General features: G+C 43.6%; 458 protein-coding genes, 3 tRNA genes, 2 pseudogenes and 1 riboswitch (2 of these 464 only partly in view). Of the genes and pseudogenes, 213 read left to right on the top strand and 250 right to left on the bottom strand.

All coding sequences use genetic code 11. The features are described 5' to 3' along the window. Positions 1-1,095, top strand: the 3' portion of a protein-coding gene (locus ABDD95_RS22435) for a glycosyl hydrolase 53 family protein (protein ID WP_345949599.1). Its footprint begins 258 nt before the window's first position; 1,095 of the gene's 1,353 nt are visible here — the last part of the coding sequence; its start codon lies beyond the left edge, outside the window; the stop codon is at positions 1,093-1,095. 14 nt (positions 1,096-1,109) lie between these two features. Continuing rightward, entirely contained in the window at positions 1,110-3,479 is a 2,370-nt protein-coding gene (locus tag ABDD95_RS22430) for a glycoside hydrolase family 2 TIM barrel-domain containing protein (RefSeq protein ID WP_345949598.1), read from the top strand. An 8-nt stretch (positions 3,480-3,487) separates the two neighbouring features. On the opposite strand, the gene ABDD95_RS22425 is transcribed toward ABDD95_RS22430, so the two are convergent. The 6 genes from ABDD95_RS22425 to rsgA all read right to left on the bottom strand — a co-directional run bounded on the left by ABDD95_RS22425 (position 3,488) and on the right by rsgA (position 8,630). Next, positions 3,488-5,137, bottom strand: a complete 1,650-nt coding sequence (locus ABDD95_RS22425; protein ID WP_345949597.1) for a response regulator — start codon at positions 5,135-5,137, stop codon at positions 3,488-3,490. After that, the gene (locus ABDD95_RS22420) at positions 5,118-5,768 is read right to left on the bottom strand and encodes a hypothetical protein (protein WP_345949596.1); all 651 of its coding nucleotides are present in this window, start codon (positions 5,766-5,768) and stop codon (positions 5,118-5,120) included. Before ABDD95_RS22420 ends, ABDD95_RS22425 begins: the two co-directional genes overlap by 20 nt. 24 nt (positions 5,769-5,792) lie before the next feature. After that, positions 5,793-6,218, bottom strand: coding sequence for a hypothetical protein (locus ABDD95_RS22415; RefSeq protein ID WP_345949595.1), 426 nt, complete (start codon positions 6,216-6,218; stop codon positions 5,793-5,795). 365 nt (positions 6,219-6,583) lie between these two features. After that, positions 6,584-7,156 (bottom strand): pentapeptide repeat-containing protein, encoded by a 573-nt coding sequence (locus ABDD95_RS22410; RefSeq protein WP_345949594.1) that lies wholly within the window; start codon positions 7,154-7,156, stop codon positions 6,584-6,586. Then, positions 7,156-7,608: a D-aminoacyl-tRNA deacylase gene (gene dtd, locus ABDD95_RS22405; RefSeq protein ID WP_345949593.1), complete on the bottom strand. Its 453-nt coding sequence runs from the start codon at positions 7,606-7,608 to the stop codon at positions 7,156-7,158. The genes ABDD95_RS22410 and dtd overlap by 1 nt, the downstream gene beginning before the upstream one ends. A gap of 98 nt (positions 7,609-7,706) precedes the next feature. Beyond that, positions 7,707-8,630 (bottom strand): ribosome small subunit-dependent GTPase A, encoded by a 924-nt coding sequence (gene rsgA / locus ABDD95_RS22400; RefSeq protein ID WP_345949592.1) that lies wholly within the window; start codon positions 8,628-8,630, stop codon positions 7,707-7,709. Between the two features lie 388 nt (positions 8,631-9,018). On the opposite strand from rsgA, the gene thrA reads away from it, so the two are divergent. The 4 genes from thrA (at position 9,019) to ABDD95_RS22380 (ending at position 14,719) form a co-directional block, all read left to right on the top strand. After that, positions 9,019-11,469: a bifunctional aspartate kinase/homoserine dehydrogenase I gene (gene thrA / locus ABDD95_RS22395; protein WP_345949591.1), complete on the top strand. Its 2,451-nt coding sequence runs from the start codon at positions 9,019-9,021 to the stop codon at positions 11,467-11,469. A gap of 60 nt (positions 11,470-11,529) precedes the next feature. Next, positions 11,530-12,549 (top strand): homoserine kinase, encoded by a 1,020-nt coding sequence (locus ABDD95_RS22390; RefSeq protein WP_345949590.1) that lies wholly within the window; start codon positions 11,530-11,532, stop codon positions 12,547-12,549. Positions 12,550-12,745: 196 nt separating this feature from the next. Next, positions 12,746-14,050, top strand: coding sequence for a threonine synthase (gene thrC, locus ABDD95_RS22385; protein ID WP_345949589.1), 1,305 nt, complete (start codon positions 12,746-12,748; stop codon positions 14,048-14,050). A gap of 57 nt (positions 14,051-14,107) precedes the next feature. After that, entirely contained in the window at positions 14,108-14,719 is a 612-nt protein-coding gene (locus ABDD95_RS22380; protein ID WP_345949588.1) for an HAD family phosphatase, read from the top strand. Between the two features lie 5 nt (positions 14,720-14,724). Here ABDD95_RS22380 and ABDD95_RS22375 read toward each other — a convergent pair whose 3' ends face one another. From ABDD95_RS22375 to murQ, 6 genes are all read right to left on the bottom strand, one after another. After that, on the bottom strand, positions 14,725-15,963 hold the full coding sequence (locus ABDD95_RS22375; RefSeq protein WP_345949587.1) for a hypothetical protein: 1,239 nt from the start codon (positions 15,961-15,963) through the stop codon (positions 14,725-14,727). Between the two features lie 58 nt (positions 15,964-16,021). Next, positions 16,022-16,978 carry a methylenetetrahydrofolate reductase [NAD(P)H] gene (metF, locus tag ABDD95_RS22370; protein ID WP_345949586.1) on the bottom strand — a complete coding sequence of 319 codons (957 nt, stop codon included), beginning with the start codon at positions 16,976-16,978 and terminating at the stop codon, positions 16,022-16,024. Positions 16,979-17,039: 61 nt separating this feature from the next. After that, a complete protein-coding gene (metH, locus tag ABDD95_RS22365; protein WP_345949585.1) occupies positions 17,040-20,714 on the bottom strand; it encodes a methionine synthase in 3,675 nt (1,224 codons plus the stop codon). A gap of 150 nt (positions 20,715-20,864) precedes the next feature. Next, a riboswitch (SAM riboswitch) is annotated at positions 20,865-20,979 on the bottom strand. Positions 20,980-21,092: 113 nt separating this feature from the next. Further along, positions 21,093-21,818: a Bax inhibitor-1/YccA family protein gene (locus ABDD95_RS22360; protein ID WP_345949584.1), complete on the bottom strand. Its 726-nt coding sequence runs from the start codon at positions 21,816-21,818 to the stop codon at positions 21,093-21,095. A gap of 72 nt (positions 21,819-21,890) precedes the next feature. Beyond that, positions 21,891-22,457: a hypothetical protein gene (locus tag ABDD95_RS22355; protein ID WP_345949583.1), complete on the bottom strand. Its 567-nt coding sequence runs from the start codon at positions 22,455-22,457 to the stop codon at positions 21,891-21,893. A 97-nt stretch (positions 22,458-22,554) separates the two neighbouring features. Then, positions 22,555-23,367 carry an N-acetylmuramic acid 6-phosphate etherase gene (murQ, locus tag ABDD95_RS22350; RefSeq protein WP_345949582.1) on the bottom strand — a complete coding sequence of 271 codons (813 nt, stop codon included), beginning with the start codon at positions 23,365-23,367 and terminating at the stop codon, positions 22,555-22,557. Positions 23,368-23,463: 96 nt separating this feature from the next. On the opposite strand from murQ, the gene ABDD95_RS22345 reads away from it, so the two are divergent. Then, on the top strand, positions 23,464-25,059 hold the full coding sequence (locus ABDD95_RS22345) for a S41 family peptidase (RefSeq protein ID WP_345949581.1): 1,596 nt from the start codon (positions 23,464-23,466) through the stop codon (positions 25,057-25,059). A gap of 141 nt (positions 25,060-25,200) precedes the next feature. Here the strand turns inward: ABDD95_RS22345 and ABDD95_RS22340 are convergent, their stop codons facing one another. The 6 genes from ABDD95_RS22340 to ABDD95_RS22315 form a co-directional block, all read right to left on the bottom strand. Continuing rightward, positions 25,201-26,658: a hypothetical protein gene (locus ABDD95_RS22340; protein WP_345949580.1), complete on the bottom strand. Its 1,458-nt coding sequence runs from the start codon at positions 26,656-26,658 to the stop codon at positions 25,201-25,203. 114 nt (positions 26,659-26,772) lie between these two features. After that, complete coding sequence (locus ABDD95_RS22335; protein WP_345949579.1) at positions 26,773-27,378, bottom strand: lipoprotein signal peptidase; 606 nt, start codon at positions 27,376-27,378, stop codon at positions 26,773-26,775. Between the two features lie 3 nt (positions 27,379-27,381). Next, entirely contained in the window at positions 27,382-27,768 is a 387-nt protein-coding gene (locus tag ABDD95_RS22330; protein ID WP_345949578.1) for a TraR/DksA C4-type zinc finger protein, read from the bottom strand. Next, the gene (gene ileS, locus ABDD95_RS22325) at positions 27,768-31,160 is read right to left on the bottom strand and encodes an isoleucine--tRNA ligase (RefSeq protein ID WP_345949577.1); all 3,393 of its coding nucleotides are present in this window, start codon (positions 31,158-31,160) and stop codon (positions 27,768-27,770) included. The genes ABDD95_RS22330 and ileS overlap by 1 nt, the downstream gene beginning before the upstream one ends. Positions 31,161-31,360: 200 nt before the next feature. Continuing rightward, entirely contained in the window at positions 31,361-31,504 is a 144-nt protein-coding gene (locus ABDD95_RS22320; protein WP_345949576.1) for a hypothetical protein, read from the bottom strand. Positions 31,505-31,520: 16 nt separating this feature from the next. Beyond that, the gene (locus tag ABDD95_RS22315; protein WP_345949575.1) at positions 31,521-33,923 is read right to left on the bottom strand and encodes an outer membrane beta-barrel protein; all 2,403 of its coding nucleotides are present in this window, start codon (positions 33,921-33,923) and stop codon (positions 31,521-31,523) included. Positions 33,924-34,124: 201 nt separating this feature from the next. Between ABDD95_RS22315 and ABDD95_RS22310 the strand changes: the two genes are divergently transcribed. The 3 genes from ABDD95_RS22310 (at position 34,125) to ABDD95_RS22300 (ending at position 36,593) form a co-directional block, all read left to right on the top strand. Continuing rightward, the gene (locus ABDD95_RS22310) at positions 34,125-35,153 is read left to right on the top strand and encodes a sensor histidine kinase (RefSeq protein ID WP_345949574.1); all 1,029 of its coding nucleotides are present in this window, start codon (positions 34,125-34,127) and stop codon (positions 35,151-35,153) included. A 14-nt stretch (positions 35,154-35,167) separates the two neighbouring features. Beyond that, the gene (locus tag ABDD95_RS22305; protein ID WP_345949573.1) at positions 35,168-35,932 is read left to right on the top strand and encodes a LytTR family DNA-binding domain-containing protein; all 765 of its coding nucleotides are present in this window, start codon (positions 35,168-35,170) and stop codon (positions 35,930-35,932) included. Between the two features lie 103 nt (positions 35,933-36,035). Then, on the top strand, positions 36,036-36,593 hold the full coding sequence (locus ABDD95_RS22300) for an ATP-binding protein (protein ID WP_345949572.1): 558 nt from the start codon (positions 36,036-36,038) through the stop codon (positions 36,591-36,593). A gap of 122 nt (positions 36,594-36,715) precedes the next feature. On the opposite strand, the gene ABDD95_RS22295 is transcribed toward ABDD95_RS22300, so the two are convergent. From ABDD95_RS22295 to ABDD95_RS22270, 6 genes are all read right to left on the bottom strand, one after another. Next, positions 36,716-37,612: an MBL fold metallo-hydrolase gene (locus ABDD95_RS22295; RefSeq protein WP_345949571.1), complete on the bottom strand. Its 897-nt coding sequence runs from the start codon at positions 37,610-37,612 to the stop codon at positions 36,716-36,718. A 152-nt stretch (positions 37,613-37,764) separates the two neighbouring features. After that, positions 37,765-38,220 carry a Rieske 2Fe-2S domain-containing protein gene (locus ABDD95_RS22290; RefSeq protein ID WP_345949570.1) on the bottom strand — a complete coding sequence of 152 codons (456 nt, stop codon included), beginning with the start codon at positions 38,218-38,220 and terminating at the stop codon, positions 37,765-37,767. Positions 38,221-38,244: 24 nt separating this feature from the next. Continuing rightward, entirely contained in the window at positions 38,245-39,171 is a 927-nt protein-coding gene (locus tag ABDD95_RS22285) for a DUF5777 family beta-barrel protein (RefSeq protein ID WP_345949569.1), read from the bottom strand. A 26-nt stretch (positions 39,172-39,197) separates the two neighbouring features. Beyond that, positions 39,198-39,740 (bottom strand): YceI family protein, encoded by a 543-nt coding sequence (locus ABDD95_RS22280; RefSeq protein WP_345949568.1) that lies wholly within the window; start codon positions 39,738-39,740, stop codon positions 39,198-39,200. Positions 39,741-39,743: 3 nt separating this feature from the next. Beyond that, complete coding sequence (locus ABDD95_RS22275) at positions 39,744-41,027, bottom strand: hypothetical protein (RefSeq protein ID WP_345949567.1); 1,284 nt, start codon at positions 41,025-41,027, stop codon at positions 39,744-39,746. Then, a complete protein-coding gene (locus tag ABDD95_RS22270; protein WP_345949565.1) occupies positions 41,024-41,656 on the bottom strand; it encodes a sigma-70 family RNA polymerase sigma factor in 633 nt (210 codons plus the stop codon). The genes ABDD95_RS22275 and ABDD95_RS22270 overlap by 4 nt, the downstream gene beginning before the upstream one ends. 242 nt (positions 41,657-41,898) lie before the next feature. Between ABDD95_RS22270 and ABDD95_RS22265 the strand changes: the two genes are divergently transcribed. From ABDD95_RS22265 to ABDD95_RS22255, 3 genes are all read left to right on the top strand, one after another. Then, positions 41,899-42,354, top strand: coding sequence for a cytochrome c (locus ABDD95_RS22265; RefSeq protein ID WP_345949564.1), 456 nt, complete (start codon positions 41,899-41,901; stop codon positions 42,352-42,354). A 358-nt stretch (positions 42,355-42,712) separates the two neighbouring features. Continuing rightward, entirely contained in the window at positions 42,713-43,933 is a 1,221-nt protein-coding gene (locus ABDD95_RS22260) for a HAMP domain-containing sensor histidine kinase (RefSeq protein WP_345949563.1), read from the top strand. Between the two features lie 26 nt (positions 43,934-43,959). Continuing rightward, complete coding sequence (locus ABDD95_RS22255; protein ID WP_345949562.1) at positions 43,960-45,525, top strand: ATP-binding protein; 1,566 nt, start codon at positions 43,960-43,962, stop codon at positions 45,523-45,525. A gap of 107 nt (positions 45,526-45,632) precedes the next feature. Here the strand turns inward: ABDD95_RS22255 and ABDD95_RS22250 are convergent, their stop codons facing one another. After that, a complete protein-coding gene (locus ABDD95_RS22250; RefSeq protein WP_345949561.1) occupies positions 45,633-45,869 on the bottom strand; it encodes a hypothetical protein in 237 nt (78 codons plus the stop codon). A gap of 191 nt (positions 45,870-46,060) precedes the next feature. On the opposite strand from ABDD95_RS22250, the gene ABDD95_RS22245 reads away from it, so the two are divergent. Next, entirely contained in the window at positions 46,061-47,062 is a 1,002-nt protein-coding gene (locus ABDD95_RS22245) for an SDR family oxidoreductase (RefSeq protein WP_345949560.1), read from the top strand. A gap of 61 nt (positions 47,063-47,123) precedes the next feature. On the opposite strand, the gene ABDD95_RS22240 is transcribed toward ABDD95_RS22245, so the two are convergent. The 9 genes from ABDD95_RS22240 to ABDD95_RS22200 form a co-directional block, all read right to left on the bottom strand. Continuing rightward, positions 47,124-47,588 carry a BLUF domain-containing protein gene (locus tag ABDD95_RS22240; RefSeq protein ID WP_345949559.1) on the bottom strand — a complete coding sequence of 155 codons (465 nt, stop codon included), beginning with the start codon at positions 47,586-47,588 and terminating at the stop codon, positions 47,124-47,126. Positions 47,589-48,029: 441 nt separating this feature from the next. Further along, positions 48,030-48,842, bottom strand: a complete 813-nt coding sequence (locus tag ABDD95_RS22235) for a DUF475 domain-containing protein (RefSeq protein ID WP_345949558.1) — start codon at positions 48,840-48,842, stop codon at positions 48,030-48,032. 86 nt (positions 48,843-48,928) lie between these two features. Then, positions 48,929-49,891, bottom strand: coding sequence for a hypothetical protein (locus ABDD95_RS22230; RefSeq protein WP_345949557.1), 963 nt, complete (start codon positions 49,889-49,891; stop codon positions 48,929-48,931). Positions 49,892-49,900: 9 nt separating this feature from the next. Continuing rightward, positions 49,901-51,010 carry a toxic anion resistance protein gene (locus tag ABDD95_RS22225; RefSeq protein ID WP_345949556.1) on the bottom strand — a complete coding sequence of 370 codons (1,110 nt, stop codon included), beginning with the start codon at positions 51,008-51,010 and terminating at the stop codon, positions 49,901-49,903. Positions 51,011-51,119: 109 nt separating this feature from the next. Continuing rightward, positions 51,120-51,734 (bottom strand): TerD family protein, encoded by a 615-nt coding sequence (locus ABDD95_RS22220; protein ID WP_345949555.1) that lies wholly within the window; start codon positions 51,732-51,734, stop codon positions 51,120-51,122. A 4-nt stretch (positions 51,735-51,738) separates the two neighbouring features. After that, positions 51,739-52,293: a TerD family protein gene (locus ABDD95_RS22215; RefSeq protein ID WP_345949554.1), complete on the bottom strand. Its 555-nt coding sequence runs from the start codon at positions 52,291-52,293 to the stop codon at positions 51,739-51,741. Next, positions 52,283-53,131, bottom strand: coding sequence for a phosphoribosyltransferase family protein (locus ABDD95_RS22210; RefSeq protein WP_345949553.1), 849 nt, complete (start codon positions 53,129-53,131; stop codon positions 52,283-52,285). Before ABDD95_RS22210 ends, ABDD95_RS22215 begins: the two co-directional genes overlap by 11 nt. Continuing rightward, entirely contained in the window at positions 53,103-53,816 is a 714-nt protein-coding gene (locus ABDD95_RS22205; RefSeq protein WP_345949552.1) for an HAD-IA family hydrolase, read from the bottom strand. The genes ABDD95_RS22210 and ABDD95_RS22205 overlap by 29 nt, the downstream gene beginning before the upstream one ends. Before the next feature lie 110 nt (positions 53,817-53,926). Next, the gene (locus ABDD95_RS22200; RefSeq protein ID WP_345949551.1) at positions 53,927-54,259 is read right to left on the bottom strand and encodes a cupin domain-containing protein; all 333 of its coding nucleotides are present in this window, start codon (positions 54,257-54,259) and stop codon (positions 53,927-53,929) included. Between the two features lie 196 nt (positions 54,260-54,455). Here ABDD95_RS22200 and ABDD95_RS22195 point away from each other — a divergent pair, with 196 nt between their 5' ends. Both ABDD95_RS22195 and ABDD95_RS22190 read left to right on the top strand, forming a co-directional pair. Then, entirely contained in the window at positions 54,456-54,809 is a 354-nt protein-coding gene (locus ABDD95_RS22195) for a hypothetical protein (protein ID WP_345949550.1), read from the top strand. Between the two features lie 76 nt (positions 54,810-54,885). Then, positions 54,886-56,682, top strand: coding sequence for a hypothetical protein (locus ABDD95_RS22190; protein WP_345949549.1), 1,797 nt, complete (start codon positions 54,886-54,888; stop codon positions 56,680-56,682). Between the two features lie 95 nt (positions 56,683-56,777). On the opposite strand, the gene hemN is transcribed toward ABDD95_RS22190, so the two are convergent. From hemN to ABDD95_RS22165, 5 genes are all read right to left on the bottom strand, one after another. Beyond that, on the bottom strand, positions 56,778-58,145 hold the full coding sequence (hemN, locus tag ABDD95_RS22185) for an oxygen-independent coproporphyrinogen III oxidase (RefSeq protein WP_345949548.1): 1,368 nt from the start codon (positions 58,143-58,145) through the stop codon (positions 56,778-56,780). Between the two features lie 11 nt (positions 58,146-58,156). Further along, positions 58,157-59,185 carry a 2-hydroxyacid dehydrogenase gene (locus ABDD95_RS22180; RefSeq protein WP_345949547.1) on the bottom strand — a complete coding sequence of 343 codons (1,029 nt, stop codon included), beginning with the start codon at positions 59,183-59,185 and terminating at the stop codon, positions 58,157-58,159. 87 nt (positions 59,186-59,272) lie between these two features. Further along, a complete protein-coding gene (locus ABDD95_RS22175; RefSeq protein ID WP_345949546.1) occupies positions 59,273-60,322 on the bottom strand; it encodes a response regulator in 1,050 nt (349 codons plus the stop codon). A gap of 1 nt (position 60,323) precedes the next feature. Next, positions 60,324-61,508 carry a PAS domain-containing sensor histidine kinase gene (locus ABDD95_RS22170; RefSeq protein WP_345949545.1) on the bottom strand — a complete coding sequence of 395 codons (1,185 nt, stop codon included), beginning with the start codon at positions 61,506-61,508 and terminating at the stop codon, positions 60,324-60,326. A 218-nt stretch (positions 61,509-61,726) separates the two neighbouring features. Next, positions 61,727-63,109 (bottom strand): kelch repeat-containing protein, encoded by a 1,383-nt coding sequence (locus ABDD95_RS22165; protein ID WP_345949544.1) that lies wholly within the window; start codon positions 63,107-63,109, stop codon positions 61,727-61,729. Between the two features lie 470 nt (positions 63,110-63,579). Here ABDD95_RS22165 and ABDD95_RS22160 point away from each other — a divergent pair, with 470 nt between their 5' ends. Beyond that, positions 63,580-64,377, top strand: coding sequence for a helix-turn-helix transcriptional regulator (locus tag ABDD95_RS22160; protein WP_345949543.1), 798 nt, complete (start codon positions 63,580-63,582; stop codon positions 64,375-64,377). On the opposite strand, the gene ABDD95_RS22155 is transcribed toward ABDD95_RS22160, so the two are convergent. The 6 genes from ABDD95_RS22155 to ABDD95_RS22130 form a co-directional block, all read right to left on the bottom strand. Then, on the bottom strand, positions 64,374-65,195 hold the full coding sequence (locus ABDD95_RS22155; RefSeq protein ID WP_345949542.1) for an alpha/beta hydrolase: 822 nt from the start codon (positions 65,193-65,195) through the stop codon (positions 64,374-64,376). The two genes, ABDD95_RS22160 and ABDD95_RS22155, sit on opposite strands and share 4 nt — an antisense overlap. Before the next feature lie 156 nt (positions 65,196-65,351). Then, complete coding sequence (locus tag ABDD95_RS22150; protein ID WP_345949541.1) at positions 65,352-66,242, bottom strand: CsgG/HfaB family protein; 891 nt, start codon at positions 66,240-66,242, stop codon at positions 65,352-65,354. Positions 66,243-66,489: 247 nt separating this feature from the next. Then, positions 66,490-66,915: a DUF3592 domain-containing protein gene (locus ABDD95_RS22145; protein ID WP_345949540.1), complete on the bottom strand. Its 426-nt coding sequence runs from the start codon at positions 66,913-66,915 to the stop codon at positions 66,490-66,492. 329 nt (positions 66,916-67,244) lie between these two features. Next, positions 67,245-67,775 (bottom strand): hypothetical protein, encoded by a 531-nt coding sequence (locus ABDD95_RS22140; RefSeq protein WP_345949539.1) that lies wholly within the window; start codon positions 67,773-67,775, stop codon positions 67,245-67,247. 8 nt (positions 67,776-67,783) lie between these two features. After that, on the bottom strand, positions 67,784-68,926 hold the full coding sequence (locus ABDD95_RS22135) for an SH3 domain-containing protein (RefSeq protein ID WP_345949538.1): 1,143 nt from the start codon (positions 68,924-68,926) through the stop codon (positions 67,784-67,786). A gap of 376 nt (positions 68,927-69,302) precedes the next feature. Beyond that, positions 69,303-70,448, bottom strand: coding sequence for an alkene reductase (locus ABDD95_RS22130; protein ID WP_345949537.1), 1,146 nt, complete (start codon positions 70,446-70,448; stop codon positions 69,303-69,305). Between the two features lie 130 nt (positions 70,449-70,578). On the opposite strand from ABDD95_RS22130, the gene ABDD95_RS22125 reads away from it, so the two are divergent. After that, entirely contained in the window at positions 70,579-71,010 is a 432-nt protein-coding gene (locus tag ABDD95_RS22125) for a helix-turn-helix domain-containing protein (protein ID WP_345949536.1), read from the top strand. 65 nt (positions 71,011-71,075) lie between these two features. On the opposite strand, the gene ABDD95_RS22120 is transcribed toward ABDD95_RS22125, so the two are convergent. Continuing rightward, positions 71,076-71,507 (bottom strand): helix-turn-helix domain-containing protein, encoded by a 432-nt coding sequence (locus ABDD95_RS22120; RefSeq protein WP_345949535.1) that lies wholly within the window; start codon positions 71,505-71,507, stop codon positions 71,076-71,078. 116 nt (positions 71,508-71,623) lie between these two features. Between ABDD95_RS22120 and ABDD95_RS22115 the strand changes: the two genes are divergently transcribed. Continuing rightward, a complete protein-coding gene (locus ABDD95_RS22115; protein ID WP_345949534.1) occupies positions 71,624-72,370 on the top strand; it encodes an SDR family NAD(P)-dependent oxidoreductase in 747 nt (248 codons plus the stop codon). Positions 72,371-72,679: 309 nt separating this feature from the next. Here the strand turns inward: ABDD95_RS22115 and ABDD95_RS22110 are convergent. After that, positions 72,680-72,754 (bottom strand) — tRNA-Val (locus tag ABDD95_RS22110). 166 nt (positions 72,755-72,920) lie between these two features. Between ABDD95_RS22110 and ABDD95_RS22105 the strand changes: the two genes are divergently transcribed. Further along, on the top strand, positions 72,921-73,190 hold the full coding sequence (locus ABDD95_RS22105; RefSeq protein WP_345949533.1) for a hypothetical protein: 270 nt from the start codon (positions 72,921-72,923) through the stop codon (positions 73,188-73,190). 129 nt (positions 73,191-73,319) lie between these two features. Next, positions 73,320-74,405: an AI-2E family transporter gene (locus ABDD95_RS22100; RefSeq protein ID WP_345949532.1), complete on the top strand. Its 1,086-nt coding sequence runs from the start codon at positions 73,320-73,322 to the stop codon at positions 74,403-74,405. Here ABDD95_RS22100 and recO read toward each other — a convergent pair. Then, entirely contained in the window at positions 74,402-75,127 is a 726-nt protein-coding gene (gene recO, locus ABDD95_RS22095) for a DNA repair protein RecO (RefSeq protein ID WP_345949531.1), read from the bottom strand. The two genes, ABDD95_RS22100 and recO, sit on opposite strands and share 4 nt — an antisense overlap. Beyond that, positions 75,117-75,485 carry a diacylglycerol kinase family protein gene (locus ABDD95_RS22090; RefSeq protein WP_345949530.1) on the bottom strand — a complete coding sequence of 123 codons (369 nt, stop codon included), beginning with the start codon at positions 75,483-75,485 and terminating at the stop codon, positions 75,117-75,119. The genes recO and ABDD95_RS22090 overlap by 11 nt, the downstream gene beginning before the upstream one ends. A gap of 217 nt (positions 75,486-75,702) precedes the next feature. On the opposite strand from ABDD95_RS22090, the gene ABDD95_RS22085 reads away from it, so the two are divergent. After that, positions 75,703-76,479 carry an SDR family oxidoreductase gene (locus ABDD95_RS22085; RefSeq protein WP_345949529.1) on the top strand — a complete coding sequence of 259 codons (777 nt, stop codon included), beginning with the start codon at positions 75,703-75,705 and terminating at the stop codon, positions 76,477-76,479. Between the two features lie 27 nt (positions 76,480-76,506). Here ABDD95_RS22085 and pnuC read toward each other — a convergent pair whose 3' ends face one another. Beyond that, a complete protein-coding gene (gene pnuC, locus ABDD95_RS22080) occupies positions 76,507-77,142 on the bottom strand; it encodes a nicotinamide riboside transporter PnuC (RefSeq protein ID WP_345949528.1) in 636 nt (211 codons plus the stop codon). A gap of 841 nt (positions 77,143-77,983) precedes the next feature. Between pnuC and ABDD95_RS22075 the strand changes: the two genes are divergently transcribed. Then, the gene (locus tag ABDD95_RS22075; protein ID WP_345949527.1) at positions 77,984-79,195 is read left to right on the top strand and encodes a TlpA disulfide reductase family protein; all 1,212 of its coding nucleotides are present in this window, start codon (positions 77,984-77,986) and stop codon (positions 79,193-79,195) included. A 177-nt stretch (positions 79,196-79,372) separates the two neighbouring features. On the opposite strand, the gene ABDD95_RS22070 is transcribed toward ABDD95_RS22075, so the two are convergent. Both ABDD95_RS22070 and mqnB read right to left on the bottom strand, forming a co-directional pair. Then, complete coding sequence (locus ABDD95_RS22070; RefSeq protein WP_345949526.1) at positions 79,373-80,230, bottom strand: 1,4-dihydroxy-6-naphthoate synthase; 858 nt, start codon at positions 80,228-80,230, stop codon at positions 79,373-79,375. Between the two features lie 85 nt (positions 80,231-80,315). Continuing rightward, a complete protein-coding gene (mqnB, locus tag ABDD95_RS22065; RefSeq protein ID WP_345949525.1) occupies positions 80,316-81,068 on the bottom strand; it encodes a futalosine hydrolase in 753 nt (250 codons plus the stop codon). Positions 81,069-81,132: 64 nt separating this feature from the next. On the opposite strand from mqnB, the gene ABDD95_RS22060 reads away from it, so the two are divergent. The 4 genes from ABDD95_RS22060 (at position 81,133) to ABDD95_RS22045 (ending at position 87,006) form a co-directional block, all read left to right on the top strand. Continuing rightward, positions 81,133-81,549 (top strand): 6-carboxytetrahydropterin synthase, encoded by a 417-nt coding sequence (locus ABDD95_RS22060; RefSeq protein ID WP_345952123.1) that lies wholly within the window; start codon positions 81,133-81,135, stop codon positions 81,547-81,549. Between the two features lie 9 nt (positions 81,550-81,558). Further along, entirely contained in the window at positions 81,559-82,200 is a 642-nt protein-coding gene (gene folE / locus ABDD95_RS22055) for a GTP cyclohydrolase I FolE (protein WP_345949524.1), read from the top strand. A 106-nt stretch (positions 82,201-82,306) separates the two neighbouring features. Continuing rightward, entirely contained in the window at positions 82,307-83,194 is an 888-nt protein-coding gene (fabD, locus tag ABDD95_RS22050; protein ID WP_345949523.1) for an ACP S-malonyltransferase, read from the top strand. A gap of 77 nt (positions 83,195-83,271) precedes the next feature. Further along, positions 83,272-87,006 (top strand): ATP-binding protein, encoded by a 3,735-nt coding sequence (locus ABDD95_RS22045; protein ID WP_345949522.1) that lies wholly within the window; start codon positions 83,272-83,274, stop codon positions 87,004-87,006. A gap of 135 nt (positions 87,007-87,141) precedes the next feature. Here the strand turns inward: ABDD95_RS22045 and ABDD95_RS22040 are convergent, their stop codons facing one another. From ABDD95_RS22040 to ABDD95_RS22025, 4 genes are all read right to left on the bottom strand, one after another. Then, positions 87,142-87,795, bottom strand: coding sequence for an HD domain-containing protein (locus ABDD95_RS22040; protein ID WP_345949521.1), 654 nt, complete (start codon positions 87,793-87,795; stop codon positions 87,142-87,144). A gap of 52 nt (positions 87,796-87,847) precedes the next feature. Further along, positions 87,848-88,123: a helix-turn-helix transcriptional regulator gene (locus tag ABDD95_RS22035; RefSeq protein WP_345949520.1), complete on the bottom strand. Its 276-nt coding sequence runs from the start codon at positions 88,121-88,123 to the stop codon at positions 87,848-87,850. Positions 88,124-88,233: 110 nt separating this feature from the next. Further along, the gene (locus ABDD95_RS22030; RefSeq protein WP_345949519.1) at positions 88,234-88,722 is read right to left on the bottom strand and encodes a hypothetical protein; all 489 of its coding nucleotides are present in this window, start codon (positions 88,720-88,722) and stop codon (positions 88,234-88,236) included. After that, positions 88,723-89,895, bottom strand: a complete 1,173-nt coding sequence (locus ABDD95_RS22025; protein ID WP_345949518.1) for a class I SAM-dependent RNA methyltransferase — start codon at positions 89,893-89,895, stop codon at positions 88,723-88,725. A 78-nt stretch (positions 89,896-89,973) separates the two neighbouring features. On the opposite strand from ABDD95_RS22025, the gene ABDD95_RS22020 reads away from it, so the two are divergent. The 6 genes from ABDD95_RS22020 (at position 89,974) to ABDD95_RS21995 (ending at position 96,929) form a co-directional block, all read left to right on the top strand. Further along, entirely contained in the window at positions 89,974-90,336 is a 363-nt protein-coding gene (locus ABDD95_RS22020) for a DUF3127 domain-containing protein (protein WP_345949517.1), read from the top strand. A gap of 187 nt (positions 90,337-90,523) precedes the next feature. Then, on the top strand, positions 90,524-92,332 hold the full coding sequence (locus tag ABDD95_RS22015; RefSeq protein ID WP_345949516.1) for a HAMP domain-containing sensor histidine kinase: 1,809 nt from the start codon (positions 90,524-90,526) through the stop codon (positions 92,330-92,332). Continuing rightward, positions 92,329-93,021: a response regulator transcription factor gene (locus tag ABDD95_RS22010; protein WP_345949515.1), complete on the top strand. Its 693-nt coding sequence runs from the start codon at positions 92,329-92,331 to the stop codon at positions 93,019-93,021. Before ABDD95_RS22015 ends, ABDD95_RS22010 begins: the two co-directional genes overlap by 4 nt. A 186-nt stretch (positions 93,022-93,207) precedes the next feature. Beyond that, entirely contained in the window at positions 93,208-94,767 is a 1,560-nt protein-coding gene (locus ABDD95_RS22005) for a M20/M25/M40 family metallo-hydrolase (protein ID WP_345949514.1), read from the top strand. 300 nt (positions 94,768-95,067) lie between these two features. Then, complete coding sequence (locus tag ABDD95_RS22000; RefSeq protein ID WP_345949513.1) at positions 95,068-96,117, top strand: endonuclease/exonuclease/phosphatase family protein; 1,050 nt, start codon at positions 95,068-95,070, stop codon at positions 96,115-96,117. Positions 96,118-96,239: 122 nt separating this feature from the next. Continuing rightward, the gene (locus ABDD95_RS21995; RefSeq protein ID WP_345949512.1) at positions 96,240-96,929 is read left to right on the top strand and encodes a Sir2 family NAD-dependent protein deacetylase; all 690 of its coding nucleotides are present in this window, start codon (positions 96,240-96,242) and stop codon (positions 96,927-96,929) included. A 230-nt stretch (positions 96,930-97,159) separates the two neighbouring features. Here ABDD95_RS21995 and ABDD95_RS21990 read toward each other — a convergent pair whose 3' ends face one another. Beyond that, a complete protein-coding gene (locus tag ABDD95_RS21990) occupies positions 97,160-98,563 on the bottom strand; it encodes an MBL fold metallo-hydrolase (protein WP_345949511.1) in 1,404 nt (467 codons plus the stop codon). 102 nt (positions 98,564-98,665) lie between these two features. Here ABDD95_RS21990 and ABDD95_RS21985 point away from each other — a divergent pair, with 102 nt between their 5' ends. From ABDD95_RS21985 to ABDD95_RS21965, 5 genes are all read left to right on the top strand, one after another. Next, on the top strand, positions 98,666-99,145 hold the full coding sequence (locus ABDD95_RS21985) for a hypothetical protein (RefSeq protein ID WP_345949510.1): 480 nt from the start codon (positions 98,666-98,668) through the stop codon (positions 99,143-99,145). Between the two features lie 9 nt (positions 99,146-99,154). After that, a complete protein-coding gene (locus tag ABDD95_RS21980; RefSeq protein WP_345949509.1) occupies positions 99,155-99,526 on the top strand; it encodes a BlaI/MecI/CopY family transcriptional regulator in 372 nt (123 codons plus the stop codon). A 16-nt stretch (positions 99,527-99,542) separates the two neighbouring features. After that, a complete protein-coding gene (locus ABDD95_RS21975) occupies positions 99,543-101,255 on the top strand; it encodes a TonB family protein (RefSeq protein WP_345949508.1) in 1,713 nt (570 codons plus the stop codon). 423 nt (positions 101,256-101,678) lie between these two features. Continuing rightward, positions 101,679-101,819, top strand: coding sequence for a hypothetical protein (locus ABDD95_RS21970; protein WP_345949507.1), 141 nt, complete (start codon positions 101,679-101,681; stop codon positions 101,817-101,819). A 54-nt stretch (positions 101,820-101,873) separates the two neighbouring features. Beyond that, on the top strand, positions 101,874-103,997 hold the full coding sequence (locus ABDD95_RS21965; RefSeq protein ID WP_345949506.1) for an LruC domain-containing protein: 2,124 nt from the start codon (positions 101,874-101,876) through the stop codon (positions 103,995-103,997). A gap of 696 nt (positions 103,998-104,693) precedes the next feature. On the opposite strand, the gene pyk is transcribed toward ABDD95_RS21965, so the two are convergent. Further along, a complete protein-coding gene (pyk, locus tag ABDD95_RS21960) occupies positions 104,694-106,130 on the bottom strand; it encodes a pyruvate kinase (RefSeq protein ID WP_345949505.1) in 1,437 nt (478 codons plus the stop codon). Between the two features lie 70 nt (positions 106,131-106,200). Continuing rightward, the gene (locus ABDD95_RS21955) at positions 106,201-106,623 is read right to left on the bottom strand and encodes an IPExxxVDY family protein (protein WP_345949504.1); all 423 of its coding nucleotides are present in this window, start codon (positions 106,621-106,623) and stop codon (positions 106,201-106,203) included. A gap of 156 nt (positions 106,624-106,779) precedes the next feature. Here ABDD95_RS21955 and ABDD95_RS21950 point away from each other — a divergent pair, with 156 nt between their 5' ends. The 3 genes from ABDD95_RS21950 to rnc are packed head-to-tail and all read left to right on the top strand — an operon-like array spanning position 106,780 to position 109,030. Further along, the gene (locus tag ABDD95_RS21950; protein WP_008508386.1) at positions 106,780-107,016 is read left to right on the top strand and encodes an acyl carrier protein; all 237 of its coding nucleotides are present in this window, start codon (positions 106,780-106,782) and stop codon (positions 107,014-107,016) included. A gap of 21 nt (positions 107,017-107,037) precedes the next feature. Further along, complete coding sequence (fabF, locus tag ABDD95_RS21945; RefSeq protein ID WP_345949503.1) at positions 107,038-108,291, top strand: beta-ketoacyl-ACP synthase II; 1,254 nt, start codon at positions 107,038-107,040, stop codon at positions 108,289-108,291. A gap of 13 nt (positions 108,292-108,304) precedes the next feature. Next, positions 108,305-109,030, top strand: coding sequence for a ribonuclease III (gene rnc / locus ABDD95_RS21940; RefSeq protein WP_345949502.1), 726 nt, complete (start codon positions 108,305-108,307; stop codon positions 109,028-109,030). Between the two features lie 60 nt (positions 109,031-109,090). Here rnc and ABDD95_RS21935 read toward each other — a convergent pair whose 3' ends face one another. Further along, positions 109,091-109,852 (bottom strand): hypothetical protein, encoded by a 762-nt coding sequence (locus ABDD95_RS21935; RefSeq protein WP_345949501.1) that lies wholly within the window; start codon positions 109,850-109,852, stop codon positions 109,091-109,093. 136 nt (positions 109,853-109,988) lie between these two features. Here ABDD95_RS21935 and ABDD95_RS21930 point away from each other — a divergent pair, with 136 nt between their 5' ends. From ABDD95_RS21930 to ABDD95_RS21915, 4 genes are all read left to right on the top strand, one after another. After that, the gene (locus tag ABDD95_RS21930; RefSeq protein WP_345949500.1) at positions 109,989-110,864 is read left to right on the top strand and encodes a YicC/YloC family endoribonuclease; all 876 of its coding nucleotides are present in this window, start codon (positions 109,989-109,991) and stop codon (positions 110,862-110,864) included. A gap of 86 nt (positions 110,865-110,950) precedes the next feature. Further along, entirely contained in the window at positions 110,951-111,514 is a 564-nt protein-coding gene (gmk, locus tag ABDD95_RS21925; protein ID WP_345949499.1) for a guanylate kinase, read from the top strand. A gap of 79 nt (positions 111,515-111,593) precedes the next feature. After that, positions 111,594-112,166: a nicotinate (nicotinamide) nucleotide adenylyltransferase gene (gene nadD, locus ABDD95_RS21920; protein WP_345949498.1), complete on the top strand. Its 573-nt coding sequence runs from the start codon at positions 111,594-111,596 to the stop codon at positions 112,164-112,166. Between the two features lie 131 nt (positions 112,167-112,297). Continuing rightward, a complete protein-coding gene (locus ABDD95_RS21915) occupies positions 112,298-112,897 on the top strand; it encodes a tRNA-(ms[2]io[6]A)-hydroxylase (protein WP_345949497.1) in 600 nt (199 codons plus the stop codon). Between the two features lie 165 nt (positions 112,898-113,062). On the opposite strand, the gene ABDD95_RS21910 is transcribed toward ABDD95_RS21915, so the two are convergent. The 3 genes from ABDD95_RS21910 to ABDD95_RS21900 form a co-directional block, all read right to left on the bottom strand. Further along, the gene (locus tag ABDD95_RS21910; RefSeq protein WP_345949496.1) at positions 113,063-114,673 is read right to left on the bottom strand and encodes an FAD-dependent monooxygenase; all 1,611 of its coding nucleotides are present in this window, start codon (positions 114,671-114,673) and stop codon (positions 113,063-113,065) included. Between the two features lie 29 nt (positions 114,674-114,702). Next, the gene (locus tag ABDD95_RS21905) at positions 114,703-115,539 is read right to left on the bottom strand and encodes a hypothetical protein (protein ID WP_345949495.1); all 837 of its coding nucleotides are present in this window, start codon (positions 115,537-115,539) and stop codon (positions 114,703-114,705) included. A gap of 105 nt (positions 115,540-115,644) precedes the next feature. After that, positions 115,645-116,355, bottom strand: a complete 711-nt coding sequence (locus ABDD95_RS21900; RefSeq protein WP_345949494.1) for an SAM-dependent methyltransferase — start codon at positions 116,353-116,355, stop codon at positions 115,645-115,647. A gap of 55 nt (positions 116,356-116,410) precedes the next feature. On the opposite strand from ABDD95_RS21900, the gene ABDD95_RS21895 reads away from it, so the two are divergent. Next, positions 116,411-117,127 (top strand): hypothetical protein, encoded by a 717-nt coding sequence (locus tag ABDD95_RS21895; RefSeq protein ID WP_345949493.1) that lies wholly within the window; start codon positions 116,411-116,413, stop codon positions 117,125-117,127. Between the two features lie 179 nt (positions 117,128-117,306). On the opposite strand, the gene ABDD95_RS21890 is transcribed toward ABDD95_RS21895, so the two are convergent. The 3 genes from ABDD95_RS21890 to ABDD95_RS21880 all read right to left on the bottom strand — a co-directional run bounded on the left by ABDD95_RS21890 (position 117,307) and on the right by ABDD95_RS21880 (position 120,690). Next, positions 117,307-118,560, bottom strand: a complete 1,254-nt coding sequence (locus ABDD95_RS21890) for an aminotransferase class I/II-fold pyridoxal phosphate-dependent enzyme (protein WP_345949492.1) — start codon at positions 118,558-118,560, stop codon at positions 117,307-117,309. Positions 118,561-118,738: 178 nt separating this feature from the next. Further along, complete coding sequence (locus tag ABDD95_RS21885; protein ID WP_345949491.1) at positions 118,739-119,476, bottom strand: acyl-CoA desaturase; 738 nt, start codon at positions 119,474-119,476, stop codon at positions 118,739-118,741. A gap of 182 nt (positions 119,477-119,658) precedes the next feature. Next, positions 119,659-120,690 (bottom strand): LLM class flavin-dependent oxidoreductase, encoded by a 1,032-nt coding sequence (locus ABDD95_RS21880; RefSeq protein WP_345949490.1) that lies wholly within the window; start codon positions 120,688-120,690, stop codon positions 119,659-119,661. Between the two features lie 250 nt (positions 120,691-120,940). On the opposite strand from ABDD95_RS21880, the gene ABDD95_RS21875 reads away from it, so the two are divergent. Continuing rightward, positions 120,941-122,029: an ATP-binding protein gene (locus ABDD95_RS21875; protein WP_345949489.1), complete on the top strand. Its 1,089-nt coding sequence runs from the start codon at positions 120,941-120,943 to the stop codon at positions 122,027-122,029. A gap of 7 nt (positions 122,030-122,036) precedes the next feature. Further along, positions 122,037-122,471, top strand: a complete 435-nt coding sequence (locus ABDD95_RS21870) for a response regulator (protein WP_345949488.1) — start codon at positions 122,037-122,039, stop codon at positions 122,469-122,471. 63 nt (positions 122,472-122,534) lie between these two features. Here the strand turns inward: ABDD95_RS21870 and ABDD95_RS21865 are convergent, their stop codons facing one another. Next, positions 122,535-123,227: a hypothetical protein gene (locus ABDD95_RS21865; protein WP_345949487.1), complete on the bottom strand. Its 693-nt coding sequence runs from the start codon at positions 123,225-123,227 to the stop codon at positions 122,535-122,537. A gap of 62 nt (positions 123,228-123,289) precedes the next feature. On the opposite strand from ABDD95_RS21865, the gene ABDD95_RS21860 reads away from it, so the two are divergent. The 9 genes from ABDD95_RS21860 to ABDD95_RS21820 all read left to right on the top strand — a co-directional run bounded on the left by ABDD95_RS21860 (position 123,290) and on the right by ABDD95_RS21820 (position 131,209). After that, the gene (locus ABDD95_RS21860) at positions 123,290-123,844 is read left to right on the top strand and encodes a hypothetical protein (RefSeq protein ID WP_345949486.1); all 555 of its coding nucleotides are present in this window, start codon (positions 123,290-123,292) and stop codon (positions 123,842-123,844) included. Positions 123,845-124,019: 175 nt separating this feature from the next. Continuing rightward, complete coding sequence (gene rplM / locus ABDD95_RS21855; protein ID WP_345949485.1) at positions 124,020-124,463, top strand: 50S ribosomal protein L13; 444 nt, start codon at positions 124,020-124,022, stop codon at positions 124,461-124,463. 20 nt (positions 124,464-124,483) lie between these two features. Next, positions 124,484-124,870 carry a 30S ribosomal protein S9 gene (gene rpsI, locus ABDD95_RS21850; protein ID WP_345949484.1) on the top strand — a complete coding sequence of 129 codons (387 nt, stop codon included), beginning with the start codon at positions 124,484-124,486 and terminating at the stop codon, positions 124,868-124,870. Between the two features lie 20 nt (positions 124,871-124,890). Next, the gene (gene rpsB, locus ABDD95_RS21845; protein ID WP_345949483.1) at positions 124,891-125,775 is read left to right on the top strand and encodes a 30S ribosomal protein S2; all 885 of its coding nucleotides are present in this window, start codon (positions 124,891-124,893) and stop codon (positions 125,773-125,775) included. A gap of 137 nt (positions 125,776-125,912) precedes the next feature. Then, positions 125,913-126,764, top strand: a complete 852-nt coding sequence (gene tsf, locus ABDD95_RS21840; RefSeq protein WP_345949482.1) for a translation elongation factor Ts — start codon at positions 125,913-125,915, stop codon at positions 126,762-126,764. Between the two features lie 62 nt (positions 126,765-126,826). Next, the gene (gene nagA / locus ABDD95_RS21835) at positions 126,827-127,963 is read left to right on the top strand and encodes an N-acetylglucosamine-6-phosphate deacetylase (RefSeq protein WP_345949481.1); all 1,137 of its coding nucleotides are present in this window, start codon (positions 126,827-126,829) and stop codon (positions 127,961-127,963) included. Positions 127,964-127,976: 13 nt separating this feature from the next. After that, positions 127,977-128,681, top strand: coding sequence for a UMP kinase (gene pyrH / locus ABDD95_RS21830; protein WP_345949480.1), 705 nt, complete (start codon positions 127,977-127,979; stop codon positions 128,679-128,681). A 134-nt stretch (positions 128,682-128,815) separates the two neighbouring features. Then, positions 128,816-129,379, top strand: coding sequence for a ribosome recycling factor (gene frr / locus ABDD95_RS21825; protein WP_345949479.1), 564 nt, complete (start codon positions 128,816-128,818; stop codon positions 129,377-129,379). A gap of 75 nt (positions 129,380-129,454) precedes the next feature. Further along, a complete protein-coding gene (locus tag ABDD95_RS21820; protein WP_345949478.1) occupies positions 129,455-131,209 on the top strand; it encodes an ABC transporter ATP-binding protein in 1,755 nt (584 codons plus the stop codon). Positions 131,210-131,472: 263 nt separating this feature from the next. On the opposite strand, the gene ABDD95_RS21815 is transcribed toward ABDD95_RS21820, so the two are convergent. From ABDD95_RS21815 to ABDD95_RS21805, 3 genes are read right to left on the bottom strand one after another with little or no spacing between them, the layout of a single operon-like run. After that, on the bottom strand, positions 131,473-132,375 hold the full coding sequence (locus ABDD95_RS21815) for a prohibitin family protein (RefSeq protein WP_345949477.1): 903 nt from the start codon (positions 132,373-132,375) through the stop codon (positions 131,473-131,475). A gap of 4 nt (positions 132,376-132,379) precedes the next feature. Continuing rightward, complete coding sequence (locus ABDD95_RS21810) at positions 132,380-132,574, bottom strand: DUF6358 family protein (RefSeq protein WP_345949476.1); 195 nt, start codon at positions 132,572-132,574, stop codon at positions 132,380-132,382. Between the two features lie 3 nt (positions 132,575-132,577). Further along, positions 132,578-132,892, bottom strand: coding sequence for a rhodanese-like domain-containing protein (locus ABDD95_RS21805; RefSeq protein ID WP_345949475.1), 315 nt, complete (start codon positions 132,890-132,892; stop codon positions 132,578-132,580). Positions 132,893-133,021: 129 nt separating this feature from the next. On the opposite strand from ABDD95_RS21805, the gene ABDD95_RS21800 reads away from it, so the two are divergent. Continuing rightward, positions 133,022-134,140, top strand: a complete 1,119-nt coding sequence (locus tag ABDD95_RS21800) for a DUF4407 domain-containing protein (protein WP_345949474.1) — start codon at positions 133,022-133,024, stop codon at positions 134,138-134,140. Positions 134,141-134,153: 13 nt separating this feature from the next. Here the strand turns inward: ABDD95_RS21800 and folP are convergent, their stop codons facing one another. After that, positions 134,154-135,008: a dihydropteroate synthase gene (gene folP / locus ABDD95_RS21795; protein WP_345949473.1), complete on the bottom strand. Its 855-nt coding sequence runs from the start codon at positions 135,006-135,008 to the stop codon at positions 134,154-134,156. A 65-nt stretch (positions 135,009-135,073) separates the two neighbouring features. On the opposite strand from folP, the gene ABDD95_RS21790 reads away from it, so the two are divergent. From ABDD95_RS21790 to ABDD95_RS21770, 5 genes are read left to right on the top strand one after another with little or no spacing between them, the layout of a single operon-like run. Further along, positions 135,074-135,613 carry a DUF1599 domain-containing protein gene (locus ABDD95_RS21790; RefSeq protein ID WP_345949472.1) on the top strand — a complete coding sequence of 180 codons (540 nt, stop codon included), beginning with the start codon at positions 135,074-135,076 and terminating at the stop codon, positions 135,611-135,613. After that, positions 135,610-136,761, top strand: coding sequence for a BT_3928 family protein (locus ABDD95_RS21785; protein WP_345949471.1), 1,152 nt, complete (start codon positions 135,610-135,612; stop codon positions 136,759-136,761). Before ABDD95_RS21790 ends, ABDD95_RS21785 begins: the two co-directional genes overlap by 4 nt. A gap of 6 nt (positions 136,762-136,767) precedes the next feature. After that, a complete protein-coding gene (locus tag ABDD95_RS21780; protein ID WP_345949470.1) occupies positions 136,768-137,826 on the top strand; it encodes an ABC transporter permease in 1,059 nt (352 codons plus the stop codon). A gap of 3 nt (positions 137,827-137,829) precedes the next feature. Then, complete coding sequence (locus ABDD95_RS21775) at positions 137,830-138,129, top strand: hypothetical protein (protein ID WP_345949469.1); 300 nt, start codon at positions 137,830-137,832, stop codon at positions 138,127-138,129. Continuing rightward, a complete protein-coding gene (locus ABDD95_RS21770) occupies positions 138,126-138,632 on the top strand; it encodes a shikimate kinase (protein WP_345949468.1) in 507 nt (168 codons plus the stop codon). The genes ABDD95_RS21775 and ABDD95_RS21770 overlap by 4 nt, the downstream gene beginning before the upstream one ends. A gap of 296 nt (positions 138,633-138,928) precedes the next feature. Here the strand turns inward: ABDD95_RS21770 and ABDD95_RS21765 are convergent, their stop codons facing one another. The 3 genes from ABDD95_RS21765 to rsfS form a co-directional block, all read right to left on the bottom strand. Further along, positions 138,929-139,573, bottom strand: coding sequence for a lactate utilization protein (locus ABDD95_RS21765; RefSeq protein ID WP_345949467.1), 645 nt, complete (start codon positions 139,571-139,573; stop codon positions 138,929-138,931). A 54-nt stretch (positions 139,574-139,627) separates the two neighbouring features. Continuing rightward, on the bottom strand, positions 139,628-141,721 hold the full coding sequence (gene ftsH / locus ABDD95_RS21760; protein WP_345949466.1) for an ATP-dependent zinc metalloprotease FtsH: 2,094 nt from the start codon (positions 141,719-141,721) through the stop codon (positions 139,628-139,630). 62 nt (positions 141,722-141,783) lie between these two features. Beyond that, on the bottom strand, positions 141,784-142,158 hold the full coding sequence (gene rsfS, locus ABDD95_RS21755) for a ribosome silencing factor (protein WP_345949465.1): 375 nt from the start codon (positions 142,156-142,158) through the stop codon (positions 141,784-141,786). 59 nt (positions 142,159-142,217) lie between these two features. Here rsfS and ABDD95_RS21750 point away from each other — a divergent pair, with 59 nt between their 5' ends. The 8 genes from ABDD95_RS21750 (at position 142,218) to rplS (ending at position 149,176) form a co-directional block, all read left to right on the top strand. Next, on the top strand, positions 142,218-142,991 hold the full coding sequence (locus ABDD95_RS21750) for a biotin--[acetyl-CoA-carboxylase] ligase (RefSeq protein ID WP_345949464.1): 774 nt from the start codon (positions 142,218-142,220) through the stop codon (positions 142,989-142,991). 3 nt (positions 142,992-142,994) lie between these two features. Continuing rightward, a complete protein-coding gene (locus ABDD95_RS21745; protein ID WP_345949463.1) occupies positions 142,995-143,444 on the top strand; it encodes a protein-disulfide reductase DsbD N-terminal domain-containing protein in 450 nt (149 codons plus the stop codon). Between the two features lie 81 nt (positions 143,445-143,525). Continuing rightward, on the top strand, positions 143,526-145,190 hold the full coding sequence (locus ABDD95_RS21740; protein ID WP_345952122.1) for a cytochrome c biogenesis protein CcdA: 1,665 nt from the start codon (positions 143,526-143,528) through the stop codon (positions 145,188-145,190). After that, a complete protein-coding gene (pfkA, locus tag ABDD95_RS21735; protein ID WP_345949462.1) occupies positions 145,177-146,154 on the top strand; it encodes a 6-phosphofructokinase in 978 nt (325 codons plus the stop codon). The genes ABDD95_RS21740 and pfkA overlap by 14 nt, the downstream gene beginning before the upstream one ends. A 441-nt stretch (positions 146,155-146,595) precedes the next feature. Continuing rightward, on the top strand, positions 146,596-147,126 hold the full coding sequence (locus tag ABDD95_RS21730; protein ID WP_345949461.1) for a 30S ribosomal protein S16: 531 nt from the start codon (positions 146,596-146,598) through the stop codon (positions 147,124-147,126). A gap of 76 nt (positions 147,127-147,202) precedes the next feature. Further along, positions 147,203-147,730 carry a ribosome maturation factor RimM gene (gene rimM, locus ABDD95_RS21725; protein ID WP_345949460.1) on the top strand — a complete coding sequence of 176 codons (528 nt, stop codon included), beginning with the start codon at positions 147,203-147,205 and terminating at the stop codon, positions 147,728-147,730. 141 nt (positions 147,731-147,871) lie between these two features. Further along, a complete protein-coding gene (gene trmD, locus ABDD95_RS21720) occupies positions 147,872-148,549 on the top strand; it encodes a tRNA (guanosine(37)-N1)-methyltransferase TrmD (protein WP_345949459.1) in 678 nt (225 codons plus the stop codon). A 279-nt stretch (positions 148,550-148,828) separates the two neighbouring features. Further along, entirely contained in the window at positions 148,829-149,176 is a 348-nt protein-coding gene (rplS, locus tag ABDD95_RS21715) for a 50S ribosomal protein L19 (protein ID WP_345949458.1), read from the top strand. Positions 149,177-149,290: 114 nt separating this feature from the next. On the opposite strand, the gene ABDD95_RS21710 is transcribed toward rplS, so the two are convergent. Then, positions 149,291-150,292 (bottom strand): chemotaxis protein CheB, encoded by a 1,002-nt coding sequence (locus ABDD95_RS21710; RefSeq protein WP_345949457.1) that lies wholly within the window; start codon positions 150,290-150,292, stop codon positions 149,291-149,293. Positions 150,293-150,493: 201 nt separating this feature from the next. Here ABDD95_RS21710 and ABDD95_RS21705 point away from each other — a divergent pair, with 201 nt between their 5' ends. Both ABDD95_RS21705 and ABDD95_RS21700 read left to right on the top strand, forming a co-directional pair. Continuing rightward, positions 150,494-151,636, top strand: coding sequence for a ligase-associated DNA damage response exonuclease (locus tag ABDD95_RS21705; RefSeq protein ID WP_345949456.1), 1,143 nt, complete (start codon positions 150,494-150,496; stop codon positions 151,634-151,636). After that, positions 151,633-153,249 carry an ATP-dependent DNA ligase gene (locus ABDD95_RS21700; protein WP_345949455.1) on the top strand — a complete coding sequence of 539 codons (1,617 nt, stop codon included), beginning with the start codon at positions 151,633-151,635 and terminating at the stop codon, positions 153,247-153,249. The genes ABDD95_RS21705 and ABDD95_RS21700 overlap by 4 nt, the downstream gene beginning before the upstream one ends. An 8-nt stretch (positions 153,250-153,257) precedes the next feature. On the opposite strand, the gene ABDD95_RS21695 is transcribed toward ABDD95_RS21700, so the two are convergent. The 4 genes from ABDD95_RS21695 to ABDD95_RS21680 form a co-directional block, all read right to left on the bottom strand. After that, complete coding sequence (locus tag ABDD95_RS21695) at positions 153,258-154,289, bottom strand: polysaccharide deacetylase family protein (RefSeq protein ID WP_345949454.1); 1,032 nt, start codon at positions 154,287-154,289, stop codon at positions 153,258-153,260. Between the two features lie 10 nt (positions 154,290-154,299). Continuing rightward, entirely contained in the window at positions 154,300-155,496 is a 1,197-nt protein-coding gene (locus ABDD95_RS21690; protein WP_345949453.1) for a glycosyltransferase, read from the bottom strand. Between the two features lie 104 nt (positions 155,497-155,600). Further along, on the bottom strand, positions 155,601-156,650 hold the full coding sequence (locus ABDD95_RS21685) for an acyltransferase (RefSeq protein WP_345949452.1): 1,050 nt from the start codon (positions 156,648-156,650) through the stop codon (positions 155,601-155,603). A gap of 285 nt (positions 156,651-156,935) precedes the next feature. Further along, the gene (locus ABDD95_RS21680) at positions 156,936-157,424 is read right to left on the bottom strand and encodes a YetF domain-containing protein (RefSeq protein WP_345949451.1); all 489 of its coding nucleotides are present in this window, start codon (positions 157,422-157,424) and stop codon (positions 156,936-156,938) included. A 519-nt stretch (positions 157,425-157,943) separates the two neighbouring features. On the opposite strand from ABDD95_RS21680, the gene ABDD95_RS21675 reads away from it, so the two are divergent. Further along, positions 157,944-158,690 (top strand): SDR family NAD(P)-dependent oxidoreductase, encoded by a 747-nt coding sequence (locus ABDD95_RS21675; protein WP_345949450.1) that lies wholly within the window; start codon positions 157,944-157,946, stop codon positions 158,688-158,690. Here ABDD95_RS21675 and ABDD95_RS21670 read toward each other — a convergent pair whose 3' ends face one another. Further along, positions 158,691-160,235 carry a family 10 glycosylhydrolase gene (locus tag ABDD95_RS21670; protein ID WP_345949449.1) on the bottom strand — a complete coding sequence of 515 codons (1,545 nt, stop codon included), beginning with the start codon at positions 160,233-160,235 and terminating at the stop codon, positions 158,691-158,693. A 370-nt stretch (positions 160,236-160,605) separates the two neighbouring features. Here ABDD95_RS21670 and ABDD95_RS21665 point away from each other — a divergent pair, with 370 nt between their 5' ends. The 9 genes from ABDD95_RS21665 (at position 160,606) to ABDD95_RS21625 (ending at position 168,755) form a co-directional block, all read left to right on the top strand. Next, positions 160,606-161,520 carry a hypothetical protein gene (locus ABDD95_RS21665; RefSeq protein WP_345949448.1) on the top strand — a complete coding sequence of 305 codons (915 nt, stop codon included), beginning with the start codon at positions 160,606-160,608 and terminating at the stop codon, positions 161,518-161,520. A 167-nt stretch (positions 161,521-161,687) separates the two neighbouring features. Further along, on the top strand, positions 161,688-162,218 hold the full coding sequence (locus ABDD95_RS21660) for a YceI family protein (RefSeq protein ID WP_345949447.1): 531 nt from the start codon (positions 161,688-161,690) through the stop codon (positions 162,216-162,218). 9 nt (positions 162,219-162,227) lie between these two features. After that, positions 162,228-163,331, top strand: coding sequence for a type III polyketide synthase (locus ABDD95_RS21655; protein WP_345949446.1), 1,104 nt, complete (start codon positions 162,228-162,230; stop codon positions 163,329-163,331). Positions 163,332-163,334: 3 nt separating this feature from the next. After that, entirely contained in the window at positions 163,335-164,465 is a 1,131-nt protein-coding gene (locus ABDD95_RS21650; protein WP_345949445.1) for an FAD-dependent monooxygenase, read from the top strand. Beyond that, on the top strand, positions 164,458-165,159 hold the full coding sequence (locus ABDD95_RS21645) for a methyltransferase domain-containing protein (protein WP_345949444.1): 702 nt from the start codon (positions 164,458-164,460) through the stop codon (positions 165,157-165,159). Before ABDD95_RS21650 ends, ABDD95_RS21645 begins: the two co-directional genes overlap by 8 nt. A gap of 9 nt (positions 165,160-165,168) precedes the next feature. After that, on the top strand, positions 165,169-166,230 hold the full coding sequence (locus ABDD95_RS21640) for an ATP-binding protein (RefSeq protein ID WP_345949443.1): 1,062 nt from the start codon (positions 165,169-165,171) through the stop codon (positions 166,228-166,230). A 50-nt stretch (positions 166,231-166,280) separates the two neighbouring features. Then, positions 166,281-166,931: a DUF47 family protein gene (locus tag ABDD95_RS21635; RefSeq protein ID WP_345949442.1), complete on the top strand. Its 651-nt coding sequence runs from the start codon at positions 166,281-166,283 to the stop codon at positions 166,929-166,931. Positions 166,932-166,950: 19 nt separating this feature from the next. Then, positions 166,951-167,958 (top strand): inorganic phosphate transporter, encoded by a 1,008-nt coding sequence (locus tag ABDD95_RS21630; protein ID WP_345949441.1) that lies wholly within the window; start codon positions 166,951-166,953, stop codon positions 167,956-167,958. 41 nt (positions 167,959-167,999) lie between these two features. Next, the gene (locus ABDD95_RS21625; RefSeq protein ID WP_345949440.1) at positions 168,000-168,755 is read left to right on the top strand and encodes a DUF4197 domain-containing protein; all 756 of its coding nucleotides are present in this window, start codon (positions 168,000-168,002) and stop codon (positions 168,753-168,755) included. A gap of 122 nt (positions 168,756-168,877) precedes the next feature. On the opposite strand, the gene ABDD95_RS21620 is transcribed toward ABDD95_RS21625, so the two are convergent. Continuing rightward, positions 168,878-169,435, bottom strand: a complete 558-nt coding sequence (locus ABDD95_RS21620; protein ID WP_345949439.1) for a DUF922 domain-containing protein — start codon at positions 169,433-169,435, stop codon at positions 168,878-168,880. A gap of 364 nt (positions 169,436-169,799) precedes the next feature. Then, positions 169,800-170,726 carry an SPFH domain-containing protein gene (locus tag ABDD95_RS21615; RefSeq protein WP_345949438.1) on the bottom strand — a complete coding sequence of 309 codons (927 nt, stop codon included), beginning with the start codon at positions 170,724-170,726 and terminating at the stop codon, positions 169,800-169,802. A gap of 72 nt (positions 170,727-170,798) precedes the next feature. Here ABDD95_RS21615 and ABDD95_RS21610 point away from each other — a divergent pair, with 72 nt between their 5' ends. Next, positions 170,799-170,984: a hypothetical protein gene (locus ABDD95_RS21610; RefSeq protein ID WP_345949437.1), complete on the top strand. Its 186-nt coding sequence runs from the start codon at positions 170,799-170,801 to the stop codon at positions 170,982-170,984. A gap of 48 nt (positions 170,985-171,032) precedes the next feature. On the opposite strand, the gene ABDD95_RS21605 is transcribed toward ABDD95_RS21610, so the two are convergent. After that, positions 171,033-171,581, bottom strand: a complete 549-nt coding sequence (locus tag ABDD95_RS21605; RefSeq protein ID WP_345949436.1) for an NlpC/P60 family protein — start codon at positions 171,579-171,581, stop codon at positions 171,033-171,035. A gap of 275 nt (positions 171,582-171,856) precedes the next feature. Between ABDD95_RS21605 and pdhA the strand changes: the two genes are divergently transcribed. The 3 genes from pdhA to ABDD95_RS21590 all read left to right on the top strand — a co-directional run bounded on the left by pdhA (position 171,857) and on the right by ABDD95_RS21590 (position 175,325). After that, complete coding sequence (pdhA, locus tag ABDD95_RS21600; protein WP_345949435.1) at positions 171,857-172,852, top strand: pyruvate dehydrogenase (acetyl-transferring) E1 component subunit alpha; 996 nt, start codon at positions 171,857-171,859, stop codon at positions 172,850-172,852. Between the two features lie 42 nt (positions 172,853-172,894). Continuing rightward, positions 172,895-174,565 (top strand): 2-oxo acid dehydrogenase subunit E2, encoded by a 1,671-nt coding sequence (locus tag ABDD95_RS21595; RefSeq protein ID WP_345949434.1) that lies wholly within the window; start codon positions 172,895-172,897, stop codon positions 174,563-174,565. 79 nt (positions 174,566-174,644) lie between these two features. Continuing rightward, positions 174,645-175,325 carry a hypothetical protein gene (locus tag ABDD95_RS21590; protein ID WP_345949433.1) on the top strand — a complete coding sequence of 227 codons (681 nt, stop codon included), beginning with the start codon at positions 174,645-174,647 and terminating at the stop codon, positions 175,323-175,325. A gap of 218 nt (positions 175,326-175,543) precedes the next feature. Here the strand turns inward: ABDD95_RS21590 and ABDD95_RS21585 are convergent, their stop codons facing one another. Next, positions 175,544-177,469 (bottom strand): von Willebrand factor type A domain-containing protein, encoded by a 1,926-nt coding sequence (locus ABDD95_RS21585; RefSeq protein ID WP_345949432.1) that lies wholly within the window; start codon positions 177,467-177,469, stop codon positions 175,544-175,546. A gap of 85 nt (positions 177,470-177,554) precedes the next feature. On the opposite strand from ABDD95_RS21585, the gene ABDD95_RS21580 reads away from it, so the two are divergent. Continuing rightward, positions 177,555-178,130 carry a sigma-70 family RNA polymerase sigma factor gene (locus ABDD95_RS21580; protein WP_345949431.1) on the top strand — a complete coding sequence of 192 codons (576 nt, stop codon included), beginning with the start codon at positions 177,555-177,557 and terminating at the stop codon, positions 178,128-178,130. Next, entirely contained in the window at positions 178,120-179,400 is a 1,281-nt protein-coding gene (locus ABDD95_RS21575) for a TonB family protein (protein ID WP_345949430.1), read from the top strand. The genes ABDD95_RS21580 and ABDD95_RS21575 overlap by 11 nt, the downstream gene beginning before the upstream one ends. A gap of 139 nt (positions 179,401-179,539) precedes the next feature. Here ABDD95_RS21575 and ABDD95_RS21570 read toward each other — a convergent pair whose 3' ends face one another. From ABDD95_RS21570 to recJ, 3 genes are all read right to left on the bottom strand, one after another. Continuing rightward, complete coding sequence (locus ABDD95_RS21570; RefSeq protein WP_345949429.1) at positions 179,540-181,051, bottom strand: GH3 auxin-responsive promoter family protein; 1,512 nt, start codon at positions 181,049-181,051, stop codon at positions 179,540-179,542. Between the two features lie 15 nt (positions 181,052-181,066). Further along, on the bottom strand, positions 181,067-181,804 hold the full coding sequence (gene lptB, locus ABDD95_RS21565) for an LPS export ABC transporter ATP-binding protein (protein ID WP_345949428.1): 738 nt from the start codon (positions 181,802-181,804) through the stop codon (positions 181,067-181,069). 109 nt (positions 181,805-181,913) lie between these two features. Continuing rightward, positions 181,914-183,611: a single-stranded-DNA-specific exonuclease RecJ gene (gene recJ / locus ABDD95_RS21560; RefSeq protein WP_345949427.1), complete on the bottom strand. Its 1,698-nt coding sequence runs from the start codon at positions 183,609-183,611 to the stop codon at positions 181,914-181,916. 87 nt (positions 183,612-183,698) lie between these two features. On the opposite strand from recJ, the gene ABDD95_RS21555 reads away from it, so the two are divergent. Beyond that, a complete protein-coding gene (locus tag ABDD95_RS21555) occupies positions 183,699-184,469 on the top strand; it encodes an MBL fold metallo-hydrolase (RefSeq protein ID WP_345949426.1) in 771 nt (256 codons plus the stop codon). Here ABDD95_RS21555 and ABDD95_RS21550 read toward each other — a convergent pair. Together ABDD95_RS21550 and ABDD95_RS21545 are read right to left on the bottom strand one after the other, a co-directional pair. Continuing rightward, on the bottom strand, positions 184,466-184,885 hold the full coding sequence (locus tag ABDD95_RS21550) for a response regulator (RefSeq protein ID WP_345949425.1): 420 nt from the start codon (positions 184,883-184,885) through the stop codon (positions 184,466-184,468). The two genes, ABDD95_RS21555 and ABDD95_RS21550, sit on opposite strands and share 4 nt — an antisense overlap. 119 nt (positions 184,886-185,004) lie before the next feature. After that, entirely contained in the window at positions 185,005-185,598 is a 594-nt protein-coding gene (locus ABDD95_RS21545) for a YceI family protein (protein ID WP_345949424.1), read from the bottom strand. A 118-nt stretch (positions 185,599-185,716) separates the two neighbouring features. Here ABDD95_RS21545 and treF point away from each other — a divergent pair, with 118 nt between their 5' ends. Continuing rightward, entirely contained in the window at positions 185,717-187,270 is a 1,554-nt protein-coding gene (treF, locus tag ABDD95_RS21540) for an alpha,alpha-trehalase TreF (protein ID WP_345949423.1), read from the top strand. Between the two features lie 24 nt (positions 187,271-187,294). Here treF and ABDD95_RS21535 read toward each other — a convergent pair whose 3' ends face one another. The 14 genes and pseudogenes from ABDD95_RS21535 to kbl all read right to left on the bottom strand — a co-directional run bounded on the left by ABDD95_RS21535 (position 187,295) and on the right by kbl (position 197,607). After that, positions 187,295-187,801, bottom strand: coding sequence for a phosphoribosyltransferase family protein (locus tag ABDD95_RS21535; RefSeq protein ID WP_345952121.1), 507 nt, complete (start codon positions 187,799-187,801; stop codon positions 187,295-187,297). Between the two features lie 108 nt (positions 187,802-187,909). After that, positions 187,910-188,299, bottom strand: a complete 390-nt coding sequence (locus tag ABDD95_RS21530) for a hypothetical protein (RefSeq protein WP_345949422.1) — start codon at positions 188,297-188,299, stop codon at positions 187,910-187,912. Positions 188,300-188,383: 84 nt separating this feature from the next. Beyond that, the gene (gene rlmD / locus ABDD95_RS21525) at positions 188,384-189,799 is read right to left on the bottom strand and encodes a 23S rRNA (uracil(1939)-C(5))-methyltransferase RlmD (RefSeq protein WP_345949421.1); all 1,416 of its coding nucleotides are present in this window, start codon (positions 189,797-189,799) and stop codon (positions 188,384-188,386) included. A gap of 48 nt (positions 189,800-189,847) precedes the next feature. Then, positions 189,848-190,045 (bottom strand): hypothetical protein, encoded by a 198-nt coding sequence (locus ABDD95_RS21520; RefSeq protein ID WP_345949420.1) that lies wholly within the window; start codon positions 190,043-190,045, stop codon positions 189,848-189,850. A gap of 112 nt (positions 190,046-190,157) precedes the next feature. Continuing rightward, positions 190,158-190,553 carry a hypothetical protein gene (locus ABDD95_RS21515; RefSeq protein WP_345949419.1) on the bottom strand — a complete coding sequence of 132 codons (396 nt, stop codon included), beginning with the start codon at positions 190,551-190,553 and terminating at the stop codon, positions 190,158-190,160. A gap of 56 nt (positions 190,554-190,609) precedes the next feature. After that, positions 190,610-191,854, bottom strand: a pseudogene (gene creD, locus ABDD95_RS21510) (cell envelope integrity protein CreD). 157 nt (positions 191,855-192,011) lie between these two features. Continuing rightward, on the bottom strand, positions 192,012-192,314 hold the full coding sequence (locus tag ABDD95_RS21505) for a transcriptional regulator (RefSeq protein WP_345949418.1): 303 nt from the start codon (positions 192,312-192,314) through the stop codon (positions 192,012-192,014). Continuing rightward, a complete protein-coding gene (locus ABDD95_RS21500; RefSeq protein WP_345949417.1) occupies positions 192,311-192,967 on the bottom strand; it encodes a hypothetical protein in 657 nt (218 codons plus the stop codon). Before ABDD95_RS21500 ends, ABDD95_RS21505 begins: the two co-directional genes overlap by 4 nt. Before the next feature lie 78 nt (positions 192,968-193,045). Then, positions 193,046-193,744 (bottom strand): hypothetical protein, encoded by a 699-nt coding sequence (locus ABDD95_RS21495; RefSeq protein ID WP_345949416.1) that lies wholly within the window; start codon positions 193,742-193,744, stop codon positions 193,046-193,048. Between the two features lie 103 nt (positions 193,745-193,847). Continuing rightward, on the bottom strand, positions 193,848-193,997 hold the full coding sequence (locus ABDD95_RS21490) for a hypothetical protein (protein ID WP_345949415.1): 150 nt from the start codon (positions 193,995-193,997) through the stop codon (positions 193,848-193,850). A 299-nt stretch (positions 193,998-194,296) separates the two neighbouring features. Further along, positions 194,297-194,881, bottom strand: a complete 585-nt coding sequence (locus ABDD95_RS21485; RefSeq protein WP_345949414.1) for a TetR/AcrR family transcriptional regulator — start codon at positions 194,879-194,881, stop codon at positions 194,297-194,299. A gap of 3 nt (positions 194,882-194,884) precedes the next feature. Further along, on the bottom strand, positions 194,885-195,298 hold the full coding sequence (locus ABDD95_RS21480; protein ID WP_345949413.1) for a hypothetical protein: 414 nt from the start codon (positions 195,296-195,298) through the stop codon (positions 194,885-194,887). Positions 195,299-195,300: 2 nt separating this feature from the next. Next, a complete protein-coding gene (gene pheS / locus ABDD95_RS21475; RefSeq protein WP_345949412.1) occupies positions 195,301-196,335 on the bottom strand; it encodes a phenylalanine--tRNA ligase subunit alpha in 1,035 nt (344 codons plus the stop codon). An 81-nt stretch (positions 196,336-196,416) separates the two neighbouring features. Then, complete coding sequence (gene kbl, locus ABDD95_RS21470; protein WP_345949411.1) at positions 196,417-197,607, bottom strand: glycine C-acetyltransferase; 1,191 nt, start codon at positions 197,605-197,607, stop codon at positions 196,417-196,419. Between the two features lie 133 nt (positions 197,608-197,740). Here kbl and ABDD95_RS21465 point away from each other — a divergent pair, with 133 nt between their 5' ends. Both ABDD95_RS21465 and ABDD95_RS21460 read left to right on the top strand, forming a co-directional pair. Beyond that, positions 197,741-200,254, top strand: a complete 2,514-nt coding sequence (locus tag ABDD95_RS21465; protein ID WP_345949410.1) for a DUF5686 family protein — start codon at positions 197,741-197,743, stop codon at positions 200,252-200,254. Positions 200,255-200,440: 186 nt separating this feature from the next. Further along, positions 200,441-201,400: a rhodanese-related sulfurtransferase gene (locus ABDD95_RS21460; protein ID WP_345949409.1), complete on the top strand. Its 960-nt coding sequence runs from the start codon at positions 200,441-200,443 to the stop codon at positions 201,398-201,400. Between the two features lie 71 nt (positions 201,401-201,471). Here ABDD95_RS21460 and ABDD95_RS21455 read toward each other — a convergent pair whose 3' ends face one another. From ABDD95_RS21455 to ABDD95_RS21445, 3 genes are all read right to left on the bottom strand, one after another. After that, positions 201,472-202,551, bottom strand: coding sequence for a hypothetical protein (locus ABDD95_RS21455; protein ID WP_345949408.1), 1,080 nt, complete (start codon positions 202,549-202,551; stop codon positions 201,472-201,474). A gap of 149 nt (positions 202,552-202,700) precedes the next feature. Then, a complete protein-coding gene (locus ABDD95_RS21450) occupies positions 202,701-203,426 on the bottom strand; it encodes a YebC/PmpR family DNA-binding transcriptional regulator (protein WP_345949407.1) in 726 nt (241 codons plus the stop codon). Between the two features lie 139 nt (positions 203,427-203,565). Then, on the bottom strand, positions 203,566-204,522 hold the full coding sequence (locus ABDD95_RS21445) for an NAD-dependent epimerase/dehydratase family protein (protein ID WP_345949406.1): 957 nt from the start codon (positions 204,520-204,522) through the stop codon (positions 203,566-203,568). Positions 204,523-204,812: 290 nt separating this feature from the next. Here ABDD95_RS21445 and ABDD95_RS21440 point away from each other — a divergent pair, with 290 nt between their 5' ends. Further along, entirely contained in the window at positions 204,813-205,820 is a 1,008-nt protein-coding gene (locus ABDD95_RS21440) for an aspartate-semialdehyde dehydrogenase (protein ID WP_345949405.1), read from the top strand. A 33-nt stretch (positions 205,821-205,853) separates the two neighbouring features. On the opposite strand, the gene ABDD95_RS21435 is transcribed toward ABDD95_RS21440, so the two are convergent. Beyond that, on the bottom strand, positions 205,854-206,438 hold the full coding sequence (locus ABDD95_RS21435) for a hypothetical protein (protein ID WP_345949404.1): 585 nt from the start codon (positions 206,436-206,438) through the stop codon (positions 205,854-205,856). Positions 206,439-206,588: 150 nt separating this feature from the next. Between ABDD95_RS21435 and ABDD95_RS21430 the strand changes: the two genes are divergently transcribed. Next, positions 206,589-207,239: a DNA-3-methyladenine glycosylase 2 family protein gene (locus ABDD95_RS21430; protein ID WP_345949403.1), complete on the top strand. Its 651-nt coding sequence runs from the start codon at positions 206,589-206,591 to the stop codon at positions 207,237-207,239. A gap of 53 nt (positions 207,240-207,292) precedes the next feature. Here ABDD95_RS21430 and cphA read toward each other — a convergent pair whose 3' ends face one another. Further along, positions 207,293-209,911, bottom strand: a complete 2,619-nt coding sequence (gene cphA / locus ABDD95_RS21425) for a cyanophycin synthetase (protein WP_345949402.1) — start codon at positions 209,909-209,911, stop codon at positions 207,293-207,295. Positions 209,912-210,077: 166 nt separating this feature from the next. Here cphA and ABDD95_RS21420 point away from each other — a divergent pair, with 166 nt between their 5' ends. From ABDD95_RS21420 to ABDD95_RS21405, 4 genes are all read left to right on the top strand, one after another. After that, positions 210,078-210,989: a cyanophycinase gene (locus ABDD95_RS21420; protein ID WP_345949401.1), complete on the top strand. Its 912-nt coding sequence runs from the start codon at positions 210,078-210,080 to the stop codon at positions 210,987-210,989. A gap of 191 nt (positions 210,990-211,180) precedes the next feature. Next, positions 211,181-212,023: an isoaspartyl peptidase/L-asparaginase gene (locus ABDD95_RS21415; protein ID WP_345949400.1), complete on the top strand. Its 843-nt coding sequence runs from the start codon at positions 211,181-211,183 to the stop codon at positions 212,021-212,023. An 83-nt stretch (positions 212,024-212,106) separates the two neighbouring features. After that, positions 212,107-212,700, top strand: a complete 594-nt coding sequence (locus ABDD95_RS21410) for a hypothetical protein (RefSeq protein WP_345949399.1) — start codon at positions 212,107-212,109, stop codon at positions 212,698-212,700. 311 nt (positions 212,701-213,011) lie between these two features. Continuing rightward, a complete protein-coding gene (locus ABDD95_RS21405) occupies positions 213,012-215,153 on the top strand; it encodes a carboxy terminal-processing peptidase (RefSeq protein ID WP_345949398.1) in 2,142 nt (713 codons plus the stop codon). Positions 215,154-215,348: 195 nt separating this feature from the next. On the opposite strand, the gene ABDD95_RS21400 is transcribed toward ABDD95_RS21405, so the two are convergent. Genes ABDD95_RS21400 through ABDD95_RS21390 form a run of 3 tightly spaced genes read right to left on the bottom strand, consistent with a single transcriptional unit; the run spans position 215,349 to position 218,091 of the window. Then, positions 215,349-216,227 (bottom strand): glycosyltransferase family 2 protein, encoded by an 879-nt coding sequence (locus tag ABDD95_RS21400; RefSeq protein ID WP_345949397.1) that lies wholly within the window; start codon positions 216,225-216,227, stop codon positions 215,349-215,351. 4 nt (positions 216,228-216,231) lie between these two features. Further along, complete coding sequence (locus ABDD95_RS21395; RefSeq protein WP_345949396.1) at positions 216,232-217,332, bottom strand: glycosyltransferase family 1 protein; 1,101 nt, start codon at positions 217,330-217,332, stop codon at positions 216,232-216,234. A 9-nt stretch (positions 217,333-217,341) separates the two neighbouring features. Continuing rightward, positions 217,342-218,091, bottom strand: coding sequence for a glycosyltransferase family 2 protein (locus ABDD95_RS21390; protein ID WP_345949395.1), 750 nt, complete (start codon positions 218,089-218,091; stop codon positions 217,342-217,344). 58 nt (positions 218,092-218,149) lie between these two features. Here ABDD95_RS21390 and ABDD95_RS21385 point away from each other — a divergent pair, with 58 nt between their 5' ends. Further along, positions 218,150-219,265 carry a glycosyltransferase gene (locus ABDD95_RS21385; RefSeq protein ID WP_345949394.1) on the top strand — a complete coding sequence of 372 codons (1,116 nt, stop codon included), beginning with the start codon at positions 218,150-218,152 and terminating at the stop codon, positions 219,263-219,265. Positions 219,266-219,275: 10 nt separating this feature from the next. Here the strand turns inward: ABDD95_RS21385 and ABDD95_RS21380 are convergent, their stop codons facing one another. Further along, positions 219,276-220,103, bottom strand: coding sequence for a glycosyltransferase family 2 protein (locus ABDD95_RS21380; protein ID WP_345949393.1), 828 nt, complete (start codon positions 220,101-220,103; stop codon positions 219,276-219,278). Between the two features lie 137 nt (positions 220,104-220,240). Beyond that, the gene (locus tag ABDD95_RS21375) at positions 220,241-221,530 is read right to left on the bottom strand and encodes an aminopeptidase P N-terminal domain-containing protein (protein WP_345949392.1); all 1,290 of its coding nucleotides are present in this window, start codon (positions 221,528-221,530) and stop codon (positions 220,241-220,243) included. 152 nt (positions 221,531-221,682) lie between these two features. On the opposite strand from ABDD95_RS21375, the gene ABDD95_RS21370 reads away from it, so the two are divergent. The 7 genes from ABDD95_RS21370 (at position 221,683) to ABDD95_RS21340 (ending at position 228,477) form a co-directional block, all read left to right on the top strand. After that, complete coding sequence (locus tag ABDD95_RS21370; protein ID WP_345949391.1) at positions 221,683-223,032, top strand: OmpA family protein; 1,350 nt, start codon at positions 221,683-221,685, stop codon at positions 223,030-223,032. Between the two features lie 70 nt (positions 223,033-223,102). Continuing rightward, positions 223,103-223,246: a DUF6728 family protein gene (locus ABDD95_RS21365; RefSeq protein WP_345949390.1), complete on the top strand. Its 144-nt coding sequence runs from the start codon at positions 223,103-223,105 to the stop codon at positions 223,244-223,246. Further along, positions 223,246-223,626, top strand: coding sequence for a RidA family protein (locus tag ABDD95_RS21360; RefSeq protein ID WP_345949389.1), 381 nt, complete (start codon positions 223,246-223,248; stop codon positions 223,624-223,626). The genes ABDD95_RS21365 and ABDD95_RS21360 overlap by 1 nt, the downstream gene beginning before the upstream one ends. 21 nt (positions 223,627-223,647) lie before the next feature. Further along, positions 223,648-225,756, top strand: a complete 2,109-nt coding sequence (recG, locus tag ABDD95_RS21355) for an ATP-dependent DNA helicase RecG (RefSeq protein ID WP_345949388.1) — start codon at positions 223,648-223,650, stop codon at positions 225,754-225,756. A gap of 33 nt (positions 225,757-225,789) precedes the next feature. Then, positions 225,790-227,184, top strand: coding sequence for a M20/M25/M40 family metallo-hydrolase (locus ABDD95_RS21350; RefSeq protein ID WP_345949387.1), 1,395 nt, complete (start codon positions 225,790-225,792; stop codon positions 227,182-227,184). A gap of 49 nt (positions 227,185-227,233) precedes the next feature. Further along, the gene (locus tag ABDD95_RS21345; protein WP_345949386.1) at positions 227,234-227,872 is read left to right on the top strand and encodes a hypothetical protein; all 639 of its coding nucleotides are present in this window, start codon (positions 227,234-227,236) and stop codon (positions 227,870-227,872) included. Positions 227,873-227,940: 68 nt separating this feature from the next. Continuing rightward, on the top strand, positions 227,941-228,477 hold the full coding sequence (locus ABDD95_RS21340) for a hypothetical protein (protein ID WP_345949385.1): 537 nt from the start codon (positions 227,941-227,943) through the stop codon (positions 228,475-228,477). 215 nt (positions 228,478-228,692) lie between these two features. Here the strand turns inward: ABDD95_RS21340 and ABDD95_RS21335 are convergent. Both ABDD95_RS21335 and ABDD95_RS21330 read right to left on the bottom strand, forming a co-directional pair. Continuing rightward, a tRNA-Glu gene (locus ABDD95_RS21335) sits at positions 228,693-228,764 on the bottom strand. A gap of 61 nt (positions 228,765-228,825) precedes the next feature. Next, positions 228,826-228,897, bottom strand: a tRNA-Glu gene (locus ABDD95_RS21330). A 273-nt stretch (positions 228,898-229,170) separates the two neighbouring features. Here ABDD95_RS21330 and ABDD95_RS21325 point away from each other — a divergent pair. The 7 genes from ABDD95_RS21325 (at position 229,171) to ABDD95_RS21295 (ending at position 236,577) form a co-directional block, all read left to right on the top strand. After that, positions 229,171-229,452, top strand: a complete 282-nt coding sequence (locus tag ABDD95_RS21325; protein ID WP_345949384.1) for a DUF427 domain-containing protein — start codon at positions 229,171-229,173, stop codon at positions 229,450-229,452. Continuing rightward, a complete protein-coding gene (locus ABDD95_RS21320; RefSeq protein WP_345949383.1) occupies positions 229,452-230,837 on the top strand; it encodes a mercuric reductase in 1,386 nt (461 codons plus the stop codon). Before ABDD95_RS21325 ends, ABDD95_RS21320 begins: the two co-directional genes overlap by 1 nt. A gap of 106 nt (positions 230,838-230,943) precedes the next feature. Further along, positions 230,944-231,906 (top strand): ABC transporter ATP-binding protein, encoded by a 963-nt coding sequence (locus tag ABDD95_RS21315; protein ID WP_345949382.1) that lies wholly within the window; start codon positions 230,944-230,946, stop codon positions 231,904-231,906. Continuing rightward, positions 231,903-233,477, top strand: coding sequence for an ABC transporter permease/substrate-binding protein (locus ABDD95_RS21310; RefSeq protein ID WP_345949381.1), 1,575 nt, complete (start codon positions 231,903-231,905; stop codon positions 233,475-233,477). Before ABDD95_RS21315 ends, ABDD95_RS21310 begins: the two co-directional genes overlap by 4 nt. A gap of 1 nt (position 233,478) precedes the next feature. Then, positions 233,479-234,624, top strand: coding sequence for an ergothioneine biosynthesis protein EgtB (egtB, locus tag ABDD95_RS21305; RefSeq protein WP_345949380.1), 1,146 nt, complete (start codon positions 233,479-233,481; stop codon positions 234,622-234,624). A 12-nt stretch (positions 234,625-234,636) separates the two neighbouring features. Continuing rightward, entirely contained in the window at positions 234,637-235,614 is a 978-nt protein-coding gene (gene egtD / locus ABDD95_RS21300) for an L-histidine N(alpha)-methyltransferase (RefSeq protein ID WP_345949379.1), read from the top strand. Between the two features lie 150 nt (positions 235,615-235,764). After that, positions 235,765-236,577: an SDR family oxidoreductase gene (locus ABDD95_RS21295; protein WP_345949378.1), complete on the top strand. Its 813-nt coding sequence runs from the start codon at positions 235,765-235,767 to the stop codon at positions 236,575-236,577. Positions 236,578-236,639: 62 nt separating this feature from the next. Here the strand turns inward: ABDD95_RS21295 and ABDD95_RS21290 are convergent, their stop codons facing one another. The 3 genes from ABDD95_RS21290 to ABDD95_RS21280 form a co-directional block, all read right to left on the bottom strand. Further along, on the bottom strand, positions 236,640-237,095 hold the full coding sequence (locus ABDD95_RS21290; protein WP_345949377.1) for a hypothetical protein: 456 nt from the start codon (positions 237,093-237,095) through the stop codon (positions 236,640-236,642). Between the two features lie 123 nt (positions 237,096-237,218). Then, positions 237,219-237,671: a hypothetical protein gene (locus tag ABDD95_RS21285; protein WP_345949376.1), complete on the bottom strand. Its 453-nt coding sequence runs from the start codon at positions 237,669-237,671 to the stop codon at positions 237,219-237,221. A gap of 84 nt (positions 237,672-237,755) precedes the next feature. Further along, positions 237,756-238,067 carry a hypothetical protein gene (locus ABDD95_RS21280; protein WP_345949375.1) on the bottom strand — a complete coding sequence of 104 codons (312 nt, stop codon included), beginning with the start codon at positions 238,065-238,067 and terminating at the stop codon, positions 237,756-237,758. Positions 238,068-238,205: 138 nt separating this feature from the next. Here ABDD95_RS21280 and ABDD95_RS21275 point away from each other — a divergent pair, with 138 nt between their 5' ends. Then, positions 238,206-238,382: a hypothetical protein gene (locus ABDD95_RS21275; protein WP_345949374.1), complete on the top strand. Its 177-nt coding sequence runs from the start codon at positions 238,206-238,208 to the stop codon at positions 238,380-238,382. A 227-nt stretch (positions 238,383-238,609) separates the two neighbouring features. Here ABDD95_RS21275 and ABDD95_RS21270 read toward each other — a convergent pair whose 3' ends face one another. Both ABDD95_RS21270 and ABDD95_RS21265 read right to left on the bottom strand, forming a co-directional pair. Then, positions 238,610-239,041 carry a thioredoxin domain-containing protein gene (locus ABDD95_RS21270; RefSeq protein ID WP_345949373.1) on the bottom strand — a complete coding sequence of 144 codons (432 nt, stop codon included), beginning with the start codon at positions 239,039-239,041 and terminating at the stop codon, positions 238,610-238,612. 74 nt (positions 239,042-239,115) lie between these two features. Then, the gene (locus ABDD95_RS21265; RefSeq protein ID WP_345949372.1) at positions 239,116-240,996 is read right to left on the bottom strand and encodes a DUF6600 domain-containing protein; all 1,881 of its coding nucleotides are present in this window, start codon (positions 240,994-240,996) and stop codon (positions 239,116-239,118) included. Positions 240,997-241,187: 191 nt separating this feature from the next. On the opposite strand from ABDD95_RS21265, the gene ABDD95_RS21260 reads away from it, so the two are divergent. The 4 genes from ABDD95_RS21260 to ABDD95_RS21245 all read left to right on the top strand — a co-directional run bounded on the left by ABDD95_RS21260 (position 241,188) and on the right by ABDD95_RS21245 (position 243,745). Then, the gene (locus ABDD95_RS21260; RefSeq protein WP_345949371.1) at positions 241,188-242,150 is read left to right on the top strand and encodes a 2-oxoglutarate and iron-dependent oxygenase domain-containing protein; all 963 of its coding nucleotides are present in this window, start codon (positions 241,188-241,190) and stop codon (positions 242,148-242,150) included. A gap of 441 nt (positions 242,151-242,591) precedes the next feature. Beyond that, the gene (locus ABDD95_RS21255) at positions 242,592-242,921 is read left to right on the top strand and encodes a hypothetical protein (RefSeq protein ID WP_345949370.1); all 330 of its coding nucleotides are present in this window, start codon (positions 242,592-242,594) and stop codon (positions 242,919-242,921) included. Positions 242,922-243,088: 167 nt separating this feature from the next. Beyond that, the gene (locus ABDD95_RS21250; protein WP_345949369.1) at positions 243,089-243,412 is read left to right on the top strand and encodes a hypothetical protein; all 324 of its coding nucleotides are present in this window, start codon (positions 243,089-243,091) and stop codon (positions 243,410-243,412) included. 9 nt (positions 243,413-243,421) lie between these two features. After that, positions 243,422-243,745, top strand: a complete 324-nt coding sequence (locus ABDD95_RS21245) for a hypothetical protein (protein WP_345949368.1) — start codon at positions 243,422-243,424, stop codon at positions 243,743-243,745. Positions 243,746-243,800: 55 nt separating this feature from the next. Here ABDD95_RS21245 and ABDD95_RS21240 read toward each other — a convergent pair whose 3' ends face one another. After that, entirely contained in the window at positions 243,801-244,298 is a 498-nt protein-coding gene (locus ABDD95_RS21240) for a hypothetical protein (protein ID WP_345949367.1), read from the bottom strand. Between the two features lie 4 nt (positions 244,299-244,302). After that, positions 244,303-245,631: a tRNA lysidine(34) synthetase TilS gene (gene tilS / locus ABDD95_RS21235; protein ID WP_345949366.1), complete on the bottom strand. Its 1,329-nt coding sequence runs from the start codon at positions 245,629-245,631 to the stop codon at positions 244,303-244,305. Between the two features lie 50 nt (positions 245,632-245,681). Here tilS and ABDD95_RS21230 point away from each other — a divergent pair, with 50 nt between their 5' ends. Next, on the top strand, positions 245,682-247,964 hold the full coding sequence (locus ABDD95_RS21230) for an OstA-like protein (protein ID WP_345949365.1): 2,283 nt from the start codon (positions 245,682-245,684) through the stop codon (positions 247,962-247,964). A gap of 120 nt (positions 247,965-248,084) precedes the next feature. Here ABDD95_RS21230 and ABDD95_RS21225 read toward each other — a convergent pair whose 3' ends face one another. Both ABDD95_RS21225 and ABDD95_RS21220 read right to left on the bottom strand, forming a co-directional pair. Then, positions 248,085-248,672 (bottom strand): non-canonical purine NTP diphosphatase, encoded by a 588-nt coding sequence (locus ABDD95_RS21225; RefSeq protein WP_345949364.1) that lies wholly within the window; start codon positions 248,670-248,672, stop codon positions 248,085-248,087. Between the two features lies 1 nt (position 248,673). Beyond that, on the bottom strand, positions 248,674-249,216 hold the full coding sequence (locus ABDD95_RS21220; protein ID WP_345949363.1) for a hypothetical protein: 543 nt from the start codon (positions 249,214-249,216) through the stop codon (positions 248,674-248,676). A gap of 182 nt (positions 249,217-249,398) precedes the next feature. Between ABDD95_RS21220 and ABDD95_RS21215 the strand changes: the two genes are divergently transcribed. Both ABDD95_RS21215 and ABDD95_RS21210 read left to right on the top strand, forming a co-directional pair. After that, a complete protein-coding gene (locus tag ABDD95_RS21215; RefSeq protein ID WP_345949362.1) occupies positions 249,399-250,775 on the top strand; it encodes a peptidylprolyl isomerase in 1,377 nt (458 codons plus the stop codon). A 12-nt stretch (positions 250,776-250,787) separates the two neighbouring features. Then, entirely contained in the window at positions 250,788-251,756 is a 969-nt protein-coding gene (locus ABDD95_RS21210; protein ID WP_345949361.1) for a MoxR family ATPase, read from the top strand. Positions 251,757-251,822: 66 nt separating this feature from the next. Here ABDD95_RS21210 and ABDD95_RS21205 read toward each other — a convergent pair whose 3' ends face one another. Genes ABDD95_RS21205 through ABDD95_RS21185 form a run of 5 tightly spaced genes read right to left on the bottom strand, consistent with a single transcriptional unit; the run spans position 251,823 to position 254,691 of the window. Then, positions 251,823-251,984: a hypothetical protein gene (locus ABDD95_RS21205; protein ID WP_345949360.1), complete on the bottom strand. Its 162-nt coding sequence runs from the start codon at positions 251,982-251,984 to the stop codon at positions 251,823-251,825. Between the two features lie 27 nt (positions 251,985-252,011). After that, positions 252,012-252,674, bottom strand: coding sequence for a phosphatidylserine decarboxylase family protein (locus ABDD95_RS21200; RefSeq protein ID WP_345949359.1), 663 nt, complete (start codon positions 252,672-252,674; stop codon positions 252,012-252,014). Between the two features lie 30 nt (positions 252,675-252,704). Beyond that, positions 252,705-253,541, bottom strand: a complete 837-nt coding sequence (locus ABDD95_RS21195) for a phosphatidate cytidylyltransferase (RefSeq protein WP_345949358.1) — start codon at positions 253,539-253,541, stop codon at positions 252,705-252,707. Next, positions 253,538-253,750, bottom strand: a complete 213-nt coding sequence (locus ABDD95_RS21190; RefSeq protein WP_345949357.1) for a DUF2007 domain-containing protein — start codon at positions 253,748-253,750, stop codon at positions 253,538-253,540. The genes ABDD95_RS21195 and ABDD95_RS21190 overlap by 4 nt, the downstream gene beginning before the upstream one ends. Then, a complete protein-coding gene (locus tag ABDD95_RS21185; RefSeq protein WP_345949356.1) occupies positions 253,750-254,691 on the bottom strand; it encodes a CPBP family intramembrane glutamic endopeptidase in 942 nt (313 codons plus the stop codon). The genes ABDD95_RS21190 and ABDD95_RS21185 overlap by 1 nt, the downstream gene beginning before the upstream one ends. A gap of 44 nt (positions 254,692-254,735) precedes the next feature. On the opposite strand from ABDD95_RS21185, the gene dusB reads away from it, so the two are divergent. The 8 genes from dusB (at position 254,736) to ABDD95_RS21145 (ending at position 261,353) form a co-directional block, all read left to right on the top strand. Beyond that, complete coding sequence (gene dusB / locus ABDD95_RS21180) at positions 254,736-255,728, top strand: tRNA dihydrouridine synthase DusB (protein WP_345949355.1); 993 nt, start codon at positions 254,736-254,738, stop codon at positions 255,726-255,728. Between the two features lie 30 nt (positions 255,729-255,758). After that, on the top strand, positions 255,759-256,148 hold the full coding sequence (gene apaG / locus ABDD95_RS21175) for a Co2+/Mg2+ efflux protein ApaG (RefSeq protein ID WP_345949354.1): 390 nt from the start codon (positions 255,759-255,761) through the stop codon (positions 256,146-256,148). Between the two features lie 154 nt (positions 256,149-256,302). Next, positions 256,303-257,406, top strand: a complete 1,104-nt coding sequence (locus ABDD95_RS21170) for a Gfo/Idh/MocA family oxidoreductase (RefSeq protein WP_345949353.1) — start codon at positions 256,303-256,305, stop codon at positions 257,404-257,406. Between the two features lie 73 nt (positions 257,407-257,479). After that, positions 257,480-257,944, top strand: coding sequence for a hypothetical protein (locus ABDD95_RS21165; RefSeq protein WP_345949352.1), 465 nt, complete (start codon positions 257,480-257,482; stop codon positions 257,942-257,944). A gap of 235 nt (positions 257,945-258,179) precedes the next feature. Next, complete coding sequence (locus ABDD95_RS21160) at positions 258,180-258,647, top strand: hypothetical protein (protein WP_345949351.1); 468 nt, start codon at positions 258,180-258,182, stop codon at positions 258,645-258,647. Positions 258,648-258,672: 25 nt separating this feature from the next. After that, on the top strand, positions 258,673-259,413 hold the full coding sequence (locus ABDD95_RS21155) for a L,D-transpeptidase family protein (RefSeq protein WP_345949350.1): 741 nt from the start codon (positions 258,673-258,675) through the stop codon (positions 259,411-259,413). 297 nt (positions 259,414-259,710) lie between these two features. After that, the gene (locus ABDD95_RS21150) at positions 259,711-260,805 is read left to right on the top strand and encodes an acyltransferase (protein ID WP_345949349.1); all 1,095 of its coding nucleotides are present in this window, start codon (positions 259,711-259,713) and stop codon (positions 260,803-260,805) included. A 179-nt stretch (positions 260,806-260,984) separates the two neighbouring features. Further along, positions 260,985-261,353 (top strand): nuclear transport factor 2 family protein, encoded by a 369-nt coding sequence (locus ABDD95_RS21145; RefSeq protein ID WP_345949348.1) that lies wholly within the window; start codon positions 260,985-260,987, stop codon positions 261,351-261,353. Between the two features lie 141 nt (positions 261,354-261,494). On the opposite strand, the gene ABDD95_RS21140 is transcribed toward ABDD95_RS21145, so the two are convergent. From ABDD95_RS21140 to ABDD95_RS21125, 4 genes are all read right to left on the bottom strand, one after another. Then, positions 261,495-262,316: an alpha/beta hydrolase gene (locus ABDD95_RS21140; RefSeq protein WP_345949347.1), complete on the bottom strand. Its 822-nt coding sequence runs from the start codon at positions 262,314-262,316 to the stop codon at positions 261,495-261,497. Positions 262,317-262,701: 385 nt separating this feature from the next. After that, entirely contained in the window at positions 262,702-263,589 is an 888-nt protein-coding gene (locus tag ABDD95_RS21135) for a dienelactone hydrolase family protein (protein WP_345949346.1), read from the bottom strand. A gap of 147 nt (positions 263,590-263,736) precedes the next feature. Then, positions 263,737-264,045: a hypothetical protein gene (locus ABDD95_RS21130; RefSeq protein ID WP_345949345.1), complete on the bottom strand. Its 309-nt coding sequence runs from the start codon at positions 264,043-264,045 to the stop codon at positions 263,737-263,739. Next, positions 264,020-264,535, bottom strand: coding sequence for a hypothetical protein (locus tag ABDD95_RS21125; RefSeq protein ID WP_345949344.1), 516 nt, complete (start codon positions 264,533-264,535; stop codon positions 264,020-264,022). Before ABDD95_RS21125 ends, ABDD95_RS21130 begins: the two co-directional genes overlap by 26 nt. A gap of 231 nt (positions 264,536-264,766) precedes the next feature. Here ABDD95_RS21125 and ABDD95_RS21120 point away from each other — a divergent pair, with 231 nt between their 5' ends. From ABDD95_RS21120 to ABDD95_RS21090, 7 genes are all read left to right on the top strand, one after another. Then, positions 264,767-265,600, top strand: a complete 834-nt coding sequence (locus ABDD95_RS21120; RefSeq protein ID WP_345949343.1) for an SDR family NAD(P)-dependent oxidoreductase — start codon at positions 264,767-264,769, stop codon at positions 265,598-265,600. 66 nt (positions 265,601-265,666) lie between these two features. Continuing rightward, the gene (locus tag ABDD95_RS21115) at positions 265,667-266,587 is read left to right on the top strand and encodes a helix-turn-helix domain-containing protein (RefSeq protein WP_345949342.1); all 921 of its coding nucleotides are present in this window, start codon (positions 265,667-265,669) and stop codon (positions 266,585-266,587) included. Between the two features lie 288 nt (positions 266,588-266,875). Continuing rightward, positions 266,876-267,202, top strand: a complete 327-nt coding sequence (locus ABDD95_RS21110; protein WP_345949341.1) for a metalloregulator ArsR/SmtB family transcription factor — start codon at positions 266,876-266,878, stop codon at positions 267,200-267,202. 2 nt (positions 267,203-267,204) lie between these two features. Continuing rightward, entirely contained in the window at positions 267,205-267,711 is a 507-nt protein-coding gene (locus ABDD95_RS21105; protein WP_345949340.1) for an SRPBCC domain-containing protein, read from the top strand. A gap of 1 nt (position 267,712) precedes the next feature. Beyond that, the gene (locus tag ABDD95_RS21100; RefSeq protein ID WP_345949339.1) at positions 267,713-268,165 is read left to right on the top strand and encodes an SRPBCC family protein; all 453 of its coding nucleotides are present in this window, start codon (positions 267,713-267,715) and stop codon (positions 268,163-268,165) included. 81 nt (positions 268,166-268,246) lie between these two features. Then, positions 268,247-268,648 carry a DoxX family protein gene (locus tag ABDD95_RS21095; RefSeq protein WP_345949338.1) on the top strand — a complete coding sequence of 134 codons (402 nt, stop codon included), beginning with the start codon at positions 268,247-268,249 and terminating at the stop codon, positions 268,646-268,648. A 135-nt stretch (positions 268,649-268,783) separates the two neighbouring features. After that, complete coding sequence (locus ABDD95_RS21090; RefSeq protein WP_345949337.1) at positions 268,784-269,581, top strand: hypothetical protein; 798 nt, start codon at positions 268,784-268,786, stop codon at positions 269,579-269,581. A 97-nt stretch (positions 269,582-269,678) separates the two neighbouring features. Here ABDD95_RS21090 and ABDD95_RS21085 read toward each other — a convergent pair whose 3' ends face one another. Then, positions 269,679-270,464 carry a hypothetical protein gene (locus ABDD95_RS21085; protein ID WP_345949336.1) on the bottom strand — a complete coding sequence of 262 codons (786 nt, stop codon included), beginning with the start codon at positions 270,462-270,464 and terminating at the stop codon, positions 269,679-269,681. Between the two features lie 208 nt (positions 270,465-270,672). Here ABDD95_RS21085 and ABDD95_RS21080 point away from each other — a divergent pair, with 208 nt between their 5' ends. Further along, complete coding sequence (locus tag ABDD95_RS21080) at positions 270,673-271,413, top strand: zinc metallopeptidase (protein ID WP_345949335.1); 741 nt, start codon at positions 270,673-270,675, stop codon at positions 271,411-271,413. Between the two features lie 80 nt (positions 271,414-271,493). On the opposite strand, the gene ABDD95_RS21075 is transcribed toward ABDD95_RS21080, so the two are convergent. Together ABDD95_RS21075 and ABDD95_RS21070 are read right to left on the bottom strand one after the other, a co-directional pair. Then, positions 271,494-272,255, bottom strand: coding sequence for an SDR family oxidoreductase (locus ABDD95_RS21075; protein ID WP_345949334.1), 762 nt, complete (start codon positions 272,253-272,255; stop codon positions 271,494-271,496). A 24-nt stretch (positions 272,256-272,279) separates the two neighbouring features. After that, positions 272,280-273,146 carry a universal stress protein gene (locus ABDD95_RS21070; protein ID WP_345949333.1) on the bottom strand — a complete coding sequence of 289 codons (867 nt, stop codon included), beginning with the start codon at positions 273,144-273,146 and terminating at the stop codon, positions 272,280-272,282. Positions 273,147-273,287: 141 nt separating this feature from the next. Here ABDD95_RS21070 and ABDD95_RS21065 point away from each other — a divergent pair, with 141 nt between their 5' ends. Then, positions 273,288-273,602 (top strand): hypothetical protein, encoded by a 315-nt coding sequence (locus tag ABDD95_RS21065; RefSeq protein WP_345949332.1) that lies wholly within the window; start codon positions 273,288-273,290, stop codon positions 273,600-273,602. Between the two features lie 329 nt (positions 273,603-273,931). Here the strand turns inward: ABDD95_RS21065 and ABDD95_RS21060 are convergent, their stop codons facing one another. From ABDD95_RS21060 to ABDD95_RS21020, 9 genes are all read right to left on the bottom strand, one after another. After that, positions 273,932-274,621, bottom strand: coding sequence for a sulfite exporter TauE/SafE family protein (locus ABDD95_RS21060; RefSeq protein ID WP_345949331.1), 690 nt, complete (start codon positions 274,619-274,621; stop codon positions 273,932-273,934). Beyond that, complete coding sequence (locus ABDD95_RS21055) at positions 274,618-275,049, bottom strand: FixH family protein (protein WP_345949330.1); 432 nt, start codon at positions 275,047-275,049, stop codon at positions 274,618-274,620. The genes ABDD95_RS21060 and ABDD95_RS21055 overlap by 4 nt, the downstream gene beginning before the upstream one ends. A gap of 5 nt (positions 275,050-275,054) precedes the next feature. Beyond that, the gene (gene ccoG, locus ABDD95_RS21050) at positions 275,055-276,431 is read right to left on the bottom strand and encodes a cytochrome c oxidase accessory protein CcoG (RefSeq protein WP_345949329.1); all 1,377 of its coding nucleotides are present in this window, start codon (positions 276,429-276,431) and stop codon (positions 275,055-275,057) included. A 41-nt stretch (positions 276,432-276,472) separates the two neighbouring features. Then, positions 276,473-277,381: a cbb3-type cytochrome c oxidase N-terminal domain-containing protein gene (locus tag ABDD95_RS21045; RefSeq protein WP_345949328.1), complete on the bottom strand. Its 909-nt coding sequence runs from the start codon at positions 277,379-277,381 to the stop codon at positions 276,473-276,475. Then, positions 277,378-277,569, bottom strand: coding sequence for a hypothetical protein (locus ABDD95_RS21040; RefSeq protein ID WP_345949327.1), 192 nt, complete (start codon positions 277,567-277,569; stop codon positions 277,378-277,380). Before ABDD95_RS21040 ends, ABDD95_RS21045 begins: the two co-directional genes overlap by 4 nt. A gap of 2 nt (positions 277,570-277,571) precedes the next feature. Then, positions 277,572-279,701: a cytochrome-c oxidase, cbb3-type subunit I gene (gene ccoN, locus ABDD95_RS21035; RefSeq protein ID WP_345949326.1), complete on the bottom strand. Its 2,130-nt coding sequence runs from the start codon at positions 279,699-279,701 to the stop codon at positions 277,572-277,574. 75 nt (positions 279,702-279,776) lie between these two features. Then, on the bottom strand, positions 279,777-279,959 hold the full coding sequence (ccoS, locus tag ABDD95_RS21030) for a cbb3-type cytochrome oxidase assembly protein CcoS (RefSeq protein WP_345949325.1): 183 nt from the start codon (positions 279,957-279,959) through the stop codon (positions 279,777-279,779). Further along, a complete protein-coding gene (locus ABDD95_RS21025; RefSeq protein WP_345949324.1) occupies positions 279,956-282,343 on the bottom strand; it encodes a heavy metal translocating P-type ATPase metal-binding domain-containing protein in 2,388 nt (795 codons plus the stop codon). Before ABDD95_RS21025 ends, ccoS begins: the two co-directional genes overlap by 4 nt. Positions 282,344-282,461: 118 nt before the next feature. Next, positions 282,462-283,007 (bottom strand): azurin, encoded by a 546-nt coding sequence (locus ABDD95_RS21020; RefSeq protein WP_345949323.1) that lies wholly within the window; start codon positions 283,005-283,007, stop codon positions 282,462-282,464. 540 nt (positions 283,008-283,547) lie between these two features. On the opposite strand from ABDD95_RS21020, the gene ABDD95_RS21015 reads away from it, so the two are divergent. Then, entirely contained in the window at positions 283,548-284,828 is a 1,281-nt protein-coding gene (locus ABDD95_RS21015; protein ID WP_345949322.1) for an erythromycin esterase family protein, read from the top strand. Between the two features lie 422 nt (positions 284,829-285,250). On the opposite strand, the gene ABDD95_RS21010 is transcribed toward ABDD95_RS21015, so the two are convergent. From ABDD95_RS21010 to ABDD95_RS21000, 3 genes are all read right to left on the bottom strand, one after another. Further along, complete coding sequence (locus ABDD95_RS21010; protein WP_345949321.1) at positions 285,251-285,646, bottom strand: VOC family protein; 396 nt, start codon at positions 285,644-285,646, stop codon at positions 285,251-285,253. Positions 285,647-285,707: 61 nt separating this feature from the next. Continuing rightward, entirely contained in the window at positions 285,708-286,424 is a 717-nt protein-coding gene (locus tag ABDD95_RS21005) for a YafY family protein (RefSeq protein WP_345949320.1), read from the bottom strand. Positions 286,425-286,706: 282 nt separating this feature from the next. Then, on the bottom strand, positions 286,707-287,795 hold the full coding sequence (locus ABDD95_RS21000) for a TlpA disulfide reductase family protein (protein ID WP_345949319.1): 1,089 nt from the start codon (positions 287,793-287,795) through the stop codon (positions 286,707-286,709). A gap of 188 nt (positions 287,796-287,983) precedes the next feature. Between ABDD95_RS21000 and ABDD95_RS20995 the strand changes: the two genes are divergently transcribed. The 4 genes from ABDD95_RS20995 (at position 287,984) to ABDD95_RS20980 (ending at position 291,135) form a co-directional block, all read left to right on the top strand. Next, on the top strand, positions 287,984-289,051 hold the full coding sequence (locus ABDD95_RS20995; RefSeq protein WP_345949318.1) for a histidine kinase: 1,068 nt from the start codon (positions 287,984-287,986) through the stop codon (positions 289,049-289,051). Beyond that, the gene (locus tag ABDD95_RS20990; RefSeq protein WP_345949317.1) at positions 289,048-289,728 is read left to right on the top strand and encodes a LytTR family DNA-binding domain-containing protein; all 681 of its coding nucleotides are present in this window, start codon (positions 289,048-289,050) and stop codon (positions 289,726-289,728) included. Before ABDD95_RS20995 ends, ABDD95_RS20990 begins: the two co-directional genes overlap by 4 nt. A gap of 308 nt (positions 289,729-290,036) precedes the next feature. Continuing rightward, positions 290,037-290,282: a hypothetical protein gene (locus tag ABDD95_RS20985; RefSeq protein WP_345949316.1), complete on the top strand. Its 246-nt coding sequence runs from the start codon at positions 290,037-290,039 to the stop codon at positions 290,280-290,282. Between the two features lie 55 nt (positions 290,283-290,337). Further along, positions 290,338-291,135 carry a prolyl oligopeptidase family serine peptidase gene (locus tag ABDD95_RS20980; protein WP_345949315.1) on the top strand — a complete coding sequence of 266 codons (798 nt, stop codon included), beginning with the start codon at positions 290,338-290,340 and terminating at the stop codon, positions 291,133-291,135. 190 nt (positions 291,136-291,325) lie between these two features. Here ABDD95_RS20980 and ABDD95_RS20975 read toward each other — a convergent pair whose 3' ends face one another. The 3 genes from ABDD95_RS20975 to ABDD95_RS20965 form a co-directional block, all read right to left on the bottom strand. Beyond that, a complete protein-coding gene (locus ABDD95_RS20975) occupies positions 291,326-292,237 on the bottom strand; it encodes a helix-turn-helix transcriptional regulator (protein WP_345949314.1) in 912 nt (303 codons plus the stop codon). Between the two features lie 89 nt (positions 292,238-292,326). Next, positions 292,327-293,145, bottom strand: coding sequence for an SDR family oxidoreductase (locus ABDD95_RS20970; RefSeq protein WP_345949313.1), 819 nt, complete (start codon positions 293,143-293,145; stop codon positions 292,327-292,329). Positions 293,146-293,364: 219 nt separating this feature from the next. Further along, positions 293,365-293,703 carry a helix-turn-helix transcriptional regulator gene (locus ABDD95_RS20965; protein WP_345949312.1) on the bottom strand — a complete coding sequence of 113 codons (339 nt, stop codon included), beginning with the start codon at positions 293,701-293,703 and terminating at the stop codon, positions 293,365-293,367. Positions 293,704-294,128: 425 nt separating this feature from the next. Between ABDD95_RS20965 and ABDD95_RS20960 the strand changes: the two genes are divergently transcribed. Further along, complete coding sequence (locus tag ABDD95_RS20960) at positions 294,129-296,903, top strand: PAS domain-containing protein (RefSeq protein WP_352432919.1); 2,775 nt, start codon at positions 294,129-294,131, stop codon at positions 296,901-296,903. Between the two features lie 662 nt (positions 296,904-297,565). Further along, a complete protein-coding gene (locus ABDD95_RS20955) occupies positions 297,566-298,042 on the top strand; it encodes a hypothetical protein (protein WP_345949310.1) in 477 nt (158 codons plus the stop codon). Positions 298,043-298,257: 215 nt separating this feature from the next. On the opposite strand, the gene ABDD95_RS20950 is transcribed toward ABDD95_RS20955, so the two are convergent. Next, the gene (locus ABDD95_RS20950; RefSeq protein ID WP_345949309.1) at positions 298,258-298,929 is read right to left on the bottom strand and encodes an STAS/SEC14 domain-containing protein; all 672 of its coding nucleotides are present in this window, start codon (positions 298,927-298,929) and stop codon (positions 298,258-298,260) included. A 205-nt stretch (positions 298,930-299,134) separates the two neighbouring features. On the opposite strand from ABDD95_RS20950, the gene ABDD95_RS20945 reads away from it, so the two are divergent. Together ABDD95_RS20945 and ABDD95_RS20940 are read left to right on the top strand one after the other, a co-directional pair. After that, a complete protein-coding gene (locus tag ABDD95_RS20945) occupies positions 299,135-300,265 on the top strand; it encodes an alpha/beta hydrolase (protein ID WP_345949308.1) in 1,131 nt (376 codons plus the stop codon). A 337-nt stretch (positions 300,266-300,602) separates the two neighbouring features. Further along, a complete protein-coding gene (locus ABDD95_RS20940; RefSeq protein ID WP_345949307.1) occupies positions 300,603-300,824 on the top strand; it encodes a hypothetical protein in 222 nt (73 codons plus the stop codon). A 143-nt stretch (positions 300,825-300,967) separates the two neighbouring features. Here the strand turns inward: ABDD95_RS20940 and ABDD95_RS20935 are convergent, their stop codons facing one another. Next, positions 300,968-301,261: a hypothetical protein gene (locus ABDD95_RS20935; protein WP_345949306.1), complete on the bottom strand. Its 294-nt coding sequence runs from the start codon at positions 301,259-301,261 to the stop codon at positions 300,968-300,970. Between the two features lie 76 nt (positions 301,262-301,337). On the opposite strand from ABDD95_RS20935, the gene ABDD95_RS20930 reads away from it, so the two are divergent. Beyond that, the gene (locus ABDD95_RS20930; protein ID WP_345949305.1) at positions 301,338-301,922 is read left to right on the top strand and encodes a hypothetical protein; all 585 of its coding nucleotides are present in this window, start codon (positions 301,338-301,340) and stop codon (positions 301,920-301,922) included. Between the two features lie 28 nt (positions 301,923-301,950). Here the strand turns inward: ABDD95_RS20930 and ABDD95_RS20925 are convergent, their stop codons facing one another. The 3 genes from ABDD95_RS20925 to ABDD95_RS20915 all read right to left on the bottom strand — a co-directional run bounded on the left by ABDD95_RS20925 (position 301,951) and on the right by ABDD95_RS20915 (position 306,777). Next, positions 301,951-304,842 carry an AsmA-like C-terminal region-containing protein gene (locus tag ABDD95_RS20925; protein ID WP_345949304.1) on the bottom strand — a complete coding sequence of 964 codons (2,892 nt, stop codon included), beginning with the start codon at positions 304,840-304,842 and terminating at the stop codon, positions 301,951-301,953. 600 nt (positions 304,843-305,442) lie between these two features. Continuing rightward, positions 305,443-305,781 (bottom strand): helix-turn-helix transcriptional regulator, encoded by a 339-nt coding sequence (locus tag ABDD95_RS20920; protein ID WP_345949303.1) that lies wholly within the window; start codon positions 305,779-305,781, stop codon positions 305,443-305,445. Between the two features lie 549 nt (positions 305,782-306,330). Then, on the bottom strand, positions 306,331-306,777 hold the full coding sequence (locus tag ABDD95_RS20915; RefSeq protein ID WP_345949302.1) for a BLUF domain-containing protein: 447 nt from the start codon (positions 306,775-306,777) through the stop codon (positions 306,331-306,333). A 396-nt stretch (positions 306,778-307,173) separates the two neighbouring features. Between ABDD95_RS20915 and ABDD95_RS20910 the strand changes: the two genes are divergently transcribed. From ABDD95_RS20910 to ABDD95_RS20895, 4 genes are all read left to right on the top strand, one after another. Then, positions 307,174-309,408: an ATP-binding protein gene (locus ABDD95_RS20910; RefSeq protein ID WP_345949301.1), complete on the top strand. Its 2,235-nt coding sequence runs from the start codon at positions 307,174-307,176 to the stop codon at positions 309,406-309,408. A gap of 1,459 nt (positions 309,409-310,867) precedes the next feature. Beyond that, the gene (locus ABDD95_RS20905; RefSeq protein WP_345949300.1) at positions 310,868-312,478 is read left to right on the top strand and encodes a response regulator; all 1,611 of its coding nucleotides are present in this window, start codon (positions 310,868-310,870) and stop codon (positions 312,476-312,478) included. A 239-nt stretch (positions 312,479-312,717) separates the two neighbouring features. Further along, positions 312,718-312,984: a transposase gene (locus ABDD95_RS20900; RefSeq protein ID WP_345949299.1), complete on the top strand. Its 267-nt coding sequence runs from the start codon at positions 312,718-312,720 to the stop codon at positions 312,982-312,984. A gap of 20 nt (positions 312,985-313,004) precedes the next feature. Further along, positions 313,005-313,850, top strand: coding sequence for an IS3 family transposase (locus tag ABDD95_RS20895; RefSeq protein WP_345949298.1), 846 nt, complete (start codon positions 313,005-313,007; stop codon positions 313,848-313,850). A 763-nt stretch (positions 313,851-314,613) separates the two neighbouring features. On the opposite strand, the gene ABDD95_RS20890 is transcribed toward ABDD95_RS20895, so the two are convergent. The 4 genes from ABDD95_RS20890 to ABDD95_RS20875 form a co-directional block, all read right to left on the bottom strand. Then, positions 314,614-315,138, bottom strand: coding sequence for an ATP-binding protein (locus tag ABDD95_RS20890; RefSeq protein ID WP_345949297.1), 525 nt, complete (start codon positions 315,136-315,138; stop codon positions 314,614-314,616). A 367-nt stretch (positions 315,139-315,505) separates the two neighbouring features. Next, positions 315,506-316,507, bottom strand: coding sequence for a 2-hydroxyacid dehydrogenase (locus tag ABDD95_RS20885; RefSeq protein WP_345949296.1), 1,002 nt, complete (start codon positions 316,505-316,507; stop codon positions 315,506-315,508). 4 nt (positions 316,508-316,511) lie between these two features. Further along, the gene (glgP, locus tag ABDD95_RS20880) at positions 316,512-318,164 is read right to left on the bottom strand and encodes an alpha-glucan family phosphorylase (protein ID WP_345949295.1); all 1,653 of its coding nucleotides are present in this window, start codon (positions 318,162-318,164) and stop codon (positions 316,512-316,514) included. Beyond that, positions 318,161-318,544, bottom strand: coding sequence for a hypothetical protein (locus ABDD95_RS20875; protein WP_345949294.1), 384 nt, complete (start codon positions 318,542-318,544; stop codon positions 318,161-318,163). Before ABDD95_RS20875 ends, glgP begins: the two co-directional genes overlap by 4 nt. Before the next feature lie 219 nt (positions 318,545-318,763). Here ABDD95_RS20875 and ABDD95_RS20870 point away from each other — a divergent pair, with 219 nt between their 5' ends. Next, the gene (locus tag ABDD95_RS20870) at positions 318,764-319,150 is read left to right on the top strand and encodes a hypothetical protein (RefSeq protein WP_345949293.1); all 387 of its coding nucleotides are present in this window, start codon (positions 318,764-318,766) and stop codon (positions 319,148-319,150) included. Positions 319,151-320,254: 1,104 nt separating this feature from the next. Here the strand turns inward: ABDD95_RS20870 and ABDD95_RS20865 are convergent. From ABDD95_RS20865 to ABDD95_RS20845, 5 genes are all read right to left on the bottom strand, one after another. Beyond that, complete coding sequence (locus tag ABDD95_RS20865; protein ID WP_345949292.1) at positions 320,255-320,719, bottom strand: hypothetical protein; 465 nt, start codon at positions 320,717-320,719, stop codon at positions 320,255-320,257. A 534-nt stretch (positions 320,720-321,253) separates the two neighbouring features. After that, entirely contained in the window at positions 321,254-322,222 is a 969-nt protein-coding gene (locus ABDD95_RS20860; RefSeq protein ID WP_345949291.1) for a YihY/virulence factor BrkB family protein, read from the bottom strand. Between the two features lie 4 nt (positions 322,223-322,226). Continuing rightward, complete coding sequence (locus ABDD95_RS20855) at positions 322,227-322,616, bottom strand: hypothetical protein (RefSeq protein ID WP_345949290.1); 390 nt, start codon at positions 322,614-322,616, stop codon at positions 322,227-322,229. Positions 322,617-322,752: 136 nt separating this feature from the next. After that, positions 322,753-323,061: a hypothetical protein gene (locus ABDD95_RS20850; protein ID WP_345949289.1), complete on the bottom strand. Its 309-nt coding sequence runs from the start codon at positions 323,059-323,061 to the stop codon at positions 322,753-322,755. 388 nt (positions 323,062-323,449) lie between these two features. Further along, positions 323,450-324,550 carry a GAF domain-containing protein gene (locus ABDD95_RS20845; protein WP_345949288.1) on the bottom strand — a complete coding sequence of 367 codons (1,101 nt, stop codon included), beginning with the start codon at positions 324,548-324,550 and terminating at the stop codon, positions 323,450-323,452. Positions 324,551-325,143: 593 nt separating this feature from the next. Here ABDD95_RS20845 and ABDD95_RS20840 point away from each other — a divergent pair. Both ABDD95_RS20840 and ABDD95_RS20835 read left to right on the top strand, forming a co-directional pair. Beyond that, complete coding sequence (locus ABDD95_RS20840; RefSeq protein ID WP_345949287.1) at positions 325,144-325,509, top strand: response regulator; 366 nt, start codon at positions 325,144-325,146, stop codon at positions 325,507-325,509. A 36-nt stretch (positions 325,510-325,545) separates the two neighbouring features. Then, positions 325,546-325,881 carry a hypothetical protein gene (locus tag ABDD95_RS20835; protein ID WP_345949286.1) on the top strand — a complete coding sequence of 112 codons (336 nt, stop codon included), beginning with the start codon at positions 325,546-325,548 and terminating at the stop codon, positions 325,879-325,881. Here the strand turns inward: ABDD95_RS20835 and ABDD95_RS20830 are convergent, their stop codons facing one another. The 3 genes and pseudogenes from ABDD95_RS20830 to ABDD95_RS20820 all read right to left on the bottom strand — a co-directional run bounded on the left by ABDD95_RS20830 (position 325,882) and on the right by ABDD95_RS20820 (position 328,014). Then, a complete protein-coding gene (locus ABDD95_RS20830; RefSeq protein ID WP_345949285.1) occupies positions 325,882-326,235 on the bottom strand; it encodes a response regulator in 354 nt (117 codons plus the stop codon). Between the two features lie 546 nt (positions 326,236-326,781). Continuing rightward, positions 326,782-327,198: pseudogene (locus tag ABDD95_RS20825) on the bottom strand (site-specific integrase); the annotation flags it as partial. A gap of 66 nt (positions 327,199-327,264) precedes the next feature. Next, complete coding sequence (locus ABDD95_RS20820) at positions 327,265-328,014, bottom strand: DeoR/GlpR family DNA-binding transcription regulator (RefSeq protein ID WP_345949284.1); 750 nt, start codon at positions 328,012-328,014, stop codon at positions 327,265-327,267. Positions 328,015-328,077: 63 nt separating this feature from the next. Between ABDD95_RS20820 and ABDD95_RS20815 the strand changes: the two genes are divergently transcribed. The 7 genes from ABDD95_RS20815 to ABDD95_RS20785 all read left to right on the top strand — a co-directional run bounded on the left by ABDD95_RS20815 (position 328,078) and on the right by ABDD95_RS20785 (position 334,024). Next, positions 328,078-328,749 (top strand): HAD family hydrolase, encoded by a 672-nt coding sequence (locus ABDD95_RS20815; protein ID WP_345949283.1) that lies wholly within the window; start codon positions 328,078-328,080, stop codon positions 328,747-328,749. Positions 328,750-328,976: 227 nt separating this feature from the next. Continuing rightward, positions 328,977-329,354, top strand: a complete 378-nt coding sequence (locus ABDD95_RS20810) for an MATE family efflux transporter (protein WP_345949282.1) — start codon at positions 328,977-328,979, stop codon at positions 329,352-329,354. Continuing rightward, on the top strand, positions 329,243-329,890 hold the full coding sequence (locus ABDD95_RS20805; protein WP_345952120.1) for an MFS transporter: 648 nt from the start codon (positions 329,243-329,245) through the stop codon (positions 329,888-329,890). The genes ABDD95_RS20810 and ABDD95_RS20805 overlap by 112 nt, the downstream gene beginning before the upstream one ends. A gap of 745 nt (positions 329,891-330,635) precedes the next feature. Then, positions 330,636-331,532: an NmrA family NAD(P)-binding protein gene (locus ABDD95_RS20800; protein WP_345949281.1), complete on the top strand. Its 897-nt coding sequence runs from the start codon at positions 330,636-330,638 to the stop codon at positions 331,530-331,532. Next, on the top strand, positions 331,498-332,298 hold the full coding sequence (locus ABDD95_RS20795) for an SDR family oxidoreductase (RefSeq protein WP_345949280.1): 801 nt from the start codon (positions 331,498-331,500) through the stop codon (positions 332,296-332,298). The genes ABDD95_RS20800 and ABDD95_RS20795 overlap by 35 nt, the downstream gene beginning before the upstream one ends. Before the next feature lie 37 nt (positions 332,299-332,335). Next, complete coding sequence (locus tag ABDD95_RS20790; protein ID WP_345949279.1) at positions 332,336-333,061, top strand: SDR family NAD(P)-dependent oxidoreductase; 726 nt, start codon at positions 332,336-332,338, stop codon at positions 333,059-333,061. A gap of 48 nt (positions 333,062-333,109) precedes the next feature. After that, positions 333,110-334,024 carry a helix-turn-helix domain-containing protein gene (locus ABDD95_RS20785; RefSeq protein WP_345949278.1) on the top strand — a complete coding sequence of 305 codons (915 nt, stop codon included), beginning with the start codon at positions 333,110-333,112 and terminating at the stop codon, positions 334,022-334,024. A gap of 323 nt (positions 334,025-334,347) precedes the next feature. Here the strand turns inward: ABDD95_RS20785 and ABDD95_RS20780 are convergent, their stop codons facing one another. Both ABDD95_RS20780 and ABDD95_RS20775 read right to left on the bottom strand, forming a co-directional pair. After that, entirely contained in the window at positions 334,348-335,226 is an 879-nt protein-coding gene (locus tag ABDD95_RS20780) for an SDR family oxidoreductase (RefSeq protein WP_345949277.1), read from the bottom strand. Positions 335,227-335,247: 21 nt separating this feature from the next. Then, positions 335,248-335,568: a DoxX family protein gene (locus tag ABDD95_RS20775; protein ID WP_345949276.1), complete on the bottom strand. Its 321-nt coding sequence runs from the start codon at positions 335,566-335,568 to the stop codon at positions 335,248-335,250. Between the two features lie 157 nt (positions 335,569-335,725). Between ABDD95_RS20775 and ABDD95_RS20770 the strand changes: the two genes are divergently transcribed. Next, positions 335,726-336,109, top strand: a complete 384-nt coding sequence (locus tag ABDD95_RS20770; RefSeq protein ID WP_345949275.1) for a helix-turn-helix domain-containing protein — start codon at positions 335,726-335,728, stop codon at positions 336,107-336,109. A 1,137-nt stretch (positions 336,110-337,246) separates the two neighbouring features. On the opposite strand, the gene ABDD95_RS20765 is transcribed toward ABDD95_RS20770, so the two are convergent. Both ABDD95_RS20765 and ABDD95_RS20760 read right to left on the bottom strand, forming a co-directional pair. Then, positions 337,247-337,564 carry a helix-turn-helix domain-containing protein gene (locus tag ABDD95_RS20765; RefSeq protein WP_345949274.1) on the bottom strand — a complete coding sequence of 106 codons (318 nt, stop codon included), beginning with the start codon at positions 337,562-337,564 and terminating at the stop codon, positions 337,247-337,249. Between the two features lie 8 nt (positions 337,565-337,572). Continuing rightward, positions 337,573-337,989, bottom strand: a complete 417-nt coding sequence (locus ABDD95_RS20760) for a hypothetical protein (RefSeq protein ID WP_345949273.1) — start codon at positions 337,987-337,989, stop codon at positions 337,573-337,575. Positions 337,990-338,188: 199 nt separating this feature from the next. On the opposite strand from ABDD95_RS20760, the gene ABDD95_RS20755 reads away from it, so the two are divergent. From ABDD95_RS20755 to ABDD95_RS20735, 5 genes are all read left to right on the top strand, one after another. Then, the gene (locus tag ABDD95_RS20755; protein ID WP_345949272.1) at positions 338,189-338,329 is read left to right on the top strand and encodes a hypothetical protein; all 141 of its coding nucleotides are present in this window, start codon (positions 338,189-338,191) and stop codon (positions 338,327-338,329) included. Positions 338,330-338,347: 18 nt separating this feature from the next. Further along, positions 338,348-338,698, top strand: coding sequence for a type VI secretion system tube protein TssD (tssD, locus tag ABDD95_RS20750; RefSeq protein WP_345949271.1), 351 nt, complete (start codon positions 338,348-338,350; stop codon positions 338,696-338,698). 95 nt (positions 338,699-338,793) lie between these two features. Then, entirely contained in the window at positions 338,794-339,618 is an 825-nt protein-coding gene (locus ABDD95_RS20745) for a hypothetical protein (RefSeq protein ID WP_345949270.1), read from the top strand. A 109-nt stretch (positions 339,619-339,727) separates the two neighbouring features. Beyond that, positions 339,728-340,372, top strand: a complete 645-nt coding sequence (locus ABDD95_RS20740) for a hypothetical protein (protein ID WP_352432918.1) — start codon at positions 339,728-339,730, stop codon at positions 340,370-340,372. A 378-nt stretch (positions 340,373-340,750) separates the two neighbouring features. After that, a complete protein-coding gene (locus ABDD95_RS20735; protein ID WP_345949268.1) occupies positions 340,751-341,194 on the top strand; it encodes a hypothetical protein in 444 nt (147 codons plus the stop codon). Positions 341,195-341,247: 53 nt separating this feature from the next. Here the strand turns inward: ABDD95_RS20735 and ABDD95_RS20730 are convergent, their stop codons facing one another. From ABDD95_RS20730 to ABDD95_RS20710, 5 genes are read right to left on the bottom strand one after another with little or no spacing between them, the layout of a single operon-like run. Then, on the bottom strand, positions 341,248-341,787 hold the full coding sequence (locus tag ABDD95_RS20730) for an HD domain-containing protein (RefSeq protein ID WP_345949267.1): 540 nt from the start codon (positions 341,785-341,787) through the stop codon (positions 341,248-341,250). A 32-nt stretch (positions 341,788-341,819) separates the two neighbouring features. Then, a complete protein-coding gene (locus ABDD95_RS20725) occupies positions 341,820-342,371 on the bottom strand; it encodes a hypothetical protein (RefSeq protein WP_345949266.1) in 552 nt (183 codons plus the stop codon). 8 nt (positions 342,372-342,379) lie between these two features. Next, a complete protein-coding gene (locus ABDD95_RS20720; protein ID WP_345949265.1) occupies positions 342,380-342,934 on the bottom strand; it encodes a hypothetical protein in 555 nt (184 codons plus the stop codon). Beyond that, positions 342,931-343,362: a hypothetical protein gene (locus ABDD95_RS20715; protein WP_345949264.1), complete on the bottom strand. Its 432-nt coding sequence runs from the start codon at positions 343,360-343,362 to the stop codon at positions 342,931-342,933. The genes ABDD95_RS20720 and ABDD95_RS20715 overlap by 4 nt, the downstream gene beginning before the upstream one ends. A 4-nt stretch (positions 343,363-343,366) precedes the next feature. Beyond that, positions 343,367-343,882, bottom strand: a complete 516-nt coding sequence (locus tag ABDD95_RS20710; RefSeq protein ID WP_345949263.1) for a hypothetical protein — start codon at positions 343,880-343,882, stop codon at positions 343,367-343,369. Between the two features lie 225 nt (positions 343,883-344,107). Here ABDD95_RS20710 and ABDD95_RS20705 point away from each other — a divergent pair, with 225 nt between their 5' ends. The 8 genes from ABDD95_RS20705 (at position 344,108) to ABDD95_RS20670 (ending at position 349,760) form a co-directional block, all read left to right on the top strand. After that, positions 344,108-344,851 carry a hypothetical protein gene (locus ABDD95_RS20705; protein WP_345949262.1) on the top strand — a complete coding sequence of 248 codons (744 nt, stop codon included), beginning with the start codon at positions 344,108-344,110 and terminating at the stop codon, positions 344,849-344,851. Between the two features lie 42 nt (positions 344,852-344,893). Then, on the top strand, positions 344,894-345,340 hold the full coding sequence (locus tag ABDD95_RS20700; protein ID WP_345949261.1) for a hypothetical protein: 447 nt from the start codon (positions 344,894-344,896) through the stop codon (positions 345,338-345,340). 115 nt (positions 345,341-345,455) lie between these two features. Further along, a complete protein-coding gene (locus ABDD95_RS20695) occupies positions 345,456-346,094 on the top strand; it encodes a hypothetical protein (protein WP_345949260.1) in 639 nt (212 codons plus the stop codon). 20 nt (positions 346,095-346,114) lie between these two features. Continuing rightward, the gene (locus ABDD95_RS20690) at positions 346,115-346,255 is read left to right on the top strand and encodes a hypothetical protein (protein ID WP_345949259.1); all 141 of its coding nucleotides are present in this window, start codon (positions 346,115-346,117) and stop codon (positions 346,253-346,255) included. An 89-nt stretch (positions 346,256-346,344) separates the two neighbouring features. After that, positions 346,345-346,647 (top strand): hypothetical protein, encoded by a 303-nt coding sequence (locus ABDD95_RS20685; RefSeq protein ID WP_345949258.1) that lies wholly within the window; start codon positions 346,345-346,347, stop codon positions 346,645-346,647. Positions 346,648-346,784: 137 nt separating this feature from the next. After that, a complete protein-coding gene (locus ABDD95_RS20680) occupies positions 346,785-347,438 on the top strand; it encodes a hypothetical protein (protein WP_345949257.1) in 654 nt (217 codons plus the stop codon). Between the two features lie 679 nt (positions 347,439-348,117). Beyond that, a complete protein-coding gene (locus ABDD95_RS20675; protein WP_345949256.1) occupies positions 348,118-348,285 on the top strand; it encodes a hypothetical protein in 168 nt (55 codons plus the stop codon). A 518-nt stretch (positions 348,286-348,803) separates the two neighbouring features. After that, positions 348,804-349,760: a GyrI-like domain-containing protein gene (locus tag ABDD95_RS20670; protein ID WP_345949255.1), complete on the top strand. Its 957-nt coding sequence runs from the start codon at positions 348,804-348,806 to the stop codon at positions 349,758-349,760. 419 nt (positions 349,761-350,179) lie between these two features. On the opposite strand, the gene ABDD95_RS20665 is transcribed toward ABDD95_RS20670, so the two are convergent. The 10 genes from ABDD95_RS20665 to ABDD95_RS20620 all read right to left on the bottom strand — a co-directional run bounded on the left by ABDD95_RS20665 (position 350,180) and on the right by ABDD95_RS20620 (position 357,467). Further along, a complete protein-coding gene (locus ABDD95_RS20665) occupies positions 350,180-351,097 on the bottom strand; it encodes a bestrophin family ion channel (RefSeq protein WP_345949254.1) in 918 nt (305 codons plus the stop codon). Positions 351,098-351,851: 754 nt separating this feature from the next. Then, positions 351,852-352,262 (bottom strand): hypothetical protein, encoded by a 411-nt coding sequence (locus ABDD95_RS20660; protein ID WP_345949253.1) that lies wholly within the window; start codon positions 352,260-352,262, stop codon positions 351,852-351,854. 25 nt (positions 352,263-352,287) lie between these two features. Next, positions 352,288-352,566 carry a YtxH domain-containing protein gene (locus tag ABDD95_RS20655; protein ID WP_345949252.1) on the bottom strand — a complete coding sequence of 93 codons (279 nt, stop codon included), beginning with the start codon at positions 352,564-352,566 and terminating at the stop codon, positions 352,288-352,290. A 62-nt stretch (positions 352,567-352,628) separates the two neighbouring features. Then, positions 352,629-353,045, bottom strand: a complete 417-nt coding sequence (locus ABDD95_RS20650; RefSeq protein ID WP_345949251.1) for an SH3 domain-containing protein — start codon at positions 353,043-353,045, stop codon at positions 352,629-352,631. Between the two features lie 4 nt (positions 353,046-353,049). Continuing rightward, positions 353,050-353,397 (bottom strand): hypothetical protein, encoded by a 348-nt coding sequence (locus tag ABDD95_RS20645; protein ID WP_345949250.1) that lies wholly within the window; start codon positions 353,395-353,397, stop codon positions 353,050-353,052. Positions 353,398-353,528: 131 nt separating this feature from the next. Beyond that, on the bottom strand, positions 353,529-354,512 hold the full coding sequence (locus ABDD95_RS20640) for a PRC and DUF2382 domain-containing protein (RefSeq protein WP_345949249.1): 984 nt from the start codon (positions 354,510-354,512) through the stop codon (positions 353,529-353,531). 32 nt (positions 354,513-354,544) lie between these two features. Beyond that, entirely contained in the window at positions 354,545-355,192 is a 648-nt protein-coding gene (locus ABDD95_RS20635; RefSeq protein WP_345949248.1) for an OmpA family protein, read from the bottom strand. 73 nt (positions 355,193-355,265) lie between these two features. After that, positions 355,266-356,039, bottom strand: coding sequence for a YsnF/AvaK domain-containing protein (locus tag ABDD95_RS20630; RefSeq protein ID WP_345949247.1), 774 nt, complete (start codon positions 356,037-356,039; stop codon positions 355,266-355,268). A 140-nt stretch (positions 356,040-356,179) separates the two neighbouring features. Beyond that, the gene (locus tag ABDD95_RS20625) at positions 356,180-356,623 is read right to left on the bottom strand and encodes a YsnF/AvaK domain-containing protein (protein ID WP_345949246.1); all 444 of its coding nucleotides are present in this window, start codon (positions 356,621-356,623) and stop codon (positions 356,180-356,182) included. A 637-nt stretch (positions 356,624-357,260) separates the two neighbouring features. Beyond that, entirely contained in the window at positions 357,261-357,467 is a 207-nt protein-coding gene (locus ABDD95_RS20620; protein ID WP_345949245.1) for a hypothetical protein, read from the bottom strand. A 187-nt stretch (positions 357,468-357,654) separates the two neighbouring features. Here ABDD95_RS20620 and ABDD95_RS20615 point away from each other — a divergent pair, with 187 nt between their 5' ends. From ABDD95_RS20615 to ABDD95_RS20605, 3 genes are all read left to right on the top strand, one after another. Continuing rightward, complete coding sequence (locus tag ABDD95_RS20615; RefSeq protein WP_345949244.1) at positions 357,655-358,857, top strand: GAF domain-containing sensor histidine kinase; 1,203 nt, start codon at positions 357,655-357,657, stop codon at positions 358,855-358,857. A 51-nt stretch (positions 358,858-358,908) separates the two neighbouring features. Next, positions 358,909-360,222, top strand: coding sequence for a PAS domain S-box protein (locus tag ABDD95_RS20610; protein ID WP_345949243.1), 1,314 nt, complete (start codon positions 358,909-358,911; stop codon positions 360,220-360,222). Between the two features lie 238 nt (positions 360,223-360,460). Beyond that, entirely contained in the window at positions 360,461-360,901 is a 441-nt protein-coding gene (locus ABDD95_RS20605; RefSeq protein WP_345949242.1) for a BLUF domain-containing protein, read from the top strand. A gap of 213 nt (positions 360,902-361,114) precedes the next feature. Here the strand turns inward: ABDD95_RS20605 and ABDD95_RS20600 are convergent, their stop codons facing one another. Next, positions 361,115-361,528: a response regulator gene (locus tag ABDD95_RS20600; RefSeq protein WP_345949241.1), complete on the bottom strand. Its 414-nt coding sequence runs from the start codon at positions 361,526-361,528 to the stop codon at positions 361,115-361,117. A gap of 266 nt (positions 361,529-361,794) precedes the next feature. Between ABDD95_RS20600 and ABDD95_RS20595 the strand changes: the two genes are divergently transcribed. Together ABDD95_RS20595 and ABDD95_RS20590 are read left to right on the top strand one after the other, a co-directional pair. Continuing rightward, positions 361,795-362,880, top strand: a complete 1,086-nt coding sequence (locus ABDD95_RS20595) for a GAF domain-containing protein (protein WP_345949240.1) — start codon at positions 361,795-361,797, stop codon at positions 362,878-362,880. 256 nt (positions 362,881-363,136) lie between these two features. After that, positions 363,137-364,312 carry a HAMP domain-containing sensor histidine kinase gene (locus ABDD95_RS20590; RefSeq protein ID WP_345949239.1) on the top strand — a complete coding sequence of 392 codons (1,176 nt, stop codon included), beginning with the start codon at positions 363,137-363,139 and terminating at the stop codon, positions 364,310-364,312. Positions 364,313-364,347: 35 nt separating this feature from the next. Here the strand turns inward: ABDD95_RS20590 and ABDD95_RS20585 are convergent, their stop codons facing one another. The 7 genes from ABDD95_RS20585 to ABDD95_RS20555 all read right to left on the bottom strand — a co-directional run bounded on the left by ABDD95_RS20585 (position 364,348) and on the right by ABDD95_RS20555 (position 368,127). Then, on the bottom strand, positions 364,348-364,641 hold the full coding sequence (locus ABDD95_RS20585) for an AI-2E family transporter (RefSeq protein WP_345949238.1): 294 nt from the start codon (positions 364,639-364,641) through the stop codon (positions 364,348-364,350). A gap of 466 nt (positions 364,642-365,107) precedes the next feature. Next, positions 365,108-365,314, bottom strand: a complete 207-nt coding sequence (locus ABDD95_RS20580) for a helix-turn-helix transcriptional regulator (RefSeq protein WP_345952119.1) — start codon at positions 365,312-365,314, stop codon at positions 365,108-365,110. Between the two features lie 131 nt (positions 365,315-365,445). Then, on the bottom strand, positions 365,446-365,640 hold the full coding sequence (locus tag ABDD95_RS20575; protein WP_345949237.1) for a hypothetical protein: 195 nt from the start codon (positions 365,638-365,640) through the stop codon (positions 365,446-365,448). 80 nt (positions 365,641-365,720) lie between these two features. Then, entirely contained in the window at positions 365,721-366,059 is a 339-nt protein-coding gene (locus ABDD95_RS20570; RefSeq protein WP_345949236.1) for an alpha/beta hydrolase, read from the bottom strand. Positions 366,060-366,061: 2 nt separating this feature from the next. Continuing rightward, entirely contained in the window at positions 366,062-366,433 is a 372-nt protein-coding gene (locus ABDD95_RS20565) for a hypothetical protein (RefSeq protein WP_345949235.1), read from the bottom strand. Positions 366,434-366,452: 19 nt separating this feature from the next. Next, entirely contained in the window at positions 366,453-367,538 is a 1,086-nt protein-coding gene (locus ABDD95_RS20560) for an NAD(P)-dependent alcohol dehydrogenase (protein ID WP_345949234.1), read from the bottom strand. 436 nt (positions 367,539-367,974) lie between these two features. After that, positions 367,975-368,127, bottom strand: a complete 153-nt coding sequence (locus ABDD95_RS20555) for a hypothetical protein (RefSeq protein WP_345949233.1) — start codon at positions 368,125-368,127, stop codon at positions 367,975-367,977. Positions 368,128-368,403: 276 nt separating this feature from the next. On the opposite strand from ABDD95_RS20555, the gene ABDD95_RS20550 reads away from it, so the two are divergent. Then, the gene (locus ABDD95_RS20550; protein ID WP_345949232.1) at positions 368,404-368,874 is read left to right on the top strand and encodes an ankyrin repeat domain-containing protein; all 471 of its coding nucleotides are present in this window, start codon (positions 368,404-368,406) and stop codon (positions 368,872-368,874) included. Positions 368,875-368,957: 83 nt separating this feature from the next. Here the strand turns inward: ABDD95_RS20550 and ABDD95_RS20545 are convergent, their stop codons facing one another. The 4 genes from ABDD95_RS20545 to ABDD95_RS20530 form a co-directional block, all read right to left on the bottom strand. Then, complete coding sequence (locus ABDD95_RS20545; protein ID WP_345949231.1) at positions 368,958-371,159, bottom strand: catalase; 2,202 nt, start codon at positions 371,157-371,159, stop codon at positions 368,958-368,960. Between the two features lie 18 nt (positions 371,160-371,177). Next, positions 371,178-371,729, bottom strand: a complete 552-nt coding sequence (locus ABDD95_RS20540; protein WP_345949230.1) for a ferritin-like domain-containing protein — start codon at positions 371,727-371,729, stop codon at positions 371,178-371,180. A gap of 601 nt (positions 371,730-372,330) precedes the next feature. Further along, a complete protein-coding gene (locus ABDD95_RS20535) occupies positions 372,331-372,459 on the bottom strand; it encodes a hypothetical protein (RefSeq protein ID WP_345949229.1) in 129 nt (42 codons plus the stop codon). A 144-nt stretch (positions 372,460-372,603) separates the two neighbouring features. Continuing rightward, a complete protein-coding gene (locus tag ABDD95_RS20530) occupies positions 372,604-374,148 on the bottom strand; it encodes an ATP-binding protein (protein ID WP_345949228.1) in 1,545 nt (514 codons plus the stop codon). A 342-nt stretch (positions 374,149-374,490) separates the two neighbouring features. Between ABDD95_RS20530 and ABDD95_RS20525 the strand changes: the two genes are divergently transcribed. Further along, positions 374,491-376,374 (top strand): ATP-binding protein, encoded by a 1,884-nt coding sequence (locus ABDD95_RS20525; RefSeq protein ID WP_345949227.1) that lies wholly within the window; start codon positions 374,491-374,493, stop codon positions 376,372-376,374. A 35-nt stretch (positions 376,375-376,409) separates the two neighbouring features. After that, the gene (locus ABDD95_RS20520; RefSeq protein WP_345949226.1) at positions 376,410-376,781 is read left to right on the top strand and encodes a response regulator; all 372 of its coding nucleotides are present in this window, start codon (positions 376,410-376,412) and stop codon (positions 376,779-376,781) included. A gap of 104 nt (positions 376,782-376,885) precedes the next feature. On the opposite strand, the gene ABDD95_RS20515 is transcribed toward ABDD95_RS20520, so the two are convergent. From ABDD95_RS20515 to ABDD95_RS20505, 3 genes are all read right to left on the bottom strand, one after another. Continuing rightward, positions 376,886-377,980 carry a GAF domain-containing protein gene (locus tag ABDD95_RS20515; protein WP_345949225.1) on the bottom strand — a complete coding sequence of 365 codons (1,095 nt, stop codon included), beginning with the start codon at positions 377,978-377,980 and terminating at the stop codon, positions 376,886-376,888. Between the two features lie 11 nt (positions 377,981-377,991). Beyond that, complete coding sequence (locus ABDD95_RS20510) at positions 377,992-379,059, bottom strand: GAF domain-containing protein (RefSeq protein ID WP_345949224.1); 1,068 nt, start codon at positions 379,057-379,059, stop codon at positions 377,992-377,994. Between the two features lie 354 nt (positions 379,060-379,413). Beyond that, positions 379,414-381,168 carry an ATP-binding protein gene (locus ABDD95_RS20505; RefSeq protein ID WP_345949223.1) on the bottom strand — a complete coding sequence of 585 codons (1,755 nt, stop codon included), beginning with the start codon at positions 381,166-381,168 and terminating at the stop codon, positions 379,414-379,416. A gap of 179 nt (positions 381,169-381,347) precedes the next feature. On the opposite strand from ABDD95_RS20505, the gene ABDD95_RS20500 reads away from it, so the two are divergent. From ABDD95_RS20500 to ABDD95_RS20490, 3 genes are all read left to right on the top strand, one after another. Further along, positions 381,348-381,884, top strand: coding sequence for a DUF1003 domain-containing protein (locus ABDD95_RS20500; RefSeq protein WP_345949222.1), 537 nt, complete (start codon positions 381,348-381,350; stop codon positions 381,882-381,884). A gap of 219 nt (positions 381,885-382,103) precedes the next feature. Continuing rightward, positions 382,104-382,385, top strand: coding sequence for a response regulator (locus ABDD95_RS20495; RefSeq protein ID WP_345949221.1), 282 nt, complete (start codon positions 382,104-382,106; stop codon positions 382,383-382,385). A 457-nt stretch (positions 382,386-382,842) separates the two neighbouring features. Beyond that, positions 382,843-384,453 (top strand): ATP-binding protein, encoded by a 1,611-nt coding sequence (locus ABDD95_RS20490; protein WP_345949220.1) that lies wholly within the window; start codon positions 382,843-382,845, stop codon positions 384,451-384,453. 116 nt (positions 384,454-384,569) lie between these two features. Here the strand turns inward: ABDD95_RS20490 and ABDD95_RS20485 are convergent, their stop codons facing one another. From ABDD95_RS20485 to ABDD95_RS20470, 4 genes are all read right to left on the bottom strand, one after another. After that, positions 384,570-385,697, bottom strand: coding sequence for an ATP-binding protein (locus ABDD95_RS20485; RefSeq protein WP_345949219.1), 1,128 nt, complete (start codon positions 385,695-385,697; stop codon positions 384,570-384,572). 290 nt (positions 385,698-385,987) lie between these two features. Then, a complete protein-coding gene (locus ABDD95_RS20480; RefSeq protein WP_345949218.1) occupies positions 385,988-386,209 on the bottom strand; it encodes a hypothetical protein in 222 nt (73 codons plus the stop codon). A gap of 167 nt (positions 386,210-386,376) precedes the next feature. Continuing rightward, positions 386,377-387,015 carry a hypothetical protein gene (locus tag ABDD95_RS20475; RefSeq protein ID WP_345949217.1) on the bottom strand — a complete coding sequence of 213 codons (639 nt, stop codon included), beginning with the start codon at positions 387,013-387,015 and terminating at the stop codon, positions 386,377-386,379. Then, positions 386,984-387,316 (bottom strand): hypothetical protein, encoded by a 333-nt coding sequence (locus ABDD95_RS20470; RefSeq protein ID WP_345949216.1) that lies wholly within the window; start codon positions 387,314-387,316, stop codon positions 386,984-386,986. The genes ABDD95_RS20475 and ABDD95_RS20470 overlap by 32 nt, the downstream gene beginning before the upstream one ends. 114 nt (positions 387,317-387,430) lie before the next feature. On the opposite strand from ABDD95_RS20470, the gene ABDD95_RS20465 reads away from it, so the two are divergent. Continuing rightward, on the top strand, positions 387,431-387,769 hold the full coding sequence (locus ABDD95_RS20465) for a zinc ribbon domain-containing protein YjdM (RefSeq protein WP_345949215.1): 339 nt from the start codon (positions 387,431-387,433) through the stop codon (positions 387,767-387,769). A 187-nt stretch (positions 387,770-387,956) separates the two neighbouring features. Here ABDD95_RS20465 and ABDD95_RS20460 read toward each other — a convergent pair whose 3' ends face one another. Continuing rightward, positions 387,957-388,136: a histone H1 gene (locus tag ABDD95_RS20460; RefSeq protein ID WP_345949214.1), complete on the bottom strand. Its 180-nt coding sequence runs from the start codon at positions 388,134-388,136 to the stop codon at positions 387,957-387,959. Between the two features lie 110 nt (positions 388,137-388,246). Here ABDD95_RS20460 and ABDD95_RS20455 point away from each other — a divergent pair, with 110 nt between their 5' ends. Together ABDD95_RS20455 and ABDD95_RS20450 are read left to right on the top strand one after the other, a co-directional pair. After that, complete coding sequence (locus tag ABDD95_RS20455) at positions 388,247-388,408, top strand: hypothetical protein (protein WP_345949213.1); 162 nt, start codon at positions 388,247-388,249, stop codon at positions 388,406-388,408. A 1,045-nt stretch (positions 388,409-389,453) separates the two neighbouring features. After that, positions 389,454-389,633, top strand: a complete 180-nt coding sequence (locus ABDD95_RS20450) for a hypothetical protein (RefSeq protein ID WP_345949212.1) — start codon at positions 389,454-389,456, stop codon at positions 389,631-389,633. 182 nt (positions 389,634-389,815) lie between these two features. Here the strand turns inward: ABDD95_RS20450 and ABDD95_RS20445 are convergent, their stop codons facing one another. Then, entirely contained in the window at positions 389,816-390,934 is a 1,119-nt protein-coding gene (locus ABDD95_RS20445; protein WP_345949211.1) for an AI-2E family transporter, read from the bottom strand. 98 nt (positions 390,935-391,032) lie between these two features. Here ABDD95_RS20445 and ABDD95_RS20440 point away from each other — a divergent pair, with 98 nt between their 5' ends. Next, complete coding sequence (locus ABDD95_RS20440) at positions 391,033-391,233, top strand: hypothetical protein (protein ID WP_345949210.1); 201 nt, start codon at positions 391,033-391,035, stop codon at positions 391,231-391,233. A 54-nt stretch (positions 391,234-391,287) separates the two neighbouring features. Here ABDD95_RS20440 and ABDD95_RS20435 read toward each other — a convergent pair whose 3' ends face one another. After that, complete coding sequence (locus tag ABDD95_RS20435; RefSeq protein ID WP_345949209.1) at positions 391,288-391,941, bottom strand: hypothetical protein; 654 nt, start codon at positions 391,939-391,941, stop codon at positions 391,288-391,290. 81 nt (positions 391,942-392,022) lie between these two features. Next, positions 392,023-392,586, bottom strand: coding sequence for a Crp/Fnr family transcriptional regulator (locus ABDD95_RS20430; protein WP_345949208.1), 564 nt, complete (start codon positions 392,584-392,586; stop codon positions 392,023-392,025). A gap of 162 nt (positions 392,587-392,748) precedes the next feature. On the opposite strand from ABDD95_RS20430, the gene ABDD95_RS20425 reads away from it, so the two are divergent. Together ABDD95_RS20425 and ABDD95_RS20420 are read left to right on the top strand one after the other, a co-directional pair. Then, positions 392,749-395,406, top strand: coding sequence for a paraquat-inducible protein A (locus tag ABDD95_RS20425; protein ID WP_352432917.1), 2,658 nt, complete (start codon positions 392,749-392,751; stop codon positions 395,404-395,406). A gap of 264 nt (positions 395,407-395,670) precedes the next feature. Next, positions 395,671-396,396, top strand: coding sequence for a hypothetical protein (locus ABDD95_RS20420; RefSeq protein WP_345949206.1), 726 nt, complete (start codon positions 395,671-395,673; stop codon positions 396,394-396,396). Positions 396,397-396,446: 50 nt separating this feature from the next. Here the strand turns inward: ABDD95_RS20420 and ABDD95_RS20415 are convergent, their stop codons facing one another. The 19 genes from ABDD95_RS20415 to ABDD95_RS20325 all read right to left on the bottom strand — a co-directional run bounded on the left by ABDD95_RS20415 (position 396,447) and on the right by ABDD95_RS20325 (position 415,836). Further along, entirely contained in the window at positions 396,447-397,367 is a 921-nt protein-coding gene (locus ABDD95_RS20415; RefSeq protein WP_345949205.1) for a zincin-like metallopeptidase domain-containing protein, read from the bottom strand. 416 nt (positions 397,368-397,783) lie between these two features. Further along, positions 397,784-398,047 carry a hypothetical protein gene (locus ABDD95_RS20410; RefSeq protein ID WP_345949204.1) on the bottom strand — a complete coding sequence of 88 codons (264 nt, stop codon included), beginning with the start codon at positions 398,045-398,047 and terminating at the stop codon, positions 397,784-397,786. Between the two features lie 233 nt (positions 398,048-398,280). After that, a complete protein-coding gene (locus ABDD95_RS20405; RefSeq protein ID WP_345949203.1) occupies positions 398,281-399,663 on the bottom strand; it encodes a hypothetical protein in 1,383 nt (460 codons plus the stop codon). A 13-nt stretch (positions 399,664-399,676) separates the two neighbouring features. Continuing rightward, on the bottom strand, positions 399,677-400,756 hold the full coding sequence (traM, locus tag ABDD95_RS20400; protein ID WP_345949202.1) for a conjugative transposon protein TraM: 1,080 nt from the start codon (positions 400,754-400,756) through the stop codon (positions 399,677-399,679). Between the two features lie 32 nt (positions 400,757-400,788). Then, complete coding sequence (locus ABDD95_RS20395) at positions 400,789-401,004, bottom strand: hypothetical protein (protein ID WP_345949201.1); 216 nt, start codon at positions 401,002-401,004, stop codon at positions 400,789-400,791. Position 401,005: 1 nt separating this feature from the next. Next, positions 401,006-401,623 (bottom strand): conjugative transposon protein TraK, encoded by a 618-nt coding sequence (gene traK / locus ABDD95_RS20390; RefSeq protein ID WP_345949200.1) that lies wholly within the window; start codon positions 401,621-401,623, stop codon positions 401,006-401,008. Positions 401,624-401,634: 11 nt separating this feature from the next. Further along, positions 401,635-402,861, bottom strand: a complete 1,227-nt coding sequence (gene traJ / locus ABDD95_RS20385; protein ID WP_345949199.1) for a conjugative transposon protein TraJ — start codon at positions 402,859-402,861, stop codon at positions 401,635-401,637. After that, positions 402,858-403,487, bottom strand: a complete 630-nt coding sequence (locus ABDD95_RS20380; protein ID WP_345949198.1) for a TerB family tellurite resistance protein — start codon at positions 403,485-403,487, stop codon at positions 402,858-402,860. The genes traJ and ABDD95_RS20380 overlap by 4 nt, the downstream gene beginning before the upstream one ends. After that, positions 403,474-404,142 carry a hypothetical protein gene (locus tag ABDD95_RS20375; protein WP_345949197.1) on the bottom strand — a complete coding sequence of 223 codons (669 nt, stop codon included), beginning with the start codon at positions 404,140-404,142 and terminating at the stop codon, positions 403,474-403,476. The genes ABDD95_RS20380 and ABDD95_RS20375 overlap by 14 nt, the downstream gene beginning before the upstream one ends. Next, positions 404,126-404,860 carry a conjugal transfer protein TraI gene (locus tag ABDD95_RS20370; protein ID WP_345949196.1) on the bottom strand — a complete coding sequence of 245 codons (735 nt, stop codon included), beginning with the start codon at positions 404,858-404,860 and terminating at the stop codon, positions 404,126-404,128. Before ABDD95_RS20370 ends, ABDD95_RS20375 begins: the two co-directional genes overlap by 17 nt. 68 nt (positions 404,861-404,928) lie before the next feature. After that, positions 404,929-407,403: a TraG family conjugative transposon ATPase gene (locus ABDD95_RS20365; protein WP_345949195.1), complete on the bottom strand. Its 2,475-nt coding sequence runs from the start codon at positions 407,401-407,403 to the stop codon at positions 404,929-404,931. Continuing rightward, complete coding sequence (locus ABDD95_RS20360; protein ID WP_345949194.1) at positions 407,390-407,725, bottom strand: DUF4133 domain-containing protein; 336 nt, start codon at positions 407,723-407,725, stop codon at positions 407,390-407,392. The genes ABDD95_RS20365 and ABDD95_RS20360 overlap by 14 nt, the downstream gene beginning before the upstream one ends. A gap of 10 nt (positions 407,726-407,735) precedes the next feature. Further along, the gene (locus ABDD95_RS20355) at positions 407,736-408,080 is read right to left on the bottom strand and encodes a DUF4134 domain-containing protein (RefSeq protein ID WP_345949193.1); all 345 of its coding nucleotides are present in this window, start codon (positions 408,078-408,080) and stop codon (positions 407,736-407,738) included. Positions 408,081-408,134: 54 nt separating this feature from the next. Then, a complete protein-coding gene (locus ABDD95_RS20350; protein WP_345949192.1) occupies positions 408,135-408,797 on the bottom strand; it encodes a hypothetical protein in 663 nt (220 codons plus the stop codon). Positions 408,798-409,451: 654 nt separating this feature from the next. Beyond that, the gene (locus tag ABDD95_RS20345) at positions 409,452-411,425 is read right to left on the bottom strand and encodes a tetratricopeptide repeat protein (RefSeq protein ID WP_345949191.1); all 1,974 of its coding nucleotides are present in this window, start codon (positions 411,423-411,425) and stop codon (positions 409,452-409,454) included. A gap of 118 nt (positions 411,426-411,543) precedes the next feature. Continuing rightward, positions 411,544-412,989, bottom strand: coding sequence for a HAMP domain-containing protein (locus ABDD95_RS20340; protein ID WP_345949190.1), 1,446 nt, complete (start codon positions 412,987-412,989; stop codon positions 411,544-411,546). Between the two features lie 265 nt (positions 412,990-413,254). Continuing rightward, the gene (locus ABDD95_RS20335; RefSeq protein ID WP_345949189.1) at positions 413,255-413,695 is read right to left on the bottom strand and encodes a MarR family transcriptional regulator; all 441 of its coding nucleotides are present in this window, start codon (positions 413,693-413,695) and stop codon (positions 413,255-413,257) included. Positions 413,696-413,766: 71 nt separating this feature from the next. After that, complete coding sequence (locus ABDD95_RS20330) at positions 413,767-414,186, bottom strand: organic hydroperoxide resistance protein (protein WP_345949188.1); 420 nt, start codon at positions 414,184-414,186, stop codon at positions 413,767-413,769. 474 nt (positions 414,187-414,660) lie between these two features. Continuing rightward, on the bottom strand, positions 414,661-415,836 hold the full coding sequence (locus tag ABDD95_RS20325; protein ID WP_345949187.1) for a PAS domain-containing sensor histidine kinase: 1,176 nt from the start codon (positions 415,834-415,836) through the stop codon (positions 414,661-414,663). An 858-nt stretch (positions 415,837-416,694) separates the two neighbouring features. Between ABDD95_RS20325 and ABDD95_RS20320 the strand changes: the two genes are divergently transcribed. Both ABDD95_RS20320 and ABDD95_RS20315 read left to right on the top strand, forming a co-directional pair. Next, positions 416,695-417,825: an SDR family oxidoreductase gene (locus ABDD95_RS20320; protein ID WP_345949186.1), complete on the top strand. Its 1,131-nt coding sequence runs from the start codon at positions 416,695-416,697 to the stop codon at positions 417,823-417,825. A gap of 22 nt (positions 417,826-417,847) precedes the next feature. Then, positions 417,848-418,198, top strand: a complete 351-nt coding sequence (locus ABDD95_RS20315; protein WP_345949185.1) for an EthD domain-containing protein — start codon at positions 417,848-417,850, stop codon at positions 418,196-418,198. A gap of 72 nt (positions 418,199-418,270) precedes the next feature. Here ABDD95_RS20315 and ABDD95_RS20310 read toward each other — a convergent pair whose 3' ends face one another. The 3 genes from ABDD95_RS20310 to ABDD95_RS20300 form a co-directional block, all read right to left on the bottom strand. Next, positions 418,271-418,621 carry an RNA-binding protein gene (locus ABDD95_RS20310; RefSeq protein WP_345949184.1) on the bottom strand — a complete coding sequence of 117 codons (351 nt, stop codon included), beginning with the start codon at positions 418,619-418,621 and terminating at the stop codon, positions 418,271-418,273. A 415-nt stretch (positions 418,622-419,036) separates the two neighbouring features. Further along, positions 419,037-419,672, bottom strand: coding sequence for a response regulator transcription factor (locus tag ABDD95_RS20305; protein ID WP_345949183.1), 636 nt, complete (start codon positions 419,670-419,672; stop codon positions 419,037-419,039). After that, positions 419,659-421,662 carry a sensor histidine kinase gene (locus ABDD95_RS20300; RefSeq protein WP_345949182.1) on the bottom strand — a complete coding sequence of 668 codons (2,004 nt, stop codon included), beginning with the start codon at positions 421,660-421,662 and terminating at the stop codon, positions 419,659-419,661. Before ABDD95_RS20300 ends, ABDD95_RS20305 begins: the two co-directional genes overlap by 14 nt. A 210-nt stretch (positions 421,663-421,872) precedes the next feature. Here ABDD95_RS20300 and ABDD95_RS20295 point away from each other — a divergent pair, with 210 nt between their 5' ends. The 5 genes from ABDD95_RS20295 to ABDD95_RS20275 all read left to right on the top strand — a co-directional run bounded on the left by ABDD95_RS20295 (position 421,873) and on the right by ABDD95_RS20275 (position 426,499). Beyond that, positions 421,873-422,355 carry a hypothetical protein gene (locus tag ABDD95_RS20295; protein WP_345949181.1) on the top strand — a complete coding sequence of 161 codons (483 nt, stop codon included), beginning with the start codon at positions 421,873-421,875 and terminating at the stop codon, positions 422,353-422,355. Between the two features lie 65 nt (positions 422,356-422,420). Continuing rightward, positions 422,421-422,870, top strand: coding sequence for a hypothetical protein (locus ABDD95_RS20290; RefSeq protein ID WP_345949180.1), 450 nt, complete (start codon positions 422,421-422,423; stop codon positions 422,868-422,870). Positions 422,871-422,976: 106 nt separating this feature from the next. Next, on the top strand, positions 422,977-423,519 hold the full coding sequence (locus ABDD95_RS20285; RefSeq protein WP_345949179.1) for a hypothetical protein: 543 nt from the start codon (positions 422,977-422,979) through the stop codon (positions 423,517-423,519). A gap of 294 nt (positions 423,520-423,813) precedes the next feature. Next, positions 423,814-424,356: a DUF6624 domain-containing protein gene (locus ABDD95_RS20280; RefSeq protein WP_345949178.1), complete on the top strand. Its 543-nt coding sequence runs from the start codon at positions 423,814-423,816 to the stop codon at positions 424,354-424,356. A 382-nt stretch (positions 424,357-424,738) separates the two neighbouring features. Then, positions 424,739-426,499: a DUF885 domain-containing protein gene (locus ABDD95_RS20275; protein WP_345949177.1), complete on the top strand. Its 1,761-nt coding sequence runs from the start codon at positions 424,739-424,741 to the stop codon at positions 426,497-426,499. 652 nt (positions 426,500-427,151) lie between these two features. On the opposite strand, the gene ABDD95_RS20270 is transcribed toward ABDD95_RS20275, so the two are convergent. Continuing rightward, the gene (locus ABDD95_RS20270) at positions 427,152-428,021 is read right to left on the bottom strand and encodes an RteC domain-containing protein (RefSeq protein WP_345949176.1); all 870 of its coding nucleotides are present in this window, start codon (positions 428,019-428,021) and stop codon (positions 427,152-427,154) included. 420 nt (positions 428,022-428,441) lie between these two features. Here ABDD95_RS20270 and ABDD95_RS20265 point away from each other — a divergent pair, with 420 nt between their 5' ends. Beyond that, positions 428,442-428,699: a hypothetical protein gene (locus tag ABDD95_RS20265; protein WP_345949175.1), complete on the top strand. Its 258-nt coding sequence runs from the start codon at positions 428,442-428,444 to the stop codon at positions 428,697-428,699. On the opposite strand, the gene ABDD95_RS20260 is transcribed toward ABDD95_RS20265, so the two are convergent. From ABDD95_RS20260 to ABDD95_RS20250, 3 genes are read right to left on the bottom strand one after another with little or no spacing between them, the layout of a single operon-like run. Continuing rightward, positions 428,674-429,855, bottom strand: coding sequence for a hypothetical protein (locus tag ABDD95_RS20260; protein ID WP_345949174.1), 1,182 nt, complete (start codon positions 429,853-429,855; stop codon positions 428,674-428,676). The two genes, ABDD95_RS20265 and ABDD95_RS20260, sit on opposite strands and share 26 nt — an antisense overlap. A 23-nt stretch (positions 429,856-429,878) precedes the next feature. Continuing rightward, the gene (locus tag ABDD95_RS20255) at positions 429,879-430,544 is read right to left on the bottom strand and encodes a TetR/AcrR family transcriptional regulator (protein WP_345949173.1); all 666 of its coding nucleotides are present in this window, start codon (positions 430,542-430,544) and stop codon (positions 429,879-429,881) included. A gap of 11 nt (positions 430,545-430,555) precedes the next feature. Continuing rightward, the gene (locus tag ABDD95_RS20250) at positions 430,556-431,842 is read right to left on the bottom strand and encodes an aminotransferase class I/II-fold pyridoxal phosphate-dependent enzyme (RefSeq protein ID WP_345949172.1); all 1,287 of its coding nucleotides are present in this window, start codon (positions 431,840-431,842) and stop codon (positions 430,556-430,558) included. 533 nt (positions 431,843-432,375) lie between these two features. Between ABDD95_RS20250 and ABDD95_RS20245 the strand changes: the two genes are divergently transcribed. The 3 genes from ABDD95_RS20245 to ABDD95_RS20235 all read left to right on the top strand — a co-directional run bounded on the left by ABDD95_RS20245 (position 432,376) and on the right by ABDD95_RS20235 (position 434,518). Beyond that, on the top strand, positions 432,376-433,407 hold the full coding sequence (locus ABDD95_RS20245; RefSeq protein ID WP_345949171.1) for a helix-turn-helix transcriptional regulator: 1,032 nt from the start codon (positions 432,376-432,378) through the stop codon (positions 433,405-433,407). A gap of 203 nt (positions 433,408-433,610) precedes the next feature. Further along, positions 433,611-434,090, top strand: a complete 480-nt coding sequence (locus ABDD95_RS20240) for a MauE/DoxX family redox-associated membrane protein (RefSeq protein WP_345949170.1) — start codon at positions 433,611-433,613, stop codon at positions 434,088-434,090. Positions 434,091-434,209: 119 nt separating this feature from the next. Then, positions 434,210-434,518, top strand: coding sequence for a hypothetical protein (locus ABDD95_RS20235; protein ID WP_345949169.1), 309 nt, complete (start codon positions 434,210-434,212; stop codon positions 434,516-434,518). A 36-nt stretch (positions 434,519-434,554) separates the two neighbouring features. Here the strand turns inward: ABDD95_RS20235 and ABDD95_RS20230 are convergent, their stop codons facing one another. The 3 genes from ABDD95_RS20230 to ABDD95_RS20220 are packed head-to-tail and all read right to left on the bottom strand — an operon-like array spanning position 434,555 to position 440,509. Next, complete coding sequence (locus tag ABDD95_RS20230) at positions 434,555-435,925, bottom strand: RagB/SusD family nutrient uptake outer membrane protein (protein ID WP_345949168.1); 1,371 nt, start codon at positions 435,923-435,925, stop codon at positions 434,555-434,557. Positions 435,926-435,940: 15 nt separating this feature from the next. Beyond that, entirely contained in the window at positions 435,941-439,132 is a 3,192-nt protein-coding gene (locus ABDD95_RS20225; RefSeq protein ID WP_345949167.1) for a SusC/RagA family TonB-linked outer membrane protein, read from the bottom strand. A 24-nt stretch (positions 439,133-439,156) separates the two neighbouring features. Further along, positions 439,157-440,509, bottom strand: coding sequence for a TlpA disulfide reductase family protein (locus ABDD95_RS20220; RefSeq protein WP_345949166.1), 1,353 nt, complete (start codon positions 440,507-440,509; stop codon positions 439,157-439,159). Positions 440,510-441,224: 715 nt separating this feature from the next. On the opposite strand from ABDD95_RS20220, the gene ABDD95_RS20215 reads away from it, so the two are divergent. The 3 genes from ABDD95_RS20215 to ABDD95_RS20205 all read left to right on the top strand — a co-directional run bounded on the left by ABDD95_RS20215 (position 441,225) and on the right by ABDD95_RS20205 (position 442,896). Continuing rightward, positions 441,225-441,761, top strand: a complete 537-nt coding sequence (locus ABDD95_RS20215) for a hypothetical protein (protein ID WP_345949165.1) — start codon at positions 441,225-441,227, stop codon at positions 441,759-441,761. A 122-nt stretch (positions 441,762-441,883) separates the two neighbouring features. Next, complete coding sequence (locus tag ABDD95_RS20210; RefSeq protein ID WP_345949164.1) at positions 441,884-442,468, top strand: hypothetical protein; 585 nt, start codon at positions 441,884-441,886, stop codon at positions 442,466-442,468. 230 nt (positions 442,469-442,698) lie between these two features. After that, the gene (locus ABDD95_RS20205; RefSeq protein WP_345949163.1) at positions 442,699-442,896 is read left to right on the top strand and encodes an outer membrane beta-barrel protein; all 198 of its coding nucleotides are present in this window, start codon (positions 442,699-442,701) and stop codon (positions 442,894-442,896) included. Between the two features lie 108 nt (positions 442,897-443,004). Here ABDD95_RS20205 and ABDD95_RS20200 read toward each other — a convergent pair whose 3' ends face one another. The 3 genes from ABDD95_RS20200 to ABDD95_RS20190 form a co-directional block, all read right to left on the bottom strand. Next, on the bottom strand, positions 443,005-444,432 hold the full coding sequence (locus tag ABDD95_RS20200) for a DUF4932 domain-containing protein (protein ID WP_345949162.1): 1,428 nt from the start codon (positions 444,430-444,432) through the stop codon (positions 443,005-443,007). A gap of 149 nt (positions 444,433-444,581) precedes the next feature. After that, a complete protein-coding gene (locus tag ABDD95_RS20195; RefSeq protein ID WP_345949161.1) occupies positions 444,582-445,256 on the bottom strand; it encodes a LytTR family DNA-binding domain-containing protein in 675 nt (224 codons plus the stop codon). Then, on the bottom strand, positions 445,253-446,332 hold the full coding sequence (locus ABDD95_RS20190) for a histidine kinase (protein WP_345949160.1): 1,080 nt from the start codon (positions 446,330-446,332) through the stop codon (positions 445,253-445,255). Before ABDD95_RS20190 ends, ABDD95_RS20195 begins: the two co-directional genes overlap by 4 nt. A gap of 184 nt (positions 446,333-446,516) precedes the next feature. Here ABDD95_RS20190 and ABDD95_RS20185 point away from each other — a divergent pair, with 184 nt between their 5' ends. Further along, on the top strand, positions 446,517-447,605 hold the full coding sequence (locus ABDD95_RS20185; protein WP_345949159.1) for a TlpA disulfide reductase family protein: 1,089 nt from the start codon (positions 446,517-446,519) through the stop codon (positions 447,603-447,605). 179 nt (positions 447,606-447,784) lie between these two features. On the opposite strand, the gene mobC (ABDD95_RS20180) is transcribed toward ABDD95_RS20185, so the two are convergent. Genes mobC (ABDD95_RS20180) through mobC (ABDD95_RS20170) form a run of 3 tightly spaced genes read right to left on the bottom strand, consistent with a single transcriptional unit; the run spans position 447,785 to position 451,538 of the window. Next, positions 447,785-449,851 (bottom strand): conjugal transfer protein MobC, encoded by a 2,067-nt coding sequence (mobC, locus tag ABDD95_RS20180; RefSeq protein WP_345949158.1) that lies wholly within the window; start codon positions 449,849-449,851, stop codon positions 447,785-447,787. 29 nt (positions 449,852-449,880) lie between these two features. Next, positions 449,881-451,146: a relaxase/mobilization nuclease domain-containing protein gene (locus ABDD95_RS20175; RefSeq protein ID WP_345949157.1), complete on the bottom strand. Its 1,266-nt coding sequence runs from the start codon at positions 451,144-451,146 to the stop codon at positions 449,881-449,883. Further along, positions 451,128-451,538, bottom strand: a complete 411-nt coding sequence (gene mobC, locus ABDD95_RS20170) for a plasmid mobilization relaxosome protein MobC (protein ID WP_345949156.1) — start codon at positions 451,536-451,538, stop codon at positions 451,128-451,130. The genes ABDD95_RS20175 and mobC (ABDD95_RS20170) overlap by 19 nt, the downstream gene beginning before the upstream one ends. Positions 451,539-452,604: 1,066 nt before the next feature. Between mobC (ABDD95_RS20170) and ABDD95_RS20165 the strand changes: the two genes are divergently transcribed. The 4 genes from ABDD95_RS20165 to ABDD95_RS20150 all read left to right on the top strand — a co-directional run bounded on the left by ABDD95_RS20165 (position 452,605) and on the right by ABDD95_RS20150 (position 455,705). Beyond that, positions 452,605-452,787: a hypothetical protein gene (locus ABDD95_RS20165; protein WP_345949155.1), complete on the top strand. Its 183-nt coding sequence runs from the start codon at positions 452,605-452,607 to the stop codon at positions 452,785-452,787. A 10-nt stretch (positions 452,788-452,797) separates the two neighbouring features. After that, positions 452,798-453,679, top strand: a complete 882-nt coding sequence (locus ABDD95_RS20160) for a hypothetical protein (protein ID WP_345949154.1) — start codon at positions 452,798-452,800, stop codon at positions 453,677-453,679. Between the two features lie 108 nt (positions 453,680-453,787). Beyond that, positions 453,788-454,933, top strand: coding sequence for a hypothetical protein (locus ABDD95_RS20155; protein ID WP_345949153.1), 1,146 nt, complete (start codon positions 453,788-453,790; stop codon positions 454,931-454,933). Then, the gene (locus ABDD95_RS20150) at positions 454,926-455,705 is read left to right on the top strand and encodes a hypothetical protein (protein WP_345949152.1); all 780 of its coding nucleotides are present in this window, start codon (positions 454,926-454,928) and stop codon (positions 455,703-455,705) included. Before ABDD95_RS20155 ends, ABDD95_RS20150 begins: the two co-directional genes overlap by 8 nt. Before the next feature lie 41 nt (positions 455,706-455,746). On the opposite strand, the gene ABDD95_RS20145 is transcribed toward ABDD95_RS20150, so the two are convergent. From ABDD95_RS20145 to ABDD95_RS20125, 5 genes are all read right to left on the bottom strand, one after another. Further along, positions 455,747-456,178 carry a hypothetical protein gene (locus ABDD95_RS20145; RefSeq protein ID WP_345949151.1) on the bottom strand — a complete coding sequence of 144 codons (432 nt, stop codon included), beginning with the start codon at positions 456,176-456,178 and terminating at the stop codon, positions 455,747-455,749. Between the two features lie 42 nt (positions 456,179-456,220). Further along, positions 456,221-457,450, bottom strand: a complete 1,230-nt coding sequence (locus tag ABDD95_RS20140; RefSeq protein WP_345949150.1) for an RNA-directed DNA polymerase — start codon at positions 457,448-457,450, stop codon at positions 456,221-456,223. A 176-nt stretch (positions 457,451-457,626) separates the two neighbouring features. Beyond that, positions 457,627-460,170, bottom strand: coding sequence for a S8 family peptidase (locus ABDD95_RS20135; protein WP_345949149.1), 2,544 nt, complete (start codon positions 460,168-460,170; stop codon positions 457,627-457,629). Continuing rightward, positions 460,170-461,147, bottom strand: coding sequence for an AAA family ATPase (locus tag ABDD95_RS20130; protein ID WP_345949148.1), 978 nt, complete (start codon positions 461,145-461,147; stop codon positions 460,170-460,172). The genes ABDD95_RS20135 and ABDD95_RS20130 overlap by 1 nt, the downstream gene beginning before the upstream one ends. Before the next feature lie 201 nt (positions 461,148-461,348). After that, on the bottom strand, positions 461,349-461,373 hold the end of the coding sequence (locus tag ABDD95_RS20125; RefSeq protein ID WP_345949147.1) for a Crp/Fnr family transcriptional regulator. The gene runs 563 nt beyond the window's last position; 25 of the gene's 588 nt are visible here — the last part of the coding sequence; its start codon lies beyond the right edge, outside the window; its stop codon occupies positions 461,349-461,351.

Below are 461,373 nucleotides of genomic sequence, written 5' to 3'. Positions count from 1 at the left end.
CTGCAAAATGGGGAACTTTGGTTTAGCTTAAGAGCTGGTAGGCAAAAGGGCATTATAAAGTTTGATGTTAGCGGTGAGGGGCTAATTACCGGGTCTACAGAAATACATATGGTACAGCCGGGGCAACCACATGCGGTAACAGCCACAACCCGGCCCATTGCCGGTAATGCGATAATTACAGATAGGATATTGGGTGCCGATATATCTTTTCTGCCCCAGTTAGAAGCACGTGGAATGAAATTTTATGATGCCAAGGGGCAGCAGGAAGACCCGGTAGTGATCCTTAAAAAGCAGGGCTTTAACTATGCACGCTTACGGATATTTAATAACCCGGCGGTTGCACAAGGCTATTCTCCGCAAAAAGGGTTTTGCGATTTGCCGCATACCCGGGCCATGGCCAAACGCATTAAAGCTGCAGGTATGAAACTGCTGCTCGATTTTCACTACAGTGATACCTGGGCCGATCCGCAAAAGCAGTTTAAACCTGCCGCATGGGTGGGTCTGGATTTTAAAACACTTACCGATTCTGTGCGGCTTTACACTGCATTTGTAATGCAATCACTCACAGATCAGGGCACGGTGCCAGACATGGTGCAGGTAGGTAACGAAATTAACCACGGGATGATATGGCCCGAGGGTGCCATTAATAATTTGGATAGTTTAGCACGGCTTATTTACGCCGGTATAGAAGGTGTTAAAGCTGTAAATGCTGCTACACCTATTATGCTGCACGTAGCCCTGGGCGGGCAGGTTGACGAGGCCCACTTTTTCATCAGCAACATGCTGAAGCGTAAGGTGCCGTTTGATGTGATCGGTCTTTCCTATTACCCTAAATGGCATGGCACGCCCGGTGATTTGCGGCACAGCGTGGCCAACTTAGCTCAAACCTATCAAAAATACATTATGGTTGCTGAGTACTCCGAGCGTAAGCAGGAGGTGAACGACATAGCCTTTACAGCAGCCGGCAAAAAGGGGATAGGCTCCTTTATTTGGGAGCCGCTTAATACCTGGGAGGCCGTTTTTGACCGTGATGGCAAAGCCAACGCACACCTGCAGGCTTATCCGGGTATTGCAAAAAAATACAACGTAAACTAAAAGTTTTGTACTGCATGAATAAATATATTATTGGCCTGTTGTTATGGGTAAGTGCCAGCGGGCACCTAAAGGCGCAGCAAAAGCCTGTTGACCAAAATTTCAGTAGCAATTGGGAATTTGTTAAAGATATTGACACCACTAACGCTGCTAAATTACTGAGCCAGCCAACCGGTTCAACCATAGCTTGGGCCAAAATATCCTTACCACACACCCCACGGTTAGAGGCTGTAAAAAAAGTGGAGGAGCAATGGCAGGGCACCTGCTTTTACCGCAAGTTTTTTTCTCTCTTACCCACCAATAAAAATAAGCGCATTGCTATACGGTTTGATGCTGCCATGCATGAGGCGGATGTATACCTCAACGGCAAAAAAATAATCAGCCATGTAGGCGGCTACCTTCCTTTTACAATTGATATAGCCGATAAGGTGTTTTTTGATAAGCCAAACTGTATTTTGGTTAAACTAAATAATCAGGATAACGCAGCTATCCCACCGGGTAAACCTATTAAAGACCTCGATTTTAATTATTACGGCGGCATATACCGCAACGCCTGGCTAATGGTTCAGGATAAATTATATATAAGTGATGCTGTGCAAGAGAACTTGGAAGCACGTGGCGGTATCATGGTGCATACTGATGAGGCCAATAACAGCAAAGCGGTAATTACTGTAAAAACAGATGTTCGGAACCAGTATGCGGATCAGCAGCGGGCAGGTGTAAAAATTAGTTTATTAAGCGCTGATGGAAAAATAGTTAGTACGGCGCAATCTAATGAACAAGCCGTAAAAGCAGGCGGGCTGCAAGGTTTTGCACAAACACTTACCGTAAGTAAACCGTACTTATGGTCTACCGAAAATCCGTACTTGTACCGGCTTAAGGTACAGGTGCTACGCGGCAATGTGGTGGTTGATGAGCAAATCATCCGTAGTGGTATACGGACTATAAGGTTTGACGCTGCAGGATTTTACCTTAACGAACGGAAGACATTTTTAAATGGTACCAATCGGCATCAGGAATATCCTTTACTAGGCTACGCCCTGTCTGATAATATGCAGTACCGTGATGCATGGAAAATAAAAGATGCCGGATTTAACTTTGTGCGATGCTCTCATTATCCACCTGCACCATCATTTTTAGATGCCTGCGACGAACTGGGTATCTTAGTAATGGATGCCATACCCGGCTGGCAGTTTTTTGGTAAAGAGGATTTTCAAAAAAATAGCCTGCAGGATATTCGAGATATGATTCGTCGTGATCGTAACCATTCTTCTATTGTGTTGTGGGAAGCTTCGTTAAACGAAACCAACATGGCAAAAGCTTACATGGACACAGCAAACAGTATTGCACACCGAGAGTTACCCTACAAAGACACCTATACCTCGGGGTGGATGGATTACGCCTACGATGTATTTAACCCTGCCCGGCAACACGCCAAAGCACCCAACTACTGGAAAAAGTACAACAAAACCAAGCCCTTGCTCATTGCCGAATACGGCGATTGGGAGTATTATGCTCAGAATGCAGGTTTCAACCAAAAAGCTTACGAGGGTTTAAAGAAAGAAGAGCGCAACTCCCGGCAGTTGCGTACAGATGGCCAGCAACGCTTGCTGCAACAGGCGCTTAATTACCAGGAATCGCATAACGATAACAAGTACGGAAATGCTATAGGCGATGCTAACTGGCTTATGTTTGATTATAAGCGTGGGTATGCCAGTGATATAGAATCATCAGGCGTGATGGACATTTACCGTTTGCCTAAGTTTAGCTTTTACTTTTACCAGAGCCAGTATGGACCTGTGGCCGATAGTAAAGGTTTTGGCAAGCCTATGATTTACATTGCTAATTACTGGAATGACGCAGGACAAAAAAGCGTAAAGGTTTTTAGTAACTGCGAACAGGTGGAACTATTTTTAAATGGCCGCTCTCTTGGCCGTCAAAAGCCCGATACCGGTGCACTTTCAAGCAACTTAAAACATCCGCCTTTTACTTTCAATGTAAAAACGTACCAGCCCGGTACCCTTAAGGCTGTTGGCTATATTGGCAACAAGCAATCAGCTGTTTCTACCCAGTCTACGCCGGGCAAACCATACCAAATTGTAATTAAGGCTGATGAAAGCGGCAAAAAATGGACGGCCGGCACTAATGATGCCTTATTGTTTTATGCTTATGTAACAGACCGAAATGGTACACTTATTCCTGGTGCTTCTCATTTAGTAAACTTTATCACATCTGGCAACGCAGAAGTTATAGGCACCAACAAAGTTGCCGCTGAAGCAGGTATTGCAGCCGTATTGATTAAGGCCGGCAGTAAAGGAGGAACAGTAGTTGTAAAAGCTACAGGCGCAGGCTTAAAATCTGCGGTTTTTAATACCATCACTAAATAGGGTAACCGTTACGATGATGCTACCTGCTGCAATTTTTCCAGCAAGGCATCAAGCTTTATTGGTTTAGAGAGAAAGTCATCCATTCCTGCTTCGAAGCATTCTTCGCGGTCTTCGGTCATGGCATTGGCAGTCATAGCTATAATGTGGGGTTGTTGGCCGGTATGGTGTTTTCTGATATGCCTGGTGGCGGTTAAGCCGTCCATTTCCGGCATTTGAATATCCATCAGTATCAGGCTAAAAGTTTGCTGGCTCAGCAGCTGAACGGCTTCTTTACCGTTTGTTGCCAGGGCCGGCTCATAACCCAGTCTGGAGAGTATCTTCAAGATCACCATCTGGTTAATCTTATTGTCTTCGGCCACCATAACCGTCAATGGATGCGCAGCCGCAAAATCTTTTTGAAGAAGCATCTCAGGTACTTGTGGGGTATGGTATTGCTGCTGCAAAACATTAGTTAATAGTCTTTGTAAGTGTTGTTGCTTAACGGGTTTGGTCAATATACCGGCAAATAGATAAGGGTCTTTCTTTCGGATATCATCGCCCATTGAGCTTAGTAAAATAATGGGTGTGTTTGGTTTCTTAGCCTTAACAAGCGTAGCCAACTGAACGCCATCCATTTCGGGCAGTCCAAAATCGGTTATGACCAAATCGTAATGGTTAGCCGAGTCTAATAATCGTAGTGCTTCCTGCCCGGTCGTTGCCTCGGCAGTTTTAAGCGCCCATTGTTCAAGCTGTGCTTTTAAAAATTGCAAACCGGTTTGATGATCATCCACAATCAGTACCTGCCTGCCATTTGTGCCTCCAAAGTCAAAATTGGTTACTTCAACAGGCTGCTTGCTAACCTGGCACTTAATTGTAAATTTGAAGGTAGTACCTAAGCCAGGCTCACTGGTAACGGTAATTTGCCCGCCCATTAAATTTACCAGGCGCTTGCTGATCAACAGGCCCAATCCCGAGCCGCCATACCTGCGGGCTGTGGCGGAGTCGGCCTGTGAGAAAGCTTCGAACAAATGTGAAAGCTTCTCCGCCGGGATTCCTATGCCGGTATCACTTATAGCAAATTCTATCTCAATGTGGTGTTCATTGCGGTTACTTAAGGATACCTTTAAAAATATCTCACCCTGATGCGTGAATTTGGTGGCATTGCCCACCAGGTTTATCAAAATCTGCCTGATGCGCATCTTGTCGCCTACCAGTTGCTGGGGTAATTGGTGATCTATGTAGTGCAGGAGTTCCACATTTGATTGAGCCAGTTTGCCCGAAAATACATCCAGCACTTCTTCTACACAGGTACGCAGGTTAAAGTCGTGTGGGTCAATATCCATCTTGCCCGACTCAATTTTAGAAAAGTCCAGTATATCATTAATCACACTGAGCAGGGCCTCGCCGCTTTGAATAATGGCTTGGGTATATTCCTGCTGTTCGGTGTTTAATTTAGTTTCTTTGAGCAGGGCCGCCATACCAATCACGCCGTTCATGGGCGTACGGATCTCGTGGCTCATGGTGGCCAAAAAAATACTTTTAGCCTGGTTAGCTTCTTTATGCCTGAAAACATCCAGCTGCTTGCGGTAAATAATAATGAGAAAACAGATAACAATAGTAAGCGAGCACATCATGGCCGTTATTACCAGTACCGGTATGTTATCGTTTATTTCTTTCATTAAGTATGGCCGCAAAAAAGAACAAATACATTACGAGCACAAAGGTGGCATGCAGGTTCCAGATAACATCCTTTATGGTTCTGGTAGCAATATGGCTTACAACGTTAGAGAAAATGAACTGGAATAATGAACTGCAGAAGTAAATTAAAAAGCCGCCCGCAACCATCCTACCCGAACGGGTAACCAACTGCTGGTTGCTCAGGTTTGGCTGTACAGCCAAATACAAACCGCTGAACAGAATGATGATCAGCGCACCTAAGGGCCTTGTGTAAGTATTAAACTCATGGAGGCTTTGTAAAAAGGTAAAGTTAAGAACACACAGCAGCGGGAAAGCTATCATGGCGGCATAAATCCAGCTGGTTATTTTGCCGTGGCCAAATGCATGTTTGTAGTAAAACATTACTGCCAGCAGTTCAAAAATGGTGTAAAAATGCAGTAACGGCAGGTTGTTAATATGATTGCCGGCCATTACGCTACCAATTACATTGATTATAAACGCTATAATTAAATAAATGAGCAACGTATGCAAAGGCTTATTAATGCGCTTATAATACATCAAGCCTGCAACTATTGGCAAAAGTGTACTGGCCGGCACTATATAGCCGAGATAATAGGATGTAAAAGACTTCATAAGTAAGCAGGTTTAGCTAATCTCTTATTGGTCTCCGTTAAAAAGCGGGCTGGTAGTATCGCAAAAGTCGGGGCATGGGCGAGTAAAATCGTATACGCTTGAGTCATCGTCAGATGAACCGCCTGGCAGGTAAATGACGTCTTTCCCGGCAGGCATTCCTTCTTCTTCCCTTACCAAAACCATTACAAATTTTATTTCATTCCTGAATTTCTCTTCCTCGGGCACAGTTAGAGAGAAGTAAGCGCGAACCCCGGCTATGCTTTTGTCGGCATGGCATGCGGCAGCCAAATCCAGTATGTCTTCCTTGGAAATGTATACTGCTTTTGGAATTTTCCAGGATTCTTGTTCTTCCAGATTCTTTTTAAGAAAGTTCCTCCAGTTCGTAGTTCTTTCAATTGCTTTTGATACCGGGATGATAACCCGGGTAGGTTCGGTGAGTTTACTTGACATAAGGGGTCGATTTTCTGATAAAATTAATGTTCTCGACCGAAAAAAAAGTTTTTTTATTAACTCTGTTGAAAATGATTGGGTGGTATAATTTGAAGTTAAAAGATGTAAATTGTAACTAAAAAACTTGTAATTAAGATGGTGGTGGTTGTTTGGGTGATGCTATATATAAGCCCGGTTGGTTTTTGAAGTGGGTGCCTTATTAATTATTGGTTCAACTCGAGTGGGTAATTCAACAGTCGGTTTGGTACCGAAACGATTGGTAAGCCAGGCAGCGTAAGGCCGGTATAAAAAAAATGTTTGCTTGGAGCTTAAAAGCTTATAGGGTAACAACTCGCCTTCGAGTAGTTTAATATCAAAAATAAATGCTACCGGTCAATCTGAATATCGTACTTATCCAACAAACCGGTAACACCATATAAAGAGAACTTTGCTTTTTTTATGCGGTTACTTTCCGGGTTGATGGAAAAGTTAAATGATGTACGAAAATCGGCTTTATCCAATACGGTTCTTTCGAATATGGCGCCTTTAAGATCACATTGGTCAAACAGGGCGTTTGTTAAATCAGTACCTGTAAAATCTACCTCCTGTAACTGGCAATTGGTAAAAGCAGTGCCTTTAATTTTAATTTGATGAAACGATGAATGGTTAAGTATACACCGGTCAAAATTTACTTCAAAGCCAAAAAGGCTGCAATCTTCAAAGCGCAGGCCCAGCATCTTACACTCCCGAAATTTAACATCCCTGAATGCAGTTTTAGTTAAGCGGGCCATACTCAAATTGCTGGTTATAAATACGCACTCTAAAAATACAACGTTATACAGATCGGCATTAGTGAAATCACAGCCTGTAAAGGTGCAGTTGTAGTATTCGGCCTTTAATAAGGGCTGCGTTGCAAAGGTTTCTTTTTCGAATTTTCGGTCTTCAATATAATTTTCCACTACTCTTTATTCTTGGTATCTATCATAATAGTAACCGGTCCGTCGTTCACCAGGCTTATTTTCATATCAGCGCCAAAAACACCTGTGGCGGTTGCGTTGCCGGTTAATTGATTAAGCGAGGCGATCATGTTTTCATAAAGGGGTATAGCTTTGCCGGGTTTGGCTGCGCGGATAAATGAGGGCCTGTTGCCTTTTCGGGTTTGTGCAAACAGGGTAAATTGTGAAATAAGCAAGATACGGCCACCTACATCAGCCAGTGCCTTATTCATTAAACCGTTCTCATCGCTAAAAACGCGCATGCCGGCTATTTTTTGAGCCAACCATTGTACGTCCTCCTCGGTGTCCGCATCCTCTATGCCTAACAAAACCACGAAGCCGGCTGCAATCTCGCCGGTTATGTGACCATCTACCTTACAGGAGGCGCCTGAAACCCGTTGTAATACTGCACGCATAGAAATAGAATCAAGATTATAGGGTTAACAATATAGATTTATAGGAAAAGGCACAAGTAAAAGCAAAAAAAACAACTCAACAGCTTTCTGTTCTGGCTTTAAGTGCGTGTGTCATTACCATTGTAAATGCTTAAATAGCTGTCATAGCGAGAGGGCTCTATTACGCCTTCTTCGAGCGCTTCTAACACGGCGCAGCCCGGTTCGTTAATGTGACGGCAGTTGTTAAAACGGCAATCGTGCATGCGGCTGCGCATCTCAGGAAAGAAGTGGCCGAGTTCCTGCTTTTCAATATCGATAATGCCCAGTTCACGTATGCCTGGCGTATCAATAATGTGGCCGCCGGCGGGTAGATCATACATTTCGGCAAAGGTAGTGGTGTGCATGCCCTTGTCGCTCCACTCAGATACCTCCATGGTGCGTATTTGCATATCGGGTAGTATGGCGTTCATTAAGCTGGATTTGCCTACACCTGAGTGGCCCGAAAATAAGGTGATCTTATCCTTAAGCTGCTCCTTTAACTGCGGAATGTTGGTGCCTTTTAACGCCGAGACTTCATAACAGGGATAACCCAGGTTTTCATAGATACTCTCATATTCGGCCAGTATTTCTAAGCCTTCGTCGCTAAACATATCCAGCTTATTGAATACCAGGCTGGCCGGTATGTCATAAGCCTCTGCCGTAACCAAAAAGCGGTCAATAAAGCCCAACGATGTTCGTGGCGAAGCCAGTGTAACCACCAGGAAAGCCTGATCTAAATTAGCGGCTATGATTTGTGCCTGCTTACTAAGGTTAATAGACTTGCGGATAATATAATTGCGACGGTCGTAAAGCTTGTTGATAACCCCCTGCTGTTCCTGGTCTGGCTCGGGCTCAAAGTCTACGCGGTCGCCAACGGCAACGGGATTGGTGGTGGTAAGGCCTTTGATACGGAACTTGCCTTTGATACGGCAATCATACCGTTTGCCATCGGGTGTTTGTACCTGATACCAGCTGCCTGTTGATTTGGTGACGAGTCCTTGCATAAGTAAGCTACAAAGTTATAAAGTTTTAACGCCTGCTAGTGTAAATGAGTTTGGCATTGTTAACGCTTTTGCCTGTTTAATGGCCGCTACGGTTACAGACGGCGGTGCGATTTAATAAATTTCTTATGGCTCCAACCAAATTTTCTATGTTTAAAAACGATTTTTTAAAATTTAATTTGCAATTGCGGGATTTTACTCTTTAATTTACAACGGTCAACACAGACGCAATAAATAAACATGATTACTAACGGCACCATTATTACCACAATTATTACCACAGGCACAACGCCCGGAGGAAGGTAACTGTATGGTGTAATCAAAACATAAAAAACCAACAAAACGCCTTCCTCCACAAATGGGGAAGGCGTTTTTGTTTTAGCACAATCTTATGAAAGTTTTAAAGTTCGGGGGCACATCAGTAGGTACAGCACAAAGCATTGGCGCTGTAATGGACATTGTAAAGCAGGAGTACCAGGCAGACTCTGGCTTGGTGGTAGTATTATCGGCCATGAGCGGTGTAACCAATTTGCTGGCCGAAATGGCCGACCGCGCCGCTGCAGGCAATGAGTTTACCAAGCACCTGGCTGCCTTAGAGATACGCCACTTTGAGGTGGTAAAGCAATTGTTGGATATTCAGCAGCAAAACCCGGTTTATACCCGGTTGAAGATTTACTTTAACCAGCTGGAAGATTTGCTGCAGGGTGTAATGGTACTGCGCGAGCTTACACCTAAAACACGCGACCTGATTTTAAGCTATGGCGAGCGCTGCTCTACACTGCTTATTAGCCGTATGGCGCTCCAATATTTACCTGATGCCGTTTACGTAGACGCCAGCGAAGTAATTAAAACAGATAGCAGCTTTGGCCAGGCACGGGTAAACACCGAGCTTACAGATTTGCTGATACGTGGTTTAGCTAATGAAAATACCGGCAAGGCCTTGTTTGTAACCGGCTTTGTGGCCAGTAACGAGGCCGGACAGGTAACTACACTTGGCCGCGGAGGCAGTGATTATACTGCTGCTATTTTTGCTTCGGCGCTTGATGCCAGCGAAATACAGATATGGACCGATGTGAACGGCATGATGACGGCCGACCCGCGCATGGTTAAAAAAGCCTTCTCGCTGCCCGAGCTTACCTATACCGAGGCTATGGAGCTATCGTACTTTGGTGCCAAAGTAATTTATCCGCCAACCATGACGCCGGCTTTCCTCAAGCGTATACCAATCGTTATTAAAAACACATTTGATACAGCTTTTGAAGGCACGGTCATCCGTCATGATTGCCATAACACTTCTTTGCCTATCAAGGGTATATCTTCTATTGATAATATCAGCATCATTAACCTCGAAGGTAGTGGCATGGTTGGCAAGGCCGGTTTTAGCGGCCGCCTGTTTTCACTGCTGGCCCGCGAGCGTATCAATGTTATGCTTATTACGCAATCATCGTCTGAGCATAGCATCACCTTTGCCGTGCAGCCGGGCGATGCTGAAAGAGCCTGCCGCCTTATGGAGCAGGAGTTTGAACTGGAGTTAGGCGCACAAAAGCTGGAAGTGCCGGTTATTGAAGCTAACCTGGCCGTGCTGGCCATTGTGGGCGAAAATATGCGTAAAACACCTGGTATGTCTGGCCGGTTGTTCCATGCGTTGGGACGTAATGGTGTCAATGTAAGGGCTATTGCACAGGGCTCTTCCGAGTACAATATTTCGGTAATTATATCGGCGCATGATCTGGCTAAGGCCGTAAATGCGGTACACGATGCCTTTTTTGTACAGTTTAACAAAACGCTCAACGTGTTTTGCCTGGGTACCGGTAACATTGGTAAAACGCTGTTTAACCAGCTGCAGCAACACCGCGAATTTTTACAGGAGAATAATAGCATACAAGTTAAGATTGCCGGCATTAGCAATACCCGCAAAATGCGCTTTAGTGTGGATGGCTTGCCACTACAAGACTGGGACCAGGACCTGGATACCTACGGCGAGCAGGCTAACCTTACCGAGTTTGTAGCGCGCATGAAAGAGATGAACCTGCCTAACTGTGTATTTGTTGATAACACGGCCAGTTCGCAGCCGGTGGCGTTTTATGAGGAGATTTTTAAATCGACCATATCTATTGTTACTTGTAACAAAATCGGTAATTCGGCCAGCTATAGCCAGTATCAAACTTTTAGGGATACTGCCCGCAAGCATGGGGTCGATTTCTTTTATGAAACCAATGTTGGTGCCGGGTTGCCTATTATCCGTACCTTAAAAGATTTAATGATAAGTGGTGACCGTGTGCAAAAGATCGAGGCCATTCTTTCAGGAACGATATCTTACATCTTTAATAACTTTAAAGGCGATGTGAGCTTTCATGACATAGTGAAGGACGCGCAGGAAAAAGGTTATACCGAGCCCGATCCACGCGATGATTTGAGCGGCAAAGATTTTATGCGCAAAATACTCATCCTGGCGCGCGATGCCGGTCATCGTATGGAGGCTGATGACGTACAGATAGAAAATATGTTACCGCAAGCCTGCCTGGATGCGCAAACCGTACCTGAGTTTTATGCGGCTTTAAAAGCCAATGATGCTTACTTTAACCAGATTAAGCAACAAGCCGAAAGCAGCGGCAAGGTACTTCGTTACATTGGCAAGCTGGATAATGGCCAGGCATCTATCACACTGCAAATGGTAGATGAAACCCATCCGTTTTACAGCATGTCGGGCAGTGATAACATCATTGCCTTTACTACTGACCGTTATAAAGAACGCCCCATGGTAGTAAAAGGCCCTGGCGCAGGTGCAGAGGTAACCGCCGCAGGCGTATTTGCTGATTTGATAAACGTAGGCGCTAATTAGGAGCCGAGTGTTAGAATTAAGAATAAAAAGTCAGAATCAAGACTTTTGAAATAACATAAAATGGAACAAGAAGTAAACGCCCCGGCAAAGCCAATTGAAGCCTTGGATTCAGCTAACAGCCAATATCAGTCAACCGGTAACCCGTCCCCGGGTACCGAGATCAAAGTGTTTGCGCCGGCTACGGTAGCCAACGTAGTTTGTGGTTTTGATGTGCTGGGCTTTGCCGTAAATGAACCGGGCGATGAGGTAGTAATGCGGGTTACTGATAAACCCGGAATCACTATTAGTAAAATAACCGGCGATAATGGCCGTTTGCCACTAAGTCCGGAAAAAAACACAGTCAGTGTTAGTGTACAGCATTATTTAGAAAGTATTGGCCGTACCGATTTGGGACTGGATATTGAACTGCACAAAAAGATGCCTATAGGTAGTGGCTTGGGTTCAAGTTCGGCCAGTACGGTGGCAGGTTTGTTTGCCGTTAAAACCCTGCTGGGCGATGATAGGGATGTAGCTAAACTACTGCCCTTTGCCATAAAAGGCGAAGAAATGGCCTGCGGTCATGGTCATGCCGATAACGTGGCCCCAGCGCTGTTGGGCGGCTTTGTACTCATCCGCAGCTATGAGCCGCTGGACGTGATACGCCTGCCGCACCCTGCAGGTTTGTATTGCGCCATTGTTTTCCCTGATGTGGATGTCCCCACCCGCGAAGCGCGTAAAATTATTCGCAACACGATACAAATGAAAGATGCTGTTACGCAGTGGGGCAACATAGCCGGACTGATAAGCGGTCTTTATACGCATGATATTGACCTGATTGGTCGCAGCATGCAAGACGTGTTGGTTGAGCCGGTACGCTCTATCCTGATCCCTGATTTTTATGTAATGCGTGATCTGGCCATGCAAGCCGGAGCTGTAGGCTTTGGCATATCTGGCTCAGGCCCGTCTGTATTTGCGTTTACACGCGATGAAGAGACTGCCCTGAAAATTACGCAGGCGCTTCAGCAACATCTTACCGGTATTAAAATCAATTCCCATACCTACGTATCAACCATTAATGATGCCGGGCCAAGGGTAATATAGGAGAGAGCAGGAGCTAAGAAACAAGATCTTCTATTAGCTGCCATCAGTAAACAAAATATAAAACTCATTTCGAACGATAGTGAGAAATCTTTCTTAAGCGATAAGCTTAACCAATTTGAAAAGATCTCTCACTATCGTCGGGATGACAATAAATAAATCCGAAATCGAACATCCGAATTCCGAATTCCGAAATCAAATGAAACTCTATAGCACCAATAACCCCTCAGCAGCAGTATCGTTTAAAGACGCTGTGTTTAACAGCATGCCGCAAGATAAAGGCCTGTACATGCCGGTTGATATTTCACGCCTGCCTAACAGCTTTTTTGAGCAACTACCACGCTATACCTTGCCGCAAATGGCTTTTGAAGTAGCCAGGCATATGCTTAATGGAGCGATTCCTGATGATGATCTGAAAGCCTTGATTGAGGATGCCGTGAATTTTGATGCACCGGTTGTGCAGCTGGAAGAGAACGTTTATGTGCTGGAGCTTTTTCATGGCCCGTCATTGGCGTTTAAAGATTTTGGTGCCCGTTTTATGAGCCGGGTAATGAGCTATTTTTTACAACAGGGCGAAAAACAGCTTGATGTGTTGGTAGCTACCTCGGGCGATACAGGCGGAGCAGTTGCCCTTGGCTTTTTAGGGGTGCCAAACACACGGGTAACTATTTTATACCCTAAAGGTAAGGTGAGCGATATACAAGAACTACAGTTAACTACCAACGGGCAAAATATACGCGCCCTGCAAATCGACGGAACTTTTGATGATTGCCAGGCGCTGGTTAAACAGGCTTTTGTTGATGATGAGCTGAATAGTGCGTATCGGTTAACTTCTGCCAACTCCATTAACATTGCACGGCTTATACCACAAACCTTTTATTATTTCAACGCTTATGCGCAACTGTTACGTGCCGGCAAAACAGAGGTGGCGTTCTGTGTGCCCAGCGGCAACTTTGGTAATATAGGCGCCGGCCTGCTGGCCTGGAAAATGGGCTTGCCCGTTAAACAGTTTATTGCCGCCACCAATGCCAACGATACGGTGCCTGCTTTCTTTAAAACTGGCGTTTATGCACCCAAACCATCGGTTGCCACCATCTCTAACGCTATGGATGTGGGTAACCCCAGTAATTGGGCTCGCATTGCCGATTTATTTAAGGAAGATGCCGAAGCACTGAAAACGCTGATGACCGGCTACAGTTATACCGACGAACAAACACGCGAGTCGATGCAGCAAGTATTTGACAAGTACGAGTACGTGGTTTGCCCGCACACAGCTATTGCCTGGCGCGCATTAACCGAGTGGCAACAAGAACATAAGAATGTGCCCGGCGTATTCCTTTCTACTGCGCACCCCTGTAAATTTCCGGACGTTTTCCCACAAGAGATTGCGGCCAGGGTTGAGGTGCCGGCACAGGTAAAGGAGCTGGAAAGCAAATTAAAGCAGGCAGTTAGTTTAGATAATAGTTTCGAATCTTTTAAAAGCTATCTGTTAAGCAATAAATAAGGTGGCTTGTGCGTCATGCTATAGTGTCTTGCCTATGCCAATACACTATCTTATTACATGATTAACACAATAATTTTCGACCTGGGTGCCGTACTTATCGACTGGAACCCTAACCACCTTTACAACAAGCTAATTGCCAACGAGGAAGAGCGGACACATTTTCTGACCCATATCTGCTCGCCCGACTGGAATGAGGAACAGGATGCCGGGCGTTCATTAGCCGAAGGCACAGCTGTATTAGTGCAGCAGTTTCCGGAGCATGAGGAGAATATACGTGCATTTTACGGCCGTTGGGAAGAAATGCTGGGTGGACCTATAGCAGGCACGGTAGAAATATTTAAACAGTTGAAAGGCAGCGGCAGGTACAAGCTGTATGCACTAACTAACTGGTCGGCCGAAACATTTGAGATCGCCTTGCAGCACTACGATTTTCTGAACTGGTTTGACGGAATAGTGGTATCGGGCATTGAAAAGATCCGCAAGCCTAACCCCGAATTTTACCGCACACTGCTAAACCGCTATAAGGTGAACACTGCAGAAGCTTTGTTTATAGACGATAACCTGCGCAATGTAAAAGCAGCTGAGGAGTTGGGCATTAATAGTTTTCATTTTACCTCTGCAGCTGACTTAAATATATTTTTAAAGCAGCAACAAATATTAATTGCTTAGCTGAGTTATCTCTCAAACTGGTATCTAAACCCTATACCTAAAACCCTGCTGCTTACCGAAAAAGCAGTGTAAGCTGTATATGCTGTACGGCCACTGTATAAAGCAAAAAAATTGAAACGCTTATGAATACTTGTACCAATTTCTAACGGAAAATTCATCCATATTTTGTGAAATATGTAATAATCATCAATTACATCCGGCCGGTATGGATTAGCGCTTATAGATTTATTGTTCATGTAAATTGAATAATTAAAAGCAACACCACCATTAAGGTAAATTTTCAATGCATCAGAGTTATATACATTAAATAACAGTTGCGGAATCAATGCGATATTTAATTGATCAAACTGATATTTAACATCGTAGTTTTCTGATGCGGTGTTATTTGCTTCAAAACGCGGTTTGATGTAAGACAATGCCAGTTCGCTCCTTAAAAAGAACCGTTGTACGTTTTTATTAGGCATGAAATCCATTCCTGCACTTAAGCGTGGCAGGTAACTTACCGATGACTGGCCACTAAATGCATTGTTTCCATCAAACCTGGTATCAATATTATTCAACAAAATCCCTGCAAAAAAACGACTGCCATAGGTACCTTCCTGAGATGACCGGTCATCTTTGCTGATTAATTTCAAAATCTGAATTAATTCTGATTCTGTAAAGCGTGCATGGCTTATTTTGATAACCAGCTTCTGATTGACACTATTGTACTGCTGTGCTAAGCCAAGAAGCACAGCATAAAAAGCATTTACAGTTCTGAAAGTGCTGCCTCCATTGTTATAATATTGATGAAAGCGTAGTTCTTGGGGCTTTCGGCTATTTTCCTGTACAAAAAACCTGAGTTTAGTATCATCTTGATGCGTTAACAGGCTTAAGAGGCTACCTTGATACCTTACCAACATAAATATGGTATCAAGGCGGGTAGTAGTATCGAGAGATGTTGGCAAATCGGGAAACACATTCCGGTCTGTACTTATCAAGCCGTTATAAGATATATACTTCTCAGCGCCGTTTACCTCAAATGCCTGCAATGTAGCTGCTGAGTAGCGGACTGTATTATGTGTATTTAAATCATTTCTGAACTCTATGGTCCTGGGAGTACTTGACCATTCACGGTAATTGATGTAGCCTCTTAAGGTATCTCCAGATGATTTAACAACATACCCCGGCTTGTAGTTAGACTGTGCCTGGCTAATACCAGTAAGTATAAAAAGGATTAGAATAGTTAAGCTAAAGCGCTTCATGAAAAGTTTCAGATTGAAGGCATAAATATAATTAAATACTTACACCTTCATGTAACCCTTAAAAAATCTCTCTGGCAATGCGCTTAGTGGGTTCAGGGTTGCCCATGGTGTAAAAATGCAATACCGGTACACCAAATTCAACCAGTTCCTTACATTGGTTAATCATCCACTCTATGCCTACTTCTTTTACATCTTTGTCATTCTTGCAGGCATGTACGGCATCGCTCAAATCTTCCGGAATATCGATATGGAATACTTTGGGCAGGTTAATTAACTGCTTGGCTGTAGTTATGGGTTTTAAACCGGGTATAATAGGCACATTGATGCCATTTTCACGACATAGCTTAACAAACTCCTTGTACTTGTTCACATCAAAAAACATTTGCGTCACTATGAAATCAGCGCCTCCCTCAATCTTCTTTTTTAAATACTTAAAGTCTGTTTTTAGGTTGGGCGATTCAAAGTGCTTTTCAGGGTATGCTGCTACTCCTATGCAAAAATCTGTTTTGTAAGAGGTGTCCTGGTACTCGTGCAAGTATATACCGTTGTTCATATTGGTTACCTGTTCCAATAAATCGGTAGCATAACAGTGGCCCCCAGGAGTAGGTATAAACCCTGGATCGGTTTTGCGGGCGTCGCCGCGTAGTACCAGTACATTATCGATGCCTAAAAATTGCAGGTCGATCAACGCATATTCAGTTTCTTCTTTGGTAAAACCACCGCAAATAAGGTGTGGAACAGTATCAACCCCATATTTGTGCTTAATGGCCGCACACACCGCTACAGTACCCGGGCGTTTGCGGTAGGTAGCTTTTTGTATATTACCATCGGGCGTTTCCTTATAAAACAAATCTTCGCGTGATGAGGTAACATCAATAAACGGAGGCTTAAACTCCATTAGCGGATCTATTGCTTTATATATACCATCCATACTTTGCCCTTTAATAGGCGGTAGAAGCTCGAAAGAAAAAAGTGTTTTGCCGTTGGCGTTTTGGATGTGCTCCGTTATTTTCATGTTATAAATGCACTGTTTGTGCTACCAGTTTTTGTAAATATTTTTCTGCAGATGGAATTTCTCAATAATTCAAATTCGGTCCCAGCCACCTTTCTATCGTTTCTACCGACATGCTCTTGCGCTTGGCATAGTCTTCAACCTGGTCTTTGCCTATCTTACCTAAACCAAAATATTTCGACTCTGGGTGAGAAAAGTAAAAGCCGCTTACCGAGGCGGTGGGTAACATTGCCATACTTTCGGTAAGGTGCATATGGGCATTATCTTCAGCTTTCAGCAAATCAAAGAGGGTTACTTTTTCAGTATGCTCCGGGCAAGCAGGGTAACCTGGTGCCGGACGTATACCCTGGTATTGTTCTTTTATAAGCTGCTCAGTATCCAGTTGCTCGTCTTTGGCATAGCCCCAGTACTCGCGGCGTACAAGTTCGTGCATTTTTTCAGCAAAGGCTTCAGCCAGGCGGTCGGCAATGGCTTTGGCCATAATGCTGTTATAATCATCATGGTCGGCCTCGTATTTAGCTACCAGTTCATCACAGCCAATACCTGTGGTTACGGCAAAGCCGCCAAAGTAGTCGGGCACGCCGCTTTCTTTAGGTGCTATAAAATCGGCCAGGGCATAGTATGGTTCGCCTTTAACCTTTTCGCCTTGCTGGCGCAGGGTGTGTATGCGGGTTAGCAATTGTGTACGGCTTTCATCACTGTACAGCTCAATGTCATCGCCTACGCTGTTGGCCGGCCAGAAACCGATTACACCGTTGGCTTGCAGCAAATTTTCATTAATGACTTTCTGCAGCATCTCCTGCGCATCGTCAAAAAGCTTTTTAGCTTCGATGCCCACGTTCTTATCGTTAAATATTTTCGGATAACTACCGCGCAGTTCCCAGGTATGGAAGAACGGCGTCCAATCGATATAAGGAACCAGCTCTTTTAGCGGATATGCTTGAAATACCTTGGTGCCTGTAAAAGACGGTGCTGGAGCTACTGAGCCATCCAGATCCAGCTGAAACTTATTGGCACGTGCTTCTTCTAAAGTGAGGAAGCGTTTGTCGTTCCGTTTGTTTAGGTGTGCTTCGCGAGCTTTGGCGTACTCGTCTTTAATGGTTTGAATGTACTCGTCGCGGTTCTCCTTACTCATCAAAGTGCTGCACACGGTTACACTGCGCGATGCATCCAACACATGTATGGCAGGGCCCGAATAATGCGGCGCTACTTTAACTGCGGCATGAATACGAGAGGTGGTTGCCCCCCCAATAATTAATGGGATAGTAAACCCTTCGCGTTCCATTTCTTTGGCAAAGTGTACCATTTCATCAAGCGATGGCGTAATCAGACCACTCAGCCCAATAATATCTACGTTATGTTTTTTAGCTTCCTCAATAATTTTATTGGCGGGCACCATTACGCCCAGGTCAATGATCTCGAAGTTATTACAAGCCAGTACTACGCCTACAATGTTTTTACCAATGTCGTGCACATCGCCTTTAACGGTGGCCATAAGTACCTTGCCAGCATTGCTGCGCTGGTTGCCATCGGCGTTTTTCAGCTTTTCGGCTTCAATAAAGGGCAGCAGGTAAGCTACGGCCTTTTTCATTACCCGGGCCGATTTTACCACCTGTGGCAAAAACATTTTACCGGCGCCAAACAGGTCGCCCACAATGTTCATCCCGTCCATCAGGGGGCCTTCAATAACTTCCAGCGTGCGTTCGTATTGATGGCGTGCTTCTTCCACATCCACATCAATATATTCCACAATACCTTTTACCAGTGCGTGCGAGAGTCGCTTTTGTACCGGTTCATTACGCCAGCTTTCATCACGTACAATTTCTTTGCCTTTGCTTTTTACCGTTTCGGCATACTCTACCAGGCGTTCAGTAGCATCCTCGCGGCGGTTAAGCAGTACATCTTCTACACGCTCTAAAAGAGGTTTAGGAATTTCCTCGTACACCTCGAGCATACCGGCATTTACAATGCCCATATCCATGCCAGCCTGTATAGCATGGTATAAAAAGGCCGAGTGCATAGCCTCGCGTACAACGTTATTACCGCGGAAAGAGAAAGATATATTACTCACACCACCGCTTACTTTGGCGTGTGGTAAGTTTTCTTTTATCCAACGGGTGGCGTTAATAAAATCAACAGCATAATTATTATGCTCTTCCAAACCGGTGGCAACGGTAAGGATGTTAGGGTCGAAAATGATATCCTCCGGTGGAAAGCCAATTTCGTTCACCAGTATATCGTAAGATCGTTTACAAATTTCTATACGGCGTTCATAATTATCGGCCTGCCCTTGCTCATCAAACGCCATTACAACCGTAGCAGCACCGTAGTTTAGTATCTTGCGCGCGTATTCTCTAAACTTGTCTTCACCTTCTTTTAGCGAAATTGAGTTTACAATACCCTTACCCTGCAAGCATTTTAAACCGGCTTCAATAACCGACCATTTAGAGGAGTCGACCATGATGGGCAGCTTGGCAATATCAGGTTCGGAGGCCACCAAATTCAGAAATTTAACCATTACGGCTTCCGAATCAATCATGCCCTCATCCATATTAATGTCAATCACCTGGGCGCCACCTTCTACTTGCTGGCGGGCAACTGTGAGCGCTTCCTCATAGTTTTCGGCCAGTATAAGCTTTGAAAACTTGGGCGAACCGGTAATGTTGGTGCGCTCGCCTACGTTCACAAAGTTGGTTAGAGGCGTTAGGGTAACGGCTTCTAAACCACTGAGGCGCATATAAGGCTCAAGCGTTGGTAGTTGCCGTGGCGTGTATTTAGCTGCCCTTTCGGCAATACATTTAATGTGATCGGGTGTGGTGCCGCAACAGCCGCCTACAATATTAACCAGGCTAGCTTGCATAAAGTCATCAACCTGGTGGGCGGTTTCATGCGGTTGTTCGTCATAAGCGCCAAACTCATTAGGCAAACCCGCATTTGGATAAGCTGAAATATATACATCGGCTTTGTTAGAGAGTTCTTCCAGATATGGGCGCATCTCTCTAGCCCCTAAAGCGCAGTTTAATCCCACCGATAGCAGGTTGGCATGGCGTATGGAGTTCCAGAAAGCCTCCACCGTTTGGCCCGATAGGGTACGGCCAGAGGCATCGGTTATGGTGCCCGAAATCATGATGGGCAGGTTCTTGCCCGATTCCTGTGCATAGCGCTGGGCGGCAAACAGGGCTGCCTTGGCATTCAGCGTGTCAAATATAGTTTCGATTAATAGCAGGTCTGAGCCGCCGTCAACCAAGCCTCTAATCTGATCATAGTAAGCTTCGGCCAAATCGTCGAAAGTAACGGCACGGTAGCCCGGGTCGTTCACGTCGGGTGAAAGGGAAGCGGTGCGGTTGGTAGGGCCGACAGCGCCGGCTACAAAGCGCGGCTTGCCGGGCGTTTGGGTAGTATAATCATCAGCCGCCTCGCGGGCTAAACGGGCACCTTCATAGCTTAGCTCGTAAGCCAGCTCTTCCATATGATAGTCGGCCAGTGATATACGCTGGGTACTAAATGTGTTGGTTTCAATAATATCGGCACCTGCATCCAGGTACTCGCCATGGATAGCTTTAATTACGTCAGGGCGTGTAAGGTTCAGCAGGTCGTTATTGCCCTTTAAATCGGATGGATGATTTTTAAAACGCTCCCCGCGAAAATCCTCCTCCGTTAACTGATAGCGCTGTATCATGGTTCCCATGGCGCCGTCAATTACCAATATGCGTTTCTTTAACTCGTTTTTTATGTCCATATTTTGGATATGAGATGTGAGGCAAGAGATGTGAGATAAAGCGTAGGATTTACTTGCAAACGCATGCAAAATCCTGTCAGTTTCATATCTGATAGCTCAAATCTTATTATATGCTTATATCGAAAAGTCGGTGTATTGGATTTTGACTTTCGCTTATCCGTCTTAAAACCTTTTAGTGAATGGTTTTAAGTAGAATGTAGCACCTTGTAAGTACAGGTTGCTAAGACTTCGCAGGGTCCAGTCCCTCCATCTTTCTCTATAAGCATTGCAAAGTTGCAAAATAGCGTTGTGAATTGCAAATGCCAGTTTTTAAGCAAAATAGCTTTCAAACAACAAGAGCCGCCTTTTGGGCAGCTCTTGTTATATAATTATTTAACGTTATCTGCGGCTGCCAAATATTCTTAATAAGGATAAGAACAGGTTGATGAAATCCATATACAGGGTTAAAGCGCCCATAATGGCCATCTTTTTAGCATCAGCCATACCCAACTCCAAGCCGGCACCTATGCGTTTTAGTTTTTGTACATCATAAGCGGTTAAGCCCACAAACACTGCTACACCAATATAGCTGATGGCTTTGCTTAAGCCCGGACTGGCCAGGAACATGTTTACAACAGAAGCGATGATCATACCTATTAAACCCATAATCATTAATGAGCCAAATTTGGTCAAATCCTGGTTAGTAGTATAACCGGCTACCGCCATAATGCCAAAAACAGCCGAGGCCGTAATGAATACACCTAATACCGACGAAGATGTATAAACCAACAGCACAAAGCTAAGGCTGGTACCCATAAGGGCAGCAAAAACCACAAACAGCAGGGTAAGCACCGGTGCTGATATTTTGTTTAACCCAAATGATATAATCATCACAAAGGCTATAGGAGCAAACATAACGATAGTACCTAAGCCGGTATTACGCATGGTAACAGGATCGCGTAGCAAGTTAGCAAGTTCGGGTTTAAAAGCAAATGCAGCAGCACATAGGGCCGAAATACCCAGCGCTACAAACATCCACATAAACACATTGGCAATAAACCGGCGCGATGAGGCTTGGTCATCCAGCTGAATGACATCCTCGTATTGATAATTCGTATTTTCCATTTTCTTAATTAATCAGGTTAAAGGTATGATAATTATTATTGTACTTGTTAGACAGCCCAAGGGGCTTAAAGTTTAGGTAAGCCTGCGCATTAATTGTTCTTCAACCCGTTTAAAAACCTGCAAAGGTTTTAACGCGCGCCAGCCCAGTTCATCCAGCCCGCCACCAAAGTTGATAAAATAGTCGATGTTGCTTTGCTTAAACTCCCGTATTACATGTTCTCTGAAGTTAATGCCGGCAATCCAGCCGTCTTCCACTTCCTGAAACCACTCCTCGTAATAACAGTCATCAGATGAATGAAAATTCAGGATATTCTCGCCAATAAGTATAAACTTATTGATGCCATTATCCATCATTAACTCCATGATTTCGCGTTTGAGCAACATAATGTCGTTATTGATGGCATCATTCCACTCGCCAATAAATTCTATAATAACGTAGCCGCGATCATAATCGGCATACAGTACTTTTAAATATAATGTATTAGAGCCAAATGAATCCCATTGCGGGTGCAGCAAATAGTTATATATCTGCTTATCAAATTCAAACTCGTTGTACACTGTAGCATAAAAAGGCGAATACTCATCCTCTGCGGCTACATAATCATCCCTCCATTTGTAGTATGGCTCTATTTCGTGCATTTTTTATTCCAATACGCAGATTTCAATATGCAAATTCAAACCTGCCGGTTTTTATAATCTTCCCTTTTGCTCAAATGCACATCTGCATATTTGCAAATCACTTTCCTGCAAGGTGTGCCTCCACCGCCTTACGTACACTACCGTGTTCATTTAAAAGTTCGGCGGCAGCATCTTCTTCTAAACCGGTTTCCTGCATTATCATTCGAATTCCGCGATCAACCAGTTTATGATTAGTTAACTGCATATCCACCATTTTATTACCCTTTACCCGGCCCAATTGTATCATTACGGTAGTGCTCAGCATATTTAAAACCAGCTTTTGGGCGGTTCCGGCTTTCATGCGGGTTGAGCCGGTTAAAAACTCAGGGCCAGTAACCACTTCAACCGGGTATTGAGCCTGGGCAGCTACAGGGCTTTGCGCATTGCAAACGATGCAGCCGGTTGCCAGGCCATGTTCATTAGCTTTACGCAAGCCGCCAATTACATACGGCGTACGGCCCGATGCTGCAATGCCCACAACCACGTCTTTATCGGTAATGTTGTATTCCAGCAAGTCAAGCCAGGCTTGGTCCTCATCATCCTCGGCAAATTCTACGGCCTTGCGTATAGCGCCATCACCACCGGCAATAATACCTACAACCCAATCAAAGGGTACGCCAAATGTGGGTGGGCACTCCGAGGCATCTACTACACCCAGCCTGCCACTGGTGCCTGCACCAATGTAAAACAAACGCCCCCCGGCTTTCATGCGCCCGGCAACCGCCTCTACCAGTTTTTCTATCTGTGGCAACGCTTTTTCAACCGCATCCGGAACAGTTTTGTCTTCCTGGTTCATGTGTTGTAAAAGCTCGGCAACAGGTAGTTGCTCCAGCCGGTTATAATGTGATTCCTGCTCGGTTGTGTTGATCATTTTATTCTTACAAATCTGTAACAAAATTCGGTAAAAATCCGTCAACTTCAAGAACACAAAACGCTTTCAAATACGTATTTTTGTTACCAGGGATTTATGAAGCAAACAGCAGGTATTATTTTCAGATCGGTGATCTTATTACTCGCCGGTATGGCCATTGGTTTGCTGTTGAACAATCGCCAGGATGAGCCTGATGACGCCGCCATTGTTACCTCAGACAAAAACAAGCTGGATAAGATCATGCAGCTTGTGCGAAAAAAGTACGTTGACTCTATTGATGTAGACAGTGTGGAGGGTGTTACAATCAATAATCTGCTTCAAAAGCTCGACCCACACTCGGTTTATTTACAAAAAAAACAAGCACAATCTCTGGCAGAAAGGCTGGAAGGCGGATTTGACGGTATTGGCATTGAATCGCAATTACTGCGCGATACGTTGTTTGTTACCCAGGTTTTCCCGAACGGGCCCGCGGCTAAGGCCGGACTGCCCAATGGTTCGCGGGTTGTGACGATTAACGGCAAGCCTTTTTCGGGCACGCATTTAACCAGCGATAAAGTGAACGACGCTTTTGCCGGTAAAAATGACACCGGTATTGAATTAGGTGTGCTGAGCGTGTCTGACAATACTGTAAAAAACTATCATGTTAGGCGAAGCCATGTAACCATGAGCAGTTTGGATGCTGCGTATTTAACCGCGCCTGCCACTGGCTATATAAAAATAAGCAAGTTTGGCTCTACCACCGACGCCGACTTTAAAATTGCATTAAAGAAATTAAAAAAGGCAGGCATGCAAAAACTGGTGCTGGATGTGCGCGGCAATGGTGGCGGCTACCTTAACCAGGCAACCGCGCTGGCCGATGAATTTTTGCCAGCTAAAAAGCTGATTGTTTATACGCAAGGCCAACATGAACCCCGTACCGATTATTTTGCCACCGACTCGGGCTTGTTTGAGGAAGGCAAGCTTGCTGTTTTAATTGATGAGCACTCTGCCTCGGCAAGCGAAATTTTAGCCGGCGCCTTGCAGGATTTGGACAGAGCCGTAATTGTTGGCCGGCGCTCGTTTGGTAAAGGCCTGGTACAGGAGCAATTTCCCTTTAACGATGGCTCTGCGCTTAACTTAACGGTGGCCAGATATTTTACGCCATCGGGCCGCAGCATACAAAAATCATATAAAAAAGGTACCGATAACTACCGTAATGAACTTGCGGAACGTTTGCAAAAGGGAGAGCTGTATGTGGCCCAAAATAACCTGGAAGATAGCTCTTTTAATAATTCGGTTGCCTACCATACAAGCGCAGGCAAAAAGGTTTACGCCGGTGGCGGTATTATGCCCGATGTTTTTGTGCCCGAGGATGCTGCCGTAAACGTGCCGCTTATACAAGATTTGGCGCGCAACCAGCTTTTCTCTGGCTATGTGGTTGACTGCATGCAGGGCGTGCTTAAAAACTACACAACACCTGCCGACTTTGCCAAGTACTACACAGTTAACGATATTGAATTAAATAATTTTATTACTTACGCAGATGCTGCGGTTAAGAATATAGACCCTCACCAAGTAGCCACGGCCCGCAATTATTTAAAACTCCTGCTCAAAGCCCAGGCCGCCCGGTTTAAATGGGGCAATGAGTGGTATTACCGCATCATGAACCAAACCGATGCCGGCGTAATGAAGGCTGTAGCAGCTTTGAACTAAGAGTTAGTGGCTTAACTGATTGCTTTACTTTATGAGTTATAATGTACCACCATGGTGGGCATATAGATGTATAAACTTAAACCAGTTGCATAAGTATTATCTATGAAATAACAAGAGCCGCTAATAGGGCGGCTCTTGTTATTATAAAGCATTTTGCTGAAGTGAGATGTTGTACTTATTATTCATTAGCCCCTTGGGAGAAATATAAGGTATGAGGCAGGTATTATTAAACCACAGGGCAGAATAGCCTTCTGCATAGTCCGAATTGTCAATTTTCTTTTTAGACAGGTACTCCATTCTTTCCCATTTGCCGCTTGTAAGGTTAAGTACGCCGAATAAAGCATTCAATTTAACAAACCCTGATTTATTGTTAGCGATTATGTACAGCTTATTCGACTCAATATGGTAGCCAATGGGTAATGACCTGCTTGGGATAGCATAGCTAGAAGGGAGCATTTGCTGGAAAATGATTTTTAGATCATCATTATAGCAATTAATCAGCGTGGAATTTTCATTAACCCACACGCCGTTTCCTATGCTCGATGGTGATGTATAGCGGCCCGACATGCCAATTACAAGCTTGCCACCGCTTTCGGCCATGTATCTTATCTCTAAATTTTTTGCGCTCCCTAAATTAGGGTCATCCATTTTCTTATCAAATGGCTCATATCCTTTTTCAAGTGCTTTAATATGATCATTGTTAAATAATTCATTTACTGTTTGCTTGGCGCCATTCAGAAAATTCATTTTAATTACGGATAACTGTACGTCTTTATTCGAATTTTCGTGCAGGGCACTAACAAAAACGGCATCACTGTTACTTGATGATACATTAAAGCTTAAATGCGCTTTAAGGTCGGCCATGTCTATGTTATTGCGCAAGTCTAAATCTGTTTCAATCGGTTTGGATCCGGTAGTTTGACCGAAATCGTATTTCTGTATACTGACGGTGCTTTTACCCTTGCCCCATGCTAAAAACAAGTCGCCTTTACTGTTTGACATCGCCCAAAGGAAAAGGCCTTCTTCAACCTTTGTGTTAAAGCGCTTTACCGGCTCCAGCCGATCGTTAATATCAATTACTGTAATTTGCGTGGTCAGGTTATTCTGCTTGCTGGATTGGACAAATGACCGGCGTTCCTGCTTGGTTTGTCTTGCAGTAATTCTGTACAAGGAGTGTGCTTTGTCGTACGAAAGATAGCATTGGTCAAAGTAGGTTTCCGAACCTTCATAAATTTCCTTTTCCAGAAGTATCTTGCCTGTGGCCGGGTCTATTAAATAGCCTTTGTAAATATTATAGGCATCATTTGCCTTGGGGTTTTTGAATGTAGCCAGGGCAAAAACCTTATCCTGAAACTTAACAGCGTCCTGTGGATAGCCGGGTAACTCGGTTTTCCATAAGGTGTTCATTTGTTTATCAATTGCAAGCAGTTCGAAGCTTTTATTGTCAACATTAATTTGCATAATGTTGGTTTCATCATTCACCTTAAATGAGGTGGATATCGCTTTGATACCTTTTTTAAAATCCTGCATTACAGCAGGCTGCGTTTGGGCTGCTGCAAAAAACGGAATAAGCAGCAAAAGTGACAATAGTTTTGACATGTGATAAGGGAGTAGTGAGCTACTAACCTATCAAAAGGTATGAAAAATACAAAATAATAAAGGCCGCTAAGTTAGCGGCCTTTATTATTTTGTATTACCTGTATATATGGAGTGTTACTCTTCTACCACCTCGCTATGCGGGCTGCTTACTTCTTCTTCCTCCTTTTTAAAGTAGCGGTTCTGGTAAATCAGAATCAGAATAACGCCTACTGATATGGCCGAATCGGCCAGGTTAAATATAGGTCTGAAGAATTTAAATTCTTCGCCGCCCCATACCGGCATCCAGGCCGGGAAAGTGCCCTGTATAATAGGGAAATAAAACATATCCACTACACGTCCCTGAAATATAGGGGCATAGTCGTATATCAGGCCATAAAAGGTCGAATCGATGATATTACCCAGTGCACCGGCAAATATAAGGGCAACGTTAAGGATAAGGCCACGGTGGTATTTATGCCTGATAAGGTAAACGAGGGCATAGCCAATACCGCCTACCGCAAAAATACGAAAGATGGTCAGAGCCAGCTTGCCGGCTACTCCGCCAAGCTCCCAGCCAAAGGCCATACCATTGTTCTCGGTGTACAGTAACATGCCTCTATCGCCCAGAAAATGTATTTCCTGGCCCATACTCATATTATTGCGTACCCATACTTTAATTAACTGGTCGGCCACTATTACCAACAGCGCTAAAAGGAAAGGTTTAGTGTACGATGCCTTCATGTATTACTGCTTCAGTTTTGCTTCCATGCTCAGCGTGGTATGAGGCACGGCACGCAGGCGCTCTTTTTGTATTAGTTTACCAGTTTCGCGGCAAATGCCGTAGCTTTTGGTTTCAATACGTACTAAAGCAGCCTCTAATTGCTCAATAAACTTTTTTTGGCGGGCAGCCAGCTGGTTAATCTGTTCTTTTTCTAAGGTGGCAGAGCCATCTTCCAGTGTTTTATAAGTACCTGCGGTATCATCAGTACCATTCAGGTTGGGGTTGCTTAGTGATGAAGCCAAAGCATTAAGCTCCTCGCGGGCAATGCGAATTTTATCCAGTATCAGCTCTTTAAACTCTTGTAGTTCGGCGTCTGAGTATCTTGTTTTTTCTGGTTGTGGTGTGCTCATTATACTTTATTAATTAAAATTCTTATTTCTATATCTTCTATAGTTACTGGTTCGCCTTCAGTTAGGCTGTCAACTAATTGAATATCAACGGCTAAAATTTCGGCGCAAATATAGGATAAATTGTTTTTAACCGCATTGCTGATTAGCAGATGGTTACTGAGGCGTACATTTATCTTATCGGTAACTTCAAAATTGTTAGACTTACGCAGGTTTTGTATACGGTTGATGAGCTCGCGCGAAATACCTTCCTGTTTTAGTTCGTCGGTTAGGGTAACATCTAAAGCTACGGTTAGTTTTCCCAAATTTGCAACCTGCCATCCCGGTACATCTTCTGCTATAATTTCAACATCAGCAGGTAGTATCAGGTAATGGGTATCAGGTATTTGTATCTGGCCATCTGCCTCTAATTTTGCAATATCTTCCTGACTAAAAGCAGTTATGGCTGCGGCTACGGCTTTCATATCCTTACCCACCTTTTGGCCTAACGCTTTAAAGTTGGGTTTTATTTTACGTTTAATAAAGCCTGCAGTATCGGTAATGTATTCAATGGCTTTGATGTTGGTTTCAGATAGTATTAGTTCCTTTACCTCGTCAACCTGGTGCTCAAAGTTCTTGTCTAGTATGGGTAGTAATATTTTGCTCAAAGGTTGGCGTACGTTGATGCCTACTTTTTTGCGTAGCGATAGTGTTAGTGACGAAATGTCCTGTGCCAGTTGCATGCGTTCTTCTAATTCTTTGTCCACCAAATTGGCATGGTAAACCGGGAAGTCGGCCAGGTGAACCGATTCAAATTGCTCTTTACCAGTAGCGGTATTTAAATCGTTATACAAACGCTCGGCAAAGAACGGCGCAATAGGCGACATCAGTTTAGATATTGTAACCAAACAAGTGTATAGCGTTTGGTAGGCCGATATTTTATCGGCAGAGTTGTCTGATTTCCAGAAACGGCGGCGGCTCAGGCGTACGTACCAGTTGCTCAGGTGCGCATCGACATAATCCTGAATAGCACGGGCTGCTTTGGTTGGTTCAAAATCGGCAAAGTAACCGTCAACTTCCTGCGTTAAGGTATTAAGTAACGAAAGTATCCAGCGGTCAATCTCTGGCCGTTGACTCAGTTCAATTTCGGGCTGACTATAGTCAAACTTGTCGATATTAGCGTAAAGTGCAAAGAAAGAATAAGTATTATAAAGCGTGCCGAAAAATTTACGGCGCACTTCATCCAAACCTTCAATATTAAATTTGAGGTTGTCCCACGGCGATGCATTGCTGATCATATACCAGCGGGCAGCATCGGCACCATACTGCTCAATCGTTTCGAACGGATCAACTGCGTTGCCTAAACGTTTAGACATTTTGTTGCCGTTCTTATCCAGCACCAATCCGTTAGATACCACGTTTTTGAAGGCAATGCCCTGGTTTTGTACCAGTCCGTTAACCGCTTTCACTTCATCACTGGCCTCGCTTAGCATAACCGCTATGGCGTGCAGGGTAAAGAACCAGCCGCGTGTTTGGTCAACACCTTCGGCAATAAAATCGGCCGGGTAGGCGTCGGCAAATGCTTCCTTGTTTTCGAACGGAAAGTGCCATTGTGCATACGGCATAGCGCCCGAGTCGAACCAAACGTCGATCAGATCCGGCTCGCGGAACATCTTTTTGCCGTTTGAGGAAGTCAGTATCACATCATCCACATAAGGGCGGTGCATATCATCCAGCTTAAAGCCTTCGGGCATAAAGCCAGCAGTTATTGATCGGGCAATTTCCTTGTTAAGTTCTTCAATGGAGCCAATACATTTCTCTTCGTTGCCATTTTCTTCGCGCCAAATAGGTAGCGGCGTTCCCCAGTAGCGTGAGCGAGAAAGATTCCAGTCTACTAAATTTTCGAGCCAGTTACCAAAGCGGCCCGTACCGGTAGCTTCTGGTTTCCAGTTGATGGTTTTGTTCAGTTCTATCAGTTTATCTTTAACGGCAGTGGTTTTAATAAACCAGCTATCCAGCGGATAGTATAAAATAGGCTCATCGGTACGCCACGAGTGCGGGTAGCTGTGCTCATATTTTTGTACGTTAAAGGCTTTATTGTCTTCTTTTAGTTTGATGGAGATGAGTACATCTGTTGGCCTAAAGCCTTGCTCATCGCGCTCTGCCTGCGTATAGTATTCTTCTTTAACATAGCGGCCGGCAAAATCGGTTACTTCATCCACAAAACGGCCTTGCTTGTTCACCAGCGGTACTTCTTTGCCGGTTTCATCAAGTACCATTACAGATGGTACGTCATTCTCTTTACAAGCCCTAAAGTCATCAGCACCAAAAACAGATGCGGTGTGTACGATACCCGTGCCATCGCCAGTGGTTACAAAATCAGCCGGAATAACGCGGAAAGCTTTTTGCTCCAGCTCAGCATTTGTGACGTAAGGCATGAGTTGGTGATAGCGCAGACCAACTAAATCGGCCCCTTTAAAGGCGGCTTTAACCGCCCACGGAATAACCTTATCGCCTTCTTTATATTCGTCAAAAGATGCGTTTTCGCCCTCGGCCTTAAAATATTTATTTACCAGTGCTTTGGCCAGTACTACGCTAACCGGTTTAAAGGTGTAGGGGTTAAGGGTACTGATTTTTACGTATTCAATATCCTCGCCTATGGCCAGCGCACAGTTAGATGGCAGTGTCCACGGCGTGGTGGTCCAGGCTAAAATGGCGGTTTCCTCACCCGGCTCACTAAACAAGGTTTGCATAAGCGGGTGCTGCTGGTCGTTCTTTAAAAAGAACTGAGCCGTAATGGTGGTATCTTTCACCATTTTGTAGGTGCCCGGCTGGTTCAGCTCGTGCGAGCTTAAGCCCGTGCCCGATTTGGGCGAATAAGGCTGTACGGTATATCCTTTATACAGCCAGCCCTTGTTATAAAGCTGCTTTAATATCCACCACAGGGTTTCAATATATTTGTTTTCGTAAGTTACGTAAGGGTTTTCCAGATCAACCCAGTAGCCCATTTTAAGGGTGAGGTCATTCCATATGTCGGTATAACGCATTACCTCCTTGCGGCAGGCTTCGTTATAATCTTCAATGGATATCTTTTTGCCAATATCGTCTTTGGTAATGCCGAGTGATTTTTCGACCGCCAGCTCAATAGGCAGGCCGTGGGTATCCCAGCCGCCTTTGCGTTTTACCTGGTAACCCTTTAAGGTTTTGTAACGACAAAAAATATCTTTAATTGACCGTGCCATAGCATGGTGAATACCGGGCATGCCGTTGGCCGATGGCGGGCCTTCATAAAAAGTATAGGGATTGCTGGCCGGACGGGTGCTGATGCTTTTTTCAAAAATGCTGTTCTGTTTCCAAAACTCCAGTACGTCCTTGCCTATCTGTGATAAATTTAATTGCTTATATTCCTTGTACATCAGTGTTTTCCACAATATTAAAGAGGGTGCAAAATTACGGATTTTAAAAGTAATAATTTAGCCGTTATGTGAAAAGTATGGTTAAAGTTAAGTTAAACAATCGCTCAACCTATCAAACGGGGGCGGTGTAATAAACATTATTGTTTTTTATTGCGTTCTGCCTTGTTCATCAGAAGAGCCTGAAGTGCGTTTGCGCACCTCTATCTGGAATTGCCGAAGTTGTAAGTAACATTTAAACGAATGTTGCGGCTATCGTACTGGCTTTTATTAGTGTAATTTACATTGCCGTATTGTACCGAGGGCGCTTGCGAAAGCAGTTGCTTGAATTTCTTGTTAGTGAGCATATAAACACTTGTGCTTTTACATCCGGTTTTCTTCGCTGGTAGCTCCGGTGTTACGGTTACGCGCAGTTTTAATTTTCAGGTTGCCAAACTGGTAGGTAAAGCCAAGGGAAAAGCGGCGGCTCTCCCACTCGTTTTGCCACGTGGTATTAATGTTATTGTATTGCAGCACGCTACGGTAACGGTTGCCAAAAAATATGTCGCGCACTTTAAAGCTAAGCGTAGCTTTTTTATCCAGAAATGTTTTGTTGATAGCGGCATCAATCTGCGAGCCCGATAAGGTACGGGCCAACCCCGATATAGACGGCGAGTAGTAATAGCCCGATAACTGGATACGGAAATTTTTAGGCAATGTGAAAGTTTGGTCGGTACCGGCCGACCACGAAAGGCGTTCAGAACGGTAAGGTGTGCCTTGCGTCATGGTATTCACTTTATCGTAAGAGGCGTCGAGGTTAGCGGTTACGTTCCACCATTTTTTGATGTTGAAGCTGCCTGCGCTGGTGGCGTTCAGGCTGCTGGTATTGCCCAGGTTTTGGTAGGTGGCAATGCTTTCCTTAGTTTGGTCGTTTTGGCTAATGATGGTGCTTACAGCATTATTCACCCGCACATAGCTCAGGCTTAACACCTGGAAGCTTTTATAGGTATAACTCATGAGCCATGATTTAGAGAAGGAGGGCTGCAGGTACGGGTTGCCTTTAATGGCCGTGTAAGGATCACTGAAAAAAGTGAAAGGGTTTAGGTTGCTATAACCCGGCCGACTGATGCGGCCGCTGTAAGAAGCATTAAGCTGATGATCGATATTGATTTTATAAGCTGCAAACAAGCTGGGAAACAGTTTCCAGTAATTGCGGCCTACTACTTCTTGCTGCGTAATAGAGTTACCGGTTGATACCGTTTGCTCGGCACGCACTCCGGCTTTAAATTCCCACTTTTTGCCAACTGTTTTATTAAAGGTAAGGTAACCGGCATTGATGTTTTCGTCATACAAAAAATGGTTGCTGCGACGCAGGTCAGTTATCCAATTGCCGGCAGTGAGGTTCTCAAAACGGGCATTGTTATTAGTGCTTACCCAGCTGCTTTTCCAGCCGGTTTCGGCTCGCCAGGTTTTGGCAAAAGGCCAAACATAATCAACTTTTAAAGAGCGGATATTGTATTTGGCCGGATTGTCATTTCTCTGCTTTACCGTATCGCCGAGGCGGGTGCCGGCAGCATCAAAATATATGTTGCTGAAAGTTTCGTTATTAATGTTACTGCTGCGAACATAATCTGCATCGAAAGATAGCTTTTGACCTAACGTGTCAATAGCATAGCTGTAATTCACATTAAAGCTATAGGTGCGGGTGTTGGTGTATTGCGGTTTTAACATATACACGCTACCAATTTGCTGCCCTAACTGGTTTGTGGTAACCGAGTTGCTGGTTACTTTGGCATTTTGTGGGGAGTTGTAACCCCTGAACATAAAACCAAAAGTTTGTTTGGCTGTAGCAAAATAATCGGCCCCGGCGGTATAGCTGACATTATCACCAATGGGGTGCCAGTAATTTTCCTGGCTATATAAATCGGTACCTATTTGCCTGCCTAAATTGAGTTTGTTATAGGAGGCAGCATGGCCGCCATTTGCACGGGTATAAAAACTTAGCTTTCCGGTGTTGTAATTTAAGTTGGCGCCGCCAAAAACTTTGCCATAGGTGCCGTATACCGTAGTAGCTGTGGCTGTACCATTAAAACCCTGCAGGCGGTTACGTTTCATAATAATGTTGATTACTCCTGCGGTACCTGCGGCATCGAAGTTGGCAGGCGGGTTGGCAATCAGTTCAATCTTACTTACCGCATTAGCTGGTAATGACTTTAAGTAGTTGCTTACCTCGCTGCTGCTCATGTAGGTCATGCGGCCGTCAATCATAATGTTTACGCCACCGTTGTTGCGGTATAATATGTTGTCGTCTTTATCCAGTTTAATACCCGGCGCCTTTTTTAGTACCTCCAGCGCATTATCACCTGTGGTAATCATTTTTTCTACGTTTACCACCAGGCGGTCGCTTTTTTGCTCCAGTTGTGGTACTTGTCCGTTTATGGTTACTGCTTTGAGTACTTTTGTGCTGTTTTTTAACACCAGAGCTGGCAGTGTAATGCTTTGGCCGGTAAAACTGAAGCTATTGCTGGTTGAATTCTGAAAGCCCATCATAACGGCTTTAACTACATAGCTTCCGTTTTTAGGGTTAGTAAAACGGAAGTTGCCATTAGCGTCGGCTATTTGCGCTGATACGGCTGCTGAATCGGGTAGGTGTAGCAGTTGTACAGTTGCCCCCGGCAGGGTTTCGCTGCTGGATTTGATCTGCCCGTTAACCGATGCGGTTTGGGCAACGGCCAGGCGGGTTAAATTACAAATTGTGATAAGGCTTAGGATGAATATCTTTTTCATGGATCAATTAATACGTTGTGCTTGATGATCCAAAAGTGCAGCAGGGCGTTGCGTGTATAAAGTATACTATCCCAACAGTCTTAAACTTTATCTAAACACTAATTCATCCGCGTTTTGGACTTGGGCAGGCGTTTGCATTACAAAAAAGGCGGTTGATATAAAAATTTTAGCGGCGGCAGTTAATTGCCGTACTTTTAGGTCATGAATAAACGCAGGGTTATCTTATACCATGTTTTGGCTTGGGCGGCCTATTTTATCTACTTATTTATTGGTGGCTTCTTTTTACAGCCAGGCGGCAAAACGCTTCATATAGAGGTGAGCTTTTTATTGCAAATCAGTTATACGCTGGCAACAATTGCAACCTTTTACTATGCCTATGCGCTGGTTCTGCCCGGGTTGGTACGCCGTAAATACCGTTTACTATATGTTATTGCCGCTATTGCATCGCCGTTCGTTTTCATCGTGGCGCGCTACCTGCTCGAGGAAATGCTATACCCGTTAATTTTCGGGTTTCACAATTATACCGACGATACCACACTCACGCATTATTTTTGGGATAACGTTTACCGCGGGTTGCCTTCTATAGCCTTTGGCTCGGCGGTTTGGGGAGTAGTAAATGCATACCAACAGCAAAATGAAAACAAGCAACTGCGCGAAGAAAAAGCCCGGGCTGAGTTGGCTTTTCTCAAATCACAGATCAATCCGCATTTTTTGTACAATACGCTCAATTACATTTACTCGCTGGCCTACCCGGTATCAGATCAGCTGGCCGATGCTATCATCAAATTGTCTAACCTAATGCGCTACATGCTAAATGAAAGTAAGGATGGACGCATTGATCTGGAAAAGGAGGTAGACTACCTGAACAATTACATTGACATTTACCGGCTGCGTTTCGAGGATAACTTTTATGTGGAGTTTAAAACCGAAGGCGACATTGCCGGTAAGCGGCTGGCTTCTCTGGTGTTAATTCCGTTTGTGGAAAATGCCTTTAAACACGGGGTGGTTGATGATGAACAGCGACCTGTTAAAATACAGTTAAAAGTGATTGGCAGCCGGTTGAACTTTATAGTAAGTAACAAAATTAATCGCAATCAAAAAGATGCTTCCAGCGGAGTAGGACTGGTTAATATACGCCGCCGGCTGGAATTGATTTACCCCGGCAATCATGAACTGCTCATTGCCGATAACGGGATTACCTATAAAACTACGCTCAACATCAATTTATAAATTATTTTAGCCTTATGATACGTTGCCTGGCGGTTGATGACGAAGCTTATGCGGTAAAATTAATTGCCGATTATATTAATAAAGTGCCTTTTTTACAATTGGCGGGTACCACTACCAGCGCCATCGATGCCTTGAGCCGTGTGCAGCAGGGAAATATTGACCTGGTTTTTCTGGATATACAAATGCCCGATTTAACCGGCATGCAGTTTTTAAAACTATGCGGCAGTAAATGCAAGGTCATCTTAACCACCGCCTATCCGGAATACGCGCTGGAAGGCTACGAGCATGATGTGATAGACTACCTGCTGAAACCTGTAGCCTTTGACCGGTTTTTGAAAGCGGCGCAAAAGGCGTTTAACCAATTGCAGCCGCCAGTAAGTACAGATGCGGGAGGTGCAAAATTCCCGGTACCCTCAACCTCGCTGCCCGAAAACCCGCTGTCTGCTCCAACAGCTCTGCTCCCAAACTATATGTTTATTAAAGGGGAGAGCAAGAATAAGTTTTTGAAGGTAGCTTATGATGAGATTTTATACATTGAGGGACTGAAAAACTATGTATCGGTGTTTACGCTGGGCCAGCGAATGGTTACTTACCACACCCTGCGCGATCTGGATGCACAGCTGCCCCAGCCGCCATTTTACAGGGTGCATAAATCCTACATTATCAATATTAATCAGATCCGTATGGTTGACGGGCATACCATTTACATACAAGACCAGGCTATTCCCATTGGCGAAACTTACCGTGAGGGGTTTTATAAAATAATAAAGGAAGAATAGCCCCTCTTAAGTGAGAGTTTAAAGCGCTAACCCGACCAAAAAACGTCATTTATCGTCATCATTAAGACTTTGCTATATTTGCTATATCACCTGTGAAGTAAAAATGGATAAGCAAGATATCATCAAAATAGCGATCGTAGGGCCTGAAAGTACAGGCAAATCGGCCATGTCGGCTTATTTGGCACAGCACTACCAAACGGTTTGGGTGCCCGAGTTTGCGCGTGGCTATTGTGAACAACTAACCGGCGATTGTACTTTTCAGGATGAGATTAATATGTATTACGGTCAGCTGGCCCTGGAGCAGGAACTGCTGCCTAAGGCAAATAAACTGCTCATTTGCGATACTACGTTTATTACTATTAAAATTTGGAGCGATGAGATGTTTGGCCGTGCCCCGCAAGAGGTGCTGGACCAACTGCCCAAGCACACCTATGATCTTTACCTCCTTTTAAACATTGACCTTCCCTGGCAGGATGACCCGCTCCGCAACTTCCCCACTAAGCGTGAGCATTTTATGGCCGTTTGGCACCAGGAGCTAAAGGCATTAAATGCTAATTATGTTGTAATATCAGGCATTGGCCAGCCGCGGTATGACGCGGCAGTTGCCGCTATTGAAGGTTTTTTAGATTCGAAAACCGAAGATTCAATTTCGGACTTGTAACTCCCGCTGCTACGTTTATTCGCACACGCTTTTTAAGAACTTGAGCGGATCGGCCTGGACTAATAGGCTGCACGCATATAAGCGTAAACCTGACCAGGCAATAGTTGATCTCTTGGCGAAGTTTAAGCGCTTAGTTCTTCATAAGCGGCGGTTAGGCTGCGTTTGATGCCATCGCCTTGCCAGTCGGTTACACCAGGTATGCTGGTTGCGGTCAGTACTTCCTCTTTAGTTTTGCCGGCTTTAATTTGCGCGTTTACAAAATCAACCAGGCGCTCCATATAGTTTTGCATGGCTTTCAAGTCGGCCATACTGCCGGTAACTTTCTCCGGGTCAAAGGCATGCCCAAATACAAACAGGGTATCCTTGCTGAATTGCTTTTGTGCCTTTTGCAATGTGGTTATCCAGGCCTTAACAGATGCGCCTGCTGTGCGGTCAACAAAAGGATAACGGCGGTTAAAAACCAAATCGCCGGTATGCACAATGTTGGCATGCTCAAAATGTATCATGCTATCGCCGTTAGTATGGCCCGCGCCAAAATAGTAAGCATGTATGTTTTCGTCACCTACTTTCGCCTTCCATTCAGTGGTAAAGGTGGTATCCGGAAATAATTGCTTTTCTTCGCTTTTTTGCGCCTTGGCTACGTTTTGCTGATTGGCAAGCGAGTTGGCATGGGCAGCTACCTTTTTGGCAATGCCCTTAAAGGCAATGTTTCCACTGGTATGGTCGCCGTGGTGGTGGGTGTTAATTAACCACTCAATAGGCTTTTCCGACTGCTTCTTTAATTCGGCAATCAAATGTTCGGCCTGTGGCGGAAACTCAGCATCCACTACAGCAATGCCATCTTTGTTGGTAAGCCAGGCAATAGTGCCGCCCTGCTCAGTAAATATACCTACGTTATTGCGCAAGGGCTTAAATTTATAAGCGGGCTGTAAAAGCCACGAGGCAAAACTACTTTGACTGCTTAAGGCCAAAGCCCCTGCTGATAATAAACTATTGGCAATAAAACGACGGCGTTGCATAGGATGAACATTGGTTTGTTGAGCCCAAGTTATTAAAAACTATTAAGAAAAGCAGTGCGGAAGGCATACAATAGAGAAATATAAAAGCACCTGCCGTTTTCACAAACAGGTGCTCAGCATATGGGTGTAGAAAACAGTTTTAGATTACAAGGCTAAGCGGTTACCGTTAAGGTGCTGCCGCTTATGCTTACGGTATAAGCTTTTAGTGCTTGTGCAGCTGGGCCAAGTAACACCGTGCCCGATGTGCTGAATTGGCTACCATGATTAGGGCATATAAACCGCCCTTGTGCTGTGTTGTAGTTAATAGAAGTACCTTGGTGGGTGCAGGCAACTTGTACGGCGGTAAACGACGCGGGGGCAGCGCCGGCCGCAAGCCTAACCAGAATAACGCCGCTGGCCACCTTAAAGTCGCCCACATTTTTTATTTCTGTATCCAGATTGGCAGTAAACAAGCCGGTACTGCCACCTGTTGGCGGGGGTGTGGTGCCTGGGTTGCCGCCCGGAGCTGGTTCATCTTTAGGGTCGCTGCCGCAGGAGTATAAGCTGCAGCCGGCGCAAACCGCTGCCATAGTGATGCCAAACTTGGCTAAAAATTCTTTTCTTTCCATTGCAAGAGATTTTAGTCGAATGATTTAATAAGTGCTTTTATGCTTTCCGTTAAAGCTGAATACACGCGATATGGTAAAGCCTATGCGGTATTGACCCTTACTCCAGTTAGATTCAGTATCGGCCAGGTAATTAATGGGCGATATGGCTTGCGCATTGCTTAGGTTAAGGGTAAATACGTGCCCCCCGGTTTCAATTTCTATACCTACGCCCAGCGGATCGTAAAACCCTGGGCTATTGTTGTTTTTGCGGAAGGATGAAAATGGATGCGCATAATCTACCACAATCCCCATGCGCTTGGTAACTTTTAAGCGCCCTGCCGCCGATAGCGAAAAAATGTTTTGCTCATTGCCTGCCAGGTAAGGGAAAGGTAGGTTGTTGCGTAAAAAGGATGGCGCTATTTGCAAAGAAAGCCTTGGCGAAAACTTGCGGGCTATAATTGCTTGTACAAAATAGTTGAGGCGGTTGGTGTAATCATCATACACATTAGTAGCCACGCTGTAAGGTTTTAGGGCGGTACGGCCAACTACAGTTAGGGCAAATGGCATGCTGTTATCTGTTTTTTGATGAAGCAGGTTATACTTTAGTCCAAGCTCCAGTAACTGTTCGTACTTGCTCCTGAAAAAGTCTATATCCAGGTTGTTAGTGAGGCCGTATTCAAAACCAATCAATATGTCTGAGGAGTTATCCAGTCCCCACATGGTTTTGCCACCGCCGTCAGTTCCGGCTACATCGCCAAAGCGGTGAATCACCATAAAGTTGAGGTTGTTTTTCTTGATGGTTTCAGAGGTTTCGGACAGAATGAGACGGGTGGCTTTAAAGGTGGCTAATACCGGTTCGCTCTTTTCGCTGCTGGCCAGGGCATTCATGAGCGAATCGGTTGATGGGGTTTGAGCTTTAAGGCAGCCATAGCCCACCGTGAGCAGCAGGGCGGTAAACAGGATTTTTTTCATGTGGTATAAATTTGAGCGGTTGAATGCTATTGGTAAGGTGAGTAGGTAGCGGCTACCTGTACCCGTATGGTTTCGGCAATGTTCTTGAACACAATAGTGGGTATCTCGATCTTGTGGTCTTTGCACTGTACCATAAACTCCGAGGCCATGCTCACTACGCCTTTATTTACCGTTATTTTGCCGTTGATGGTGCGGTTTTGCTTAACACCATGCACCTCAAAAACGCCGGTTGCAGTAATGGCATAAGTGCCATCTTTATCTAGAGCGGGGAGCTGTTGTATTTTGCCTTTAAAGGAAGCGTTGGCATACTTGTCGCTCTCCATGTAATTCTCATTAAAATGCTCCTGCATGAGCGATTTTTGAAACTGGAACGAGCGAATAGGTACGCTGAAAGCCAGATCGCCGGTAGTGGCATTAAATACTGAGGTGCCCTTTTGCGATACGGCGTCAATATCTTCCAATGGCGCCTTGGAGAACAGGCTAATTCTGGCATTTTTACACACATAGGTTCCCTGTATCGCCTGGCTGATGTGCATCCAGGCAATAAAAATCATAACGATATGTTTCATAAGCTACTTTGTTTTAGACGGCGGACTGACGTACCAGCTTAACCCCACAGCCACCCCGGTAGACTGCAGATTGACACGGCCATAGCCAATATCGGTTAGTGGTACTTTCATATATGGTTGTATGTTTAACCCAAAGCTGTTGTTAATGCGCTGCTGATAGGCCACGTTTAAGTTAAGCACACCCAGCACGTGTTTATTTTGATTGCTGATATTATAACTGGCGGGCCCTGTATACTTGTTGCTGTAATAGCCGGCTGTAGGGTAGTTAAACTGATAGTTTTCGCGCAGCATAAAGTAGGAGGAAAGCCCGGTGCCAATACTTAACTGGCGGTTATTTTTACTGTACAACTGGTAGCTTACATTAATTGGTATATCGAGCACCCGGCAATCGGCCGTAACATCGGTAGGCTGGGTGCCAAACTGATAAGTGCTTTGATATTGGCTGAAATTAACCATGTAGGGCTTTTGCGCGTAAATGGCCCCCGTGCTAACGGTAAACTTACGGCTAATGCCAACCGATACCAGCAAGCCGGCATTGGTGCCCACTTTAGTGCGGTTAAAGGCGCTGCCTACGCCATTAAAATCGGGCGCTGCTATAATGGTTAACGTTAGGGGTAAATTAGCGCCTGCGGTTTTTATTGCTGGCTTTTGGGTTTCTTTAACAGCGACGGTTGTGTTTGCGGTAGCGGCCGTGTCGTTATTAGCCTTAACAGCGGCATTGTTAGCCACCATTGCACCGGTAGTTAATACGGCTGCATTATGGCTGGTATCTGCATTAGCCTGGCTTAGGGTATTACCTGCAGCATCGGGATTGGTTTTAGCAATGGTTCCGCTATCAACCGTTGTTTTTAAACCAGCAGCATAGCGACCAGGTACCGCAGCAGATGCGTTCAGCAAGGCTTTTGCCGAACTGCCTTTAACCCGCATAACCGTACTCTTCAACCTATTTATACCAGTATCTGCAAATGCGGGAGGCGTAGCTAAGTGCTGTTTGTCCTGGTCGCTTGTACCGGGATGTTGTTTATGGTTTTTAATCTTAACTATGTTTTTTTCGTGCTTTGGCTGCTTGGGCCAAAAAAATACCATGCCGAACGTGATTAATAAAATGGCTGCTAAACCGCTTATGATGGCTGGCAACCGGCGTATTAAACCATTGCGCTTACGCTGTGCATCCAGCATTTGCGCCATAGCCTGCCAGTCCCGGTCATCATAATTAATATGCTTGTCGGGGTTAGTAAGCCCTTGCTTAAATAAATGGTCCAGGTCTTTTTCTTCTTGCTCTTTCATCGCCTTATACCATTATTCAAAAAGCTCAAGTGCAGGTTGGCAGCGCTAATGGCTACAATCTGTGTTTGATTGGTGCCATTTAAACCATCGGGTATTTCGGCCGCCTTTAGTATCATCTTTTTTAATTTCTCTCGCGCCTTAAACAGGTTCGATTTAGATGTACCTGCGCTAATGTTCAGCATCTCGCCAATCTCTTCATGCGTATATCCCTCAATGGCGTACAGGTTAAATACCGTACGGTAAGCCTGTGGTAAACGCTGTATCATGTCCAACAGTTCCTGATAATTAATTTTTTTATCAGGCAGTTCGTTATCTGTTAAGTGCTCAGCTTCGGTTAAATCTTCGGTGTAGGCTACTTTTAAATTACTACGATAGTAATCTATCGACATGTTCATCATGATGCGCCCCAGCCATGCTTTAAACGGCCTCGATTCGTCGTATTTGTTTAAGTTGTTAAACATCTTCAAAAATCCTTGGTTCATGATCTCGGCAGCCTCGTACCGGTTGTTCGCGTAGCGCAAACAAATACCCATAGCAAAGCCATAAAACGCCTTATACAGCATTTTCTGACTTTTGCGATCCTGCTGCTGGCAGGCCGTAATCAGCTGGTGTAAGTCTGCTTCTCCCATATAATTGGGTTATACTGCGTTAATGGTCCTGGTCACATCATTTATAAGTAACACGTAACAAAAAGGCAAAGGGTTGCTTCGCCTTGAAAATAATTTGAAATGAACAGCAATATAATTTTAATTGATTAGTAATGAGCCACAAAAAGCTACAATAACTAATAGCTTAAAACCTTAAAACGAAGTTGTTACTTTGTGTTGTTATACATTAACGTAAACTTGTAAGGGATACAACCATAGTAAACATGACCACTAAAAATTTAATGATCAGCTTAGCTACCGCATTAACCATGTTTGGATCGGTGCAGGCGCAAACAAAGAAGCCCATTGTAAAGGCCAAAGCAGGTGCCGCGTCAGCAACTGATGTAAAAGCATCCATTCAGCGCGGGCAGGTGGTGTATGCGCAAAACTGCCTGTCTTGCCACCAGGCCGATGGCGGGGGCGTCCAAAACATGAACGCTCCTTTGGTAAAAACAGCTTATGTACTGGGGAACAATCAAAGGCTGATCAGCGTTTTATTAAAAGGCATGCAAGGCGTAGAAATAGAAGGCGAAACCTACACCAACGTAATGCCGCAGTTTACCCATTTGAGCAACAAGCAAATTGCCGATGTATTGACCTACGTGCGTAACAGTTTTGGGAATAAAGCCAACGCTATAAAAGAAGCAGAAGTGGCTGAAGCTCGCAAAAAGGTTAAATAGCAATCAAAACAAAAAGGGAGCTGTCTGATCCGGCAGCCCCTTTTTTACACCGGTACACCGGCATAATCACGTCTCAAAGCTGCCGCAAGTAGCTAGCCATAACCCTACTGGCAATTTATCTTTTTGTGTTTAAGCTGTATCACTGCTGTAGCGAACAAGTGCTGCTATCCGGACTACAATAGGCATCTTGCCATCTGCATCAATTTTCTACATCATATTCGGTTACTCATTGGTTACTGGCACACATTCCATGCTGTGCGGGTTCAAAATAAAAGTAAGCACTAACCTTTTTATGTTGCTAACGTAATAAGGCCTATAAAGCTCTTGGGCTTTATTCCCCTAATTAATTATAAACTACATGGATACCTCAATAAGTGCATCAGAACTGAGGCTGCGTTCTATTATGCAGCATGCACCTTTAGGCTTGGCCGAAATTGATGCCAGCGGAAAAATTGTTAATTTAAACCTGGCAGGTACTGCATTGCTCAAGCCACTTACTGCTGCTTTGAGCGTGTCTATAGAGAATATTTTCCCTATACTGGATGTCATTAATCCTAAGGTTGTGCCGGCTATTAAAGCCTTTAGTCAACCCGGCGGGTTGATCATGGGTAACGAACAATGCCATTTTTCTTATCCCGGCGAGCTGGATTTGGTGGAAAAGGATTTCAGCATAACGGTTAGTAAAATGGCCGACTGCTTTATTGTAAGCTTTGAAGATGTTACCGAAAAGGTTTCCGAGGAAAAGGCTATGGTACAGGCCGAACTTGATAAAGCGGTAGCGCAAGGCAAGTTCGAAATAGCATCGGAGGTACTGCATGATATTGGCAACGCCGTGGTGGGGTTTGGCTCATACCTTACCCGCATTAACCGCATGATGGAACAAAACAACCTTGCCAATCTTAAAAATGTAGCTGGTTTTATGAAGGCACAGCAACAGGCTTTTGGCCAGGTAATAGGTACCGATAAAGCCGGCGCATTAGTGAACCTGATGGAAGGTATAGCCAAAAGTCAGGAAGAGCATCAAACAGAAATTAAGCGTTCCATTGCCGATCAGCTTAACATTATTGCGCATATACAGGATATCCTGAACATACAACGGCAGTATGTAGTAGGCCATGAGGCACAGGAGCGCAAGCCTGTAAACCTGCGCAGTATTATTAACGATTGCCGGGCTATGGTATTTGGCGCTATTGATAAAAAAGGAATTAAACTTACCCTAGATATGCCGGCCGAAGGTGTGGTTATTAAAGGTGACCGTACCAAGCTGATGCAGGTGATACTGAACATTCTGAAAAATAGCATTGAAGCCACTGATTTAAATGCCGAAGATAAGCGCATTTACCTTGGTTTAACCACTCAAGAGGGCAGCGTTAACCTGGTTATAAGCGATAGCGGCAAAGGGTTTGATGAGGCTACTGGCGCCCACCTTTTTGAGCGTGGCTACACTACCAAAAGTACAGGAACGGGATTGGGCTTATACAATTGCCGATCTATTATAGAAAGCCACTCGGGCACTATAACCATTACCAGCGATGGCCCTGGTAAAGGTGCAACTACAGCCATCCTGTTTAAAAGCTGAATAAAATATTTATAACAAAATTTGATATGAACGACATTAACACTTCTGTATTGGTGATTGATGATGAGGAGTTGGTAAGAGACAATATTGAAGAAATACTCGCTCCCCTTAAAAACACGCAGCATGATGATTTTATGAATGAGGCGGCCAGTATACTGTTTGATGCACCGCGGCCGCTGCTTGCCCCGCGTACCAGCAACATTCCGGTTTTTACGGTTGATAAAGCCGCAAACGGTATGGAAGGACTTGATAAAGTAAAAAAAGCGCTTCAAAACGGTACACCTTACGCTGTCATCTTTTTAGACATGCGCATGCCCGGTTGGGACGGATTGGAAACGGCCATTAAAATAAGAGAGCACGATAGTAAAGCCGAAATTATATTTATTACCGCCTACAGCGATCGTTCCATTGACGAAATTGTGGAAAAAGCGGGTCAGAACGTAGGTTATCATTGCAAGCCGTATGCGTCTGAAGAAATTATTCAGCTGGCCACCAAAGCCGTTACAGACTATAGCCGGCTTCGTAATCTGGAAAAACTAATTGAGTCGATATCCTCCATCGGATTAAATAAAAATCAGCTCAACTCGCTGCTCAAAAACATACTCGACCAACTAGCCAACTCAGTAGATACCGACATGGCCCTGTTGGGTAAGTTGCATGATGATTACGCGTACGAGAAGGTGATCTCCATTGGCGCTATGGAGGAGAAGATAAATCTGGAAGAGCTAGTTAACCGAGTAAAAGATATAAAGATAAATGAAGAGGAAGTTTTACAGATAGATGAGTTGGTGCTTGCCCGTATGGATGATTACTCTGTGTTTGCTGTACTTAAAAAGCAAGAGCGGTTAAAGACCGAGCGCATGTACCTGCTCAAGCTTTTTGTACAAAATGCGGCACAAGCTATACGTAATGCCGAGCTTAATGAGAAACTCCTGCAAAAGGAAAAGCTATCGGCCGTGGGTAAAGCTATGGGTATGGTGATGCATGACCTGCGCTCGCCTGTTAAGAACATTAAACTGATTGCCCAGCTGATGCGTGAAGAAAATGCGCACGACGAATGGATTGATATGCTGGAACAAAGCGCCGACCAAGCCTCCGAAATTTTTGATGACTTTTTAGATTTCATAAAAGAAACCTCGGTTAAGAAACAGCCCGTGCAGATTGGGCAAATGATAGCAGCAGCAATTCAGCAATCGGCTGTGCATCCTTATGCTGCGCAGGTAAAGCTTAGTAAGGATCTGCAGGAGAGTTTGGCCGTGCTAGGCGACGAAAGTAAGCTGAAAAGAAGTATTGGCAATTTGCTTAATAATGCGTTCGAGGCCTTGAAAGACCATCACGTAGCCAATCCGGCTGTGCGTATCAGTGCCGTTAAAAGCCAGGATATGGTTGTTATTACCATTGCAGATAATGGCGCGGGTATACCTGATGCCATTAGCCGTACGCTGTTTGAACCGTTTGTAACCCGCGATAAAAGTAACGGTACGGGCTTGGGGCTGGCTATCGTAAAGCAATTTATTACCGCACACAACGGCAACATTACCGTCGAAAACAATAATGGTGCTCAATTTATCATCACCATCCCGTTAATGTAAGCCTGTAGCCAGCAAGGTAATAAGGCCGTTAGCTAAAACAAAACAGGGCTTGTACTTACCCGCTTTTATAAGCAAGTAAGCACAAGCCCTGTTTTGTTATGATCTAATTAGTCGTTATCATCAACACCTCTGTTGTTTTGGGCGTTGGCGTTGTTGTTTCCCAGGTCCATATCCATTTGCTCTTCATTGCCGTCGTAACCAATCATGGTGTCTTCTATAGCAATCTGATAGCCCTCTTCTTTTTGTTCCTTATGGCTTTCAATATTCGGGTTGCTGGGCTCTGAGTTCTTGTCGGCCTCTATTGGTTTCAAAAAACCGTTCTCTTTTTTCTGATGATTTTCCATAGTACTATATGCTAATGTATCTTTCTTAACAATTGTATTTTCTTATGGTTTAAATAATTTAATCTAAATGATTGTTATATTCTTTACTATTCCCGTAGGTAGTAAGCACATTGGCCAATTATTGAGCTTTTTAAAACCAGCGCGTTAATGCGGGGTTTAACTTTAAATTAAATATACTTAGCACAAACGTCATGAACGAAGAAAATAAAATGTCGCGCCGCAAGGTAATCGGGGGGATAGGAGCAGGCTTGGCCACGGCTGCCGTAGCTCCGGTTTTTGCAGCTAATGGCTTAACCGCCCAGCCGCTGGCCGAGGGGTTGTCAGATCCCACCACCAAATATCCAAAACCACCGTTTAAAAGTCAGTCGCAACCCTGGCCTGGCCTGGCCAGCCAAATGGATCCCAAACCCGATCATGGCGAAACCAGCTATAAAGGATCGGGGCGTTTGGCGGGGCGTAAAGCGCTGATTACAGGCGGCGACTCGGGCATGGGTAGGGCTGCTGCCATAGCCTACGCCCGCGAGGGAGCCGATGTGGCTATTAACTACCTGCCAGCCGAAGAGGCCGACGCTAAAGAAGTGGTTGCCTTAATTAAAGCTGCCGGGCGTAAAGCTGTAGCCATACCTGGCGATATACGCGAAGAAGCTTTTTGCCAGAAAATGGTAGCCGAGGCTGTACGCCAATTAGGCGGGTTGGATATTTTGGTAAGCAATGCAGCACGCCAGCAAACGCGCCCAACCATTATGGATGTAACCAGTGCAGATTTTGACGCTACCATGAAAACCAATATTTATGCACCATTTTGGATCATTAAAGCAGCTTTGCCTCACCTGAAGCCGGGTTCTGCCATTATAGGTACTACCTCCGAGCAGGCGTATGATCCATCGGCCGAGTTGTATGATTATGCACAAACCAAGGCAGCTACTACTAATTATGTAAAATCATTAGCTAAGCAATTGGCGCCAAAGGGTATAAGGGTTAATGGCGTAGCGCCGGGCCCTATCTGGACACCCTTACAGGTGAGCGGCGGTGCCACCCAGGAAAAATTGAAAAGTTTTGGCGGACAAACGCCAATGGGCCGCCCTGGTCAGCCTGTAGAACTGGCCTCTATTTATGTGCAGCTTGCGGCAAGTGATGCCAGCTATGCTACCGGTCAGGTTTATGGATCTTCCGGCGGTGCCGGTCAGCCATAGTCGGCAAAAAACCATATGAAATAAATGGCCTCACTGAGTTAATAAGTGCGGCTATTTGTTTTTATAGACTATGAAAATCATACTGCCGATTCATATCATAAAATGTCTTCATGAAATTTAATGCTACATTGAAAGTTGGTGTAGCCGGGGTATCCTTAAAATAATCATCAGGATTGAAAAATCCGGGCGTATTAAGATGTTCTTCCAGCTTCAAAGAGTTGAAACCCATGCTCCAGGTTTTGAAATGCCTTTTGGCAATAGGTTGCTGGTTAAGAACAGTTACCTGATGGTGACGCTCATCTGTTTTTATCTTATCGAAAATGAGATTTATTTCATCAGGTGTACCTTCAAGTACCTGCATAAAGCGCCCTTCGTTATTGGCTAAAAAGTGGCCTTCTACGTACAATAGTAAGCCAGTTAAACCGTGCGTTTCATTCCAGTTTCTGGATTCCTGTAACAGATGAAGTAAGTCATCGTTTTCCATAAGCCTGGCGGCTTTACTGGCATAAACTAAACAGTGGAGCATATTCAAAATTAAGATGATTAAAGCCTAAACAATGAAGAAAGCATACAGTACTCTTTGGTGCTTTAACAGATAGCAAAGAGTTGTTTTTGTTCCAATTATTGTTGTTGAAGGCTTGGGATATAAGCTAATAAATAAATTAAGTGATCAGGATATCGAGAATATTTGCTTAATAGCGCTTTGCAGGTATCCCAATATAATCGTAAGTATAATATAGCATCAAGAAGAAAGTACCGAGTGTATAGCCGGTACTTTCTTATACAAGCAAATACGATTATGGTTTTGATAAGATTATAACTTGTCTTCTTTAGCAAGTTCATTTGGGCCAGATATTCGGGCCAGCCAAGGGGTAAAATTACTTATTTGCCTGTTTTTGAAACGTAGGCTTTGCCACAGCCTAATAAAACGTCTGATTTAAATGTACGTGTTAATATGGTTATCTTATTAACTCTTATCCAATACCTTTTCTGCATTCTCAGCAACTTCAGGCTCAATAGTATGACGTTTAGGGAAGTTAAACAGCAGGGAGCTTAAAACAGGCAGTACAAAAATGGCTACTGTAAATATAGATACGAATAGGTCGGTTCTTTCGCCTTCAATGGCTTCTGATATTGGGCTGCCAGGGTAAAAATGAGTATATAGGGACGAACTAAGCTTTATGCCTAAAACACCGATTACAATGAAAGCGATGGTTTCTAAGAAGGTAAACTTCTCCATCAATTTTACAAATGCCTGCGCTACAAAACGCATAGCCAGTATGCCAATAAATACACCGGTGTAAATAAGAAAAACGTGGTCGGTAAAAGCAACAGCAGCAAATACGTTATCAATTGAAAAGGCCAGGTCCATTACCTCTACCAGGGCTACTGTTGCCCAAAAGTTACCAATTAAACCAACGGTTGATTTGTATATCCAGCTTTCGTTTTTGTTAACTGATTCTTCTTCTTCTTTTCCGCCGGCTTTACCTTTGAAGTAATCAAACGCCAGATATAACAAATATAAGCCGCCCAATGGTTTTAACCACCATATTTTAACCAGCCACGCAGCCAGGAACAAACAGATACCACGAAACACATAAGCACCTATAATACCGTAACGGAGCGCTTTGTTACGCTGCTCTTTGGGCAAATCGAGCACCATGGTGGCCAGTACTGCGGCATTATCAACAGAAAGCAAACTCTCTATTACAATAAGGTTTAAAATAATGAGCAAACCCGCTTTAATGTCTTCACCTAACAGCGTGTGTAAAAAATCCATTGTTCTGTAAGTTCTAAGTATAAATGCTTCTAAATTATGAAAAAACTTTAATTCTGTAATAAATTCTATAGCAATGCCTGCCGTTATTAAATTAAATCCGTGTTCAGCATTGTTTTTAAAATGTTGGCCTGTACGTCAAAACTGCCTATATTTTGCAGAAAGTTAATGTCTGATATTTTCCGGTAATGATCGGCCATGAGGTGTTTGATCTCGGCGGGGAGATAGGTTTTTGCCACGGCCACACTACTCTGCAATTGGTCGTTTTTGTTATGCAGTTCTTGTATCAAAGTATCGGGCTCATCACCAGCCAGGGTTGTATTAATAGCGGCAACTTCTGCACTGTCGCACAGGAGAAAAAGGCTGCGCGATGGGTAAAAGATGTAATAGATACCCGGCTCAATGATCTTAAATACCTCAATAACCAGGTTGCCTGTTTTTAACCCGCAATAAAATTCTGTTTTAAAATCATATTTGCAAAGCAGGCCCATTAGCTTGCGCTGAATAACGGCGTGTGCATGGGTATATACCTCATTGGGTGCAAACTGGGTAAGCTTGCTCAGCACATCAGCTGTTACAGGTACATAAAAATCTTGCGCAAAGCGCGCGCTGAAAGAGTTGATGTTTTTACTGAAAGGATACTCGGATTTGTCATTACTCAAGGCCTCATAAAGGCGCCTGAGCGATGTGTTTATTTTAAGGGCCTGCCGCTGCTTTTCCAAACGGAAAGCATCTTCTGAGTAGCGCGTTTGTTCCAGGTTAGCTATTAACTCCTTGTTTACCTGTATCTCATCAAAAAGCAGCACCACGTTTTTTTCGTTACTCTTTTTTATTTTTTTGAGTAGTTCAATTACGGTAGTGGTAAACTGCAGGTGAAACAGCTCGAGCTTATTAATATCCAGCTCGGCATTGTTTTCAAATAGCTGATGTATAACAGTGCTGCGTAAGTAAACTTTATAAATAATATCGTCACTAAAAAAAGCTGCAAGTAATTGCAGCTTACTTAGTATCCGGTTAGATTCATTCAGTATGTTTACCCTGTTCTCATCCATGAATTTACGCTAGCCTGCATTGGTCACTGTCTTTTTAAGTTCAGTTTCCAGGTTTTGCAATTCGGTGTTCAGCACTTTGCGGTTTTGGGCGCCTTGCTCGTGTATTTGTTTTACCTCATTAAGCGTTTCAATTAACGATTGGGTGGTGCGCTTTAGTGTATCAATAGATACCACTGTTTTCTCATTTTCGCGAGCTACATCAATACTGTTTTGTTTCAATAGCTCGGCGTTCTTTTGCAAAATGGTATTGGTGGTGTCTGATATCTTTTTTTGCATCTCCACATTTTCCTTTTGCCTGTTTAAAGCCACAGCTATGGTAAGCTGGTTTTTCCAGACCGGAATGGTGGTTGATACTATAGACTGCGCCTTTTCGGCAATGGATGTATTGTTGCTTTGTACTACCCGTATTTGCGCAAGTGATTGCAGCATGATGAAGCGCACCACTTTCATATCGGCGAGGCGCTTATCTAAGCGGTTTACGTAATCTCTCATGTCGGCAATTTCATAGTCCTGATAAGCCGATGGATTAGCGTCCATTTCGGCCAGTTTCTGGCTTAGCTCCTGGTGTTTGATCTGCCCGGCAATAATTAGTTCCTCCATTTGCTTAATGTAGGTAACATTGTTGTCAAACATGGTTTGTAAAGAAGCATTGTCTTTTATAGAATTAACCCTGCCTGCTTTAATCTTGTTGGTGATCTTATCAATATTATTAACTACAGTATCGTACTTCTGAAACAACTTTTTGGCATCAAATACCATTTTTTTCAAAAACGGTATGCCCGATATGAAACGTGTAAGGGCGCTTTGATTCAATTCATCTACATCAATGTAGTTAAGCTCGGTAAGCAGGTCGTTAATTAACAAACCAACCTCACCCGAGTTATACGTCCGTACCGATGTCAAGAACTGGTTACTGTATTTTTCCATCGAATTTTGCACCTCAGCGCCATAATTCAAAATGGAGTTTACATCAGCCGGATTTAAATCTTTATTAACCGGCTCGTATTTTTTTGCATCATCAGGCGTAATGCGTGTAAGATCAACATTGCCCTCCTTATCTATTTTGTTGCCATTAGCGCCGGGATCGGGGATTGCTGGCATAGTAGTATCTATTTCCATATACATTCCCCTCTCAATCTTCCGGCAAACGGTTGGATTGTAAATGCCAAGGGGCAAGCTTCTAATTGTTTTATAAAGTTCCTTCCCTAAAGGAAGGGGGTTAGCGCTTTTATAGATATTGCTGCATTACCGTTTTTACGGTCTCTTCCAGTTTTTTGTCTTTGGTAGGTTCACCAATGGCATTAAATTTCCATTCGCCGTTACGTTTGTAAAAAACACCCATTACCATAGATACGTGGCCTGCAAAGTTGGCGCCATTGGCAATATCATATTTGGCAAACACTTCGTTAACCCGTTTAGGTGTCCCTTCATAAATGCGAATTGAGGCAAAAGGAATCTTACCAAAATCATGCCCGCGAAAACTGTTTAAAACAAAGGCGGCATACTCTGTACTTGGGCTAAGCTGCGAAAGATCGAGCGTAATTACCTCGTTATCGAGGCCGTCATCGCCACCCATATCGCCGGTTAAATCATCGCCGCTATGTTTCACAGCGCCGTTTTTCGATTTCAAATTGCCAAAGTAAACTACTTCTTCCAGTTGTTTTGAACCATTGAACAAAGCACAGCTGGCATCCAGGTCTACGGCTTCTTTAGAACCGCCTATACCAAAAAGACCTTTCTTTTCTATAGCACCCCAGTTAATACCTACGCATATATTTTGCAGTTTGCTTCCATTATCTTTTTGAAGATTAATGCGCTGCCCCTTTTCTAAATTAATTGCCATTGGTTTAGTTGTATTTGTTTAAGTAGTCTTGTAATCCGCCTTTCATGCCTGCACCTACGGCTTCAAATTTCCATTCGTTGTTACGTTTGTAAATCCGGCCAAACTCAACGGCGGTTTCTATCGAAAAATCTTCTTCGAGCTCGTATTTCAATAAATCGGTATTGCTAACGGCGTCAAAAATGCGGATGAAAGAATTGCGTACCTGACCAAAGTTTTGGCGGCGGTTGTCGGCATCATGTATGGTTACAACAATACATACCTCGGTAGCACGCGGGTCTATTTTCGACAGGTCAACTCTGATCTGCTCATCATCACCATCGCCGTCTCCGGTAAGGTTGTCACCGGTGTGTTCCACCGCGCCATCAGGTGATGCCAGATTGTTGTAAAATACCAGGTTCTCGTCAGACAGAAGCTTTTTGTTATCGCCTAAAACAAATACAGATGCATCCAGGTCAAATGCCGTACCGGTTGAAGTGCTGTTAGTATCCCAGCCCAAACCAATTACAAACTTAGGTGCATTGATTGCTTCGCGCTGGCCTTTTTGCAAGTTAATTGCCATGTTGTGCTAATTTATTGTGGTTGTTAAATAAGTAGTTTTTTATGTAGCTCAAATTTAGAGAATAATTATCCATAGTATGGTAGCTATTTCCAAGGGCCAGATCAAAAAGCTGATTAATAAACGGCCTGGTTTGGTAATCTATAAATATGCAAAAATCGGCATGGTTATAATTTAAAATATACTTTACCATGCGTGTATTTGCACAAAAATGACCACTGTTAATGATCTTATCCAGGTCGAAAATGGTTTTTACTTCGTGATAATTTAGATAATTTTCAATGTTGGGATGTATAGTGGTATTAGCCAGTTCTGCAAAATACAGCATATACACCTCATTTTGCAGGCTATATTCGGTTATCATTTTAGCGATCATTCGCTCATGACTACCCGTTATTTTAATATCATCTAAAAAAACAAGCACCTTTCCCTTTAAAAATTCGGCATCAATGTGGAACGAGTCATTACTTATGAGATTCATGCGCTGCTCGGCATCCAGCGCACCATAATCTTCTTTGTAAGTAATGGTACGGTGTACCTTGGTTTCCTGCACCACAGGCAACTGGTTTGCCGCCAGCCAGCGGTTAAGCTGCGAGACAAAATGATTTTTAAGGGCAAAAGTAGCCGTTGGTATGAACGAGTACGGGCTTGATATAACCACCAACTGATTGCTGATATTTTGTAGTGCCAGCACATTATTTACAAACCCATCGGCCAGGGCCTTGCCATATTGCGCGGCAACAGCATCATCTCCAAATTTAAAGCGGCTATAATCGGCAGCCTCAAAGCCAAAGCTGGTGCTGCTGTGTATTTTATGAAGGGAATAAATGTGGTGTTTCATGATGGGTTAGGTTTACAATGGTTTCATTGTTTGAGTTAATGAGCCGGGCAGCTAAGCCAACAGCCTGGGCCCCGGCAACATCTGCCCTGGGGTTGTCACCAATGTGTATTATGTTGGCTAATTCCAACGGTTTTATAGCCATTGCCTGTTCTATCATAAATTGAAACAGTGCCGGGTTTGGTTTAGACATGCCCGCCTCATCAGAGTAAATCTGAAAATCAAAATGCTGATCTATATCTAACTCCCGAAGCACCTTACGCAAGGTTACGCCTTTAATAAACCCTGTATTACTTAAAATATTGGTAGTGAAACCCTGCATTTTAAGATTAGATAAAACGGCAGCCGTGCTGTTACAATAAACTTGAGGTAAATAATCAAACACCAGGTTTTCCATTTGCTGATAAAGCGCAGGTAAATCTATATCATGCAAGTTTACCTGATTTTCATTCATCAGGCTGATAACCATAAGGTACATTTCTTCGGCGTCTATATTTTTTCCGGTGCGTTCGTTAATGCCGTTGCACATTATATCTACGGTCCTGAAAATATGCTCTACCTGCTCAAGTGGTATATATTTAAAGTTAAAATGGTTGTGAAAAAACACACTACGATACTTTTTGAATAGCGGGTTAGATCTAATAAGCGTTAGCCAAAGATCAAACGAGTAGTGTTTATAGGCAGGCATGCTTTAAGTGAGTTACAGCTAGGTTTAATTAGGCAGTTAAGGTAAATGATATATTTGTAATTGACAAGTGTGCTAACGAAAGTATGTTAACTGGTGCGTAAACCTGGTAGTTAACATTTAACAGTTTGCATGTCCGCCAGTTCAAACGTAAGATTAACGGACCTGTTACCTTTAGGCCGTGTGCAGTGTTTTACATTTGCAGGTACCGTAAATAATTGCCCGGCTGCTAACTCTACGGTTTGGTTCTCCAGGTCAATATAAATAGCACCTTCGGTTACCAGAAAGGTCTCATCGCTGTTTGGATGATAATGCCAGTAAAAGGGCTCGGTCATTACGCCAAGCCGCACCACATGATTATTAACCAGCGATAGCGGAACGTTTTTATATACTTCGGTTCCTTGCGCTGTTGCAGCAATACTAATTACGGTTAAGGTTGGTATCATCTTCTGTAAAATTTGAACAACGTTTTTAACTAAAATACCTGCATAAGAGGCTTCCTTTTGGCTATTACTATATGAAGGTAGCTATCTCGTGCTGTAATTTAAAAAAGTGCTTACAATCACTTTTTGCGCTGACTACCGTCATGGCCGGGCTAGGGCAAACCAGGCATTTTTGTAGTGTAAAATAAAACACAACATCATGGCAACTTTAAAAACTATAGCACCTGCAGCCTGGACCACCACACCCGAGCAAACTATAAACACCCAATTTAACCTTTGGGCCAAATTTACCGACTTTGCCGACAGCCAAAAAAACAATCATGTTTTATGGTTCTTCATTGTACTAATGGTACACGGCGTATTCTTTTTGCCTTTACCTGCTGTTTTAATGTATTATTTTGATGCTCCGGCAGGTGTGCTGGCCATCACAATGATTTGCTTCTTTACCAACTTAATTGCCACCATGGGCGGAGCCGGTATCAGAACCGCGCTAACTGTTTTTGCGGTTAGTATTGTCCTTCATGTACTTATGGCGCTTGTATTTATCCTCTAATTAATCCTGATATATTAAATAAAGAGCGGTTTTATTAACCGCTTTTTTTATGGTTACACCTTTTTATTACTGCCACATGAGTCACACCTTTCATATCCCCGTACTCGGGCTTGCCTTCTCGGTTGATACTCCGTTAAAAGTAGCACGTTATGGTATTACATCAACTGTTTCTATTGTTGATGATGAATTACTTGAACGCATGCGTAAGTACCATACAGAAAAGAATGGACTACGCTTTGAACCTATACACAAAGGTGAGCCCGATAGCCGGGCCCAGCGTGTTACTGCTTATCTTAACCTGTTAAATAAGTTGGTTAATGAACAGTTTGAGCAACTTAAGCAATTACCTTTTGAACAAGGCTCAGATTTAGACCGGTACTTCGATTTACAGCCCCCTGCAACTAATTTGAAACAAGGTTATGACCTGATGAGGGATTACCCCGACCCGGTGGGTAAAAGGATATTTCAGAACTTGTTGCGCTCCTATTTACAAAAGGGAGCTATTGATGTGAACATTATGTCGAAAGTGGATAAGATGAACTTTGACGCAGACGGGCAGTACACCGGCGATGAAAATACAGATGCCTTAGCTGCACTCAGGGGCTTTGCTCAAAGTGATTTAAACTCGTCTATTATCCTTTCGGCCGGCATGAACCCCAGGCTATACAGTTATCTTGAGCGCTTTGCAGACTTTTATCCGGACGAAAATGGGCACTTGCGCAAAAAAATAATTTTAAAAGTAAGTGATTACCGGTCGGCTCTTATACAGGCTAAATTTTTGGCTAAAAAGGGATTGTGGGTGTCTGAGTTTAGAATTGAATCGGGATTGAACTGTGGAGGCCACGCTTTTGCTACCGACGGGTTATTACTTGGTCCTATATTGGATGAGTTTAAGCAAAAAAGACAGCCTATGCTACATGAATTGCTGCAAATGTACCAGGCGGCCTTATCAGATAAAAGTATCAAATATGTTGAAGCTCCGCAGCAGCGCATAAGTGTACAAGGCGGTATAGGTACAGCACTTGAAGATAGTTTTTTGCTAAATCATTATCAACTGGATGCAACCGGTTGGGGAAGCCCGTTCTTATTAGTGCCCGAAGCAACTAATGTTGATAACGAAACACTGTATCAATTAGCTGAGGCCAATAATGACGACTTTTATGTAAGTGCGGCTTCGCCACTTGGTGTGCTGTTTAATAATTTCAAGAACGCTAGTATGGAACAACAGCGCCTTGAACGCATAGAGAAAGGCAGACCCGGCAGCCCCTGTACAAAAAAATATTTATGTACAAATACGGAGTTTACCGAGCAGCCTATATGTACAGCATCACGTGAGTACCAGCATCTTAAATTACAGCAGCTGGCAACAGAGAACCTGCCTGTGGACTTGTATAAGGAACAGGTTGAAGCCATTACCGAAAAGATCTGTCTTTGCGAAGGCCTTTGTGCATCAGCCTACATTAAGAACGATATGCTGAAACCACGCGAAAGCAAAGCCGTAGCAGTATGCCCCGGACCTAACCTGGCTTATTTTTCGGGCGTTTACAGTTTGGAAGAGATGATAAAGCACATTTACGGCCAGCTTGATTTGTTGAAGAATACTGAACGATCAAACATTTTTATAAATGAATTGAACTTATACATTGAATATTTGCGTGCGGATATGGCCAGCCATTTAAAAAACTGGAATGATAAAAAACAGAAATACCTGATAAAATTTAAAGACCAGTTACAAGCGGGCATTAATTACTATAAGCAACTAATGCCGCAAATAAGTAACCAAAGCCAGGAGTATTTAACTAAGATGTACAAAGAGCTGATTGTATCTGAAACTCATTTAAAGGCCCTTTCATCGGCCCTGTTAACAGTGTGAGATAATCTAAAGTCAATAAAAAAAGCGGTTCAATTACTGAACCGCTTTTTGCCTTTACAGGCTTTTCAAACTAAAGCAACATCACACAACTTAAATTATCCGGCCATACTAAAAAGCTGGGTGGCCGGCTTATCGGCCCACAAACGGGCATCCAAGGCCATACATATATTTCTTAAAAAGCGCTTGCCTAATGGCGTAACCGTTAAACACCAGGAGTTAAGTTCAACCAAACCATCATCAGCCAGTTGCTGCATGCGTTCCATGCCATCAATTAATGCAATGCAGGGCTCAATATGAAAATTCCAGCAGGTTTTGCCTTTGCACATAATGTCTAAGATATGCTTGCGGATTACCAAATCCTCGTCGGTTAGCAAATGGCCTTTTACTACCGGCAATGTTCCGCTGTTTACAAGTTCAATGTAATCCTCAACTTTTTTAACGTTTTGCGCAAAAGCATACCAGGTGTCACTTATGGATGATACACCCAACCCCACCATTAATTGCGTATACTGGTGTGTATAACCCATAAAATTGCGGTGCAGCGTCCCATCTTGTGAAGCCTTAAACAAACTATCGCCGGGTAAGGCAAAGTGATCCATACCCACTTCTTTGTAGCCCAGCATATTAAACATGCGCCTGCCCAATTCGTGCAGCTTTTTTTTGGTAGGCACATCGGGCAAATCTTTTTCGGTAAACTTGCGCTGGCCGGGCTTAATCCATGGCACATGGGCGTAACTGTAAAATGCTATCCTTTCGGGCATCAGTTCCGATACCAGCATAATAGTATCGGCTATGCTTTCCATGGTTTGCAACGGCAAACCATAAATCAGGTCGTAGTTTATGGAAGTGTAGCCAATTTTACGCGCTTGTTGAGTTACAGCTTTTACCTGCTCAAAGTTTTGCAAACGATTAATAATCAATTGAACCTTTGGGTCAAAGTCTTGTATACCCAAACTCAGGCGTCTGAAGCCTAAGTTATACAAGGTTTGCAAGTGCGTCTGTGTGGTATTGGCAGGATGGGCTTCAAAACTAAACTCAGCTTGGGGATGTACTGTAGCATTTGCTAATAGCCCGTTTATAAGCATCTGCAAATTATCGGCACTGAAAAAAGTTGGCGTGCCACCACCTAAATGTATTTCTCGTATAACGGGTTTGCTATCGAAAAGCTGTTGGTACATGGCCCACTCTTTTAATACAGCCTGGATGTAAGGCTGCTCAACAGTATGGTTTTTAGTAATACGGGTATTACAGCCGCAATAGGTACATAAGTTTTCGCAGTAGGGCAGGTGCACATACAAACTAATACCATCTGTTTTATTACTTTCCTTAAAAGAGAGTGCAACTGATTGCTTCCATTGCGCACTGTTAAACGCGTCTGCATTCCAATATGGTACTGTAGGGTAACTGGTATACCGCGGCGCCGCGGTATGATATTTTTTTATAAGTTTTTCAGTAGCTTTCATAAACAATTTTATTAGGCCGGAATTGTTATAGCCGGCTCCACAGCACGGCAATTTTTTGCACAAACACATGCCTTGCCTACACATTTGCTTTGCTGCCACATATCCAGGTTCTTGATGGTTTGGTCGGCAATCTGTTGCACGGCTTCGGTGGTTAAATAGGCTTGGTGCGGGGTTACCAGAACATTAGGGTGGCTAATAAGGTCTTGTAAAAGGCTGTCTTTAACGGTATCATGTTCATGGTCTTCAAAAAAAAGACCTTTCTCATGTTCGTAAACATCAATGCCTAGATAGCCTACTTTACCGTCGTTCAACGCTTTCAATACATCGGTTGTGTTAATTAAACCACCACGAGAGGTATTGAGCAGCATTACACCGTCTTTCATTTGCTTTAAGCTATTGCTGTTGATGAGGTGCTTTGTGTCTGGCGTTAACGGCGTGTGAAGTGAGATAATGTCTGACTGCTTATATAGCTCTTGAAGCGAAACAGGAATAATATTTTTTGCGCCCGATGGTGGCGTTATATCATAGCCAATAACTTTGCAACCAAAGCCTGCAAAAATATTAGCCACGGCTTTACCAATATGCCCCATACCAATAAGGCCAACGGTTTTGCCATAAAAGTTAAAACCTGTTAGTCCTTCCTGTCTGAAATCAAAATGCCGGCCATGCTCTTGTGCTTTAATAATTTGCCGGTTCAGCGTTAAAGCCAGGGCTACCGTATGCTCGGCAATTGCCTGTGGTGAGTAATCGGGCACGTTAGCCAGTTTAATACCAAAGCGGGCTGCCGCCTGCTTGTCTAAATGATCGGTACCGGTTGAGCGGGTTGCAATATACCTGATGCCTTTGGCCGCCAGTTGTTCTATTACCGGTGCCGATACATCGTCATTGGTGAAAACAATTACTGCATCTTTGCCTTCGGCATACAGTGTGGTTTCAAGGCTCAATGGGTTTGATATCAGGGTGATATCATGCTTTTTTTGATTGGCCTTGGCCAAAAATTCTTTCTCGAAAGATTTAATACTGTAGGCAACCACTTTCATCTGTCAATAGGCGTTTATTTCATTACAAAACTACCTGTACAGTGGCTGCTATACTATGAGGCTAATCAAACCAAAATGTGATCTGCGTCAGTTTTTCATTTTAGCCAAACGGCTGAGATCAAGTATTTGGATATGGCTGCCTTTCTTTTCTATCAGCCCCTCCGCTTTAAAATCGGTTAAAGTACGGCTAACTGTTTCTGTAGCAATACCCGCCAAAGAAGCCAGCTCCTCCCGCGATGCTTTATACTGTGCCGGATCAGGTGATTGGTTACTCAGCCTAACAAGGGTTTGGGCCAGGCGCTTCCTGACCGAATTATAGGTCAGCTCAAGCAGTTTGTCTTCTTTCTCGCGGATGTTGTTAGCCAATATTTTAATAAACTGCTGACTTACATCCGGGTAACGGTTCAGCAAATCTAAAATGAGGTCTTTAGCCAGCAAACACACGGTTGAGTCTTCGGTAGCTTCGGCTGTTTCTGTGAAGGGCTCATCAAGCAATAGCGCATGCAGCCCTAAAAAATCATTACTCTTATATAAGCCGGTAGTCAGTTCACGGCCATCCTCGGCCAGCTTTATCGTTTTTAAACTGCCTGTCAATACAATATATATCCCCTGTGGCTCATCGCCGTCGTAAAAGAGCACCTGCTTCTTTTTTACCTGCCTTACTTTTCTACTGCTTACGAGTGCTTTTAGTTCCTGCGCCCCTTTGCCATTAACGGCAGCCAGCTTTTCAAATTCCTGTAAGGTTTTGCTGTAGTGCTCTTCCTGCTTTTGCTGTTTGTTTAAACGGCTTTCAATGGCACTCAACAGTTCAATATCGTCAAAAGGCTTAGTTAGGTAGTCATCGGCGCCCATTTCCATGCCCTTTCTAAAGTCAACCCGTTCAGCTTTTGCCGTTAAAAAAATAAAAGGGATAGCATAGGTTGCCGGGTTTTTACTCAGCATATACAATACCCCATAGCCATCCAGTTCGGGCATCATAATATCGCATAAGATCAGGTCTGGTGCGTGTTGAAGAGCTATATCAACACCAGCTTTGCCGTTTTCGGCTTGTAATACCTGATATCCCGAAAGTTCCAGTATCTCGGCGGTGCTTTCGCGTATGTCGTTATTATCTTCGATGATGAGGATGGTTTTCATATTAAATGGTGAATGATAGTGTGAATGAGGTGCCTTGGTTTACCTTACTTTTAAACTGGATATGGCCGTTCATTAAACCTACGTAGCGAGTTACAATATTAAGCCCTAAACCGGTACCCGGAATATTGCCTGTATTATGAGCTCTGAAAAAGGCTTCGAACAAATGCTTTTGATCACTGTCGGGTATACCAATTCCGTTATCTTTTACGGTAATGTTTAACTGGTTTGCCGCTATCTCGGTATTAAACTCGATAAAGGTATTTTCTCCTGAATATTTAATGGCGTTGCTGATGAGATTAATAATACAATTCTTCAGCAACGACTGATCTAAAGCTATCATGCTATTTATGCCGGTATGCTGATAAATAATCATCTGATTTTGCTTGGCAATCAGTTGCATTTCTTCGGTAATCTCCTCAGAAAACTTAACAATGTCAAAAGGAGTGAATACCGGCTCAACCTTGCCTGCCTCAAGCCGCTCAAGCGAAAGAAAATCATTTAAGATACCGGTTAAGTTGCCCACTGAGTTTTTTATTTTACCAACATGCTTAGTGATGTTAGCACTTTCAAACTGTTGTGCATATTTCTCAATTAAGACAGCAGATAGTTGTATGGAACTTAAAGGAGTCCTGAATTCATGCGAAGCCATAGAAACAAACCTGCTTTTTAACTGGCTCAGTTCCTTCTCCTTTTCCAGCGACTGGCTGACCTCCTCCTTAGCTGACTGCAGTGCCTGTACGGTTTCTTTTAAAGACTGAGTTCTGTCTTCCACTTCCTCTTCTAACCTGGTCGCATGTTCGCGCAGGCGTTCTTCGGCCTCTTTTTCGCGGGTTAGGTCATGTATAAAACCGGTATATATTTTACGGCCGGAATATTGTACCTCGCTTACGCCCAGCCTGAACGGAAACACTGAGCCATCCTTTCTAAGGCCCTTTACTTCGCGGCCGATACCTATAATATGCGCTTTACCGGTACGCTGATACCGGTTTATATATTCGTCATGCTGTTCCCTGTCGGGTGGTGGCATAAGGAAGGCTATATTTTTGCCAATAACTTCCTCTTCCAAGTATCCAAAAAGCTTACAGGCCGAGGGATTGATACTCTCCACAACGCCGCGTTCATCAATGGTTATGATACCATCAATGGCGTTTTGAATAATGGCAGTTAGTAAAGCGGCATTGTCCATATGCTGGTAAAAGTAATTAATATCAAATATCTTTCCTTTTTTGAAACGTAAACTTGATAAAACTCAATGTAAAAGGTGACGCAGGTCACAAACGTGGCAAAATAATGGCATCGAGGGGATTCGTGAAAGACTTATAATAGCAAAGCCCTTTTCTATTTGAAAAGGGCTTGCATTTCGAATATCTTAATGAAAACAAGGCTCGATTGACTATTATGTTATTATTTAGATAATGTGAAAATGTCGACTGTTTTGGTAGTTTGAGACGTAGAAGCGCCATTTGCTGGTCTTGTACCACCGGCAAATATTATCTTATTAGCTGCGCTGGCACCTGCAAGTCCATATTTTTCTTCACTGAGTTGCAAAGTGGTCCAGGTGTTACTAACTACATCATAAATGTCTACTGCTTTTGACGAGGGTACTGCTCCTCCCGCAAATAATATCTTTGTACCGCCGCTTGCTGCTGCACCATCATATTTGGTAGTGCTCATTTGAGCCGTTGTCCATTTATTGGTTGTGACGTCATAAATATCTGCAGTTTTAGAATTGCCAGCAAAAACAATTTTGCTACCCGCACTGGTTCCAATGCAGTGTGATTTTTCTTCACTCATTTGGGTTGTTGTCCAAGCTTTGGTTACGCCATCATAAACATCTACTGTTTTGCCATCTAAGTTGTCAAAGCTTCCGCCTGCTACCAATAGTTTGGTACCCGATGAGGCCGAGGCTAAACGTCTTCTGCCATCACTTAATTTAGCAGTTGTCCAGGCATTGGTTGTTACATCATATATATCAACTGTGCTCGAATTACTGCTTGAGCTGTTAGCTCCGCCTGAAAACACTACTAAATTACCAATGGCAGTTGCAGTTAATTTATGGCGCCCCTCGCTTAATTGTGCAGTTGACCATGTGTTAGTAACCACATCATAAATATCAACAGTTTTGCTATAAGTAGTTGTTTCGCTTGAGCCACCTGCAAAAAGTATTTTGTTACCCGCTGCTGCCGCTGCTAAACCTTCTCTGGCCTCGCTTAATTGTGCGGTAGTCCATGCGTTTGTTGAGGTATTATATATATCGACGGTTTTAGAATACTTACCATCTTTAGCAGTGGTATATGAAAACCCACCGGCAAACACAATTTTATTACCGATGCCTGCCGCCGCAAAATCCTCCCGCGCTTCTGACAAAGATGCGGTGCCCGTATATTCTATTTTATTGTAAGTAGAGTAATCAATCGTCGTATCAAACGTAAAGTCGGTTGCGCTGATTGCAGTTGTACTGCCAGTTACACTGACCGTTATTTTACCAGTAGTTGCATCGGCCGGAACATCTACAGATAACTGCGTTGGCGTAATAGTTTTCGGTTTAACGGCTACAGCATTGCCAAATTTTATACTAACCGCATTAAGATCTGTGCCAAACGCTGTTCCCATAATGGTAACCGTAATTCCGGCCCTGCCGCTTTGTGGCGTAAAACTGCTTATTGTAATTGTTGGAGCAATGGGTGGCGTTGGTGCCGGGCTTTCTGTACCACCGCTATCACTTTTGCCGCAGGAAAGTAAAAGGCTCACTATGCCCAATGTGAAAATTGTAAAAAAACGTTTCATGTGTTGTAGTATAAATAATAGATATGTTTATTTCTTAGATAGTAAGTGGCGCTGAAATGCTTCGCCTTGTCAGTTTACCGGAGCATATAAGCAGCATTCAAAAGAGCTTAATCAAGCCACAGTGCTGAAATATTAGGCTGCCAGATTATATAAATCGTCTAAAAGTTGACCGGCTCCTGTGAAGATGGCATTCCTGCGCAGTAATTCCTTCAAACCTTTACTATTGACAGATGTCTTTAAAAGTGCGGCGTTCAACTTCTAAAAACAGATACTGATCTGAATAATTAATCAAATATCAACAGGGCTTGAAGGGCCTGATAGGTTTATTACTTGTTTGAAAAGATAAAAGAGGCATGGCTGAGTTTGGCAATATTTTGGTAAGACGTTCATTTTCAAATTTAAAACGTAGAAAAAATTCGTTCAATAGTTAGTTATAACTATATTAGTAAGGTCATAGATTTGATAAAAAGATGAATTTACCACAGTCTTTTCCAACCTTCCTTAAAGCCATTCAACAATTTGAGATTGGTGAATTAAGTGAACTGGTAGAAGGCAGTAAACATTTGAAATCAATAATGAGCGGTCATTTAGGCTACTACGCTAAATTGATGCCTGCAATCTATATATTAGATTATACCCAGCAGAAGTATACATACGCTAGTAGTAACCTCAATATTTTTATAGATCATCCGCTGTCAAGGTTTTTTGATGGGGGATTGGATTTTGCATGGAGCGTTTTTCAGAAGGACGACTTAAATATTTATAGTCAACGCGTTTTGCCCGAAAATTTAGCCTTTTTGAAAACCAAGCCCATTAGCCAGCACTCAGATTTTCTTTTTACTTCTAATTACCGAATTAGAAACAGAAAGGGCGACTACAAGCAAATCCGGCAGCAGTCTACTTTTATCAAATCGGCGCAAAATGGGATGCCTTTGGCTACAATAGGCTTCCTGTATGATATAAGTGCTTACACAAACTCTACCAAAGTTGTGCATACTATTGAACCGATTATTTATAACCGAAGGGACCGGGGAGAGCTACTTTTGAATAAAGTATATTTTCCTTACGAACAGGATGGCCTGCTAACGGTTAGGGAGATAGAGGTTTTAAAATGGATTTGTGAAGGAATTACCAGCAAGCAAATTGCTGACAGATTGTTTATCAGCGTTAACACAATTAACATTCATCGCAGAAACATTCTGGAAAAAACCAACTCAAACGGATTGGTCGACCTTATAAAATATGCAATTAGCAATGGTTACCTTTAAAAGGTTTCATCAGCATACATTTTTACAAGGTTTGATAATCTTTTCGGACTTTCTAAAGGGATAAAGTGTCCTGTACTGTCTAATTTGATAAAGTTTACTTTGGCTGTGAATAAGTCGACAGCATCATAACTATCTGGCGAAGTTATTTCATCGTCCAGCCCGATTATCATTAAACAGGACAACTCACTTAGATTCACAAGCGCTACTTCGTCCGAAAAGATGCCCTTCAGTGCATTTTTCATTAAGAATACACGAACATTATGATCTGTCCTTAAATAGTCGCTCTGTAATAACCCTCGTTCGTGGTGGTATTGATCAGGTATTGCGAGTTGCAGGTATTCATCTAACTTCTTTTGAGTTATGTTAGAACCGAAAAGCACCTCACCGATGATTGCTTTGTTTTTGATTGTTGCCGGTGCCAACGCCTGCCCTACAATTGAGGGACTTACTAAGATAATTCCCTTCGGACGCAAATCAAAAGTTAACATTTCGGCAACTACGTTACTTCCGAGTGAAAAACCGCAAACGATAAACGGTTTGCCATCACTTAGTTGGTTAATTGTATTATACATTAAGCCGCCTAGCTTTATGATTGTATAATCTTCAACCGGATTTTCTGCATGGCTAGATTCACCATGCCCTGGCAGGTCTATTGCAATGAGCCGGTAGGACTGTAGCTGCTCGTCGTTTAACTGTTTATCCCAGAGAAGGGAAGAGTTGCTGTTTCCATGTATAAAAAACACCGTCTCATTCGCTTCGCTATTTCGTTCATGGTAGGTAATTGTATAATTTTCGATTATAATGCTATTAAGCTGCATAGGGCTAATTTACAACGGTTTATTAATTGCTAAAGCATGGCCACTGTAAATAATTGGTTTTGCATTTATAGCGTTTGTTATTTTTAGTAAAAACAAGAAACGGCTATTTCTTGAAAGAACACGCACATTTATATATGTATTAAAGAAATACTTAGGTTACAGATCCCAAAAGCTCTTCGGTTTGGCGCCGCCTGTGTATTCAATAACAACCATATCGGGTGATTTATTGATGACTTCAAGCATTTGAGCCCCATATTTTCCTGGTCTATAAACTTCGCAGGTCGCTGTGGTGCCGCTATTAATGGCGGTTATTGTGGCAATACCAAGGTTGGTTCGTTCTTCAACCTGTTTGCCTGTGGCCGGATTGCGTACATAATTTAGAATGTAAATTTCAACTGCATCACCTGGTTTAATTCCATGGTCAGAGCCACCCCATATTTTAAACGATTTAAGCACTTCCTGCTTTTTCTTCATCTCTTTTTCACCTACTGCCATAAACTTAAAACGTTGGGGAAAGTAAGCTGCAATTAGCCTTCTGGTTATCCCATCAATACTGGCGTACGAGTTGCCTTTTGAAAGTGCTGTTGTTCCTCCTGAACCTATGATATTGATTGATTCAGCTACCTTGATCAGGGACGTTTGTACTTCAATGATTTTGAACGACAAACTGATTGTAGTTTGATAGCTCTGAAGCTTATGATCATAAGAGTTGTAAACCGGGTTAGAGGATGCTCCTGTGATGTGACCGGTTATAATATATTTAGCACCAAGCTTTGCTGCTATTTTTACTACATTATCGGTATTTACTTCTTTAAAACGTTCTTCAGCGCTTATTGCTCCAAACCGGTTACGTTCCGCAACGTTAAATCTTGTGGATCGTACAAACCCCGATTCCACCGCATTTCCTACGCTTTGAGCATAATCATAATCATAGCCGGTAGCAGACGTAAACGGATAAATGGCTACATTATCTTTTGATGGATCACCCGCTAATGGCTGAATGCTTTCTCTGGTATCCATTGGTGCTGCAACCGATGGTTTTGCCATCGTTTTTGTTGTGGCCGGTCCAGTTCTTTTTGACTTGGTTTGAGAAAATGAAAAGTAAGCAGTAGAAGTTAACAGTACTATAATCGAAAGTAAAGATTTGAGCATAAAAGTTAAAGATCAAGCGGTTAAAAGATAGATAGTTGATTTAAGATCAAAAATAACCGCAGCTCAAACGCTTATCAATAGTTAGTTCTAACTATATTGGTATATAGATTTTATTACAATAACGGCTTGATTTATAAAGTAATCATCTTGATGCTTTCTTATAAAAGACTACACCCAAGATGATCATGATCGAACCAATGCCCAGGCCTAAAAAAAAGCCATAAGCATCACTGTCTAAATAATAAGTTAATTGGGGGTTTGCCGGATCGTAATAAATGATAGTCTTTTCCCCAATATGTGCACCTGACGTTGTAGCCTGTACCTCGTAAGTTTGTCCGTTGGTGGCTTTAAACTGATAGATTCCATAAATACTTTTGTCTTTGAACGAATCATGCGTTCTGCTTTTAGTTTTATTAAAGACTACCAAAGTACGAACCACTGTTGCAGTTGCCTTTGCGCCGGTTTTTTTCAGGTAATTGTTTTTATTGTTGTCTGTAATAATGAGTACAATTATGCCTAACCCGGCAACCAACGCAAGTAAAGAAAATATTCTATCCCACTTGTTCATATTTTAAAGTATCGTTTAAATTTAAGTCAGATGGTTAATCACGCAGCTAAGTTGCTGCGCTACGTGCAGTATCAGAATGGTTTTGGCAAACAGCAATAAGTAAAAGCTAAGAACTTACTGAACGTTTAGTAAACCTTTTTAAAGTCGCATTCTATCAGTTGATATGCATCTTCCATCTTTTTTTAAACTGTTTTTAGGTTTTATCATAGTCACCCGCTTGCCCATTAGACTTACAGGAAATGATAAATCTAAGAAACGAAAACAGGATTTTAATTCGTGTTGATTGCATAGATAAGGCTGTTATTTGTTGATGAAAAAGACGTATGCGTTTAATTAAGCGGGTTATGGACGGTTAGGGTATCTGTTTGCCCTAAAGGCTTATTGTCATCTATAGGATATAAATATTTAGTAACCACTATCTTCTGCCGGTCTTTCTTTAACCGCTCATAAGTTATCCGGGCTATTAAGTCGTTCGAATAGCCTTCGAGCGTCCGGTTGTCATTGTCCCGGGCCGACTCGTACAGGTGATCGCTATAATCTACAAACATCCGCTTCTTGTAAAATAAGAGGGTGAGATTATTCACCGTGTCCATGTTTTTGAAGTGATAGCGTGAGCTGGTATACGTGCTTAACTTTGCCAGCAGATTTTTGGAAGATTGGTTGCCATAATTAGAAACCTGGTAATACTGCATCACATCCCTGGTGCTGAAATAGTTGGTGTCTAACCTTTCGCCTGTTAAAAAGCGCTCGTTAAACTCTATGCTTATGGGTTCTATTTTTAAGGCTGCATGCCTGTTGCAGCTCAGCGTAGCAAAACCAAGTAAAGCGAAGATCGTTCCCGCAAAAGTTTTAAGTATCATTTGAATATTTACCTGGTTACCTTGCCCGATTTAATTCTTGTCCAAAACACATAACCTTTCTCTCCGCTCACGGTTTCCACCTGCCACCATTCTCCAATATTATCAAGCACCTTAATATGTTCGGCATTTTGGATTTGCCTGACAATGTTCGACGTTTTACTTTTAGACTCCCTCAAGTTGGTGAAGCCATCATTGTCCTGTATAATGTTGGCTTGGTACTGTGAGTTGATCAATTGTTGTATAGCGTCTATCTTCGATTCTTTTTCGTCGTAAAATGTTGGATCTCCCGACTCATCGAGCCTTTTGTTTTGCAGATTGTAGTGGGTCAGGCGTACCGAATTTTCTTTAGCTAGCCGGGCTGCCTTCAACTGCTGGTCAGAAACAATAAAACCGTGTTGAAGCAGTATCTTAACGGCATTGAAATCCTCTTGGGTAATGGCTTGCTCAAAAGCCTCGTTTAATTTTAGAGGGCTAATATGGTACTTGTTAAGAAAATAAGTTAGCCAACTACTGTTTACATAGGTGTTGCTATTATCAAATACTTCATAATTAATCAGGATGGAAAAATCTTCCGTGTTTAACTGATCGCCTTTATGTTGCTGCTCAAAGCGGGTTAACTTAGCCTTGAATTGTTTGATGTTTGGTTCATCTTTGTTTAAATCCTTAGGTGAAAAGGCTGTTGTACTGCCTTCGGTAAACAGGTCGCTTAGTTGTAAAACCGGTCCGGTAGTTGAAGGGTTTTCTGCATCTTCGTGAAAGCAGGTTGTAAACCTGTTCCAGTCTTTAAGTTGGTAAGTGATGGGTTCCGGATTCTCCGGATCATTGGTGATGTCGCTTAAGGTCTTCTTTTGCTCGTCTATCACTATCCAGCCTATTGTATGCGCTGTACGGGAACCACCGTTAGGTGGAATTGATAACTGAACCCGCAATTTTTTGTCATCCGTACTTTCAATTTCTGCAGTAAAATTGCTTTTAAACGGAGATTTCCAACCCGAATGTTTGATTAACACCTGCAGGCTTTGCGCGCAACCGACCACTTCCGTTGCTTCCTGAGGTTGTTTTCGATTATTGCAACCGCAGGACGTAAGCCAAACCAAATGTATCACCATTAGCAACATAAAGGTTGGTTTATAAATATCGGCTTTAATCATAACGGCTTGATCGGTAATTACTTCATAGAAGAAGCATTCACGTATTTACCCATGGGAACAGTATTTTTAGCTAAATGTTCATCACCGCTTCTGCAGCAAAAATTCAGAAGCAGTCACATGATTTAGAGTTAGCCTATAACTATAGAATGGGGCAACGTAGTAATGGCTTTGTGTCAAACTATGCGAAAAAACTATTCGAGTTTAAGGTCCAAAAGGCAAGCGCTTATTTCCTTTAGATAGCATGTCCATCTTGATGCAGTAGCCTGAGGTGTTTGCCAGACAAAAACTGGCAGACACTTCAGAAAGGCTATTACCGGTACCAATTTTACAAGCAAATGCTTTCCCGTATCAGCACAGAAAAGCATTAAAAAACCTGTTATTTTTCTGAACTAACGTCGGCTGATTGTGCGTTGGAGTATACTGCGCGCGGATAATCCGTATAGCCGTTTTCGCCTCCGGTATAATAAGTGTCACGATCACTTTCAGACAGGGGGAGGTTATATGTAAAGCGTTCAAAAAGATCAGGATTGGCTATGAATGGCGTACCGAACGATACAAGGTCAGCGTTGCCTTCTTTCAAAATTTCGTTTCCTGTTTCCTGCGTAAAGCCAACATTAGCCATTAGCCGGCCACTGTAATTTCTGCGAAAATGGCTGAAGTAATTGTCCAATAATACTTCTAAGGACGTTCCCGTTAAATCGTCCGCCGGTCCTGCTATATGCAGGTAGGCAAGGTTGTAGTCGTTTAGTTTTTTAAGAATGTACTGAAACAGAGGAATGGTTTCTTCGTCTGGGGTAACGATACCTACGTTGCTGATAGCTACAGGTGTAAACTTGATAGCTACGCGATTACTATCCCAAACTTCTATTATAGCATCCAGTATCTCGAATATTATACGTGCACGGTTTTCCAAACTACCGCCGTATTCGTCGGTCCTGTGATTGGTTGCCAGGCTCAGGAACTGCGGGATCAGCATCCCCGATTGCGCATGTACCTCAACGCCGTCAAATCCGGCCGACCTGGCATTTTTAGCGGCTTGCTTATAATCTTGTATGATCTGTTTAATTTCTGTAACGGTTAGCTCACGTGGGGTTAGCGTATCTTTGAAGCCTTTTGGGGTAAAAGATTTGGTTTGAGGATTTATAGCAGAAGGCCCTGCAGGCAGTTCGCCGTTCAGATGATCGGGATGGGAGGCGGAGCCGATATGGCCAAGCTGGGAGAAGATAAGACCGCCTTTATCGTGTACGGCTTTGGTTACCAGTTTCCATCCCTCCACCTGTTCTTGCGTATAAATGCCGGGTACGTTAATAAAGCCTATAGATTTTGGACTGACCCACGTACCTTCACTTAAGATTAATCCTGCTGATGCGCGCTGGGCATAATACTCGGCCATTAAAGGTGTCGGAACTAAGCCTGCATTGGTAGCCCGTCCGCGGGTCATAGATGCCATCACCATCCTGTTTTTTAATTTCAGATCTCCTAATAGGTATTCCTCCATTAGAGGTTGCACTGTATTTTTCATCTTTTTTTTGGCAAACCTCGTGCATATCGTGTTGCGGTACAATATGGGAGAAACTAATGCCATAGGGATAAATTTATCCCCTGTACCTAATTAAGATGCAATGCCTACTTTTGAGTCAAGAGAACCAGTTATGTACGAAAGAAAGATGCCCCTGACGATTGATTGTGGCCTGCACCTGACCAAGGAAGTATTGAACGGCAAATGGAAGCCGGCACTGCTCAACGCCATCTCGATGGAGATAAAGCGACCAAGTGAAATCCTCCGGCTATTACCCGGTGCCACCCGACGGGTGCTGAACGTACAGCTGAAGGAACTCGAGGAACATGGCATGGTAGAAAAAAAAATCTATCCGCAGTTACCGCCTAAGGTGGAGTATTCTTTAACACAGATTGGCTGGTCATTAATGCCTATAATAGATGCCTTGAACCACTGGGGAGATGCCAATAGGCAGTTTTTAGAAACTGTAATCATCCAAGATCCTAAAATAACGCAGGTGTCAAAATCAGTGTGTCAAATTTATCGGGTTGAACCTTCACCGGCCTCTAGTGCCTCGAAAAATTAACAGCAACCATCAGTAATTAATGCTTGCCTGCCGGAGGTAATAGTGCATGGTAAGCTTTCTATACACTATTCATTAATAGCAGCCTTATCTTTCAGACGCTGTAATAATTTCTCCCGGTATTGGCGTATAGTACCTTCTTTATCCTTTTCTAATTTTTTAATCACATCCTCGGCACCAGGAGGATTGTATTTCGAACCCCAAATCATTAACTCCACAATAACAGGAATCAGGTCAATGCCTTTTTCTGTAAGGCTATAGACAAACTTGTTCTTCTTTTCAGTTGAAACTGTGGAATTTATAAACCCGGTTGTCTCCAGCAGCTTTAACCTATCCGCTAGGATATTGGTAGCGATTTTTTCTTCAGAAGCCAGAAAATCACTATAACTAGCTTTGTTAGTAAATATCAAATCTCTTAAGATCAACAATGCCCATTTATCGCCCAGGTAATCTAGTGAATAAGCTATCGGGCAGTTTGATCGATGCTGAATTTCTTTCATGACATCTAAATGTTAAATTATACTTGCAATTTGCAAGTATAATGATCTATCTTTGTTTTGCTTGCAAAATGCAAGTAAAAGTAACATTTAATTTCAATATCAAAACAATAAACATCATGAACATTACAAGCAAAACAGTTCTGGTAACCGGTGGTGGTTCGGGAATTGGCTATGCCACAGCAAAATTTTTAAGTGAAAAAGGCAACCGGGTAATTATCTCCGGACGCAATGCTGACAAGTTGGAAAAAGCTGCGGAAGAATTAGGCGTTAAATACATAGCCTGTGATGTGACCGATGCAGATGCAGTTAAGAATCTTGTAGCCAAATTGGAAGCTGATTATAGCGATCTTAGTGTATTAATCAACAATGCCGGGGTAGGCTTCGTTTACAAACTTGGTGAAGGTGCAAACGCGGTTGAGAAATCAAGACAAGAATTTGAGACTAACTATTTTGCCCCTGTTAGATTGATCGAAGCTTTGCTGCCGCTGCTAAAAAAGCAGCCTGAAGCAGCTATTGTAAATATTACGTCTAATGTGGCGTTCCATCCGCTGGTGGTTTTACCTACCTACTCCGATGCTAAAACAGCTTTGCATTCGCATTCTGTAGCCTTGCGTTTAACACTTTCCACAGATACCAATATCAAAATCTTTGAGGTAATGCCGTCGCTTATCAATACAGATGCCACCAGGGATATGGGTGGTGAGCAACATGGCTTACCGCCAGTAGTGGTTGCCGAAGATATTTATAAAGGAATTACAGAGAACCGTTATGAGATTTATGTGGGGGAAGCCGGCAAGCAACATGACGACTACTTTGCCGACCCTGAAGCAGCTATAGCTAAGTTTAATCAGGGACTTTATTGAATTAAAAACTAAGCACAACACCAATCAGGAGCTGCCGCCTACCCATAAGTGCTATTTATGCGTAATCCTGTACTCAATGTTGTGTTTTTCTGTAATAAGGAACTTTTACGGCTATCGAAAAAGTGTTCTAGGCTTTAGTTCTCTTGTAGTTACGAAGCACTTTGAAGGAAATCATAATCTTGTTGATATGGCCACCTGGTGTATTATCAGTGTGCTAACAATGTACGTCAGATTGGAGCCATTGGCAAGATTTCCAAACCCACATCAAAAAAAAAACCCCTCAGACGTTAATCTGAAGGGTTTTTAAAGTGGGAGCTACTGGGTTCGAACCAGTGACCCTCTGCTTGTAAGGCAGATGCTCTGAACCAGCTGAGCTAAGCTCCCATCGTTTTGGGACTGCAAACATAGAGTGTTTTTTCTTTTCTTCAAAATATTTTTTCAAAAAAAATAAAAGTGCCTGATTATCCGCGAATTAATTTTTACGGGCTTACTGCATGGCTTTAAAACATCCTGCACATATAGCGTGTTATACCAATAAACACTCACTACTATGACTGATAGCTTCAAAAATACCACCGACGGTAAATACGAGTTTACGCTCAATTACTCTGAACGCGAACTTACTTGCCATGTAGAACGTGAAGGCGATATCCTGCACGTGCATATTGATAATAACATCAATGCAGACCTAGAGTTGCTGCCCGACGGAACCATAAGGCAATTGTCCGGATCTGAGCTTCCTGAATCTAACCTGGATTATATACGCCGCATGGTGTTAGATGACGGTAATATCGACTCAGGTAAAGGCTCGGGTATATAATTTGTTAAGAAGAGCAACCCGGTTCGTCAAGGTTATAGAACCTGGTTTGGCATTTCGTAATCTAACACATTCACATATCATGCAAAAGCAGGGTTTATAAATAGCCCTGCTTTTTTTTCATATTTGCTTATGCTGCACCTATCCAATACTATCCGTTTTTTGCTTTTGTTTCTTTTGTCGGTTGCTGTTTTATACATCTCGCAATCGGTACTTATTCCACTAACTTATGGTGCCGTACTGGCTATGTTGCTTATGCCCTTTAGTAACTGGCTTGAAAGGAGGGGGCTAAACCGGGGGCTTTCTTCGTTTGTAAGCTTACTCTTTTTTTTTCTGCTTGTAGTTGGCCTGGTTTTGCTGTTGCACTGGCAAATTGGTGATTTGTTAAAAGATTTTTCTAAACTACAGGCGCAGTTAAGCGATTTATTTGATCAGTTGAAGCATTTTGTGCGTTCGCAATTTGGCATTACTACCCGCGAGCAACAGCAAATAATTAAAGAACAAAAATCGGGCGGGATGGAAAAAGCTGCAGGGATGGCCTTGGGTACTGTTATTTCAACTTTAAGTTTATTGGTGAGTGTGGTGCTGGTGTTGGTGTATGTGTTTTTGTTCCTTTACTTCCGTTCTCATTTCAAAAACTTTGTGCTCAGACTTGTAGCCGTAGAGAATAAACCTGTGGCTGAGAAAATCATGTACCGGGCCAGTCGCGTAACGCAGCAGTATATAACGGGCCTTGCTGTTATGATTGTTATGCTTTGGATTATGTATGGCATTGGTTTTAGCATTGTAGGTATCAAAGGCGCTATATTTTTTGCCATTTTATGTGGCATACTGGAAATTATTCCTTTTGCAGGGAATATTACAGGTACTTCTATTACGGTGCTTATTGCCTTTGCGCAGGGCGGTGATATTAACGTAGTATTTGGCGTGCTTATAACTTATGCTATTGTACAGTTTACACAAACCTACGTGCTGGAGCCGCTGATAGTTGGTAACCAGGTTAATTTAAATCCGCTATTTACTATTTTAATAATTGTTGTAGGAGAGGCTATTTGGGGCATTGCCGGTATGGTGCTTGCCATACCGCTGCTGGGTATGTTTAAGGTACTGTGTGACCATATAGAGCCACTAAAGCCATACGGATACCTTATAGGCAACCAAAGCGCCAAAGAAGACAAGAGCATGTTTAAAAAGCTATTTGGTATAAAAGAAGATTAGCTCAATACTTCTTCCAGCACTTCATGCGAGCGTATGTAGCCGAATCCTTCAATGTGAAGGGCATAGTATTCCAGCAGCCGGGTTATGAGGTAGCGGCGCTCGTCATTACCTAATTTAATTGTTTTTAAATTGTCGAAGCCGCGGGCTAATAGCTGGTAAAAGTTTTGCGTATGCGGTGGCGAAAGAAAAAGACTGCTTTCGGGTTTAAAACGGGTAAAAACGCCGTTGCGCATGTCAAAATAATCGGCATCCGTAGCGGTGCTGTTATCCGGGTAAAAGCCCAGATAGCGGGTAAGCCCAATTAAAAATACGAGGTGAAAGTTGGGCAACCCTTCATTTAGGTTATCCAATAGCTCAACACTTCTAAAAATATACTCGAATAATTGTTCGTCGGGCGTTTGCTGTTTGATGGCTTTGTACAATACTTCGTTCAAAAATAAGGCGATACTGCTTTTTACTACATCGTAAGGCATGTGCTGTAGTAGTGGCACATTTTTAAGTTCTTTGATACGTTGTACGGCACCTGTATTTTTATGATACACCACCAGATCGAGCAAATGCAGGGGCTGCAGCATATTGCGTGATATTTTAGCCTTTGGCTTTTTTACACCATTAATGATGTAAGATTGTAACCCAAATTTCTCGGTCAGGATCTGTACTATGGCGCTGGTTTCGCCGTAGTCAGTTAACTTAAGTACAATGCCTCTGGTTTTATGCAGCATGTTTTATAAGGCTAATAAGCTTGGGTAAAAAGATAACAAGGCCGGTTGCCAACGCAAAAAATGCGGTTATCAGCACAGCCGCTGCCGATATATCTTTCACATGCCCCGCCTTTGGGTTGTACTCCGGCGATACGAGGTCTGTTAAAAGCTCTATGGCGGTGTTAAGTAGTTCTACTAATAACACCAGGGTAATGCAAAGGCTAATCCAAAGCCACTCAGTCGCCGAAATGTGTAGCGAGTAGCCCATAAACACGGCTAAAAGCATAGCCACCAAATGCACTCTAAAATTAAGCTGTGTAAGCATAGCATACTTTAGCCCCGTAAATGCATAGCCAAATCCCTTTAAAAATTTATTCATACCCGGCACTAAAATACAACAACAAATGTCCTGTAAGGTTAACTGTTAAATTTTGTTAGGCCGATAAAATTCGTTGCCGGATTCCTAGTTAACTTTGCATCTGTTGCCCCATGTGGTAATGGATTTAGTTTTAAAGTATAGATGTACTTATTTAACAAATTAAAGTAATATCGCATCCGCAATAAGTTTGAATTTGATAAACTGTTGAACATTTAATATGGATTTAAAACTTACCCATAAAGTAGCACTTGTGCTGGCTTCGAGCAAAGGCTTAGGCAAGGCAATTGCCACAACACTGGCTATGGAGGGTGCAATTGTAATTGTTGCCTCAAGAAATATTGATGAACTCACTGACGCAGCTCAGGATATTGAGGAGCAAACCGGTGTCTCCGTTACCGCTATTGCTGCTGATGTAACTAAAGCTACCGATACGGAAAACCTGATTAGCCAGGTGGCCGAAAAGTTTGGCCGGATAGATATTTTGGTAAACAATGCAGGCGGGCCACCCTTTGCGGCGTTTGAGACATTTAACGAAGAACAATGGCAAAATGCCTTTGATCTGAATTTGCTGAGTTTTGCCCGGTTGAGCAGGCTTGCTTTGCCGCATATGAAGAAGACAGGAAGCGGCCGTATCATCAACATCATTAGCGGGTCAGTTAAATCCGTTCTGGCCAACTCGGTGCTTTCAACCAGTATGCGTATGGGTGTTGTAGGCATGGCTAAAATGATGGCTGACGAACTGGGGCCTTACAATATAACAGTAAACAACGTAGCGCCAGGCATGATACTTACCGACCGCCTAAAGCACACGCTGCCGCCCGGTAAGAATGCTGATGAAGCGTTGAAAGAACGGGCCGCTAAAATACCATTGGGCCGTATTGGTGAGCCGCATGAGCTGGCCGCTTTAGTAGCTTTCCTGGTTTCGGCGCAAGGCTCGTACATTACCGGCACAACCATACCGGTTGATGGCGGTGCCAGCCGGAGCATTTATTAATTATAGGCAAAGCGCCAGAGGCAATTGTCAGGAAACTTTTTCGGGCAGTTGCCGCTTGTAATCCTCCCGCCAATCAATATAGCCTTTTAAGGCAAGTAAGGCATATACGCCAAACATAAAAGCGGTTGGCTGCAGGTCTTTGCTAATATAGATGCCTACATATATAACATCCACAAAAATCCAGATAAGCCAGTTTTCCAAAATTTTGCGGGCCATAAATACCTGCGCTGTTAAGCTAACAACAGTACAAAAACTATCCAGGTACGGAAAAGCCGCTGGTTGATAATGTAACACCGAAGATAGTTTGACCAATAAAAAGCCTAAGGCTGGTGATACCAGCGCTGCTACTAAGAGCAAGGTGACAACCAACTTTTTATTAATTCGCACAACGGGAACCTTATGGGTATGAGCAGGCTGCCTGCTCCAATAATACCAACCGTAAATATTAATTACAAACAGATAAGCGTTCTGGCACATATCGGCATACAATGCTGCCTTAGCAAAAATGAAAATGTAAATGGCGGTGTTAACAATTGCAAATGGCCAGTTCCAAATATTATTGATGGCAGCCAGATAAACGCATAGGAGGCCTGTAACAACGCCGGTAAGTTCGAGCCAGCTTTGTTGGTGAAGCCAGTCGGCTATAGCGAAATAAAGATGCATGTGTAAATTTATAAATTTAAATAAGAGTTTATAAGCGTCATCATGAGGGTTATAGGTCGTGATAATAGCTCGCTCACTCGCGTTGCCAACGGCTGTGTGATTTTGATACAAAATTCTACTTATTGTATGTTTTAAGGTACATGTTTTTCAAAATTGTGTCTGTTTTTATGGAATTGTTTCAAAAAGAGTACAGCAAAATTTAAGCAGTATAAATATTTCGAAATAATTTTTGGCTGTTCAAAAACCTATTTAAATACCCTTTTAATGCTGTTAGATTTTATTTTTAAGAAAGTTTTAGAAGTGTTTTAGTGGATCTTTTTCAAGCTTTATGAGAAGGTTAACACTAATTAAATTATTAAAAGTTAGGTTTTTTGAGGGTGTAATGGTTTGATAATTAACCGTTAATTATTGAGGAGGGCTTAAATCTAATAAACGGTTATTGGATTTTTATGGATGAAAATGTCAAATGATTGACTTGTATATGGTATTACTAAAATGAAGGTGACAGCTGGTTTTTAAAATTTGTGGCTTCACTTTTGTTATTATCTTAACGACTCTGCATCTAACTGAAAAACGAATAAAATGTAACATCTACCTATGTTACAACATATTTAAAGAGAATTCTCAAGCACCCAAGTTGAGATGATTTTGTTCTTTGTTTTGGGTTTAATCAATAGTTTAAATTAATTAGGGGAAAGGGAGCTTCGAAAGTAGCTCTCTTTTTTTATGCCGAAAATTTAGGTTAAACCCTTTTCTTGTTGTATCGTCAAAATCTACATAGTTGGTAGATTATATAGATGCTTTTCATTTACTTTGCTGCCACCATATGTTAATCTCTTACATGAAGAAATTATTTGCTTTCACCTTTGTAGCCCTGTTGTTTTCAGTCTCGGTATTTGCTCAAGGTAAATTAAAAACAGGAATTTGGCGCGGCGTGTTAAAGCCGGCCGCCGGCGAACTGCCTTTCAACTTCGAAGTGAAAGATACGGCAGGCCGTCAGCAATTAACCATCATTAACGCAAACGAGCGGTTTAAGGTAACAGATATAAAATTTAACGCCGACTCTGTATTTATAAATATGCCGTTGTTCGACTCTGAGTTCAAACTGCAGCAACAAGGTGGTGGTCTTACCGGTCAGTGGATTAAACACCTGGGCAATAGGGACGCCGCTACGCCCTTTACGGCCACCTATGGTGATAAATGGCGTTTCTTCAAATCGCCCGAGAAGCCTTTCCTTAACATCTCAGGCCGGTGGTCGGCCGTGTTTGGTGAAGGTGCCGACCGTGATACTACAATAGGGGAGTTTAAGCAAACCGGCAACCGCATTACTGGTACCTTTTTAACTACCACTGGCGATTACCGTTATCTGGAGGGGAGCGTTAGTGGCAACAAACTTTACCTGTCCTGCTTTGATGGCGGCCACGCATTTCTTTTTACCGCAACTATTAAAGATGGGCAAACGATAACCGATGGCCGTTTTGGTACAACACCGTGGGCAGCCGTAAAAAATGACAACGCCAAACTACCTGATGCATACTCATTAACCGTTTTGAAGCCGGGCTATAAACGAATTGATTTTTCTTTTCCGGATCTAAACGGACAAAAGGTTTCTTTGAATGACGCTCGTTTCAAAAATAAGGTAGTGATATTACAGGTAATGGGTTCATGGTGCCCTAATTGTATGGATGAAACAGCATACTTAGTAAACTACTACAAAAAGTACCACAACAAAGGCGTTGAAGTTGTTGGACTGGCTTATGAACGTACAGCCGATTTTGAGAAATCAAAAAAAGCCGTAACGCAGGAGAAAAATCATTTTAACATACCTTACCCTCTGTTGCTAACCGGTTACACCAACAACAAAAAAGAGACCGCTAAAAGTCTGCCTATGCTCAGCAATTTTTTAGCGTTCCCTACCACCATTATAATTGATAAAAAGGGCGAAGTACGGAAAATTTATACTGGCTTTAGCGGCCCCGGTACAGGCGCTTATTACACCGGGTTTGTAAACGAGTTTGAGAGGTTGACAGATAATTTGCTGGCCGAAAAGTAGTACTTCCTCAGGTTTTTAGCTGTAGGATTGCCGTTAATCTTCATCAAAGATATCATTGGTAATGATAGTGGAAAATCTTTTCGGAACAAAAGGGTTATTGGTCTTCCACTCCGAAAAGATCTCTCATTTATTCAAAATGACTCACGGATTTGTTTAAGCCTTCCTTTCAAAAGAATTTTACAAGGTGCTGTCAAGAAACAAACTTTCCTTAATCTCCGGAATTATTTCGTGCTCTTTGGCTTTGTCAAACATCAGTTGTATAGCCTTTTTGCCCTCAACTCCAAAGTCGAGCGAGTATTGATTTACATATAAGTCAATGTGCTTGTACATTACCTCCTCACTCATTTCCTGCGCGTGCGAACGGATAAAATCCAGCCCCGATTTTGGATTGGCAAATGCATATTCAACCGAGCGGCGCAATACACGGTTAACTTTGTGCTGCACCTGTACCGGTAATTTACGGTTGGCTACAATACCGCCAAGTGGTATAGCACACCCTGTTTGTTTTTCCCAGTAATCACCCAGATCCAAAATTTTCTTCAGACCCTTGTCTTGGTAAGTAAAGCGATTTTCGTGGATGATGAGTCCAACTTCAATGCGGTCATCCAGCAGCGCTTGCTCAATATCCGAAAAAACAATCTCCTGTTTATTAACTGCATTTGGAAAAGCCAGGCTCAGCAAAAAGTTTGCGGTAGTGTATTTGCCCGGTATACCAATGCGAATGGTGCGGTTTTCGGATTGCAGATCGGCGTAAGCTTTTTGCTCATCACCCTTGCAAATTAATAACGGCCCTACGCCAAAACCAAGGGCGCTGCCGGCATCAAGCAATACATACTTGTTGGCCACATAAGCAAATGCATGGTAGCTTAGTTTGGTAACATCCAATTCGCCACGCATCGCTTTGTGGTTTAAGGTTTCTACATCATCATAAAACACCTCAAAATCTAAACCTTCGGTGTCAATTTTATGATGAATAAGCGCATCAAAAATAAAAGTATCGTTGGGGCATGGCGAAAAGCCTAGTGTTAATTTCATAACGTTTTAGTTATAGGGATGTGTTGCAGGTTATGGGCATTAATGTTACAGCTTTTTAAAAACATCAAAATATGCAACACACAATTCACAACCCGCGGAGTAACGCTTCTGCAAATGTATTGAGATTTTTAATGGCTAAACCTATTTTCCAGGCATCGCGATTGCGCTTCTCTACATAATTTGACACTGCCCTGATTTGCAAAGCAGGCACACCAGCCTGCTGGCAAGCATAAAAAAAGGCAGCGCCTTCCATGCTCTCCAGTTGCAGGCTAATGCGCTGTTGAAGGTTTGCGATGGATGTATCGTTGCCATGAACGGTATTCACCGTAGCTGCAGTTACCTGCCTAACGGCTTGCCGGGAAGAATATTGAGTGAGGCGGGCATGGGTTGTATAAGTTATTTGCCCAAATCCTAAAGCATCCAGCGTGATAAAGTCTTGGTCATTTTCGGCGCCTGATTCGGTAAAGGTATCCTGGGTTATCTCTACCACCTCTCCTAAAGCAATATCCCTGTCAAAGCTACCGGCTATGCCTAAGTTTATAGCCAGATCATACTGCTTGGTAGCCAAATGCTGCCCCAGTGCATAAGCGGTTGCCACCATGCCAACGCCGGTAATGAGGGTATGAAATGCGGTTTCGTTAGATTGGGATGCATTAAATGAGGAGCGGACGAAGGATGATTCGCCATCGACAGACTTTTGCAATTGATTTTTAGTCTTTTCCGTATTGCATAAATCCTCTTGCTCGGTACTTCGTTTTCCGTTGTTCGTTCCTAAAACGCCACTCTCCAGCAAAGGGCCTATTTCCTCACGTGTGGCGGCCACCAGCAATATATTCATGCAGGCTAAGATAAAACAACTTGCCTGTTTTTGTTTTGTATATTTGCACCCAATAATTGTTATGATGATACATATAACGCGCAAAGAGCATTTTAATGCTGCACACCGGATGTACCGTGAGGAATGGAGCGCAGAAAAAAATCAGGAAGTATTTGGGAAGTGCGCCAACCCTAACTGGCACGGGCACAACTACAATTTGTTTGTTACCGTAAAAGGCGAAATAACGCATGCTACCGGTTATCTGATTGATTTAAAAGAGCTCAAAGAGATTATTAACGAGCATGTAATTGAAAAGCTTGACCACAAGAATCTGAATAAGGATGTTGACTTTATGCAGGGTAAAATGGCATCAACCGAAATACTTTGCATCGAAATATTTAACCAGTTAAAAGCGCCTATTGAAGCTTACGAAGGTGTTTTTTTACACTCTGTAAGGCTGTTTGAAACCGAAAATAACTCTGCCGAGTACTTTGGCAACTAATACAATTTCATGATTGACGACGACGACAACCTGCCCGACCGGAACGAAGGTATAGAAGGTTATCAAAAAATTGACCGCTATAATCCTGAGCTGATCACTAATTTATCCGGCAGCTACCACAACGTACTAAAGCAAATAGGGGAAAACCCCGACCGTGAAGGATTGCTTAAAACGCCTGAACGTATGGCTAAAGCTATGTTGTACTTAACCCATGGGTATGATTTAGATGCTAAGGAAATACTAACATCAGCTATGTTTAAAGAGGAATATAGCCAGATGGTTGTGGTAAAAGATATTGAAGTGTACTCTATGTGTGAGCACCACATGCTGCCATTTTTTGGAAAAGCACACGTGGCTTATATTCCTAATGGCCACGTAGTGGGTTTAAGCAAGATACCACGGATTGTTGATGTGTTTGCACGCCGCTTACAGGTGCAGGAGCGCCTAACCAACGAGATTCGCGATTGTATACAAGATACTTTGCAACCCTTAGGCGTTGGTGTAGTAATTGAATGCCGGCATTTATGCATGAGCATGCGCGGCGTACAAAAGCAAAACTCGGTAACGACCACTTCGGCCTTTAGCGGAGAATTTTTTAAAGAGAAAACCCGGACGGAATTCTTAAATCTGATAACCAGTAAATTAAGTTAAAAAAGAGCCAAAAAGCAGGTAACCAAAGTGCCAAGAAGGCAACTGAGCCGTGCTATTGAGACAACTTAAACTATTTAACTGAATTACTCAATAACCAATAATTAACGTGAAAGCATATATTTTTCCAGGCCAGGGTGCTCAGTTTGTAGGCATGGGCAAAGACCTGTACGACCAGCACGAAGGTGCCCGCCAACTGTTTGAGCAGGCTAACGAGATACTGGGTTTCCGCATTACCGATATTATGTTTAACGGTACCGACGAAGACCTGAAGCAAACCAGGGTTACCCAGCCTGCAATATTTTTACACTCCGTAATTTTAGCTAAAGTTGCCGGTAATGATTTTAAACCGCAGATGGTTGCCGGTCACTCCTTAGGAGAGTTTTCGGCGCTGGTGTCTGCCGGTGCCTTGTCATTCGAAGATGGCCTTAAACTGGTTGCTGCACGTGCTAATGCTATGCAAAAAGCCTGCGAAATACAGCCCTCAACCATGGCTGCTGTTTTGGGCCTGGATGATTTTACGGTTGAAGATATTTGCCAGCAGGTAAGCGAAGTTGTTGTACCCGCCAATTACAATTGCCCGGGTCAGTTAGTTATTTCGGGCACAATAGCCGGTGTGGAACTGGCGTGCGAAAAAATGAAAGCCGCTGGTGCCAAACGTGCACTCATTTTAAATGTGGGCGGTGCATTCCATTCGCCGTTAATGGAAGCTGCACGGGTTGAACTGGAGCACGCCATTGTAAATACTAACATACAAGAGCCTGTTTGCCCAATTTACCAAAACATTGATGCCAAGCCTTATACTGACGCTGCCTTAATTAAGCAAAACTTAGTTGCTCAGCTAACTGGGGCTGTACGGTGGACCCAAACGGTAACACATATGCTGCAGGACGGCGCCACATCGTTTACCGAGGTGGGCCCTGGCAATGTGCTGCAGGGACTGGTTAAAAAAGTTGACCGAAGTGTTGCGACCGATAGTTTAACCGTAGCCCAATAATTTTATAAAAGCCGCAAACCAATGCGGCTTTTATTTTTTATGATATATTTGATTTCTACAACATCTGCAATACCAAATTGACCACCTTTACCAAAATACGTTTATTACTGGCTTTGCTGTGTGCCAGCTTGCTGCTCACCGCAATAATTTTACGTAACAGTTATACACCGCGCAACGGTTTTATGCGTAGCGCGCACCTGCTTGAAGAAAATTTGCACCAAAAGGAAAAGCAGGTAGATAAGTTGTTTTCGGGTAAGCAGTTTGAATTGCTTAAGCAGATGCCCGACAATAACCAGGAAGCGTTAAAGCTAATTGAAAATCTTACAGTACAGCAACGCATTTGGTTAGTTACCTACAAAAACAATAAACTGGCTTACTGGACTGGTGTAAAGGTCATCCCCGAACGCTTCAATAAATATAAGCCGGGCAGCAGCTTTATAAAAGAGTCTAACGGTTATTATGAAGCTATACAAAAAACCGAAGGCAATTTTACGGCTATAGCGTTCATCTTCGTTAAAAGTAAATTTAGGTTTCAGAATGAGTTTCTGCAAAATGTGTTCGAACCTAAATTGCTTAGAAATAACAACATTGACATAGCCGATGTTGACGATAAAGACGTTTACCACATCCATAATAATAATAAACAATACCTTTTTTCGGTTAAGCTTGTACCTGATGCTGTTAATTATACGCACCTAACTTGGGAGATAGTGTTATGGCTGGCCGGACTATTGTTTTTGTGCCTGCTCGTAATCAGCATTTGCAATCACTTTGTGCATCGTAAAAAGTTTGGGCTATCGGTAGTTGTACTGGCATGCAGTATACTGCTTATCCGTTTTATAAACCTGTATTTCCACCTGCCCGATTTTAGCAGTAGTTTACGCTTGTTCAATCCCCATTTATTTACACTGAACAAGCTGTTTCCAAGCCTTGGCGACCTTGGCATAAACACGCTTTTTTTATGCTGGTTTGTTGCGTACCTCTATAGCTATCGGCATAAATTACTAAAGCGCCCGCCTGCAAAAACAATGAGTTACCTTATATTCATTGGTGCAATTGGGGTGCTTATGCTGGCTTCTTCGGGCATGCTGTATTTGTACAAGCAGTTAGTCACTAATTCCAACATTAACTTTGATGTTAACAACGTACTCAATTTAACCGGGTACAGTTTGGTAGGCGTATTGCTGTCGTGCTTCAGCTTTTTGATATTTTATCTTTTAGTTGAAACCTTATTGGTAGTAAACGAAAAGTTAAGCATTAAACCAAAGGTGAAGCTGGCTATTTTTGCTGGCGTTATATTGGCAGCTACTTTAATCTCTCTCTCAACAGGGTTTACGCTTTTTTATCTGCTTTGGGCATTGCTGGTATTTATAAGGTATTATTCGTTAAAATATGACAGCGGTACGCTCAATGCTGTTACTTATGTAAGCATCATACTGATCTGCTCCTGGATAGCATCCATTAAGCTTAACCGCTTCGAAGCCGATAAGGAAAAAGGAACCCGCAAGCAACTTATTGAGCAGCTCAACAATGGCAATAACCCTAAGTTAACGCAAATATTTAAAAACGTTGAAAAGCAGATTGTACGTGACCCTGTGTTGCAGCGCTATTTTAGTGATACGAGCCATAACGCAGGTTATTTAAGAAACCGCTTTCAGAGACTCTATTTTGATGGTTACCTTTCTGATTTTGATTGTACGATACATGAGTTTGACCGCAGTGGCCGGCCAATACAAAGCAACGACGATTACATTCTGAATGACTTTAAAGACATGGTTGTTTTCAGCTCGATTAAGGTGTCTGACTACTTTTACCGTGAAAATGAAAACTTCGGCTTTCTGAGTTACTTTGCCATACTTCCGGTTTATGCAAAAGATGCCTTGCTGGGTACGGTTATAGTAGAATTAAAATCTAAAGCCATACAAGATAGCGGCAGTTTCCCTGAGTTGCTTATAGACAATCAATTTAAGCGGGACACTAAATTTAAAAATTACTCTTTCGCTTTTTATAGCGATGGCCATTTACTAAGCCAGAGTGGTAGTTATGATTATAATGTTGTAAACGCTGATTTAAAAGGTGAACTTAAAAAATACACCTTTAAAACCACTTACGAAGATGATGACGCCAAGCCCTGGTATCAGCGTTTAACCCGTTACAGCCATTTAATTTATCAGCCAAGCCTGCGTAAGGTTATTGTTGTATCAGCTCCAGAGAACGATCTGGTTACTTATGTAGCATCGCTCACTTTCTTTTTTGTGGTGCTGCTTGCCTTTAGCGCCATCATTATTCTGGTTAATTGGTTATGGCGGCATGTTACCGTTATAAAAGTCACATCGCACAGCATACGCTGGAATTTTGGGTTTAAACGGCAGACGTTATTGTACAAAACCCGTATTCAGTTCTCTATGATTTTTGCCGTTGTAGTTACTTTGGTGCTGGTAGGCGTTATTACTTTTCTATCTATCACTACGCAGTACGAGGAGCAGCAAAATGAAATGATCAGTACCAAGATCACCACCATTGCAGCGAAGTTTGAAAGCATTTTTCCGGAAAACCTGCAAAACATTGATGAAGATACACAGGTTAGGTTCAATAACTTTGCCGACAATTTCTCTACCGACCTGATCCTGTTCAACAAAGATGGAATTCCGGTACTTTCAACCAGGCCTAAGATATACGATTATGGTATTTTAGGACGCCGTATGCATGCCCGCGCCTTCGTTTTACTGAACAAGCTTCAGAAGTCGCTGCTTATTAATGACGAACGCATTGGGATACTCAATTATAAAGCAGCCTACGTGCCCATCCGTACCAGTAAAAGCGGCACAATAGGTTATCTGCAATTGCCCTATTTTTCTAACGAGGCCGATTATCGTGAGCGTATTGGTACATTCCTGAATGCCATGATCAATATTTACGCGCTTATATTTGTGGCTATAGGCATGTTCGCTGTATTGGTAGCCAGGCAAATAACAGCCCCGCTTAGCTTTATTCAATATAACCTGAGTAAAACCATTTACGGTAAAAAGAACGAGCCTATAAAATGGAATCAGGATGACGAGATAGGCGCCCTGATAAAAGAATATAACAAAATGATTGCCGCACTTGAGAACAGCGCCCAGCGACTGGCCCAATCAGAGCGGGAAAGCGCCTGGCGCGAGATGGCCAAACAGGTTGCCCACGAAATTAAGAACCCTCTTACGCCGCTTAAGCTGGGCTTGCAATTACTGGAAAAATCATGGAGAGATAAAGACCCCCGGTTTGATGCCAAGTTTGAGCGTTTCAGTAAATCATTTGTAGAGCAAATAGAAAGTTTGTCGTCTATAGCGTCGGAGTTTTCGGCTTTTGCTAAAATGCCCGATACCCGCATGCAACGCCTGAGTATGTTTGAAACCTTGGGTCAGGCTGTTATTATTTTTAAGCATATGGATAATGTGAAAATTATCTATGAACAGCCAGAAACTGAATTTATGGTAATGGCCGACCGTGACCAGCTTTTGCGCTGCTTTAACAACCTGCTTAAAAATGCAATTGAGGCCATGCCCGAAAGCCGCTTGGGTGTCATTGAAATTACTTACACCATTAACAGGGGTAGCGTATTATTAAAGATACAGGATAACGGCAACGGCATCCCCGAAAACCTGCGCGACCGTATATTCGAACCCAACTTTACCACCAAAAGTTCGGGCACCGGTTTGGGACTGGCATTTGTGAAAAACTCTATCGAAAATGCCGGTGGCAGGGTATGGTATGAGACCGTCATAGGCGAGGGTACAACGTTCTTTCTGAACTTTCCCGAAGCAAAAGGATAGGTTTTAGGCAGGTATGGGCTTCTTTGATAGCACACTCAGCTCAAGCAGTATGTGCTATAAAAGTGTTTTGCAATGAAAGGCATCATTGGCAGGAGCCAGGTATAAATGCCATTTGAGCCGAATAGTTAATGCCAGCTACCGTAGCCCTTCCCATTCTGCATAAAATTGTTCCAGGAAGGTGTGCATATACTCGTGCCTTTGCTCAGCCATGCGGCGTGCAGTTGGCGTGTTCATTTTATCTTTAAGCAGCAGCAGCTTTTCGTAAAAGTGATTGATTGTTGGAGCCGTTGTTTTCTTATACTCCTCTTTGCTCATTTGCAGGTTAGGGGGCAAAGTAGGGTTATGTAATTCGCGGCCTTTAAATCCGCCGTAATTAAAAGCCCGTGCAATACCAATAGCGCCTATGGCATCCAGCCGGTCAGCATCCTGCACAACAGCCAGTTCGGGTGAGTGAAAAACCTGTTCAGCAAAGCTGGATTTGAAAGACATGTGCCTGATAATTTGCGCAACATGTTCTACAACAGCATCATCAACTTGCTCTCTTTTTAAAAAGGCAACAGCCGTTAGCGGACCAATCTCTTCATCACCATTATGAAATTTACTATCAGCAATGTCATGAAGCAGGGCGGCCAGTTCAACCACCATCAAATCGGCAGGTTCGGTTTGGGCAATGTGTTTGGCATTGTTCCATACGCGAAAAATGTGCCACCAGTCATGGCCTCCTTCGGCCTGCTGTAGGGTCTGCTGCACATAGGCTGCCGTTTTATCAATAAGTTGTTGGGAATACATACTGTTATATTTGCTGGCTATAAGCTGCAAATATAACAGTGAAAAAATAATGTTAGGCGCTTACTGATGCAACCTGCATAAATTGAGCCGGTTCGGTATGTTCGGCTTTAATAAGTTCGAATAAATCTACTTCCAATATTTGAGCTATCTGGTACAGTCGCTCCAGGGTTATTTTTGTATAACCGAGTTCTATTTTGCTGTAGGCATTTTGTGAAATGTCAAGCTTTAAGGCCAAATACTCCTGGGTGTAATTTCTAAACTCTCTTATTTTTCTGATGTTAACAGCAACAGTTTTAATCTTGTTCTTGATCGCTTCCTTCCCCATCATAATTTGTTTTTGATACCGGAATTTACGAAGTAGAACAACCAGCGGTTTTAAATATTTAATATGAATTAAAAAATTTATTCAAACGGTGTTTACATTGCCGCAAATTACCCTTAATAAGTAACAATTATAGCTGGTAACAGCGTGGCCATATCTAACGGAACCTGATTGGTAGCAAAAATTGGCTTGCGTTTTTTATAAGAATCATATACCTGTTTTTGTAAAGCGGCACTGGCTTTACCGGCCGGCATATTCAAATTCACAGTGAACGATATCACAAAATCATGCAATTTTTCTTCGTCAGGTATAACCCATTTGCGGTCTGATTTTCTCAGAGCATCAATAAATGGTACAGTGATGATGTAATCGTCAGCATAGTATACAACTATTTTCTGAATGGCACCTTTTTGGTCTGCTGTAAATTTAAGAACTGCGGTACCTGTGGCTTTTGCCTTTTTTAATTCATCGGGTATAACAACACTATTTTTAAAATAGTTCATCATCACCTCGCGGCCACCCTGAAATGGGAAGGCCAGGCCTTGCTGTGCACGACTGTGCAAAGCCGATAATAAAATAGCGGCTACAAAAATAAAACGTTTCATTTATTCTGATTTGGGTTCACGTTTACTGCCTTCGTAAATAGTGTATTCCAGTAAGCGGCAGTCGAGCTTACCGTTGTAAAATTCAATTCGGCGGCTGGCCTGTAAGCCAATTTTTTTGGCCAAATCGGGGTTGCCTGTAAATACGTAACCCTTATAACCTTTGCATTGTTGCTTTAGGTAATCACCTATGCGGGCGTAAGTGGCTTCAAGCTTGGTATGTGTGCCTAAGCGTTCACCATACTCTGGGTTAAACATCACTATGCCATGCTGCTCGGGCACTTCGGTATCTGCAAAATCACAAACGGCAAAATCAATCAAATGCTCCACACCGGCGGTACGTGCGTTTTTGCGGGCAATATCCACTGCGTCGTCTGATATGTCGGTAGCGATGATCTTAAAGCCGGTATCCTTGCGTGCTTTATCTTTTAGCTTGCGGCGCTCAGTAAAAAACACCTGCTCATCATAACCCATAAAATGCATAAAGGCATAGTTCATCCTGAACAGGCCGGGGCTTTTATCGGTGGCCAGCAGGGCTGCCTCAATAGCCAGGGTACCCGAGCCGCACATGGGATTGATAAAGGTGCTTTGTTTATCCCAACCGGTCGACATGATAGTGGATGCCGCCAGTGCTTCCAGCATGGGGGCTTTGCCTGGTATTTTGCGGTAGCTGTGCTTGGCCAGCGTTTCGCCCGAGGTGTCAACAAAAATATCTGCCTTGTTATCCTGCCAGTACAAGTGCAGTACGGCCTTGTTTAGCTCCGGGCCAGAATTTGGCCGGATGCCTTTCTGTGCCTTGATGCGATCAACTACCGCGTCTTTCACCTTAACATTTGCAAAAAGCGGCGTGCGTATATGCTCATTATTTACGTTAGAGGTGATGGAAAAATAACCGCTAAAATCGATTAGCTTTTCCCACTCTATCTGTACCAGTTCATCATACAGCTGTTGCGGATCTTCTGCCTCAAAACTTTTGAGCAGGTATAATATTTGGCTGGCGCAGCGTAAATTAAGGTTTAGCGGAATGCAGTCGTTTACCGTTCCAACCAGCTCAACACCGGTTTGAAACGTTCTTTTTATAGTGTAGCCCAAAGCCTCAACCTCTTGTTGCAGGTACGGCGAAAGGCGTTTATTGCAAGTAATAATTATTTTACTCTCCGTGTTAAAAATTTGCATGTTAAGCGCAAATTTAGGATTAAAATATGCTGAAAATGCAATCTTAAAATATTAACTTTACGTTTTATAAGCAAGATTATGGATATTAAAGGTAAAGTACACGAAGTATCGCCAACCCAACAGGTTACGGAATCGTTAAAGAAGAGAGAGCTGGTTGTTGAATATATAGAGAATCCGCAATACCCTGAGTACATTAAATTTGAAGCAATTCAGGACCGTTGCAATTTATTGGATAACGTACGTGTGGGTGATGATGTGGAGGTGTTTTTCAACCTTCGCGGTCGCCCATGGACTGACAAAACCGGTAAAAAAAGCTATTTTAACTCTTTGCAGTTATGGCGTATTAACGTATTAAGCGGCGGTGCAGCAAGCGCAACCCCTGAGTACGCTCCACCGGTTGATATTAACGCAGCTCCAGATGATGACGATCTGCCGTTCTAACCGGTTGTCGTAATATAGACACAAGATGATACAAAAGGCCATTTGAATAAATCAAATGGCCTTTTTGATTATATAATTGCCATGCGTTTTTCATTTAGCAGCAGGCGTTAATTTAGTAAACTTTAATAGTGTTAAAAATTGTTAAAGAAACTTTGCTGAGCCTTAATAACATTATTTTTGTGATACAATGAAAAAGACGAGTATAGGATTAATTATTGGCCTGATGGGGTTTGCCCTGTTAGGCGTAATTGCTATGCAGTATTTTTTTCTGCGACAGTCTTACAAACAGCAATCTGAGCTGTTTGACCGTGATGTGGCCGAGGCGCTTAATGTTGTTCAAGACAAATTAAAACAACATGATGCTAACCGTTTCTTAAATGACAGGGCCAATGGCGTCAAAACAAGTAAAATTACCCGTTATACCCTATTCAAAAAGAAAAGCGATTCCATAACAGAGGCATTGGTTAACAGCAAAAAACTGTCAGATAAAAGCAAAGCGCTGCATGACCTCAAAATAGCGATGCTGCGCGATAGCCTGCAACGTATTTTACTAAGCAGTAAAGTAGATGAAGAGCTTTATGGCGAACCGCAGGAAGGCATGGTTAATGTACGTTTAAGGGTCGAAGAGTTTACCGATGAGCTGGGCTTTGTACACCAGCGCCCCCTGCCACCCGAAATTACCGATATTACCAAGCCCAAAAAGCTGCGGAAATATGATACTTCTTTCTATACCTACCCTGACCCTGTGCTGGGCCGTCAGGTAGTAGCCGTAACGCACATTAACCCCCTCTGGCAACGCGAGCACGAGCGTAGGCTGAAGCAAAAGCGCATTAGTGAGATTAGGCAAATGCTCAAAGCTGATTCACTGGCGCAGCTCAAAAATGTAGATGTAACCGTAATGGCCAAACTGGCCGAAGAATATAACAAAGCTGATCAGCCACTCAAAGAGCGTATTGATCCGTTTTTTCTCGATTCGCTCCTGCGTTTAGAATTGCGTAACAAAGGCATCAGTTTGCCCCCTAGTTATGAGGTAACCTCTGCCAATAACGACTCGCTACTGTTTTCAAAAGCCTATGATATTGTTGGCGAAAGGCCTGTTTTTAATGTGGCCGACACTTATGAAACGACCATCTTTGCCCAAGATGTAATCAATGATCCGGGTAAAATACGAATGTTTTTCCCCGACAAGAACTCGCATATCTTAAACACCATGACCTACATGCTGTCTATCAGCGGCGGGTTGTTGCTGGTGCTTATCTTTTGTTTCGGATATACCATCTTTTCTATCCTTAAGCAAAAGAAAATATCGGAGATGAAAACCGATTTCATCAACAACATGACACACGAGTTTAAAACACCGGTATCAACTATCATGATTGCCAGTGAGGCCTTACAGGATAAGGAGATTATCGAAGATAAAGCCCGTGTAGCCCGGTTGGCCAATATTATTTACGAGGAGAACGAGCGCCTGGGCAGCCATATAGAGCGGGTGCTGAACATTGCCCGTATTGAGAAGAACGACTTTAAACTGGATAAGAAACCGGTTGATGTGAATGACCTGATTGTAGAGGTGCTGGATAGCATGCAGCTGATTTTGCAAAAAAGCAATGCACAGGTTGATTTGCACCTTGATGCAGACGATGCCGTAATAGAGGCCGACGAGCTGCACTTCTCGAACGTAATTTATAACCTGATAGATAACGCCATTAAATACAGCCGCGAAAACCCCGAATTAACCATTACCACGCTCAACAAAGGTGGTCAGTTGGTTGTAAGGGTGGCCGATAGGGGTATCGGTATGAGCCGCGACCAGCAGGCTAAGATATTTGAGCAGTTTTACCGCGTACCAACCGGTAACCTGCACGATGTAAAGGGCTTTGGGCTTGGCCTGAGCTATGTGAACACCATTGTTAAGCGCCTGGAGGGAATGATTAGTGTGCGGTCGGAGAAAGAAAAAGGCTCTGAGTTTGAACTGAAATTCAACATTGCTGCATGAAGAGAATACTATTGGTAGAAGACGACCCTAACCTGGGCAACCTGCTGCAAGATTACTTACAGCTGAAAGGCAAGTTTGACGTAGTGCTGAGTAAAGATGGTGAGGCCGGCTTGCGGGAGTTTACCAAGAGTGATTTTGATTTGCTGATACTTGATGTAATGATGCCCAAAAAAGATGGCTTTACCCTTGGCAAAGAGATCCGTAAGCTAAACCAGCAAGTGCCTATTATTTTTGCTACTGCCAAGGGCATGATGGAAGACAAAACCCAAGCCTTTAACCTTGGCGGCGACGACTATATAACCAAACCCTTTCGTATCGAAGAACTGCTGTTGCGTATTAATGCCTTGCTCAAGCGTACGGCTACAGGCGGTACTAAGGAAGAAGAAAAACCCACGCAGTTTAAAATAGGTAAATACGACTTCGATTTTACCGCTCAGGTAATCCAATCAGACAGCGGCGTACAGAAGCTGTCGACTAAAGAAGCGGCATTATTACGTTTGTTGTGCCTGCATAAAAATGAAGTACTTACCCGCGAGGAAGCGCTGCTTAATATATGGAATGACGACAATTACTTCAATGGTCGCAGTATGGACGTTTTTCTGAGCAAGATTCGCAAATACCTAAAAGATGATTCACGTGTGGAAATCATCAATGTTCATGGTCGCGGGTATAAATTATTAGTGAATTAATTCCGCTGCTTTGTGCTTTGTGTAAAGCGAGTTCGCATAATTTTCAAAAATTCCACTTTGTTAGCCTCTATTTTAGCTCTCGTTGTAAGAAAATGCCCTTTTCGTAACAAATTTTTTAAGGCTTATTGCGATATGTTGTGTTTTATTTGAATAAGTTTGTTAAATCGATAACAAACTATTCAAAATATGAAAAAAACCCTACTTTTTTTGTTGCTAACGGCGAGTATTAGCCTTTCTGCAGCAGCACAAGAGGCGGTTGATCAGGCAATCGTACAAAAAATACGTAATGAGGGTTTAAAAAACTCACAGGTTATGAAAACTGCGTTCTACTTAACGGATGTAGCCGGTCCGCGTTTATCTGGTTCGCCAGGCTTAAAAAATGCACAGAACTGGGCAGTAAAAGAATTGCAGAGCTACGGCTTGGTTAACGCTAAACTGGAGCCCTGGGGCAAATTTGGTAAAGGCTGGCAGGTAAACAAAAACTATGCAGCGATTACAGTGCCCTACTACCATGCTATTATTGCCATCCCTAAAGCCTGGACCAGCAGCACCAAAGGCCTTATCAAAGGCGATGTGGTACTGGTAAAAGTAGATACCCTAACCGATCTGGCTAAATATAAAGGACAATTAGGCGGCAAAATCGTCGTATTCGATCAGGCTAATGCTTTGGTGCGTAGCAAGAACCCAGATGCCTCACGCTATACCGATGAGGAGTTAGCTAAAATGGCTGCTACAACACCACAAGCTGGTGGTAGGGGCCAAAGGGCGGGCAACCCGCAAATGGAGGCATTTATGGCCGCGCGCCGTAAAGCCGCCGCTATGCGTGGCGCTATCAGCAGCTTTTTACAGCAGGAGAACGCTGCTTTAATATTAAGCCAGGGCCGTGGTACCGATGGTACGGTGTTCACCACTAACGGCGCATCATATGCCGATACAGCAAAAGCGGCTTTGCCGGAGCTGGAAACCAGCGGCGAAGATTACCTGCGCATAGTACGCCTGCTACGTGCCGGCCAAAAGGTGCAAATGGAAGCCGATGTGCAAACGCAATTTTACACCGACGATATGCAAGGCTATAACGTAATTGCTGAAATACCGGGCACCGATAAAAAGCTGAAAGAGCAAGTGGTTATGTTAGGCGGCCACTTTGATTCATGGCACGCCGGTACGGGAGCTACAGATAATGCTGCAGGCAGTGCGGTAATGATGGAGGCCATGCGTATCCTGAAAACTATTGGCTTTAAACCTAAACGTACTATCCGTATTGCGCTTTGGAGTTCAGAAGAGCAAGGTTTGTTTGGCTCGAGGGGTTATGTGGCCCAGCACTTTGGCAAACGCGATACTTTAAAGGCTGAGCAGGCCAAGGTATCGGCTTATTATAACCTGGATAACGGTACCGGTAAAATCCGTGGCGTATACCTGCAAGGTAATGCAGCTGTTGGCACTATTTTCCAGAGCTGGTTAGCGCCGTTTAACGATTTGGGCGCTACTACGGTTACCATCAGTAATACGGGTGGTACCGATCATCAGTCATTTGATGCCGTGAACATACCCGGCTTCCAGTTCATTCAGGATGGTATGGATTATAACACCCGCACTCACCATAGCAACCAGGACACTTATGACCGTTTAGTGGAAGACGACCTTAAACAGGCCGCCACCATTGTTGCCTCATTTGTGTATAATACAGCTCAACGTGCTGAAATGCTGCCACGTAAAGAAGCAGTTAAAGCAACCGGCACCAACTAATACAGTTTAAACTCATTCATAACAAAAACAGCCTGCCTTAATAGGGAGGCTGTTTTTGTTTTGGATAGGTATTAATTAAGGTTGTAGCTTAATAGCGGTGTAATCAAGCGTTCCACCTGGCAAGCCTCGTGCAAAACGTCTTTTTTCAACAAAAGACAACAGTTGCCCCACCTTTAAAATCCTGCATCTGTTTCCAATTAGAGGCCGCTCAACCTCCTTAATCACATTAAAACAAAAACTTTATTGGTATTAAAAATCTTTTAAGCATACTTTTAGCGCTTTAAAATTTGCTGATAACCATTGAATCTATTTCTCACAATATACGCCTGCTTTCTGTTCTGTTGTACGCTGCTGCCCCTGGTACGTAACGATTATTGGATTTTTAGGGTATTTGATTACCCCAGGCTGCAAAAGCTGGCACTGGTACTCCTTTGCCTTGTTTTATGGGCGGTATTTTACCATGGCCTCGTTTTAGTTTACTGGGGCATTGGCTTGGCTCTTTTACTGAATGCTGCATACTTGTTAAGCCTTATTTTACCGTTTACTGCCTTAGGCAAAAAGCAGGTATTGGCTGCCGGTGCACCCATCCCCGAACAAAGCATAAGCCTGATGATTGCCAACGTTTACGAGTTTAATCCGAACAAGGAAGGCTGTGTTGCGGAGGTACGAAAAGCCGACCCTGATGTGGTGATCTTATTGGAAGCCAACGAGGTTTGGGAGCAGCACACACGGGTATTGGAGAACGATTATGCTTACCATGTAAAAGTGCCATTAAATAATACCTACGGGCTTATCTTGTACGCTAAACTGGAGTTAAGCGATACGGAGGTTAAATACCTGGTGGAGGAAGGCATTCCTTCTATACATACTAAAATACGCTTACCTAATGGCCAACAAATACAGTTTTATGCGGTGCACCCTACACCGCCCGTACCCAATGAGAACGTACGGTCGACCGAGCGCGATAAGGAACTTTTAATAATAGCCGATTTAGCCAAGGCCAGCAATTTACCCGTTATTGTAGCCGGCGATTTAAATGATGTGGCCTGGAGTCATACTACTGAGCTTTTTTTGAAAATGAGCGGCTTGCTTGACCCGCGTCGGGGCCGCGGTTTTTTTAATTCGTTTAATGCGCATTATCCGTTTCTGCGCTTTCCGCTCGATCATGCTTTCTCTTCAACGCATTTTAAGCTGCGGCAAATAAAACGCCTGCATAATTTTGGATCAGATCATTTTCCGATTTTCCTTAACCTGCAGTACGAGCAGCTGGCCGCTGTTGAACAGAAACCTATGCAACCAGATGCCGATGAAATTGAGGAAGCGGAAGAGAAAAAGGCAAAAGAAGTATAGCGAAACTAAGCAGGTTGTCGGAGGTAACTTAAAGCCGAAATTTAATTAGCAGGAGCGGGGTAAACAGCTTTGAAGTATGCTTGTTGATTGAACGGTGCTTATTGGCAGATAAGTTTTATAATATGCAAAAAGTTATTGTATTAACAGGAGCAGGCGTTAGTGCAGAGAGTGGCTTAAAAACCTTTAGAGACAGCGATGGGCTTTGGGAAGGGTATGATATTGAGGAAGTAGCCACGCCCCACGGCTGGCAGCGTAACCCGGCGCTGGTGCAGGAGTTTTATAACATGCGCCGAAAATCGGTACTGGAAGCGCAACCCAACGCGGCGCATTACGCGCTGGCTCGTTTGCAGGATAAGTATGATGTAACCATTGTTACGCAGAACATTGATGATTTGCATGAGCGGGCCGGCTCAAAACAGGTGGTGCATTTGCATGGTATCATCACGCGGTCGCAATCGAGCATTAACCCCAAGCTTACTTATCCAATTGAGGGTTGGAAGATAAACATGGACGAGGTTTGTGAACTGGGATCGCCTCTGCGCCCGCATGTGGTGTGGTTTGGCGAGGATGTGCCTATGATTAGTAAGGCCGCACAACTATGTACCACTGCCGATATTTTTATGCTTGTAGGTACGTCACTAGCCGTTTACCCGGCTGCTGGCTTAATTGATTACGTACCTGCTGATGTTCCAAAATATATTATAGACCCACACATACCCTATGTACGCAGCGGTGGCGAAGTGCATAAAATAGAAGCCAAAGCTACAATAGGTGTACCCCAGGTGATTGAGGCATTAATGAACGTGCTATAGCAATATATCAAATCGAAAGCCCGGCATCGTGGCCAATTTGGTAAAGGAACTGGCGCCCAGCTTTCTGCAGATATTTTTTGCGGTGAGCTTCTACCATGTTCAGGATAATAAACTCTCCTGAACTGTATTATTTGATATATTACGTGATCAAATAATACAGTGTTTAATCAGTGTGTTGTATGGTTGGGCTGCCCAATAATAATTTGTTGCTTAAGCAGCTAATAACCATTTCACATCAAATCTACACGCTCGTGCTGGTAAGGTATTGCAATTTCGTTAAATCCGTTTTCCTTTAGCGTACCGGCAAACTTTTGCTGGGTTTCGTACTCGCCATGTACCAGGAAGATCTTTTTCACTTTGTTAGGGTTCTGGCAGTTCAAAAAGTGCAGCAGGTCTTCATAATCGCCATGGGCACTCATGCTTTTAATACTGCATACCTCGGCCTTTACCTCATATTCGTCGCCAAAAATATAAACAACCTTGTCGCCACGCATTAAATGACCGCCAAGCGAGTTAGGTTCGCAATAGCCTACTATTAATATGGTATTTTTATCGTTATTAATATTATTACGGATATGGTGCCTTACCCGCCCGGCTTCAGCCATGCCCGATGAGGATATGATAACACTGGGCCGTGTATCCTCATTCAGGGCTATTGATTCTTCGGTAGATTGTATAAAGCGTAGATTTTTGAATGCAAACGGATCGTCATCAATCTTCATCACTTCTTTCACCTCCTGATTGTATACCTCAGGGTGGTCTTTAATTACCTGCGTGGCTTTGTCTGATAGCGGGCTGTCCACATAGTAATTTACATCGGGGAGTATGCCACGCAATTCGAGCGCGTTCAATGCGTAAAGGAGTTCTTGCGTACGCCCCACGCTGAAAGCCGGTATAATAACCTTGCCGCGCTTAACTACACAGGTTTGGTGGATAATTTCATGCAAAGCATCCTCAATTGGCCCCAGGTCTTTATGCAGCGAATCGCCGTAGGTCGACTCCAGTAAAATGTAATCGGCCTGCGGAAACTTTTGCGGGGAGCGCAGCAGCAAATCACCATAACGGCCTACATCACCGCTAAAGGTTATTTGGGTTTGCTTACCCTCTTCCAAGATAGACAAGTGTACCGCTGCACTGCCTATCACGTGCCCGGCATCGGTCAGTATAAACTTAATGCGCGGTGTTACTTCCACCTCTTCGTTATAAGCCACTATTTTAAACAGGCGCAGCGCATCTATGGCCTGTTCTTCAGTATAAAGTGCCGTTAACGGTTCCTGATTCCTTTTTTTACGTTTAGTATTGATGTAATCGGTATCCTGCTGCTGTATTTTGGCCGAATCCATTAACAGTATTCGAGCCAGCTCCATGGTAGGGGCGGTACAGAAAATAGTGCCATCAAACCCTTCGGCCACCAGTTTAGGTATCAGGCCGCAATGATCGATATGGGCATGTGAAAGGATCATGTAATCTACCTTTTGCGGATTAAAGCCAAAGTGTTCGTTCATGTCCTCGGTTTTTTCGCCCAGGCCCTGGAACATGCCGCAATCTAAAAGTATAGTAGTGCCGTCATTTAACTGAACAATATGTTTACTGCCGGTTACATTGCGTGCGGCACCATGAAAAGTAATATGCATGTAGGTTTATTTAATAAGCAAAACAACTATTATAAATGGCAAATGTTCAGGCGAGGCAAAAAAAAGTTTGACGACTAAAGAATTAGTTGTAGCTTTATTAAAATGAACACCGTTAAGATCATTGCATTGCCTGTATTGCTTCTGCTATCATTTGGCTGCCATGCACAGCATGTGGCCGATACCTTTCAGAATGCCGAACAGCAAGGCTATTCAATGATGAAGTTAGACAAAGCTTATGGCAGTGCTTTAGATGCCGACAGCACAAAGGCAGTTTTTAAAGGGCAAAAGACAGGTGAGTTTATAAAGGCCTATACACAGATGCTTAATAATCTGCAGGTGTACTTAAACCAACATGGATTTATATGGGATAAGCCCACACGTATATTTAACCGGATTTACTTTGAACCGGACGGCAGCATTAGTTATTACCTTGTAAACCTAAAAACTACCAGCCTTAACGAAGAAAAGCAAAAGCAGTTTGTAGCTTTGCTGAAAGATTTTATACAGAACTACAAAATTAATATTACTGGTAACACCCGTTTTGCACAATGCAGTCCGGTGCTGTATCAAAATAGTAAATAATAGCGCACTATGGAAATTAAAGAGCTAACCCGTGCAGAAGAGCAACTGATGCATGTGCTTTGGCAAATCAAAAAAGGATATGTAAAAGATGTGATTGACCAGCTGCCCGAGCCCAAGCCGGCTTATAACACGGTGTCAACCATCATTCGTATATTAGAAACTAAGGGTTTTGTAGGGCATACCGCTTATGGTAAAAGTCATGAGTATCATCCCATCATCAGCAAGGATGAGTACCAAAACTTTGCCTCAGATAAATTGCTGACCGGCTATTTTGATAATTCTGTAAAACGCATGTTCTCGTTTTTTGTGCAGAAAGAAAAGATCAACGTGAAAGAGGCTGACGAGATTATGAAACTGATAGAAAAATTTAAGGACAAATAATTTAATGCATTAAGTTATGACCTGGTGGCATTATCTATTGCTCAGCAACCTGTACCTGATCCTGTTTTATGGATTTTATGCTTTGTTGCTACGGCGCGAGACGTTTTTTCAGCTCAATCGCATTTACCTGATAGGTTCTGCGGTTATGTCATTTCTTATACCCATTATTCAGCTCGATGTAGTTAAACAATGGTTTATTACTCAAAAAGTACAGCAAACCATTTATAGTGCCGGTCCGGCAGTGATATTCCGCATTAAAGCCGTACAGCCAGATCCGGTTACGCTGGGCGAGGTAATTGGCGGGGTTTATATAACCGGTATTGTTGTACTTTCTTTAAAATTGGTATGGCAGTTAATGTTGCTTAGCCGCATTATGCGCAACGGGCAGGTGGCTGCGGCATGGTCATTCTTTAAAAAAATAAAGGTAGATGAGCAGTTGCATAACCATCAGGTTATATTAGCACATGAGGAAGTGCACGCCCGTCAGTGGCATTCGGCTGATGTTTTGTTGATTGAGCTGATCATGATACTCAACTGGTTTAACCCGGTGGCCTACTTATACCGTAGTAGTATAAAACACATTCATGAGTTTATTGCTGACCGCGATGCGCTCAAAGCAGGCGCTAGCAGGGCGGAGTATGCCATGCTGCTGTTAAGTCAAACCTTTAATGCCCCGGTACATCATCTGCTTAATCCTTTTTTCAATAACAGCGTGCTTAAGCAGCGTATTCTAATGCTGCAAAAAAACAAATCGAATTATAGTGCACTGCTTAAGTATGGTTTTTCGGCGCCGTTATTTGCGCTGATGCTGGCCTTGTCGTCGGCCACCTTAAACAATAGCGTTGTTGTTACCAGCATTCAAAAACAGGCCGAAAAGGTTTTTGCTATCGAAGCCCCTCTTACGCCTCAGGCTGTGGAGAAGCTGGTTATAAACCCCATAACTGATAAAGAAAAGAAGAAAGTGCGGGCAGAAGAGCTGCAGCTAAGCCAGGCCGGTATTCCAACACAAAGTACAACACCAGTAAGTTTATCAGCCGGTAGTATTCCGGTTAACGCCGACAGTAGTGCAGAAGTAGCCCGTAACGAAGTTTTTACCTCGGTGGAAAAGTTACCGTCATTCGCGGGTGGTATGGCCGGTTTTCATGAGTTTTTAGGAAAAATGATCCGTTATCCGGCTGGTGCCCGTGAGCATAACCAAAAAGGCAGGGTAATAGTCACTTTTGTAGTGGAGCAGGATGGATCGTTATCAGATGTAAAAGCTATTAATAATCCGGGTAATGGGCTCGCTGAAGAAGCTGTTAGGGCTATATCGGCATCGCCCAAGTGGGTAGCAGGTGAGCAGAACGGCCGGAAGGTACGCGTGCAATATACCGTACCTGTTGTATTTACTACAGATGAAGGAATTAATGAATCCATTGATACAGAAAAAGCAGGCCGAACCACTTTTAATATGATCAGAAATGTGCGTTTTAAACCTACAGGCGAAAGTGATACCAGCAAGGCCACAAAAAAGATGTTGGTAACATTCAGGTATAATGAGCGCACAGCAGCTGGCGAAAAACCGTTGATTTATATCGATGGCAAAGAAATGCCACCCGGAACGTTGCTTACAAAGTTGGACACTAAAAATATTGAAAGCATAAACGTACTGAAAGATGAAGCTGCTACCCGCCTCTATGGCGAAAAGTCGAAAGACGGTGTGGTGGTCATCACCACTAAAAAGCAATAAAGAGAAAGCCGGTGCAAAACCGGCTTTTTTTTGACATACGCCCCTATAAAGAACAAGTTGTCGCTAAGGTTGAATCCTTCTATAACGAAAGGCGCATTTACATCCGTAACAGAAATAATCCTCCGTTGAACATCTTATTTAAATCGTAATTAAATATTAATTTCTATTTAGTTATTGGTAATATTTTATACTTCCATTTAATATTTTTTTAAATGGGCGTAACCCATCTGTATATTAAACCGTATAAGTCGTATATATAGGTTGATTATCAACGCCGGCAATTAATCAACCCGCTGTTTCAGCAGGGTGTTGCAAAATCCAGAATTTCTGGTGATTTCCTTAATGTGTCTACTCCAGGACGCCAATGGGATACTTATTCCCCCGCTTAAACAGTGTAAGTAAGTTTAATATGACTATTAATAGATGAATAGAACCTTTACTTATACTACGCCGGCTTTAAAGCCCTTACTGCGTTGCCTGTACAAATTTGTGCAGGCCAATCTCTCATCAGGGCCTATTGCAACAAGGTATTTCATCGTCCTCTTAGCGCTTACATCCTATTAGCTAAAGCATTTATCTGAAAACGCTATATCACTTTTAAACAACTCAATTTTTTATATGAAATCCATTTTTACTTATGCCCTTTTAGCAGGTGTGGTAGCGATGTCATCCTGTAAAAAGGATCGCAACCAACCTGAAGAGGAGACAACAACGCTCGCGAAAATTGCGCCAGACGGGTTTAACTTCAACACAACCAAAAACGTTACGTTGAACCTAGCCCTTAAAGCTAATAACGACGAGGCACTGGGCGGCGTAGTTGTAAGCGTTTATTTGCCTACCAATACCGGCGATCCGATTTTTAAAGGTGTAACTAATAGCAGCGGTGTGCTGCAAGGTGTAGTTACGGTGCCAACATCAGTTACCAAATTGATTATTGACCCGGCTTATCTGGGTGTAATGCGTAACGCACAGGCAGCTATCTCGGCCGGTAATACCATCACCGTTACATTAGGCGGTAAAGACGGCTACACTGGCGATGTAATTGCCGATGCTGTTAACAGTTCTGCTTCTGCAACAGGCTTGAGCCAAAAAATTGCCGGCTTTTTAGCTACTGAATATAGCTACCCTGGTTCATATAGTGCTTCTACTGCTTTTACTAATACATCAACTTTCCCAAGAAGCTTAGGCCGGCCGGTGTACCTGGAAACTACACCTGATGTAGTTGATGCATCATTGCTGTCTTACATCAATGCCTCATTGCCTGAGGGAAGCAAAGTGAGTGATAAGCACCCAGAATACCTTTCATCAAATGCTGTTTCAACCATCAACGTGGTTAAAACATCTGACGTGTACATTACTTTTGTGGCTGAAGGCGCTGGCTATCAGAGCGCTTTAGCCTACTATACTTATAGAACGGGTAACCCGCCTTCGAGAAGTAGTGGCGGAACTATTGTTGATGGTATCGATAAGATTACTTACGTATTTCCTAATGCATCGGCCTATGGTTCGGGCGGTGGCTTAAAAGCCGGCGATAAAGTAAAACTGGGCAACTTTGATGCAGGCACGTCTATTGCCTTTGTATTATTACAAGATGCTTGGACTGGTAGCGGTGTAAGTACCAGTGCGCAAAAGTTCTTTAGCGATAATGGATTTAACCCGGAGAGCAACAGTACTTTGCGTAAGCACTCCGTAATTTTGTACGATGATGTTCATAACCTGTATTTAACTGGTTTTGAAGATTGTAACCGTCAATCAGCAAGCGCTAATGTTAATGGCTATACATCAGACGAAGACTTTAATGACCTGATATTTTATACCACTTCAACAGTAACCAACGCTATATCTAACTCAGGCGTTACTGTAATTGATAAGGGTGGCGACACCGATGGTGATGGTGTGCAGGATGAGCAAGATGCTTTCCCTACCGATCCTACTAGAGCTTATGTGAGCTACTACCCGTCAGCCAGTACTTATGCTAACATTGCTTTTGAAGATAACTGGCCTAAAAAGGGTGATTATGACCTGAACGATTTGGTAGTGAGCTACCGCTACACCTTTATTAACAATGCCAGCAACCAAGTTGTTAACTTAAAAGGTGAGTACAGCGTAGCCGCATCAGGTGCCTCATTCCACAATGGTTTTGGTGTGCAGTTACCGGTTGCAGCAGCTGCAGTAAGCGCAGTTACCGGGCAACAGGCTCCTAGTATTAATAAAGCCAGCAGCGGTGTAGAAAGCGGTCAAAGTAAAGCGGTAATTGTTCCGTTTGACAATCATGAGAATTTGATTAGAAACCCCGACGGTGCTTACTTCATCAATGTGTTATCAACCAAAGATAAAGTAACCAGCAGCCTTGCTACCGTAAACATTACCTTTACTTCTCCGGTTGCTGCTGCCAACCTGCAAGTGTCGTCTTTCAATCCGTTCCTTATCAGTGATATGCGTCGTGGTTATGAGATTCACCTGCCAGGCTTTGCACCTACCGATAAAGCAACTAACAGTTTGTTTGGCACCGACGATGATGCATCTGTACCAGGCAGCGGTAAATACTACATATCGAAAGAAAACTGGCCATGGGCTATTGGCTACAACGGTACGTTCAATCATCCGTTTGAGCTGCAGCCAATTAACGAAGCTTACCTGCATTTCTCAGAATGGGCAACTTCTGGCGGTACCAGCTTTACCGATTGGTATAGCAATACCGCAACCGGTTATCGTAATTCGGCCAAGATTTATAATAAGTAATTGGTTTAACTGATTAACTAAGCGAAGCCGCCCTTTACAAGGGCGGCTTTTTTGTGTTATAGAAAATAAATTGCAGCAAAAGTTCTTGCTGCCGCTTAATATAACGGTGTTGATATTTTTTGTTGTCTGTTATGATTTACATGGGTACGTAAGATTCCTTAAGGAAAATAAGCGCAGGTATGTCACTGCACCCAGCAGGGGATGGCGCGGTGGTGGGTGTTGCGCTGGCTCGGCTATGCGCCGGGAGCAAACGAGTGAGTAACAACAATTAACTTAAGCATTGTGATAACAATAGTAGGCTTTTAAATGTCCATGGGCTGAGATGACCAAATTACGCTCGCATAACCTGTTGACAAGAAGTGTCATTAGAAACAAACATGAGGTTGTTGTCATCCATATTGTTAAATTTATGGATAAGCCGTAGTTACAATCAGTTGATGTAAGGGTCGTTCTGATGTTAAAGCTGGCCGCTAAGGCCTGTTTAAACGCTTTAGGAGCGTAGTTGTTGTTTTGGTAGGTGTGGGCCGGTGGTTCTGCTTTGAGAGGCGGCAGCGCCATCATAACGCTATAAGGTATTGCTCAGGTGAACATCGTGCATGGGTTTTGATTAGGCAGGAATATCTTGCTACCTCATTATGAGCTGGCCTAAAACAAAAAAAGCCGCTCAAGGAGCGGCTTCAAAACTTATTGAGTTACTTATTCAATAACAGTTACCTTCAGCATGTTGGTTTTGCCTTGGTTTGAAATTGGCACAGCTGCGGTGTTGATAACCACATCGCCTACTTCAATTAGATTTTCACCTTTTAGTATGTTATTTACATCGCTGATGGTTTCGTCGGTGCTGTCCAGCTTGTCATAATAAAAAGCTTTAACACCCCAAACCAGGCTAAGCGCGTTCAGTAATTGCTTATTCGAGGTAAAGATGTAAGTATTAGCTTTTGGCCTGTGGCTCGAAATTTCGAAGGCAGTGTAACCCGAGAAAGTCATCGATACGATGCCTACTGCGTTGGTGTGCTGTGATAAGTGAACGGCAGACTCGCAAACGGCATTGCTTAAATAATTTGGATGACTATTGTCCTCGTATACATCTTTAGGCGCATTAAACGGATAGCCGCGCTCCTCAACGTTACGTACAATTTTAGCCATGGTCTCAATAACAATTAGCGGAAACTCACCTACAGATGTCTCGCCGCTCAACATCACTGCGTCCGCACCGTCAAGTACGGAGTTGGCTACGTCGTTCACCTCGGCACGTGTTGGGCGTGGGGTAGTAATCATGCTCTCTAACATTTGGGTAGCAACAATTACCGGTTTTGAAGCCGCACGGCATTTACGGGCAATCATTTTTTGTAACAGAGGCACTTCTTCCAAAGGCATTTCAACACCCAGGTCACCACGGGCCACCATTACACCGTCGGTTGCGGCAATAATATCGTCAATGTTGTCAATCGCTTCGGGCTTTTCAACCTTGGCAATTACCCGGGCCGCCTTTCCACTACGGCTAATAATACGTTTTAATTCTACAATATCCTCTCCTGTGCGTACAAATGATAAACCAATCCACTCTACATCATTTTGCAATGCAAATTCCAGGTTGGTTAAATCTTCTTCGGTTAAGCTGGGGATAGAAACTTTGGTGTTGGGCAGGTTAACACCCTTGCGCGATGTTAAAATGCCGCCATGTATGATTTCGCAAAGAACGTTATCCTTACGGTTGGTTTCAATTACCTTAAGTTGCAGCTTTCCATCATCCAATAAGATGATTTCGTTAGCTTGTACATCCTGCGGAAAAGTATCATAGGTGATGTAAATGTTATTTTCATCGCCTATGGCTTCTTTAGTAGTAATATTAATGTGCTTGCCGTTTACCAGGTGGATACCGCCGTCTTTTACCAGGCCAATACGGATTTTCGGGCCTTGTAAATCGGCCAGAATAGCGATATTGGTTTTGTGCTGCTCATTAATTTCGCGGATCAGATCAATCGTTTTCTGGTGATCTTCTGGTCTGCCGTGCGAAAAATTAAGGCGGCAAACGTTGACCCCGGCTTTAACCATCGCTAATAATACATCCTTTTTAGACGAGGCCGGGCCCATGGTGGCCACAATTTTAGTTCTGTTGTAAGATAATTTCATATGTTGGTTTTATCTGGTCGTAGTTAAAATGTATGGTGATGGTGTAAAGATTACACTTTCAAAATTTGCGCTAAAATAATAGATTTTCACGTGATTTTATCTTTTTAGGTTCAATCTTTACGGCGGCCATTATTTCCGGTATACGATTTAACAGGCTTAAAATGTTATTTAAATCGGTTTCGTCAATAAAGTTTTTGATCATAAAAAAATAATCAACCTCGCGCATTTCGGGTATTAAAAGGCCCTCAGAGCCCTTATTGGCAATAAAATAAAAATCGGTTTCGGTGGTTTCCCACTGGTAATGGTATATCGAAAAGTAGGCTGGCTCGGTGGTGCTTTGGTAAATGTCAACCGCTAATTCGGGTTGTTTTTTAAAATCAAAGTTCAGATACTTGTTAATAAAGTGACAAACCCGGTAGTCTTTTAAGGGGGTATTGATCGCTATCAGGACGAAGTCAAGATCGATCTCAAACTTTAAAACCTTTTTTGTCAAAACTATATTAGATATTTTTGCGCTGTAAAGCTACGAACTGAAACCGTTGCAATAAAATTTTGTTGTAACCAATGCTAAGATTTTAGATTTGATATTTAAGTAAATTTATTTTTCTTTGCACAGAATTTTTATTTAATCATTTTAACATAGATTATTATGTCTGATATCGCTTCAAGAGTAAAAGCAATCATCGTGGAAAAATTAGGTGTTGACGAAAGTGAAGTTACGCCTGAAGCTAGTTTCACCAACGATTTGGGTGCTGACTCATTAGACACCGTGGAACTGATCATGGAGTTTGAAAAAGAATTTAACGTAGCTATCCCTGACGATCAGGCTGAAACTATCGGTACTGTAGGCCAGGCTATTGCTTACCTGGAAAAAAACGTTAAATAAGAACTCCCTCAAAAATATTAGATGGAGTTTAAACGAGTAGTAGTAACCGGGCTTGGTGCGCTTACTCCGATTGGTAATTCGGTTTCAGAATATTGGAACGGTTTAATTAACGGGGTGAGTGGCGCTGACTTGATTAAAAGTTTTGACACCACGCACTTTAAAACAAAGTTTGCGTGCGAGGTCAAAAATTTTGATGCCGATGCTTTTCTGGGCCGCAAAGATGCCCGTAAGCTCGATCCTTTTGTGCAATACGCTTTATACTCCACCGAAGAGGCGGTTAAAGATGCAGCATTAGATTTTGATAAGCTGGATACCAATCGTATCGGTGTAATTTGGGGCTCGGGTATTGGCGGCTTAAAAACATTTTTGGATGAAGTGGTAAACTTTGCCAAAGGTGATGGTACGCCGCGCTTTAACCCTTTCTTTATTCCAAAAATGATTGCAGATATTGCCCCAGGGCATATTTCTATCAAATATGGATTAAGAGGGCCTAATTTTACAACGGTATCGGCCTGTGCGTCATCCAACAATTCACTTATTGATGCCTTTAACTACCTTCGTTTAGGTAAAGCTAACATGTTCATTACAGGTGGTTCTGAAGCCATTATTAACGAGGCCGGCATTGGTGGTTTTAACGCCATGCATGCGCTGAGTACCCGTAATGATGATCCGGCAACAGCTTCGCGTCCGTTTGATCTGGACCGCGACGGTTTTGTAGCAGGTGAGGGTGCAGGAACAATTATCCTGGAAGAGCTGGAGCACGCCAAAGCACGTGGTGCAAAAATTTATGCCGAAATGGTAGGCGGCGGCATGAGTGCCGATGCTTATCACATGACGGCACCGCATCCCGAAGGTTTAGGCGCTGCCCTGGTAATGAAAGCCGCACTGGAAGATGCTAACATGACCCCCGCCGATATAGATTACGTGAACGTTCATGGTACGTCCACACCTATTGGTGACCCGCAGGAAGTTAAAGCAATTACACAAGCTTATGGTGATGAGGTTTACAGGATCAACATCAGTTCAACCAAATCCATGACCGGGCATTTGCTTGGTGCTGCTGGTGCGGTTGAAGCTATTGCAGCCATTTTGGCTGTGAAAAATGATCTGGTTCCGCCAACCATTAACCACTTTACCGATGATCCGGCTTTTGATCCGCGTATTAATTTTACTTTTAACCAATCGCAAAAACGTGTAGTGAGAGCTGCACAAAGCAATGGTTTTGGGTTTGGCGGTCACAACGCCTCAGTGATATTTAAAAAATACGAAGAATAATTATTCGTTTTTGATGCCTATCAGCCGGTTATATAAGCTTTACTTATCGCCTCACCGTAAATACGTAAAAACATTAAAGAATTTGCTCGGCTTCGTGCCGGGCAATTTGTCTTTATACCGGTTGGCATTTCGGCACAAATCGGTTGCGCAGTCTATTAAAAAGGGTGTTAAGAACAGTAACGAGCGGCTGGAATTTTTGGGCGATGCCGTTTTAGGTAGTGTAGTGGCCGAAGTGTTATTTAAAATGTACCCTTACCAGGATGAAGGTTTTTTAACAGAACTGCGATCCAAAATTGTAAGCCGCAACAATTTAAACCAGTTGGCCCGTAAGCTGGGTTTCGATCAGCTGATACAGTATGATAACCGCATGGTAAACTCTACCCGCCAGAGCTCGCTTTTTGGTGATGCTTTTGAGGCGCTCATAGGTGCGGTGTATTTGGATAAAGGGTACGACTTTACCAAAGGTTTTCTCATCAATCGCATTATTAAAACGCATATTGATATTCATACCCTTGAGCAAACCGAAACTAATTTTAAAAGCAAGCTCATTGAATGGTGCCAGCGCCACGGCAAAGATGTGATGTTTGAATTAGCCGAAAACCAGGATGGTGAAAGCAGTAAACTATTTACCGTACAGGTAAACGTTGATGGCGAAATTATGGGCCTTGGTAAAGAATTCAGCAAGAAGAACGCCGAAAAGCTGGCGGCTGAGAAAGCTTGTGAAGCGTTAGGAATTTAGCAGTTACCTCAATTTGAACTCCTTTGTGCCAGCGTTTTAAAGTTATAGCTACGTTACATCTTATTGATTAACTGGTTTCTCTTTCTCCGTTAACGAATTTAGCTTAGGTAAACGCTTAGCTTGTTTGTAACCGGCAAAAGAGGTGTTGATAAACTGGATTAGTTCGTAATCATTCCACTTCAAAATTTCGGGGTACGGCGGGTTGTAGGCCAGCATAAAGGGCTTTACATCTTCGTCGGGTAGTTGGGTTATGCGCTTAACTAAGTCAAACGTATAGCGCTTGTTAACTTCGGTCTGCTCGTTTTCGCGCTTCATTTGTGCCGCAAAGTGGCGTGCGCGTCCGGGTTCTTTGCCAAACAACTCATATACCCCTGTGAGCGGTGAAGAGAGAAAGGAAAGTGCCGGTGGCTTGCCGTTATAATAAATGCCTTTACTGCGGTAGGTGTCCATAACCTCTTGTTGTTCCTGCTTGCGTGTTTTGCCTTTTACTATTACGCTTTCCAGTTCAAGCGCTGGCACCATGTACACCATCATATCTCTTTGAATGCCGGCAACCAGTTTTTGACTGGTGAATCCAGCTTTGGTAAACAGCAAAGTATCGCCAAGCGCTGCCGCAATACTAAAAGTGCCTATATCGCTGCTAAAAACGATGGAATGGTGCCGCAGGTTAGTTACACTTACCTGTGCAGCCCTATTCATGGTTTTATTGTTAAAAATAATACCGTTTAATGGTTGCTGCGTTTGCGAAAAAGCCAGGCCGGGTAGTAAAGCCAGTAATAGGCTAAAGGTTATCCAAGTAAAAAAACGCTGCAGTAACTTCATGTCTTATTACAAAGTTACGGTTAATAAAACGGTCCATCTGTTAAAAATAGTTAAGCTTTTCCTACTATGCGGTTAAGATATTTAACTACTCGCCGGTCAACTACTTAGCATTTCCTAAAAAACGCTATCTTTGCACATGATAAAATCCATGACAGGGTACGGCATTGCAACCCACGATGCGGGCGGCACCAAGTACACCGTTGAGATCAAATCCCTGAATAGCAAATTCCTGGAACTATCGTTAAGAATTCCTAAGGCTTTTTCTGAAAAAGAATTTCAATTACGCACCGAGTGCAACAAGCAAATTGAACGTGGAAAAGTAAACTTATCCATCAATGTGGAGCAAACCGGTTCGGCCGTTAAAGCTGCCGGAATTGATACTGCCCTGCTAAAACATTATTACGAACAGTTAAAAGCCGTAAGCGCCGAATTGAACGAACCGGCAGGTAACCTTATGCAACTGGCTTTGGGCTTGCCCGAGGTAGTTAAATATACCGAAGAAACCATCACCGAAGAGGAGTGGAAAGCCGTAGACAGTACGTTTAAACAAGCTTTGTCAAACTTTCAGCAATTTAGGAGTGATGAGGGTAACGTATTGCAGCAGGAAGTAACCGGCCGCATTCAGGTTATTATGGACAACCTGGCACAAGTAGAAATTGAAGACCCCAAGCGCGTCCCCCTGGTACGCGAGCGGCTTAACCAATACCTGGCCGATGCTGTTGGAAGCGAGAATGTTGACCAGAACCGCTTCGAACAGGAACTGATCTATTACATAGACAAGCTGGATGTTACCGAAGAAAAAGTGCGTTTGAAAACACATTGCCTCTATTTTTTAGAAACCTTGCAAAGCGCCGATGCCAATGGTAAAAAGCTGGGCTTCATTTCTCAGGAAATTGGCCGGGAAATTAACACCTTAGGTTCAAAAGCTAATGATGCTGGCATGCAAAAGTTGGTAGTAGGCATGAAAGAGGAACTTGAAAAGATAAAAGAACAATTATTAAATGTGCTATAGTTATTAAGTTACAGGGTTATTAAGTTGCTAAGAAAGTAGTTTAGTGGCCCATCTATTACCTAATAACAAATAACTGAATAACTAAAATGGGTAAACTGCTTATTTTCTCTGCTCCGTCGGGCGCTGGTAAAACTACTATTGTGCATCACCTGCTTTCTAAATTTCCGGAGCTAGAGTTTTCCATTTCGGCTACTACCCGCGAGGCCCGGGGTGATGAAGAACATGGTAAAGATTATTACTTTATTAGCCAGGCAGAATTTTTGCACCGTATTGCCAAAAAGCAGTTTGTGGAGTTTGAAGAGGTATATACCGGCACATTTTACGGCACCTTAAGGCAGGAGATTGAGCGGATTTGGAAAAAAGGGAAAACCGTAATATTTGATATCGATGTAGAAGGAGGCCTCCACCTTAAACGCAAATACCAGGATCAGGCCCTGGCTATATTTGTACAGCCGCCATCGCTCGAAGTACTTAAAGAACGCCTTACTGGCCGGGGTACTGATAGCCCATCCAAGTTGCAAGAGCGGTTTGATAAGGCTGAAAAAGAATTGAACTATGCGCCTAAGTTTGATGTAATCCTAAAGAATTACGATTTGCATACCGCGTGTCAGGAAGCTGAGCAATTGGTTGGTGATTTCCTGAACGGATAAAACTTAACTGCAGAATTGCAGTTATTCTCCATTGCTATATTGACGGTAATTGAGTAATTTAACTGCAAACAGAGTAGAAATGAAGATAGGCCTGCTTTTCGGTTCGTTTAATCCCATCCATATTGGTCATTTAATTATTGCGAATTATATGGCTAACTATACCGAACTGGATAAGGTATGGCTGGTGGTTACGCCGCAAAACCCATTCAAAAAATATGGCGGCCTCATTAATACTTATGATCGTCTTGAAATGGCCCGCCTGGCTACCGATCATGCCGATAACCTGGAAGTTAGCGATATAGAAATTAAGCTACCACAGCCATCCTACACTATTGATACGCTTACTCACCTCAAAGAACAATACCCGCAACATGAATTTGCTGTAATTATGGGTTCAGACAACCTGGCCAGCTTACCTAAGTGGAAGAATTACAAGCTCATTTTACGCGATTATAAAGTATACGTTTACCCACGGCCTGGTTATGAAAACGCAGAGCTGGCTTCGCATCCATCCGTAACTATTACCATGACGCCCCTTATGGAACTCTCGGCCACTTTTATCCGCCAATCTATTGCCCAAAAAAAGAACGTGCAGTACTTTGTGCCCGAGCCGGTACTAAGGTTTATTGAGAGCAAAAATTTGTACAGCTGATTTGTAGGTAGAAAACAAGATTAAGGTTAAATTAGCAATCTAAGTAAACTCTGTTTGTCGAAATTGTGCTAAGTAGAAGTCCTCGTCCTTGATTCTTGGCTCTTCACCCTTCCTTCATTATCTTTGCACTTGTGAGCGAGAAAACCATCCTGAAACTGCAATTGCCTACTGACCCGCGTTGGGTAACTAACGTGGTGGAAAGCAATATTGAAGAAATTTTGACTGATCATGCTTTTTGTGAGCAAAAGGCAGCCAGCAATGCCATTACTCTTATTGTGCAAAACCCAAACCTGAGCGATCTGGTGCAGGAAATGGCGCTGCTGGTGCAGGAAGAAATGGACCATTTTAAGCGTGTGCATGATATTATACTGGCGCGTGGCTATGTGCTGGGCCGCGAGCGTAAGGATGATTATGTGGGCGAACTATTAAAATTTCTGAAGAAGGGTGGCAGCCGCGAAGAACAGCTGATTGATCGACTGTTGTTTGCTGCCATGATTGAGGCGCGCAGTTGTGAGCGCTTTAAAGTTTTGTCAGAGAATATTAACGATGCTGAGCTGGCCACCTTTTATCATGAGCTGATGATTAGTGAGGCCACCCATTACACAACCTTTATTCGCCTGGCTAAAAAGTATGCCGGCAAAGTTGATGTAGATTCCCGCTGGACAGCCTTTTTAGCCTACGAGGCCGAAGTGATAAAAAATTACGGTAAGAAAGAAACTATACACGGGTAAAGGCTCCTTCCAACCCTCTCTCCAAGATAGGGCTTTAAAAGACTAATATTTAATTAGATATAAAAATGTCTTTTAAAGTGTATGCGGAGAGCTCTTTCAAAGCAATCAGTTTATCCGCGGAAAAAGATTTCCAGTAATGTTGGAGATGACAGCCATGTAACTTGATTAAATAATACGCTCATCTGGGAGGCACCCTGCTACGTTTTCCAGGTAATTCTTCATCATTTCCAAATCAACTACATCGTTAACAAGCCCTATGTGCATATCTGGGCGTATAATTATTGCTTTGCTTTGCCCGGTACGAATCTCAAAAGCATCGAACACCTGCTGGTTTTTTACCGAAGGCGGAAGATGAAAAAAGTTAAGCCAGCCGTTGTAGTTCTGTGTAATCCATTTGGCTAGGCTAAATACATAAAGTTCCTGTAATGGCCCCATGGTTATCAACGTAAAGCCCGGCTTACTGCACCAGGCATGCAGATCGGTCTCCTGCTGCTTTTTTTCGTCATACAGCTTTAAATAAGGCAGGCGGTCGCCGGCTTTAATAGTTTTTAACTGGCTTAGGTGTAGGCTTAAGCTACTGTGCTGGTAACTGATATCGGTTTGAGAAATGCGCTTAAAAAACTCGAACCGGCTCTTTTGATTCAGCCAGGCCCGCTTTAATACAAGCGGTAATATAAATTTCTTGAACAGGCCCGCCATCAAATTGCGCGACATTACCATTTTAAAAGCCCTGTCGGTAGTTTTGAGCAAGTTGCGGGCTACCGGCATGCGCTCAGTTGCGTAAGTGTTTAACACTTCAGCTTTTAGCCGCTTGTTTATAATGCCTGCAAGTTTCCATGCCAGGTTGTAGGCATCCTGCAAACCGGTATTCATACCCTGTCCACCCACCGGCGAATGTATATGGGCGGCATCGCCAATTAAAAAGCAACGGCCCAAGTTAAATTTTTCGGCCATGCGATGGTGTAAATGGTAGGTGGTAAACCAGGTACATTCGTTGATGTTTAATGGCTTGCGCACTTTCTCATTCAAATTAGGCAATACATCTTCAAACGTCAGGTCTGCTTTGTTCAATAGATCATTGCTTATATTACCTACTACGCGGTAGGCGTTTTTTTGTGGCATGGGGAAAAAGCCGGCAAATCCTTTTTGTGTTAAAAATAGGTTCATAAAATCCTCATCACTATCCAGCACCAAATCGGCCAGGTAGAACTGGCTGGGATAGGTATCGCCGGAAAAAGGGAATTGTAATTGGTGCCTAACGGTACTGTGTGCGCCATCAGCACCAATCAGCCAATTGCAAATCAACTTATATTGCTGCTCCTGGTTGTCAAGCGTTACGCTAACTACACCCGTTCCTTGTTGAAGCGAAATTAAGCTGGTGTTCCAGTAAACCGGGCAACTGTTTTGCGTGAGATAGCCAAGCAACGCGCGTTCATTTTTACTTTGTTCGTAAATATGAATAAATGGGAACGGGGTAAAGCCTTGACCTGTATCTTTTATAGCGAAGGTAGCTTTAGCTTGCCCATCATAATTAAAATGTAAGCCCGACGCCTGCCTGCCGCCTTTAATAACCGGGTCAATAATACCCAACTGTCGGTAAATCTCTAACGAGCGGGCCTGTACAGCCAATGCCTTTGATTGATGCGTAGGACCCTGACGACTGTCAATAACAACCGGTTGTATGCCATAGCGAAGCAGCTGAGCAGCCATCATTAATCCGGAAGGGCCGGCACCTATAATGAGTACTTGGGCGGGGCCCTGTGCAACAGGCGTCATATAACTCAAATATGGTCAGAAAAATTCGACTATGCGTTAAAACTGTACAACAAAACACAAGGTCGGGTTCCTGCTGTGGTATTCCAGTTGGTTTCAAAATTATGCTGTTCAAACACTGATATGACTTGCTCGCCAATGGCAATTGTATTCTCATCATTGCCATCAGGAGCACCCCAAATGCCTAAATATAATTGGCTGCTCCGTTTAGCGGTGTTTAAATCCTGCCGGGTGTAAAAGCAAAAGCCAGTTATATCCTTGTTGTTCTCACGTTCATGAAAAAGTTGCGAACAGTCTGCAAAAGCATCTGATTGCGTATAACCGGCGTCTGCTAACGCAATAATGTTCATGCCGTTTAATTCTTCAAACACTTTGTCAATAGCTTTTCGGGCCTTGTTCCATGTTGCTGAGCTCATTTTTACAGGTTCGGGCTCTGGTTCGGGCTCCTGTAATGCCACGCCGGTAATTTGGCTCAGTAACTCCTGCACTTCTTCCATCATTGCATTCCGCGTAATATGGTTACCATGCTTATCGCTAACGTCAGCATTCGCCCCGGCATCAATCATAAACTGAACCGGTGCAACAAAAGGCGAAAATTCGGCTAACAAAAAGAGAGCCGTTCTCCCGTCGCCGCTTTTTGCTTCTAACGGACTGCCTGCTTCTATTAGCGTTTTCAGGGTTTCTATTAAGTTAGATTCATCTTTGCATGAATTGCTGCCCGCAGCAGCACATTGTAATGCGTTAAAGCCATACTCATTCATTAATGATAAATCGGTATCTGCCGTAATCAGCTGTTTTACTTTAATGGGGTCACAACTGCGGGCGGCTTCAAATAGGTTTGGCAAATGATTGTAGTTATGCTGAGGCATGAAGCTAGTTTTAATAAAGCAAACGCACACCTCTCTTAAATGGTTTTGCGACCATCAAATAGTATACAGCTGTTACCCGCTAATTGCAGTATTACACCACTGCTTTTACGATTTATATAGCAAAAATATAGTTGGCTTTTTATGTAAATCAGGTTGTTGTTGTTTCCATTGGGCAACGGTTTGTGTTTTTACAAACTCATCGGGTGCAGTAAGGTTACAGGCAATGCATAGGCGGGTAGATGGCTTACAGGTTTTGAGTATCTCATCTAACAACGGGTTATTGCGAAAAGGCGTTTCAATAAACAGCTGTGTTTGACTCAAACGCTCCGCTTGGTTTTCCAGATCCTTAATACGTTTACTGCGTTGCACTTTATCAATAGGCAGATAGCCATGAAACGTAAAGCTTTGCCCGTTAAAGCCCGACGCCATTAGAGCCAGCAATATAGAACTTGGCCCCACCAGCGGTACCACTTTGATGCCCTTGCGGTGTGCTTCGGCCACAATATCGGCACCTGGATCGGCAATGCCGGGGCAGCCGGCTTCGCTCATTAAACCGGCATCTTTACCGGCAAGGAGGCCGGTGAAAAAGTCTTTCAGGTCATTGTTGCGCTGGTGCTTGCCATAATCATGTACAACAAGCTGACTTTGAGGAATAATTAAACCGGCCAACTTTAAAAATTTGCGGGCAGTTTTTTCGTTCTCAACAATATACTCACTTATCTGGTTAATAGTATGTACCAAATAGGGCGTAAAGGATTGGGCCGCGGCATCATCAGCAAGCGGAACCGGGATTAAGTAAAGTGTTCCGGCAGGCATGGTGCAAAGTTGGCTTTTTTATTTTTAAATTAGGTAACCTTAAAAAAGTTAGCGTATGAAATCATTAAGCAAGAACTGGTTTATTGAGGGAGCAATTGATTTTGAACACAAAAAGTACGTTTTATTAGGCTACCTGCAAGAGATAAACCGGCATTTCGATAAGAATCATCTGTACCCAAACCTAGCCGATCTCATATTTCATTATAATAACTTGCTTGAGTTTAAAAACAACAAAACTGTTTTACAGCATAGTTTTCCACAACGGCTAAGTAAGGCGGATTTTGAGGCACTGAAGCTTACTTACCAAAGAATGGTGCAGGATGATGTCACAATGAATGAGATAGAGCACATTATTGGTTATGCTATGCGTAAAATGGACCCTGCCATACAAACCGGCAAACAGATTTACGATTTTGTAGAGAGCTGCCTCGATATTGACCCGGTAGGCGTAGTGCCGCTTTTGCCCTATAACGGCTACTTCACCCTACGCAATGGCAGCCAAAAAACCAACTGGGTTTACGAGTACCAGATTACGCTGTTTGAGAACGCAGACGACAAATACCGGGGCATACACATTAGCCTGGTAGATACCTTTGAGCCTAATTTTGTAAACACCCCAGAGTCTATTAAACTGCAACTGATCAAAAACCGCAAACACTTACCAAACCCGGCCATGTACCATGTACAAAGCGAAATAAGCTTTCCGCTGGAAGAAACGCTTTTACCGGTTGCCAAGCGCAGTTTGGTAAGGTATATATCAGATGCAGCATAGATAATAATGAGCGGGGTTTTAAGAGCGGGTTTGGTCAGTCGATCATAAACAAAAAATGTCATCCCGAACGATAGTGAGAAATCTTTTTGAAGGTGTAAGCTCTTCGCTTTAAAAAGATTTCTCGCGTACGCTCGAGATGACAGTAGTATTTTTTAGCCTTAAATCCGGTACTTGTAAACTTACTTCAACTGGCTCAGTGCCTCACGGATGCGTGGGATCATGCCTTGAATATCTTCTAATGTGGAAGTACCAACCGACGCGCGGAACCACGTAACATCATCATCAGCACCAAAGGCAGAAAACGGTACCAATGCAACTTTAGCGGCTTTGATCAGATAGAAGTTAATATCGGCCGATGATTTTAATACATCGCCTTCGGGCGTGCTTTTACCAATGTAGTCTGCCTTAATAGTTAGGTAAATAGCGCCCATGGGTTCAATCGCATCAACTGCAAACCCCTCACTTTTTAATTGTTGAAAGCCCTGGTATAAAGTGTTAAGGCACTCCTGTATGCGGCCGCTAAAATTACTTAAGTAATTCTGCAGCTGCTCATCCTGCTGTATAAACTGGGCTGTTGCTACCTGCTCGGCTTTTGGCGCCCAGGCACCCATGTGGCCTACAATTGAGCGCATTTTGCCAATAATGTTTTCGGGACCGAAACCCCAGCCCACACGTACGCCGGTAGCTGCCAGGCATTTCGAAATGCCATCAATATAAACTACGTAGTCTTTTAGCTCGGGGCGTAACGTAACCGGGTCGTAATGCTTTTTGCCAAAGGTAAGCATAGCGTAAATTTGGTCGTACATAATGTACAAAGGTTTTTCGCCTGGCTGGCGGGTGGCATTTTCGGCAATTGCCAGGTCGCAAATCTCTTCCAGGTCGGTTTTTTCGAACATGGTGCCGGTAGGGTTCTGCGGCGAGCAAAGGCAAAGTAGCGTGGCACCTTTAATATGTGGCGCAATATCGGCAGCTTTAGGTAAAAAGTTATTTTCGGGATGTGTAATAACTGCAATTTCCTGCGCACCGGTAATGTGGCAATAATGGTTGTTGTTCCATGATGGTGCAGGGTAAATTACTTTGTCGCCAGCATCAACCAAAGCCAAAAAGGTGGAGTAAATTAACGGGCGAGAACCGCTGGATATCAATACCTCATTAGGCGTAACCTGTATGTTATGATGCTTGGCTAAAAATGCCGACACCTGTTTACGTAACTCTAATATGCCATCGGCAGGCGGATAATTGGTTTGGTTGTCCTGGTAAGCCTCAATAATACCCTCACGCAGTTCATCGGGTATGGGATAAATGTTCGGATCAAAATCGCCGATGGTTAGGTTGGCAATATTTTGCCCCTGGCGTTTCAATTCGTTTATCTCGTTTCCGATTTTTATAATTTCAGAACCCTTAAGGGTTTGCGCTAATACCGATACGCTCATAGTTGTTTGTTTATGAGCGGCAAAGATAGTGGTTTAGAGTGGAGAGTATAGAGTCAGGAATCAAGAGTTTTGTTAAAAGGTACCTTATCAGCAAATTGTTCTGCAACAAAAAAGGCGTCGAATAATCAACGCCTTCATATTAGTATTCTTGAGTTAAAAATTTATATTCCAACGCTTACTAAGCAATTGCCGGTTTGCGGAGGCGAATAATGCGCATATAGTGCATCACTTTCATCACTGGGTACACTGGGTCAATTTCAAACCAGCGGGCACCAAAGTTAGGGCTGTTAGGGCGTTTGTGGTGATTGTTCTGAAACAGCTCGCCCAGCATCAAAAAATCAAATGGCGTAGTGTTTTTTGACTTGTCGCCATTATCAAAGTTAGAGTAGCCATACTTGTGACCGCACCAGTTTACAATTGCGCCGTGTAACGGGCCCATAATAAAATGTAGGGGTAATAAAAGCCACATCCACCAAGCCGTAGCAAAAGCAGCGTAGAAAGCCACATACAGCAAACCAAACAAAATGCGGGTAACCGTATGGGAGCCGTAATAATCTAAAAAGCGCCACTCGGGGTAATTGCCTTTAAACTGAGCCTCAGGTTCACGAATTCTTTTCTCATAAATGCGGAAACTGATGGCGGTTTTATACATCATCTGAAATACATCGGTAAAAAAATGCGGCGAATGCGGGTCTTTCTCCGTGTCGCTGTAAGCGTGATGCTCGCGGTGCATAATAGCATACGCACGGGGGTTAAGGAACGATGACCCTTGGCAAATAAACGTTAGGGTATGAAAGATACGCTCGGTTACCTTAGGCGTGGTAAACATCTTATGAGCGGCGTACCGGTGTAAATAAAAGGTTTGAAAAAATAGAGATAAAAACCAGTGGGCAACAAAAAAAATAATAATAATCACGTTTCGAAAGGTATTATAGTACAGTACTATAAACAATATTTAATAGTAAAATTTGTTTGTGCAAAGGTAACATTTAAAATCTAAGATGTTAATAGTTATCCACAACAAAAGCTGGCCCGCTGTGTGGCCAGCCTTTTTTATGATATGCCCGTTACAATGTATAAGATACTTAAGCAGCCAAATTAATGTGCCAGAGCTGAGGGTTGTGCAACAAGGTTAAACTGCTCTGATAATAGTTTGTATGATTGCAAACGGTCGTCAAAATATTCAGCAATGGTAATAATAATTACTTCATCAACTGCGTAGGTTTCGGCCAGGCTGGTAATTTGAGCTTTCATCTTTTCGGGAGTGCCAACTATCATGCGCCTGCGGTTCATACGTATGCGTTCCTGATCTTGCGCAGTGTATACGGCATCCTTCACATCTTCATACGCTAGTGGATTGATCCCACCACCTTTTTCAAACTGGAGAAAACGGTAGTCCATTACCGCCTGGTGTTGCATTACCTTTTCTTCATCCTCCGAGCAAAAAGCAAAGATGGCCACATTGGCTTCTGGCTGTGCCTGATCTGGTGATGGCTGAAAACGGCTACGGTAAAGTTCTACTGCCTGGGCACCGCCTACAGGGTTTATAAAGTGGGCAAATGAAAAACCCATGCCGAAATGTGCGGCAAACAAACTGCTTTGTCCGCTCGAACTAAGCAGCCACATGCCCGGCACGGTATCAACCTGTGGTATGGCTCGTATTTTGGCTGCCACTGGTCCGGTTTCGGCGGCATCATGAAAATAGTTTTGCAAATCCATCAACTGTTCCACAAAGTCTTGCTCCCTAAACTGGTTTGATGGGTTAAGTACGGAAGCAGTAAGCCTGTCTGTACCCGGCGCGCGACCCATGCCCAAATCTATACGGCCCGGAAACATAGCTTCGAGCATACGGAAGTTTTCGGCCACCTTGAGGGCGCTGTGGTTAGGCAGCATCACACCGCCCGAGCCTAAGCGCAGGTTCTGTGTTTGTCCCGCCAGGTGCGCTATCAACACCTCGGGGGTAGAGCCGGCTAGGCTGCCGGTATTATGGTGTTCGGATACCCAAAAGCGGGTATAGCCTAATGTATCGGTTAGCTTTGCCAGTTCAACGGTTTCCTGCACTGCCTGGCTGGCACTTACTCCTTTGCGCACAGGCGATTGATCTAATACGCTTAAACGAATGTTATTCATATTGTTCTACAGCACAATAATCAGGCTATGCAGCGTACATGTCAGTGCAAAGTTTCATTTATGGCGTTAAGCTTACAAAAGCAAGGCGATGAGTAACGTGTTAACTTTGGGGTAAACATAACTTAACCCTTGCTTTAAAAATAGCTAAAAGGTAGCTATTTAGGCACAAAGCTTTTATAGCGAGTGTTTTATTGCTTAATTTTAAGTGTTTTTTATAAACCTATAAATAAGCAACACCAATTTAAGTAAGATGAATGATAAGATGAAGAGTCTCCGTATGCTTAATATGGTAGAGGAGATTGAAGATTATGCCATCTTACTTTTAGATGTAAACGGAAATATTGAGAACTGGAATAAAGGGGCGGCGCGCATTAAGGGATATAGTGCAGAAGAGGTTATCGGCAAGAGCTTCAGCATATTTCATACCCAAGCTGATAAGGCTATCAAAAAGCCCGAAATGCTCATTAGTGTTGCGCGTAACAAAGGCCAGGTTGTTGATGAAGGGTGGCGTGTGCGTAAAGATGGTTCCCGGTTTTGGGGAAGGATTACCATAGCTGCTATACACGACGAGCAGCGCAACGTAATTGGCTTTACCAAAATTACACGCGATTTAACAGAGAAAAAGCTGGCTGCCGAAGCTACAAGCCAGCATATGAATCAGCTGGAAATAAAAAATCAGGAACTGGAACAGTTTGTGTACATAGCATCACACGACTTACAGGAACCGCTTTTAACCATAAGTAATTTTATTGAGCTGCTAAAAGTAGAGTATGGTCATTTATACGATGACGATGCGCAATTGTATGTAGACTTTATTGAGGATGCGGCTCATCGGATGCGGTATCTGATTAAGGATTTGCTGGATTATTCACGAATTGGTAAAACCAAGCAAACAGAGTACATTAATTTAAACGAGCTGTTGCAACATATTGTTAATGATTTGGACGCTCGTATTTCGGCTACTGGCACGCAAATTATTTGCCAGGATCTGCCTGCTGTAAAAGGGTACCGTACAGAGTTAAGGCAGCTTTTTCAGAACCTGATTACCAACGCTATGAAGTTTTCGAAAAAAGACGTAAGTCCGGTTATCGAAATTGCAGGCAGCCGGGGCAACAGCGGTTGGGAGTTTATGGTTAAGGACAATGGCATTGGCATTGAGCCCCAACATACTGAAAAGATCTTTCTGATATTTCAGCGGTTGCATAACCGTGATGAATACCCGGGTAACGGTATAGGCTTGGCTAATTGTAAGAAAATAGCGGCTATGCATAATGGTGATATCTGGGTAGAATCGGTACCAGGCCAAGGAAGCAAATTTTATTTTACGGTAGATTTATAAATATAAAATGACAAAAATTAAGGATCTGGATTGTGTGCTGTTGATTGATGATGACAGACCTACAAACTTTCTGCACAAGAAAGTAATTGAAAAAACCGGTTTGGAAGTGGATGTGCAAGCTCTGACTTCAGCGAGCGATGCGCTTGAGTTTTTAACTTGCACCGGTAAATATGCCGGCACAACACCAGTGAACCACCCGGGTATCATTTTTTTGGACATAAACATGCCAGGTATGAATGGCTGGGAATTTATGGATGCTTACCGCGAGTTGAGCGAAAGCCAAAAGGCCCGTATAGTTGTTATCATGCTAACCACCTCGTTAAATGCTGATGACCGCGAACGCGCTATGCAGGATAAAGACATTGCCACGTTTTATCATAAGCCACTTCGTTCGCAAACGGTGTTGGATTTAGTAAACCAATATTTTCCAAGCAGTAATTAAACACATCACTAAAGCAAAAAAGACCATGTCATCATTCGCCATGGTCTTTTTTGCTTTACTGCGTTATTTGATACTGTATTCTACCAGTTTCGTATTAACAATTGTAACGCCTGCTATCGTGCTTACCTGTTCAATAAGTCCAATGCCTTTGGCATAATACAAATTATAAGTGAGAACGGTAGAGTAGCCTCCTGTGTCATACTGTAAATCGGCAGCGGTGTGTATCACATCTTTAAATGTTTTACCGTTTACGGTATGGCTTATGCCTTTTTCAACTACCTTACCTACTAAACGGCCAGGTATGTTATTAACCAAACCATTGTCGGTTATAGGTGCCGTCCAGGTTTCATTCACAGCCTTATTTTCATCTAAAAACGTTAATTCTGCAGTTATACCAACAACAGCATTAGTTGTCCTAAATCTGTAAACGCCGCCATCATTATTATAGAAACCTATGGTAGTGCCGTTGGCTTGCGAATCATTTATAGCTTCATAGTAAGTTTTTCTATTAATTTTAGAGGTGTTACCGGTAATAGTAACTGTGTTTACATCTACACTAGTTGCTAAAATATTATCGTATTTCCAAAAGCTGCCTTTGGTTAAGGGCTGGTAATCGCCTGCAGGTGTAGTACTAACAGAGCCGGTTAGTGGTTTGGTAGTTACCAAAGGGGTAATGGGAGCATCTTTTTGGCAAGCAGTTAAGAAAATGCTAAGTAAACAAAATAGCAACAAGAGCTTAAGCAAATATTTTTTCATGTGTAAGGAAAAAGTTGCTTTAAATATAGTTATTACATCACGCAACTTAAATTTTATCTTCTATGGTCATTCAATTGTTAATGCTGCTCTTGTTACTCCAAAATGCAAAGACTTCTTGTTATTTGGCTGCCGACTTAAAACGAGGTAAACAGATATTAAGTGAGATGCATGGTGTGCGTTTAAATAAGGGAGATGGAAAATACACTCTGGCGTTATTTGATCCATATGCCCGCTTAGCTTTAAATAGCATGACTTATTCTAACAAGAAAGTCGGCACAAATACTGTTACATCCTGGAAACGAATGGGGAAGCATTGCTTGGAGATTTACCAAATAGAAAGTGTAATACATGTGAATACCACAATTCTGTTAAGAATAAGCCCTGATGCTGCAAAATTAGATCAAGAGAGCTATCCTGTCAATGCCGATTTTCATTACCGAACATATATTATAAAGGATAGTAACAAACCCATTATGGTTTATACGCTTGCCGCAGAAGGTGAGCTGCTGGAGTACAAAGTAAGAAACCATTTAGTGCGCCCTGTGTATGAAGATGTTATTTTAGGGCAACCGATGCCTGCGATAAGCGATTTGCTAAAAATGATAAATAGACATTAATGCCGTAATTAACTGTATTAGGTTATCATATTCAAAACAACCGCTGCAGTTACAGAGCCTTTAGCCTTCAACTTTTTTAATCAAACCGCTTGTAAATTAATTGGATACTCGTATCTTTGCAGTCCCGAAATTACGGGGTATAGTAAACTGTTTAATATAATTTAATTCAAAGCAAGTGAATACGTTAAGTTACAAAACTGTCTCAGCCAACAAAAAGACCGTTAACAAACAATGGGTAGTTGTTGACGCACAAGGCGAGATTTTGGGGCGCTTGACCTCTAAGATTGCTGCAATCATCAGAGGTAAACACAAACCAGGCTTCACTCCAAACGTAGACTGCGGTGATAACGTGATCGTTATTAACGCAGACAAGGTAAAACTGACCGGAAACAAATTTGCCGACAAGCAATACGTTTCTTACACTGGTTATCCAGGTGGTCAGCGTTTCATTTCTCCTAAGGAGTTAATGGCTAAATTCCCCGAGCGCATTATTGAAAAAGCCGTTCGTGGTATGTTACCTAAAAATCGTTTGGGCCGTGCAATCTATGGTAACCTGCATGTATATGCCGGTGCCGAGCATCCTCATGCCGCACAAAACCCTACAACCATTAACTTTTAATTTTTTAAGGAGAAAAGAGAATGCCAACAACTAACACTTCAGGCAGAAGAAAAACAGCTGTTGCCCGCGTTTACTTAAACGATGGTAGCGGCGCCCTTACCGTTAACGGTAAAGATTACAAAGAGTATTTCCCAACCTTGCCATTGCAATACGTTGCAACCCAGTCTTTACTGGTATCTGGTTCAAGTGATAAATTTGACATCATTGCAAACGTTGCAGGTGGTGGCGTAAAAGGACAGGCTGAAGCCGTTCGTTTAGCTATCGCTAAAGCTATTGTTGAACTTGATGCTGAAAAGAAACCTGCATTGCGCGCCAAAGGTTTAATGACCCGTGACCCACGTATGGTGGAGCGTAAAAAACCAGGTCGTCGTAAAGCACGCAGAAGATTCCAATTCAGTAAACGTTAATTTTTAAGGAGGACACAACAATGGCAAGAACAACATATCAGGATTTACTGGATGCAGGTGTACACTTTGGTCACCTTACCCGCAAATGGGATCCGAAAATGGCGCAGTACATTTTCATGGAGCGCAACGGTATCCACATTATCGATTTAAATAAAACCTTAACCAAGGTTGAAGAGGCAGCTGCCGCTATAAAACAAATTGTAAAATCAGGCCGCAAGGTTTTGTTTGTTGCTACCAAGAAACAAGCAAAAGACATTGTAGCTGATTATGCAAAATCAGTAAACATGCCTTTCGTAACCGAGCGTTGGTTAGGTGGTATGTTAACTAACTTTGCTACCGTACGCAAGTCAATCAAAAAGATGTCAAACATCGATAAACTGACTAAAGACGGTACTTACAGCAACCTTTCTAAAAAAGAGCGTCTGATGATTCAGCGTGAGCGTATCAAACTGGAAACTTTATTAGGCGGTATTTCTGACCTGAACCGTTTACCTGCTGCGCTTTTCCTGATCGACGTTAAGAAAGAGCACATTGCTGTATCTGAGGCATTAAAGTTAAACATCCCAACCTTTGCAATGGTGGATACTAACTCTGATCCTTCAAACATCGATTTCCCTATCCCGGCTAACGATGATGCTACTAAATCAATTTCATTGGTTACCGGTATCATCATCCAGGCTATTCAGGAAGGTTTAGACGAGCGTAAACGTGAAAAAGATGACGAGGCTGAAAAAGAAGGTGCAGCAGCGAAAGCAAAAGCTGATGGTGGCGAAGCTACTGAAGGCGGTCGCCGTAGCAGAAGAGGTGCAGTAACAGCTGAAACTGATGCTGTAGAAGCAGCAGCTACCACTGAGGCGCCGGATAACGTTGCTGACAGTTCTGGCAGCGAAGGCCACGGAGCATAAGCTATAAGTTTAGAGTTGTGAGTTATATATTGCAGGTTACACTTGCAGTACATACTCACAACTTTATACATTTTAAATAAGATTAACCCTTTGTTGCGGGTTACTTAAAACTCACAACATACAACTCACAACATACAATGTCTACAGTACAAATTTCTGCATCAGACGTAAATAAACTGCGCCAGCAAACTGGTGCCGGTATGATGGACTGCAAAAAAGCGTTAACCGAAACTAACGGTGATTTTGAAGCAGCTATTGACTATTTGAGAAAAAAAGGCGCTAAAGTAGCGGCCAGCCGTCAGGACAGAGAATCAAACGAAGGCGTGGTTATTGCCCGTACTTCTGAAGATGGCAAAAAAGGTGTTATTGTTGAGCTAAACTGCGAAACTGACTTTGTTGCTAAAAACGCTGAGTTTATCGCTTTTGCTAACGCTATTGCTAACGTTGCTGTACAAGCCCTGCCTGCCACTGCCGAAGAAGTAAACGCTTTAGAGATTGATACCGAAGTTGGCCGTGTAACTGTTGGCGAAGCCATCACTACCATGACCGGTAAAATCGGCGAAAAAATCGGTGTATCTAAATATGCTGTTTTAGAAGGCGAAAAAATTGTTGCGTACATTCACGGTAACTTCCGTTTAGGTGTATTAGTAGGCTTAAGCGGCAATCCTGCCGGTGCCGACGAGGCTGGTAAAGATGTAGCTATGCAAATTGCTGCCATGAACCCAGTTGCTTTAGATAAAGGCGATGTTGACGCTACTACTGTAGAGCGCGAATTAGCAATTGCTAAAGATCAGATCCGTGCAGAAGGCAAACCAGAAGAAATGGTTGAAAAAATTGCTGCCGGTAAACTGAATAAGTTCTACAAAGACTCAACCCTGTTAAACCAGGACTTTGTAAAAGATTCATCAAAAAGCGTTGCTCAGTTTCTGAACACCGTTGATAAGGGCTTAACGGTTACTGCATTTAAGCGAGTAGCTTTAGGAGCTTAATTTATAATCCCCGCCTTTTTAAAGGCGGGGATTTTTTTTGCACTTTTATTTAATACAACCTTATGTTAACGGCTTTATACAATACCATTATTGTATCCAACGGTAACCTTACCGCAGGCAAAGCTGTTATTCTAAAAGCAGGCAAGATTGACGCCATCGTAAACGAAGCCGAAATTCCTGCTGATGCCGAGCGCATTAATTTAAATCTGGCTCTTCTTGCCCCCGGACTTATTGACCTGCAGATATACGGTGCGGGTGGCTCGCTTTTTGGTGGCCTTCCCAGTACTCAGGCCTTGCAGCAAATGGAAACCACCTTACTGCAACAGGGCTGTACCGGTTTTTTAGCCACCGTAGCTACCAATAGTGATGAGGTTGTGCTAAAGGCCATTGCAGCAGCAAAAGCCTACCGCCCCCAAAGCATAGGTAATTTTTTAGGCTTACACCTTGAAGGCCCTTACCTAAACGCAGCACGCAAAGGCGCACACCCGGCTAAGTACATTAAAAAGGCTACGCTTAATGAGGTAAAACATTGGATTGAACTTGCTAACGGCGAAATTAAAATGATAACCCTGGCACCCGAGTTACAGGACCAGGAAGTAATTGATTACCTGCACCAGCAAAATGTCATTCTGTCATCGGGCCATAGTGACGCTACCTATGCACAAGGCAAGGCATTTTTAAATAAGCCGGTACAAGCGGTAACCCATTTGTACAATGCTATGCCGCCCATGCACCATCGCGAGCCGGGTATCATTCCGGCTATATTTGAGGAACGGCCTTACACCAGTATAGTGGCCGATGGCATCCACGTGAATTTTACCATGATAGCCTTGGCCAAGCGCCAGCTGGGCAATAAGCTTTTTTTAATTACCGATGCCGTTACTGAAGCAACCGAAGGTACTTATCAGCACCAATTTACCGGCGACCGATATACGATGCCCGATGGTACCCTGTCGGGATCAGCATTAACGATGTTAAATGCCGTCAAAAACTGTGTAAACGAAGTTTGCATAGATATGCCTGAGGCTATCAACATGGCTACGTTATACCCCGCACAACTGGCAGCGCTAACAAGCAAAGGCAAAGTTGAGGCCGGATATGACGCAGATTTAATTATTTTTGACCCGGAATTTAATTTTTTATCATCAGTTCTGAACGGTACAATACACCATACAAACAAAATCAACCCCATAATATAAATCATTTATCTGCATGAAATATAACAGAGTATTACTGAAGCTAAGCGGCGAATCTTTAATGGGTGAGCGGCAATATGGTATTGATAATAACCGTGTATTGCAGTATGCACACGACATAAAAAGTGTGAGCGATGCTGGTATAGAAATTGCCATCGTAGTAGGCGGAGGTAACATTTTTAGAGGTTTAAGCGCCGAAAAATCGGGCATGGAGCGTGCGCAGGCCGATTATATGGGCATGCTGGCCACTGTAATTAACTGCATGGCCCTGCAAAGCGCCCTGGAAGGTATCGGTGTTGATACCCGTTTGCAATCGGCCATTAAAATGGAGCAGATATGTGAGCCTTACATCCGCCGTCGGGCCATGTCACACCTGGAGACAGGCAAAATTGTGATTTTTGGTGCCGGTACAGGTAACCCCTACTTTACAACCGATACAGCAGCATCATTACGCGCTATCGAAATTAAAGCCGATGTAGTGTTAAAAGGTACCCGTGTGGATGGCATTTATACCGCAGACCCGGAGAAAGATCCCACCGCTACGCGTTACGATGAAGTGAGCTTCCAGGAAGTATACAATAAAGGCTTGAATGTAATGGACATGACTGCCTTTACCCTTTGCCAGGAAAATAACCTGCCTATCATCGTGTTTGATATGAACAAGCCCGGCAACTTCATGAAAATAGCCCAGGGCGAGCAAGTTGGAACTCTGGTAAGATAATTTGGGGAGGTGAGACCCAAGGCCGGTAGTCAAGACGCTGTGCATGCTTTTTAAAATGTACAAAGTCTTGATTCTTGTTTTTTGGCTCTTGACTCTATTTTAATAACTTTGTACCTACAAAAACCAAAATAAAAATGAGCGAACTCATTAAAAAGCAACTGAATGACGCTAAGGCTTTGATGGATAAAGCAATTGATCATGCTGATAACGAGCTATCTAAAATACGTGCCAGCAAAGCAAGCCCAAGCATGCTTGATGGTATTACGGTTGATTATTATGGTACGCCAACTCCTTTAAGTCAGGTAGGTAGCGTAAATACACCTGATGCCCGTACGCTGGTTATACAGCCTTGGGAAAAAACACTGTTAGGTCCCATAGAAAAGGCAATCAAAGAATCAAGTTTGGGTTTAAACCCACAGAACGACGGTGTGATTATCCGCATCAACGTACCGCCGCTAACCGAAGAGCGCCGTCGTGAGTTGGTTAAGAAACTAAAAGGCGAGGCCGAATTTGGCAAGGTAGCCATCCGTAATATCCGTAAAGATATCAACGATAAAATTAAGAAGCTTAAATCGGAAGGTGTTTCGGAAGACGAAATTAAAACCGGCGAAGGCGAAGTTCAGAAATTGGTTGACACTTATATCATTAAGGTTGACCAGTTATCTGAAGCCAAAGAAAAAGACATCATGACGGTTTAATTCTTAAGTCAACGTCAAATTAAAGGGAATGAGTGCTTTGCATCATTCCCTTTTCTATTTTTGCACCCTGTTATCATGAAAATACTTTTGTCATACTTAACCAGATATCGCCTGGTTGTGCTGCTGGCCCTGTTGCTGGCTGCTTTCAATATCGGTTTCTCCCTGCTCGATCCTTACATAACCGGTCGTATTGTAGACCGTTTCATCGAAAAGAAAAATACCCTTACACATGATCAGTTTGTGTGGGGTGTGCTGACATGGGTTGGTTTGGCTGTTGGTGCAGCCATGGTATCGCGTATAGCCAAAAACTTTCAGGATTACTTTACCAACATTATTACCCAAAAGGTAGGTGCCAACATGTATGCTGATGGGTTAAAGCACTCGTTGGAATTGCCTTACCAGGTATTTGAAGATCAGCGCAGTGGTGAAACGCTGGGCATACTGCAAAAAGTGCGGCTGGATAGCGAAAAGTTTATCACTTCCTTTATCAGCGTGTTATTTGTGAGCTTGGTGGGTATGGTGTTTGTTATTGTGTATTCTTTTAACGTAAGTTATAAAGTAACGCTGGTTTATTTCTGTGCCATACCGGTAATTGCATTTGTGAGCACCGCGCTAAGTAAGCGCATCAAAAATATACAACGTAAAATAGTGGGCGAAACCACAGCTTTGGCCGGTTCAACTACAGAGTCGTTAAGGAATATTGAGTTGGTAAAAAGCCTAGGCCTGGTTAGCCAGGAAATTGAAAGGCTAAATAAAACTACCTACAAGATACTCGATCTTGAACTGAAAAAAGTAAAGTATGTGCGCAGCATGAGCTTTGTGCAGGGTACCACGGTTAACCTGGTACGCAGTATCATGATTGTTGTATTGTTATTGCTCATTTTTAAAGGGACCATTTCGGCAGGGCAGTATTTTACATTCCTGTTTTACTCGTTCTTTTTGTTCAATCCTCTGCAGGAACTGGGCAACGTGATCTTGTCATGGCGCGAGGCACAAATATCGTTGGCTAATTTTGAACGTATCATTAGCACCCCGGTAGATAAAAAGCCTGAAAAACCGGTAATGCTCGAAAAGGTGCAGGATTTAACCTTTTTCAACGTTAGCTTTAAACACTTAACGGCTAACCGTAATGCACTTAATCATATAAGCTTTGATGTAAGAACCGGTAGTACCATTGCTTTTGTTGGTCCATCAGGTTCGGGTAAAACTACTTTGGTTAAGCTGCTTGTGGGGCTTTACCAGCCTTTACAGGGCGATGTATTGTACAACGGTGTGCTTAGCAAAGAAATTGATCTAGACCGCCTGCGCGAGAAGATTGGCTTTGTAACCCAGGATACGCAGCTCTTTTCGGGAACCATCCGTGAGAACCTGCAATTTGTGCGCCCCGGCGCTACTGATGAGGAATGTATGCACGTATTGCACCGCGCGGCCTGCCAAAGCTTGCTGGCCCGTGCCGATAAAGGTTTAGATACTGTAATTGGCGAAGGCGGCGTAAAAGTGTCAGGTGGCGAGAAGCAACGCCTGTCTATTGCACGCGCTTTACTACGCCGGCCCGATATACTCGTGTTTGATGAGGCTACTTCAGCGTTAGATTCTTTAACCGAAGAAGAGATCACTGAAACTATTAAAGACGTTTCAGAAGATCAGGATCACATTACCATATTAATTGCCCACCGCTTAAGCACCATTATGCATGCTGATAAGATTTATGTGCTCGAAAAAGGCAACATTATTGAAGAGGGCAAGCATATCGATCTGATTACCCAAAAGGGCTTGTATTACGCCATGTGGAGGCAGCAAATAGGAGAGAAGCACAGCATAGATGCTTAGGTTCCTTTACCGCTCAAAAGAGACGATTGAAGCGATTGGTATCCCAATCGGTATCCATTGCTCAAAGTTGAATGAATAAGTAACGTTAAATCTATCCTGTCATTGTAGAAAGCGTCAGCGATGTGGCAATCTGTTAGGAGTACCGGTAAAAGATGTGGTACCCATAGGCTTGCCGTTGCGCCCGATGACAATAAAACTTATGCTTAGCCCGTAACTTAAAAACTGGTCTTAAATCTGGTGACGCCCTAATCTTGGCTTTAAACCTATTGGTTTCCTAATATGACCGGCGTTTTGCCGTTGCCCATAATAATCACCTTGGCATTTTGCGATAGGGCAATTTCTTTTTGCGCTTTTATACTTTCGTATTGCAGCTGCTTGTCGGATAGGCCGGTAGAGAGAATGCGCTGGTAATCGGCAATGCCCTGGGCTTCTACGCGCTTGCGCTCAGCTTCTTGCCGCTCTTTCTGTAGTACGAACTGCATTTTTTGAGCTTCCTGTTCCGCGTTAATTTTTGATTCGATACTGGCTTTTACCGAAGCTGGCAAACTGATGTTTCGCACTAATATTTGCTGTAGTTCCATGCCATTTTTGGCAAAGTTGCTGGCTATATACTTATAAATACGGCTCTGGAATTCGTCGCGCTTGGTGGAGTACAAATCTACTGCCTGGTAATTTACGGCGTTATCGCGTATGGCGGTGCGGGCCACCGGGCGCACAATTTTATCAATATAATCAACTCCAATGTTTTGGTAAATGAAAGGAGCTTTGTTTTTATCAACCCTGAATAACACCGAAAGATCAATGGTTACTTCCAAACCGTCAGAGCATAACACCCGAATGGCATCATCGCCCGATACGTCGCCCTCACTGTGTATGGCGCTCATGGTGTAGTTTTGGGTTTGGATGTTGAATGGCGTAACATCAACCAGCGGATTGATGACATGCAAACCGCTTTCGAGTACGTTGTTTTGCACTTTACCAAAAAGGGTTTGCACACCTGCTTTCCCCGGCGGTATAGTTTTAAATGCCGACAGTATTATGCCCAGCACTATAACTACTATACCTACAGTAGTAGCCACGCCGCCATAACGGCTGCCTGCCGAGGCCGAACGTTTTAAAACGGTACCTGCCACTAAAATTAAAACACCCAGGAAAATGAGTATCATCTGTTTATTTTTTTACAGGTCTTTCCATAGCCTTTACCTGCTTTAGCAATCGTACTTTTAAAAATATAAATAAGGCTGCTATTAATATACCGGCTGCTACAAAAATATATTGCTGATGCGTAAAGCCCCAATAGGCCATGTACAGGCTTATAAATATACCTATATTGTATACCACGCTCAAAAACATTTTAAACCCCATAGCTTAGTATACGCTAATAGTGGGGTCAATTTGGTCGGCCCAGGCCAGTATGCCGCCTTGCAGGTTGTATAGGTTGGTATAGCCTTGTTGTTCTAACTGCATAATTGCCATAGCACTACGTTTGCCACTGCGGCACATTACCACTACAGGTTTATCTTTACTTATTTTATCGGTTTCAATTAAAATACCGCCCAATGGGATGTTTTCACCTTCCAGGTTCGACATTTGGTACTCAAAATCTTCACGTACATCTACCAGCTGAAAATCTTCGCCGTTTTCTTTCATTCTTTTCAGCTCTTCAACAGTTATTTCTTTCATGGTTTGTTTTAAATTATAGGTCAAAGGTAGTTTTTTAATCTATAAATATTCAGTCGGATTAGTGTAACAATCAGTACCTAACGGCGTTTTACTTACAGGTTAACCATTATTTTTGTAGTTTAGTAATTGATGAGAAAAGTTACCCGTTTCTTTTGGTTCTGTTCGGGAGCGCATATCGAAACCCTGAAAAAATATCCCATTGAGCACAATAAGTATGTGGGCATTGGGGCCACTATATTTTTTACTGCCTTGTTTGCCAGCTTATCGGGCGGCTATGCCATGTACTTTGTATTTAGCGGCAATCCTATTGCACCGGTGTTTGCTATACTGTTTGGTTTAATATGGGGTTTGGCCATTTTTAATATGGACCGCTACATTGTATCCAGCATTAACAAGCAGGGCAGCACTAACCAGCAGATATTGCAGGCCACTCCGCGTATTTTACTGGCTATTATGATTGGTATGGTTATCTCTCGTCCGCTTGAGTTAAAGATATTTGATAAAGAGATCCGTAACAAGCTAAAAGATGCTTACCTCAAAGGTCAGAACCGCAAGATAGACACCCTGCAAAAAACCTATGGCCAAAAATATGCCATGGAGCTGGCTAAAAACAACGATCTGAAAAAGGAAAAAGATTCGTTAGAGCGCGACATTAACCGCTCGCGAGTACAACTGAACCAGGAAGTTTTTGGCGATAAAACCAATCAAACCTCCGGCATTACCGGCTACGGCACTTATGCCAAGCAAAAGGAATCGATACTGTTAGAAAAGCAGAACCGCTTAAAAACAGTGACCGACGATTTGAACCGGATGGAACAGTACCTGGGCCAGCGAAAGGATTATGAAGGCCTGAACAGTACCCGCCTGTTTACCAATTTTCAGTTAGATAGCCTGGCTAATGTGGCCGGTTTTGCCGACCGAAATTGGGCATTGGGTCAGCTGTCTTTCAGGCAGGATGGCACTAAGGATTTGGATACCTATCTGGCGCAATCATTTATCGGTTACCTATTCATCTTGTTTGAATGCTTGCCGGTATTTGTGAAGCTGATGACCCCTAAAGGCCCGTATGATGTGGCACTTGCACAAATGACGGAGGCCAATATCCACTTTGCCGAACGCGATAAAGACCGCGAAATTACCGTTACTGATAATGTTTACGATCACCAGGTGGATGCTGATATTCAGAAGAAGAAAAAGATTATATCTGCCCAATCTAATTATGACTTTGAGCGGCACAGCTATGAGTAGGCTTTAACAGGACTTACCCGTTAACACTTTGCCATAGCTTAACCGCTTCTACCGCCGGCTTCACATCATGCACACGCAAAATATTGGCACCTTTACCTAAGGCAATGGTGTTTAAAACTGTTGTGCCATTTAACGCATCAGCAGCCGTAGTTCCTAATAAGCCATAAATCATGCGCTTGCGCGATATACCTACCAGCACCGGCAGTTTCAGCATGGCAAACTCCTGTAATCGGTTTATAAGCGTATAGCTATGTTCGGCAGTTTTGGCAAATCCAAAGCCCGGATCTAAAAGTACGTCATGTACGCCTAACAGCTTGAGCTCAGTATAACGCTGTACAAAATAATCGAACACCTCACTAAAAACATCGTCATATTGAGCCTGCTGCGTCATGTTTTGCGGTGTACCTTTCATGTGCATTAAAATATAAGGCACCTGTAGCCGGGCAACAGTATTAAACATTTGCTCATCGAGCTGCCCGCCGCTAATATCATTAATAATATGAGCGCCCGCTTTAATAGCAGCCTCCGCTACCCCTGCCCTGAACGTATCTATGGATAAAACAGCATCCGGATAAGTTTTTACTATCGCTTCTACTACTGGCAGCAGCCTGTCTGTTTCTTCCTGTACGTCTATATCCGTTGCACCGGGGCGCGATGAATAAGCGCCCAAATCCAATAGCGCGGCACCATCGGCAAGCATTTGGCCTGCCTGTTGCAGTGCATCACCAAGGGCGGGCTTACGACTGCCGGCAAAAAAGGAATCGGGCGTTAAGTTAATAATGCCCATTACTTGTGGTTTACCTAAATCAAGCACCCTGCCGCCAGCATTTAGCGTTGCCTTTTTACGAAAAACTGTATCTTTAGCCATTTACTAACGGCTTTTAACAGGGCCGTGTGAGGCAAATATCCGAACAAAATTTAAATACGAGTACTTTGAGTAATACTGCAACCCAATACGAGGCTGTTATAAACGTTTGTAAGAACCTGTTCATCAAAAAAACACGCGATTACGGAACGGCTTGGCGCATCCTTCGTCCGTCGTCCATTACCGATCAAATTTTTATTAAGGCGCAGCGTATACGCACGCTCGAAGAAAAAAAGATATCCAAAGTGGGCGATGATATTACTGGTGAGTATATTGGCATTGTAAACTATTGCCTGATTGCCATGATGCAGCTGGAGAGTACTCCTGAAATGCCGGTTGAACTATCGGTTGACCACGTAAGCGACTTATTTGACCGTTATGCCAAGGAAACCTATAACCTGATGATGGATAAGAACCATGACTATGGTGAGGCCTGGCGTGATATGCGCATTAGTTCGTTAACCGACTTGATTTTGATGAAGTTGCTACGTGTAAAGCAAATTGAAGATAACCAGGGCCAAACGCTGGCATCTGAAGGCGTAAAGGCAAACTACCAGGATATGCTCAATTACGCTGTATTTGCGTTAATAAAATTAGATGTGAAATGAAAAACTCATTGATTTGGTTTTGCCGTATTGCGGTAGGTCTGCTTTTTATCTTTTCGGGCCTTATCAAAGCCAATGATCCGCTGGGCTTCTCGTACAAGCTGGAAGAGTACTTTGAGGTATTTCATGTTACTTTTCTGAACGATTTAGCGCTGACTATGTCAATCATATTATGCGCGTTAGAAATGATTTTAGGTTTTGCGCTCATTATCGGTATTCGTATCAATGCAATCACCTGGGGGCTGCTGCTGCTCATCATTTTCTTTGGGTTCCTCACTTTTTACTCGGCCTTTTTTAAGGTGGTACAAACCTGCGGTTGCTTTGGCGATGCCATTCCGCTTACGCCGTGGCAGTCATTCGGTAAGGATATGGTGCTGTTACTGCTGGTACTGGTACTCTTTTTTAACCGGGATAAAATGCGACCACTGGTTAGTACACGTACCGAAATACGCTGGCTCATAGCCGCAACTGTTATAGCGCTGGGCTTTGGTTTTTACACTTACAACTACCTGCCCGTTATCGATTTTTTACCTTACAAAGTAGGCAACAACATAGCCGACCAGATGAAGACGCCTCCAGGCGCTAAGCCCGACGAGTATGAGTTAACCTACCACCTTAAAAACAAAGCCACCGGTGCCGAAAAAGACATTAGTAACACTGACTATATAAAAACCGGTATTTGGAAAGACGCCAACTGGGAAATACAGGGAGAACCCCAAAGACGCCTGGTAAAAAAAGGTTTTGAACCCAAAATACGCGATCTGGCTATTAACGACGGCCACGGAAGCGATTATACACAGGAACTGTTATCCAATCCGTTTTACAACTTGTGGATAGTGGCCTACGACCTGAAAGATACTAATAATGAAGCCCTTAACCGTCTTGATGCACTGGCTATCAATTTAACACAGAACTACAACGTTCGCACTGTACTACTTACAGCAGCATCGCCGGCAGATGCTGCCGCATTCAGCAAAACACATCATTTGGCTATGGAGATATTTCATGCCGATGGCGTGCCGTTGAAGACCATGGTGCGAGCTAACCCGGGCATTATGCTGCTTAAAAACGGCACAGTAATTAATAAATGGCATTACCATACTGCGCCCGGGTATGACGAACTGGTGAAACAATATCTGCAAAAACAATAAAGAGTTATGATACGCTACCTATTCCGTAAAATTGGATATAGCCTGGCCGTTATGGTAGGCATTGTCGTGGTGGTGTTTTTCCTGTTCAATATACTGCCGGTTGATCCTGCCCGCATGACGCAGGGCCAACGCTCTGACGTACAATCGTTAGAAGCCGTCCGAAAGGAGTTTGGCCTGGATAAACCGTTGAGCGTGCAGTTTGCTTATTACCTGAACGATCTTTCACCTGTTGGTTTGCATGAGCGTACGGCCGAGCAAAAAGAACAGTACGGCTACGTGCAATTGTTCCCTGTTTCTAAAACGCATGCCGTATGTTTGAAGTGGCCTTATCTGCGCCGCTCTTACCAAACACATAAGGAGGTTGCCGCATTGCTGATGGACGTAATCCCTAATACGCTTGCACTGGCCGTATTAGCTATGCTCATAGCCATTGTATTAGGCGTATTGTTGGGCGTGCTGAGCGCCGTGCATCAAAACACCTGGGTTGACCGTTTTGCGGTTGGCTTTTCGGTTCTCGGCATATCGGCACCATCTTTTTTTGCTGGAATTATTATTGCCTGGCTGTTTGGCTTTGTGCTGAGCCATTACACGGGTTTAAACATGACAGGCAGCCTATATAGTTACGATCCATTTAAAGGCGAGGTGATTACATGGCGTAATATCATACTACCTGCTGTTACACTTGGTCTGCGGCCGCTGGCCATTATTGTGCAGCTTACTCGCAGCTCTATGCTCGAGGTGCTTAACCAAGACTATATCCGTACCGCACGTGCAAAGGGCTTAAGCGAAAATGCTATTGTTTACCGCCATGCGCTACCTAATGCACTTAACCCGGTTATTACGGCTATAGCTAACTGGTTTGCCTCATTGCTGGCAGGTTCTTTCTTTGTAGAGTATGTGTTTGGCTACAATGGCTTAGGTAAGGTAACGGTTGATGCGTTAGAAATGTCGGACTTTCCGGTTATTATTGGCTCCATCCTGTTTATTGCCTTTATATTTGTAGTCATCAATATTCTGGTTGATATGATTTACGTTTGGATAGATCCGCGTGTAAAATTTGATTAAGTAATGCCCCAAGCTAATATCTCATTACCCGAACTGCTGATGCTCATCGCTTACATGAGTTTCCCGGTTTGGTGCCTAGCTCGCGCTATACAGTGGCTGCAACTTAAAAAGTTTATGGCTGTACCCCGGCTGGTACTTGTACTGCTGGTATCGTTGGTTATCTCTTTCATCATTACCATCGTTATATGGGGTGGATGGCCGGGTAGCCCCATGTTCAGTATTATTTGTATTCCGGCAGTGGTTGCTGAGGGCTTTGTGTTATTAATGACCTTCCTAGTCAAAAAATCTTTTCTCAAAAAATGAAGCACATCTTTTTAATTGGCTTTATGGGCTGCGGCAAAACTACGTTAGGCCGTAAATTGGCTGCACGTTTGGGTTATAGCTTTATTGACCTTGACCATGTGCTGGAAGAACAAGCCGGCATGAGCATTGCCGAGTATTTTTCGAGCTTTGGCGAAACTGCTTTTCGACTGGCCGAAGCTGAGGTGCTTAAGAATACTGTTTACCCTGATCATGCTATTGTATCAACCGGTGGTGGCTTGCCCTGCTTTTTCGATAACCTGGATTGGATGAACGCAAACGGCACCACCCTGTACATTAAACTATCACCCAAAGCCTTAGCCAGCCGCTTGGAAAACAGCCGGGAAGAGCGCCCCTTATTGCGCGACAAGCATGGCGACGAACTGGTAAGCTTTATTGCTGACAAGCTCGCCGAACGCGAAAAATTTTATCTGAGAGCACAGGTAGTAGCAGAGGGTATAAGTTTAACGGCCGAGAAGGTGGTGGAGCTTTTGGAGTTGGAATAGCCTTAAATTCCCAATCAAGTTTTCGGAATTTTCGAATTAATGGGGGCTATTGTGTATTACGTATGTGATGACTGTAAGAACACAAGGCGTATAAGCTTTTCAGTATTGCTTTAAATGAGTAAGGATCGCAGAATTTAAGTAAGGTAAAAATGCTCCGGGTTGCAGTCAGGTGTAAATTGAGGAAGTGATTGGCTGTTGAAGAGACTTAGCCATCAACCCAACTTTGTTGCAGATAAGACTCTGAACTCACGGTGTAGATCGCGTCATTCCTTGCAATAATTTAGAATTAGTATTCTTTACCCATCCAACAAAAATACAAATAACTCCTTGGGGCCATGGGCACCCAGAACCAGTGTTTTTTCAATGTCGGCTGTACGGCTTGGGCCGGTAACAGTGGTAATCATGCTGGGGAGGCGCTTGCCATATTTTTCGTTCATGAGTTTAAATCCGTCTTTCAGATCGAGCACTAGTTGCGAGGTGTAAGCTAATACGATATGGACAGGCGGGTAAATGCTTAGCCTCCTTCCAGCCATACTGCCATTACTCAGCATAATGCTGCCATTACGGGCTATCAGGGCTTCGCAAAAGGTAAATCCTACTTCGGCCTGTTCAAAGTCTTTATCGGTTTCGTAATAGGGGTAATCGTAAGTATCCAGTATCTTTTGCAAACCAGGTTCCCAGCAATATATTTTATGCCAGTTGCGCTGCTCAGCCAGGTTAAGCAGCGATTCTATAAACTGTATTTCGTCCTCGCAAAAAACAAACTGGCCGGCCACAGCAATAAATTCCTCCGCAAAAAGCACTTCCAGTATCTCGTCTTCGGCTGGTGTGCCGTAAAGCGGCAGATCTTCCTGGTTGGGATAAGGGTTATCGCGGCGCTCCAGCAAAGCTTTACGCACCTTTTTTAGCATTTTTTCCTTAGAGGTGGTGTTGTCTTTCATGCAAAAAAATAAAGCCACTATTGCTAGTGGCTTTAAATATAAACAGAATTTAAACTAATTGTTAGGTGTACTGCCGTCAATGCGTGCAGTTTCAGGGTTGGTTACGCTTTCCGGAATAGCGTTATTGTCTACTTCTGGGTTTAAGGCAGCTTCACCGTTCACAAATTTATCGTATGTGGTACGGTTTTCAAATGGGCGCTCACCTAAGAGCTCTACCAGGTCTTGTTGAAATAATACCTCTTTTTCTAATAATTTGGCAGCCAACAGTTCCAAACCTGAACGTTTTTCATTAAGTAAGTCTTTAGTGCGTTGGTAAACCGAATCAATCAGTTTGCGTACTTCCGCATCAATTAGTTCGGCAGTAGTGTCAGAGTAAGGCTTGTTAAACTGGTACTCGCCTTGCGGGTCGTAAAAGGATAGGTTGCCTACTTCTTTATTCATGCCATATATTTTCACCATGGCGTAAGCCAGTTTGGTAATGCGCTCTAAATCGCTCAAAGCACCGGTCGAAATGCGTCCGAATACTATATCTTCTGCTACACGTCCACCCATTGATACTACCATCTCGTCCATTAACTGCTCGGTAGTATGCAGGAACTGCTCACGCGGTAAATATTGGGCGTAACCTAAAGCAGCAACACCACGGGGCACAATAGATACCTTTACCAGCGGATCAGCGTGTTCCAGGAACCAGCCTGCTATAGCATGACCGGCTTCGTGGTAAGCCACAATTCGTTTCTCTTCCGGAGAAATGATCTTGTTTTTCTTTTCTAAACCACCAATCACACGGTCAATCGCATCCTGAAAGTCTTGCATATCAACCGCTACCTTGTCGCGGCGGGCAGCTATCAAAGCGGCCTCGTTGCAAACGTTGGCAATTTCAGCACCGGCAAAGCCAGGAGTTTGTGCTGATAATTTTTTGGCATCAACACCTTCAGCCAATTTTAACGGGCCTAAGTGTACTTTAAATATCTGCTCACGGCCAATCAGGTCAGGCTTATCTATCGAGATCTGACGGTCAAAACGGCCCGGGCGAAGCAAGGCTGAGTCTAACACATCAGGGCGGTTAGTGGCAGCCAGAATAATGATACCAGAATCGGTACCGAAACCATCCATCTCTACCAGTAACTGGTTAAGCGTGTTTTCGCGCTCATCATTACCACCAACAATATTGTTTTTACCACGGGCACGGCCAATAGCATCAATCTCATCAATAAAGATGATACATGGCGCCTTATCTTTAGCCTGGCGGAACAGGTCACGTACACGTGATGCTCCTACGCCCACAAACATTTCTACAAAGTCTGAACCCGATAGTGAGAAGAACGGAACCTGCGCTTCACCCGCAACGGCTTTAGCCATCAATGTTTTACCTGTGCCCGGTGAACCTACCAGCAATGCACCTTTAGGAATCTTACCACCCAGATTAGTATACTTTTTCGGATTTTTAAGGAAATCTACAATCTCCATAACTTCCTCTTTTGCTTCCTGCAAACCGGCAACATCATTAAAAGTAACGTTGATCTGGGCTTCTTTATCAAACAGGGTAGCTTTGGATTTGCCAATGTTGAAGATTTGACCGCCGGGGCCACCACCTGCACCACCACTCATGCGGCGCATGATGAACAACCACAAGCCAGCAAACAGCAACAGCATAATTACGCCTTGTACCAGCCAGTTTGACAGCCAGCTATCATGAGCAGGCTCAAACTGAATAGGAACTTTCGACGACTCGGGCAGGTCTTTCTCGGCGTTCAGTATCGATTGCTTCATGCTATCGAAAGATGCGTCGGTAAAGTAGAACTGCGGACCGTTTGAATTCATGTTCAGCGTACGCTTATCTTTTAAATTAGCATACTCCTGCTTGCGCAAACTGTCTTTTTTAATATAAACTTCGGCAATGGTGCGCTCGCCGTCTTTATAAGCCACTACTTTATCCACGTCGCCGTTACGCAACATGTTTACAAACTGCGGGCTAAAGTCAATTTTACCACCACTATTGCCGTTAAGAATGTACGGCACCACCAGCAAGGCCAAAATTACAATGACATAGAGCCACATAAAATTAAACCGGGGCGGTTTGGGTGTTATTTTTCTATTCGGTATCCTTCGGAAGGATTTGGGTTTATCTGATTTACTATCTTTCATCGTTAATACAAGCTCATATAACCATCTTTAAATATTTAGTACATTACAGCAAAAGCAGATGGTTAGGCGCTTTTATAGTACTTAATTTCGGCATCACCCCACAAATCTTCTACGCCGTAAAACTCTCTTTTATCTGTCTTGAACACATGTACTACTACATCAACGTAGTCCAGCAGTATCCATTCGCCATGCTCCAGGCCTTCTTTACGCCATGGCTCGGTTTGCGTAGCTTTAAAAATCTCATCTTCGATACTATTGGCTATTGCTCTTACTTGCGTGCCCGAATCAGCATGACAGATCACAAAATAATCAGATACGGAGCTTTTTATATTTCGGAGGTCTAATCTGACAATATCATTTCCTTTTTTTTCCTGAATGCCGTGTATAGCTAATTCAGAAATATAAGTGGATTCATTTAGCGCTTTGTTTTTTACCATTAAAAACCTTTAATTTTGAACGATTTGAATGTAAGAATTATTACTTAGACTTATATACTTTGCAAAATAACATTTTTTCAGGATTATTTGTTGGACAAAATTTGGTCACCCTGAAAGAAGTTGACTCTACAAATACATTCCTTAAGAATATACTGGCAAAATCTGAGCCAGTACCCGAAGGCACGGTCATTATGGCAGAAGATCAGGTTGCAGGGCGCGGGCAGCAGCAAAACAAATGGTTTAGCACCAAAGGCGAAAGCCTTACCTTTAGCTTGTTGCTTAAACCCAGCTTTTTGCCGCTTAACCGGCAATTTGAACTCACATGCGCCATAAGTTTAGGTATATACGATGCCTTGCTACCGCTGGTTGGACCGTCATTGAAAATTAAATGGCCCAATGATATTTATGTAGGTAATCAAAAACTGGGCGGCGTATTAATTGAAAACCAGGTTCAGGGCGGTGTTATTAAAAATTCGATTATTGGTATAGGGCTCAACGTAAATCAAACCTGTTTCCCCGATTGGGTTCCCAATGCCATATCATTGCGGCAAATCTTACATACAGATTATGATTTAAAGGCTTTATTGTTTGAAATTTGCAGCCGTATTGAATATTGGTACCTTAAACTAAAGGATGGTAACAGCAGTCAGATAAAAGCGGTTTATCATCAAATATTGTACTGGGCAAATATACCCGGTAAATTTAAGGCACACGATACTATATTTGAAGGTACTATTACGGGTGTAAATGCAAATGGGCAACTGGAAGTTACGCAAAACACCACCCTTAAGGTTTACAATTTAAAGGAAATTGAATTTTTGAACAAGAACTAACTTATGAAAAAAGCATTGTTAATGATTGTAGCGCTGTTTTTTACAGCTGCTGCTTTTGCACAAATTGAGGAGCCGGTAAAATGGAGCTACACTGCAAAAAGAATAAACGCCAACGAGGCGGTAGTATTTGTAAAAGCTACTATTGAACCAGGATGGCATATTTACTCACAAAATTTAAAAGAAGGCGGCCCTGTTGCTACTAATTTTACTTTTGCACCAGCAAAAGGTTATACACTGGTTGGCAAAACTGCCGAGCCAAATCCTATCACCAAATTTGAATCGGCTTTTAAAATGAATGTAAGCTATTTCGAAAATTCGGTAATATTTCAGCAACGTGTTAAATTGAAGGGCGCTGGCGCTACTACTGTAAAAGGTAAGGTAGAATACATGACCTGTAATGACCGCAAATGCCTGCCGCCAGATGAAGTTGAATTTACTGTCCCGGTAAAATAAGCGGAACCCAAAACATATATGAAAGCACGACATAGCCGCTTAACCTTAATTACTACCATGCTGGGCTTTTTGCTTGGTGTTATGCTAATTACAACCGGGCCCGCCTCTGCAAATGTGGTTACCCAGGAAACTGACACCGTATCAACCGCCGGCCTGGAGTTTACTGATGTACAGCCCGTCACTGCCGATACAGCAGTAACTACCGACACTTCTATTAACAAAAGCGTTACGCCTACAGCCATCAAAGCAGCCGGCGCCATTGCTCAAAAAGAGGTAGAAAAGCCTAAAACGCTTTGGCAAATATTTATTGCAGGCCTGTTAGGTGGTTTTGCTGCGCTGGTAATGCCGTGTATATATCCGTTATTGCCTTTAACTGTAAGTTATTTTACTAAAAAGGCGGGTTCGCGCAGTAAGGGTATCCTACATTCAATTATTTATGGTGTATCGATTGTTGTGATCTATGTTTCGCTTGGATTGATTATTACGCTCGTTTTTGGTTCGGATGCCTTAAATGCACTGGCATCAAACGGGGTGTTTAACTTATTTTTCTTCTTACTGCTTATTGTATTTGGCGTTTCGTTTTTAGGCGCTTTCGAGCTAACCCTTCCCAGCTCTTTAGCCAATAAGCTCGACGAAAATTCGGATAAAGGTGGCTTGGCCGGATTGTTCTTTATGGCAGCTACATTGGTAGTGGTGTCGTTTTCATGCACAGGACCAATTATTGGTACTTTATTAGTAGAGGCAGCATCAAAAGGGGAGCGTTTAGCGCCCGCCATTGGTATGCTGGGCTTCTCGTTAGCACTGGCTATTCCGTTTACGCTGTTTGCGCTGTTCCCTTCGGCACTTAAGTCATTGCCTAAGTCGGGCGGTTGGCTAAATAGTGTAAAGGTGGTTTTGGGTTTCCTGGAACTGGCCTTTGCTCTTAAGTTTTTATCAAATGTTGATTTGGCTTACCACTGGAACTGGTTCGACCGTGAGGTGTTCCTGTCATTGTGGATTGCTATCGCATTTTTGTTGGGCTTGTATTTAATAGGAAAAATTAAATTTTCGCATGATAGCGATGTGCCATACCTGTCAGTGCCACGCACATTTTTGGCAGTAATAGTTTTTGCTTTTGTGGCTTATATGATACCTGGGTTATGGGGCGCACCGCTTAAAACACTGAGCGGATTTTTACCGCCGCCGGCCACGCAGGATTTTAATCTATCGGCAGGTGTTTCGTCGGCCGATGCCGCACCCGTTCAAGCCGTTTCTATAAAAGAAAAAAAATACGAAAAGCTGTTTGTTAACGGTAAGCATGCCGGCTTAAATGAATGGTATGATTACGATCAGGCTATGCAGGTTTCAAAAGAACTTGGCAAACCGGTATTAATTGACTTTACGGGCTGGGTATGCGCCAACTGCCGTAAAATGGAAAACGAAGTTTGGAGCGATCCGGCGGTACATAAGCGTCTGGCCAATGATTTTGTAATGCTCGAACTTTATGTGGATGAGAAAACGGAACTTCCGGCAGCAGAGCAAAAGATATCGGAATTTAGCGGTAAGAAAATTAAAACCATTGGCAATAAGTGGAGTGATTATGAAGCTTCAAAATTTAATGTAAATTCGCAGCCGTATTACGTTATAGTTAACGCTAAAGGCGATGTCCTGGTTCCGCCGCAAGGGGCTAACTATGATGTGAATAACTATATTGAATTTTTAGACAGCGGCAAAGCCGCCTATCAGAAAAACAATGGCAGAAATTAAAAACATTGGTGTTTATACTTCAGGCGGCGATTCGCCGGGCATGAACTCCGCCATACGGGCCGTGGTTCGAACGGCTTTATATTATAACCTTGAGGTAACAGGTATACGCCGTGGTTACGCAGGTATGATCAGCGGCGATTTGTTTCCGATGGATCGTAAATCGGTAGCCAACATTGTACAGCGCGGCGGCACTATCCTTAAAACTGCCCGCAGCGAAGAGTTCAGAACGCCCGAAGGCCGCCAGCAAGCTTACAAGCAGTTGAAACGTTACGGCGTTGATGCCCTGGTAGGCATTGGTGGCGATGGTACCTTTACCGGAGCAAAAATATTCAGCAATGAGTTTGGTATTCCTATTGTAGGTTTGCCGGGTACCATCGATAATGATTTACAAGGTACCGACTTTACCATTGGTTACGATACGGCTATCAACACTGTAGTTGAAGCAGTGGATAAAATACGCGATACAGCCGAATCACATGACCGTTTGTTTATTGTAGAGGTAATGGGCCGCGACTCGGGCCTTATTGCGCTGCGTACCGGTATTGCTTCGGGTGCTGAGGCTATTCTGATCCCGGAAACTAAAACTAACCTGGAAGCTTTATATCACCGTTTGGAGCAAGGCCGCAGAGATAAATCATCTAAAATTTTAATTGTAGCTGAAGGAGATGAAGCCGGCGGCGCTTTTGAGATTGGCCGATTGGTGAAAGAAAAATACCCTAACTACGATACGCGCGTATCGGTGCTGGGACACATGCAACGTGGCGGACACCCAACTTGTATGGACCGCGTGCTGGCCAGCCGTTGCGGCGTGGCGGCAGTGGAGGCGCTTATGGCGGGCCACAGTCATGAAATGATCGGTATAATCAACGGAAAGATAGCTTATACACCGTTCGAAAATGCCATTAAGCATAATACAGAAGTAGATGCTAACTTGCTGCGAATAGTAGATATTCTGTCGCTATAAAAGCCATACTTTTTTAAACCTTTTAAAAGCCGGGAACCTTAAAGGTTAGCCGGCTTTTTTATTCTGTAAATGTGGTTGTGTAAAGCTAGCTTATAGTGTCATCAATAATAACTTAATCTAATATGCTGTCATTGCCAACGTGAAAGGTAAGTAATGCTGATTTAGATCTTTCTGGAAGGACGGGCTGAAAAATACGCAAACCGGTTTAAAGCTGGCTTACTATAAGCCTTTAAAAGGCCAACTAAAAGGCTTTGTTTTTATTTAAGGTAAACTGGCTACAGCCCTGTTGTTTTACTAGTTCTGCTGTCTAAAACAAAGTATTGCTTATTTTATGAGTAGGATTAGGCTAACTATTTGAGTTTTATATTCTTTTTCTTATCTTTGCAGCCCCGCAGAAAGAACTCCGGGGACATGTTGAATACATAACAAGAAGAAAAAGAAATGGCAACTAAAATCAGATTGCAAAGACATGGTAAAAAAGGTAAGCCTTTTTACTACATCGTAGTGGCCGATGCACGTGCTCCACGTGATGGTCGTTTTATTGAGCGTTTAGGTTCATACAACCCAAACACTAACCCTGCTACTATCGATATCAACTTCGATAAAACTTTCGAATGGGTTGATAACGGTGCTCAGCCAACCGATACTTGTCGTGCTATCCTTTCATACAAAGGTGTGTTATACAAAAAACACCTGCAAGGTGGTGTTAAAAAAGGTGCTTTAACCCAAGATCAGGCTGATACTAAATTTGCGGCGTGGTTAGACCAGAAAGAAGAAAAAATCACTGGTAAAAAAACTAACTTAAACAGCGTTAAAGACGAATCTCGTAAAGCTGCTTTAGCTGCCGAGGCTAAGAAAAACGAAGACAGAGCTGCAGCTATTGCTGCTAAAAATACTCCTGTAGCCGAAGAAGAAGCTCCAGCTACTGAAGAAGGCGCTGAAGAGACAACTACTCAAGAGTCGGCCGAGTAATTTTTAAATATTAATAATGCAATAGCGAAGCTGCTTTAACCGGTGCTTCGCTATTGTTGTTTACAGACCCTTAGGGATGAAAGCAGAAGATTATTTCAGAATAGGCACCGTATTAAAAACGCGTGGCCTTAAAGGCGAGTTGCAGTTGTATACCGATTTTGCCGGTTTGCAGGATATTGATTTTAATGCCGTGTTTTTGGATGTGGCCGGTAAGCTGGTGCCGTACTTTGTAAGCAGTATTAAATACCCCCAAGCCAATACAGCTTATTTGTACCTGGAAGAAGTTGATCATATTGATAAGGCTACGCCGTTGGTAAAAAAGGATGTATACCTGCCCAATAAACTAAAGCCTGAAAAAAGCGAAGACGATTTTACGCTGATGGACCTGCAAGGCTTTATTGCCATTGATGAAACGCATGGTGAGTTAGGTGAAATAACTGAAGTAATTGAATACCCGCAGCAGGTTATAGCATCTGTGCATTATCAGAACCGCGAAGTGCTCTTTCCGCTCAATACTGATTTTATTAAAGGCATTGACCTGGAAGGCGGCGAAGTTTACCTTGACTTGCCTGAAGGATTACTGGATGTATATTTAAACCCCTGATAGTGTTTAACCCACTTGTCATTCCGAGTGCTAACGGGCAATTCTTTCTAAGCGACAAGCCATTTGGTTAAAAAGGTTTCTAACTATCGTTCGAGATAATTACCGTTTTTTTATCTGTATTCTTTAAAATATTAAAAAATCATGCGTTTCGATATTATCACTGTGTTGCCAGGCCTGCTCGAAAGCCCGTTTGCGCATTCAATACTGCAGCGCGCACAAAAAAAAGGTATTGCCGAAATACACGTGCACAACCTGCGCGATTATTCATCGAACAAGCATAAAAACGTAGACGATTACCCGTACGGTGGCGGTAGCGGCATGGTTATGATGATAGAGCCCTTCGCTAACTGTATAGACAAGCTGAAAAATGAGCGTACCTACGACGAAGTTATTTTTATGAGTCCGGATGGGGAAACGCTCAATCAATCTATCGCCAATCAGCTATCCATCAAGCAAAATATTATTTTACTGTGCGGGCACTATAAGGGAATCGATCAGCGCATCCGCGATTTGTACGTAACCCGGGAGATTTCTATAGGCGATTATGTATTATCGGGTGGAGAACTACCCGCGGCTGTATTGGTGGATACGGTAGTGAGGCTGATACCCGGCGTATTGTCTGACGAAACCTCGGCCTTATCTGACTCCTTTCAGGGAGAATTGCTGGACGCGCCATTGTATACCCGTCCCGCCGATTGGAATGGACATAAAGTGCCAGATATTCTGTTAGGCGGCAACACACCCGAAATTGAGAAATGGCGCTTTGAAAAAGCCATCGAGCGCACACGCCAGCGCAGGCCTGATCTTTTAGGGGAGTAACGTCTGGTTGGAGGTGGCGAAAGCAAGTTTTGTGTTAAAAAGCCAGGGCAACAACAATAGAAGTTCAATTACAGCTGGTAGTTGCCGCAGGTATATAATCACTTACTGCCGGCATGGAGATTTAAGTATTACATTGCTGACAGCTAATTCTTTTGCGGTGAACCCAGCCAGAAATAAATAATAAGAAAAAAACAAAAATCACTTTTTTAAATCTAAAAAAATCCCTATTATTGCAATCCGATTTTTACGGGCTAAAAATCGCATTAAGAGCTTAAAATCATGGATTTAGTAAAATTTGTTGAAGAGCAGTCAGTAGAAAAAAAGGAACTTCCTGCATTCAAATCAGGTGACACTGTAACTGTACACTATAAAATCAGAGAAGGTAACAAAGAGCGTGTGCAGCTGTACCAAGGTGTAGTTATCCAACGCAACAGCGCTGGCAGCACTGAAACTTTTACCGTGCGTAAAGTATCAAACGGTATAGGTGTTGAGCGTATCTTCCCTGTAAACTCTCCTAACATTGATAAAATTGAGGTTAACAGCCGCGGTAAAGTACGTCGTGCAAAATTATTCTATCTGCGCGCGCTTACCGGTAAGGCTGCACGTATCAAATCAAAACGCGTATAAGTTTTTTGTGCTGAATACGTACCTTTTTCAGGTATAAGATTTAAATCCCGATAACTGATAAAGTTATCGGGATTTATTATGTTCAAAGGCTAATTGCAGTCTTTAAAACTGTTATTAAACATCATGCTCCTCAGGTAGCCGTCCGTCTCCGCTTTTGAGCAACATGGCACGCAGGGTTTGTACGTACTGTTCAAGTTCTTTAACCCGCCTTTGTATGGAGTTGCTTTCGCGCGGTAATAGCGGGAACTTTAATAACATTCGCTTTTGCTCTTCCATTAGACGCAGTGATGTCCACATAGCTTCTTCCACTTCGGTTGCTTTAAGCTGGCACAGGTTTTCCCAGGTAAAGGCATGCCCTGCAGCGCAGCGATAACTGTGTGTAATGCCGTGGTCTATATCCCATAATACGCCACCACACATGGGGCAGGTAAAGCCGGTACCCTTGGCACCTTGTTCCACTATATCGAGTGAGGTAAGTACCCGTTCGGCAATAGCGGCTTCCTTTAAAATATCTTCGGAAATAGCTTCCTTTGATTTGGCAGGTTGGTAAATTAATCCTGAAAGTACCAGTCCCATTTCTACCGTACGGGTAATGTAATTTACATCAATATGCTTTATAGCGGCCTGCGGCATATCAGGGTATGGGGCATTGGCCGGATCCTGCACCATGGTTATACCTCCGCTTCTGGCTATGGCAGCCATGCCCTCCACGCCATCATCGCGCACGCCGGTAAGTATTACACCAATAACGCCCGAATGATGATGAGCAGCAGCAGAGCGAAACATGGTATCGATAGCCGGCCTGAAGCTGTTTTCGCGCGGGCCCTTGGTAATGCGTACGCGGTCTTTAGTTAGCAGCAGGTGAAAATCGGGAGGGGCAACATAAACCCTTGATGGCCGGATAGGTTCATTATCAACAGCAAATGCGCATGGGAGAACACTATGGGCCGATAAATGATTCAGGAAAGCTGTACCCATAGTATCACTCGGGAAATGCTGAACCACAAACACTGATGCCGCCAGATACTCCGGAAAATTTTCGAGCACTATGGGTAAGGCCTCCCAGCCCCCTGCCGATGACCCTATCACGATGATGGGGTGTGTTACTTCTGCCATGTTACTTTGTTTTACTCCCGTGGTATAATGCAAGGGTGTATCGGCTGCTATAATAAAATAACCTCATTATTAACCGGATTGTTTATGGTTTCAGCAGTGCCGGATTATTTTGAGATGAAAGCGGCGCTCTGAAAAAAGCGTTTTAAGGTTGTAAAAACGCAGCATCAAACCATTACCCGGTAAACGCCGTTAGTAATACATATGTCGCTGCAAAAACCACTACTTGAATTTACCGATAAAGGAATTTATTGTGCCAAGGGCAAGTTCTACATCGACCCCTGGCAACCGGTGGATGATGCCGTAATTACCCATGCCCATGCCGATCACGCTTACCCAGGTCATAAACACTATTTGTCGCATCATCTTTCGCGTGAGGTAATGCTGTACCGCCTGGGCGATATACAACTGCAAACAGTTGAGTATGGCGAAACGGTAATGAAGAACGGCGTTAAAATTTCCTTACATCCCGCAGGGCATGTAATAGGCTCGGCCCAGATAAGGATTGAAAGCCAGGGACAGGTTTGGGTAGTATCGGGCGATTATAAAGTAGAAGATGATGGCGTATGCACACCTTTCGAACCGGTAAGCTGTCATCACTTTATTTCTGAATGCACGTTTGGGATGCCGGTATATAAGTGGAAACCGCAAACCGAAACCTTTGCCGATGTGAATCGTTGGTGGCAGCAAAATGTTAATAACAACCTAGCTACCGTTATTGTAGGTTACTCACTAGGCAAAGCGCAGCGTATTCTCCAAAACCTCGATCTATCTATCGGTAAAGTATATACGCATGGTGTTATTGAAAATACAAACGAAGCGCTGCGCCGCAATGGCGTTATATTACAGCCAACCGAGCGCATTACCGCAGATTCGGTTAAGGAAGATGTGCGCAAAGGCATCATAATTGCGCCGCCTTCATCAGTGGGTACACCGTGGATGCGTAAGTTTCAACCCTATAGCTTTGGTTATTGCTCGGGCTGGATGGCTTTACGCGGGGCAAAGCGTAGGCGTGCGGCCGACAGGGGCTTTGTATTATCAGACCATGCCGACTGGGATGGCCTGGTAAGCGCCATTGATGCTACCGGCTGCGAAAAGGTTTACTTAACACACGGCTATACCGCCAGTTTTGCCCGCTACCTGTCTGAGATTGGGTTTGACGCTCATGAGGTGCACACGCTATATGGCGGCGAGGAAGAAGGAGTTCCTCCGCAGCCTTTAACAGAGGGGGGCGAGCAGGATGCACCTGATGTAGAAATCATCGACAATAAGGTGACTGAAGCAGCAGAACAGGAACTGATCAACACTCTCCCGTTAGGGCAGGGCCGGGGAGGGGCAGCTATATGAAGCATTTTGCCCAGCTCTTTACCTCGCTAGACGAGACAAACAAAACCAACGAAAAAGTTAAGATTTTAAAAGAGTACCTGGCCTGTGTGTCTGATACTGATAAAATGCACATGCTCGCCTTATTTACAGGGCGTAACCCCAAGCGGCAAATTAATTCCACACAGTTCAGAACCTGGGCTATTGAGGCATCAAATATACCGGCCTGGCTTTTTGAGGAAAGCTACCATGTGGTAGGCGACCTGGCCGAAACCGTGGCTCTCCTGCTGCCCGATAATGAAAACAGCAGCAACAAGACCTTAACGGAGTGGATAGGCGAAATAAACGCATTGAACAACCAGCCTGAAGTGGAAAAGCAACACTGGCTAACCCAATCATGGGCTATGCTGGATGCGCAGGAGCGTTTCGTATTTAATAAGATACTAACCGGCAGCTTTAGGGTAGGGGTTTCGCAAAACCTGGTTACTAAGGCCCTGGCAGATCTGACGGGCCTGGATGCGGCCACGCTTACGCACCGGCTCATGGGTAACTGGGCGCCGCAAACTTATCAGTTTGAGGATCTTACCCATACAGATACGGCTCTGGAAGATGTATCCCGCCCGTACCCATTCTTTTTGGCTTATCCAGTTCAGGAAACTTCCACCGTCCAAAAGTCGCCTGAGGCATTGCAGAGCCTGCTGGGTGATGCACAGGAGTGGCAGGCCGAGTGGAAATGGGATGGCATCAGAGCGCAGCTTATTAAACGGAACGGCGATATTTTTATTTGGAGCAGGGGTGAGGACCTGGCAACCGACAAGTTTCCGGAGCTGCACCCATTTTTACATGCCCTGCCCGATGGTACGGTGATTGACGGCGAAATATTATCTTTTAGAAACGGTTTACCTTTGCCCTTTGCCATACTGCAAACCCGTATTGGCCGTAAAACGCTCACCAAAAAGATATTGGAAGAAAGCCCTGTAGCTCTTATTGCATATGATTGCCTGGAGTATGCCGGTGAGGATATCCGCTACAAAACACAAACTGATAGGCGGCAATTGCTGGAAGGATTGCAAACCGTTACGCCTTATCCGGAAGTTTTCAGGATTTCGGAGCTCATTAGTTTTAACAGTTGGGAAGAACTGACCACCATACGTGAACAATCGCGCGCTATGGTGGCCGAAGGTATTATGCTGAAGCGTAAAGATGCACACTACCAGGTTGGCCGCCGCCGGGGCGATTGGTGGAAGTGGAAGATAGACCCGCTATCGGTTGATGCAGTGATGATTTATGCGCAAAAAGGCCATGGCCGCCGGGCCGACTTGTATACCGATTATACTTTTGCCGTATGGGATGGTGATAAACTGGTGCCCTTTGCCAAAGCTTATTCGGGCCTAACCGATACAGAAATTAATAAGGTAGATGCTTTTGTAAAACGTAACACGCTCGAAAAATTTGGTCCGGTGCGCACTGTGAAACCCGAGCTTGTTTTTGAGATAGGCTTTGAAGGAATCAATAAATCAACCCGGCATAAATCGGGTGTGGCGCTACGCTTTCCCCGTATTTTGCGCTGGCGGCACGATAAGCCCAAGGAGGAAGCTGATACTATTGAAACTTTGAAAGCACTGTTAGGTGAGTAAAGGGACGGTTATGGCCGATGTATGTAAGGCTTTTGCCTAAGCTTATTAAACGTATTATAGCTAAGAACGGCTTTTGCCATAGCTCCGGCATTTATAGCGGGGTTTTCGCCAATGTACCGGTGAAAAATATGGGGGCTAGGTTCAAGCATTGCGGTTCTGTTGCCAAAGATAACATCGGGCCTCATAGCGCTTTCGCCTGTTAAAACAGCATCAAAAAATTGTTGACTTACGCCCGTATCTACATGCGGAAACGCAAAGGCTTTATAGGGCAGGTTAAAAGTATCGGCTACCCACTTTACCGATTCCTGAGTTTCTGTTATCTGCTGCGCTATAGGTACCAAGTTATAACAGGGGTGCGTCATGCTATGTGCACCAACATCAAAACCCTTACTAATAAAATCTTCAACCTGGGCCGTCGTCATAAAAGGCCGCGTCTTATTCAGAAAGTTATTAAAATCTATTTCTAGTATACTTCCCAATTCATCAACCTTTTCTTTATTTAAATAGTTGATTGCCTTTACATAGCTTACAATCCCCGGAACATCAGCCTGCTTTAAATGGCATGTGCTGTTGAGCTGGCTTAGCACAATGGGTGATGGAGGTTTTGTTAACAGCTCATCTATAATCAACCCCTTTTTTAAATCGTAAAACAGGAATTTATTATCAAGAAAAGTAGGAACAATAAATAATGCAGCCGGAACCCCTTTCTTTAATAATATTGGAGCAATCACCTCATGTACCTGTTTTAAGCCATCGTCCAGTGTAATTAAAAAGCTGTTTTTTTTGATTGCAGTACCCGCTTTAATGTGATCTATTACTTCTTTTAACGTAATGGGGTTAAAGTGCTTCAGCATATAATCCAGGTCATGCTCAAACTGACTGGTGTTTTTAAACTGGTACAAGTGTTGTAGGTAAGGAACCGGCTCATTGCTTACCAGGTGATAGTAGGGTGCCAGCAATTTAATGTCCGATTTCCTTTTCAGATAATCGATGTCCAGTTTATTTACTGTAGAGAAGTATAGCTTTTTTAGTGGATTCAAACGATAAAGGTTATATAACGTCATCAATATAGAGCACCTTAAAATGCTCGGTTTTTAAGATAGAGCGCTTATTGAGGCCTATTTTGAGCATGGACCTCACCTGATGAAAAAAGAACAACGGCATATACCATAACCCGTTCCTGCTTTTGGCTGGCGAAAAGAGAAGCACGATAGATATAAACGAGATGAGAAATGTAAGCAAGGAGCCAATCCAAAAAAACATCATGGTTTGGTGGGTGAAATAGCCAATAATAATGAATGCTACAGCTATCAATATTTCGAGAAAATAAGGCGGCCGTATTAAATTGTAACCGAAAAAGGCAACGTTTACATTACGGTCAAAAATGCCGTTCAGCATTACTTTAAAACCTTCCGGAAAAAATTTAAAATAAGCATTGATCCACCTGGCCCGCTGCGACTCTAAATTTTTGGCATCACTCACCTTTTCATCAAAAAATACGGCTTCGGGCGCATAGGCTATAACAGGTACATGCTGCACAATTTCGGCCTGCATGTGCTTGTCAAACCCGCCCATATTACTCTTGTTGTTATACTTTATATGTGCATATACGCTGGTAAGTACCGATACGCCGCAGCCCCACATAGTTACTGAAAAGCCTAACGCCGTACGTGCAGTACGATCAAGAAAGGAATAAAAGGTGGCCCCGGCATTATCCATTTCTTCGTACATGCCGTTAACGCTTTTAGGATTAAGGTTGGCCTGTACGGCTTTGTATCCGGCATTATAGTAATTATTCATGACCTCCAAAAAAGTAGGATGCAGCAGATTGTCCGGATCAAAAATAACCATCACCTCTGTACCGGCCGAAAAACGATCTATAGCGTACTGTATGGATTTGGTGTTTGTATTCAGCGGTGTTTCCGGCTTCAATAAATGAATACGCTCGTCGGTAAAGTGCAGGCCGCTTATATCACAATCGTCGGCCACAATATAGATCTCAAAGTTTTGATAGGTCTGTTTTAATATGGAGTCGACTATGGGAGGTAAAAATTTGGTTTCGCGGTGCGCCGTGATGATGATACCGAATTTATAAGATTTTTTGCATTTACCCGGAATCGATACAGGCGAAACTGTATGCTTAAACAGCTTTGCTGCGAATGAAAAGCAAAGTAATATGATAGGCAGCCATAAATAGGATGATAATGCCAGCTGTACAATTACAGATAGGAATATTATAGCGTCCATAACAAGTTGATTACTCACAGTATGATGTTATCGGGACAATATAAAAAAGTTAATTATTACGAATTAGTATTTACCGCAATTGGCAATAATAAAGTAATAATATATTATGCCCGGGCCAGCTCTGGAGTTTTTTTAGGGCTGCTCATCCACCTGCCTTTAGCAAAGCGCAGTATGGGTTTTTCTATAAAGTAAAACAGGATAAACGATAGCAAAGTAGTTAAGCAAATATTTGCAAGCAGTTCTAACCAAAAATTGGAGGCGAAGAAACCTGTAGCATGAAATAACCTGGAAACTGTACCGTGTGTTAAATAAATTGGGTAAGAGACAGTGCCAATGAATATCGTAACCGGATTAACTATAAATCCTAATTTATTATAGCAATAAAGCGTAAAAGCAAGGTAATATACTGTTAGGGGTAAAATGTATTCGTAGGTTGTAACCCAGCGTATTCTATCCTTGCCTAAATGAAACAAGGCAATTTGCGTTACAAAGCAGCCTGCTAATATCAAGAACCTAACAACGGTCTTTTGCTCAAACTTCAAATTATAGAACACAACTCCAGAGAGAAACAAAGGTACGAACTCAATTAAGGGCATAAAGCGATGAATCCGAACACCCCATGTGCCAATGTGCGCCCTTAAAAATAGTGCATAAATAAATAAGGCGGGTAAAAGGCATGCTCCCCAAAGTTCGATCTTATTTAGTTTATTGAAGCTGAACAAGGTAACCATTACGGCATAAAAAAGCAGTTCTACCAAAAGCGTCCAATAAACGCCATCCATGTTTCCTTGTAAAAAATATTGATGCACCATGGTAAGGTTAGCCAAATATTTAATAGCAAATACGCCGTTAAGTGCTGCGTCACCTGTTATCAATAAGGAAATGGCCGCAAGGCTAACCGCAATCCAGTAAAGCGGGTATAATCGAATTATACGGCCAATAATGAACTGACCTGGCGAACTTGCCCTCTTTAAGCTCATTAAAATTACAAAGCCACTTATAATAAAAAAAAGATCAACACCGGTTAAGCCGTAATTGAAAAATAGGTTGTTGTGCGGCGTTCCCATTGCTTTATGAAAAGCAACAACGCTTATGGCTGCAATGCCACGCAGCGCATCAAGTTCCAATAATCTGTTGTGAGTACTCTTACTCATTCTTTGGTATTTATCAGCGTAAGCAGCCTTCGGTTTTAAGGGTGAGGGTCACAAACGGGGATATTAAGTATCTGTATCTTGTTATATTTAAACCTCAAATCTTTCGCCTGACTGCAAAGGCTCGGCATACTAACGCCTAATTCAATGCTCCATTCTATGATCGAGGTATTAAAAACGTATGACTTAACGAACGAGTTATGAATACGCTATCTTCGTAGTTAACTGAAAGATCTTTTGGACGAAGTTAAAGTATTATTTATTATTAAGCCACTTATAGGTACCAACTTACGATTTTTTAATTACGCTTACCTCGCCGCTGGTTTCCATATAAATTTCATGTATCTCGTTTAGTGAGGTAGCATTACCTTTCAGGCGTACGTCGCTCATAATATCTTTTTGAGTGAGCAAGCTACGGGTCAGGTTATCTTCATCTAGCTGGCCATTGCGGTATAGGGGTACGCTCATGCCTTTTAGGTGCCGGTCAATAAAACTGCTTTTAATACACGCGTAGGCCAACAAACGATGTAAAAGCACCAGTAACAGGCTGCAGCAAATGGTAGGTACAAATGGAGAGGCACCTACAATGGCCCTGCTTAACACAGCGCCGAGTATAATAGCCAATGTGTTATCGAATGCTGTGCGCTTACCGAAAGTGCGCCTGCCCGAAACACGTACCATAACCAAAGCTATAAAGAACACTACTAATGCCCGGCTGCACATTTGCAGTACATTCAAATCTTTTCCTTCTCCAAACAGTGCGAGGATTATATTCATGCTATTAAAAATTGATAAGGGTATGTATAGGTACACCCGGCACCCACAAGTGTTTAATTAATGTTAAAAAATTGTGAAGTGCACTGTTTCTGTTAAGAGATAGTAATGTGCTTTATGTGAATGATTGTATAGAACCTGGTTTATAGAAAGGGTTATCAGCCCCTTGACGACTATCTGGAGCAATTAAAGGAAGCAGTAAAGAACGTTAGGTCCCCGGCTGACTTTAATTTATGAGATATAAGGTTTTCATGTAGCAAATGCACGTTTAAATGGCTTCTAAAAAAGGATATTCAATTATGCAATAAACCACTTAAACCGGCGTATAATAAACAGTACTTCACTAAATATAGAGGCACCATTTTACAGGCTAAGATAGTGCCTCTATAACCAAGCTTATTCCTGATGGTGTTTTTAATAATAATCTTTAGCACTTGCTAACTAACTGAGCCAGTTCGGGTGATTTAAGTTGTGTATTGTGCTAAGTTGCACATGCCGGTAACAAATAGCTACTTTTATTTTATGAATATTTATCTTATTAGCGGAGCCGGCAGCGGCATTGGTCGGGCTATGGCACAAAATCTGGCTGCAGCCGGTAATCAGTGCGTCTTATTGGGCCGTAATGCCGCAACCCTTCAGCAAACTCTCAAAACCTTGGCAGGTGACAACCATAAAGTATTAACAGCCGATGTGCGTGACATAGTAAGCCTGCAAAGCGCAGTTAATCAATTAGGCAACTTAACTTTTAACGGGCTGTTGGCAAATGCAGGCATAGGCGGCGAGAATTACTGGGGCGAAGCCGACAGGTGGAATGATATCATTAGCACCAATTTAACCGGCACCTACAACTTTGTAAATGCCTTTTTGCCTTTGCTGCGTAAGGCTGAAGGTACTAAGCACATCATTATCACATCGTCGGTGCTGGCCCGTTTAGGGGTAGCCAACTACTCGGCTTACTGTGCGTCAAAAGCGGGTTTGCTGGGCCTTATGCGCTCGTGGGCGGTACAGTTTGCACCTGAGAAAATCTTGGTGAATGCTATATGCCCGGGTTGGGTGGATACCGAAATGTCACAGGAGGGCTTGCAGGGAATTGCCGATGGTATAGGCATCACTAAAGATGAGTTTTACGATATAGCCATGCAAAGCGTGCCGCTAAGGCGCATGAGCCAGCCCGAAGAAGTAGCCGCGTTGGTGGCCTATTTGTTAAGTCAGCAGTCTATAACTGGCCAAACGCTGGATATTAACGGTGGTGCAGTAATGAACAGTTAACTACCGGTAAGGTGCTGTGACGGCTATAGGCTCGCTTTCATTTTTCATGCGGTCTATAGCCGTTACGATGTACACATAGTTTTTGCCCCGCTCGGCTGTGTTATCCTCGGCCGAGAGCATGGGGTTGTATTGTATATGAAGAATGTGCTTAGTGTCAGACAGGTCAATTTTTTCGCCCTGGTAAAAGCGATAGATCACGTAACCATAAACCAGTTCTTTATCACGTGCCAGTAAGGGTACTTGCCAGTGCAATATCAGTCCGCGCTCGGTGCGGCCTACAGCCAGCTGGCGGGGTGCGTTAGGGGGTACGGAATCGCGCCAAAGCATTAAGGGTGGCAATGCAGGGGTAGCGTAATAATGATTACGCAAGGAGTCGTTTAAACCGCCATAGTTGCGCCTTAAAGACACCGAACTGAAATACACGCTACCTTGTATGCGGGCATTATTTCGTATATACCGTATCTGTGCTGGTATCTGGTCGGGGTTTTTAAAGCCCGAATTACGGGGTTCGTTAATACGGTAAGCTGCCTGCCCAATGTAGAGGTGGCGGTTGTAAGTATTGTCGCTCCACCAACTGGTTAACTTTTCAAACGCAGCCGCCCGGTTGCCAAAATGCCAGTAAACCTGTGGATTAATATAATCCAGCCAGCCTTCCTTAACCCATTTGCGGCTGTCGGCAAATTGCTCAAAATAAGATGATCCGCCATTGGTTTCTGAACCATCAGTGTCCTGATTTTTGTTCTTCCATATACCAAACGGGCTAATGCCAAACTTAACGTAAGGCTTGTATTTGTGTATGCTGTCGGCCAGTGCATGTATCAGGGTATCTACATTGTTGCGGCGCCAGTCGCGTATATCGGTAAAACGATTGCTGCCGTACTGCTCGTAAGTGGCCTGGTCGTTTATGCGTTGCCCGGCAATAGGGTAGGGGTAAAAATAATCGTCCATATGTATGCCGTCTACATCGTAGTTTTTTACTACGTCCAGTATTACCTGTATAATATACTCGCGTACATCAGGCAAACCAGGATTGAACAGTTTGCGGCCACCGTAAGAAAAAAACCAGTCGGGGTGTAAACGGATAGGATGCTGCGGGCTTAGTGCCGATGTATTGGCATCCATAGTAGCCCGGTAAGGGTTAAACCAGGCATGCAGTTCCATATTGCGTTTATGTGCCTCGTTCACGGCAAACTCCAGCGGGTCATAAAATGGTTCGGGTGCTACACCCTGCCTGCCCGTAAGCCAGCGCGACCAGGGCTCGCGACCTTTGGCATAAAAAGCATCGGCGGCCGGGCGCACCTGCAGCATAATGGCATTCATGCCTGCTTGCTGATGGTTATCAAAAATATTTACCAGTTCGTTTTTTTGCCGTTCGCTGGAAAGGCGGGGGGCGCTGGGCCAGTCAATATTAGTTACGGTTGCTACCCAAACACCCCTGAATTCGCGCTTGGGCGTAGGGTTATGTTGCTGTATAGTATCGGTTTGTGCTAATAATTGTAAGCAGGTAAGCAAGGCGGCTATCGTAAGCACTAATCTTTGTTTCATATACAGCAAAACACTCATTTTAAGGGTAGCAAAGATACATAACTAACAATAAGGTCTTTTGGTTCACAGGTTTATTTAACGGCAGATTTTGTGTTTTATGGTTATTGTCTTTATTTTTAGCGCACAAGTTTATAAGGCTTGTAGGTGTGCGATGTGCTTTAACTGTTTGATTTGTAGTAGTTAAAAGTGGATTTTGCTCTTAAGTAGCGGTTAAAATAGCTGTGGAGTAATTCAACAATTATTTGCTTAGAGTTAAAAGGTTAGCGCTTAACACAAAAATGTTTTAGGTTATATTATCAGTTTTTAAAGTAACCAGCGTTATTATTTATTTAAATGGGTACCATAACCAAATAAATCTAATTGAATATAAATGGAAAACAAATCTGAACAAACCTCCAAAAAGAATTCGAACGTCATATATTTTCTGATTGTAGTGGTTGTTGCTTTACTCGGCACGGATGTTTACCTGTACTTGCAGAAAAAGAAAGATGTTGCCCGTGTGGTTACGCAAAGCGATGATGAGAAGCATCGTTTGCAAACGGAGCTAGATAGCTTGGAAGCACAGATCGAAGAAGTAAACACAGGCAAAGCCAAATTATCGGCCGAGTTACAGGCACGTAATGATTCGTTGCAGGCTAAAATTGTGGTTTTAAGAAGAGCTTTAGCTAAAGGGCAGTTATCTGTTGCTGAATTAAGGACGGCTCAGGAAGATATCAAACAACTGCGCTATTTTGTAACTAAGTACACTGCAGATATAGAGGAGCTCAAACAACAAAACGCATCGTTAGCTACTGAGCGCGATACATTAAAGAGCCAGGTAGCTACCGTATCGCAAAAAGCTACTACGCTCGAACAACAAAACCAGGAACTGAGCACCAAGGTTAAAGTGGCATCGGCACTTAAATTGGGTGGGGCGCAGGTTACTGCTTATAAAGTTAAAGGCAGTGGTAAAGAAGTGGATGTAAACAGGGCTGGTCCGGCTAAAAAAATAAAAGTGAACTTTAATATTGCCGGTAACCCGGTAGCCGAAAAAGGCTTACATGATATTTTTATGCGTGTTATTGACCCGGCAGGCAACCTGATAGTAATGACAGACAGCGGCGTGTTTACGGCTGATGGTCAGGAACTGCAGTTTACCTATAAAACCGCTATCGATTTTAAGGATGACGGCACTACTTACACGCTCGATTGGGTGAACCCTGAAAAGTTTGTTAAAGGTACTTACACAGTGTTCCTGTATTCGGATGGTTACACTATGGGCAAAACTGAGTTTTATTTGAAATAGAAAATAAAGTTTATAATAAACAAAAACCCCGGTTGCTATACAGCCGGGGTTTTTGTTTTTAGCCAATTGCTGATTTTTAATCTCGTATGTATATCGTTACATTAACGCTATACAGATTAAATAGTCAATCATTACGTTTGTCTTATATATTGAATTGAATAGCCCTGATGAAAAAACTAAGCCTTATAATTGCGGTATTGATCACTGCCCATTCCTTTGCGCAAACCAAGCAAACGGTTACTAAGTCCGCAGTTAATTACGAGATCAAAAACCTGGGTATAAAAACTACCGGTAAGCTGGGCGGTTTGCAGGCCGATATTATATTTGATAAAGCCAACTTAGCCACCAGCACTATCGAAGCAACGATTGATGTCAATACCATCGACTCGGATAATGCCATGCGCGATAACCACCTCAAGGCCGAAGATTACTTTGATGTAGAGCATTATCCTAAGATTGTAATGAAGTCTACCGCCTTTAAACATAGAGGGGGTAACAACTTTGTCGGAAACTTTAATATGACCATAAAAGGCAAAACAAAACCTGTAGAAGTGCCATTTACCTATATAGAAAGTGCCAACGCGGGGCTGTTTAAAGGCAGCTTTAAAATTAACCGACACGATTTTGGCGTGGGCGGTAAAAGCATGGTGCTGGCCGACGAGGCCACTGTTGATCTCGTAGTAGAGACCAGCAAATAACAAAGTTTTATGGGTAGTTGTATTAGTTCAATCGGAACTGCGAATCCGGCTAACAAGGTTGCGCAGCACGATTCTTATGAGTTTATGGTTGATGTGTTTGGCTTGCCCGAAGAGCAGGCCGCGCGTCTTAAAGCTATTTACGATCATTCGGGCATTCAATACCGCTATTCGGTAGTTGACGATTTTGGCGCAGACAGGGCCGATTACACCTTTTTTGAGCCTACGCCCGATCTTGAACCTTTTGTAACTACCAATAAACGGCTGTTATACTACCAGGAGAAAGCCATTCATATTGCGCTGAAAGCCGCACAGAATTGCCTGAGCGACTATGAAGGCATAACCAGCCAGATTACTAACCTGATTACGGTTAGCTGTACCGGTATGTATGCCCCCGGAATCGATATTGATCTGGTTGAAAAATTGGGCCTTCCTCATTCTACCGAGCGAACTTGCATTAATTTTATGGGTTGCTATGGTGCAATTAATGCGCTTAAGGTGGCCGATTATATTTGCCGGGCTAACCCGCAGGCAAAGGTGCTTATTGTAAGTGTGGAGCTGTGTTCGCTGCATTTTCAAAAAGTGAACACTATTAATAACTGGGTAGCCAACTCCCTTTTTGCCGACGGCGCCGGCGCTGTACTGGTCGAAAACACAGCCACCAAGATAAACGCTAAGCCAGCGTTGGAGCTGCTGGGCTTTTATGCCGAAATTATACCGGATAGCCAAAACGAAATGGGTTGGCTTATTGGAAATACCGGCTTTGAGATGACACTTACCACCAAGGTGCCTAAAGAAATACTAAAAAATATAAAAGGCCTTGCCGGCCGTTTGCTCGGCAAGGCTGGCTTGTGTTTTGAGCAGGTGGGTAAGTTTGCTATTCATCCGGGTGGCCGTAAAATATTGGAGGCTATTGAACAAGGCCTGGAAATATCCCATGAGGCTAACGCATACGCTTATGAGGTGCTAAATAATTACGGCAACATGTCATCAGCAACCATTTTGTTTGTACTGCAAAGGCTAATGCAGGATGATGAAGCTGTTGGTCATAACGTGCTGAGTTTTGGTTTTGGCCCGGGGTTAACTGTTGAAGGCATGGTGCTTAAACTTCACTAAACCATGGCCGATGTGATTATTGCAGGTGGCGGATTAGCCGGGCTGTTTAACGCTTTGATGCTAAACCGGGCCGGCTTGCAAGTCACCTTAATCGAAAAAAAGCAATATCCCTTTCACCGCGTATGCGGAGAATATATCTCCAACGAAATACTGCCGCTTTTGGAGCACCTGGGAATTGATGTTCATAGTCTTGGTGCATCACGAATTAACCGTTTAGAGGTCACTGCTACATCAGGCGCAAAACTCAAACAGCAATTAGACCTGGGAGGCTTTGGCATAAGCCGTTATTTGTTAGATAACTATTTGTATGAGATGTGTGCTGCTGAAGGCGTTAAGTTCTTACTCGGAACCCGCGTTAACGATATCAGGTTTATGCAAAATCTTTTCGAGGTTGAATTACCGGATAGTGTCTTGCATTCGCCATTGGTGATTGGTGCTTTTGGTAAACGGTCGAGCCTTGATAACAAGCTTAGCAGGCCTTTTTTTCATCGGCGTAGCCCTTATGTAGGCATTAAGCAGCATGCGCGTATTGATTTCCCTACCGATTTGATACAGCTTAACAGCTTCAGGAACGGCTACTGTGGCGTATCCAAAATAGAGGGTGATCGTTACTGTGTTTGCTCATTAGCACATAGGGATGATTTGCGGAGGCTGGGCAGTTTGGAAGCCTTGCAAGAAAAGGTTATTAACCAAAACCCCTATCAAAAAGCAATTTTTAATAGTGCCGAATGGCTGATGGATAAGCCCGAAGTGATCAACGAAATATCTTTTGAAAAAAAGCAACCTGTTGAAAAGCATATACTCATGAGTGGCGATACGGCCGGTATGATTGCCCCTCTGTGCGGTAACGGAATGACCATGGCTATCCATTCTGCAAAAATATTAAGCAATATCATTGTTCTGCATTATAAAGGCGAGCAAACATTTAGCTTGCAGCAAAGGGCAGTATTGGAGCAAGCATATACCTTAAGTTGGAACCAGCATTTTGCCCGGCGGTTATGGGTAGGCAGGCAGCTGCAAAGCCTGTTTGGTAGTAATATTTTAATGCATGCCGCTATTGAAACCTTAAAGCATTTGCCTAATGTAACCAACTGGATGGTTAAACAAACCCACGGAAGGAGCATTTATGGTTAACCTGCGCAAACGCATTACCGGCGTTGATGAAATTATGGACGATTTTGCCCTGCCAGCCACAGAGCTCGACCCGGTACTGAAAGGCTTGGGCAATTTAAATGCCTGGTTTGGCGGTCATAAAACGTTAATTAAGGCTTTACAGCAGTTTCCTGTACAGGCAGGGAATCACCTGAGCGATTGGGGATGCGGCGGCGGCGACGCACTAAAAGCTATTGCGGCCTGGGCAAAAAAACAACAGTTACCGTTGCATTTAACCGGTGTAGATGCAGCACCTGCCGCTATTGCCTTTGCCGAAAAGGAAACGGCTGCATACAACAATATAAATTACCTGCAAACAGAGGTGATGAGCAACGAGCTAACAGAAAACCAGTTCGATGTAGTGGTATCGAGCTTGTTTACCCATCATTTTGAAGATGATGCCTGGATAGCCCTTGTTAAAAAGATGCTGAGTTGTGCACGGCGGGGCATTGTTATTACCGATTTGCATCGGCACTGGTTATTATATTATTCCTTAAAGGCCATATTTGCCTTCATCATACCCAACCCCATGATGCGGCATGATGGTCCGCTATCGGTTAAAAGAAGTTTTAAAAAGCAAGAGTTGGTGCAACTGCTGGCAAAGGCAGGCATAACGCATTATAAAATTAGCTGGAAGTGGGCTTTCCGCTGGCAGGTAATCATTTATAAAGCCTAACTTTGTTATATGAAACTCAGTGTACTGGTATTCATCAACGCGTTAGCGGTGGCCATCGCCCTGTCGGTAGTTAACTTCTACTTTCAGCATAAGTGGTATGATGTAACCCTAACCTTTGCCATAAGCTTTGTAACCAGCTATATGGTTTTCTATTACCTTATTGAGAAGTACCTGTACTCCAAAATTAAGCTCATTTACAAGCTTATCCATAATCTTAAGTTAGGGCGCGACTTACGTGACGCCTTAGGCGAATCGACCAGTACAGATCCTATTGGCGACGTGGAAAAGGAAGTAAAAGCCTGGGCACGTGAAAAAAAGACAGAAATTGAGCAGCTACGCAGTCAGGAAAAATTCAGGCGGGAGTTTCTGTCCAACATATCGCACGAGTTTAAAACCCCGCTGTTTGCTATACAAGGTTATATCGAAGCTATACTGGATGATGAAGTAGAAGACCGGGATATGGCCTTACAGTTTTTAAACAAAGCTCAGCGTAATGTTGACCGGCTGAGTTACTTGATTAAAGACCTGGATGAGATTTCCAAGTTAGAATCTGGCGAGATACCCATCAATTATGCCAAGTTTAAAATTAACGACCTGATTAAGGAGGTGTTTGAGCAGCTGGACTTGAAAGCGAAGCAGCACGACATTAAACTGGTATTTAAACAAAAGTATGACGAGCCCTACCTGGTAACTGCCGACCGTGATAAGATTTGTCAGGTACTCATCAATTTAATAGACAATTCGTTTAAATATGGCAAGCGTGGCGGCAGTACCTCGGTAAGTCTTTTTGATTTGCACGACCAGATTCTTGTTGAAGTTACGGATGATGGTGCGGGTATAGATGAAAAACACTTAACACGCTTATTTGAACGCTTTTACCGTATTGATAGCAGCCGTTCACGCGAAGTGGGGGGATCGGGCTTAGGCTTGGCTATTGTTAAGCATATCATCGAAGCGCACCAGCAAACTATTAATGTGCGCAGCACGGTGGGGGTGGGATCCACCTTCGGATTTACGCTGCAAAAGGTAAAACAGTCACCTTTTCAGGTAATACCGGTTTTAAAGAGTTAACACTAATTTAACATTGCAAAGTTACCTTTGCCAAAACTATTGAAACGAAGATGTCATTGAACAGCATATTCCAGTATTTTGTCCCAAAGGATAAAAAAGTGTTTTTCCCCCTATTTGAACAGGCCGCTACCAATGTTATAGACATGGCAACTATTTTGGTTGAGGCGGTAAATAGCAAGGATGGCGAACACCGTATTGATCTATTTAAACAGATTGATAAGCTAGAGAACAAAGGTGATGAGCTGACTCACCAGATATACCTGGAACTGGGTAAAAACTTCATTACGCCTTTTGACCGTGAAGATATTCACGCATTGGCTACTGCTATTGATGATGTGGCCGATTATATACAAGGCTCTGCAAACCGTATGATGTTATATAACATTGAGGAGTATACGGAGCCTATCTGCAAATTATCTGACCTGATACTACAGGGCAGTGTTGACCTGGAGAAAGCCGTACGCGAGTTAAAAGATTTAAAGAATGTACGCGCCATAGCCGATTCCTGTATCCGCATCAACAGTGTGGAAAACCAGGCCGATTATGTGTTTGACCGCGCTGTAGCCGATTTGTTTTTATACGAGAAAGACCCACTCAGACTCATCAAATACAAAGAGATTTTGGCTGCGCTTGAAACGGCAACCGATATGTGCGAGGATGCAGCCAATGTAATGGAATCGATATTAGTTAAAAACGCTTAATTGTTTTAACCCTTACTGCATGGTTACCTCTTTACTTGTTGTTGTTGTTTGCCTGGCGCTAATCTTCGACTTTATCAATGGCTTTCATGATGCGGCAAACTCTATTGCTACCGTAGTATCAACCAAAGTATTAACGCCGTTTCAGGCGGTGTTGTGGGCTGCGGCTTTTAACTTTCTAGCCTTCTTTTTAATTAAAGATCATAAAGTAGCCAATACCGTGGCTAAAACCGTTCACGAACAGTTTATTACCATGCATGTAGTTATGGCCGGCCTTATTGCCGCTATCGCCTGGAACTTAGTTACCTGGTGGTTCGGTATCCCGTCCAGTTCATCGCATACGCTAATAGGTGGCTTTGCAGGTGCCGGTATAACTAATGCGATGTTTATGGGGTCAAATCCTTTAGCAGCTATCAATACGCATTACGTAACTCAAATTATCGCTTATATTGTACTGGCTCCTTTCATAGGCTTAATCATTGCTTATATTATTACCATAATTATTCTGCACCTGTTCAAAAATTCCAGGCCTGCTGTAGCAGAGCGTTGGTTTAAGGCGGTGCAGCTTATATCATCGGCTGCATTAAGTTTCGCACATGGTGGTAATGATGCACAAAAGGTAATGGGTATAATCTACGTTGCTTTAGTTGCTTCAAACGTAATTACCAACGGCCAAACCATGCCCGACTGGATTCCGTTAGCATGTTACACCGCTATTGCTGCAGGTACTATGAGTGGCGGTTGGAAAATTGTTAAAACCATGGGTAGTAAAATTACTAAAGTTACTCCGCTCGAAGGTGTAAGTGCAGAAACGGCTGGTGCAATTACCCTTTTCATGACCGAACGTTTGGGTATTCCGGTTTCAACTACGCATACTATCACCGGTTCCATTATTGGTGTAGGCTTAACCAAAAGAGTATCGGCTGTGCGCTGGGGCGTAACTATCAATTTGCTTTGGGCTTGGGTAATTACTATTCCAATATCTGCTATTGTTGCTGCGGCTATATTTACAATAATGCATTTCTTATAGCAAGTAAACTTTCGGGCCGTAGCTTTGTCATACCTTTACTTATGAGAAAGATACTAACTTTTGCGCCGTTACTGTTCGTTTTTTCGGTAACCAGCAGCTGCGATACTTTAAATGCGGCAGTAAACAATGCTGGCGGGGGAATATATAACCCAGCTCAAACCGCCACCACCCCAAGCACGCTCGAAATGATAAGCGGCCTTAAACAGGCCCTCGAGGTTGGTACTGATAAAAGCGCCAGCCAGCTATCTGCCGTTAATGGATTTTTCGGCAATGCAGCTATTAAACTGCTTTTTCCTCCTGAGGCACAAAAGGCCGAAAATACTCTACGTAAGCTGGGTTTTAACAAGCTTTGCGATGATGTGGTACTGTCACTTAACCGTGCGGCTGAAGATGCTGCAGGCAAGGCCAAGCCTATTTTTGTGTCGGCTATTAAACAAATGACCATACAGGATGTAACCAATATATTGCTGGGCGGCAGTAAAGATGCCGCAACACAATACTTTAAGCGCGTTACTACCAGCCAGCTAACGGCCGAGTTTCAGCCGGTTATTCACAATAGCTTATCTAAAGTAGGTGCCACCCGTTATTATAGTCAACTGGCCACAACTTATAACAAGATTCCATTAACCTTTAATAAGCTTAATCCTGATTTGGATAGCTATGTCACTCAAAAGGCTATCGACGGTTTGTTCTATCGTATAGCCTTAGAAGAACTGAGTATACGCACTAACTTATCAGCCCGCACCACCCCATTGTTGCAAAAGGTATTTGGCTATGTGCAAAGGAAGACAAGCTAATTGAGATTTAAAGTAGATATAAAAAAGGCCTTCATTTTAACGAATGAAGGCCTTTTTATCGAGGGTACGCCCGCATAGTCCGTGTCGGGTCGGTAGGTTTTTATCTTTTACACTTCTTGAAATTAGTAATTCATAGCTAAGCTGCTAAACTGTGCTACTTGTTGATTTAAGAAATTAACCCAAGCTGTTTGTTGTTTGCGGTTTTGCATGTGCTGGGTGTCATCGTCATAATCTTCGTTCATCTGGCGGTATTTGTCGTCAATACGTTTAAAGATAGCATTGGCCTGACGTTGATAATCGCCTGTATAGCGGTTTTGTGTTAACTCCCTTATCATTTCCTGTTGCATAAGGTAGGCAATTTGGTAATGGCCCTGTTCGTGCCGTAAAACCTCGGCCATCATATCGGGCGTTGTAATCATTCGGCGGTTAATCCACGAGCGGTCGCGGTTGAGGCTCAACTTCACATCAAAAGTAAGGTGGTAATTGCTACGGTAATTGCGCACATCATAGTTCATGGTTACGTTGCAGCTGGTGTGTGCTACATAAAAACCGCTTCCTGTTGGCACCATGCCTGTAAAATCATTGGGGGTTAATTGCCGGTAAGGCTGCGCCATTGCCACACTGCAACCTAGCAGTAAAAGCATTAATGCACCCATCCATCGCACATATCGTTGCTTCATTAATCAGGAGTATTTTTTTGATTTTGACTCTTTGTACGAAAGATGGTTTATTGAGGTTAGGAAATTTGTATACAGGATAGTGTTCGTCCTATGTTTATGCTTCGATTGAGGCAAGTGGTCATCAACTCAGTCTGTCTGCAATTGATGGATGCTGTTATCTCATCTTGAAATAAATTAACCCGAACTTAGCGGTTGCAATTTCATGAAAATCGATAAACTAAATCCAGTAGATAAGTACAGCCGCTGCAGCGGATGAGCGGGCTAGGTAAGTTCATCAGCACCACCCTAACTTAAAACTGCATGACCTCCAATTGATGCCATAACAGAAGTTTGCAAGATTTTGTATCAAACAAATATTTCAGATCTACTTTTTCGCATCCACATTCAAAGTATGCATTGCCATCATTTCTTTCATGGTGCGTTGCATGTTGTCGGCCGAGCCATCCAGGAAAATGACGTTACCGTCAGAATTTTCAGAAAAATGCTTGATAGCTTCGGTCCACATAGTGAACAGGATTACCGAGGTGTCCATATTGGCCTGGTGCATTTCTTTGGCAGCTACGCTCATACCTTTAGCCACCTCCTCGCGGAATAGCGCTACACCCTGGCCACGCAATTGCGATGCCTGGCGTTCGGCTTCGGCGGCAATCTTAATAGCATTACCCTCGGCTTCTGCAGCTTTGGTTTTCGTAATCAGCAAAGCCTGGCCTTCATTTTCAGCAGCGGCTTTCAGGTTATTAGAGGCCACTACCTGGCTCATCGATTTCATGATCACCTCATCAAACGTAATATCGTTTAACTGTAGGTCTTGCAGGTGGTAGCCCCAACCTTCCAGTATATTATCAATCTGTTCCTTTACATGCTCTACAATCTCTCTCCGTAGTATAAGTACATCGCTTTGGCGCTTGGTAGCCACATAAGCACGTATAGAACCTTCTACGGTGCGTACCAGGGCTTGCATTAGATTGCGCTCGTCAATAAATTTAAATGCTACGGCTTTGATAGCTTCTTCGCTCTGGTCAAAAACCGAGTACAGAATCATGGCCTTAAAATAAACATTGGCCTGATCAACCGTTACGGCCTGAAATTCCAGCTCTACCGAGCGGTTTTGAATGGAGATACGGGCATATAAAACCTCAATTAAAGGTATTTTAAAGTTTAGCCCCGGCAGTAGTATACGGCGGTATTTGCCAAAAATGGTAACCACGCCAACAGTGCCTTGCTTAATGGTTACAAATGATGTGAACGCAATAACCAATAAAATAAATACAATAATCCAAACGGCAATCATAAAATGGTGTTATAAGTCAATAAATATAATCGAATAACCATAAGTATCACTCAATCAAACAAAATAATTACTATGAATTTAAAACGTACATTTGGCGCTATACTTACCGTGCTAGGTATAGCCGGATTAATTTATACCGGTATCCAGGTAATCAATCATTCGGGTAATGTTACTACATCTGTTGTAGTAGGCATTATTTCAATCTTATTCTTTTTTTCGGGCATAGGCCTGGTAAAAAATACCAAAGATACCGACTAAACAAAAAAGCTCCCGCTTTTAGGGCGGGAGCTTTATAATGTATATATATTAATTATTCTGAGGGGCATCTGCTAATAACCGGCCGCCTTTATAATAGTAGCGGGTCCAGTAAGGGTCTGCAAGATAACTGATCATTACACCTTTGCTTGATGAAGCGTGGGCAAATTTGCCATTGCCAATATAAACACCAACATGTGTAATAGCGCGGCTGTGAATTTTAAAGAAAATCAAATCTCCTTCTTTTAAATCCTCTTTACCAACCGGGTTTACCATACTGAAGATGTTACGGCTATTGTTGCCAATAGCGGTGTTAAACACCTTAGTATACAGTTGGTAAGCAAAACCTGAGCAATCAATGCCGCGTTTGGTATCACCACCTAAATGGTAAGGGGTACCAATCCAGTCGTATACAAATTGAAAAAGTTTTACGTTAGATGTAGCAGACATCGCTACGCCCATGATTTGAGAAAAGTAATCCTTTGCTAAACTCTTATCTTCCTCGGTCTCTGTCTCTCCTTGATTTGGAACACTTTTTGTTTGTGCTTGTGCACTCAAAATACTCAAAAACAGGGCAATAGCTAGGAACAATTTCTTCATCTAATCAACAGTTTTTGGCGTTATCTTAGTTACTTGTTTATTAAAATGGACACTGGTGTCTATTGTTGAATACAAAGCTATATAAAAATTTCAATTAACCAAATACTGAAAAATATTTTTTTAAGAATTAATAATGCCTAACCCATGATTAAGTTGGCACGGTATGGGGTGGGTGTAAAGTAAAATATTTTTAACAAATGCGTTCCAAAATCGATTTTTTTCAAGGATATAATTAGATTTGCGCATCCCAAAAACAGAAATTGATTCTTTAATAAATGAGTTCAATCGAAATAACTAAAGACACCTACCTGATGTGGTATGAGCTTATGCTCCTGATGCGTAAGTTTGAAGAAAAGACAGGACAATTATACGGACAGCAAAAAATCAGAGGATTTTGTCATTTATATATTGGACAAGAAGCTGTTTTGGCTGGAGCTGTATCGGCTTTACGTCATGAGGACAGTATGATTACTACTTACCGTGATCACGCACATGCTTTAGCTAAAGGTACATCACCTGGTGCTATCATGGCCGAAATGTATGGTAAGGCTACAGGTATATCTAAAGGTAAAGGCGGTTCAATGCACATGTTCGACAAAGCCAATCACTTTTATGGTGGGCATGGTATTGTGGGCGGTCAGATTCCGTTGGGTGCCGGTATTGCATTTGCCGAAATGTACAAAGGAACCGAGTTTGTTAACGTTTGCTACATGGGTGATGGCGCTGTACGCCAGGGTGCCTTGGGCGAAACCTTCAACATGGCTGCCCTTTGGAAATTGCCGGTTATTTTTGTTTGTGAAAACAATGGTTATGCCATGGGTACATCAGTAGCCCGTTCTACCGCCGATGTTGATATTTATAAATTAGGTTTGCCTTACGGTATCCCTTCATCAGCTGTTGATGGTATGGACCCGGTTGCTGTACATAACGCAATGGACGAGGCTGCACAACGTGCACGTGCCGGCGAAGGACCAACTTTCCTGGAGATGCGTACTTACCGTTACAAAGGTCACTCCATGTCCGATCCACAAAAGTATCGTACTAAAGAAGAGGTAGAAAGCTATAAAGCTAAAGACCCTATTGAGATAGTAAAACAAGCTATTGAGAAAAACGGCTACGCCGACGAAAAATGGTTTGAAGAGATTGCTGCTAAAATAAAAGCACAGGTTGACGAAGCTGTACAGTTTGCCGAAGAGTCGCCATGGCCTGAGGCTTCTGAACTGTACACTGATGTATACGTTCAAAGTGACTATCCGTACATCCGCGACTAACTTATTATAAACAATTTAAACTAAACTATTCATCAATAGAATATGGCTGAAGTAGTTAAGATGCCCAAAATGAGCGATACCATGACCGAAGGTGTTATCGCTAAATGGCATAAAAAAGTTGGCGACAAGGTAAAATCAGGCGATTTATTGGCCGAGGTTGAAACCGATAAAGCCACTATGGATTTTGAATCATACCAGGACGGTACTTTACTTTATATAGGTATTGAAGAAGGTAGCGCTGCACCGGTTGACGCTGTAATTGCCGTTATTGGCAACCAGGGCGAAGATTACAAATCATTGTTGGAAGGCGGTGCTGCACCGGCTGCCGAAGCTAAACCGGCCGAAGATAAAGCCCCTGCCGCACCGGTAGCCGAAAAAGCTGCTGAACCTGCTGTAGATATCTCTAATATTCCGGCCGCTGTTATCCGTATGCCGCTCCTGAGCGATACGATGACAGAGGGGGTTATTAACAAGTGGAACTTTAAAGTAGGTGATAAGGTAAAAGCAGACGACTCATTAGCCGATGTAGATACTGATAAAGCTACTATGGAGGTTGTGGGCTACGAAGAAGGCACCTTATTATATATAGGTGTTGAAGAAGGTCAGGCCGCCAAAGTAAATGATATTATTGCCATTGTAGGTAAAGAAGGTACAGATGTTACCCCGCTATTAAAAGCTGGTGCAGGTGCCCCTGGTGCTGCTAAAGCCGAAGAGGCTCCTGCACAGCAAGAAACTGCAGAAACAACTTCTTCTGCTGCTTCATCTAACGAAGACGACAGCCGTGTTAAAGCTTCTCCTTTAGCCCGCAAAATAGCTAAAGATAAAGGCATTAACCTGAACGAGGTTAAAGGTAGCGCCGAAGGTGGCCGCATTGTTAAAAAAGACGTGGAAGGATTTACCCCATCTGCTAAGTCTGCTGGTGAGGGCGTTACTACGGCGCAAGTACAGGCCGAACAAGCTGCCAGCGCTAATGCTAAAGAGGGTGCAGCTAAAGCAGGTCCAACTATTACCCTGGCTCCGTTTGTAGGCGAGGAAAAATACACCGAAAAACCGGTAACGCAAATGCGCAAGGTTATTGGCAAGCGTTTATCTGAAAGCTTGTTCACCGCGCCGCATTTCTTTGTTACCGTTTCTATCGATATGGATTCGGCCATTGTTGCCCGCGGCAAAATGAACGAAGTATCACCGGTTAAAATATCATTTAATGATTTGGTAGTTAAAGCTTGTGCTGTTGCTTTAAAACAACACCCGGCTATCAATTCTTCATGGTTAGGCGATAAAATCCGTTTCAACGAGCATGTGAACATCGGTATTGCTGTTGCAGTAGACGAAGGTTTGCTGGTACCGGTAGTACGTTTTGCTGATGGTAAATCGTTAAGCCGCATTAGTGCAGAGGTTAAAGAGTTTGCCAAGAAAGCAAAAGACAAAAAGCTGCAACCTGCTGATTGGGAAGGCTCAACCTTTACCATATCTAACTTAGGTATGTTTGGTGTTGACGATTTTACAGCTATCATTAACACGCCTGATTCATGTATACTTGCGGTAGCAGGCATACAACAAGTGCCGGTTGTTAAAAACGGCGCTGTAGTACCAGGTAATGTAATGAAAGTGACGCTAAGTGCCGATCACCGCACGGTTGATGGTGCAACAGCTGCTGCATTCTTAAATACCGTTAAATCATTACTAGAAGAACCGGTAAGGTTATTGATATAACAAATTAAGCTCTTGTATAAGAGAAGCCCTTTGGTGAAAGCCAAGGGGCTTTTTCCTTAGGTAAAAAATTGAGTACCGGATGAAAGCACTGCTTCTAAACCTATTGATGGCCTGCTGCACGTTATGTGTACAGGGGCAATCTCAGCAAGCTCAGCTCAAAAGCCTGCTGGATCGCAATGCGCCGTGTAAATTTGAGGGCAAAACCATTAGTTTAGCCGATACCAATCTCTACGCTACGTCAAGAAATGTGTCTTACAGTTATGCTTATTCGTTTCCAAAATATTTTACAGAGATATGGCCTAAAGAGGAAGTTGTTAGCGAGGTACGCAAAAAGACCGATGCATATATTGACACCGTAACTTACATTAGTCCCGATAAGCAAGCTACTTTTAAGATTTTCGCCGGGCAGGTAGTTCCTTTTCCGCTCGGCCGTAAGCGCGCATTAAGAGCTACAGATATACAGGTTGTAGAAAAAGCGGTTGATGATTATATCAAAACCATTAAATCTGGTAAGGACAAGGAGCTCAGGCGTGTAAAGATCATGTCGCTTTGTAAAGGTATTAAAGGATATAATTACAGTATTCAGGTAAAGGGTTACCGGGGCAATACCCAGTATCTTTACAAAATAATAGTAGCCGAGCTACCTGCTACAGGCGAACTCATCTTTTCTCACTTCCTGTACCGGTACGATACATCCGTTAAAGACAAGTACGAAGCCCTTGGCATAACCTTAGCCAATGCTTTTGGGGTTGATGAATAGGCATTTTGTATTGTTAGATTATGTCATCTGCGTTATGAGTACAGGTAAATATGCTTTCCAATAACTGCTTCGTTTTCGAAATACATAAATACCCAAATAGGGTATAACAAGTACTAGCTAAATCGCATAATGGGCGTGGATAAACCTAGGGTATGGAGATAAAAAGCCCGCCAAAGATGGGAGATTATCCATTACTTCAACGGGCTTTTATAAATCAATTACTCTTCAACTGCAGCAAGCGCACTTTTACTTAACAACTTGGCGCTTTCAGCTAATTTAATAAACTCAGCCCGATAGCCTTCATTATCGCTGCCTTTGGCTGCACGGGCTCGTTTAATGGCTTCGTCGTACTTGGCGTTTTGTTTAAACTCCGAGTCGCGCAGGAGCATACCTATCTCGGCCACGGCCGAGGCAAAGCGGAAATCATTTGTGGTACTGGCTAAAGCCACTGGCTGGTCTATCACTACGGCTTGGCTTACCTTACTTACCGACCCATTTGGCTCTTTATAGCGAAATTTTATGGTAAGCATGTCATTAGATATAAAGTTGGTAGTCGCTTGTGCCGCTTTCTGATATTTAAGCGGGTCAACGCTATTAGTAAACTTATCATGCACCCCAGCAGGTATAATCTCATACAAAGCTGTTACATTATGACCTGCGCCCATATCTCCGGCGTCTTTAAGGTCGTTGTTAAAGTCTTCCTTGTTAAGCATACGGTTTTCATAACCAATTAAGCGATAAGAGGCCACCCTGGCAGGGTTAAATTCTAATTGTAGTTTAACATCTTTGGCTACCGTAAACAAAGTGCCGCCAAACTCGCTCACCAGCGTTTTGCGGGCTTCGGTAATGTTGTCAATGTAAGCATAGTTGCCATTGCCTTTGTCGGCCAGGGTTTCCATTTTGCTATCTTTATAATTACCCATGCCATAGCCTAACACCGATAAAAACACGCCGCTTTTACGTTCCTGCTCAATTAGCTGCTCCATATCCTGGTCTGATGAGGCACCCACATTAAAATCACCATCCGTAGCCATAATAACCCGGTTGTTACCACTCTTCAAAAAATTTTGTTTGATGGTTTTGTAGGCCAGCTTTATGCCCTCGCCACCCGCTGTTGAACCGCCGGCCTGCAGGCGGTCAATAGCATCTTTTATAGTTGTTTTTTGATCACCGGAAGTTGATGGCAGTACAAGTCCGGCAGCGCCGGCGTACACTACAATGGCTACTTTATCCTGAGGGCGTAATTGATCTACCAGCATCTTAAGTGATGATTGTACCAAGGGCAGCTTGTTAGCCGAAAACATAGAACCCGACACGTCAATCAGAAATACTAGATTTGATGCCGGTAGTTTGTTCGTTGCCACTACACGCGCCTTTAAGCCTATACGCAGCAGGCGGTGCTTAGGGTTCCATGGTGCGGCAGAAAGTTCTGTATGTATAGCAACGGGTTCGCCATTGGTTGGTGCAGGCAGGTTGTAGCCAAAGTAATTGATCATTTCTTCAATTCTAACGGCATCCTTTGGCGGTAATTGGCCGTTGTTGATAAAGCGTCTTATATTGCTGTACGAGGCAGCATCCACATCAACAGAGAAAGTAGACAAGGGATTGTCATTCGGATTTTGAAAACCGTTCTCGGTAATGCCTTTGTACGATTCACTTTCTTGGGGAGCAGGCATATAAATGCCGCGTATTTTATTTTTTTGTTGTGCACCCGTTATCTGTATCCCCGCTACGCGGCCTGCAAGCGATTGATTGTACATAGGGGCTGGAGACATGTTAGCGACGCTGCCAGTGATATCACGCTTTTCCGAAACGCCGTATCCCATAACCACCACTTCATCTAAGGTGCTTTTTGATGGCTTTAAGTAAATTTTGAGGGTGCTTTGTTTGCCAACTTTTACTTTCTGAGTTTCGTAACCAATGTATATTACCATCAAAGTTGTGTTATTGCCCGGAATACTCAAGTGATAATAGCCATTGATATCGGTAGCCGCACCTGTGGAGCCGCCTTCGATACGGATAGCTACGCCGACGAGCGGTTGTTTGTTACTCGCGTCAAACACATGGCCGGTTACCATACGGCTGGCCAGAGCCGGTGCAAGAGCTGCGCAGTTGAGCAGCAGTAATAAGATCATTTTTTTCATGGCTGTTTAGTTTAATTTGTAATAAGGATGCGGCCTTTATACAATTTCCATAAGCCGGATAAAAAAATTATTTTACAGCACTTACATGAGCTGGTTCAGTAAAAAGCATAAGCCGGATGAGGCGGGCGATGATGCCCTGCTGCAACGCTATCGTCAAACCGGCGATTTGGCCGTGCTTGGCCAGCTCTATGAACAGTACATGCCTTTGGTGTATGGTGTGTGCCTTAAGTATTTGCAGGATGAGGAGCAAAGCAAAGACGCGGTTATGCAAATATTTGAGGAGCTTATTGTTAAAGCAAGCCGGCACGAGGTTAAGCAGTTCAGGAGCTGGTTGTATGTGCTGAGCCGTAATTTTTGCCTCATGCAACTACGGGCTCATAAAAAGGCCGAAACGTTAAGCATAGAGGAGCTTGTGGAATTTCCGTTTGTTTCGCATCCTGATGATACTGGTGCTGGCGAAGAAAATTTGCAACAACTGGAAAGGTGCATGCAAAAGCTAACACCCCAACAGCAAAAGAGTATTGATTTGTTTTATATTAAAGAGAAGTGTTATAAGGAGGTAGCCGAACTTACAGGCTACAGCTTAAACGAGGTAAAGAGTTATATACAGAACGGCAAAAGGAATTTGAAAATTTGTTTGGAGAATAACAGTGAGCGATAAAAAAACCGACATATCGCAAATACAAAAGTACCTGAACGGTGAACTTGATGCGCGTGCTATGCACGAGCTGGAGCGCCAGGCGCTTGACGATCCGTTTTTAATGGACGCACTGGAAGGTTATGCCCAAACTAATAGCAATCAAAACGCTAACCTGGGTAATTTGGCCAGCCGGTTACAACTAAGGGTAAAGCCGCAGGCCAAACGCGTAGTACTATGGCCAAAAATTGCTGTAGCAGCTTCAGTAGTGCTTTTTATAAGTATAGGTGGATGGTGGCTACTTAACTACAGGCCCGCTGCTAATGTACCTGCTGGTACACAGGCCGATAAAACAAATGTGGTACAAAAGCAACCGGCTCCTCTTAAAGTTCAGGCTGTGCCGCAAGAGAAGCAAGCTGTTATAAAACCTGCTGCGCCTAATAGCTTGTACACGCCGCCACTCATTGCCGTACAAAAGCAAAAACAGCCCTTGGTTTTACCCAAAGTAGCAGCCGCACCTTCAGCTAATGCAGCACAAGGCTACTTAAACGAGGTAGCCGATACACTGCAAAAAGCGAAAGAATTAGATGATGTAGTGGTGGTTGGCTATGGTACTTCGAGAAAGCAAGATCTTATAGGCAGAAGCGCTTTAAATTTACGGGCGGCAACAATGGATTCAGCTCTGCAGGGTAGGATAGTAGGCCTCACTATTGCCAGCAAAGCAAAACTTGCAAAGGTCAAACCTGTAATAATGGTTAACGGGCAGGTTTTGTACAAAGATGACGGCCAGCCCGTTGTTGGCGCTATGGTTAAAAACCTTAATTCAGGTAGTGGCACAAACACCAATGTTAACGGTATATTCAGCATTACAGCTGCTGATAAGGATGAGCTGCGCATAGCCTATATTGGTTATAAGGCCGAACAATTAAAGGTACGCGGCAACGACAGTATCAAGGTTTATTTATCAAGTGATAACCGGGCGCTTGCCGAGGTGGTTGTAGCAGGCATAACTTCCAAGCAGCAAGTTATTAAAAGGGCGCACCCTATATATGGCTGGGATCAATTTAAAGAATACCTGGAAAATGAAGCTCAATCGCCCGATGATAAAACCGGTACGGTGAAGCTGAGCTTTGTGGTAAATCCGGATAAAACGTTAAGTGATTTTAAGATCTCCAAATCAGTAAGCCAGGAAGCTGATCAGCATGCTATAGCTATAATTAAAGCAGGGCCGGCATGGCTACCCAATGTAAACGGTAAGCCGGAGACGGTTAAGTTGAGAATAAATTTTAAATAGATAAAGTTACTGACTATACACCTGGTAACTTCTTCTAGCATCTTGTATGCAATTAGTTATGCAAAGTTTGAGCAACGGCATACAGGCTAAACGGGTATCAGATACATTCAACATAATGAAGCCAAGCCCGTAAGTGGCCTTAATTCATCATCTCCAAAATACTATCTAGGTACTCGCGGTTATTAGCCAGGCGGGGGACCTTATTTTGGCCACCCAGCTTGCCGCGGTTCTTCATCCATTGTACAAAAGTGCCGTCAGGGGCCGAGTGTACCCTGGGGCGAAGTAGCGCCAGATCCTTAAAACGCTTGGCGTCATAGTCAGAATTTACCCTGCGCAGGGTTTCGTCTAGTAAGTCAACAAAGCGTTCAAACTCGGCAGGCTTCCGTTCAAATTCAATTATCCATTCATGCCCGCCACATTTGCTGTCGGTAAAGTAAATCGGTGCAGCGGTATAATCGCGTATAATGGCTTCGGTTTGGCGGCAGGCTTCTTCTAATGCGCGCTCGGCGTTGTCTATGATTACCTCTTCGCCAAAGGCGTTAATAAAGTGCTTGGTACGACCGGTTATTTGTATGCGGTAAGGATCGAGCGAGGTGAACTTTATGGTATCTCCTATCATATACCGCCACAAACCGGCATTGGTGCTGATGATGAGGGCGTAGTTCTTTCCTATCTGTACCTCATCTAAACCAAGTGTTCGCGGGTTTTCATCATGCAGGTGTTCTAAGGGCAAAAACTCATAAAAAATGCCATAGTCCAGCATAAGCAACATATCCCCGGGCTCCTCCCGGTCCTGAATGCCAAAAAAGCCTTCCGATGCATTATAAGTTTCAAGGTAATACATGTCACTGCTGGGTACCAGCTTTTTAAACTGCTCACGGTATGGGGTAAAGCTTACCGCTCCATGAAAATAAAGTTCCAGATTAGGCCATATTTCAAGAAGGTTGTTCTTGCCAGTTATTTCGAGCAGGCGTTTAAATAAAACTATATTCCAGGTGGGTACGCCGCTAATACAAGTAACATTTACGTTTTTGGTGGCATGTGCCATCTTCTCAATTTTCTCCTCAAAGTTTTCGAGTAAGGCAATTTCGAGATTGGGTGTACGCAAAAACTCGGCCCACATAGGCAGGTTTTTCATAATAACGGCCGAGAGATCTCCAAAAAAGATATCGGTACTTAACTGCCCTACCTGGTGGCTGCCACCCAACGTTAACCCTTTACCGGTAAATAGCATTGTATCGGGCCGGTTGTTACAATAAATGGTCAGCATATCCTTACCGCCTTTAAAGTGACACTCCTCCAGTGATTCCTCACTTACCGGAATAAACTTGCTGCGATCGTTGGTAGTACCCGATGATTTGGCAAACCAGGTTATATCTGAAGGCCAAAGCACGTTTTGCTCTCCTTTGAGCATACGTTCAATGTAAGGCTTCAGCGTGTCGTACGTTTGTATAGGTACGCGCTCCTTATAGTCGGCCAGTGATTGAATGCTTTTATAGTGGTGTTGTTTTCCCCACTCGGTATCCTCCGCGTTGCTGATGAGCTGGTTAAACCATTCATCCTGAACTTCATTAGGATATTTCATAAAAAGCTCAATCTGATGGATCCGCTTTTTCATGAACCAGGTAACAACTGAGTTTATAATGGTCATATGGTACCTGGCAAATTAAACAAAAGTTTTTCTTTTTAGCACAAAGTTTGCGCCCAGGTAAACTTTACGCACCATCTCATTTGCCGCCAGTACCTCGGGTACGCCCGATTCTAATATCTTTCCCTCAAAGAGGAGATAAGCCCTGTCGGTTATAGACAAGGTTTCCTGTACATTGTGGTCGGTTATTAGGATACCAATATTACGGTGCCTAAGCTTGGCTACCATGCTTTGAATCTCTTCAACCGCAATAGGATCTACACCTGCAAATGGCTCATCCAGCAAAATAAAATTAGGTTGGGCTGCCAAAGCCCGGGCAATCTCGGTACGCCGCCGTTCACCGCCCGATAGCAGGTCACCACGGTTTCTGCGTACTTTATGTAAGCTGAACTCGTCAATCAGTTCCTCTAATTTGTCTTTCTGCTGCTGCTTGTTCATTGTACCCATTTCCAGCACAGCCTTAATATTGTCTTCTACGGTTAGTTTCCGGAATACCGAGGCCTCCTGTGCCAGGTAGCCAATACCTTTTTGTGCCCGGCGGTACATGGCATCGTTGGTAATTTCTTCATCATCCAGATATATGCGGCCTTCGTTAGGCTTTATCAAGCCTACGATCATGTAAAACGAGGTGGTCTTACCCGCACCGTTAGGCCCCAACAAGCCTACAATCTCACCCTGCGATACGTTGAATGAAACGTCGTTAACAACGGTACGCTGTTTGTATTTTTTTACCAGATGGTCGGCACGTAAGTTCATAGTTTTTTTCAGTTGTCGGTTGATGATGCGGCCCGTGGCCTGTTTTCAGTTGTCGGTTACCTGCTGCTAAAAAACTCATACAGCTGGGTACAGATCACAGGCAACTGAATTAGCAACGTATTCCTTTAATGTTTAATTGTATCGAACGCTTTTCGCGCCATATGTTTTCTTCAATGGTATAGCAAATATCAAACGGTTTACCCTGGCGTATGTCCTCAATACATTCACCCTGATTGAAGGCAATGCAATCAAACAAAGGCGAGCTGTTTTGATAAACCGACATTTTAATATGATTGCTGCCTACCAGATTGACTCCGCCATAGGCCGTCACATTACGGCTTACAAACACTGGCGACATGTTTTCGGGCCCGAAGGGACCAAATTGATTTAATATCCGGAAAAACTTAGGTGTTATTTGTACCAGTTGTAATTCTGCATCAATGAGTATTTCCTGAATAAGTTGCTGCTCAGTTATGCTGGCGCTTACTACTTCCTCAAAACGTTGTGTAAAAGCTTCAACCTGTTCAGGTTTCATGGTAAGGCCGGCGGCGTATTTATGACCGCCAAATTGTAACAGCAAATCGCTGCAACCACACAACGCCTCATATAAATCAAAACCTACTACAGAGCGGGCCGAGCCAGCTACGTGCCCGTTGGAGCGGGTAAGTACGATGGTAGGGCGATAATATTTTTCGGTAAGGCGTGACGCTACGATGCCTATTACACCCTTATGCCATTTCTCGTTAAATACCACGGTAGATTTGCGTTCGGCCGCCAGCACATCATTGGCAATCATGCTCAGCGCCTCGTCGGTAATGTTTAAATCATGCTCTTTGCGCTCGGTGTTTTTTACGCTGATGAGCATTCCTTTTTCGCGGGCCAAATCGGTATCGGTAGCTAGCAGTAGTTCAACCGCATGCTTGGCATCGTCAATACGCCCGGCAGCGTTTATACGCGGACCAATCAAAAACACAATATCGGCTATGGTATAATGGCTGGTTTTACCGGCAAGCTCCTTCAATACCCGTATACCAATGCTGGGCTCATCATTAATTTTTTGAAGCCCAAAAGCAGCCAGAATACGGTTTTCACCGCTAATGTGTACTATGTCGCAGGCTATGCTGGTTGCTACCAGATCCAGGTATTGCGTTACTTCCTCAAAAGGTATGTTGTTTTTTTGTGCATAAGCCTGTATGAGCTTAAAGCCAATACCACAGCCAGATAGCTCTTTATACGGATAGTTGCAATCAGGCCGCTTAGGGTCTAAAACAGCCATGGCGGCGGGCAGTTCTTCACCCGGCATGTGGTGATCGCAAATAATGAAATCAATATTTCTTTCGTTGGCGTAAGCTACTTTGTCTATTGATTTTATACCGCAGTCCAGCGCAATAATTAAAGAAAAGTGATTGGCTTTAGCATAATCAATACCTTGTGTAGATATGCCATACCCTTCGGTATAACGGTCGGGTATGTAATATTCGAGATTGGTGTAACGCTTGCAAAAAAAACTATATACCAAAGTTACAGCGGTAGTACCGTCTACATCGTAATCCCCAAATATCAATATCTTTTCGTTGCGCGTGATGGCTTGTTCGATGCGCGTAATGGCCTTTTCCATATCCATCATCAGAAAAGGATCATGCAGGTGGCGCAGATCTGGCCTGAAAAAGTAACGGGCATCCTGAAAGTTTGTTACGCCGCGCTGCAATAGCAATGTACCCAACACCGGATCGATGCCCAATTCGGTAGAGAGCGCTTGTACCGCATTTATATCGGGATTATGCTTTAGTGACCACCGTTTTTGCATACTTTTGTGCTTTCAAACCTTTAATGTAGTTGTTGGGTTATAACCAACAAAGGTACATTTCTGTTAACACACGCGCATCCTATAACTATGGAAATTTTTGCATTAGGCGAAGGCTCTTACTCGGTTGACTCTTCTAAACAATTTATACCCTTTAATCCTGCAACCGATAATGCAAAAGATCGTCCTAGCTCGTTGTTTATTCATGTAAATCCTTTTTTGGTTAAAACCGAGCGCGATTTAATTGTACTGGACAGCGGTTTAGGTTATAAAGACGATAAAGGAGAGCTCTTATTGCACCAGCATATACGCGAGGCTGGCTTTGCGCCTGGCGAGGTAAGCTTGGTGCTGCAATCGCACCTGCATTATGACCATACAGGCGGCCTGGTAGTGGAACGTAATGGCAAGCTGGAACCAAGCTTTCCTCAGGCGGTGCATGTTATACAACAAGGCGAATGGGAGTATGCGCTGTCGGGCAAATCATCATCCTACCGCTTGCCTATTTTTGAAACGCTGCAGCGCGAAGCCAGAATTGAGTTTGTAGAAGGTTCGGGCGAGGTTAGGCCAGGCATTCACTTTGAACTGTCGGGTGGGCACACACAATTTCACCAGGTGTTTTTGCTGGAAGAGGATGGGCAGAAATGCTTTTTTGGTGGTGATGAATTGCCGGAGCCGGAACAGTTATTGAGAAAGTTTGCGGCTAAGTATGATTATGACGGGCGCAAAGCTATGCACTTGCGAGACGAGTACGGGCAGAAAGCAGCGGCCGAAAATTGGGTTTGCTTGTTTTACCATGCCAAGTCGACCGCTATAGGAAAAGTACAGTATCAGGACGAAACGTTTACAATAACGCCTTATTAAACGGTTTTTTCAACAGCAAACAGCTCTTTTATTTTTTCGACGTTAAGTGGCTTGGAGATAAAATCTTTTACCAGGTCATAAGATTTTGCTTTATTAATATCATTGCTGAATACCGAAGATGATATGATGAAGATTTTGGTTTTGTTCAGCGGATCTAATCCCAGGCGTTTAAATTCATCTAAAAACTCCCAGCCATTCATAATAGGCATATTTATGTCAAGCAATATATAGTCAGGTAAGCTTTCTGGGTCTTTCTCCTGCATCTCCAAAAGTTGGTTTATAGCATAACTGCCATCTAAACAAGCTGTTATTTCAGTATAAATCAGCGCTTTCTTAATTAATTTAATCGAAATAAAGTTGTTTATCTCGTCGTCGTCAACCAGTAATATGCTAAGAGGTTTGGAGTTGCTCGTCATAATAAATCTCTATACGGAATGCCTTTGTAAATTGTTTCACTCCTAAAAGTTGTAATATAAAAAAAGTCCCGCCGCAAACATGCACCGGGACTTATTAATACGATTAAATGATATAAATGTTAGCGCGTAGCTACCAAATTTATATTTAAAAGAAACTCGTCGTCAATTGCTTTATCACCAATGCTTGCAAAAAAGCTTTTCGAACCATAACGGATATCGTGTTTAGTGCGATCAACTTTTACGTTTAACGCATTAACATTCAAAGTATTGTTGGCTAATGTATAAGTAGCAGGGAAAGTAATAACACTGGTTTTACCTTTAACAGTTAAATTACCGGTTACATTTACTTTGCCAGCACCTGCAGGCGTAATTTTAGTAGTCTGGAACGAAGCTGTTGGATATTTTTCAGTGCCAAAGAAATCTTCAGATTTTAAGTGACCTAGTAATTTTGCTTTGCCATCGCCGCTCAGATCGGTATTATCCATGCTGGTCATATCAATTACAAACTTGCCGGTGGTAGGTACTTTACCGTTAACGGCAACTTCACCAGAGGCTAATTTTATAGTGCCGGTATGCTGGCCGGTTACTTTTTTACCAGTCCATTCAATTTTACTTTTTTCTGTGTCAACTTTGTAGGTTGTTGGTGCAACAGGTTTAAAGGCAACTAAGGCAACTGCAACAACTGCTGTAAATAAGGTCGTCAATTTTTTCATTTCACTTTTAATTTATGTTACAAATGTATAAGAATAAAATACATGTTTAAACATGTACTTTTTTCTTTGCTTTGGTATGACAATTTGCGCTGTATATGGTTTAACCAATATGCGTTTTATGAAACGATTATTATTGATACTTATCAGTATTTGCTGTTCAGTATTAGCTTTTGCACAAACTGAAACCCCTGCACAACTATATCCGGGTTTATTTGAAGCAGTGCAGATGCAGCAGATTTTCCCCGACGGTAAAACTTTTGTAGACGTATCGGCCAGGCAACCGCCAGCGGTTATTTTAAAAGCTTATCAGGTTGAGAAAAGTAAGCTCGGCTTTAACCTTAAAGCGTTTGTTAAGGAATACTTTTCTGCCCCGACCGAAAACAGTACACAATACCAAAGCGATATTAAAGGCGGCATCCGCAAGCATATTGATACCCTGTGGACCGTGCTACAACACGTAGCCGACACTGTTAAAGGCACCACGCTGCTACCCTTGCCACATGCTTATATAGTGCCGGGCGGTCGATTCAGGGAGGTGTATTACTGGGATTCATACTTTACCATGCTTGGACTTGAGGAAGCCAGGCAGTTTGTACTGATAGAAAGTGTAGTTAAGAACTTTGCTTACCTGATAGATAAACATGGGCATATACCCAATGGTAACCGCACTTATTATTTAACCCGTTCGCAGCCTCCGTTTTTTGCCTTAATGGTGCAGTTGCTGGCCAAACATAAAGGCGTCAAAACGCTGACTACTTATCAATCACAACTTATAAAAGAGTACCAGTACTGGATGCAGGGTAGTGAAGCCTTAAAAGCTGGCAAGGCGTATGCGCATGTAGTACGAATGGCCGATGGCAGTTTGCTTAACCGGTATTGGGATGCAAGCACGCAGCCGCGTGAAGAATCATACAGGGAAGATGTACTGGCGGCCCGGCAAACTAAACAGAACAAGGCAGAATTTTATCGAAACATTAGAGCTGCTGCCGAATCGGGTTGGGATTTTAGCAGCCGATGGATGGCTGACGGCAAAAGCCTGGCAACCCTTCAAACCACCAGTTTAATACCGGTTGATTTGAACTGTTTGTTGTATAACCTGGAAACTACCCTTGCACAATCATTTGAGATAAGCGGTAACCAGCAATCGGCGGCGTTGTACCGTTCTAAAGCAGCCAAACGTAAAGCAGCATTGCTTAAATATTGCTGGAATAGCAAAGCGGGTTGCTTTTATGATTATAACTGGCAACAAAAAACAATATCAAACCAGGCGAGCATTGCCACTGCTTATCCTTTATTTTTTAATATAGCCAGCAATGCACAAGCCAAACAGGTGGCTGCCTTAATTGAGGCAAAGTTTTTACAGCCGGGCGGGGTAGCTACCACTTTAAAGGGTACCGGGCAGCAATGGGATCAGCCCAATGGCTGGGCGCCCTTGCAGTATATTACCATTGTGGGTTTAAGAAATTACAAGCACAAAGACCTGGCCCAAACTATAGCTTCACGTTGGATAAAATTAAACTTAAACACATTTAATCAAACCGGAAAGCTGGTGGAAAAATATGATATACAACACATCAACGCCAAAGCCGGTGGGGGCGAATACCCCTTGCAGGATGGGTTTGGCTGGACTAACGGCGTACTGTTAAAATTAATGAATATGTATAAGCACTAAGCATGCTTGTTTTTTTTAAAAAGTCTACCCCAGGTAAACAGCATCTTCCTGGCCATTTTGGCTAAGGGATACGTACACATGCTGCTTCAATACTGTAGACAAGGCTATGCCGGAAAAATCGGTACTTACCGGAAAACTCTTGTGATTACGATCTACCAACACTACTGTGCGTAACTTTTTAAGAGGAACATCCAGAAAAACGCCAAAACCGTAGGCCAGGGTTTTGCCGCTGTTTAAAACATCGTCAACCAGTATTACTACCTTGTTACGGCATTCGTTTATATCGGCGTCGGTGCTGAATTGCAGCGTGCTGCTGTCTTTTTGCAATTCAATGTTAATCATGGTGCACTTAAACGGCGCAATGCCTTCTAACACGGTTTTAAGGCGTTGTGCTATAACACTGCCTTGCGACAGTATGCCGGCAATAACTATTTCTTGTTCCTCAAAATTATCTTCGAGAATCTGGTAAGCAATGCGGTCAATCTTTTGCTGTATTTGCTGATGATTGAGTATTAAAAGCTTTTCGGCCATGGGCAGCTGGTTGTAAGTTGCAGGTTCTACTTTGTAAACTGGTAAATATGCAGCTGTTTTTTTTAAATATGCAACCACTGTATAGAACCGATTTTCTCAACAAATATATTATTCCTTTCCGTATGGGAAAAATACAAAGTTGGCGCCTTCAGGTACAATTACAAATACGCACATGTAATCATGCGGGCTTTTGTAAGTGTCAATAAAGCGCTGTTTTAATTCTTTTTTAACGATGCCTTTTTCTACAAACTCTTCCAGGGTAGAAGCATGAATAGTCCAGTCGGTATTCAGGTCTTCTTTATCTAAAATCAGTTCTCCCAGTTTTACTTCGTGCTGGTGCGCTACAAATATAGGGTAGGCCGATAGGCCCTCAACCATAATTTCTACGGCTACTTCTCTCAGCGACTCGCTGTATAAGCGCAGATCCACCTCCAGGGTTTTTAACGGACTTTCTTGCTTCTGGTTATTATTCTCGTTCAGTAATTCTTCTGGATCCATAAGTTGGTTTTGAGATGCTATGTAGTAGAGCGAGGAGCGTACAAACAAAATCTACTGCCCGTTACTCCCTTCCACAGCTCCGCTTTACTTCTTTAATTCCAGCAGTACCACGTTCTCCACATGCTGCGTGTGTGGGAACATGTCTACCGGTTGTATTTGTGTAACGTTGTATTTTTCTTTAAGTACAATTAAGTCGCGGGCTTGTGTGGCGGCGTTGCAGCTTACGTACACAATTTTTTCCGCTTCAATTTCCATCAGTCGTGCTACTACATCGGCGTGCATACCAGCCCTGGGCGGGTCGGTTATAATTACATCAGGCTTGCCATGCGCCGCTACAAAATCGTCATTAAGCACGTCTTTCATATCACCGGCGTAAAATTTAGTGTTATGTATATTGTTGATGGCCGAGTTCACCTTGGCATCTTCAATGGCCGAGGGTACGTACTCCACACCAATAACCTCTTTAACATGGCCAGCTACAAAGTTGGCGATTGTACCTGCGCCGGTATATAAATCGTAAACCCGCTCATTACCTTTAAATTGGGCAAAATCGCGCGCAATCTCGTAAAGCCGCTGTGCTTGTATGGCATTGGTTTGGTAAAACGATTTGGGACCTATGCGGAACTGAATTTCGTTCATGTGTTCATGAATGTATTCAGGGCCTTTCCAGGCAATCACTTCCTGGTCAAAAATGGTATCGTTCTTTTTTTGGTTAAGTATGTAAAGCAGCGATGTAATTTGCGGAAACTCGCGCTCTACGTAACTCATCATATTGTTTACTTCATCGTCGGTAGCATGTGCAAATACTACAATCACCATCAGCTCGCCGGTTGATGAGGTGCGGATGATAAGGTTACGCAATGCACCGGTATGGGCTTTTACGTCATAAAACGTCATGCCTTGCTGCCGCGCGTAATCGCGTATTTTTAAACGCAGATCGTTTGATGGATCGGCCTGCAGGTAGCAGTGGTATATATCCAGTATCTTATCAAAACGACCGGGTATGTGAAAGCCAAGCGCGCTCATCTCCACCGGGTCATCGGTGCGGTTCTCGCCATCATTTAGCCAGCGCTTGTTGCTAAAAGTATACTCCAGTTTGTTGCGGTAATAGCGATCGGCCGGCGAGGGTACAATGGGCAGGGCGTGGCTAACCTCAATGCCACCCAGGCGACTTAGAGCATCAGTAACGGCTTTTTGTTTAAACTGCAGTTGAGCCTCATAGGTCATGTGTTGCCACTTACAGCCACCGCAGGTACCAAAATGCTCACAAAACGGCTGTGTACGGTGGGCTGATGGCTGTTTAAGGTTAGTGATCTTGGCTTCGCCAAAATTTTTCTTTTTGCGGTAAACTTCTACATCCACCACATCGCCGGGCACGGCTTTTTCAATAAACAAAACAAAGTCTTCCGTTTTGCCTACACCTTTGCCCTCTTCGGCTATGTCAATAACACTTACGTTTTCGAAACTTAAATTGGGCCTATGGCCTCTTCCTTTTCTCATTAGGCTGCAAAGTTAAGCAAACCCAATACAAAACGTTAAAGTACGCTCTTAAAATACACCATCGGTCGAAACCAAACGACCTTCTTTGGTGATATAAGTTTGATAAGGGGGCTCGGGCCTTTTGCTCTTGTTAGGTGTTGTGCTAAACCAGTTTAGCATGTTTATCCACAATTCGCCGGTTTCTGTTACGGCAGGCTCAAATTGTTCGTCAATCCGGTCTGAAAATTCTATTAATTCGCGTCTCATAGGATTTATGTTTGAGGTGTAAGCAAAAATAACAAACATTTATACCAAAAACCAAATTGGTATAATGATTATTTTAATTTTACCTTACGGTAACATCCATGCCAAAAAGTATTTAATCGGGCATGTTATAGAAAATGTAGGTAGTAAATATAATGGCCGACAGGATTAGCAGGGGCGGGATAACCACCGATGCCCAATAAATAACTTTGAACAGCATCTGCCTATAATTTTCATCATCATGATGATTGAGCCATACATCGGCTACCCAGCCAAAAGTATAAAGCAAGTGAGCTAAAAGCATGTAGATAACATACGCCACTACAAAGTAAAATAGTACTACGGGAATGTACTCCCCTTCGGTTGAGAAGTTCACTATGGTTACCATCCAACAAGTGAGCAGTATAAATGTGGCAGCGCCTGCTATAAGCAAGCCATTGTTGTATTCTTCTCTTTTGATCCGCCACCATTCGTTAACGTTCGCTTCTGCTAATTCGTTTTTAGTATTCATTATGTTGTTTTTAATATAAAAATCGCCCGGAGCCTGACCAGCTCCGGGCGATTAAATTAATCCCAGCTTATTTTACGTGAGAAGTACATGAGTACGGCTACAATAATAAACAGCGCTATACTGCCCACCAGTAACGACAAGTCTTCGAGTTGGATGATGATAAAGATAAACCCATAAAAAATGCTTAAAATAAGCGCGAATAACGACGCTGCCTTTTGATTAGCCAGCAGAGAGGCAGTAAACCACGCAATTAGTGCGATGGTAGCTACGGCCGATATAAGGTATGCTAAATTATAACCCACGTGCTCGGTAAAGGATAGCAGCAGGGTGTAAAACACAATCATGGCTGCGCCAATAAGCGCATAATTAAATAAATGAATTTTGCGTTTCTGAATCACTTCGGTTAAAAAAAGCGACACGAAGGTGAGTACAATAATGAGTATAGCGTACTTGGTTGTGCGCATAGTTTTCTGATACTCATCAACCTGTACATGCAGTTCCACGCCAAACAAAGCATTTTTATTAAGTTTTAAACTATTAAGCAGCCCATCGTTAGCGGCCCATTGCTGCGGGAAAGGGCGGTTATAATATAACATGCGCCACTTGGCGTTGAAGCCCTTTTTATCGATATGATTGGTATCGGGCAGGTAGCGACCGTCGAACTTGGGGCTGGGCCAGTTGCCGTTAACTTCAACCTGGGTGGTTTTGCCGGTATGTAAAAAGTTGAGCGCCTCGCTGCCTTTTAAATCCAGCACGAAGCTGAAAGGGATCTAGTTGCCTGTTACTGTAGTCAGATTAACGGCGGCCTGTAATCCATTATCCAGCATGTCACCGTTATTTAACACGGGATCTACCGCCAGCGTTTGGTTTTGTACTTTGATGGTAGGGTTTGATGAGAGTCCTTTTAAGTCGCTGATGCCAAATACCAGCCTGGCTTTGTCATACATAATAGATGAAGAATCGATTTGCAGTTTGGCGAGATCAGCGCGGTCAAAATTACCGGTAATGCTAACCAGCGATTTATAAACACCTACTTCGAAAATGCCGCGCTTACGGGTTTCGGTATTTACCTTGGCCTTGATGAATAGATTTTCGGGCATGAGGTATAAGGTTTCGGTGTACTCTTTAACTACTTCTTTGTTGGCTGCATCTCTTTTTGTTACCTGTTTTTTGTAAGGTATTACCAGCACAGGCCCTTGTATAAGCTGGCTGCCCGACCACTTGTCTGACACATCGTTGATCACTTCCTGTTGTCTGGACGAGCGTTCCGTAATCAGGCCTTGTATCCATGAGGATGGCATAAGCAGCACCACTGCAATAACCAGAATAAAGAGTATTTTCAGTAGAACAGAGTCCCTGAACTGCGGGGATGAAGTTTTTTGAATTTCCATAATTTTATTTTTTAAAAGTACTTTGTTTTTGAAAGTATTGACGCAAAAAAAATAGCTGCAATATCAGCTACTTTTTTTGCTGCTTAATGAGTTGTTCCAGCGCGTTTAAGTGCTGCTGAAATGCCTGCTTGCCTTTGGCCGATGCCTGATAGTTGGTGTTAGGCTTACGGCCAACAAAACTTTTATTTACCACAATATATTCTTCCTTTTCGAGCGCCTTAAGGTTTGATGCCAGGTTGCCGTCGGTAACATCGAGCAGTTCTTTAAGCGAGGTAAAGTCGTAACTTTCGTTCACCATCAGCACGCTCATGATCTGTAACCTTACGCGGTTCTCAAAGGCTTTGTCCAGTTTATCAAAAGGTACTTTCACCGGTCGTATTTAAAGTACATCAGGGTGCCGTAAATTATATGCAGCACGCCAAAACCCATAGCCCATAACAACAACCCGTAACCCGGCATAGCCGCAGCTATAATGCCTAACACAATCTGGCAAATGCCGAGATACCTTACGTCATGGTAAGTATAAGCGCTGGCGCCTACCAAAGCCAGGCCGTAAAAGGCCAGGCAGGCCGGTGATACAATACCAAAGTACCCGCGGCTCAGCATAATCAGAATAAACAAACCACCGGTAATAAGCGGCGTAGCCATTTGAAACAGTAATGCCTTGCTGCTTTTACCCCACAGCGCCTGCCCTTGCTTTTTAGCTTTACGCCTTGTTAATGCATAGCCGGTTACTAATGAAGCAACCAAAACAGCCAACGCTATAAAGAATAATTGCGCTACAGTGGGGGTGAATAGGAGAGCCGATGCATCATCCATGGTATAGTGGTCGCCACCAGCATATTCACTATGGCCGAACAAACCATAAGGCTGATAGATAACGCCATAAGCCAAGCCTGCACCTACCAGGGCATATACGCCGGCTAAAACGCCGGATAGTCCGCTCAAGGATAGAAATCTTGAAGAGCGCTCCATCATGCTCCGTATAGAAGCCAGGTCCTCGTGTATTTTACTTTGTTCCACTGAAAAGTACTTTTGGTTCCAAAGTAAAGGATTTGCTTTTAAACAAACAAGACTTAAATGTTTTTTTATCACCAAACGCTATTCCGTATCGGTATAAGGATAGCCACCAATAAAGATCAAGCCATTATCTGGCCGGGCGGGTGAGCCCTTTGCACCGAGTGCAAATGAAGTTTTAAGCACCTTACCATCGGTAAAAGTGAAGGTAATGGTATGTCCGGTTATTTTGTATGTACCTGCCGAAGCCGATTTTTTCCAGGCGCTGGCGTTAGGAGCCGATATGCCACCATTTTTACCCCAGGTGAAGTGCGTTGCATCGGTAAACGATATGGTGCTGATGGTTAAAGCATTAACACCATTGCCGTAGTTGCCGCCGCTGGCTTTCTCATAAGCCGGTTTGAGTTTGAGCGAGCCGGTATAAGCATAAGCCGGAAACCAGTTGCCTGCACCCAGTTTATAATCATACGTTTTGCCTTTGCTATTGGTGAGTAAGAAAGTAGCGCCGCTTTTTTTCCAAGTGCCCCAGGCGGCGGGCTGTTTGCTTTTTGATGCAGCAACGTTAAGGGTTTCAAGCGGCTCGTCGGCTATTTCAAAATACTCTCCGTTTTTAAAGAGCACAACCGGTTCAAAGCTTATGGCAGCAGGATAGCCACTTATGGCTCTGAAATACCAACCCTCAACCGCTGGTGCGGCATAAGTTGTGTTTGCTGATAAATTTGTGTAAAGGGTAACCAGCCCTAAAAGAAATATAGAACTGAGTAACAGCTTTAATGTCTTCATAATAGTTGTGTGTTTAAGTTACACAACTATAACTGTGCCGATTTTAGAGGAAAGGCTCCGTATTATAAGGCGAAGCCTAATTTTTTTGAGCAAATAGTTCGAACTATCTTAAAGTAGTTGCTAAAACTTGGTCGTAGTAACCGCAGGCTAAAAGGATAGCAACGGTAAGCAACATGGCTAGTAAGTAATAATTGTTTTGATTACTACCTTTAGGCTCAAAATCTTGTGGATGAATATTCGATAGTGCTTTCATGGTAAGTATGTTGAAATCGTTAATAAAAACGGTAATTTTATGCAATGTAGGCAATAAACGCCATAGAAATATAATGGTTTTGAAAAATTGCCATTATTTTAATTGAAACGACATAAGCGAGGGCAAAAGACTGTATTACAGATCTTTTTTATTATTTTAATAATGAGATGGCGCGTCGGCAAATTAAAATAGCCTTATCCCATGCACTTGGATGTGGACTATTTGAAACATTTAAGGTGCTTTAATGCTAACTAAATTAAGCGATCGGCTCAGCAGATACATGAGGCAGGTAACAACTGTTACTTTACCAGAATTGCTGCTTTAACCAGATAGGGGAGTATTTCTTTTTGAAATGATACAAAGTTTTTGCGCACATCCGAATCGCTTACGGATGTAAAGGCAAAGCTGAATACGATATTCTTGCTGCACTTAATTAAAAAGCGGATACGTTGGGGATAGCTTTCGTTTTTGCGCATGCCGGTTAAACGGGTGAATGAGCTCACGAGGAGGTCCTCCAACTCGTTAGAGAAGTTACGTAAAAATTCCTGGGAGTTGGCCGACTCCCGAATGAAGTCCCAGCCAATAAATTCGTTACAAACGGTGTAAGAGAGACGGCAGGTTTTCATGATAAGGCTGGTCAGGTGCGCTTCCTCATCCAGTTCGGGCGTGTCTGCATGGATGAGCTCATCAACACTTACCTGAATATAGTCCATTAGTAGCGAATGCAGAATAGCCTCCTTGCTGTCAAAGTACTTGTAAATAGTAGCTTTGGCAATTTTGGTTTTTTTGGCAATCTCGTTAACGCTGGTTTTATGGTAGCCAAACTTGCGAAATAGTTCCTGCGAAGAACGTTTTATGCTTTCTCTTACTTTGTCGGCTTCCATTTATCAGTTAGACACAAATATGCTAATATTATTGCTATAAACGCTATAGGTTTTTAAGGACCGTGTTGCCGGCGCTTTAACCGGCGAACCATCACTCAGCAGAAATTTAGAACCGCTGCATGGGTCGGTTGCAGTAAGGCCGGTGTCATCAATAGTAACCGCGCAACGTTTTTCGGGCTGGTAGCTGCTGCATCGGTCATACGCTACATAACTATTGCCTGCCGTACGGTATATAATTAAACCTGCAACACCGTAGCCGTTTATAGTAACGGCCCCCCCAGCACTGTTTAGCTTATTCAGGCGCGGATCGGTAAGAGGCGCCTGGAAATTTACCGTTACATTAGGAACATAGCTCTGGTCACCTTTACCGCATCCTGCCAACAGCACCAATCCTATCAGATAAACCAGTTGCTTCATGCTTATACAATTTCGGTTTTAAATTGCTTCAGGAAACGTACATCGTTCTCTGAGAACAGTCTTAAATCGCGTATCACGTACTTAAGATTGGTAATACGTTCAATACCCATACCAAAAGCAAAGCCTGTGTATTTGTTACTGTCAATACCACAGTTTTCCAATACATTAGGATCAACCATGCCGCAACCTAAAATCTCAACCCAGCCGCTGTATTTACACATGTTACAGCCAGCGCCCTTGCAAATACTGCATGATACATCCATTTCGGCTGATGGCTCAGTGAAAGGGAAGTAAGACGGGCGGAAACGAACCTGGGTGCCTTCGCCATACAGTTCCTGCACAAAATGATACAGCGTTTGTTTCAGGTCGGCAAAGGATACATTTTCGTCCACATACAAACCCTCTACCTGGTGGAAAAAGCAGTGTGCACGGGCAGAGATAGCCTCGTTACGGTAAACGCGGCCCGGCATAATAGCGCGAAACGGCGGCTTGCCGCTCTCCATCATACGTACCTGTACCGATGAAGTATGCGTACGTAGAGCAATGCTGTCTTTACCGCCATCTTTAGTAATAAAGAAGGTGTCTTGCATATCGCGCGCCGGGTGCTCTTCAGGAAAATTCAGAGCCGAAAAGTTGTGCCAGTCGTCCTCAATCTCCGGCCCTTCGGCCACTACAAAGCCCAGGCGTTTAAAAATGTCAATAATTTCGTTGCGTACCAATGATAGCGGATGGCGTGAACCTACTGCAAATCCTTCGCCTGGCAAGGTCAGATCCTGCTGCGAGGTTTGCGTTGTTTGCTCCGAGTCAAATTGCTCTTTTAGTAATTGGTACTTGCCCTCGGCTAATTGCTTAAACTGGTTAAGTACCTTACCTAAGGTGCGTTTTTCCTCAGGTGTAGTATTTTTAAACTGCTCAAACAGGTCTTTAATAAGGCCTTTGGTACCTAAGTATTTAATGCGGAAAGTTTCCAGCTCCTCGGCGGTGGCCGGTGCGAAAGCTTCAACCTCGGCGGTGTATTGATTAATTAAATCTTGCATTATATAGCGGTGGACTTAATGGATGTTAAACTTTGTGTGCCGGTCTTTTAAACCAACACACAAAGATAAAATTAAACAGTATTATTTAATTACGCCCAGTTCTCTACCCACTTTGGTAAAGGCTGCTATGGCTTTATCGAGGTGCTGCTGCTCATGAGCGGCCGATATTTGTACACGGATACGGGCTTTGCCTTGTGGTACAACCGGGTAGTAAAAACCTATTACGTAAATGCCTTCTTCTAGCATACGGGCGGCAAACTGTTGCGATAACTTAGCCTCATATAGCATTACCGGTACAATAGGGTGTACGCCCGGCTTAATGTCAAACCCGACCTCTGTCATTTTTTGGCGGAAGTATTGGGTATTGCGTTCTAACTTGTCGCGCAGTTCGGTAGTTTCGCTTAGCATATCCAACACAGTGATAGATGCACCCGCTATGGATGGCGCCAGTGTATTAGAGAATAAGTACGGACGTGAGCGCTGACGCAGCATGTCGATAATCTCCTTACGGCCGGCAGTAAAACCTCCAGATGCACCACCCAGCGCTTTGCCAAGCGTGCCGGTAATGATATCCACACGTCCCATTACGTTATGGTGCTCATGCGTACCGCGTCCGGTTTTGCCCATAAAGCCTGAACAGTGGCTTTCGTCTATCATCACCAAGGCATTGTACCTGTCGGCCAGATCGCAAATCTTATCTAGCTGCGCTATCGTGCCATCCATGGAGAAAGCACCGTCTGTCACAATGATGCGGTGACGCAGATCTTGCGTAGCTTTTAGTTTCTCTTCCAGATCGGCCATGTCATCGTGTTTGTAACGTTGGCGCTGTGCTTTGCACAAACGTATACCATCAATAATCGACGCATGATTCAACTCATCGGATATGATCGCATCCTGATCGTTAAACAGCGGTTCAAATACACCGCCGTTGGCGTCAAAAGCCGCTGCATATAATATCGTATCTTCTGTTCCTAAAAATTCAGATAGCTTTTTTTCAAGTTCCTTGTGTACATCCTGGGTGCCGCAAATGAAACGTACGGATGACAGGCCATACCCATGATCGTCAATCGCTTTTTTTGCCGCCTCAATTACCTTGGGGTGTGATGAAAGGCCCAGGTAATTATTAGCGCAAAAGTTAATCACTTCCTGCCCGCCAAGCACTTCTATATCGGCGCCTTGTGGCGAAGTAATTATACGTTCGCGTTTATATAGTCCGGCTTGTTCAATTTCAGCTAATTCTTGCTGTAAAACCGGCTTTAAAGTGTTATACATGGTAAAATGTGTTAAAGTACAAAGGTAAGCATTATAGGCCATTAAGCCCTAATCAACTCAGCGGTACAAATAAATTAGGTTCAAAACAAACATTTTGCCTATAAAAGCTATATACACTATGACATCTCCCACCATGAAAGCATATTCATTATTTATATTTTTTATTGCTGCTGCCGTACAAGTATCTGCGCAAACCTACCGCTTATCAGGTAAAATTACCGATGAGAGTAAAAAGCCGGTGTCATTTGCGGCCATATATATTCGTAATACCACTTATGGTAGCACAGCTAACGAAGACGGAGACTATGAATTTAGGCTGAACCCCGGTACTTACCAAGTCGTGTACCGCTATGTGGGTAATTTAGAGCGTACCGAAAAAGTAACCATCACTAACCACGACGAGGTGCTGAACGTTACGCTGGCCAATGAACCTTTTGTTTTACAGGGCGAGGCTGGTAGCGGCGACGAAGGTAACCCGGCAGCCAATATTATGCGCCAAGTAATAGCCAAACGTGAGCACTATTTAAACCAAACCCAGGAGTATTCATGCGCCGTGTTTGTAAAAGGTGTACAGCGTTTAACCAGCGCTCCGAAAAGTCTTTTGGGGCGTGATGTACGCAGCGTTTTGCAGATTGATACCACTACCAAAGGTATCATTTACCAGTCTGAATCTCTTTCACAGTATAACTTCCGTACCCCCGACCGCATACGCGAGATTATGATAGCCTCCAGAACAGCAGGGCAGAATACGGCTTTCAGTTATAACAAAGCCTCAGACCTGCAGGTGAATTTTTATCAAAACAGTTTTGAGATACAGGGCTTAAGCACACGGCCTTTTGTGTCGCCGTTTGCAAATAACGCTATGTCGTTTTATGACTATAAGCTGGTGGGGCGTTCTATAAAAAGCGGCAGGCGTATTGATAAGATACAGGTAATACCTAAGCGTAAGCATGAAGCTGTTTACCAAGGCAATGTGTACGTAGTAGAAGGCGACTGGCGTATTTACGGTATAGATTTGTACCTCACTAAAGCAGACGCTAATATTAATTTTGTAGATACACTTAATATAAGCCAGCAATATATACCCGTTACAGATAGTACCTGGATGCCTACGTCAACTCTTTTTGATTTCAAGGGCGGCGTATTAGGCTTTAAATTTAAAGGTTATTATCTGGCTATCTACAACAATTACAACCTCAATCCAAAGTTCCCTGAAGGTTTCTTTAACGGTGAGGTAATGCGTATTGATACCCAAGCTAATGCTAAGCCTACCCGTTACTGGGCCAACAACCGGCCGGTGCCGCTTACCAATCTGGAAGAACTGGACTATAAGCGCAAAGACAGTATAGCTGTCATTCAAAGCAAGCCACAGTATCTCGATTCTGTAAACCGGGCGCAAAATGGATTCAATCCTATTAGTTACTTCTTTTTTGGTAAGCAACTGTATGACCGTAAAACCCGGCAGTCACTTTATTTTTATCAGCCTTACCAAACCATATTTTATAATACAGTTGAGGGCTGGGGCGTAAGTGCAAAAGTGCATTACATTAAGGGGTTTGACAACGGGCAGTCGTTCAGTGTAACGCCTAACATCCGGTATGGCTTTGCCGCGAAATTATTTAGTGCTAATTTAGGTCTAACGTATAACTACGATCCGGCCAATCAGGGGGCCTTTTCGGCACGGTTTGGCAGCGATGTTATGGATTTGAATAACGCTGGTACCCGTTCGTTGCTTTTTAATACGTTGAGTTCGCTTTTGTACGAAAATAACTATGTTAAACTGTACCGTACCAAATTTGGTGTGGTGGCCTGGCAGCGTGAAGTAGCCAATGGGTTGTTGTTAAACACTCAATTGTCTTACGCAGATAGGCGGCAGTTGTACAATGTGTCGTTCAATCACATTAAAGATGTGCCCGACAAGCAATACACAGCTAACAACCCATTGTCTAATCCGCCCGAGGTGGAAACACAATTGTTTCCGCAAAACCAGGCGCTTACAGCACGCGCATCGCTTACCTTTACCTTCAGGCAGCAGTATGTAACCCGGCCCGATGGTAAATACATTGAACCATCGCGCTATCCAAAAGTGCGGCTTAACTACCGCAAAGGTATAAGCGGCTTATTAGGGTCGGACGTAAATTATGATTTTGCTTCGCTGGATGTATTTGATGACCGGCTGAAAATAGGTCTGGTTGGTTTCTCGTCTTTTAAAATTACCGCCGGTACGTTCCTGAATCACCGCAGTTTGTACTTTATGGACTATAACCACTTTTTTGGTAACCAGGGTACAGTGTTCAATCCAACCATCGGTAGCTTTCACTTCCTCGATTTTTACGATTACAGCACCGATCGCTCTTTTCTGGAGGCGCACTATGAACATAATTTTGCTGGCAATTTCCTGAGCAAGATACCTTTCGTACGCAAACTTAAATTGGAAGAGGTGATTGGTGTAAATTACCTTACCCAAGCCCAACACACTGCATACTCAGGGGTAGGTAACAACCCGCTTATACAAGGTGTTAAGAGCAACTACTCCGAAGTTTATATAGGTGTACAGCGCTTTATTTTCCGAGTAGATTACGGTATAGCATTCGAGGGTAGCCGCCGCATTGTGCAGGGTATAAGAATATTTTATGGCTTGAGGTAAGCAGAGGTGTGATTTCGGACAGTAGGAGGGTTTCTCAACGAGAGGAAATACCTAATGCTGAAATTCTGAACTTAGCATTTTAAAACAAGCCACAGTAAAGGCAATTAAGTTATCCTTTATCCTTTCCAAATAAAACTTTTATCTTTGCACCTCATTTAACGCTGTTTGAACCAGTATCAATGTTTTATGGCAAAGTATAACACCCTACTGTATTATTGTTATTCAACAATAGCTGATGCGGAGCAATTTGCTACCGATCATTTAAAATTTTGTAAAAGCTTACGTTTAACCGGCCGTATCATCGTAGCTGACGAAGGGCTGAACGGCACGGTATCGGGCACGGTTGAAGCTTGCAAAAGCTACATGGATGCTGTGCATGCCGATGAGCGTTTTGCCCATACCGATTTTAAGATTGATGAGGTAGACGAACCCTCATTTGTAAAAATGCATGTCCGTTACAAATCCGAAATTGTGCACTCGGGCCTGCGCGATCCTAATATCATTAATCCGCAAAAACAAACCGGTAAGCACCTGGAGCCTGCTGAGTTTTTAGAAATGAAAGACCGCGATGATGTGGTGATCCTGGACGTGCGCTCAAATTATGAGCATTCGGTTGGTCGTTTTAAAAACGCAGTCACTTTAGATATTGAGAACTTTCGTGATTTCCCTTCAAAAATTAACGAGCTGGCTCAATACAAGGATAAAAAGATATTGACCTATTGTACAGGCGGCATAAAATGTGAAAAGGCTTCGGCCCTGTTGTTACATGAAGGTTTTGAGAATGTATACCAACTGCACGGCGGTATTATTAAATATGGCAAAGAAGTTGGCGGTGAGGATTTTGAAGGTAAATGCTATGTGTTTGATAACCGTTTAACGGTTGACGTGAATCAGATTAATCCTAAGGTGATTTCTACCTGCTTTAACTGCGGCAGTACTACCGATAAAATGATCAACTGTGCTAACCCTGAGTGCAACGAGCATTTTACCCAGTGTGATGAGTGCGGCTCTAAAATGGAGGGCTGCTGCTCAGCCGAGTGCCAATCCCATCCCCGTAAACGCGTATATGACGGTACTGGTTATTATGTTAAAGTGCCTCAACCAGTAAACGTGACTAAAAAAAGTAAAGTACAACTGGCCGAGTAGGGGCGTATAAGAGTTAGTAAACAAGAGCCAAGAAATAGAAAGCTTATCAGTTTAAAATTGATAAGCTTTTTTTATTCATTGGTGTCTTCGTCTGGCTTTGGCTTTATCATTTTAGGATTAAAGCGCGGTTTGTATGCGGGCTTTGGTGTATCAATAGTTTGTGGAGGTATAGCTTCTGGCAACTCTTCAGGCGCTATCGGCTCTGGTTTGGATGTATCATCAGGTTGTTGCCCCACTAAGGGTTCGTCGGCAGGCTTGGTGGTGGTTACCCCTGCTTTAAAACGTGGCTTAAAACCTAAGCTGGCGGGTTTGGGCTGGGTATCTGTAGTAGTCGGTTGCTCCTCCGTTTGTTTCTCTCCGGAGTTCGTTTTTTCGGGTTCCCCTTCTGTAGGTACACTGGGTTCACCAACTGGTTTGCTGGTTGTAACGCCGGCCTTAAAACGTGGCTTGAAGCCCACTTTAGCGGGTGCGTCAGATGGCGTTGCTGCGCCAGCTTCAGTGGTTGGTGGAGTTGGTGGTTCCGGTGCATCCGTTACCGACTGTTGTTCATTAGCCGGTTTGTTTGTAGTTATGCCAGCCTTAAAGCGTGGTTTAAAACCAGGTTTGGCTGGCGGGTTTACAGCCTTTTCTGTAGCCGGGGTATCATTATTTTCAGCCTCTGGCTGGGCAGCTGCTTCCGTTGGTGTGGTATTTGCCTGTTCTGCTTCAGCGGCTGGTTTGGGCGTAGCGCTTTTAGCTTGAAAACGGGGAACGTAGGCAGGCTTAGGTGACGGCACACTCGCCATATCATCTACTGTGTTGTTTTCAACAGGGTTAGGTGTGGCAGGTGCGGCAGTTGAAGCTTCAGTTGTTTTAAACTTAGGCTTAAATCCTAGTTTTGGCGCCTCATTGCGTGGCGATGGTTCTGTAAGTGTATCTGATACTGTTTGCTCCGCTATCTGATTCTCGGCCCTTAATTTTTCGGTTTCTACCTCCGGTGGAAGTGGGTACTGCCGCCGCAATTTATTGAACCAGAACTTTTTGGTATGGTCAAAACTCTTTTCACCCATTTTTTCAAAGTGTTCCTTAAATTCCGAAAACAAGCCGAGGTCGCCTTGTTGCAAGGCATCCAGGTTTATCTTCTTTTTTTTAAAAAACTCTTCAAATAACATGGGTTGGTAATTTCGGATGTTTGATTTCGGATTGAGCCTGCTGCCATTGTCGAGGAAGTATGCGATTACGCTATATTAGGCAGATCGCATACTTCTCAGTTATTACGTGCAACTTATCGTGGTCGGGCTTTTATTTTTGGGGCTAACCCTTACTCAGCCATGTTGTGATATACTGCCTGCACATCATCGTCCTCTTCCAGCTTGTCAATCAGCTTTAATACGTCGGCAGCGGCCTCTTCGCTAATTTCGGTGGTAGATAATGCAATACGCTCTAATTTGGCAGATTTTAACTCAATGCCCATGCCTTCAAGTGTTTTTTGCATCTTGCCAAAATCTTCGTAGGCGGCATGTAATACGGCAATGTCCTTGCCTTCCTCATCGGTTTCTACAAACAGTTCTTCTAATCCGGCGTCAATCAATTCAAACTCCAGTTCTTCCAAATCGCGCTCGCCCGGATCAAAGCTAAAAACAGATTTACGGCTAAATACAAAATCCAATGAGCCGGTTTTGCCCAGCGTACCACCCACTTTGGTAAAATAGCTGCGTACATTAGCTACGGTACGGTTGGTGTTATCGGTAGCGGTTTCTACCAATACGGCAACACCGTGTGGCGCGTAACCTTCATACACCAACTCTTCGTAATCTTTTTCGTCTTTGCTTGATGCACGTTTAATAGCCGCTTCAACACGATCTTTAGGCATGTTTACCGCTTTTGCATTTTGCATGGCTGTGCGCAAACGTGAGTTGGTTTCAGGGTTGGGACCGCCATCTTTAACGGCCATCACAATTTCTTTACCTAAACGGGTAAACTGTATGGCCATTTTGGCCCAGCGCTTAAATTTTCTCTCTTTACGGAACTCAAATGCTCTTCCCATTTTATAGTGAATAGTTATTTGTTAATAGATAATAAGTGCAAAAGTTATTTCGAGTACTAACGTAAAAACTTTCCAAACCTATAACAATAACTGTTGGAAATGATACCTTACTATTGGTCGAGATAACAACTGTTGCAGCTTACAAATTTAAGCTATTCTTTAAGTTTTTCAGCATTTCTTCCGTAAGTCGTTTCAGGTCGTATTCCGGCTGCCAGTTCCAGTCGGTTTTAGCCTGGCTGTCATCAATAGATTGCGGCCAGCTGTCGGCAATAGCCTGACGAGGATCATGATCAGCATAGCTAATTGAAAAATCGGGCATTTGCTGCTTAATCTGCTCGGCTAATTGAGCTGGTGTAAAACTCATACCCGCTAAATTATAACTGGAACGGATACTGATGTTTTCGGCAGGTGCTTCCATTAAACTCAAGGTTGCCCGAATGGCGTCATACATATACATCATAGGCAGCATGGTGTTGGCCGACAAAAAGCTTTGATATGTGCCTGTTTTTAACGCTTCGTAAAATATATGTATGGCATAATCTGTAGTGCCCCCACCAGGAGCGGCTTTCCAGCTGATGATGCCCGGGTAGCGTATACTGCGTACATCAAGCCCATGTTTGGCGTGGTAATATTCGCACCAGCGTTCACCTGCCAGCTTACTAAAACCATAAACAGTATTAGGATCCATTATGCAATACTGCGGGGTGTTTTGCTTGGGCGAGTTTGGTCCGAAAACAGCAATAGAGCTTGGCCAGAAAACCTTGGCTGTGCCAAACTCCACGGCCAGGTCGAGTACATGAATGAGGCCGTTCATGTTCAGATCCCAGGCCAGCTTGGGCTTTTGTTCGCCTGTGGCCGAAAGTATGGCAGCTAACAAGTAAACCTGCGTAGGCTGGTGCTTATGAAACAGATGGTGCAGGTTCTCCTTATCCAACACGTTTGCAAACTCAAACGGGCCGCTATTGCGTATAGCATAAGCCGGATTGTTAATATCAGAGGCGATAACTTGCTCTGCTCCGTACTGATTTCTTAAGGCTGTTACCAGTTCGGTGCCAATTTGGCCATTAGCGCCTATTACTAAAATCTTCTCGCTCATGCAATATAATATTTGGACGTTACAAAGTTAAAAAAATGACTGTAAACCCGCTATATATAACAATTAAACGTGTTCTTGAGCAATTGCACTTCTGCTAATAAAGTTTACCGTATTTGCGTTGTTAAAATACGTAAAATTTTATTTTGTAAGATTGCTAAAATGCCGGGTGCTGCAGCCCATTCAAAAGGCGCTAAAACCAGGTTTAAGGGCTTATGGTTGAGATTATTTTGTTAAATAATATGTACATTTGAAAATTAACGTTTTTTAATTATTAAAGTTTAAACAAGACAATGAAAGTCGCAGTAGTAGGTGCCACCGGTTTGGTGGGTACTAAAATGTTGCAGATTCTGGAAGAACGCAACTTTCCGGTAACAGAGTTAATTCCCGTTGCTTCAGCAAAAAGTGTAGGTAAAGAAGTTACTTATAAGGGTAAGCAATACAAGGTGGTTTCTGTTGAGGATGCGATAAAGCAAAAGCCTGATCTGGCCTTGTTTTCGGCTGGCGGCAGTACTTCATTGGAGCAAGCACCTTTGTTTGCCGAGGCCGGTATTACCGTTATCGATAATTCATCGGCCTGGCGCATGGATCCTACCAAAAAACTGGTAGTACCGGAGGTTAACGCTGATGTGTTAACAGCTGAGGATAAAATCATTGCCAATCCTAACTGCTCAACCATACAAATGGTAGTGGCCTTAAAACCCCTGCACGATCAATACAAGATTAAACGCGTAGTGGTATCCACTTACCAATCGGTAACCGGTACGGGCGTAAAAGCGGTTGATCAATTGTTCAACGAGCGTAAAGGTATTGAAGGCCCAATGGCGTATCCATATAAAATTGACTTGAACGTATTGCCGCATATCGACGTTTTTCAGGACAATGGTTATACCAAAGAGGAAATGAAAATGGTGCTGGAAACCAAAAAGATCATGGGTGATGACAGTATCCGCGTAACAGCTACAACGGTACGCATCCCGGTTATGGGCGGTCATTCGGAATCGGTTAACATTGAGTTCGAAAATGATTTTGACCTTACCGAAGTGCGCGACCTGCTGAGCAAAGCGCCAAGTGTGGTTGTGGTTGATGACGTAGCCAAACTACAATATCCAACACCGCTTGAAGCGCACGAGAAAGACGAAGTATTTGTGGGCCGCATCCGTCGCGATGAAACCCAGCCTAATACCTTAAACTGCTGGATAGTATCAGACAACTTGCGTAAAGGTGCTGCTACCAATGCCGTGCAAATTGCGGAGTACCTGGTAGCAAAAAACCTGGTAGGTGCGGCGGTAGAAGCGTAATTGTAAAAGTTATAATAAACAAAGAGGCCGATCTTATTCAAGATCGGCCTCTTTTATGTCCAGTATTTTTTCATTTGGATCTTCGGCATACCAATGCGCTCCTAACTTTAACAAAGAGCGCCATCGGTTTTTTTTGATGAAAGTAAATCCTAACTGCCTTTTGGCCGAAACCAAAAATCTTTTAAGCATCAGTTCTTTCTCTGCATCCTTTTTTTGTGAAACATCAGCATCTGTGAGACTGATCGTTTTTCCATTTTTGAATATGATCTTGATGGAAATAAAAGACCTGTACTGCTCGTCGTAATTGTAGCTGTAAAAGCCTAATATTTCGCGCTTTAAATACCCTGTATATTCCTTATTGCCTTCCTTAATATACATCCGCTTCCTGTCAAAATATATGGTTACAGATTTCGACCAATAGTTAAATAGCAATTTAAATATGAAGAAGAACAAACCTACAAGCAAATACATGCCACTCATGCCCAGGTAACGATAACCCTTTATAGCATATAGAATGATTAATGGCCATGTTATCAGTATACAAATAATGAATACGATATGGTTGGGAAGTGAAAGCACTTTTTTAAATACGAACTCTGGCGTGCAGTATTTTTCCATCAGCTAAATAATCTGAACATAATAAACTGCTCGGGCACTACTTAGTTTTTAAATCATCTGGGTATACCACTCTTTTGCAAAAGCCATATCTCCTTTCTATTATGCTCTTAATCAATAAAGTTTATCTTGCAATACTATACGCTTTCCATAATGAATGCAGAACCAATTAAGACATTCCATCAAAATAACTACCAGCAACTGTGCTACCAGCTATCTAAACAAGATGTGGATTTTGCCGAAGTTATCCAAAATTATGGCTATCCGCCATTTTGGTCGAGGGCTAATGCTTTTGAATCACTCGTGCATATCATTCTCGAGCAGCAGGTGTCGTTGGCTTCGGCTTTATCGGCTTTAAATAAGTTAAAGGAGCGCATACAAGAGGTTACACCTGCCCGGGTGCTGATGCTTACCGATGAGGAACTGCGTGCCTGCTATTTTAGCCGGCAAAAAACCGCTTATACAAAATATTTGGCAGAAGCAATTTTGAACCGGCAATTGGACTTAGCGGAGTTGGCCAATTTGCCTGATGATGAAGTGCGCAGCCGCCTTACAGCTTTAAAAGGAATAGGCAACTGGACGGTAGATATTTATCTGCTTATGGTTTTACACCGCACCGATATTTTCCCCATCGGCGACCTGGCTATTATTAACGCCTTTAAACGGCTAAAACAATTGTCTGCTTCAACCTCCCAATCGCAACTATTAGCCTTTGCCGAAACATGGCGGCCCTACCGCAGCATTGCCGCCATGTTGTTGTGGCATTTTTACTTAAGTTCTACAGCGTTAAAAAATAAGGGCTGACGGTACAACAGAGTTGTGTTGCCTTTTTAGCTCTTATTTCTTGCATATAGGTCTTACAATCCGTTTCTTTCTTTTTCCTGATAATCCTGTACAATGCCTACGGCGTTATGTACGGCATCGCTTAAGGTGGTTATAAAGGCGCCTGGTTTAGCCAGTTGTATGGCGTATTCAATAGGGTCTAACTGGCTGTCAAGCACGTCGCATGGCAAGTTGGGGTTTACCTCGTGCACACCTTCGCGCATAAGGCCAATTATATTTTCACGGGTGCGGCCACGCAGGTGATCTTCCTGCCGTAACAGTATATGATCAAACATAGTAGCGGCAATACGACCCAATTCGCGGATGTCTTCATCTCGGCGGTCGCCGGTACCGGCAATCAACCCTATTTTCTGTGGCGATTCAATATTGGCCAAAAACTCCTTTATGCCATGGTAACCATCGGGGTTGTGGGCAAAATCCACCATAAACCTGAAATCCTTAAAGTTAAAGATATTCATGCGCCCCGGGGTTTGGCTGGCCGATGGTACAAAGGTGTGCAGGGATGTTTTAATATCTTCCGTTTTAAAGCCCCATAAGTAAGTAGCTAACGTAGCAGCCAGCACATTCTCAATCATAAAGGTAACCGTACCGCCAAAGGTTACCGGTATTTCGGTTACTCTTTGCACGCGTATCTTCCAATCCCCTTTTTTTATGGTAACAAAACCGTTTTCGTACACGCAAGCAATGCCGCCTTTTTGGCAATGGGCCTTAATAACCGGGTTGTCCTCGTTACGGCTAAAGTAGGCAATATTGCAATCGGCCTGCTTACCAATCTTTACACAGTACTTATTATCGGCATTCAGTACGCCCCAGCCGCTTCTTTTAACCGAATCAATAACAACACTTTTTACCCGCATCAAATCATCGAGCGTGTGTATATCTGAAATACCCAGGTGGTCTTCCTGTATATTAGTAATTACTCCAATATCGCAATGTCCAAACCCAAGGCCTGAGCGCAGGATGCCGCCGCGCGCTGTTTCGAGTACGGCAAACTCAACCGTAGGATCTTTTAATATAAACTCGGTACTGTTAGGCCCGGTAGTATCGCCCTTTACCATCATTGTGTTTTGCACATAAATACCGTCTGAGGTGGTAAAGCCTACGCGGTAGCCGTTGTTTTTCACAATATGTGCAATAAGGCGTGTTGTAGTGGTTTTGCCGTTGGTGCCGGTAGTGGCAATAATAGGAATGCGCGACGATTTGCCCTGCGGGTAAAGCATATCCACCACGTGCCCGGCTACATTACGCGGCAAGCCCTCGCTTGGCGCAATGTGCATTCTAAAACCCGGCGCTGCGTTTACTTCAAGTATTACGCCGCCGTTCTCGGTTAAAGGCTCGGTCAGATTGTTAGCCATCACATCTATACCGCATATATCCAGTCCAATTATCCTGGAGATGCGTTCGCAAATGAATATATTTTCGGGATGCACCTGGTCGGTAACATCGATAGACGTGCCGCCGGTGCTCAAATTAGCGGTTGATTTTAAATAAACTATTTCATCTTTGGCCGGCACCGTATCCAGGGTATATCCCTTTTTAGTAAGCAGGTCCATGGTATCACGGTCAACCGAAATATGGGTCAGCACATTTTCGTGACCGTATCCGCGGCGCGGGTCGGTGTTCTCCTGGTCAATAAGTTGCTGAATATTTTGCGTACCATCGCCTTTAATATGCGCCGGCACACGCAGGGCCGCCGCTACCATTTTGTTATCAATTACCAAAACTCTAAAATCATGCCCGGTAATAAATTTTTCTACAATTACCCGTCGTGATATACGTGCGGCATGTTCAAAAGCAGCTACAGCTTCTTCTTCAGTTTTTACGTTGATGGTGGCGCCACGGCCATGGTTACCGTCCAGTGGTTTAAATACCAACGGGAAGCCCACTTTCCGGATGGCCTCTTTTACTTCGGCGGCCGAAGTAATGGTGATGCCTTTGGCCACCGGGATGGCTTGTTCCTGCAGTATGCGCTTGGTTTCGTCTTTATTGCCGGCGAGGTCTACCGCTATGCTGCTGGTATGCTCGGTCATGGTGGCGCGTATGCGAACCTGGTTTTTGCCGTAGCCTAATTGCACTAACGATTGGTTGTTTAATCTTATCCAGGGTATATCGCGCGATATCGCTTCCTCCACAATAGAACCTGTGCTAGGACCTAACCTCGAATTTTCCCTTAACTCCCGCATCTCCTGGATATCCTTTTCCAGTGTATAATCTTGTCCGGCAATCAGCGCCTCGGCAATGGCAACGGCAGCTTTAGCGGCAAAAATGCCCACGTTTTCTTCCACATAGTTAAAAACTACATTGTAAGTGCCCGGTGTTTTGGTTTCGCGGGTGCGGCCAAAGCCGGTATACATGCCGGCCAGGGTTTGTATTTCTAAGGCAATATGCTCAATCACATGGCCCATCCAGGTACCTTCCTGCACCCGCTCAAAAAAGCCGCCCGGTACGCCTGGCGAACAGCGGTGATTATACAAGCTGGGAATCAGTTCTTTAAGGCGCTCATAGAAGCCTTCGATAGTATTGGTTGGCCGCTCCTCCATTTCCTGAAGGTTAAGGCGCATCTGTATTAATTTTTTGCGGGTTATACTCCATATATTGGGTCCGCGTAGTACCTGTATTTTCTCTATTTTCATAGGTAAACCTGTCGTTTTTTCGAGATGATGATATTGATGGAAGCTGAATTTAGCTTTTGTAACAATTCAATGCAATTTTTGATGGTGCAGAGCGATTTTATTTATTTAAAAACTACTTTAACTGCATTTTTATCTTACTTTGTAATTATTGATTAAACTACTTGCGATGACTGTCCCGAAAGGTAAACTCATTATTATTGGCGGCGCCGTTGATATGGGCACCAACATTAGTGCCGAAGAACATTTTTTGCAGCCCGATTATCTCAAGTTTTTTGAGCGGGGCATTCTCAGACGGATGATCAATGAATCGGCCAAACAACTAGCCTCAAAAGTAGAAGTTATTACCACAGCTTCGCAAATACCCGAACTGGTTGGTGAGGAATATGTACGGGCGTTTAACCAGCTTGAAGTAGCTAACGTGAATGTACTTGATATTCGCAGCCGGGAGGATGCCAGCCAGCCAGATTACCTGAACCGTATACGCGAAGCCGATGTAGTAATGTTCAGCGGCGGCGACCAACTGCGCCTGAGCGCAATTTTTGGCGGCACAGAGTTTTTACAGATACTGAAAAAGCGTTATTGCCACGAGAACTTCATCATAGCCGGCACATCTGCAGGCGCGGCTGCAGCCTCTACCAACATGATCTATCGCGGACAAAGCAGTGATGCACTGGTTAAAGGCGAAGTGCAAATTACTGCCGGACTTGGCTTTATCGATTCGGTTATTATTGATACCCACTTTGTACAGCGTGGCCGTATAGGGCGTTTGTTTTACGCTGTGGCCAGCAACCCAGGCATATTAGGCATTGGGCTGGGTGAGGATGCCGGTCTGCTTATCACCGAAGGTAGCCTGATGGAAGCCATAGGCTCAGGGCTTACTATTGTTGTGGACGGTAAAAGCATGGTAGAAACTAATATTTACGATGTTGAGATGGGCGCACCGGTCTCTATTGACGGCTTAAAGGTACATGTGATGTCAATTTTCGACAAATACGATCTGGCACAGCACCGTTTAATCATCAAAAAGAAAACCAAGGTAGAGGAAGGCGTTTATTTACAGGTGCCAGACAGAGATTAGGTTAGAAGCGGGGTAGGAGTAGAGCTTGTTGTTAAGATGGAATTATAGGTAAAAAATACGTTCCTTAATTAATTCTAAGGGTGTAGGGCGACGCTTCCGCGAAAAAAGTAACTATCCTTCATAAAATATCTTTCGCTTGTATCAAAACGCCTATTTTTGTTTTTACGTAACAATCTAACCCGTTTTACCTTATGAAAATTATTATACATGGCGGCTTTTTCAGCGAATCGGGTACTAACCAGGAGGTGAAACATGCTAAGCAGGAAGCCCTAAAGCAAATTGTGCAGCAGGGGTATGATTATCTGCAAACGCACACCGCTACCGAAACAGTAGTTTACACGGTTAGCTTACTCGAGAACAATGAGCTTTTCAACGCTGGTACCGGCTCGCAAATACAAAGCGATGGCTGCATACGTTTGAGCGCCTCGCTTATGGATGGCAGAACACTGAAATTTTCGGGTGTAATAAATGTTGAGGAGGTCAAGAACCCTATTCTGATTGCCCAAAAACTGCAAGCTGCAGAAGACAAGGTTTTGAGCGGCAAGGGTGCCCAGCAATACGCCCGTGAGAATGGTTTCGATTATTATAACCCTGAAACACCTCAACGCCGGCAGGAATACGAAACCAAGCTTAATGACTCGATAAGATTAGGCACCGTTGGCTGTGTAGCACTTGATGCTGATGGCAACCTGGCTGCAGCTACTTCAACCGGTGGTAAGGGCTTTGAAATGCCCGGTCGTGTAAGCGATTCGGCTACGGTGGCGGGCAACTATGCCAATGGCGTAGCGGCAATATCCTGTACCGGAGTAGGCGAGGACATTGTAAGCGGTGGTGTAGCTACCAAAATTGTGACCCGCGTGAGCGACGGTATGACTTTGCAACGAGCTACTGAAAAAACTTTAACTGAAATGAAACCTTTTGACGGCTTTGTCGGTATAATTGGGCTTACCGCAGCAGGCGATGTTTATTATGCTGACACTCACCCTTATATGGTGTGGGCATCGTATGACGAGAATATCAAAGTATTTAGTTAAATTACACTTTAATTGCTTTACGTTTACTAAAATAGCGGTAATTTTACTTGCTAATTAATTTAAAGAAACTCAACAACAGCTCAATGAAAGTATTGTTACTTGCTTTTTTTTGTACCATTGCTATGTCGGCCTCGGCGCAGTTTTGGCCCTTTGCCAAACACCCACGTTATCCGTTGATTGCCGAAACTAAAAGTCGGCCATTCCGTTTACCGGCCGCTCAGCTAAAAGGTAATAAGATAAGCCGTGTTGAAATAGGACAAACCCCATACAGCCTAAAGCTTACCGAGCGTATAGTAATGAAAACTGCACAGCACCAAATGCGTTTCAGGGAGTATGAAGATGCCAGTTACAGTTTCAACGAACTGGCTAAAATATACGTGCAGCAAAACAAGTTGTCGCAGGCTAAATGGTTTTTTCTGCAAAGTAATAACCTTTCGCGCCAGCAAAGTAATGATCGTTTAACCATTGCTAATTTAATGGAACTATCTAGCGTAAAATCGGCCATTGGCGATTTTGCCTTGGCTCAACAGGATTTGGAAGAGGCCCGCACTATGGCCACGGCACATAACTGGCAAGATGATGTTCAATCGGTTAAAAAGCGGCTGGACTTGTTGCAATTAAACAAACTGGCTGCTTTAAAGCCCGCTGTTGGTGTTAACAGTCAGGCTGCTTTATAGGTAAGCCTAAAAATATTTAATGAAGGCCTGGTTTAATCCAGGCTTTTTTGTTTAGAGAAGTCGTTTAGCATAGGGCTGAGTAATGTTAACTAAAAGCTGGTTCTCCTTTAAAAGTCACAGTAATAACATTCCTGTTAGTATTAGGTAAATTATAACCACTTACCAAACATTGTATCCTATATTTACATTAGTATATTACGAGACAGCTAAAATGCTGTCTCTTTTTTATTTACTTTGGCAATTGTATAATATAGGCACTAATATTGATGTTTTATAATCTACCAGATATTAAATTAAAACCGGTTAAAGAAATGTTTAAAAAGTTATATATGTTCCTGGTGTTGGGCGCCGCTTTGGCTTGCCAGGCTTCAACCCCGGGTGCTGAGAAGGTGGATGGGTCAAATAATCTCCAGCCCGATCAGCAACAAAGCGTGGTGGCCAAAGAAGTAGCCTCGCTTATTTCCAGTTATAATTACAAAAAAGTTGCCCTGAACGATTCGTTGTCCGAAGTGGTATATAACCGCTACCTAAAATCTCTTGATGATAACCGTAATTATTTACTGGCATCTGACGTTAAGGATTTTGAGCGTTTTAAAACTACGATTGATGACGACCTGAAAACAGGCAACCTGAATAACGTTTTCTATATTTTTAACGTTTACCAGAAGCGCTACCTTGAGCGCATCAATTACTCATTAGCGCAACTAGATAAGCCATACGATTTTAATACTAACGAAACCTTTACTTACGACCGGGAAAAGCAGCCTTGGGTATCATCAGAAGGTGACATGAACAAGTTGTGGAGCCAGCGCGTTAAATATGACCTGCTGAACCTTAAACTGGCCAATGCAGACGTTGCCAAGAATAAAGAAACCTTACGCAAGCGTTACCAAAATTTGCTTTCGCAGTCCAAAAAAATATCCAATCAAGATGTTTTCCAGTTGTTTATGGATGCCTTTACCGAATCGGTAGATCCGCACACCAACTATTTCAACCCGGCCAACGCGGCTAACTTTAATATCGAAATGTCGCGCTCGTTAGAAGGTATCGGCGCTTCGCTGGCATCAGAAAACGAGTACATCACCATAAAAACTATTGTAGCCGGTGGCCCTGCCGACAAAAGCAAGCAAATTAATATTGATGACCGCATTGTAGGCGTGGCCCAAGGCAAAGCCGGCGAGTTTCAGGACGTAGTGGGCTGGCGCATAGAGAACGCTATTGCCTTAATACGCGGCACCAAAGGTACTACTGTACGTTTACGCATATTACCAAAAGGAGCAGGCGCGGGCTCAAAGCCTAAACTGGTTGAAATGGTGCGCGAAAAAATTGTGCTGAAGGACCAATTGGTAAAAAAAGAGATACGTACCTATAACTCCAATGGTAAAACCGTTAAAATTGGGGTAATTAACGTACCGGCATTTTATATTGATTTTAATGCTTACCGTGCTAAAGACCCTAACTACCAAAGCACCACCCGCGATGTTAGACTAATTTTGGACACCCTTAAACGCGCAGGTGTAGATGGTGTGGTTTTAGATTTGCGTCAAAACGGCGGCGGCTCGCTGATTGAAGCCATTGAGCTTACCGGTTTATTTATAAAGAATGGCCCTGTAGTACAAGTGCGTGATACCCGCAACCGTGTGGAAGTGAATGAAGACGAGGATCCGGCTGTTGCTTACGCTGGTCCGCTTGCCGTGTTAACCGATCGCTTTAGCGCTTCAGCCTCTGAAATCTTTGCTGGTGCCATTCAAGATTATGGCCGTGGTTTAATCATTGGTACACAAACTTATGGTAAAGGTACCGTGCAAAGCGCTATTGAACTGGATAAGGTTATCAATCCATCTATTAAGGAAATGATTACCACTGCCATGAACAAAAAATCATCTGGCACGGGTGCAGAGTCTAAGTTTGGACAGTTAAATTTAACCATCGCTAAGTTCTATCGCATCAGCGGCAGCTCAACACAGCATAAAGGCGTATCGCCAGATATAAGTTTCCCATCTGTTATCCCGTTAGACAAATATGGCGAGGATACCGAGCCATCAGCTTTACCATTTGATATGGTTCAGAAAAGCGCTTATACCAAGGTTGGCGATCTGAGCAGTGTGATTCCGCAGCTAACCAAGCTACATGAGCAACGTATGGCTAGCAACGCCAATTACAAGTATATGCTGGAAGACATTGCCGACTATAAAAAGCGCCAAAGCGAAACCAGCGTAACCCTAAACGAGGCCGACCTTAAAAAAGAACGGGATTCAGAAGAACAAAAGACCTTTGAGCGCAACAATCTACGCCGTACGGCGTTAGGCCTAGCTCCTCTTAAAAAAGGTGCAACGCGTCCTAAAAACGAAGATTTGGATTTTCTGAAAATGGAAGCTGGCCAAATTATGACGGACTATATAAACCTGGAGAAATCCAACCGTTATACTAACGTAATACCGCAACAACCGTAAATTTTACGCTATACTAAACAAAAGACGCCCGCTTGCCGGGCGTTTTTTGTTTATAAGGAATTGTTCGGGCAAATTGTTAGAAGTTGAGTGTCTGGAGCAAATTGTAAGCGTGCTTAACCATCCTTTATTACAAGGAGCAACGATAGAGGTTAAGCCCTGTACAAGCTGCAATCTGTGATCTACGGTATTGCTTCGTTACTTTACCAACTTATAGTTTCTATATTCACTAACCCTCCAGCCGGTCCAATCTTCAATTTTTTGAAGTATGCGGCGACGGAGCGACATTTTCTTTTTGAGTTGTTCGGGGTCTATCTGTAACTTCCAGTTTTGAGCTTTAATGCGGCGTTGCATCACGGCCGGGTGTGTGCCTTCAAAAGCCAGCAGGCGGTCTGCATTTTTAAAATCAAATTCAAACTTTTCGGGCAGGTTTTCAGCTATCCAGGTGTCATCATGGTAAAACTGATTAAAATTACGCAGTTTGCTTTCCAGTCCTTTAGGTGGTTTTACCCATCCATAATGATAAATATAAGCGTCAATCAGTTTTACGTTAATCTTGCGGTCGGCCCATCTGAAACCTTGGGCATCCCGGTAAGCGTGGATGTTTTTATTGTTGCGCAGAACCCTTATCTCGCGACGGTACCATCGGCGCGAATGCGCGTAGTAATCGTATGAGCCATAAAAGTGCTGGTATTTAAACAACAAGCCTTCAATAGCCTTATCGTTTAAGTTAGCTTCCATCTCCTGTTGAATAACCGGCAAATACTTTTCGTGTACTACTTCATCCCCCTGTATGTAAAAGGCCCAGTCGGCATCGGGTGAAATAGCGGCAAAGGCTTTATCCGTTTCGGCGGCAAACACCGATCCTCCCTCGCGTAAAGATTCATCCCAAACGGTATGAATGATCCTGATTTTAGGCGAATTGATACCGTTAATCAGTTCTTCGGTATCATCTTCACTATTGCCCAGCGCTACTACAAATTCGTCGCAAATGGATAGTATAGATGTAATGGCTTCCACAACGGGGTAGTCATTTTTTACCGCATTGCGGATAAAGGTAAAACCTGCAACTTTCATGAGCTTATAAAACAGATTGGTAAACTTTTATAGTGTTTTGCACACAAGCATCAAAGGTAAACAAAGCAAGCCTTTCATTTCCCCTTTGCTTCAGCTGCCGTTGTAAATTTTCATCGCCAAGCACCTGTGCAGCTGCCTGTTCTATATCGGCAGGTTGCAAGGGGTCAAAATAGATGGCCGCATTGCCGGCAATTTCTGGCAAACAGCTGCTGTTACTGCATATCACCGGGCATTGGTTGGCAAAGGCTTCCAACAAGGGCAACCCAAAACCTTCATGCAGCGAAGGGAAAGCAAATAATTTAGCCTGCCTGTATAACTGCTGCAACAGCATATCGGTAACATCCATTTGCTGGCATTGTGTGCCAATGCGTTGTTGTTGAAATAGCTGCAATTCGGCATCAGTAAAAGCCTTCCCGCCCGCGCAAACCAGTTTAAGCTGGGGGTTAGCCTGTAAAAGCGGACTTATGCCTTTCACAAACAAGGGGAAGTTTTTATAGTGCCAGCGCTCTCCTACAAACAACAGGTAATTTTGGGGCAGTGTTACGTTTTCTTTAATTAAGTTATCGGTTGAACCGTCCGGAGCTAGGTAACCATGATACACCACGTGTACCTTATTAGCCAGCTGCGGGTATACTTTTATTATATCACTTTTGGTAAACTCTGATATGGCAATCAACGCATCTGCCCGTGCCATCACAAGCTTTTTTCGGGCAATTACCTCCGTTGCATCCGGAAAGTATTCGGGGTATAGCTCATGTACCATATCATGCACAGTAACTACGCATGGCTTTTTAAGGTATTTAATAAAGTAGGGGTCGTAATAAGTAGGATGAAATACGTCGAAGGCGCGTATTTTAAAACTCCAGCGCGAAAAGCGTCTGTTCCATTTGTAATACTTATTTAACTTTCCCTTCCATAAACTTTCACCCAGGTTGTTATTTAGCAGGAATGCGTCATGCTTAACATATTCGTTCTCGGCGTATAGCGCGGTAATAGAGCTTTGATGGCCCGCAGACTGTAAGCCACGATGCAGGTTGGCAAAGTAGCGGGATATGCCCCCGTATTTTTGCAGTGAAAAAATCTGATGATCGAACAGTACTTTCATAGGTGTGCTTTAATAAAAGTTACTGCCCGGCCTGCTTTGCTCTTTGCGGCGTTTGTATAAAAAGCGCAGGTACATTAACCAGCCCATACTTTTTTTAATGATTTGTGGCTTATCGTGCTTGAAAGCGTCATCATTAGCCACTGCCGAAAAACCGGTTAAGTTGTACCAGGCCACTGGTATGTCTACATATTGTTTTTTGATAGATTTATCACCCCATACCTGTAAGTTCAGCGCATAATCGGCATAAATGCGGTACTTTAAACTGTATTGGTATTTTTGAAACACCTTGGCAGGATAAAATATGGATTGATGGTTTATGCAGTACTTAGCTAACCGATATGCCGAAAACTCGCCTGTAAACAGCGGCCCTTCGGCTTTGGTGTTCCCATAATATATAGTGTCCTCGTCTTTCAGTTGCTGTGCCATAGCGCTAAAGCCGGTAAGCAGTCGGTCATCGGCCCCTAAAAAGTACAGCCATTTGCCGGTGGCCAGCCCGGCGCCTTTGTTCAGCGCATCGTATATGCCTTTATCGGGTTCGCTTACCCAGCGGTTAATGTATGCATTATACTGTTGCAAAACTGCAATTGTATCATCGGTGCTCCCGCCATCTACAATAATCACTTCAATAGCCGGGTAAGCCTGTGCTGTAATCGAATCCAGACAGCCGGGCAAATGTGTTGCTGCATTATAAGTAGCTATAATAATGCTTACCAGCGGTAGTGGCTGGTTTTGAACGGTACGGCTGCCTCCCTGCCTCATGTTAAACGGCTTTAAACATAAACTGATAAATTAAGCTATTTTTGCACAAACATACGGCATGCCTATCAGTATTGATGTCATAATTCCTTCTTTCCGGCTAACCCCGGCTACTTTATTGCCTATACTAAAGTTAGGAAGACCTGCCGATACACTTATACGCTTCTTTTTAATTGCCGATAACCCTACACTGGTGCCCGATGCCGGCATAGCAGCCCTGGTAGATAATGAAACGGTTAGTTTGATTATTAACGAAAATAATTTGGGCGCATCGGCCACCCGTAACCGCGGCATTGAAGCTGGTAAAGGCGACTGGATTTTGTTTTTGGATGACGATATCGAAGTAAATCCGGACTTATTGCTTACTTACGCAACAGCCGCACAGCAACAATCGCATGAAATTGGCTTTATTGGATTAGTAACTATGCCCCCCGCACCCACAGCTTTTGCCCGGGCGGTTTATGCTAATGGTTCAATGGCTATTTTTGGTGCAGCGCAGCATAATGAATATTTTGCCTGGGGAGCATCAGCTAATATTATGGTGAAGCGCAGTGCTTTGGGAGATGTGCGATTCTCATCAGCTTATCCTAAAACGGGTGGAGGCGAAGAGGTAGAGTTTTTTTTGCGTATACGCGCACAAAACGGATTTGCTAATTATCGCTGCTTGCCCCATGCACACGCCGAGCACCCCTGGTGGAACAATGGGCGGGCAGACTACACCCGCTTTTATCGTTATGGTATAGGTAACAGTTACCTAGCCCAACGTAATCCGGCTTACCGCTGGTACGATTTTTTAAACACACCCGAAACCTTGTTTTGTATAGTGGTAGCGGTATTTGTGGTCCACTTTTTTTACCGGCCTGTTGTGAACTATGGCTTATTCTTTATAGCAATTAGTTTATTTGCGGAATATATAACCAACATAATGCGGGTACGGCGCAATAACAAAAAGCTGTCTTTCGGCACCGCCTTTAATGTTATGCGCTTGCGCTTGGTATATGAATGGGGAACGCTGATTGGTAACCTCAAAAGATTCCGGTTAGCCGGAATGGGCGAACGTTTCAGCTATGATGGCAGCACCAAGGCCCGGCACTTCAGGCTTAACCGTTACAAGATTGTAAAGCTGGCTATTTACACCTTGGCTATTATAGCTTTAGTAGTATACAGGCAGCGTTAGCAGCAAAAAATTAAACTTCGTGGTAGCCGCTGGGGCAGTAGGTAAGTTTCTCACTTACGGTTTTTCGGTAAATGAGCTCGTTGGGCAAGAAGTTGCCCCTATCATGCCAGGGGTGAAAGATGTGATAGCTGATAGCCGCCATTTTAAGGCGCTTTTTCAGGACACCAGCATTAATAAGGCGCGCACCAAATTCGTAGTCTTCCCAGCCCCAGCCCTCAAAATCATTGTAGTAGCCGTTTATCTTAATGTAATCGGCGCGCCAAAAAGCTAGGTTGCACCCCTTTACATTCCAAGAGCTGCGCGGATCGGGCTTAAAGAACATGGACAACAAGGGTATACGTACCGCATTGAAACGGCTGTATAAGCCTTGAGACAGGGAGTGGAAGTTGACTTGTTTAGTTTGGAGTATTTCTTTAGTCTTGGCTTCGGTAAGCATGGTACGGCTACCTTGCATAAAGTATCCTTTGCGGGCGGCACGCTCATGATCGGCTACAAACTTGGGGTTCACAATAATGTCGCCATCAATTTCAATTATGTAATCCGCTTCAGACAATTTTACAGCTTTGTTTAGTATTAAACATTTCCGAAAGCCCTTGTCTTCCTGCCAGGCATGCTTTAAAGGAACGGTAAATAGTTTTCGGTAATGATCAATCAGCACGGTGGTTTCCGGGCGCGAGCCATCATCTGCAATCAGTATTTCATCGGGCATGCGCGTTTGGTGCAGCAAACTCAACAGTACCAACTCTAAAGCCTCAGGCCAGTTATAGGTTGATATGAGCACTGCTACCTTGAACCTGTTTTTGCCCACTGTTGGGGTATGTTGTCCATCCTGCGCCATTGTAGGTAGCAAAGATACAAAACACCACCTGATTAGTATAGGCACTATAGTAACAAGGCAGCTTGTTAAATACGATATAAAATAAAACAGGCAACCACCGTTAAGTACTTGCCTGTTTTTAAAATATATAATAGAATTTAGCTATTCATGATCTCCTCGATATGCTCAGCCTCTAACGGAATGCCTGCCATTAAATCGACATTGCCACCTTCGGTTATGAGGATGTTATTCTCCAGGCGGATGCCCAGGCTTTCTTCCGGTATATAGATGCCAGGTTCGCAGGTTAATATGTTACCCACCTCAAATGGCTTGTAGCGGCTGGCAAAGTCGTGTACATCCAAACCAAGGTGGTGTGAAGTACCATGCATAAAGTATTTTTTATACAAAGGTGCTTTGGAGTCTTGTTTTTCCACGTCGTGGCGGTCGAGCAAACCCAGGCCGATTAATTCGCCTGTCATGATCTTGCCTACTTCATCATGATATTCATTCCAAACTGTTCCGGCCACTATCATTTGCGTAGCCTGCTTCATCACCCTCAGTACCGAGTCATATACCTGTCGCTGGCGCGAAGTGAAGCGGCCGCTTACCGGTATTGAACGACTCATGTCTGCATTGTAATTGGCATACTCGGCTGCCCAGTCGAACAAAATTACATCGCCGTCTTTGCAAATCTGGTTGTTATCTATATAATGTAATACAATGGCGTTGTGGCCAGATGCTATAATAGGTGTATAGGCATGCCCGGTAGCACGCTGCCTTAAAAACTCATGTGTTATCTCTGCCTCAATTTCGTACTCCGCAACGCCGGGCTTTACAAATTTAAGTACACGGGTAAAAGCATCACGTGTAATATTGCATGCTTTTTGGGTCAGTTCAATTTCAACGGCCGACTTTACTACGCGGAGGTCTCTCATTATAGGAGCAGAGCGTTCATAATAGTGAAGCGGGTATTTGCTGCGCAGGTCTTCCAGGAATCGCAAATCGCGGTAAGGTACACCGGGCAGGAACCGGTCGTTCTCGTTTGTATTGATATATATATGTTCTGCATAGTTTATAATACTGTGCAAAATTGCTTCAAAGTCATGCAACCAGTATACGCTTTGTATACCTGAAGTCATTTTCGCTTCGTCCTTGGTATACTTGTGGCCTTCCCATACCGCAATGTGTTCGTTGGTTTGTCTTAAAAAGAGTACTTCTCTGTATAGTGGATTAGGACAATCGGGGAAAAGTAACAGTATACTTTGCTCCTGATCTATACCAGACAGATAAAAGAAATCGGCATTTTGTTTAAATACGAAAGTTTGATCTCCGCTGCGCGGGTATTCGTCATTAGCATTAAAAAGGGCTATGGAATTGGGCTTTAATCGTGAAACGAAATTTTTTCTATTTAAAATAAATAAGTTGTTATCTATAGGTAGATATTTCATGAAATAAGTTCATTTAATTTTTATAAAACAAAATTTTGCATTTATTTGTCTCCAATATTAGTAAAATTGGAACGGTGTTTGGTAAACGATCAAACATAAGTACTAATTTTAATAAGTAAAATCACAATTAAAAATTGTTTAATCTTAAAACTATGAACTATTCTACATTAAAGAAAACAGTCGCGCTTTCTTTTGTATCTCTCTTAGCTGTTGGCGCTGCCAATGCTCAGTCTGATTCAACTGCAAGCACTACAACGACATCAACTGGTACCGCCAAAGTATTTGGTGGCAGAGGCCAGTACAACACCTGGAGCTTTGGCCTGAACGCTGGCGCTGTATCACCAGTTACTGCTATCGGCGGTACTCATGATTACACTGACTACGTAGTGTCATTAGGTTACGGTGCTTCATTAAAATGGCAATTAGCACATTCATTTGCTTTGCAATTAGATGCAAACGGTGGTAAAGTTGCTGGTAACAACAACAGCGCTATTGGTGGCGCACGTGACGGTTTCCGTTCTTACGACTCTCGTTTTTGGCAAGGAACTTTAAGTGGTAAAGTAAACGTTGCTACTATCGATTTCTTACGTCGCAAAAATTCAGTTAACTTCTTCGTTAATGCTGGTGCTGGTATGATCTGGTACAACCCACACTTTATCACTACTGGTGGTACTGAGGCTCGTTACCTGAACGCTGATGGTTCTAAGCACTATGTAAAAAGCTTAGTAATTCCAGTTGGTGCTGGTGTTAAATTCCGTTTATCAGATGCTTGGGGCTTAAACTTAGGCTACAATGTTAACTTCACTGATGATGACAACTTAGACGCTCTGAAAAGAGGTTACCCTACTCGTGACCGTTATTCATATGGTTACGGTGGTTTAGAGTACACTTTCGGTTCAAGCTCAAAACCAAACTTAGAGTGGGTTAACCCAGTTGCTATGATGTATGACGAACTGTATGATGCAGCTTTACGTCAAGAAGTTGAAGCTTTAAAAGGTCGCGTTACTAACGTTGAAAACGCTGTTAACGACCTGAAAAAAGATTCTGACGGTGACGGTGTATCTGATCAATTTGACAAATGCCCTAACACTCCTGCTGGTACAGTAGTTGATGGTGCTGGTTGCCCAATCAAATTCCCAGCTGCTGATTCAACTGCAAATGCTGGTAATGCTCAGGCTTACTCAAACATCCAGTTTGACTTTGATAGCTCAGTGTTAAGAACTTCTTCTTACGGCGTATTAGATGCAGTTTCTGCTGATATGCGTTCAAACACTGCTAAATCTGTAACTTTAAACGGTTATGCTTCATCTGAAGGTACTGCAGCTCACAACCTGCGTTTATCTAAAGACCGTGCTAACTCAGTTAAAACTTACTTAGTAAACTCTGGTGTTGAAGCTCGTCGTGTTAAAGTAAAAGGTTTAGGTGAAACTAACCCAATTGCTGACAACTCAACTGAAGAAGGACGTGTAATGAACCGTCGTGTTGAGTTCTTGCAAAAATAATTTTAATAGAAATTAATACTTTGAAAAAGGCTCCGGATAACCCGGAGCCTTTTTTTATTACTTTTGTTTTATGTACTTCTTCCGCAAAAAGAACGATAACCGCCCAACCAGCTTTAACCTGAAGGTAATGCACATTATTAATGCAACAGCCATTATTATATTCGTCCTGGGCATTATCTGGAAGTTGATAGACTGGTTTATGCTTAAAAAATAATGAGTACTATAGTTAATACCACCAACGCGCCGGCACCAATTGGCCCGTACAGCCAGGCTGTTTTAGCAGGCAACATGCTGTTTGTATCAGGTCAGATTGCATTAGACCCTGCATCGGGCGAGCTGATTCTGACTGACATCCCTACGGAAACTACCAAGGTGATGGAAAATATTAAAGCCATTTTGACAGAGGCAGGACTCGAATTCGGCAATGTGGTAAAAAGCAGCATCTTTTTAAAAGACATGGGCGATTTTGCCAAAGTGAATGAAATCTATGGCTCATACTTTAGTAGCAACTTCCCTGCACGCGAAACTGTACAGGTAGCGGCCTTGCCTAAAAATGTGAACGTTGAGATTTCGGTTATTGCCTATAAAGGCTAAGCAGTTATATACCGGTTAACGTTGAACGCGTCAGTATTTCAAACTCCCATTGATTATTTAAAAGGTGTAGGTACAGCCCGTGCCGAAGTTTTAAAAAAAGAACTGGGTATATTTAGTTATGAGGATCTGCTGCGGCATTACCCGTTTAAGTATATTGACCGTACGCGCTTTTACAAAGTACGCGATATAAATCCAGAACTACCCCACATACAAGTTATAGCTCGCCTAACCCATAAAGAAATAATAGGCGAAAAGCATACCAAGCGTTTAATTGCACATGTACAAGATGATACAGGTGTAATGGAATTGGCCTGGTTTCAGGGTATAAAGTGGGTGGAGAAAAGCCTTATAGTAGGTAAGGCTTACATTATTTTTGGCAAGCCGGGCATGTTTAACGGCAAGCCGCAAATGGCTCACCCCGAAGTAGAGCCTTACTCGCCCGAGGCGCTTAAACGCAAAGGGAATATGACTTTGCAACCGGGTTACAATTCAACTGAAAAACTTAAAACGTTTTCACTTGATAGTAAAGGTTTGCAAAAACTGGTGGCTATATTGCTTGAGCAGTATGCAAAAGACATACATGAGAACCTGCCACTTTACATTCTTCAAAAGTTCAGGTTGATGGGTAGGGCAGAAGCATACCGCCAAATTCACTTCCCCGAGAGTCCCGACTTGTTGTATGAAGCTCAGCACCGGTTAAAGTTTGAAGAGCTTTTCCTGATACAATTACGCCTGCTCAAAAATAAGCTGCTACGCACCCAAAAGTTTAAAGGCAATATATTCGGCAGCGTTGGCGAATCGTTTAATACCTTTTACAATCACAAAATACCGTTTCCGCTTACTAATGCCCAAAAGCGGGTGTTAAAGGAAATAAGGTTGGATACCCAACGCGGCGTACAGATGAACCGCTTGCTACAGGGCGATGTAGGCAGTGGTAAAACCGTAGTGGCTTTAATGAGTATGCTGCTGGCTATTGATAATGGTTTCCAAACCTGTATGATGGCTCCAACAGAAATTCTGGCCAATCAGCACTATATATCTATCAAAAGCCTTTTAGGGGATGACTTTTTAGAGGTAGCGTTGTTAACCGGCTCTACCAAAAAGAAGGACCGCAAGGTGATCCATGAAAAGTTGCTAAGCGGCGAACTCAAGATTTTGATAGGAACGCATGCGCTCATTGAGGATGCCGTTCAGTTTCAAAACCTGGGCTTTGTGGTAATTGACGAGCAACATCGCTTTGGTGTAGAACAGCGTGCCAAATTGTGGCGCAAAAACACTATCCCGCCGCATGTGCTGGTAATGACGGCAACCCCCATTCCGCGTACGCTGGCCATGACTTTGTATGGTGATTTGGACGTATCCGTTATTGACGAACTGCCTGCAGGCCGTAAACCCATCGAAACCTTGCATTTTTATGAAACCCAGCGCCTGCAAATGTTTGGCTTCATGAAACGCGAGATTGCCATAGGCAGGCAGGTGTATGTAGTATATCCGCTAATTCAGGAAAGCGAAAAGCTGGATTTGAAGAACCTGATGGATGGTGTGGAAACCATGTTGCGTGAATTCCCGCCGCCGCAATATCAAATCAGCGTGGTGCATGGTAAGCTCTCCGCCACTGATAAGGATTTTGAAATGCAGCGCTTTGTAAAAGGTGAAACACAGATTATGGTGGCTACTACTGTAATTGAGGTAGGTGTTAACGTGCCCAATGCATCTGTAATGATTATTGAAAACGCCGAACGTTTTGGCTTGTCGCAGCTGCACCAATTGCGTGGTCGCGTTGGCCGGGGTGCCGAGCAATCATACTGTATTTTAATGAGCGGCCAAAAGCTGAGCCGCGAAGGCAAAGTACGCCTGGAAACCATGGTGCGCACCAATAACGGGTTCGAAATATCTGAAATTGACCTGCAATTGCGCGGCCCGGGTAATATTGAAGGCACCCAGCAAAGCGGCGTGTTAGATTTAAAATTGGCTAACCTGGCTACCGACCAGGAATTATTGCTACAGGCACGCAAAGCTGTTGAAGATATTTTTGCGCATGATCCGCAACTGGCCCTGCCCGAAAATCAAGTCCTGCATCAAGCTTCTCAGGCAAAAAATGGCGGCCTGAGTTGGGATAAGATTTCCTAATTGCTATCTTAACGGCATAAAACATCTCTTTTCATGAAATTAAAAGCTACCGTCCTGTCCTTAATGGCTGGTGTGGGTTTGTCCATATCTGCACACGGGCAAACCGATTCTGTTATGATGCGCAAGATTTTTGATGAAGCGCTGGTAAACGGCCAGTGTTATGAAAACCTGCGTTACCTGTGCAAAAAGATTGGTTCGAGACTGAGTGGCTCAACAGGTGCCCAAAAATCGGTTGAATGGAGCAAGAAGCTAATGGACGGCTATGGTTTCGACCGCGTTTACCTGCAAGAGGTAATGGTGCCGCATTGGGAGCGCGGCGCAAAGGAGCAGGGGATTATCATTAGCGGCAATACGCGCACACCTGTAGCGCTGGCAGCACTGGGCATGTCGGTAGCTACGCCAAAAGCCGGCATTACCGCCGAGGTGATTGAACTGCAAAGCGTGCAGGAGCTGCAAACTTTAGGCGAAGCCAAAATAAAAGGAAAAATCGTGTTTTTTAACCGCCCGTTTGATGAACGCTTTATCGAAGCAGGATCGGCCTACGGTACAGCCGGCGATCAGCGTAATGTTGGCCCCGGCATGGCGGCTAAGTATGGCGCTGTAGCCGTCATTGTGAGGTCGCTTACAAGCGCGCTGGACAACTATCCCCATACGGGTGGTACCAACTATGGCACTAACCCTAAAATAGCCGCAGCAGCGTTGTCAACAGTAACAGCGAACAAGTTAAGCAGCTTGTTAAAGCAAAAAGGTTCATCGCCGGTAAAGTTTTTTCTGAAAACCAATTGCCAAATGCTGCCTGATGTTTTATCGTACAACGTAATTGGCGAAATTAAAGGAACTGAGAATAACAATAAATACATATCTGTAGGCGGTCACCTCGATTCATGGGATTTAGCTGAAGGCGCACATGACGACGGTACTGGTGTCATGCAGTCGGTTGAGGTGTTGCGCATATTTAAAGCGCTAGGCTATAAGCCAAAAAACAATGTGCGTGCCGTGTTTTTTATGAACGAGGAGAATGGCCACAAAGGTGGCATCAAATATGCAGAGCAGGCTTTAAAAGATAAGGAAGAGCATATTGCAGCTATTGAGACGGATGAAGGCGGCTTTACACCAAGGGGCTTTAGCTTTGAGCGTGCTACCCCTGCCTTTCTGAACGCGGTAAACCAGCAATGGAAAAAGCTTTTTGAACCGTACGAAGCCGACAGGATGGTAGCAGGCGGCGGCGGTACGGATATCGGTCCGCTACGCGAAACACATCCTAACATAGCGCTTATTGGTTTCCGGCCAGATTCGCAACGGTATTTCGATATTCACCATACGCCTAATGATGTGTTTGAGAATGTGAACAAGCGTGAACTGGAATTAGGCGCTGCGTCTATTGCATCGCTCATCTATCTGATTGACCAGCACGGTTTGAATTTTTAAACTAAGGTTGCATTGTGGAGAGTGAGTTGTTTGATGTAAAGGGTTTATAATGAGCTTTCAGAATACATTATCGGTTATACTGCTTTTTGTATTTAGCGGCCTCTTTAGTTGCAAGAGTAATACCTCGCAAAAGGTGGCCGACCGCAAAATGCCCATTGGTAACAGTATAAAAACTGAGAACCAAAGCGAACCTAGTGGCGATATAACCGGGCCTGAAGAAAAGTATACTGATAAGGATTTTAAAGAACATGTAGGTGATTGTTTTGAAAGAAGCAAGTATAGCCTGCCCTACCAAGGTACTATCAATCCGGAAAAAGCCAACTATAAGATTCTTCCTTGTGAAATTTCCGGTGTAGATGATTTTCTTTGTGAAAACAAGGGTTTGAGGTATATTTCGCTACCCTACTTTGACAAAGTTAATGTAGTACTGGTTCCGATGGACTGTGGCGACTTTAGCTACCGCTATTACCTGCTTACTATAGTTGATAAGAAAGTTGTTGCTAACCAGTATGTGGAAGGTGAGTGGTTTGAGCCGGATGATGATCATTATAAAGAACTTACCACATTTTCTATTGACAAGAATTACAAGATATCAATAGTGACTAACCAAATTGAAAACGGCAACGCTAAGCTTAAAGAAAAATTGACTTACCAGTTAATGTCTGACGGAAAGCTCCGGGAAATTTGAAAAAGGTAAGATCATATTATCGAAATTCACCTGGGCAATACTTTATTTAAACGCCATAAAAGTACTTAATGAGAAAAACCCTAACCTTAACATTAATTGGAGTAATTGCAATTAGCTCGATTTATGCCTTGGTTCATTATATCAAGATGGACGGATTTTCGTTTGCGTGGATCCTGAATTTTCTTTTAATGTTCTTTATGATTCTTTTTACCGACACATTAAAAAGTCAGCTCACTTCTTCTTACTTTAAAGACAAGAAATGGGAAAGACGTGGGAAAGTATACGAAGGTTTTGGAATAAATCTATTCAGAAAGTTACTGGTTTTGATTGGCTGGGAAAAGCTTACACGAAAAACCAACCCGATCGGGAATAATACTAAATCCTTGATGAATTTATATTACCAAACAAAAAAGTCTGAACTGGACCACTTAATCATCTTACTTATAGTTTTAGGATTTAACGTTTTTGTTGCATTCAAATTCGGAGTTGTGAAATCTTTGTGGTTACTCCTGTTAAATGTTTTATTACACCTTTATCCAATTTTTCTCCAACGATATAATAGGCCACGAATTGAAAGGGCCATAAATTTAAGTACACGGAAGTAAAATTTTTACCGCTACCAGATGGGGCATACCTTAATATTATGAGTGAGCATACCTGTAATTTTGAAGTTGTGCTTACAGATTTTCAATGGTAATAAAAGCATGTTAGTAGCCTGCTTTAGATAACATTTATAAAACAGTTTACTATGTAGCCATAGGAGATTAGTGGAAAAGAATTTATAAAAAAAGCGCCTTTCTAATTAAGAAAGGCGCTTCAGTAGCCCGTAGGGGAATCGAACCCCTGTTTCCAGAATGAAAATCTGGCGTCCTAACCCCTAGACGAACGGGCCAAATAATAAGTGGTCGGTATTTAGATATGATTAAAGTTGACCATTCCTTTAATCATCAAAGTAGCCCGTAGGGGAATCGAACCCCTGTTTCCAGAATGAAAATCTGGCGTCCTAACCCCTAGACGAACGGGCCAAATATAATTGGCATTCTAAAGTTGGTTTCGGTTAACCTATAAGATTAACTTAATGCCCAACACAATAGCTTAAACCAAAGAACAATCCCTTATTTTGGGACTGCAAAGATAGACGTTTATCTGAAAAAGTAAAAAATATTGGTTAAAAAATGTTTAAATTTTTTATGTGTAAGCTTAAAAGGGGGTATATGAAACAAAAGGATGAAAAGATTATTTTTACTAATGTCATCCACAAGCTTGCTACCTTGTGTTAACACAATGACCTATCCATTATGAAAGCCGTATGGAATAACCACGTAATTGCCGAAAGCGATCAAACCATTGTTATCGAAAACAATCATTATTTTCCGAAGGAGAGCGTTAATTCCGATTTTCTTCAATCTTCAGATACCCACACTACCTGTCCCTGGAAAGGATTGGCTTCTTATTATACATTAGAGGTTGAAGGCCAGCAGAATAAGGATGCTGCCTGGTATTACCCCGAACCTAAATCGGCTGCGGCTGAGATAAAAGATTATGTTGCCTTTTGGAAAGGGGTAAAGGTAAGCGAATAATGAAAGTATATGATGTAATTGTTATCGGTTCGGGGCAGGCCGGTAGTCCGCTGGCACGTAAAATGGCCAAGGGTGGGAAAAAAGTGGCCATTATAGAGAAGCGTTGGGTTGGCGGTACCTGTGTAAATGATGGTTGTACACCAACCAAAACCATGATAGCCTCAGCTCGTGCCGCTTACCTGGCCGGTAGGTGTGATAATTTGGGCGTTCATATTGATGGTTTTCGTATAAATATGCCTCAGATTAAAAAGCGCAAGGATGATATTGTGATGCACTCGCGCAGCGGGAATCAAAAAAGTTTAGAAGACGATCCTAACATAAATCTTTTGTTTGGCGAAGCCAGTTTTACCGGCCCTAAATCAGTTAGAGTTAAATTGAACGAAGGAGGTACTGAGGAATTACAAGCCGAATGGGTCTTTATTAATGCAGGCTTGCAAACTGTTGTGCCTGATGTTGATGGACTGCAGAACATCGATTACTTAACATCAACCAGTATACTGGAACTCGAGACCGTGCCTGATCATATTTTGGTTATAGGAGGTAATTATATAGGATTGGAGTTTGGGCAGATGTTCAGACGCTTTGGAAGCCAAATCACCTTATTAGAACGTGGCCCACGCATTATGAGCCATGAGGATGAGGACATAGCTACCGAGGTCAATCATATTTTGGAAGAAGAGGGAATTGCTATTCATGGCAATGCGCAGGCTAAAAAGTTTGAAAAAAACGCTGATGGTAAAATTTTAGCCACGCTTGATCTGGGCGGCCGTACCGAGCAACTCGAGGTTTCTCATGTACTGGTAGCGGCGGGCCGCGAGCCGCAAACCAAGGCGCTTAATCTCGACGCTGCAGGCATAGCAGTGGACGATAAAGGGTATATCAAGGTTAATGAAAAACTGCAAACTAACGTGCCTGGCGTTTATGCGTTAGGCGATATAAAAGGCGGACCAGCATTTACCCACATCTCCTACAACGATTTTACCATAGTATGGCGCAACCTGCTGCAAGGTGAGGATTTAACCACTAACGGTCGTCCGCTACCTTACTGCATGTTTACTGACCCTCAACTGGGTAGGGTGGGTATAAGCGAAAATGAAGCTAAACAACAGGGCTTAAACTATAGAGTTGCTGTGCTGAAGATGGAAAACGTAGCTCGTGCTGTTGAGGTAGGCGAAACCCGGGGCCTGATGAAAGCCGTTGTAGATGCCGATACCAAGCAGATATTAGGCGCAGCTATATTAGGCGAGGAGGGCGGCGAAATCATGACTGTTTTACAGATGGCTATGGAAGGCGGTATAACTTATGACCGGATACGGTATTGTATTTTTGCCCATCCTACTTATAGCGAATCGCTTAATAATCTGTTCATGAAATTGGATGATTGAGGTAAGATCCTGAAACGGTATTAACAACAAAGTGTACTGTTGCTGTGCAAAATTTGGTGATTGTTCTATGTAAGCTGCTTTTGGTATAATATCGTTATATTTAGCCATGATTAAGGTCCAAAACCTAAGTAAGCATTACGGCCAAACCAAGGCCGTTGATGATCTGTCGTTTGAGGTTGCGGAAGGCGATAACCTGATTTTGCTGGGTACCAGCGGTTGCGGAAAAACCACCACCTTAAAAATGCTGAACCGTTTAATTGAACCTAGCAGCGGTAAGGTGTATATTAACGGACAAGACATAACCAAACAACCTGTAGAATTATTACGGCGTAATATGGGTTATGTATTGCAAAACAATGGCTTATTTCCTCATTATACAATTGCCGAAAATATAGCTGTTGTTCCTAAATTGTTAAAATGGGATAATGAGCGCATCAATAAGCGTACGCAAGAGCTTCTCAATAAGCTGCATCTTCCTAACGATCTTTTAACAAAATATCCAAACCAATTAAGCGGAGGCCAGCAACAACGTGTTGGCCTGGCGCGTGCACTGATGGCCGATGCGCCCGTATTATTAATGGACGAGCCTTTCGGCGCATTAGACAACATTACCCGCGCACAAATACAGGCTGAGTTTAAAGAGCTTGACGAATTAAAGCGCAAAACCATAGTAATGGTAACGCATGATGTACAAGAGGCTTTTGAACTGGGTAACCGAATAGCATTGATGAACAAAGGGCGCCTGTTGCAAATAGGTACACCGGCCGAATTACTGTTTAAGCCGGCTGATGAATTTGTAAAAGGTTTTTTGAACGCGCAACGCCTGCAGTTAGAACTAAAAGCCATTACCCTGCAAGATATATGGGAACTATTACCACCCGCAACTGATATATCGGGTGCTGATGTTAACCTGCCATCAACCTGTAGTATGTGGATGGCCATGGAAGTACTTAAAGGCAATACCGAAAAGGTGTTAATTGTACCGCCGCCGGCTATCGAGGCCAAAACTATAACCTTTGAGCAACTCATGACGGCTTATCACCAGTATCAAGTAAATCTACCGGTATGAACGAGCAACAGCAAACGTTATGGCAGTTTATGCAGCAACAGTCGGGCAAGTTGTTTACCCAAACACTTGAGCATATAGGGCTAACCTTCGTTTCTTTACTAATTGCCGTAGTTATTGGTTTGCCGCTGGGTATACTTATTGCGCGTAAAAGGAAATTGTCGGGCACGGTATTGGGTATTGCGGGAGTGCTGCAAACAATTCCGAGCATTGCCTTACTAGGGTTTATGATACCCTTATTGGGCATAGGCGCTAAGCCGGCTATTGTGGCTTTGTTTTTATATGCCCTTTTGCCTATCATCCGTAACACTTACACTGGCATAACCGGGGTTGATGCTGCGGTAAAAGAGGCGGCTTTAGCCATGGGTATGAGTATAAAACAAGTGCTGCTTAAGGTAGAATTGCCCTTGGCTATGCCTGTTATATTAGCCGGTATACGCACTGCTACGGTAATTAATGTAGGGGTTGCTACCCTTGCATCGTACATAGCTGCCGGCGGATTAGGCGAATTTATCTTTGGGGGCATATCGCTCAACAATAGTAATATGATACTGGCCGGTGCCATTCCTGCAGCGCTATTGGCTATCCTGTTCGATTTGCTATTGTCGGCTTTGCAAAAAATTAGTTTTAAGAAATTGAAAGTTGGCTTGTATGCCTTACCTGTTATAACGCTCCTGTTGGCCTCTTTCTACTTAATTCCGTCTGCTATGGGCACCAAGCTAACGGCCGGTTTTACACCTGAGTTTATGGGGCGACAAGATGGCAACCTTGGATTGCAGCAAAAGTACGGCTTAAAAATGCACACTATCGTGATTAACGATGCCGTGATGTATAAAGCAGCTTATGAAAAGCAACTTGATGTTATTAGCGGTTACTCTACCGATGGCCGCCTGAAAGCTTATAACTTAATGGTGCTGGATGATGACAAAAACATCTTTCCGCCCTACTACGCAGCGCCTATAGTAAGGCAGGATGCCTTGGCGAAGTTTCCGGAACTGGAAAAGACACTTAATCTTCTATCGGGCCATATTAATGATTCGGTAATGACGGAGCTAAACTACCGCACCGACTACCTGCACCAAACGCCCGAACGTGTAGCCAAAGATTTTTTAGTTGCCCATCATTTATATAAACCCAGCCAAAACGGCCATGCCGGAACTGTACGCATTGGTTCCAAGGTGTTTGGCGAACAATATATTTTGGCTAGTATGTACAGTATGCTGATTGAAGGCTACACGCCTTATGCTGCATCAACCAAAACCGGCTTGGGCGGTACAAAAATTTGCTTTGATGCACTAACCAATAACCAAATAGACTTTTATCCCGAATATACCGGCACCGGTTTATTGGTATTACTGCAGCCTTCAGTCAAGGTAGTGAATGAGGTGGGGGCAGACCGGGATAAAACTTACCAATATGTGCAGCAGCAGTTTAAACAGCGTTACCATATACAATGGTTAAAACCAATAGGCTTTAATAATGCGTATGCTTTAATGATGCGGAAACAACAATCTGATGACCTGAACATCAAAACAATTACCGACCTGAAACGCTTTTTGGATAGTAATAAATAGTATGACCCTAGCCGACTCTTACAGAACGGTACGCCGCCGTACCGAGCGTATCTGCAGCCATTTGCAAACCGAAGATTACGTTGTACAGCCCATTGCAGATGTGAGTCCGCCTAAGTGGCACATAGGGCATACCACCTGGTTTTTCGAAACCTTTATTCTGAAGCCGTACTTTATGGGTTACCAGGAGTATGACCCCAACTTCAACTATGTATTTAACAGTTATTATGAAACCGTTGGCGCACGCGTAATCAGGACCGATAGGGGTAACCTGAGCCGGCCAACCGTGCTGGATGTTTACCGCTACCGCGAATATGTGGACGAAGCCATAGAGCGGTTCTTATGCCAGGAGCCATCGCCCGAGGTAAAGGAGCTTTTTATATTAGGCCTTAACCACGAGGAGCAGCACCAGGAACTCTTATACTACGATATTAAATATATACTGGGTCATAACCCACTTTTCCCCGCTTATGATAAGGATTATTCCTGCCCTAAGTTTGAGAGTACCCCCGGCTTAATCAGTATTAGCGAAGGTGTGTATGAAGTGGGGTATCAGGGTGAAGATTTTTGTTTTGACAATGAACTGAACCGACATAAGGTTTACCTGAACGCTTACGAGATTAGCGGTAGCCTGGTAACCAATGGTGAATATCTGGAGTTTATTAACAGCAATGGTTATCAGGATTTTAGGAACTGGCATGCCGAAGGGTGGGACTGGGTAAAAGTAAACCAGGTAAGCGCCCCTATGTACTGGCACCTTATAGATGGCGAATGGTTTGTTTACACCCTGCGCGGATTAGAGCCGCTTGATTTGAAGGAAAGCGTTGGGCATGTTAGTTATTACGAAGCATATGCCTATGCCTCCTGGAAAGGTATGCGACTGCCAACTGAGTTTGAGTGGGAAGTAGCCGCTACACATTTTAATTGGGGCAAATGCTGGGAGTGGACCGAAAGCGCATATTTGCCCTACCCGGGCTTTAACAAAGCACCCGGTGCTATAGGTGAATATAACGGCAAATTCATGGTTAGCCAAAAAGTGCTGCGCGGCGCTTCAGAAGCTACGCCACAGGGGCACAGCCGCATCACCTACCGTAATTTTTTTCATCCAAATATGCGCTGGCTTTTTAACGGTATCCGTTTAGCCAAATAGTAATTGTTACTTATGAAGAATACCGATACCTCTGTAGCCGAGTTTAGCATCAACCAACAATTTTGTGATGATATATTGGCTGGTCTTACTGCATCGCCTAAATACCTGGAGGCAAAATATTTCTACGATACCCGCGGAGATGAGCTCTTTCAGGATATTATGAATTGTGCAGAGTATTATCCTACCAAATGTGAACTGGAAATATTTACCCGCCAAACTGAAGAGCTGGCCCAGGCCATTATAGCCGATGGCAGCGCTTTTGACCTGATTGAACTGGGTGCCGGCGATGCCATGAAATCTACCCACCTGCTACGGCATCTGCTAAACCAACGGGCGGAGTTTACTTATGTGCCCATCGATATATCGGGCCATGTGATCAATTATTTGCAAGATGCACTCCCGGCTGCCTTGCCGGGCCTGCAGCTCACCGGCCTTACCGGTGAGTATTTTGAAATGCTCGAACAAGCAGCTCAACTTTCACAAAGGCGTAAGGTGGTTATGTTCCTGGGTTCAAACATTGGCAACATGCCGGTAACCGATGCCCGGCAGTTTTGTGTGGAACTGCGCAGCCACCTCACCGCAGGAGACAGTGTGCTGATGGGAGTTGACTTGAAAAAGAATCCCAAAATTATCTTAGCTGCCTATAATGATGCACAGGGTTTCACACGCGAGTTTAATCTTAACCTGTTAACCCGTATTAACAGTGAGTTGCGGGCCAACTTTAATATTGAGGCTTTTGAGCATTATCCAACTTACGATCCTCAAACTGGTTCCTGCAAAAGTTACTTAATTAGTTTGACCGATCAGCAGGTGCAGCTTTGCGGTCAAACCATAAGCTTTGCTAAGGATGAATATATCTACATGGAAATCTCACAAAAATACACGGTACAACAGGCCGACAGCATGGCCAATGATTCGGGCTTTAAACCTGTTTGCCATTTTTTTGATAGTAAAAACTGGTTTTTAGACGCTATTTGGAAGGCTGTGTAAAACGCTTGTAAGGGATTTTATTCTGGCTGTTTAAAAAGTTATTTTAGGCTGCAATACTGCAACATTTAACATGTAAAAAATACACTAACCTATAGTGCTACCTGACAAATTTTTAGTTGATTTGTAATGCAAACCAATCAATTCTAAATAATGGAAGATTTCTCTCTTAAGGATAAAGTGATTTTAGTTACCGGCGGTACCGGTGTTTTAGGCGAGGCCTTTATTAAAGGTATTGCAAAGGCTGGAGGTACCGTGGGTATATTGGGTCGTAATGAGAAAATAGCTCAGGAACGTGCTGATGCCGTAAATGCCGACGGTGGTAAGGCCATAGCGCTAATTACGGATGTAATGAAGGAGGCCGACTTGATAGCTGCCCGTGATAAAGTACTGGATACCTACGGCCGTATTGACGGATTGGTTAACGGAGCCGGGGGAAATATGCCAGGCGGTGTGATACAGCCCGACCAAGATATATTTACCATGAACATGGAGGGCATGCGCCAGGTAATGGACCTTAATCTTTGGGGTACTTTGATGCCTACTCAAATATTTGGCGAGGTAATGGCAAAAGGCGGCAAAGGGAGTATCGTGAATATTTCATCCATGGCATCGCAACAGGCAGTTACCAAGGTGCTGGGTTACAGCATGGCTAAAGCAGCTGTTGATAGTTACACTAAGTGGTTTGCAGTTGAAGCAGCCAACCGTTATGGCGATGCTATACGTATGAATGCCATTGCACCAGGCTTTTTTCTGACTGAGCAAAACCGCACGCTGCTTACCCAGCCAGATGGTAGCTATACTGAGCGCGGAAATCTGGTTATAAAAAATACGCCATATAAGCGCTTTGGCAAAGCCGAAGAATTGATTGGCGCACTAGTTTGGTTGCTGAGTGATGCATCAGCCTTTGTTACCGGTACGGTTATCAATGTTGATGGTGGCTTCTCTATATTCAGCGGCGTTTAATTGTCTTTCATTTAAACTATAAAAAAAGAAAGGCTTCCTGATAATCAGGAAGCCTTTCTTTTTTATAATAAATTATGATCAAACATTAAAAGATAAACCCAGGTAATAATGAATATCAGCGGGATCATGAAAGGGGATATCCGTTGAAAAACCCGGTCGCGCTTATTGCCATTAAGCATTGGGTAATAGTTTTCAGCTGAGCTGCCGTCGGTAACTGCTTTATAGTTTCTGCGTAGCTTACGCATGTAGAATAAGCCAGCTATCACATCAATGAAAGTGAATACTGCTACAGCTAACGCTGCAATTGGGAATATCACAGCCAGCATTTGTTGCTTCTGAAATAATTCGGGTGATGGTGCTTTGGCTGTTACCAGCATTGCATACACATTGAAAAAAAAAGATTGACCGATAGATAGCCATATAACCCTTTGGTTAACGGCATTGTCATGATGTTCTATTTGGGCCCGGCTAACGCGGTAAATTTCCGATAGCGCTTGTTCTTGTTGATTATCAGCCATTATGATGTTTAAACGTTTATGTTATTAACACCAGGATAAATCATTAGTTTGTAGATTAATAATTTAACTGACAGTTTTCGTCATCATTTTTAAAACTAGAGACTTTATAATACAAAAAGAATTTTAAGCTGGTAATGAGTATTTGTCCTTACGGCCAAATTTTTCTACGGTAATCTGGCCTTTACTTTTCAGGTTTGATAGCACGTTCGAGATTTGCCTGCTGATGGTTTTAGCGTCAGACTTAGGTTCGTATTGTGCCATGGCGTTGGCGATGTCTTCGTTAAAGCCCGAACCGATTTCTTTCAGGGCAAAGGCTATTTTAGCGGTAATGGGCAAATTATCAGCATACTTTTCCGGAATTTCCAGCTCTTTTGATGGTTTAGGCTCGGCAGGGGCCTTAGCAAGTGTGGCTTTTGCGGCTGGTTGCGATATGTGATTAGTTTGGTTGCCGTTGCCCGCAACCGGTTCGGGCAAAAAGGCAGTTAAAATACCTTCCAGCCTTTTAGCTTCTTGCTGGTGAAAATTAATTTTTTCCTTGAGGTGGTTAATAATATCCTGCTCGGTAATATTTGCCATTACGATGTGTATTTAGGTAGTAAATACTAAACTTACAAGTTATGTCCAGGATTGTTTAGGAACTATGGTAAACCAACAATGATCTTACCCTGTCGCACTTTGGTCAATTCGTGGGTCTTCGGGCAATATTTCCATGTCCGGAAATTCTATATAATCGGCGTACCATTGTATAGCGCTAATCACATCAAGTGCGTCTTCAGGACTAATGTTTATCGTCTCGAATGCATACAGTTTATTGTCGGCATAGCCAAAAAGCTGAATCTCATTGGTGTCCGGCGTAAAATCTTCGTTTGTAACGCAGTATACTTTAACCTTTAACGCACTATCACGTGAGTGTATAACGTCGCGGCAAGGGTCATTCGGATCGGTAGCTAAAAGGAATACGTTATGGTCCATAAAGAATTTAACACGTTATAAGTTATATAGTTTAAGATATTATAATTCAAATCGGTGGCACAGGCATACAGCCTATAGAATGGTGAATTGGTAACTATTATTAAACAAAAGTTGCCTTGAGCATGTTTTTAAAAAATAATGAGTTCAAATACACTGTCGAAATATATCATAACCGGAATGCTTTTAGTATTATTGGCATCGTGCAAGGATAATCCGCGCAATAAATTTGGCGGGCCCTCAAATAATCCGCATGATACGGCAGCTTCCCGCCGGGATACCAGCTCGGTAGGCAACCGTACTGATGGTAGGGAATAAATCACAGTTTAACTATTGGGAAATTTTTGGGAATCAATTTCACACTCCACAGTAAATATTTCTACACATTTAATTGAGTAGTACTTAAAGACAACTCAGGCGCTCTAAAAACGGGCTTTTTAACTCTTGGTATAACAATTGCCTATATATAATAGCCCTACTCAAAGGGCTGTTTTTCATAGGTAGATGTAGAGTCGGATAACTGCGAGAGTGATCCGACTTTTTATTTATATACCTGTTTTAGATGCCAGTGCATCCTGGGCAAAACGCATCAAATCTTTGGCGTTGATGTAACCAACAGTGTTTAATATCACCTCGCCTTTAGAGTTGCAAATAATTAAGGTAGGGTAGGCACGCATGCCCCACTGCTGAGCCAAACTTGGGTTATTACCCTGTTCCATATCTAATGCCGCATTTACAAAGTTTTTATTGAAGTACTCGGCTACCTGTTTGTCCCTAAAAGTAGTGGCTTTGAGCATTTTGCAGGGGCCGCACCAGGTAGCGTATGCATCTATAAAGATGAGCTTTTTTTGAGCCGAAGCCTGCTTTAATGCTTGTTGCCAATTGGTTGCTGTAAAGTTGATCTGTGCTTTTCCGGTTTGTGCCAAAGCACCTACAAATAAAAGCACCAGTAAAGTTTTAAGTAGTAGTTTCATCATTATTGTCAAATACAAGTTTATAATAAATAAGCAGCCTTTTAATTATTCAGGCTGCTTATTTTATTGCGTTTTATCTAAGGTCGGCGATCGCCACGTTGCGGACGCTGGCGTTGTTGCTCAGACTGCGTTTCTCGCTGCTGACGCTGTTGCTCCGTTTGTTGCTGACGCTGCTGATCGCGTTGTTGCCTTTGTTGCTCCTGCTGCTGGCGTTGCTGATCTTGTTGTTGCCTTTGTTGCTCCTGCTGCTGGCGTTGTTGATCTTGTTGTTGGCGGCGTTGTTGCTCGGCCTGCTCGCGTTGTTGACGCTGCTGATCTTGTTGCTGGCGTTGTTGATCTTGTTGTTGGCGGCGTTGCTGCTCGGCCTGCTCGCGTTGTTGACGCTGCTGGTCTTGTTGCTGCCTTTGTTGATCTTGCTGTTGGCGTTGTTGATCAGCTTGCGCCTGCCGCTGCTGCTCAGCCTGCTGGCGCATTTGGGCTTGTTGTTGATCCTGTTGTTGCCTGCGTTGCTCTTGCTGCTGGCGTAATTGATCACCCTGCTGGCGCTGCTGGTCAGCTTGCTGCTGCTGGCGGCGCTGTTCAAACTGCTGGCGTTGCTGTTCGCGCTGCTGATCGGCCTGTTGTCGCTGTTGTTCAGTTTGTTGTTGCCCACGCTGGCGGCGTTGCTCAAAATCTCTCCGTTGCTGTTCACGCTGCTGTTGTTGCTGGTCATTCCCTTGCTGTTGCGGTGTGGCTTGTTGCTGCTGGCTGCGCTGCTCCACCTGTTGGCGTTGCCAATCGCGCTGCTGGCGTTGTTGGTCGCCGGTTTGCTGTTGTTGCCTGCGCTGCTCAAATTGCTGACGGCGTTCCTCGGCTTCTTTACGTTGCTGGTCGCTTAATTGTTGCCCGTTTTGATTTTGCTGGCGGCGTTGCCAGCTGTTATTTCCGTTTTGGTCGCTTTGCCTGTCGGGCCAGTTAGGTCTGTTACCTTGGTTGGGAAATGAAGGCTGGTTTGGTCTGTTATCGCGGTTATTGTTGTATGGGCGGTTATCATTACGGTTACTGTTTATTCTAACTACATTGCGGTTAGCGGCATCATTACTGCGGGCAATGTTAGCCAGCCGGGCTGCATTTTGATAATTTACTGAAGCGCCCCTGTTGCGGTCACCAATGCGAAAGTTTGGATTAGCATTGCGATAAGCACTTGCATTTACCACACGGCCGGGACGCGCATAATCTACCCGTCTAACCTGCGGGCGGTAAACATTTAAGTCATTATTACGGATAGAAAATCTACCCGGTCTGTTCAGGTTATTAATGTTATAGACTTGCACACGGTTGCGGGTAACTCTTTCAATATCAAAAGCCCTTGGCCCTGCAATGTAACGGCGGCTGTTGCGGGTGTAAAAGTTGTTAATAATGTTACTACGGCGAAATATGTTTACTATACGTGGGCGTGGCACATAGTAATTATATATAACCGGGCTGTTGATGTACGCCTGCGGAGCAAATACCCAATAATCTTCTGGAATGGAATAATCGTTACCAAAGGCTGCATCCAGGCTTACATCTGGTCCAAGTGGCGCCCAGCCGTAATAGCCATCGCCGCTGCGCCAGTCAACCCAGGCTGGTCCCCACTCATAGCCTGGTATCCATTCCCAGCCATAATAATCATCAAACCGCCAGCGCCCGTAATGGAAGGGAGCCCAGCCCCAATCGTAATCAGACACCCAGGTGTTACCATACTCGGTCATTACCCAGTGGCCATTGGTGGCATAAGGCTTAAAATCCTGGTCTGCATCGGGTACCCATACGCTGCCGTATTCGGGGTCGTCAAGCCAGGTGCCGTATTGTTGCAACTCATCGTAAAATTCCTGAAATGTTATTTCATCGTCTTGAGCGGCTGCTTTATGAGACACTGCCACGGTAACCAAAAGGGCCAGGCAGCATAACTTTGTATATTGGATAAACCTTCTCATTATAATAGGTATTAATGGCTTAATTGCTGAAGGTTGGACACATATAAAGCAAAAGCGTTTAACGTTTGTTGTGTATTGTATGTAAATAGTTTGTGGTAGAGGCCTATCACCTATTGAAAGAATTTTTTTACATGCTGCTACGTTGTAGTATTTATTAAATAATTTTACCCATCAATTTCAAATAAGGACTTATGAGTACAGTAAATATTCCGCGGTTAGATTTAAATACCTACAAGAATGGCGATGCGGAGAGCCGTAAAAAATTCTCGGATGCCATTGGTACGGCATTTAACGAAACGGGGTTTGTGACCATTACCAACCACGGGCTAAGCAAGGAATTAATAGACAGCCTTTACCAACAGGTGAAAGCCTTATTTGCGTTGCCAGAGGACGTAAAGCTTAAGTACGAAAAGCCCGAACTGGCCGGCCAGCGTGGTTACACCAGCAAGGGCAAAGAAACTGCTAAAGGGTTTAAAGTGCCCGATTTAAAAGAGTTTTGGCAAATTGGCCAAACCGTTACCGATGGTGACCCTATTAAAAATCAGTACCCTGATAATGTATATGTAGAGGAACTGCCTGATTTTAATACTGTAACACGTGAGGTTTATCAAAAGCTGGAAGCAGCAGGTACTTTACTACTGGAAGCTATTGCCACCTATTTAGGACTGCCCGAAAGCTACTTTGATGATAAAGTGCGTAATGGTAATTCTATATTGCGTACGCTGCATTACTTCCCCATTGAGGATCCTGATTCGTTGGCTCCTGATGCGGTGCGTGCCGGCGCACATGAGGATATTAACCTCATTACTTTGTTGATTGGCGCCAGCGCTGATGGATTAGAGCTGCTTACCCGCGAGAACGAGTGGTTTCCGGTAAAAGCTCATGGCGAAGATGTGGTAGTGAACGTTGGCGATATGCTGCAGCGCTTAACCAATAACAAGCTAAAATCGACCACACACCGTGTAGTTAACCCGCCACGTGAAGAAATGAAGAATTCACGTTTCTCGGTACCTTTCTTTTTGCATCCTAAATCAAACATGGATCTTACCAGTTTGGATAGCTGTACTGATGAGCAGCACCCTAAACTCTATAGCGACATGACCGCCGGCGAATACCTGGATGAAAGATTGCGAGAGATAGGGCTGAAGAAGTAACTATTAATTACAATAAGATTTTCTCTAATTTAAAATTTTTAAGCTGGTTGACAAACCGGCTTTTTTTATTTGAAAGTATTTTGCAGTCATTGGCATACTTCTATATTTATAGAAAAATCAAATTAGTATGAAGAAAACCTTACTCTTATTCACAATTCTATTTATTGCTTTTAAAGCATCTGCTCAGTTTGAAACCTCTAAGCAAATTTACGAAAGCCCCAAGTTAAAGGAAGCGATAGCGAAGCACAAGTTAGTAGCCATATTGCCATTTACTGCCAAAATCAGTTATAAGAAACCACCAAAAGGGTTTGATGCAGAAGGTATCGTCAACAGGAAATTAAACTGGGCACATCGGTGCAGTCGAGCATGTATACTTTTTTGTTACGTAAAGCAGATAATTACAGTGTGAGCTTTCAGGACGTAGATAAAACAAATACACTTTTGAAAAAATACAAGGTACTTGATAGCTTAGATATACATACAAAAGATGAGATAGCTAAAATACTCGGTGTTGATGCTGTTATTTACGGTACTTTTGAACAACAAAGTACCAAGACCGAAGCCGGTGCTATTGTTTCGGCAGCACTATTTGGTGGCTTTGGTGGTAAAACCGGTGAAGGTGCTATAACTCTACAGATTTCGGACGGTGCAGACGGTGAGTTAATCTGGCGTTATACTAAAAGAATGAACGAAAGTTTAGGTGTATCAACAGATGATGTGGTAGAAAGGCAGATGCGTAAGCTGTCAAGAAACTTCCCTTATTCTAAATAATTCGTAAAATCTTTTTATAAAGAAGCCGGCTTATTATTTATAAGCCGGCTTCTTTATTTTATAGCATTGTATCCTATAGATGACAGTAAAAGCCTTGATTTTTTTCAACCCCTCGTGTAACCTTTTCGTGTTTTTGCAGTCTGTTGTAAAAACTTAAAAACCTTATCATGAAAAAAGTTATACTCATACTCGCCGTATGTCTTTTCGCCTGTCAGGCTATGGCCCAGTTGCTGGAACCCGCCAAGCAGGTTTACAAAAGCCCGCACTTAAGAGAAGCTATCAAAGCGCACCACACCGTTGCCATACTGCCGTTTGATGTGCAGATCACCTACCGTAAAACGCCGAAGAATCTGGATACGGTATGGCACGCCCGCCAGGAAGTAGAACTTGCCCAGCAAGTACAATTCGAGGTCTACTCCTCGCTGCTGCGTGAATTCTTTAAATACAAAGTCCGCTTTCAGAACGTGCTTGAAACTAATCGCCTGTTGTAGCAGGCCGGCATGACTGGTAGTTTAGACGTTTACTCTAAAGATGAAATTGCCAAAGCTTTAGGCGTAGATGCCGTTATTTTTGGCGATATGCTGCGTAGGGAAAACACACCAAATGTAGGGGTTGTAACGGCAGCTATATTTGGTTATGATAAAACAGCAGAAGTAACCCTCACTATAAAAGTAGCCAACGGGGCCGATGGCGAATTGCTGTGGCGTTACTCAAAAAAGATGAATGAAATGGGGTCGGCGGAGTCGAAAGACGTGTTTGAACGGCAAATGGAAAAGCTAACACGCAACCTGCCATATACCAGAGGGGTGTTTACAGTTTTTTAAGAATTAGAGGTGAGAGTTGGACGCTTAAATGTAAGAGCCATTGCATCTATAGTGTTTACTCTTGATTCTTACTCGCCATTTCTCCTTGTATGGCTCTTAAAAACTCATTGCAATGCTGTGAGCCAATAATGTAAACTAATCCATCGCGGTCGGTTAAATGAATGGCGTCATTGCCTGCCGTGTAAAACCTAATGGTTCCTTTTGAGTGCAGGTTATATACCGGGTTATTGAACAGGTAGCGGCTGTAAGGAGCGGTTTCTACCTTTACAATACTGTTCAGATCAATTTTAACAAGGCGGGTGGTCCATAAGCCGTTTAGTAAAATACTTTTATTTTGCACCCTGGTACTGAAGTGTACTACAAAACCCAATATAATAGACAATATAACGATTGCAAACCCTACGACTACCAGTAAGTCGGCATTGCGTTCATTCTCATCTTTAAAAAAATAAACGGCAAAGCACACCATAGCCAACGCAAGCCGTATGGTAACCGGTATCCATTCGCGGCCAAGATATTGCTTTTCAGTAAAAACCGGTTTTGTAGCTGTCATGACTTTATAATAATTCGAAGATAGCAACTTTTTTAGTTTGCGGTGTTAATTTATACCGGTTGTCGAGCCGGTAACCTGCAAGCCAAATTATTTCATTGTTGCCATTTACAATTAGGGGTACCTTTGTTTTTTGATGCAGCGGAATCTTTTGGTTGATGAAAAAGTCGCTTAATTTCTTACGGGCAGCCATCCCCAGCGGTATAAAATAATCGCCCTGTTGCCAGTTGCGCAAGGTTAGCGGGTAAATTAGTAAATCTGCATCAACGGCTGCAATGCTGGGGTTTTGCTGTATAGCAAAAGGTATTTCAGCTTGTGTTATTTGTATATGGTTAATGCCATAAGCTACAATAGTGTCATCTGCCTGTATAAGAACAAGCGCAGGTGTATGATGGTGTTTGGGTGTTAAAATTAGTCGTTCACGGTCAAGTATCAAGGTGTGTGTGCCCGAATCAAACACCCGTCCGCTATGCTTAGGCAGGGCGGTAATCAGGTCGTCTATGGTGGTATCGTTAAAGCCAAATTCTTTCAACAGGCCAGTGAGCAACAACCGTTGTGGCGTAAGCCGGCGAATACCATCCAATGGTAAATGAACTTCATTACCCTGAGGTAACAGCAATTCCTTCTTCAGGGCTGCCAGCTGCATTTCCAGTAGTTGCTCTAATTCCCGGAAATGAGTTAGGTTGCGTTCAAAGGTGTTTTCGAGGTTAGGGTTTAACTCCTTTAGCCGGGGTATTACCTCATGCCGCAGCTTGTTGCGCGCATATTTGGTTGATGCATTGGAGCTGTCCTCAACGTAAGCCAGGTTGTTTAATTTAATCAGCTCTTCAATCTCCTCGCGGTTTAAAAACAACAAAGGACGTACCCACTGGTTGTTTTGGGGCAAAATGCCATGCAGGCCTGCAATGCCGGTGCCGCGGGTAAGGTTCAACAATATAGTTTCAATTGTGTCGTTTTGGTGATGTGCCAGCGCAACGGTATGGTAACCATGTTGTTGTCGCACTTGTTCAAACCATTGGTAACGCAACTCACGGGCTGCCATCTGGATGGAGACTTTATGCTCAATGGCGTAGCCTGTGGTGTCGAAGTTGATAGTGTGAAAAGGCACCTGCATATTAATGGCCAGTTGCCGGCAAAATTGCTGATCGGCATCAGCCTCGGCGCCTCGCAACTGAAAGTTGCAATGTGCAATGGCAAATGTGTAGCCGGCCGCTTTAAGCAGATGCGTTAGCAGCACCGAGTCCATGCCGCCGCTTACGGCAACCAGTACCGAACTTTGGGCCTCAAACAGCTGGTGCTGTTGTATAAGGGCAGTAAAACGATGAACCGGCAGCATAGCCAAAATTATTAATTTAATAACCGCAACCAAACAACTAATTTTGCAGCGTGAGAAAATGTCTCTTTATATACATCCTGTTACTGATTGCTGCCGCGGCTACTGCACAACGAAAGCCCAAAACTACCATAGTTAATCTGATTCGGTCAGACCGCAGTGAGGGCATGAAGCGCAATGGAGAAGATGTTATTAAGGTATACAAGGGCATTTTTCAACAAGAGAATTCTACACTACGATCAGACAGTGCCTATTTTTATCCGCAAAAAAATTCATTTGACGCCTTTGGCAATGTAAACATTAACCAGGGCGATACGCTGAACGTTTATGGTGATAAGCTGTATTACAACGGTAATACACACGTGGCCTTAGTTACAGACAATGTGCGCATGGTTGACCGCGATGCCACTTTAACCACCAATTACCTTACGTACAATACCGCTACCCGCATTGGTACCTATACAGGCGGTGGTAAACTGGTAAATAAGGACAATACCCTGATCAGCAAAAACGGTTATTATTTTGCGTCCACACGTGATGCTTACTTTCGATACAATGTGGTACTCACTACTATTGATGCTACTATCCGTACCGATACCTTGCGTTACAATTCAGGTACCCGTATATCTTACTTTTATGGCCCTACCCGAATTATTGGTAAAGACAAAGATACCCTGTACACCGAGCGAGGCGAGTACCATACCATTACCGAAGAGGCATTCTTCAGTAAAAAGAATTTGTACACGCAAAATACAAAATCTTTAAAAGGCGATAGCCTTTATTTTGACCGCCTAAAGGGATATGGGAGGGCAGTAAAAAATGTGACTTTTGATGATAAGGAGCAAAAGGTGACCATTAAAGGTCAGCTTGGAACTTATTATAAGGCTGATGAGCGTGTAATAGTCACCCAAAACCCATACGCCATATTTATAACGGAGCAGCGTGATACTACACAAAAAGACTCGGCTGTTGTACCGCTAGCTCCGGTAAAGGGGAGCAAAAACACGGCTGCCAAAAAATCAACGCCTGCCAATAGCTTACCTGTGGTTAAATCTACAGCGAATGCCAAAAATTTACCGGTTAAAAGCACAGCAACCGGTAATGATTCATTAGCCGTAAAGCCGCCGCCGCGTGTTAAGCGCGATACCATTTACTGGGGTGCCGACACGCTCGAAACCCAGATTGTTACTAACAAAGTACTGCGCGCCATGCAAGAGAAAATGCGGCTGGCCGGTATACGCGATACGAGTTTAATAGCAACAAAAGCGGCTATAGTTAAAAAGGCGCCTTTAAAGCTTTCAACTACTAAAAACCTGATACCGATGCCGCCCGCCGATATTAAGATGGATATGAGCTTTTTAAAGCCCGACTATTTTGGCAAACCTAAACCGGTAGATACAACACAAAGGAAGAGGGTAGTAAAAGACTCGACATTAAAGAAAAAGCCGGTTTTAGCTGCGAAGCCCTCGCGGCCCGATTCGGTATTTATGCAAAGGCAGTTTACTTTGAGTGATACGGCCCGTATCCGTATCCTGAGCGCTCATCATAATGCAAGAATATTTAAGTCGGATTTACAGGCCAAGGCCGATTCTATGTTCTACAGTTACAGCGATTCTACCATGCGTTGCTTTGTGAACCCGATGTTCTGGACTCAAGGATCACAAATTTCTGGTGATACGATTTATTTGCAGCTAAAAAATAAGAAGCTGGATAACATGGATATATTCCTTTCGGCCTTTACGGTCAATATCGAAAAGAATGACTCCACCCATTTTAATCAGGTGGCCGGCAAACGTATGCGAGGCTTTTTTGCCGACAACAAGCTGCAGCGCCTGTTTGTAGATGGTAATGCCGAAACTATTTACTTTAACCGCGATAGCGGTGTAGTAACCCAGTTACTGCGTACTATAAGCAGTCGCATACGGGTTAATTTTAAAAATAACAGCGCCAGTAATATTACACAGTATACCAAAGTAGAACAAAACATTAAGCCGATTGACAAGGCTACCGACGATGATAAGATATTAAAAGGCTTTATCTGGAAACCTAAAGACCGGCCTGTATCTAAGGAGTCCATCATATCGCCATCGGCCAGGAAAAAGCCTACAGGAAAGATGCCGGTTAAAAAGACACCTGCAAAAGCGCCAGCAGGCACGGGTCGCAAATCAAGCCCGCCAGGCATTAAGCCGCCACCCGCCGATTCCACTGCAACCAAGTCGGGGTTACCGCTGGTAGATCCGGCAACAGTTAAACGCCCTATGCCAGACAGTACCATGAAAGGTCCTGGCACTACCACCAAGCCTACAAGGCGTGATAGCTCCAGAGTGAATCCTTAATTGCGCTTTATATTGATAAGAAAAAGTGGAAAAAGCGTGCAAAGCAAATCCGCGCTCAGGAGGAATGGAAATGGATAAGTATTAGCTGGCAGCAGTCTAAGGTAGTTGCCCATATCAATATTAAACCGCCTGTTCATTCAAAAAAGCAATTAGCTTTTCCATCGCTATAGCGCGGTGACTGATGCGGTTCTTTTCGGCCATGCTCATCTCGGCAAAAGTAATATTATAGCCGTCGGGCTCAAAAATCGGGTCATAGCCAAAACCTTCTGCTCCGGCCTTTTCCTGGCGTATGTTGCCGTTTATAGTGCCTTCAAAAAAGTGCTCTTCACCATTCCAGATCAGGGAAATTACCGTACGGAAACAGGCTCGCCGGTTAGTAACGCCCTGCAGATTTTGTAAAACTTTATTAATGTTGGCTTCGTGTTGTCCATGTTGGCCGGCATAACGTGCCGAGTAAACGCCCGGCTCATTGTTCAGGGCTTCTATTTCCAGCCCGCTGTCGTCGCCAAAACAGTTAAGGTGAAACTTATTGTATATGTAACGACTTTTAATAGATGCGTTTTGCCTGAAAGTGGTGCCATCTTCTACGATCTCATCGTGGCAGCCAATGTCAGTAAGGCTTTTCAAATGCAAACTATCGCCCGTTTTAGCGGCAACTTCCTGTAACTTGTGCTGGTTGTGGGTGGCAAATACTAAGGTGGCAGGCATATTACAAGGTTTGTATCTGGGTCCAAAAAGTTTTTGTGTTCTCTTTCTGGCCTATCATTTCAGTAAAACTATAAGTATAGAGCGCTTTTAAACCCTCTAATGGTTGCATCTGGTTTTGGCCAAGTTTAGGCAAGCCCTGCGGACAGGCGGCATTGCCTAATATCAGCAGCTTTTGAGGGTGAAAAAAACTGTTTAATTGAGGCCAGGCCGAGTCCTCATAATTGAAAAGGTTAACAATGGCCACATCATTTAGGGTATAACCCAGTCGGCCTATGGTATTGGTAAGCGCTGTTAAATGCGCATCTGCCATGTATTCGGCATCAGCGTAATGGCATAATACAAGCATCTTTTTTTGATTGCCGCCTAAGTACTTAAATGTTAAAGCGGGCGTTTCTTTAACGATGGCAGGCTCTTGTGGAGCAGCATCTGGCACAGGTGCCTGGGCAGCAAAGGCGTTGCCATAAAACGCTTTATCCGCTGCGAGCAAATAAAGTTCTTCGGTTAAAAAGTGGCTTAGTTGGGGCGGCGTTGTATCAGGTCTCACTTTAACAAATTTTAACAAAAATAACTAAAGCATCTGTAGCTTTATGGGCATATTCGCATATTATTATGCCACAGGTATATAATGCTATATTTATACCGCCGAAGTGCAGAAAATTTGCGAAATTCGGAGGTTTATTTCAAGTGCTTGCTGCATACTAAGGCAAGCGCTCAATTAAAGTGTACATGAGAAAGTTTGGAATTGTATTATTAAGTTGCTTATTGACATTTACCCTTGCCCACGCGCAAAAAAACACTTTGGATAAAGTGGCCGGCGTAGTAGGGGGAAGCATTATTTTAAAATCAGATATTGAGTTATCATACGCACAGTACCTGGCACAGGGCGGCTCACCCGACCCTGCCATTAAGTGTTCTATTTTAGGTCGGTTATTGACGCAAAAGTTATTGGCTCAACAGGCCGTAATAGATAGCGTTAGTGTAACTGAAGATGATGTAGACGCACAAATTGACCGCCGTATGCGTGGTATGATTCAGCGTGCTGGCGGGCAGGACCGCCTCGAGCAGTTTCTGGGCCGCTCTGTAATCCAGTATAAGGATGAGATACGTTCAGATATTAAGGAGCAATTGGTTGCAGAAAAGATGCAGCAAAAAATTACCGAGAAGGTTAGCGTTACTCCGCAGGAAGTGCAGCGTTTTTTTGAGCGTATTCCTAAAGATAGCCTTCCCTCTTATAACAAAGAGGTAGAGGTTGGCGAAATTGTGTTTCAGCCCAAACTGAACAAAGATGAAAAGCAATTTTACAGAGACAAGGCAGAAGGCTTACGCACCCGTGTTAAAAACGGCGAAGATTTTGGTACGATAGCCCGTCTGTATTCGCAAGATCCGGGTTCAGCGCCTGATGGTGGTGATTTGGGTTTCTTTGATCGCTCTCAAATGGTAAAAGAGTTTACAGCAACCGCGTTTAAACTTAAAGCCGGTGAAATATCTCCCGTGTTCGAGTCCGATTACGGTTTTCACTTTTTGCAGGTTATCGAGCGCAGGGGTGAGCAGGTACATGCCCGCCACGTACTGGTAACGCCGGCTACCACGCCAGCCAGCTTAGAGCGTGCAAGGCTTAAGGCCGATAGTGTTTATACCCTGATCACCAAGAACCGCCAGATCGATTTTTCTACCGCTGCCTCTGTTTATTCAGACGATAAAGAGACCAAGTACAACGGTGGTATGTTAATGAATGCGGAGGATGTGCAGTCGCGCTCAACGCTTATCCCAACCGATAAGCTTGACCCGCAGGTAGCGCTGGTTGTTGATACCATGAAGGTAAACAGTATTTCGAAACCGCAGTTGGTAACAGCGCAAGACGGTAAATCTACCTATAAGGTATTTTACCTGCGTTCGGTAACCAATGCGCATAAGGCCAACCTTGCGCAAGATCTTCCGCGATTAAAAGAGAACGCGCAAGCCGATAAAACTAACCGTACAGTAAGTGAGTGGTTTGAAAAGAAAAGAAAGAACACCTATGTACGCATCGATCCTGAGTTTCAGTCTTGCACTCAGTTAAAAGAATGGGTAAATACAACGCAAACCGCTCAAATTAAGCCATAATATACCAACTGCATGTCGTCGTCGTACCGTTCAGAAGTAGAAGCTGCTGATGCCTTAAGGCAGGCATACTTAAACACCAAGGCCGAAATAGGGAAAGTTATAGTAGGCCAGGATGAAGTTATAAAGTCGGTACTAATTTCTATATTTAGCAATGGGCATTGCTTGCTGGTAGGTGTACCCGGTTTGGCTAAAACCTTATTGGTGCAAACTATTGCCCGTGTGCTCGATCTTAATTTCAACAGGGTACAGTTCACGCCAGATTTAATGCCGTCAGACATTATTGGTGCAGAAATATTGGGCGAAGATCGGCACTTTAAGTTTATAAAAGGCCCTATTTTTTCGAATATTATATTGGCCGATGAAATTAACCGTACGCCGCCGAAAACGCAGGCTGCTCTTTTAGAGGCCATGCAGGAAAAGGCGGTTACAGCAGCAGGTGTTACCCATAAACTGGATCAGCCGTTTTTTGTGTTAGCTACCCAAAATCCTATTGAACAAGAAGGTACCTATCCTTTACCGGAGGCTCAGCTGGACCGTTTTATGTTCAACGTTACGCTAGGTTATCCATCATTTGCTGAAGAGTTGCAAGTGGTAAAAAATACAACCAGCACGAATACTGTGCAACTGAACAAAGTAATTAGTGCACGCGAGATTATAGAGTTTCAGCAATTGGTAAGGAATATCCCGGTTACAGATCATGTGTTGGAATATGCCGTGCGCATGGTATCTAAAACACGTCCGCAGGGCGAACTGGCTACACCGCAGGTTAAGCGTTTACTTAATTGGGGCGCGGGCCCTCGTGCGTCGCAGTTTTTAATCTTAGGTGCTAAATGTCATGCGGTAATCAGCGGTAAGTACTCGCCCGATATTGAGGATGTACAGGCCGTTGCCAAGCCTATTTTAAGGCATCGCATAGTACGCAGTTACCACGCCGAAGCTGAAGGCTTGAGTACAGATCAGATTATAGAGCAGTTGTTTTAATTGCTAAAAGGAAAAGCCCGTTTGATGTTGTCAAACGGGCTTTTCCTTTTTAATATAAATAAATACTTAAGCTTTTTTAACGGCCGTATTAGTCTTCTTTAACGTAGCCGCCTTAGCTTCTTTTTTGCAACAATCGCCACCGCATTTCTTTTTGCCTTTATCTTGTGCAAATGATTGAGTGGCCGATAGTGCCATGGCAGCAGCCAGAGTGAGTACAAATTTGTTCATGGTTATAAGATTTAAATGGTTAAGCAATTAAGCTGTTAGTTCGGCCAAAATAGTACGGCCGCCTTTTACCTTATCACCCAGGTTCACATTAACTTGTGTACCTATAGGTAAGAAGATATCAACACGTGAACCAAATTTAATAAAGCCAAATTGCTGGCCCTGCTCCACTTGTTGTCCTTCTTTAACATACCAAACAATTCGACGGGCTAAGGCACCGGCAATTTGCCTGAAAAGTACGGTTACACCTTCCGGGTTTTCAATGGCAATGGTAGTACGCTCGTTTTCGGTAGATGATTTAGGGTGCCACGCAACAAGATATTTACCAGGGTGATACTTGAAATATTTTACCACACCTGCTATAGGGTTACGGTTTACGTGTACATTAACAGGCGACATGAAAACTGAAATCTGGATGCGCTTGTCTTTCAAATATTCGGTCTCTTCCACCTCTTCAATCACCACTACTTTGCCGTCTGCCGGGCAAATCACATGCTGGTTATGCGTTGTTATGGCAAATTTAGGGCTTCTGAAAAACTGCAGAATAATCACAAACAGTAAAAACGACAGGATGTATACAATCCATTTGAGCACTACGGCATCCGGATAAAAAAAGTGCACCAGCGCATTCAGTATAAATATAAACAGAATGCACAGGGCCATGGAGGTATATCCTTCTTTATGAAAAGTCATAGCTTATTGAAATAAAAGAAAGCAAAAATACTAATTAAAAATGAGGTACAAATAGGCAAAAACAACCGGAGCCGCAAGCAGCAATCCATCAAAGCGGTCAAGCAAGCCACCGTGGCCTGGCAAAATGCCGCCGCTGTCTTTAATGTTGATGCTGCGCTTAAACATCGATTCTATTAAATCGCCCAGGGTGCCTACGGTACCTATAATAATAGCAATAGATACCCAGTTACGCCAGGGTAGCTCGTTAAAATACAGGCTAATGATGTACCCAACCAGTGCGCTGATCAAAACGCCGCCTATAAAGCCTTCCCAGGTCTTTTTAGGAGAATGCCGCTCAAACAGCTTGGTACGGCCAAACTGCTGGCCAACCAGGTAAGCACCCGTGTCATTAGCCCAAAGCATAAACAAAAAAGCCATTGGAAAATGCGGGTTGTAGCCGGTGCTTACATAAGCCAGTGCATGGAAAAAGCAAAACGGAATAAGTGCGAATATAATCCCGAATAAAGTATAGGCTATATTACTAAACGGATTATTAAACTCTCGGTAAAGTTCCCATACCAGTATAGCAGCCAGCGTTACCGGCAATAAAAATACGTACCTGTAAAGCGGGAAATCAAATGCGGCATCGGGCGTAGCGGTTGCATTACGGTAGCATAATAAAGCAAAGTAGCCAAAAATTAAAACGCCGTTAACAATGCCTGCCGGAAGGTTTGGGTGTAAGCCCGCTTTTTTAAGAAGTTTATAGAACTCCTGTAGGCAAATGATGCCGAGCAGTAAATAAAATAGGCCAAATACCGCCGGACCGGCAAAAAATGAACCCAGCATTACCACAATAAAGATAATGCCGGTTATAGCACGTGTTTTCATAAACTAATCTGGTTCATTACCATCAGCTCAATGGCTTTGCTAAAATCTTCTTCGTGAATGTAAACTTCAACATTGCCAAAGTTACGGTGTGATGATGATTGCCGGTTAAGGAGTACGGCGCCAATCTCGTGCTCAATAAGCACTTGTTTAATGATCTCGGCCTGATAGTAATCGGTTGAGGTATAAATTTTAACCCAGTTTTTTTCCATTAATGCGCGCTGAGGTTGTTTCTTTCGAGAGCTGTTTTACGGTAAATTAATAACAAAGCTACAGTAATTATCAAACTTAAAGCATACAAACTGTAATTAAAGGCATGCTGGTTATTGGGGTCAATGTTGAGCTTTTTATGTTGATAAAGGTAGGTTAACACCACTGCTGAGCCGTTATTTAAAAAGTGAGCCCATACCGCAGGCCAAACACTGCCGCTCCAATAAGCAAAGTAGCCAAAAAATACGCCAAGCATTAACCGCGGCAAAAAGCCAAAGAATTCTATATGGAATGCGCTAAACAAGGTTGCCGTGATCCATATGGCCAGATGGGGGTTATTGGTCCACCTGATAAATATAGTCTGTAGTGTCCCCCTGAACATTAGTTCCTCAGCAATGGCCGTTACCAGGCCAACCAGTAGCAGGCATTTAACCATATCCAACCATGTGTTCATCTTTAACAAAGCCTCAGTAGCCTTTTGCGCCGCCTCTTCTGATGAGCGCATCCAATCTTCAATGGCCTTCAAAAAATCAGGAAGTACCATTTTTTGGTTAAGGTTAATCAGCACTTCCATAACAGGGCTGCTCATGATCATCAGCGAGAAAACAATAGCCAGTAATGCCAACGGAAAGCGCGTGCCGGCAAGCAAATATGCTGATGTATTGCGTACAATAAATTTGCTGAACACGATTGGTGTAAACAGGATAGGTAATGTTGTTCCCACAATCTGCAATAGCCAAAGCGACTGTATTGCTTGCGGAGAGGTCAAGTTCATAGCCATAATAAGCTTTAAGGCATCTAAACCATAAAGCATAAATATAATGCCCATTGCTATAACATTACCGGCTGTAATTAAGCCAATAGCAACTGCACAAAAGATAACAAACTGTACAGCAGGGGTAAAGTCTGCCTTGCTTTTATATTCTGGTTTTTCAGTGATCATAGAGTTGCCGCAAATTCGTATTTTTGCGGTGGTTAAAGATAAGCATGTCGGTACAAATAGGAAATATTGATTTAGGAGAATTCCCGCTGTTGCTGGCGCCCATGGAGGATGTGAGCGACCCGCCCTTTCGCTATGTGTGCAAGCAAAACGGTGCGGATATGATGTATACAGAGTTTATCTCGTCGGAAGGCTTGATACGCGACGCCGCAAAGAGCCGGCAAAAGCTGGATATATTTGAGTATGAGCGCCCCATTGGCATCCAGATTTTTGGCAGTGATATTAACAGCATGCGCGAGGCTACGGAGATTGCCACGCAAGCCGGGCCCGATCTGATGGATATTAATTACGGTTGCCCGGTTAAAAACGTAGCTTGCCGTGGCGCCGGCGCCAGCTTGTTGCAGGATATTGATAAAATGGTAGCCATGACCAAAGCTGTTGTGGAAGCTACACACCTGCCGGTAACCGTAAAAACCCGCCTCGGCTGGGACGATAACACTAAGAACGTTTATGAAGTGGCCGAACGCCTGCAGGATGTAGGCATTAAAGCTCTTACCATACATGGCCGTACCCGCGCTCAAATGTATAAAGGCGTGGCCGATTGGACCCTAATAAGCAAGATCAAGAAAAATCCACGCATACAGATACCAATTTTTGGTAACGGTGATATTGATACGCCCGAAAAAGCAGCCAACTGGCGGTTAGAATATGGTGTAGATGGTATGATGATTGGCAGAGCGGCTATTGGTTATCCCTGGATATTCAGAGAAGTAAAACACTTTTTTGAAACCGGAGAGCATCGCGAAAAGCCTACTATTGCTGAGCGTATTGATGTTTGCAAAACACACCTGCAAAAATCAATAGAGTGGAAAGGCCCTAAAACAGGTGTTTTTGAGATGCGCCGCCATTACTCCAACTACTTTAAGGGGTTGGAAAACTTTAAAGAGTTCAGGACGAGACTGGTATCAACGGAAAACATCGAGGAGCTATTTGACATTTTATGGCAAATAAATGAAAGATATACAGCTGAAATGGCTTGATTATTGATTTGCGATAATATAACTTTGGATATGGCTACTACTACAATTACAGACGGGGTTAGGATTTCGGTTGAAACACAGTACCAGCCTGAATATTCTAATCCGGCAAACGAGCATTATATGTTCGCCTATAAAATACATATTGAGAATTTAAGTGATTACACCGTTCAGCTCATGCGCCGACACTGGCATATATTCGACTCAAACGGCAGCCGCCGGGAAGTGGAAGGCGAAGGCGTGATTGGTCAGCAGCCTATAATCGAACCAGGTGAATCGCACGAGTATATATCGGGGTGTAATTTAAAGACAGATATGGGCAGCATGAAAGGTGAATACCAGATGCAGCGTCTATTGGATAACAGCCTGTTCGATGCACAAATACCTGAGTTCTATTTGGTCGCACCGTTCAAAATGAACTAATAGTAATAACACATTTTTGAAAGTCCTGGTTCCTGAAAGAGCCGGGATTTTTTGTTTACAGATAATGAGTTTTAATTCACTACAATCGATTAAAATTGCGCATCGTTTTATCTTGAGATTTCCGTAAGTTTGAGTATAACCCCATTATACTCCTATGAAAAATACGCATCCATTCTCTCGGCGGTCGTTTATGCGGCTGGCCGGCATAGGCGCAGGCGCTCTTACTTTAAGCTCAGTATGGCCGGCATGGGCTAAAACCAAGCCTGGTAAAAAGCTGGGTATTGCGCTGGTTGGCTTGGGCGGTTACAGCAGCGGGCAACTGGCGCCTGCATTGCAGCAAACACAGCATTGTTACCTGGCTGGTATTGTAACCGGTACGCCTTCCAAAGCTACGGATTGGGCAAAAAAGTACAATATCCCACAAAATAACATTTACAATTATCAGAATTTTGACAGCATAAAGGACAACCCCGATATTGATATTGTATACGTGGTGCTCCCGGTATCTATGCACAAGGAATTTACTATCAGGGCGGCTAAAGCCGGCAAGCATGTTATTTGTGAAAAGCCCATGGCCCTTAACGTGGCAGACTGCCTTGAGATGATTAATGCCTGTAAAAAAGCTAACCGCATGCTATCTATTGGTTACCGCCTGCATTTTGATCCTTACCATCAGGAAGTAATGCGACTTGGGCAGCAAAAAGTGCTGGGCGCTCTAACCAGCCTTGAAGCAGCCAACGGTTTTAGATGGGGAAGCACGCCCACTTGGCGCTTAAAAAAGGCAATGTCGGGCGGTGGTTCCCTGATGGATATGGGCATTTACACCATACAAGCCGCTCGCTACACCACTGGTGAGGAACCAATAGCTGTTACCGCACAACAGGAAAAGACACGCCCCGATTTATTTAACGAAGTTGATGAAACTGTGTTTTTTGAGTTAGAATTTCCTGGCGGCTTTAAAGCGCAGTGTAAAAGCAGCTACAATAATAATTGGAGCAGCCTAAAGGCTACTACGCAGCGGGGCGGCTTTGAACTTAGTCCGAGTTTTTATTATAATGGTCTTCAAGGCAAAACTACTAAGGGCCCCCTGGTTTACCAGCCAATGAATCAGCAAGCTGCCCAAATGGATAACTTTGCACAATGTGTTGCCCTGCGTAAGCCAACCCGTGTACCTGGCGAGGAGGGACTTAAAGATATGAAGGTAATTGAGGCTATATACCGTAGCATGGACAACGGCGGCCGCAGGGAATTGGTATAAGAATGAAAATTTCCATAATGCTGTAGCACAGTAGCTTAATTATGCGTAATGAGTGTATCAATGTTTAAACTTTATGAAAAAGATTTTAAATTTAACAGTTATTATTACCATAATAACGGCAGGTTTGTTGCTCTCTGGCTGCGATAAAGAAAATGTTAGCAGCAGCGATAGTATCAAATATGGTACTTCGTTTGGTATGTGTGCAGGCTATTGCAATAACGAGGTTACCGTTAAGCAAAGCGGTGTTCAGCTTATTCGCAAGAAGAATGGAGGGCCGGAAACCAAGACTTGCCAAAAGTCACTCACGGAGGAGCAATGGAAGCAGATTATAGATAAAATAGATTTTGAAAAGTTTAGTAAGCTCAATGCCGTTTATGGCTGCCCCGATTGTGCCGACGGTGGTGCGGAGTGGATTGAAATACAGCGGGGGCAAACTAAGCATAAGGTGACATTTGAGTACCACGGCGAGCCCGAGGCGCTAAAAGGTTACATTGCCGATTTGCGTCAGCAAATGGCTTCTTTCGAAGATTGTAAATAAGTATACTTTTCAGTAAGTTAATTACACAAGTGCTAAGATGCCCTGTAGTTGTTAAACTGCAGGGCATCTCGTTTTTAATTCATCATGGATGCTGTACCGGCATAATATAAAATCGTGCCTGACAAAAGGGCGACCGTACTCGCACTTGACGATATAGAACTATAATTGCACATCTATTTGCATAAAGTATTGCTACACTTTACTTTTAAGCCAACCAATTATCCTAGCATTGCTTATGCTTATTCAGAAATTAAAAAAGTCGTACTGGTTGCGGCCGGCTTTAAGCCTTTCGTTAATATCCTTATCTTTTACTGCCTACCATCAAGCGCTGGTAGATACAGATTTAGTAAGGCTACAAAAAGACGGCTCCTTACAGTATAAGGCCGATGCCAAAGGGAATACGCTGCCCGATTTTAGTAACGTAGGCTACCATAGCGGCGAAAAGCAATGGCCTAATGTTCCGGTAGTGAAAACCATAAGCCCGGCTGCGGAAGGCAGTAGTGAGCAAATTATACAGGATGCCATTAACGAGGTATCGGCCCGTGCGCCAGATGCTAATGGCTATCGCGGTGCTGTTTTGCTTAAGAAAGGCAAATATTTAGTGCCGGGTACTATCCGGATTACTAAAAATGGTATTGTAATACGGGGCGAAGGCAATACCGCAAATGGAACCTGTATTGTAGCCATTGCCGCTTACTGGTAAACTCTCCAGGGCAACGCTTACCAGCTTGAATATACCACTCAATAAACGTATCGAACAGCTGATGATTAATATGGAGCGCTGTCGCTGGCTGCCGTCCGGCTTAGATGGAGATTACCTTGGCGTTAATGTTCCGGAGTTTAAGCTACACGTTTATCATGCCGACAGCCTGCTTTGGAGCTGCAACGTGGTTGTTGGTCAAACCGTTCACCAAACTACACTTTTTTATGGCGAAGTGAAGTATGTGGTGTTTAGCCCCTACTGGAATATTCCGCCAGGCATTCTCAAAAATGAAGTCATCCCAGGCATGAAAGCAGACGAGAATTACCTTTCTAAACACAATATGGAGGTTACAGGCTATCAGAGCGGTGTACCAGCCGTTAGGCAAAGGCCCGGCCCGGCCAATTCGCTGGGTCTCGTCAAATTCTTGTTTCCTAATAATTATAATATTTACTTGCATGATACGCCGTCCAAGTCTTTATTTGGCGAAAATTCACGGGCGTTCAGTCATGGCTGTATCCGGGTGGGCGAACCGGCAAGGCTCGCAAATTTTCTATTGAAGAATGATCCTGCGTGGAATGAGTCGAAGATAGATCGTGCAATGCATGCCGGAAAAGAGCAGTATGTTACCTTAAATACAAAAATTCCGGTGTTCATTACCTATCTCACTGCGTTTGTAGATCGCCAGGGAAAGCTGAATTTTAGAGATGATATTTATAGGCTGGATGGTAAGCTGACTAAAATGCTGCTTGGCAACGAACAAAAATGAACCTGCATATTGCTATCATCTGGTCATCAATCTTTGTTCTGTCTGGTCTATTTATTTGGCCGGGAGTTGATATTTTAACATCATTGAGGGAACAGTCTAAGATGCCCGTTCAGAGCACACGTAAAAGAGGAACGAAGGTAGACGGCTTGTATTACCAAAGATCTCAGACGTTCAGTGTTGAACCATTTGTACACCAACCAGGCTCAATTGTGAGTTTGGCTGGTCTATAAATTTTAGATATTTTGCGGCAACCGCAATAACGCTGTTAACTTATAGTAACTCCGACAGGCACATCAAATGCATAAAAACCAAACCGACCCGGTAATTCTGCAAACCAAACAGCATTTTGAAGTTTTGGATGGTTTAAGGGGCGTTGCTGCCCTGGCAGTCGTCCTGTTCCATTTTATGGAATGGGTTTATACCAACCCCAGCCAGAATTTTATCGGACATGGTTTTTTGGCTGTTGATTTTTTCTTCTGCCTTTCTGGTTTTGTAATTGGGTATGCCTATGATGATCGTATAGCCAAAATGGGCGTATTTGAATTTTTTAAAGCAAGAATCATACGGCTGCACCCCTTAGTAGTAGCAGGGTCGGTATTAGGTTTGCTGGCATTTTTGTTCGACCCTTTTGGCGGCCATCCTGAATTATACAACACCGGTAAAATTATCCTGACATTTTTTTGCTCCATATTGCTTATTCCCTTACCTGTAATAGCCGACAGGGGTTTCAACCTGTTCAGTTTCAATGCACCATCGTGGTCGTTGTTTTGGGAGTATGTTGCCAATATAGTTTACGCACTTGTGCTTTGTAAAATCAGGCGTGGCTACCTGTTGCTGTTAACTATCGTTTCGGCAGTGGCTATTTGCTGGGTAGCTTACCATTCAGGCAATTTATTGGGTGGCTGGAGCGGCCCTACCTTTTGGGACGGAAGCGCCCGGATATCGTATTCATTTTTAGCAGGACTACTTATTTACCGTTCAAACTGGATCGTTAAGAACAAGCTGGGGTTTTTGGGTGCAACCGTGTTATTGTTTTTGGCCTTTGTTATGCCATCCTCCAAATGGAATTGGCTATCTGAGCCTTTGGTGGTGTTGTTGTACTTCCCCTTGCTGGTCGCTTTAGGAGCAGGTACTCCGTTAACAACCGGCTTTAAAAAGGTATGTAGTTTCTTGGGCAACATCTCTTACCCTTTGTACATGACGCATTATGCAGTGTTATGGATGTTTGGTAATTATTACACCAGCCATAAGCCAGACACTACGCAACTGGCTCTTATCATCACGGTAAGTATATTTCTGCTGGTTGGGGCGGCATATTTGGTAATGGTAGTTTACGACACCCCGGTGAGGAAATATCTGAGCAATAAACGGAATAAAAAGCTGGCTAAGTAAAAGTAACTGTTGCTTAACGTCACTTGTTTCTTATAAGTCAAATATAGGCTGTACGCTTTTTACAGGTGATATTTCTTAAATAAAATGCACTTGTCTGTATAATACTATAATTAATATGAGGTGTAAGCAAATACAGCTTTGATGCCCCAACATTTTACAGTTTAAACTTTACGGGAAATATGACGAACAAAAATGACACGCTTAAAAACCGGGCATTAATTGAAAGTGCTTATGCTGCTTTCAACGCCAGGGATATTGGTGCAATACTACAGGTTATGCATCCTGACGTAAAATGGTCGAAGGCATGGGAGGGTGATTATGCAAACGGGCACAATGAAGTAAGCGCTTATTGGGAACGGCAATGGAAAGAGATAGACCCAAAGGTAACGCCGGTTGGTTTTTACGAGAGAGAAAACGGCACCTTAGAAGTTAAGGTTTACCAACTGGTGAAGGATTTAGATGGCAATATATTGTTTGAAGGAAAAGTTACCCATGTTTACGTGATAAACGATGGTTTATTACAACGTATGGATATTGAAAAAAGCTAAACGCTTACACAATAGGAAGATTATTAAGATCGACCTCTGCCACAGTGGCAATACCCTCAACCAGCAAGTCCACGAACTTTATAACGCAAAAAGCTGTCGCTATTAACATAGCGACAGCTTTTTTGCTGAACTTCGATTTATTTATGATTGAATAAAAGCCAAAAGATCTTTATTAATGGTTGCTGCCTCTGTTGTAGGCATACCATGTGGAAAACCCGGATAAGTGATTAGCTTTCCATTCTTTAAAAGCTTAGCTGCTTTTACACCGGTAAGCTCGAACGGAACAATCTGGTCATCCTCTCCATGCAGAACCAATACCGGAATATCTACACTTTTAAGATCTTCTGTAAAATCAGTTTCAGAGAAAGCTTTGATACAGTCATAATGGGCCTTTATGCCGCCCATCATCCCCTGGCGCCACCAGTTGTCTCTGATGCCTTGCGATACTTTAGCACCTTCGCGGTTAAATCCATAAAACGGCAGGGTAAAATCCTGGAAATATTGAGGTCTGTTGGTAGCCGTTCCTTCACGTATCTCATCAAATATCGACATAGGAATGCCGTCAGGATTACTTTCAGTTTGGGCCATGATAGGCGTAACTGCACTAATGAGCACTGCTTTCGCTACACGATCTTTTCCATACTTGGCAACGTAACGAATAACTTCGCCACCACCTGTAGAATGGCCGATGTGTATAGCGTTTTTTAAATCAAGTGCCTCAGTCAATTCGGCTACGTCGGCCGCATAAGTTTCCATGTCATGTCCGTCGGCAGTTTGGCTGGATCTTCCGTGCCCTCTCCGGTCATGTGCAATAACTCTAAAGCCTTGTTGCAAAAAAAACATCATTTGTGCGTCCCAGTCATCACCTGATAAAGGCCAACCATGATGAAATACAATAGGCTGACCGGTTCCCCAGTCCTTGTAATAAATTTCGGTTCCGTCTTTCAATGTGATTTTACTCATGGCGTTTTGTTTTTTGTTATGATGATTGATGAATTAGTGGAAACAGTTGTATAGCAAACTGCAGTTGTAAGCTATTCATTTTGCGCTATTAAGGTGCAGTAAACCTGCGGCTATTGCACTGATTACCTTAAAACCAACGTTTCAATAAAAACTAAAGTAGTAAATAAAGCAACCCAAAGTATGGGCTCAATAAAATTTCACAAAAGGATAACAATGTTCACTAAGCCCCAATTAGTAGCTGCTGCGCCCTCGGGCTTGCTGATCATCTGTAAATCAGGAGCGTTATGATAATAATCAATCAAATAGATAAGCGAGGAGGTATGGTCATGTCAACAAACAAAGCCTCATGTATTTTAGGGCTTTGTTTGTTTTATATAGAGAACATCTATTTTAAATGCTCACTAAAAAAGTCAATGGTGCGCTTCCAGGCCAGCTCTGCGGCAGCTTTGTCATAACGGGGTGTAGTATCGTTGTGAAAGCCGTGGTTCACGTTTTCATAAATAAAGGCCTGGTAGTTTTTGCCGTTCTCTTTCAAAGCAGTTTCATAAGCTGGCCAGCCGGCTGTAATCCGGGTATCAAGCGATGCATAGTGCAGCATTAATGGCGCTTTAATTTTAGGCACATCAGCCACTGCAGGCTGGCTGCCATAAAAAGGTACCGCAGCAGCCAGTTCCGGCACACGAACAGCCATCATATTGGCTATGCCGCCGCCATAACAAAAGCCTACAACACCTACTTTGCCGTTGCAGTCTTTATGATTTTTCAGGTAGTTGTAAGCCGCTATAAAATCTTCTTCCATCTGGCCCTTGTCTCTTTTACTTTGCATAGCACGTCCCTCATCATCATTGCCCGGATAACCCCCCAGCGGTGTTAACGCATCGGGCGCTAATGAAACAAAGCCCGCCAAGGCAGCCCTTCTGGCCACATCCTCAATGTAAGGGTTTAATCCGCGGTTTTCGTGAACCACAATAACACCTCCTAATTTCTTTTTGGCATCTACTGGTTTGGATAGCAGGCCTTTAATTGTACCGCCGCCTTTGGGTGAGGCATAATTGATATATTCAGATTTTAAACGTGGATCATCGGGCTTAATTTGTACGTTCCCTTTATAATCGGGCATCAAAAAACTCATTAATGATGGCACAGTTAACCCGCCAACGGCATAAAGAGAAAGTTTTTGCATAAATGCACGGCGGTCGAGGCGGTTGTGTGCATAGTCATCATACAGGTCAAACACTTCCTGTTTAACTTCTTCTTTGTTGATCTCGCTCATGGTTAAAGGCTTTTTTTCAAATGTAGTAAATCAAAGTAATCATTTATTTCCCCATACGGTAACAGTAATGCTACCTGCAACACGTACCCATTGCGCACGAACAACTGTATTTATGCCATGTTGTGTGTAGTAATAGCTCCGCATTAATTACTCAAATTCGGAAACCGGAATTTTTATACTCAACATCTTAAATAACTTTTGCAGCTTACCTTTAGTTAACTGCTTTTTACCGGCAAAGAACAGATCTTTGTTTTCTTGTGTGCCGAAAAATGTCGGTAAGTTTTCCGGCGTTAATCCAAACATAGCCATCCTATGATTTATAAGGTCAAGTAAACGCAGTTCTGGGAATTTTACATACTGCGCTTCATAAGTTTTTATAGCAGTAATTAACAATTTAAGTTCTGCAAACTCTGGTGTAGTTGGCTCAGCACTAAAAATAGACGTAGTTCTTCTCAAGGCCTGTTCGTACTCGAAACGCGTGCTTAAAGCTTCTCCGGTTTTTATAGGAATCTGCTTCAAATTCAGCTACCATTAGGGGCTGCGGTGTTGTAGGTTCGATAGCGTCATTATTAGGAACAACAGTACGTTTAGTACTGGTTCGGCCTCCGCTTATTGTAATAACAACATGCTCAACTACAAACTTTCTTCCTGTAGGCTGCATAATTCTCCGTTTATCGTTTATATAAGCTTGATGCTCCTCTCTACTGCCTAGCCAAGTGATGCAGATGGCATTCAATTGTGCACGCCACTCGTATTCTATAATATATTCTCCTGTTCCTAAACTAAATGATCCTGCGCCTACACCCGCCCCGCTAAAGCCATTAGCTTGCTCAAAACGCTTTCTAAATTCATGCTCATATTCTTTCAAAAATGTTAAAAAGGCCGTTTGCGATTCTGGACGAGCAGAAATGTATTCCAGTATCTTATTTATTGCAATTAAATCCATAACTGGTTATCTTGGTTATAAAAAGCACAACACTCTATAGATAGTCTTACCAAATATAACATGTCGCCAAGGAATATCACATTTTAACTTCTGTATTTAAAGTCCCGGCATCTTCTTTTCAATCTGCTCAGCAGAAGCTTACGGCCTTTTTGGATACAACCATCGGGGATTCGGATAATTTACTTGCGTCGGGCCTTACCATCTTTGTATCTTAATAAATATGATTAAGCTATGGAACATAAAAAAGTATGGTTTGTAACCGGAGCCTCAAAAGGTATTGGGCTGGCATTAGTAAAGCTCCTTCTTTCAACCGGGAATAGAGTGGCTGCCACAACAAGAGATGTTAAAGCGCTGGAAAGCCAATTACCGAACGATAAAGCAAATTTGTTGCCTTTAGCGGTCGACATTACAGCAGATAAAAATGTAAAAGATAGTATTCAAAAAGCCATTGAACACTTTGGGCGATTAGATGTGGTTGTAAACAATGCAGGCTATTCACTGGTGGGCAGCATGGAAGAAATGACGGACGAGGAGTTTCGTAGTAGTATGGATGTAAACCTATTTGGCACCGTTAATACCATTAGGGCAGCCATGCCTTATTTCAGAAAGCAAGGCTCGGGGCACTTTATCAATATATCGAGCAATGCAGGGTATGTAGGTTTTGCAAAGGCCGCGAGTTACAATGCTGCCAAGTTTGCGGTGGTAGGCTTGTCTGAAGCCTTGGCGCAAGAGGCGCAGCCCTTTGGCGTTAAGGTAACCGTAGTTGCACCCGGCCAGTTTCGCACTAATTTTATGGATAAAGGATCGATGACTTTTGCCCAAAACAAAATTGATGTGTACCAATTAGACAAGGCCGAAAAAATGTGGCGTGAGTTTAGCGGAAAACAAATAGGCGATCCGGAGAAGCTGGTTAAAATATTAATGGATTTAACGGATATGCCCAACCCGCCATTACACTTGCTGCTGGGCCCCGATACCTATCAGTTGGTTACTGAACACCGCCAAAAAGAACAGGACGAGATAGAAGCCTGGAAACATATCACATTATCTACTAATATAGCATAACTCTAAGTAAGGGTAAGCGGCATTTCAGTAACTTGCTCTTGCCCGCACTTAAAGAATTCATCGCTTATGAGTAAAGAACATCATGCCCCTTATGCCATCAACTCTATAGCCGAGTTGCACCGGCTATTAAAAATAACTAAGCCAGCGCATCCATTAATTAGTGTTATTGACTTTAGCGTGATTACCTGCTATACAGATGAAAGCCTGCGCAGCGTTTGCTATAACTTTTATTGTATTGCACTGAAAAAGAATTTTGAGGGGAAGATGAAATACGGCCAAAATTACTACGATTTTGATGAGGGAGTGATGACGTTTTTTTCGCCGGGGCAGGTAGTAACCACCGATATCGTTGCAGGTCTTCAGTTATCGGGTTGGTGGCTCGTGGTTCATCCTGATTTTATACAAGGGCATACACTAGGAACCAAAATAAAGTCTTACGGCTACTTCTCTTATGCGGTTAGTGAGGCGTTACATCTATCAGAAAAGGAAGAGGCCATGATAGATACAACGATGCGGAACATTCGGTTGGAGTATGAGTCGGCAACCGATCATTACAGTCAGGATGTGATACTATCTCACATTGAATTGCTGCTTAACTATTGTAACCGTTTTTACAACCGCCAGTTCATCACCCGCAAACAAGCTAATAATGACCTGTTGACTAATCTGGAAGAACTGCTTACAGACTATTTTAACAGTGGCAAAGTGCAGCAACAGGGCCTGCCAACCGTACGCTATATTGCTGAAATGCTCCATGTATCGCCCAATTATTTAAGCGATATGCTTCGGTCGTTAACCGGCCTTAATGCACAGCAACATATTCATCACAAACTAATTGAGAAAGCGAAGGATATATTAACCACAACTTCGTTGTCAGTTAGTGAAATTGCTTACCAATTGGGGTTCGAATACCCGCAGTCTTTCAACAAGCTCTTTAAAAGCAAAACGCAACTGTCGCCGCTTGAGTTCAGAGCATCATTTAACTAACTATTCTACAGTTTTTACGAGCAGGCTTTGATAGTAACCAAGCAAATCCGTTAAGTCACACACTTTCTTGACCAAAACTTTGTAAGCCAGCAACTATACTACGCCCAATATTGAAATGGCTCGAGTTTGTTTTTGTATAAAACGTTACTCCTTAAAAAAAATAAATAATAAAAGTTTGCGCAAGTAAATGCTTGCGTATATATTTGCAAGCAGGTACTTGCAGATAGTATTATCAGTTATTTACAGGGTAATTACCAACTGGGGCTGTGTGCAGTAAAAACTATTGAAATGGATGCCAGAAGAGATGTATTCCAGGCTATAGCCGATCCGACCCGCAGGGCGATACTTGGCCTGATAGCGGAGAAGCCACAAAATTTAAATGCTATTGCCGAAAAGTTCGACGTAACCCGGCAGGCGGTATCCTTACACGTGAAGATACTAACTGAATGCGGTTTGCTAGAAATTAAGCGCAAAGGGCGCGAGCGTTATTGTGAGGGTAGATTTGAAAAATTGGGCGAAGTGGCAAACTGGGTAGAACAGTACCGCAAACTTTGGGAAAGCCGGTTCGATTCGCTGGAGGACTACTTAAAGGAAATTCAAACCAAACAATCATAAACATGACATCACAAACAGAACCTGTACTGGAGATTACCCGCATACTGGATGCACCGCCCGAACTGGTGTTTAAAGCATGGACGGAGCCCGAGCGCCTGGCCAAATGGTGGGGACCAAAAGGAAGCCGCATTACCATTAAAAAATTTGATCTGAAGCCGGAAGGCACTTTTCATTACTGCATGGATCATCCCAATGGTACCGAAATGTGGGGGCTGTTTGTTTTTCATGAAGTTTCGGCCCCGCGCAAACTTGTTTTTGTAAGCTCGTTCGCCGATCCGGAAGGTAACATCATCCGTGGGCCCTTCTTTTCAAACTGGCCGCTTGAAATAAAGAACGTGCTCACCCTGGAAGAAACAGACGGAAAAACAATCATGACATTGAAAGGCGGGCCCATAAATGCTACAGAAGACGAAATGGCACAATTTGCTAAAATGACCCAGTCTATGCAGCAAGGTTTTGGTGGTTCATTCAATGTGTTGGAAGAATATCTCAAATCTATAGCCGAATAAGATGATGACAGATAAAGCAAACGAAATTGTAAGCACCAGGGTATTTAACTTTTCGCGCGAGCAGCTATTCAACGCATGGGCGCAGCCCGAGTACCTGGCCAAATGGTGGGGACCGAAAGGTTTTGCCAATATCTTTAAAGAATTTGATTTTACTATAGGGGGCAACTGGATATTTACCATGCATGCACCCGATGGCAACAGCCACGAGAATGTAAACAGGTTTACCCAAATTGTTGTGCCGGAGCTTATTGTTTACGATCACCTGCAATCTAACCATGCCTTTACCGGCTCTTTTGTTTTTGAAGAGCTACCGGGAAAAACCAAAGTTATATTTACAATGGCGTTTGAATCGGCAGAGGAATGTCAAAAGCTGAAAGCCTTTATTGTTCCGGCTAATGAGGAAAACTTTGACCGCCTGCAAGCGGTGCTCGAAGGTATGCCTCAAGATGAGTAAATTAAACACGGTTTGCTTAGGTAAAAGCTTAAAAGGCAAACGAACAACAACATCATAACCATCAACAACCTTTAACCTGTCATGAAAAAAGTAAACATTATTTATTGGGTATTTACCGTTTTATTAGCTGTAGCTATGCTGTTTTCGGCCATTGGCGGCCTGATGCCCAATGCAGAGGGCGAAGCTATGATGAAACACATTGGATATGGGCCTCATGTACTGCCCTTGTTAAGTGTATTAAAGATTTTAGGTGTAATTGCCTTGCTTGTACCCCGCTTTCCCAGACTTAAGGAATGGGCCTATGCCGGGTTTACTTTCGATTTAATAGGCGCTGTGTACTCTTTTGTTGCCGTGGGCGATCCGGTTGAAAATTGGGCACCAATTCTTTTAGGGTTTGTGCTCATTTTAGTGTCGTACGTTTACTGGCATAAAAAACGAAAACTCCAGGCCCAGTTAAATGGCAAGTACGATACAAGCTCTTAAGTGATTCCAAAACTTATGCAAAAATGGTAGCGGCAACATTATGTTGCCGCTACCATTAACATCAGTACGTGTTTTACAAACGCATTTGCATATTTTACTTACAATGCCTAAGTTGAGCGTAATTTAGCAAGACGGATGACTGCTTCGGAATCTGCCCTTTGGGATAAAATTAAGCGCTTTGAACTGGATGACAATCAGTCTAGCTTTAAATTTTCGGATAGGCTGGCCAGAGAAAATGGCTGGGATCAGAATTATACGATCCGTGTAATAGAAGAGTACAAAAAGTTCATTTTTTTATGCTGTGTTTCTTCAGGTAGTATTACACCATCAGACGCGGTTGACCAAGCCTGGCATTTGCACTTAACCTATACAAAGTCCTACTGGGTCGACTTTTGCAAGAACACGCTTAACCAGGAAATTCATCACAACCCCACGCAAGGCGGCAGCCACGAAACGAAAAAATTTAATGGGTATTATACACAGTCTTTTAAGGTTTACACCGAAAAGTTTAAGACTGAACCGCCTGCAGATATATGGCTGGATAACGCAGCCCGATTTTCGGACATTGATTTTCAGCGTGTGAACTTAAATACGTATGTATTAGTTAAGCGATCTAACATCAAAAATGCAGGTTTTTGGATCATCGTTATTCCTATATTCATCCTTCTCGTCATCTTTGTAGATTTTGAACCTGCCTTATTTCTTCCATTAGTGGCTGTAACAGTTATTGCATATGCTATTTACAATTCCAATGGTTTAAAGCAGCATGGAGAGAAGGATATTAGCGGCTGCGGAGGTGATAATTCGGGTGGCTGCGATTCTTCACATACGCACGGTGGTCATGACGGTCATAGCGGTGGCGATAGTGGGTGTGGCAGCGGGTGCTCGGGCTGCTCGGGCTCTGGGTGCAGCGGGTGTGGTGGTGGCGATTAAATTTTGCTCAATAATATAATTATCCTACAGAAGCCAATATTAACTAGAATTAAGACCCCATAACACCATTGCGTTATGGCGTTGTACTACCTTTTCGTTATTTATAAAAGTAAACTGTGCCTAAGGTTTTAGTGCCGCTGTTATATCTATAATATGATTTTACAGGCCAAAGGTTGTCCCGGTACTCATACTTGGTAACTAATTCGGTTACCGCCCCGCTACCTGCTGTAATATTGGCAACGCGGGTTATATTGTTTTTTGAATAGTACCTGGCATTGTCTAAAGCTGGCCCCACTTGCCTGTAGTATGGATTGGCTTTGTTATCATACTCATAAACAAACTCCGTTGTAAGCGCACCTCCCGGCAGCGAGTACTGCTTTTGGCCGGTAAGGTTACCATTGGAATAAGAGCTTGTAGTATAATATGATGGAAAACCATTGTAATGATTAACGGTGGTTTTTATGATCTGCCCCTGGTTATTGTACTCATACAACTGCTCAAAAACCAATTTAAGTATATTGCTCGCGTCATATTCCAGGTACTCAAACTTAGCAGGCTTGCCGGTACCTGCATAATAATATTTGTGTTCGGCTACTTTTTTGGCAGATGAATTAAGTGTTACGCCCGTGAGCAGCCCATTGGAATAATGATACTCCAGCGAAGACAGTAATGCACCTGCCTGGTTGCGGTGCTCAGACTTAGCAAGGCGAAGGTTATAATCGTACGTATAATTTTCGGTGTAATATGTACCATCATCGTAATAGCGCTGCACATAGTTCAGCACATTCAAATCAGTTGGACATGGTTCAGGATTGCGGTATCTTTCTTTTTTACAAGAGGTGGCCGCAACTGCCAGCAATAAAATTATAATCATCTTTTTCATCAAAATTGTGATAAGGTTATTAGCTATACGCGGCAAGGTTTTGGAGTGATACAGTTGGATTAATATTTAATGCATACGACATTTTAACATTGCCATACTGTATTATTGACAGCTTTTATAACTTAACTTCCCTCCAAGCACAGCAACGCCTTATTGAACCGCTACGGAATACTTTTTGATGATCTTATAGTATAATAGTTAAAAAGACATGATTCATTTACAATTCATATTAGGTTACATGGGCCCGGGTGGGTTTAACTCAGCCTGGTTGTTAATGATAGCCATTGGCTTAATTAGCCTGGCGGTACAATGGCGTTTCAAAAGTAAGTTCAAAGAATATGCAGAGATAGGCTTATCATCAGGCCTTTCGGGTGCCGAAGTTGCCCAGCGTATGCTGCGCGATCATGGTATTACCAATGTGCAGGTTATATCGGTTGAAGGTCAGTTAACCGACCATTACAACCCCGAAAACCACACCGTGAATTTAAGCGCAGATGTATACCACAGCCGTAGTGTGGCTGCTGCAGCCGTAGCTGCGCACGAGTGCGGCCATGCTGTGCAGCATGCGCAGGCTTATAGCTGGCTTAGTTTCCGCTCGGCTATGGTGCCTATTGTAAGCACGGCTTCAACACTTACCCAATGGACACTGATGATTGGCGTTATGCTGCTCATTTTTTCGGGCAACCCGTTTGTGTTGTTTATTGGTGTGGTGGCGCTGGGTATAGTTACGGCATTTAGTTTTGTAACCTTGCCGGTTGAGTTTGATGCCAGCCGCCGTGCACTGGCCTGGCTGGATAACAACCACAGCGTAATGCAAACCCGGCAGGAACACGCCGAAGCTAAAGACGCCCTGTGGTGGGCCGCCATGACCTATGTGGTTGCGGCTTTAGGCTCGTTAGCAACGCTGCTGTATTATGTATCGCTACTGAGTAGCAGTCGGCGTAATTAACTGTGCTGGTCATCTAAAAAGCCCTGTCTTTGATTAGGCAGGGCTAAACTCTTCTGTAAGTTGCATTCCAAAAGTTGGGTTTAATAGGCTGTCCAGCCACCATCTGCAACGATCACAGCACCGTTCACGAAACTGGAATCATTCGATGCCAGGAATGAGGCGATCGTTGCGATCTCGCCGGATTCGCCGCTGCGGGGATTGAAAGCCGCACCCGACATCGCTTTGGCAATTCCAAATTTGTTGGGCGATTTAAGTGTTTCTCCAATGCTGGTATTAACACCGCCCGGAGCAATGACATTACAGCGAATACCCTGATCGGCATATTGGAAGGCTACATTTTTGGAAAGGCCGATCAGTGCGTGCTTTGAGGCTGTATAAGCCGCACCCGCACGTGAGCCCTGCAGGCCGCCGATGGAAGATACGTTGATGATTGAACCGCCTTTGTTTGCGGACATGATGGGCAGCACCTTGCGAATGAGCCGCATCGGACCAGTGAGGTTTATGGCAAGTACGCGTTCCCATAATTCATCCGTTATTTCAGCTGCCGGAACGAAATTATCCATGATGCCTGCATTGTTGACCAGGATGTCCGGCGGGCCATACTTAGCGAACGCGGTGTCGATCAGTTCCTGAATATGTTGCTGGTCAGACACATCGCCCGTTACAGCGATGGCATTGCCACCTTGTTTCTGAATCGCTTCAACAACTTTTTGGAGACCATCAAAGTGAATATCCGAGATCACTACTTTTGCACCTTCCCTGGCAAATAGTTGAGCAATGGCCTTGCCCATTCCGGCTGCCGCGCCGGTAATGACCGCTACTTTGTTATCTAATTTGTTCATGATAAATATTTTGTAAGAGGCTTGTTAAAAAACAGGTAACGTTTCTGTTGGGTAAGGGAATACCAGTAGCGGCACCCTGCTTTCTGCAGCCAGTTTCTGACTATAACTGATTCCCAGCAGCTGTTCAAAGAAATTTTTACGACGATGCACCATAACCATTAAGTCTGCTTGCACATTGCCCGCCATATCTTGCAATCCTTTATGGGTATTGTGTTCATCAAACTCACGATGATAGATATTAGGGTAATTAATCTTATTAGTTACCTTATGTAAAAAATCCTCCACCTTACGCATATTCTCCGGCGTGTGCTCACAAACGTGAGTGAGCAGAATTTCTGCATTGAATGGCCGTGCCAGGTTGGCCAGTGAATGAATGATCTGCAGGTCATCGTCCTTAAGGTCGGTGGCAACAGCAATCTTTTTGATATTCTGGAAGCTGGCTGCTTCAGGAATTATCAATACCGGCAGATCAGTGTTGTCCAGCACTTGCTGGGTATGGTTGCCCAGCATCAACGACGAGAAACCCTTATGATGATTGGCCATGACCAGCAGGACGACATCACGCCTAGCAAGGGACGTTTCCATACACGCGTTTAAATTGCCTTCCTGCGCCTGGCATTCTATCTTTGGGCAAAATCCAACTTTGGAGCGGTCAAGTGCTGTGCTCAGTTGTTGGGCTGTTTCCTGCAATGTGGCTTCAGCGCCAGCTTTAATCTCTTCAAAATCTTCCATTGGCCAGGCGATCTGCGCACCCATGGTTTCAGATGAAGGAACCAGAAAAGTATGGAACAGTAATACATCTGCCTTTAGGCGGCATGCAATCGCTAAAGCATAAGCGGCAGCGTTAGCAGATCTTTCTGAAAAGTCGGTAAGAACAGCAATCTTTTTCATGATGTCATGTTTGTTGATGATGACGCAAATTTCCGGGAAAGCTGATAAAAGAACTAAGACCAGCGTCAATCTAAAACATGACCCTAATCACTTTGTAAGGCTCTCGAAAGGGTTAATTTTGAGTCAGTTAATTTACTGATAATGAAAACACTTAAATTTTCTTTCGAGCATCCGGTTAGGGGTAAACTGCGGTTCCGTCCCCTTTCAGAACAAACAAATGCAAGCATTTGCCGCAGGTTCGATACTGGTGTCAGCACAGATCTTACCGTTGCGCTAAGAGGATTGGAAGCCGGAAATTGGGAGCTGACCTTGGAATGGGAATATGAAGAGCGAAATTATCATTATCAGCACACATTTGAGATTGGGGAGGTAAACAACGGCCTATTCGGATTGACAAGGTATGCTAAAGCAAGCCTGTTTCATAATAGGCGCCCATTGCATGCGATTAACCGCTAAACGGCTAGTTTCTTTTGAACGGTCGGCGTAACGAATCCCATTTGCTGGCCGGCCTTATACCCTATATCTTGACGCTTTTGTCTGGCACCAATTGTACGGCCTGTTAAGATTGCCAGTGACCACAGGCTTTCATGTGCTCAATGCAGACGATCAATTGCTTATTATACTTCCGGGTCAAATATGATGTCAGGTAAATATCTGATCTTATGCGTTTGTATCAGGGTCAGTGCCTCCATGTATTCATCCTCGTGCCAAAGCCACATCTTATTACGAGAGCATTACGGTAAAATGTAATCTTAGTAATTGTTAAATTTGAGCTAAACACTGCTTTACCCGCACATGCTGGTTTCTGTTACTGTTTCAGGTGGGCTCAGGTAAGGAATATTAAGGTTTAAACCCCGCAGTAAAAACCATACTCCCAAAACCAGCATGATATACGGAATAACTTTGTTTACCTGGCGCCGAAGCGGTATACTGATTAAACTGCTACTTATAGTAGCCAGCAACATAAGCGGTACTGTACCCATGCCAAACCAAAACATATACTGCACGGCACTAATTACGTTACCTGTATTAACCGCACCAGCTAGTGCCAGGTACACAAAACCACAAGGCAAAAATCCATTCAAAACACCGATAAATAAGTGGCCCCATTGGTGCTTTAAAGCGTGTGAAAGTAAGCGATTGAACCAGCCCAGGTGATTTTTAACAGCGGCACTTCTGCTTACAGAAAGTTTAAGCAAGCGGACAAAAGCGGCCATGATAATGAATATCCCGCTAAAAAGGCTTACCCATTGCTGCAGTCCGGCTAGCCAAAGCTGTTGGCCTATCAAGCCGGTTAGCAAGCCCAGCAGGCAATAGCTAAAGGTACGGCCCAGGTTGTAAATGAGTTTGTCGCCCAACAGCAGCCAGCCGCGGCCTTGTGCAACGGGTATGGCAAAAGCCAGGGGGCCACACATGCCAATGCAATGCACACTTCCAAACAGACCAATAAAGAAAGCTATCTTGTCTTCGCTCATTTAATCGTTATATCTTGCTCGTACAAGTATTGCTTAAGATTACTTTGCCATTCAACACGCAGTTTGTAAGGGCCCTTGGCAAGCGCTGTTAGCGGTATTATTACCGGATCAGCAGCTTTAATACACTCAACCGGGAACACTTTATCCATCCACCTGTCGGCTGCACGGGTAAATCGTAGCTTGCCTTTTGCAGGCGCGGCAAATTGTACCAGCATGTTTTGTGCATCAAAGCTTACTTTAGGTACGGCCCTATCAGCAAAAACCTGCTTTTCACGATTAAAATCCTGGTCAAAGTTGATGCCCTTTTCATAGTATTGCTTATCGTAATCGTCTTTAGTTTGGGCAAACATATATACGCCCATGCTAATAATGAAAACCATAAAAGCTCCCATGCCCATTATTAAATAGTTTCCCCAGTTAAGTTTCATCTTTTTTAATTTATAGGTCCTATAAAGGTGGTGTTGGCTGTGCCCAACACCTTATTGCCCTGCATTACTTTTAATTTAATTTCTGTTTTGGTGGTATGGATAAGGCTAGCCGGTATGAGCATAAAAAATGTAGTGCGTACTGATTGCTCTTTATCCAGCTTACTTAGTGGTTGTATATATCTGATCTTTACACCGGCATTATTGGCAACCAGTTTAACTGATTGTATGCTGTTGGTTTTATTTACAATATCGGCGCTGTAAATATTACTTATATAACCTCCAGGTTGTTCCTGGTAAAGTAAACCGGCCGACCGCATCACCGTAATATCTATGTCGCTGCGTTGAAGTATAAAGTAGGTAAGGGCTCCCAGTAATATTACCATTACGCTGCTGTAAGCAGCCATCCGGCCCGTAAAGGATGGCTTAACCTTTTGTTCGATCATCTCTTCGGAATAAAAACCAATGAGATTAAGCGGCTTGTTTATTTTATTCATCACCTGGTTACAGGCATCAATGCAAGCTGTACAATTAACACATTCTAGCTGGGTGCCTTTCCGAATATCAATGCCGGTTGGGCAAACATCTACACACAAGCCGCAATCCACACAATCTCCTTTGGGCTCCTCGCTCGGACGTTTAAGCTTACCGCGCGGTTCGCCACGCAGATAATTATAAGCCACCATAAGCGTGTGCTTATCAGTTAATACACCCTGTAAACGGCCATACGGGCAAATAACGGTACACACAATTTCTCGTACCTGGCTGTAAACAAAGTAGAATAAGCCCGTAAATATCCATATACTGGCAAAGCCCGACCAATGCCTGTTAACAGGTTCGGTAATAATTCTTAATAAACTTTCGCTGCCTATAACATAAGCCAGAAAAGTATTGGCTATGATAAACGAAAGCACAATAAACGCTATATGCTTTCCTGTTTTCTTTAGTATTTTTTCTTTGTTCCAAGGCCCTTGGTCTAACAGGCGTCGTTGCTTAGGGCTGCCTTCTATCCATATCTCTATTTTGCGGAAAACCATTTCCATAAATATCGTTTGCGGACAGACCCAGCCGCAAAAAACACGGCCAAAGGCAATGGTAAACAATACCACGCATACCACAAATACCAGCATAGCCAGTACAAACATGAAAACATCCTGTGCCCAAAACACCTGGCCCAGCAGTACAAAACGGCGCTCAATCACATTAAGCAGCAGCACAGGCTGCCCGTTAATGCGCAGGTAAGGGGCAGCAAAAAATAAGATAAGGTATATATAGCTTAACCAGCTGCGGTACTGGTACAATTTATCCTTACGAACAAGCGGATACATCCATCTACGCTTTTCATCACTTACCGCATCCAGCTTATTCGTTTCAGATAACATCATCACAAAATCATTACTTATTATTCAGGTATCCTTTGCACCACTCAATGGGCTACTACCATAGCCGTTTGGGTTGCCTGGGCATTGCCGTCTTCGTTTTCCTTGTCTCCTTGCGGTTCTTTAGCGTTAGCCGGCTTACTGCCTCGTACCGATTTGATATAGTTGGCTACGTCGGCAATTTGTTTGGGGGTTAGCTGTTTTTCCCAGGTGGGCATTCCCTTGGCCGTAACTCCATACTTAATGGTTTTAAATACGTCACTAATTTTACCGCCGTGCAGCCAATAATCATCGGTTAAGTTAGGACCAACCATTCCTTGCGCATGTTCGCCATGGCAGGGTGCGCAGCTTTGTTTGAATATAACAGCACCCGAAGACAGTATGGCTGCGTCAGTTGAAAGTTTCACTGTTTTCTCATCTACCTGGTTGGCAGCTTTTGCTAAAAACACTTCTTTTTCATGGGCGGCTATTTTCATTTCAATGGTATATTCCTCATCCTGCAAGGGTGCTGCATCAAACACATGGTAGATAAGAAGATACCCTACCGAAAAGATAATGGTAGCATAAAACAAGTACATAAACCAGCCCGGTGTGGGGTTATCCAGCTCCTGTATACCATCGTAATCATGTTCAATCAGTATAGATTTCTCTTCAGATAATGGCTTTAAAGAGAGTAGCTTCAGTACTACTTCCCCTTTGGGCTTTTTAACTTTAGCCTGCTTACGCTCGGCCTCCATTTCAGCATACTCAGCAGGACTTAAAAGCGCCTTAGCTAATGCTTTGAATGTATTGTTTAATACCAGCATTGCGATAATGATCAAGAACATCATCACCATCATAGCGCCGTAGCCCAGGTAATCTCTTACATCGGGCGGAATCAGGTTATCATCTGCCGCCCAGGCAGGTTGCGCAGCCAATACGATAAAAAGTGTGATCAAAGATTTAAAGTATTTCATTGATATAGGGTACTATCGTGTTTGTCAAAACTGTCATTTAAGGGCACAGCGCTCATGTAATCATTATGCTCTTTGCGGCTGCGTATCAGCATAATAGTTACTACTATAAAGAAGGCCAGAAAAATGCCCAGCGATAAAAGCAGGTAAATCTGATTATCTGCTATATTTTCGGTAAACTGCTTAAACATGGTTATTGATTATTAGCTGTTTTATTGGCTTTAATGTCGGTACCGAGGCGTTGTAGGTAAGCTATAATGGCAATGATCTCTTTATTGGGTGTCACTTTGATATGATCTTTAGCCAGATCGTCGGCAATTTTGCGGGCTTGCTGATCCAGGTCTTGGTTTGCTTTCAGGGCAAAACCGGCCGCATATGGTACACCCAAAGTACGCATGGCATTAATTTTTGATGCAGTAGTACTTGTATCGAGCGTTTGCGTAATTAACCAATCATAATCTGGCATAATGCTGCCGGGCGACATTAACCGCGGGTCCATCATGTGGTTGTAGTGCCAGGCATTACCATATTTGCCGCCTTCACGGTGCAGGTCGGGCCCGGTACGTTTTGATCCCCATAAAAACGGGTGATCATACACAAACTCACCGGCCTTGCTATACTCGCCGTAACGTTCAGTTTCGCTCCTAAAAGGTCTTACGGTTTGTGAGTGGCAATTAGAACACCCTTCCCGTATGTATAAATCTCGACCTTGTAACTCCAAAGGTGTATATGGTTTTACGCTGGCTATAGTAGGTATGTTGGAAGATATGGTCATGGTAGGCATTAGTTCAATAAAAGTGCCTATCAGGATTACCAGCAGTGACAAAACTAATAACTGTATTGGCCTGCGCTCTACCACTCTGTGCCATGAGTCGCCCTTTTGTTTTACATAAGCAGGCTCTAACGGCATTGCCTCAGCAGCTTCGTTACTTACTAAACTACCGCGGGTCATGGTTCGGGCCAAGTTGTAAGCCATTACAATGACACCCACCAGGTACAGTGCGCCGCCAATTGAGCGCATTACATGCATTGGTAAAATGCGCAAAGTGGTTTCTAAAAAGTTGGGGTGCTTCAGCATACCTTCGGGCGTAAATTCCTTTAACATCAGGCCTTGTGTAAAACCTGCCCAGTACAGCGGAATAGCATAAAATAGTATGCCCAGTGTTCCTAACCAAAAATGCCACGAAGCCATTTTTTTGGAATAAAGTTCGGTTTTGTAAATACGGGGTATTAACCAGTATAATATGGCAAAGGTTAAAAAGCCGTTCCAGCCCAAAGCGCCTACGTGCACGTGTGCAACAATCCAGTCGGTGAAATGGGCAATGGAGTTCACCTGTTTAAGCGCCAGCATAGGCCCTTCAAAAGTGGCCATACCATAAGCGGTTAAGCCTACCACCATAAATTTAAGGATTACGTCATCGCGCACCTTATCCCATGCGCCGCGCAGGGTAAGTAAGCCATTAATCATGCCTCCCCAGCTTGGGGCTATAAGCATAATGGAAAAAGCTACACCCAGTGATTGCGCCCAGCCTGGTAATGTGGTATATAATAAATGGTGCGGGCCAGCCCATATGTAAATAAAGATGAGTGCCCAAAAGTGCAGGATACTAAGCTTGTAAGAATAAATAGGACGATTAGCCATTTTAGGCAAGAAGTAATACATCATACCCAGATAAGGGGTGGTTAGAAAGAATGCCACCGCATTGTGTCCATACCACCACTGTACCAGGGCATCCTGCACGCCGGCAAACAGGTAATAGCTTTTTAAGCCCGATATAGGTAACTCGAAAGAGTTAACAATGTGCAAAACAGCTACCGTTATAAACGTGGCAATGTAAAACCATATAGCTACATATAAATGCCGTTCGCGCCTTTTAAATATGGTGCCAAACATATTTACGCCAAATGCCACCCAAATTAGCGTAATGGCAATATCAATGGGCCATTCCAGTTCGGCATACTCATGGGAGGTAGTAAAACCCATAGGCAGTGTAATCACTGCAGAAACAATAATGAGCTGCCAACCCCAAAAATGTATTTTGCTTAAAATGTCGCTAAACATGCGGGCTTTGAGTAGCCTTTGCAGAGAGTAGTATACGCCCATAAATATAGCATTGCCCACAAAAGCAAAAATGACGGCGTTGGTATGTAACGGGCGTATACGGCCAAAAGTGGTGTATTGGTTACCCAAGTTAGCTCCCGGGCTGTACAACTGTATGGCAACGAGTAGCCCCACCGTCATACCGATAATACCCCAGACGATGGTGGCTATCCCGAAGTTGCGCACAATTTTGTTATCGTAGTAAAATTTTTCGGGTTGCATAAATGATTGTGTTGATCCTAACTATTTTAATGTTGTAAAAGTAGGCCGGCAGCTTTACCGGCTAAATGATGACCGCTAACTCAAAAACTGACCTTCGTCATTTTTTAATTGTTCCTTGGGTTCATCGTCTAATAATATGCGTACAGAAGGGGTGTACAGATCGTCGTGCTGGCCATGGCGCTGAGCCCAAAAAAATGCGCCTAAGAAAATTAGTGCCAGCAAAATGCTGCACCCTATTAAAAAGTAAATTATGCTCATGATAAATGCCTGTTTTTGGCCGCCACATGTGTGGCAATGCTGGTAAAGGATATGATGGTGGCGGTGCTTAACGGCATGAGTATAGCTGCCATTAAAGGCGATAAGGCTCCAGTAACGGCATAACCTAATCCAATAAGATTATAGGTTAGCGAAATAAGAAAAGAGATGTGAATAATGGTGACCGCATCTTTAGCGAATCTGAAAAATGCAGGCAGTTTATTTAACGACCGGCCATCCAGTATGGCATCGCTGCCTGGCGAAAAGTTGTTCACATCATCAGTAATGGCCACACCAAGGTCGCTTTGCTTAAGTGCACCCGAATCGTTCAAGCCATCGCCTATCATCATCACCTTACGATCGGCCAGTTGGAGCGACTTAATAAAATCCAGCTTTTCCTGTGGCGACTTACCAAAGTGCATGTACCCTTCGTCATCAAAAAAGCGGGCCATCGCTTCACGCTCATGATCCTGATCACCCGAAAGCAGGTAAAACTTGAATTGGGGTTTCAGGCTGAAGATATTCTGCAATCCCGGCCTGAAGCTTTGCCTGAACTGAAAGGCACCGCAATGAACACCGTCTATCATGATGTGTACTTCGGTGCCCGTACTGTAAGGAGTATTTCCGTGCAGTAGAAATGAGGCACTACCTATTTGTATATGATACCCGTTCACAAAGCCTGAAATGCCTTTGCCTGGCACTTCCTGGTAGCGTTCCATAGGAAGCAAGGGAAAATGGCCTAACGCCTGACATATCTGACGGCTAAGCGGGTGGCCCGAATTGCTGCATAGTGTATAAATTGCCTGCATTGCTATGCCCGGTAATTCAGCATGCAGGCTTATTGCATTACTGCCGCCTGTGGTTATGGTGCCGGTTTTATCGAGCACAATGGTGTTGATGCGGGCTAGTTGCTCAACTACCGCTGTGTTTTTGAGGTAAAACAGGTTTTTGTCAAACACACTCAGCGCTGCCGACATGGTAAACGGTGTGCTTAACGCTAGTGCACACGGGCAGGCCACAATAAGCACTGCAGTTAAAGCCGATAGCCCGCGGCGAAAATCAGTAGGTAGCCAAAACAGAAACGAACCTATAGCAATAGCCAGCAACACCATGGTAAAATGTTTGCTCACCCGCTCGTTAAAGGTTTTCATGCGGTTGTCCTGCTTGCGGGTAAAGGCCTCGTTGTTCCAGAGCTGGGTGAGGTAACTTTGCGACACAGGTTTAATCACTTCCAATTCCAGGGCTTCGCTGGTTTGACGGCCACCGGCATACACCACCTCACCGAGTGTCTTGCTTACCGGTACCGATTCGCCGGTTACAAAACTAAAATCTATTAAGGCATCCCCTTTTAGTAATATCGCATCGGCCGGAATAATTTCGTTATGCCGGATACGGATGCGCTGCCCCACTTTCAGATCAGATAAGGGTACGGGTGTTTCTTTGCCATCTTGCAGTACCTGTACGGCTACCGGGAAAAACGAGCGGTAATCGCGCTCAAAGGATATATGATAATATGTTTTTTGCTGTACAAATTTACCCACCAGTAAAAAGAACACCAGGCCGCATAACGTATCGGCAAACCCGGGGCCGCTATGGGTAAGAATTTCGGCAAGGGTACGCAAGAACAATACTGCAATGCCCAGGGCCAATGGAAAATCAATGTTCAGTACCTTATTGCGCAGGTTATACCAGGCCGAGGTAAAATAACCTGCACCACTATAAAGCAGCACCGGCACCGAAAAAAGGATATTGAGCCAGCCAAATACCTGCCTGAATGTTTGCTCGTTGGTAGACAGACCGAAATACTCCGGAAAGCTCAGCAGCATCACATTACCAAAGCAAAAACCTGCAACAGCTATCTTTTTTACCAAATTATCATTCTTGCCGGTAGCCTGCTTTTTAACTATATCCTGTAAACTAATTAGTGGCTCATATCCTATATCAAACAGCAGCTCAACCACCTGGCGCAGGCTAATGGCATCATTATTAAAACGCAGATTAACCTGTTTCTTTAAAAAATCTATACGGCTGTAGTAGATGGCGGGGTTTATACGATGCAATTGCTCCAGTAGCCAAATGCACGAGCTACAGTGAATGTAGGGTATGTAAAGCGTAACCACCGTCATCTTATCGTCGGTGTAGTCAATCAGGTCACTTACCACACTTGGCTCGTCAAGGTATTCAAAGCGTTTGTCGGTACGTGCCCGGTTAGCGCCAGGATGATCGTTGTAGGTATAATAATTACACAAACCGCTTTGCGAAAGCACCTGATAAACACCCTTGCACCCCGCACAGCAAAAGCTTTTTTCTTCCAGTTGGTAAGTGTTGGTGGTGCAGTCATCACCGCAGTGATAACAGGTAGTAGGAGTAAGTATATTCGTAGCCATGTTCAGTGCTATTATTGCACTTCGAAATTGGGCTAAAAACTATACGCGAGAAATGATGATCATTATCCTGAAATATGATATGGGTCACGTTTCAGGATAATGATTAAATATTAAGTGATTATTCAGCAGCTATCTTGCCCCGCATACTACCATAGTGCCCAGGGAAAGTGCATAAGAAATCATAAAACCCTTTTTCTTTTATCGTAAAAGATATTTGGTCACTCTCGCCAGGCCCAACCAATTTAGTATGTGCAATAACAGCTTTTTCCATTGCGGGTGGAATATAGTCCTGATCTCTGGCTGCTAGAGCTTCATTGGCAAATTCACCCACATCGGTGCCACTTTTTAATAAAGTGAAATTATGCCCCATTGAATTTTTAGGCATTTTTCCAATATTGGTTAGTTTAACCGTAACCCGCTTTCCGGCTCTTACTTTAAATAAGGTATCGCTGTATTGCATCCGGTCATTAGCGGTAATCTCTATCTCGTTGTTAATGGACATGGATTGGATTGCTGAATTGTTGGGCGTAGCCAGTGCAGTGGGTTTGCTAGTTGCTTTAGCCAGGCGGCCGGTATCTGCGGTAGAGCCACGTGTAGATTTGTCACCATTACATGCCCATAGGAGTATGGTGATTGCCAGAATTGAATAAAAAGTGTATTTCATGATTTTGTTTTTGCAATAATGCAGGTTACGCCCTTAATAGAAAATGATACCCGTCACAAAGCGAAAGAAATGGGTGCTGATTATGCTCAAAGACAAATAGATGCGCACCGAAACAAAAGAACCTGCAGCAAAAAGCTAAAGGATTCTTTAATTGTAGCCCACACAAAGCAATTTTCGAATATTTTATGGAAGATCTGAGAAAGATTGCTCTCCAAAAACTGGTTTGGGCCAGTATGGGGAGCAATTGCCATTTTGTAATATACCGGATCCGTTTCTTATTAAGCTGTAAAATTCTGATCTTATTATGATTGCCTTACAAAAATATAATAAGAGGAAACTACGTGGTTCGAGCCAGTTTGACCGCTCATGTCTTTGAAATTTGGTTAATGTTTTAGTATAAATTACTATATATCAATAGGAAATAATAAGCCTCAGACAGATTTCGATTCAATTATGCTTTTACTTACTTAAGGTCCCTCTCAAATAGTTAAATATTGTTAAACGTAAACCAGAGTTACACAAATAGTGGCATATTAGGTCATGCTTAAAATCTTATCTGCCGCGTTACTGACTTTTTGTACTTGCACGGTGGCTACCGGACAAGATCTTCTGCAAAAATATGTTAAGGACAACGCCGTGAGGATTGCCGCACCCAGTCCCACCAACAGTGATTACTCGGATTTAAATGCAATTGGAGAAGCAATAGCAGATGCTCGTGTGGTCATGTTAGGAGAGGCTGACCATTCGGACGGTACCACATTAGCACTTAAGTCTCGAGTGGTAAAATATTTACATGACAAGAAAGGATTCAACGTCTTACTCTTCGAGAATGACTTTTATAGTCTAAACCAGGGATGGGATAGCTTAAGCAAAGATCGCAACTCAATCAAGACATTTTTTTACAGTAACCTTTATCCCATGTGGTCAAAAACTGAGGAATGTGCTGATCTGCTATATGATTATCTTCCTGAGACGTTCAAAGGGAACGGGCCGCCGCTAAAGATAAGTGGGTTTGACAACCAGTTAAACGGAAGCTATGCGCGTAACTCTCTCAAAAAAAAGCTTCATCAATACCTATCTGACCAAAGTATTGATCTGAATAGTTCTGCCTTTCTATCCTATCTCTCTGTTACCGACTCGCTCATGAACACAAGATTCAAGGACGAGGGCCAATTTAATAATCACCTTAACATCAATCGCACTAACTTCAAATTTTTTAGTCACCTATCAGATGATTTACTTAGCCGGCTTGGTGTTTCACACAGTACTGATTATTGTTATCAGTTGATCAATAGCCTTAAAGGTCTGGCAGAACAAAGACTTCATCATCAAAAAAACAAGTATGTAAGTGGAGGTATCCGCGATGCGCAAATGGCTCAAAACTTGGCATGGTTGCTACAACATAAGTATGCGAAAGAAAAAGTAATCGTTTGGGCTGCGAATTATCACATTATAAAAAATAAAACAGAATTGGTGAGCTCAGGCTTTTTAAGACGACAACCCAATATGAGTACGGCGCTATTTAATCAACTGCCCGGTTTACAAAAGCAAACCTTTATATTGACCACCGTTTCCTCTGAATTTCCTGATGATAAACGTAATTATCCGAAGCTTTCAAATGGTTTTGATACTTGGGTTCAGCCAGATATCGCCTTTGGATTTATTAATATAAAGGCTTTCCAAAACCTTAATCCCGCTTATAATCAATCTTTTCCTATGAAAACCCTAGGCCATTCCGACCTAGTCGGGAAGTGGACCCAGGGAATGGATGGGATACTTTATATAAAGGTCAACAGAAAAGCCAAAACATCTGCACTTTAGGAATTGCACAAAGCAGTAGTAAATATCATAGTAGATCAATATAAGTTGAATCGTGTTTTTATAAATGACAACTTAATATGTTAGCGGGCTGCAGCGTTTGATTAGTTCATTTTTCGAACGTTTTACTGCTATATTTTAAAGAAATAGGATTTGTTTAGCCTGAAACGCTGAATATTTGCTTCCTTGATGTGTTGAATAATGCTAATGGACAGGACGAAAGCAGCCTGTTAACTTCGGTGTCTTTATAATTTGGTTCGAGCCCACCCCCTCAGGAGCCGATGTAAAAAGCCTTACCATGCCGGTAAGGCTTTTTTGTTTGTACATTTTTGATGGTAGGGTGATAAGACTCACCACAGGCTGAATTCGTTTTTTTCAATTGTTCTACTATTTGCTTCGAATTCTGTCCGGCTTGGGACCAAAATTTAATTGAATTTTTTTATAGCGTCAACCGTAACTGGTGTGAAAAAGTTAATTAAATTACCATCCGGATCCCGAAATAATAACGAACGATTACCCCATGGCATGGTGGTTGGTTCTTGAACAATGTTATCAATAAGATCCTTGATCCTCTCAAATTCCTCATCCACGTTCGCAACTCTAAACTCAATGATTACACTGTTATTACTGGCCGGTGTTATTAAATTTTCGCCAAATAAACTCATCGTTCTTGTGCTTCCTATGGCCAGGGTAGCCGTTTCGGTAACTAATTCTGCGAAATCATCTGTGTACCATTGAGCGGATGATCCGGTTACCTGTTCAAAAAACCGAACCAGAGTTTTTATGTTAGCAGTTATAATTCTTAAGGATGTTAATTTCATGATATTGCCATTTATTACTTAATGTTTTACGAAAGTAATATGGTGCTATGACAACGGTATGTCAGGGGTATCGGAAGTTCTTTTCTTTATCTTTTAAATATGAGGCAAGTGTTAATTCATGTGGTTTGAAACTTGTATCAATCTGGGTGACGGTTATTATTTTATCCAGACTAAACATCCGGTAATCTTGTCTTAATCTGCAGTAAGCTATGAGCGACCAGTTTTCTTGCAGCGTATAATACAAGGCAAATGGCTCGATGCTTCTTTTTGTAATTTCATTTTTCGATGCCGACTTGTAAGTGATATCTAATACCTTAAATGATGTTAATGCATTTTGAATTACAGTTAAAGAGTTGCTCGTTATAGCATTGGGTATAGCGGGGCTTACAGCAATTCTGTTCTCTAATAATTCTACTTTGTCTTTAGTTGAATAGGATAGTACTGCTTTTATCTTATTGATTGCTCCGGAATAAGCGGTAATTAAAGAGCTGTCACTACTTTTCATAACCACCTGTTCAATCGTTATTAAAGCATTTGCCTCATCTTCTGTAAACATAACAGGTGGTATTCTATACCCATCCATTAATGAGTATCCCTTTCCATCTTTCGTGTATATAGGAACACCCGCACGCTCCAAAACTTTAACATCTCTATAAATTGTCCTGACACTTACATCAAATTTTTCGGCAAGCGTAGTTGAAGTTAAAATCCTTTTAGACTGCAATTGTGTTAAGATTGCTGTAAGTCTTGAAATTCTTTTGGTATCAATATTATTCATTTTGCAGCTTACTTATCTTTAGCGAAGTGGTGTATACTATGTGACCCGCTAATTTAAAGAGTCCCCACGCACTTATCGGCTCTGTAACTCTCGAAAGTATAAGATTTGTTTAGATAGCCTTTAGATCGCTCAGGAACTCTAATTGTTTTATCAAAATGGTTCGAATTATATCCAGTGTGGGGAGCATCAATTCCTTCCCCAGACTGGGCAAAATTCGAACCAGTTAGTAGAAAATCTTATAATATGAAGTGGCATGGCGCCACTTCAAAAGTCACATTAGTTTTAGGGTAGTAATTCCTTCAACTTTTCATCTAGTGCTCGGCCACGCAAGTTCCGGGCGATAACCGTGCCTTTGGCATCAATTAAAAAGTTGTTAGGAATGGCACTAATGCCGTAAATCATGGCCGCTTTATTTTGATCGCCCCGCAAATCACTAACATTCTCCCATGTTAACTTGTCATCCGCCACTGCTTTCAGCCAGTACTTTTTGTTTTCATCAAGAGATACGCCCAATACGGCAAAGCCTTTGTCTTTAAATTGTGCATAGGTTTTAACTAAATTGGGGTTTTCCTCGCGGCACGGTCCGCACCAGGATGCCCAGAAGTCGAGCAGGAGATACTTGGCTTTGATACCGGACAACTTAATTTGCTTGCCCCGTGTATTGGTTTGCTGAAAATCCACATAAGGACCGCCCAACTTGATATCACGGTTTAAAGCAATAAATTCACTGACCTCTCTGCCATAACTGGATTTTTTCAAATCGCTACTCATGCCGCTATACAAAACAGCGGCTGTATCTTTGCCCCAGGTGCGGGCGTAAACGCTGAGCACGTGTGCTGCAATCAGCGACTTGGGGTGGTTGCGTACGTAATTACGGTCCATCTGTATTTCCTTCTTTTTTAATCCGGATAACTGATCAGAAAGCTTTTTGCGGGTAGCTTGGTCTTGCGTCGCATTGCGTGCTTCCTCTATGCTATCTACTTGGATTGTCAATGGCTTTTTGAGTTGTTCAAACCATTTGTTTTCTTCTTCGGTTGCTGAACCGGTAATTATTCCTTTTTTAAACTCTCCAGCTTTGACTTGAATTTGGATGGGTACGTTCTCCAGCCAGAAGGCTACGTAGTTTGTATAACGGGCAGTGTGTAAAAAAACCTGGGTAGCTTTCTGCTGAATGCGACCTTTCATTTGGAAGCGGCCGCCACTAACCTGGCACGAATCGATATCCTTATCGGGTTTGGCCAAACGCAAGTAAAGCCAAGTGCCATTTTCCAGGCCACTTACCGTCCCGGTAATCGTGTATCCGGGATTAGATTTGCAAGAAGCCGTTAGAACCATGCTGGTAAGGAGGATAACATTTAATAGATATTTCATATAGTGAAGTTAGTTTGTTTTAGCCAAATGTATTTACGGCTAACCTTTGTGCTACACATAATTAGACCAATGTACCTGAAAATTCGACTAAGCTGTTATTCAGGTTTTGGTCTAAAAAATATAGGGCTTAGTCGAAATCTGTAAATTACCATTTAGTTGATAAGATTGATTATACTTACTTTGCTGATATGCAAAAGCTTAGCTTAAAGTGGAACTGGAGATACCTGCGCATTGAGCTTTTTGTGCTCTTCTTTATCTCATTTATGATTTCGATCATCAGTGACCTGGAATTCAGTACTTATGAACAGCATGATGTATCCCGCTTTGCGGAAGACCTGGATTACCGGCTGGTTTGCGGCGCTTTTAGCTTTATCATGTATGGTGGCTTTTATTGGCTGTTCCTTAAACGGTATGTGCTTAAAAGTAATATCTGGGGTGTATTGCTTTGCCTCACTGGTTTTGTCTTCGTTAACCAGATAGCTAACCATTATATATTGAACTGGATTATCGTACATGCAGATTTTATTTCGGCTGACATTCGCGCGCGTACTTTGGGGTATCGCCTGAATTTTGCGGTGAATTATCTGTTTATCTCGGTGTTCTTTCCGCTTTTAGGCTTAGCTTTCCTGATCCGTACCCTGCAGCAAAACGAGGCCATGAAGACGTTAAAGGAGCAGCAGTTGTTTTCAGAACTGAATTATTTGAAAGCACAGCTACATCCGCACTTCTTTTTTAATACCATTAACAATATCTATTCGCTGGCCTTGCAGCAGTCGCCTCTGACGGCACCGATGGTGGCCCGTTTAGGGGAACTTATGCGCTATATATTGTACGAAGCCAATCAAAATAAGGTATCCTTGCAGCGCGAAATACAGTTCCTGAACAACTACGTCGAAGTGGAACAGATGCGGTATACTGAGGAGAAAAGGATAACTTTTGATGTACAGGTAGTAGAGGCTTCTCATCAAATTGAGCCATTATTGCTGCTACCTTTCGTAGAGAATGCCTTTAAACATGGATTAGCGGAAGAAACGGATGACGGGTTCGTCCGTATCGTCGTCTGCGCGACCGAAAGAGAGCTTATCTTAGAGGTGGTGAACAGTAAACCAAAAGGCAACGCCTATCGGAAGGAACCGGGAATCGGTACAGAAAATGTGCGGAAAAGGCTGGAGTTGCTCTATCCAAACCGATATACCCTTGAGGTGCAAGAAGACAATAAGCAATTTCACGTTAACTTAACACTTATGCAAGCATGATCAGGTGCGTTATCGTAGATGATGAACCGTTGGCCCGGCAGGTACTGGAGAGGTTTGTCGCGTCGACGCCAGAGCTGCACTTGGAAGCTATTTGCAGCAATGCACTGGAAGCGTTTGAAGCACTTACGGACAAGCAAATAGACTTGGTGCTTTTAGATATAAAAATGCCCAAACTGAGCGGACTGGACCTATGGCGATCACTCAAGAATCCGCCCGCCGTAATTTTCACCACGGCCTTTAGTGAATATGCTGTTGACGGATTTGAGCTGGAAGCGGTTGATTACCTCGTTAAACCAATCACCTATGAGCGCTTTGCGAAAAGCATCAGGCGGCTGCTGAAAACGTATCAGTTTGAAGCCACCGTAGAAAACAAATACACTTATTTCAAGGTATCCGGCCAGTTAATTAAGGTGATGCACAGCGAGCTGATGTACGCACAATCTATCAAAGATTATATTCAATTGCATACCACCAAAGGCAGTTATCTCACGCACATGACTATGAAGTATCTGAGCGAATTGCTGCCCATATCTACCTTTGTAAGGGTTCATCGCTCATACTTAATCAACACATCATACGCTGAGCGGATTAATCGCAACTGTGTTCTCATCGGTACAGAGCAAATACCGGTTGGGGAAAACTACAAGCATTTGTTAGATGAAGCCAGGGAGTGGTGAGTTGCTTATCTGCCAGATTTGTACCAAAAGGCTGATATAGACAAGAAAAGGCAAATCATTAGTTCTACGGTCACTAAAAATTTGACTTCTGATGTAGCGTAACATCGAACAAATCGAGTGAATAAAGCAATCCGCGTTTTTAGGAGTTTAAAGGCCGATTTGGTGCAAAAAAAAGAAAGGCAAATCAAGTAAAAACTTGATTTGCCTGTTATGGTAGCCCAAGCCGAATGTTTTTCGAATTGTTTTTTAGACGATTTGAAGAGTTTAGCTAATATCTCAGAAAGATTTTAAGGATATAAAAGAGAACGATGCAGCCAAAAATTCAGCTGATTTGCACTGTTTCATTTTGTGGTGAGATGAGTGGATTTTTTGTACCAATTGATTATCGTGTTACGAATAAAGCATCTAGTTCAGGTGATCAGGAAAAACCTTGGGAAGCGGTAAAAAAAAAGCTGGCTGAAGCGAACAATCCTGATGTTACGAATGGTTTAGGACGTGATGTTAGTCCAGCTTCCGACCAAAACAAGAAGGTCTTATATATTTTGATTGGCTGATCGGTCTATCTTTTAAACTTAATCAGGAAAATGCTGTCAGAGAAGAAAAAAATCCATGTACCGAATTCTTAAATTCACACTGCTCTTAATTTTTATAGGCGCAGGCTTTGTATTTGCCCAGGCACCGACATCGGTTGCCATCAGACAATGGACGATCAACGGTATAACCAGGGAAGCCACTCTGTACGTCCCGGGTACAGCAAAAAGCAAACTGACGCCGGTCATCTTTCTTTTTCATGGGCATGGCGGTAATATGAAGGAAATGTACCGGAGCCATGATTTTTCCAAGCTGTGGCCGGAAGCCATTATCGTGGTGCCACAGGGCTTAAAAACACCTGGTCAATTGGTGGACCGGGCCGGCAATAAGGCTGGCTGGCAGCAGGTGCCGGGTGATAGCAATGATCGGGATATCCTCTTCTTTGATGAAATGCTCAGCTCTTTACAAAGGGAATATCAGATCGATACCAAGCGGATCTATGCCACAGGGCATTCTAATGGTGGAAGCTTTACCTATTTGTTATGGGCCATGCGTGGTGGTGTTTTTGCTGCAGTTGCGCCCTCTGCTGCAGTCGCCTTTCGCTTCAACGATATGTTAAAGCCCAAACCGGTCATGCACATTATGGGTGAAACCGATCTGCTAGTAAAGCCGGCTTGGCAAGAGAGGCAGTTGAGAACATTATTAAAAGTGAATAATTGCCTCACGACTGGGGAACCTTTCGGCAGGTTTTCTACACTCTATCCTTCTTTAAGTCTTACCCCAGTTGTGCTTTTTAGCCATCCGGGTGGGCATGCTTATCCTGAAGAGGCTAACACTGCGGTGATAAGTTTCTTCAAAAGTATGGTTAAGCTATAGGTTCCGAACATTGATGTCACTACTGCCGGCTTATATGCACATTTCAAGCTAGCGCTTTGGACTCGTATGAGCTCATCATAGCATAATCAAGCACGCTGAAAGTCTATGCTGATATCTTAACGGTTAAAACAATACCCTACAATGACGCATTGCTCATTTCATGGATAAACGCAAAAGCATTTTAGGTAATCTAATTCATATTGCGAAATTCCACCGGCGTCTTACCCGTTTTTTGTTTAAAGAGCTTATTAAAGTATTGCGGATATTCAAAGCCTAACAAATAAGCAACTTCACCTACAGACTTATTGGTGCTGATCAGTACATTCTTAGCTTCTTCGATCAAGTAATAATGGATGTGATCCTGGGTGTTCTTACCCGTTTCCTTTTTAAGCAGATCGCTCAGATAGCCCGGTGATAAGTTAACCTTATCTGCCAGGTCCTTTACTGTAGGCAAACCTTGCTCTTCCAATTTGCCGCTTTTGAAATGATCGCTCAGAATCTTTTCCACTTGCATCACCACCGAACCATTCATGCTTTTGCGGGTAATGAATTGGCGTCCATAAAAGCGTGTACAATAATTTAGCAGCAATTCGATATTGGAAACTATAATATCCTGGCTATGCACATCAATATTTTCCTGAAGTTCGCCGGCCAGTTTTTGTACACATTCATAAAAGATCTGCTTCTCCTTTTCAGACATATGAAGCGCTTCCCAAACTTCGTAGGAGAAAAAGCTGTAGTCTTTCATCTTATCCTGAAGCGACGTAGCCCTAATAAGATCAGGATGAAAGAAAACACCCCAACCTTCTTTTTCAGTGTACGTGTCAATGTTGGTTTCCATTTCCAGTACCTGGTTTGGTCCGATACACATCAAACTGCCGTTATTAAAGTCGATCACTTTGCGACCATACCTAACGTTGTTACCATCATACCGCTTAAACAATAAGCAATAGTAATCACCGGATATCCGCGTATCTTCCAAGACCTGTTCATCCACATCGCTAAAGTCTATCACGGCGACGAGCGGATGCTTAAGCAGCTGATCTAAATTAAAAAATTTATAGACATCCGCTATTCCAGAAAAATGAAGAGATAAACTCATGGTTATGTTGATTAAGGGTGTCATAAAGTTAACTGATTGATCGCAAAAAACACAGGGCCGCTATACGAAGCTGACCCTGTGCATTCGATTTAATCAAGTTTAAACATGACTTTGACTTCGCTAAAGAAGGTGTCATCATCAGCTTCCTGGCGGCGGGCAACAATACCCTTCGCATCTTCTCCTGCAGTATATCTTAGCTTTTTAGTTCCATCTGTTGCGGCTTCGTAAATTACTTCGGCAACTACGCTGGCTGGAGAGGCATTTTCAAAAAAGGCAGGCATGCCTTCGTTAACTTTTCCTACTAAAGCCTGGTATTCGGTCATCGATTCATCGTTACTAAAGTCGATAGAGCGGCCGGCAAAGTCAGTAGCAATGGCACCAGGTTCTACAATTTTAACCTTGGCACCAAATTGCTCCACTTCATAGCTCAAAGCTTCTGATATGCCTTCCACCGCGAATTTGGTTCCGTGATATAGAGCACCCAGCGGAAAGGCCATTTTGCCACCAATGGAAGAGATGTTGACCAGGATGCCACCTTGGTTGCTGCGGAAGTGCGGTAGCACCGCACGCGTAACGTCCACCAGCCCAATTACATTGGTATTAAACTGGCGGATGATATTTTCTCTGGAGAAGGCTTCCACCGGGCCGAAGGCGCCATAACCTGCATTGTTCACCAGCACGTCGATCTTTCCAAACTTTCGAATGCCGTCAGCGATAGCCTGCTCTATACTACCCAGGTCAAGCACGTCAAGTTTGGCGAGGAGAACGTTGTCGAAGTTATTAAGCTCTGTTTCTCCTTCAAGATTCCTCATGGTCGCTATTACGTTCCAACCTTTTTCCAGAAATAGTTTTGCTGTTGCTTTACCTATACCGCTGCTGGCACCGGTAATTAAAATTGTGTTTTTCATGTTGCTTATATTATGATGTAAAGGTCATCATAGATACATAGCAGCAGATAATACAAATTCAGGCAAGTTGTATACTTTTTACAGAAGCGCGATCAAGCGCTGGCCAAAGAGTTGTAAAAAGGCATTAACAGAAGACTTAAGCTTGTGGATAGCTTCCCATCGAATTCATTGCACAAAGTTAATTAAGTCATATTCATTTATTCTACAGTGGTGACTGCGCTAAGTCGATGCAGAAAATGCTCTAATTTCGTCGTGAATTTTGATTAATTGCTTTTGTAAATCAATAATCTCCAATTGCTTGGTTCGCAGTTTTTCATAAACAATGCTTACCTCTTCAGAGGAGGTGCTTGTAGTAGCGCAGTCCGTAAAAAGACTTACTAGAGATAGCTCAAATATCTTTGCAATCTGTTCTAACCTTGATATATTTACATCTGTATATCCCGTTTCTATTTTAGAATAGGCTGGAATTGATATATCAAGCTGCGCAGCAATCAGCCTGATTGGCCATCCCCTTTGCTTCCGGAGAGCTTTTATTTTTTTTCCGATACTAGGCGTCATATTATTATGCCAGAAATGATAAGCGACCTCTTAACTATGTTACAAAGATAACTAAAGTTTTCTTTGTAATTAAAATTCAACTATTAGGCTGGAGATTCCCTTAGCTATCACTATCTATCGGTTTTCAAATTTCTATATTTACACCTCGCTCAGAATAACAGATATTCTAAAGCAAGGTCTTTCTAATAATTGAATCAACTGTAGTCAGATCTTAAAGTCACCTGATCTGAATTGTCAGCACACTTAAAAAGTAATGTCAGGCAAAGTTACATCAATTGCCACTTACATGATTATCTTTACTTACATTCCAATCATAGTAACCTGCATTTATGATCCATCGGTTCTCCAATGAAAAATTATTAGAAATTCTCTCGCTTTCACAGAACGCTACGGGAATTTACACTGGTGAGGATCTCATCATCCAGATGGCGAACGACGTGATGATCGGCTTCTGGGGTAAAGATCGCAGCGTGATTGGCAAGCCGCTAGTCCAGGCTGTTCCTGAACTGGTTGGCCAACCGTTTATCAGCCTGCTGCAAAATGTATGGCGTACCGGCATTACCTATGAGGCAAAAGACACTCCTGCCGAACTATTGGTTTACGGAAAGTTACAAACCTTCTATTTTGATTTCGCTTATCGTGCCATCAGAAATGAACAAGGTAAAGTTGATTGCATTTTGCACACGGCTATCGATGTAACTGAACTTAATTTAGGCCGTGCCATTACGGCAAGGGCGCGTGAGCAGCAGGAAGCTTATGAGCGGGAAACCGAGCTAAACGGGCAGCTGAACGAGTCTAATCAAAAGCTGGAGGTTGCCCAAACCGGTTTAAATGATTTGAACTGCGAACTCGAAAGAAGAATTCATGAGCGCACGGCAGAACTTGCAGCAGCGAATAAAGAACTCACTGCCATTAACGAAGAGTTACTCAAAGTCCAACAGCTATTAATAGAAAGAACAAATGAGCTGGCCAGTACAGCCGAAACGCTGCGTATTGCTGCCGAGTCCGCTTCGGTGGGCACCTGGTCTATGACGCCGGACGGTGAATGGTTCACCACGCCGGAAGTTAAACGTATCTATGGCTTATCACCGGATGAATCCCTGACCTATCGCCAGGCGCTGGCACAGGTCAGGCCAGATTACGTACAATACGCTATGGATGCGGTAGATGCTTCGCTGGCCAAAGGGGAACAATTTAACGTGGAATACCCTATCATTGAAAAGGCGGGCGGTACAGAGCGGTGGATACGTTCCGTGGGCAAGCTTATGCAGACTCAGGGGCATAATAACGGCTATTTATACGGCGCCCTGATCGATGTTACAGAGTCCAAGCAGGACGAGTTGGCATTGGCAAAGCTAAATAAAGCGATCGAGGACGAACAGGAAAAGCTTTATCAATTCATTATGCAAGCCCCGGCAGGTCTGGCGCTAATGCGAGGCACTGACTATGTGTTCAGTATTGTCAATTCAGAATATCAAGCCATTCTTCCAGGGCATCATCTTTCCGGGCGCCCCTTCTTTGAGGCGCTGCCCGAGCTTAAGGAAACTGCTGTTGAGCAAGCGCTTCTTGAAGTTTATACGACTGGTGAAACCAGGCGCTTCTATGATCAACTGGTTCCGCTGCCTGATTTTGAAGGCGAACCGCTCAGGGCGCGCTATTTCAATTTTAGTTATCATGCCTGGCGTGATGAACTCGGCCATATTGACGGCATCATCAATTTCGCTTATGAAGTAACTGATCAGGTCAATGCGCGGCAAAAGGTAGAACATGCGGAAACACAGCTGCGTCACGCGGTAGCCGCTGCAAAATTAGGATCCTGGCATATCCATCCGGTTACGAGGGCTTTGCAGTATAATCCCGAACTGGCGCAGATTTTTGGTTATGAAGGCGATGGACTCATGACCTATGACCAGGCCATCGGACAAGTGACGGAAGAACACCGGTCGCGGATCACACAGGAGATCGAACAGGCCATTAACGCGGGTGGTGATTTTGACATTACCTATACGCAGCGCCGCTTCAACGATGGCGAAATAGTTTGGTTGCGATCATTGGGCAGGATCACGCAGGACCAGAACGGAAATGCTACCATCTTCTCTGGTATTGTGATGAATATAACCGAACAAATGCATAGCCGTCTAAAAATTGAGCAGGCAGAAGAAATGGCCAGGCTATCCATTGAAACGGCTGATGTAGGTACCTATGTGTTGAATACAGAGATACTTGCCTTTGTTACTTCTCCACGGCTCAAAGAACTGTTCGGCTATCACCCGGACGAAGAGCTGTCTTATGAGGCCTTTGTGAATCAGATCGCTGCTGATTACCGCGGCAAAGTGCTCGAAGCTGTTCAGGAAACGATCGAAACGCGTAAGAAATACAGCATTGACTATATTATCAATGGATTGCACGATCAAAAAGTCAGGTGGGTACGATCTTATGGCGGCTTGTACCCTGATGCCCAAGGCAGATATACGCAGTTCTATGGCGTTATTATGGATATCACCGAAGACAAGACAGACGAACAGCGTAAGAATGATTTTATCGGCATGGTCAGTCACGAACTAAAAACGCCGCTGACCTCTATGAAAGGTTACCTGCAAATGCTACAATCGAAAGCCAGGAAAGGGGAAGACACTTTTACCACTGGTGTTCTGGAGAAAGCTAATAAACAAGTGTCTAAGATGACCACCATGATCAACGGCTTTCTGAACGTGTCGCGACTGGAGTCCGGTAAAATACAGATTGACCTGCAGCGGTTCGATATGGCTGAGCTGGTTCAGGAAACCGAGGAAGAGTCAGTTGCAACCATATCCAGTCATCAAGTGATGTTTGCACCTGTAGAAGAAACCTGGGTGAATGCCGACCGCGACAAGATAGGCCAGGTCATGAACAACCTCATCAGCAATGCCGTCAAGTATTCGCCTGGTGACTCAATGATCAGTATTGCCTGCGTAACCAGGGATGGCAAGGCGATATTTAGTGTAAAAGATGAAGGCAGAGGTATCAGTCCAGAGGATTTGCCCAATTTATTTGAGCGATATTATCGGGTACAGGCCGTTAAAGATACCAACATAGCGGGGTTTGGTATCGGTTTGTACTTGTGCTGCGAAATTATCAAGCGGCATGGCGGAGACATTTGGGCGGAAAGTGAGCTGGCTAAAGGAAGTACATTCTATTTTACATTACCGGTTGTTGAATGAAAATTTAGGGCAACTTCATTGGCACCGATACGGTTCTAACCGTTTCTAGGTTATTCAACCTTAATTTATAAATCATTCGACGGTCATATGATTTTATTTTGTACAAACTACTAGTTACGCCAAGTATTTTGATGCGATATTGCAGGTATATTTCTAAAAAAATTAGCTATTGAATAAGTAATCTATAAATTTAGAATTTACCTCCCATTTATAAAGTTGATATATATATATATATATATATCAAAATTTATATAAGCTCCTGAATAATTATCGCAAATAGTCATGCGACTACTTATACGTTGAAGAAAGCAAATAATGAATTTCATATATCAGATACAGTAGGTCACTGTAAATAAGATATCATGCTTAAGCGCCCCGCCGGAGTGAAATTGCCCGGCGGGCTCCGCATTGCGGAGCCCGGAGAACGCCCTGTATTTGGTGATCGATCTGGAAAGGAGTGCAAATCCGCGGCGCTTTATCTCGCGTTAATTTCACGGCGGAAGTTACGCTTCAATCTACGATAATTAGCGTCAGATGAATCAAAAAAAGCGTTATTAAACAGGGATATACGGTCAGACCATAGCGAGAGATTTATCAACACATGTCGCATCTAACACTTTGAACGCATAATCCTAATGACTGTTATTAACTATTTGTGACTTATGAAATATCTACTGACCGCTAAGCTTGTTTGCATGACCTGCATTATCATGTCACTTTCGTCCTGCATTAAAAATGCGGAGCAATCACCGATTGGATGCGAGCCTCACCCGGAACTTGTCTTGCCAGTCAATATTTTAAGTGCAGCTACCCAAGAAGATTTATTTTTCGCTGCTTCTCCTCGATATCAGACTAGCGATCTTTTCTTCTTCAGGCGATCAGATGTAGCCAGAAAGGATACGCTTCGCGCCAGGGTTATCGGCAATACGACGGGCACCATACGGGTATTCTTGATCCCGGTTAGGAATGGTGCCGGAAGGAATACCTTGATCATGAAGATCAAGGATCAACCTGTAGATACGATCATTTATAGCGTGCAAAATAACGATGGTGATTGTCCATATTTGTCTTTGAACACCGTTTTTTTCAATGTCAAATCCTTGCAACCTACAGAGGGCCGTTATAACTTGACGAAATAAGGTTTCAGATAATGAGCCTACTTATCTGAATCGGCTGATATCCTCTTTCCGGGGCGTATATACAAACTGATACCAGTGGGTCATGCCTGATCATATTTTGTGCGTATTCGGCAGCAGACCATAAATAGTTGAAAATTATCTTTAAAAGTAGCTTTAATTTTTCAATAGCATCGCCTATTGACCGCTCTGGTTTTTTACATTTGAAGAGCTGTAGATCAGGTGGTTTCCGGAGCCTCATAATCGGTCAATAATACAGTAAGTCCCGCAACAGCAGTAAAGGTTATATTAAATAGCAGGGACTTGCGGTGCTTGCGAAATGGCCCAGCTAGGCTTTGTAGTCCGAAATGGGCAATGTTGAAAGGGTCGATCTTACCGTGCGTTCGAAACGGAATAATGCCTTTTACGGCCACCGGGTGACGGGTTATCGCAACATAGGGCAGCAATACCGCAGCTTCGACGGCATAGATCAACCTGGCTTTCCGGTTGAGTTTGAATAAAGCGGGCAATAACAGCAGGCCACCCACCATAGCATAGTCGATAACCGCGTGCCATTTAGGTGAGATCCGTCTTGCCATCTGCGGGCGTTCTGCCTGTACCCAGGTTAAAGCCTCGTCCAACTGGTCGGGCCTGAAGCCTTTAGAGCGGCCTGGAACCACCAGTTCGAACAGGTCGGTAAAGATCTCGACGGCTTTCTGGTTGGTGACTACCGCGATTCGGTTCCATTGTGTAAAATGCTTTAGGCTGGAAATCATATCTTTCCACCAGGCATTCGCCGTAAAATCCTGCACCTGATTCTCCAGCACCAGCAGATAATTCAAATTCCCCGTCCGCTCAGCCAGTGCGTCCAGTTCAGGCAATAATACCTGCTCTATATTCTTCCGTGTCACTTTCCCAATAGCACGGATACCCAAAACATTTTCCGGCAATTGGTCGATCTTCTTTAACATACGGCCTCCCTTTTAGAATTGAACGATTATTGAGCAGATAGGTTTGGCTCTTGTAAGCAATTGCTGTCACAACTGTGAGTGATAAGCAGGTGATTCAATTTTCGAACAAACCGCAAATTTTCAAGTTATGTGTTAAACATTTACCATGAAAAACAAATCTATTTATGTATTGATGCTGGCCTCAAGTGTGCTGGCAGCTTGCGGCTCGCAAGGCAGCAGTTCAGAAACGGACAGCACCACCACCGTTAACGACAGTACGGTGGTTAAAACAGACAGCAGCAAATCCTTAAAACCGAAGATGGCTAAACCAGCCTGGGGCCCTGACCTGAAACCGGAAATGCAGGCGGTCATCGAAAAACTGGCCAGTTACGGCGACAAGCCGATCCCGCAACTAACCGCGCAGGAAGCCAGAAAAAATCACACGCCAACAGACGCGGTGATGGATCTGATGAAGGAGAATAACATCCCGATTCCCGATATGAAAGTTGACACCATGGGCAAAGATATCCCGTCGGATGGCGCGAATATCCATGTCCGCGTTTACACGCCGCAGGGTGCCAGCGGCAATTTGCCGGTCATCGTTTATTACCATGGCGGCGGATTTGTGATCGCTAACCTGGATGTATATGACGCAGCACCAAAAGCGTTGGCGCACCTGGTGAACGCTGTGGTCGTATCGGTAGCATACCGTCTGGCACCGGAGCATAAGTTCCCAACTGCGCATAAAGATGCGTTCGCGGCCTACCAGTGGGTAGTCAAGAACGCCGCTTCGATAAAAGGCGATCCGAAGAAGATCGCAGTGGCGGGTGAAAGCGCCGGCGGAAACCTGGCAGTGAACATGGCGATCATGGCACGCGATAAAGGCGTGATGCTGCCGACGTCGATCTTAGCAGTTTATCCCGTGGCGCAATCGGACATGAATACTGCTTCTTATCAGAAAAATGCGAATGACAAACCGCTGGATAAACCGATGATGGCCTGGTTTGTTAAAAATTATCTGAATAGCATGAGCGAAGGCAAGGATCCTCGTATCAATTTGGTAGCCGCGAACCTGAAAGGCTTACCGGCAACCACGATCATAACCGCTGAATATGATCCTTTGCATGATGATGGGACGATGCTGGCCGACAAATTGAAGGCTGCCGGTGTGAGCGTAGATAGCAAGAACTATGATGGTGTTACCCACGAATTTTTTGGCATGGGTGCGGTCGTACCGCAGGCCAAGGACGCAGAGCAATATGCCGCTGACCAATTGAAAAAAGCTTTTGGTTTGTAATTAAGATATTAAACTCACCTCAAACCGGCAGGAAATCCTGCCGGTTTTTTTTGCCTTTTCAAAGGACTCATAATATATCACCCTGATTGTGCAAGAGCATTGATTTTCTCATTTATCAATCCTTACTCGGCCCTATAATTGATTACGGCGATTAACTTATAGATTGTTATTACGTTAATGATGCACCGTAACCAGCTTTTTCACTACTAAATTATAGTCCTACGGAGCTTTTAAAAATGTTACCTAATCTGATACCGTTGGTTGCGCCCTTGTTGATCTTTGCCGCTTGCTGTTATTACTATAATGCTTACGTGCTCTTGATTCTATCTTCCTGATAATGGGCTCAGATATCGGGGTATTGATGACGGCTTTATTCACTTATATGTCTTATTATGCGCAAAGCCGGGCTATTCCGTTCGATGAGATGTCAACGTATTACACCATAGGCGGTTTTGTGAGTTTAGCTGGATCTATTTTATTCACGGCAGGCTTATTCATGCTCATCGATAAGGTCATTAAAATGAGCGGTAAAAGTTATCCTGAAAAGGACCATTATTAATTTTAGCATTATTACCCTTTATACTGTTTTTGCAGATATCACAGTTAGGCAGACAAAGCAGAAATTTAGTTTTCATTTGGCGGTCAGCAATTTGCAGCCCGCTCGCTTATACGGCAAATTGTGATCACGCAATGCACTAAATTTTAGGAATAATGAATTTTGCCGTTTCCGTGAAGCGGATGAACACCCATGACGGCGTCCTGGCAGAGCGTACATACCAGTCCGGCTTCCAATCCCGAGCGGGGATCATCATTTCGATGCTCTTTGATAAATGCTTCCAACTGGTAACGGTTGCGCAGCGCTTTAGTATCCAATACACAATCGAAATAAACCCATTCGCGGCAGCCTGCTGACCAGGCTTTACCGCGAAAAGTTTCCCGCATGCCGGCGTGGATAAGATCTTTTTCCAGTGAACGTAAATGTGTACATTGTAACATAAGCCGTAAAATTAGCTGGATTTATCTTGTCAGAATGATCATATTTGATTTTAAGTGATTGATCGTAATTTGAGGCATGATACCTACAACCATAGATGAACTATTAAAATGGCTACGTTCCAACTGCTATGCCGATAATTACGCTGTAGGAGGTATCATGATCGATGAAGGTTATGGTCTTGACGACAATGGAAGCGTTTATAGCTGGTATTATACTGAGCGCGGGCAACGTCAGGACCTGAAGTCTTTTCCCGATGAAAAGGCGGCTGTCGCCTACGCCTTCAATGTGATCAGGGCTGACCGTTACGCCAACAGGCATATGATCGGTTTTGTCGCATCAACAGATGAACGGGATCATTTAAGAACTGAATTAGCAAGCAGGAACATTAACTATTTCGACGACGTCATCCTGTACAGTAATGACCCTCCACAGAACCGCTACAGGGTTTTTGTTTTTGGGTGTGATATACTAAAGGTCAATGATCTGATAAAGCGACATGTAAACCAACAAAATTATATCGACGCAAGTAACTATTTAGTTCAAAGAATGTTTGCAGGATATATAGCTCTACGGAAACTGTGCGTATCAAGCCTAGTCTACCCAGGTGCTCCTTTAGGTAGGATAAACATCACTATAACACAGTTCAATTGTGCTACCTAACTTTTGGTGATACACTAAAAGACCTGAATTAGCTTTTTTTGACGTTTTTATCTATTTGTTCCTCTGCCTTTTTGGCCTTCTTTTCCTGCGCTTTTTTTTCTTTGCGCTGCTCACTGCCCGATTTATTTACATCACGTTTTTCTTCGCGGATCACCTTGTTAATTTTCCGGTTATATATGGCCGTTAAAATTCCTTGGCCTGTCCTGCTGAAAAACTTAAGCTTCGGCTTTTCACTTGTACCTGTTATAGCAACCGGAACACTGATCCAACCAGCCGGAGGCAATCCTACTTTTACAAGTACATCTAATAATCCGTTAAAACTTGTCGCTCCACTAATGGAAGGCCGGAGAACGGAAACCTTAAATTTAAATTCTTTGATGTGAATGAGGTTATCCTTAATGTGCGTCTCAATATTAACCCCTTTCATATCAGGATTGTTAAAGGCATCGGCCCCTACATTATCGCCAATTACCGAAAGCATTTTTAAGTTTTTCACAGCTACATCCCGCAGGTTTACCACACCTCCACCTTCTAATGAGGGATAGATAGGATTCATGTTCTGGTCAAAATCACCTTTCAGCTTATAATTCATTGATACAATACCACTCACATCCTTTGCAGAAGTAGCCATTTGCCGCACCATGTCAATCTCTTTATAAGCCCTCTGCACATTAAAGTCCATGACTTTAAAGGCAACATCAAAATTAGCGGTCAAAGGCGATTCATCCTGGTAACGGGCGTCAATATTCATCCGGCTTCCAATCAGGTCAAAGGAGGTGTTCTTTAAATAGATCTGGCCGCTCTTTACGGATGCCGTTCCCTGAAGCTGATCAAGATGCATCCCCTTAAAACCTACTTTTTTTGCGTTTACGGCTAAGGCGACATCCAGATTTTTAGGTACGATCACCACGCCGCTGCTTTTAGGATTTTCGGCTTTTGCGTTTTCAATGGCGATAGATTTATTGTCGTTATCACCGCTTTTCAGTGCCATAAATTCATCAACCAGAATATAATTGGAGTGCAAGCCAAAATTTCCGTGAAGGGTTCCTTTACGCTCGATAAAATAATTAATGGTATTAAGGAGATGACCGTTCAGTGAAAAATCCGATTTGCCATAAGTGGCATAAAATTTACGGAACCACATTTTTTCGTTTTCAAACTCAAAGCTCCCTTCATTTAAATAAAATGGCTTAGGCAGGTATTCGATATTTGCTTTTACATTTTTTATGATCAGGGTACCCTTGTTATCCAATTTACTGTACTGACCGGTGGTAGCATAACTTTCGCGCCCGTTTAAAGAAAGATCGGCTTTGATCAATCCACTGACATCAATACCTTTCCTTTTAAAAACCTGGTAAATTCTACCAATATTTAGAACACCTTTAGCACGTACTTTATACAGCAGGTCTTCAAAGTTTTGTAAATCGGCATTAATATATACCGGATTTCCCTCAAAATCAAATTGGAAAGGGGCAAGTTTTACACCCAGGCTGCTAAAGGTGCCATCGGTATTTTTGATGTTAGCAGTCAGGTTAATATTTTTGATGGGGTTTGGATAGGCTGTTGTTTTTAGCCAGCCGTCTTTCAGATCGAGATAGCCATTGGTTTTTGGAAACAACTTTTTATTCATGCTGAAAATACCGTTTGCTTTAACGTCGGCATTCATTAAACCTCGGATCTCAAGATCTTTTAAGCCTAATGCCTCATCCAGCGTCTGCAAATTAACAGCACCTTTCATATTGGCATTTACAGTCATGTTACTCAATCCTTTGGTTTTAACAACTGCACGGAAATTATTTATCTTCCCAAGGTCGAAGCTTAGCTGTTTTAAATCAAGCCCCAATTTTTCCGCGTCTAAAGACGGTAAATCAATGTTCAGATCAACGTTAAGATTATTCATAGGCACCGGAGCCTTTGCGTTAGAAATGGCACCATCCTTCACCAGCAGACGTGCCGTAAAGTTAGGGCTCAGTTTGCGGGGTTCGCTAAACATACCTTTCAGGCTAAAAAACAGATCGCTGTTACCCTCTAACTTGGTATCTTTTGCCCAATCCAGATACTGTGGAGGCAGCACCGAAATCATATCACGAATATTGGTTTTCTCTGCCGCAGCTTTTATATCAAGGTCATATCCGTCCTTCAAAATACTTACGAAACCATTAAACTTCAAAGGGAGATCATTAATCTTCAATTCATTTTTCCGGAGCACAAATGTAAGCGCCTTGGTGTTGATTCTGGTAATCAGGTCGGCATGCAATGATTTCTGCTGGGCGTACCAGACTCTGTTCATACTAAAGTCTAGCTTATCAATGTTAAGATCAGTTTTCAGATCGAAAATATCTTCACTTAAGCCGCCCTTACCGGTATAATTAAATCCTTTGGCATCCACTAAAACATTAGCCGTATGGTCCTTGTATACGATATGCCAGTTCCTGAACTTGATGAGATCGAGCTTCAAGGAGGTGCCCTTTTCTGTACTGTCTTTTGGACTTGCAGAGGGACCAGACACATAAACATTGTAATTAGCCTGCCCTTTACTATTGACATATACATTGGCATAAGCATTATTTATATAGATCTCATCGATCTTGATAGCACCGTCAAAAATCAAGTTTTTTAAATTGATTCCTGCTGAAACTTCTTTTGCCGACAGCAGAGTGTCCTGTTGAAACGGCTTAGATCCTAAGAGTAATAAATCATCCACCGATACAGTAAGTGAGGGAAAATGCCGAAAAAACGTTAGATGAACCTTTTTGTAATCCAGTTTACCGGCCAGGCGCTTGTTCGCAAATATTTTTACCTGATCAGAGATTGTTCCGGGAAACAATAACGGGATGATGAACATCAGAAGCAGTACAAAGACCACAAAAATTCCAACCCATTTTATAGTCTTCCAACCCAATTTTTTAAACGTTTCCATACATTGATATAATGATTCAGATTGACCAGAGAGTATTATCTATAAATATCTTCAACTTTTAACTATCTAAAATCAAGCCAGCTTCATCAGGGTCTTTTTAAGATACATCATAACGGCAACGAATACCAAGAACTTCATAGTTGATACTAATAATTATCCACCCTGCACATTCTGAGAAACGAACATTTACCATGCCTAAAAATTTCCGTCTATATGGATATATGCGAGAAGATGGTCGAGGGTGTCGAGCAAGGGCTTGCTTTCTTAACGGGATATTAGGGCAAACAAACAGAACCCGTATGATTTCACTTTTGGAGGCGGTGACCTCATCAGCATGTGTAATACCTGCAGCGGCGCAACCGCCTGAAAGATGCCATACGGACCTACGCGCTCACTACCGAATAGTTAGCCGTAATACAGCTATGCCTTATGCTTTTGAACTGACCGTTGGATGTTATCTCAAGAATCGCGATCAAGTGCGGGCCAAAGAGTTGTACAAAAGACATTAACAGGAGACTTAAGCTTGCGGATAGCTTTCCATCGAATTCATTACACAAAGTTAATCAAGTCATATTCACTTTTTCTACAGTGGTGACTGCGCTAACTCGACGCAGAAAATGCTCTAATTTCTTCGTGAATTTTGATTAATTGCTTTTGTAAATCAATAATCTGCGATTGCTTAGTTCGCAGTTTTTCATAAACAATGCTTACCTCTTCAGAGGAGGTGCTTGTAGTAGCGCAGTCCGTAAAAAGACTTACTAGAGATAGGTCAAATATCTTTGCAATCTGTTCTAATCTTGAAATATTTACATCTGTAAATCCCGTTTCGATTTTAGAATAGGCTGGAATTGATATATCAAGCTGCGCAGCAATCAGCCTGATTGGCCATCCTCTTTGCTTCCGGAGAGCTTTTATTTTTTTTCCGATACTAGGCGTCATATTATTATGCCAGAAATGATAAGCGACCTCTTAACTACGTTACAAAGATAACTAAAGTTTTCTTTGTAATTAAAATTCGACTGTTGAGCCCGAGGTTCCCTTAGCTATCACTATCTATCGGTTTTCAAATTTGTAGATTTACACCTCGCTCAGGATTACAAATATTTTAAAGCAAGGTCTTTCCAAGAATTGAATCAACTGTAGTCCGATCTTAAAGTGACGGAAAAACAAAAATGGAATTTTTTATTGGATGTTCCACGAGGCTTGGCCAGGCGATTCTGTAGGATTTAGATCACCGATTGGTGTAACAACTATTGAAAACGATAATTAACAGTCAATTAATTGTTGTTGTCAACGTATCGCTGAACCAATTATCCATTAATCCGAAACGAGGCGATCAATGACTCCGGAATATCCAGCTGAATGCCTAGTATTGAAGGGAAGCAACTTTGACGAAGTAATAGTGATATTAACGAAGTTTACATTTAAGTAATATTCATCAGAAAAAAAATTACAAGCTGTCCGAGCATTCTAGAGCGATTGACTGGCCTATATTTTCATCTCATAAAAAGACTTTAAATAATGCAAAGCAACATTGAAATTTGATGGACGCGTGTTACTGACAAATGACGCCTCAAAATTAAGGTAACCAGCCTTTCTAAGCATATCTAAGGACAAAGTTTTAAAGCCCATGGACCATGTTTTGAAATTGCGTTTATTGAGGCGCCCCTCGTGCAAGGTCGTGACTTTTTCATGCCTTGCATCTGTTTTGATTTTATTAAACAGCGAAACGACATCGCTTTCATCTCCTTCGATTACTTGCATAAATCGACCAGCTAACTTACCCGGCTCTTGCCCTTCAATGTACAGTAACATCCCTGTTATACCATCGTTTTTATTTCTGGAGCGCGATTGATCAAGAAGAATGTTAAGATCTTCAATTGCCATCGCATGAAGTGCCTTACTAACATAAACTATATTATAAATCATATTCATGGTTAAGTCCGAAAATAAATTCTGACTTGAAGTTTGTTTGAAGTACAATTTACCAAGTGCAATTTAAATTCTTTCAATTTAACAATCTGCTTTAACAACTAGTTAGCCTACAAGTAATAAAGCAAAATAAGTAAATGTTATTACAAGTATCACTCAAATTACAAAAGTCGGCTGAGTCATAAGAATTATAAACAGATGATATTAAGTGAATTTAAACTTAACAATTTGTCGCACGTTAATGACCTTAATATTAGTTAAATATAATCGTTAGCTCTATGTAATTTTACAGATGGATATTAAGTTGCCTGATTGAATAATGCTTGCAAGATAGTTATCGATAACTTATTTCCATTTTTATCGTTAACACTGCAAATAGTCCAGTCCTCCCTAATTATTATGTTAAAACCTGATATAACAAATTGCGACCGTGAACCCATTCATAATCCCGGACGCATCCAGGCACATGGTTTCCTTGTAGCCGTTGATGAAGAGATGACAATCTGCTACTGCAGTGAAAATATCAGTCAATTTCTTGTGGAGGTTAGTCCTACAGGCCTTTTGGGGCAGGAAATCGAAAGCTTGGAAGGACATTTGCGAAAGGAAAAAAGCCGGCCTGGCTATCTACGTCAATTGATATATATCAATGACGGGGATGAATTATTCAGGCGCATTAATACACAGGTTATTTTAAATGAGCAGCAATTCAACCTTATTATCAATGGTGCTGGCCAATACTACTTACTGGAGTTTGAACCGGAAGCGTCAGATTTACAAAGCGACTTGCAACAACTGGTTGGCCGTTCTCTTTCGGAGATGCTTTCGGACAGGCAGCTATCTACGCTTTTAAGCAATACATCCCACCAAATACGCCAAATTATCCAGTATGATCGGGTGATGGTTTACAAGTTCCATGAAGACGGGCATGGGGAAGTAATCGCCGAATCCAAGAATGATCAATTAGCTAGCTGGCTGGGACTACATTACCCTGCATCAGATATTCCCAAGCAGGCCCGTGAACTCTATAAACAAAACCTGGTACGCTTAATTGCCAATGTTTCTATCGAACCGTCAACTATACTGACCCGTTCCGAAAATGGTACCGCTCATCCCCTGGACTTAACATGCAGTACGCTCAGAGCCGTTTCACCCATCCATATTCAGTACCTGAAAAACATGGGGGTAGCTTCTAGTTTCAGCGTTTCGATCCTGGATCAAGATAAGTTATGGGGATTGATAGCCTGCCATAATTATACGCCACGGTTTATTAATTTTCGCCAGCGGGAGTCAGCCAAATTAATTGGGCAAGTACTATCTTCGGCTATTAGTTTCCGCCAACAAGAAGAAAATCAGCAAAAGGCTGCCCGGTTACGCACAGCAATTGAAAAGATTACGCGTCAGTTACTACGGGATGTACCTGTGCAGGAAGCACTGTTCAATCAAGAAATAACACTACAAGATACCATAAGCAGCACCGGGGCGGTATTGTATTATGAAAATACGCTGCATACTACCGGCCTTGTCCCCAACGATCAATTTTTGAACGAGTTAATTAGCTGGCTGAATAATTTAGAGGACACTTCGTTATTTGAAACCGCATGTCTTTCGAATGAATTTCCACCGGCAACACCTTTTAAGAATATCGCCAGCGGCTTGCTTGCCTGCCGCTTGTCGCCGGAGCTAAAAGAATACATGCTTTGGTTTCGACCGGAGTTCATTTCGACTATTAAATGGGCCGGTAATCCTGATAAGCCGGTGGAAATCGATCCTAACGGACTTACACACATTTCACCCAGGCACTCTTTTGAAGAATGGTCTCAATTAGTGAAAAATCATGCCGTTGAATGGGAGCCTTACGAACGCGAAGCTGCCCTGCTGCTTAAAGACGAGGTTAATTACGCAATCAGTCGCAAAGCGACAGAGCTAAGGGTATTGAATGAAAAGTTGCGGGAAGCTTACAGTGAACTGGATACCTTCAGTTATACGATCTCGCATGACTTGAAAAATCCGCTTACAACGATTAAAAGCTACTCCCAATTGATCCAAAGACAATCGGAGCCGGAATCAAAGATCCGTGACATGGCTGGAAAGATCATCGATGGTGCTTCAAGAATGCAGGCGATGATTGAGGAAGTTCTCAATTACTCCAAAACTGGTCAGGATAAAATGAGTATTGGTTTAGTAGATATGCAGGGGTTGCTTGCCGGCCTACGGCACGATTTGCTGGTTTCAAGTCAAAACCCGGCTTTACAATTGGAAATAGGAGATACGCCGGCACTACATGGTGATAAAACAATGATTATGCAGGTGTTCTCCAACTTAATTGGAAACGCTGTCAAATATTCGGGAAAAACAGCAAACCCTGTGGTTCGAGTTACCGGTGAACAAATCAATGAACATACTATTAGGTATGCTATATCTGATAACGGAATCGGGATAAAAGAATCAGAACATCAAAAAATCTTCGAGCTATTCTCCAGGTCTGCAAATGTAAAAGAGTTTGAGGGCACAGGGGTTGGACTGGCCATTGTAAAGCGTATCATAGAAAAACACCATGGTCAGATTTGGGTGGAAAGTCAACCTGGATCAGGTTCTGTATTCTTTGTTGAATTTAAAGAATCGTCTGCTTCTTAGGTACTGAATTGACGGCTCTTTATTGTAGAAAACTGCTGACCTTCTTCTGGCCAAATGCTACCTTAAAGCTTGTGTTTATTTTTAAATGCTTTAAAAATTGAACGGTTGATCCTTGTTTCAAGTTAATGTTTAGAAACATTAAACAAGATTTTTAGGTTCCTATGTTTATTTTAATATGCTTTTGTTACTTATGATAGAGCCTGCACTGACCAGCACCGCAGCCCGATTTATGTTTGTGAGTGAGGAGGAAATAATATTTTGCACCTCTGACCTGAATGCATATAAGACACATATTCACCCACATGATATTGGGTAAATTTCGACGGTGATCAAATCGAACTTAAAGAAAAACCGTACACTATTGATAGTATACAAATTGAGCATTATTCTTGGCCGATGAACGGTCATGTTATCAATCAAGCGGGAATTTTGTATCCATATACCATTAATATCACTCTAAATCTTTCTCCTCTATTTGATGAATGAATTAGCAGGATTTAATAAAACGGTAGTTCAATGGTACAATGAACCAACGATTGTGATTGACGAGGTAGTGCTACTTAATTCAGTAACTGTTCTACAATATTTGATAGCTCAATAAGCGTCCTTCCTAAGCTGAGTGAATCTGTTAAAAGACGTTAATATTTGACGACCTGTCAGGAAATCAAGGACACCGTCTCCTCATTAGCATAAAAAACTTTTCTATTCTGTCACTAATCCATCTGGCTTGTTTTTAATCGTTTCTGTGCTGATGCTGTGACGAAGCAAGTTTATGTGTTGGTCAAGATTCGTAGATTGAAGCAGGTGAAGTTGATGTAGAATGAAAGGACCACCGATTAAGCTGAATGACGTGTGAGGGATTCATTGTGAATTCGATTGAGGATCTAAACCTGGCGACTATAACATCTTAAATGAGATCTGAAGTTCTACCCATAGCATTACACCGCATTTATTAATGAGATCAACGCTAAATCTTAAGCGGAAAAGATAGAAATTTAAAATATTCGCCAATTGGTTGCATAACAGATAACGATTTGATTAAGTAAAAATGGCGGAAAGAGATGGCTTAGATTTCGCCGGCTTTAACAAATTTGTAGTTATTATAATACTTGATAAATGATTCGAGTCTGTGGTGAAGTCATTAGCTGCTGTAATAAGGTATGTATGAAGGTTGACAATTTTGTAACTTGATAATCTTTAGTTGAAAGAGGCCGTTTTCTGTTGTAGCTATCACATATACCGGCTGCAAGCGAATGACTAAAGTTGCCCCATGATTCTTTTGTTTAATGGTAAGGAAATAGATGTTGTATTGAGCAATGCTAGAACGAAATGTCGCCTGATGGGAATCTTTGGGATTACATAATCTCCGATACCCAATTTGCCATATCAAAAATCAAAAATTAATATAATTTTTGATATGAAGTTAAATGTTATTTACTTTTAATGCTATCACTGCAATATGAACCTTTATGACAATGATGATATAAACGTCCTTATCGTTGACGATAATGCTGATATTCTATTTGCTTTAAAGTTGGCCCTGGAGCAAAATGGCCGCCGTATTTTTACGACGACACATCCTCAAGATGTCATGCAAATATGTTCCGATCACGATATTTCCATTGTTTTAATGGACATTCAAATGCCGGATATCAGCGGGCTGCAACTACTGGATCTTTTAAAAAGCAATTCGCTGACCGAGCATGTTATGGTGATCCTCATAACCGGTCAATTTATGCGCTCAGAAGATGCAGTCTCCGGATTACGAATGGGTGCTGTAGACGTATTATTTAAACCGCTGGATTTGTATATAACTCAGGCAAAGATCAATTCGTTAATCACCCTGGTTAATTATCAGCGCGAGATCCGGCAAAAGAATTTGGAATTGGAAAATTTCCAGAAAAAATTATATTTGGCTATAGAACAGGCTGAAAAAAGCAAAGAGGTGAAAGAGAATTTCTTAGCTAATATGAGTCATGAAATTAGAACTCCGCTGACCGCAATTACTGGCTTGACCCATCTTTTAAAGAAAACGGAAACCAATCAGGAGCAGTCCCATTTGGTTGATTTGTTGGAACATTCCACGCAATCTTTGCTTGCTTTGGTAAACGATATCTTAGACAGTGAAAAAATTGATGCAGGGAAGATTGCAATTAACAGATTAGATACAAATATTAACGCCCTAGTAACTAATGTTAGCGACTTACTAAGACCGCTTGCTGTACAAAAAGGACTGGAGCTAAAATGCCATATTGCTGATGACGTACCCCAATCCGTTATTATCGACGCTTTAAGGCTTAATCAGATTTTAATGAATCTGATCAACAATGCCATTAAGTTTACTGAAACGGGGCAAGTAGAAGTTATGCTTAAAGTGGTTGCTTTGTCCCCGCATCGGGTAAATCTTCAATTTATCGTAAGCGACACTGGGATTGGTATTCCGGAAGTATCAAGAAATAAGGTATTTGAACGTTTTGAGCAGGCTGAAGATAAGACTTGGCAAAAATTTGGGGGCACAGGTCTGGGCCTATCGATTGTAAAAAAACTTATCGAACTAAAAGGCGGCACATTGTCGGTAGAAAGTGTAGTAGGCGAAGGCACCACGTTTGTATTCACTAACTGGTATGATCTAGCTGTTGACAGATCAGGCGGCAGCAATGAGACAATATTATCGCCTGCCTTTTCTACATCTTATCGGATTCATATACTTCTAGCCGAAGATAACCCTATTAATCAGCTAATCACAACCAAAATTTTAAAGGGGTGGAATATCCATGTTGATATCGCGGTAAATGGAGCAGAAGCGTTTGAGAAAGCGGCATGCAATGCGTACGACTTAATACTCATGGATACTCATATGCCGGTAATGAATGGTTATGAAGCTACGAGGAAGATCAGAAAGGAGCTGTCGGATGCTAAAAAGGATATCCCTATAGTATCTTTTTCTGCATCAATCATGGACACAGATAAGGTAGAAGCCCGTGATGCTGGTGTAAATGCTTTTATTAGTAAACCATTTGTCCCAAGCGAACTCTATGATGTTATTAAAAGCCTTGTAATAATTAAATAGAGGAGCAAATCCATGCCCATTAAAAATCGACAGCGGTAACCAAGTAATTTAGAAAAGCATGAATTGGGCGGATCTGATTTATAATAATTATTCGTGATAAGTAACGTAATATTAATTGAGCGGGCATTTTGCTCAACCTATTTGCCTTCCGATTCATAATCCGCCTACTTATATTGTAACCCCTCCTAAAAATCGGACTGCTTAAGGGACGAAAAGTCTTAACTTTAAACAGTCAAACGATGAAGAACTCTATTATTACCGAAGCACAGATTGTCAAGGCGATCAAAGAATACGAAGGAGGCCGTGAGCTTAACGATGTATGCCGCGAACTGGGCATTCACAAATCGACCTTTTATAACTGGCGAAAGAAGTATGCGGGCATGGACAGCCAGGAACTAAAACGGTTGAAAGAGCTTGAAGAAGAAAACCGCAAGCTAAAGCACATGTATGCAGAACTGGCGCTGGACAATAAGATGCTGAAGGACGTACTCTCAAAAAAGCTCTAAAGCCCTGCCAGCGCAAAGACATGGTTGCTTACTTGATGGAAGGTTATAACGTAAGCATCAGCAGGGCTTGCCGGGTAGTAAAGCTACCCAAATCCATGTACTACTATAAAAACGTCAGAGATGATTCAGAAACGATCGATAAGTTACTGGAGTTGTCCGAAAGGCATCCAACAGAGGGGCAGGATCTGTATTACAGCAGAATTCGGCAGCAGGGCTTGCTATGGAACTACAAGCGTGTAAGACGTGTTTGCCTGCTGCTGGGCATGAATAAACGCCGAAAGGTGCGCAGACGCGTGCCTGCACGTGTTAAAGTCCCACTAATCGTGCCTGAGCAGGCTGGAGATACCTGGTCTATGGATTTTATGTGCGATGTGCTGATGAACAAGAGAAGGTTCCGAACGCTGAATATTATCGATGACTATAACCGGGAAGCTATTGCCGTGGAAGCTGCCTATACTATACCAGCCGTGCGGGTAACTCAGATATTAGAGCGAACTATTCATGAGCAGGGTAAACCAAACTGTATCAGAGTGGATAACGGGCCGGAGTTTAACAGCAAGGAATTTAAGGATTGGTGTGAAAGCAGAGGTATAACTGTGCAATTTACGCAGCCGGGAAAGCCAATGCAAAACGGCTACATCGAACGCTTCAACAGAACTTTCAGGGAAAACATCTTGGATGCTTATCTATTTGAGGACATTAACCAGGTACAGGTATTAGCCGATGAATGGATGGAAGATTACAATTACAGCAGGCCGCATGAAGCACTGGGAGGTATAACGCCTGACCTGTACAAGCGGCTAAACTGTGGAGATACCAGAAACTCTGGCGAGTTTCCAACATCCCCACAGTTCCAACAACAATAATTATATTTTTGAATTAAATAAGTCTATAAAACACCAGTCCGAACTAAGGGAGGGTTACAATATTTGTCTTCTTTCGCCGGTGGTATTGCGTATTGGGCCGTTATCGCCGTACCTCTCTTATTTCTATCCGCCTGTTTTTTGTATTCTTCTACCTATTTTGGTGCTAAAATATGCTCCGACAAATGAAGTCCAGTCATTCTACTCGATTAAGGATATCAAGCAGCCATTTGAGTTAAAGGACCTATGAATGCATCTACTGGGCGTACAGAGTCTAGCTAAAGCAGAACGAGACGATCAGTTATTGAAAAAGCAAAAGTGATCGGTGCTGATGGCGTTGTATTCTCTGAGATTGATAGACAAATAAACTACAACAATACGAACGATATAACCATAAATTACAAGTGATCAAATTTAAATAGCATGTAAATGACCATATAGCAAACTTGTCTAAAGTGGATCTTCAAGATGATCTATATATTTTGCCAACATCTTTTTGATAATCAATCGTTCTTTGGCGCTTAAGATAAGGTAATCCTATTTAAGCTTTCGAATCGGAAAATGTTCAATGCATTGCATTCCTGATATTTCAGCCAGTAATTAGTGGCTTATGAGGGTTTTGATACTGCTTCATTGGAGCCATTGGGTTCTAGCTATGCATTCACCTGTTTGATTTTTACAACAGCCTACTTAAGGGCACTATCTCAAAAGTAATGATTCGAGCACGCTGTAACAATTACTGATTACATAAATTTAATAACTCCAGTTAAACCAACGGTAAAATGATATTGAAGGTAGTTCCCTTACCGATATCAGAATTAATTTTCATGGTCCCATTAGCTGATTCTATAAGGTACCGAACAGCAATTAAGCCAAATCCGAAGCCCATTTCTCCTGTTGTTCCCATTGTATGAGCACCAGAGCCTGATAAGATAGATTTAATTGCTTTTTCATCCATTCCAACACCACTATCTGCAATTCTGATGCAAAGTTTTTTGTGTCCAAACTCTATTTCCATATCCAGCCTAACCCACACATGTCCGCCTTCGGGGGTAAATTTAATGGCGTTTGATAGCAAGTTACTGGCTATTTGAAAAGTGTGGTCTTTGAAGAAAGGCACATTTGACATCTCCTTAGTAACCGTAAAATCAAATTTTATTTGCTTACGGATGAGCCTCGGCTTAAATAAGCGTTGTAACTGCGTGCAAAGAGGTTTAAGAGTATAATGATCCTCACTTGTCTTTATGTTGGACTCAGAGAAAACAGACGAATTTAAAAGATCTTCCGTCATTGTTAACAACGAAGTGTCCTGCGTGTGAAAGCATTGTAGGTTATCTCCTATTGCCGATTGTTGTGCTTAAGTAGCTTTTGACAGATTTGATTTTTTCTTAATTCATTCATCTGTACAATGTAAGTCATTGCACCGCTTAAAAAACCGAAGCCTGAAGGAGGTCAACGATCAAAGGTAACGGTGATAGGCGTCAATTATATACCTTCTTATGAAGGTCATCATTTCTTTTTCAGTTAATACTTTCGAAATACCGATTTCTATTAATGAAATATTTTATTGTAAAAAAGTAGGTGGGTAGGATGCATCTACCGTTATGTATATATTTCACAAATACCCGGCTGGATAAAAAAATAGTGTAGTGTGGGCGTCAGACCAGTATAACTGATGGGTCCGGTTCTTCACCAGCATCTAATTGGTAAAGATTACCAAGCGTAATCTGCGCGATCTGCGAAAGCGCTTCATCCGTAAAGAAAGCCTGGTGTCCGGTCACCAGCACATTGGGAAAGCTCATCAGGCGCTGGATAGTATCGTCTTCAATGATACTGCCAGAAAGGTCTTTGAAAAACAACCTTTCTTCCTGTTCGTACACATCGATGCCTAAGTAAGCAACATGCCCAGTCTTCAGAGCTTCAATAACATCGCCGGTGCAGATCAGTCCACCCCGGCTGGTGTTGATGATGGAACAACCCGGTTTCATTATAGCTAGTGTGTCCTTATTGATCAAATATTTATTATCCGGCGTCAGCGGGCAATGCAGCGAAAGCACATCAACCGCTTTTAGCACTTCTTCAAACGCAGTATAGCGTACCCCAAGCGCTTTCAGATCTTCATCTTCAAAAAGGTCATAGGCCAGTACCCTGCAACCAAAACCAAGCATGATCCTGCAAAATGCCATACCGATCTTCCCGGTGCCAATCACACCAATGGTCCTGCCATGCATGTTGAACCCGAGCAGGCCATTTAATGAGAAATTTTGTTCCCGAACTCGGTTGTAGGCTTTATGCGTTTTACGGTTCAGCGTGAGCAGCATGGCGACGGCATGTTCTGCCACCGCCTCCGGTGAGTAGGCCGGCACACGGCATACACGGATACCGTATTTTCCGGCGGCGTCAAGATCGACATTGTTAAAGCCAGCGCAACGCAGCGCAATCACTTGTACTCCTTTTTCAGCCAGCACTGCGATCACTTCCGAGGTCAGTTTATCATTAACAAAAACACAAACGGCAAAGGTGCCTTCCTCGACGGCATTCGCGATATGCGGCCCTAGATGCGTTTCCAGGAATTGCAGCTCAAAGCTATCAGCTTCATTATACTTGGTAAAGAAAGCCTTATCATATGGCTTGGCAGAGAAAAATACAATTTTGCTCATGACTTTAACTTTTATATAATTGTTCATAATACTCCCTAACCATTCTTGTTGATTCGAAGCCGGGCACCACTTCGCGGGCGGCTTGTTTGAGTATAGCGAGCCATTGGGAGTGGTCGTTATAATACATCGGCAGCACGACATTTTGCAGGCGATCCATCAGGCTGTCGTTTTCCTGCCTGTCTTTTTCTTCGACAGAGAGATCATCCGGCGCAGGTGCTATCAAAAAGCAATTTTGATGGTCTTTTGCAAACTCTGGTACCCAACCATCCGGCATGGACACGTTGATGGCGCCATTCATAGCGGCTGTCATCCCGCTGGTACCCGAAGCTTCCCGGTACATCCGCGGATTGTTCAGCCAGACATCCGCGCCCTGTTTCAGCAGTCTGGATAAGCCCAGTTCATACCCGGTCAGTACCGCACAGTTGGTCAGTCCTTTCGCACGTCGGATAATTTCATTGAACTGAACGATACCGGACTGGTCACCCGGATAAGGTTTACCTGCCCAGATCAACTGTATAGCGAAATTTGCTTGGTTGGTCAACCTGATAAAGCGGTCCCAGTCCTGCATGATCAGGTCTGCACGTTTATAGCCTGCAAAACGCCTCGCCCAGACAATCGTCAGGACGTTTTCGTGGAACAACTTGCCGCACTGGTCGGCCACTTCTTTGAACAGCAATTTTTTTAATTCCTTTTTCCGCTTGATCAGTTGTTCGTCATGATCGGAAAAAATGGATTCGTCCAAAACGGCATCTTTCCAGTATGCTTTATTTTGGGCATTAGTGATCGAAATGATCTCGCAAATCCCGGGATTATCTCCCCACATTTCCCTGGCCACCTCACCATGCAGCCTGGAAACGCCGTTCGCCTTTCGGACAAATTTAAGTGCCGCCAGTGTATAGTTAAATGTATCGCTCTGCATTCCCAGCAGATTTTTCACTGTATCGGCATCCAAGCCTTGAAACAGAGACATCTCCTGCAGTAAGCCGTAGCTGTGCGATTCATTGCCCGCCATCTCCGGTGTATGTGTGGTAAAGACCACCCGTTTTTTTACTTCTTCCAGGCTTTTATATTTAGCATACAGGTAAAAGTTCAGTGATACGGAGTGCCCCTCATTCATGTGGTAGACGTCAGGCGTTATATTCAGTGCATCAAGCAACATCGCGCCGCCAGTGCCGAGCACGATCGTTTGTGCGATACGGGTAGACTCATTCGCATCATACAGGTAGTGTGTGATCGACCTGGATAATTCGTCATTTTTCGGGATATCGGTGCTCAGCAGGAATAGCGGCGCTGAGCCGAAAGTTTCCGGCAGCAGCAGCCAGGCTTTTACGTGGACCGGCGAATCATGTACCGTAACGGTCACCGTAATCCCTGTATCCTGAAGAAAGGCGTAGTCTTTCTCGATGAATTCCGGCTTCATGAAGGCCTGTTCATTCCGGCCCTGATCGTAATAACCATATTTCCAAAGCATGCCTATGCCAACCAGATTTTGCTTAAGTGCATAGGCGCTGCGCAGATGCGATCCGGCTAGAAAGCCCAATCCGCCGCTATAGATTTTCAGGCTTTGATCAATGGCAAATTCCATAGAGAAATAAGCCACAGACGTGGCATACTGCGGGTCGGGCTCGTAACTAAAAATGTCTTTTTTATCCATCATAACGACTTTAGCAATTTTATGTGGTAAGGTTGCCACTGATAATTCGGGTCAATAGCTAGTGCGTGCTCCACTTTGCGGATATTACGATCAACCAGGTTCATATTCAGGTCTTCATAATGTGCGATACGGTAATCCAGGATTTCCTGCTCCTTACCGTCATCTGCCAGCTGTTCCAGGTAGGCGAGTGCGCCTGCCTTCGCTTTTTCCAACGCTTCAATAAGAGTACAATAGCCTACATATCTTTCGTTTTTCGATAGCAGCTGAATTGCTGCGCCGCTTGGCAGCTCGGGTAATCGCCGGAAATTATTAACAGATACCGGGATTATGACTGTGTCATGAAGTTTAACCTGGTAATATTTGAAATAACAATACTGAGCCATGTTTGTTTTTTTTTTGCGAAGAAAGCTATTTACATCCGGCTGTCCGCTGATTAGGGTCAGTATGATAAATGATAATGGTCACTTATCGCTGTGCTTTATTTAAAAGAACAGATATTTCGCTTACTACCCGGCCTTTTGATGAGCATCACGTTATGTAATGATGGTAAGCATGGCTTTGAGCTACTCAAAGTCAGACCTTTGAGATTAAAATTAAGTATTATGAAAACGCTTCCAGATAATGAACTTAACACGGAATTACAGGAACTCTACCTGACGGGGAAACAATGGCTATCTGATGTCGAGTTCCTAAGTATTGAACAATGCTTTTTGCATAGCTTGTTAAATCAACCGAACTTTTTTTCTATTCCGAATGCCGCATCAAGGTTTGCAGACGACCTTGTCAGGACCGAAGGAGAGGAGCGGCAGCTTTACCTCCATATCCTCGGTTTCATGAACCAGCTTGAACTGTTGATTTGCCAGGCAACAATAAACCTGGAAATGCAGTTGATCGAAGACTTTTCATTGCTGCAAACCGAGGTAGCTGACGCACTCGGTCATCTGAAGGCTTTAAAGTACCGTATGATCGAGCAGAAAAACATTAACTAGCGCAATAAAAACGACAAACAAAGAGGAAATACAACTCCTTGATGGCCTGCGGTCGCGTTGGGAGGAATTTAAATTTACCATTTCTACGATGACGGAGCTGATCCGCGAATTCAGTGCGCTACATTTCTAGGTTCCATGTATCACCGTTTTTGGCTCGGCCGTTTTAAGGAAAATGATCCTACTATGTATAAACCGAAAAGCGGGGCGGCATTTGCCTGACCAGGTTTTATTATCCTTTCACGTAACGGGTGGGGATTGGTGGGAGCGGGCAACCCTGGTGCCAAGACGTTGAGGGCCGGTTTGTCGGTTGTAAGATCCGGTTGCCGGTCGAGCAGCCCACTCCTTACCTGGAAAAATAAGGCTGCATGAAATTGTTTTTTTAACAACGGTATTACTGGTCAAATACCGTTTTGCCTTCATCGTGATGCCGGGCCGATTTGGATCATGGATGAATAGTTTGAAGCGCTACCCTGATCTAGACGTATAAGTTTAAAACTTCCAGTGATCATCTTTGGCAGGGGGTATCATCCGGAACTGATCGCTTACATATAAGATATGGAAGTTTGTGCTACCATCAAAAGTGACGGACCTATTTTGGGGCCATAGATGATATTAGCGGGGCCATCCGCCTGATACAGCATATAAGAGCATGAAAGAATACGTTTTCGAACCAGTGAGCAGAAAGGAGCCATTGTGCTGGCTGTTCGAAAAAAATAACAGCTTAGCGGTTCATTGCGTGCAGTGGGCGGTGGCTGTGAAAGAGGCTTGCTTCCGCGTACTTGTTCAATTTATATAAGCTATCGGTTAACTCTTCGACCTCGAATGTCTGCCGATGCCGATAGCTTCGCTCTTCATGTTCCCATTCCATCGTCAATTCCCAACTCCTAATTCTAGCCCTTTAAGCGGGACAGTAAAATCTGAACAGGTTCCCGTGTCAAACCTGCGACATATGCTTGCATTCATTTATTCTGGAAGCGGGCGAAACCGCAATTTACCTTTTACCTGTGCTCGAAAGAAAATTGAAGTGTTATCATAATCAATATGTTTACTGATTCAAAGGTGCCGTCTTCAAAGTGGTGCATTGCAGGTAATAAATTTATTAGTTTATAAATTTCTGTAAATCGACATAGGGAGATTGATTTTTGGCAGCAGATAATTTTCAATCTTAGATAAACGGAATCTTAAACGCTCTATATGAGTATCCAGGTAACGAAAGTCCAGTTCGAACAGCCGATGGTCAAATGCCTGATCATAGACGGCAATGATATGATCAGCATAGGTTTCATAAAAATAAATGGCTTCCGCCAGGGTCAGGTTTTGAAGTGCGCGGCTATATGGCCAGGTGATATCCTCATCATTGTGCTCGCACATTGGATTTTTATCATGCATCTCCGCGACAACAGCAATAGTTTTAATAAAGACGAAATTGAGGTTGTGATGGTAGACATGCAGTGAAAACGTCAGGTCAGGTACCGGATCCAGCCGGCAATATTCTTCAAATCGTTTCAGTAAGGTTCGCGCCTGACGGGCGAAACCCAGATACTTGTGGTAAATATCTTTTCCGCTCATGCATAATGAACGCAGTTTACTCCTTTTTTGTTTAAAAAAAATTGATTTGGACGCTTAGAAATTAAGGTTTACATCAGATCCTATATCGTAGCGCAATTAATTGCCGATCACTTTAGCAATTTTTATACTCTTATTAAATAAATTTTAATTTAACTGCAGGTATTGGAGGTAACGAATGACATTAACAAAGAACTGAGTGAAGGCATGAGCACTTTTTCATCCAAGTAATAGATCTTGCTGGTTGCTCGCATCTTTATTGTCTATGAAACAACAGTTACGGATTACCGTTGGCAAGATCTATCGCTCATTTCGGTTATTAGAGGTGAATAGCTAAAATACAGAAGTCTTGGAAGGCGAAATAGAGTGGGAAGGCCGCACGCTGGTCACCATCCAAAATGGAAGAAGCTGGATTTTAAAAGCCCCTGCAGATGAGTCGTAGACCGCGATCGCTGAAGCAATCGTTCTTAGGTATATAATATAATTATTTCTTTATCAAACTAATATACATCGGAGCGGCAAATCAGCAGCCTGAATTCAATCGCTTTTTCCGATCTCATGCTTGGGCGGTACGACATCTACATCCTTTTCTACTTCTTTCTGTTCGATATGAACAGCATAATCAGCAGGTTCTATTCGTTTACCCTTAAAATCGGCGTACGCTCGGGTGAACTCTGCACCAAAGTATAAAATGGCAGCGGTATAATAGATCCACAACAAAATAACAATCAATGAACCTGCAGCACCATAGGTTGAGCTGGTTCCGGATTTTTCAATATAAATGCCGATCACCAGCCGTCCGATCATAAAGAGTACTGCGGTAAAGATAGCGCCGGAACGCACATCTCCCCAGCTGATCTTGGCATCCGGGAGTACTTTGAAAATAACGCCGAATAAAACTGCGATCACCACAAAGCTGAGCGCGATGCTGATGATGTTGAAAAGCGTGACCGTAAAAGCAGGCAGAAAATGCTTCAGGTGATCACTAAGAGCGTCTAGGGCACCGTTAAGTGCTAAGGACACCAAAAGCAAAAAGCCTAAGGTCACGATCATCGAACCTGAAAGCACTCTGTCCTTGATCATTTTCAGCCAACCTTTTTTCGGCTTTGGTTTCACCTGCCAGATGATATTGATGGACTGCTGGATCTCACCAAATACGGTGGTTGCTCCAATAATCAGTGTGATCACACCGATAATCACGGATATCGTCGACTTGCCGTTCATCTCCAGGTTTTTGATCATGTCTTGTATTTGCTTGGCTGCATCATTACCTACCATACCGTTGATCTCTCCGAATATTTTTCCTTGTATCGCATCCTTTCCTAAGACTATACCCGCGATCGATATAAGCAGTAGCAACAGCGGAGCCAGCGAGAAAATGGTATAATACGCCAGAGAGGCACTGAACTTTAGTGCCAGATCGTCCGAAAAACCGGTAAAGGCGGCTTTCATGATCGTGATACCATCTTTAAATGCTTGCTTAGTAAAATATTCTTTGATAGCCATAAGATCAGGGTTGAATAGGGTTAACTTTGTGAACAGCGACAACGCTGTCAACCACAAATTTGCTGACACCCCGCCAAGGCAGGGTATGAAAATACTCTTTATAATGAAGCTCTAAATAAGCCCCCGTATTGGCGTTTAGTTGTTCTGCTACCTTTTTGTCCGTAACCGAAAACATAAACTCATTGGATTGAACGGCTCCTTGTCCTGGGCTTTTAAACCCTGCCTGAATGAGGCGGCCTTCATAAGTTTTGAAGACATAGCCCTTATGGACAAAATAGTTCATAGTGCCTGCTTTTGTACCATCACCGAATACAAAATAATATCGGTAATACACTACGCCGGTAACGATCAGCAAGAGGACAATGATGGATATGGTGATAATACGCCTTTTCATTTTGCTCCACACTTTTGTTTTTAGAACCGGGAACGGCCCTAAAAGTTTTTTACAGACATAACTTAGCGGGTGAATGAGCCCGTTAGAAACACAAACAGGCTTAGGAAGCTGCAATTATGATACAAACCAGCTTACCTTAACTTTTATACCAAGCGGGCAGGATGGCAAATTTAACGATGAGGTGCGCCGCCAGCGAGAGTGCAGCAGTAAAGATCAGGATTAATATAAGGCGCCCGAGTGTGTTAAAATAATCTAAGAAACCGGAAATTTGTTGCCCGCGGAACTGCCAGGCAAGCACGAACACACATATTCCTGTCAGCCAAAGCGTCAGGTGCGAATAAAAATAGCGCCGCCTGGAAAAAGCAGTACGACTAAAAGAGGCCAATAGCAACACAACGTGTGCCACAAATAGCACTGCGGCTAAAATCATTAAGATGTAAACCATAGTCTCATTTTGAATAATTAATAGAAATTGCTGGAAATATCTTATTGGCGCTACACGCTTAATTTGCTGTAATTTAGTGTAGATGTTTTCTATCCCTTATTAGCCAAGGTCCAGTAATATCGGCAAATATTATCAAGAACGATGTCCTGACGGGCAAAACTCAGATTAGTATGGTGAATATCTTCAGCACATGTGTTAATAAACGCATTTTATTCCTGTTTTGTTTAAATAAAATGCGTTTTCCGTCTTGCAAATTGGTTAATAATTATCATACCGTTTCTCTGGATTATCTTTCTTAGGGGAGGCCAATGTTTTTATTAATCAGGTATGCTTTAGACTTTAATTATCAAAAAGGTTTAGTTTGATTTAATAAAGGGAAGATAAATATCTACTGTATTCTAGGTGAGGACGTGTGATTTACGACAAGACGGATCTTTTCATCCAGTTCTGTTATGGCTCGTTCCATCAGTTTGAACTCTTCTATCCCTGAAGCGCGACCATCGGCCCTGATCAGATCTAACAAACCAATGATAGAAGCAACTGGCTTGTGTAACTCATGGGACTGAATGAAAGCAATTTCATGCAGCGATTCGTTTTGAGCAGCAACTCGTTCTTCCTGTTTAACCCGGAATGTTGCATCACTTGAATTGACGGAAACACCGATGATCTCACCGGACTGATTAAATGCTGGTTCGTATTTGATCACCCAGTGAATATCCCGTTCTTCATAGGACAGCATTCGCTGCTCAAAAGATGCAGTTCCTTTTAGTGCCTTGAGATACCGCAGGTAAAAATCTTGGCGAAGATCAGGATGAATGTATTCCCCCATTTGAGTACCGCGCGTAAGTATGAGCCCCCTGGCTTGTTCGATCAATCGGGCTACAGATTTGTTGAATGCAAGTATTTCGAAATCTTTTCCTAGTAGCAAATGGCAGTCCACAGAACTTTCGAAGAATGAGCGTAATTCAATTTCTGCTTGTTTGGCCGCGATAAATTGTTCTTTCAAAATAGTTAAACTGCTGTCGAATTCCAGGAGCTGAATGACCTGCCTGGAAAGCATACGGAGTATTTTCTGTTGCTGTTCACTAAGTTCCCTGGGAATCTGATCGATAACGCAAAGACTGCCCAAGTTAAAGCCATCACTGGTAGTCAAGGGCGCTCCGGCATAGAAGCGGATATTGGGATCAGCGTTAACTAAAGGGTTATTTACGAAACGCTGGTCTAATAAGGCATCAGGTACGATCATGATGCTTTCCTGACCAATAACATGGTCACAAAAGGCGTCTTCACGAGGCGTGGTCAGCTTATCAAACCCGAACTTAAAGCGGATATGCTGCACACTTTCATCTATAAGCGTGATCAAAGCAGTTGGCACGCCACAGATTTCCGCCGCAAAATTCACTATATCTTGTAACTCTTTTTCCTTGCTGATCTCTAATTTTAAAAAGCGGTTCACCGCTTTTAAGCGTTCCAGTTCTTTTAAAGGCATCGTCTAATGTCAAATATTTTATCTAAACGATCACAAAGTTATAGAGGTTTCGCATCTATATGGTTAGCAATCAATGTATGAGTAATTTAACTTACAGCATAAGCTCACCCCCTTTGGAACTTGCTTATATAGTCAAGACCCGCGGCCGTTAATGCCAGATGTCCATCCGCATCCCACTCTGCATATCCTGCTATCTCTAACTCATCACCGATCTGGTTGAATTCCTTGATTCGCTAGATCATATTGATACTTTTTATACAGGTAGTTATTTACAATGCCATATATGATTGTATCACCTGTTGTCGGTTGATGGCGGCCCCTTAACAGGCTTAAACTCTTTCTTTATTTGATCTTTATTCATTTTACGTTGATCCCTTTTAATTCATTAAAAGACTCATGCAGTAAAGCTAACCATTATTCAACAGGCAGGTTATTACTTAGTCATGGCTTACTGCTGGGTAGCTTACAGGAATAGCTTTTGCAGGCTTTGAAATCGCAAGGTCAAATACACAGCAGCACCGCGATCTTCTACAATATATTGTCAATCTTGACACCTATTGGCCTTTTTTTTGATTCTGCATACGAAAGCGATTATGAAGCAGAAAATACTGGTGCTGGATGATGACGCGGACATTTTAGCGATCATTTCGTATATTTTAACAGATAAGGGATTTGATGTAGCAACGCTTTCAGGCGGTGAGGAGATCGGAAAAGTAATCCGTCAATTTAATCCGGACCTGGTGCTTATGGATGTAATGCTGGGCAGCATGGACGGAAGGATGATCTGCAAAGATCTCAAACATCAGCCTGAGACTTCCTCATTACCGGTAATTCTCATTTCGGCATCACACGACCTAGCACAATCCCTGCGGGAGGACGGCGCACCAAATGATTTCATCGCCAAACCTTTCGACATTGACAAACTGGTCAAAACTGTTGAAGAACAATTGACTAGTTAAGTATTCACAATTATAAAATTTTTTAGGATTCAATTTATGCAACCGATCTATTTAACCGTGGGGCTGCATCCGCTAATGATCATCCCTGATACCCTGGCCCACTTAAATGGACACACAGCCATTACTTATACCTATCATATCTATCGTCAAACCGGACAAGCACTAAACCGGGAAGCTTTCAGTCGGGAAGGGCATTTAGGACTCAACAAGAATGACGATCCGAATTACATGGGCTACCTGGTATTTGAGATACCCGATAAACTGTTTAATTATTTCCCAGAAGGCACGCACCACCTAAATGGCGGTGAGGTTAACGAACTGGTGGAACATCTCAGTCATTACCGGGACAATCCCTCGCTTTGGCCGGAATAATCAGAAAAACTTTCTTACAATTGATACCAGGTCACTCAAATCGAATGGTTTACTCAGGTAGGCGTCAGCCCCGCTGCCCTCGGCAATTGCCGCCAGTTGATTTGCGGCAGAAACGATGACTACCGGAACGCGTTTTGTTACAGTATCACTTTTAAGTTTTAAACAAAGATCGTGTCCGAAGCCATCAGCCAGGCGGTTGTCCAGTAATATGAATGCCGGAGCAAGTTTAGCGACATAGACTGGCGACACCGTTTCCGTTGAACTAATGACGTGAAAGCCCTCATCCTGCAAGATGTAGGTCATCATATCTAATATGTCCTGGTCATCTTCAATGATGAGTATGAATTTTGCCATAAAGTAATTGATAAAGATTTATACGCAGCTGGTTGAAAAGTGTTATGTATAACGCAAACAGGCAATGGCATACGAAGTTACAAAGATATAATCTCATCGTTATCTTTCGGCAACAGGTCAGATATATTACATTATGTGCAACTTATTTGTTAAATTGAAAAATATCGCAGATGGATTAAAACGGCAGGGATAAATAATATGCCATTTATTATACTCAAGATAACTACCCCGGCTAGATTATGGGGTAAGTCTTTAACTAATCATTGGAGAAATAAGTAAAGGAATCCAAGTGATTAACCTTTTTTTAACCTGCTTGAGCCCTCCAGGGGAAGCGTACTCTAATCATGGCATGGCCGATTCTGCATAGCCCTAATTATGCACCCCACGATACGAACGGCTGTTGAATAAGCTATCGAATCAGATCACCGCCTAAGATATTTTGTTGCGAAGCTAAAATGAGGTTCTTGATTAGGCAGGCGAAGGAAATGTAAAGTACAATCTCAGTAAGAAAATATGAATAGGTTGTGCCCTAGGCAAACTTTAGGCTTACCTTGCAAACTTAATATTACGTAATAACAATTGGGCAGATTTTACGGATGCCGCCCAATTATTTATGCTAGACCATCTTGTATTTTCCCTTAATAAAGCCATGTCGACACCAACCTTTATATCTAATATTTTGGCGTAATGCTGCGTGGTCTGCATATTGGTATGTCCAGCATCTTGGACCCGCTTTCAATTGGCACCCCGTTTAAAAGCGTTACCGTAGTGGCAAACGTGTGCCTGGCAATATGGATGGCAATCGGTTTGTTGATACCGCATACGTCCGATATCTCCTTTAAATAAGCATTCACCTTTTGGTTGCTGAGTACCGGCAATTCCCCGTCCGCTGTTTTCACAATGAGGATGGTCGATATAGCGTTGTATCAGTTTCATAGCGGTTGGCAACAAGGGGATGCAGGAAGGGGGGCCGTTGTCAGGATTACTGCAATGATCCCAATAGATTCGATTAACATCATGTTTAAAGCATTAAATGAGTTTTATACCGGCGTTCTGAAATGATTGCAATAAGATGTCGTCCGGTTCCAGATCAGTAACCATCAGATCTATGGCTTCAATTTTACAAATTTGAACAGTAGAAATAGAATTAAGCTTTTCAGCGGTAGGCACAACGATCAATTGATCACTCATTTCGCTGATTCTTGTCTTGACATCCGCTTCCTCCAGTATAGGATCGGTGATACCGTGATCAAGATGTAAACTATGTACACCAAGCACACTGATGTCCGCATTAAGGGTTTCATACTTTTTAAGCACATCAACGCCGGTCGAAACTTTCGATTTCTTGGATGCCTTGCCTCCGGCGAAAATTAGATCTACGTTTGGGAAATCGAAGGTTAGATTAGCAATAGGATAGCTGTGTGTTATAATGGTCAACCTGATATCCCTGGGTAAATAGCTAACGATCAAAAAAGGGGTCGTTCCCCCATCCAAAACAACGATCTGCCCTTCTTTAAAGAGTTTTGCGGTTTTCCTGGCAATAGCACACTTTTCAGCATGGGCATAAACTTCACGTTCCTGGTAAGTGACGGGTAATATGGCTTTAGGCTGAGCTCCGCCCTTTACACGCGTGATCAATCCGGCATCTGCAAGCTCACGGATGTCACGGCGTACGGTATCTTCTGAAGTATTCAGTTTAACAGCCAATTCCTGATAATTCACCTGATCGTTCAAACGAAGTTGCTCAATAATATGTTGTTGCCGTTCCAATTTAGCCATTGCAAATTATTTGCAACAAATATGCAAATAAAATGTATAAATTTGTATTTTAAAGAAAAGTAAATGAAACAACGGTTTAAAGCGATAATCTTCGATCTGGATGGAACTATTGCAGACACCTTGCCATTATGTATCGCCGCGTTTAAAAAAAGCATTGAGCCCCTTTTAGGCAAAGCAGTTAGCGATGCAGAAATTATCGCCACGTTTGGTCCGTCCGAGGAAGGTACCATCCGAAAGTTGATCCCGCTTCAGGAAAAGGCGGGCGTACGATCTTATCTGGAACATTACCAGGAGTTACACCATTCATGCCCTGCACCGTTTTCGGGGATCAAAGAGCTGTTGGCAACATTGGCGCATAGAAATGTAAAGCTGGCTATGGTTACGGGCAAAGGAAAACATAGCACCAGAATTTCATTGCAACAGTTTGGCTTAACAGCTTATTTCAATGTGTTAGAAACCGGTTCACCGGACGGGCCTAACAAGATAAAAGGTATCCGTTCCGTGTTGAAGCATTTGAACGCTCATGCCGAAGAATGCCTGTATGTCGGCGATGCGCCAAGTGATATCCTTTACTGCAAAGAAATCGGTATTCCCATAGCTGCAGCGGCCTGGGCCAGCACTGCTGATATCGCTACGTTGCAGGGGCTACATCCCGAATGGTTGTTTAGGTCAGTGAGCGAACTGCATAGTTGGGTTCTAGACAGCCTATCATATCAATTGCCGACTTGGTTTTGATGCTACTGATGACCGAACGTAGTTTGATATTATTGCTTTCCAGTATCTTAAGGAGCCGGTTCTGTGTTATATTCTGCTGCCGCATATAAAATAAACGGCTACGACAATGATCATGCACTAGGCGCTGCTCCGCCGTTAGCATAAAACTTGGCCTGGCTCATCCATTTAACAACAAAGTGCATAACCACTTGGCATCCTTACGGTCAGTCTTGCGCTTAGGCACCTGCATGAGTATGGCATTGGTGTCGCTCAATGGTTTTGTGGACGCCATTTTTGCCGGACGGTACGTCAGCGCGGATGCGTTGGCAGGAGTTGCCGTAAGCATGCCCCTTCTGGCTGTGAATTCCGCATTCACCTCATTCATATCAGCAGGTGCATCCAACGTGCTGAGTAAGGCAATTGGCAGTAAGGATCATGTGGTTACCGGTAACCTATTCGGCTTGGTGCTCATTTATTCGATCCTTGCCGGATTGCTCCTGATCCTGTTTATCGCATTCAGTCAATTTGCCTCACTGCTGGGAATGACCCAAGAAAAAGCCGCTTCAAAAAAGGCAAGGGGAGAAGAAGAAGTTACTCAGAAAAAAGTGCTTGGAGCAATCATTTAGTATGGTTTTTAGGAGCAATGTGCTTTGTGGCTTTCTTATCAGAAGGGGCTATTTTAGACTGGGGAGCGCTTTTTTTACGGGATAATAAAGGTATGGATAAAGCTTTTGCCGGTGCTGGCTATGCCTGCTTGTCTATTGCTATGGCGGTCATGCGATTAGCAGGAGACCGAATTATCTCTCAAGTCAATAGCAAATCAGTGGTACTGTATGGAAGTATCATTGCATTCTTTGGTTATATGTGCCTGCTTTTTGCGCCGTGGATTAGTGTCACACTCTTGGGATTTGTCATGATCGGGGCTGGGGTTGCCAACATCGTCCCTGTTTTCTTTAGCGCAGCGGGAAGCCTGAGAAACGTCAACAGTTCTGACGCCATTTCGGTCACCGGAACTTTAGGATACGCAGGGCAGCTTGCAGGTCCCGCAGTTTTAGGAGTTCTTGAGAACCATTTCACCTTACCAATCTCTTTATTTCGAACGGGTGTACTCTTGTTGCTCACAGGAGTTATTTACCGTATGGCAAAAGTGAATAACAGGTGAAATGTAAAGCGCGACGTTTAAACACCACGAAGGAACAATAAACCAACAGCAGGTATTTATGCGTTACTCTCATCGAAAAGCGTCTGCAGTGATCAAAAGTGATAAGAGAAATAGTCAAATCATTATTATACTGCCAATCAGCAACCTGTTGTGACCGAGAATTAACGACGGCTGTAGCCTTTCGAGCCGCAAGTTCCGTTATTGTCAGCCCAAACTCTTTTTACAACACGAAGGAGAAGTGTGATAACGTTTAGAATCATTGGTCAAGATAGATTTCAGCCGGCTTTTGGTTTTGCTGCCTGATCAATAAATAAGCTTCCTGCAGCCTTTCCTGAGGTAGCCAGTGTTTCGGCGTATCATTTGAATATTTTTTAAAATCCTTCTTAAGGGCTGAAAACTACGCCCAGTCAGATAGGCGAAACGTTAGGTCTTCGCATTGAATTTACAATTCCGGTTTATAAACTCCTCGAGGTTGATCCTCTGGGGTACGGCATAGTTGAAGAATATTCCAGCAAGTTGCGGTTGATTCTTAAATAGAATGATAAGCAGTTTTTCATACTTTAGCAAAGGATCAGATTTGCTGTCTTAAAAAGCTCAATGATAGAAAAGCTGGCCTCCTTGATCTCTTCACTACAAAAACTATCATTGCAAAGTGCTAGTCAAATCCAGCTACAACAAAGTCAGATATAGCTACACCCGTTTTATAATGTCACCGTAGTTTTGCATGAACAGAAAAAAGAAGACGATGAAAATAACACTTACCGGTTCACTGGGTAACATAGGCAGCCCACTGGCCAAAGATCTATTATCAAAAGGACATACGGTTACGATCATTAGCACAGACCTGAAAAAGGAATCCACAATCAAAGCGCTCGGTGCCAAAGCTGCGATCGGCTCCATTGAAGATGCCGAATTTCTTAGTGCAGCATTTTCAGGCGCCGATGCAGTTTATTTGATGGAGCCGCCGGTTAACTTCTTTGATAAAGAATTGGATATTGAAGCATACTATGGAAAGTTGGGCCATAACTTCGTTAAAGCAATCCTGAACTCAGGCGTGCAGCACGTGGTACATTTAAGCAGTATAGGCGCACATACCAACGAAGGTAACGGCATGCTGCACTTCCATCACCTGGTTGAAAACATCCTTAGAGAATTACCTGCTAACATATCGTTAACACATGTTCGGGCTCTAGCCATTTATTATAACTTGCAGAGCTTCATTCCCGGGATCAAGCATGGCGGAAAGATCACTGCAAATTATGGCGGGGATGACTTGATTGCCTGGGTTTCACCCATGGATGTCGCGGATGCGATAGCCGAAGAACTCGAATCATCTGCACAAGGAAGAAAGTTTCGTTACGTGGTCAGTGAGGAATTAACCTGTAATGAAACGGCATCTATCTTAGGTGCCGCCATAGGAAAGCCTGACCTGAAATGGGAGGTGATATCCGATGAACAGCAGCAGGCCAGGCTGGTTTCGATCGGCATGGCGCCCAACCAGGCCACGGGTTTGGTTGAAATGAACGCGGCTATGCATACCGGAAAGTTATTTGAGGATTACGAGGAGCATAAACCCGCGGCATTCGGCAAGGTGAAGATGAGCGATTATGCCCGGGAATTCGCCAAAGCTTACAACGCGTAAGCTTAACTGCAATGCATCAAATAATTTAGTTAACAGCAACGAGATGAAAAACGTATTAGTCACCGGAGCGAACAAAGGCATCGGCTTTGAAGTCGCCAGGCAAATGGCAGAATTGGGATATTATGTCTTTTTGGGATGCCGCGATCTTCAAAAAGGCCAGGAGGCTGCCCAAAAAATAAAGGAATTGGGCACTTTGCATATAGAAGCACTGCAAATCGATGTATCCGATCTGGATTCCGTTCGGCAAGCGGTGGCAGGACTGGCAACCAAAGTTGAAGCGCTGGACATCTTGATCAATAACGCCGGTACCGCGGGTACGCAGCCTCAGAATATTTCGGAGTGCGATATGTCAGTGGTAAGGGAATTGTTCGACACCAATTTTTTCGGAGCGATTCAGACCACCCAAGCAATGATGCCGCTTTTGAAAAAATCGAGCCAGCCGGTTATTATCAATGTATCGAGCGAGTTAGGCTCTTTAGCAATGCAGACCGGTGAAGGGCGTAACCCTAACTGGGACTTGTATCACGTTTACGGTTCGACTAAAACCGCACTAAACGCATTTACTATAGCCCTGGCGCATGAGTTTAGGGACACCAAGTTCAGGATAAACAGCGTAACCCCTGGCTATACGGCTACTGATCTCAACGGGTTCGCCGGTTTTAAGACGGCGGCACAGGGTGCCAAGCCTATTGTGAAACTGGCTACCATTGATGCGGATGGGCCGACAGGGAAATTTTTCCGGGAAGAAGGCGAAGTGCCCTGGTAATAAGTACAACTTGTTAAAACTTAAAAATGTCGGTTGAATGAAAATCTCAAATCAGAAAATACTCATTACGGGTGGTGCCAGCGGAATTGGCTTAGGCTTGACCGAAAAGTTTGTTGAACAAAACAATACCGTAATTATATGCGGAAGGCGAAAAGACAAGCTTGATGAGGTGGCAGTACGATTCCCGAAGCAAGTCATACCCGTGGTGTGCGATGTTGCACAGGAAGAAGAGGTGCGACGGCTTCACCAATGGATTTTAACAAACCATGATGATTTGGACATACTGATCAACAATGCAGGTATCCAGAACCGGATGGAGATCACTGACGCTGATTTTTATTCAAAAGCAATAACAGAGATCAGTGTAAACGTTTTAGCGCCGATATTGCTAATTAATCTGTTTGCCAGCTTACCTCAAATTAAAGCAATAATGAACGTTACGTCCGGGCTGGCCTTTGTACCCTCGGCCGGAATGCCGGTTTATTGCGCGACGAAGGCGTTTATGCGTTCTTTTACTTTATCCCTCAGAAAACAGTTTGAATCGCGGGGCATAGACGTTATTGAAATTAATCCTCCGGCCTTGCACACAGATCTTGGCGGCGCCGGTCTTCATAACGGTTATCCGGAAGTAAATGAGTTCATCACTTCTATTTTCCAACAGCTTGAACAAGGTAGTAAGGAATTGACCTTCGGCTATAGCAAAGAAAGAGCAGATGAGAATAACCGGACCATCACAGCAATCTTTAATAAAATGAACGCTTAGTCAAACCGTTTACATAAACAGTTATCTTTAATTAAAAGTCTGTTGGCCATGAAAGAAGTACGCAAGTTAAAATCTTTGATCGAGTTTCACCGGTCCAGAGGATTGCCTCCACCTCTGCACCCGCTGATCAGCGTGGTGGATTATGCCGCAGTGCGTTTGTCGCCTGAAAATAACAACGTCAACTGGGTATTTGATTTTTACTCCATAACACTCAAAAGAAACTCGGCTCTCAAGGTTAAATATGGACAACAGCAATACGATTTTGACGAAGGTGTCATGTTTTTCATTTCACCGGGACAAGTTCTCCGTATCGAGACACTAGCCAATGAACAAGAAAATAAATCGGGGTGGATGCTGCTGGTCCATCCTGATTTATTCTGGAACACGGCCCTGGCAAAAAAAATAAAGCAGTATGAATTCTTTGATTACTCAGTGAACGAAGCGCTGTTTCTGTCGGATACGGAAGAAGCGACCCTCAACGGTATTATTCAAAACATCAGGCAGGAACACCATTCCAATATTGACAGGTTCAGCCAGGATATTATTATTTCGCAGATTGAAACGCTGCTGAACTATTCCGAACGGTTTTATCAGCGGCAGTTTATCACCAGAAGAACAACCAACCACCGGGTACTTGACCGCATGGAAAGCATTCTGACACAATATTTCCAATATGAAAAATTATCTGTAAGGGGGCTTCCCACAGTACAGTATTTAACGGAAGAGCTCAATATATCCCCCGGTTATTTAAGCAGGCTTTTAAAGGAACTGACCGGGCTTAGTACGCTGCAGCACATCCAAAACAAGGTGATAGAGAAAGCCAAGGAACAACTATCCACAACCGATCTTTCCATTAGTGAAGTCGCTTATGAATTAGGATTTGAGCACAGTCAATCCTTTAGTAAAATGTTCAAATCAAAGACCCATCTATCACCGCTGGAGTTCCGGGCTTCGTTCAGTTAGCGTTCATAGCAATGTTGCTGGTTTAATATTTAACCTACCGTTGTTCATCGGTTTATTATTTTGCCATTAAATAGGTATTGTATACCTTCACCGGCACATGACCTGAATGTATTAACTATTAAAAATAACTGATGATGAAACTTTTCGATGCACATTTCCATATCATCAATCCCAGGTTCGCATTTTAAGAGAACAACGGTTACTTACCCCTGGATTTACAGCAAAAGGATATACGGAAGCCACCAGCGCATATGGCTTAACGGTGGCGCAGTCGTTTCCGGTTCGTTTCAGGCATTTGATCAGGAATATCTTAATATAAGAAATTAATGGTAAACTTGTCCGATAAATTGACTTACAGAAGTTGGCTTTCTTCCCAGTAAAGATGCTAAGGTGGAATCTTCCAAATCCATCATCCCTTCCGCAACACCTGTGCTCCACATGATAAACATATCAATGTACATTCCCGGAACACCCGAATTTTCCAGTACAGATCTAAACTCATTTACATCAGGGGACTTGTAATTGATTTTTTTATCCAATGCTTCAGAAATACATTGGGCAATGGCATTAAAGCCGACTGATTCCGTGTTGGTCAAAGTATAGGTCTTGTTCTGATGATTTCCTGTAATTAAAACATGGGCGGCGACTTCGGCCAACTCTTCACGAAGTGTCCAGCTAGCTTTACCGTTCCCCGCCGGAAACAGAAAAGTTCCTGTTTCTGCAACTTTGTCACCCACAAACGCCAGTATCATTTCGGTATAAATGCCATTCTGAAGTATGGTGTATGCGATACCACTTTGCTTTAGATACTCTTCAGACTGAACGTGTGAGTTTTGGAAACCAGCTATTGCGGAACCTTCAAATCCGAGTTTTCTTACAAATGAAGTGTAAACGATATGTTTTACACCGGCTTCCCTGGCCGCGTCAATAGCGTTTTTATGGTGTTGGGTACGGTTTTCAATGGCTTCCCGGTCGTTACTGGAAACCAATAGCAGTTTATCTACACCTATAAAGGCTTCTACCATAGAATTATAGTCCGAGTAATTTCCTTCTTTTATCTTGACCCCTTGTTCTTTCAGGAATTCCGCTTTGACCAAATCCCTGACCAAAACTGTTATTTCCTGCGGGTCAATCCCTTTTTTTAGTAAATGTTCGACTGCCTTTGATCCGAAATGACCGCTTGCTCCTGTAACTAAAATCATAACTTATGTTTTTATAGTGTATTAATAATTTTTATCTGCTGGTTTCTGAAGTCTGGTGCTGCTTACATAAGAAACGATCAGGATGGCTAAAAAAACCACTCCTGTAAATACCTTGCCTATTGGATCTCCAACCTCAAAGTGTGCTAATGAGGCGGAAGCAAACATGATGGCAAAACCGATATAGGCGGCCCCTTTCAACAGCCGAACTGGCAACCAAAGGAAAACCGCGCCGATAATTTTTGTTATTCCCAGTTCGACCCGGAAATAATCCGGGAAGCCTAAATGTGCCATTGATACCTTGACTTCAGCTTTCGTGAGAGTTTCATACGCAATGAAAAGCATTATCGCAGAAATAATTCCGGTAGTGATGTAGTATACAATCTTTGTTATTTTTATCAGTAATTTTCATGCGGTAAAATTAGATATTTTTACTTTTCAAAAATTAGTAGTTACCTGGAAGTAAGTACTAACTTTTTGGTAAGTTAATCACATAACGAAAATGGCAGCGAGCAAATTAACATATTCCAAAGCACAGTGTATAAATCGTTTATCTTCGACAGAGGACGCTTTGTATGTTCTTGGGGGCAGGTGGACGATAAGAGTGATGATTGCAGTTTTGGGTGGTAGTACCAGGTTCAACGAGTTACAACGAACTTTAAAAAATATTTCCGCAAAAGTGCTGTCAAGTGAACTGAAGAAATTAGAGCTAAACCATTTGATAAGAAGAGAAGTGTTCGCTGACCCAACGCCTGTTTTAGTAGAATATTTTCCTACAGAATATAGTGAATCATTGAAAGATATTATTACTGCTTTGGCCGAATGGGGGGTACATCACAAAGTGAAAATCACAACCAATAATTGGAGCAGCAAAATAACTCATTAGGAAGCTGCTTACGCATTTACGTTCGCAGGCGAAATTCGTATACATTAAGAATTGTAAGATCTACCTATTTGATGTCGATATTTAGGCAAGGATACACATCTAATTCAAAAGTTATGGGTATTCGTTAACAGTTAACCAACTTTCATATCGACATAAAGTCTTTTTGACCTATTCCCACTAACCAATTCGTCGATATCGTTTCGTGCACAATATTTACTTCTAATAACATCTGTGATTTTTTGCTTTGCCTATGAATTGTTGCGGATGGTTTCAGCGGTGATCAGTGCGTCAGCGTCCGTTAGCTGCCGGTGCGCCTCGTAGACTTTTTTTGTAGTTTATTGCGGTAAGCCGTTAATTCCCTGATGTTCTCTTTAATGCCGATGGTACGGACAGCAGTGTTATCAGTCTGGCGGGGGTAGATTCCTGCCGGACAGGATTTCGGCACGTCTGCTGTTGACTATTAAGTGTGCCCATACTGGGGCGGGCACGTTTACGCACTTTTATGATTTCCCAGTTTAGGATAGATAGTTGAATTAGTCGTCATAACAACGGTGTTAAAAGTGAAACAAAGTTAGGCTTGCAATCAAATTTAAACAAGATGTTCAATTATTGAATAGGAGAAATCCATAATTATGTTAAATTCGGTATGCAGGTTAAATGACGCACCGATTTGCACACGTTTTTGTTGAAGTTCGATGAATAATGTATAGTGCTTGAGCCTCGGCACAAAGATTTGATTTGTACGCTTAATTGTCTTTGTCAGGGTTGCTCGCAGAGAGGGATGAGTTAGGGTATATACATGTAGAATGCTATTTATCAAGAATTTAAAGTAAATATTTGCCGCCGCTCTGCCAATTAGGCAATGAAGTAATTTAACTTCAATTGTTAGTTATCACAGAGTTGCATACAAGCACGTCGTCAAACTTGTATTAGATCACTGTTGTGTGCGAGGCATAAGGTGCCGTGATTAGGCAATCCGTAATAGGTATAGGAAAAAGCCAAATCGACCGTTTAAACGGTGATGTTTGCCTTCGGAAAATTGAACAGGTTACAAGGCCATAGGTGCCTGTGAAACGGGGGTGCCTATGATAAATTTCTGTAATATTAGAAAGGAAAAATAATGTGGGTAGAGCACGGCTAATAAATTACGATCAGATCACTATTGAACTTTAGGGCCTTTGATGGCATTCCAAACATTTCATACATGTACTTATTGAATTGCGGGAGATCGTAAAAGCCGGTATCATAGGCGATGTCAGTAAGGCTTCTGTCTTTTTCAGAAAGCGTCATGTAGATGGCCTGGCGTAACCTCGTCCATAATAAATATTTGGATAGGCTACTGCCGGTTTGTTCCTTAAAAAGTGAGGCTAAACGGGATGGCGAAAGAAACACGATATCGGCAAATGTTTGTGGGGTGATATTCTGCTCCGAATAATTAACCTTGATGTTTGTCACTATCTTGGTTACCTTTCATCATATTCAATTGCAGGTAATTTAGAGAGCAAAGCATCAACTACTTTAGTGACATCTAAACTGTCTTTGGGTGTCTGGAAGAACAGATTCGTTTCCGAAGGCGATTCAAAAACGATATAATTCTGAATTTCTTTAAACCTGCTTGCCAGTTCCAACCCAATATTTGAGTAAGGTTCTATATTCAGTACGTTTAATGTTTCTTTCTCCGCAACACAAAAATGTGGAACATGCGGCTTGATTAGAAAGCCATTGATATGTTCGTACAACTGCCCACTTATAGTAGAGTTAAATGGAGTATCGTTTGACAGCACAATCTGGTAAGCTGAATGATGATGGATTTCTACAGTGAGGCTGCGGGCTTTAGGGGCAAGAATGAACACATAAGATATTCGGGGACCCTTGACCATATAATTCCGTAGTATGCAGAGCACCAATTTGTGTAATGACTATTATTGATTTTTTCAACAATCAATAAATTGAAATTGTTAAAGTGTTGCCGAACAATATGTGCGCTTCAGAATAAGGTGGTCAGGGTTTCAAAATGTCCACTATTGCCAACAAACAGCCTGAAATAATTGTTAAAACAGCACTTATTCAACAATATCTATGAAAACATTATTTGCATTTGCGCTCACCTTATTTGTTACAGTGACTTCAGCAAAGATTACGTATGGGCAATCGGAGGAAAACCGAACGAAGATCCAAATGACAGTTACCTACGGCGGCAAAAACATTGTGACCGACTAGAATGGCGTCAGCACGTCTTTGTCCCGCAGCTACGATGAAACACCGGTTACAGCAGCGGCTAAGGATACTTTAAAGAATAGATCACTGGCTTACTATCCAGGCGCATTATACCTTACTGTTGATGCTAAAAAGGTAAGCGATGAAATGCTAAAGGTGTTTGCTAAAAAGCAGAACCGCTTTGATGGCCTGATAACGATAGTCGATACCTACGGTAAGAACCCGACGCGAACCATCAAATTTAAAAAAGCGAGTCTTTACAGTTATTCTGACCAATTGTCTGCCGGTTCGTATAGTGAAACCTACGGCACAGCCGCCATATCTTTCAGCTGCCAGGAAGTGTCCATTAATGGTGTGATCATCGAGCAATAATAATTATATTGTGATCATCTGCTTTCATCGCCTATTACGGGCGCAAAAAACTTAACGTGACGGCTTAATACAACTTATCTCGTAAATTTATTTCCATGAACGGAACTACAAGCCAGCTTTTATCGCTGATCACCTATGGCAATCACTTTTTAAGAACAGGTCAATTAACACACGATTATTATCCCGATAATACAGCATTTAAGTTTTGCAACAAGACGGATTTTTTGTATCTGTCTGCCGCCTCTGGAGGTGCAGCTATGGAAGAAGTTGCAGCTACTGATCCTGTTGCATGGTTCGAGCTAATAAAAAAAGATGGATGCCGCATACTCAAAGCTTATTATCATCCGTCAAAAGGTAACCCGGACGGTACACCGGATCACCAGTTGGCCGGTTTTGTTGGCGGTGGCGGCACCTGGCTCATTGAAGCTATTTATCCATCGTGGTCTGATTATTGGGCACCACGATGGGTAGTTACCCACAAGGACGACCCGGAACGCAGGATCTGGTCGGTAAGTTATGGACGTACGATCAGCCGGTCAGATACCATTAACTTTTGTCCGGACATCGTGCCAGTGCATGACACCCTGTATGATGTGCTTATTGAAATCAAAGCCTTCGCGGTTGAGCACCAGCTTAGCAACTGGGCTAATATTTTCAACAATGCGATCGACCTATTGAATGGCTCGAAGCCGGCCAGCAATCTGTTTGGTGGCTCAGTCAATGAAAACGATTATGACCAACCCGCATTACGGTTGCTGTATGCTGCTATGTCTTCTGATGTGTTCGGCGGAATGGGTTCATGGAACGATCTGGGCTTCGAAAAGCCGGAAGAAAATCAGCGGTATGGAGACCTTTCTTATTCCCTTTACGGTCATATGAACCGGGCACTACTAAGTAGCATCAATTCCATTGAACCTTAGCTATGACACTTTCCATATGACCAGATAACTTGTTTGATTTTGCTTTATGATTGAGGTTATCATGTTTTCCATCTCACCGTTTAATAAATCATATTACCCATACATCACTATGAAACTCATCAATCCGAGGTACTTACTGTCATTTGCTTTTGTAATTACATTATTAAATGCCTGCGTTCAGGACAAACCAAAAAACAGTGAGGCCGATAAATCATCAGGCATTCAGCCAAAGGTTGAGGCTAAATCAACGTACGCAGCGGTGAATACCTGGCTTGACGATTTTAAAAATTTCCGAACAGCCGTTTATCAGCAGGATGTGCAGCAGATGAAGACCTACTTTAACTTTCCAATTTTTGCAGACACAACGCAGGTCTGGGTTGCAATATATGATAACGTAGATGAAAGTAAACGCCCTCAAACTTATCCTGCTACATTTACTGAAGCCGATCTTGAAAAACAACATGGCAAACTGTTTAACGATGCCTTCGTTCAAAGCCTGCTTAAAGTAAAAAGTGAGCAGCTATATCAAAAAGGTGAATACACCACACCTGTGATCAAAGCGGGAGATCAAAGCTTTCATATGATTGCTCATTATGACAAAGCAACGGCCTCACTTCAATTGTCCCTAATGTTTGCCGGATGGACAGATAAAAATGGCGAAGAAATGAGTGAGGGGGAGTCAGCGATCATTTATTTCTTCAAAGTAGTGGAATACAAGTATCTGAAATTTGATAAAATACTGTTTGCGGGGTAATCAACACATTGATGATTCCGACAGATTACTACTGCACCGGGTAGGTAAACTGTTGCCACTATTTTGAAAAAAGCTATAGCTATGTTACCTATACTTTTTATGCCGTTCTCATTCCTTTAGTATTTTACGGAATTCCGGCATCATAGAATTACTGGCTGATGAAGAAGTACTAAATTTATCGCCTGCCGCCATCGCCCCAAAAGACATCCTTAAAGATCCATGATGGGGAACATACTATTAGGCTTTGTCTCACTGCTTATAGTCCTGGGGCATTTGTTTGCTAATTATTAAGTGTTAATGCAGCCAGTTGCGCCATACCGGCAGGTTATTTTAAACCTTAATACCTGTAAAACGTTGTAATTACGATATTTTGATCATATGAAAACCGGCCTGTTTATAAATTCCAAGTACCTCATTATTGCTTTGTTGCTGATTTGTCTAAGCTGCAAAAAGAAGTCGCCCACTGATCCAACACCTGAGCCGGAACCGACTGCACAGAAAAAGATAAAAATCAGGTATGAAGTTAGTAGCTCAGTGCCCGCTTTTGCATCTAATGGGCATAACAACCTGATGTTTACCGGTACGGAGGGTGGTTATTTATTTGAGACCTATCAGGGCAGTGCTTGGAAGAAGGAAATTACCATTGCGGACAATGGTGCCAGTTCCATTAACCTGCATGTCGATCTGGTGCTTGATGGCGACCAAGCAACGGCTACGGGCAAGATTTACATTAATGATGAATTGAAGGTAACAGCTAATAGTACCGCGCCGTACTATTCTAGCGGCCATACGCAAACACAGCTGGATGTCAAATTTCGATAGCTCGTTACACGGTCACTACAGCAAGACTACATTTCGTTCAGGGAACCAATACGCTATAAATACTGTTGGTACGCCCTTATCTTCTGCTGCAAACGTTGTTCCAGATAGGAGTTGGCGCCTGTCAGCTGTGCTAAAATTACGGCTGCTTCTTGCATGTAAGCAGTGCGTTTATGCTGATCCCAGTGTTTAGGTGGCTCCTGCAAATTCGTAATCCTGTCGGCCAGCTTAGTTGTCCAAACTTCCTTCGATAACGCTTTGATCCGGTTCAGGCTTTCCTGCATTCGTTGCTCTTTCGGTAGTGCTTTATTTTTGGTGAGTGCAGCTACGCCCTGGGCTACCCTCCATTCAAATGTAGTTTCCAATTCCTCAAATGTTGTGTTGGTGTCTTCTAGGGTATCATGAAGTAGCGCCAGCTGGATAGCAAAGCCTAAGTCGAAGTCCGGAGTGTGGGCATTAGCGATCAGTAATTCCATTGCTACATTGCTTAAATGAACCACATAGGGCAAGTCAGTTCCGGGTATGGTTTGATGCTGTTCGGTATGTTTGCCCGCCGCAAACAACAGGGCTTGTTGGTAAATTGATTGTATCTCCATTAATATAGAGCTTAAGTGTAGATATTATCGTGTCATTTATTTTTGATCATGAGCCTGGAACTCCCCAACTTTTTAAAGAGCTGTCCTTCGCTACGCTTGCCATTGACTAGAAAACCTTGCTCATCCAAACGGCAATCATAGCTACCCAGGTAACCCATCATGCCATAATGCAGGTAAGCGTAATGGTTAAATTCAGATAGTTGATAATAACGTTCCATCTTGGCTCCGGTTTCTACCTCTATGGTGTCCGTCTTAAAGAACGTATCAAAAGGTATTTGAGTACTTATAAATTGATGAGGTAATTCTAATTTCGGGTTTAATATGGTATCTCTTATCGACCTGCCTTGCCGGATGAGGTAAAAACGCACCTTTCTTATCTCGATAGTGTCGAAGCCAACTAACATTACGGACGGCATTTCTGTAACCAATTTTGAACTGTCGCAAATTTTAGAGAAGCTTACTTCATCCGTCCTGGCTTTCTGTCCATTGGTCGTTTTACGTTGATTGTACCAACCTACAATTCCTGCTATGAGTAATACGCCTATTGCTATCACAATCAAACAACCCTTTAAGTACTTATTCATTTTTTGAATTAAACGAAATATTCAGGGTACATGTTATCCGAGATGCATTGCACTCCTTGGGCTATACTGTTATCTTTAAAAGGATACCATTTAAGTTGGTCGAAAAGCGTTTCTAGTTTGAAGCAAGCCTCAAAATCGGCCTGCGAAACTTCATATAGGTTTCCATCAAACTGTCCGGAAACGGAGAACCGGATGATCTGCGGCGTGATCCATACGAATAAAGAAATATCGGTAATCAATACATGCCCCGGCTGCTCCAGGTTGGAAAAATGAGCAACGGGAGTCTTAAATTTTGAGAACTCGTTACCCCGATAAGCCTTACCTGGCTGCGGCTGCGGGTCTTGGGCTGTAAGATTACCAACAGTGATACCTAATTGACTAAGCTTAGATTTAAGATCATCTTTATTTGTATAACGGATGCCGGCCCTGAACTCATCCCCGTCATTGGCATGCCCGCCCGCGGCTCTGATAAAGTAAAAATAACGGAGTTGTGTGGCCCATCTGGTTACCTCTTGCTGCGAGTGCTTTTCAAACAGATACGTTTTGGATAATTTGCAGCTCATCTTTCGCTAAGTGGTGTGGTTTTGCGCCATTGCTCAATGGTCAAAAGCGAGTCCTGCATGGGGTCATAATATCGAACGTCGCGGGTTTTGCTGTCTACAGCAAAAGTATAATAAGCCACGTAACTGCCGCCATTATTCTCCGCTACCTTTATCCAGTAGTATAGGTCTTCTTTAGTTGGTGTTGTTTCGGCATAGACAGACAAGTGTCTTTTTCCTTTACTCGCTTTTTCAACTTCAGCCATCTTACGTTTTACCTCTTCCAAGTCCATCACCCGATCAACAGCAGCTTCTTCAGGTGTTGCTAAAGCAAGTTTGACTATTTCTCGCTTGCCAAGAGCCGCCTCTTTTTTGGGAGAAATCTGACAGGCTGTTAGTACAAGGCACGATAAGCCCCATATCAACAAAAAATTTGAAATACTCGTTTTCATTAGACTATTGTTTGGCTAGCTTTAAAAATTGTTGCAATGCCGCTAGCACGTGTTGCTGAAATCTGACGGCATGCAGGCTTTGCTCAGTTAAATACGGCGATGAGATAATGGTAAAAGTATTATCGGGTCTATTTTTGGCGAACACCCGATATTGGTAAGCGGCCCTCACATTCATGACCGGGACAATGGCCTGTACTTGATCGAACCTAATTTGGGTCGTCTTAATGAGACCAAACAGCTTTTTATACATCATTTGTGCAGGCCGGTCAAATATGATAGCGGTACGGACAAACACCCACAACAATACTAGTACACTGGTAAAAATGAAGTATAGCGGCCATAGGTCCAGGACGTCATCTATCGTCAATGTATCCTTAGAAAGGTACCCGATAAATGCGAACCATACACTCCTGGTTACAGCAAGTGACGCACTGATCAGATACAATACGCCATATGGATATATGATCACTTTCTCTGGCGTAATTTTCCAGCGTCTTTGTACTATACTTGAATAGGTCATGCTTTTACACGGTTCAATTATATATTTGGCCAAATGGTCGATACCTGACCTCAAAAGTTGAATAATTTGTTTTTTTCGCCATCATAGTTGCTAAACATTTAAGTGCAATATAGGTTTTTCAAGTATGATACATCTCCCGCTAGCTACCCTGCCCTAAAATCCAAATTCATGATTTTATATAGTTCTAGAAGGCTGATATTTGCACCTATTTTCCTGCTCGCTTTAATGTTTACTGTAACCTCGATCTGTAAAGCACAAGGCAAGGTTGTTGACTATTACACCCAGGCGGGTAAAGCCAATTTAACTAGCTTATGGCATGCACCGAAGATCTATTATGTGGGTGCGCCCGAGCCATGGGATACCTTTCCCGAGCCGATCGGTTTTATCGGCAGCAATTACCAGCGGTTTTATATTCACTACACCTCAGTAGTAAAGGATGCCAGTAATCCCTACCTGTATAAGGTTCAGGGTAAAACACGCGTGAAAAACAACATATGTAGTTTCAGCGGGACTATTACCGTTAGGCAGGCTAAAAGACATTTGGAGCCCAACACAGAATACCCGCAGTATAAATACGGTTATTTGATCTGCGAAGTCGATTTGAAGGAAGATCCTAAGCAAGCCGGAAGCGGAACGATTACAGGTAAGATGACCACAAATTGGTATATCAAAGAGCAGGGTCAGTTTGCCTATGATACCCTGGAACCTTTCGATGGCTTCAGTAACAACGAATGTGTGGGCCGCTGGACGCCTTATAACGGTGGCCCAAGCAAGGTGTGCAACTGGGGTGATTTCCGTATACCGCAAAGCGGCAGCCTGGATACTGGTGTGGGTGAGTTTTATGTGAGCGATAAATATATCAACAATGGATGGCAAAATTACATGAAAGCTTTGCTGGCAGGTGATGGTAAAGCCGATGGCAAAGAAGCATTGGCTGAAGAAAAGCGGGCCTGGTGGAATGGCAAATAATGAGTCCGCCCATGAGTTTACATGCTTAATAGAGTAGAAAAAATGATTCCTGAGACAGTCGAAGAGTTATTGAATTGGTTAAGCATTAATTGCTATGCCGAAAATTACGCGATAGGAAAGATCCGGATTTTCGAGGGGTATGGGCTCGATTTTGATAACGACGCTTATGTAGGGTATTACACCGAACGTGGGCAACGGCAAAACTTTGAGCGTTTTGAAAAGGAAGAAGCGGCTGTGGCTTATGCATTTGGTATCATCAAGGCCGACATTTATGCAAACCGGCATATGATCGGCTTTGTTAAAACGGAATCTGAACTTCAAAGCTTAATGAAAGAACTGGATAATCGCGGAATAACCTATATCAATGATGTACTTTTCTATAGTAATCAACCTCCGAGGGACAGGTTCCGTGTGTTTGCCTTCGGTTGTGACGTCCGAAAGGTCAAAGACCTGGAAAAGCGGTACGCCTACCGTGGAATCGAGCCGTAATAAGATAAATACAGGCAGTCAAATACGCAAATACAGAAGTCGAGCGAGATAGCAGATGTTCAATACGCAGCAAAATTATGAAGCGGCCAAACGCATTAAGCAAGGGCAGACTTCGATGAATAAGAGATTAGCACCTTTGGCTAGCTGGATCAGCGAAACCTACCAGGTGCCTATCATCAATATTTTATACGGCGTTGGAGAAGTTAACCGCCTGCCATGGCTGGAAATATGGTTTGAGTTTTCAAGGGATCTTGACCAATGGACAACCCAGCCCGGCGCGATGGAACTTGATCATGGTAAGCAACAAGCCATTGCTCATCAGTTAAATCAATTACAAGATGACCGCAGCGCTCATGGAATACTGAGCTGGTTGCCGGACCTTGGTGCAAGGCGTTTTCAAACCGAAGGTCTTAGATGTTATGGATGCTCTTTTGAAGCGATAGCTCAATTGGAAGCACATCAGCGTATTCCTAAAGCTTATATACAACAGTTGCAAGATAGCATCGGCCCTGATTGCCTATGGAAGATCGATAATTCTATGGGAGCAGCCATCTTTTTCACCTATACCAATCAAATACTTGAAAAGGTAACAGCGGACGGGACGCTTGAGCGCTGGACAACCCGATATTATAATCTGTTAAAGACCTATGATGAGTTTGATTATATTTCACAGTCCGATTTAAAGATTATCCTGGACAGCAAGGAGAATTTTGATAAAAATTATCAGGGCAATTGGTACTATTATTACAAGTAGGCGCTCAGCTATTTCGCTTTATGTTAAAGATTGGCTCAGCCGCTATTGGTGGCTTATGGCTGGCTTTAGCCTTTTCGTATTGTATGATGTCGTTAAAGGGCAATACTATCCAAATTCATCTACAGCAACGAAAAGCAGCCGTTATAACCGAACGTTCTTAAATCGATTAACACTTATATTGGTCGGCGCACTTGCATTGATTTTGTTTACTTTGTTGTTGGTCGGGCTGCTATATTGAAAGACGTAACTTATGAAATTGGATGGTATGTTTGATGAAACGCCCTTGAAGTGGGGACTCAGAGGCGACCCGCATTTATGGGATGATTTGAGGGACGAGGTGCGGCACCATCCGGGGTTTGATACGGCAGATGACTTTCTGTTATTTTTGAGAGCATCTATCGAACGCGCTATTGGCAAGCCATTAATAGAAGGGCAGTATCCTTATGTTGAAAAGTTCAACAGCGGCGGTATGTCTGGCGGACGTATCGATTGCGGATTTTGGCTGAACACAGCACTGCCATTGTTACGATTCAGGTTTAGTGTGCATTTGTGAAACCAATAGTAAGCAGCTTCTTTTAATGGCCAACATTGTCTTTGCAGTATGAAACAATTGCATTGACTTTGGTATTTAATTCAACATTTGAAGTCGTTCAGGAATTTAAAAATGGTAACCTTAATTACAGTTAAAACATGAAGCAGTCAGTTCGCATAATTTTAGTTGTGTTGATATCCGTACATGGCATTGCCTGCAATGAAGGGCCGAAGCACGTTAGCTCTGAGGCAAAGCAAACAGATACCGTCGAAAGTAAAACCACGGTACAGGAGACGAAAACCTCTGATGAAAATGCCTTTCCAGCCTACACAGATCCGGTGTATAAATCCTATATCTCAGCAACACTCAAAGCTTTAATTGAAGAAAAGCTTCCGGGCTGGAGGTTGCCTCCGTCTGGTAGTTGGGAAAAATATTGGTTTAACGCCTACAAGAAAGCTGATGCTTTAGTGGATTATGCAAGTGGAGACTTCAATGGTGACGGCAAAGCTGACTATGCACTGCTACTGGAAAATGAAAATCACGCTTTCATCGTTTGGGTGCTGCAATCTCAGCATGATGGTTATAAGGCCGTAGAGCTGACTCAACTGAACGAGACAACATTACCTCTTGACACAGGACTGGAACTGGTGGGTAAAGGCAAACTGAACCACCTGAGTATGGACGATGGCGTTGATGGTGAGAAGACTATGGAATTGCAGCACCCGGCCATCCAGGTTTCTTACTTTGAGGCTTCGGCAGAGATCTACTACTGGAAAGATAACAAATTCCAGTCTGTTACTACGGGCGACTAACCTGTTGTTTTTGATGAGAACAGAGCTGCTTTAATGCATTGATTCGAAATACCTATATGCATATATCCGAAATACGCCGGATTTTTGCTACCCAGGATCAACGTCACATTGAGATGATGGCCAGAAAAATTCTGACGCAAAGCAGATCTCATGCATATATGCACGAACTTAGCCAATATGCCAATGAGTTCCATGATTTACTATCAATAACTGCTCCTGCAAATAAGGAATACCTTGCATAAGTCTATATACTTGCTGAGCATTTAAAAGAATTAAATATCGGAGCTTGCGCATGTTCTATCATTCATAAGCCGATGTACAATAGCCCAGAACGACTTGGCGGTATATTGGAAATATTACTTGAAAAGTTTATTGCAGAGGAGTATTGTATATACATGCACTCCAGGTGTTTGGCTTGCAGGAAATAGTACGAATCAAAAAATTATGAAAGCGGATTCGGGCAAAAATTCATCTGGAGCGAATACAAACCTGCCACTTCTTGATTCGTCCACAAGGCCGGATGTAATTACCCCGGAAAATCTGTCCGATACTACTTTATAAAACGCATCAAAATCTGCTGCACCTTGAAGTATCCTGCAATGGCCATTGGCTGTAACCAGCCACACATCAAGGAACCTACCTCTTAGAGCATTATCATTTTGGCGCGCTACAGCCACTGTTGTCTGTTAATTTGGATAAGCAGGAAGCCAAACTCACGAAGCTTTGGGAAAAGGACAACAACGGCGTTCCGGATGCGAACGGATACATATATTACAGGGGCAACTGGATGGAAGATTATCTGCACCTGGGTGGGTACCAGTATCGCCAGCAATATAGAGAAGAATAGCTGGAAGATGAACTGAACGCTTACTATTATGTGCAAACCAAAGCCCGGGCAAATGCTATAAAAGGATATAGCTACATGCTGATCAAAGATAGAGGTATCACTTTGAGGGCAAACTTTACATTGTTGATGCTACTAAGACCAGCTCACCAGCTATGATAATAATCAACTGAGTGGGTGGAATGCGCAAAGCAGCCGGTTAATTTGGCGGCATAATGTTAACTCTTTAACTTTCGTCTATAATAAAAAGAAGGTTTTCTTTACTGAGGTAGTGTTGTACAGAACTTCTTTGTAGCGGACAATCGTTCCAATACCGTTTAATATCGACTTAAAAAATTAATGACTACATCGCTTCAAAATCTTCAAATTATGTAAGATTTGGTAGGATTTTGCCCGAGCAGGGGACATTCTGTTTGAATTTTCAACAAGTGTAAAAACGACAAACGTTTAGCGCTTCTAAACTGATGTTGCGGGCGTACTGTATCTCACCGATCTGTATATTGCAGAATAATTAAATTTGCATGAACAGATCAACCGAAATCTACCGGCGAAGAATCAATCTGGTGATTGATCACCTTAACGATCATCCGGATCGCTCTGTTTCCCTCGAAGAACTGGCTTCAGTTGCCTATTTTTCGCCTTTTCACTTTCACCGCATATTCGTTGCTATGATGGGTGAAACCGTCAACACTTTCACGAACAGCATGCGCAATGAGAAAACTGCGAGGTTGTTAAGGTTCTCTGAAAGATCAATTGCTGATATTTCATCGGAATGCGGTTTTTCGTCCTCAGCAACCTTGTCGCGTTCATTTAAACAATCCTTTGGCATATCACCCGACCGGTACCGGAAAGGTGAAGATATCAAAAACAGCAAGATTCGCAAAGATTTACAGCCCGTAACCGACTATCATTGTAACTTGAAGCAGAAGGAACTGGAGCAACGTTTTCTAGTGCAGATAAAGCAACTGCAGGAAAGAAGGATCGCCTACATTAGGGTTACAGATGCTTTTAAGGAGGGCGTGGTTATTGCTGCATTCGCAAAACTGATCGATTGGTCAAAGGGTGCGGGTTTGTTTGGATCGGAGAGAATATTCGGGATGTCGAAGGATGACCCGGAAGTCACGCCAAAAGAAAAATACCGGTATGAAGCGTGCATCACATTGCCAAAGAATTTTAAGGTAGGCCCGGACAGCCCGGTCCAGGTAACTGTTTTACCGGCATGTAAATACGCTTTTACTACGGTATCCGGCGATCTCAGTTTGGTTGCGGCAGGCATCAATTATCTGTTTGATACCTGGTTAATCAATAGTGACTATGAATGCGAAACGCAGCCCGGCCTGGAGGTGTTTTGGATAAGGAGAATGTATGTAACTGGAGCAATTTCGATCTGCAAATTGGTATCCCGGTTAAACAAATTTATAACGCTAAGGCAAAGAAATTATAGTAATGAAAAAAAAGTTTTGCTTACCATTAAGTAGATAATTGTATTTTTTCATTTTGTTGTTTTGCCGAACTAGAAGCTGCCAGTTGATATCACTGGTTCTTCAGCAAACACAGCAATTATAGAAAACCAATCAACAATAATGAGAAATGTTCAAATTATTTAATCAACCGGAGATCTGCACTGTTTTTGGGCAAGCTTTAAATGCACTGCTCCTTGGCATGATAACTTAAAATATGCAACTTAAAATCAGGTATCATCTGGAGATACAATCTCTTTTGCCGGTAATTTATAGCTGTAATCTCCTCTAAAAATTACACATTCGGCTAAATGTCTTATGCAAGGACATTCGAATTATTCGCAACTAAATTTGAACATTAAGCTATCTTATAACGATCTCTTTTTCAAAAAAATAAAAGCGGATGTCTTGTGCCGTGAAACTGATGTGATGTTGACTCAATGAATGATCCGGTCGCTTTTAATAGAGGGTTCTGGTATAGGGCGTCCAGCCATTTCCATTAATGTTACTTCGATCATTTCACACATGGCATTAAGCGCTAAGTCATTGGCCTCCATACCGAATGGTTCCTCAATTTCATCTGCAATGGCTTCAAAAGCCACAAAGGTATAAGCAATGAAAACAACAATAAATGGCATTAGCCATCCCAAGGTGTCGACCAGACCAAAAGGTAATAGGAAGCAATACAGGTAAACGGTGCGATGGAGCAAGACCCGGTAGCTGTAAGGAATTGGTGTCGAGGCAATTCTTTCACAGCCACCAACAATGTCTGAGAGTTTGTTCAGATTAATATCAAACGCTGTTTGAAGTATACTATCTACTTTTTGTTCAGTTTTGGCACTTTGCACCCAGTTTCCCATAGCCTTTAAAAGCATAATCGGCTTAAATTGAGCAATTGAAATCGAAGAAAAAATATCAAGCGGAAGCCGTTGCTTTAGGTCGGGGTTTGCATCAGTTCCACGTAACTGATGTTTAAGGGCATAAGTAAAAGAGATTAGTAGTTGAATAAAATGGTTCACATGCTGATCAGACGGTAGATAACCAGTCATAGTGAGCGCCTGACGGGCTAGGGAACGTGAATCATTTAACAGCGAGCCCCATAGTTTCCGGCCTTCCCAAAATCTTTCGTAGCTGGCATTGTTCCGGAAGCCTAGAAATAAAGCCAACGCAATTCCGAATAATGTAAACGGCGCTGGATTAAGGGGTATTTTAAAGGAAAAAACGGCACCATGGAGATAGGCTATGCCGATGGATAATGCAAATAATAATAGTAATCTGGGCAGAAGCTGCGGCAATACCGAACCGTGCCAAACAAAAAGCATTCTGAACCAGTGTTCTCTTTTTCGTATGATCATCTTACTTCAACCAGGTTATGAGGCGTTTTACAAAGTTAGCTATTGCCTTTTATGCGCCAACTGCCCTTCTATGTTTATCTTTTTTATAGCGGCGGCGACAGCAAATTCTGTCCAACAATTATGATTATGACCGCAACGATACTGACAAAGATCAGCGTATGACGATGCGGGAAAGCTTGGCTGCCGCCATCAGTGTGACAGAAAGCTATGGCAATGGCCGTAATACAACACCAAGCATGCTAGAAATACTGATCAATAGGCGTTCTTAAACCTGAACAGTACGACGTTATGCCGCCGCCGGCCGGGCTTTTAGCATCAATTTATACCGTTCAACCTACAAATACAATCTACATGAGGATGATCAGCATACTGAAGCAATCAGCAAAGATAAATGCTCTGATGATCAGATGTAATAGGCCGGTCGTGATAAATTAAACAGAGAGCCGAAAACTATCTTTCCGTGGAATTGCCAAGTAAGCGAACATACGCAAACACCCATAGCTTAGGCATAAAGTGCGAATAAAGTAATTGAGCGCTGAAAAGGCAGATCGTTTGAAGGATGCTAATAGAATAATTGAACGGTGCAGCTGCCGATAAGATTAAAACGCAAACAATTCTTTTGCAATTCTATGAACTGAAATTATGATCGGTAACCAAATAAACCTAAATGGGTGTACACGCTAATCGTTTGTTAGCTAATGCCCTTTAACAACGTTGACATTTGTTAAAGGGCACTCATATGGGTAACTATAGACTAGAACAAGCCGCCTAATCCACCACCTAAAGACTTGGAGATGCTGTCAGGCGTGATGCTTTGATCATTCGGATCATTCGCCTTATGGGCAAACTTTGCCAGAATACCAGGTAAAGCTGCCGCAATGGCGCCGGTTGCTGCCGGCGGTAAGCCTAATTTACTGCCCAGGCTGCCTACCAGTCCACCGGAGATAGCATTGGTGATCGGGCTACCAGAACCCATGCTGCCGGTGAGCATTGATAATAACCCACCAATGCCACCTTGTTCGGCTGCCTGGCTTTTTAAACCATCATTGATATGTGATGCAACTTCGTTATGAACGGCATCTGCCTTATCGGCCGGAATAGCGCCCGATACTTGCGGGTTGCCTCCCAGCTGGTTCTTTACAAGATCTAAAATTTGATCAAACATGTTGTGATTTTTTAATGGTTACGGTTTAAACTTCCTGTGGTGCCTCGCCGGCTACTTTGTCTGTAACCGATTTTACAGCAGTCGATACAGTATCCGACACCTTGTCTTTAAAAGCACTGATCTCTTCAGCCGGGATTTTTTCCTTTAAGGTATCCCAGCCTTTGTTCAGGTTATCTGCAATACGGCCGCGCACTTCGCTGCCGCTTTCTGTCACAAAGAGATAGGTCACTGCAGCTACGGCAGCTGCGCCTAACAAAATTGGGATGACCAGGTTGTTATGATCTTTTTCTAATGGGTTTTTCATTTCATTTGTTGTTTATAGAATGCCAACAGGATTCTTAGTTCGTTAATTAATTGAAATTCTTTTTATATCTGAGTAAGGTACTGGCTATAAGCATAACCTTCTTCTCCCTGGTCTGTACGGACCAGGCTCCATTGATCATTGGCGCGGCTCACTACAGTGATGACTTCGTTGTGCGCAGCCTTGCCAACGATCGGCTGATCGGTTCCCGGCCCTTTCCTGATATTCAGATTGGAGGACGTCGTCGTTACTTTAGCCTTGGTGCCCGCAGCGGCAGAAGCATCGATGTTGAGGATCAGGTCACCGGCGCGGTAGTCGGGATCGATTTTGTTGTAAATATCCCAAAGGGAATCTTTTAAGGCGCCGCTTGCAACACTGCCGTCGATATATAGAACGTTTTCCTGTTCCCTTACCTGCAAATTGCTGACGCCGCCTGTTTTGGCCGCTTGAATCAATTCTGCATATTTTTCCTGTAATGCCATGGTCTTATTTGTTTATGGTTAGCTGATTGTTGATCTTCTTGGGATGTAAAGCATTGAGGGACATCATCAGCTTCTGAAGCCTTTCCCGGGAGATGTTACCGGTCAGGGTAACTACTCCGCTATCAACGGAAGCATTCACGCCTGGAAAATCTTTGGTAGCATCCTTGACATTGTTGGTTAGTTCCTCATCGGCTGAGATCGTCACCGGTGCAGGCGCAGTAGCTGTAGTATCTGTGATGACCGTATCTGCCGCGGAAGCCTCCGTTTTGGGTTTGCCTTTACAGGCAGGAAATTGGATGGCAGCTATCGTTAGAGCTACAATAAGTAATGGTTTGAAAAGGTGCTTTTTCATTTGATTGTGAGTGTTTGATATTTTTTGAAAGCCCGGTGAAAAAATTTCACCGGGCTCATCTTAATTGGTGTTGCGTTACGCTCTTGCTGATAGAGCGCTATTAAGTACTTAGCCTTATGGCGAAACATTTTCTATAAAAGATCCTTTTTATCCGGATCGATACGTTCCGCTTCTACTTCGGTACTGCGCAGGGTATCTTTGATGGTTTCTTCTTTTTCCTCTACTTCCTTGGTCAAAGAAACCTCTTCAACTACCCGGGCTTCTTTACTGACCACTGGTACTTCCGCATGTTCGGTCAACTCGAACTCCTGTTCTTGAAAGGCGCCGGCATCTGAGGCATCCAGCGGACGATTAACCGCCGTACGTTCCACATTTACATGCTCTTCTCGCAGGTTAACGGTTTCCTGGGCTGGGCGCTCTACGATACGGCTGGTGATCCTGGCGCCGCCTGTTTCTACTTCCTGCTTGCCTACTTCCAGGTTTTCTTCAATAACCGGGATCGTATTGCGGTCATAGAACTTATTCTCATTGAAATGATCATGGGTATAAAAATCCTCTCTGTTATAAGCAGTGGCAGCGCCAGCCAGGCCAGCCACACCCGGGCCTTCAAAGATGTGCCTGATCGTTGATTCTGTTTCCGGGCTTACATTGCCTTTTTCATAAGCAGGCAGTCCGGCAAGCTGTTCAGCGGTTACCGGAACGATCACCACTTCGCCATCATCATAAGGATCATAAACACCATCTTCGTCCAGATCTGCGTCGAAAACCGAATCGGTTTCCAGTTCGCTATCGACCCGGTCTTCCACTTCATGCTCTTCCTGGGCGTTGCCATTGCCGTCTTGCACATTTCCATCATCGTATAATTTTGCTAGACCTATTGGAATAAGGACTTTCTTGTCCTCATCCAGCCCTAATTTATTACCGTCAAGGTCGACAATGAGGTAGCGAACGCTACGTGACTGGGGATCAAAAAGCAGTTCGTCCACTTCGCCAATCTGCTGACCTAACTCATTTTTGACGTCCCAGCCTTTGATATTAGGCTCTCCGTCCACGATCTCGAAATCGCTGCCACCCAGTTCCACCAGGTGGTCATATTTATTCTCTTCTAAAGCCATGACTTAATTTAAAATGTTCTTAATCGAATTGATTATTGTTTTGTCGGGAAAGCGACGATTTCCACGTTACGGTTCTGTTGTCTTCCGCTGGCAGTTGCATTACTCGCAACGGGTTCTTTTTCGCCGAAAGAGTGGATGGATACCTTACCATCTTCAACGCCGCCGGTTTTCACCAGCCAGTCTTTTACCGCAGCGGCGCGCTCGGCACCCAGCTGTTTATTGTGACCGGCCGTTCCGGTAGAATCGGTGTTCCCGAACACGCCGATGGATGCGCCCTTATAACGCTTGTTCAAAGAGGCAACGATTTGTTTGAGCTTTGCCTCCGCACTGCCTTGAACTGCATTCTGGTCCGTTGCAAAAAGAATGTTCTCTCCCAGGGTATAGATCGTATACTCATCGTTTCCGCTTACGGATATATCCTTGTCGGTTACATCAGGGTCGGATGATTTAGGAGCATTGAAATCTACCTTGTTCCAATCCGGCTCGGTTGCGGCAAGCGCATCTTCCTTGTTCAGAGTCGTGTCCGTAGATACCGCAGTTGAGTCGGTGGTGACCACGTCCGCTGTTTTGTTTCCGCATCCTTTAAACAGGAATAATAAAATTGCCAGTGCAATGATTGCCAGTAAAAGCCAGAGCCACCAGGGCGTTCCGCTTTTGGGTTTTACTTCTAAATGAGCCATAATTGTTTTATTGTATAGTGTTGAAATAATAATAAGGGTAACCGGTAGACCTACCGCTTACCATAGTGTTTGTTTATATTTTGTCCGGATCTGTTGTGTCACGGTATGTTTTTTCCGTGCGCGGTATTTCTTCGGTATCCACCTCGGTATGGCGAACGGTATCACTAATGGTTTCTTCCCGTTCCCATACTTCTTTATCCAGGCTTACTTCTTCCACCACGCGGGCTTCTTTGGCAACTACCGGTCTTTCGGCATGCTCGGTCACCTCAATAGTGCCTTCTTTAAAACCTGCAAAATCTGCTTCGGTAGCTACGCGGTCTACGGGCTTACGCTCAATGTTTACGTGTTCCTCCCGCAGGCGGATGCTTTCTTCTACCGGGCGTTCAACGATACGGCTGCGCATTCTTACGCCTCCGGTCTCCACTTCTCTTTTGCCTACCTGCAGTTCTTCCTCGATTACCGGTATGGCACCTGTTGTATCCGTCGCTGACGTCCTTGCTTTTTCAGAGAATTCATTAACATCGACGGCTCCGTAATTGTCCAGGATCTGAACGGCCTGCAATGTTTCATCTTCCGTTCTGGCGTGAACAGTTATTGTACTTCCATTTTTAGCTGCTTCTATGTGAGAGGTCGCTTCGTCTTTATCATCAAACAGGTTGCTAAAGAAGTTGCTGATGGTATCACCGAAGCCTTCATCATTGTTTGTGGCGGTGTTGCTTCCATAAGCGGCAGAACCGCTGGTACTGATATCCACGTTTTCGCTGCTGAAGCCATTGGCCAACAAATAAGCCCTGGCTTCCTGAGCCTGATTAACGCTTCCAAAGATTCCAATTACTGTCTTTGACATGATAGATTGATTTTGATTGTTTATAAACTGAGATTAATTAATTACAAAATTTTTGCACGGGGCATTAGGTGCCCGGCACATTGTTGTTATAAAATTTTGCTCTTAGCCCGTAGCAGGGCCCCTTACGGGTAGATATATTATTATTGCTCTTGACCCGTAGCAGGGCTTTCTGTCCGGGTGACGGTCACTTCCTCTTTCCGAAGCACTTCGTTAACCGGAACCGTATGCGCTGTTCTGCGTTTGGTAATATGGATTTCTTCGACCAGCAACAAGCGTTTTACCATAACCTCGCGTAGCACTGGTATAATCGTAGTATCTCCATCCAGACGCATGCTCGGCGCTTCGCCATCAATGTATTGATTGATAGCTTTCTTTTCCACGATTACCTCTTCTTTTAAAACAGGGATATCAGCGGTGTAGTTTTCCGTCAATACCTTTTTCGAAATATTGACCCGGCCGGCTTCCACCATTTTGGTGCCGACATGGAGATGCTCCTTGACTACAGGTATCGTTTCCGTGACCGGATTGATACTAACCTGGAGCCGCTCGTCTTTGTTTTCACTAATCATTTTCCAGTTTCCCATTGCTGTTCTTTAAAAGCTTGACAAAGTTCTCGCTGCATTGCGCTTAGTACAAAGCAACTTTATGATGTTTTGTTTTAAAAGAAATATTTTTTACGAGTGGTTAATGTAATATTGCATTTGAATATCGTTTACAATGACAGTTCTTGTATTAGTAACCATTGATATAAAACCATTTGGAAGTAGTACAGGATAGGTCTATCAAGGTACAGAACGCTTCCGGGTCAAGGAGCTGAGACAAAATATCGCGTTGTTTGTCATAGACTGACTAGCTGACCAAGCCCTTTTGGCTGGCTGATTTACATGAAATTGTGATAGTATTTCATGTGAATACTGTGATTGAATAATCTTCCACGATATGAAGCGGGTTCGGACAATGAGAGGTGGAGCCTCAACCAAACAGGATGTGCCCACTGCCGTTAATAATGCAACTCAATTATTCAGGTATTGTGCTTACAATCATAGAGGTAACCAAATCTGAAAGCTTTCCCTTACTGATGGGCTTCCCTATAAATCCTTTTAACAATGAATGTTTTTTCGTTTTTATTGAATAGGTGCCAGTAACCGAAGCGGAAGTTACATAAACACTACAGGCTTTTTTTTGCGCATGTTCCCTTAAGGTAATTTCCTCTATGAACATTTAAAGATCAAGCTCAGGCAGGTGCAAATCCAGCAAGATAATATCGGGTAACCATAATTGTTGGCCATCGCATACGGTTGAAGCGTTAAGAAATGCTAAGGCATCATCATAGAAATTTATTTTGCCGGAGAAGTGAAGCTTGTTTAACATTATTTCAACAATCTTCTTGAATATGGGATCTCCATCCACCACAGCTAAGGAACGCATTGATAAGTCTGGTTTACAAAGGCTGTTTACGATAAATAAAAAAATAGGTTATGCTAAAATTGAATGATACCGGCGGACCTTGACTTATAGGATGCATTTTTATTTTAAAGAAACATTTATTGCCGTCTTTCGTAAAATCGCTTTCTAAAACTTGTAAACCCTTTAGTACTCCTCTTCTTATCAAACAATGACAGGCACTCCTTTACACATTGCACAGGAAGCAGACAGGCTCCGGGTGCTGAGTGAATTTGACTTAGATTATGAACTTTTGCAGGAAGCATTCAGTGGCTTGACCGCAATAGCTGCTCAGGTAACCGGCGCCAACGTTACGCTTGTCAATCTCATTGATGCGTACAATTCATGGACCGTTGCACAAACGGGAGCGGCAATGGGTCAAATGGACCGCGAAGAAGCAGTATGCCACTATACGATAGCAACTGGCCAGGCTCTCGAAATAAACGACCTTTCTAAAGATAAACGCTTTAAGCACAGGCCCTATGTAACACAAGCGGGACTTCGGTACTATTATGGTGTACCCCTCAAAGCGATTAATGGCCAGCACATCGGTACCCTTTGTGTGCTGGACTCGGTGAATAAAGAACTCACATCTGACCAAAAGAACCTTCTGCACCTCCTGGGAAAGGAAGTCATGGCGCGCTTAGAAAATCTCAAACAGTTGAAACTGCTCAAGAAGGCTAACCGGCAACTTTTGCATGAAAAAAAGATGGTGGCGCATGATATCAGGGGGCCAATTGCCGGTATCATCGGCTTAGCACAACTCATCTGTGAGCAGGGCGAAGACAACGAGATGGAAGAAGTGCTGGAATATTTAAAACTGATCAAAGACAGTGGCAATTCAGTTTTGGAACTTGCCGTCGAAATATTGGATACGGACCAGCGGCAAACAGAGCAGTCTGCAGAACACTTAACGAACCTTTCTCTACTCAAGGAAAAGATCATTCACCTTTTCGCACCCCGGATCAAAGACAAAGGTTTGAGCTTTTCTATGCAGGCATCCATGGAAACAGACTCCGTGTTTTTTCCAAAGGAAAATCTCCAGCAGATTTTAGGCAACCTGATTTCGAACGCAGTCAAATTCACGCCAGCTGATGGTAAGATAACGGTAGAACTGGAACTGGTTCCCGAACCAAATACTTACCTGCTGAATATCATTGTTTCCGATACAGGTACCGGCATGGACCAGGAAAAAGTCGCATCCATTTTGCAAGGTGCAGCACTGTCTACTGAAGGGACGAGCGGGGAGGTTGGCTACGGCCTGGGCTTAAACCTGGTAAAACAATTGGTTCAAGACTGCCATGGAAAACTAATGCTATCCTCACAAAAAGGGATCGGTACGACTTTCAAGGTGAGCATCCCGTTTGATAAGTAGAAAGATAAGCGACATAACTTTATAAAAGGCAGCAAACGAAATTTCGAAAAAGTGAAAGTAGTCAATCAGGGAAAAGCGCAGCCAGGCTATCAAAAACTGTGGCTAGGATACAAACGCTTTGTGGAAGAATCTATTCAAGGCGACACTACCTTTCAAGACAAGGATATTCCTTACTGGAAAAATAAACTTTTTTCAAATAGTATTCTGTATTCACTCCCGATTAGCCTGTTCGCGGTCATTCCCAGTATGATTATCGCCTATAGTATGGGACATTTGTTGATACCTGCCATGGACTTTTTGGCGTTGGCGTCGATTACCATAATTACTTTAAGCCGTAAAATCAGCTTACAATTCAAAAAAGTGTTCGTTGCGGTGGTACTAACGGTACTGGCATATCTTCTAACCATAACGCTGGGATCTTTTGGCATAGGCAGCATTTATTTACTGGCAATCAGTGTTTATATCGCCTTGCTGTTCCCCACTATGTTTGCCTATAGGTCGATAGTTGTCAATTTTTTCTTTTATGCCATTATTGCGTTGCTGATTCATTTCAAGCCGTTTAATTCTCCGCTCGATAATCTTAACCTACTCTACTGGATTGCTTATTCGCTGAACTTTCTGTTTCTTAATATCATCATTATTGTTCAGGTATGTCATGTTATAGGCGGGCTGGAAGGAACCATAAAGGAAGAAGGCCGCTTGCTCAAAGAGTTACAGGCGGAAGTAAACGACAAAGCCCAACGCAATAACATGCTGAAGGAATCAGAAGGGCACTACAAAACATTGTTCTTATTAAACCCTTCACCCATGTGGATTTTTGATCCGGAAACTTTAAGATTCCTACAGGTCAATGATGCTGCGATAACCAAGTATGGCTATACACAAGAAGAGTTCTTAGAGATGACCATCGAATGCGTTGAGGCAGAAGACGTGACTAACAATTTGCCAGACAGCTTAAAAAGTACGCTTAGAACAGATGAGGCTTTTCAATACAACACAGAACATTGCCGGAAAAACGGTGAGCGGGTTCATGTGGAAGTAAGCTGCAGCACAATTCCTTTCAGGGGGAATTTAGCCTGGCTGGCCATCGGCCGAAATATATCAGCACAGATAGCGTATACTCGGGCGATTGAAAAACAGAATGTCAAGCTACGGGAAATTGCCTACATGCAGTCCCATATCATTCGGGCACCACTGACCAGAATTATGGGACTGTCTGACCTCATTACCCAGAACGTCCAGGAGGCGCCTGATCCAAAGCTGTTAGATTACCTAAATACCTCTGTAAACGAGCTTGATGAGGTCATTAAGGCCATTGTTAACCATAGCGAGGAAATCATATTATCACCCTTAGATATGGAATAGTTACTTTCTAAACCACTGCTATTAATGGTGTGTCTCGTTATTAGTCAATTGAGTGATTGATTTCATCGGACGATATCAATACAATCAATCGTACATATATTCGATTAAAGCAGTTTTTTTGATCCCAAAAACTATAGGACGAGTCAAGCAAGAGGGTTTGGCTCGATCCTGATGGGAAATTTTTAAGTTAAGATTTGGACATTTGAATGAATCGCGCTACTTTGTTAAAATTGCAGTCATGATCTTTTCTATTATTTATGTGAGTAAAGCCCTTCATCCAATGAAAAATGAAGACCTTACTGACCTTCTTGAACAATCACGTTCCTGGAATGAAAGCTTTGGCATTACTGGCATGTTACTTTACATTGACGGGCAGGAGCCGGGTCGAAAACCGGGTCGCTTTATGCAAGTTATCGAAGGAACACAGAGCGATATCATGTTGCTTTTTAACAAAATCAAGGAAGATCGCAGACATCACCAAATTACGGTACTGCATGAAGGTCGCACCGGCAGGCGCCATTTTAAGCAATGGTCCATGGGCTTCAAGACGATATCAGATAATGCTCTCGGTAGGGAGGGCTTTATCGACTTTGAAGATGCTTTTTTAAAAAATAAGCGCCAGCCTAAATTTAATATGGCTTTTAATTATTTGAAGTCCTTTTATGAAATGAAGTTATGAAATAGCCAATCGTTAAGATAACGGAAAGGCCCCATCCTTTTCAAAAGAGCTGCACAAAGGCATAGTTAAATAAAATAACTTTGTTCATTTTTATCTACAGGCAGCAATATCCGGCTAGAGATCATCTAGGTGAAGCTTGCTAATACTCACTGGTAACGAAACAACGTCAGTGAATGTAATTGATACCAGCTGGGTTAGCAAAACCGCTTAACATTAAATGTAAGACTGGCGACTTTGCTCAGCTGTGAAATTGATTGAAGTTAAACTTTCCTTGGAAAGCGGCTTAACCACAAAAGATTTGAGGAAAGAAAATCGGCTTGCACGTGTATGATCCAATGGGTCTATGGAAGAAGAAACGATATAAACAGGAATTGGCTTAGCTAAATACGGATACAGAAGCTTTAAATCTTCTAAAAAGTCCCAGCCGCTGTATTCAGGCATATACAGATCCAAAAAAATCAAATCGGGAAGTGCTTCGATAATTTTTAGATGCTCCTTCAAAAAGCTAATTACACTTCGGCCGTCCAGACTATGAACGGCATCAGGGAAAATAGCGTAACGCTCAAACATCTTTTTCATGATCAGATGTTCTATAGGGTTGTCATCAATCATGATAAGTTTGGCCATCCTATGTAAGCGTAGTTCAAAAACAAACACGATTCCTACGGGTGTTTGATTTTGCAAAGTTAAGGATAAAGTTGAATTAACAATTTATGCGCTGTTTTTAGCGGTGTAAATGCCGGCAGCCTAAACCAAGATCAAATCTTATCAGCGGTTGATCTAGACAGTGATTAAGATATATATAATTAAAATTATAGCCTTTTGAAGTAATACTTCTATTAAAATTTAAGAAGCGATTAAAATTAATTATCATTAGAAAAAAATGGATCAGCATGTCACATCAAGTCCTCGACCGCTTACGGGCCATTCAAAGATTTCTACACCTGGAAACCAACAAAGATGCAGAGCTTCAGGAGATTGCTGATCTATCAGCTGAATTGCTGAATTGTCCGCTTGCTATTATAACCTTAATAGATGGAGATCTTCAACATGTGCTTTATAAAGGTGGAACCGAGGTTAAGGACAACATTAAATATAATGCGTTCAGGCAAAATGTTGATTATGGCGGGTCACTGCTTATTATACCAGATACCTTGAAAGACCCTGCGCATTCGGGAAGTATAACTATAGGCGGTATGCTTGACATGCGTTTTTACGCAGGAGCAGAACTTCGTTCACATGACGGACACCGGATCGGCAACCTCTGTGTGCTGAATACTGAACCGGGAGACCTTTCGGCAGCTCAGCAGCAATTACTTAAAATGCTGGCGAAGCGGGTAATGGAGGTAATTGAATTTGAATACAGCATCAATCTGTTAAAGGATCAGTTCTTGCAAACCAGAGAAGCAGAAAGCAAGCTTCGTTATGTCTTTGAAAGTTCAGAAGCTTGTCATTTGCTGGTTAGCTGGGAAATGATTGTGCTTGACTTCAACAAGCATATGTCCGCATTCATGAATCTTGCTTATGGAGTTCCGCTTATTGAAGGGAAGAGAATCGGGCATTTCATTCATGGACAAGCGTTCGACGACTTTGTTATCAATTTCCGAGTTGCTTTAAGTGGTGAGGAAGTGCGTTTTCAACAGGAAGTAACTTATCAAAACGGAGAAAAAGTATGGTGGTTGATCACTTTTTTGCCGTTCTACAATAAGGATGGTGACATCGTATGTGTTTCATTTAATGCGACCAACATCAACGAACATAAGATCAATAAGGAACTGGTCATTGCGCAGCATCGGTCGCTTCGTCAGATTGCTTTTATACAATCCCATGAACTCCGGAAGCCGGTAGCGACTATTTTGGGTCTCATGGGAGTCATGAGAATGGAGTATCAAGTTCTACCATATGAATTATTGATGATGGAGGAAGCCACTAAGGAGTTGGACAGTAAAATCAAGATGGTAATGGATCTAATTGTTTAACTCGATATAGAAGGGTATATACGTTACTTCAGCTTATCTATCATGGATAAGATTATTGGACTGGCTACGTTCTTGTAGATAATATATTTCCGTTGTGGCTGATGTATCGAAGTTGGACTTTAACTGGTTGGATAAATATAATCGGCAACATGTTTAAGCCCCGATTCTCGATCTGCGCTCGCACGCTCGATCCTCCATAAAGAAAAGTGAGCCATGTGGCGCAATATTTGCTAAAATAGCTGTAAATTTTGTGTTTATGAAAATGATTAGTGAGGATGATAGGGAAACGGACATTATATCCTACTTGGATCCCAGGCAAGTTGAAGGTAGTTTAGATCATCTTGCTGAAATGCTTTTCAAGAATCTTGGCTGTTCAGATATACTGATCGCCTTTAAAGGTTGGGATGGATTGTATACAGCTGGTTATTTCGGATTGCAAAGTCCCCAGGATAGCATTCGCAAATGTTTAAATGATATTTGGACAAGTGCTAATTATATATTTCCTCATGATTCTGCTTCTCATCAGTTACAATATGTTCCATTACAAGGATACTGGAGCCACTGCTACCTCTCTCCGTTTGTTGCTGAAAACACCCAATTGCTCGGTTATACCGTTCTTTTAAACCAAGATAAGCTGCATTTAAGCACAGCGCAGTTGAATATCCTAACTCTCTGCAACAATATAATCTCCTGCAAAATTCAGGATATGGCGTCAGTTGGTTCACTGCAACAGCAATTACGGGATCTTGAATCGACCAAGCGAATGCTCGCACATGACATCCGCAGTCCACTAAACGGCATTAAAGGCCTGATTCAACTTGCTGCTGATGATTTAGCTAAAAAGAAGATGGATGATCTGCCACTTTATATACAAATGATAGATGAGAGTTCAAGTTCGTTGTTAACGATGACGGAAGATCTTTTAAACTCTACGATACTCTCCGAGTCCCATATAAAAACGGTTGAGGATCATTATACTTTAAAAACTTTTTGTACGCAATTACAGCGCTTATTTAAGCCGAGGCTCGTTCGTAAGCAAATAGATTTTGACTTTACGATTACTACGGAGATGTCAAATGTGCCCTTTTTCAAAGACCACACTTTTCAGATAGCCAGTAACTTGCTCTCGAATGCCATTAAATTTACTCCCGAAGGCGGACATGTGTGGGTCAGGCTGGATTTGAAAGTTGAGCTTGGTCATAAAAAACTTTGCATCAGAATTGCAGATAGCGGTGTTGGAATGGATGAAAACGCAATCGAATCGATTTTAACAGGCTCCGGTGCCCATACAATAGGAACAACGGGAGAACAGGGCTTTGGTTTTGGCCTGGTTGCTGTCCGGGACCTTATTGAATCAGCTAAAGGCACCATGAAAATAAATTCTGATATCGGCAAAGGGACAACCTTTGATATTGTTTTACCCTTGTTGTAACGGTGACGATAGTGAGCAGTTATTCAGTTGGTATCTTAATTTGTAGTTATGGTTCTGTTGAAGCAAAGCAAGCCGGAAAGGTTTAATTGTGATTTCAGTAAGCACTGAAAGGGCTTTGATGATCCTACAATAACCGGTAACAACACATTGCTGTCAATCAGGTGCACGATAACCAGTGTGATAATCACAAGAATTACTTTACTGGTCACTGCGGCAGTCGCAAATGTAATGACCGCGCTCAAGATCAATGCGGTCAGAACACCGATATAAGGGATGATATTGAACAGGCCGGTAATCAGCCCTACGAGAAATGCATATTTAATCCCCATTAAAAAGAAGGCTATACTGACAACATATTTGCGGATAATGTACTGTACCTGTTCAATAATATCGTGAACAAGCGTTTTATTATCTTCCAGGAACACGATTGAAGTCAGGGATAAGGCAAGGGGTTTGACGTATCTGCTTCCAAAGGTTGGGGGATCGGTTTAAAAACCATTCAAAACAGGTTAAGTTGTTAAACGGCAAATAAAGATACACTCTGCGACAGGCACCGGTACCAGCGTAAATATATCCATTCCTAGTCAAAAACTACTGAAAGAGATCGTTTAAGTTAATGTTGTAAGAACCATACTTAGAAATCGGGTATTATATAAAAATTACGGTTTCACTGTTTGCTTACAGCGCTAAAAAAGCATTCTAGGTATTAATGTTGCTTAATTCGACAAAATGTGAATTGATTCAGGTTTTCATGTGGTGATGGAAGGATAACAATGGATAATTTAAAAATTTTATTTAAATGCTAGGTAACCTACTATTGGGGCAGGCAGACAATTCTTGCGATGAGGTTCTGATTAGATCTGCCACATTCATTCCAAATATATCTGCAATTTTAAACAGTGTTTCCAATGTGATTTTGGAATAGCCAAGTTCGTATTTGCTATAAGCATTTTGAGAGATTCCCAACTGAGATGCCACATAGTCCTGGCAAAAGTTTCTCATTAATCTTTCTTTGCGAATGTTAACTATGGTGTGCTGGCAGTACTTAATCATAATCGGTCAATGACTTTGCAATAACAGCATCTAATACTCTTTTGTTTTTCCGGTGCCACGCGGATGAATTTGTTAATGGTTTAAGACGAAGCCAGGAGCAATTTTTTCAATTCTTTAAAACTCAGCTCCGAGTAGTTGGGTAAAAAGAAATGGTTATTCTCCTCATTATAGTAAATGTGCAGATCCGGAGCATCAGCTGCTGAGATTACCCGAACTCCGTCCCGGTTTAAAAGATTTTCTTCCTCAATGAGTGAGATGTTATAATGTTTTTTCATTTTCAAGCGGTTCCTATTAAGCTTTATCAGTTGATCGAATATATATGCTTTAAAAAAAAGGATTCTTAGCTAAATATGTTTTATTCAAACTTGCATGGTACAATGCGCTCTGTAGACGCATGACCAATAACACTGAAACTTCCAATTTTCAGACTATCCATCAAGCCGATCATATCCATCGCATGAATACCCGAATTACCAGTTCTGGGCGTGTCAGCGTCATGGAATTTAGTTTCGCCAAATCCCCGCAGGTAGGGTGCAATCGCCCTGTAGCCGGCAGCCATCAGAACAGGCATCACTTTTTCCCAAGTAGTAGCATCATCCGGCCAACCATGCAGCAACAGTAGCACAGTTTTTTCGCTACTGCCCATTTCATGATAGGCTATATCCAACAAATTTGTTGATGCGTGATAAATCATGCTTACAGTGTTTGGGTTTTAGTTCTGCCATGCCAGTCGGTAAGCAGCACCACAGCGCCGGCCAGGGCCGTAAAGCCTAAGTTGAATAGTAGGGCTTTTTTATCTTTGCGAAACGGTTTCCAAAAGGATTGCAGTGCAAACTGAGCTATATTGAATGGATCTATTTTACCATGCGTGGTAAACGGAATAACAGGTTTTACCGCTGCCGGATGATCACTCAAAGCTACATAAACGAGTAGTGTTAAGGCTTCAGCCGCATACAGGCTTTTCACTTTTTTATTCAGGCCCAAAACGGTGGGCAGCGTTAGCAAGCTGCCCACCAGTGCATAGTCTGACAGACCATGCACCTTGGGCGATATGGGTTTGGTATTCATAAACAGTTGGGTATGAAGGTTAGCTGATTTCTTCTTCTTTTAAGGATTGCATATCAATCACATACCGGTAGTGTACTTCCTGATCCTGCATTTTGTCGAAAGCATTGTTGATATCCTGAATCTTTATAATTTCAGTTTCGGGCAGAATATTGTGCTCGGCACAAAAGTCCAGTACCTCCTGTGTTTCGGCAATGCCGCCAATCAGTGACCCTGCTATAGTTCTACGGTGCATAGCCATGTTCATGTTGTTTAAGGCTTTGGCATACGGAGCCAATAAACCAACCGTAACCAGTACACCATCTTTTTTAAGCAGATTGATATACGCGTTCACTTCAAATTCATCGGGTATGGTGACTAAGATAAAATCCAACGTTAGCTCCTTTTTGGCAATGGCTTCCTTATCGGTAGAAACGAGCACCTGGCCGGCACCAAAGCGCTCGGCATCAACACGTTTTTCTTCGTCCCGGGTAATGGCGGTAACCTCAGCCCCCAGCGCTTTGGCCAGTTTGATGGCCATATGGCCCAAACCACCAACGCCTACTACGCCTACTTTGCTGCCTTGTTTAATACCCCAGTGTTTTAAAGGCGAATAAGTGGTAATACCTGCACATAATATCGGTGCAACTGATTTTACATCCAGCGCGTCGGGTATGCGCAGCACAAAGGATTCTTTCACTACTATTTTGTCTGAATAGCCGCCAAAAGTGTTGTAGCCGCTGCCATCCGGTTTCATAGGGCCGTTATAAGTGGCTGTCCAGCTTACAGGGCCTTCGCAGTAGTTTTCTTCCTCTTCCTGGCAAGGATTGCAGTGCCCGCAAGAATCGATCATACAACCTACACCTACGGTGTCGCCCATTTTGTATTTAGTAACGGAACTGCCGGCCTCAATCACTTTGCCAACAATTTCATGGCCGGGAACACAAGGATATAGAGTATTGCCCCAGTCGTTTTTAACCTGGTGCAAATCAGAATGGCAAACGCCGCAATACAGAATATCAATCAGTACCTCATCCGCTTTAGGTGGGGTACGCTCAAAAGTCATCGGCTTTAAGCTGCTGAAGATAGAGCCGGTAGCACCGTAGCCCTTAGCTTTTAAGGTTTCCATAGTAAGTAGTTTTATTAGTGTAATTGTTTAACTATCAATTAACAATCAGACTGTAAGGCAGTTTAGGATACTTTAGGTATTTTTAAAATTTGCTACAACCAGAAGCTCTTTACACTAGAGTTACATTTTTTTCCTGTAGTGGTGCTTTTGGGCGCCTGGTAAATTAAAGCCGATTGAAAGAGGAGCCTGACACATCATTTTTTTATCAGCGTCGATACCAAGGCGATCCGTTGATGCGTATACTGCACCATGTAACTAGAAGTTACGGCTTAAGAAAGGTAACGTGCATGTTACTGACGGTTTAACAATGCTTCACAGGCGCAATCATGAGCGCAATGCCGAAGCGATTTCCAGCCAGGCGGAGTCAACAACCGGTCGTATCTATTTAAGCGGAACCCAATTGGGTACCTAGGCACGAATTTTTTTCAGGCAAACGTTACGCGGTTGATTCCGGTAAAATCAAATTCCCTCCTAAATCAAGAAGCACGCGAACAATTTGACGGATCATCCAGTTCCATAAGGCATGAACAAGAGCTGTATTTTCATACCAGATATTCAAGCTAAGGTCAGGACTGATAATTACTGCCATCAATGCTGCCTCAGTATTATCGGCCTGTAACAACGGACAGCAAAAGCAGGTGCAGCAGCAACCCCCCAGCAGATACCGCTACCTTTTCAAGCAATTCTTTCAGAGCAGGTGTAGGAACCGCGGAACAATAGATTCTACACGCACAGATCAATTTCTTAAACAAAACAAGTACGTTTCTCATATCCCGGTTTTTAAAAAAGCAAATAGGATACAAGGTAATTGCGAACTATAAGTGAAATAATTTGTATTTACCATTAAACTTCGAAGACCTATATTATGATCCCAATAAATGACCTTGTTATACCGGCTGCCCGTAAAGGTGAAATACCGGTTTTACAAGAATTGATTAAGCAAGGCGCCAACCTCAATATCAAAGATGAAAAAGGTTACACCCCTTTAATTATTGCCTGCTATAACAACCAGTATGAAGCCGCAAAACTATTGCTGGAGGCTGGGGCCAATGCTGATGCTGGCGACTTGGGTGGTAACACAGCACTCATGGGTGCAGCCTTTAAAGGCTATGCTGAAATTGCCGAATTACTGATCAGCCGTGGCGCCGATTTAAACCTGCAGCACGGCAACGGCGGCACGGCCTTAATGTTTGCTGCCATGTTTGGCCGTAATAACCTGGTCAAGCTTTTGCTTCAAGCCGGTGCGGATAAAAACATCCGCGATGCGAGAGGGTTAACCGTAGTTGATCTGGCCGTTCAGCAAAATAATGAAGAGGCTGTTCAACTTTTGCAATAATCAACATTTAAGTTATACCAAAACAGCCCTGCAATAATTGCGGGGCTGTTTTGGTTATAAATACTTATTTCTATTAAGCTGTTTTAAGCAGGAATTTTCCGGGATTTCTCTCTTTCCCAAAAACGGTGTTGCTTAATGGCATCAATAAATGAGGTAGCTAGCTGTGCGGCATCACCACTTACTATTACGCCTTCATCACTTTCCATTTTTTTACTGAAATAGGTAGCTTCCAATACTTGTATTGCCTGATCATCGGCAGCAATGGCCTTGCAATGTTTAAAAGCCTCATTTAAAAAGTGCACTGCGTCGGCATCTGCCTCTAACGCGGCTACACAATTCAATCCACCAGGAACATATACGGCATCAAACAAAACCGATGCTGCGCCCAGCAAGCTTTCGTCTACATGGATTTTTTCATCGTTAGCCGATGTTAAGAAGCCCAGGCGTGGTGCAATAACCTCGGTTACGCCACCGGCTGCCTCAATAGCTGCCTTAACAGTGCCCAATGATTTTTCATCCACGCCATCGGCAGCCAATATGGCCACTTTACGGGTTTTAATGCTGTCTTTAATGGTATTAGCCATACTCAAGGCTTCTGATTTGGCTAAAGAACCCTCTACCTGAAGTGAAGCATAATCAGCCGGATCAGCATCTGCCGGGATATTTTGGTTCAGTTCGTTTTCCAGCTTTTCCGGAATATGTAAACCAAGTGCATAAGCTACTTCAGCTGCCAAACCCTTATCGATTTGGGCAAGGTATACCAGCATACGCTCGCGTATGGCCACAACTTTTACTTTACCTAACTCAAAACATAAGGCATCGGTCAGGTGGTTCTTTTCCGGGTCAGACTGGCTGTCGAAAAACAACCTAGCCTGGCTAAAATGATCAAAGAAGCTTTTGCTTCTTGCCCTTACCTTACTGGCCGAAATTCTTTCGGGGTAAGTTACAAAACCGCCTTCGGCTGCTGTGGCCTGGCGCGGATCATTGTTGCCAATGGCGTTAGGGCTGTAACTTGCTTTACCTTTGTTAATGGTTTGGCGCATATGCCCATCGCGCTGGTTATTATGCACCGGAACTACAGGGCGGTTAATTGGTATCTCCTGAAAGTTTGGACCGCCTAAACGGGTCAGTTGCGTATCAGTGTATGAAAACAAACGGCCCTGCAATAACGGATCATTACTGAAATCAATTCCAGGCACAATATGACCTAAGTGATAAGCCACTTGTTCTGTCTCCGCAAAAAAGTTATCAGGGTTACGGTTTAGCGTCATTTTACCTACGCGCTGTACTGGTACCAATTCTTCAGGAATGATCTTGGTAGGATCGAGCAGGTCAAACTCAAACTTGAATTCATCCTCCTCGGGTACAATTTGCACACCTAATTCCCATTCGGGGAAGGCTCCGCTGTCAATGGCATCCCACAGGTCTCTGCGGTGAAAGTCAGGGTCTTTTCCCGAGATGTTTTGCGCCTCGTCCCAGGCAACCGAGTGAACACCCAGTAGTGGTTTCCAATGAAATTTCACAAAGCAGGCTACGCCCTCGGCATTTACCAAACGGAACGTATGTACGCCAAAACCTTCCATCATACGGTAACTGCGAGGTATACCACGGTCGCTCATAGCCCACATGATCATATGAGCAGATTCCGGTGTCAACGAAATAAAATCCCAAAAGGTATCATGCGCTGATGCCGCCTGAGGTATTTCGTTATCTGGTTCAGGCTTAACAGCATGAACTAAATCGGGGAACTTTATAGCGTCCTGAATAAAAAATACCGGAATATTATTACCTACCAAATCAAAGTTGCCTTCCTGAGTGTAAAACCTAACCGCAAAGCCGCGCACATCGCGGGCTAAATCGGTAGAGCCTTTTGAGCCGGCTACAGTAGAAAAGCGCACGAAAACCGGCGTTTCGGTTTCAGTATCATTTAAGAACAGCGCTTTGGTTACCGGTGCCAATGATTCGTAAACCTTAAACACACCATGTGCACCTGAACCACGCGCGTGCACAACCCTTTCGGGGATACGCTCATGGTCAAAGTGGGTAATCTTTTCACGCAGGATGAAATCTTCCAGCAATGTTGGACCACGGTCGCCTGCTTTTAACGAATTATTATCGTCGTTGATCTTCAAGCCGGTATTAGTGGTCATGAACTCACCGGTAGAATCGGCCGTATGCGGGGCCAGGTTTTCTGTTTTAAGGTTAACCGGCTGTACGCCTTTATCTAAATTCTTGGTATCGCCTGTGGCATCAACACCTTTATCTGTAACTTTCTTAGTTGCCATGTTTTTAATCAATAGAAGTTATGCTTCTTCAGATGCTTTGTAGTTCACATCGCTTTCGGCAACATCGGTCAATAGCTGATCGGCTGCCTTTTCTTCTGTAAGGGTTTGGTAGAGAAGTTCGGCCACATCATCATGTCCTAAAGTTTTAGCCAGCTGGGTTAAACCGCCGTAGGTAGCAATTTCGTAATGCTCAATTTTTTGAGAAGCTAAAATGATGCCCACATCGCGGGTGGCGGTACCGGCTTCGGTGCTTTCCACAATGCCTTCACCTTCTTTAGCCAAGCCTTCCATGGCATCGCATTTTTTAGCCAGTACTTTTTCACCCAACAGTTCAAAAACCTGCTCCAGGCGGGTAACGTGCGTTTTGGTTTGTGCCAAATGGTCGGTTATGGCATTTTTTAGCTTATCAGAAGTGGTCGCTTCAATCATCTTAGGCAGGTTTTTCACCAGGTGGTTCTCTGCCCAATAGATATCCATAATGCCATCCAAGAATAGTTCATGTAAAGCCGGTTCGGCTTTAGGCGATGTTTTGGTAGTGAACTTAGGTTCGGTACCAGTTTCTTTTTTCATATGTTATGTGCTTTTTAATTCAGAAGAGTAGCTTTGAATTAACCTATAATCAGCACCTATGTTTCAGTATTAAAAACTATTTGCTGTAAGAATTTCAGTCAGCTTGAATTTTATTTTAAAATCATAAAGTGATACCTAACTGACTATGAAATCATTACCATTAATTAAGGCAATTAGCTAGGTTGCAAAATTTAGGTTAGTCAGTTAAATTGTAAAGTCCATGTTAGGAGACAAGTATTTTTTTCTTACCTGCCTGGAGCATTCTAAGGGCACACTGCTTATAACAGCAAAGAATAACGCAAAAACAGTGATGCACTGCATGGATAATAACATAGCAGGAGATATAACAGCGTCAATATCCTTGAGACACGACAAACACTAGCAAGTCAAAACTTCTATAAGTTCGTTTTCTGTTCTATCTCGAAATTGGATGTGCGTCTATTCCCGCGTTTATGGTTCAACGTAAATTGAAATTATATTCAATTGAAAACTTTGATTCGCTTCCAATCTGTAATACAAATGCAAACAAAAAGGCACTCATTCGAGTGCCTTTTTTTTCGTAGGTAGATGTATATATGTTCGGCAGGTGATACCTGCCGGATTATGCAGCTTTTTTAGTTGTTTTCTGAGCAGATGCAGCACGATAGCCAGCCAGATCTTTTTCCAGTTGGGCTTTCAGCTCCAGGTCTAACGCTTTTAACAGGACGGTGGTTTGAGTTGAAGTTTTCATAGTCAGCTTGATATATAACTACTATAGCCAAACGTATGCCAGCACTTCAATTTTTTATACAGGAATACTCAAATGTCTGAATTCAGGGGAAAGCAACCGGTTGTGGTATGTTGCATGATACAACATCGTATGCATATTGCCTATTTATGCAGACAAAGGGAGACTGAAATGGAATACAGACCCTTCCTCCAGCTTACTCTCAAACCAGATCTTGCCGCCATGCTCCTTGATGATTTCCGCGGCGATGTGCAGGCCCAAACCAATACCCTGTATCTTTTTCTTTTGTCCATTACGTGCCCGGCTGAAGGCCTGGAACAGGTTAGCCTGATCTTCCGGCGGAATCCCGATGCCAAAATCCTGCACGGTGACAATGCCATGCGTCTTATTCCTGTCCTGGCTGAGTTTGATCATCACCTTGCTGGTATCAGGTGAATACTTAATGGCATTGCTGATGAGGTTGGTGAGCACCTGCCCAATACGAAACTTATCGGCATATACATCCTTTGGTATAGTACCTTGTTGGATCAGCTGATGCGTGGTGGTCTCGCTTTGCATTTCGTCGATGATACCTGAAGTCAGGCTGTTTAGGTCAAAATGTACCCGGTCGAGTTGCAGCTTACCCGACTGGATGCGGGAGATGTCCAGCAGGTGGTTAATAATCTCCGTCAGCTTGTCGGTTTGACGGTTGATTTTATCCAGCGTACCGGCTGCCATCTTATCTTCGGCCTTTTGCGCCCGTTTTCCTAATAGCTGGGCGTAGCCTTTAATACTGCTTACGGGCCCCCGCAACTCATGACTGGCTATACCAATAAAGGCATTTTTGAACGCATCGGCCTGTTTGCGCTCGGTAATATCTTCCATGGCCAGCAAAATCATCTCCGTATGGTTGCCTACCCGCCACAGTTTCCGTGCATTGAGCAGCATCGTACGGGTGCCCAGTTTTTCAAACTCCTGAATGACTTCATAATCATTAAAGCTGCTGTCATTAGGCAGAATATGTTCCAGTAAGGCTTTTAAGGCAGGTATATTCCATTGACCGTTGCCCAGCTCATAGAGCTGACGTCCTTCCGTATCTTTCTTGTTGACCTTAAAAGTTTTGTAAAAGGCGCGGTTCGCTGTATTGACCGTAAAATCTTTGTATAAGACCAGCATGGGTTCGCGGGCGGTATCTACAATACTCTCTGCATATGCTTTGGCCTGCGTAATGGTTTCCTGCAATACCTTTACGTGCGTAATATCCCGCATCACTTTTGTAAAACCCCGCAATTTGCCTTTCTCATCTTTCAACGCAAACATTTTACCGCTCACAAAAAAGGCGCTGCCATCTTTACGAACATGGTAACGTTCATCCAAAGAACTGCCGGTTTTACGGGCGCCCGCCATTTCTTTTTCGGGTGCTTTCTTCTGCCGGTCCCCTGCAGTGAACAATATCCGGGCATCCTGCCCGATGATCTCTTCTTCCGTGTAGCCCAACAGGTTCTCGGCTCCCGTATTCCAGCTGCTGATGTGACCTTCCAGATCAGTGGTGAAAATGGCGTAATCTTCCAGGCTTTCTAAAATCTGGCGGAAGAAAGGTTCGTCTTCCCGAAATTCCCGGTGGTCGGCTTCACTGGCATGGTTGGAAAGGCGGTTACTGTACTGCCCTTGTTGCGTTTGGGCAGGCTGCTGGTTGGCTTTTTTAAAGGACATGAGTATTTGACAAATCAACGGCGAAGTGAGGCTGCAAAAATAATAAATTATATTAATCCGGTAATCCTTGCAGGCTCAAAGTATCACAAAGGTGAAGTTAATCAATGCGGTAAGCTTGTGCATATCAAACGGTTTATCAATTAAGGCATTTGCTCCTGCTTCCTCAGCCATCTACTTTACGCTTAAAGCTGCCAAAAACTACGCCTCCTCATGAGTTGCCATTGATTTAGGGTAATACTGTTCGCTATTATTGCGATATGCCGAAGTAAGATGTAAAGCATACATTGCTTACCATCCGCATTGTTATCTTTACTGAAATTCCAGTACGATTAAATCACACCTATGATCCACCGGTTATCCAATGACAAATTATTAGAAATCCTCTCATTGTCACAAAATGCCACGGGCATTTATACCGGTGATGATTTGATCATCCAGATGGCAAATGATGTAATGATCGGCTTTTGGGGTAAAGACCGCAGTGTGATCGGTAAACCATTGGCCGAAGCCGTTCCGGAGTTAGAGGGTCAACCATTTGTTGGCCTGCTTCAGGACGTATGGCGAACCGGCATTACTTACGAAGCAAAAGATACCCCTGCCGAGCTACTGGTTGATGGTAAACTGCAGACCTTTTATTTCGATTTTGCCTACCGGGCCATTAAAAATGATTTGGGTGAGATAGAATGTATCCTGCACACGGCTGTTGATGTAACTAAATTACAGCAGATCAATGAGTCCTATCAGCAATCCCTTCAGCAATTACAGGCCAGTGAGGATTTGCTTAACCAATTCATACAGCAGGTACCGGCAGGTGTAGCTATCTATACTGGACCGGATCTTATCTATAAATCCGTTAACCCCGGTTATAAACAATTTGTGCCTAACAGGGAGCTCATCGGTCGGTCGGTACTGGAAGCCTTGCCCGAGCTGGTGGGCACTCCTGTGGAGCAGGCCCTGAGAAATACTTATGCAACCGGGCAAAACTTTTATGTGCATGATATGCTCATACCTCTTTCGGATTATGAAGGCGGTCCGACGCGGGATCGTTATTTTGCGGTTAGCTACTTAGCCTATCGGGATCAGTATGGCAAGATAGCCGGGCTTTTTGGTTTCGCCCTTGAAACTACAGAACAGGTTAAAGCCAGGAAAGCTACTGAGAAACTGAACAGGGAGTTGCAGATCTCAGAAGAAAGCCTGCGCCTTAGTGTGGAAGCCGCCCGGCTTGGAACGTACAGTGTGGACCTGGAGTCAGGAATTGTGACGGTTAATGAGTATTGCCGGGAAATCTTTGGCCTTGCTCCCGACTATCTGTTTACTGCCCAGATCGGGCTCAGCATGATCGAGGAGGATGAAGAAAGGGTACGTGAGGCAATGAATGAAGCTATTGGGAACGATACCGTATTTGATGAGCAATACCGTATTATACGCAAGACAGATAACAGTATGCGCTGGATACGCTCGGTAGGACGGGCTTCAAAAAGCACGCTTGACCAGAAACCTTTATTTCGTGGCATACTACTCGACATCACCGAACAAAAGGCGGACGAGCAGCGCAAGAACGATTTTATTGGCATGGTCAGCCATGAACTCAAAACGCCGCTTACCTCCATGAAAGGCTATATTCAAATGCTGCAGTCAAAGGCCAAAAAAGGTGAAGACGCTTTTACGGCGGGTGTGCTCGACAAAGCAAGTAACCAGGTAACCAAGATGACTACCATGATTAATGGTTTTCTTAATGTGTCACGGCTGGAATCAGGTAAGATCCACATCGACAGGCAGCGGTTTGATATGGCGATGTTGGTTAAGGAAACAGAGGAAGACTCTATTGCTTCCATTTCCAGCCATCAAGTGGTATTTGCCCCGGTGGTAGAAACCTGGGTTAATGCTGATCGGGACAAGATCGGCCAGGTGATCAACAACCTCATTAGTAATGCCGTAAAATATTCGCCGCCTAATTCTATCATTGAAGTTGCCTGCGTTACCCGAAACAGTAATGCTGTAATCAGTGTCAAGGATCAGGGCATGGGCATCAGTCCCCAGGATCTTCCTAAGCTTTTTGAGCGCTACTACCGGGTACAGGCCGTAAAAGAAACGAATGTGGCCGGTTTTGGCATTGGCTTATACCTCTGCTGCGAAATCATTAAACGGCATGAAGGTGATATCTGGGCCGAAAGTAAATTAGGTGAAGGTGCTATCTTTTATTTCCAATTGCCTGTCATTTACTAAAAAACATTAATACCTGCATTTACTTTATTTTTTAAATGGAAAAGAAAAAAATACTGGTTTGCGATGACAGTATTGATATATTGGATATGACCAGTATGATCCTGGATGATGACTTTGAAGTGATCACCCAGTCTAACAGTACCGAACTGATCGGACAAGCCCTGATCGAACAACCGGATCTCATGCTGATCGATCTATGGATGCCGTTTTTGCCGGGCGACCAATTGACCAGGACGATCCGGCTCACGCCAGACATCGCTCATATTCCCATTATTATTTTCTCTGCGGCCGTAGAAGGCAAGCAAATGGCGAAAGAGGCCGGTGCACAGGATTTTATTGCCAAGCCCTTTGATATCGATATCTTATATGAGAAGATCAGGCTTACGCTAAGATTCACTACCGATTGATCCTTGTGCTTCACTTGGTAAGTGCCGAATCACTAGACACTTACCAAGCACATTTTGACTAACTTAATGGGATAACGAAAAGACGCTATGCATTAAAATTGGGGCTAATTGGTTGTATAAGATACGATCCGATGAATATGATTGTCTAAGCGTTCCGTATTTTTCTGGATCGCGAGCAGCCGCTCGGAATTGTATAGATAGCCTTCCATGTCGATCAACGTCAACAGGCCTTTGATGGTGGCCACCGGCCTCCGGAGTTCATGAGACTGTACGAAGGCGATCTCGTCCAGTTGCAGCCGCTGTGCTTCTGCGCTTTCTTTTTGACGTACGCGTTCGGATATATCGCTGCCATTATAAGATACCCCGATGATCTCACCATCGGGATTGCGGGCAGGATGCACAGCCACGTCCCACCAGTAAGCCGTATCCTTATCGTTAAACTCCAAGTGTCGTTCCATACGGGTTGATCTTCCCTGCAATGCATCCTGGCAAGCGAGGATCACCCTGTCGCGATCTACGGGATCGATCAGGTCCATGATGGCAAAGCCCGGCGCAATGCTTACGTCGTGATGTTCCCTGACAAAATCGCTCATGGCTTTGCTGTAAGCGATCACTTTAAGGTCCAGGTCCAAAAGCAGATGGGCACAAGTACAACTGTCAAAGAAAGACCGCATGGTCAATTCTTCTTTTTTTGCGGTAAGGAATTGGTCTTTTAATAATTCCAGGCTGGCATCAAATTCTAGTAGCTGGATCACTTGTTGAGCCAGCATTTGCAGCATCTGCTGCTGCTCTTCGCTCAAATGACCTGGCACCTGATCGATCACGCAAAGACTTCCCAGGTTAAGTCCGTCTTGAGTAGTTAATGGCGTACCTGCGTAAAAGCGAATATTCGGGTCTCCGGTCACGAGTGGATTATTTATAAAACGTTCATCTGACAGGGCATCGGGCACGATCATCACATCCTGCTGCTCAATAACGTGATTGCAAAAAGCTTGAGTGCGTGGCGTAGTCTTAAAATTAAATGCTTGTTTGATGGGTATGTACTGCGTATCTGCGTCGATCAGTGTGATCAGCGCAGTGGGCGTGCCGCAGATCTCCGCCGCCAGGGACACGATCTCCTGCAATTCTTCTTCCTTGCTGATCTTTAACTTCAAAAAACGGTTGACGGCTCGTAGTCGCTCCAGTTCACGTTTCGGCATTTCTGAATAAATTAAATTGTTATCTTTTCCTGCAACTCCTTGACAGCTTCCACCAAAAGCTGCACTTCCTCCAGATCTGAATAAAGGGCATCATGTTCCAACTCCTTCATCAGCCGTACAATTTCAACTACAGGTTCTTCTAATTCATTTAATTCTACCTGCCTTATTTTACGCAGCGCCTTGCTTTGGTCTTTTACGCGTTCTTCCTGTTCAACGCGTGCGGTAATATCGATCCTGTTGAAAGACACGCCGGTGATCTGCCGCTCATTGTCATAAGCCGGTTCAAAGGTCATATACCAACAGATCCGCCGCTGCTGGTATTGAAGGTGCCGTTCGAGGGTGACTTTTTCACCCTTAAGTGCTTTTTTGAACGCGGCTGTAAAATCTGAACGAAAGCCGACATGCAGATATTCTACCAACAGGGTGCCCGGGATCAAACGCTTTCCCCGGGTAGCGAAGGTAAAATCATCGAATGCTTGATTAAAGGCTACCACACACATCTCCCGATCCAATAAGATATGATTGGAACTTGAGCTTTCAAAAAATGATCGGAGCGTAACCGCCATTTTTCTGGAAGCAATGTACTGTTCTTTGAGCAACTGCAGGCTGGCGTCGAATTCCAAAAGATGAACGATCTGTTTAGACATGCTTTTGAGCATTCGTTGCTGAATCGAACTCAGCTTTTTAGCTTCTACATCGTAAACACAGACCGTTCCGATCGCATTTCCTTCACTGGTCTGAAGTGGTGCTCCCGCATAAAAACGAATATTGGGTTGGTTTTTCACATAAGGATTCTCAGAAAAGTAGGTATCTGTACTTGCATCTGCAACAACGAAAACCTCGTCTTGCTGAACCGCTTTTTGGCAAAAAGAGCGATCATAATGCAACTGTGTAAGATCGGTGCCTACACGAAATCTAATATGCTGTAGCTCCTCTTCCATAAAAGTGATCATCGCGATGGGCGCGCCACAGATCACTGCGGCTTGTTCCACAATCCTTTGCAGCTCAGTTTCCTTGCTGATCTGCAATTTTAAAAATCGGTTGACCGTCTGCAGTCGTTCCAGTTCCCGTTGTGGCATAAGAACAATACGTATTTATATAATTAAAAGATTCAAGGACTAGGTGATTAACAAGTTACAACCGAAATCCTGACTTTTTGGATCATCATCGCAACTACAATTTAATTATTGTATTTAAAAATAAAAAAAATATTCTTCAAATCAATTTCAGTGGCATGTAGGTGAATATATGCCGGTGTGCTAAGTCAACTATTAGCGGGGGCTCGTGTATTAAACGCTATATCAACTATTTACGTACTTAAATTGTATCTAATCGCACACCACAAAGCTACGGTAGTTAGTTTTGAAAGATTCTTGAATTTACAGGAATTGATGTCTATACGTGAGAAATGTACAGTAGAAAATCATGAATGGTTATTTACAAAATTTTTGGAGGAGAGAATGAAGATCTTCCGGCTTGAAGGGTTTTAACAGGCAATCGCTGAGATATTGGTAACCGTGATGAAGTTCAATAGAAGCGCCGACCGAGGCGGTAACCGCTATGATCGGGATAGCTGCCTTTACAGTGTCGGCCAGCTCCCGGATCGTTTTAGACGCTTCAAAGCCGTCCATTACCGGCATATTGATATCCATTAATACCACGTCGAAATCATTAGACATTACTGCCTCCACCGCATGCTGTCCATTGACGGCGATTTGTGGTTCTATTGCCCAAGTTTTCAATATCTTTTTAATCACCAATACATTGATCGGATTATCTTCTGCTACCAAGACTTTGAGCTCCGATAAATTTTTGAAAACTTGTTGGGATTCCTTTAAAATAGGCAAGTGATCGTTCAGGAGCTTAAAAGAAAGTGTAAAGGCAAAAGATGTACCCACGCGTTCAGCAGTATGTAAGTGTAGTTCTCCGCCCAGTAGTTCCACCAGTTTTTTCGCTATGGTCAGGCCCAGGCCCGTGCCGTGATACTGCCTGTTCGTTCTGGCCTGAGACTGTGTATAGGGTTCATAGATGAAAGCTAAGTTTTCTTCCGGTATACCTATACCTGTATCCGTGATCAGAAAAGTAACGTCAACATGATCATCGTTTCTAAGTAACGCTTCAGTTTTTACCTTGACATAACCATCCGATGTAAACTTTACAGCATTCCCTACGAGGTTAAACAGAATCTGGATGAGCCGTGTCTGATCGCCGAACAATGTCTTGCCCGCAAGCACCTCCGTAGAAACGCAATTAAACTGAATACCCTTCGCCTCGGCTTTAGCGTTAAACGTTCCACAGAGATGGTCGATGAGTACGTCAAGCCGGAAGTTGACCGGACGGACCTCTACTTTACCGGCATCTATTTTATTAAAATCCAATATGTCGTTGATGATCGACATGAGGTTCTCAGCTGAAAATTGCAGTACATTCAAATTTTCTTTCTGTTCTTCCAAATGAGTTTCTATCAGTAATAGATTGGTCATTCCGATCACGGCATTCAGTGGCGTACGCAATTCATGGGACATGGTCGCTAAGAAGTTAGTTTTTTCCTGAGCGGTGTAGTTAGCAGCTTTTAAAGCCTCATTCAATTTCTTGCGTTGCACCTGCTCTTTAGTAGTTGCATTTTTATACTCTTTGAAGAAAAAGTAATGTGCGTATAACAATGCACCAAAATTAAAGATCAATATAATATGATAAGCGGTTTTATTTTGATTCTGAAATTGTGTTGAAACGCCAATCTTCAGATAATCATCAATGAGGACGTAAGTTACCAGCGGTAATATGTTCAGCAATGAGTAAAGCAATCCCCATCTTTCTTCTAACAAATAAAATCCGCAAGTAACGATCAGGACGACATACTGGCCCGTTACCAGATTTACGCCCTGATGAATAAATAAGATGTTGGTCCAGATCAGGACGGTAAAACAACAGACAAAAGCGTGTGCCATTTTACGCCATGAAATTCCTTTCAACAGCAAAACAAAATTTGCGATTAAAATTGCAGCTACTACGCCTGCTCTTAACAACAGATAATTACGTTCTTGAAAGAGATAGAATATGGTCAGGCAAGTAAACAGTGCTGCATATAAACTCAGTAATGTGGTAAGAATTCTGATCCTGGCACGGTCTAGCAGTTGTATCTCCTTATCAAAGAGATATTCAAACTTGGGAAATAGGAAAGCGAGCATATGAATTAGGGTGAATCGTAAATATAATATAAAGATTGATGACTCGCTTTACTACGATCAAGAACTGTCAATTTACTTGGCACGTTTATGCAGATGTTGTCTTTCAAAAATGGAACCGGTATTGTTAGAACAGTTTTGCCAAGTCATTTATGTCCAATAAAAGCCCTAAATTAGTTATCATGGAACTCAATAACCATCAGTCAAAAAAATCGAACGATCAGCAAAAAGATGATTTGCTGAAGTCCTCCCTGAATTTTACTAAAACACCCGCAGACCATTTAGCCGTATATATTATCAATGTGTTGGGTAGCATGGTATTTCTTTTGTTTTGTGTGATCACTTTTACGGTTTGGATCTGCTGGAATTTAAATATCATACCCGGATTAAAACCTTTCGACCCTTTTCCGTTCTCTACACTTGAAATGTCGGTTTCCATATTCGCTGTCATCCTCTCAGTTTCCGTTTTGATCAACCAAAACCGGCAAGGCAGGATCGAAAAGGTCAGGCAGCAGGTCGAATTTGAAGTCAACGTAAGAGCAGAGCACGAGATCACTAAAATCTTAGCCTTGGTTCATGACATGCATCAGAAAATGGGATTGAAGATGCCGGAGGATGATGAATTGGAACAAATGAAAAAGAAGACAGATATAAGGGAGATCCAACAATCTGTTAACGAACAGCAAATTGATACCGAATCTATAAAGACTGACAAATGATTAAGTATCGTATAAGTAGCCTCTATTTTATTTGAACGGATGTTATCAAGCGGTCAATGTTATCCGACCACGGCTATGTAACTGCTTGTAGAAAGCAGTGAGATCCGCTTCGGGATATCCATAATTTGACATGCGATTATTGATCTCATATTAAGGCTTAAATAATGGTCAGCTCTTTATATATAACTTAGCACATACTATGACCGTAAATTTATATTAATGGAAACCGCTGGAAATGCTATTTTAATTTTTGATGACGACAAGGATATTCTTTCGATCTGTTCTTATATTCTTGAAGAGAAAGGTTGGGTAGTTCACACTTCAATCAACTGTAATGGCATTATTCAAAAAGTCAGCTTCATCAAACCGGCTGTCATCTTAATGGACAATTGGATACCTGATCAGGGCGGCATCGTGGCTACGCGGCAACTGAAGTCTTCGAATGAATTTAAGCATATACCTGTGATCTATTTTCCGCCAACAGCGATATCCAAACGATAGCAGACCAGGCCGGCGCGGATACTTATTTGTCGAAACCCTTCGATCTGGATGAATTGGAATCAAAGATAGATGCTGCCTTAAGATCAGTTTAAACCCGATATCTTGAGTTTGAAAATCAAATGATAACATTTTAGAAACGCATTTAGTTATGCAAGACAAACGAAAGTAGTTGGCGTTTGTCAAAAAATGGCGCATGTGCAGTTAGCCGATATGTTCGGACAAGTAAAATCGCAACCGATTACGGGCTTTTATTCATCGTCCACCCAATCGAATTCTTTCTTATCAAGATCTCAATGGTATTAATTACAGGCATCTAATTTATCTTAATAAGATTTTGAGGGTAAACCTTTTTTTACATATAATCGTATATAAATTAATATACCGTTTAAATTTCAAATCGCTTATTATTTGATGATACGATCAGAATAGCATATCTATATCATGCTGTTTATGTTTTATGGATAACACTTTTGCAACCAATATCATTCCTGACAATGACGAAGAACGCGTGGCGGCGCTCAGACGTTACCGCATCCTGGATACACCGACCGAAAAGGCATTTGACAGTATTGTTGAATTAGCGACAGAAGTATTTGAAGTTCCTATGGCATTTGTTTCCCTCGTTGATGCCGACCAGGTTTTTTTCAAGGCTGCGGTGGGCATGGGCAATTCGCGAAGCGGTGACCGCGGTCATTGCCTTTGTTCTCTGGGAGTACTCAATCCACAATGCACGATTATTGAAAATGCGCTAATCGATCCTGTCTTAGTAAATAACCCATTAGTGCATAGCGATTTCGGCCTGCGATTCTATGCGGGTGCACCACTAACCACGCATGATGGCTTTGCTATTGGCACCGTATGTCTGGTGGACACGCAGCCGCGTACATTCGACGAGCATCATGAACGTATGTTACAAAAGATGGCTAAAGTCACCATGCAACAGATCGAACTTCGCCTGGCTCATCTGGTGGAAGTGGAAAAACAAGTGGCTATTAACGCAAGGATAGCTGCAAGCGAGCGAAGGTTCCAGCACATCCTGGATACCATGGCCGAAGGTGTGGGTATCATTGATGCAACCGGGAAGCTAACTTACGCCAATGCGATGGCGCAACGTATCCTGGGGCTTACGCAAAGCGAAATCAAAGATCGCACTTATGATGATCCCAGGTGGCAGAATCTGCGGGTTGACGGCACGCCCTTGCCGGATGAAGATCACCCGATGGCTGTGATGATGAATACAGGAATGGCTGTTTATGATTTTGAGATCGGTGTGCAGCCGCCTGATAAGGAGCGTTTTTACATTTCCATTAACGCGGCGCCCATCATTGATCAGCAAACAGGCCAGCTTACGGGTGGTATAGGAACGTTTATGGATGTCACCAACCGCCGTAAGGTCATTCAGCAAAAAGATGAATTCATCAGTGTGGCGAGTCATGAACTGAAAACGCCGGTGACCAGTTTGACCGCTTCTTTGCAACTGCTCAACCGGATGAAGGACAATCCAAAGCCAGAGATGATGGCCAGGTTCATCGAGCAGTCAAACAAAAGCCTGAACAAGCTGAACAGCCTGATCAAGGATCTGCTCAATAGCAACCGTATCTCACAAGGTCAGCTAAACCTCAGGAAAACGGAGTTCACCATAGCAGATATGATCACCGATTGCTGCCACCATATTCGTACTGCCGGCACTCACGAGATCGTTTTGCAGGGTGATATCAATCTAAAGATCTGTGCCGATGAGCAGCAGATCGATCAGGTAATCGTTAATCTGGTGAACAATGCCGTGAAGTATGCACCTGCTTCCAGAGAGATCCATATCACCGTTGCGCAAGAAGCTGACAAGGTGAAGATTTCCGTGAACGATAAAGGCCCAGGGATTGGTCCAGAGAAAGTTCCTCATTTATTTGATCGTTATTTCCGGGCCGATTACAGTGGTATACAGTTCTCCGGCTTAGGTTTGGGTTTATACATCTGTGCAGAAATTATTAAAAAGCACGGAGGTGAGATTGGAGTAGAAACGGAAATGGGAAAGGGCAGCACTTTCTGGTTTACGCTGCCTTTACAATAGCCGAACGAACAATGGTTTAAGACTATATCCTATCATTGTCAAGTCCGCTTACCCGTTATTCATTCGTTGAGTGGTGCGCTGTCGAAGGTGTTTTATCCCCTTCAATCATAGCGGCACTAGCTTAACGGCAATGAAAACCTAAAAGTACTGCCTTGCCCTTCGATACTGTCAACAGCCAGTTGTCCCCCATGAGCCTGAATGATTTCCTGAGCAACAAACAAGCCCAGGCCTAAGCCGGAAATCTGCAGCATGGAATGCTTTCCCCGGTAATACCGGTTGAAGATATAAGGCCGGATTTCTGGAGAGATCCCCGGTCCAAAATCTGTAATGGCTACATTGACTTCCTGATCACTTTGAGATAGCGCAATCTCAATATAAGGCGAATCCGGTGCGTACTTTACAGCGTTATTCAGGATATTGACAACAACCTGCTTAATCTGATCTTTGTTCGCTGTAATTGTAAAGTACAGGTCGCCTGTCATTTTAATTTTCTGTTTGGCAGCAGGCCCAAACTGCCCGATAACCTCTTGTATCACTGCTGATAACTGAAACTGGTTATGTTCATGTCGAAGCCGATCCGCCACTTGCCTGGAAGCACCCAGCATGTCTTCCATTAAGGAAGATAATTTATGCAGGCTGGCATTAGCTTGATTAATTAGCGATTGCTGTTTGGCATCCGCAGGTTGTTTGTCCATTAAACGACCAAGCAGCTGTATGCTCGCTTTCGCACTGGTTAAAGGCGTTTTTAACTCATGGCTAGCTGTGGTAATAAAATCAGCCTTTAACTGGTCTACCTGGTTATTTTGCACCTGTTCTAAGCGATGAGCCAATCCTCCAAGCTTCTTCTCGGTAATGTCTTTTAGTACACCAATATAGTGTGAGATCGACCTTTCATCATCAAAAATGGGGGCAATATAAAGTTCGTTCCAAAATAGCGTTCCATTCTTACGATAGTTAACAATTTCTACCTGGCATTCTAGTCCTGCGGCAATGGCTTTTTGTAGTTTAAAGCGGCTCCGTTGCTGGCGGTCATCTCCCTGCATGAAGCGGCTGTTTTTGCCGATGATTTCGCTTTGGCGATAACCGGTAAGTTCCTCGAAAGCTTTATTACAGTAAATAATCGGGTGGCTTGGATGCTGCTGATTGGTGATAATGATGCCGCTAACTGAGGCATCAATGCTTTCTGTTAGTACCTGCTTTTGTTTATTTACCATATGGAATTTCAATCCTGCTTTATTATCCATACTTGTTCACTTATTAGTTGTGTACCCCTTTTTGTTGTTAAAAACAACTGATTCCGGGTTTTGTGACAGCCAAAATTTAATCGGTAGTTAACAAACTTACAATCAACTCGATAGTTATATTGAATTTCACTGATGAATAGCAAACACAGGAACTGCTAGGAATGCAGTGGTATAGTAAGGTTGATTAAATGATGGACGTTTAAACCTCTGGTAACTAAATACAGGTACACATGCATACTGCGAACGCTGATATAAGATAAAGGCCCGCTATCTGGCGGGCCTTTATCTTATTACGGTTTCTTCACAGTTTCTTTTTTTACGGCATGCTTGCTTGACTTGTATCGCATATCCATTGTGCCGTCTTTTTTCAAGTGTTTGTTCGCGTTGTAGCGCTTGTCTAATTTACCGCTTTTCGTTTTGTGTGTGGTGTCTTGATAATTAAGTGCGAACGCCTGACTGAATGTTGCTGCGCCCAGCATCAACACTGTCAAAAGAGAAAATATCTTCTTCATTGCTTTTTGTTTTTTATACTTAACTATCAAAAAGTTATAGTGTTTGAGCGAGTTGATGCATTGTTTGCTGTGGTATTCACCAACTGCAGGTATACATTAATCAAAAGCATATTTTCTTTCAGAATTTGGGGGCGAAGTACACAAAAGAAAAGGGCTCAAAGACTACCCTAGAATTCTTCATTTACCGTATAAATAAAAAAGGTGTGTTCGTCCGGATAACCTTCCGGCCCCACTTTGACAAATAACTGTCCGTCACCGACCTGATCAATATAGCGAAACGTCATCTGCCTTACACAATCCACCAGAAAATCATGACGTTTTGGATATTGGCGAAGTATGGTTATCGCGATCACGGGAATGAGTATCTCCGCATCGGCATCTGCGGCTTCAAGTAGGTTACCATCGTTTTGAAAACCCAGCACCATTTCGTTAAAAGCAGCTAGTGAAGCTGCCCGCCGCCCTGTATTCAACTCCTGTTTTTTCCAATAAGCCTTCCAGCCTTTGTAAAGTTCAATGATCAGATCATCGCTGCTCAGCTGAATTTTGTCCTGCAGCAGTGAAGCCCATAACTCCGCAGGAAACATCGTATAAACAGCATGATGATTGTTTTTAAAATAACTTTGATAGTCAGCCAACAGGTCGTCAAATCGTGACACCTGGTAAACATAAACGCCGTCGTTGACCAGCGCATGCCTGCCAAACGATCTGGTATGAAACACTTTGTTCACGCCGCCGAAGTGCGCAAACGCCTGGATGTATTCATTCAGCGGCTTTTTACCAGCGGTTGCCATCAATCTCTCCCCCATTATCACGATAATTCCTTTGAGATACGTTACCCCTTGATATGAAACCGGTGCTGCCCTGATCTTTCTCGACAGCCTCTTTAATTGATATTTTGCGGCCACCGATCATTTGATCATTTAAACCTGCAATAGCGCGCAACGCCTGTTCCCGGATGGGCATCTCAATACATCCAAACCCTTTTCTTTTGCCGGTTTCCGGATCGGTTATCAGCCCCACCAAAGCATCCTGGCCGAATGGGGTAAGCATTTGTTTTAGCGCTGCTTCTGCAAGATTAAAGGCGACGTTGGCTATAAAAAGTTTCATCTCTCAAAAATAGCACTATGCTGGTTATTTGAAAATGTCAACGGAGGGTTTCCACTTCTATTGCTGTTAAATACAAGCAATTATTACCTTTGTGCTCCAAAAGAATTGAATTGCATGAGTGAACTTCCTCCTTGTCCGATATGCCAATCGCCTTACGCTTATGAACTGGAAAGCTTGTTGGTTTGCCCGGAATGCGGGCATGAGTGGAGCCTCTCTGAAGAGCAGGCAGGCAGTGACGGCTTTGTGGTGAAGGACAGTAACGGCAATACCTTGCAGGATGGCGATACGGTAGTGACCATCAAGAATCTGCCGGTAAAAGGGACTTCCCAAACGATCAAAGCAGGCACCAAGGTGAAAAATATTCGTCTGGTAGATAGCGATCACAACATCGACTGCAAGATCGAGGGCTTCGGCGCCATGGCGCTCAAATCGGAATTTGTTAAAAAAGCTTGATTGGGCATGTGCAACCATATCCTGCGGTGACCCGGTAGCCTCCGGTTATGAAATAGCAGAAAATATTACAACACCTTGTCGAAGTCACGGCGGTTGTAACGCCTTTTCTGGTATGAATGCTTTGTTTTGTAATAAATAGCCCCGCCGGTTTCCGGCAGGGCTTCCCAAAACAATTGTTGTGAATTTGCTATTTAACGGTATTTTTTTTCTCCGTTACATCCTTACGTAAGTCGGTGGCAATGGTCTTGATCTGCTGAAGTGCGTTGCGCAAACGGGTTCCTGCCGCTTTGTTATTTTTTTCGTAAAAGGCCTGGCCCTCTTTTTCCGCTGTTTCTATCAGCGCTTTTAGTTCTTGTAATTTTTCCATGATTATCAGTTTTAATTTTACAATTTGAACTACAATAATAATAATTTCGGTACATTTTCATCTTTATTTAAACCCTTGACAGCAACCTCTGTCTTATTCGAAAATTAGTCGTGCAAAAGAAGAAACTTCCCTTACGTGATCTCATTACTGCTAAAAGATTGAATGAAATGAGAATTGCTTACAACAAACCGCAGATGACCCGCCCGGAGGCTTATCAAAAGCTGGCCGTGGTACGCGATTATATTGAAACCCTGAAATTATTTAAGTTATAGAATTTATCACTTCAATAGCGCTGCGCTGGCCGGCGTGGCTTTCCCGTTGCGATGATCGTTGCCTGAGACCAATTGTTTCAATAATAAAACTTCGATAGTACTGATGCTTAGAAGCGACAATTATGTATCTCATGTATTTCGATGGAATATGGATGGTGGCAGTAACATCTTTTCATACCGCCTGAGTGACGCCTGCACTAATTATACCTTCTATTTCCATACATCCGGTAAAAATCGGGTTGGTTCAGAAGTTCTTTGAGTGTTATTTTTTTGACATGACGATGGTGAAGGCATCTAACTCCACCTTAGTTAGCGAGTGAAGTCCAAGGAGATGAATACTTGCTGGCACCCGAACTGATATTGACACCTTTAACGCCGAACAATTTACAAGCTGCCCGGATAGTTAACACCAGCCTTTACACATACATATTGAAGCTTTGATGAAAAGCTGCTATAAATATGGTACTGACTGAGGCTCTAATCCTATAGATAGCTACCAACTATCTTGCGAACTACAGCATTTTCATACGTACAATCTCTAATAAGTCAGTTACTTTCTAACTCGTTGTTTTCCAGATCATCAAGGTGATTTCCTAATTCGCTAAGACATTCCGGCGTCGGCAATTCACCGTGAATGTGAATCCAATCCTTTCCTGATCTGCTAATCGCGAAGTCCTGATTAGTAAGTTCGTTCCTAAATGTATATAGCATCTGGCCGTTTTGATTATTTAGCTTTTCGACTAACCTGCAAGAATATTCATTACCATTACTTCCACTAATCTCGAATTTAATTGTTTGTTCCATAAGATTATGACTTTACCAACACCTAAACGATTAATTACTCGTACTACTTTTTTGTTTTATAAAAAAACAATTTAAGTTCTTACTATTAAACCTTAATAGTAACAATCATGCCATTATCAAATTGACTTAATAAATGTGCATGCACCTAAATATAAATTCATGTCTAAGAAAAACTGCATTTATCCGAATTGACTACGGACAAGATGTTGGCTAAACTTAGAAAATCTTATAATAAATTAATATGACAAAGCAGGAAACTTATGCCGAAAGACAAGTTGGTCTCGATTACATCCACGTATTGAAATCTTTGAACATCAAAGAAATGGATTTTTTAGGGGACCAAAGCCAGTTTATTGCCATCATACTTTCGATTTCATATCTAAAGTTTAAAAGAAATAATTGGCTTTGCCAAAGCATTTAAAGTTAATGATGTTCTTGATCAATTATCGTAAAGAACTATTGCGGAAATCAGTCCGGTCTGGTTTTTTATTTTAAAAGGATTGTTCATGATATAGCTTGTTAAGAAATTAAAAATAACGCGTCGGTAAATGTTTATAAGACAGATTGTTTGATCAGATGGCTACCTTAAGCTGCAAAGCCGTGTTATATTTTAACTTTTTTATTGCGCGCGATCAATTTGGTGGCCAATTTGTTTTGCTGTTTTTCTTCATCACCTAGGATGATTCCCCAGGACTGCAGGCTTTCTACCCGGTCGAAAATGATCTTCAGCACAGCGATGACCGGTATAGATAAGAACATTCCCGGAATACCCCAGATCATCTCGCCGATAACGACACCCAAAACCGTCACCAGCGCGTTGATGCGCACTTTAGATCCTACAATGACCGGTAACAACACATTGCTGTCAATCAGGTGCACGATAACCAGTGTTATAATCACAAGAATTACTTTACTGGTCACTGCGGCAGTCGCAAATGTAATGACCGCGCTCAAGATCAATGCGGTCAGAATACCTATATAAGGGATGATATTGAACAGGCCGGTAATCAGCCCTAAGAGAAATGCGTATTTAATCCCCATTAAAAAGAAGGCTATACTGACAACACCAGCAACAATGGCCATTTCAATCAGAAGTCCGATAATATATTTGCGGATAATGTACTGTACCTGTTCAATAATATCGTGAACAAGCGTTTTATTATCTTCCAGGAACACGGATACCAAAAATTTCATGATCAGTTTACGGTATAGCAAGAAAAAGAAGGTGTAAATGAAGGTGAATACCAGGAATAACAGGATTGATGATAACGATAATAGTGTGGTGCCGACCACCGCTGTCCCGGAGGCCATGATCTTGCTCTTGGCATTGTCTACATAAGTTGCCTGCTTGTGTTCGTTCACATGGAAATTATTGTTAATCCAATCTTGCAGTGTGTCGATGGATTTATGTAACTGTACCTGAAACTGCGGCCAGTCATTCGCCAGATTAGAGACCTGAGAGCCAATCGCATATAAAACGAGGCCAATGGCTGAAAGCAAGAGGACAACGGAGATCATAGAAGACGCACTTCGAGGCAGCTTGACTTTAAATTCGAAGAACTGGGCTACCGGTAACAACAGGATTGAAAACAAACACGAAAAAATAAGCGGGGATAGTATTTCTTTAGCCAGTATAACGAGGTAACCGATAGCAAAAAGACTAAACAGCACACAAGCCAGCTTGATATAAAAAGGAAGATTAGTGAAATTTTTTAAGTCCATAAAGAGATGCGTTGCGTATAGCGATCGGAAGGTGAACCTTTAACACTGTACATCACTAAAAGTTTGATCCAGCAAACGTCATTAACTTACCTATTGGGGTGACCAAAGAAGAAAGAAAGTGCCAGAAGGATGCCAATGATGATCAGAAACAGACCCGCATACCGGCCTATCTTCTCCATGAGCTGTGTCGTGTAAGCATTACCGGAGGACCTGAACTCTTCGACACCAGCCGCGTTGCGCCTGTTGAACTGCCGTTTGTTGATCTGAAACCGGAGTGCGAAACCTCCTATCATGAATAGTACTGCCCAAATGATGCTCATAATTTATTTTTTACGGAGAACCTTGAATGAGAACTATTTGTTTGAACGTGTTACCGAACGATGCTCCTTAAACAGCCGGTAAATTGAATAGCTGCCGGGGATCATCGGCAATATCGCGGTCCACATCCCCGCAAAATAGTACTTGCCGGTGGCAGCGTAATAATAGTTTGGCATCTGCAGGATCTGCGTATCCTTGATCGTTCTGCTGATCGCTCGTAGATTGATTGGCTCTAATTCCGGCCGTAGCAGCGGAAAGATGAAATGGGTAAACTCGGCGACGCCGGGCCCGATGAAAATGAACCAGGCAACAAATCCGGCGATGGGCATCCGATAATAAAGCCCCAAAGTAGTGAGTGTGTAGATAGTTGGACCTACCAGGGCGAACACCAGCAAAAAGCTTCGCTCGCTCCAGGGGATGTTGAAGAGCCTGCTCATGGCCGGCCCGAATCCGGTCAGGTATTCTTCCACGATATGAATTTGTAAACCGGCAACAGTCAGGATAAACAGCGGCAACATCACAGACGGGTCAACTGGCTTTCTAAGATAGGTAAAATACCAACACACCAAGGCGACCAGGGCCGAACCGCCCACAATGATGACAGGTGGTAATCCAATTTTGAGATAGCCGGCCAAGGGCGCTGCCAGGCAAAAGATCACGGCGACCAAAAGGCTTATTTTTTGCTTCATGTTTAACGTTTGCATCGTATAGAATTTAGCTGGCAAACTTATCCGATGAAGCGTTCTTATCTTTTTACATAAGTTAAAAAATTACTTTCTTGCCCTTATCCGGCTAAGGGAAACCTGGGTAATGCCTAAATAGCTGGCCAGATCCCCCAAGGTGATTCGTTGCAGTAAAGCCGGGTTGTTCATGGCAAACCGGGCGTAGCGCTCGGCAGGGTTATTCTCCAGCATCTCGGTGATCCTTTGCATCATATGGGTCGCCGCTTTTGCTAGCAGCTTACTAAAGAACGTTTCAATACAATGGTGCCGCTGACAAAGGATCTGTAAGTCGCTATAGGAAAGTGTCGTATAAGTGGTATTCTCCAATGCTACTACCGCGTAGGCCGATGGCTGTTGGTTTTCAAAACTATCCACCACGGTAAAAAGGGTATATTCCGTAAAGAACCGCATGATAAACTCTTTGTCCTCTTTAAAGAAGAAAGTCTTGGCAAGTCCCTGGTTGATGAAGAACAAATGCCTGCAAGTATTACCGTCTTTCAACAGGTACTGCCCTTTAGGTATAGAGGTGGTCATCAGCTTTTGTTGAAGATCTGCTGTGGCGGCTTGGGTCAACTCGGTCAACACGTTACAGTATTTGATAAATTTTTCCATGATTGTGCTAGTCAAGAATATTAACAACCTATCTTTTTAACAATCCTAAAGATCAGCAAAACAATACAGTAAATTTCGGGCTATATATCATTACATTTATAAGCTAATTATCAACCCTTGAATTCAGAAACTCAATCAATAGCTCAGAATGGTAAACGTTCTTTGATAAGTAAATTATTGCTCATCCTGGGTCTGGCCATTTTGCTGGCTGGTGAAGCCTATTACGCTTATCGTCTCCATGTGCTTTCTGCACAGCAGGAGGAACTCAAAAAAGACTATTCTGCCGCCAATAATATTACTTTAGGCTTGTTCTCGGTCGAAGAGTGGCATGACGAGATAGCCGGTATTCTAAATCATCAGGTCAGGCATTTTACCTTAACCAAAAAACAAAAGGCCCAGCTGCAAAAGGAAGTAGAACAAATCATCCTGGCGCTGATCAACAAAGCCGAAGCGTTGGTTAAAAAGCCACAGAAATCTATCGGAGGAAAGATCAAATTATTTGCTGTAAAGACCTTCGTTAAAACGGACAAGATCAAGGCGCAGGTACCGTCATTTGCGCGGATGGTGATTGCCAAAGTCGATAACCCAACTAATAAAAATCAGATCAGCAAGATGGCTATGGGAAAGGTAGCTGCGCTGGAACGCACGCCCTACCTGGACAGCACCATCAAAGCCAATCATGCGATCACCGGCCGCCTGTATAAAAAATATCAGGTTACTGACCGTGATGCGTTAAATACGCGCATTGACAAGTCCCTGGATCAGATCCGTACGACCATGTATACGTACTCATCGATTATGCTTAGCATCGTGGTGGTGGTGCTGCTCCTGTGGTGGATATTTCGAAAGAACACTGCACTGCATGCCACTTTGTTCATTATGTCGCTGCTTTTTGCCTTCATCCTTTTGGGCGTAGGTCTTACCGCATCGATGATCGAGGTGGATGCCCGCATTAAGTCACTGGACTTTATGCTACTGGGTGAGCATGTCGTGTTTAAAGACCAGGTACTGTTTTTCCAAAGCAAAAGTATTATGGATGTTGTCCATGTGCTGATCAGCCAGCCCAAAGTGGATTCAATCCTGGTGGGTGTATTGATCATGGTCTTCAGTATCCTCTTTCCGATTATGAAGCTGTCGTCAACCGGCATCCATTTGCTGGGCAGGCGTAAACTGGCTGAAAATAAATTCATCAAATACTTTGCTTTCCAGTCCGGCAAATGGAGCATGGCCGATGTGATTGTGATCGCTATCCTGATGGCTTACATCGGGCTTAACGGTCTGTTGGAAGCACAGTTAGCAGTACTAAAAATCAACAGCGATCCGCTGACCATTGTCTCGACCAACAATACGGCGCTGCAACCGGGGTACATCATTTTTATCTGCTTCGTGTTGTACAGCCTGATCTTATCCACCATTCTGAAATTCATTACCCCGCATGATGCGCATCAGCCGATCAGTGCCGATGCGGTTCCAGCGGTAGATCCTTCCATAGCTGCTGCAGCTCCAACAACAGCGTCAGAGTCCACGTTTCGTGGAAGCAATATTATCGTGATCGTTGCCCTGGGTATCGTACTCGGTATCGAAGGGTTCTGCGGTTACCACCTTAGCCTGTTTTCCCGCCAGCAAGAGCAGTTGAAACAAGATTACAGCACGATCAATAATATTACGTTCGGTATTTTTTCCATTGACCGGTGGCGCGAGAAAATTATGGATGTGGTGAACGGCAGGGTCGATAACTTCAAAGTGAGCAGCCAGCAAAAAAAGGCGATGCAGGCACAGGTGGAAAAACAGTTGCACGGACTGGTTGCCAAAACTGCGAAAGAGATCAACCGGCCGCAAAAAACGTTTGCCGGCAAGCTGAAAAAGTTTGCCTTCAATCAGGTTATTGATGTGAAGGATATCCAGGCGCAGGTTCCCTCGTTCGCCCGAACGATCATTACGAAAGTAAACAGCCCGGCCAGTACCAAAAGGCTCAAAAACATTGCAACCAGTAAACTGGGACAGTTGGAGCGCCAAACCTATGACAGCACCGGGGAGGCGCAAGTGGCGTTGGCTAAAGCCATGTACCACAAATACCAGGTAAAGAGCACGACCGAGCTTAATACTAAACTTACCCGTAAGCTGGAATACATTCGTACCGTCAGTTACCACTATGCCTACATCATGTTTGGCTGCGTAGTGCTCGTGACGGCATTATGGTGGCTGCTTCGCCGTAAGGCACACTTGCAAACCGCGCTGTTCATCCTTTCCCTGCTCATCGCATTGGTGCTCTTAGGAGTTGGGGTAACCTCTTCCATCATTGAAGTAGACGCGCGCATGGGCAGCATGAGCTTTATGCTGCTGGGGGAAAAGCTGGGTTTCGAGAACCAGGTACTTTTTTACCAGAATAAGAGTTTGCTGGAAGTGATCCAGGTTTTGGTAGCGCAGCCTAAACCGGATGCTATACTGGTAGGTATATTGTTGTTCGTGTTTGTGATCGTATTACCCATCCTGATCTTGATCGCTGCAGGCCTGCATGTGCTGGGCAATGAGCGTTTGGCGGAAAACAAGGTTGTCAAATACCTGGCCTTCGAGTCAGGCAAATGGAATATGGCTGATGTGATGGTGGTGGGTATTGCCATGACGTATATCGGATTGAACGGTATCTTGAAAAGCCAGCTCGGGGGTCTGAATATTCATAACGATATGCTGACCACAGTTACCACTAACAATTCATCCCTGCAACCCGGATTCCTGGTTTTTGCAGCTTATGTGATCTATGAAATTGTTTTGGGCAGGATGCTGAAGCAGATCACTGCCAGGTCCTCCAATCAACATTAGAAGATTGACTTGAGTGGTGACCTGTAAAATAATTTTGGCGGATCAATCGTCTTTTGGGATCTGCAATTCCCTGAAAAATATCTGTTCGTCTTATCATCATGCAATCATTTTGCTTGCAAAATATTTTTAATAAATCATCTAATGATATCATCGAGATCGACACTCATTGATGCAAAGCCTTTGATTTTGCAGAAGTGAATTCTATCTATTAGATAATTTAAAAAATCACTAAGTTTATATCAGTATCAACGTCAAGACACTTGCATGGGAAAGCTAAAAACCTACTGGTACTTATTGGGACTGTTGGTCAGAGGCTACCGGGAGGAAAACATTAACAAGGAACAATACCTGCTGCAGGTTTTAAGGACAACAAATAATCCAGAACTGTTTAAACAAATCTGTGTGATACTCCAACACGCAGGTAGCTTGTTCTGCATTCCCACCTTAATGGCCTATTCCCGGAACGAAAGTTATAAAGGCTTAAGCTCAGTTGATGCCATAGAAGGGATCAAACGTCGGGTAATTAAAGAAGAACTAGCGGAATTGGAAGCGTTCTTTACTTACGAATACTGGCAACCAACATGGATTGTACCGAAAGAAAAATTCATTAGCTATGTCGCCTGCTTATCCGGTATCCTTTCAAAAGAGCACTTATTCGATAAGGATGTGATGCAGTATATGGCAACCGCGCTACTTCGGGAAATAAAAATAAACCTGACGCCCTACCATTCATTCAAAGAACTGTTCTTATGCACACCGGACTGGGACGCCGGTGAAGATGTTAAAAGGGTGCTGGCCGATGTGAATGACGATCTGGTCATTGGAAATGCGCTTGCTGAAACCACGATCACGATACACCCTGACCGCCAATTGGAGGAGAACCTGCTAAATATGCGTGCAGACTTTCTGTTGACCAGGCTTAACCTGAATGTAGATTATGCGGAATTTCATTACTTGCTTAAAGCTGCCAGTGTACTGAATCGCCGGTAAATGAGCCTTGAAGGTTAAAAAAAATAAAAAAAGCCCTTTGGGCTTCTCCTTTAACCCGCCGGTTCCGGCTCGTGAACTACAGCCATAATGTAATCGGCAGCTTTCTGCGCTTGTCCTGCGGCTTTCAGGATTAACGTCTTATCATTCTTTAACGCTTTCAACCAACCTTGCAGGTAAGCCGCGCTGTTCCGGATGGTCTGTTGCTGTATCCCGGTAATGGCATATAAGAATGCCGCAGTGAGTTCTGCCGTTAGCTCTTCCCTAGAATAAGGCTCACTGCCGTATTTGCTGGGCTGGGTGATCTCGTTACGGCTTAGACGACTTTCATGGCCTGTGCTATGCGCCAGTTCGTGAAACAAGGCACAGTAGTATTCCTCGCTGCTGTCAAATCGGGCGATGTTCGGCACTGCTACCAAATCTTTTAGCGGGTAATAAACCGGGGACTGGCCGTTCAGGTTCAATTGTGGCCGGTTTGGCATATCTTCAATGATCTGCTCACAGGCGGCTATCTTTTCGGCATCCGACCTGAACAACGCTTCGACTTTTGGAAACTCAATGCCCTCGGTCTGGTCAATGTTAAACACGGTATGTACCTTGGGCACCATCCTGGTTTGTGGTGAAGCGCTGTCACCATCTGTTGATTGGTCTGCTGCGGCATCATCCAATCCTTTGACCTTAATACTCGCCCAGTAGGTGATCTTAGTGCCTTTCTCACCTTTCTTAATGGTGCCGCCTAAGTCCTGCGCCTGTTTGAAGGTAATGTAATACGGCATACTGTAGCCCTTCAGCATCGTGTGGAAATTGAGCCAGAAGACATTCCAGCCCCGGTAGCTGATCCCGGTCGTTACGTTTATCGGGAAGCCAACGTGGTTCCAGCTGCAACGCCATACAATGTTGCCAGCTTCCATTTGCTCAATAACTGCGTCTGTTACTTCCTGATAGGTGTCCTTGAAATTTTTAGTAGTTGCCATAACCTTAAAGTTTTAATGCGTAAATAATTAATTATGGCTGCCACCCCGCCTGCAGGACGCAATAAGGGCAAGGTGGAGATCCTAAAAATGCGGAGGCTCCCGGAGGAACGGAGGGATACCCATTTTTTGGATACGACCTTGATTCCGATAAAAAAACAAATCAACAGCACCCGTTTGCGGACTGACGGGCGAACTTTGCGGCAAATGATTAATGCTTACGTCCCTCTGCTATTTCGCTGCGGATTGCATTGCCTGCCGGCTAATTACAAAACATGATAGCCATCCATCAAGAGCTATGCGAAAGAATGGAGCATAGTCCTGTTCGATCCGGGAAAGCGGTTGAGGAATGAGTTCAGGAATAACGAAACGGCTTTACTGCGAAAATGATTAAAGAAGATATCCTATCCCATACTTATCTATTCTAAATTTTCGCCTCCGGATCTGAGCTTGAGGAACTGATCCAGCATAATGGTATGTTCGTGCATCCGGAGGAGGATATCGAATGATCCAAAGTAGGTAAGGATGGTGCTTTCCGGTAGCTGTGCCAATTTGCAGAGGTTCGGCGCGGTGAGCGCTTCATAACCTTTCTCCAGCACCAGCAGATCTATAGCGATTCTGAAACGGTGCCAGACCTTAAAAAACTCGGTTTTCGGGATAGCTGCGGCGGGATTTTTTTTCATGGTTGAAACGGCTATGTTATTTTCTAAGCTAAAATAACGCACATTTTGAAGCGAAGTGGTGACATGCCCCATATTTCCTTTTCCTGATGCGCCGGATACATTTCAAAAAAGCTTAAAGAGGCTTCATAAACGTCAGGCAGAACTGGTGGATTTAAAAAAGGGCCGGAAAAGATCCGGCCCTGATCACTACTGCAAAAAGGAAAGCTAATTCTACAGGTGAGCCATGGAGATGGCTACATCCGAACACCCTGCCTTTGTTCCAGTTGTTGTTCCTTACCCTGATTTTGACCTTTGCTGTTGGTTAATTCAGCGGAGGGTTTTTCAAACTGTTCACGTTTTTGACGGCTGCCCTTTTCATTAAAGAAGTCCAGTTTGCCATAACGCGGTACCGCTTCCGCCAATACTTTGATGTCCTTGTTCTCCGGCCCTTTAACGGTAAGCTCCACCCGGTCACCCTGCCTCATGGCATTCATGATGACTTCCTTTTTGGCCGGATCGGACAATTCCCTGATCTGATATTGACTCAAGGTCTTTTCCAGGTCGAATCCAAAGGAAGGGTCGTAGAACTGTTTGAACTTATGGTTGCCGAAATCGTCTTTCTTTTGATCAAAGTCCAGCCTGATCCAGGCTTTATAAGGCTCGCCGTCCCTGGTAAGCATATTGTCACGGTGAACGGTGCGGTTTTGCACCAAGTTGGCCGCCTGCCGGGCGCTAAACCCTTGTCCTTCCTTGATATAAAAGGTTTGTTTGACCGCCGGGCTGAAGTAAGCAGGCCGGAACTGTTTGTCAATAAAATTGACGGTGCCTTTTTCCTTGCTGGCTAAAAGTTGTTTGCTGTCGGCATTTTCACCCATCGCCAGTTCGCTGGTCCCTTTCTCTTTTTTAAAAAAATCAATGGCCTCGTTCGGGTTATCGAAGGTTTTAACCAGTGGGTTCTTTTTGTCTTTCTCATTTTCGGAGATGACCATATACTGCTGGCCCGGCACGGTAGGCGGCACTTTGCCTGCCGTGACCTCATACTTATTCAACGTATAGAAATCCGATTGGTTGGATTTCCGAAAGTGGAGGGTCATGTCCACCAGCCCCTTATCACCCGGAAACTGATCATTCAGGGTAAAGTGGCCCGGCAAGGGCTTCATGTGTTTTTCAAGCTCATCCGCGACTTTGGGATTAAAGCCCAGAGCTTTGAGCTCTTTTTTCAGGTCATCCAGGTTATTCAAATTCATGGTCCGTGAGATTTGTGGGGTGGTCACCCCGGTTAATGATTCAGTGATTTGTTTGTTGGGCATAACGCTACCCAGGTCTTTGATGATGGTTCTGATGGCATCGGCCAAAGGCATTGCCTTTGTAAACTCCCAGTGAGCGGCCAGCGTGATGCCATCCCTGAGCAGCCGGGCTTCATAGCTGGTCAGTTCCATCCGGCTGCCATTAAACCGATAATCCAGGCGGAAGGCCAGATTTCCAAAGGAAAATCGCCCACCAGCGAAGAGGCTTTGACGGTAGTCGCCGCGCCGGTTCAGTTCAGCCATCCGGCGTAAGCCACGTTCCAGTTCCACCGGATCAAAGCCGAGTTTAGCCGCATCCTGTACCGCATCGCGTATACTGTGGGGATACATGGCTAGGAGACAATTATTTTCCGGGCTGGTTATTCCGCAGCAATACCGGGTAGCCTGTCTGAAGCTTCACCTTGATGCGTTTGATCTTCTTGCTGAACAGGCTCTTTGCGGTTTCGATGCCGGCTCCTGCCGCCTGCGTGGCCAGGGTCTGATCCATGGGCATAAAGGTCATGCTTTGCAGTGCATTGCTGCTGCCCGTACCTGCCGCTTCAGCCAGCTCGGCTTCCGGTGCATCGATGCCGGCAAGGCCGTCCAGCGAGAAAACGGTCAGGTCAACCGGGATAATGGCGTTACCAATGCGGATATTTTTGATGTTCAGCAGTAGGCGCTGGTTGACCAGGGTACAGTTGCCAAAGAGTGCCTGACCTTTATCCAGCAGGATCCCGTTCAGGCGCATGGTATCCTGTAAGCGCAGTTTGACGATGCCGCCTTGTAATACCTTTTGATCGCCATCTATGGCGGCGGGAACGGCTTTGAATAAAGTGTCCTGTATAGGTGGCGGTAACTCCTGTTTGAACTTTTCCCGGGCCAGCTCAGGGTTCTGAATGGCTTGGATCTTGTCCAGCATTTCGGAAAGCTGCTGCATCTCCGGATCTTCGGTTTGATTATCCTGAACTGACCGGATAATTTTTTCCAGTTTTTCGGATTCTCGACTGCTTGCCGAGGCAAGAACCGGGGGGGCAACCGGTTTGGCTACCGGCTCCGGCTGCTCCAGTTGCTGCCTGATCTGCGCGAGCTTACGGCTGATCTGTACTTCATCAGCCGATGAGGAAGGAGCACTCTCGGTGGCAGAACGAAGGGTATCTATAGCCAAACTACCGGAGACCGACGCATCATTCCGTTGCAGTGCACTTGCCGAATCCCGGGCCGCCTGGTCATACAAGCTGAATTTATCCTGCGGCTTGTCATCTTTAAACTGCGCTTCCGGCAATTCGGTATTGATCCCTTTGCCGGAGGCAAGCTGATCCGCGGCTTTGCCTTTCCCGCCGCCCAAGGCCCAGAAGCCCAGCGTTAGAAAAGGTAAGATCAATATGGGGAGTGCCAGGAAAAACTTTTTTTGTTTTTCGAGCTGTTCAGTTGAATGCATTTTCATGTAAAATCATTTAAGGTGAGTGGATAGTAAGATCAATGGTAAGCCTGGATCAGGAGCCAAATACTGCCCCCGCCAAAGAGCAGGCAGATCAGCAAAAGCAGGATCAGTTTAGAGGCTCGGTTCCAGTGCTGCGTTTTCCGGTTCAAATAAAGGGCAACTTGCGTTTGCCTGCGCTCCAGGGTTTGTTCCAGGTAAAAGATCATCCGGTTCCGTCTTGCCGGGCGGGATCGCTGATGTCCTGTCTTCATATCAAGGGGTGTTGGTTTTGAGGTCCTTGTTCTCCAGGGTCTCCCAATTCTGGATCAGTAAGCCATGCGGGTTATTGTCCGAGCGGGACACGTTGCGTAAATAGCCTTGCGTGACCAGGCTGCGCGTCACGGTAGAAGTCGCACGGATCAGTTGCTCGGTGGCAAAGCATTTAAAGTAATAGGGATAGCGGTCCATATTCAGAGATATGCTGTCCACTTCAACCTGCTGGCTGATATTGCCGGAGATCAAATTAGCGAAATAGCCGGATTCTTTAAGATTGTTGTAAGCCGTTTTAGCTGAACCGTCGGCCAGGTAAAGGGCTTTAGTGATATTGGCCTGAATAACCTTTTCATCAGGATCAAGCGTAAAAAAGTGTTGGTGAAACATTTTAATATGGTCCCGGATCTCTACGGGAACGTTATCCCGGCGATCTGCGGCAAATGCCTCCAGTGCCTTACCGTTGGCTAAGATATAAATGTGGTTGCGGTCACGCGCCGAACTCTGGTAGCTCTGGTAGATCGCAAAGCAGGAGATCAGCAGGCAGGCCAAAATGAGCAGGTAACTGAATAGCTTGATATGCTTAAAAGCGGTATCGATATTTTTGAGTTGTGTGAACATAAGTTGTCTGATTAGCTGTTTCCGGATAATTTGTCTTGCTGATAGGAGCTGGCACCGTTGCTGCGGTAGCCCTCCATAAAATGCCCCGGCGCATTGACCAGGTTTTGGGCGCCTTGCGCCATCCTGGATCCAACTGCGGAAGCAGCCGAAGCGCCGGTGCTGATCACGGTACTGGCAGTACCTGCGCTGATCACGTTCACGCGTTGCAGCATCCCGTTACCGCCATGGGCATGGACGATAAAGTTGGCCACCGTCGGCACCGAGAAATAGCCCACGATGCCAATGATCAGAAAGATCAGATAAGCGGTGTCGGTGGAACTGAAATAGGTGTCGCCCTGGCTTTGGATCTGCGAGATGTCCAGGCGGATCATGTTTTCCTGTACCTTGCCAATGATGCAGCCGAATATATTGGCTACCGGCAGCCACATGAAAATATTGACATACCGGGCCAGCCACTGGCTCAGGCTATGCTGGAAACCGTCGAAGACGGCTAGCCCAAATACCAATGGCCCCAGGATGGCCAGCACGATCAGAAAGAACGTACGTATGGTATTGATACATAGGGAGGCCGCCGTATACAGCACTTCCAGCAGCTGGGATAACCACTGCTTGATACTGTTCCGGAAATCATAGTTCTGCTTGGCAAGCCAGAACTTAACGTCATTTCCGATGCCGTCCAGAAAGCCCTCGTTCTCGCGGTCAGGATCATCTGGATGCGTATATTTATACCATTTATCCTGGTCCCCATTTCCATTTTCGCCAACATACATCTGGTAGGCGGAGGATTGCTTGATGGCGGCTTCTTTCTGTTTCAGTAAGGCTGCGATAGCGGTATTGCTGTTTTGCACCATATGGCCTGTGGCGCTGACGACCGGTTGTAATATGCCATTCATCAGGCTCAGCACGCCCGGGAACAACATGATCGCTATGCCTAGGGCAAAAGGGCGGAGCAGCGGATAAAATTCCAGCGGCTCTGCGTTGGCGATCTGTCGCCAGACCCGTGAAGCTATAAACCAAAGGGCTGCAAACCCTGCGATTCCTCTTGCCGCCCCGATGAGCTGACTGCAAAGGGGGATCATCTGGCTATAGACCGTATCCAGCACGGGCTGCATGCCTTTCAAGTCATCGGCCAGGCCCTGGGCACTGCATATAGCGGGAAATAGAAGTAAAAAGCCTACGCCTCCCAGCGCCCTGAAAGCGAAGCTTCTGAGCGGTAGCGATATGGGGATGTTTTTCATGGTTTAAACAGTTTTTTCAGGTGATCGATGTCATTTTGTTCGTTCAGTCGCTGCATTTGCAGCAGGCTGGTCCGCCGGTTGAAGCTCCGGAGAAATTGCAACTGGTCATGGGTGTCCCCATACAGGCGATCAATGGCCCGGAGGCGTTCGTCATCACTCATCCGGAGCTTGGAGGCGGTCAGCACATCAGTCAGTTCATTTAGATTACGCAGGGCCGCTTTGGTTAGACCAGCATAGACCTGCGTCAGGTAATTTAGCTCCGCAGCGTTGAACCTGCCACTGCCGGTAAACCGGCTTTTGGCCCCTTTATATTCCGAAAGGATACTGGCCTGGTCAGCGAGGAGATCCGCGACCCTTGCATATTTCTTGATCTCGGGGTTGACCTGCAGGAGCCCGTCCAGAAAGACCTGGTGCAAACTGAAATTACCCTGCGTCAGGTCTTTGACCTGTCCGTATCCCTCATCAAGGATCGTATAACCCCGCTGCATATCCGACAAGATCGCTTTAAACTGGGTCAGCTTTTCTACGTTCAACAGCAATTGCTGGATCTCCTGGGATTGGGCACGGCTGGTGTGATAAGCCAGCGTAGCCCAAAGAAGCAGGCCTAAATATCTAAGGTATGGCATACAGCCTCCTTTCCGTTTGAATCTCCGCTTGCTGCCCTTGCATCTGCCCTGATAGTATTTTCACCTGGTTGCCAAAAGCCAGGGTGAACGCGTATCTTTCTTTCATGCTCGCATAAAGTTGGTCCAGGCGTTCGATCCGTTCATCATCGGTCATTTCTGCTTTACCGGAGGTCATGACCAATTGAAGCTGGTCGATATCCCGGCTGCATTCCTGTAACACTTTTTGCCGGACCGCTGTAATATAGGCCTGTTGGCTGGCAACCGGTCCGGTCAAGGCGGCTAGCTGGTCAAATTGGCCCGGAATCGCGCTGGCATACCGGAAGATTTCCAAAGCTTTCGGATCATTCTGGATCAGTGGCTTAACGGCTTTAAGCGACGCGTAATAGGCTGCATGCAGGCTCCACTCTTTACCGGTCCAGGCAGTGACGCTGCCCAGGCCCTGCTGCGTGAGCTGGTAGCCCTGCCGTACATAGCCGCCGTAGACCTGCAAAGCCACGATCTGCTGCTGCAGGTATTTAAGCTGGGTTTTTCTCTGGATCCACCATTCGGCAAAAGTTTGGGCCTGCACAGTGGAGGAAAGGAGGATAAAAACCAGTCCAACCCCAACCCTTCCTGGAAGGGAGGGATTTTGGGATCCTTTATTCAGGTAAGCCATAATATTTTTTGAGGGTTAAAATTTCATGTTCACTTTGTGCGCGCTGCAGGCTGAGGATATAGTTCTGGTTATTGTACTGCCGGAGGTCATTGCAGTTGGTGTCAATGCGGTCGGCAGCTTTGTTGATGAGCTCGATCCGCCGGGCGTCCGTCATCTGCGTTTTGAAAGCGCTGACGATGACCAGGATCTCGTCCAGGTTTTTCACGCTCTCCTGCAAAATGCCGTTGTAGACTTTTTGCATTGCAGACAATTCCGCTGCGCTGAAATGCCGGTCCTGCCGGAGCAGCCCCCAGGCCTGATGGTATTCACCGATCAGTGCGGCTTGTTTTTCGGTAATATGCCGGATCCGTTCATAATAAGCAATGAGCGATCTGACCTTCCACAATTCGTCGTAATACTGCCCGTACAGTTCTTTTTGCTTTGCTGACCAACCGGAAATTTCCTCCAGCTTAAGCTTGGACAGCTGGTTCTCCAATGCCTTTTGTGCATTCTGCAGCCAGATGGTTTTGTTTTGCATCCGCTGGACCTGGAGATCTACGGCTTTGATCACTTTGGTGATGGCGGCCTTGATGACCTCTGCGATCGCCAGTTGGGCATCAGCCTCTTTGGGTAGCGTCACAAACAGCGTCATCGCTGAAAGCGGTAGGATGACCATATAATTTTTCATGATGTTGATGGATTGGTTAAGGACATTGCGTAATAGCTGTTGAGTTTTCATAAGCCCCCCTTACCCCCGAAAGGGAAATGATGATTGGTGAATAAGACAGTTGATTCTTTTCGGACCGGTCAGGACGGTTTCCCGGGTATAGCGGCCTCCCGGGCCACGATGGCGGCGATGGCTTTTTCCACACTGCCGAACTGCAGCGCCAATTCCTGCACTTTGGCTTTTTCAGCAGCTTCGGTCGTATAGGCCCAGTACGCTTCCGGTGACACCTCGGTACGGTACACCTTGCTGTATTGCCCACCCAGGCTGATAAAGACCTCCTTGTATTTTTTGCCGGGTTCGTTCGCCTTGTTCATCGACAGGATCATGGCTTTTTCTTTTTCCGTCAGTCCGAGCAGGTCCTGTACGTCATCGAACTTGTTCTGGTATTTGCTTTGGTCGAGCAGGATCTTACAATCGGAATTGTTGATGATGGCCTGTTTGATAATGGGTGAGCTGAGAATGTCCTCAACCTCCTGGGTAACCACGATGGCCTCGCCGAAGAACTTCCGGACCGTTTTGAACAGGTAGCGAATATAATCGGCCATACCTTCCTTGGCGATCGCTTTCCAGGCCTCCTCAATGAGGATTACCTTTCGCGTACTTTTCGGTAGCTTCCGCATCTTGGAAATAAATACTTCCATAATGATGATGGTCACCACGGGAAAGAGGATCTCGTGCGATTTAATGTTGTCCAGCTCGAAGACAATGAAACGCTCATTTAAGAGGTCCAGGTTCTCAGTGGCATTCAGGAGGTAGTCGTATTCCCCGTTATGGTAGTAAGGGTTGAGCACATAGAGGAAATTCCCAATATCAAAATCCTTTTCGGCAACATTACCATCTCGGAGGACCTGCAAGTATTCCTGCATTAAAAAATCATAGAAGGAATTAAATCCGGGGAACAAATCCGGATGCTTGTTCAGGTGTGCGTAGTACAGCGTAATGGCATTGGAAATAGCCACGTACTCGGAACGGGTATAGCCCTCGTTGTCCTTTTTCCATAGCGCCAGCAGCAAGGTTTTCAGGCTTTCTTTTTTTTCAATGTCGAGCACTTCGCCCTTGGCAATAAAGAACGGGTTAAACCTTATGGGGCTATCCTCGCTATACGTAAAATAATAACCGCCCGCCAGCTCACAAAGTCCCTGGTAGCTATGGCCGACATCCACGATCACCACATGGCTGTCCTGTTCATAATAACCGTTATTGAGATGATTGGTAAAGAAGGACTTCCCGCTGCCGCTAGGTCCCAGGATCATCTTATTGCGGTTGGTGATATACCCTTTCTGCATGGGTTCATCCGAGAGGTCAGCATTCACCGGGCGACCGGAAAGCCGGTCACCCAGGCGGATGCCAAACGGGCTGGGTGAAGAACGGTAGTTCGTTTCGACATTAAGAAAACAGGTCGCCTGCTCCAGAAAAGTATCGAACGTGTCGTTGAGTGGAAAATCTGCGGCATTGCCCGGGATGCCGGCCCACCAGATCTGGGGTGCGCCATCGCTTTCCTGCCGGGCTACGGCATCCATCTGCGCCATGGCCGAACCCACTTTGTTACGGATCTCCTGCATACCTTCCGGGTGATCGGTCCAGGCCAGGACATTAAAGTGGGCTTTGACCGGCAGCCTTTGTTCGCTGATCGCTTCATTCAAAAAATCTGCGGTCGCATCCCTGGCGATGGCATTCTCCCGGCTGTAAGCGGACAGGGATTGCAGGCGCAGTCTTTTCTTTTCCAGCGCTTTCATCGTTCGTTGGGTGTCTCCGATGAAAATGTACTGGTTGTAACAATGGTTACAGTCCAGTAACAGTCCGAGTGGCGAAGCGAAACCGATGCTGAACTTGGTCTTGTCCGTACTGTACTTGTCATAGTTGACCCGGCTGCCGCAAAGCGAGGGCAGGTCTTCGACATCGGACAAAGCAAACAGCTGGCAATGGTCGGTGCCGACCCGGATGCCCTCTTTCAGGTGGATATCTTTGAGCATAGGGCGCTCGCTTTCCCCTTGCAGGAACAGGTATTGTTCCAGGAGCCCGGCCTTTTTTTCGGTACCGGCCAGTTCATCGTCGGTGAGGCGGTGCAGGGTAACATAGCCGCTGTCTGCCAGGATTCGTTCAAAAGCCCCGGCCTTTTCCAAAAAGTCCTGGAAAAGCATGGTATTGGTGGTTTGTTTAGGGACGACCGACCTGCGCATCAGGCCCGAGTAGCCGCTGCTTGCCACTTTGCGATCATCCGGCTTTTTAGTAACCAGCATATAACAGCAATGGTCCAGGTAAGGCCGCCCCTCAAAAAACCGTTCACTGGCTGCGCCCAGGAAACTCTGGCCGGTACCCGGCGCGCCGTGGTATTGCGCTTTCCGGAAGACGTCCATCTGGTGATAGACGCTGTTTTGCGGCAAGATCCGGATCGCTTTGATCAGGGCATGGTGGAAGGCTTCGTAATCACTGGCAGAACTTGTAAAGATCTCCGGCAAGTCTACCCGCCAGGCCAGGGTGATATCGCCCTGCATGGACAGGATACAGTCGTTCTCTACTTTATAAATGGGCAGGATCTTTTCAATGTTTACCATGATCGTGTGCTTTAAGATGAATAAATAGCTTGCGGGAGCGAAATTTCAGATAGACAGGTAAGCTGCGCCGGGCACCTTTTTTCAGTAGCCCGTATTGCCCATAGCGGTGACTCAGCCGGAAAATAGTGACCAGCATCGCGGTAGCCAGTCCGGCAATTAAGATCAGGCAGAGGTAAGCATTGACACCACTGATGTAGAGGATGGCATACAGGATGAGCAGGCCCACCAAACCACCGGCCAGGTAGCCGATGTACTGCGCCTTCAAACCATGAAACTCGATGGGTTTGTTGATGCCCTTGTTGATATGATAAATGCTCGACATTTGGCTGCAGTTAAATACCAAAGAATGATTTAAGCACGGTAGCAACCACGACCAGGAAAATACAGGAGCCGAACCAGGCCGCAGCGACCTTGTTGGTATCCGGCTCGCCGCCGTTCCATTTGCCGAATACCTTGACGGCACCGATGATGCCAACGACGGCACCGATTGCATACATCAGGTTACACCCGGCATCGAAGTAACCTTTGACCTTGTTCGTGGCCTCGGTAATGCCTGCGGAGCCATCCTGCCCGTAGCAGATCGTATAAATCAGGTTGCAGGTAACCAGGGCATAGGCAAACAACAGCGTCTTTAAAAGGGCTTGCTTGCGGGGACCATAGGGAATGTGGAATTTCATAGTTTTTATGGATTAATGGAATGAGGTAATGGATCCGGGTTGCATCAGACCAGCTTACCATTTCCCCTTTTTAGAAAAAGGGCCGGCCTGGTAACTGTCCCGGTGGTATATGATCGCTTCTTGTATTTCTGAAGGACCGATCTCGAAACCCACCTCGAACAAAGCTTTGTCACAGATGTCTTCCAGGACCAGCTCCAGCAGTTCACTTTCCAGCACGCGCGGGTAGAGCTCCACCTTTTTAGCCATCCTGCTGACCAGGCCCGCCCGGTCAGCAGGTTTGTGTTTTTTGATAAAATAAAAGACCAGTTTGATGTCCTCGAGCAGATCGGCCATATCGCCTTGCAGTAATTCATCGTTATCGGCTCTTCCATTTACTGATACCGGTTGCATAACTTCTGCCGCCTGCCGATCCGCATCCTCACCGGCGTCCGGGTCGTCATCTTCCGGATATTCTTCAAATTCCTCTTCCACGGGGCCGAAGATCAGCTCCTCGCTGTCTACCGTGCTTGCGCCATAGTCATCAGCCGGCCGGCCTAAAAGACCATCGTTATGCCGGAGCTCCTGCTCGCTGGCAGGCGTTGGCTGCAGGGCAGGTGACCGGGCAGCCGCCCGGGAAGGGTCTTTTGGGTAATAGCGGAACCAGATGATGAGGTAGTAAATGAGCAGGGCCGCCGTCACCAGGAGCAGGTACTGTTGCCATGTGATTTGATGTAACATCGTTTTGCTGATTTGACCTGCCGCCCCATTGCAGCAGGATTGATAAAGCAAAATTGATAAAGGCAGGACGCCCGGAATCGTAGTGCAATGAACTTCTGAAATTTTATGTATTAACTATTGTTTTTCAGGAATTTACATAAACAGATTACTCCTTGTCGGCATATATGCCAGCAGGCTCAAATTAGACACGGTGAATAAAGAGGCTGAGCTTATACAGGCAATTAGGTCTGTTTTCTCTTGAATTGGATGGACACGTTATTAGTCGGTACAGCGGTATAACTTTGCTACCGACAGTGCAAATGCAGGAATTGTCAACATAATTGACACTACACCCATTGGGATATTACTGGTGAATAGCTCGCCTCCACCAAAAACTTAAGTAAACATCGTGAGGCCTTACGATAGGAATCCAATCCCCTATACGGTTTGCACTTAAAATATAGTGGCGATAGTGAAACTTGCAGCGCTTAACGGGGTAGCACTTACCAATTAAGGAAGTAAGAAGGAAAGCTCATTTCATTAAGATCAAGCAATGAAGCATTTTAAGCAAGGGTTGGATCAACAATTATTCCGCCTAATGTGCTTACAGATTCAGCACATTTAGAGGATTTTTGGTGTTAGAGCAGACCTCATGGCAAACTTTCATTGCCGAGATCACAGGCAGGGGATAGACACCGTAAATTGTGTGCCTCGTCCTAACTGACTTCGCAAGTCAATCCTTCCCTTGTTCTCCTTAACGAACTCTTTGCACAACATTAAACCAATGCTGTTGCCCTTTTCTTGCGCCGTTCCATCTTTGCTCACGTTGTCCCGCTCAAAGATATGCTGTTGCGCCTCATCATCTATGCCCACGCCGTTATCGTTTATAATAATTGCATTAAAGCCATTGGGATGATTCAGGTTTGCAGTAACTTCAATTTTTCCACCGTTGTCCGTATACTTGATGGCGTTTGCCAATAAATTTCTGATAACAAAATCCACCTGGGCACTATCCGCAACAAGCCAAAGCTCATCAGGTGTATTATCCGACATCCTGATCCCTTTTTGTAAAGCAGCATTCTGGTATAGCGCTATATTTTTTGTAATAAGTTCTTTGGCATTAAAATGAGACTTATTCAGCGTTGTGTCCTTTAACTTCGACTTGCCCCAGATCAGCAGTTTGTCTAGTGTTTCGAGCGTTACTTTGCTTTGACCCATCAGTTGCGGGATCAAAGACTGGAATTCTTCTGCAGATAACTCATCTTCCTCGGCTATTTCCATCAGATTAACGAGCGTTGAGATCGGACTTCTCAGGTCATGACCAATGATTGAAAAAAGCTTGTCTTTAAAATTATTCTCCTTGTCCAGTTCCTCTTTCTGCTGATGTAATACTTCTTTTTGCTGAATCAGCTCCCTATTAAGATTACGTGTTTTCCGGTAAAGGAAGAGGACAAAGATCAAAGAGATCAAAACGCCTATTGCGATAACCAGAATAATGTTTTTGTAATAGTTGATCTTCACATTGTTTTTATTCAATTGCTGCACTTTATCCGTTGATCTGGCCAGGTCATAACTTGACTGGAGATCTGCAATCTCTTTGGACTGTTTCAAGGTGAACAGGCTATCCTTCAACACATCCCGCGCCTCCAGGATCCGTTCAGCCTCTTTGTAGCGGCCGTTCTGCTTGTACAGGTCAACCATGCCCTGATATACATCCAGCCGGAGATAGGGCTGATGAATTGCCCTGGTAATTTTTAACGCGCGGTCGAGCAGGATTATACTGGAATCTGGCCGGTTCTGTCGTAAGAGGGATGATAAGGTAACCAGTATGCTTGCTTCCTGTTCCCGAAAGTTCCCTCGCCGCGCCAGAGACAAAGCCTGATGGGCATAAGCAAGCGCATGTCTTTTATCACCTAACTTCTGATATACTCCGCTGGCATTGTTCAATAGCTCCATATGCACATCGATCCGTTGAGAGTCCGCAACGGTCTTTAGCCCTTCGTTAAAGTAAATCAATGCTTTTTGATAGCTATTCTTCTTCAAATAAGTGGAACCAATATTATTCAGTAATGATGCTACGGTATTTGATTTTGGATATAATCTTGCGAGTACCATTCCCTTATGGTAGTAAAACAGGGCCTTATCCAGCCTTTCAGTCTCCAGATTAATACTCCCCAGCTTGATGTAACATTGGATGATGCCGCTGGTATCTTTTAGTTTTTCAAAAACCGTTAAGGCTTGCAAGATCAAAGGAGTGGCTTCCTTATATTTACCCTGCCTGCCGGCTAGAAGACCCAGATCATTGTAGATCGAGGCCATACCCATTGGATTTCCTATTGCTTTAAATGAGTTCAGTGCTGACTGAAACCGCAATTTTGCCTGAGCAACCTTCCCTTGATTCATATCAATTTCGCCTAATAACCTGTTTAGGATGCCTGCGCCATAGCTATAATTTAACTTTTTCGATAAGAGAAGTCCCCGCTGGGCATAAAGGGTCGCTGAATCTGGTTTTAAATATTTGTAATGCTCTGAGATCTCATATACGGTGACTATACGCTGACTATCTTTCTGGAATTTATAGTCAATCAATAGCGTTGACAACGTCTTTTGTGCCCTGGACACGGTAGTCAGGGCAAGACATACTGCCACGATCGTTATTAGTTTCACTGGGTATAATTTTCAAGTTGAGATTTAAATACGTTTTTTTTGGTTTTAACGGTTTTATCAGTAAAGGCTTAAGTCCGTAGTATTTATACGCCTTATTAGCTCAATCAGTTGCATGAACGATTGCACGGATTTGTTCATCCAGTTCCACAGTCACTTCTCTTAACATCATCAGTTCCTCTTTAGTGGCCTTGAAGCCTTGCATTTCAAACACATTCATTAGGCCAAGGATAGAGGCTACAGGCCGGCGCATACCGTGAGACTGGATATGGGCAATCTGCCTGAGCGATTGATTCTGCGCTTTGATCTCCTGTTCCTGCTCTATACGCCGGGTGATATCAATGGCGTGATAAGATACACCAACCACTTCACCGTTTTCATCACGGGCTCCCTCGAACGTTAGTGACCACCAGATGGTTTCACCATCAACATAGGTGATGGGTACCTCTTCCTGGATTGCATGGCCGCTCATGGCGATTTCACAATTGGCGATAAAACCCGGCAGACGGTCTGGATGAACCCATTGTTCGGCCGTAATGCCTTTTGTCAATTCCAGATGGTAAAGTTTGCGCGCTAATTCAATCGATGCCTGGTTGAAATAGATCATATTCAAGCTTGAATCCAAAAGCACATGACAGGCACGCGTACTGTCAAAAAAAGAGCGAAGCTTATGCGCCGAATCTTTGCACTCGGCAATGGTGTCTTCCAGATGATCAGCCATGGTGTTAAAAGCAGTAGCCAGTATACCGATCTCGTCTCTGGATCGTACCGCCACCCGGCGGCTTAGCTCACCCCGGGCCAGCTGTTTTGCCACTTCAATGATAGCGCCCAGACCTTTTTGTATATTCCGGCTGATTGACACTGCGATGATAATCCCGGTAATTTCAACGGTTAAGGCAATGCCTATTAAAATACGGAGCACGATACGCTCCAGCCAGCGCGATCCCTCTCCCAGCGTGTAAGAAAAGCCATCTTCTGATGGCGTAATTTCCTGATTAATCTGGTTTATTCTAGCAAGAAAGGCTTGCGTCTGATCGTTGGTTAAAGTACCCGTCTGATAAGCGGCATATACCTGTTGGCCGACTGGAATAAATTTAAGTAAGGAAGCTTCTGCTTTTTTCCAGTAATAGATCGTGCGTGCCAGGTGAGGGGTGTTACTGAACCGCTGAAGCAGGCGGATCATCCCGTCGATATCATCGGGGTGGTTCCGGCCTTGCAATAGACCTTCCCTAGCCATTTGCAAGTCGGGCACTGGTTTTTCGAGTGCAATTCTTTCTTTCCGGTCGCCCAGGGGAACTTCCAGGTATTTTAAAAAGCTTTGATATTCCGCCTCGTTACCTGAGTAAACATATAGGCGCAAATGCAGGCTGGCATCCCGCTGTGACTTTGACCATAAGCCTTCGCCAGCCACGTAGCCCCTGATGGCGGAAAGCGTACTTAGTGCGAAACTCAGGACGAACAGTTCGATAATAATCAGAAAAGCCATGATACCTATGGTGAAGTACAGCTTTTTAGAGATCGAGGTATTTTTAAAGGTATTGACAGGCATTGCGAAGAACTTTCATTTCTAACATCGTGTCAGTTAGTGTATTATAATTAGACGTTCAAACGTATTTTTGCGCGAATAGTTGCATTTAACTTACAACCTTTATTTGAAGAGTATAGAAGATTAATGAATTGGCCGCCTGTTGCGAGTTAAAGTCTTTAATCGCTCGACTTAAATTGGAACAAGTTCTCGAATAGCTTTAGTACTTTCAGCCGTTATGACATGTTAAATGATCACGACAGAACAAAGTTCGGTTGTTAATAACTGCTTATCCGCTGATATAATTGATCATTTTCGTTAACAGACCCTTCAGCTGTATAGCTTCCTCTTTTGATATGCCAATGTCCATCAGTTGCTGCTGCAGCCTCGGAACCTCCGACTTCAGGCTTTTGCCTTTTTCAGTAAGCGCAATGATGATACTTCTTTCATCCTGTTTAGAACGCTGGCGGGTTAAAAGCCCCAGTTCCTCCATTCTTTTAAGTAAAGGGGTCAGGGTATTCGATTGCAGTTTCAGCCTTTCTGACAACCGGGATAAATTCACTGCATCACTTTCCCAAAGCACCATAAGCACCAGGTATTGCGGGTAAGTAAGTCCCAGTTCATCTAACACAGGCTGATAACACTTAGTGACTAACCGGGATGCCGCGTAAAGCGGGAAGCATAGCTGGTGATCCAGCTTATGATAACCTTCATCTTCCGTCTGTTCCATTTTTTTCTCACTCTCCTTAATCAAAGAACCTTATAAAGCGTCCGGAGCAGACGCTTTATAATCATGAATAGCTAAATAAGCGCTAACTGAACATCAATGTTGCCGCGGGTCGCGTTAGAATAGGGGCATATCTGATGTGCCTTTTCCATTAGTTCATGAGCCTGATCTCTTTCCAGTCCCGGAATAGTTACCGCTAAGCTAACGGCCAGCTGAAACCCGCCTTCACTGTCTGGTTGCAGGGCCACGGTCGCCTTCACGGAGGAGGATGATTCAGGCTTTACTTTCGCCTGCCCCATAACTAAGTTCAGTGCGCTGTCGAAGCACGAAGCGTAACCTGCTGCGAAAAGCTGTTCCGGGTTGGTATAACCTGTTCCATTACCGCCTAATTCTTTTGGCATCCTGACTTCGAGGTCTAAAGCGCCGTCTTCACTCATTACTTGGCCGTTTCTTCCGCCAGTTACTGTTGCACTGGTCTCGTATAGTGTTTTCATTTGTTTATATCGTTAACGATTAGGTCGCTCACGATGCAAATATACATTTATTTTTATATTCATGCTTTTGGTTAATCACTTTAAAACTCGGACTAGCCCAAAAGCGACTGTTTGCTCGATGGCGATGCAACACAGTAAGGCATCTGGGTAAAGCTGAACAATTATATTCTGAGGCGAGCGGGCGGTTTACCTATATCCATCAGGACGCAGCTTTTGAATTTTTGTCAGTGCTACCGCCACATGATGTTATTTTGTTGAAGAATTTAACTTGGATAAGCAATCAAAAATCTGCGGTTATTATAGCTATAGTTTCCGCGCAGATCGCAATCAATGTACTACTTGCCGTCGGGATAAAGGGGTGTCACTAATGTTGCACCCGTCACAATTAACCTAAAAATGGATAAGCCTTTATAAAGTTGTATTTATACTTATTAATTGAGCGGCTTTATTGCATACTAAAAAAAAATTTGACGACTAATCCTCCAGTATGGGTAAGCGAAAACAAAATGTAGAGCCTTTGCCAGGCTCGCTTTCTACCCATAGCCTACCATTCTGATGATTGATGATTTCGGAGGAAATGAACAGCCCCAATCCGATACCGGATTCCACAGAACTGGATGGGGTTTCTACCTTATAAAATCGTTCAAAAATTTTCTCCAGATTTTCTTTAGGTATGCCTTGCCCATGATCTTGAATACACACGACCGCCAAACTCTGCTGTCTTTTCATCGTTACGTGTACTGCGGTGGATGATTCCGAAAATTTGATTGCATTGGTAAGCAGATTGTAAACAACCTGATAGATTTTGTCCGCATCTCCCTTTACCGGTAATGAACCTGTTATGTCTGAAGTGATTGTCCTTTTTGGGGCGGTTAACCGGATCTCCTCTATCACTTCGCTGATTACTTCATTCAGGTGATAATTGTTAACTTCTGGTTGTAGCTTGCTGCTGTCGATCTTGGAGACCAACACCAGATTATGAATAAAGCGAGTCAACCTATTGAGTTGCTTATCAATACCTGCCATCATCTTATCGGCGTAGGCATCCTCGTATTTCTTGAGATGGCGAACCATCAGTTGACACTGGGCTTTAAGCGAGGTCATCGGGGTTTTTAGTTCATGGCTGATGACGCTGATAAATTCGTCCTTGTGATGTTCCAACTGTTTCCGGGTAGTGATATCTTCCAAAAGCGTGTAGCCAAACTTTTCACCCTGATCCTTAAACAGAATAGTATGTACGATAACCCAAGCTTGGGAACCATCTTTGGTAATGAGGCAAGCCTCGAGCTGGAACTGATTGACTTCCTCTTTCCAAAGCGCTATTTGCAGATCCTGCCAATACCCTTTAAAATCTGGATGGGTATAATCCATGATTTTGGTTCCTAAAATTTCATTGAGGGGATAACCTAATAGCTGAGCCATGGCCTCATTCAATTCTATAATGTCCAGATCGCGATTGATGATCTTATGGGCAACATTGGACTGGTGAAAAATGGTTTCAAACCTTTCCCGACTTTCCCTTAATTCTTCTTCAACTTTGAGACGCTCGTTAAGTGCCGCTTCCGTTTGTTCGCATTTAACTCTTAAAGTTTCATATGTTTTCTTCAAACCGTCATAGTCCAGCGGTAATGGCGTGTCATAATTTCCCATTGCATGATGATGTTTAAACACGGCCGTACTACTCCTGTCGTGCGAAGACACGACTAAAGCTGTAGATTAATAGTGTTTATTTAAATAACTCTAACACAAATCAAACCAAGGAGAGCCAAAAGAAAAATTTAAAGATAAAAAACTAGTTAATACACAGCTTGTAAGTATTTCTTGAGGCACCTGATCACACTACTAGGTCTAATCGTTAAATAATAATTTCATAATGAACTTATTATAGTTCATTATAGTGTATTTTTAATCCGAACCTTTATTCATACCTTTTACTCTACTTTTGTATATGGACTTCTCCAATACGTTGCTCAACCCAATTTTTTTTGTAAAGCTGGATTCATACGCAAAAAGTACAGTCTAAAGGTTGCTCTTGTTCATCGGAAATTCTATGATCATGCAAGCTTTATCAATTGTATTGAATAAGTTCCGCTAACGTTCATTAGATATTTATCTGCTGTTCAGCAGGGGCTATTGAATCTGAATTTTAACTCCGAGTAGCCGATTGCGACAGGTATAGAAAGTCCCCCTTAGTTCTATGCATGTGTGCTAGCTATATAAATGAATAGAATAGCTACTAAACGCCACTCTATTAAGAGGGTACTTAACATTTGTATTAACACAACAGGCAGCATAAGCAGCTTTTTGCTCCCAGGTTAATGGAGCATAGGCAGTGATGTCCTGATAAAGGATGATGCCGGCTGTTTAAGCCCTATTCCAAATCACAGGCATCCCCAGCAATTTCAACGTTCAGGGAGTCACCAAGCCTGACAGGAAGGCATCTTAAATACAGACCGTATAAACCGCGAAAGGTGAAATAACGTCTTGAGGCATTGTTCAATGATCTAAATGATCATTATATTCTCTATAATTATTTTTCGAAAACAATCGCTCGATAGGAATGCTATAAGCTATATGAATATTGCATTAGTTGTCGGAGCCAGTGGCATTACCGGCAGTAATCTTGCTGAGAAATTGATCAATGATGGATGGACGACCTACGGCCTTGCCCGCAACCCTAATAAGGAGATCAATAACTTGCGGCCCGTTGCTGCCGACCTGCTGGATCCCGAAAATTTAAGACAGGCACTGGCCGATGTCAACCCCACCCACGTTTACATCACCAGCTGGATGCGTAACGAAACGGAAGCGGAGAATATCCGCGTCAACAGCCTGATGGTGCGAAACCTGCTCGACGCCTTATCACCAAAAAAAGTGGTCCGGCATGTCGCTCTGGTCACTGGTCTCAAACATTACCTCGGGCCGTTCGAAGCCTATGCTCAAGCCGGGACACTGCCGGAAACGCCGTTGCGGGAAGAACATCCACGACTGGAAATTGAAAACTTCTATTATGCACAGGAAGATGAAGTTTACGCTGCTGCTGCGCGTGATGGGTTCACCTGGAGTGTTCACCGGCCTCACACCGTCATCGGAAAAGCGATTGGTAATGCCATGAATATGGGTACTACTTTAGCAGTATATGCCAGTATTTGTAAGGAAACCGGCAGAATTTTCCAGTTCCCGGGCAGCGATGCACAATGGAACGGTTTGTCTGATGTAACCGATGCACGCATACTGGCAGAGCAACTGATCTGGGCCTCTACTGCCGACGCTGCCAGTAATCAGGCATTTAATATTACGAACGGTGAGGTGTTCAGGTGGAAATGGTTATGGTTCAAACTGGCTGACTGGTTTGATATCCATGCAGCAGGGTTTGACGGCACCATTCATCCACTGGAAACGGAGATCGCCGGTGATGAACAACTGTGGAAAGATATGGCTGCCAAATATCATTTAAAAGAACCTGACCTGAAGAGGTTGGCATCAGCATGGCATACCGATCTGGACCTGGGCCGGCCGATAGAAGTGATGACCGATATGTCTAAGAGTCGCAAATTAGGATTTAGCGTTTACCAGGATACCCGCGGATCATTCTTTGACCTGTTTGAACAATTAAGAGCGGAACAATTAATACCCTAATTACTATAATTAAAAAGATAAAATGATCAAGTTAAGTGTACTTTGCCCCCGTAGGCCCGACCTGACGTTGGAACAATTTAAAGACCACTGGCGTAACGTGCACGGGCCGCTGTTTTCCGAACAGCCGGAGGTGCGGCAGCACGTCAGGAAGTATGTCCAGGTCCATAGTACCGGGAAACAGTTAGAGGGCGATTTTCCCGGCGTTTCCCATTACGATGGTATCGCTGAGATCTGGTTCGACCGCATGGAGGACATACCCAAAGTGTTCAGTAGTGAAAACTTTAACACAATCATCGCAGCAGACGAAGCCAAATTTATTGACCGTGAACGTATTAAATGGATCTATGCTACGGAAAACGTAGTCATTGCCTGATAGGCTCGCTTGGTGTTCGGATGATGATCTCATTGCCAGGATAAGCATTCATAATTTGAACGGATCACCGGCTCATCCGTTTCGCGGACGGCGCGGCCGGTTTGTAGATCGGTTTTTGGGCGCTGCTCCAACGCGCAGGACAGAACTCTCATTTCTTTTTGCTGGTAGTGGCGTGCCCGCTTGAAGATCCGCATACCTGACATTCAGCTTCCGGTCACCGATCATCAAACCATGAAGTGCTGCTATAGCGCGCTCCGCACCGCTTTGGTCCAGCATCTCGACAAATGCGTAGCCTTTGCTGATCCCGGTTTGCATTTCCCGCACAATAGTTACTCTTTTCACCATTCCCTGGCCCGTGAATAATTGGTCAAGTTCTATTTCATCCGTTTCCCTGGAAAAGCCTACTACAAATAATTTGAACATATCTCAATACTAGAAGACAAAAGTAACTTTTACCAGCCATTTAAGCCGTATTAACATTAGAATGACGGTAGTTTTGATTAAAAAGAGAACGTTTCTTGCCTGACCAGGTTTGAAAAGGGTGCTTATCAAGCCCATGCAGATCTTCACTTGTTGATGATTTTCGACTGCCGGGATATGGAGCCTTAAGCGAAATCTTATCTAAAATGTACAAAGCAGACTCACATCTTACATGTCGATTTTGCCTGTGCAACATTGACATGCAAGTATCAAGGCAAACTGTTCTTTATTTAAAGCTGGCTCTGAATTCCAGTGTTGACAAATTGATTTTAAATTAAACAGTTTGCTAAAGACTGCGGATGATCAGAATCAAAATTAAAGGCATACTTTACATATTGAAAAAATAGCAGGTAATGAACTAAAGTATTTGCTGTTGATTAGCTGCCATGATAAGTTCAGCTACATTTTTTACGCCAAATTTCTGGATCAGGTTTTTGCGGTGCGTATCTATGGTCAGCGGGCTTAAAAACAATTCCTGACCAATCATCTGGCTGGTCTTGCCTTCTGCGATCAGTGCGAGTATCTCTTTTTCTCTTCGGGTAAGCCTGGGCGCTCCCTGCAGGTCATTTTTAGTTGGCCGGCCGATGATCTCGATCACTTCTTTACTGTAACAAATTTTTCCACCGAGGGCTTCAGCGATACAATGCCTTAATTCGTCTATCGCACTGTTCTTGAGCAAATAGCCGCTGGCCCCGTTTTGAATGGTTTGCATGATAATGCTCCGCTCCGTGTGATTGCTCAAAATCAGGATGATCGTCGATATTGATAGTTTTTTGATCATTTGGCACAATTCCATCCCATTAATATCAGGAAGTGTAATGTCCAGTAAGATAAGATCTACTTCATTCGCGCCAAGGTAGGTAAGTAGATCTGCACCGCTGTAAAAACCGCCAATGAGATGAATATTCTGTTCATTCTGGAGTAAGGTCTTTAAACCCTCGATCACGATAGGATGATCGTCCACTATGGCAGTACGTAATTTAGCTGGTAACATCAGTAGTAATCTCTATGTTAACGGTTGTTCCTTCCTTTACAACAGATTGTATCTCAAAACGTCCCTTTAAAAACGCTATCCGGTTTTTCAGGTTATCCAGGCCCATACCTTTCTTGTTTTCCAGAATAGCTGTATCAAATCCACAACCGTCATCTTCAAAGGTGATAAAAAATACATTGTTATTTTGACTGCATTGCAACATGATTGTTGTTGCGCGGGCATGTTTGATCGCATTAGAGATCAGTTCCTGCACGATCCGGTAAATGTTAAGCTGTATATTTAATGGAATATTTTTCATACTACTTAAAGGCTGAAAGTCAATATGTAAACCATCGCGCATATAAAATTCACAAAGGTCTTTCAAGGCAGTTTCAAGCCCAAATTTCAACAATGTTTCCGGCAACAGGTTGCGGGCAATACGCCTCAATTCACTAACAGAGTTATCCAGCTGGCCAATGATCCGGTGAAGGTCTTTATCCCCTGCTGTTTCTGCATTGGTATTCGACCAGCCGGATAAGCCGATCTTTACACCGGCCAGCATCCCGCCCAGACCGTCATGCAGATCACGGGCAACGCGCTCCCGTTCATGTTCTTCACCATCCAGCATCGCCTGGGTTACCTTGAGTTGCTGCTTTTGTTCCATGTCGCGAAGTTGCTGCCGGTAGTTGATCTCTTTTTGAACCGACAGCTTCCGGTTACTTTTAGCATTCAGGACCACCAGCGCGAGGGTAATCAAAAGCGCCAAACAACCTATGCCCAGTAACCCGTTATACAGATGTTCATTCCTGGCTCTTAACGCGGCCTGTTTATTCTGCGCCTGTAAAGCAGCGATCTTTTGTTGGTTCTGTGCTGTGCGGTACTTGGTCTCCAGTTCATTGATCTTCAATTGGGTCTGGTCCTGGTGTATACTATCTGTCAGTACCTGATATTTATTCATCCAGGTGTAAGCCGCTTCATAATCATTCAGGTTTTTGCTGACCTTAGCCAATTCAGCATAGATCATAGCCCTGTCATTGTTAGTGGCCATAAGCGTCCCCTCTCTGATGATGCCCATCAGAATCGCCCGTGCTTTGGCATACGCCTTTTGCTGTAGATAAACATCATATTCCCTAAAAACGAATTGCTGGTACAATTGTCGTTGATTATACCTTTTGGCTAAACTTTTTCCTTTTTCAGCACTGGCCAGCGCCAGGTCAAATGCATTAGCCGTAGAATAATATAGGGCTTCGTTGTAATAATACAGCGGATAATTAACGGAACCTGGATAAGGCACCAATAATGCTTTTGCTTTCTGCAATAAGGGCAGAGCCTTTTCGAGCTTGCCATCATAACAAGAAATGCTTACGCCGCTCAGGTAAGCAAATAAGAGATTGATCGAATGCGGGTCTTCGTCGTGCAGCAGTTCGATCGCCCTTTGATTATACAATGCCGCCTTGGTAAACTGGTAGTTGTTCATCAACAGCGTGGAAAGTTGTGTGTAAAAATGTGCAAGGGTTACCTTATTACCACCTTTTTCAGCATTCGGCAGGGCCTTCTCCAATATGATGCGGGTTACAAACGCATATCCTTTAGCATCCTTATTCATTAAAGCATAATTGAACCAGGCAGCAGCGCGCCTGTCATACGCTTTCGGGGTTTGAAATGCCGATAAGGCTTCTGCGGCTTTTTTAAAGGCTGCGGCCGCTTTGACTGTGTTCCAGTTGAAGTAATACTGCCCCTCATAAAAAAAGGAAAGGGCCTTGCAGAACGGATATTTTTCGGCAAGCTGTTTACCGTGCAGCAAATAGATCTTGCTTTTTACCGTGTCTTTAAATTTCCAGTATTCTACCAACTGGAAGTTAGCCTTCGCCTTGGTGCTGTCAGGGCTATTAGACCTCAGAACACTATGCAAACTGTCCAGGTGCCGTTTTTCATTGAGCGGTATCTGTTGCTGCGCAAATGCACATAACACTATGAGCAGGAAAATTGAGATCAGATATATTTTTTTCATTCAAACCAACATAGATGTGCCGGTACAACATGAAATAGCCCGGCAGGTGATCTCAAATATCTGCCTAAAAAATTAAAGGAGATACCGTAATAGTGTGCATGACATTAAAATACCTAAAAATCAGTAGAAAAAAAACCACCAATCAGGGGATTTCATATGAACAGCTCATCCAATAGTTTTGCGGTCTATCTATAAATTAATCAAATAACTATGAAAAAAACAGTTTTTAAAAATCTAATCACGGCAATTGCCTGTTTCATGCTTTTGGCAGGCTTTTCTTCATGCAGTAAGAAAGATAATGATGAATCGTCTCCCTCATCACCTGATGGCCGGACGGCCAAATTCACAGTTACGGTTACCAATGCACCCGAATCAGCGTATATCTCCTTTGTGATGGTCGGGTTAACCAATAACACTACAGATGCTACCGTTTGGAAAGTGAACGGTGTGGTACAAAACAATGAGAAAACGGTAAGCCTGGGCAAGAATAATTTTAGCGGGAACACGAAGACCTACGTGATCGAGTCTATCAAACCATTGAGTAACATTAGTGTGGGCGTACAATGTTTAAGCCCGGGAACTGCGTCTTACAATATCAGTTACAAAGCAGAAATTAACGGCGTAGTGAAAGCAGACAATAAAGATGTTACGGTTACTGCCAATTCGGATTTTACCCATGATTACACTTACTAAAAAGCGATAGTGTACTACTATTAACCAGCTTTATATATCTATTCATTACATAAATCGAAGTAACTATGAAAAAGATCGCGATCATTTGTACAGCCCTGTTATTGTTTGGCTTCACAGAAACCAAAGCACAAGGGATATTAGACAAAATTGACAGAGCTAGCGACAAAGCCGACAGGGCCGGCCGTACTGCAGATAAAACAAAGAATACCGGCGACAAGATACTCGGCTTTTTCGGCAAGAAGAAGGATGGCGCTTCTTCCGGAACCAAGACAACAGTGAAGATCAGTGGAGTTGACTTCGCCGGCTTGAAGACCCTTAACGAGAAATTGCAGTCCGCAAAAGGTATCGAAAGCACGAAGATGAAATACAGCGCTTCGGGATCATCGATCACCTTATACCACGCAGGCTCTACAACTGACATCCTCAAGTCGCTGCAAAAATCAGCTCCTGATATATTTGCCGAAAAAAACATTGACGGCATGGACGATGGTGAAATATCAATCAAGCTCAAATAGCTATATTATTCAGCAGGAATACTGCCCGAAAATGACAAACTGTCTGCCGAAGCGATACTAAAATTTGCCGTAGGCAGGCAGTTTTTTTATTCCTATAAATCATGATATGAAAAGACTGACATCAAGAGCAAAATTTGCCATCCTTTCCGTACTTGCCCTGGTTATAATTGGGCTATCTGCCTGTAACAAAAACGGCGGAGGTGGCGGTGATGATACGGAGAAATTCCTCACCTGCAAGATAAACGGCAAATATCATGAATTTAATTACATGGTAAATGCTAATGACAAACCCGCTACCGATACCGTACACTTTGTGGTAATTGGCGGTTGGGAAAACCAGGATATGAATATCGGATTTGGCATAAACATGCAAATCAAGGAAGGTGCAAAAGAAGCAACCTATAAAGCTGATCACACAAGCGATCTGTTACTTGCGGGTAAATACTATATTGACGATATGAAAGATGGGAAGGTTGTGGGTACCACGATTTTTAATGGCGGAGACTTGGAAGGGAGCAACTTTACCTTAACCATCACCAGTTTGACCAAATGGGGGGTTAAAGGCACCTTCTCGGGAAAACTAAAACGGCTCGACGGAGAAGACTACGTGACCGTAACGGAAGGAAAGTTTTCAGCACCCTATAATTAAATGCATTTTACCATTCATATATTACAACCGAATATCAGATACATATTGCCTGGATTTATTACGTGAATCATTTAAAAATGTCAAAAGAGTGTGAAGGTGATTGCCGTTAACCTTCACAATATCGTTAGCAAACCCATCCGGCATTTTTTAAGAAAATTACAATACTAAATAAAAGTTGTCCGAATGATTAAATTTCTTTCAATACTGCTTCTCATAATTGGAACGCGCACGGTTGTAGCGCAAACTATTTCCTGTGCCGATTCCACTAAATTAAGAACACGATTAAATACGATCATGGAAGTTGACCAGAATAGCCGGAAGGAATTTATTAAACAACTTGGTGAAAACAACCCGCAAAAAACAAGGGAACTGGCTTTGCAAATGAAAAAGACCGACAAAGAGAATCAGCAGTTTGTTGGCGAACTGCTGGATAACTGTGGCTGGCCTAAAGGACTTTCAGCGGAGAATAATCATACCCTGTTTCTGGTTATCGATCATGCGGAAACAGAATATGCAAACAAGTATTTTCCATTTATTAAGCAGCAAGCTGAGCTGGGCACTGTACTAAAAAGTGACCTAGCGACCCTACAAGATCGTATCCTGCTGAAAAAGGGACAAAAGCAATTATATGGCACCCAAACCTTTAAAGTAGGACCTGTAATTCATGTATGGCCGGTAGATAACATTGACGGGCTTAGTGAAAGACGCCAAGCAATGGGTATGCAAGCAATGGACGAATATATTCAAACAGTAAAAAAAACATATCGCTCTGAAGTTGAATGGGATAGATCATTGTCCGTTGAAGATGCGCAAAAGCTAATGGGAAAAAAGCTTTGAATAACGACAACGCTTTGCCAAATTGCAGTTGCAAGGCATGTAGCCCCGTAAGAATTAGTTAAATCATCTTGTAAAGAAAAAATAAGCACAACTTTGTTTTTGACAGTGATTTAAGTTAGATGTCAAAGGTCCATAACAACTGCTTCAAAAGCTTTTTCAAAACAAGGTTTTTAGTAACTGAAACGGGGAATAATTTAAAGTACGCGATACACTAACGAGATATAGATTTAGTGATAAACAGATGCAGTGGCGGAGTAAATCAGACCGCGGTAGCCACCCTTCATTTCGACATGTCCACCGAAATACAATCGATCTATAAGCCTATAGCAGCAAATGTGGAAGAATAATGTGTTATATTTAATGCCAGCAATTCCCTTATAGAATGAAGAAATTAGTTCTCAGTTTGATTATGGCCGCCGTTTTGTTTGGCTGCAAGCAAAAAAACACAATGGATAATGCTGCCGCCTCATCCGGCGATACTGCCTTTCAAAAACTAGCTGATGATTACCTTGCGGGTTATCTGGCCTGGCGACCGGCAACCGGCACTTACCTGGGCTACCACCAGTACGATGGCAAGGTAACCGATGTAAGCAAAGCCTCACTGGAAACCGAACTGGCCCGGCTAAAAGATTACGATGCTAAGCTAGCCGCATTGGACACCGCCTCGCTTGGTACTAAGGCACTTTATGATTACCGTATTTTACAATCGGCCATTAAACTGGAGATCTTCAATTTTGAAGATATAGGCGTTTATACTAAAAACCCCATGACTTACGCCAGCGGCGTGGACGTCAGCATTTATGTGAAACGCAATTTTGCACCACTGGAGGACAGGGTGAGATCCATCATCGCCATAGAGAAACATACCGCGCAGATTTTTGCCAATGCCAAAGCAAATTTACAAGATACGCTGGCCAAACCTTTCGTGGAAACCGCCATTGAAGTTGCCCGTGGTTCCGCTGCGTTTTTAGGCGGCGACCTGAAAGTAGCGCTTAAAGCGGTGAAGAACGATACCCTGATGAAGACCTTTAATAAAGTCAATAGCGAAGCCATTGCACAAATCACGAGCTTTGCCGATTACCTGCAAAAAGAAAAGCTGCCAAAAGCCACCAACAGGTACGCTATAGGTAAGGCGAACTACCAAAAAATGCTGTTATATAATGAAGGCATTACTTTAACGCCGGAGCAGATCCTGGCGCTCGGCCTTAAAGAATTAAAAAAGGAACAGGACGTGTTCAATGCTGCGGCTAAGATCATCAACCCCAACAAAAGACCGATAGAGGTATATATCGAACTGCAGCAGGAACACCCAACTGCAGGGGGATTGCTGCCCGAATCGCGCAAGAACCTGGAAAAGATCCGTCAGTTTTTGGTGGATAAAGGCATCGTTACTTTGCCATCGGAAGTACGGGTGAAATGTGAGGAAACACCGCAATATGCCCGCGCGACCAGTAGCGCGTCTATGGATACACCGGGACCGTTTGAAACCAAAGCAACGGAGGCCTATTATTATATTACGCCAGTCGACCCTAATTGGACTGCCAAACAACAAGAAGATTGGCTGAGCCAATTCAATTACTATACCACTGACATGGTGACCATACACGAAGCTTACCCAGGCCATTACACCCAATTTGTACATCTGAACGCTTCCAGTAGCAGCAAGATCGAAAAGATCTTCTACAGCTATGCCTTTGTGGAAGGCTGGGCACACTACTGCGAAAAAATGCTTGTTGATGAAGGTTACGGAAACACCGGCGACCCGGTAAAAGCTGCCAAGTACCGCATCGCGCAATCGGGTGAAGCCCTGTTAAGACTTTGCCGATTATGCGTGTCGGTTAAAACGCATACGCAGGGCATCAGCGTGGATGAGGGCACTAAGTTTTTTAGGGATAACTGGTACCAGGGTGATAAACCATCGCGGCAGGAAGCGCTGCGGGGTACGTTTGATCCGGGTTACCTGTTCTACACCATTGGAAAACTGGAATTATTAAAGCTGCGCGAAGATTATAAAAAACAGGAAGGCGCCAAGTTTTCGCTGAAAAAATTTCACGATATGATATTGGATAATGGCATGCCACAGGTACGCATGTTGCGCCGGCTAATGCTTAAAGATAAGCGTACCTGGGACAATATTCTTTAAACGAATCACAAATCATTAACCAGAGGAATATTAAAAGTTCAACAATATCGTAGGACACCAGCGCCAAAAAATCTACAAGAGTTTTTTCACTAAAAATAACAGGGAATTCGACAGACGTCTGGCTGCACAGATCGATGTCTTTAAGCTTAGCGACATAAGAGATGAGTGTTTGCAATTTTGATGAGGATTAGTTCAATCGGGTTGCCGGGTACGCTCTATCTTGATGCCCGATAAGTAATCCGATTAATAGATGTAGCGAGTTAGACGTAGGGGTCTGCACCTGAACGGCCGGGCCTGTTACAGGCTTTAAGAAGATCCTGATTTCGAACAAATTAAGGTTTAAAAATGTCATAATTGACATAATCGGTATCCTGCTACCGTGCTTGGTAATCTCAAGCCCAACACCTGATCACTGTTCGAGGACCATACAGCGCAATGAGGATTCCGGGACGCTTGATCAACTGATTTCAAAAGTAATGGTATATGAATGCTGTACAGAAGTGGGCGCTCATCCTGTAGCACCCAAAACTTGATCAGGCTTGTGGCTTCAGCAACTACAATATTCTATACTTTCCTTGGTATGAGGACCGTATTAATTTCTTACAGGTGGACAAGCAGGCTGCAGTATCCCGGATAAGTGAATCATCGGCGATCAGTGATCCCGGGACCTGGGTCCAATACGGTTCGCTTTTCGCTTTCTCAGCGGCTGGAAGCCATTCAGGTCATCAATGTATTTGCGCAAAGTGTCCTGCATCCTGTCAATAAAATGCGTCTGACTGAGGATCTTCCGGTTCTTGATCTCTTCGAAGCGGCCAGTATGTTTGCTCAGATCGATGTCCAGGCTTTCGCTGAGCCAGTAAATAATATCGGCCAGCGATGCCTCTCCATCATTCAACTGTCCGGATAGCCAGAGTCCGTAACCGAGTTCAACACTATTAATCTGTTCCCCGGTCCATTTGAGTGGTTTCCGGTTTCGGCCCGGGCGGATATAGAGCGGCCTTTCCGGCTTGCCGATTTTTGACAGGGCCTGTGCAATATATTCCTGCAACATTTCGCAGGCGCGAAATTTGGAAAAGAGATAATCACCACTGGTAGCAAATTGCTGATCCAGTTCCGGGACTTCCGGAATCAGCACACTCTGCACGGAAACGCCACGCACAAAATACAGCTCATCCAGTTCCCGGGCACCTAGCCGGTAGTACTGGTAAAGAAAGGTATGCTGCCGGAGGCCGCGCTGGATAAAGCGCAGCTCGTCCAGGTAGTAAGCCCGCAGCTGTTCATCATCTCCTACAGGCGAACCGGCAACGAGATGATACCGCATGACCTCGAAAAGATAAGGCCCGTAGAATTGTGGTTTGACCACCTTGAAGAAATGGATCTCGTCTTTCTGATCCGGAAAGGGGTGTTGATCCAGGTGATGAAAAAGCTGAGCCAGGGCCTTGCGGATACACCGCAAAGCCAGCGTCATTCGTTGTAAAGGTTCAGTTTGTTCCCTGGCGATCCGGGCCAGTTCATCTTCCATGCGCAGGAATTCCTGCCGGGCATACGATGGTAGCATAATTCAATGAGCTTAACATAATTACCGCGCTGCCTGCAACGCCGGTTGCAGTACCAACAGGGCGGTTATCCAATGGCCATTTCAGTGGCAGGAAAGGTTTAGCTTCCTGCCCGGATCAATGCTAGCAACTCGTCAAACCGCCGATATCACAGTCATCATACCAGCCGGTCCATTCAAAAGGGGCAATTGATCTTTTGCAAAGTTTGGAACCGGATGGCCGTGCTGTCAAGTGCCAGTTCCGGGGAAAATCGAGGCACCTTTAATAATAGGAAAATCGCAATCCGGTCAGTCCCAATAAGCTGATGACGCTAATCTCATTTGGAGGGGACACCGGCTTCCGTTATATTTGATGATCATACACTTGATGTCTATTTTCCCATTTTTATGAGAGCAACCCTAACCCGGGAAGAACTATTCTTGCTAAGAACCCCTGTCGGTAACCTTCCGGCTTCCAGAAAATTACGCAGGGGATGTGCGCAAATGGGATTTCGCACGCTGCAGGAGATCATGGAATTAGGCTGGGGGAAACTGATCCACCAACAGGGATTCACCTACAGGTGGATGAACGAACTTACGGCGTTGCTGGAGCAGTACCAGCTTCTCCACCTGTTACAGGCTAATCCATCGGCGGATTATCGTTGATCCAGCGCACTGCGTTCAGAAAGACCTCTTTGACCTTTTCTGCGGTCGCGTGCTTGGGATTATTATACTTATTCTTCACGCTCCCCGGGGAAAAGCCTTGCTGCCCGTCTGTTTCCACATGCTTGGCGACATAATCGAAATACACGACCTTTTTCCGGTGGACAAAGAAACCGATCTCGATCAGGACGCGAAAAAAGTAAATCACTTGTTCCATCGTGGCAGCAGCGTGCAGAAAGAAGGGCGTAAAAAGCATGTTCTCCCACTTCTTATAAGTGATCCGGGATTGAATACGGAGTTTCTTTTTGAGCGTCGCTGCCTCTTCTTCCAGGGCTTTGGCCAGAATATAGCCCAGAGATTCAGTTCCCTGTTCGTAGCCATAGTGAATGTTAATGGGAATGGAACGCAGGTCGCGCAGCTTTTCAGCCACCCGGACCAGTTCCTCCTGATAGAATTCCACCTCGGCATCATTGGTCTGCAGCATCCGGGTATAATAACAGATCACCGGGAAGTAATTGAAATTGAGGTGGACCAGTTCCGGGAAGAGCCGCGCCCGGAGTTGGTCACCGGAATAAGCCTGAACGAGGGCATGAAGCGACCGCACCCAATAGCGCTGGTAATCCAGCTCCCGGCTGTTATGCACCGGCCGGTAAACCGGGCTGGATAAAACATCAAGGTAATCTGCGATCAGCCGGAGAAGTGCGCGGTCCTCGCCGGCTTTGGTCAGTGCCCGGATAATTTTAAAAGCCATTTTTCTATTTTCCGCCATAAAGGATGCTTTCAGGGCCAGCGGTACCTTTAGCTGGTCATTAAAAGCAGCCCCATAAAGCTCCTGCAACGACCGGTAAATATGATTCAGGGCAGCAAGCAAGGCCTGTAAGACAAGGTGTTCCGGCTGGCTTTCTGGGGAATCCGGCAGGAGCGCATAATGCCGGTCGGAAACCTTACTGAGCTCGGTTTGAAGGTATTCGATATGCTCGGATCTCCGGCCTGGATCACCGTGGAAGCTATAGATCGTTTCCCGGATGATTTGAATGATATGGTCTTGTTCTGCGGAGAACAGCTCCTGCACATAGCCGGACCAGGCCGGATCAACCGACGCGGGTAAGTCGCCGAGCAGTCCGGCTGACAGGCGCTCCAGGGATTCCAGTGTTTTCATCGGCTCGTATGATCGGTGGTAGGTTACCCGGCGTGCCGCCGTGATCTGGCCGCATCGAAGGCCCACTGCAAGATCTGGCGGATCGTTCTGATGATCTCCGCCCGGTCTTTCGCCGAACGGATGTCGATCCCACATTGTGTGCTGTAGTTCGTCCGGGCATGTAACACAAGGTAATAAATGCCTGACACCAACAGGGCGGCGACTGCTTTAAAACTGATACCAGACCCTTCAAAATAGGGATCGGTCTGCTGGAAAAAATCCTTCGCCAGGAGTTCCCGTATCTTGCCAATATCATCCATGAGGGAGCATTTTTCGGTGATCTCCCAAAGAATGAGCTGCTGCATTTCTTCTTCCTGGAAGAAATAGTCGAACTGTTTTTCCAGGACAAAGACCAGCATCTCGATCAGCCCGCTTTTCTTTCGGATGCCTTCCAGCATGACCGTCATCTCTGCTTTAGAGGCCATCCAGTAATCTTTTTCGACGATGTACTTGGCGACAAGGGAGTCCAGGGTGCTGAAATACTTAAAGATCAGGCTGGTGGTCACCTCTGCCTCCCGGGCAATCGCGCGGGCGGACAAGCCTTTATAACCTTTCTTTTTTAAAATGACGCCTACGGCATCGATCAGTTTACGCTCCGTCAGCGGCCGGTTATTAGTCCTGCGGGAGGCGCGTTTATTTCCGGGTTGCATAGCTGCTTTATTTAATGTTCACTTCCTGATCTGTTGGGTAGGGCAATGCCGATCTGCTCGTCTACCCGGGCAAAGGCCTGTAAAGTCCGGTCCAGTTGTTCCCGGGTATGCGTGGCCATGACGCTCATCCTGATCCGGGCATCCTTCCGGGAAACGGCCGGGTAAATGATCGGATTAGTATAGATGCCCTGTTCCAGTAACAGCAGACCGGCTTCACCCGTTTTTTTCGGGTCACCGATCTTCACGGGGATGATCGCAGATTCGGTCGTGCCGATATCCATGCCGAGATCCAGTAAGCCCTGCCGGAAGTAACGGATGTTATCCCAGAGCCGATCCATCCACTGGGGCTCCTCATCCAGCAGGCGGATCGACTCCAGCACTGCGGCAATATCTGCGGGGGTGCCGGCGGCGGAAAAGAGATGCTGACGGGACTGGAACTTGAGCAGGCGGATTAGCGCCGGTTTGCCGATGACATAGCCACCGATACTGGCGAAGGTCTTGCTGAAAGTGCCGGTGATCAGGTCTACTTCGTCAAGTAGGTCATACAACTCCAGCACCCCCCGGCCCGTTTTGCCGATCACACCGATCCCATGCGCGTCATCAACGGCCAGGTAAGCACCGTACCGTTTCGTCAGCTTAAGAATTTGATCCAGCGGCGCCATATCACCGTCCTGGGAATACACGCCATCGATGACGACCATTTTGTTGCGATAGGCATGCTGTACATTTTTTAACACCTGCTCCAAACGGTCCAGGTCGTTATGCGGAAAGGTCTTGACATTGGTAAGCAGTCCGCCTTCCTGGACGCTGGCATGTACGCCCATGTCATAGATCGCGATATCCTCCTTTTTCAGCAGGCATTGGATGGTGGCGCTGTTGGAGGTATAACCGGTGGTATATAAAATAGAAGCTTCCTGATCGCGTTTAAAGAACCGGGCGATGGCTTCTTCTAGTTGCTGGTGAAAGCGGAAGTGTCCGCCGATGGCCGGAGACGCGCCCGAACCGGTGCCATATTGTTCGATCGCCGCCATGGCGGCTTGCCGGACCCGGGGATGTTGGGTAAATCCCAGATAGTCATTGGAGACCAGGCCGACAAGCGGCTGCGGGCTGGATTGACCGGGTAGCAGGACCTGAATTTCCGGGCCGCAGCCGGAGGTACAGACCATGCGGTAATTGAGGTGCCCGCGTTGATCCAGGAAGTTCAGGTAGTTGTTAAAGATCTCGGCCCTTGCATACATATTGTAGCCTTCAATGTTTTCAAAATCCTTGAAGCTGGCCTTGTCAAAGCTAATATTCATGGTATCAGATAAGTGTTTTAATGCTTACCCTTAAATTTAGGATACCAATTTTCAAAAAGTGGTCACTTTTGCCTATTATTTAATAAATACTTAACTTTTTGTTAATATTTAAAAACTTGGCAATTCAGGTAAAAGTTGCTGGCTCCTTCTCTGAAATAATCGAAATATATCTCTGTAATAAGGGATCTATTTTTCCAAACTTTCAAAAATCGACTACTTTTTCTTGACGGGTGTCTTTTTCTATTGCGAAAATGACACTTGACCACACGCCATGCAACCGCTTTTTTTGCACTACAACATGGATTTGAGCAGCTTTTCAAAATAAGATGATTTAAAAACTGTGCGTAATGGAATTTCAGACGTCAGATTTAGGGACCAAGGTTGTGAAACCGGTTGCTTTAGGAGTAGGCTATCCACACCGAACAGCATTGAAAACTTTACAAAGTCGACCAGGTGGCGGTCTGGTTTTGAGGCTGTTGATCGTTTGAAATAACCAAGAAACGGATTGGGCGCAGGCAAGAAATTCAGCGTTCATGGAAGCTGTGCCTCCAACATCAACGAGTGATAATAGCATGATGGGACCACCGATATCGATTCACCTTCCTGAAGCCGTCAAGGCCAACAGCAAACGGGTAAAATACAACCCGGGAATGGGTGCATATCCTGTACCGCATGCGATCTGCGAGCTGGTTCCGTATCCCGAAGCACCCATGGTGAGTCAGCAGTTCAGCCACGTCGGATTTTATATGCAGTTGCTGGAGATCAAAGCTGCAGCAGACATCCGCATCCGCTTTGATGTACTATACCCGGCAACCTTTCTGACGTTCGTGTTCAAGGGTACCATTGATTTTTATGACGAAGCAGGCCTTAAGGTTTCCCAAGCCACGGCCGGCACATTTTATCTTTCCTATAACGGAACGGTGACCTATGAGGCCAGGTTAAAAAAGGGACCGCATCAGTTGCTGATCGTTACGCTCTCAGAAAACGAGTTGTTGCCGGCCAGAGCAGACTTTCCTCGATTTGACGAATTGTTGAAACACCTGGCCGCCCGGCAAAAAGCACCGGTCATCCTGCCTTACTGTGCGATCGGGCAAACAATCCGGAATTACCTAGACCGGATGCTGCATTACACGGCCGATAATGCGATGGAAAGAGGCGCAGGTATTTTGGTTTTGCTGACGAAGTGCCTAGGATTTTATCACAGACTGCTGGCGAACAACCAGTACATTATTACCCCTTTGGAAGAAGCGGATGCCCGCAGGTTAATGGAATTCCTGCAAACGAATTATCACACCGAGTCGGTCAACCGGTTATCAGCAATAGCTGAGGCGCTGCAATTAACCGGTTGGCAGGTCAGAAAATTAGCCAAGAAGTATCTGGGCAAGCCGGTACACCGATTGGTGATCGAGCTTCGCATGAGCCAAGCCGCTACGCTTTTAAAAGATACCAACAAAAGTATCCGAAGTATTGCCTTAGCAGTAGGCTATGATAACGAAGCTTACTTCTCCACCGCCTTCACTAAATTTTACCAGATCAATCCATCTGTGTATCGCAAGAACCGCTAGACGAGGAAAAGTTAATCCCAGTCAATTTCAAGCGCAAAGCCATCAGTTTTTTGCGCGTCCTCATACCACCACCATTGATTCCCTCCGAAACTATAAAGGATCAAAGATCCGGCGACCGAACTTTACATCAGCATCTTTTTAAGGTCAGCGCTGTGCTTAGCAGGTCGGGTTGCGCTTTAAGATGATGGTCAAAAGAATGAGCGATGAGCAGGAAGGAAAAGCTACTGAAAGTAATTGCCGGCATCATAGCAGCGTTGTTTTTTTATGCGGCGATGAGCAAGCTGATTGATCTGGACAAATCACGGCAGGAAATGCGTAACCAGGTTTTCCCCACCGTGATCGCTGATCTCTTATGGTGGCTGGTACCCTTAACAGAGTTGCTACTGATGTGCTTATTACTCTACTTACCAAGCAGATTGAGAGCACTGTATGCTTCAGTTGCTTTACTAAGTGCTTTTACGATATATATCGCGATCACCATGACCGGGGTATTTGGCCGGGTTCCCTGCAGCTGTGGCGGGATCTTGTCCCATATGGGCTATGGTACGCATCTCTTATTTAATCTCGTTTTTATTGGTCTTGCCCTTTGGGGTGTTGCCATAGACAACGAATGGAAGGCAATGAACAGATGGTTACACCTCAACAAAGAAAGGAGTTTCAGGCAATTGAACGACCAGTCCTAGCAGGATGAGAGCTTGCCCTGCACTACAAAAAATCAAAATCGACCGTAGGATACAAGCTTCCGGGGTCTGTACGGTAAATCCATTCGTGCCATTCCGGTACGAATCCAAAACTAGAAATCATGCGTAAGTTTTTTAAGAACATCAACAAAATAGGCCTGGCAGGCCTTGTAGCAGTAGCTACCTTCACCCTGGCGTTCAAAGCACCGGCAAAAAGCCCAAAGGTGCTGCAACAGTATGCCAATACCAGTTCCAATGCAACGACACACTGGGTGTTAAATAACCGGGAGCAAGGCGGCGAATCCGGTAATTACAGCTGTTCGGAAGCCTCCAAAGCCTGTACTGCTTTTTTTGACAGCCAGCCGGCCGACGGCGTGGCGGCTCCCAACAGTCCGGACACGGAAATGGGACAGTACACGGTTATTCCTTAATCAACAAAGCCGGCCCCTGAAGAGGCCGGCTTTGTTTTATCTGATATTTTGTGCTATTCCACTGTTTCTGAGCTCATCGTCCGGTATGGGGAAGGCATATCTCGGGCTTCCGGGTAACAACGTATAGATTTTTCCGTTCGCGTTTCTCGTCAAAGTCTTGGCAAACCGGTTATCCTGGTTTAGCCGTTTCAGATCAGTCCATCTGGTATTCCGGAAGACCAGTTCCTTCCGGCGTTCGGTCAGTAGCTGCGTTAAAGCTTCTGCGGCATTTGATGCCGTCAGCGGCACAAATGTTCCCTTCTTCCAACGATTTTGCAACAAGAAATTCAGGTCGTTCATGGCGGCGGAACTATTGCCGGCCCGGGCGTAGCTTTCTGCCCGGATGAGGTAAACTTCATCCAGGGCCAGACCGGCAAACATGGCTGTTGTCCCGCTATAATTCCCCTTGAACTGGGTGATCGCGGGAGACTTCACCGTAAAGAAGATAGATTTTCTCAGGTCATTGGCCGCATAGGAACGGTACAAGGTACTGTCCACGCTGGTTAGCGTCGGGATAATAAAAAAGTTAACGTTGCTCAATGCGGTATAATACAATACTTCATCATTGCCATTGGGCAATGCCCGGGGTAAGGGCTTGGCTAAACTGGCGGTAAGCGTATTGTAATCGATCAGGTCTTTGCGGATATTCAGACAGGCGGAAGCATATTGCCCTGCCTGGTCATACAACTGCATGGTTTGATAGGTTCTGGCTAACAGGGCGAATGCGGCCTGCTGGGTCGGCCGGGTCTTATAATCACTTTGTTTGGGTAACAGATCGGCGGCAAGGCGCAGGTCTTGGGTGATCTGGTCATAAACCTGTTGCAGCGTCCCCCGGGTTGATGGCTGGTTGACGTCGGAGGAAAGACGAACAGGGATGCCCAGGGTCGCAGAAGCGGTAGCCGGGTCGTAGGGCATCGCAAACTGCTGCGCCAAATGGTAGAACGCCATCGACCTGATGAATAAGGCACTGCCTTTGATCATATTAAACTGGCTTTGGCTGGCCGGGTCCGGCTGATACTTAGCCAGGCCATCCAGGATAACATTCGCCGTGAATACCTGCTGGTAAGGTTTGTTCCAGTCATTCTGGGTTTGTCCCTGGTAGATATCGGGCTGCCACAGGTAGCTGTTGGCGATCACCACGCCTGCGCCGGAAAGACCGGCGTCCGTCGTGTAAATATCGTCCGTACCGGTCACGCTCAAATAGGGCGCCACATTTATATCCGCGTTATTATCTAACAGGGACTGGAAGTCGGTCAGGGTAGTTGGAACCGTCAGAGCCTGGTTGGGCTTTTTATCCAAAAACTCCTTCTGGCAGGCACTAATCCAACAGGTCAAGCCGGCTAATAGGTACAGGGTCATCTTTTTCATGGGATGCTATTTAATTTAAAAGTCGAGTTTAAAACCGGCTGCAATGGTTTTGGGCGGCGGACCGGTCTGGTAGTCGGGATCAACGCCAAAGGAGTTGGCTTTCCATAACAGGGCAAGGTTGTTGGCATACAGGTACAACTGTAAATGCCGGATGGCCAATTTTCTCAGGCGGATACCTGAAAGGTCGTAGCTGAAGTTGATATCCTGCAAACGGATATGGTCCGCTTTGCCGACCAGGGTTTCCGCGAGCGCATAAAAACCATCCCGGTTGTTATCGATCGCTGCCGGAAGCGAGGGGATCTGGGTATGGGATTCATCCCCCGGTTTTTGCCAGCGTAAGGCGTAATCCCCGCTTCCTCCCAGTCCACTCAGTACGGATGCATAGTTGACAGAAGATTTCCGGAAATAATAGCCTAAGCGAAAGCTGATATTGGCAGACAGCGAAAAGTTCCGGTAGGTGATTGTATTGCGGAATGCGCCGAAAGTAGTGGGCCTGGCTGATCCGTTGTAGACAATCGTGCCGGCGCTGGCATTGCTAAGGATGGCCGCGTAATCTTTACTGACCTGAGCATTTAAAATGCCCTGGGGGTCACCCGTCAAGGGGTCAAGTCCAGCCCATGGATAACTATAAATGGCGTACAATGGGTTGCCTTGAATGGGATAGCCGATCAGACCGATCGTTGACGCGTTCAGTTGAGCGGTTGCATATTCGGTTACCTGGTCTTTGACATAACTCAGCAGCAGGGTGGAGTTCCACTGGAGGACGCCGTTGGTATTCCGAGTATTGACCGTCAGATCTGCACCATGGGTTGTTGTATTGGCGTTGTTACCGGTAAAGCTGCTGATGCCGGTGGACGGCGCAAACGGTGTGGTGCCAATAAGATCTACGCCTTTTTTCCGGTAAACCTCGACCGTGCCGCTGATCCGGTCATTCCGGGTACTGAAGTCCAGGCCAAAGTTCGTGGTCCTGATCTGCTCCCACCGGAGTTCCGGATTGGGCGGGTTCACGATACGCTGGAAGGGCAGCAGTGTGGTCGGCGCTTTGGTCAGGGCATATTGGGCCGTAGTGAAAGCCGATAGCTTTTTGTCCACGTTTCCGCTTAAACCATAGGTTGCCCTGAACTTCAGGTAAGGTAACCAGCCCAGGTGATAAAAGCTTTCATGGCTGATGTTCCAGCCTGCACCTGCTGACCAAAGCGGAATGCCTTTTTGATTGGTATTGACCCCGAAGAGGTTGGACCGGTCAAACCGGACGCTGCCTGTCAGGGAATACCGCCGGTCATAAGTATAACCTGCATTGGCATACCAGGAAATATACCGGTCGGTGAGCTCTGTCTGGGTGTCTCTGTTCGGAACCTGCCCGGTCGCGCCCGGATTTTGGTAAAAGGGATAAAGATTGACGTAGTCCACCAACTGGCTGGTGGCATGGTCAGCATCATAGCCATATAAGCGATACGTATTGCCGGTCGTCTGAACCTCCTGCAACTCATAGCCGGCAATGGCATTGAGCTCATTTTTTTGCCAGCCTTTATTGAAATTGAGCTGTCCCCGGATATTGTGGCTGGTCAGAGAAGTTCGCCCTAAGTCCAGGATGCCACCCAAGGGAATGATCCTTTTGATACTCCCGTCCGCATTGACCTGTGAAAACTGGTTGATCAGGTTACGCGCGTAGTAGGTGTCCTGGGTTTGCAGATTCCTGCCGTCTGTGAGCCCTCTGCCATATTGATAGGACACCAGTGCATGGAGGGCGGGAATGATCCGGTAATCCGCGCTGGCATTGATCCGGTAATCGGTGACCCTGCTGGTTTGATCCGCCGCATAGAGTTCATTGACCGGGCTATATTGCCAGTCCAAAAGTCCGGAGGATGCGGCAGACCGGGCATAAGCCATCCGGTAATCATTAGCGACCGTCAGCGGGTTTCCCTCGCTGTCGGCTAGACGGGCATAGGGATAATAAGGCGTATTGGTGATCGCATTGTAGGAAGAATTGTAATTAGGGTTGTCGAGCTGGTTCCTGCTTTGCGTCAGCATGAATCCGGTACTGACCTGCAACCGGCTGTCGATCAAAGAATAGGTATTGGAGGCATTTAGCGTAAATCGGTCGTAAGTATTGCGGTTCAAATTAGCCAGGTCTTTGTCATAACCTGTCGATATATAGAACCGCTGTTTTTCTGAGCCCCCACTGAGGTTGAAGGCGTACTGCTGGTTGACGCTTTTGCGGTAAAAATACCGGTTCAGGTCATTGCGGACATCCTGCTGCTTTAGGGCTCCCAGTTGGGCATTCGCCTCAGCCGGTGATATTTTTCCGTCACGCTGCGCAATCAGTAACTCTACGGCAGGCGTGAGCGCCGTATGCGCTGCCGACTGTTCCGCGGCCTGGTAAAAGCCCTGGGCAAATAATTTTTGCTCGATATCAATAAAGTCTGCCGAGGACATTTGCGGCTGGTAAAAGAGATCCGGCTTGGCACCGATGGTCACGTTCGCATTGAGCGACACTTGTATGGGGCGGTTGAAGGCTCCTTTTTTGGTGGTGATGACAATGACCCCGTTGCCGGCGCGGGCACCCCAAATGGAAGCCGCAGCCGCATCTTTAAGCACGGTTACGCTTTCGACGTCGTTGGGATTGATGTCATTGAGGTCACCCTGGTACGGAAAATTATCCAGGATGATCAGGGGATCCACGTTCGCGTTAATGGTACTCTGGCCCCGTATCGTAATGGGCGTTTGGGCGTTCGTACTGGTTGCGCCGCGGTTAAAGATCAGACCGGAGGTCACGTCTTCCAGGCGGCTCAGCAAATCGGTACTGACCCTCCGGTTCAGCAGTTGCCGGTCGACCTGGGCAAATGACCCGGTAGAGCGTTCCTTCGGTAAGCGCTGGTAACCGGTGTTTATGACAACTTCATTCAACTGGTTAGCCGTGGGCTCCAATTGAATGACATGCCGAAAGCCAGGTGAGTGGTTAAGCTGGATGGTCTGCGTCCGGTACCCGATAAAGGAGATGGTTAGCGAGTCGGCTGCAGCTGGAAGCCTGAGCGCGAAGTTCCCGGACCGGTCGGTAACCGTACTTTGCGTTTGCGTACGTACCGTGGCTCCTGCGAGCGGCTCGCCGTTACTCCCGGATAAAACGGTCCCGGTGATGGCGGACTGCTGCGCGACGACGAACAGCGGGAAGCCAAAAACGAACAAGAGGAGTAATAGTCTTTTCATGAGTGTGTTGGTGAATAGATTAGGTTACAAAGCCTTGTCGTTGTCGCTGATGTGCAGCATTTCAATGGGCGCTTTTTTCAGAACGAATTTCAGATCATATTTTTCCAGGGCTTGATTAAGGGACTCTATACTGCCCAGGTTGGCGTCCAGGCTAAGATCCACTTTACCGGTATAGCCGGTGCCGTCCACTACCGGGTAGGGCGTATTGGAGAGGTAAAAGGAGTCCAGCTGTACGATCAAATAATCCAAGGTGGCGTTGCTCATCTGGAAGCCAAAGCGATCGACCTGGATATGGGGTTTGCTGCCGGTGGTTTTCAGCTTATCGGTAGCAGCAGTCCGGGTCAGTACCCAACAATCGCGGTCCAGCAGTTCCACCCGCGCTTTGTATTGCGGAAACAGCCGGCTGAGGTCTGACTGCATGATGGAAAAGATATCCGGGGCCAGCCGTGGCGGAACGATCAGTTCATAACAATAGCCATGACCCGCAAACAGCCATTGATGATAAGCGGCGCCGGTCTGGGAGGAATTCAAAGCCGTCGTATCCTGAACATCGAGCAAGATCTTATGATTGCCCAGCGTCCTGTACTGACCGGCATAGGCGTTACTGAACAAGGCCATCAGGGGCACGTTCCTGGTGGTGATCCGGCGGGATTTTCCCGGTTGATCAAGGTCATAATGATAGCCTGACCGTAATCCTTCTACGCACCCGGTCAGGGACGACCGGAAGATCAAAGTGGAATCAAACGCCGAGTTCTGGTGGGTGAATAAGGGCTTGGTGCGGTCATAGGGCAATAAGGCGACGTCCTGTTTTACCGGTGCTTTGATATCCTGATGCAACAGCAGGTTATTGATATTTTTCATATTCACCGCATTCTGATCGGTAATTGCCCGTACGATCCCATCAGGATCGATCCAAACAAAATGCGGCAAAGAGCTATGCGGAAAAAGGTTATTTAATGCTTTATCGCCAACCAGTTCTGGGATATCGTAAGTCCGGTGTTGCTGCCGGGTGAACTTGGCCATAAAAGCATTGACCTCGTTGGCGGACTGGTAGGTTACGGATAAGAACTGCAATTGGCCATCAAACCGCTTTTGCAAGCTGTCCATCCTGGGAATCATGGCGATGCAGGGACTGCACCAGGTCGCCCAAAAATCGAGGATCAGTAATTTGCCTTTAAAATCAGCAAGTTTGGCGGTACCGGCCGGATGACCGGTCCGATCCTTATAATGAATAAGCCCAGTAAGGGTAATGTCGGGCACAGGCTGCCCGATCCTTATGCCACGGCCCGCAGTACCAACGGCTTGGTTAACCTGTGCCCATACGCTAAAATTTAGGCAAAGCACAGCCAGTACGATGTATTTCGTTATTTTTTTCATGAGTGAAGAGCGCTTTGGTGAGTAAAAGAAGGATTAGCTTCAAAGCTTGAATGCCTCAAAAACGCAAAATTGAAAATTATGATTAGGTTTCAATTTTGCGGTTGCCATTTTCAAAGTAAATCACACCGGCGATTTTATAATCAGCTTAAATAATTGCTTTGGAGAAAGAATAAGAGCATCAAAAGTGTTAGGAATCTCTCTTTGATAAAGGGAACCTTCGCCGTAAAATTGACGTATATTTTGGGAATATTGATTTAAAGTAGTCTGACTTAATAATGAACTATCAATGAAGTACTTTAATACAAAGGTGTTTCCTCTGCGAAATTTATAAATGTAGTTCTTAGTTTTCATCGCCCGTATATTTAAACACGAGCCTTGCAGTAAATTTGGAGCTTTAATAATTGTGGGCTCTACTAACCGTGGTCACATAATAGTTTCTGAAGCCTTAAGTTAACACGGATTTACAGCAGAGCCCACAACTATTTAGACATGCAAATATAGCATATCATAGGCATAGCTGTGGGTATAATTCTGCTGTCCTGCGTTAACGGCTTCAGAATGTGACCGCAAGACTCTTAATTGATACCATATCTTAAATATGAATAGTTGGCAGCACCTATTCACATTAATCATAAACCAAACATAATCAAATTATTAAAGAAATGCAAAAATATTACATAAAGATGTATAAATACTAATTTGTGTCATTTAGTGCATGGCTGAAATTTTAATTTCTCTATTGCACAACCACATAATTAACATGGTTAGGTCCTATCGGTTGGAGCTGGACATTTCACAACAAGTATTATCAAAAAAAATCACAAAATATTCTGAAACTAACTTGGTGGGACTTATTGAAAGTAGTAAAACACCTACGACTTATAATGACAGTCATCTTAATATAATTGTAAAAGAGTTTAGTAAGATGGCATTGAGTCAGGGAAAAGAAAAAATTGATTACACAATTTTTGACCTCTATCCAAAAGTCGCGGTTCCCGAAAAAATGATTGTTAAAACAATAGATACAATACCGAAAAATATTCAGGCAACAGGAACGCTAAATCTCCTTATCGAAAATAACGACTCCTTCTTTAATGAATGGCACAATGTCAAAGAAATTACAGCTTATTGCAATCAGTATATGAAACGCGAATGGAAAACCACCGATTTCACTTCAGTGATTGTACGCGCTGAAACAAAGAAAAAACTCATGCGATCCGGCGAAAATGAAGCTCTTTATAAAAAATCTTAAGCTATTACTATCTTGCTGGCAATAAATCCAGATTTTAAATGGACATTCCTAACCTCAAACGACACAAGAAAAGTGACCACAAAATTAGTGTTACGGCCATAGACTTTTTCAAAACATATTTAGTGAGGGACAAACGGTTGGCGTTAGGCATTTCTGCCTGGGAGTTGTCCTTTATGTTCGGTAAGACTGATTTTCTTGTTCGTGATGCCGAGAATCCGTTAATAACCAGACGGTATAACATTGACGATACCAATTACCTACTATTGATATTTGACGAAAAGTTGCCGTCGGTAATGCCTCCCAAAACCGAACAAGATATTAATCATCTGGAAATTATTTCTTATTTTAATGAAATAAGAAATAACGTCTACGAAATCTTTATAAGGGACGCTAAAAAAGTTGATTATATATTTTTTAAAACTATTGAAGTTGAGAAAAAGTATCAGGAACTTCCTACTGATCTTATATTGTCGTCCTTTAATGAAGTAAAGGGTTATATAGATTCTTTATTAAAAGAAGACTATTTTGACGAACCCAAACGGGCACTTGATATTTTCAATAAGTGCAAAGAGCAATTGGGTGAAAGGTTTCATCCGCGTAATATGGTCAAGGTACTTAATTATTATACTAATAAGAAAAGTGGAATTGCCAAATTGAATAAAGATCAGAAAGACGATTTTGGAAGGACTATGTTTAAAAAGGTCTAAGGTTTAAAGCGTATCATTTACTAATCACCATGGTAACGAGGTAACTAATTTTATTACTGTTAAGTAGGCTTAAACTTTTAAAGTTTGATATACTTGTAGGTTCAGCATGTCTATTGAAATTCAATACTGACTGAAATTCCGTTACACGATGGCTCGTCTCTATACTATAGCACCAACAACACTTCTATTTTGAACAAAACGTCAATGTTTTCCTTAACATTTTCCAAACCTTGCCGTACACCCAGCGTAATGAATACCGCAAAAACATATATGACCTTACAGCAGGCATTAAACGGGCATTTCTGGGCAATAAATTACAGATCAACGCCTCAGCCGATGACATTCGGAAAAGCTTCGTCAGTAAAGGGAATTTGTATTCCCGAGACTTCACCCAGACCTATAACAACGATATGATCAAAGAAGATTGACCGTAAGCATGATCTACTCATTCGGAAAATCAAGGTAACCGGAAATAGAAAAGCAAGTGAACTTTGGTGATCCGTAACGAAATAATCAATGGAGCCATCCTGTTTCAATCACTTAGCCGTTTTGAAGCTTACCAAGTAATCTTCTATCGGATAGCCGTCGAGTGTCTTAAAGGATCTGCCCGTCAACACAAACTGGTAATCGAAATCTGGTCTTAGAGAAACCTGCAAGATGATGGCAGTGTTCTGATCGGTGTAGCCGATAAATTTCGTTACCGGATAATGCTCTTTACCGTTCTTGCCCAGATTGATCGAATACCCCCCCGCAAGCGGCTTATCGAAACTTATTTTTATTTCAGTAAGGCCGGCGCTCACATGCTCTTCCCCATTGCTGAACGGGCTGATAGAAACTACATGAGGTAGTTTGTCCCGGTAGCTGGCAACAATGCGATTAATATTGCCGGCGGTCCTTTCATAAAACCGTATGACCTCTGGCATGTAGCTTTCAAGCGTGGGGTAAGATTTCCTGTTTTGTTCGTAAGCATCCAGCAGATCGACCAGTTGCCCGAGCCAGACGAATCCAGCTGACCGTTCCAGCTGCAATTGCTTCTCTGCGACAGTTGTATCCGTATTGTGGCTTTTCAGGTATCTGATCACGGAAGCTCTTACCAATGACTCACTCAGCATGGTTTTCCAATCCCCATAAGCACGCTTCTTCATTTGACTGCTCACTGCCTGAAAGATCGTTTCGCCAGCGGGCCTCAACTGTTTTTGATGCGTCAGGGTCAAATAATTAATGAACGAGTGATTGAATTCGTGAATAAGTGTAGGTAAAAAGTTCGTTTCCTCAAAGAGGGGCTTACCATTCTCATCGAATTTCCAAACACCCATGATGGCATAAAGCTCTTCTTTACCTTTAGGGAAAATAACTTTGGGCCCGTAGTTGTTTCCGCCAAGTCCCAAACCGATGATGATGTTAAAAGTACCTTTAGGTACGGTGGCATAATACCGGGTAAACCAGCTTGCATCCAATTTATTGTAAATGCCCGAAAATCGCTGTATAGCTTCCTGATAAACGGATCGGTGCGACGTGAAAAATTGGTCACTGTGCGTATCGCTATAGAAGCTGCTAAACAGGCGGGCAAATTTCATCGACGTTGCAGCACTGCCCCAGCGCCGGTCAGGCACCGAATCATTGAAGGCTACCAGCGGTTTAAAACCAGGCGCAGGACCCAAGTGAACGGCCATGCCGACAACCGCGTCATAACCGATGCCGTTCGATTCTCTGATCTGCTGCATGAATTTGATCAGCGGATGCGCATTATATCGGTCGTAGAACTGGTGAATATCCGCTACATATTGCTTATTATAATCGTTAACATATTCTTCATAACCCGCTAATCGGGCTGCAATACTAATGAGCTCTACACGTTGGTCAACAACAGGGCTACGTAATCCGGCAGTAGGTTTAACTGGCTGTCCGTTAAGTTGAGAACAGAAAACTGTGAACACAGCTAACAAAGTAAAGAAATGCTTCATAGATAAGGATCAAGTTGTATAGACGTTGCTAATATATACAGTGTGACACGTATAAGCAATTTTGTGTTAAATGCCCTGTTAAGTGACTTTTTTAAGACGTAACTGATATTTCAAAGTTTAATTTTTTTTCAAATCATAGATGTCAGCTGTCAGGTAATTTTTTCCAGGTTGCCGCGATAGTTTTCGCCTACCGGGATGATCTCCTTACCCACATGAACGTTGTTTTTATCCGCTTGGCTGATCGCGGCGCGGTTCACCAGATAAGAGCGGTGAACCCGCAGAAAAGCGGGAGACGGCAATAGCCCGGCCAGGTATTTCATGGTCATGTGCGTCAGGTGGTTGCCAGTCCTCGTGCAGATCAAAATGTAATCTTTCACCGATTGTGCATACAGCAGATCAGCATGGAATATCTTGATCAGCCGGCCGGACACCTTGAAATAGGTATAGTCTTTCACATTAGCCGGTTCGGGAAGGTGCATTTTGTGCAGCTTGCGGATGCTCTTCTCAAATCTTTCGAAGGTGATGGGTTTGAGCAGATAGTCAAGGGCTTCCAATTCGAAACCCTTGACCGCATGTTCGGCGAAAGCAGTGGTGAAGATAACAGCAGGAGGTGCTTTCAGGGAACTGACAAAATCCAGGCCGTTGATACCGGGCATTTTGATATCGAGGAACATCAGGTCAACCTGCTGATCGTGCAGCACCTTAAAAGCATCAAGCGCATTGCCGCATTTGGCGACTAATTCCAATTGGGGTGTGCGGCTGATGAAACGCTCTAGTACCTCCAGCGCCAAAGGCTCGTCATCGACTAGAATACACCGGATCATATACCACTCAGGATTAAAGTCACTTCGTATAATGCAGGTGTCTCGTTGATGTGCAGCTGATACCTGTCAGGGTACAAAATATCCAGCCTTTTACGTGCATTCTGAATGCCGATCCCAGCTTCAGCTACTTTTTTTTCGGTCTTCGGAATACTATTACCTACCTGTAAGGTGAGATCCTGATCAGTTTGGCAGATCACGATATGGACAAACCCGTTTTGAGTTTCTTCCTCCAGTCCGTGCTTAAAGGCGTTTTCGATAAATGGCAGCAATAACAGCGGCTCTATGCGGTAATCCGGCCGGATGTCCTGGGTGTCGAACTGAATACTGGTATGCGCCTGGTAACGGATCTTTTCCACCTCCATATAATCGGATAAAAAAGTGAGTTCCCGGGATAAAGGAACGGTTGGCTGGTCGGCTTCATAAAGGATGTAACGCATCATTTCGCCAAGACGGGCTACCATGGGGGCGGTTTGCGTGGATTGCTTGAGCGCGAGCGCATAGATATTATTGATCGTATTGAAAAAGAAATGCGGGTGAAGCTGGGCCTTCAGGTAATTGAGTTCCGAAAGCAGTTGCTGTTCTTTCAGCGCTTTCATGTCCTGATCCTGCGTGAATGACCTGACCAAGAAAGCCAGCCCGGTCAATGGAAAAATAGTTGAGATCAGTGGGTAATTGAAAGTAAATAAGATCCTTGGACTAAGCATTTCCTTAAGTGCGCGCTTACGGAATTCGGGCGATATAGAATCGCTGTGGATCAGGATCCAGTTCGTTATATATTTATCAACGAAACGGGTAAGTATTACAAAAGCCAGGCTGGTTAAAATTACGCCGATGAGGCTACGCCGGAATACATACCCCTTCAGAAATCCCCAGTAATAGATGCTGTAACAGAGCAGCGCTACCGATTCGGTCACCAACCTGTAGCCAAAATCCTTGCTGAATTTGGCAATATCATGTTCTTCATAAGCGCTGTATTCCAGATCACTGATCAGCGAGATAGCGAAAGAAATGAAAAGAATGAAGCCAAGTTCCATCCAGAAATATTTCCGGTTTATTCTAAAATGGATCGCCTTCATGATGCAAAATAGAGATTATTAGCCAGGCCGGAGATGAACGTTGCGGCTTTTTCGACTAAGCCCTGCTTTTTTTCGACTAAATTGCCGGGTACAAGCCCCGTCGAAAATATCAGCTGCTTGGTCTAATTCTACAAAATGCTATCTTTCTGTAAGGTAATTTTGGAATAAATTATTTAACCGCATCATGAAATATCTATTCCTTCTTCTAGCCGCCTGTATCTTGTCAGCCTTTGCGTTTATCCCAACTGCCCCCGGTTACCGGATCGACGGTACGGTAACCGGGATACCGGACAATACGTGGCTTTACCTGCGGACAGCCACCCCTGATAAAGAGATTGATTCCTGCCGTGTCAATGGCGGAAAATTCAGCATGTCCGGTCAGATCACTGAAAAAGCGGTCCCGGTATACCTGCATACGGCAAAGTATACCAACTATGTGCATTTTTGGCTGGAAAATACCATTATTAATATAACCGTTAAGGCCGGTGAATTCAAAAAGGGTTTGATCAGCGGCTCGGCTACGGAAGATGAGGACAGGCGGCTTGACCAGTTGCGCAAACCCCATAGCATGGCAGCTGACAGTCTGGAGCAGATATTAGATAAGACAAAAGACAGCACGGAACGCAGAAGCCTGTTAATAAACATCAGGGCAGCTAATGACAAAGGCAAAGAAGTGGAGAAAGAATGGGTCAGAAAGCATCCGAATTCTCTGGTAGCAGCCAACATTCTGAATATTTATGCAACCGGTTGGGGAAAGGAAACAACGCAAGCACTCTATCAGCAGTTGAGTCTCGAAATGAAGGCTACCCGCTACGGCCGCGAGATCAGCGATTATCTGTCATTGAATAAAAATCTAAAAGTGGGCGATCACTATGCCGACTTTGAACAAGTGAACACGGCAGGAAAAGTGGTCAGGCTATCACAGATCAGAGGCAAATACATTTTGCTGGATTTCTGGGCTTCTTGGTGCGGTCCTTGCCGGGAAGAAAACCCTCAGCTTGCGCAGACTTATGCCCGCTTCAAAGACAAGGGCTTTGCGATCTTGGGTGTGTCCATGGATGAAAATAAAAGCCAGTGGCTGCAGGCCGTAAAGAAAGATCAGCTTACCTGGGAAAATGTGAGCGATCTGCGTGGCGATAAAAACAAAGCCACCCTGATGTATGGCGTTTCAGCCATTCCCAACAACTTCTTAATCGATCAAAATGGAATTATTATTGCCAAAAATTTGCGGGGAAGGGCATTGGATACACAGCTGGAAAAGCTGCTACCTTAAGGTTATATTAATAGACCTATGTAACGATCTTATTGTTTTTTTAATCATTTACTTGCTGATTTTGTCTCATCACCATCTTCCTCAGTATTTTGTTTTAAAGATTTAACATACTTCTCATCATTGTTATTTTCGGCTCCTTCATCTGATCATTGTCTGGAAAACATACGAGTTTACCGCAATCAAAACGATTGGACTTGGCCGTTGGATTCACTATGGTTAGCCTCAGGTCTAATCTGTTGGTCTGGTTCTTGAACATTAGAAGATGCAGAGCCTTGGTCAACAGCCTCTAATGCTTTATTCTTTTCGTTTACAGCAGTAAGTTCTTCCAGCAACAAGCGCTTAATATCATCTTTGATCCTAATATAGTTATCTTGAATCAAATCTGAGGTAACATCCTGAATAACGGGAATCGGTTGATACGCCTCTTCTTCTCGTTTAATAGCCTCATGGTCGTTTTGTATCTCATTGTGAAATACTTTAAGTGCAATCTTATTTTCAGGATCGTCAGCAACCATACCAACGAACTGGCCGGAAGACAACCCGGAAATTTTAGAAGCTGGGATAGCGTATTCTAATTGTAAAGATTTACTGGTGGAAGTATCATCGCTGTTGATAGATAGACTGGTGCGATCCTGCATGATCTTGCCGAAACGTTCTGAAAGCTGTTTGGCTGTATCACCAGTAACCTGGCCGCTGATAACATTACCTACGATATTCATAATGACTTCTGCCTGTTCCCGCCCATAATCTTTTTTCAATTGGCTGTAATCCTGCACCGCCAATGTGGTTGCTACTTTGTTGGATCGTGCAGTCGCAATCAGGCTATCCATATTGTTAAAATAGATGGTAGGAAATTCATCAAAGATCAGGCTGCATTTCTGCTGGTTCTTTCGGTTAACCAGCTTAATGACCCTGGAAATGTATAAGGAGAGTACTGCCCCGTATACTTGAAGCCTTTGCGGATTATTGCCCATGCTTACAATCTTAGGCTCATCAGGATTGTTGACATCTAAGGTGAAGTCATTGCCTGACAACACATAATATAATTGAGGCGAGGCTAACCTTGCCAAACCGATCTTGGCTGATGCGATCTGACCCTCCAGTTGTTCTTTTGCGTTATTCCGGAATGCCGACACAAAAGGATTGATGAGCACCTTGATTTCTTCCTGTTCCTGCAATACGCCAAACAGCGGATCATAGTCGGCCTGCATAAGCTCAATGACATGGGGCAAGGTACAGTACCGCCCATTTTTATATCTGCGCAAATACCAGATAACAGCCGTCAAGAAGTTAATAGGAGACTCGACAAAAAAGTCGCCCTGCTTTTTGATCCAGTCCCGATTCAGCCCTAACATAATGGTCCGGGCAGCTTCTGTCGCATCGGTGATATCTTCCATGCTGTGCGGGTCCAATGGATTGCAGCGGTGGGTACGTGACAGGTCATCGAAGTTGATCACATAAAACTTAGGCCGGATTTTGTAAGCATCGGTATTATTCAGTAAGGTGTTGTAAGCAATCTTCGTTAGGTCATCATACTTGAAATCATATAAAAAAAGCGTAAACCCTTTTCTAATATGCTGAGTAATAATGTGCCGGATAACGAAATAGGACTTGCCGGCACCAGGAGTACCGATGACCAGTAGTCCGCGAAACGGATTGATAAAATTGATCCAGCTTTTGCGGAGTTGTTTCTTTAATTGGTAAGTGGCGGGCAGGTTGATGGAATACTCGTTTTGCAACAATCTTTCCTCTTGTGGGAAGGTCTCATTCTCGGTATTGAAGATATCATTTTGAAGTCCAACTTTGATTAATCGTGATAAAAGGGTGCCGCCGGTTAGGATCAGCAGATATCCGGTTGTGGAAATACCGATATATAAAATCGCGACGACTGTTGCCGGCGCAGTTAAATAAAAAGATAGGGTACTTAACAAATACAGCAGTAAACCGCTGGTCAGTAAACCGGTAATTGTCCGTTTATCAATCCGCTCTTCCTTCTTGCCTTTGGCTCCAATCAGCGAAACCAGTAACATCAATAACGCCGCTAGCTTAGGCTTCCATAGGTTATTAAACAACCCTGTTCTGGCAATATTAGTCACGATGCGCGTTGTTATGGTTGCTGTCCAATGCCATTGCTGAAAAGCAGCAAAGCAGGCAATATAAAAGTGGATGGCTAGAATGAATATGCTGATCAAGCGGGTAAAGTCGATGATCTTGCGTAATCCTTGTGTATCTTCTCCGGTTTGCATATGCCCTCCTTTGTGAATAATAAAATTTGTTATCGGCCGAGACTTCGCTTTTTCTTTTTCTTACGTGGCGCGAGCGGAGCGCCATCACCTTTGTTATTACCCATTAAGGTCATTAGTTGCCGTTCAAAAGCGTCCGGTTGGAGATACTTTGTCTCTGGCTCCTCATCCTTGATAGTAAGATAATTGGATTTAGAAGTCTGTCCAATAAAGTTGTTATTTGCAAATCCTAAAGGTTGGTCCATGTCGCCGAACCGTTGCATTAAACCACCTGCACTATAGGGTTTTCCCAAATCGCTACCTTTGAATACGGTTTTATTGGTATGATCAATGAAGGTCAAACCATAGGTCAGTCCTTGATCATTCTGCCTAAATGAGGCTAGGATGTTCTGCTTTCGCAGTTCAGCAATAAAAGTGGCTTTTGTGATACTGTTAAAGTTTAAAAAGACCTTTTCTATTGCTGCTTTGAGACCCTCCCGGTAAGGCTTGCGTTTTTCTATATTGTGCTCAAAATTTTGTTCAAGGTTCATTAAAGTCGGTTTGCTGTAAAAGGCACTGGCCTTGATAGGCACACCAACTTTGTTTCCCCCACTATCCAATAGGGAATAAACCAAGCCCTTTTTCTGGTACATCATCGAGTCTTCTTTGCCACGGTCGGCAACAATATTGAACTGCCTGAGTACGGCGTTGAACTCGGCTAAAGATGTATACTTGTACTGACTCATAACTGCCCCAACGACATTACTTATTGCCCGCTTGGTTGGAAGACGACCGTAGGTGGCCTTTTCTATATCAGTAGATTTTATGGCAGGTTGCTGCTTGAATGTTTTGCTCTCGGCTGGGATAAGATTAAACTCTTTCTCAATCTCTTTCCGGGCGGGCTCCGATATTAAGAGCCCAATGTTGTGCAATGGGATTCGCTTACCACCAGGCTGAATATTAGTCGTGACGATGTGCATGTGATTGTGTGCCGCATCCGCATGCCGGTAGACGAGGAAAGGCTGCTCACCAAATCCGATCTTATCCATGTAGGTATTAGCAATAGCCTGCATGGTGCCAATATCCAGTTTTTCACTCGAGTCAAAATTCAAGGAGATGTGCAAAGCATTGGTTTTTACTTTCACATTTGTCATCGTCAAATTTTCAAAACGTATGAGTTTATTATCGAAGCTCATCCTGTCAATCTCGCCGGCAAAACCGCTGGCCATAATGAGCTGTGCCTGGCCTGCAGTAACTTTGCTCTCATTATAATGTAAGACTCCGCGTATCTGCTTTCCGCTCACGATTTTTGCAACCATTTTTCTGCCAGTTGGGCGACGATCTCAAGTAAGCCGTCTACTTTCTTTCCTACAATTTCATAGCGTTCAGCAACTTTAAGCGCATAGAAACTTTTGGCGCTTTCGTTACGGCTACTATGAAATGCTTTAGTGATTTGGTTGATATTTACACCTATGGCTTTAAGTTCTTTCCGGACTAGCGCAAGCTCCTCCATCACACTGTTAAGCGAGGCATCGACATGAAAAACCTTGATCTGTTCGTTGGATAAAATCTTGCGGCTGACCTCACCGATACTGTGGCAATCACCTTTTTCGATTAACTTTTCCAACCGTTGATAAACGGACGGCGTTACCCTTGTTCTAACCGGATGAGTGAAACGTTCTTCTTTTTTTAAGTTGATTGCTGCTTCCATAGAGAAATATTTAAAGACTCATAAAAGGGGTGAGTTCCGAACCCCGGTAAGCCACTGCGGCAGGCAGCAAAGATCCGTTTGTGGACAAACGTACATCTTTGCTGCAATCTGGCGATTGCCAACAGCGCTTTGCCCCGGCATTCGCGGAACTGATTTCTTGTATTTTGATTAGACTTTTAAATCGAACCTCTTGGGGCTTGGCTTACTTGATTTTCAGTAGTATTCTAATGAGCATAGTGGATAGGGCCAAGAGCTGACTGTTTGCCAAGATTACTTCTTGGTTCTCCAAACAGGGGCTGAACTATTTGCAGAAATCTTCTATTGATGAAAGTGTTGTGAATCATGATACATTGCATTTAATGGATCAAAGGTGTCATGATTTTTATATAGGGAATAATAGTTTTAATTAGTTCAGAATGTTTCAACTCAATCTATTGATTGACAATGCCTATATTGTAAGGGTAGTCAAAGCTTAAAATCTTAGCTGGTCAATTTTCATCGGAATGGCTGACTTTTAGAATCAAATTGCTTTCTATATTTAACAGAATCCTAAGCTTAACCAATTAAGACGTAATTGATAGATAATAAATAGTTATCTATTGTTGGTCGTTAAACACCAGTAGCATGTGCTAAACAATAGAGCTTATTAACGTAAATTTTTCTTCGAAAATCGGTTAACCTCATTTGAGTTGACCAGTATCGGATTCGGTGACAAGTTTGGGTTCAGGAAGGTTGGTTCGGCAGTATTGTCTTATTTGCTACAATGCTAAAGCGAGAATCCTGTTTGCATTTGTGGACGACTGTAATTCAAGATCACAAATTTGTTTATCTTGCAATCTCCCATAAACCTTAAAATGAAAGTTATTGAGCAGGCACGTTTCCCCGGATCGCATATCGTCACTGTGCGAACGCAGATACAATATATTCTATTGACCCCTGAATTTGATTTTGGGCCTAATCAATTCTTCGCGCATGCTTTTTCCTTACTGAGAGAAGTTCCCAAAAATCTCCTTCAACTTAGGGACACCAACCGGCGGAAATAGATAATCAGAAAATAGCAGAAATATTGTCGAAGATCATGTTCTTTAAGTTGAGTATCAGTGCATATGATGAACTCAAAACTTACCCTGCTTCCATTAACCCCAATGTAACATTTGAGTTTGATGGTTTGAATAACGAGTGGCTGTCATATACCACCATTGGCCGCGCTGATTTGATCAATTTTGAGAATTGGACAGCAGCACATTAAAGGGAGCATTTTGAAGAATCACATATTTAAGGATGTTGAAATAATGCGCTATTATCTTGATACAAATGTTGTCTACAACATCAAAAGAATTCCTGACGAAAAATTGACTAGTTCTCTCATTTCAATACTGACGCTTATTGAATTGGTTTCCGGAATTCAGGATCCAAAATCATATCAACGTCGGAAGTCAATTGTAAGCCAGATTTTTGTGCGTAAAATGATTATTGACTGGGGAATGCCGGAAGAAATCATTTTTGACAGTTTTGACATTTTTGAAGACTATGAGTTCAAGGATGACCGGAGGCAATGGTTGATGAATCTCCTAATTGCTTTGAAGGATTCTGAAAACTACGTGGAATATTGCGCCTCGGCTGCTTATGTTAACGTGTATGGCCACGCTTATTTTAAAGCTATCGACGATGAAATGAACATGATGTTTGTCTTACGAAGTATGATGGGCAATGCTTTTATCAAAGACAGTTTAAATGCGAACCCAGAGTCCAATTCGATGACAGTTGATGGCGTAAAATACAAACTTAATACCCTTAAGGAATTGAAAGCTTTTTTTGACAGATTTCCCGAGAGGAACCATGCTGTCACCATCAATGCATTAGCTGCTATGATGGCAAAAAAGGTTCCAGAAAAAGTTTTTCCCGTAGAAGATATTTTTGAAACCTATAACGGATTGATCAACCCTTATGTAAGTGCGATGTCCCAATATAGTATTATAAAAGTTTGTAATCACGATCTTCCGGCTAAGAACGACTTTTCAGATTTAACGCATTTACTTTACTTTAAAGATTTTGGCGGAAGAAAGTTGGTCAGCGACGACCGCATCTTTAAAATGCTATTGGGTGATAATGTGATTAGCTTTGCCGAGTTTTTAGCTTAAGTTATCAGTCTGCTCCCCTGACTATGTCACGATAATTAAAGTAATTTTAGCCGCGATCTTGACAATCGATTCATATTTATAAGTATTGAATACTAAACAACTTTAATAATGAGCAGGCCTAACCGCGTTGAATTCTTCTCAAAACATGATATGATGATCCCGCATATGCTGGAGAAAGCTGAAAGATTACTGGAGCAAGAACACGATTTTTCCGCAATGGATTTAAACGACCTGCTGGAATTTCATCATGTCCACCAGCATTTTGAAAGCGGGTTTTATCTGACGCGTTGGTCTGACGACAAAAAGTTGATTTATCAGGCAAAAGTGCAGGAGGCGATTCAGGCGACAAGAATATTTCTTATTGGCCTTTCTGCCGCAGATTTCAGCTGGGTGATAGGAGAACTAGAATTCAGCAACCGGTCTAATTTTTGGCAGTTATTCCGCTATTTAGAAATTTATAAGCGGGTGGATAAAACACTCTTTGCAGAATTGTTGAATGATCATACCCGTCACATCCGGTATATTCTGTCCCTGGAAAAACTAGTTCAGTTTTACAACGCAGAAGTACATGCGTTTTTATTGAACGCCGAAGAAAGCGCGGAGCTCCTACTTTCTTATTATGAACAGAAACATACGGGCGAGCCTCCTGCATGGTATTTCCCCAAAATCCTGACGGATGCCGATAAAGAAAGGATCATCAATGCTTACCTCGATTCGGAGGAACCAAACCTCAATTTTGTCGAACTGGTAAAGCATGCCAGACAACTGAAGCTATCTCCCCGTATTAGGCTGAAGGCAAAGCAGCTTGCCGGAACAATCAAGGAGCCCATCTTAAACGGTCCTAATGCAATCCGGTTCATCATGGGTGCTGCTTTGAATAAGGATCAGGATGAAGCGGTGACTTTCGAGACCGATGATGACGGCACAATGGCGGTTTACGGCGGCAAATACTTTGATTCGCTGCATAGTGACCTTGAATTGTTTCTTGTGTTCAGTAATCTTTTTTTGTACTCAGACAAAGAAGGGCTGATCACACTGGTCAGCCTTCTTTCGGAGATGAATCAGTTGGAGAAATTGTTCACGCAGTCAAAAAGTGAGTATATGACCGGAATGGTTTTCGCTAAAAAGAATATGCTATCTATGGCGCAGCTCGGTATTTTCGGTCATTATCTCAAAGAACGAGGTCGTTCTATCGAAGTTGTCATCGATGGTTTTATCAATGATTTCTCTAAAGAAAAACTCAGGTATGGCTAACCTGATCTTCAAAATGCCACATGCGGACTTATCTGCGTTTGAGAAGATTCGCCTACTAGCGCCAGAGATGGAATATCTTCTGAAACAATACAGAGCTTTTGTAAATGACGGTGATATAGATCATGAGCTTTTGCAGATGGATTCAACACCGCTTAATCTCAGCGATGTGCCAAGTATGATGTCTAAAAAATACCTGTTCAGCGCACAAAGGACGATTCTTGAATTGCAGGCGATCTTTTTTAATCCGAACAGTGTGCTGGCCGGGCGCGGTGAGAGAGGCGACGATGAGACGGTTTTCCATGCGCTCGCCACTAAGCCAATGTTGAAAACCGATTTTGAGGATTACCAACAACCCTATATCGAGCGTTTTATCGGCGATGGCTACCTGACTGTCAACGAGGAAGGCGTACTTGAAATGGTTGATCCAGTTATGATATTTATTGCAGGCCGTTTATTCGAAAACGGGCATATCAGTTACTGGCATTACTCGCCGAAACTAAGGGCGGCAATCGACCGGATGACAGACGAAGGCCTGCTCGAGACTTCAGACAGTCTGCTAACAAAGGAAGAGACCAGTTACCTAAATTTTTATCTTAATGCGAAGGGGTTTAGTAACGGGCTGGACCTGCGCAATAAATACCTGCATGGCTCCCATGGACGCGATGTTAAACGACAGGAAATGGATTATCTATACTTCCTACGAACGTTTATCGTCATCCTGATTAAGCTTTGCGATGATGTTTTACTGTCGCGAAAATACCGCCAGTCGTGAAATTTGTTTAGTCTGTGCAGATGGCACCTGCATCGGCCGAATCAAAAAGGCAGATCATCGTCATCCGTAAAATCCGGTACTGCCACTGCAGGTGGCGGTGGCGGCGCTGCCGCTTGTATTGCTGGTGCCCTCTTCTGATCGACACTTGTATAGACACTATCCGCGTCATGATCATCATCTTCTGGTTCAGCGTCGTCCTCGAAATAATCAGGAGCGAGACTGACTCTGATTTTCGACAAATCCTGAACACGACCCGGTTTATAAAAAGAAACCTCTTTGTCCTTTAGTATTTTGAAAAATGCATCTTCCTCCAAATAATCATCAGGAGAAGAAAGCCAGCCGTTCATTTTAGCTTCGTAAGCCAACAGCCAATACTTATTATTTAAATTGTCCGCGGATAAAAGTTTTTGCCAGGCGGTGGTATCCAGTCCCTTCGGTAAATAGCCCTGATGGTGTATATCCAATATGGTCATGATAACCACAGGGTTTTCGTTTTTCGAGAGCACTTTTCCGATCTATTCGGATATTTCAATTTTTAGGGATTTCAGGATCCACAAGGCCCGGGAAATCTCAAAATCATTAGAAAGATCAGAATGGTAGATAATGAATTGCTCCAGTGCGTCCTTTATCGCGGATTCATTTATATTGAACCCCTTTTTATAATAGCCGATGAGATTCTGTGCAACATATGGCAATATCTTGGGTTCAATCAGCAAGGCATTCAGCATCAGCGACTGCAGGATTTTCCAATTCTTTACATTAAATACCGTGAACCGCAACTTTGACATAGCGTATGTCAGTACCAATTCATCTGGAAACTTTTTGGCGTAGGTAATGACTGTGTCAAAGAACGTGATAATATCCGTGCGCTGGTAGTTCCAACGATTGCGAAATTTGAATTCCCTGATCTCGCTGAACCATTCGTTCTCTATCACCTCGGGTAGCTCTAGTAAAAGTTCTTTATTTTGGTTAAGCTCCAGCTCGTAATCTTTCAAAGCTTTATGAATCACGGCCCGCCCTTTTTCCAAGTCACCGTGCGTTTTAAAATACAAGTGATAATCATCCACTACGCGTACGCCCTGCACGTATCCTAAACGGCTTTTCATTTCTTTGTCTATGGCAACGAGGATGATTTCCGAAATGATACGACTGGTGTCAGGTCCAATGGGTAATCCTACAGTTTGCCCGTCCTGCAGTTTGCGGCTGTCTTCATCGAGTGCGTTGCCAAAATGCGTATTTCTTTTTCGGTGTTGTTTGGCAACATCTTTAGTATGTAGCGCCCAGGGAATACTGTGGGTGTAAATTGAGCTGTAAAATTTTGCAATATCGACCTTCAGCAAATAACGATACCCAGTCGATCGGATGATTTTTTTTCGGACAGTATTCTTAAAACTCGGTTTTAATATGGAACGTGCAGATGTCGCTTTGGTCGTTATAGGCGACATCGTTACAAAAGATTGGCTGCAATGCGTTAGGATGTCGCCCCAATTTTCAACAATTGTATTGGCCAGCCGGATATAATGCAAAGGATGTGGTATGCCTAGGTTTCGGCGGTAACCTTTTATTTTCGGAATGGAATAGGCGATTGATTTGGTTATAATCCTTTTTTTATTGCCGCTAATTGGATCGAGTTCATCAAGATCAGGTAGTACTTTGGGTAGAACGCTTGGCAGGTCCTCCGTCGTAAACGGAGGTAATAACTCTTCTGGGAAATATCCTTTAACTAATAGGTTCGCTAATTGCATATGATATGGTAAGGTTTTACTAAATATCGGTTTTGAGCCCGTATTACAAACAGTAATTCTTTTTGATGAATTACACTTGAAATTTATGCGCTGTAAACCCCCGAGGCTACCGAAAAAATCCAATCAGCACAATAGTTGCTATAATACCAGTTGCTTACCGGACTCGATAGTGCTATTCAATTGCCAGGTATCTGTACCGCGATTTGCGTCAAAACATTATTATAAATATTGCTTTCTGTTTCTTTAGTTTCAATTGAGATGATCAGACTGTAACGTATAGTCGTATTGGCCTTGTTCAGAGACTTTCGGGTTTTATACCACCCGTTTTTGGGATACACTGCAATTACGTGCTGCAGGGCCAAGTCCGCTCCAGAAGTTGTGATGAAATCCTTTTTTAAGCTGCCTCGGTTTCTTGCTGATTTAAGCGACCATTGTTCACCCTCCCGGTTGATGACGTCATTTTCGTCGGCATCTTCTTCCGATGCTTTAGAAACCCGTCTTTTGAACGTATCTAAATCTTCGGTAGGCTTAATTAGCATGAAATCCAGCCCATGTGAATGATATTGAAAGTTGCTAACCCACTTTCGGTTTCCCGGATTAGGCTCAATAAAATACGAAAGGGTGATTTTCAACCTAACATTGAGCGCGGCCAGCTCATTCATGAGAATAGCCGTTGGCCATGGCAGCTGAAACAAGTGGTAATCATTATATTTCGCAGCATCCTTGCCGACCTGTTGAAAAGGCTGGATCTGGCGCTCAATCACCAAATGCAGGTTATTGGACGCCGAATGAAGCGCCCGGTCGAGATTTGGCACACCGTGACCGAACCTTCTTAACAACACTCTTTTATCGTTCCCGCCTGTTGGGAAATTTCTTGCATTGCCCAGCATTGCCGGTGAATATTCCGCAGAGTGAACAATTAATGCCCGAATCGTTTCAGGCCAGAGGTCAGGGTAATGCGTAGCAATCTCGGCAGCCATTTTTGACGCGAGTGCTGCCGCTCCACTCGTATCGCCAAAAAACTGAAAGCCCTGATCGAGCCGTTTACTAGTGCTGATTAGCTGAAGTTCATCGGCGCTCGAAACGTTTATTCTATTCGTCGTCATATTACCACCTTCGAGGACAATGTCGGGTTTGATAGGCCATTGGTTTTCCCAAATAAGTGAAGTTGAGTTTGAAGGGGACATCCCACCTCTCGGAGCAAGCAAGCTGAACCCCGGATTTTGAGCGGGATTCAGGCGGTCCTTCATCGTGAAAGTGCCGACTGTAAGCGCGTTATAAGATTGGCCGGGATCATGGATGCTGGAAGTATCGTTGAGATCCGTGTAATCTGCATGGTTATTGGTATAGACGTTTCCTCCGCTAATAACGAACAACTGCTCAGGTTCAAAGTTTTCCGCATTTCCAAATGCCAGTTTATCGATCATTGCCGACCAGGAAGACGGCCGGCCACGAAATGCAAAATCAGGATTAGTAACACTCAGGCAGAAAATCCGGCGGTTATCAGGTTGCACACTGGCCGGAAGATTCACGGCATTCTGGGTGATTACACCGTATAATTCAGGATCGTTTTCTACGTCGAATTGTTTGACCTTGAAAGATTCTAAACCATGTCGTATGCGGATCCGGGCAGGGGAAGTGAATGCATCTGTCAGGTCTCCGTATAAAGCAAGTCCCGCCATACCTGTTCCGTGACCGCCCCTGTCCCAGCTATCGTGGTTCCCCCAGGCCGTATTGTAAGCATACATTCTTCCGTTTGGCAAGAACGGTTGGATCAGGGGGTGAAGGTTATTAACGCCGCTATCAAGCAGACAGATCAAAACGGAGTTTTCATTGATATCGGCATCAGTCCTGTCAACTAGGTCCTGAATCCATTGCTCCCTGCCTATTAATCCTTCTCTCGTAAAACATTCCGCTGTTTCCTGGGGATTACGCAATTCGGCGAGGTTATCCAGCAGCAAAAGCGAAGAGGATAACTGGCTCGCAGTAGCTTTAACCAACCGCACCGTATGTTCCGGGAATGTCAAGAGCGAATTACCTACCTGCGCGCCGACCTCACGCAGGTTATCCATAACGCGCCTCGTCCGGAATACATCATTGTCGGTCCTTCTGAACCAGATTTCCCACCATCGCTCTTCGTCGGCATCCGGAAAGGGTAATAACAAACCGTCACTCCAAAACTCCTGAAGGGTAGCCATTTGGATCAGGCTAAGATTCGCGAAAAGCTTATTATGCTTGGGTCCGGTGTTGACTACCTGTCCGTTCTCATCTGTTTTGGAATTGTCTTTTGAAGGATCAAGATACTCCTCTACGTGCTTAATAAAATGACTGATACCGCCTTTGGTCATCATGACCAGCGTCCGGAATCGCTCCGACGGAACTTCATCATCATCTACTTCCTTAACAACCTTCAGAATCTGGTACTTGGGCCTTGCCGTATCATTATGAAGACTGGAAAAACTCAGCGGAAAATTCCATTCGGAAACAAATTCAACGTAGATGGACTCGTCCTGAACAATGTTCGGCGGAAGCGGCTCGTTTTGCAACTGTTCAAACTCCTGTTGCAGCTGATTAAGCTGCGCCCGGATGGACGCTCCATGAATCCCCCGGTTTTGATTGGCAATGCTAAACGGGTCAACAACAACGCGTGGATACTGATAGTCCTCGCTGGATGAAAATCCTTCGAGTTTGATGTGCGGTAAGTTTGGAATAACTGGCATTAGATCTGTTTCTTGTGAAGGGCTTGGTTAAGTAAAGATAAAGATAATGAATTTCTGTCGTTCAAAATCATATCCTTAATTACCTCTTCACAGGCTTTCGCCAGATCTGAATAATTTAAGTTTTCAGCAACTTCAGCTAGACGTTCAAAATCGGGAGTTTCGTCGAAGTCAAAGAATAGGGTTTTATCTCGTAAGATCTGCGCAGCTTCCTCTATTGTAGGAAGTGGATATCTGATCACTTCATCAAAGCGGCGAAACAAAGCCTTGTCCAACGAATCAGGAAGATTGGTAGCGGCAATGATAATACTCTCACTTTGATCTTTTTCAATATTGATCAGGAAACTGTTGAGTACCCGCTTTACTTCGCCGACGTCTTGACTCAAGTGTCGATGGGAACCAATAGAATCAAATTCGTCAAACAGATAAACAGCACGCTGTGATGGCATCGAATCGAAGATTAAACGAAGCTTGACAATGGATTCTCCCATAAACTTCGACATAATTCCGTCCAGTCTTACGATAAATACCGGAATGCCCAGTTCACCGGCGATGGCCTCGGCGGTCATCGTCTTGCCACAGCCCGGAGGCCCCATTAATAACAGCTTGCGCTGCGGGTAAAGGTTGTGCTTACGCAATATCTCTGATTTTCGCTGCTCATCGATTACCCGTGTAAGAGTAGTCCGTAATTCTGGTTCTAGAACCATATCCTTAAGCGAAATCTGTGGCTGGAAAATATCGATTAATTCTGCAAGCTCGCGTTTCTGAGGGGATAAATGAATAGTTTTATTTCGGTCTAAAACATGATGTGACCTTTTCTTTTTGGCCAGATCAATCAAATCCCTTAGCTCGGCTGCAATGTTGTTATGGCCCTGACGAGCTTCAGAAGCAGCTATTTGTATAGCTGAAGAGAAAAAACGATCCTCATCACCCTCTCCGAATGATTTGATCAAACTCTTAATTTGTTCCGCAGCCGCCATTGCGCAAAGTTAATGATAAAGTAGGATTGTAGCCTTGAAGATAAGTAATTTTAACAATATAAAGGATAAACCTACTGATTTATTTAGTTTAACGTATTTGCAACTGCTTTTGTTGCAGATATGCCCGAGCACGATGGCCGCTCGATAAGATGTATAAAGGATAACTGAACATTATCATCACTAATTATCTATTCATTAAAGCTACAGGTCAGCTTTAGATTTAAGA

Origin of the sequence: Mucilaginibacter sp. PAMB04274, from assembly GCF_039634385.2 — a bacterium.
Taxonomy (GTDB): Bacteria; Bacteroidota; Bacteroidia; order Sphingobacteriales; family Sphingobacteriaceae; genus Mucilaginibacter.
Note: the sequence above shows the minus strand (reverse complement) of the source record. Positions and strands in the feature narration are given on the sequence as shown.

Excerpts from the sequence above, each read along its gene's own strand:
- ABDD95_RS22270 (WP_345949565.1), bottom strand. The coding sequence starts at position 41,656 with ATGGGAGAAGCAGACTTACACCAGCTGATTACGGCCTGCCAGCAGCAG.
- ABDD95_RS21105 (WP_345949340.1), top strand. The coding sequence starts at position 267,205 with ATGACATCACAAACAGAACCTGTACTGGAGATTACCCGCATACTGGAT.
- ABDD95_RS20235 (WP_345949169.1), top strand. The coding sequence starts at position 434,210 with ATGCGTAAGTTTTTTAAGAACATCAACAAAATAGGCCTGGCAGGCCTT.
- ABDD95_RS22190 (WP_345949549.1), top strand. The coding sequence starts at position 54,886 with ATGAGTCACACCTTTCATATCCCCGTACTCGGGCTTGCCTTCTCGGTT.
- ABDD95_RS20590 (WP_345949239.1), top strand. The coding sequence starts at position 363,137 with ATGAAAATGATTAGTGAGGATGATAGGGAAACGGACATTATATCCTAC.
- ABDD95_RS20960 (WP_352432919.1), top strand. The coding sequence starts at position 294,129 with ATGGCGAACGACGTGATGATCGGCTTCTGGGGTAAAGATCGCAGCGTG.
- ABDD95_RS20875 (WP_345949294.1), bottom strand. The coding sequence starts at position 318,544 with ATGGCTCAGTATTGTTATTTCAAATATTACCAGGTTAAACTTCATGAC.
- ABDD95_RS20630 (WP_345949247.1), bottom strand. The coding sequence starts at position 356,039 with ATGTCAAAGACAGTAATTGGAATCTTTGGAAGCGTTAATCAGGCTCAG.
- rsfS (WP_345949465.1), bottom strand. The coding sequence starts at position 142,158 with ATGGTAAAAAACAAAGCGCTAAATGAATCCACTTATATTTCTGAATTA.
- ABDD95_RS22125 (WP_345949536.1), top strand. The coding sequence starts at position 70,579 with ATGTACGAAAGAAAGATGCCCCTGACGATTGATTGTGGCCTGCACCTG.
- ABDD95_RS21805 (WP_345949475.1), bottom strand. The coding sequence starts at position 132,892 with ATGAAAGAAATAACTGTTGAAGAGCTGAAAAGAATGAAAGAAAACGGC.
- ABDD95_RS20245 (WP_345949171.1), top strand. The coding sequence starts at position 432,376 with ATGGAAGCTGTGCCTCCAACATCAACGAGTGATAATAGCATGATGGGA.
- ABDD95_RS22320 (WP_345949576.1), bottom strand. The coding sequence starts at position 31,504 with ATGCTCACTAACAAGAAATTCAAGCAACTGCTTTCGCAAGCGCCCTCG.
- kbl (WP_345949411.1), bottom strand. The coding sequence starts at position 197,607 with ATGTATAACACTTTAAAGCCGGTTTTACAGCAAGAATTAGCTGAAATT.
- ABDD95_RS21745 (WP_345949463.1), top strand. The coding sequence starts at position 142,995 with ATGAAAAAAGCATTGTTAATGATTGTAGCGCTGTTTTTTACAGCTGCT.
- ABDD95_RS20325 (WP_345949187.1), bottom strand. The coding sequence starts at position 415,836 with ATGGGAAATTATGACACGCCATTACCGCTGGACTATGACGGTTTGAAG.
- ABDD95_RS21935 (WP_345949501.1), bottom strand. The coding sequence starts at position 109,852 with ATGAAGTTACTGCAGCGTTTTTTTACTTGGATAACCTTTAGCCTATTA.
- ABDD95_RS21315 (WP_345949382.1), top strand. The coding sequence starts at position 230,944 with ATGATTAAGGTCCAAAACCTAAGTAAGCATTACGGCCAAACCAAGGCC.
- ABDD95_RS20420 (WP_345949206.1), top strand. The coding sequence starts at position 395,671 with ATGGGAAAGCTAAAAACCTACTGGTACTTATTGGGACTGTTGGTCAGA.
- treF (WP_345949423.1), top strand. The coding sequence starts at position 185,717 with ATGAAACGATTATTATTGATACTTATCAGTATTTGCTGTTCAGTATTA.
- ABDD95_RS22225 (WP_345949556.1), bottom strand. The coding sequence starts at position 51,010 with ATGGAAATAGATACTACTATGCCAGCAATCCCCGATCCCGGCGCTAAT.
- ABDD95_RS20375 (WP_345949197.1), bottom strand. The coding sequence starts at position 404,142 with ATGGCTTACCTGAATAAAGGATCCCAAAATCCCTCCCTTCCAGGAAGG.
- ABDD95_RS21485 (WP_345949414.1), bottom strand. The coding sequence starts at position 194,881 with ATGGAAGCCGACAAAGTAAGAGAAAGCATAAAACGTTCTTCGCAGGAA.
- recO (WP_345949531.1), bottom strand. The coding sequence starts at position 75,127 with ATGCTGCATAAAACCAGAGGCATTGTACTTAAGTTAACTGACTACGGC.
- ABDD95_RS21675 (WP_345949450.1), top strand. The coding sequence starts at position 157,944 with ATGAATATTTATCTTATTAGCGGAGCCGGCAGCGGCATTGGTCGGGCT.
- ABDD95_RS22430 (WP_345949598.1), top strand. The coding sequence starts at position 1,110 with ATGAATAAATATATTATTGGCCTGTTGTTATGGGTAAGTGCCAGCGGG.
- nagA (WP_345949481.1), top strand. The coding sequence starts at position 126,827 with ATGTTAACGGCTTTATACAATACCATTATTGTATCCAACGGTAACCTT.
- ABDD95_RS22300 (WP_345949572.1), top strand. The coding sequence starts at position 36,036 with ATGGATAAGCAAGATATCATCAAAATAGCGATCGTAGGGCCTGAAAGT.
- egtD (WP_345949379.1), top strand. The coding sequence starts at position 234,637 with ATGAAGAATACCGATACCTCTGTAGCCGAGTTTAGCATCAACCAACAA.
- ABDD95_RS20785 (WP_345949278.1), top strand. The coding sequence starts at position 333,110 with ATGAAAGAAGTACGCAAGTTAAAATCTTTGATCGAGTTTCACCGGTCC.
- ABDD95_RS21815 (WP_345949477.1), bottom strand. The coding sequence starts at position 132,375 with ATGATACTCATTTTCCTGGGTGTTTTAATTTTAGTGGCAGGTACCGTT.
- ABDD95_RS21430 (WP_345949403.1), top strand. The coding sequence starts at position 206,589 with ATGAATGCAGAACCAATTAAGACATTCCATCAAAATAACTACCAGCAA.
- ABDD95_RS20155 (WP_345949153.1), top strand. The coding sequence starts at position 453,788 with ATGAGCAGGCCTAACCGCGTTGAATTCTTCTCAAAACATGATATGATG.
- ABDD95_RS21145 (WP_345949348.1), top strand. The coding sequence starts at position 260,985 with ATGACGAACAAAAATGACACGCTTAAAAACCGGGCATTAATTGAAAGT.
- ABDD95_RS21325 (WP_345949384.1), top strand. The coding sequence starts at position 229,171 with ATGAAAGCCGTATGGAATAACCACGTAATTGCCGAAAGCGATCAAACC.
- folP (WP_345949473.1), bottom strand. The coding sequence starts at position 135,008 with ATGGCTAAAGATACAGTTTTTCGTAAAAAGGCAACGCTAAATGCTGGC.
- ABDD95_RS22085 (WP_345949529.1), top strand. The coding sequence starts at position 75,703 with ATGGATTTAAAACTTACCCATAAAGTAGCACTTGTGCTGGCTTCGAGC.
- ABDD95_RS22415 (WP_345949595.1), bottom strand. The coding sequence starts at position 6,218 with ATGTCAAGTAAACTCACCGAACCTACCCGGGTTATCATCCCGGTATCA.
- ABDD95_RS22280 (WP_345949568.1), bottom strand. The coding sequence starts at position 39,740 with ATGAAACATATCGTTATGATTTTTATTGCCTGGATGCACATCAGCCAG.
- ABDD95_RS22205 (WP_345949552.1), bottom strand. The coding sequence starts at position 53,816 with ATGCCTGCCTATAAACACTACTCGTTTGATCTTTGGCTAACGCTTATT.
- ABDD95_RS22035 (WP_345949520.1), bottom strand. The coding sequence starts at position 88,123 with ATGATGGGGAAGGAAGCGATCAAGAACAAGATTAAAACTGTTGCTGTT.
- ABDD95_RS20435 (WP_345949209.1), bottom strand. The coding sequence starts at position 391,941 with ATGAAGCAAAAAATAAGCCTTTTGGTCGCCGTGATCTTTTGCCTGGCA.
- ABDD95_RS20545 (WP_345949231.1), bottom strand. The coding sequence starts at position 371,159 with ATGGCAACTAAGAAAGTTACAGATAAAGGTGTTGATGCCACAGGCGAT.
- ABDD95_RS22075 (WP_345949527.1), top strand. The coding sequence starts at position 77,984 with ATGAAGAAATTATTTGCTTTCACCTTTGTAGCCCTGTTGTTTTCAGTC.
- ABDD95_RS21860 (WP_345949486.1), top strand. The coding sequence starts at position 123,290 with ATGGTCATTCAATTGTTAATGCTGCTCTTGTTACTCCAAAATGCAAAG.
- ABDD95_RS21060 (WP_345949331.1), bottom strand. The coding sequence starts at position 274,621 with ATGAGCGAAGACAAGATAGCTTTCTTTATTGGTCTGTTTGGAAGTGTG.
- ABDD95_RS20240 (WP_345949170.1), top strand. The coding sequence starts at position 433,611 with ATGAGCAGGAAGGAAAAGCTACTGAAAGTAATTGCCGGCATCATAGCA.
- ABDD95_RS22260 (WP_345949563.1), top strand. The coding sequence starts at position 42,713 with ATGGATACCTCAATAAGTGCATCAGAACTGAGGCTGCGTTCTATTATG.
- ABDD95_RS20635 (WP_345949248.1), bottom strand. The coding sequence starts at position 355,192 with ATGGCTCATTTAGAAGTAAAACCCAAAAGCGGAACGCCCTGGTGGCTC.
- ABDD95_RS21410 (WP_345949399.1), top strand. The coding sequence starts at position 212,107 with ATGAAAGTATTGTTACTTGCTTTTTTTTGTACCATTGCTATGTCGGCC.
- ABDD95_RS20870 (WP_345949293.1), top strand. The coding sequence starts at position 318,764 with ATGAAAACGCTTCCAGATAATGAACTTAACACGGAATTACAGGAACTC.
- ABDD95_RS20705 (WP_345949262.1), top strand. The coding sequence starts at position 344,108 with ATGTTTACTGTAACCTCGATCTGTAAAGCACAAGGCAAGGTTGTTGAC.
- ABDD95_RS20340 (WP_345949190.1), bottom strand. The coding sequence starts at position 412,989 with ATGCCTGTCAATACCTTTAAAAATACCTCGATCTCTAAAAAGCTGTAC.
- dtd (WP_345949593.1), bottom strand. The coding sequence starts at position 7,608 with ATGCGTGCAGTATTACAACGGGTTTCAGGCGCCTCCTGTAAGGTAGAT.
- ABDD95_RS21770 (WP_345949468.1), top strand. The coding sequence starts at position 138,126 with ATGAAGCACATCTTTTTAATTGGCTTTATGGGCTGCGGCAAAACTACG.
- ABDD95_RS21645 (WP_345949444.1), top strand. The coding sequence starts at position 164,458 with ATGGTTAACCTGCGCAAACGCATTACCGGCGTTGATGAAATTATGGAC.
- ABDD95_RS22375 (WP_345949587.1), bottom strand. The coding sequence starts at position 15,963 with ATGAAGCGCTTTAGCTTAACTATTCTAATCCTTTTTATACTTACTGGT.
- ABDD95_RS20380 (WP_345949198.1), bottom strand. The coding sequence starts at position 403,487 with ATGCCATACCTTAGATATTTAGGCCTGCTTCTTTGGGCTACGCTGGCT.
- ABDD95_RS21610 (WP_345949437.1), top strand. The coding sequence starts at position 170,799 with ATGAATTTAAAACGTACATTTGGCGCTATACTTACCGTGCTAGGTATA.
- ABDD95_RS21765 (WP_345949467.1), bottom strand. The coding sequence starts at position 139,573 with ATGAAAGACAACACCACCTCTAAGGAAAAAATGCTAAAAAAGGTGCGT.
- ABDD95_RS21040 (WP_345949327.1), bottom strand. The coding sequence starts at position 277,569 with ATGTTTAAGCAGTTTACCGAAAATATAGCAGATAATCAGATTTACCTG.
- gmk (WP_345949499.1), top strand. The coding sequence starts at position 110,951 with ATGGGTAAACTGCTTATTTTCTCTGCTCCGTCGGGCGCTGGTAAAACT.
- ABDD95_RS22175 (WP_345949546.1), bottom strand. The coding sequence starts at position 60,322 with ATGAAAACCATCCTCATCATCGAAGATAATAACGACATACGCGAAAGC.
- trmD (WP_345949459.1), top strand. The coding sequence starts at position 147,872 with ATGCGTTTCGATATTATCACTGTGTTGCCAGGCCTGCTCGAAAGCCCG.
- ABDD95_RS22025 (WP_345949518.1), bottom strand. The coding sequence starts at position 89,895 with ATGCAAATTTTTAACACGGAGAGTAAAATAATTATTACTTGCAATAAA.
- pfkA (WP_345949462.1), top strand. The coding sequence starts at position 145,177 with ATGGCAGAAATTAAAAACATTGGTGTTTATACTTCAGGCGGCGATTCG.
- ABDD95_RS21415 (WP_345949400.1), top strand. The coding sequence starts at position 211,181 with ATGAAAATTATTATACATGGCGGCTTTTTCAGCGAATCGGGTACTAAC.
- ABDD95_RS20405 (WP_345949203.1), bottom strand. The coding sequence starts at position 399,663 with ATGTATCCCCACAGTATACGCGATGCGGTACAGGATGCGGCTAAACTC.
- ABDD95_RS20450 (WP_345949212.1), top strand. The coding sequence starts at position 389,454 with ATGACAAAGCAGGAAACTTATGCCGAAAGACAAGTTGGTCTCGATTAC.
- ABDD95_RS20730 (WP_345949267.1), bottom strand. The coding sequence starts at position 341,787 with ATGGAGATACAATCAATTTACCAACAAGCCCTGTTGTTTGCGGCGGGC.
- ABDD95_RS20510 (WP_345949224.1), bottom strand. The coding sequence starts at position 379,059 with ATGCCACAACGGGAACTGGAACGACTGCAGACGGTCAACCGATTTTTA.
- ABDD95_RS22200 (WP_345949551.1), bottom strand. The coding sequence starts at position 54,259 with ATGATACCAACCTTAACCGTAATTAGTATTGCTGCAACAGCGCAAGGA.
- ABDD95_RS21270 (WP_345949373.1), bottom strand. The coding sequence starts at position 239,041 with ATGATGAAACTACTACTTAAAACTTTACTGGTGCTTTTATTTGTAGGT.
- ABDD95_RS20885 (WP_345949296.1), bottom strand. The coding sequence starts at position 316,507 with ATGAGCAAAATTGTATTTTTCTCTGCCAAGCCATATGATAAGGCTTTC.
- ABDD95_RS21070 (WP_345949333.1), bottom strand. The coding sequence starts at position 273,146 with ATGAAAAAGATTGCTGTTCTTACCGACTTTTCAGAAAGATCTGCTAAC.
- ABDD95_RS20195 (WP_345949161.1), bottom strand. The coding sequence starts at position 445,256 with ATGATCCGGTGTATTCTAGTCGATGACGAGCCTTTGGCGCTGGAGGTA.
- ABDD95_RS20200 (WP_345949162.1), bottom strand. The coding sequence starts at position 444,432 with ATGAAGCATTTCTTTACTTTGTTAGCTGTGTTCACAGTTTTCTGTTCT.
- ABDD95_RS22115 (WP_345949534.1), top strand. The coding sequence starts at position 71,624 with ATGAACATTACAAGCAAAACAGTTCTGGTAACCGGTGGTGGTTCGGGA.
- thrA (WP_345949591.1), top strand. The coding sequence starts at position 9,019 with ATGAAAGTTTTAAAGTTCGGGGGCACATCAGTAGGTACAGCACAAAGC.
- ABDD95_RS21080 (WP_345949335.1), top strand. The coding sequence starts at position 270,673 with ATGATTCATTTACAATTCATATTAGGTTACATGGGCCCGGGTGGGTTT.
- ABDD95_RS20910 (WP_345949301.1), top strand. The coding sequence starts at position 307,174 with ATGTTAAAACCTGATATAACAAATTGCGACCGTGAACCCATTCATAAT.
- ABDD95_RS20830 (WP_345949285.1), bottom strand. The coding sequence starts at position 326,235 with ATGGCAAAATTCATACTCATCATTGAAGATGACCAGGACATATTAGAT.
- ABDD95_RS21110 (WP_345949341.1), top strand. The coding sequence starts at position 266,876 with ATGGATGCCAGAAGAGATGTATTCCAGGCTATAGCCGATCCGACCCGC.
- ABDD95_RS20250 (WP_345949172.1), bottom strand. The coding sequence starts at position 431,842 with ATGAATATTAGCTTTGACAAGGCCAGCTTCAAGGATTTTGAAAACATT.
- thrC (WP_345949589.1), top strand. The coding sequence starts at position 12,746 with ATGAAACTCTATAGCACCAATAACCCCTCAGCAGCAGTATCGTTTAAA.
- ABDD95_RS21820 (WP_345949478.1), top strand. The coding sequence starts at position 129,455 with ATGAAAATACTTTTGTCATACTTAACCAGATATCGCCTGGTTGTGCTG.
- pdhA (WP_345949435.1), top strand. The coding sequence starts at position 171,857 with ATGAGTTCAATCGAAATAACTAAAGACACCTACCTGATGTGGTATGAG.
- ABDD95_RS20530 (WP_345949228.1), bottom strand. The coding sequence starts at position 374,148 with ATGTCCTTTAAAAAAGCCAACCAGCAGCCTGCCCAAACGCAACAAGGG.
- ABDD95_RS20525 (WP_345949227.1), top strand. The coding sequence starts at position 374,491 with ATGATCCACCGGTTATCCAATGACAAATTATTAGAAATCCTCTCATTG.
- folE (WP_345949524.1), top strand. The coding sequence starts at position 81,559 with ATGATTGACGACGACGACAACCTGCCCGACCGGAACGAAGGTATAGAA.
- ABDD95_RS21685 (WP_345949452.1), bottom strand. The coding sequence starts at position 156,650 with ATGAGTAAGAGTACTCACAACAGATTATTGGAACTTGATGCGCTGCGT.
- ABDD95_RS21615 (WP_345949438.1), bottom strand. The coding sequence starts at position 170,726 with ATGATTGCCGTTTGGATTATTGTATTTATTTTATTGGTTATTGCGTTC.
- ABDD95_RS21995 (WP_345949512.1), top strand. The coding sequence starts at position 96,240 with ATGCAAAAAGTTATTGTATTAACAGGAGCAGGCGTTAGTGCAGAGAGT.
- ABDD95_RS20410 (WP_345949204.1), bottom strand. The coding sequence starts at position 398,047 with ATGAAAAAAAATCCCGCCGCAGCTATCCCGAAAACCGAGTTTTTTAAG.
- metF (WP_345949586.1), bottom strand. The coding sequence starts at position 16,978 with ATGAAAATAACGGAGCACATCCAAAACGCCAACGGCAAAACACTTTTT.
- ABDD95_RS22335 (WP_345949579.1), bottom strand. The coding sequence starts at position 27,378 with ATGAAGGCATCGTACACTAAACCTTTCCTTTTAGCGCTGTTGGTAATA.
- ABDD95_RS20300 (WP_345949182.1), bottom strand. The coding sequence starts at position 421,662 with ATGAAAAAAATATATCTGATCTCAATTTTCCTGCTCATAGTGTTATGT.
- ABDD95_RS20395 (WP_345949201.1), bottom strand. The coding sequence starts at position 401,004 with ATGAAGACAGGACATCAGCGATCCCGCCCGGCAAGACGGAACCGGATG.
- ABDD95_RS21385 (WP_345949394.1), top strand. The coding sequence starts at position 218,150 with ATGCCTATCAGTATTGATGTCATAATTCCTTCTTTCCGGCTAACCCCG.
- ABDD95_RS22255 (WP_345949562.1), top strand. The coding sequence starts at position 43,960 with ATGAACGACATTAACACTTCTGTATTGGTGATTGATGATGAGGAGTTG.
- ABDD95_RS21665 (WP_345949448.1), top strand. The coding sequence starts at position 160,606 with ATGGAAAACAAATCTGAACAAACCTCCAAAAAGAATTCGAACGTCATA.
- ABDD95_RS20620 (WP_345949245.1), bottom strand. The coding sequence starts at position 357,467 with ATGCGTTCCTTAGCTGTGGTGGATGGAGATCCCATATTCAAGAAGATT.
- ABDD95_RS21260 (WP_345949371.1), top strand. The coding sequence starts at position 241,188 with ATGAGTACAGTAAATATTCCGCGGTTAGATTTAAATACCTACAAGAAT.
- lptB (WP_345949428.1), bottom strand. The coding sequence starts at position 181,804 with ATGAACTTACGTGCCGACCATCTGGTAAAAAAATACAAACAGCGTACC.
- ABDD95_RS21205 (WP_345949360.1), bottom strand. The coding sequence starts at position 251,984 with ATGAACAAATTTGTACTCACTCTGGCTGCTGCCATGGCACTATCGGCC.
- ABDD95_RS20265 (WP_345949175.1), top strand. The coding sequence starts at position 428,442 with ATGAGAGCAACCCTAACCCGGGAAGAACTATTCTTGCTAAGAACCCCT.
- ABDD95_RS21440 (WP_345949405.1), top strand. The coding sequence starts at position 204,813 with ATGAAAGTCGCAGTAGTAGGTGCCACCGGTTTGGTGGGTACTAAAATG.
- ABDD95_RS21980 (WP_345949509.1), top strand. The coding sequence starts at position 99,155 with ATGGAAATTAAAGAGCTAACCCGTGCAGAAGAGCAACTGATGCATGTG.
- ABDD95_RS20275 (WP_345949177.1), top strand. The coding sequence starts at position 424,739 with ATGAAGAAATTAGTTCTCAGTTTGATTATGGCCGCCGTTTTGTTTGGC.
- ABDD95_RS22170 (WP_345949545.1), bottom strand. The coding sequence starts at position 61,508 with ATGGACAATGCCGCTTTACTAACTGCCATTATTCAAAACGCCATTGAT.
- ABDD95_RS20895 (WP_345949298.1), top strand. The coding sequence starts at position 313,005 with ATGGTTGCTTACTTGATGGAAGGTTATAACGTAAGCATCAGCAGGGCT.
- ABDD95_RS20575 (WP_345949237.1), bottom strand. The coding sequence starts at position 365,640 with ATGAAAAAACATTATAACATCTCACTCATTGAGGAAGAAAATCTTTTA.
- ccoG (WP_345949329.1), bottom strand. The coding sequence starts at position 276,431 with ATGATGTTATCTGAAACGAATAAGCTGGATGCGGTAAGTGATGAAAAG.
- ABDD95_RS20550 (WP_345949232.1), top strand. The coding sequence starts at position 368,404 with ATGATCCCAATAAATGACCTTGTTATACCGGCTGCCCGTAAAGGTGAA.
- ABDD95_RS21370 (WP_345949391.1), top strand. The coding sequence starts at position 221,683 with ATGAACTATTCTACATTAAAGAAAACAGTCGCGCTTTCTTTTGTATCT.
- ABDD95_RS21395 (WP_345949396.1), bottom strand. The coding sequence starts at position 217,332 with ATGAAAGTACTGTTCGATCATCAGATTTTTTCACTGCAAAAATACGGG.
- ABDD95_RS21520 (WP_345949420.1), bottom strand. The coding sequence starts at position 190,045 with ATGAGACGCGAATTAATAGAATTTTCAGACCGGATTGACGAACAATTT.
- ABDD95_RS20560 (WP_345949234.1), bottom strand. The coding sequence starts at position 367,538 with ATGGAAACCTTAAAAGCTAAGGGCTACGGTGCTACCGGCTCTATCTTC.
- ftsH (WP_345949466.1), bottom strand. The coding sequence starts at position 141,721 with ATGAAAGATAGTAAATCAGATAAACCCAAATCCTTCCGAAGGATACCG.
- ABDD95_RS22100 (WP_345949532.1), top strand. The coding sequence starts at position 73,320 with ATGCTGCACCTATCCAATACTATCCGTTTTTTGCTTTTGTTTCTTTTG.
- ABDD95_RS21420 (WP_345949401.1), top strand. The coding sequence starts at position 210,078 with ATGACTGTCCCGAAAGGTAAACTCATTATTATTGGCGGCGCCGTTGAT.
- ABDD95_RS21360 (WP_345949389.1), top strand. The coding sequence starts at position 223,246 with ATGAGTACTATAGTTAATACCACCAACGCGCCGGCACCAATTGGCCCG.
- ABDD95_RS20475 (WP_345949217.1), bottom strand. The coding sequence starts at position 387,015 with ATGGGGGAGAGATTGATGGCAACCGCTGGTAAAAAGCCGCTGAATGAA.
- ABDD95_RS21345 (WP_345949386.1), top strand. The coding sequence starts at position 227,234 with ATGAGCTTTCAGAATACATTATCGGTTATACTGCTTTTTGTATTTAGC.
- ABDD95_RS20460 (WP_345949214.1), bottom strand. The coding sequence starts at position 388,136 with ATGGAAAAATTACAAGAACTAAAAGCGCTGATAGAAACAGCGGAAAAA.
- ABDD95_RS21570 (WP_345949429.1), bottom strand. The coding sequence starts at position 181,051 with ATGACCATTATAAACTCAGTTGTTACCTGGTTCATGAAAAAGCGGATC.
- ABDD95_RS20940 (WP_345949307.1), top strand. The coding sequence starts at position 300,603 with ATGGGCTCAGATATCGGGGTATTGATGACGGCTTTATTCACTTATATG.
- ABDD95_RS20595 (WP_345949240.1), top strand. The coding sequence starts at position 361,795 with ATGTCACATCAAGTCCTCGACCGCTTACGGGCCATTCAAAGATTTCTA.
- ABDD95_RS21005 (WP_345949320.1), bottom strand. The coding sequence starts at position 286,424 with ATGAATAATATTGATACCAAAAGAATTTCAAGACTTACAGCAATCTTA.
- ABDD95_RS20680 (WP_345949257.1), top strand. The coding sequence starts at position 346,785 with ATGAAGCAGTCAGTTCGCATAATTTTAGTTGTGTTGATATCCGTACAT.
- ABDD95_RS20640 (WP_345949249.1), bottom strand. The coding sequence starts at position 354,512 with ATGGCTTTAGAAGAGAATAAATATGACCACCTGGTGGAACTGGGTGGC.
- ABDD95_RS22010 (WP_345949515.1), top strand. The coding sequence starts at position 92,329 with ATGAAGAGAATACTATTGGTAGAAGACGACCCTAACCTGGGCAACCTG.
- ABDD95_RS22310 (WP_345949574.1), top strand. The coding sequence starts at position 34,125 with ATGAATAAACGCAGGGTTATCTTATACCATGTTTTGGCTTGGGCGGCC.
- ABDD95_RS21780 (WP_345949470.1), top strand. The coding sequence starts at position 136,768 with ATGATACGCTACCTATTCCGTAAAATTGGATATAGCCTGGCCGTTATG.
- ABDD95_RS22345 (WP_345949581.1), top strand. The coding sequence starts at position 23,464 with ATGAAGCAAACAGCAGGTATTATTTTCAGATCGGTGATCTTATTACTC.
- ABDD95_RS20780 (WP_345949277.1), bottom strand. The coding sequence starts at position 335,226 with ATGATTTTAGTTACAGGAGCAAGCGGTCATTTCGGATCAAAGGCAGTC.
- ABDD95_RS21010 (WP_345949321.1), bottom strand. The coding sequence starts at position 285,646 with ATGAAATTAACATCCTTAAGAATTATAACTGCTAACATAAAAACTCTG.
- ABDD95_RS21450 (WP_345949407.1), bottom strand. The coding sequence starts at position 203,426 with ATGGGAAGAGCATTTGAGTTCCGTAAAGAGAGAAAATTTAAGCGCTGG.
- ABDD95_RS20145 (WP_345949151.1), bottom strand. The coding sequence starts at position 456,178 with ATGACCATATTGGATATACACCATCAGGGCTATTTACCGAAGGGACTG.
- ABDD95_RS22295 (WP_345949571.1), bottom strand. The coding sequence starts at position 37,612 with ATGCAACGCCGTCGTTTTATTGCCAATAGTTTATTATCAGCAGGGGCT.
- ABDD95_RS22235 (WP_345949558.1), bottom strand. The coding sequence starts at position 48,842 with ATGGATTTTTTACACACGCTGTTAGGTGAAGACATTAAAGCGGGTTTG.
- ABDD95_RS21095 (WP_345949338.1), top strand. The coding sequence starts at position 268,247 with ATGAAAAAAGTAAACATTATTTATTGGGTATTTACCGTTTTATTAGCT.
- ABDD95_RS20135 (WP_345949149.1), bottom strand. The coding sequence starts at position 460,170 with ATGCCAGTTATTCCAAACTTACCGCACATCAAACTCGAAGGATTTTCA.
- pyrH (WP_345949480.1), top strand. The coding sequence starts at position 127,977 with ATGAAATATAACAGAGTATTACTGAAGCTAAGCGGCGAATCTTTAATG.
- ABDD95_RS21555 (WP_345949426.1), top strand. The coding sequence starts at position 183,699 with ATGGAAATTTTTGCATTAGGCGAAGGCTCTTACTCGGTTGACTCTTCT.
- ABDD95_RS20280 (WP_345949178.1), top strand. The coding sequence starts at position 423,814 with ATGGAAGTTGACCAGAATAGCCGGAAGGAATTTATTAAACAACTTGGT.
- ABDD95_RS21905 (WP_345949495.1), bottom strand. The coding sequence starts at position 115,539 with ATGCCTCAGCATAACTACAATCATTTGCCAAACCTATTTGAAGCCGCC.
- ABDD95_RS21515 (WP_345949419.1), bottom strand. The coding sequence starts at position 190,553 with ATGAATACTAAAAACGAATTAGCAGAAGCGAACGTTAACGAATGGTGG.
- ccoS (WP_345949325.1), bottom strand. The coding sequence starts at position 279,959 with ATGAGCATAATTTACTTTTTAATAGGGTGCAGCATTTTGCTGGCACTA.
- ABDD95_RS20740 (WP_352432918.1), top strand. The coding sequence starts at position 339,728 with ATGAAACTCATCAATCCGAGGTACTTACTGTCATTTGCTTTTGTAATT.
- ABDD95_RS20600 (WP_345949241.1), bottom strand. The coding sequence starts at position 361,528 with ATGGCCAAACTTATCATGATTGATGACAACCCTATAGAACATCTGATC.
- pnuC (WP_345949528.1), bottom strand. The coding sequence starts at position 77,142 with ATGCATCTTTATTTCGCTATAGCCGACTGGCTTCACCAACAAAGCTGG.
- ABDD95_RS21075 (WP_345949334.1), bottom strand. The coding sequence starts at position 272,255 with ATGAACAAATTAGATAACAAAGTAGCGGTCATTACCGGCGCGGCAGCC.
- ABDD95_RS21405 (WP_345949398.1), top strand. The coding sequence starts at position 213,012 with ATGTTTAAAAAGTTATATATGTTCCTGGTGTTGGGCGCCGCTTTGGCT.
- ABDD95_RS22220 (WP_345949555.1), bottom strand. The coding sequence starts at position 51,734 with ATGGCAATTAATTTAGAAAAGGGGCAGCGCATTAATCTTCAAAAAGAT.
- ABDD95_RS20605 (WP_345949242.1), top strand. The coding sequence starts at position 360,461 with ATGATCTTTTCTATTATTTATGTGAGTAAAGCCCTTCATCCAATGAAA.
- ABDD95_RS20725 (WP_345949266.1), bottom strand. The coding sequence starts at position 342,371 with ATGAATAAGTACTTAAAGGGTTGTTTGATTGTGATAGCAATAGGCGTA.
- ileS (WP_345949577.1), bottom strand. The coding sequence starts at position 31,160 with ATGTACAAGGAATATAAGCAATTAAATTTATCACAGATAGGCAAGGAC.
- ABDD95_RS20985 (WP_345949316.1), top strand. The coding sequence starts at position 290,037 with ATGCAGCCAAAAATTCAGCTGATTTGCACTGTTTCATTTTGTGGTGAG.
- ABDD95_RS21295 (WP_345949378.1), top strand. The coding sequence starts at position 235,765 with ATGGAAGATTTCTCTCTTAAGGATAAAGTGATTTTAGTTACCGGCGGT.
- ABDD95_RS22390 (WP_345949590.1), top strand. The coding sequence starts at position 11,530 with ATGGAACAAGAAGTAAACGCCCCGGCAAAGCCAATTGAAGCCTTGGAT.
- ABDD95_RS22425 (WP_345949597.1), bottom strand. The coding sequence starts at position 5,137 with ATGAAAGAAATAAACGATAACATACCGGTACTGGTAATAACGGCCATG.
- egtB (WP_345949380.1), top strand. The coding sequence starts at position 233,479 with ATGACCCTAGCCGACTCTTACAGAACGGTACGCCGCCGTACCGAGCGT.
- ABDD95_RS20975 (WP_345949314.1), bottom strand. The coding sequence starts at position 292,237 with ATGAGTTTATCTCTTCATTTTTCTGGAATAGCGGATGTCTATAAATTT.
- ABDD95_RS20480 (WP_345949218.1), bottom strand. The coding sequence starts at position 386,209 with ATGAAGAAGATATTTTCTCTTTTGACAGTGTTGATGCTGGGCGCAGCA.
- ABDD95_RS21460 (WP_345949409.1), top strand. The coding sequence starts at position 200,441 with ATGGCAAAGTATAACACCCTACTGTATTATTGTTATTCAACAATAGCT.
- ABDD95_RS21245 (WP_345949368.1), top strand. The coding sequence starts at position 243,422 with ATGACTGGTAGTTTAGACGTTTACTCTAAAGATGAAATTGCCAAAGCT.
- ABDD95_RS20715 (WP_345949264.1), bottom strand. The coding sequence starts at position 343,362 with ATGAAAACGAGTATTTCAAATTTTTTGTTGATATGGGGCTTATCGTGC.
- ABDD95_RS21680 (WP_345949451.1), bottom strand. The coding sequence starts at position 157,424 with ATGAATATAATCCTCGCACTGTTTGGAGAAGGAAAAGATTTGAATGTA.
- ABDD95_RS20290 (WP_345949180.1), top strand. The coding sequence starts at position 422,421 with ATGAAAAAGATCGCGATCATTTGTACAGCCCTGTTATTGTTTGGCTTC.
- ABDD95_RS20495 (WP_345949221.1), top strand. The coding sequence starts at position 382,104 with ATGGAAACCGCTGGAAATGCTATTTTAATTTTTGATGACGACAAGGAT.
- ABDD95_RS21550 (WP_345949425.1), bottom strand. The coding sequence starts at position 184,885 with ATGACGAGCAACTCCAAACCTCTTAGCATATTACTGGTTGACGACGAC.
- ABDD95_RS21640 (WP_345949443.1), top strand. The coding sequence starts at position 165,169 with ATGAAACTCAGTGTACTGGTATTCATCAACGCGTTAGCGGTGGCCATC.
- ABDD95_RS21890 (WP_345949492.1), bottom strand. The coding sequence starts at position 118,560 with ATGAGCGTATCGGTATTAGCGCAAACCCTTAAGGGTTCTGAAATTATA.
- ABDD95_RS20500 (WP_345949222.1), top strand. The coding sequence starts at position 381,348 with ATGGAACTCAATAACCATCAGTCAAAAAAATCGAACGATCAGCAAAAA.
- ABDD95_RS20650 (WP_345949251.1), bottom strand. The coding sequence starts at position 353,045 with ATGGCATTACAGGAAAAATATGCAGAATTGATTCAAGCGGCCAAAACA.
- ABDD95_RS20840 (WP_345949287.1), top strand. The coding sequence starts at position 325,144 with ATGAAGCAGAAAATACTGGTGCTGGATGATGACGCGGACATTTTAGCG.
- ABDD95_RS20540 (WP_345949230.1), bottom strand. The coding sequence starts at position 371,729 with ATGAAAAAAGAAACTGGTACCGAACCTAAGTTCACTACCAAAACATCG.
- ABDD95_RS21055 (WP_345949330.1), bottom strand. The coding sequence starts at position 275,049 with ATGAAACTTAACTGGGGAAACTATTTAATAATGGGCATGGGAGCTTTT.
- ABDD95_RS21200 (WP_345949359.1), bottom strand. The coding sequence starts at position 252,674 with ATGACTTTTCATAAAGAAGGATATACCTCCATGGCCCTGTGCATTCTG.
- ABDD95_RS20810 (WP_345949282.1), top strand. The coding sequence starts at position 328,977 with ATGAGTATGGCATTGGTGTCGCTCAATGGTTTTGTGGACGCCATTTTT.
- ABDD95_RS20760 (WP_345949273.1), bottom strand. The coding sequence starts at position 337,989 with ATGGTCAAGGGTCCCCGAATATCTTATGTGTTCATTCTTGCCCCTAAA.
- ABDD95_RS21115 (WP_345949342.1), top strand. The coding sequence starts at position 265,667 with ATGAGTAAAGAACATCATGCCCCTTATGCCATCAACTCTATAGCCGAG.
- ABDD95_RS20660 (WP_345949253.1), bottom strand. The coding sequence starts at position 352,262 with ATGTTTGATCAAATTTTAGATCTTGTAAAGAACCAGCTGGGAGGCAAC.
- ABDD95_RS22420 (WP_345949596.1), bottom strand. The coding sequence starts at position 5,768 with ATGAAGTCTTTTACATCCTATTATCTCGGCTATATAGTGCCGGCCAGT.
- ABDD95_RS20860 (WP_345949291.1), bottom strand. The coding sequence starts at position 322,222 with ATGGCTATCAAAGAATATTTTACTAAGCAAGCATTTAAAGATGGTATC.
- ABDD95_RS21625 (WP_345949440.1), top strand. The coding sequence starts at position 168,000 with ATGAGAAAGATACTAACTTTTGCGCCGTTACTGTTCGTTTTTTCGGTA.
- ABDD95_RS21320 (WP_345949383.1), top strand. The coding sequence starts at position 229,452 with ATGAAAGTATATGATGTAATTGTTATCGGTTCGGGGCAGGCCGGTAGT.
- ABDD95_RS21585 (WP_345949432.1), bottom strand. The coding sequence starts at position 177,469 with ATGAAAAAAATGATCTTATTACTGCTGCTCAACTGCGCAGCTCTTGCA.
- ABDD95_RS21240 (WP_345949367.1), bottom strand. The coding sequence starts at position 244,298 with ATGACAGCTACAAAACCGGTTTTTACTGAAAAGCAATATCTTGGCCGC.
- ABDD95_RS21210 (WP_345949361.1), top strand. The coding sequence starts at position 250,788 with ATGTCGTCGTCGTACCGTTCAGAAGTAGAAGCTGCTGATGCCTTAAGG.
- ABDD95_RS20505 (WP_345949223.1), bottom strand. The coding sequence starts at position 381,168 with ATGCTCGCTTTCCTATTTCCCAAGTTTGAATATCTCTTTGATAAGGAG.
- ABDD95_RS22305 (WP_345949573.1), top strand. The coding sequence starts at position 35,168 with ATGATACGTTGCCTGGCGGTTGATGACGAAGCTTATGCGGTAAAATTA.
- ABDD95_RS21495 (WP_345949416.1), bottom strand. The coding sequence starts at position 193,744 with ATGAAGACATTAAAGCTGTTACTCAGTTCTATATTTCTTTTAGGGCTG.
- ABDD95_RS20305 (WP_345949183.1), bottom strand. The coding sequence starts at position 419,672 with ATGTTACCAGCTAAATTACGTACTGCCATAGTGGACGATCATCCTATC.
- ABDD95_RS21280 (WP_345949375.1), bottom strand. The coding sequence starts at position 238,067 with ATGGACCATAACGTATTCCTTTTAGCTACCGATCCGAATGACCCTTGC.
- ABDD95_RS20270 (WP_345949176.1), bottom strand. The coding sequence starts at position 428,021 with ATGGAAGATGAACTGGCCCGGATCGCCAGGGAACAAACTGAACCTTTA.
- ABDD95_RS20900 (WP_345949299.1), top strand. The coding sequence starts at position 312,718 with ATGAAGAACTCTATTATTACCGAAGCACAGATTGTCAAGGCGATCAAA.
- ABDD95_RS21350 (WP_345949387.1), top strand. The coding sequence starts at position 225,790 with ATGAAATTAAAAGCTACCGTCCTGTCCTTAATGGCTGGTGTGGGTTTG.
- ABDD95_RS20310 (WP_345949184.1), bottom strand. The coding sequence starts at position 418,621 with ATGTTCAAATTATTTGTAGTAGGCTTTTCCAGGGAAACGGATGAAATA.
- ABDD95_RS21025 (WP_345949324.1), bottom strand. The coding sequence starts at position 282,343 with ATGGCTACGAATATACTTACTCCTACTACCTGTTATCACTGCGGTGAT.
- ABDD95_RS20835 (WP_345949286.1), top strand. The coding sequence starts at position 325,546 with ATGCAACCGATCTATTTAACCGTGGGGCTGCATCCGCTAATGATCATC.
- ABDD95_RS21875 (WP_345949489.1), top strand. The coding sequence starts at position 120,941 with ATGAATGATAAGATGAAGAGTCTCCGTATGCTTAATATGGTAGAGGAG.
- ABDD95_RS22030 (WP_345949519.1), bottom strand. The coding sequence starts at position 88,722 with ATGAAACGTTTTATTTTTGTAGCCGCTATTTTATTATCGGCTTTGCAC.
- ABDD95_RS21225 (WP_345949364.1), bottom strand. The coding sequence starts at position 248,672 with ATGCCTGCCACCTTAGTATTTGCCACCCACAACCAGCACAAGTTACAG.
- ABDD95_RS22165 (WP_345949544.1), bottom strand. The coding sequence starts at position 63,109 with ATGAAACGTTTTTTTACAATTTTCACATTGGGCATAGTGAGCCTTTTA.
- ABDD95_RS20330 (WP_345949188.1), bottom strand. The coding sequence starts at position 414,186 with ATGAAAACACTATACGAGACCAGTGCAACAGTAACTGGCGGAAGAAAC.
- ABDD95_RS20970 (WP_345949313.1), bottom strand. The coding sequence starts at position 293,145 with ATGAAAAACACAATTTTAATTACCGGTGCCAGCAGCGGTATAGGTAAA.
- ABDD95_RS22355 (WP_345949583.1), bottom strand. The coding sequence starts at position 22,457 with ATGCACGAAATAGAGCCATACTACAAATGGAGGGATGATTATGTAGCC.
- ABDD95_RS22275 (WP_345949567.1), bottom strand. The coding sequence starts at position 41,027 with ATGAAAGAGCAAGAAGAAAAAGACCTGGACCATTTATTTAAGCAAGGG.
- ABDD95_RS21975 (WP_345949508.1), top strand. The coding sequence starts at position 99,543 with ATGACCTGGTGGCATTATCTATTGCTCAGCAACCTGTACCTGATCCTG.
- ABDD95_RS21310 (WP_345949381.1), top strand. The coding sequence starts at position 231,903 with ATGAACGAGCAACAGCAAACGTTATGGCAGTTTATGCAGCAACAGTCG.
- ABDD95_RS20720 (WP_345949265.1), bottom strand. The coding sequence starts at position 342,934 with ATGAGCTGCAAATTATCCAAAACGTATCTGTTTGAAAAGCACTCGCAG.
- ABDD95_RS21490 (WP_345949415.1), bottom strand. The coding sequence starts at position 193,997 with ATGAAAGCACTATCGAATATTCATCCACAAGATTTTGAGCCTAAAGGT.
- ABDD95_RS20685 (WP_345949258.1), top strand. The coding sequence starts at position 346,345 with ATGAAATTGGATGGTATGTTTGATGAAACGCCCTTGAAGTGGGGACTC.
- ABDD95_RS20980 (WP_345949315.1), top strand. The coding sequence starts at position 290,338 with ATGTACCGAATTCTTAAATTCACACTGCTCTTAATTTTTATAGGCGCA.
- ABDD95_RS21390 (WP_345949395.1), bottom strand. The coding sequence starts at position 218,091 with ATGAGGCAGGGAGGCAGCCGTACCGTTCAAAACCAGCCACTACCGCTG.
- ABDD95_RS20285 (WP_345949179.1), top strand. The coding sequence starts at position 422,977 with ATGAAAAGACTGACATCAAGAGCAAAATTTGCCATCCTTTCCGTACTT.
- ABDD95_RS21595 (WP_345949434.1), top strand. The coding sequence starts at position 172,895 with ATGGCTGAAGTAGTTAAGATGCCCAAAATGAGCGATACCATGACCGAA.
- ABDD95_RS22105 (WP_345949533.1), top strand. The coding sequence starts at position 72,921 with ATGACTGATAGCTTCAAAAATACCACCGACGGTAAATACGAGTTTACG.
- ABDD95_RS20955 (WP_345949310.1), top strand. The coding sequence starts at position 297,566 with ATGAAATATCTACTGACCGCTAAGCTTGTTTGCATGACCTGCATTATC.
- ABDD95_RS21250 (WP_345949369.1), top strand. The coding sequence starts at position 243,089 with ATGAAAAAAGTTATACTCATACTCGCCGTATGTCTTTTCGCCTGTCAG.
- ABDD95_RS22315 (WP_345949575.1), bottom strand. The coding sequence starts at position 33,923 with ATGAAAAAGATATTCATCCTAAGCCTTATCACAATTTGTAATTTAACC.
- traJ (WP_345949199.1), bottom strand. The coding sequence starts at position 402,861 with ATGAAAAACATCCCCATATCGCTACCGCTCAGAAGCTTCGCTTTCAGG.
- ABDD95_RS21020 (WP_345949323.1), bottom strand. The coding sequence starts at position 283,007 with ATGAAATACACTTTTTATTCAATTCTGGCAATCACCATACTCCTATGG.
- ABDD95_RS20710 (WP_345949263.1), bottom strand. The coding sequence starts at position 343,882 with ATGACCTATTCAAGTATAGTACAAAGACGCTGGAAAATTACGCCAGAG.
- ABDD95_RS21690 (WP_345949453.1), bottom strand. The coding sequence starts at position 155,496 with ATGGACGCTATAATATTCCTATCTGTAATTGTACAGCTGGCATTATCA.
- ABDD95_RS22340 (WP_345949580.1), bottom strand. The coding sequence starts at position 26,658 with ATGTCAAAACTATTGTCACTTTTGCTGCTTATTCCGTTTTTTGCAGCA.
- cphA (WP_345949402.1), bottom strand. The coding sequence starts at position 209,911 with ATGAAAATAGAGAAAATACAGGTACTACGCGGACCCAATATATGGAGT.
- ABDD95_RS22380 (WP_345949588.1), top strand. The coding sequence starts at position 14,108 with ATGATTAACACAATAATTTTCGACCTGGGTGCCGTACTTATCGACTGG.
- ABDD95_RS22150 (WP_345949541.1), bottom strand. The coding sequence starts at position 66,242 with ATGGCAAAACCATCGGTTGCAGCACCAATGGATACCAGAGAAAGCATT.
- ABDD95_RS21340 (WP_345949385.1), top strand. The coding sequence starts at position 227,941 with ATGAGAAAAACCCTAACCTTAACATTAATTGGAGTAATTGCAATTAGC.
- ABDD95_RS20665 (WP_345949254.1), bottom strand. The coding sequence starts at position 351,097 with ATGATCATACGAAAAAGAGAACACTGGTTCAGAATGCTTTTTGTTTGG.
- ABDD95_RS20185 (WP_345949159.1), top strand. The coding sequence starts at position 446,517 with ATGAAATATCTATTCCTTCTTCTAGCCGCCTGTATCTTGTCAGCCTTT.
- ABDD95_RS22020 (WP_345949517.1), top strand. The coding sequence starts at position 89,974 with ATGGATATTAAAGGTAAAGTACACGAAGTATCGCCAACCCAACAGGTT.
- ABDD95_RS20295 (WP_345949181.1), top strand. The coding sequence starts at position 421,873 with ATGAAAAAAACAGTTTTTAAAAATCTAATCACGGCAATTGCCTGTTTC.
- ABDD95_RS20800 (WP_345949281.1), top strand. The coding sequence starts at position 330,636 with ATGAAAATAACACTTACCGGTTCACTGGGTAACATAGGCAGCCCACTG.
- ABDD95_RS21650 (WP_345949445.1), top strand. The coding sequence starts at position 163,335 with ATGGCCGATGTGATTATTGCAGGTGGCGGATTAGCCGGGCTGTTTAAC.
- ABDD95_RS20755 (WP_345949272.1), top strand. The coding sequence starts at position 338,189 with ATGAAAACATTATTTGCATTTGCGCTCACCTTATTTGTTACAGTGACT.
- ABDD95_RS20215 (WP_345949165.1), top strand. The coding sequence starts at position 441,225 with ATGGCTGAAATTTTAATTTCTCTATTGCACAACCACATAATTAACATG.
- rpsB (WP_345949483.1), top strand. The coding sequence starts at position 124,891 with ATGGCAAGAACAACATATCAGGATTTACTGGATGCAGGTGTACACTTT.
- ABDD95_RS21000 (WP_345949319.1), bottom strand. The coding sequence starts at position 287,795 with ATGAAATATCTATTAAATGTTATCCTCCTTACCAGCATGGTTCTAACG.
- ABDD95_RS22005 (WP_345949514.1), top strand. The coding sequence starts at position 93,208 with ATGAAAAAAACCCTACTTTTTTTGTTGCTAACGGCGAGTATTAGCCTT.
- ABDD95_RS21455 (WP_345949408.1), bottom strand. The coding sequence starts at position 202,551 with ATGTTATTTGAAGAGTTTTTTAAAAAAAAGAAGATAAACCTGGATGCC.
- ABDD95_RS22245 (WP_345949560.1), top strand. The coding sequence starts at position 46,061 with ATGAACGAAGAAAATAAAATGTCGCGCCGCAAGGTAATCGGGGGGATA.
- ABDD95_RS21590 (WP_345949433.1), top strand. The coding sequence starts at position 174,645 with ATGAAAGCACTGCTTCTAAACCTATTGATGGCCTGCTGCACGTTATGT.
- ABDD95_RS21185 (WP_345949356.1), bottom strand. The coding sequence starts at position 254,691 with ATGATCACTGAAAAACCAGAATATAAAAGCAAGGCAGACTTTACCCCT.
- ABDD95_RS20790 (WP_345949279.1), top strand. The coding sequence starts at position 332,336 with ATGAAAATCTCAAATCAGAAAATACTCATTACGGGTGGTGCCAGCGGA.
- ABDD95_RS20735 (WP_345949268.1), top strand. The coding sequence starts at position 340,751 with ATGAAAACCGGCCTGTTTATAAATTCCAAGTACCTCATTATTGCTTTG.
- ABDD95_RS21655 (WP_345949446.1), top strand. The coding sequence starts at position 162,228 with ATGGGTAGTTGTATTAGTTCAATCGGAACTGCGAATCCGGCTAACAAG.
- ABDD95_RS20930 (WP_345949305.1), top strand. The coding sequence starts at position 301,338 with ATGATACCTACAACCATAGATGAACTATTAAAATGGCTACGTTCCAAC.
- recJ (WP_345949427.1), bottom strand. The coding sequence starts at position 183,611 with ATGCAAAAACGGTGGTCACTAAAGCATAATCCCGATATAAATGCGGTA.
- ABDD95_RS22230 (WP_345949557.1), bottom strand. The coding sequence starts at position 49,891 with ATGGATGAGAACAGGGTAAACATACTGAATGAATCTAACCGGATACTA.
- ABDD95_RS21135 (WP_345949346.1), bottom strand. The coding sequence starts at position 263,589 with ATGAGCGAGATCAACAAAGAAGAAGTTAAACAGGAAGTGTTTGACCTG.
- ABDD95_RS20470 (WP_345949216.1), bottom strand. The coding sequence starts at position 387,316 with ATGAAACTTTTTATAGCCAACGTCGCCTTTAATCTTGCAGAAGCAGCG.
- ABDD95_RS21015 (WP_345949322.1), top strand. The coding sequence starts at position 283,548 with ATGCTTAAAATCTTATCTGCCGCGTTACTGACTTTTTGTACTTGCACG.
- ABDD95_RS20820 (WP_345949284.1), bottom strand. The coding sequence starts at position 328,014 with ATGGCTAAATTGGAACGGCAACAACATATTATTGAGCAACTTCGTTTG.
- ABDD95_RS20255 (WP_345949173.1), bottom strand. The coding sequence starts at position 430,544 with ATGCAACCCGGAAATAAACGCGCCTCCCGCAGGACTAATAACCGGCCG.
- ABDD95_RS21700 (WP_345949455.1), top strand. The coding sequence starts at position 151,633 with ATGAAGCATTTTGCCCAGCTCTTTACCTCGCTAGACGAGACAAACAAA.
- ABDD95_RS20140 (WP_345949150.1), bottom strand. The coding sequence starts at position 457,450 with ATGCAATTAGCGAACCTATTAGTTAAAGGATATTTCCCAGAAGAGTTA.
- hemN (WP_345949548.1), bottom strand. The coding sequence starts at position 58,145 with ATGAAAGCTACTGAAAAACTTATAAAAAAATATCATACCGCGGCGCCG.
- ABDD95_RS20570 (WP_345949236.1), bottom strand. The coding sequence starts at position 366,059 with ATGATTTATCACGCATCAACAAATTTGTTGGATATAGCCTATCATGAA.
- rpsI (WP_345949484.1), top strand. The coding sequence starts at position 124,484 with ATGCCAACAACTAACACTTCAGGCAGAAGAAAAACAGCTGTTGCCCGC.
- ABDD95_RS20655 (WP_345949252.1), bottom strand. The coding sequence starts at position 352,566 with ATGAAAAACCCATTAGAAAAAGATCATAACAACCTGGTCATCCCAATT.
- ABDD95_RS21865 (WP_345949487.1), bottom strand. The coding sequence starts at position 123,227 with ATGAAAAAATATTTGCTTAAGCTCTTGTTGCTATTTTGTTTACTTAGC.
- ABDD95_RS20260 (WP_345949174.1), bottom strand. The coding sequence starts at position 429,855 with ATGAAAACACTGGAATCCCTGGAGCGCCTGTCAGCCGGACTGCTCGGC.
- ABDD95_RS20355 (WP_345949193.1), bottom strand. The coding sequence starts at position 408,080 with ATGAAATTCCACATTCCCTATGGTCCCCGCAAGCAAGCCCTTTTAAAG.
- ABDD95_RS21965 (WP_345949506.1), top strand. The coding sequence starts at position 101,874 with ATGAAATCCATTTTTACTTATGCCCTTTTAGCAGGTGTGGTAGCGATG.
- ABDD95_RS21365 (WP_345949390.1), top strand. The coding sequence starts at position 223,103 with ATGTACTTCTTCCGCAAAAAGAACGATAACCGCCCAACCAGCTTTAAC.
- ABDD95_RS20995 (WP_345949318.1), top strand. The coding sequence starts at position 287,984 with ATGCAAAAGCTTAGCTTAAAGTGGAACTGGAGATACCTGCGCATTGAG.
- ABDD95_RS22330 (WP_345949578.1), bottom strand. The coding sequence starts at position 27,768 with ATGAGCACACCACAACCAGAAAAAACAAGATACTCAGACGCCGAACTA.
- ABDD95_RS21170 (WP_345949353.1), top strand. The coding sequence starts at position 256,303 with ATGAAAAATACGCATCCATTCTCTCGGCGGTCGTTTATGCGGCTGGCC.
- ABDD95_RS21530 (WP_345949422.1), bottom strand. The coding sequence starts at position 188,299 with ATGGATCCAGAAGAATTACTGAACGAGAATAATAACCAGAAGCAAGAA.
- frr (WP_345949479.1), top strand. The coding sequence starts at position 128,816 with ATGAGCGAACTCATTAAAAAGCAACTGAATGACGCTAAGGCTTTGATG.
- ABDD95_RS20515 (WP_345949225.1), bottom strand. The coding sequence starts at position 377,980 with ATGCCGAAACGTGAACTGGAGCGACTACGAGCCGTCAACCGTTTTTTG.
- ABDD95_RS22180 (WP_345949547.1), bottom strand. The coding sequence starts at position 59,185 with ATGAAAGTGGTTGCCTACAGTATTAAATCTTTCGAGAAAGAATTTTTG.
- ABDD95_RS21445 (WP_345949406.1), bottom strand. The coding sequence starts at position 204,522 with ATGAGCGAGAAGATTTTAGTAATAGGCGCTAATGGCCAAATTGGCACC.
- ABDD95_RS20815 (WP_345949283.1), top strand. The coding sequence starts at position 328,078 with ATGAAACAACGGTTTAAAGCGATAATCTTCGATCTGGATGGAACTATT.
- ABDD95_RS20945 (WP_345949308.1), top strand. The coding sequence starts at position 299,135 with ATGAAAAACAAATCTATTTATGTATTGATGCTGGCCTCAAGTGTGCTG.
- ABDD95_RS21670 (WP_345949449.1), bottom strand. The coding sequence starts at position 160,235 with ATGAAACAAAGATTAGTGCTTACGATAGCCGCCTTGCTTACCTGCTTA.
- murQ (WP_345949582.1), bottom strand. The coding sequence starts at position 23,367 with ATGATCAACACAACCGAGCAGGAATCACATTATAACCGGCTGGAGCAA.
- ABDD95_RS22090 (WP_345949530.1), bottom strand. The coding sequence starts at position 75,485 with ATGAATAAATTTTTAAAGGGATTTGGCTATGCATTTACGGGGCTAAAG.
- ABDD95_RS20365 (WP_345949195.1), bottom strand. The coding sequence starts at position 407,403 with ATGGTAAACATTGAAAAGATCCTGCCCATTTATAAAGTAGAGAACGAC.
- ABDD95_RS20865 (WP_345949292.1), bottom strand. The coding sequence starts at position 320,719 with ATGAGCGGAAAAGATATTTACCACAAGTATCTGGGTTTCGCCCGTCAG.
- ABDD95_RS21275 (WP_345949374.1), top strand. The coding sequence starts at position 238,206 with ATGAGTTCAAATACACTGTCGAAATATATCATAACCGGAATGCTTTTA.
- ABDD95_RS22195 (WP_345949550.1), top strand. The coding sequence starts at position 54,456 with ATGGCAACTTTAAAAACTATAGCACCTGCAGCCTGGACCACCACACCC.
- ccoN (WP_345949326.1), bottom strand. The coding sequence starts at position 279,701 with ATGCAACCCGAAAAATTTTACTACGATAACAAAATTGTGCGCAACTTC.
- ABDD95_RS21160 (WP_345949351.1), top strand. The coding sequence starts at position 258,180 with ATGCTTATTCAGAAATTAAAAAAGTCGTACTGGTTGCGGCCGGCTTTA.
- ABDD95_RS22135 (WP_345949538.1), bottom strand. The coding sequence starts at position 68,926 with ATGATTAAAGCCGATATTTATAAACCAACCTTTATGTTGCTAATGGTG.
- ABDD95_RS21400 (WP_345949397.1), bottom strand. The coding sequence starts at position 216,227 with ATGAAAGTTGCAGGTTTTACCTTTATCCGCAATGCGGTAAAAAATGAC.
- ABDD95_RS21985 (WP_345949510.1), top strand. The coding sequence starts at position 98,666 with ATGAACACCGTTAAGATCATTGCATTGCCTGTATTGCTTCTGCTATCA.
- ABDD95_RS21090 (WP_345949337.1), top strand. The coding sequence starts at position 268,784 with ATGACTGCTTCGGAATCTGCCCTTTGGGATAAAATTAAGCGCTTTGAA.
- ABDD95_RS20465 (WP_345949215.1), top strand. The coding sequence starts at position 387,431 with ATGAGTGAACTTCCTCCTTGTCCGATATGCCAATCGCCTTACGCTTAT.
- ABDD95_RS21290 (WP_345949377.1), bottom strand. The coding sequence starts at position 237,095 with ATGGCTGATAATCAACAAGAACAAGCGCTATCGGAAATTTACCGCGTT.
- ABDD95_RS20415 (WP_345949205.1), bottom strand. The coding sequence starts at position 397,367 with ATGGCAACTACTAAAAATTTCAAGGACACCTATCAGGAAGTAACAGAC.
- ABDD95_RS21265 (WP_345949372.1), bottom strand. The coding sequence starts at position 240,996 with ATGAGAAGGTTTATCCAATATACAAAGTTATGCTGCCTGGCCCTTTTG.
- ABDD95_RS22250 (WP_345949561.1), bottom strand. The coding sequence starts at position 45,869 with ATGGAAAATCATCAGAAAAAAGAGAACGGTTTTTTGAAACCAATAGAG.
- ABDD95_RS20690 (WP_345949259.1), top strand. The coding sequence starts at position 346,115 with ATGTTAAAGATTGGCTCAGCCGCTATTGGTGGCTTATGGCTGGCTTTA.
- fabF (WP_345949503.1), top strand. The coding sequence starts at position 107,038 with ATGGAGTTTAAACGAGTAGTAGTAACCGGGCTTGGTGCGCTTACTCCG.
- ABDD95_RS21910 (WP_345949496.1), bottom strand. The coding sequence starts at position 114,673 with ATGACGCCTGTTGCACAGGGCCCCGCCCAAGTACTCATTATAGGTGCC.
- ABDD95_RS20220 (WP_345949166.1), bottom strand. The coding sequence starts at position 440,509 with ATGAAAAAAATAACGAAATACATCGTACTGGCTGTGCTTTGCCTAAAT.
- ABDD95_RS21045 (WP_345949328.1), bottom strand. The coding sequence starts at position 277,381 with ATGAAATACTTTAAATCTTTGATCACACTTTTTATCGTATTGGCTGCG.
- ABDD95_RS21705 (WP_345949456.1), top strand. The coding sequence starts at position 150,494 with ATGTCGCTGCAAAAACCACTACTTGAATTTACCGATAAAGGAATTTAT.
- ABDD95_RS21435 (WP_345949404.1), bottom strand. The coding sequence starts at position 206,438 with ATGGAAAAATACTGCACGCCAGAGTTCGTATTTAAAAAAGTGCTTTCA.
- rsgA (WP_345949592.1), bottom strand. The coding sequence starts at position 8,630 with ATGCAAGGACTCGTCACCAAATCAACAGGCAGCTGGTATCAGGTACAA.
- rimM (WP_345949460.1), top strand. The coding sequence starts at position 147,203 with ATGAAAGCAGAAGATTATTTCAGAATAGGCACCGTATTAAAAACGCGT.
- ABDD95_RS22240 (WP_345949559.1), bottom strand. The coding sequence starts at position 47,588 with ATGCTCCACTGTTTAGTTTATGCCAGTAAAGCCGCCAGGCTTATGGAA.
- ABDD95_RS22040 (WP_345949521.1), bottom strand. The coding sequence starts at position 87,795 with ATGTATTCCCAACAACTTATTGATAAAACGGCAGCCTATGTGCAGCAG.
- ABDD95_RS21660 (WP_345949447.1), top strand. The coding sequence starts at position 161,688 with ATGAAAAAACTAAGCCTTATAATTGCGGTATTGATCACTGCCCATTCC.
- ABDD95_RS20490 (WP_345949220.1), top strand. The coding sequence starts at position 382,843 with ATGGATAACACTTTTGCAACCAATATCATTCCTGACAATGACGAAGAA.
- ABDD95_RS21535 (WP_345952121.1), bottom strand. The coding sequence starts at position 187,801 with ATGGCCGAAAAGCTTTTAATACTCAATCATCAGCAAATACAGCAAAAG.
- ABDD95_RS21900 (WP_345949494.1), bottom strand. The coding sequence starts at position 116,355 with ATGCCTGCCGGAACACTTTACTTAATCCCGGTTCCGCTTGCTGATGAT.
- ABDD95_RS21800 (WP_345949474.1), top strand. The coding sequence starts at position 133,022 with ATGAGAAAAGTTACCCGTTTCTTTTGGTTCTGTTCGGGAGCGCATATC.
- rlmD (WP_345949421.1), bottom strand. The coding sequence starts at position 189,799 with ATGAGAAAAGGAAGAGGCCATAGGCCCAATTTAAGTTTCGAAAACGTA.
- ABDD95_RS21195 (WP_345949358.1), bottom strand. The coding sequence starts at position 253,541 with ATGAAAACACGTGCTATAACCGGCATTATCTTTATTGTGGTAATGCTG.
- ABDD95_RS21620 (WP_345949439.1), bottom strand. The coding sequence starts at position 169,435 with ATGAAGCAACGATATGTGCGATGGATGGGTGCATTAATGCTTTTACTG.
- ABDD95_RS21635 (WP_345949442.1), top strand. The coding sequence starts at position 166,281 with ATGTCATTGAACAGCATATTCCAGTATTTTGTCCCAAAGGATAAAAAA.
- ABDD95_RS20615 (WP_345949244.1), top strand. The coding sequence starts at position 357,655 with ATGACAGGCACTCCTTTACACATTGCACAGGAAGCAGACAGGCTCCGG.
- ABDD95_RS21480 (WP_345949413.1), bottom strand. The coding sequence starts at position 195,298 with ATGAAGCAACTGGTTTATCTGATAGGATTGGTGCTGTTGGCAGGATGC.
- ABDD95_RS20645 (WP_345949250.1), bottom strand. The coding sequence starts at position 353,397 with ATGAAAAAGCACCTTTTCAAACCATTACTTATTGTAGCTCTAACGATA.
- ABDD95_RS22155 (WP_345949542.1), bottom strand. The coding sequence starts at position 65,195 with ATGCAGCTTAATAGCATTATAATCGAAAATTATACAATTACCTACCAT.
- ABDD95_RS21810 (WP_345949476.1), bottom strand. The coding sequence starts at position 132,574 with ATGGGGTTTAAAATGTTTTTGAGCGTGGTATACAATATAGGTATATTT.
- ABDD95_RS20130 (WP_345949148.1), bottom strand. The coding sequence starts at position 461,147 with ATGGCGGCTGCGGAACAAATTAAGAGTTTGATCAAATCATTCGGAGAG.
- ABDD95_RS21880 (WP_345949490.1), bottom strand. The coding sequence starts at position 120,690 with ATGAATAACATTCGTTTAAGCGTATTAGATCAATCGCCTGTGCGCAAA.
- mobC (WP_345949156.1), bottom strand. The coding sequence starts at position 451,538 with ATGGAAGCAGCAATCAACTTAAAAAAAGAAGAACGTTTCACTCATCCG.
- ABDD95_RS21950 (WP_008508386.1), top strand. The coding sequence starts at position 106,780 with ATGTCTGATATCGCTTCAAGAGTAAAAGCAATCATCGTGGAAAAATTA.
- ABDD95_RS21165 (WP_345949352.1), top strand. The coding sequence starts at position 257,480 with ATGAAAAAGATTTTAAATTTAACAGTTATTATTACCATAATAACGGCA.
- ABDD95_RS22265 (WP_345949564.1), top strand. The coding sequence starts at position 41,899 with ATGACCACTAAAAATTTAATGATCAGCTTAGCTACCGCATTAACCATG.
- tilS (WP_345949366.1), bottom strand. The coding sequence starts at position 245,631 with ATGCTGCCGGTTCATCGTTTTACTGCCCTTATACAACAGCACCAGCTG.
- apaG (WP_345949354.1), top strand. The coding sequence starts at position 255,759 with ATGGCTACTACTACAATTACAGACGGGGTTAGGATTTCGGTTGAAACA.
- ABDD95_RS21150 (WP_345949349.1), top strand. The coding sequence starts at position 259,711 with ATGCATAAAAACCAAACCGACCCGGTAATTCTGCAAACCAAACAGCAT.
- ABDD95_RS21140 (WP_345949347.1), bottom strand. The coding sequence starts at position 262,316 with ATGAGTAAAATCACATTGAAAGACGGAACCGAAATTTATTACAAGGAC.
- ABDD95_RS22015 (WP_345949516.1), top strand. The coding sequence starts at position 90,524 with ATGAAAAAGACGAGTATAGGATTAATTATTGGCCTGATGGGGTTTGCC.
- ABDD95_RS21775 (WP_345949469.1), top strand. The coding sequence starts at position 137,830 with ATGCCCCAAGCTAATATCTCATTACCCGAACTGCTGATGCTCATCGCT.
- ABDD95_RS22215 (WP_345949554.1), bottom strand. The coding sequence starts at position 52,293 with ATGGCAATTAACTTGCAAAAAGGCCAGCGCGAAGCAATCAATGCACCT.
- ABDD95_RS21970 (WP_345949507.1), top strand. The coding sequence starts at position 101,679 with ATGAATAGAACCTTTACTTATACTACGCCGGCTTTAAAGCCCTTACTG.
- ABDD95_RS20855 (WP_345949290.1), bottom strand. The coding sequence starts at position 322,616 with ATGAAAAGGCGTATTATCACCATATCCATCATTGTCCTCTTGCTGATC.
- ABDD95_RS21870 (WP_345949488.1), top strand. The coding sequence starts at position 122,037 with ATGACAAAAATTAAGGATCTGGATTGTGTGCTGTTGATTGATGATGAC.
- ABDD95_RS21085 (WP_345949336.1), bottom strand. The coding sequence starts at position 270,464 with ATGAAAAAGATGATTATAATTTTATTGCTGGCAGTTGCGGCCACCTCT.
- ABDD95_RS21990 (WP_345949511.1), bottom strand. The coding sequence starts at position 98,563 with ATGCATATTACTTTTCATGGTGCCGCACGCAATGTAACCGGCAGTAAA.
- ABDD95_RS22070 (WP_345949526.1), bottom strand. The coding sequence starts at position 80,230 with ATGAAATTAACACTAGGCTTTTCGCCATGCCCCAACGATACTTTTATT.
- ABDD95_RS20225 (WP_345949167.1), bottom strand. The coding sequence starts at position 439,132 with ATGAAAAGACTATTACTCCTCTTGTTCGTTTTTGGCTTCCCGCTGTTC.
- ABDD95_RS20775 (WP_345949276.1), bottom strand. The coding sequence starts at position 335,568 with ATGCTTTTCATTGCGTATGAAACTCTCACGAAAGCTGAAGTCAAGGTA.
- ABDD95_RS20920 (WP_345949303.1), bottom strand. The coding sequence starts at position 305,781 with ATGACGCCTAGTATCGGAAAAAAAATAAAAGCTCTCCGGAAGCAAAGA.
- ABDD95_RS20370 (WP_345949196.1), bottom strand. The coding sequence starts at position 404,860 with ATGAAAACTCAACAGCTATTACGCAATGTCCTTAACCAATCCATCAAC.
- ABDD95_RS20745 (WP_345949270.1), top strand. The coding sequence starts at position 338,794 with ATGAACGGAACTACAAGCCAGCTTTTATCGCTGATCACCTATGGCAAT.
- ABDD95_RS21375 (WP_345949392.1), bottom strand. The coding sequence starts at position 221,530 with ATGAAATATCTACCTATAGATAACAACTTATTTATTTTAAATAGAAAA.
- ABDD95_RS21100 (WP_345949339.1), top strand. The coding sequence starts at position 267,713 with ATGATGACAGATAAAGCAAACGAAATTGTAAGCACCAGGGTATTTAAC.
- ABDD95_RS22140 (WP_345949539.1), bottom strand. The coding sequence starts at position 67,775 with ATGATACTTAAAACTTTTGCGGGAACGATCTTCGCTTTACTTGGTTTT.
- ABDD95_RS21895 (WP_345949493.1), top strand. The coding sequence starts at position 116,411 with ATGAAATCATTAAGCAAGAACTGGTTTATTGAGGGAGCAATTGATTTT.
- ABDD95_RS20770 (WP_345949275.1), top strand. The coding sequence starts at position 335,726 with ATGGCAGCGAGCAAATTAACATATTCCAAAGCACAGTGTATAAATCGT.
- ABDD95_RS20990 (WP_345949317.1), top strand. The coding sequence starts at position 289,048 with ATGATCAGGTGCGTTATCGTAGATGATGAACCGTTGGCCCGGCAGGTA.
- ABDD95_RS20580 (WP_345952119.1), bottom strand. The coding sequence starts at position 365,314 with ATGAGAAACTTTTGCCAGGACTATGTGGCATCTCAGTTGGGAATCTCT.
- ABDD95_RS21120 (WP_345949343.1), top strand. The coding sequence starts at position 264,767 with ATGGAACATAAAAAAGTATGGTTTGTAACCGGAGCCTCAAAAGGTATT.
- ABDD95_RS20925 (WP_345949304.1), bottom strand. The coding sequence starts at position 304,842 with ATGGAAACGTTTAAAAAATTGGGTTGGAAGACTATAAAATGGGTTGGA.
- ABDD95_RS21125 (WP_345949344.1), bottom strand. The coding sequence starts at position 264,535 with ATGGATTTAATTGCAATAAATAAGATACTGGAATACATTTCTGCTCGT.
- traM (WP_345949202.1), bottom strand. The coding sequence starts at position 400,756 with ATGAAAATGCATTCAACTGAACAGCTCGAAAAACAAAAAAAGTTTTTC.
- ABDD95_RS20585 (WP_345949238.1), bottom strand. The coding sequence starts at position 364,641 with ATGGGGATTAAATATGCATTTCTCGTAGGGCTGATTACCGGCCTGTTC.
- ABDD95_RS20230 (WP_345949168.1), bottom strand. The coding sequence starts at position 435,925 with ATGAAAAAGATGACCCTGTACCTATTAGCCGGCTTGACCTGTTGGATT.
- ABDD95_RS20890 (WP_345949297.1), bottom strand. The coding sequence starts at position 315,138 with ATGACGGAAGATCTTTTAAATTCGTCTGTTTTCTCTGAGTCCAACATA.
- ABDD95_RS22160 (WP_345949543.1), top strand. The coding sequence starts at position 63,580 with ATGAATTTACCACAGTCTTTTCCAACCTTCCTTAAAGCCATTCAACAA.
- ABDD95_RS20485 (WP_345949219.1), bottom strand. The coding sequence starts at position 385,697 with ATGGATAATAAAGCAGGATTGAAATTCCATATGGTAAATAAACAAAAG.
- ABDD95_RS22285 (WP_345949569.1), bottom strand. The coding sequence starts at position 39,171 with ATGAAAAAAATCCTGTTTACCGCCCTGCTGCTCACGGTGGGCTATGGC.
- metH (WP_345949585.1), bottom strand. The coding sequence starts at position 20,714 with ATGGACATAAAAAACGAGTTAAAGAAACGCATATTGGTAATTGACGGC.
- dusB (WP_345949355.1), top strand. The coding sequence starts at position 254,736 with ATGTCGGTACAAATAGGAAATATTGATTTAGGAGAATTCCCGCTGTTG.
- ABDD95_RS20935 (WP_345949306.1), bottom strand. The coding sequence starts at position 301,261 with ATGTTACAATGTACACATTTACGTTCACTGGAAAAAGATCTTATCCAC.
- ABDD95_RS20565 (WP_345949235.1), bottom strand. The coding sequence starts at position 366,433 with ATGAATACCAAACCCATATCGCCCAAGGTGCATGGTCTGTCAGACTAT.
- ABDD95_RS21380 (WP_345949393.1), bottom strand. The coding sequence starts at position 220,103 with ATGGCGCAGGATGGACAACATACCCCAACAGTGGGCAAAAACAGGTTC.
- ABDD95_RS20905 (WP_345949300.1), top strand. The coding sequence starts at position 310,868 with ATGAACCTTTATGACAATGATGATATAAACGTCCTTATCGTTGACGAT.
- ABDD95_RS20360 (WP_345949194.1), bottom strand. The coding sequence starts at position 407,725 with ATGTCGAGCATTTATCATATCAACAAGGGCATCAACAAACCCATCGAG.
- ABDD95_RS20795 (WP_345949280.1), top strand. The coding sequence starts at position 331,498 with ATGCCCGGGAATTCGCCAAAGCTTACAACGCGTAAGCTTAACTGCAAT.
- ABDD95_RS21785 (WP_345949471.1), top strand. The coding sequence starts at position 135,610 with ATGAAAAACTCATTGATTTGGTTTTGCCGTATTGCGGTAGGTCTGCTT.
- ABDD95_RS21605 (WP_345949436.1), bottom strand. The coding sequence starts at position 171,581 with ATGAAGAAATTGTTCCTAGCTATTGCCCTGTTTTTGAGTATTTTGAGT.
- ABDD95_RS22145 (WP_345949540.1), bottom strand. The coding sequence starts at position 66,915 with ATGAACAAGTGGGATAGAATATTTTCTTTACTTGCGTTGGTTGCCGGG.
- ABDD95_RS20430 (WP_345949208.1), bottom strand. The coding sequence starts at position 392,586 with ATGGAAAAATTTATCAAATACTGTAACGTGTTGACCGAGTTGACCCAA.
- ABDD95_RS21190 (WP_345949357.1), bottom strand. The coding sequence starts at position 253,750 with ATGGAAAAAAACTGGGTTAAAATTTATACCTCAACCGATTACTATCAG.
- rplS (WP_345949458.1), top strand. The coding sequence starts at position 148,829 with ATGGATTTAGTAAAATTTGTTGAAGAGCAGTCAGTAGAAAAAAAGGAA.
- ABDD95_RS20190 (WP_345949160.1), bottom strand. The coding sequence starts at position 446,332 with ATGAAGGCGATCCATTTTAGAATAAACCGGAAATATTTCTGGATGGAA.
- ABDD95_RS21930 (WP_345949500.1), top strand. The coding sequence starts at position 109,989 with ATGATAAAATCCATGACAGGGTACGGCATTGCAACCCACGATGCGGGC.
- ABDD95_RS20845 (WP_345949288.1), bottom strand. The coding sequence starts at position 324,550 with ATGCCTTTAAAAGAACTGGAACGCTTAAAAGCGGTGAACCGCTTTTTA.
- glgP (WP_345949295.1), bottom strand. The coding sequence starts at position 318,164 with ATGATGGATAAAAAAGACATTTTTAGTTACGAGCCCGACCCGCAGTAT.
- ABDD95_RS20695 (WP_345949260.1), top strand. The coding sequence starts at position 345,456 with ATGAATAAGAGATTAGCACCTTTGGCTAGCTGGATCAGCGAAACCTAC.
- ABDD95_RS20625 (WP_345949246.1), bottom strand. The coding sequence starts at position 356,623 with ATGGGAAACTGGAAAATGATTAGTGAAAACAAAGACGAGCGGCTCCAG.
- ABDD95_RS20315 (WP_345949185.1), top strand. The coding sequence starts at position 417,848 with ATGATCAAGTTAAGTGTACTTTGCCCCCGTAGGCCCGACCTGACGTTG.
- ABDD95_RS21065 (WP_345949332.1), top strand. The coding sequence starts at position 273,288 with ATGAAAACACTTAAATTTTCTTTCGAGCATCCGGTTAGGGGTAAACTG.
- ABDD95_RS21730 (WP_345949461.1), top strand. The coding sequence starts at position 146,596 with ATGGCAACTAAAATCAGATTGCAAAGACATGGTAAAAAAGGTAAGCCT.
- ABDD95_RS20535 (WP_345949229.1), bottom strand. The coding sequence starts at position 372,459 with ATGAAAACTTCAACTCAAACCACCGTCCTGTTAAAAGCGTTAGACCTG.
- ABDD95_RS22290 (WP_345949570.1), bottom strand. The coding sequence starts at position 38,220 with ATGGAAAGAAAAGAATTTTTAGCCAAGTTTGGCATCACTATGGCAGCG.
- ABDD95_RS21545 (WP_345949424.1), bottom strand. The coding sequence starts at position 185,598 with ATGAAAAAATTGACGACCTTATTTACAGCAGTTGTTGCAGTTGCCTTA.
- ABDD95_RS22060 (WP_345952123.1), top strand. The coding sequence starts at position 81,133 with ATGATACATATAACGCGCAAAGAGCATTTTAATGCTGCACACCGGATG.
- pyk (WP_345949505.1), bottom strand. The coding sequence starts at position 106,130 with ATGAAATTATCTTACAACAGAACTAAAATTGTGGCCACCATGGGCCCG.
- ABDD95_RS21710 (WP_345949457.1), bottom strand. The coding sequence starts at position 150,292 with ATGGCAGAAGTAACACACCCCATCATCGTGATAGGGTCATCGGCAGGG.
- ABDD95_RS21465 (WP_345949410.1), top strand. The coding sequence starts at position 197,741 with ATGAAAGCATATTCATTATTTATATTTTTTATTGCTGCTGCCGTACAA.
- ABDD95_RS21215 (WP_345949362.1), top strand. The coding sequence starts at position 249,399 with ATGAGAAAGTTTGGAATTGTATTATTAAGTTGCTTATTGACATTTACC.
- ABDD95_RS20350 (WP_345949192.1), bottom strand. The coding sequence starts at position 408,797 with ATGTTACATCAAATCACATGGCAACAGTACCTGCTCCTGGTGACGGCG.
- ABDD95_RS20850 (WP_345949289.1), bottom strand. The coding sequence starts at position 323,061 with ATGGTTTACATCTTAATGATTTTAGCCGCAGTGCTATTTGTGGCACAC.
- ABDD95_RS20445 (WP_345949211.1), bottom strand. The coding sequence starts at position 390,934 with ATGGACTTAAAAAATTTCACTAATCTTCCTTTTTATATCAAGCTGGCT.
- tsf (WP_345949482.1), top strand. The coding sequence starts at position 125,913 with ATGTCTACAGTACAAATTTCTGCATCAGACGTAAATAAACTGCGCCAG.
- ABDD95_RS20915 (WP_345949302.1), bottom strand. The coding sequence starts at position 306,777 with ATGAATATGATTTATAATATAGTTTATGTTAGTAAGGCACTTCATGCG.
- ABDD95_RS21580 (WP_345949431.1), top strand. The coding sequence starts at position 177,555 with ATGAGCTGGTTCAGTAAAAAGCATAAGCCGGATGAGGCGGGCGATGAT.
- ABDD95_RS22210 (WP_345949553.1), bottom strand. The coding sequence starts at position 53,131 with ATGAAACACCACATTTATTCCCTTCATAAAATACACAGCAGCACCAGC.
- pheS (WP_345949412.1), bottom strand. The coding sequence starts at position 196,335 with ATGCAAGATTTAATTAATCAATACACCGCCGAGGTTGAAGCTTTCGCA.
- ABDD95_RS20320 (WP_345949186.1), top strand. The coding sequence starts at position 416,695 with ATGATCATTATATTCTCTATAATTATTTTTCGAAAACAATCGCTCGAT.
- ABDD95_RS22360 (WP_345949584.1), bottom strand. The coding sequence starts at position 21,818 with ATGGAAAATACGAATTATCAATACGAGGATGTCATTCAGCTGGATGAC.
- ABDD95_RS20520 (WP_345949226.1), top strand. The coding sequence starts at position 376,410 with ATGGAAAAGAAAAAAATACTGGTTTGCGATGACAGTATTGATATATTG.
- ABDD95_RS21740 (WP_345952122.1), top strand. The coding sequence starts at position 143,526 with ATGCTAATTACAACCGGGCCCGCCTCTGCAAATGTGGTTACCCAGGAA.
- ABDD95_RS20555 (WP_345949233.1), bottom strand. The coding sequence starts at position 368,127 with ATGGCAGTAATTATCAGTCCTGACCTTAGCTTGAATATCTGGTATGAA.
- traK (WP_345949200.1), bottom strand. The coding sequence starts at position 401,623 with ATGTTCACACAACTCAAAAATATCGATACCGCTTTTAAGCATATCAAG.
- mobC (WP_345949158.1), bottom strand. The coding sequence starts at position 449,851 with ATGCAAACCGGAGAAGATACACAAGGATTACGCAAGATCATCGACTTT.
- ABDD95_RS20670 (WP_345949255.1), top strand. The coding sequence starts at position 348,804 with ATGAACAGATCAACCGAAATCTACCGGCGAAGAATCAATCTGGTGATT.
- ABDD95_RS22130 (WP_345949537.1), bottom strand. The coding sequence starts at position 70,448 with ATGAAAAATACAGTGCAACCTCTAATGGAGGAATACCTATTAGGAGAT.
- ABDD95_RS22120 (WP_345949535.1), bottom strand. The coding sequence starts at position 71,507 with ATGAAAGAAATTCAGCATCGATCAAACTGCCCGATAGCTTATTCACTA.
- ABDD95_RS21285 (WP_345949376.1), bottom strand. The coding sequence starts at position 237,671 with ATGGCAAATATTACCGAGCAGGATATTATTAACCACCTCAAGGAAAAA.
- rnc (WP_345949502.1), top strand. The coding sequence starts at position 108,305 with ATGCCTATCAGCCGGTTATATAAGCTTTACTTATCGCCTCACCGTAAA.
- mqnB (WP_345949525.1), bottom strand. The coding sequence starts at position 81,068 with ATGAATATATTGCTGGTGGCCGCCACACGTGAGGAAATAGGCCCTTTG.
- ABDD95_RS20150 (WP_345949152.1), top strand. The coding sequence starts at position 454,926 with ATGGCTAACCTGATCTTCAAAATGCCACATGCGGACTTATCTGCGTTT.
- ABDD95_RS21630 (WP_345949441.1), top strand. The coding sequence starts at position 166,951 with ATGGTTACCTCTTTACTTGTTGTTGTTGTTTGCCTGGCGCTAATCTTC.
- ABDD95_RS20175 (WP_345949157.1), bottom strand. The coding sequence starts at position 451,146 with ATGGTTGCAAAAATCGTGAGCGGAAAGCAGATACGCGGAGTCTTACAT.
- nadD (WP_345949498.1), top strand. The coding sequence starts at position 111,594 with ATGAAGATAGGCCTGCTTTTCGGTTCGTTTAATCCCATCCATATTGGT.
- ABDD95_RS20335 (WP_345949189.1), bottom strand. The coding sequence starts at position 413,695 with ATGGAACAGACGGAAGATGAAGGTTATCATAAGCTGGATCACCAGCTA.
- ABDD95_RS20700 (WP_345949261.1), top strand. The coding sequence starts at position 344,894 with ATGATTCCTGAGACAGTCGAAGAGTTATTGAATTGGTTAAGCATTAAT.
- ABDD95_RS20965 (WP_345949312.1), bottom strand. The coding sequence starts at position 293,703 with ATGACGCCTAGTATCGGAAAAAAAATAAAAGCTCTCCGGAAGCAAAGG.